This window comes from Collinsella aerofaciens (genome assembly GCF_020181355.1).
In the GTDB taxonomy this organism is placed as follows: Bacteria; Actinomycetota; Coriobacteriia; order Coriobacteriales; family Coriobacteriaceae; genus Collinsella.
The window spans coordinates 343,567-804,939 of record NZ_CP084004.1 but is presented as its reverse complement, the minus strand read 5'-3'; the positions used below and the strand labels follow the sequence as shown (position 1 = coordinate 804,939).

Below are 461,373 nucleotides of genomic sequence, written 5' to 3'. Positions count from 1 at the left end.
CGAGGCCGAGCGCTGCCTCAACTGCAAGAAGCCGTTCTGTGTTGAGGGCTGCCCCGTCAACATCAACATTCCCCGCTTTATCGAGCAGATCCGCGCGAAGGACTTCGGCGGCGCTCTCGATACCATCCGCGAGGACTCCATGCTTCCCGCCATCTGCGGCCGCGTCTGCCCGCAGGAGAACCAGTGCGAGGGCAAGTGCATCCGTGGCAAGAAGTCCGAGCCCGTGGCCATCGGCCAGCTCGAGCGCTTCCTGGGTGATCGCCCCGAGCTCGCTTCCACGCCCAAGATGGCTCCCAAGAACGGCAAGAAGGTCGCCGTCGTCGGCTCCGGCCCGTCCGGCATCACCTGCGCCGGCGAGCTCGCCCGCAACGGCTTTGACGTTACCGTCTTTGAGGCCTTCTTTACCGGCGGCGGCGTGCTGGTCTACGGCATCCCCGAGTTCCGTCTGCCCAAGGCAGTCGTCAAGCGCGAGATTGACGGCCTAGAGGACATGGGTGTCAAGTTTGAGTACAACTCCGTCGTGGGCAACATGGCCACGGCCGAGGAGCTGTTCGAGCAGGGCTTCGACGCCATCTACGTGGCGACCGGCGCTGGCCTGCCCAAGTTCCTCAACGTCCCCGGCGAGAACCTGCCCAACGTCTTCTTCGCGAACGAGTACCTCACCCGCGTGAACCTGATGAAGGCCAACAAGTTCCCCGAGTACGACACCCCCACCAAGCACGGCAAGAACGTCGTCGTCTTTGGTGGCGGCAACGTGGCTATGGACGCCGTCCGCACCGCCAAGCGTCTGGGCGCCGAGCACGCCATCATCGCCTACCGCCGTACCGAGGACGAGATGCCCTGCCGTCGCGCCGAGCTGCACCATGCCAAGGCCGAGGGCGTCGAGGTTCTGCCGCTCGTCTCCCCGCTCGAGTTTGTCGCTGGCGAGGACGGCTCCGTGTGCGCCGTCAAGGTCCAGAAGATGGAGCTCGGCGAGCCTGACGAGTCCGGCCGTCGTCGCCCGGTGCCCATCGAGGGCGCCATCGAGGAGATCCCCTGCGACGTCGCAATCTCGGCTATCGGCACCAACGCCAACCCCTTCGCAAAGAAGATCGGCGGCAAGATGGAGCTCAACAAGTGGGGCTACATTGTTGCCGACGAGGAGACCGGCCAGACCACCGATCCCCGTATCTGGGCCGGCGGCGACATCGTCACCGGTGCCGCTACGGTCATTCTGGCGATGGGCGCCGGCAAGAAGGCCGCCGCTTCCATCACCGAGAGCCTACTGGGCGAGTAATCATCCGCAGCGCTAGCTACCAAACGGCAAAGTCCCCGTCGAGCACACGCCCGGCGGGGACTTTTTCTATGCCGGCCGCCCAAACCACCACAAAGGTGCCTGTCCCCTTTGTGGTGGTTTTTGGTCGGTTAAGCCTCGAGTTGCGCCACTTTGTAGCGGTAGGCGGCGGCGATAACGTCTTTACAGCCCTCGCGTCCCAACTTGGCGCGGTTGACGACGATGTCTTTGCCGCTCGTCATCTTCCACTTTCCGGCGCTGTAGCGCTTGTAGAACGCCTCGCGCGCCTTCTGCTGCTGCTTGACCAGCTTGGCGCCCTTCTTTTTGTTAAGTCCACGCTTCTTGCGCACGATCTCGACGCGGTCCTCAAAGGGTGCGGTCACCAACACGGCAATATGGTTGGGGTTGTTACGCAGCAGGTAATCGGACAGACGGCCTTCGATAATGCAGCTCTCGGTCTCGCCCAGATCCAAAATCACCTGGCTCATCTTTTGGAACAACTTGTCCGAGTACGAGCGCGCATCGTAGCGGTCGGGCAGGAACGCCATGTTCTCCACGGCCAGACGTTCGTCATAGGCGGCCATCTTATCGAGCGACTCGCCCGCGCGCAGAGACGCGCGCACCAGCAGCTCGTTGTCGTACAGCGGAATCCCCAACTCGTCGGCAAGCATGCGACCAATCTCGTGGCCCTCGGCGCCAAAGTCGCGCGCGATGGTAATGACCACAGGATTCTTCTTGTTCTCCAGATCGCTCATCGTGATTCCTTTCTCTATGTGGCAAAGGGGCTGTCCCTTTGCCACATTCTACGCTGCCACCATTCGCCTCTGATATGCGCGAACCAGCAGCGAGATACCAAAGTTGAGCACAAAGTACATCGCAAACACCAGGCCGTAGAGCATAAGCACCTGCGACAGATCGATCGCGTGGGCCATCACGACGTTTGCCGTGTACATGAGCTCGGCCACGTTAATGCCCGAAAGATACGAGCTGTCCTTAATGACGGTCGTGCACTGGCTAAACAGCGCCGGAATGATCGTCTTAAATGTCTGCGGCAGAATGATGTAGCGCATGGTGGCAAAGAAGCCAAAACCCTGGCTCTGCGCCGCCTCAAACTGGCCGCGCGGAATCGAGTTGAGGCCGCCGCGCACAATCTCGGCCATAACGGCGCTGGTAAACAGCGTAAAGGCGATGGTCGAAATCACAATGTCCAAACCCTGCACCGTAAAGTAGATAAACAGGATCCACAGCAGGTTTGGCGTGCAACGGAACAGCTCGATATAGGCGCTTACCAAAATACGGAACGGGCGGGGCGCATAGCTCTTAACGAGCGCCAGTACCGTGCCAAAGATCAGCGAGAAAAAGATCGACAGCGCCGAGATCTCGATCGTCTTAACAAAGCCGCCCCAAATGTAGAGCAGGTTGGTCGCGTTGAAGATTTCCATGCGCTAGGCCTCCTCTACGTTGTCGAGCCCCAGCTCGGCCAGACTCACGCCGCGCGGACGCTCCTTGGAGCGGCGCTCGAGCCACTGCACCAGCATGGCGAGCGGAAAGCAGATGATGAAGTACATAAGGCAGCAGACGATGTATCCCTGCAGGTAACCGTACAGACTCACAAAGTTGTCGGAACGGTACATAAGGTCGCCGCCGGCCACAAGTGCCAGCACCGACGTGTTCTTGACCAGGTTGAGCGCCTGGTTACACAGCGGCGGCAGAATGATCTTGAATGTCTGGGGCAGCACGATGTACCAGTACGCCTGCGCACGGGTGAAGCCCTGGCTCTGGGCCGCCTCCATCTGACCGCGCGGAACCGCCTCGATACCAGTGCGGATGACCTCCGAAATGTAGGCCGCGTGATACAGACCCACGCCCAAGAAGCCCAGCACGAACGGCGCGATGCGCACCGGCTGGTCGGCACCGGTTATGGCCTGCAAAAACTGCGGACCGGCCATGTACATAAAGAGAACCTGTACGGGCAACGGGGTGTTCTGGTAAAACTCAACGTACACGCGGCTTATGGCGCGCAGCACGCGCGAACGAGTGGTAGAGAACACGCCCAGCAGCGTGCCCAGCACCAGCGACAGCAGCAGACCGGCAACGACCACTTGCAGCGTCACGCCAAAGCCCTCCCAGAAGGGCCCCATGTTTTGAAATGTCGTCGACCAACGGTCGGCGTCAAATAATCCTTCGAGCATTTGATTCCTTCCTTGGACGATGCGCCTATACGAGACCCCAGGTCTTGACCTCTTGGTCGAGCCAGCCATCGGCCAGGCGATCGCAAATCACCTGATCGACCACGGCCGAAAGGTCGCAGCCCTTCTTGGTCGCCACGCCGTAGCCCTGCTCGCCAAACTTGACCTCGGGCTGCAGCAGCTCAACGGTCTCGTTCATGTAACCGGCCAGCGTGGAGCGGTCCATGGCAAAGACGTCGATATTGCCGGCATCGAGCGAACTCTTGATGATGGGGTAGCCGCTAAAGGCCCTAAACTCGGGCTTGCAGCTAAAGCCGTTGTCCTTGATCATCTGCTCGATCAGGCCCTGCGTGGTGGCACCCTGGCTCACACCAATGACCTTACCATCCAGATCCTCAATCGAGGTAAAGCCCGAACGCTTCTTGACCATGAGTCCCACGTAGTCGGTGCGGTACGGCGTCGAGAAATCCCAGCTCTTCTTGCGCTCGTCGGTGATGGTGTAGGTCGCCGCGACCACGTCAAGTTGGCCGTTATCGATCAGCGGACCGCGCGTCTTGGGCGTTACGTCGGCAAACTCGACAAGCTCCTGGGCGCGGGCCTCCTTGTAACTCACGCCAAAGACGGCAGCGGCGATCTGGTAGCACAAATCGACTTCCATGCCCTCAAAGCGGCCCTTGGCGGTGTCGTAATAGCCGTAGCCGGGAACATCCTTCTTAACGCCGGCATTCAGATGGCCGCGCGACTTAATGGCCGCAAGCTTGGACCCCTTGTCGGAGCCCTCGCCGCTGGTGGAGTTGCCGCAGCCGGTAAGCGCGGTCCCCGTCAGCGCGAGCATGCCGGCGCCCGCCAGCTGCAAAAAGTGACGGCGCGACACGGCCGCCCTCGTCATATCCGTCATGTCCATCACCGCGCCTAGTGCAGAATCTTGGACAGGAACTCGCGACAGCGCGGGTTCTCGGGGTTATCGAAGAAGTGCTCGGGCGTGCCCTCCTCCAGGATGCGGCCGTCCTCCATAAAGATGACGCGGTCGGCCACCTGGCGCGCAAAGCCCATCTCGTGCGTCACGCAGATCATGGTGATATCCTCCTGCGCGAGCTCGATCATGACGTCCAGAACTTCCTGGACCATCTCGGGGTCGAGTGCCGAGGTCGGCTCGTCAAACAGGATGATGGGCTGCTTGGTGCACAGGGCACGGGCGATGGCGATGCGCTGCTGCTGACCGCCCGAGAGATTCTGCGGATACTCGCCGGCCTTATGCGCCATGCCGACACGCTTGAGCGCGGCGATAGCGATCTCGGTCGCCTCCTCCTTGCTCTTCTTTTGCAGTTTGATGGGCGCGAGCGTCAGGTTGCCCAGCACCGTCATGTTGGGATACAGGTTGAACTGCTGAAACACCATGGAGCTATACTTGCGAGCCATCTCCAGGTGGTTCTTTTTGGTGAGCGGCGTACCGTCGATGACTACCTCGCCCGACGTGGGCTCCTCCAGATAATCGACGCAACGGATGAGCGTCGACTTACCCGAACCGGAAGGCCCGATCATTACGAGCTTCTCGCCGCGCTTGACGGTGAGGTTGATATCTTTGAGCACATGCAGGTCGCCAAAGTACTTGTTGAGATGCTTGATCTCGATCATGTCTGCCATGAATGTCCCTTCCCTGCGTTTACACGAGTTGAACTATTGTACGGAAAGAACCACGTTTTCGCAGCCCACACTACATTCCCGTAAAGAACCCGCAACCTTCCACCCACTCATTGGGGACAGACTTAAATGAGTACCTGCTCATTGGGTACTCATTTAAGTCTGTCCCCAATGAGCACCGCCCAGCAAAAAAGGGGCGTGACCGCAATGGCCACGCCCCCTCAACATCAACTATATGCCGCTCGGCCCCTACGCGAGGCGGGCTCCGACGATCTTTGCTGCGGCCGGCTTGTCGAAGTTGCCGCCGGTTGCCTTGCCCAGGGCACCCATAACCTGGCCCATCTGCTTCTTGGACGTGGCACCCAGCTCGGCGATAACCTGCTCGATCAGAGCCTCGAGCTCCTCACCCGAAACCTGCGCGGGCAGCAGGCTCTCCAGAATCTTGACCTGCTCGGTCAGGTTGTCGGTACGCTCCTGGTCGGTGCCGGCCTTGATGGACATCTCCAGCGTCTCGCTCGTCTGCTTGATCAGACGCTTGATCATGCTGTTGACGTCTTCCTCGGTCACATCGCGGCGCTCGTTAACCTCGATATTCTTCACCTCAGCCTTGACCTGGCGAATGATGGACAGGCGAACCTTATCCTTGGCCTTCATGGCCGCGATCATTTCCTTCTGCAGCTCTTCGTTGGTCATCTGCAAATCCTCTCTAATAGCGTGGGCGGCACTCGCGCGAGCACCGCCCCATGATTACTCAGTCGTCGACGAATCGTCGGTCGAACTCTTGGTGACGCCCTTCAGACTCACGTTGTATGGCACGTCTTTGGGCATGGGGTTGACGGTAATGTCAGCGTCCTTCTTGTACTGCTCCAGCCACTCGCTGTACGCGGTGCTGGCCGCTTGCGTCTTCACCACGTTGGAGACGTACTTTTTGATGTCCTTGGGCACCTGCTTAATGTCATCAACCTGATTATCGACATGGAAGTAGTCGGTGCACTTGATGATGTGGTAGCCATAGGTCGACTCGACGACTTCGCTCACGTCGCCCTTGTTGAGTCCCTCGAGCGCCGTCTGGTAGCTGTCGACAAAGGTGGTGAGCTTATCCCAGCCCACATCGCCCTTCTTCTCCTTGGAACCGGTGTCCTCGGAGTACTGCTCAACGGCGTCCTCAAAGCTCAGCTCACCGGAGTTGATCTTGTCCAGGCACTCCTGCGCCTTGGCCTTGGCGGCAGCCTTGTCCTCGTCGGAAGCGTCGGAATCAACCTTGATCAGGATGTTCGACGAGCGGCGGGCGTCGTTGTAGCTGGACAGGTTTTCGTTGATGTAATCGACAATCTCGCTGTCCTTGGGCTTGCTGGTGGGCGCCACGGCGTCCTTGAGCTTTTGCTGTGCCAGACTCTCCTTGAGCGAGTCCTTGTAGGTGTCCTCGGTATAGCCGTAGGTCTTGAGGGTCTTCTTAAAGGCCTTGGCACCGCCCGCGCTCTTGCACGCGCCCTTCCAAGCCTTCTCGACCTCCTCGTCCGACACCGTCACGCCGTTCTCCTTCTGTGCCTGTTGAAGCAGAATCTGCTGCGTGTAGGAGTCGATGAGTTGCTTGCGGTACTTCTTGGGCGTGAGGTCGTTGTCAACCAGATACTGCGCCCAATCCTCATCCTTGGTGTAGCCGTAGGACGTGCGCATGCTCATGATCTGCTTGGTCACGGTGTCCTCGGTGAGGTTGGTGCCGTTGATAGTTGCAGCAACACCGCCGGTCAGCTTGTAGCCCGAGGTGTCCTCGGCCTGCGACATAAGGCCGGAGCACGCCATCGCCGAGACGGAAAGCAGCATCGCCAGCACGCCGATGACCACCAGGACGATCTTGACGGTCTTAGACACGTACGTCTTGCGCTGCTTCTTGCGAGAGCTGGAGGCAGCGCGGGCCTGCTGCTCGGGCGTCGGCGCGGCCTCGGAGTTCTTTTTCTTATTTGCCATAGTTGGCCTTTCGCATAACGAATCGAACAAACGCCATTGTGTCACAACGCAGCCCCCGCGGCACGCTTGGTGCATTGGGGACAGATTAATCTGCACCATTTTGGTGCAAAGGGGACAGCTCTGGCAGCCGGCAGTTAGGGACAGTCCCCAAGTGCCGACTCAGCCCCACCTTAGAAGTGGCGGCGGATGGCGTCGACCATGCCCTGGGGCGTGGTCTGGCCGAGCACGTCGGCTGCGGCATCGGCGCCCATAAAGATGTTCATGAGTGCCTGCAGGGCCTCGACCTGGCCGCCCGGCTCGGCGATGCCCAGATTGATGACGATCTGCGCCGGCACCGGAGCGCCCATGCCAGCCATAGCGTTAAATGTCACGGGCGCGGCGGGCTTCACCACCGCGATATAGGGCTTGGCCACAAACCCCGGATCGGTATGCGGAATGGCAATGTTTGCCGCCGGCATAGCGAGACCCGTGGGATAGGCATCCTCGCGCGTGCGGACGGCATCGAGCCAACCGGATGCAATGTAGCCATGTGGTGCAAGCTCGCCCTCAAGCCGCGCGAACACCTCATCCGGCGTCGCACACTCCCAATCAAAAAACACCAGCTCAGGCGTAAACAGCGCTTCGTTATCCGCCATGCGCTCACCTCTCTCACCTAGCCACCTGCGACGTTCTTGAATGACTAGTCGTTAAAGAACGTCGCAGGTGGCTACCCAAAACAAAAGGTGGCCACGCGCGTCTTGGCGCCAATGACCACCCTGACTACTCGGCTAAATTGTACTGTGCGCCGCTAGCCGCGAGGCGCGTCAATTGCGACCTTGCCGCTCTCCAGCACGTGAACGCGGCCGTCGGCGAGCATCTGCACGACCTCGGGATACAGCACGTGCTCGATCGCGTGGATGTGCTCCTCGAGCGTGTCGACGTCCCAGCCCTCCTCAACAGTCAGCGCACGCTGGGCAATGATGGGACCGTTGTCGTAGATCTCGTTGGCAAAGTGCACGGTCACGCCGGTCACCTTGACGCCGCGAGCAAACGCATCGTCGATCGCGTGGGCACCGGTAAAGCTCGGCAGCAGCGCCGGGTGCAAGTTGACCACGCGGTTGGGGAACGCCGCCAGCAGCGGGGTGTGCACCATACGCATGTAACCGGCCATCACCACGTACTCGCAGCCGCGCTCGAGCAGCTCGTGCGCGATGATCTCGTCGGCGGCGATGGGGTCAGCATAGACATCCTTGGACAGCGTGAGCGTCTGGATGCCCGCGCGCTCAGCGCGCTGCAAACCCTTAGCCGAAGGACGGCTCGACACCACAAGCTCAATCGAAGCGTTGAGCTTGCCGGCGGCGATCAGATCGATCAGCGCTTGCAGGTTGGTACCCGAACCGCTGATGAGCACACCGATCTTGAGCGGCTCAGCCGTATCGGTGCCGGTCGGACGGGTGTAGGGCACAAAGCCCAAGCTCTCGGCAGCAGCCATCTGCTCGTTAGCGCTCATCGGAGTACACGACCTTACCGGAACCCTCAACGCACTCGCCCACGCGGAACGGCTTCTCGCCCAGCGCGACCAGGGCCTCGGTAACCGCGGCCTCGTCCTCGGGGGCGACGATCAGGCACAGGCCAACGCCCATGTTGAAGGTCTTGCATGCCTCGTTGGGCGCGAGCTCGGCCTGGCGCGACACGTAGGTGATGACGGGCGGAACGTCCCAACCCATCTCGGCGCCGTTGCGGGTGACCACGGCGTCGACGTCGTCGGCAAGCGCGCGGTTGAGGTTCTCGGTAATACCGCCGCCAGTAATGTGGGCGATAGCGTGCACGTTGGCGCCGCCGCGGAGCAACTCAAGAATCGGCTTGACATAGATGCGCGTGGGGGCCAACAGGGCGTCTGCCAGCGATGCGCCGCCGAGCTCCTCGAGCGGACGGCTCAGCTCCTCGGCCTTAGCGGCGGCCTCGGGCGTGCCCGGCTTAATGCCGTCGACGCCAATGACCTTGCGCACGAGCGAGTAACCGTTGGAGTGCACGCCGGTGGAAGGCAGGCCCAGAATCACGTCGCCGGGGCGGACGTTTGCGGGATCGAGCATCTTGGGACGGTCGACGACGCCCACGGTAAAGCCGGCAAGGTCGTAGTCGGCCGGAGCCATGACGCCGGGGTGCTCGGCCATCTCGCCGCCCACGAGCGCGCAGCCCGCGAGCTTGCAGCCGTCGGCCACACCCTTGATGATCTTTGCCATGTGCTCGGCCTCAATGTGGCCGATGGCAACGTAGTCCAGGAAGAACAGCGGCTCGGCGCCCGAAGCCAAAATGTCGTTGACGCACATGGCGACCAGGTCCTGGCCCACCGTCTCGTGACGATCCATGATCTGGGCGAGCACAAGTTTGGTGCCCACGCCGTCGGTACCGCTGATCAGAATCGGGTCTTCCATATCCTTAAGCGCGGCGGCCGAGAATAAGCCACCAAAGCCACCGATACCGCCGATGACCTCGGGACGGTTGGTGTCCTTAACCATTTGCTTAATGGCGTCGACGGCGCGGCCGCCCTCGGCGGTATCGACGCCGGCGTCCTCATACGTCACATGCTTGCTGTCGCTCATCTGAGCCTTCCTCTCCCACTACCGTGGCGCCGCGCGGGCGCCAAACGGTGCTCATAGTTGCGTTCATTTCGGCGCGCGCCATAACAGCACGCGCCGTCATATCAACAAAACAGCAGGTAAAACCTACCAAAATGAACCTGTCCCTACATGGCAGGTTTTAGGCCTCGCCGTGCTTCTCTTCCCAGCTGCGGTCGTCGTATTTCTCGACCACGGCGTCGTCGTCAAAGTGCAGCGGCTTATCCAGGTTGCGGGGCTTAAAGCCCTCCATAAACTTGTCGCGGCCAAAGCTCTCGGGAATCGCCACGGGGTAGCGGCCGGTAAAGCACGCATCGCAGTAACCGCCCTTGGGCATGACCTTCAGCAGGCCCTCGACCGAAAGGAAGGCCAGCGAATCGGCGCCGATATACTCGCAAATCTCGTCGACCGTCTTGTTGGCGCTGATAAGCTGCGACTGTACGTCGGTATCGATACCGTAGAAGCACGGCCAGATGACCTCGGGCGAGTTGATGCGGATATGAATCTCCTTGGCGCCAGCGTTGCGCAGCATCTTGACGAGCTGCACCATGGTGGTGCCACGCACGATGGAGTCGTCGATGACGACCAGGCGCTTGCCCTCGATGTTGTCGCGCAGCGGGTTGAGCTTCATGCGCACGCCCATGGCGCGCAACTCCTGCGTAGGCTCGATAAACGTACGGCCCACGTAGCGGTTCTTGATGAGGCCCTCGCCAAAGGGAATGCCGCTCTCGTGCGAATAGCCCTCCGCGGGCGGCAGGCCGGAGTCGGGCACGCCGATGACCAGGTCGGCCTCGACGGGCTCCTCATGTGCCAGCTGACGACCCATGTCATAACGGCAGGCGTAGACGCTCTTGCCGTTCATGATGGAATCGGGGCGAGCAAAGTAGACCTGCTCAAAAATGCAGTTAGCAGGCTCTTCGGCGGCAGGCACGCCCTGCTCGGACACAAGGCCCTCGGCGCTGATGCGCAAAATCTCACCGGGACGGACGTCGCGGACGTACTCGGCGCCCACGATATCGAGCGCGCAGGTCTCGGAGGCAACGACCCAGCCGCCGGCGCGCGTGACATGGGTGGTGGCGTCGACCGTCGCGGCGCCGTCCTGCGACGGCAGCTGCGAAACGGATGCGGCATCGGCCTGGTCCAGGCCCTCATCCACCAGCTTGCCCAGCACGAGCGGGCGAATGCCGTGCGGATCGCGGAATGCGTAGAGCGCCTGCTCGTTGATGAGCGTCATGGCGTAGCCGCCGCGCACGAGCTCCATGGTCTTGCGAATGCCCTCGCGCAGATGGCCAGTACGCTGAGTAAAGTAGCCGATGAGTTTGGTCGCGACCTCGGAATCCGAGTTGGAGAGGAACGGTACGCCCAGCTCGATCAGCTGGCGACGCAGCTCGTCGGTGTTGACGAGGGTGCCGTTGTGCGCGAGCGCGATAATGACGCTATTGATGGTAGAGAGGTGCGGCTGAGAGGCTTCCCAGCTCTTGGCGCCGGCGGTGCCGTAGCGCACATGACCCACGGCCAGCTGACCGGAGAGCGTCGACAAGTCGGCATTGGAGAACACGCGGTCGAGCAGGCCCAGATCCTTGCGGACCATAACCGTACCGCCGTCACCAACGGCGATTCCCGCCGATTCTTGGCCGCGATGCTGCAGTGCACGCAGGCCAAAGTACGTCAGTCGAGCCACGTCGCGATCGGGCGCCCAGACACCAAAAACGCCGCATTCCTCATGCAGCTGGTCAGAGTCCGGATCATACGTCGACATGGCGTTCACCTGTCCCGCGGCACGCTCGGCCGCGCGGATGGTTTCTTGAGACATGGCATCCCCTCAGAGCCTCGTATTTTGGCGTTACCCGCCTTATTATACGCACGGCGCGACGCGCTCCCCCGCGCATGAGCAGCGCTTTTTAAAAGCCCACCGAGCTTATTATCCGTTTTGCGACCAAACATTTTATTGGGTAGTCCACTCTCAGGGGCAACGGCCTCGAAGACTTCCCGTGCGCCGTGTCTCGCCCGCGCTAGGGGCTACATTGTTGCAATTGGGACGTTCGTCCTGTCTTTTAGCTGGTCGTCGGCGTATCCTTGTAGGCTACTACAAGACGAGAAAGGTAGCGTATGGATCGAAATCAACTCGACCCCAGTGTCCCCAGCACCACGGAGGCCAAGAAGATCCCCCTTATCATCAAGGTCTACGCAGTCCTGTGCACCCTATCTGGCGTGGGCACGCTCCCGTCAGTCGCCGTCTTTATGTGGCAGGTCATCACCGCACTCATTAACGGCAACGTCGCCGCTAAGCTCGGTGATAACACCCTGGTCGCGGTTGGCCTTATCGTCGCCGGCATTATGCTCTCGGCGGCAAGCGCGATCATCTTGATCGTCTTTGGCCTGGACCTCATCAAGGACCAGCGGCGCAATGCCGCCCGCCTGTCTTACGTCCTCATCGCATTTACCGTCGTGGAGCTTTTAGTTGACGTGATGCTCCAGGGCATCGGACCCTTCCTGCTGCGCCCCGCCGTCCAGCTTGTCATCCTCATTGCGCTGTCGGCCACCGTCGACCCCACGCTACGCCAGGAGCGCGAACTGCAGCGCCGTCTGCAAGAGATGCTCGACCGCGATGCCGCCGCCGAGGGGATGCTCGGCCGCGACGAAACCGGCGAGGGCTACATCAAGCTCAACTACTTCAACCTGTTCTGGGTATTCTTCGTCTGCAGCGTGTTAGGTCTCATTCTCGAGGAAGTCTGGCATATGGTCGTCGTCGATCCCGGCGTCTATCAGGACCGTGCCGGTATGCTATTTGGCCCCTTTAGCCCCATCTACGGATTTGGCGCGGTGCTCATGACCATGGCGCTCAACCGCTTCTATAAAAAGAATCCTCTGATCATTTTCCTGGTAAGTGCCCTGATCGGCGGCGCTTTCGAGGTGTTTGTAGGCTGGTTTATGCAGACCTCATTTGGCGTGGTGTCGTGGAGCTATTCACACATTAGGCTATTCGGCATGCCCGATCCCATCGCGGTATTGACCGGGGGACGCACATGCACGCCGTTTGCCTGCATGTGGGGCCTGGGTGGCCTCATCTGGATCAAGGTCTTGCTGCCGCGCCTGCTTAAGCTCATCAATATGATTCCATGGAAACGCCGCTACTCTGCTACCGTCATCCTGACCGCCGTCATGTTGATCGACGGCGTCATGACGTTGCAATCGCTCGACTATTGGTATCAGCGCGTCAACGGAACCGTTCGAAATATTCCCGTCGCACAGTTCTATGACAAGCATTTCGATAACGAATATATGGAGAACCGTTTTCAGAGTATGACCATGAGCCCCAAGGACGCCACACGCGTGTAGCAAACGCCAGAGCAAAATAGCTCCAACACATCAAAGCCCGCTGGCAGATCTACATGAACTGCCGGCGGGCTTTCGCTATAGACAGACTCGGATTGCCGACGAGGCCTTACGCCTCGCGCTCGACCTCGCTCACGCACTCGTTCTTGATGGTGCCGACGAGCGACTGCAGCGCATCGACCACATGCGGGCGAATGTCCCCGCCAATGAGCACGAGCATGATGTCGTCACCTACGGCAAGCTCGCCGCTTGCCAGCCATACGCGCACATAGCCGATACCCGGCATCGTGCGCGTCGCCTCGATAGCGGCCTGCACCTTTTCGGCATCGAAGCCAAACACCATGCCGCCCACCTTGTGGCCTGGCGCCACGCCATCGGTCTCGACTCCGCGCACTTCGGCCTTGGGCGTCGCGCGCACCACGCCGTTGTGTGTCAGGTACATCCCACAATCAGCCGCCGAAACATCGGCCTTGGCTTCGCGCAGCCAAGCATCAACCGAAGGCATCGATTTGCCGTTCTCAAGCATCATTTCTCCTTTTGATTTCCAGGGTAGTCTTTTTGGGACGGGGCCCGGACACTTTATTCCTCGACCGGCGTGAGCACCATGACGGCGCGCGTATTGCTAAATGACAGCGAACGGCAGGTCACAAGCGTTACGACCTTGGTTGCCGAAGCGGCACGATCGGTGGCATCGCTCGCCACGGCAGAGGCACCGTCGAGCATCTCGGACAGATAATTCTTCAGTCCGTCATCGCCCTCAAAGTTGGGCGTGCGCGCCTTGGCATACGTGTCCTCGACCACCTTGGTCGCCAGCGGACGCAGCTTATACGTCGCGTCACGTGTGATGTAGTACACGTAGTCCATGCTGTCGAACGTCGCTTGATCGGTCGTATCCGAAATCACGTTGAACATCGAACCGTCGTTCATGTGATGACCGTAAATCGTGGTCTGCTGATCCACCATGCCCGGCGCGGTGTCGTCGCTATCCAGGAAGATGGCACCCGACGCATTGGCGGTGCCGTCGAACAGCGTGTTGAGGTACTTGGAGTTGTTGTTGGTCTGCACCACGGGGTAGTTGATGTTGGTGCCGGGCGCGTAAATCCAACCCACAACCTCGGGATTTGTCTGGGCAAGCGCATTGAAGTCGATAATTGGCACGCCACTGGCGTCCTTGTCGCTCACATATTGCTTTTCGATTTTTTGATACGACTCGCTCGCCTGCTTGTAGCCAATCTGCGCGTTGATAAAGATAGCGGCCGCAGCAACGATCAGGCCAATACCGATGATGATGAGCAGAATGGGAATGACGGAGCGGCGATTTTTGCGCGGCGGCTCGGTATAGCTCGATGGCGCGGCATGCGCCGAAGAGCGAGGTGACTTCTTGGCCGTACTGTATGACGAAGGGCGATATGCAGCAGGTGTATCCTGACGGCGATGCTTCGCCGGCGTCACGGGGCGCGGCGCACGTGACTGCTGAGGAGAGGATGTCCGACCCTGCTGCGGCGCGCGGGCTGCTCCCGACTTGGCTGGATCGGGAATCCGAGAAGCCGAAAAACGCTTTCCCTGATAGTCGGACATGGCTCTCCTTATGCTGCAAATGGACTGGCAGAGCGCTTAGGCGTCAGCCATCTCCTGCTTCATCTTCTCGATAACCTTGCGGTACTCGGGGTCGCATGCGCCCAGAATCTGCGTGGCGTAAATGGCAGCGTTCTTGGCACCGTTGATGGCCACACAGGCAACGGGCACGCCCGAAGGCATCTGCACCATCGACAGCAGCGAGTCCATACCACCCAGATCGCTCGTCTTCATAGGCACGCCGATGACCGGCAGCGGCGTAAACGCAGCCACGACACCGCCCAGGTGAGCAGCCTTGCCGGCGGCGGCGATAATCACTTTGATACCGCGATCGGCAGCAGTCGAAGCCCACTCGTGGACCTTCGCCGGCGTGCGGTGTGCGCTCGCAATGACGAGCTCATAGGGCACGCCCAGCGCCTCGAGCTCGGCGGTGCAGCCTTCCATAACGCCCAGATCGGACTTGGAACCCATGATGATCCCGACAACCGGCTTTTGATCTGCCATAAACAAAGACCTCCTGTTGAGAGCGGTGACGCGGCGGATCCGCGACCCTTAACTACTGAGAGTAGTATAGCCGCTCCCGTCCCTGCGGTCTTTGTGGTGGCGGCTGAGCCTTTCCCTCGGGAACTGGGCTTCGCGAAGTTTCCCGAGGGAAAGGCTCAGCCGCCACCCTGCGACCTACCGGGGATTGCCATGACGTACGTTGGCTGATGAATTGGAAAGAAAGGTTAACGGAGGCTGAAAGGCAATTGGTCCAGAAAAAACCCTGACGAATCTAATTCGTCAGGGCCCTACCAACGCTCACTCGTCGTTCATCGTTAAAGCTAGATATTCTCTTCCGCCCATTTCTCGAAATCGAGTGTTCGTCTCTGAGCAGTTCGGTAGACTTCCATGTCTTCGCGAGCGCCTACCACTACGATGGCCATTTTTTCTTTAATTCTGATGAGACGGTACACGATTCGAATGCCACTTCCCCTGAGCTTGATTTTCATAAAGCCAGTCAAATCCGTACCCGCCTTGTTTCCAAGAGGCTTGCCAAATCCACCCTCGTTCTGCGGCAATGGGTTCGTTCTGATTTTTTCTATAGCCTTAAGGACAATCTTTCGTTGGGAGCCGTCCAGACGCTTAATATCCTTGAGAGCATCTGGGTAGAAAGCGACTTCGTACCCACTCATTCAAACTCGACCTCATCCATCTGATCGAGTTCGTCCTGGCTCACACCCAGCTCTTCCATAACATCAGACAGGGAAACAAGCGCATCGTCACCTGTCGCAGCCACTCTCTTAAGCGCCAACGTTAACAAGGCGAGGTCCTCCTCCGCTTGCTTCGCTTCCCTGTATTCATCGGGTGTCACAATCACAAATGCTGGCTTGTTGTGTTTGAGGACCACAACAGGATTGTCGTCCCCAACCTTCGAAAAGGCAGCCGAGCCCTTACCGTGGCTGAAATCGCTAATTGGAACAAGGTTGTCGAGCATCTGCAAGGCAGGCATACATACCTCCTAAAAATGAATTCTTTTTCGAATTCATTTTATCATTCTTTTTTGCTATATTGTGCCGCGCAACAGAAACAACCTTTTAGGATACGAATCCGAGCTTAGAATGACTGTTGGCCCTCGCACCGCCCTTGCCTCTTTTATTACGTCAAGTGGTATACAGCGAAGCAAAATGGCAATCTAAAGCACGCGGCATTCGCCTCGCATCGCTACAAAAAACAAACTGCTCCCCACCCACTCGGGCAAGGAGCAAGCCTCATTTTTATAATCAGACCGAGAACCACAAACGCAGAAACACAGGCGACTTCAGTCCCTTATCGCCGAGAGACGTTATTGTGCAGCCATTTCTTTAAGCTTCTCGGCCATCAACAAACACACGTCTTCCGATTGCGGGTACACGCCAAAATGATCGAAAAAACCATGGTCACACCCGGCATATTCGATGACCTCAACATCGATTCCTGAAGACCGTAATTTTGTAGCCCATTTTTCATCGGGGATACGAAGCGGATCGTATTCGGATGTCACGATAGTCACCGGGGAGAAATCAGTGCAGTCCTCAAGCATTAGCGCAGAAATCAACGGGTCATGAGGAGACATTTTTCCGTGTGCGCAAAGTTCGACCATCGGACCGTCCGAATCGCGAAGATGGTCGATGCGAAAACGCGCAACGTCCTCCTGATCGGCTATCGCAGGAAAATCCTCATATCCCTCGCCCTGTTCGCCCGCAAGGTCGACTTCAGGATAGATTTCGAAGGCATGGGCTACAGCTCCAGCACCCCTGAGCTGAACACACGCATTAGCAAGGCTTCCTCCCGCGGAGTCGCCGGCGACCATTATTTTATGAGGATCGATTCCGAGATCCGCGGCATGCTCGCGCACATAATCAAGAGCAAGAACGCAATCCTCGATCTGCCCCGGAAATGCCGTCTCCGGCGCCAAGCGGTATTCCGGATAAACCACCACTGCACCAGACTTTTCGGCGATGAACTCGAGCTGATGTTCAAATTGCAGAACATTCCCCGCCATAAACGCGCCGCCGTGCAGGTAAACAAGCGCCGGACTTGCCTCCTTATGATTTGGTGGCGTCCAGACGAATAAATCTATATAGCGATCGGCCGCCTCCATGAGGATCTCATCGCGCTGAACCTCACCATCGAGTAGGCGGTATGTCGGCTTATCCGGGCGATGACGCATTCCAATAAGGCTCGTCCAGCTCGGAGACATGCTAACATTCCGCATCTTCTTGCGGGATACCTCGAGAATTCGTGGGTCAAGCACATGCTCTCTTTCATCATCAGGAACCGGACGAATTTGAACCTCGAGCCCTCTCTTCTCGGTTATAAACGAGCGACTGGAAATGGCACCAATCAACGCCTCGTCGTATTGTCTACCCATCTTAAATCCCCTCTCGGCAATAACGCCAAATCGATATTTCCATAACTTTTGAGATAACGGCTTATGATGTCCTCAGTTGTCGTATATCTATGTACTAAAGAAACTGAAAACCAAGGGGTCCACCATGCCTGCAGCAAAAGACGAGTTCACTCAGCCAGAACTTCTCTATCAGACCGTTGAAAACGACATCCTCAAGAAAATAGTTTCTGGCGAACTCCCCGGCGGCAGTCAGATTCCCACCGAAACCGAGCTTTGCAAGCAATACAAAGTAAGCAGGATCACCGTAAGACGCGCCGTACAGAATCTCATTGACCAAAGCTTGCTCTACCGCCTGCGAGGCAAGGGAACATTCGTAAACCCATCGAAGCTCACCCTGAAACGAGGAACAAGCACCATTTTCAATTTGAGCGCCGACCCCCAATACGGCGATAAAACAACCAAGTCCATCTTGGAAACAGGCTTAATCAAGGCTGATGCCCACATTGCACGGGAGCTCAAAATTGACAACGGAACCGTAGTGCAACGAGTTGCGCGCTTGGTTTATATCGAAAATGCCCCCTGCGCCATCGACACCGTTTATGCAACGCAGAGCACTCTACCCGGACTGCTGGAGCTTCTCACAGACAATGCCAGTCTTTTCGACCTGATCGCCAACCATTACAGCATCGCAACCGGTATTGAGAAGCTCAAAATCACCGCAGGAATAGCGGGGCTCCAAGAAGCAAGCCTTCTCGGTTATATCGTTGGAGCCCCCGTGAGCGTTGTCGAGCACGTCACATATGCCTGCGATGAGATGCCGCTCCACTATTCAAAAACCGTTTGGCGAGCAGACGCATCGTCCTTCGAGTTCAGCATCTCAAAAGATGGACGCCTTCTCTAGCCCAAAATCCCCAGGACGCCGAGCACAATACCAGCAGCGAGAATGCCCACAATCTGCCAAATTATTTTGACCTGTTTCTTATTGCAAAGACACATGATTCCGAACGCGCAGAGCGGCAAAAGAGCCGGGAATATCCCGTCGAGCGTTTCCTGCAACTTAAACGCGGTGTCGCCGAAGTTAAGAGCGAGCGAAGTGGTAACTGCAACGGTGGTCGCTACCATTCCACCAACTACCATTAGTCCCACAATCGCCAGGCCGGACGTAACTTTGCGCATTACATCAGAATCGTTCAGCTTTGAAATCATGCCACTGCCAAGCGAATAACCATACTGAAGCCCAAACCAGCGGATCAGGATCGTTGGGACATTATAAAGAAGCAGGAACAGGATTGGGCCGAGCAGACTGCCCGAAAGGCAAAGTCCCGTCACAACGCCCGTCGCAATCATGCGAAGCGTACTGGCGATCAGCGAATCTCCAATACCGGAAAGCAGAGCCATAAGCGATGCTTTCATGGCGTTAATTGAGGCGGCGTCAAAGTCCTGATTGTTGGCGTTCTCCTCCTCCATGGAGGCCACAATGCCGGCGACCAGAGGATTAAACGTAACTTGAATATTGTAGAACTCAAGATGACGCTTATATGCCTCGATCCGATCTTCGGGCTTATCGTATAACCGCTTGATTACCGGAATCATGTCGTAGCAGAAACCAACGTTCATTTGTCGGTCAAAGCTCCACATGATGTTGAGTGGAAAGCTACGCCAAAATAACGCCTTTAAGTCTTTCTTGGTTATTCTCTTATCGGTCGATTTATTTGACTCCGGCGAGAGCTCAAGAACATCATTAGAATTCGTTGTCATCGTCAACCTCCTTAGCGACCGCCGCACTGGCAGGCATAAAAATGTGAGCCATATTGAGGATCCCAATCAGGATCAGCGAAAACGCCACGATACCGATCGTCGAAATATTTAGATAGGCACTCAGCAAGAAGCCTCCAAAGAATAGGAAGCTCAGCTCCTTGGTGGACAGGATTGACATAAGCTGCGCAAATCCAAGCGCGGGCAGAATACCCGTTGCGATCGTAAGCCCATTCGTAAGCCAATCAGGGATGGCGTCAATCAGCGCCTGAACAGCATCATTTCCAACGTAAAAAGCCACGCCGCAAATCAAGCCAAGCGCAATGATGTAGAGAATTCCATTGGTCCACATAGCGGCTGCAATCGTTTTGGGGTCGTCCTTTTCGGCACCACGATCAGCCCAGACAGCCATAGGAGGCGTAACAACGCTATACATAAGGCTGTCAAACATGCCGGCAAGCACCGCAGTGGGCATAGCAATAGTCAGAGCGGTCTCGGGACCCGCACCCATAGTAATCGCAAAGGCTGTTCCCAAAACTGAACCAACAATTACGTTGGGCGGCACGGCAGCACCAACCTGCCAGACCCCCATAAACGCGAGTTCGAGCTGGAAACCAACAATAACGCCAGTCGGAATATCACCCAAAAAAATACCGACAATCGCTCCGAGGACAATCGGACGCTCGACCATCGCGGTACCGAGCAAATAATCCGATTGACCTATAGCAGCAGCAAGACCAACCAGAAAAGCCTGAAGCAGCATATTTCTCTCTCTTCCTACAAATCAAAACTTGTTACGATGCGTTTTTTCTCACTAGCAACCTGCCTTACCTCGAACTCGATTCCATCAGCCATGGCTTTCTTAATTTCATTAATATCGGATTGGGAAAGGCGCACAGCAGGGCCAAGCTCCTTTACGCTATCCCCCAACGGTCGAGCGCCGCCTAAATTCACAGACGTTATTTTTGGACACGCACGCGCAACTTCACAGGCGTCATGTACATTTCCCGTAACAACAATTAGCTCGTATTTATCCACCGCGCTTCCGTTAAGGGCCACGATGGAATCTTCTACACTTTTGACAACCAATTTGGCATCAGCGGGTTTTGCAATTCGCAGCGCTTGAATTCGCTCTTTGCTTGCGGCGTACTCATCTGAAACCACAAGAATAGCGTTTGCTTTAAGCGCTGGATACCAAGAGAACACGGTCTGCCCATGCACTAACCGGCTATCGACGCGGCACAGTTTAATCATTTTGCCCCTTTCTCGACTTGAACGCAGACAATCATCCTTGACTGCTTATGGCATATTACGTCATATGACGTAATATGCCATTACACAATATCTTGAACGGTTGAATATCACCGCTAAATGGTATTTATCTCTAGAAACAGGGGAAGGTGCAATCCGTCTAGACACAGTGCGTCGGGGGCGGGCTGGGTTTTTATCTTCGCTCCCCTTGCTTCGCAAAGTCGCTCAGCTAAATAACCCAGCCCGCCGCGGGACACCCTGCGACCTACCGGATATTGCCATGACGTACGTTGGCTGATTTGGTTTGGAATGGGAGGTTGACGAGGCTGAAAGTCCCTCCTATATAACGTGGGCGCCGTCGTTCGAATGAACGACGGCGCCCGCACTCATTTTCTATTCAGCCCTAGTCATCGCGCAAAGCCCCTTCGGCAGCACACGGTGCTATTGAATCACCGCAGGCCGGGGCGGGAGGCGGTCCTTTCTCTCGGAAAACTTCGCGAAGCCCAGTTTCCGAGAGAAAGTGTCCGGCTGCCGCCCCGGCCGGCCAGGTCAACTACACCGTGTGCTGCGGCAGGTCCTGCAGGGCGATGACGTCCATGCCCATGTCGTTGGCGCTGCCGTGACCCTGCTGGTCCTCGCGCACGGCCTCGATGGCACTCACGTACGTGTTGGCGGCAGACATCGCGGTCACGCAGGTCACGCCGCGGCGCACGGCCTCGGTGCGCAGCAGATAACCGTCGCCACGCGAGCTCGGGCCGTATGGCGTATTAATGATCACCGCAATCTTGCCATCGGCGATGAGGTCGCCGATGTTGGGACGCTCGCCGTCGTGCGGGCCGCTGATCTTCTCCACAACCTCGCAGGTCACGTTGCCGCCGCGCAGCACGCGCGCCGTGCCCTCGGTGGAGCAGATGTCAAAGCCCAGGTAACGCAGGATACGCGCGACCGAAAGGATATGACGCTTGTCGCGGTCGCACACGCTAATGAACACCTTGCCGGCGCTCGGGTCGGGCAGCTTGTAGTCAATCGCCAGCTGCGTCTTGGCATATGCCTCGGGATAGCTCTTGGCGATACCCATGACCTCGCCCGTAGACTTCATCTCGGGCCCCAGGATAACGTCGGCGCCCGGGAAACGGCCCCAGGGCATAACGGCTTCCTTCATGCAGAACCAGTCCAGCTGACGCTCGTCGCTCGGCAGGCCCAGGCTCGCGATGGAATCGCCTGCCATGATACGCGCCGCGCACTTGGCCAGCGGCACGCCGGTGGCCTTGGAGATGAAAGGCACGGTACGGCTGGCACGCGGGTTGGCCTCGATCACGTAAACGGTCTCGCCCTTGATGGCATACTGCACGTTGACCAGACCGCGGACTCCCAGCGCCATCGCGATGCGACGGGTGGTCTCGCGAAGCTTTGTCTGCAGGCTCTCGCTAAAACTGAACGGCGGGATGCAGGTCGCGGAGTCACCGGAATGAATACCGGCCTCCTCGATATGCTCCAGAATGCCGCCGATGTAGACCTCTTCGCCATCGCACAGGGCGTCGACATCGGACTCGATCGCACCCTCCAAGAAGCGGTCCAGATACACCGGGTAGTCGGGGCTAATGCGCGCGGCCTCGGCCATGTAATCGCGCAGATGCTCGCCATCGTAGGCGATCATCATGCCGCGGCCGCCCAGCACGTAGCTCGGACGCACCAGCAGCGGGTAGCCAATATGCGCGGCTACGACCTCGGCCTCCTCAAACGAGATGGCCTGGCCCGCCGGCGGGTACATGATGCCCAGCTTGTCGAGCAGAGCGGCGAAGCGCTCGCGGTCCTCGGCAAAGTCGATGGCATCGGGCTTGGTGCCCATGATGTTCACGCCGCTCTCCTCGAGCATGCGCGCCAGCTTAAGCGGGGTCTGGCCGCCAAGCGTCACCACGACGCCATCGGGGCGCTCAACGTCGATAACGTCCATGACGTCCTCGTAGGTGAGCGGCTCAAAGTAAAGGCGGTCGGACGTGTCGTAGTCGGTCGAAACAGTCTCGGGATTGCAGTTGACCATGATGGTCTCAAAGCCGCGGGCCGCCAGCGCATAGCTCGCATGCACGCAGCAGTAGTCGAACTCAATACCCTGGCCGATACGGTTGGGGCCGGCACCCAGGATCATCGCCTTGGGCTTGTCCGCCGGCGTGGTCTCATCGGGAGCCACGCACTTCTTGGCATCCGGGCTCGTGCGGTAGATGTTCTCGTACGTCTTGTAGTGGTACTCCGTGGCGCTCGAAAACTCCGCAGCGCAGGTATCGACCGTCTTCATGCTGGGAACCACGCCCAGACCCTTGCGATAGGCACGCACAAAGCGCTCGTCCGAGCCGGTCAGCGCGGCGATCTCGGCGTCGCTCGTACCGTACTGCTTGAGCAGGCGCATCGCGTCGGCGTCGATATCCTCCACACGCAGGCCGCGGATGCTCTCCTGGACCTGCACCATATCGTTGATACGGTTGAGGTACCACGGGTCGATACCGCAGATGGCATGGATGCGAACGATGTCCCAGCCACGGCGCAGGGCCTCGACCACAAAGAAGATGCGATGCTCGCTCGGGGTTGCCACGGCCTGAGCAAGCTCGTCGTCGCTCAGCTTATCGGCACCTTCCTTGCCACCGGCGCAAATGCCCTGGTGGCCATCCTCCAGCGAGCGCATAGCCTTGCCAAAGGCCTCCTCAAAGGTGCGGCCGATCGCCATGATCTCGCCCACGGCCTTCATGCGCGTGGTGAGTGTGGGGTCGGTACCCTTGAACTTCTCGAAGGCAAAGCGCGGCACCTTGACCACACAGTAGTCGATTGTGGGCTCAAAGCAGGCGGGCGTAGCCTTGGTGATGTCGTTGACGATCTCGTCAAGCGTGTAGCCCACAGCCAGGCGCGCGGCGGCCTTGGCAATGGGGAAACCCGTGGCCTTGGAGGCCAGCGCGGACGAGCGGCTCACGCGCGGGTTCATCTCGATGACGATCAGGCGGCCGGTCTGGGGGTTCACGGCAAACTGCACGTTGGAGCCGCCGGTCTCGACGCCGATCTTCTCCAAGATGGCGAGCGAGGCCACGCGCATGCGCTGATACTCCAGGTCGGAGAGGGTCTGCGCCGGCGCCACGGTGATGGAGTCGCCGGTATGCACGCCCATGGGGTCGAGGTTCTCGATGGAGCACACGATGATGCCGTTGCCGGCGTGGTCACGCATGACCTCCATCTCATACTCTTTCCAGCCCTCGATGGACTCCTCGACCAGCACCTCGTGGGCGGGCGAGAGCTCCAGGCCCTGGCTCACGATGGAGACGAGCTCCTCGTGGGTATGCGCGATGCCGCCGCCGGCGCCGCCGAGGGTAAAGCTCGGGCGCAGTACGCAGGGATAGCCCACGCGCTCGGCGATAGCCTCGGCGTCGGCCACGCTGTAGGCATAGCCCGAGCGCGCGACCTCCAGGCCAATCTCGGCCATGGCCTCGTTAAAGAGCTTGCGGTCCTCGCCGCGCTCGATAGCGGCCAGGTCGCAGCCGATCATCTCGACGCCGTACTTGTCGAGCGTACCGTCCTTTGCCAGCTCGACGGCGGCGTTCAGACCGGTCTGGCCGCCCAGCGTGGGCAGCAGCGCGTCCGGGCGCTCTTTCTTGATTACGCGCTCGATAAATTCGGCGGTGATGGGCTCGACATAGGTGCGGTCGGCAAGACCCGGGTCGGTCATGATGGTCGCCGGGTTGGAGTTGACCAGGATGACCTCAAAGCCATCCTCCTTGAGCACCTTGCAGGCCTGGGCGCCGGAGTAGTCAAACTCGCAGGCCTGGCCGATAACGATGGGGCCCGAGCCAATGACGAGGATGCGCTTGATGTCAGTACGTTTCGGCATGTTAGTTCTCCTCGGTCTCAGCGGTCTCGGACTCAGCAAAGTTCCAGCCGGCAAGGCGGTCCTTCGCGGTATCGATGTCCAGGTAGTTCTCCTCGCCGTCCATGAGTCGCGTAAAGGCAGTAAAGAGATAGTGGGCATCGGTGGGGCCAGGCGAGGCCTCGGGGTGGTACTGGACCGAGAAGCACGGAGCGTCGAGCAGCTGGATGCCCTCGGCGGTGCCGTCGTTGAGGTTCACGTGCGTCAGGCGAATGCGGCCAAAGCGCTCGTTCATCACGACCGGCGCGATTCCGCGGCGCACCCAGACGCGCAGATCTCCATCGGCCGCATGCTCGGTCTCGCCGCCGGAAAGCTCGGGGACAAGCTTGCCCAGGCTGGGGAACAGCAGGCCAAAGCCATGGTTTTGTGCGGTGATCTCCACGCGACGGCTTACCAGGTTCATGACCGGCTGGTTGCCACCGCGGTGACCAAACTTAAGCTTTTCCATCTGGGCGCCGCAGGCCAGGCTGATCATCTGGTGACCAAGACAAATACCAAAGACCGGCACCTTGCCGATCAGCTGCTGCACCTGCTCGTAGGTCTCCACCACGGCGTCGGGGTCGCCGGGGCCGTTGGACAAAAAGACGCCATCGGGATTCATGTCGAGCACCTCACTCGCGGGCGTATCCCACGGCACGACGGTAAGATCGCAGCCGGCGCGCACCAGGCCCTCCAGAATGCCGCGCTTCACACCGCAGTCGTAGGCGACCACTTTGTGACGGGCAGGAGCGGCAGCCGAAAGCGCAAAGTCATGCGTGGCAGGCAGGTCGGCGGCCACAAACTCGTGAGGCGCGGGGCAGCTTACGGTCTTGACCAGGTTCTCGCCTACCAGCGTGGGCGCTGCGGCCAGACGCTCGGCAAGCTCGTCGACGTCGAAGATCTCGGTCGAGATAATGCCCATTTTGGAACCATTGTCGCGCAGATGGCGCACCAGAGCGCGGGTGTCGACGCCCTCGATAGCGACGATGCCGTGAGCGCGCAGGTACTCCGGCACGCTAAGGGCCGAGCGCCAGTTAGAAGGCGTGGCGCACATGTCGCGAACGATCATGCCGCGCATGGCCGGAGCGCTCGCAGGGCGCACGGCGTCGCCGGGGAAGGCCGACTGGACGTCGGTCTCGTCGATACCGTAGTTGCCGATCTGCGGATAGGTCATGGTTACGATTTGGCCGGCATAACTCGGGTCGGTCATGACCTCAAAGTAGCCCTCGAGCGAGGTGTTGAAGCAGACTTCGCCGGTCGCGGTGCCCTCGGCGCCGCATGCACGTCCATAAAAAATGGTCCCATCCTCAAGATACAGGATGCAGGGACCGCAGGTGCCCTTGCTGGTTTTGGCCAGCATGCGCTGGCAAAGCTCGCTGGGCGCGAAGGTGCGGGCGGCAGCGCCCGCGGTATGGTTGTTCGCCATAATTCTCCTTCCCGGTCTCACAGGACCGGCTTAAAGGTGTGTAGTTAGGCCTCGCGGTATTGTAACCGCAAGCATGCCTCATGGCGTTAATTTCATCGAAATGTTTACGAAATGATAATTATGACTTTCTATGCATAATGATTTCTCTGGGACGGGGATTAAAAAATCATCCCGCGGGGCTTGTGGCTCACGCGGGATGATGGTCTCTTATTTTTTCTTGTCCTGCTCCAGCAGTTCGGACGGTGTGCGATCGGGCTTGCCGCCGCGGAAAATCTCGCGGCCATGCAGACGATGTTCCAGGTCACGCTCGGCCTTTTCCTCGTCAATCTTGGTCTGGCTCACCACCGGGTCCTCAATCAACGACGACACCGAGTTCACCTGCTTCTGAATGCGCTCGGCGATGGTGTCATCCATACTCACGATGCGCATCTTCCAGTCGATACTCGTGGCGTTGGATGAGCTCTTGGTCCACACGAACGTCAAAATGGCGCTCTGGTGGCCCCGCGCGGGGAACATGCCAAAGAAGGAATCGTGCTGAATGTTGCTATCCTCGTCGATATAGGCGTGAACGTTATACACCACGCGGTCGATCTTGTCGTTGAGCAGCGCGTTGGTCGCAAGCGCCGCGGCCTGGATCTGCCCGTTGGACAGCAGCTCGAGCTCGTTGGCAGACGATGTGTCCAACACCGTCACCTCGACCGTGCCCGTACGCTCATCGGCTTCATCGACGGTAAAGTCGAGCGGGAACTGCGTAAAGCCGTTGCCCCACTCGAGTCCACCCTTGAGTGCTGTAGAAACGGTATCAACCGAAACGCTCTCGGACAGGTTGGCGGTATTCAGACGGCGCATCACGCCGTAGCCGATCTGCATGCCCACGATCAGCACCAAAATACCGATGACCACGGCCATCGCGGTCTTCGTAATGGTATGGCTCACCTGCGAGCCCGAAGGATCGTCCTCGGACAGCGGGTCGATATGTTTTGCCTGGCTCGCGCGGTCCTCGCTGCGCAGCTGTGCTAGCGCCGCTTTGTCACCGCGCTTGGCCGCAGCCTCCTTCTCACGCATGCGCTCGGTACGCTTTTTGGCAAGCGTAGGATCCAAGACGCCGGATGCATCGATTTCGGAGAATAACTCCGTCACTTCTTCCGGAGTCAAAGGGTTCTTGTCAGCCATAAACTTCCTGTCATATCAATCAGTCGAGCTCGTGCGCACGCGCACCTTCGAACTGCATTCGATAGTAACGGGCATAGGTGCCGCCACGGGCGAGAAGCTCCTCGTGCGTGCCACGTTCCACAACGCGACCATGCTCAACGGTCGCAATCTCATCGGCGTGTTTAATGGTTGAGAGACGGTGGGCGATGATGATTGTGGTACGGCCGCGTGCCAGCTCTTCGAGCGACTCCTGCACCGCCTCCTCGCTCTCGTTATCCAAAGCACTCGTCGCCTCGTCCAAGATCAGGATCTTGGGGTTCTTGAGAAACACGCGCGCGATGGCAACGCGCTGCTTCTGTCCGCCCGAAAGACGGCTGCCGCGCTCGCCCACCACGGTGTCGTAGCCCTGTGGAAGCGATTCGATAAAGGTATCGATATTGGCGCGACGGGCGGCGTCGGCGATCTCTTCCGCCGTAGCGCTCGGCTTGCCGTAGGCGATGTTCTCGCCAATCGTACCGTCAAACAGATAGACATCCTGCTGCACCAGGCCGATGGCGCGACGCAGGCTCTGCTGCGTCACATCACGCACGTCCTGGCCGTCGATGCTAATGGATCCGGTAGCCACGTCATAAAAGCGCGGCAGCAGCGAACAGGTCGTGGACTTGCCGCCGCCCGAAGGGCCAACCAAAGCGATGGTCTGCCCGGGCTTGATGGACAGGTCCATATGGTCGATAACGGGACGCTCGTCGGCATCGCCCTCGCCCAGCTCGACATCCTCGTAGTTAAAGCACACATCGTGATACTCCACGGCGCCGGCAGTCACCTGCAGATCCGTAGCGCCCGGCTTGTCCTGGATATCCGGCGCGGTCGAGAGCACCTCGTCCATACGCTTAAAGCCGGCGATAGCCTTCTGATACGTTTCGGCCGAATTAACGAGTGTCTCGAGCGGCGTGCAGAACAGCGAAATATAGAGTGCAAAGGTCGCCATATCGACCGCCTGCAGCTGTCCCTTGGCGACCAGCCAGCCGCCCAGCAGCACCACGATCACATAGAGCACACCCGAGAGCAGGCCATACGTCGCGGTATAGACGCCCATGGCGTGATACATGTTCTCCTTGGACGAAAGATAGCGATTGTTGGAGGCGCGGAACTTGAAGCGTTCGGTCTCCTCATTGGCAAAGCTCTTGACCACGCGCATGCCCGCCAGCGAATCCTGCAGCTGCGCATTGATGCCGCTGATTTTTTTGCGGTTGTCGCTGAAGACCTCGCGCATGCGCATGTTCTGCCAAAACATGATGACCGCAAACGCCGCCGTCACCACGGCCATGGCGAGCGCCAGGACCGGGGCGATGGTAAAGAGGATCACAAACGAGCCGATGATCTCGATGCCGCAGATGATGATCCACTCGGGCACGTGATGCGCCGCCTCGCAGATATCGAACAGGTCGTTGACCACGCGGCTCATCATGTCGCCCGAGCTGTTGCGGTCGAAGTACGCAAAGCTAAAGCGCTCATACTGGTCGAACAGGTCCTCGCGCATCTTGGACTCCATGCGCGCGCCCATCACGTGACCCCAATAGCTCACAAAGTAGCGGCAGGCGCAGCGGACGGCATACATCAGCACCAAGCCCACCGCGATCATGCCGAGCGCCTGCATAATGGCAGCCTGACCCTGAGTAAATAGCCCACCGGTCAAATTACGCAGAATAATAGGAAAAGCAAGGTCAATGGCGGCAAGCACCAGAGCACAAACAGTATCAGCAACAAAAAGCCCCATCTGGGGCTCGTAATACGAAAGAAACCTCTTAAACATAATCACCTTACGCGGTTTTACCAAACCGCGTTTCGTCTCGACGCTGCAAGTGCTCCATTTGGACAATCTGGCCTTCAATCGTCGGTCGCGTATATCCATACGCTTCCCTCCTCTTTTAGGCCACCTTGTCTCAAATGGAGCACTTTCGCTGACTTACACAAACCTGCGGGATCATCCCCGCTCGTTAAAGCTCCGCTCCGCCTAGTCGGTGCGCGATGCTATCGCATGCCAAGGCGCCCACGACGGTCTTGGCGTCTTCGATCTTGCCGTCGAGCACGGCATCGATCAGCTCGTGCAGCGGCACCAGGTCCACGTTGACAAACTCGTCATCATCGGGGTTGGGCGCATCAAACTCGAGCTTGGTAGCCAAGTAGATGTGGATGATCTCATCGCAAAAACCGCAGGACGTGACAATCGACGTCAAAAAGCGAATACGACCGGCCCTAAAGCCCGTCTCCTCGTGCAGTTCGCGTTTGGCGCAATCGAGCGGGTCCTCGCCTGGATCGAGCTTGCCGGCGGGAATCTCGACCGTCACGCGGTCGATGGCGGTGCGGTACTGACGCACCAGTACGATCTTGCCGCTCTCGGTCAGTGCCACAACGGCCGCCGCACCCGGATGGCGAACGATATCGCGGGCGCTGCGGTGACCGTTGGGCAGCTCAACCTCAAGACGGTGGACGTCGAGGATCTTGCCCTTCCAGGCGCATTCCTCCGAAAGAATCTTCTCGTGCAGCTCGGCATCGTGCGGGTCGTCATCGCCCAGCACCAGCGCCGGCTCGTCAGAGACCTCGCCACCAGGCTCGCCCTCGGCGTGCCCATACATGCGGCTGTCCTCTTCGACGATCTGCGCGTCCACGAGCTCTTCGTTCTTCTCGTCCATCCGTCTCATTCCTCTCGGACTTTAGGCATCCCAGGCGTCGCGGCCGCGCAGCGCGCGCAGGCCGATGTCGTGACGCAGGGTCTTGCCCTCAAAATCAATCTTCTCGCAGGCCTCGTAGGCAAGGTTGCGAGCGTTCTCGAACGTGTCGCCCAGAGCGGTCACGGCAAGCACGCGGCCACCATTGGTCACGAGCTGGCCGTCCACCACGGCAGTGCCCGCGTGGTACACGGTCACGTTCTCCATGGCCTCGGCATCGGCGATACCGGTGATGACCTTGCCCTTCTCGTAGCTGCCGGGGTAGCCCGCGCTCGTCAGGACAACGGCCACGGCCCACTCGTCACGCCAGTCGAGTTCAATCTGATCGAGCTCGCAGTTGGCACAAGCCAGCATGACCTCGACCAGGTCGTTCTTAAGGCGCGGAAGCACGACCTGCGTCTCGGGGTCGCCAAAGCGGGCGTTGAACTCCAGCACCTTGGGGCCGGCGGGTGTGAGCATAAAGCCGCCGTACAGGCAGCCGCGGTAGTCGATGCCCTCGGCAGCGAGCTCGGCCACGGTCTGCTCCATGACCGCCACCATGGTGGCGTGCTCCTCGTCAGTCACGATGGGCACCGGGCTGTAGACGCCCATGCCGCCGGTGTTGGGACCCTTGTCGCCCTCGAGCGCGCGCTTGTGGTCCTGCGAGGTGGCCATGGGGCGCACGGTCTTGCCGTCGGTAAAGGCCAGCAGCGAGCACTCGGGGCCGGTCAGCATCTCCTCGATGACCACGGTGTTGCCGGCATCGCCGAAGGTGCCGCCAAAGCACTCGCGCACGGCCTCCTCGGCCTGCTCGAGCTCGGTCGCCACGATGACGCCCTTGCCTGCGGCCAGGCCGTCAGCCTTCACGACCAGCGGTGCGCCCTGCTCGCGCACGTAGGCGAGAGCCGAAGCCTCGTCGGTGAACGAGCCGTAGGCGGCCGTCGGAATGCCGGCACGCTCCATGAGCTGCTTGGAGAATAGCTTGGAGCCCTCCATACGGGCACCCTCGGCACCCGGGCCAAAGCAGGGAATACCCGCCGCGCGCACGGCGTCGGCCACGCCCGCCACGAGCGGAGCCTCGGGGCCAATTACCACGAGTCCGCATCCGTGGCTCTGAGCAAACGCCGCCACGGCCGCAGGATCGCAGTCGTCGAGAACAACGTTCTCGCCGCAGCTCGCGGTGCCGCCGTTACCCGGCGCGATGTAGAGCTTGCCGGCGCGCGGTGATGCTGCGAGCTTAGCTGCCAAAGCATGCTCACGGCCGCCGCTGCCCAACAACAGGATGTCGATGGTTTGAGTGTCCGCCTTCAAGGGTGCCTCCTCTATGGATTAACGGCCCGCTCCGCGCGAGCCCTTTGCAAGCAAATATACCCCTCGGCCGCCCGTCCGGGCTGCAAAGGGGTATATCGCAATAACCAAATAGTCCCGATTACTTCCAGAATCGGTTGATGATCTGCTCTCGACCAGCGCCAACGCCAATGAACGTCACGCGGGTGTGTGCCAGATCCTCGATAAACGCCACGTAGTCCTGAGCCTCTTGCGGCAGCTCCTCAAAGCTGCGGCAGCCGGTGATATCGCACTTCCAGCCAGGAAGCTCCTCGTAGATGGGCTTGGCGTGCTCAAAGCGAACCTGATGCTCGGGCACGCTGGTATAGCGCTCGCCATCGACGTCGTAGGCCACGCACACCTTGATGGTGTCGAAGGCCGAAAGCACGTCGAGCTTGGTCATGGCGATATCGGTGAGGCCGTTGACGCGCGAGGCGTAGTTGGCAATGGGGCCGTCGAACCAGCCGCAGCGACGACGGCGACCGGTGGTCACGCCGTACTCATAGCCCTCCTCGGTCAGCGTGTGACCGGCCTCGGACTCATAGGAAAGCTCGGTGGGCATGGGGCCCGAACCGACGCGGGTGATATAGGCCTTCATGACGCCCAGCACGCGGTCGACGTTCTTCATGCCGACGCCGGAACCGGTAATGGCGCCGCCGGCGGTGCAGTTGGAAGACGTCACGTACGGATAGGTGCCATGGTCGATGTCGAGCAGCGTCGCCTGGGCGCCCTCAAACAGCAGGTTCTTGCCCTCATCGATCATGTTGTTGAGCAGCAGGCTCGTCTCGGTGATGTAGGGACGCAGGCGCTCGGCCATCGGCAGGTACTCGTCGCAAATCTGGTCCACGGTGTAGGTGGGCAGGTTGTAGATGAGCTCGAGCTCGGGGTTCACGCGGGCGAGAGCGGTCTCCAGCTTGTCGCGGAACAGCGCCTCGTCCAGCATGTCCTGCATGCGCAGGCCAATGCGGGCCATCTTGTCCTGATAGCACGGACCGATGCCGCGCTTGGTGGTACCGATGTTCTTCTTGCCGAGCTTCTGCTCAAAGGCGCCATCCAGATCGATGTGGTACGGCATGATGACATGCGCGTTGCCGCTAATCTTGAGGTTCTTGGTGGTGATGCCGTCGGCCTCGAACATATCGATCTCCTCAAGGACAACCTTGGGGTTGACGACGCAGCCGTTACCGATCACCGACACGTGGTCAGAATACATGATGCCGGAGGGCACCTGGTGCAGGCCGTACTTCTTGCCGTTGACGACGATGGTGTGACCGGCGTTGTTGCCGCCCGAGTAGCGCACGACGGCATCGAAGTCGCCGGCGACCAGGTCGCAAATCTTACCCTTGCCCTCATCGCCCCACTGGGCACCGACCAAAACGGTTGACGGCATGTTTACTCCTTACATTCATGGACTGTCTACGCGCCACGCCGGCACGCAGAAGCACAAAACATTCCCAGTATACCCGTGCAACGGGCGCCTGTCCTACTCCTCGGCATGTGCCCCATCAAGCTCATAGAACTTGGTGGATGCCGGCAGGAACATCAGGTCGACGTCGCCGATCGGGCCCGAACGGTTCTTGGCCACGACGATACGCGTAACGCCCTCGTCGGGTCGATCGTCGCGCGAGGCTTCGGCCTCGTCGGCGGAGCGGTCCAAGAACATGACGATATCGGCGTCCTGCTCGATAGAGCCCGATTCACGAAGGTCGGAAAGCTGCGGACGCTTGCCGGTACGGGATTCGACCTGACGCGAGAGCTGCGACAGCGCGATGAGCGGAATCTTGAGCTCCTTGGCCATGATCTTCAGACCACGCGACATCTCCGAAACCTCGACGGTACGGCTCTCGGAGCGGCGTCCCGGCGGAGGACTCACCAGCTGCAGGTAGTCCAGGATGATGATTGCCTTCTCCTTGTTATGGAGCATGCGGCGGCTCTTGGCGCGAATCTCGGTCACTGTGGTGCCGGGCGTATCGTCAATCAGAATATCGAGCTTGGACAAGGTCTGCGTGGCCTCGTTGATATTGGCCCACTGCTCGGGGCTAATGCGGCCCATGCGGAAGTCACTGATCGAGATCATGGCGTAGGCGCAAATCAGACGCTGGGCAATTTCCTTGCCCGACATCTCCAGCGAGAAGAAGCCGACGGTATAACCGGCAGCGGCAGCGTTGAGCGCCAGATTCAGGGCGAACGACGTCTTACCTACAGCAGGACGGGCGCCGATGATGATGAGCTGACCCTCGCGGAAGCCCATGAGCATGCGGTCGAGCGATGGGAAGCCCGTGGGCACGCCCGCAGCCTGGCCACCGGCCTGGCACACTTCCTCGGCCTCGTTATAGGCCTCGACCATAAACTCAGTCAGCGTCTTGTAGCTCGACTTGACCTCGCGTGCCGTGACCTTGAGCAGTTTGCTCTCGGCCAGCTCCACGACCTCTTTGGTGTCGGTGGGGGCGTTATAGGCCAGCGCGTTAATCTCGTTGGTGGCGCCGATCAGCTCGCGCAGCATCGAGTCGCGACGGACGATGGCGGCATGGTGCTGCCAGTTCACGAGCGACAGGGTCTGACCCATCAACTCCAAAATGTACGCTTCGCCACCCACGGCATCGAGCTTGTTGATGCTTCGCAGGTAATCGATCAGCGAGATAGAGTCGATGGGAATGCGGCTGTTGTACATATCGACCATCGCGGTATAGATGGTCTTATGAATGGGGCGGTAGAAGTCATCGGGCTGCAGCTCGACCTGGGCCTCTTCGACCACCTCGGGCGATAGCAGCATAGCGGCCAGTACATTGGCCTCTGCATCTTGGTTTTGGGGAAGACCCAACTTTGAGCCGCGGTCCTCAACCGTCAGCCCGGTCTCCCTATCGTCATATGCCATGAGCATCCTCATTCATATCGCTTGCGAGCATCCATAGTATCAGCCACGGTCCCAAAACGCGCCGCGCGCCGCCAATCATCACCGAACCAAACGGATGAACGGTCCTGTATATAGGACTTCGACGCAACGTTCACCATGACACTCACTCAGCGCAAAAAACAAATGGGCGCCCTGGTTTTCCAGAGCGCCCTTCTTAGAACAAGATTGTTGCGTTGCAGCAAATGCTACTCGGCAGCAGCCTCAGTCTCGACCTCGGCGGTCTCGGCCTCGGCGACCTCAGCGGCCTCCTCGACCTCAGCCTCGGCAGCGAGCTCCTCGGCGGTAACGCCGACGAGAACGACAACCTCGGCCTTGATCTCGCGGTACAGCGAGATGGCAACGGTGTGGGCACCGGCAACCTTGATGGGCTTACCGAGCTCGACGCGCTTGCGGTCGATGTCCATACCGAGCTGAGCCTTGATGGCGTCAGCGATCATAGCGGCGGTAACGGAGCCAAAGAGGATGCCCTCGTCGCCGACCTTGACGTCAACGGTGACCGTCTTGCCCTCGAAGGCAGCCTTGGTCTCGTTGGCGGTAGCCAGACGGACGGCCTCGCGCTTGGCGATGTTGTTGCGACGCTCGTCAAGCTGCTTGAGGTTGCCCTTGGTGGCGGCAACAGCGAGCTTCTTGGGGAACAGGAAGTTCTCAGCGTAACCCTGAGCGACCTCTACGACGTCACCCTCGCCGCCCTTGCCCTTGATCTCATCGAGAAGAATAACCTTCATGATGCGTCTCCCTTCTTAGCCGCGGTCGCGGTTGCCACGAGAGGAAACCACGGGGACGGTGTACGGCAGGAGAGCCATCTCGCGGGCGCGCTTGATGGCGTTGGCGATGTCATGCTGATGCTGCGTGCAAGCGCCAGTGACGCGACGGGGCTTGATCTTGCCACGGTCGGTCATGTACTTACGGAGAAGCTGAGTGTCCTTATAGTCGATGAACTCAGTGTTCTCCTTGCAGAACTGGCAGTACTTACGACGCGGCTGACGTGCAGAAAAATCATTAGCCATGTCAAAATACCTTTCGTTTGGCAACTTCGGCGAACCGAAGCCGCCTCTCACTCAAAAATAGGTGAACAACCCTTAGAACGGGATGTCCTCATCGTAGACGTCGACCGCGGGCGGCGTAGCCACCGGTGCGGCAGGACGTGCTGCGGGCGCGGGAGCTGCGGGGGCGTAACCGCCCTGATCGTAGCCACCCTGGCCACCACGGGAGCTCATAAACTCGATCTCATCGACGATGACCTCAAGCTTGCTCCGGCGCTGGCCGTCGCGCTCCCAAGAGCTGTAGCGCAGCTTGCCCTCGATCGCGACCTTGTTTCCCTTTGCCAGGAAACGGCTCACGGCCTCGGCGCGGGTGCCGAACATGGTGCAGTCGACAAAGTTGGGATAGTCCTCCCACTCGCCAGTCTGCGCGTTGCGGCGACGATCGTTCACGGCGACGCCAAAGGACAGAACCTGGGTTCCGCCGGCGGTGGCGCGCAGCTCGGGATCGCGGGTGAGGTTACCGGTGATGTTCACTCGATTGATGCTCATAACTCACTACTTCCTCTTGGGGCACAAGCCCAGTCCAAAACGACAGTCTTACTCCTGGTCGTCGCGACGGACGATCATGTGGCGGACCACAGCGTCGGTGATGCGCAGGACGCGATCAAGCTCGGCGATCTGGGTAGGATCTGCGTGGAAGTTGATGAGGGTGTAGTCACCATCGGTGAGGTCGTTGATCTCGTAGGCGAGCTTGCGCTTGCCCCACTCGTCAACGGAGTCGACCTTGCCAGCGCCCTCAGCGATCGTGGTATCGATACGCTTCAAAACAGCGAGACGAGTCTCGGGGTCGAGCGACGGGTCAACAAAGAACAGCAGTTCATAAGCCTTCATATTGTCACCTCCTCTGGGCAAATGTGGCTTCAGGTCGTGAAGGTGCGCCTGAAGCAGGAAAAGACTTGGTAATAATATCTTTCAACCTCCCAAGCCGCAAGAATATGCAGCTACAACCTCATGACCTCCACATATGCCCATACTCGCACCACGTTTCATGCGCATTCCAACCAAATGCCGACCAAAAGCTTGACAGATCTGTGGACAAGATACGGTGCCGTGGGGACAAGCTGAGCCAAGCCGCAGGTCAACGGGCACAAGGCTGTGGTCGCAAAATGCATACCAGTGGTCCACAGCACCACCCAAAGATTTTTAAATTCATTGCCAAGTCGCTTATGAATACTCCTTTTGAACAATTGAGTTGATCAACCACGCTGGTCGGAAGCCGTTTTTTGGCACCTCAAACCCCACTGCAACGCCAAGCGCGGCCAAGCGTTTTAAAAAATGCCAACTTTTCTGTTTGCACTTTGCGATTCCTCGTGTATACTGACTTTCGCATTTAACGGAGAGTTGTCCGAGTGGCCGAAGGAGCACGATTGGAAATCGTGTAGGCGTCAAAAGCGTCTCCAGGGTTCAAATCCCTGACTCTCCGCCAGTTAATTCCAAAGCAGGCCTTCGAGCCTGCTTTGTTTTTACCCCACGCGGAGGGGTGGCAGAGTGGTTGAATGCGGCGGTCTCGAAAACCGTTTGGCCTGTATAAGGTCACGAGGGTTCGAATCCCTCCTCCTCCGCCATTTTGGTTGAGAAAGCTCCCGGGAATGGGAGCTTTTTTGTTTTGAGTCCCTAACAAGCAAATACGGCGGAGGAGGGATTCGAACCCGCCAGGGCGCGGAGCGTAAAGAAAACGCGCCCGTGGCGCGTTTTTAGCGCTGCGCGGTCGGCGCAAGCCGACCGGATAAATTTTGAGCGGAGCTCAAAATTTGGACATCCCTCCTATTCGACCACGCCCCCATCGCGTTCAGCATCAACCCGGATCCCCAAACATGGAACCTATGACCGTACCCAGTCCCGACCGTTTGCCGAGCAATAGGGTCGCAATCGGCGCCGAACATGTACTATGTACGGGCATTGTCTAAACCCACAATCCAAAGGACCCCATCTTGCCCGTCGTCGCCGCCATAACCATTACCTCACATGCCTCGGATGCCATGGTCGCTATTCCGTTTTGGCTCGAGATGTTCGCCGTTGTCGCTGCATCGATCTCGGGTGTGCTGGTTGCGCGCGAGCACAAGCTCGACCTGGTGGGCGCCGTCGCACTCGCCGTGGTTTGCGGCCTGGGCGGCGGTCTTTTGCGCGATATGACGCTGCAGGTGGGGAACGTCTACATCCTCAACCAGCCGATGGCACTCCCGCTTTCCATTGCCACGGCAGCTATCATCTACATTTTCCCGGCAATCGTCGACAAACCCGAAAAACTCATCCCCCTGCTCGATATCATCTCGGTCGGCATCTATGCCGCCACCGGAGCGGACAAGGCGCTTGTCTACGGCTTTGCACCGGCGGTGTGCATCATGATGGGCTTTTTTACCGCGGTGGGCGGCGGCATGTTGCGCGACGGCTTTATGGGCGTGGTTCCGGGCATTTTCCAACGTACTAACTTTTATGCTATCGCCGCCATCGCCGGATCGACAAGCTATGTGTGTCTCGTTATGAGCGGCATCATGAGCAATGTCGCTGCGCTGGTCCTATGCGTTGTCGTGACCATGGGTCTGCGCTGGCTCTCGCTGCGCTTTGACATCAAAAGCCCCACCGAAGAAGATATCGCGCGCTTCTTGCACCGTAAAAAGTAGACAGCACGGCACAACCCTTCGAAATGCAACCGAGAGATTCTTTTAGAGCGCCCGCGCGTTGGGTACCCTGTTAGGTATATGCCGAACACCTAACAAAAGGATCAACCATGGCTTTCAATCAAACCGTGACGGCGCCGTCACACAAGATGCGTCGCTGCCTGCTTATGGCATTCGCGCTCATCGCGCTCGCGCTCACCGCACTTCCCACGGCGTCGTTCGCCGGCACGGACACCGCTGGAAACGTACTTGCGACCGAAGCTGACTCGGATACGTCCAGCGCCGAGGGTGACCTGTACTGGGCCGGCCAAAGCCTTAACCTAGACGATGCCTCCATCGGCCGCGATATTATCGCGGCGGGCGAGAGCCTATCGATTCGCGACTGCACCGTAGGCGGCGCTATTCGCCTGGCGGCGCGCACCATCGATATCTCCAAAACCGCAATCGATGGCAGCGTGACGGTAGCCGGTCAGCATGTCGTGCTCAACACCGGCAGCACCGCCAACTGTTTCTACGCGATAGGCGAGACGGTTGCCCTGCGAGGCTCCACCAAGTCGGCAGCGCTTGCGGGCGACACGGTGACCATCGATGGCACCGTCAAGGGCGATGTCGAGGTTTGGGCCGACAAGCTCATCCTGGGCAAGAACGCCCACATCACCGGCACCGTGAACGCGCACGTCTCCGAGGACCCCGAGCGCGCCGCGGGAGCCGAGGTCGGTGCGCTCAAGATCGACCGCACCGAGAACGAGGATACTTCCACCGTTAACGATGTCATCGGCGGTATCGTCGCCGCGGCACTCTCGACCTGCTTTGTCGCTCTGCTGCTCGAGCTCATCTTTCCGCGCGCGACCGCCAGCGCCGCCGGCATGCTCCACCAGCGCTCCATGCCCCTGTGGGTGAGCGGTCTTCTGGGCACGATTGCTATCGTCCCCGCCGTCCTACTGCTGATTATCTCTATCGCTGGTCTGTCGCTTGCCGGAACCCTCTTGTGCGGCGTTATCGGCATCGCGTTGATGTCGAGTGCCTTTGCGGGGTGCGCGATCGCCCGCATGGTTGGACACAACCAAAACCGCTACGCCATGGCAGCCGTGGGCGGCGTAATCGCAGGCGCCCTCACGGGGCTTCCCCTCGTAGGTGACTTCATCAGCGGCGTGGCCTTTGTCTTTATGCTCGGTTACATCATCCAAATCATCTGGCGCAACGCCCGCGTCAAGCCGCAGCAGCCGGCTAACACGCCAGGACTCCCCACCGCTTAGCCGCCAACCACCACAAAGGGACCAGGCACCTTTGTGGTGGTGCAGACCAGCTCAGTCCCTATGCACAAAAAGGGCGCCGACCATTACGGTCGACGCCCTTTCTTGTTAGACGCTATAAAGTCCAGCGCTTATTTGTTGACCTGGCCGGCGCGGACGGCGGCCTTCTTGCGGTCGGTGGCGTTGAGCAGGCGCTTGCGCAGGCGGATGTTCTTGGGGGTAATCTCAACCAGCTCGTCGTCGGCGATGTACTCCAGCGCCTCCTCCAGCGAGAAGGTGCGGGGCGGCACCAGCTGAACGGAGATATCGGAGGTCGAGGAACGCTGGTTGCCCAGGTTCTTGGTACGGGCGATGTTGACGACCATGTCGCCAGCCTTGCTGCGCTCGCCCACGATCATGCCCTCGTAGCACTCGGTGCCCGGCTCAACAAAAAGCTGGCCGCGCTCCTGCAGCGTACCCAGAGCATAGGCAACGGCCTTCTCGGTGGTCATGGAGATCATTGCGCCGTTCTGACGGTTGCCGATCTCGCCGGCGTAGGGACCGTACTCCAGGAAGGTGTGGTAGAACACGCCCTCGCCGTGGGTGACGTTCATGATGCGGTTCTTAAGGCCCATGATGCCGCGGGTCGGGATCTTAAACTCGAGGTGCGTCACGATACCCGAGGTATCCATGCTCGTCATGATGCCACCGGAGGTACCGAAGACCTCAACGACCTTGCCCGAGTACTCGTCCGGGCACTCAACGACGGCCTGCTCGACAGGCTCCATCTTGTTGCCGTTCTCGTCCTTCTTAAACAGAACGCGGGGACGGCCGACCTGGAACTCAAAGCCCTCGCGGCGCATGGACTCCATCAGAACGGACAGGTGCAGAATGCCGCGGCCCGAGACCTCGACGCCGCTCTTGTCCTCGAGCTCCTCGATCTTCATGGTCACGTTGTTCTCGGCCTCGTTGAACAGGCGCTCCTTGAGCTGACGGGCGCCCACGATGTCTCCGTCGCGACCGACGAGCGGGGAGGTCGAAGCCTCGAAGACGATGGACAGGGTCGGCGGGTCGATCTCGATGGGCTCGAGCTCGACGGGGTTCTCGGGATCGGTGTAGACATCGCCGATATCGGTGCGGTCGATGCCCACGACGGCGGCGATGTCGCCGGCGCCGACTTCCTGGCACTCGGTGCGGCCCAGGTAGTCGAAGGTAAAGAGCTGCTTGACGGTAGCGGTGGCGCTGGAGCCGTCGTTCTTCACAACCAGAATCTGGTCGCCCTGATGGATGGCGCCGGAATACACGCGACCGATGCCGATACGGCCAACGAAGTTGGAGTGGTCGATGGTCACGCACTGCATGGCCAGCGGAGCGTTCTCGTCAACCTCGGGCGCGGGCATGTCGTCGATGATCATATCGAGCAGCGGATACATGTCCATGTTGCCGTCGTTGGGATCAAGGCGGGCAAAGCCATTCATGGCGCTGGCGTAGACCACGTGCTCCATGGCGAACTCAAGCTGGTCGTCGGTGGCGCCCAGGTCGGCCATGAGGTCCAGGCAGTCGTTGTAGGCCTTCTCGGGGTTGGCGCCCGGACGGTCGATCTTGTTGATGACGATCATGATCTTAAGGCCGGTGTCGATAGCGTGACGCAGCACGAAGCGGGTCTGGGGCATGGGGCCCTCAAAAGCATCGACCAGCAGCAGGGCGCCGTCGGCCATACGCAGCACGCGCTCGACCTCGCCGCCGAAGTCGGCGTGGCCCGGGGTGTCGATGACGTTGATCTTGACGTCCTTATACTCGATAGAGATGTTCTTGGCGAGAATCGTAATGCCGCGCTCGCGCTCCTGGTCGTTGGAATCCAGGACGCGGTCCTCGACCTGCTGGTTGGCACGGAAGGCGTCCGTGGCACGCAGGAGCTTGTCGACCATCGTCGTCTTGCCGTGGTCGACGTGGGCGATGATGGCGATGTTCCTCAGATTGTCTACGCGCATGTAGTTCCCCTATCTTCTATCCATATACAAACGGCACGCGTATGCGGCCCGCCCAGCGATACAACGCTCAGCGGGAATATTGAGCCTTTTACCGAAAACTCGTTTATTTTAGCGATTTTAGATGAGAGGGGTTTCCTCACCTGCAGGTTCAGGGTCGCTCCACATAAAACCATCGCCGGCGCCCATGCCCTCATACAGCACATATGCCGAAAAACCGCTCTCGAGCGTCGTCTCGAAAAAGCTCACGAGCAGGGCGTCATGGTAGCCGCCATCGATCTCGACGCAGCCGGTGTAGCCGATGGCATAGCGGACGATACGGCCCAGGCCCTCGTCCTTAAGACCCATCTTGTGCTCGGAGATAAAGTTGGTGGCCGCCTCCAGGCACGCCTCTTCGCCGTCCTCGTCGAGCGCCGCCAGATAACGGTTGGAAGCAGCATCCTCAATTGCCACGACCACGCCAGGGTTTTCACCGGCGGCAAGGTCGTCCAAGAACGCGCCGATCAGATCGCACACCATGGCGTCGAGCTCGGCGGAGACGTTACCGGCATCCTGCATATCCTGTGCCATCTTTAGACCTTCCCATCGAGTCTGACGTCGTTACAGTTCTTGTGCCTCGGCGGCGATCTTGGCGGCAGCGTCGCGGGTGCGCATCATGTCCGCCGCGCGCTTGTCGAGCACCTTGATCTGACTGGTCAGCATGACTGCATCGACCACGCCCCAGATCACCAGGCCCGTAGAGATCGAAAACCCAAGCGCACCAACTGTACCACGAAGGCGTGAGCAGATTGCCGCGACAAGGGCGGAGACGACAACCATCTTGATAAACGAGCCGCGGCGCTCGCGGAGCGTGCGGGCCTGCGTCACATAGGCAATGCGAGCCGCCTCAGAAGCCTCCGAGCGCATCTGGGCCTCGCGGGCGATCGCAGCCGCCTCAGCCGACATACCGCCGGCCATCAGCGAACGCTCCGCATCCTGGCCGCCCCGCATTTAGAAGTCATCGGGCGAGAGCGTATGGACGAACTCGTCGAACTTCTCGAACTCCTGCTCGTCGTCAACTTCCTCGGTATGGGCAGAAACAGTGCCCAGGCGATTCATGATGTCGTCCTCCACAAACATGGGGGCATTGCTGCGCACGGCAAGGGCAATGGCATCACTGGGACGGGCATCGATCTTGCGCTCGTCACCATCGGCCAGTACGACAATCGTCGCGTAGAACACCGGCGGCTCGGCGCGAACGATCTCGATGCGCTCGAGCTTGGCGCCCAGGGCGCCAACAGTATCGAGCAACAGGTCATGGGTAATCGGGCGATCGGCGCGTCCGCTGTCGATGCCGCGGCTGATTGCCGCAGCCTCAAACGAGCCAGTCTGGATGGAGAGGGAGCGCAGCGGCGCGGGGGAATCCGACTTGCTGCAGCGTTCGCGAAGCACGATAAGCGATGGCACGGGACCGGCGGCCATGACGATGGTCTCTATGTCGACACGAACCATGGAACACCTCCGGTACGTAGCGGTTAACACGCGGCGGCCCGCCGCGTTGAATAGCTATACTACCCAAACTTTCGCGTAGCACACAAAATCAAAGTAGTTAATTTGGGACAGAGCTTTTTTGACTACCTTCTGTGGCTAAGAAAAAAGCCTCGAGGCAATTGCCCCGAGGCTTTTAACAGTTTTGATGGTGGACCTGACAAGATTCGAACTTGTGACCTCCCGGTTATCAGCCGGACGCTCTAACCAACTGAGCTACAGGTCCATCATGGTGGAGGTTAGGGGGATCGAACCCCTGACCTCAGGCTTGCAAAGCCCGCGCTCTCCCAGCTGAGCTAAACCCCCACGGAGACAGTAATAAACACCCCAGCGGCGACTCGGCTCTCGCTGGGGTGTTTATTGCGAAAGAAAGTGGTGGACCTGACAAGATTCGAACTTGTGACCTCCCGGTTATCAGCCGGACGCTCTAACCAACTGAGCTACAGGTCCATCGCGCAAGGGATATATTAGACGAGTCGTTACGCGCGCGTCAACAACTTTTTTGAAAATCTTTGGGAGGGATGGTCGCTGGGCTGGCGAGATGGTTTTGGTTTGCTGCTCGGACAGTCCTGCGCAAGACGAAGGCCACATTAAGTGGCCTTCTTTGCGTGCGGAACTCGCGACAAACCAAAACCATCTCGCCAGCCCAGCGACCATGGGGTCCCAAGGTTTTCAAAAAAGCGGTCGGCGCGCAGTGCGCCGACCGCCGATATATGGGGTCTGATGATTATTACCAGCTAGGGCCTCTTACTCGTCTAGGAGATCCTCTGGCATATCATTGCCGTCGCCCAGGTCGACTGGGGCCTCTTCGGTGTCGACTGCGGCCTCGGCGCCCTCGCCTTCGGGTTTTTCCTTGGCTGCCGTCATGCGGGCTACGGCGCAGATGCGGTCGTTGTCGTCGACGGTCATCATCTTGACGCCCTGGGTGGCGCGGCCAGTCTGGCTGATCTCATCGGTCTTAACGCGAATGACCGTCGCGCCCTCCGTCACGATGAACAGCTCGTGCTGCGGGCCCACCGTCTTCATTGCCGCGAGGTTGCCCTTGCGCTCGGTCATTTGAATGGTGTAGACGCCCTGGCCGCCGCGATTCTGCTCCGGGTAGTCCGCGACCGGCGTGCGCTTGCCGTAGCCGCGCTCGGTGATGACGAACAGATCACCGTTGCCGTTAGTGACTTCCATGCCCAGAACGCTCACGCCGTCCTTCATACCGATACCGCGAACGCCGCTGGTATCGCGGCCGGTGGCGCGCACCTGCTCCTCGGAGAACATGATCGCCTTGCCTGCGGTGGTGGCCAGGATAATCTTGTCGCCCTCGCGCACGCGGCGCACATTCAGCAGCGCGTCGTCGTCACGCAGGTTGATAGCGATCAGGCCGTCGCGACGGCTGCGGTCATATGCGCTCATCACGGTCTTCTTGACCATGCCGCTCTTTGTGGCAAACATCAGGTACTCGTCGGCCGGGAACTCGCGGCAGCTGATGACGCTCGCGATCTTCTCGCCCTCCTCGAAGGGCAGCAGGTTGACGATCGCGGTACCGCGCGCCTGGCGCGTACCCACCGGCAGCTCGTGCACCTTCAGACGATAGACCTTGCCCTTGCTCGAGAAGAACAGCACGTACTCGTGCGTGGACGCGATGAACATCTCATCGATAACGTCATCCTCTTTGAGGTTGACGCCCGACACGCCCTTGCCACCGCGCTTCTGGGCACGGTAGGCAGCCACCGGGATACGCTTAACGTAGCCGGTGTGGGTGATGGTCACGACCATATCCTCGTCGGCGATGAGGTCCTCGACATCCAGGTCCTTCTCAACCTGGCTGATCTCGGTGCGGCGCTTGTCGCCAAACTTCTTGGAGATCTCGCGCATCTCTTCCTTGATGACGCCCAGGATCTTCTCCTCGTGCGCCAGCAGGTCCTCGTAGTAGGCGATGGCGCGGCGCAGGCCGTCCAACTCTTCTTGGATCTTGTCGCGCTCCAGGCCGGTCAGGCGGCGCAGCTTCATCTCGAGGATGGCCGTGGTCTGCTCGGGCGTAAAGCCAAAGCGCTCGATCAGGCGGCTGCTGGCCTCGGAGTCGGTCTGCGAGGAGCGGATGATGCTAATGACCTCGTCGATATGGTCAAGGGCCATCAGGTAACCCTCGAGGATATGAGCGCGGGCCTGGGCTTTCTTAAGGTCGAAGCGGGTGCGGCGGGTGACGACGTCGACCTGGTGGTCGATGTAGTGCTGCAGCATCTCGCGCAGGCTCAGGCATTTGGGAACGCCGTTGACGAGTGCCAGGTTGTTGGCGCCAAAGGTCGTCTGCAGCGAGGTGTACTTATACAGGTTGTTGAGCACGACCTGCGGAATGACGCCCTTCTTGAGCTCGATGACCAGACGGATGCCCTTCTGGTTGGACTCATCGCGCATATCCGAGATGCCCTCGATGCGTTTGTCGTTGACGAGCTGGGCGATCTTCTCCTGCAGGGTGCCCTTGTTGACCATGTAGGGAATCTCGGTAAAGACCAGGCGGTTGCGGCCGGTCTTGGTGGACTCCACATGTGCCTTAGCACGCACGGTAATGGAGCCGCGGCCGGTCTCGTAGCTCTGCTTAATGCCGGCGCTGCCCATGATGATGGCGCCGGTGGGGAAGTCCGGACCTGGCATGATCTGCATGAGCTCGTCAACGGTGGCGTCGGGGTTGTCGATCAGGTAGCAGGTGGCCTCGATCGCCTCGGTGAGGTTATGCGGGGCGATGTTGGTGGCCATGCCGACGGCGATGCCCTGGCTGCCGTTGACCAGCAGGTTGGGGAAGCGCGCAGGCAGCGCCACGGGCTCGGCAAGCGATTCGTCGTAGTTGGGCTGCCAGTCGACGGTATCCTTCTGCAGGTCGCGCAGCAGTTCCATGGCGGGCTTTGCCAGGCGGCTCTCGGTGTAACGCATGGCCGCCGCGCCGTCGCCGTCGATGTTGCCGAAGTTGCCGTGACCGTCGATGAGCGGCGTGCGCATGGAGAACCACTGCGCCAGGCGGACCATGGCCTCATAGACCGCGGAATCGCCGTGCGGGTGGTACTTACCGATAACTTCGCCGACCGTCCAGGCCGACTTCTTGTGCGGTCGGTTGGGGTAGATGCCGCTCTCGTTCATCGCGTACAGGATGCGGCGGTGCACCGGCTTTAAGCCGTCGCGCACGTCCGGCAGGGCGCGCGCCGTGATAACCGACATCGAATACTCGATGAACGACTGCTTCATCTCGCGACCGAACTCCGAAATCTGGAGCTGGCCGCCGTTGATATCCTCGCCGGCCGAGGCGCCGCGATCGACTTCGCCAAAGCTCTCCTCGAGCTCGGCGTCGTCGTCTTCTTCCTCATCATCATCGGCATCGGGGTTATAGGCGTCCGGATCGCCGTCCTCGCCCTGCTCAGCACGGGCAAGCAGGCGCTTCAGATCATCGGGCATACCGGCATCGCCGGCCTCGTCCATACCCTCGTTATTGTTGATATCGTCTGCCACGTTACCTCCTCTTAAGCGTCAAGGAATCGTGCATCATGTGCATGCTTCTCGATGTACTCGCGGCGATAGCCGACCTCGGAACCCATCAGCTCGCGCACGGCGCGGTCCGCCACCACGGCGTCCTCGATCGACACACGCTGCAGGATGCGGGTCTTGGGGTCCATCGTCGTCGAGGCGAGCTGCTTGGGGTCCATCTCGCCCAGACCCTTGTAGCGCTGGACGGTATAGCCCTTGCGCTTTTTGGTAATCTTGCCGTCCTTGGCCTTGCCGTCCTCGTCGTTATCGTCGGGGTTCAGGCCCAGGCTCTGGATGGTGTCACGCAGGATCTCGTCTTCGGGCTGGCGGCCGTTGGGATACACGTAGTGGATCTTGTTGCGCACCTTAATGCCAAAGATGGGCGGGCAGGCAACATAGACGTAGCCGGCATCGATCAGCGGACGCATGTACTTGTAGAAGAACGTCAGCAGCAGGATGCGGATATGCGCACCGTCGACGTCTGCATCGGTCATGATGATGATCTTGTGGTAGCGCGCCTTGGTGATATCGAAGTCGCCGCCGTCGCCGGCACTCGTCGTGACGCCGCAGCCGATCGCGGTAATCAGCGACTGGATGGTGTCACTCGAGAACGCGCGATGGTCACCAACGCGCTCGACGTTCAAAATCTTGCCGCGCAGGGGCAGAATCGCCTGGATGTCTCGGCGACGGCCGTCCTTGGCCGAACCGCCTGCCGAGTCGCCCTCTACGATGAAGAGCTCGGTCAGCTCGGCATCGCGCACCGAGCAGTCGGCGAGCTTACCGGGCAGGGACGCCGTCTCGAGCAGGCTCTTGCGGCGGGTCGCCTCGCGCGCCTTGCGGGCGGCATTGCGCGCCTTGCAGGCCTGCTGCGCCTTCTTGACGATCTCGCGAGCGGGCTTAGGGTGCTCCTCGAGGTAATCGGCAAGGCCGTCGGTCACGATCTTGAGCGTCAGCGCGCGCATATAGGAGCTGCCGAGCTTGGCCTTGGTCTGGCCCTCAAACTGCGGATCGGGCAGCTTGACCGAGATAACGGCCGAAAGGCCCTCGCGCACATCGTCGCCGGTCAGATTGGCGTCTTTTTCCTTGAGCAGGTTCTGCTTGCGCGCATAGTCGTTGATCACGCGGGTGAGCGCGGTGCGGAAGCCCTCAAGGTGCATGCCGCCCTCGGGGGTGTAGATGTCGTTGGCAAACGACATGACGTTCTCGCCGTAGCCGCTATTCCACTGCAGGGAAACCTCAACCTCGCCCATCTTGGCCACAGGTGCGTCCGGGTCCGATTTGCCCTCGATGTAGATAGGCTCCTTAAAGGCCTCGGGGACGTCCTTGCCCTCGTTAAGGAACTTGACGAAGTCGATGATGCCGCCCTCGTAGCAAAACTCCTCCACGTGGGGAGTAGACTCGCGCTCGTCAGTCAGCACGATTTTGAGGTTCTTATTGAGGAACGCCGTCTCCTGCAGACGGTTGTGCAGCGTATCGAAATCGTAGATGCATGTCTCGAAGATCTCGTCGTCGGGCCAGAAGGTGACGGTGGTGCCCGTCGAATCCGAGGTGCCCACGACCTCCATCTTCTTAACGGTCTTGCCGCGCGAGAACTCCATCTCGTAGGTGTTGCCGTCGCGACGAACCTGAACGACCACGCGCTTGGACAGTGCGTTGACGACGGAGATGCCAACGCCGTGCAGGCCGCCCGAAACCTTATAGGCCGAGTTATCGAACTTACCGCCGGCGTGCAAGATCGTCATGACGACCTCGAGCGTCGGGATCTTTTTAACAGGGTGCTCGTCGACGGGGATGCCGCGCCCGTTGTCGACGACCGTGATGGAGTTGTCGGCGTGGACCGTCACCTGGATCTCGGTGCAGAAACCGGCCATGGCCTCGTCGACGGAGTTGTCAACGATCTCCCACACCAGGTGATGCAGACCGCTGGCGCTCGTCGAGCCGATATACATGCCCGGGCGCTTACGAACGGCCTCGAGACCTTCGAGAATCTTAATCTCGCCGCCATCGTAATCGTTTTCGTTTGCCACACGTCCTCCTTCAGTCAAGAAAATGTGTACAGCCTTACTAGTTTATCGTAAAAAAATACCCTCGGGAACGAGGGTATTTGGCTCTACAAGGCCACCAGATGCGATTTAAGGCTCTTTTTTGCTTTCTACGCCCTTGGCCCACTCGGCACTGGCTCTCATGGCATTCTCGAGGGCCTCGCGCAGTTTTTGGTCTTCGATGGGCGCCACTTGGCGCTCAATCTCGGTGCGCTCGGCCTCACTTAGGTCGGCGTGCGGGGCCGGCGGGCGCTCGGTCGTCGCCGGGCGCAGGCGCTGCTTGGCGGCGGGCGGCGTGTGACCCGGCGCGGTGGTTTTGAACACCAGGCCGTCCACATGCGCACCGGCGCGCTCCATGCGCGCGCGGATGATCTCGCGCAACAGCGTCATTTCCTGCGTCCACGAGGGCGAATCGAGATATACCAGCAGCTCATTGGACTCGGGCAGGTAGCGCAAGCCCGTCACATGCCGCCCCTCGCGCGTGCCCGAGCACACCGCGTTCCACGCGCGATAGACCGCGCGCGACTCCTCGGCAGCCTCCATCTGCGCGCGGCGCTCAGGTGTCGCGGCCGCCAGGATGCGCTGACGCTCTGCGTTCAAAAATCCACTGAAGGCAACCGTTTCGCTCTCGCGCTCGTAATTAGCACGTCTCACCCATGCTCACCACCTTGGCTCGATCAAGCAGGTCATCGGTAAAATACCCCAGGTTGGTCGTGGTTATGACCGTCTGGATATCATCGCCGATCAGCCGCAGAAAAGCACCGCGGCGTTCGCCGTCGAGTTCGCTCATCACGTCGTCCAAAAGCAGCAACGGGGCGGTGCCCAGGACATCGCGAGCCACGGCCACCTCCGCCACCTTCCAGGCCAGAACCAACGTTCGCTGCTGACCTTGGCTGGCAAATGAACGGGCGGAGCGACCCGCCACGGTAAACTCAATCTCATCGCGATGCGGTCCCACCAACGTCACGCCGCGGCGAATTTCCTCGTCGGCGTGCTCATCAAGGGCAGCCAGCATGCGCTCGTACGCCCAGCCCTTCAGCTCTTCGCGATCATCGACCTGGGGCAAATCCCCCAGCGTGGACGTATAGGTCACGTTGGCAGCCTCACCGGATGCCACTTGCCCGTAGGCAGTGTGCACATGGCCCGCCAGCCGGTCGAGCAGGGCCAACCGGTGCACAAGCAGGGCCGAGCCCGCGCGGGCAATCGAATCGTTCCACGCGCCGAGCATCTCGCGACAGCACCAGGTCTCCTTGAGCAGGGCGTTACGCTGGGTCACGCAGCGTCCATAGGTGCTCGCAAGATCGGCATAACGTGCGCTCAGCTGCATGCCAAAGTCATCGAGGGCGGCGCGGCGCACACTGGCGCCTCGCTTAACCATGTCCAGATGGTCGGGGCAAAACAGCACGCTCGGCAGAGCCCCGCGCACACCGGCGGCAGAGCACCTCTTGCCGTTGCGGCTAAACGAGCGCTTACCGTCCTCCACGCTCAATCCCATATCAAGCACGCGGCCGTCGCCCTCGAGCCTCAGCTCGACCTTGCACGAGCCCACGCCATCATGGACGAGCTCGGCTGCGGTCGGATGCCTAAACGAGGCGCCGCTCGTCAGCAGCTGCAGCGCCTCTATGAGATTGGTCTTTCCCGCCGCGTTGGGTCCCGCAAGTATCGTCACGCCCTCGTCCAGGGCAAGGCGATAACTATCGAAGCTGCGGTAGTGCGCGACGGAAAGATCGCGGGCGAACATGGTCATAGGGCGGTTGCTAGATGCGGACCGGCATAACCAGGTACAGGTAGTTGATCTTGTCGTAGGACTTGAAGATGCCCGCCTGCGAGTAGCTCTTGAGCTCCAGCGTGATCTCCTTCTCCTTGGACAGGGCATTGAGGCAGCCGAAGATGTAGTGGTAGTTGAAGGCGATGGTGCCCGACTCGCCCTCGGCCTCGACATCGATCGTCTCCTGCGCAAGGTCCTGGTCATTGGAAATGGAGGACAGGCCCATCTGCCCGTTCTCGACATCGATCTCGAACTTGACGGCGGGGTTGGCGCTCGCGATAACGGCCACGCGCTTGAGGGCGGCGTTAAAGGCGGCGACGTCAATCTTGACGCTCGTCACGCACGAATCGGGGATGAGCTGCTTGTAGTTGGGGTACACGCCCTCGATACGACGCGACACGTAGGTGGTGTTGCCGGCCTCAAAGACGACCTGGGTGTCGGTAGCCCCGATCATGATGGTCGCCTGGCTGGCCATGATGTTCAGTGCGTCGTTAAAGGCGTCAGCCGGAACGTTGAGCTCAAAGGAGCCCTCGAGGGTCGAGGTCTCGACCTGCGTATCGCACACGGCCAAGCGGAAGGAATCGGTCGCCACCAGGCGCACGGTGTTGTTCTCGACCTTCATGTGCACGCCGCCCAGGATGGGGCGAGCCTTGTCGGTCGAGGTGACGCGCCACACGCGGCCGACCATCTCGGACAAGATATCGGTCGGCAGCTCCACGGCACTCTCGATGGCATAGGCCGGAAACTCAGGGAAGTCATTGGCATCGAGCGTGTTCAGGCGGAACGAGCTCTTCTCGCAACTGATCAGCACCTGGCGCTCGGACAGCTCAAAGGTGACCGGGGCATCGGGGAGAGTCTTGGTGATATTGGAGAGCATCTTACAGGGGATAACCATCTCGCCCTCTTCTTCGACATGCGCCGCGATGCGATGACGGATCGAGATGGTGTAGTTAGAGGTCTGGAATTCCAAGATGCCGTCTTGCGCCTTGACGAGCACGCCCGACAGGATGGGAAGGGTGGATGCCGAAGCGACACCCTTCATAACGACGCCGATGGCTTGTGTAAGCGAGCTCTGGCTGACGGTGAACTTCATCTTTTAATACCTTTCTATAGATATAAATATCTTAATAATAGTAATAGCACTGACGAAACTGTTGATTACTCACAAAGACGCAGGTCAGACCCAGAAAGAGAATCGACAGCAACCTGTGTGCAACAGGGGTGGTTTTCCACGTTCAAAACCTGCGCAAAACTTTTCATCACCGCGGATTGGGTTTTAGACACCTTATGCCCGTGGTTTCGACAAGTTTTCAACAGGTGTCTCTATTTCCCTACGAGCGTAGTGTAATTTTATCGCGCAGCGACTTGAGGTCTTCGGTGACGGTGCGGTCTTCCTGGATCATCTTCTGGACCTTTTTGTAACTCGTGCTGACGGTCGAGTGGTTGCGGTTGCCAAATTCGGCGCCTACCGCCGTGGTCGTCATCTCGCACATTTCGATGGCCAGGTAGATAGCGATATGGCGTGCTTTGGCGATATTGGCGTTGCGACGCGGGCCGATGAGCTCCTCGTGCGTCACGCCGTACTGCTCTTCGATGACGGACTGAACCGTTTGCACGTTGATCTTTTTGGCCGATGTGTCGAAGTACTGGCTGGCGATGGCGTCGATATCGTCAAAGGTGAGCTCCCCGCCCTCGCGCTCGCGGTCGCCCGCCTCGCCGGCGCAGCGCTCGCAGAAGCTCTCGAGTTCGCGGATGTTGGTGCCCGACACCTCTGCCATGTGCTTAAAGTGCTCATCGGTCAGGTGCCCGCCGTCGCCCCCGTAGGCCGCCAACAGTGAGTCGTCGCCTGCCTCGGGAGCGGCGACGATGGTGTTCTCGTAATAGCGCTGCAAGATCTTGTATTTCATCTCGTAGCTGGGCTCTGCGACCAGGCAGAGCATGCCGGCGTTGAAGCGGCTGGTCAGGCGCTCGTCCATGCTCAGGTCCTTGGGGGCGCGGTCTGCCGCGATGACGACCTTCTTGTTGTTGCGGATGAACTCGTCCATGAGCTGGAAAAAGTAGTCCACGCTCGCGCGCTTGCCGATGATGTTTTGGATGTCATCGATGATGAGCACGTCCACGCCGTGGTACGCCTGCATGATGGGGGCGTTGCTCTTCTTTTGGCGGTCGAACTCGGTCATCAGGTCGTCCAGATATGCCTGGGAGTTGGCATACTTGACCTTGATCTCGGGCGACTTCTCGGCGAGCTCGTTTTTGATGGCAAGCAGCAGGTGCGTCTTGCCCAGGCCCGATTTGCCGTAGATAAACAGCGATGTGCATGTGCCGCGCTCGTCCGCGAGGGCGGCAAACTTGAGTGCCGAGCGATAGGCATGGCTGTTCTCGGGGCCGTAGACAAAGTTCTCAAAGGTAAATTTTGAGTTCGCGGCGAGCGGGGCTCCATCCGTATTCTGCTCGGCCGGCACGGTCGGTGCTGGCATGGGCGAAGCGGGGGTCGCAGCTTGCGTGGATTTAGTCGGCGCTCCGCCCTTCATCTGGTTCATCATGCGACGAAAATCGTCGGCCGAGAGCGTGTTCTTGATTGCAATGCCCGAATCCGCGCCCGCCGCTGCGTCGTGAGCGATGGGCATGTGCGTGACGGGTGCGTTCGTTGACGTCGCTACCGCGGTCGGCAACGGCGCCATGGTTTCACGGGAAACATCGCTGTGCTGGTGCTCGATTGTCGGCACGTCGCCTGCGGAGGCCGGCACCGCCGGGGAAGCAGCGGGAGCCGTGGCGGGCGCCGTCGCGGCAGCGGATTCCGTCGCGGCGCCTTGCGGTGCCACGATGTCGAGCGCAATCGGCGCAAAGGCGATTTCTTCTAGATAGGCCTCAATAGTCGGCTGATGCTTTTTGAGCTGCGCGATGGCAAAGCGCGAGGGGGCCTCGATCGTGAGCGTATCTTCGGTCAGGCTTATGGCGCGCGATTGCCCCAGCATGTTGATGAGGCGTGCATCTTGGCCGTCGCGCTGACAAAAGGCGATGGCATCCCCCAGGATGATGCTTGCTTCCTCGTCCACTGTCTCTCCCGTTCTTTAGCTCTGAGCTCGCACGCGAGCGGCGCCGAGTTCGGTCAGATGGTATTTCTGGCCATGCTTGATGACCAAGCCGGCCTGCGCCAAGTCATTGAGCGTGCGTGACCAAGTGGGGGCCGAGTTTCCAAACGCCCTCGCCAGATCGGTTGCACCGCACGCTTGATTTTGCGCCAGATAGCCCAGCGCGGCGTTGCCGCGGTCGCTTACGAACACGTCCGGTTGTGGCTGCGCATACTGATTTGCTGCATTAGGATACATCATTTGAGCTGCTGGTTGTTGAGAACTCTGCATCGGTGGCATTTGCTGTTGAAAACTTTGAGGCCACTGTTGGTAAGGCTGCGGAGGCATCTGCTGGGCCCAAGGGCTGTACTGCTGCTGCGGCATCTGCTGGTACGGCTGCTGATATCCCTGCTGGTACTGCTGCGGGAACTGCTGGCCATACCCCAGTGGCGGCATCTGCTGATATGGATATCCCTGTTGGTACGGCTGATAGCCCATTTGCTGGCCACCCGGTGCCCCCGTCGCCTGCTGCATTGCTGCTGCATCCTGATCCGCCAGCGGCACGGTCTCTGGCATGTTTGGCGGCATCGACATCGATGTCGCCTGGGGCTCTTGTGTAGGAAGCATTCCGGGATGCTGCATCTGCCCCACGGGGGGCTGCATCTGCTGCGTTGCCATGGGCTGCTGCGCAAAAGCTCCCGGCAGGGGATATGTGGGCTGCTCCGTCTCGGGCCGCACGGAAGCACCGCGTCCGCCGGCGCGCTCGATTTCCTGCACGCGTTTAGGGTCCAGGCTTACCGTAACCACGGTGCCGTTGCCCATGTTGTCCTCGATGGATACGGCACCGCCGGCGTTTTCCAAATACTCCTGCACCATGGGAAACCCTGCTCCGGTTCCACGGATATAGCGCTTCATCTTGCTGTTTGCGCTGGTAACGCCAAAGTCGAAAGCACGTTCCTTGTCGTCGATGCCGGGTCCTTGGTCAGCAAAGCGGATGGTGTCTCCGCCGTCCAGAATCGAGATGATGGGCTCGGCAAAGTGTGCGTGGATAAAGTTTTCGACAATCTCGCGGATGACCATGAGCGAGATATGGCCACCTTGTTCTTTCATGCACTGGTAGACGGTGTTGGTCGTCTCTTCCAAATACGTGCGGACATCTTGCGGATCAATGACGATCACCCGCGGTGTCGACAGCATGTCGTCATAGACGGCGATGCGCGCGGCGTACATGGCTTTTGGCGCCTGCGTGGTCGTCTGCTCGCCTTCCGCACGCTCTTCGCGCACGCCGGTGATGTGCTCGTTGTCGGGTGCCGGGTCTCCGGAATCGACCATGGTGTAAAAGTCGTCAGACATGCCGCTCGCAATCTTTCAAAAGGTTTCGAACAAATAGTAGCTCACCGTGCAACGTTTCTCATCTTTCGACAACTTTTCAAAACTTGTTGAAAACTTTGGAAAACGGGCGAAAAGTTCTCAACATTGCCAACATGACCTGTTGAAAACTCGATGAAATATCGTGAAAGGTTGCCATGAGGCGCAAATTTCGGTTGTGCTTATGGGGGAACCGTGTGAACTGCGCAACCTTTTACCTTTGATTTCTTGACATTTGAACATTGATTTCCCTACAATCTTCAAGCTCACGTGTCTATATCTGCGTCCGCGTCCCCGCGGACACTCGAAATGCAGCAGGAGGAACTTAAGATGAAGCGTACGTATCAGCCTAATAAGCGTAAGCGTGCCAAGACCCATGGCTTCCGTGCCCGTATGGCCACTAAGGGTGGTCGTGCCGTGCTCGCCCGTCGTCGCGCCAAGGGCCGCAAGCGTCTCACTGTCTAGCAGCGATACACACATCTCGCATGAAGACTATTAAGTCTCGGCAAGATTTCGAGCATGTGTTCAGTCAGGGGCGTCGTTTCAATCACCCTCTGATTCGAATGACCATATGTGAATCGGTTGGCGAAGGCGACTCCGGAAGGGTCGCCTTCGTTGGTGCTAAGCGACTCGGTTGTGCCGTCGTGCGCAACCGATCTAAGCGTGTGATGCGCGAGGCCGCCCGCAGCTGCGGATTTCCCGTTGCGGGTTATGACATCATCTTGTTTGCAACTCCCAAGACGAGGGTTTCCTCGCCGCAGGAGATGGACAAGGCGTTGCGTTCGCTTATGAAGCGCGCCGGCGTTGCCGGGGAGGAGCGATGAGCAATCACGTTTTGCGACGTGTTGCCATCGCTCCTATTCGCATATATCAACAGGTTATTTCGCCCTTATTGCCTGACGCCTGCATTTATTACCCAACGTGCTCGCAATACGCCATCCAGGCGATTGAGAAGCACGGTGTTTTGAGAGGCTGCTGGCTTGCCGTGAGGCGCATCGCTCGTTGCAATCCCCTGCACGTCGGCGGTTATGACCCTGTGCCCTAGCGGGCACTCGCTATCGGAGGAAAACTTACATGTGGGATTGGATCGTTAACATCCTTTTCGAGCTGCTCAAGCTCATCCAGACCTTTGCGGTCGACTGGGGCCTGTCCATCATCATCCTGGTGGTCATCATCCGTCTGCTGCTGACGCCGCTCATGCTCAAGTCGACCAAGTCGACGGCTCGCATGCAGGTGCTGCAGCCCAAGATGCTCGAGATCCAGGAGCGCTATGCCGACGATCCCCAGCGTCAGGCCGAGGAGATGCAGAAGTTCTACAGCGAGAACAAGTTCAACCCCATGGCTGGCTGTCTGCCGCTGCTGATTCAGATGCCTATCCTGTTCGCCCTGTTTACATTGCTGCGCAACCTGCCGCAGTACTTTAACGACGGCACGTTCTCGTTCTTCAACATCCTGCCCGACCTGACCACCACGCCGAGTGCTTCCTTTGCCGATGGCTTTATGGTTGCACTGCCTGCGCTGGTTTGCCTGATCCTGTTCGCCGTTCTGACCCTGATTCCGCAGCTCTATATGTCGCGCAACCAGACCGGCCAGCAGGCTCAGAGCATGCGTATGATGGCCGTTGTCATGACGGTCATGATGCTTTGGATGGGCTGGAGCCTTCCCGTTGGTGTTCTGCTGTACTACGACGTCTCGTCTGCTTGGCAGGTTATCCAGCAGATTTTTGTGACGCAGAAGGTCATCGACAAGGCGAAGGCCGATGAGGAGGAGCGTCTTAAGAACGCTCCGCTGCAGGTTGAGGTCACTCGTCGAGAGAAGAAGCCGCGCCCGCACAAGAAGAAGTAGTGGGATATCAATCTTATTTAGGTACCTAACTTTTGGAGTACGTTATGTCTGAAGAGATCATCGAGGATATGCTTGAGGAGGTTGCCCCGCAGGTCGCGGGCGATTATCCCGAGATTGCACAGCGCTACAAGGCTGGTGAAGAGCTGACCGATGAGGAGCTCGACACCATTGCCGATGTTGCTATTTCCATCCTGCGTTCCATCCTTTCGCACTTCGATGCCGCCAACTCTCCTATCGATGAGTATGAGGGCGACGAAGGTGAGCTGATTTTGGATGTAACGGCTCCCGACCTTGCTGTTCTCATTGGCCGTCATGGTCGCACCCTTGATGCCCTTCAGGTTATGTTCTCTTTGCTGGTGAGCCGCAAACTTGGCTTTAGGTATCCGGTTGTAGTGGACGTCGAGGGATACAAGAGCCGCCGTCAGGACAAGGTTGCCTCCATGGCTCAGTCTGCTGCCGAGCGTGCCATTCGCACTCATAAGAGTGTTTCGCTTCCGCCCATGAATGCCTACGAGCGTCGACTGGTTCACATTGCACTTCGTGGCAATGATGCCGTCGATACTCATTCTGAGGGTTCTGACCCTGATCGCCATGTGGTGATTGTTGCTCGATAATCTACTCGAGTTTATGCTAAGGGGACGTGGTTTCCACGTCCCCTTTTTTGTCAAAAGTTCTCGATACGCTGATTTTTGTCAGAAAGGAGCTTTCGTTGTTAGTACTTACTGATCAGCAAGCTGACGAGATGTTGAGTCGTCTAGCTTTCTATTGCAAAGAGTATTCCTTGAGCGTAACTGATGTTGAGCTGAGGAAATGTATTCAGCATTTGGATTTGGTTCTAGAAACAAATAAGACAACCAATCTCACCCGTATTCTTAACGTAGAAGATGCTGCAGTACTTCATATCCTCGACTCACTTGTTTTGCTCCCCTATATCAACAAGGCTCCTGAGGGAGCTTTGCTCGATATGGGAACAGGTGCGGGCTTCCCTGGTATTCCATTAACCATAACCACGCATCGTAAAGCTACTTATATTGACTCTGTTGGCAAGAAGGTTGATGCGGTAAATTCCTTTGTCCATGCTCTTGGATTGAAACATGCCCATGCGGTTCATGATCGTCTTGAAGAATATGCTCGGAGCCATAAGAAGCAGTTCTCTGTTGTAACCGCCCGCGCACTGGCCCCTCTACCGATTCTTGTTGAATATGCGGCTCCGTATCTGAAGGATGGAGGTCTATTTGTTATAACCAAGGGCAATCCTTCGGATGAGGAGCTTGCTTCCGGCATGTCAGCAGCTAAGATTTGCGGCTTCACTTTGCTTCTGAATGACGCAATTGATTTGCCTGAAGGCTTGGGTCACAGGGAGTTCATTGTTCTTAAGAAGAGTCATCCAGCATCTGTCTCATTGCCTCGTGCAAATGGCGTGGCAAAGAAGAATCCGCTTGCCTAGATGTTTCACGTGAAACATAATGGATACTAACAACTTGCAGTGTTTCACGTGAAACATGGCGGTTGATATCGATTCGGAATGTTTCACGTGAAACATCCTCCGTTTGACAGCTTTAATACACACCAGGAGGGACCGTGGGATTTCGCGACGTTAAGCGTTCTAAGAGCGCAAAAGACACGCGTATCATTGCAATCATCAATCAAAAAGGCGGCGTCGGTAAGTCAACGACGGCCGTAAACCTTGCAGCAGCACTGGGTGAGCAGGGTCGTAAGACACTGATTGTCGATTTTGATCCGCAGGGAAACAGCACCAGTGGATTCGGAATTGAAAAAGAAGATCTTGATCGCTGCATCTATGATGCATTGTTGAATGATGTGCCGGCAGAATCGCTTGTTCTTGATACAAATTGTAAAAAGGTATTCGTTATTCCGGCTACAATTCAACTTGCAGGCGCGGAAATTGAGCTCGTAAGCGCAATTGCTCGTGAAACCCGCCTCAAAGATTTGCTTGAGCCGATTCAGGACGAGTTTGACTTTATTTTCATTGACTGTCCTCCTTCGCTCGGCCTGCTTACTATCAACGCTTTGACCGCAGCAGACAGCGTTTTGATTCCGATCCAGTGCGAATATTACGCACTCGAGGGCGTTACGAAGCTGCTTGAGTCAATGAAGATGGTCAAATCACGGCTGAACAAGGGCTTAGACACCTATGGTGTGCTTATGACCATGTATGACTCGCGTACTTCACTATCGAATCAGGTTGTTGAGGAGGTTCAATCGTACTTTGGTGATAAGGCGTTTAAGACGCTAATCCCCCGTACGGTTAAAATCTCCGAAGCTCCGTCTTTTGGAGAACCGGTAATTACCTATGCACCTCAAAATAAGGGTGCAAAAGCATATATGAACCTTGCAAAAGAGGTGATCAAGCGTGCCTAGTGTAAAGAAACGTGGCGGATTGGGACGTGGACTCAATGCTTTGGTCTCAGAGGCCGAGTATGAGACCGGCGGTTCGGCTGCATCGGCTTCAAATGCCGCATCTGAAACAAAACTACCTATTGAGGATATCGTTCCCAACCCTAATCAGCCGCGAATTCACTTTAACGAAACTGAACTTCGCGAGTTGAGCGAGTCAATCCAAGAACATGGCGTTTTGCAGCCGCTTTTGGTTCGCAAACATGGAAACGGCTATGAGATCATCGCTGGTGAGCGTCGTTACCAGGCGTCAAAGCTTGCTGGCCTTGAAGAATTGCCAGTCATCATTAAAGAGGTAAATGATGAAGAGATGCTGGCTCTTGCTCTTATCGAAAACCTTCAGCGTTCTGATCTGAATCCCGTCGAAGAGGCTAAGGGCTATCGCCAACTCATTGATGCCAGCGGGATGACCCAGGAGGCATTGTCCAAGGCAGTAAGCAAGTCACGCACTGCAATTACAAACTCGCTGCGTCTTCTCGATCTCCCCGAAGTAGTTCAGCAGATGATTTTTGAGGGTAAACTTACTGCTGGTCATGCACGTGCGATTCTTGCAGTTCCCTATGAGGACGCGCGTATTCGACTTGCAGAGAAAGTTGTTACAGAGGGCCTTTCCGTAAGAGCGACAGAAAATCTTGCTCCGTTGTTTTCTGCCGGAGAGACACCTAAGACGCCGAGGCCTGCAACGCCTCAGTCTTTTAAAAAGGCTGCCCGCGTGCTTCGTCAGGTTTTTAATACCAACGTGCGTGTGAAGAGCTCGCGTGGAAAGAATAAGATTGAGATTGAGTTTAAAGACGAGGAAGAGCTCTCTCGTATTCTTGGCGAAATGATTCAGTTTGATCAAGGAGGCCAAGATGAGGAATAAGATTTTAACAGCGATTGCATTGGTGACGACTGTCGCGGCTGGTGCCTTTGCTGGCTATAGGATCGCTACAGACGATGAACTTCGAGGTCGTTTGCTTCGTAGCGCGCAAGATATCGTCGATACTTCCAAAAAGAAAATGGATGTTATGACAGAAGATGTTGCCATGCGTACTGCTCAGGTAACGAAGAATCCCAAGATTAATCAAGGTTGGGTCAGCAACCAATGGGAAAATGTAGGCTATTAGGTACCTAACAATTACTCAGCATATTTTGAGGGGTCCTTGTCTGATTCATGAGACAAGGACCCCTTATTTTGGCCGTAAAAATGGGACAGGTAGCAGCTGATTCAAAATTAAGGTCAATAAATGAAACGACCCCGGTTGCATATTCTGTAACCGGGGTCGTTCGATGTTTCACATGAAACGTTTTGGGATGCGACTCCCCTATGCGTTCTTCTGAACTTTGAAGCGCTGCTTCAGCTGTCCGCAAGCGGCGTCAATATCGTTACCACGGGAGTTACGAATCGTGGTCTCGATGCCACGGGACTCAAGACGACGCTGAAGATCCTCAACCTTATGAATCGGCGACGGCTTGAGCGGGCTACCCTCGATGTCGTTAAGCTGAATGAGGTTAACGTGGCACAGCGTTCCCTCGCAGAAGTCGCAGAGCGCCTGCATTTCGGGATTCGTATCGTTGACGCCTTCGATCATGGCATACTCATAGGTCGGGCGTCGGCCGGTCTTCTCGGTGTAGAGCTGAAGCGCTTCGTGAAGGCGAAGCAGCGTGTACTTCTTAACACCGGGCATGAGCTTATTGCGCGTCGACTGGATGGCGGAATGCAGGGAAACGGCAAGCGTGAACTGCTCGGGGATGTCGGCAAATTTGCGAATACCGGGAATAACGCCGCTGGTAGAGACGGTGAGGTGACGAGCGCCGATACCGATGCCATCGGGGTCGTTGAGGATTCGCAGCGCCTTGAGAACCTCGTCGTAGTTGGCAAACGGCTCGCCCTGGCCCATGAAGACAACGCTCGTGGCGCGCTCGCCAAAGTCGTTGGATACATGAAGTACCTGGTCGACGATCTCTTGAGCGGTCAGAGAGCGCTTGAGGCCGTTGAGACCGGTAGCGCAAAAGGCACAGCCCATGCCACAGCCTGCCTGGGTGGAAACGCAGACGGAAAGCTTGTTACGACGGGGCATGCCGACGGTCTCGACGGAAACGCCGTCGTGGTACTCGAGCAGATACTTGCGAGAGCCATCTTTGGAAACCTGCTTGGTGAGTTCAGTCGGCGTGTCAAAGGCGAAAGCCTCTTTAAGCTGCTCGCGGAAAGCCTTGGGAAGGTTGGTCATATCGTCAAACGAACAAACGTTCTTCTCAAAGACCCATTCGATGAGCTGCTTCGCGCGGAAGGCGGGCTGGCCAAGCTCGGCCACGAGCTCGCGAATATCGTTTTGGCTCAAGTCGCGAATGTCCTGAGATTTAGTCCTGGGATTCATGGAAGCCTTTCGATTTTGGGGAAACGTAGAGGGTATCGCTACAATATGGTATCAGCTGCAGAAATTATAGAGGAGGAGTCTGCCCATGCCGGGTAAAAGCCTAGAGAACATGCACGTAGCGGTCTTGGCGGGCGGTCATTCCGCTGAGCGCGAGATCTCGCTCAATTCGGGAAAGAACGTCGTGGTTGCCTTGAAGGAGGCCGGCTACACTTCGGTGGAGCTGCTCGACACGGCTGCCGATGATTTTATGGTAACCATGGCGACCGGCGGCTTTGACGTGGCGTTTATCGCCATGCACGGTGCCGGCGGCGAGGATGGCGCCATGCAGGGCGCCATGGAGACCCTGGGTATCCCCTACACGGCCTCGGGCGTGCTTGCCAGCGCCTGCGGTGCCGACAAGGAGGTCTCTAAGCTCCTGTACGCCAAGGCGGGCATTCCCATTGCCCCCGGCCTCGCGCTCGAGGTGGGCGATGAAGTCGATATCGATCATATCGTCGAGGTTTGTGGCGAGCGCTGCTTTGTGAAGCCGGCCGTCAACGGTTCCAGCTATGGCATTTCCCTGGTCCATGAGCCCTCCGAGCTGCCCGCGGCAATCGCCAAGGCGTTTGCGTACGGCGACAAAGTGCTGGTCGAGAAGTGCATCGAGGGTACCGAGATCACCGTCGGTGTGTACGGCGAGGACGACGTGCGCGCTCTGCCGATTGTCGAGATTCGCAAACCCGAGGACTGCGAGTTCTACGATCTGGACGTGAAATATGTCGACCCTACGGACATCCATCGCATTCCGGCGCAGATTTCACCCGAGAATTACGCTCGCGCTCAGGAGCTTGCCTGTGCTGCTCACAAGGCCCTCGGTTGCCTGGGTATCTCGCGCAGCGACTTTATCGTGAGTGAGGACGGCCCCGTTATCCTCGAGACCAATACCATTCCCGGCATGACCGATACGTCGCTGTATCCGGACGAGATCCGCCACACCGACGACATGACGTTCCCGCAGGTCTGTGACAGCCTGATTCGTATGGGCCTTCGTCGAGCGGGCATTGCATGCTAATCGAGGACGCGGTTTCGTCAGGAACGCCGCAGTTTGTCATCGACTCCTATGCCACGCTTGCCGAACGCGCCAAAACGCAGTCCTTCGGCCTTATCGAGGAAGATGTGATTGTCCTCGATACCGAGACCACAGGTCTTTCGGTGCAGGACAATGAGCTGATCGAGATCTCGGCGGCCCGTCTTTCGGGCCGCGAGGTCGTCGACCGCTTCGATACCTTCGTGCATCCCAAGCAGCTGATTCCCGCCGAGATCACCGAGCTCACGAGCATTACAAATGCCGATGTGGCAGATGCCCCGTCGGCCGTTGAGGCCGTAGCCGCTCTCGCCGATTTTGTCGGTGGTTGCCCGGTAATCGCACATAACGCCACGTTCGACCGCTCGTTTATCGAGTCGGTCAAAGGCGGCGTCAACGTGAGCGATATCTGGATCGATTCGCTGGCGCTGTCGCGCATCGCGCTTCCGCGCCTGGCATCGCACAAGTTGTCTTTTATGGCCGATCTGTTTGGCTGTGACTCGGTATCACACCGTGCCAATGCCGACGTCGACGCCCTGTGTGGCGTATGGCGCGTGTTGCTCGTGGCGCTCACCGACTTGCCTCAGGGCCTCATGGCGCGCCTAGCCGACATGCATCCGGATGTGCCTTGGTCCTATCGTCCTATCTTCTCATTCTTGGCAGGGCAGAACCCTGGTTCTATCTTCTCTCTCAGCGCCGCTCGTGCTGACGTTCTCAAGGCCGATCGCGCCGACGATCGGGTGGACGCCGACGAACTGCCGGTCCTCAAGATGCCGAGTCGTGAGGAGATTGAGGCAGACTATGCGCCAGGTGGCCTGGTCAATCGCATGTATCCCACCTACGAGCCGCGTGATGAGCAGATCGCGATGGCGCTCGAGGTCCGCGATGCGCTGGTCACGGGCACTCATCGTGTAATTGAGGCGGGCACGGGCGTCGGCAAATCGATGGCCTATCTGGTGCCTTTTGCCGAGGCAGCGCGCCGTAACAACATCACGGTTGGTATTGCGACCAAATCGAATAATCTTGCCGACCAGCTCATGTACCATGAGCTGCCAAAACTTGCCGAGCAACTGGACGGTGGTCTGTCATTTTGCGCTCTCAAGGGGTATGACCACTATCCATGCCTGCGCAAGCTTGAGCGCATGAGCCGCGGCCAGGTCGAGATTACCACCAAGCGCGATCCGGCGGACACGCTCACGGCGGTCGCGGTCATTATGGCGTACGTCTGCCAATCAGCCGATGGCGACCTCGACTCGCTCGGCATTCGGTGGCGCAGCGTCAACCGCCCCGACTTTACGACGGCCTCGCGCGAGTGTGCTCGTCGCCTCTGCCCGTTTTTCCCTGATAAATGTTTGGTCCACGGCGCTCGCCGTCGTGCAGCGCATGCCGACGTGGTGGTCACCAACCATTCCCTGCTGTTCCGCAATGTCGCGGCCGAGGGCAGGATTTTACCTCCGATTCGTCATTGGGTAATCGACGAGGCCCATTCCATCGAGCGCGAGGCGCGCCGTCAGTGGGCGCGCGTGGTGTCGGCGGACGAATCACGCGCTCTGTTTGAGCGCCTGGGTGGCTCGAGCACCGGTGCGCTAAGCCAGGTCTCCCGTGATTTGGCAACCTCCGAGGGCTCTACGCTCTATCTGGGCCTTACTGCCAAGGCGACGTCGACGGTTGCGCGCGCGAGCATGGCAATCGCCGACGTGTTCGATGGCGTTCGCGAGCTCGGCCGCCGTGCCCGTGGGGGTTATGACAATGCCAATCTATGGATTGGCCCCGAGCTGCGCGAATCTGACGACTGGCATGATTTCTTACAGTCGGCCTACGCTGCCATCGACGTATTGGAACAGGCTGACAAGAGCGTCGACGCGCTGGTGCAAGCCGTCGCCGCCGACAAGCCCGAGGTTGTTGTCGACCTGGGTGATATCTCGCGCCGCCTGCACGAGCTGGCCGAGAACCTCAAACTCATCATTGATGGCACCGATGAACACTACGTGTATTCGCTGCAGGTCAATCGCAGGCTGCGTGCCGGCGGAGAGTCAATGACCGCAGAGCGCATCGACATTGGCGAGGCCTTGGCAACCGAGTGGCTGCCCGAGGTTCACACGGCTATCTTTGCCTCGGCGACCATGACGGTGTCCAAAAGCTTCGAACACTTTAACCACGCGGTCGGCCTCGATCGCATCGGCGCTTCAACATCCTCATCGCTGCACTTGGACTCGAGCTACGACTTCGATTCGAACATGGCTGTAGTCGTTGCGGGCGATATCCCCGATCCGCGCGATCGCGAGAGCTATCTTACGGCGCTCGAGCGCGTGCTGGTCGACGCCCATCTTGCCATGGGCGGATCGGTGCTCACACTGTTCACCAATCGGCGCGACATGGAAGACCTGTACGCCCGCGTTGAGCCCAAGATGGCCCGTGCGGGTCTGGAGCTCAACTGCCAGCAGCGCAACTCATCTCCTCGTCGCCTGCGCGATCGGTTTATCAACGAGCCGACTTCATCGCTTTTTGCGCTTAAGGCCTTCTGGGAGGGGTTCGACGCCAGCGGCGAGACGCTGCGCTGCGTCATCATTCCCAAGCTGCCGTTCTCGAGTCCCACGGACCCGCTCTCGTGCGAGCGCAACCTGCGCGAAGACCGCGCTTGGGCGCGCTATTCGCTGCCCGAGGCGGTGCTCGAGGTCAAGCAGGCGGCCGGCCGCCTTATCCGCTCGTCGACCGATTGCGGCGTGCTGATTCTGGCCGACCCGCGCCTGGTGACGAAGGGCTACGGAAAGAAGTTCTTAACGTCGCTGCCCACGAGCTCCTACCAGCGCATCGAATCGGCGCAGATCGGGCACTATCTGCAACTGTGGCGCGCACGCCACGAGCGGCGGCGCTAAAGCGGACAGACGAGGGTTTTTGCCATATCGCACAGGCGCTTTGACAGGGCGGGGTCATCCAAGATGCGGATGGCTCCGCCCGCTGCGATTACCTGGCTCAGTAGCCAACGCTCGGAGCCGTAATGCACAGTTACCGTTGCCATGTCTGCCCCGCCGCGCTCGATTAGGGTGATGCCGGCCCAGTCCAGATGCTCCGCCATATCGAATGGCATCAAGAGCTTTGCGCTGCGCTGCGTCCGGGCAAGGGAATCGTGGAGGGATGCGACGTCCGGTGTGTGAGGCACGACGGAGTCTTCCGTCAAGGCGAGTCCCTCGATTTTATCCATGCGATAGGTGCGCTGCTCATCGACTGTGATGTCCCAGGCAATCAGGTATGTTTGGTCGCCGTTTGCCGTAATGCGCAAGGGGTCGACCAGACGCTCGCGTGGCCGTGCATCGTCCATCGAGCGATATGAGATGCGGCAGCGAACGCCGTCCTGAATGGCACAGCTCAGCTGCTGCCAGTGCGACCCGTGGTTGACGGTGTCAAAGACGCGCTGGTTATAGCCGAGCTCTTCGGGTAGAAGGGCGTGTCGAATCCGAGCTGCCGTCTGCGGCTCGATCCCCAACGATTCAAGTTCGTGGTTGAGCACAGCGCCCTCGGCTGCACTCAAGCGCAACGGTAGCACACGCCCGGCGTCACCAGTGAGGACCACACGCTCGCCGTGGCATTCGCAGATGATGCGCGCACCAGATTCTCGGTCCGCGAGCGTCGAGACGATCTCGAGAATCTCGTCGAGCGATACTCCCGTGATGTCAAAGCGGCCGCAAATCTCGGTTCGTGTCATGCCGCTCTCGCCGGCGGCGTAGAGGGCCTCCATGATGTCGATGGCGCGCGAGAGTCTCTGCTCGCTGGTGAGTTTACGCACGGGCATACTCGTGCACCGTCCTTTCAATGAGGTGGTTCCACGCCTGCTTGAGCGATTTGGGGGCCATGGGCCTCATGCCGTCCATGGCGTGGGCCATGCAAAATGAGGCGGCGGCTTCAAGGTCGCGCACGTCAACGGTCCAGATCCATCCCGCATCGGTGTGTGTGAGCTCACCTCGCCCGCGCGTGAGGCCGTTGATCATATCGATCTGCGTCTGAGGGGCGAACGAGAACGTGGCTGCAACGGGCGGTCGGTCGGCGAAATCGAATTCAAAGAACAGATAGTCGTTGAGATTGAAGTCCGCAGGGATGGCGTAGGCCTTCGAAGGACGCCATGCGCGAACGATACGGTCGCAGCGGAATGTCCTGATGTCGTCGGTGACAATGTCGAGGCCGCAGAAGTACGCCACGCCCTCGCGTTCGAACATGCCGTAGACACAGACGGTACGTTCTTTCTGCTCGCCGCGTCCGTTCTGATATAAAAATCGCAGCGCGCATCGCTCGGCAAAGGCGCTCCATACCGCATCGACGGTGGGAGAGCGGCGGATCGGTACTTCGTCCACCGTCGTCCTGCCGGTGAGGTAGGCAATTTTGGAGCGAATATCGGCAAGCGGCGCGGCAAAGGTGGAAGAGCCGGCCGCTAGCGTCTGGTCGATGGCGTTGAGTAGGATATCGGTGTCGTCTGCGGTGATGAGGCCGCCTGCAGCAAACGTGTGCTCGCGGTCGATTGTCCACGAGCTTTCCTCGGTCTCCTGCGCACCGGCGGGGCGAACCTCCTTGATTAAGATGCCACGCTCGAGCAGTTTGTCACGATCGCGCCGAAACTTGCGCTTATCCGAGTCGATATTGCCCGAGCCATATCCCAGGTCAGAATCCAAGACGATCTGCTCGGTCGTCAGCGGTTCGGGGGAGCTGTTGAGCACAAAGAAAAGATTGAGGATGCGCTGAGCCGTTTTATCGAAACCGGGCTCCGAATTCCCCTTTTTAATTGTCGCGGTCGCGTCGCTTGCCGTCATAGAGTCCTCGCATGAGAAGGTGGTTTGCTGCCATGATTTTAGTCCGATATGGAGATTAGGCTATATCCTTGTCCGCTCGAGGCGTTAAGATGGCCCGAATTCGGTCGTTTGCGCTCGCTCGGGGTATACTTTCGACTATATACGGTTCTAATGTGCATGCATTGGGCCTATTTGTCGGATTATGGATGTGGAGCGCACATGGCGAACACCCAGAACTATATTAACCACCTGCTGCAGAACACCGGCATTACGCCGGCATGCAGCGAAGAAGAGCGCTTGGCTGCCGAGGATATCGCTCAGATCTTCCGCAACCACGGCTTTGACCCCGAGGTTCAGGAGTTCAATGCCCCGGCGCCCAGTAGATTGGCATTTGCCGTTACCGGTATTCTTGCGTTTGCCGGCGCCCTGCTGATGGGCATCGGCGGCGGTATCGGCTTGGTCGGCACCTTGCTGGCCATTGTCGGCGCCGTTCTTTACGTGCTCGAGCGCACGGGCCACCCCGTGGTTTCGCGCCTGGGCAAGACGGGCGTGAGCCAAAATGTCATCGCCTACCACAAGGCCTCGGGCCCGCTCGCGTCTCCGCGCAACCGCCCGGTGGTCGTTGTCGCACACTACGACTCTCCCCGTGCTGAGCTGCTCGCCCGCGAGCCCTATGCTTCGTATCGTGCGCTCATCGCCAAGCTGTTGCCCGTTGCCACGATTGCCCCTGCTGCCGTTGCCATCCTGCGTATCCTGCCGCTCCCCGGCGCGCTCAAGGTTCTGCTGTGGATTGTCGCGATCCTCGCTTCCCTCGTTGCACTTGCCAACGCGGCAAACATCATCTCTAACCGCCACGTTCTTCCCTATACGTCCGGCGCGGTGTGCAACAAGTCTTCTGTCGCCGCTATGCTCGGCGTTATGGACAACGTTGCTCCCTTCCAGGGCGAGAACGAGTTTCCCGACGATGTTCCGTTCGATACCTATTTTGGGGAGCAGAAACGTCGTGCCGAGGAAATGGCGCGCGCGGCGGCGGAGTATGCCGCGGCCCAGCAGCAAAACGACTACGGCAACACCATCGAGTACGAAGAGCCTACCTACGCCGAGGACGAGTTCGGTCAGCCGATTGCTCCCGACGCTCAAACCGAGCCCGAACAGGGCGAGGCTTTTGACGAGCAGATTGAGGGCTTTGAGGGTGCGTCTGCCGACGAGACGCTGATTGGCGCCATCGTGCCCGAGGATCAGAATCAGGCTGTCCAGGCCGAAGAGTTCAATGACGAGGTTCCCGCTGCTGAGCCGGCGGAGGAGCCTGCCGCGGCCGAGCCCGAGCCCAAGCTCTATCGCAACGCCGCCGGCAACATTCGCTTTGGTTCGGATGCCATCCGTGCACTCGGAATGCTTCCCGAGTCCTGCACGCTCGATTACGAGGAGGGCGAGGAGCCGACGTTTGAGCCCGAGCCTGCGCCCGTTGTCACTGCGGATGATGAGTCTGCCGCGGTTACCGCTGCCGTTGCCGAGCCCGAGGCGGTGTCCGCGATCGATCCCGCGGCAGGACTGGACATTTTGGCTCCCGCCGCGCCGGCGCAAGACGTTGCGGACGAGTCTGACGACGATTACGTTGAACAGCCGAGGCGCGTGTCTTACGAGAGCGATACTGATTTCTCTGCCGAGATTCCCGCGGCAACGCCCCATGCCGATATTGCATCCGCGTTCTCTTCGATTGGCGCCAGCGCTTCCAGCTTCTTTAAGGGTGCGCTTGCAAAGGGCAGGAAATTTGTCGACGATTTCGAGGAGAAGCGCGCTGCCGCACGCGAGGCTGCCGAGCAGGAGGCTATCGCTCAGCAGCAGGCAGCCGAGGCGGCACGTGAGCGCGCGGCGCAAGAGTTCGAGCAGAACGAGGCTATGCAGTCCGGGCCCGTCGACGCTGCCGAAGCTACGACGTCCTTTGAGTCCCAGCAACCGACGTCAGCGGATGTTGTTGAGGCAACAACGTCTTTCGAGGCTCAGCAGCACGTCGATAGCACCATGTCGTTTGATGCCGCGCAGTTCGATTCCACGATAACGTTTGAAAAGCAAGGCACCGCAATTGCCGAGCCCCTTCCTGTTTCCGATGAGCAGGGCGACGCGGCAGACGATGACGAGCCCATTGATGCTGCCGAAATCCAAGATGCCGCCGAGGACGAGTCCGTCGAGGCCAACTCTGACGAAGAGCAATACGCGGCAGCCGATCAAGGTGATTCGACCGAGGTCGAGCAGGAGGAAGTGCCTGCGGTTTCCGAGACTCCCGAGACGGATGAGTCGAGGCCTTACTCCACGCAGATTTTCACCATGCCGACCCCGAGTGGTTCCGGTGCCACGGTTGCCAATGTCGCTCCCACCCAGGACGAAACGGTCGATTCCCTTATGGCCCAGATTTCCTCCCAGGCATCGCCGCGTCCGCAGATGAATGTTCCCGATCCGGCGTCGGCACCGTCGCCTGCACCTTCCTCGTCTCCGCTGGCTTCGGTCCCCGATCCGTCGCTGCCGTCTATGAAGCAGGCAAACGTTGCGTCTCGCACGTCGCTGTTCGACCTTCCCGATCCCTCTGCCCAGGTCAACGACCCCTTTGCTACTGCCCAGGGTCCCGAACCCACATCGGCACCCGTTGCGCCTTCTATGCCCGTTGCGTCGGGCGCGCAGCCGATCGAGACCATTTCGGCTCCCGCCCCGGCGGCACCCAAGTCTCGCAAACGCGGCCTGGGTGGCCTGTTCGGTCGTAAAAGGAAAAACGAGCAGGACAGCATGAGTGATTGGCTGGGCGTCGAAGACGATTACGATGCCAAGAAGTCCGGTCGCGGTATCGGTTCGTGGGATAACTTCGAGGACGATAACGATGGCTGGAAGGGCGGCGCTACGTCTTCCGATGGCGCTTCTTCCGAAGATATGCTCTCGGCTGTCGCCTCTATGGGCGATGATGAGCTGCTCGGTCACGATATCTGGTTTGTGGCAACGGGCGCCTCGGATTGTGATGGCGCCGGCATGAAGGCCTTCTTGGCTTCGCATCGCGATAAACTCCGCGGCGTATTCTTCATCAATCTTGAATCCGTCGGCGCCGGTAGGCTTTCGGTGGTGACGGTCGAGGGCGAACAGCAGCTGCTCAAGGGCGATCGCCGCATCATGAACCTGGTCAGCAAGGTGTGCAAGTCGTTCCATGTCGATTGTGGCGTGCTCGAGATGCCCTATGCCAAGACCGATGCCTATGCCGCGCTCGAGGCGAGCCGCCGAGCCCTCACCATCGCCGGCGTGGACGGCACGCGTCTGGCTTGCGCTCGTACCGAGGACGACCTGCCCCACAATGTCAACCCGACGAACATTGCCACGGTATCCGAGGTCGTGACCGAGGTTATCCGCCGTTCGTAGACGGAGCTCTAAGGAGTCAACGTGTTTTCGTATATTAAGCGCCATTGGCCTGTCTACGTGATTTTGACCTTGATTGCCATTGCGTTAGGATTTGGGGCTGCCTACATCGTGGGTGCAAAGGGCTCGACCCCCGCCTCCGCAATCAGCGAAGAGGTGGAGCAAGAACAGAGTACGGGTGCCGATGGGATTCCTGAGTCCGAGCAGGCAATCGTTGATGGTGGATCTTCGTCTGCAGAGTAGATACGGCGATTTACATGATTGAAAGCGGGCGAGCCAGGGGACTGGCTCGCCCGCTTTTTCATCGCGCTAGCGCTTCTTTGGGATCGACCTAAGGCGAGCGAACCATAGGGCTGCGGCACCCGAGGTCAGGAGCGCGGTGATGCAAGCGGCGATGGGAACTGATCCTGTTGCCGGTAGGTCCTGCGGTAGGGTACAGCGTTGAATGACACGGTCCTCGTCATGTGACTCAAGTTTATCGCCGCCGCCGTTGCGGCAAAGATCGACGCGTGCGCTGTTGGTGAGTGCGGTTTGGGGCGTATAAGCCGACGTCGCCTGCATGTGCACGATTGCGCCCCGAGCGTCTGTGCCAAGGATTGCTTTGGCATAGTCAAGGTCGTCGTGCTCATCTTTGAGATCATCGCGGGTCCAAGAATCCGCATCGCTTCGAGTCGTAAAGCCGGCGGCTACCGCACCGTATTCAATGCGAATGCCCGTTACGACGGTATTGGACGCAAGGTCGAGTTCTTTCGCCTCGAGTGTGGTGGATTCCGTGGTCGAGACATCCGCCTTCCAGAGGTGCCAGCCGTCGTAATCGACGAGGCGGCAATCCTCACCCAGACTTTCCTTTACTTCGTCGGACTCAAGCCAAGGATTTTCGTGCCCATCGTCAAGTGTCGCGTTTGCCGGCTCATCGACGTCTGTCGAGTCCAACGGCGTCGTGCGATACCACACGTTGCACAGACCGTTGAGGTCGCCGATGGCGACGGGGGTTTCGATTGAGACGAATCTCGCCGTATCGTCCTCGGCACACTCAAGATCATCGGTAATTGTAAACTCATCAACCCAGGTAGTTGAATCGTTTCGAGCGTCGATGGTATAGGAGAAAAGCCCATCCGTATTGGTTTGCATCGCGGCACGGTTTTTACCATCGCCGTTAGCCAACAGGCCCTTTTCGATAGGTTGGACAAGTTCCTGACGCTTGTCGACCTGCCCCTTGATCTCGATGGGCGCATCCTTCATCGCGACGGATTGGACTTCTCCCGTATCCTTTATTTCAAACGTTATCTCCTCGGCAAGGTCATAGGTCCGCGGAGACATCATTTCGCGCAACGAGTAGGTGCCGGGTGCAAGATGTTCGACGCGGTGTGGCTTGTCGGATGAGGTCCAGGAGTCTATTTCGGTTTTATCGGGACCATATAAGGTGAGCCGTGCGCCTTCTACTTCCTGCTCACCGCTTGCATCGACCTTGGAGATATCAACCTTGGTGTAATCGTCGGATACGTTAAGCCGTGCTTCTACAACGGGTGTTTTCTGGTCGGCATAAGTAAGGTCGACAATATGGGTTGTCTGATCGAGCAAGAAGCCTGCCGGCGCTTGAGTCTCGACAACCTCGTAGCGTGCGGTGCCAGATCCCAGTGGGAGGTTGTCCGCGCGTGCTTCTCCAGTTTCATCCGTCGTGACGGTAGCGACAGTCTCACCGTCGAGTGCGGCAATGCTACCGTCGGGGCGCACGATATCACCCGAGGCACGGATCTCAAAGATGGCGCCCGCGAGGCTGCTGCCGTCTACGGCATCGGTTTTAACGATCCTGATATTTCCGGTCGCGGCGCGGTCATAATACGAGGCGATTGCAACGGGCGTTAGGTTCATGTCGGCGGGTATGTTTACCTCGATTTCTTCGCTGACAAGATAGGGCTCTTTGGCCGAGGTTTCGCGTACATAATAGGTGCCCGGCACGAGCGATTCTGGCAGTGTGACGGTCCCGGTCGCGTCAGTCGTAAAGGTGTCCATTACGTTATGTGCTGGATACCAGCAAGTTTGTGAGACAGGTTCGTGATTGCTGTCGAGGAGTTGGAAGGTGAATCCGGCTAGGGGAACAGAAGCGCCTGTTTGGGCATCGCGTTTTACAATCTGGAGATGCGTCGACAGAGCGTGGTTGTCCACGATATATTGAAGCTCGGCGTCGTCGGAAATCTGATTTGCCCCGACGGTCCATTCCCCTGCACGTTTAAAACCCTCGGGGACGGTTTCCGGAACCTCACGAACCGTGTAGCCGGCACGGTCGTATGGGACGGCTCCGTGGACACCGGCGGGTCGCTTGCCTGTGCCGAACCATGCTTCGGGCTGATCTTCGGTGGAGGCAAAGCCATAGATGTTTGTGGTCAGTGTGCCAACAACCTGCTGAGAGCTGTTGCTGACAACCTCAAAGACAACACCACCCGCCGGCTGCTCCAGGCCGGATTGGTCGCTATTGCCGTAATCCTTGAATTTGGAAATCTCAAGGTTAAACGCAATGGGGATATCGGAAACGCGAGATTCGATCTCGACCACGCCTGAATCGCCGAGCTGGTCGGCTCCAACGGTATAGGTCCAGCTGTCGTTGGATGGCAGGTAGCCCTCGGGGGCTTTTGATTCGTAGATGGTAAAGGTTCCTAAGGGGACATCGGCGAGGGTGGCCCGACCGCTTTCGTCGGTCGTGAGGATTTGTGCCCATCCAGGGGTTGATTGCGACACACACGTGAACTCTGCTCCTGCGAGCGAAGCTCCCACCTGGTGGCCGGCATTCGTCGCGGCATCGAGTTTTACGATACGCAGGTTGATGGTGCCGGGCTGTTCATCAATGGCGACCCGCCCGCCGTCATTCCCCGTGGTAAAGGCAATACGATCGTGGCGGGGGACATAGCCGGCCGGCGCCTTCGTTTCAACTAGGTAGTATGCCGTGTTGGGCAGAAGTGTTGCTTGCGCTCGACCGTTGCTGTCCATCTGGACGGTGCCGACATGCGCGCCGCTGGCGCTCTCAAAAATATCGAATGTTGCCCCGTCAAACTGATAAGTATTGTTTCCGCTGGTAATGGCGGCGTTTGCAGACTGTTTTTTGAAGGAAACAGAGACTGCCGGCAGTACATAGAGCATGTCTTGACGTTTGCTGCCGCCCGATACGGCTCCTAGATAGCGCCGCGCGCGGTGCGGAGCGGCTTTGATGCTTCCTGATTTTGCGTTGTCGTGGAGCCACCGCGCAGCCGCCACGACTTCATTGTCGGCGGTAAAGTGCCCGCTCTTGGTTTTGCCCTGAGCGGTCGTGTAGGAATAGGTACCGTCGACATGGGTAGTGCCGTTGAGCATCCATACGGCAAGCTGGGTTGCGGCGCGGGCGCGATCGGGTGAAAGATGGTAACCGCCAAACGACGTGGCGGTAGGATATCCGTGACAAACGATTGCCGCGAACTCGTCGTCGAGCCACACCCAGCCTTGATCAAAGTTGAGCCATGGGCCGCCCGGCTTGGTGGGGCCGGGGCGCTCCTGGTTCATGCAGTAGGCAATCGAGGCGTCTTGAGCTTCATACTTGCCGATGAAGAAGGGCCCACAATCATCGCTAATAGTGCGGAAGCCGAGTTGGTCGTAGCCATCGACGGCAAATGCGGCTCTCGGTGCCAGGCAGCCGAAAAGCAGGAAGAGGAGCAGGAGCAGCGGACCTGTTGCGATTGCGCTGTGGACAGAGTGCGTGGGTGCGTTGGACATGGCTGCTCCTTATCCCTCGTGCGCCGCATGGGGAGGCTGCGACGCGTAGGATGAGGCTACCCCCGAGGTTCATGCGGGTAAGTACCGGAGCCTGACCAAAAGCTTGCCCAATTCCTGACAAATTGAGCTCAAATACAACAATCAAGCAAAAGCGCAGGTAGAAGATAGGGAGAACAGGAGGTCAAAGGTCCTCATCTCCACAATTGACGTGATTTTCAAACGAATCTCCACAGCTAAAACAAGCATCGCCACCCTTGTATCGAACAAGACAACCGCGTTATACTAGCCAACACACAAGCGGGCATCGCCAAGTGGTAAGGCATCAGCTTCCCAAGCTGACACTCGCGGGTTCGAGTCCCGTTGCCCGCTCCAGTAAAAAGCACAAGCACGGCAGCGTTACGTTGCCGTGCTTTTTACTACCAAGCGCCGGGACTCGAACCCGCCAGGGTGCGAGCGTTAAGCAAACGCGAAGCGTTTGTAGCGAGCAGGCGAAGGCGCCGACAGGCGCCTGAAGCCGGTGCGTATTTGCGAAGCAAATACGCGGATGTCCCGTTGCCCGCTCCATCGAGTACGGGGGACCTCGGGAACGTCGGGTCCAACCCGCTGTGCCCGTGCGTGTGCGCGGACCGGGTCTGCCGACCGCAGCCGGTGCGTATTTGCGAAGCAAATGCGCGGACGTCCCCATGCTCGCTCCAATTCCAAAATGTTAGGTTAATGCCTGCTGCCCATACTTGCACCTGCGCACGGTACAATGGTTGGGTTACGACCAACGTGCCAATAACCAAAAAGGAGCCGCTATGATCGATCGCTATACCCGCCCGGAGATGGGACACATCTTCTCCCTCGAGAACAAGTACGCCATTTGGCAGGAAATCGAGGTTCTGGCCTGCGAGGCCCAGGCGGAGCTCGGCAAGATCGGTATTTCCAAAGACGAGGCCCAGTGGATCCGCGACCATGCCAACTTTGAGAAGGCGAAGGTCGATGAGATCGAGGAAGTCACGCGCCACGACGTCATTGCCTTCCTGACCAACATGAAGGAATACATCGATGCCGATGTTCCCGAGGGCGACCCCAAGCCCAGCCGCTGGGTTCACTATGGCATGACCAGCTCGGATCTGGGCGACACGGCCCTGTGCTACCAGCTCACCCAGGCCTGCGACCTGATCATCGAGGACGTCAAGAAGCTCGGCGAGATTTGCAAGCGTCGCGCCTTCGAGGAGCGCAACACGCTCTGCGCCGGCCGCACTCATGGCATCCATGCCGAGCCGATGACCTTTGGCATGAAGTTTGGCTCTTGGGCCTGGGAGCTCAAGCGCGATCTGGACCGTCTTGAGGATGCCCGCAAGAACGTTGCCTTTGGTGCCATCTCGGGCGCTGTCGGCACGTACAGCTCCATCGAGCCGTTTGTCGAGGAATATGTCTGCGAGCACCTGGGCCTGGTTCACGACCCGCTGTCCACGCAGGTTATTAGCCGCGATCATCACGCCTACCTCGCCGGCGTTCTCGCCACCACCGCGGCCACCTGTGAGCGCATCGCTACCGAGGTTCGCAATCTGCAGAAGACCGATACACTCGAGGCCGAGGAACCGTTCCGTAAGGGTCAAAAGGGCAGCTCCGCCATGCCGCACAAGCGCAACCCCATCACCATGGAGAAGGTCTGCGGCCTGTCGCGCGTCGTGAAGGCCAACGCGCAGGTTGCCTTCGACAACGTCGCCCTGTGGCACGAGCGTGACATTTCACACTCCTCTGCCGAGCGCGTCGCCCAGGCCGACAGCTTCATCGCCCTCGACCACATGTTCCAGTGCCTCATTCGCGTTATCGACGGCCTGCAACTGTATCCCGCCCGCATGATGGCCAACCTCAATAAGACCCGCGGCCTCATCTTCTCTTCCAAGGTACTGCTCGCCCTCGTCGACACGGGCATCACCCGCGAGGACGCGTACGCCATTGTGCAGGAGAACGCTATGGCAACCTGGCACGAGGTACAGGATTGTGTCTCCGGCCCCACCTTTAAGGAGCGTCTCGAGGCCGACCCGCGCTGCACCGTCAGTCAGGAGAAGCTCGACGAGATCTTTGATCCGTGGGACTTCCTCACCCGTATCGACACGGTCTTTGATCGTCTGGAGCAGCTGAGCTTCGAGTAGGTTCGGGCATAACGTTAGCTTTTTAGGGCGCTTTGCTGGTAATGTGTGTTGCCGGCAAAGCGCCTCGTTGCATTTAGGGAAAGACGGGGATAATAGTCGTCTCGAATAACATTCTGAGAGGGGATCGCATGATTTCGTTTGATTACAAGCCTCAGGGCGTGTGCGCTCACAATATTCACCTTGATCTTTCCGATGACGGCAACAAGGTGATGGGCGTTGAGTTTACCGGCGGCTGCGACGGCAATCTCAAGGCTATCTCCAAGCTGGTCGAGGGCGCTCCTGCCGATCGCGTAATCGAGGTTCTCGCCGGTAATACCTGCGGTATGAAAAAGACCTCCTGCGCCGACCAGCTTACACGCGCTATCGAGGCCGCTCGCACCGAGATCGCCTAATGGGTATCGCCGATCACATCAAGAACGGAATATCGCGTCGCGGCTTTGTACTCGGTGGGGCTGCCGCGGGCGCTGCCACGGTGCTTGCCGGATGCTCGAAAAAAACGGGCACCAGCGATGATGCCGCCGGCGAGCCGCAGGTTATCAAGGATGATTCCAAAATCATCTCGATTACGGATGAGTACGAGGCAGTCGACATCGATCTTGAGCCGGCGGCGTCGTGGACGCTGCCTCTGGGTACGCTGCTGTACTACTGCGACGGCGATTACGCCGCGGCAATGATGGCGCCCGCATCGGCACTGCACGCCAACACGCTCGGTGTGCTCAACCTGGGCGATGGCTCGCTTACCACATTAATCGAGGATCCTATCGAGGGCACGGGATATGCATTCTACGATGTCCGTGCCGGCGACGGCGTATTCGCGTGGGTTGAGATGAACTTTGCCAATTCATCGTGGAAGCTCTACGCTCAAAATCTGTCGGGCGCTTCGCTCTCTGGCGACGTGGTTGAGCTCGATCGAGGTGGCAAGGACTACGATCCGCCGCTGTTTACGGCGTTCGGGGCATCAGTCATCTGGTATAAAATGCCTTCGGCAGGCGGCAATAAAACGAGTAGTGATTCGTTTTGCTATCGTCGCTCGCTTGATGAATCCAAGGCCGAGGTAATTTGGAAATCGACGGGCCGCTTTGCATCGGCCCCGCGCGCGAGCGACGGCATTTTGACCATCTCGCCGCGTGTCCGCAACGACGAGGGCGTCTACTACGGCATAACGGCAATCGATCTGACCGACGGCAACAACACCAAACGTGCCCAGCTAGTCCTTCCCTCGTCAGTCTCGCCTTTCGAGGCCGTATATATGGGCGATACCTTCGTGTTTTCTATCGAGGCGGCCTATAGTGGCGTGGGCAGCCTGGGCAATATGGGCACATATATCGGTAATGAGGGAGGGCCGTACCTCTTCCTGTCCCGCGAGCCGCTCGCATGTGCGGCTGGCAAGAAGAATAAATACCTTGTTAAGGTACAGGCGTCGCATTTCCTGATCGACACCTCTGCCAAGACCTATGGCTCGCTGCTGTCGCCCGACCGCGCCTTGGAGTATGGCGATTATCCAGCTACGGCGGGAAAATCGGACTCATTCCTTACGTACGCCACGGTGCGCAACAGCCAGGGTATACCAGAGACGGTCACTGCACGTCTATTCTCTCTTTAAGCTTAGAGGGGTTAAAAAGGCGCCAACAGGGGAATAAACGCGTTGTAATTGTGAGTACCGCCCGCCGAGCTGCCGCGTCATAGCGGCATCCGGCGGGCTCAGGTGCGTTAAAATGGGCTTGTTCTTAGCTAATTGAGACAGGGGGGCCGTGTTATGGCTTCAGATGCAAAAAAGATTCTGCTGGTCGAGGATGAGAAGGCAATCCGTGACGCCGTCGCTGCCTATCTCGAGCGCGAAGGCTACTGGGTTGTGGGCGTCGGCGACGGCCAGTCCGCGATCGAGGAGTTCGAGAAGCATCAGTTCGACCTGGTCGTGCTCGACCTTATGCTCCCCAAGATCCCCGGCGAGCGCGTTTGCCGCACCATTCGCGATACCTCGGATGTCCCCATCATCATGCTGACGGCTAAGGGCGAGATCGAGGACCGTATTATCGGTCTTGAGCTCGGCGCCGACGACTATCTGATTAAGCCGTTCTCGCCGCGCGAGCTCGTCGCCCGCGTTCGCGCTCTGTTCCGCCGTGCCCATCAGGCCGACGAGCCCGCCGTCGAGGTACTCGACTTCGGCGATCTGGTCATCGATATCTCGGGCCACAAGATCTTGGTCGAGGGCAAGGAAGTCGATCTGACGGCTTCCGAGTTCAAGCTGCTCACCACGCTTGCCCGCCATCCCGGCCGTGTGTATAACCGCATGGAGCTGGTCGAGAAAGTGCTCGGGTATGACTTTGAGGGCTATGAGCGCACCATCGATAGCCACGTGAAGAATCTTCGCGCCAAGCTGGGCGATGATCCCAAGAAGCCCAAGTGGCTCTACACCGTCCATGGTGTCGGCTATCGCTTCGAGGCTCCGGCCAAGACCGATAAGTCGGACGAGAAATAGGGAAATCACATATGACACCTGCGCGCTTTGAAATCGGACAAAAGCACAAGCAGGAGAGCGAGGCGGGTTCCAAGGCTAGTTGGAACACGCCTCGTTCCGATTCACGGCCAACGATGAGCTATCCCTCGCGCATGGCACTTGCTTTTGCTCTGACATCGCTCATGACGGTATTGGTGCTGGTGGGCGTTGTCTCTGTTGTGTGGGGCACGGTCTTTTCGGATTACACACGCTCCAATATCGTCGAAATCGCAAATTCCGCTGCCGAGAAGTTGGCAACCTCATATGAGGAAAACGGCTCTTGGACCGCGGGAGAACTGCGCACGGTCGCAACGTCGAGTTTGGTTTCCGACGATCTGGGCATGCAGGTCGTCAATAAAAAGGGCGTGATCGTTTATGACGATTCCTGGCCCTCGGCAAGCGCCACCGCCGATATACGCGAAAACCAGGCTACGACCGACGACACGAGCGGCAAGAGGGCATCGCATAGCCCGGTCTCGTCTGCTCCAACCGACTCCGATAGCGTTGCTAACGTCGAGATTGTAACGTCTTCCGGCGAGCATGTCGGACAGGTAAAGCTGTGGGCCATCGGCTCCGACGCTCTGCTCACCAAGGCGGACTCTGCGTTTAGGGAGAAGACCTTTAACGCCATGGCCCTCGCCGCGGTTGTTGCAATCTGCATTTCGGTCGTTATCGGATCGCTCGTGTCGCGCATGCTCACCAAGCCGATTCATCGCATCACCAGTACCGCAAAGCAAATCCGTGACGGCGACCTGTCGGCTCGCACGGGACTGCGCGGTGATGACGAGATCGATCAGCTGGGTGAGACCTTCGATGAGATGGCCACTTCGCTCGAGAAGGATATGAAACACGAGAAGCGCCTGACCTCAGACGTTGCACACGAGCTTCGCACGCCGCTTATGGCCATGCTCGCAACGGTCGAGGCCATGCAGGATGGCGTGTATCCCACCGACGATGAGCATTTGGAAACCGTTGCTTCCGAGACGCGTCGCCTGGCTCGTCTGGTGCAGCAGATGCTCGACCTGTCGCGCATGGAAAACAGCACGGCTCCGCTCAACCTTGAGCCGGTGGACATGGTTCCTTTCGTGCGTTCCATCGTTAATGCCCAGGAGCGCCTGTTTGTCGACCGCGATCTGCGCCTGCGTTTTGCGGACGAGACCCAGGGTCACGACGATGTCGTCGAGGCCGATCCCGACATGATCACGCAATGTGTTATCAACCTCATGAGCAACGCCATGCGCTACACCCCCGAGGGCGGTTGGGTCGTGGTGTCGGTGCTCAGTGACCGCAAGCACGTCAGCATTGCCGTTTCTGATACCGGCATCGGTATTGCCAAGGACGATTTGTCGCGCATCTTCGGGCGGTTTTGGCGCGCCGATGCCAGCCGCGCCCGCGAAGCTGGCGGCCTGGGCGTTGGCCTCGCCGTGACCAAGCAGATCGTCGAGCGTCACCATGGCTACATATCCGTGGAGTCGGAGCTTGGAAAGGGTACGACTTTTACAATTCATCTGCCCCGCGAGCACACGGCAGACGCGGCATCTACTACAATGGAGCACTAGCTTTTCGCTATTCGGTGAAGGAGGGGCCGCGTCCCTGCCGCTCCGAGTTTGCGAAAACATGCGGGAAAGAACCCGCATTTCTGTCGTATTTAGGTAAGGAGTGACTCACGTGACAACGATGGAGCGTCGTCCGGATTCCCGTGGCAAGGTTCGTGATATTTACGATGCCGGTGAAAACCTGCTGATGGTCGCCACCGACCGCATTTCTGCGTTCGACTTCATTCTTCCTGACGAGATTCCGTTTAAGGGAGAGGTACTCAATCGCATCTCGGCATTCTGGTTCGATAAGTTTGCCGACATCGTCCCCAACCATCTCGTTTCCATCGACCCGGCGGATTTCCCCGAGGAGTTTGCTGAGTATCGTGACTACCTCGCTGGCCGCGCCATGCTGGTTAAGAAGGCCCAGACGATTCCTATCGAGTGCATCGTCCGCGGCTATCTGACCGGTTCGGGCAAGAAGACCTACGACGAGAACGGCACCGTCTGCGGCATCCAGCTGCCTGAGGGCCTGACCGAGGCTTCCAAGCTTCCTGAGCCGCTGTTCACGCCGTCCACGAAGGCCGAGATCGGTGACCACGACGAGAACATCTCGTTCGAGCGTTGCTGCGAGATCGTGGGCGAGGACATCGCCACGCAGATTCGTGACCTTTCCCTCAAGATCTACAAGGCCGCTGCCGAGTACGCCGCGACCCGTGGCATCATCATTGCCGACACCAAGTTCGAGTTTGGTGTTATTGATGGCAAGGTCACGCTGATCGACGAGTGCCTCACGCCCGACTCCAGCCGTTTCTGGCCTGCTGCCAGCTACGAGGAGGGCAAGATCCAGCCTAGCTACGACAAGCAATTCGTCCGCAATTGGCTCAAGGCCAACTGGGATATGACGGGGGAGACCCCGCACCTGCCCGCCGAGGTCATCGATGGCACGTCCGAGCGCTATCGCGAGGCCTTCCAGATCATCACGGGCTCCCAGTTCACAAGCATGAAGGAGAACGCATAAGTGAGTACCCGTAGCGCCACGAACAAGCGCACGCAATCCCACGAAGTTACCGGGGTTGCGCGCAAGTCTGCCGCATCTGCTAAGCCCGCCCGCCAAGCAGCGAGCTCCGTTCGCGTCGTGCCGGCTTCGTCTAAGGCACGCCGCAAAGAGCTCGAGAAGGGCGAGAACCTCGAGGGCCTCTCTAAAGAGGAGAAGCGCGCCCGCAAGGCTAAGCAGCGCGCCAAGGAGGACCGCATCTATACGGTGTCGAATATCCTCCTCAAGCAGGACGAGGACTACACCAGGCGCCGTCGCATCTGGTGGATTGTGCTCGCCATTGGCATGGTGCTCGTCGTGGCAATTTGGGCCTCGCTGTACTTCGCTCCCGCTGGCATGGTGTCCAGCCCTGTCCAGATGGTCGGCATTGTTTTGTCCTACGTCATCATTTTGGGCGACTTTATCTATGACTTCGCTCGTATTCGTCCCTTGCGCAACATGTACCGCGCGCAGGCCGAGGGCATGTCCGAGAACAAGCTCAACGCTCTTATTGAGCGCGCGGCTGCCGAGGAGGACAAGAAGGACTCCAAGAAGAAGTAGCGTTTGCATACATACTTATCGCTAAGATATAAGGCGCGTCGTTTTTGCGGCGCGCCTTTTTACTGTTCTATAGATAGATGGAGTGGCACATGATTCGAGCTGCCCTGACGGTCGAAGAGGCTCTGGAGGGCATGAAGGCCCTGGAGCCCAAGATTAAAAACTACGCGCGCCTGGTCGTCCGCAAGGGCGTAAACGTCAAGCCCGGCCAGGAGGTCGTCGTTCAGTCTCCGGTCGAGTGCGCGCCGTTTGCGCGCGTGGTGGTCGCGGAGGCCTATGCTGCCGGCGCCGGCCACGTGACGGTCATTTGGGCCGATGATGCCGTGACGAGGCTCACGTACGAGCATGTCGAGAAAAGCTATTTTGAGCAGACGCCCGAGTGGAAGCGCATACAGCTGGATTCCTTGGCCCAGGATGGTGCCTGCTTTGTCTTTATCGAGGGTGCGGATCCTGCAGCCCTCAAGGGCATCGATCCAGCCAAGCCGGCCGCGGCATCCAAGGCGAGGAATACGCAGTGCAAAGTTTTCCGCCGTGGACTGGATTACAACATCAATCCGTGGTGCATCGCCGGCGCTCCGGTCGTGGCATGGGCGCACGAGGTGTTCCCGGGAGACGCCGATGAGGTTGCAATCTATAAGCTGTGGAATGCGATTCTGCACACCGCGCGCGCCGATGGCCAGGACCCGGAGAGCGACTGGGAACTCCATGACGCCGCATTCGAAAAGAACCTGCGCTTCCTGAACGACAATCGTTTCGACTACCTGCACTACACCGCGGCAAATGGAACCGATTTGACGATTGGCATGACGAAGGGTCACGAGTGGGCCGGCGGCAAGGGCAAGACGCCCGATGGACACCCCTTCTTCCCCAACATTCCCACCGAGGAAGTCTTCACCTCGCCCGATCGCATGCGCGCCGACGGTATCGTGTATTCTGCCATGCCGCTCATCCACCACGGCAATAAGGTCGACGATTTTTGGATTAAGTTTGAGGGAGGCCGCGTGGTGGACTACGACGCCCGTGTGGGCAAGGCAACGCTCGCGAGCATCATTGACACCGACGAAGGTGCCGCTCATCTGGGCGAGGTCGCGCTCATCTCCAAGAACACGCCGATCCGCGAAAGTGGTGTTCTGTTCTACGATACGCTCTATGACGAGAACGCTAGCTGCCATCTCGCGCTAGGTGTAGGTTTCCCCGAATGCATCGAGGGTGGGTATGACATGTCCAAGGAGGAGCTCCTGGAGCATGGCGTTAACGTCTCGAGCACGCACGTCGATTTTATGATCGGCACGGACGACATCGATATTACGGGCATTACGCCTGATGGACGTGAAGTTGTGATTTTCCAGAACGGCCAATGGAGTTGGGAATAGTCCCAGACCGTGGTACAATGCCACCCGCGGGCCGTTAGCTCAGCTGGCAGAGCAGGGGACTTTTAATCCCAAGGTCCAGGGTTCGAACCCCTGACGGCCCACCATAGAAAAGAAAGCGATCGACTCCGGTTGGTCGCTTTTTTGTTGCCGCGACATGGGTTCGAACCCGTCGGGGCGCGGAGCTGAGTAAACGCGTGAGCGTTTGCCAGCGCAGCGCGCAAGGCGAGAAAGCGCCGCAGCGGCCGCCTGCGAAGCAGGCTGAACCCCTGACGGCCCACCATGGAATAGAAAGCGACCAACTCCGGTTGGTCGCTTTTTTGTTGCCGGTGCACGGGTTCGAACCCGTATCTAGCTATATATAAGAACGCTTGGCGAACAAAACCCGCCTTTTACCGATGGGAAACAAATAACTGATGCCTTTGGAGTAAAGTAGCGCTCCAGAGATGACCGATGTCTCAATACACATAAAACAGCTGGTCATCGTCAATATCAGAAGCCAATGCTTCAGTTTTAACCTCAGTGATGCGACTGAGGGACCTATTTATTTGTGAACAAAATATGGAGTGCGCGATTCCCGCCCCCGGGGCCCCTCCGGTCTGGCAATATATCTCCTTGCCGCGCGGCCCGGTGGAACCGGATGAGCCGCAAAGCGTGCACCTTGAGAACCGGATACTGCGAGGATGGACACTCACTTCAGTGTCGCATCCGGGCAGACATCGAACCATTTGAAATGGTCTAACTTGGATTTGTTTTTCGCAAGGCCGCCGAGAGGCGGCCCCGAGAAATTCCTTTTCCTATACTAAAACCATATGAATCGAACGGAACCGATCAGCGATGGACTGAGAGGACCGGACGGGCTCGAAGCCCAACATATTTGGACGGAGAGTTCGATCCTGGCTCAGGATGAACGCTGGCGGCGCGCCTAACACATGCAAGTCGAACGGCACCCCTCTCCGGAGGGAAGCGAGTGGCGAACGGCTGAGTAACACGTGGAGAACCTGCCCCCTCCCCCGGGATAGCCGCCCGAAAGGACGGGTAATACCGGATACCCCGGGGTGCCGCATGGCACCCCGGCTAAAGCCCCGACGGGAGGGGATGGCTCCGCGGCCCATCAGGTAGACGGCGGGGTGACGGCCCACCGTGCCGACAACGGGTAGCCGGGTTGAGAGACCGACCGGCCAGATTGGGACTGAGACACGGCCCAGACTCCTACGGGAGGCAGCAGTGGGGAATCTTGCGCAATGGGGGGAACCCTGACGCAGCGACGCCGCGTGCGGGACGGAGGCCTTCGGGTCGTAAACCGCTTTCAGCAGGGAAGAGTCAAGACTGTACCTGCAGAAGAAGCCCCGGCTAACTACGTGCCAGCAGCCGCGGTAATACGTAGGGGGCGAGCGTTATCCGGATTCATTGGGCGTAAAGCGCGCGTAGGCGGCCCGGCAGGCCGGGGGTCGAAGCGGGGGGCTCAACCCCCCGAAGCCCCCGGAACCTCCGCGGCTTGGGTCCGGTAGGGGAGGGTGGAACACCCGGTGTAGCGGTGGAATGCGCAGATATCGGGTGGAACACCGGTGGCGAAGGCGGCCCTCTGGGCCGAGACCGACGCTGAGGCGCGAAAGCTGGGGGAGCGAACAGGATTAGATACCCTGGTAGTCCCAGCCGTAAACGATGGACGCTAGGTGTGGGGGGACGATCCCCCCGTGCCGCAGCCAACGCATTAAGCGTCCCGCCTGGGGAGTACGGCCGCAAGGCTAAAACTCAAAGGAATTGACGGGGGCCCGCACAAGCAGCGGAGCATGTGGCTTAATTCGAAGCAACGCGAAGAACCTTACCAGGGCTTGACATATGGGTGAAGCGGGGGAGACCCCGTGGCCGAGAGGAGCCCATACAGGTGGTGCATGGCTGTCGTCAGCTCGTGTCGTGAGATGTTGGGTTAAGTCCCGCAACGAGCGCAACCCCCGCCGCGTGTTGCCATCGGGTGATGCCGGGAACCCACGCGGGACCGCCGCCGTCAAGGCGGAGGAGGGCGGGGACGACGTCAAGTCATCATGCCCCTTATGCCCTGGGCTGCACACGTGCTACAATGGCCGGTACAGAGGGATGCCACCCCGCGAGGGGGAGCGGATCCCGGAAAGCCGGCCCCAGTTCGGATTGGGGGCTGCAACCCGCCCCCATGAAGTCGGAGTTGCTAGTAATCGCGGATCAGCATGCCGCGGTGAATGCGTTCCCGGGCCTTGTACACACCGCCCGTCACACCACCCGAGTCGTCTGCACCCGAAGTCGCCGGCCCAACCGCAAGGGGGGAGGCGCCGAAGGTGTGGAGGGTGAGGGGGGTGAAGTCGTAACAAGGTAGCCGTACCGGAAGGTGCGGCTGGATCACCTCCTTTCTAGGGAGATAAATCTTCTAGAGAGACAAACTTTAACTCGAATAGAGGGCAGGAGCCCGTCCGGTAGATGTCCGCCACGGATACGTCCCCGCAGCACCCGGTCCCCGGGGTCGCACCCGCGTACCTTGAGAGCCGCATAGCGATAGGAGAGAGATGGAAGAGTATCCTCTTCCAGACTCGATTCTTTTCTGCGATTTAAAGACAGAATGATAGCAATCATTCATCCGATCCAAACAAGAAGAATTCACTTATATATGAGTGAGGAGCATCTGATCGCGAGCACAGTCAACTACTGTGCCGCGGTATGAGATACCCGAATTGCGACATACGAGCGCTATTCATGATATCGATTAATTAACTTAATTAGCGACACGTGGATATCCCGCGGGCCCGATGCGGTCCCGCAAGATACCACGGGCGCACGGCGGATGCCTTGGCACAGGGAGCCGATGAAGGACGCGGCAAGCTGCGATAATCCCCGGCGAGGAGCACACATCCTTCGACCCGGGGGTCTCCGAATGGGCGAACCCATGCACAGCAGTGTGCATATCCCCACCCCGAACACATAGGGGCGGGGAGGACAACCCGGGGAACTGAAACATCTAAGTACCCGGAGGAGAGGAAATCAATCTCGAGACTCCCCGAGTAGCGGCGAGCGAAAGGGGACCGATGGCCAAACCGTCGAGCGGGCATACCCGGCAGGGGTTCCGCCGACGGGGTTGCAGGGCCGCGCATCCGGGGGCTGCCGCCCCCGGGCGCAGGTCCGGCTGGGGAGCGGAACGGCATGGGAGGGCCGGCCGCAGCGGGTGACAGCCCCGTACGCGAACCCAGACCGGACGGCGCGACGCGGTCCCTGAGTAGGGCCGGGCACGTGAAACCCGGTCCGAACCTGGGTGGACCACCATCCAAGCCTGAGTACTACCCTGTGACCGATAGCGCACCAGTACCGTGAGGGAAAGGTGAAAAGCACCCCGGGAGGGGAGTGAAACAGTACCTGAAACCGTGCGCCCACGAGCAGTCGGAGCACCTTTATGGTGTGACGGCGTGCCTTTTGTAGAATGAGCCAGCGAGTCGCTGGCGCGGGGCGAGGTTAACCGAAAGGGAGCCGAAGCGAAAGCGAGCCTTAACAGGGCGACTTGAGTCCCGCGCCGCGGACGCGAAGCCGGGTGAGCTATCCGTGGGCAGGCTGAAGCGGGGGTAAGACCCCGTGGAGGGCCGAACGCACGTCGGTTGAAAACGGCGGCGATGACCTGCGGATAGGGGTGAAAGGCCAATCAAACCCGGAGATATCTCGTTCTCCCCGAAATAGCTTTAGGGCTAGCGTCGCGCGTTCACCGCCGGAGGTAGAGCACCGGATGGACGAGGGGGCTTCGCCGCCTACCGAATCCAACCGAACTCCGAATGCCGGCGGCCCAGAGCGCGGCAGTCAGAGCATGTGGGCTAAGCTGTGTGCTCGAGAGGGAAACAGCCCGGACCGCCCGCTAAGGTCCCCAAGTTCCAGCCGAGTGGCAAAGGATGTGCGTCCGCCCAGACAACCAGGATGTTGGCTTAGAAGCAGCCATCCATTCAAAGAGTGCGTAACAGCTCACTGGTCGAGTGGACATGCGCCGACAATACACGGGGCTAAGCTGGACACCGAAGCGGCGGGATTTTAATTCATTAGAATCGGTAGGGGAGCTTCCCATGGGCGGAGAAGCCGGAGGGCGACCGACGGTGGAGCGCATGGGAGTGAGAATGCTGGCATGAGTAGCGAGAGACGAGAGAGTAACTCGTCCGCCGTGAACCCGAGGTTTCCTGGGCAAGGCTAATCCTCCCAGGGTCAGTCGGGGGCTAAGGCGAGGCCGGTAGGCGTAGCCGACGCGCAGCAGGCAGACATTCCTGCACCGCGCACGCGGCGCTACGACCGACGGGGCGACGGATGGGGGTGGCTCGGCGGGGTTCTGGACGTCCCCGTGATGGAGCGCGGCCCGCGGACCAGGGAAATCCGGTCCGCAGAAGGGCGAGGCTCCGGACGAAGCGACTGAGCGAAGCGAGTGAGCCCGAGGTCCCTAGAAAAACCCCTAGGCAGGCGCGTGCGCGCCCGTACCGCAAACCGACACAGGTGGGTGGGTAGAACATACCGAGGCGATCGGGTCAACCATGGTCAAGGAACTCGGCACAATGGCCCCGTAACTTCGGGAGAAGGGGTGCCCGCGCGTACGTGAACGGACTTGCTCCGGGAGCGGAGGCGGGCCGCAGTGGAGAGGCCCAAGCGACTGTTTACCAAAAACACAGGACTCTGCAGAAGCCGCAAGGCGACGTATAGGGTCTGACGCCTGCCCGGTGCCGGAAGGTCACGCGGAGGAGTTAGCCGATTCGGCGAAGCCCCGAAGCCAAGCCCCGGTAAACGGCGGCCGTAACTATAACGGTCCTAAGGTAGCGAAATTCCTTGTCGGGTAAGTTCCGACCTGCACGAAAGGCGCAACGACTTGGGCGCTGTCTCGACCATGGACCCGGTGAAATTGCACTGGTCGTGAAGATGCGACTTACCCGCGGAAGGACGGAAAGACCCCGTGAACCTTCACTGCAGCTTGGCATTGGCCGCTGGTCCCGCGTGTAGAGGATAGGCAGGAGGCACAGATCCGGAGGCGCCAGCCCCCGGGGAGCCGCCCTTGGAATACTGCCCTCGCGCGACCGGCGTCCTAACCCGAGGCCGTCAACCGGCTCGGGGACCGTGCCAGGCGGGCAGTTTGACTGGGGCGGTCGCCTCCTAAAGGGTAACGGAGGCGCGCGAAGGTCCGCTCGGGACGGTCGGCAACCGTCCTTTTGAATGCAAGAGTACAAGCGGGCTTGACTGCGAGGCCCACAAGCCGAGCAGGTGCGAAAGCAGGCTCTAGTGATCCGGCGGCCCCGAGTGGGTGGGCCGTCGCTCAACGGATAAAAGGTACTCCGGGGATAACAGGCTGATCTTGCCCAAGAGTCCACATCGACGGCAAGGTTTGGCACCTCGATGTCGGCTCATCGCATCCTGGGGCTGGAGCAGGTCCCAAGGGTACGGCTGTTCGCCGTTTAAAGCGGTACGCGAGCTGGGTTCAGAACGTCGTGAGACAGTTCGGTCCCTATCCTCCGTGGGCGCAGGAGAATCGATGGAGGCTGCCCCCAGTACGAGAGGACCGGGGTGGACGCACCTCCGGTGAACCGGTTGTCGACCAACGGCACGGCCGGGTAGCCGCGTGCGGCGCGGATAACCGCTGAAGGCATCTAAGCGGGAAGCCGTTCCAGGGATTAGTTCTCCTTCCGGTAAGGGCCCAGGTAGACTACCTGGTCGATAGACGGCAGGTGCAAGGGCGGCGACGTCCTCAGCCGAGCCGCACTAATCGCCCGAGCTCTTCCGGAACCGCACCTCGCGGCCCGCGGGACCCAGCGCTCATGCGCGGTCCGGGCACGAGGATGCCCCCGAGTCAGACCTTTCCTATGCGCCATGCGGCCCCCAGGGCACGTGAGAGAGACACCCGGACACCGTAACGGTGGGCGCCGCCCACCGGTCAGCGGCCAGAGCATGGGGGGCACGCCCGGTCCCGTTCCGAACCCGGAAGCTAAGCCCCATCGCGCCGAGAGTACTGCGGGGTCAGCCCGTGGGAGGCCAGGGCGCCGCTGACCGGTGGACGGCACCGAGCCGTACGCTTGAACTGAGAAGGGGGAGGCCTCGCGGCCTCCCCCTTTTTGCGTTAAAGGCGGCATTCACTAAGCAATTAAATCAATCCAATCATCCACCGCTGAATATAGACGTTCACCGTTCTTTGGTCGGTTCTTTGTTCTCAATGGACTAATATTTGCTTTAGCGCACTGCTGCGCTTGTCCTGTTTTACACGGGTCGTTTTATTGATTGTGACGGAAGGACTCACATGGCAGATGTTCATGAGCTGCTTGATACTTGGATTGCCAATGTCAAGGACGAGGAGCTCCTCGCTGAGCTTAACACGATGAAGGAGCAGGGTGATGAGGACGCCATTACCGACGCTTTCTTCCAGGATCTCGCCTTCGGTACTGCCGGCCTTCGCGGCACTATCGGTGCGGGCACTAACCGTATGAATATCTATACGGTCGGTCGTGCGACCCAGGGATTTGCTGACTACCTCAATGCGACCTTCGAGCATCCGACGGTCGCCATCGCTCGTGATAGCCGCAATAAAGGTGAGCTGTTCGTCAAGACGACGGCTGCCATTCTTGCAGCAAACGGCGTGACTGCCCTCGTGTATCCCAAGATTTCTCCTGTGCCGACGCTCTCCTGGGCCGTCCGCGACCTTAAGTGCTCTGGTGGCATTTGCATGACCGCTAGTCATAATCCGGCGCCTTATAACGGCTATAAGGCCTATGGCCCCGACGGCTGCCAGATTACTAGCGAGGCCGCCGATGCAATTTCTAAGGCTATCGCCGAGACCGATACGTTCACCGGCGTGAAGTCCATGGACTTCGATGAGGCTCTTGAGCAGGGTCTGGTCAAATGGATCGACGACTCGTGCCTCGAGCGTTATTACGACGCCGTTCTCGCCCGCGGCGTGACTAACCTTTCTACCGAGGAGATCGCTGGCGCTCCGCTTAAGCTCGTCTACACTCCGCTCAACGGCACCGGCCTCATTCCCGTCACGACGGTGCTCGAGCGCGCTGGCATCACCGATGTCACGGTTGTTCCCGAGCAGAAGGAGCCTAACGGCGATTTCCCGACCTGCCCGTATCCTAACCCCGAGATCCGTCAGGCCATGCAGAAGGGCATCGATCTCTGCGAGCAGGTTCACCCTGATTTGCTGCTTGCAACCGATCCCGACGCCGACCGTGTTGGCGTTGCCGTTAAGAATGGCGATGACTATCTGCTGCTGACCGGCAATGAGATGGGCGTTCTGCTGCTCGACTATATCTGCAAGACCCGTGCTGCCCGCGGTGAGGACCTTACTAAGAAGGTTGCCGTTACTACTATCGTTTCTTCTGCCATGGTTGACGCTCTGGCCGACGAGTACGGTTTTGAGCTCCGCCGCTGCCTGACGGGCTTCAAGTACATCGGCGACATCATTACTTCTCTTTCCGATGCTGGCGAGGTCGATCGCTTTATCTTCGGTTTTGAGGAGAGCTACGGCTATCTGGCCGGCGACCACGTGCGCGACAAGGACGCCGTCAGCACTTCGCTTCTGATTTGCCAGATGGCGCAGTATTATAAGCTCCAGGGCAAGAACCTTGCCGATGCGATGCACGAGTTGTACGAGAAGTATGGCTACTATCACAACAAGACGATTTCGCTAAGCTATCCGGGCGCTGAGGGTGCGGCAAAGATGGCCGGCATCATGGCTGGTCTGCGCGAGAACCCGCCCGCGGAGCTCGCCGGTTCCAAGATTGAGGCCGTCGTGGATTACAACACCTGCGTGAACGGCCTGCCGAAGGCTAACGTAATTGAGTTCGATCTTGAGGGCGGCAACAAGGGTATTGTTCGTCCTTCCGGCACCGAGCCCAAGATTAAGCTGTACATCTTCGCTAAGGGCGCGGATGCCGCCGAGGCAGATGCAGCACTTGACGCGATTGAGGAGTCCGGTCGCAAGCTGCTGGCCTAAGGCTTTGAAAGCCTATTTCTATAGATAAACAGAGGAGGGGATCTCGGAAACGAGGTCCCCTCTTTATTACTGGCAAATACAGCTGAGAATCCCAAACTGTGTAGGAAATGTGTACGACCAGATTCCCGCCCACGGCGCCCCTCCGGTCTGGCAATATATCTCCTTGCCGCGCGGCCCGGTGGAACCGGATGAGCCGCAAAGCGTGCACCTTGAGAACCGGATACTGCGAGGATGGACACATCGAGTGTCGCATCCGGGCAGACATCGAACCATTTGAAATGGTCTAACTTGGATTTGTTTTTCGCAAGGCCGCCGAGAGGCGGCCCCGAGAAATTCCTTTTCCTATACTAAAACCATATGAATCGAACGGAACCGATCAGCGATGGACTGAGAGGACCGGACGGGCTCGAAGCCCAACATATTTGGACGGAGAGTTCGATCCTGGCTCAGGATGAACGCTGGCGGCGCGCCTAACACATGCAAGTCGAACGGCACCCCTCTCCGGAGGGAAGCGAGTGGCGAACGGCTGAGTAACACGTGGAGAACCTGCCCCCTCCCCCGGGATAGCCGCCCGAAAGGACGGGTAATACCGGATACCCCGGGGTGCCGCATGGCACCCCGGCTAAAGCCCCGACGGGAGGGGATGGCTCCGCGGCCCATCAGGTAGACGGCGGGGTGACGGCCCACCGTGCCGACAACGGGTAGCCGGGTTGAGAGACCGACCGGCCAGATTGGGACTGAGACACGGCCCAGACTCCTACGGGAGGCAGCAGTGGGGAATCTTGCGCAATGGGGGGAACCCTGACGCAGCGACGCCGCGTGCGGGACGGAGGCCTTCGGGTCGTAAACCGCTTTCAGCAGGGAAGAGTCAAGACTGTACCTGCAGAAGAAGCCCCGGCTAACTACGTGCCAGCAGCCGCGGTAATACGTAGGGGGCGAGCGTTATCCGGATTCATTGGGCGTAAAGCGCGCGTAGGCGGCCCGGCAGGCCGGGGGTCGAAGCGGGGGGCTCAACCCCCCGAAGCCCCCGGAACCTCCGCGGCTTGGGTCCGGTAGGGGAGGGTGGAACACCCGGTGTAGCGGTGGAATGCGCAGATATCGGGTGGAACACCGGTGGCGAAGGCGGCCCTCTGGGCCGAGACCGACGCTGAGGCGCGAAAGCTGGGGGAGCGAACAGGATTAGATACCCTGGTAGTCCCAGCCGTAAACGATGGACGCTAGGTGTGGGGGGACGATCCCCCCGTGCCGCAGCCAACGCATTAAGCGTCCCGCCTGGGGAGTACGGCCGCAAGGCTAAAACTCAAAGGAATTGACGGGGGCCCGCACAAGCAGCGGAGCATGTGGCTTAATTCGAAGCAACGCGAAGAACCTTACCAGGGCTTGACATATGGGTGAAGCGGGGGAGACCCCGTGGCCGAGAGGAGCCCATACAGGTGGTGCATGGCTGTCGTCAGCTCGTGTCGTGAGATGTTGGGTTAAGTCCCGCAACGAGCGCAACCCCCGCCGCGTGTTGCCATCGGGTGATGCCGGGAACCCACGCGGGACCGCCGCCGTCAAGGCGGAGGAGGGCGGGGACGACGTCAAGTCATCATGCCCCTTATGCCCTGGGCTGCACACGTGCTACAATGGCCGGTACAGAGGGATGCCACCCCGCGAGGGGGAGCGGATCCCGGAAAGCCGGCCCCAGTTCGGATTGGGGGCTGCAACCCGCCCCCATGAAGTCGGAGTTGCTAGTAATCGCGGATCAGCATGCCGCGGTGAATGCGTTCCCGGGCCTTGTACACACCGCCCGTCACACCACCCGAGTCGTCTGCACCCGAAGTCGCCGGCCCAACCGCAAGGGGGGAGGCGCCGAAGGTGTGGAGGGTGAGGGGGGTGAAGTCGTAACAAGGTAGCCGTACCGGAAGGTGCGGCTGGATCACCTCCTTTCTAGGGAGATTAATTCTTAGAGAGACAAACTTTAACTCGAATAGAGGGCAGGAGCCCGTCCGGTAGATGTCCCGCCACGGATGATTCCCCGCAGCACCCGGTCCCCGGGGTCGCACCCGCGTACCTTGAGAGCCGCATAGCGATAGGAGAGAGATGGAAGATCATTCTTCCAGACTCGATTCTTTTCTGCGATTTATCAGACAGAATGATAGCAATCATTCATCCGATCCAAACAAGAAGAATTCACTTATAAATGAGTGAGGAGCATCTGATCGCGAGCACAGTGAAGACTGTGCCGCGGTATGAGATACCCGAATTGCGACATACGAGCGCTATTCATGATATCGATTAATTTAACTTAATTAGCGACACGTGGATATCCCGCGGGCCCGATGCGGTCCCGCAAGATACCACGGGCGCACGGCGGATGCCTTGGCACAGGGAGCCGATGAAGGACGCGGCAAGCTGCGATAATCCCCGGCGAGGAGCACACATCCTTCGACCCGGGGGTCTCCGAATGGGCGAACCCATGCACAGCAGTGTGCATATCCCCACCCCGAACACATAGGGGCGGGGAGGACAACCCGGGGAACTGAAACATCTAAGTACCCGGAGGAGAGGAAATCAATCTCGAGACTCCCCGAGTAGCGGCGAGCGAAAGGGGACCGATGGCCAAACCGTCGAGCGGGCATACCCGGCAGGGGTTCCGCCGACGGGGTTGCAGGGCCGCGCATCCGGGGGCTGCCGCCCCCGGGCGCAGGTCCGGCTGGGGAGCGGAACGGCATGGGAGGGCCGGCCGCAGCGGGTGACAGCCCCGTACGCGAACCCAGACCGGACGGCGCGACGCGGTCCCTGAGTAGGGCCGGGCACGTGAAACCCGGTCCGAACCTGGGTGGACCACCATCCAAGCCTGAGTACTACCCTGTGACCGATAGCGCACCAGTACCGTGAGGGAAAGGTGAAAAGCACCCCGGGAGGGGAGTGAAACAGTACCTGAAACCGTGCGCCCACGAGCAGTCGGAGCACCTTTATGGTGTGACGGCGTGCCTTTTGTAGAATGAGCCAGCGAGTCGCTGGCGCGGGGCGAGGTTAACCGAAAGGGAGCCGAAGCGAAAGCGAGCCTTAACAGGGCGACTTGAGTCCCGCGCCGCGGACGCGAAGCCGGGTGAGCTATCCGTGGGCAGGCTGAAGCGGGGGTAAGACCCCGTGGAGGGCCGAACGCACGTCGGTTGAAAACGGCGGCGATGACCTGCGGATAGGGGTGAAAGGCCAATCAAACCCGGAGATATCTCGTTCTCCCCGAAATAGCTTTAGGGCTAGCGTCGCGCGTTCACCGCCGGAGGTAGAGCACCGGATGGACGAGGGGGCTTCGCCGCCTACCGAATCCAACCGAACTCCGAATGCCGGCGGCCCAGAGCGCGGCAGTCAGAGCATGTGGGCTAAGCTGTGTGCTCGAGAGGGAAACAGCCCGGACCGCCCGCTAAGGTCCCCAAGTTCCAGCCGAGTGGCAAAGGATGTGCGTCCGCCCAGACAACCAGGATGTTGGCTTAGAAGCAGCCATCCATTCAAAGAGTGCGTAACAGCTCACTGGTCGAGTGGACATGCGCCGACAATACACGGGGCTAAGCTGGACACCGAAGCGGCGGGATTTTAATTCATTAGAATCGGTAGGGGAGCTTCCCATGGGCGGAGAAGCCGGAGGGCGACCGACGGTGGAGCGCATGGGAGTGAGAATGCTGGCATGAGTAGCGAGAGACGAGAGAGTAACTCGTCCGCCGTGAACCCGAGGTTTCCTGGGCAAGGCTAATCCTCCCAGGGTCAGTCGGGGGCTAAGGCGAGGCCGGTAGGCGTAGCCGACGCGCAGCAGGCAGACATTCCTGCACCGCGCACGCGGCGCTACGACCGACGGGGCGACGGATGGGGGTGGCTCGGCGGGGTTCTGGACGTCCCCGTGATGGAGCGCGGCCCGCGGACCAGGGAAATCCGGTCCGCAGAAGGGCGAGGCTCCGGACGAAGCGACTGAGCGAAGCGAGTGAGCCCGAGGTCCCTAGAAAAACCCCTAGGCAGGCGCGTGCGCGCCCGTACCGCAAACCGACACAGGTGGGTGGGTAGAACATACCGAGGCGATCGGGTCAACCATGGTCAAGGAACTCGGCACAATGGCCCCGTAACTTCGGGAGAAGGGGTGCCCGCGCGTACGTGAACGGACTTGCTCCGGGAGCGGAGGCGGGCCGCAGTGGAGAGGCCCAAGCGACTGTTTACCAAAAACACAGGACTCTGCAGAAGCCGCAAGGCGACGTATAGGGTCTGACGCCTGCCCGGTGCCGGAAGGTCACGCGGAGGAGTTAGCCGATTCGGCGAAGCCCCGAAGCCAAGCCCCGGTAAACGGCGGCCGTAACTATAACGGTCCTAAGGTAGCGAAATTCCTTGTCGGGTAAGTTCCGACCTGCACGAAAGGCGCAACGACTTGGGCGCTGTCTCGACCATGGACCCGGTGAAATTGCACTGGTCGTGAAGATGCGACTTACCCGCGGAAGGACGGAAAGACCCCGTGAACCTTCACTGCAGCTTGGCATTGGCCGCTGGTCCCGCGTGTAGAGGATAGGCAGGAGGCACAGATCCGGAGGCGCCAGCCCCCGGGGAGCCGCCCTTGGAATACTGCCCTCGCGCGACCGGCGTCCTAACCCGAGGCCGTCAACCGGCTCGGGGACCGTGCCAGGCGGGCAGTTTGACTGGGGCGGTCGCCTCCTAAAGGGTAACGGAGGCGCGCGAAGGTCCGCTCGGGACGGTCGGCAACCGTCCTTTTGAATGCAAGAGTACAAGCGGGCTTGACTGCGAGGCCCACAAGCCGAGCAGGTGCGAAAGCAGGCTCTAGTGATCCGGCGGCCCCGAGTGGGTGGGCCGTCGCTCAACGGATAAAAGGTACTCCGGGGATAACAGGCTGATCTTGCCCAAGAGTCCACATCGACGGCAAGGTTTGGCACCTCGATGTCGGCTCATCGCATCCTGGGGCTGGAGCAGGTCCCAAGGGTACGGCTGTTCGCCGTTTAAAGCGGTACGCGAGCTGGGTTCAGAACGTCGTGAGACAGTTCGGTCCCTATCCTCCGTGGGCGCAGGAGAATCGATGGAGGCTGCCCCCAGTACGAGAGGACCGGGGTGGACGCACCTCCGGTGAACCGGTTGTCGACCAACGGCACGGCCGGGTAGCCGCGTGCGGCGCGGATAACCGCTGAAGGCATCTAAGCGGGAAGCCGTTCCAGGGATTAGTTCTCCTTCCGGTAAGGGCCCAGGTAGACTACCTGGTCGATAGACGGCAGGTGCAAGGGCGGCGACGTCCTCAGCCGAGCCGCACTAATCGCCCGAGCTCTTCCGGAACCGCACCTCGCGGCCCGCGGGACCCAGCGCTCATGCGCGGTCCGGGCACGAGGATGCCCCCGAGTCAGACCTTTCCTATACGCCATGCGGCCCCCAGGGCACGTGAGAGAGACACCCGGACACCGTAACGGTGGGCGCCGCCCACCGGTCAGCGGCCAGAGCATGGGGGGCACGCCCGGTCCCGTTCCGAACCCGGAAGCTAAGCCCCATCGCGCCGAGAGTACTGCGGGGTCAGCCCGTGGGAGGCCAGGGCGCCGCTGACCGGTGGACGGCACCGAGCCGTACGCTTGAACTGAGAAGGGGGAGGCCTCGCGGCCTCCCCCTTTTTGCGTTTACGGGGCGTAAATGACTCAATTACACGAGACGATCTTATCGTTTTTGGTATTGAGCCCTTATTTAAAGAAGATAAATCGAATAACAAGGGCAACTGCTATGGCCACAATGATCAAAAGCAGGATTGTCAGTCGATGCTGCTTGCGTCGTTTACTTGATGAAACGAAGATTGATTTTCCCTGTTTTGGCGTTTCGAGATAGCGAGCCGAATGCGTCAAGGTTTGCTTGGGTCGTGGACCTCTTTGTTGATGAGCGGCGGATGCTTTCAGTGGCTCCTCACTAGCTGTGCTGTTTTTAGATAATGGTGCGTCTTTCAGATATACAGGGTCTCCCGAGGCGACGCCCATATGTTTACGTCCCGTTTGGGCATCCTCGAGCGTTTGATATCGATTTCTCGTCACATATTCGGGCTCCGGATCATTAATGGGCTCTTGCGAGATGTGGGGGCGATGGAACCGTGGCGGCTGCGTAGAAGTATCTTCGCCCTGCGTCGGCATAAACATATTGTTCTGGTTTTGGTCGTCCATGATGCCCTTTAGCTCGTTACCAACAACGTGTACGCGCTCATTGTAAGCCCCCTGTTATTTGTAGCTGCGAACATACTTGTTATTTAAGCTCTGGTTCAAAGAACCTTAACCTTATTAAAACCTGAGTCATACACACTTAGATATGCTTATAGTACTGGACTCAAAAAACTTTATAGTCGATGTATATATAAGCACTGTGTGGGCATATATAAGAGCGTCAAAAGAAGTCCCAGTCACCTAGAAGATGGCTCGGCAGTCCTAAAAGGAGTGGTAAACATGGCAAGCATGGTTCCTTATCGTTCGGTTTTTGGCGTTCGTCCTTCTGCTAGCTCGTTGTTCGATCTGTTTGATGATATGACCGACCTTGCAAACAACTCGATTGCTTCCAAGGCGTTCCCCGTTGACGTTGAGGATAAGGGCGATGGCTATGAGGTCAAGGCTTATCTGACCGGCGTCGCCAAGGACGATATCGATGTCGAGCTTAACGAGGGCCGTCTGTCCATTAGCGTGAATGTCGAGGAAGACGAGGAGAACGAGGGCAAGAACTTCCTGCAGAAGGAGTTCAGCTCGTACAGCGCGACGCGTGGCGTGTATCTTAAGGACGCTTCGAGCGAGGGCCTCTCGGCTAAGTACGCTGACGGCATCCTGACCGTTACGGTTCCCAAGATCGTCGAGAAGAAGAACGTTACGAAGATCTCCATCGAATAACTTCGTTGGTGTTCTTCGCTATTAAAAGACAACAAAAGGGGCTGGGAAGCGATTCCCGGCCCCTTTTGCTGTTTAGGACAGTCTATTGAATGGTTGCTGGCCGATACTGGCTTGCGGGGCGTATCGAGAGTTTTCGCGATCCTTGGAGAAGGGTGGCGGAGCTGCCGAGCTCGTCATCCAGGGTTGCGGCTAGAGCTTTGGCATAGCTTTTGACGGTAAGGCTCGGACGATTGTTGTCTTGGCTGATATGCATGGCAATGAGCTGTTCGGTGCGATCGGTAACAAGTTCGCGCGCGGCTTCGGCGGCTTGGTCGTTGGAGAGGTGTCCCCTTGCAGACAGGATGCGCTTCTGAAGAAAGCGGGGATATTCTCCCTCGCGCAGCATAGTCACATCGTGGTTGCTTTCGAGCGCGAGGACTCGACAATCTTTGAGGGTGTTCATGGCTTGGCTCGATAGCTCTCCGGTGTCGGTGGCAATGCCGATGGAATCATCGAGGGCATCGAATCGATAGCCGACTGGATTGATGACATCGTGTGATGTTGAGTAGGTTTGCACGTGGATGCCGGTAATGGATAGGGTGTCACCGGGATCGAATTCCTCGACAGGCAGATGCGAAAGATTTTCTTTGCTCGAAAGTGTGCCCCTGCTGGCAAAGAGGGGGCCGTGCCAGTGCTTGCACCAGACATCGAGACCCTTGATGTGATCGCTATGCTCATGAGTAATGAGAAGAGCCGAGACGTTGTCTGCCGAGAGCCCCAGTTCTGCCATGCGCTTTAATGTCTCGCGGCGAGAAAGACCGTCGTCAATCATGATGAGCCCCCGGGGGCCTTCGATGAGCGCGCAGTTGCCTTTTGAGCCGCTGCCAAGGATATGAAGGTGCAGACGAGACATAAGATTCCAAAGGATACAATGGGTGCGAACGAATAGAGGAGGAAGCAAATGCCAACGGTATCTCAGCATTATGGACACCATGCTGCATCGTGGGCTGATGATAAAGCTCTGGCAACGCGGCAGACGGCTGCCCCCGTGGTGCTCATGGTATCAGGTGGTGCGGACTCGACGGCACTGCTTCTTATGGCGTGCACATCAAAGTTGGATATTCAGGATGGGCGTGGTGTAGCTCCCATCGCGCGCGAGCGACTGCACGTGCTGCATGTAAACCATCATCTGCGCGGCAAGGCGTCCGATGGCGACGAGGCCTTTGTGCGTGAGCTCTGCGCGCAATATGGTTTACCGCTGTGTGTGGAGCACGCTTATTTTGATGGGGAGTCGGGCAATATTGAGGCCGCGGCCCGCGAGGTGCGCTATGCCGCGGCGCGGAGGTATGTTCGCGAACTCTGCGCCCAGACGGGGGCACCGCGAACGGCGGCTCGTATCTGCACCGCGCACACGTCTTCGGATCGCGCGGAAACGTTTTTGATGAACGCGATTAAGGGTTCGGGGCCCGCTGGTCTATCGAGCATTCCTCGCCGGAGGAATATCGTGGTGCGTCCCTTGCTCGACCTAACTCATGGCGAGCTTGTGGGCTATCTACAGGTACATGGTCAGCCGTGGCGTGAAGACGAGAGCAATGAGGATATCTCGTATCTGCGAAACTACGTGCGCCATCGGGTAATGCCAGTGGTGGCACAGCGTAATGCGAGCGTGTGCAAGACGATTGGCGCCGCCTGTGAGATCTTGGGTGACGAAGACGCGTTTCTATCCCAGCTGTCGGCGCAGGCGTTTCGAAGCTGCCTGCGCAAGGAGGCGGCGGGCGCGCTAGTGCTCGATGCCAGACGCCTTGCTGCGGCCGAGGTGGTAATCGCGCGGCGCATCGTGCGACTGGCGATTAAGCGCATCGATCCGGACGCTCGTCCAGAGATGCGACATGTGGAGCGAGTCCTTTCCTGCGTTGCCGAGGGCGCCGGCTCGGTCACGCTTCCGGCGGGGATTGACGCACGCATTGAGTTTGGCATGCTGGCGTTTAAGGCGCCGGCGGCTCGCGAGGGCCTGGTCGCGGACTGGGTTACCGTACCCGGTCGTTTGCCGTTGGGCGGGGGACGTATGCTGGTCACAGAACCGATGGCCGTTGAGCCGGGATGCGATATCGTGCGTCGCGCCCGTGAGCTTGCGGCTGCCGGGGAAGTGACAGCTTTGGTAGACGCGGCTGCCCTGGGTTTTGCCGACAGCGATAGTGAGCGGATCCTGGCGGGCTCGCGTGGCAAGATCCCTGTCGAGGCGCGATTGGCGCGCCTGTGGGTGGACGGTCCCGCACCGGGAGACGTGATGTGCCCGTTAGGGATGAGTGGCCGAAGCAAGAAAGTATCCGACTTGCTAGGCGAGGCTCGCATTCCCGTTTCCGAGCGCGCCGGCGTGCCCATGGTGAGGACGGCGCCGGGAGGTGCCGTGGTGTGGGTCGCCGGAGTTCGCGCGGACGAGCGTTTTAAGTGCACGGCCGCAACGCGCGTGGCATATCTGCTTCGTGTGGTCGATGCGGAATAGCGTCCTACGCCAGCTATTCTGTGCGGCGTTGACGGTATTCCCGCGCTGATGGTGCGCGGGCTGGAAAATATACCCCGTGCGCTGCTAGAATGTGTAGTTCGCGTCCATACGGCGGTGTGTGGGCGATTAAGCACAAGAAAGGGTTGTCATGGCTTCTCAACATCCGGATATCGAGAAGGTTCTGTTTACGCAGGAGGATATCGACGGCATCGTTTCTCGCCTGGGCGAGGAGATCACTCGCGACTACGCGGGTAAGGATCTGGTGCTGATCGCGGTTCTGCGCGGTGCCGTTGTCTTTATGGGCGACCTGATGCGCAAGATTGAGCTACCGACCAACATCGATTTCATGGCTGTTTCGAGCTATGGCGACGGTGTGAAGTCTTCGGGCATCGTGCGTATCATTAAGGATCTGGATATCGACATCCGTGGTCGCGACGTGCTGATCGTCGAGGACATTCTGGACTCGGGCCTGACCCTCAAGTACCTGATGAAGAACCTCGAGAGCCGCAAGCCCGCTTCGCTGGAGGTCGCTGCCTTCCTGTGGAAGGACGTTGAGGACCGCACCTCGGCCATCACGCCCAAGTATGTTGGAACCCATTGCCCCGATGCCTTTGTGGTGGGCTACGGCCTCGACTATGCCGAGCGCTATCGTAACCTTCCGTATCTGGGCATTTTGAAACCGGAGGTTTATTCGTAAGATGCCCGACGACCATAACGATAACAATTCCCAGACTCCCCGGGAGCCTAAGATCCCGGGGATGCCCGGAGGCAAGAAGCCCACGCGTACGGGCTGGCTGTATTTTCTTTTGGCTTGCGCGCTTCTGGGCTATGCCTTCTTTAATATGGGTTCCGGCTTTGCCAGCTCCAGCAATACCGTTAAGCTCGCGACGAGCGAGATGGTCAGCGCCATCAAGCAGGATTGCGTCGAAGATCTGACCTATACGGTTCAAGACGGAAGCGTGACGGGTCATTACTGGAAGACAAAAAAGGACAAGGGCGATACGAGCGAGCTCAAGAGCTTCTCTTCGACCTATGTCGGCTCCGATTCGCTTGCCGAGCTCATGGCGGAGCACCCCGATACCAAGTACATCGTCAACACCAGCGATCCCGATTTTTGGGGCGACTTGGCGATGAGTGTGCTTCCGACGATCGCCCTTATCGCCATCATGTTCTACTTTATGCGCCAGATGATGGGCGCCAACAACAGGAACATGCAGTTTGGCAAGACCAACGCCAAGACCAACGAGGCCACACGCCCCAAGGTCAAGTTTGAAGACGTTGCCGGAGTGGACGAGGCAGTCGAGGAGCTCGAGGAGATCCGTGACTTTTTGAGCGATCCGGATCGCTATCGCAAGCTGGGCGCCAAGATCCCGCGTGGCGTGTTGCTGGTTGGCCCTCCGGGCACCGGTAAAACGCTGCTGGCCAAGGCCGTTGCCGGCGAGGCGGGCGTGCCGTTCTTTAGCATCTCGGGTTCCGACTTTGTCGAGATGTTCGTAGGTGTCGGCGCCAGCCGTGTGCGTGACCTCTTTAAGGAGGCCAAGTCCCAGGCCCCGTCGATCATCTTCATCGATGAGATCGATGCCGTGGGACGTCAGCGCGGAGCTGGCTTGGGCGGCGGTCACGACGAGCGCGAGCAGACGCTCAACCAGCTGCTGGTCGAGATGGACGGCTTTGAGGAAAGCGAGTCGGTCATCCTGATCGCCGCCACCAACCGCCCCGACATTCTGGATCCGGCGCTGCTGCGTCCCGGTCGTTTTGACCGTCAGGTTACGGTCGACCGTCCGGATGTGAAGGGCCGCGAGCAGATCTTGCGCGTGCATGCCGAGAACAAGCCGATGGACGAGGACGTTAAGTTTGAGAAGCTCGCCCAGATGACCGTTGGCTTCACTGGTGCCGATCTGGCAAATCTGCTCAACGAGTCTGCGCTGTTGGCTGCCCGCCGCCATCGTTCCGTGATCTCGATGGACGAGGTCGAGGAATCGATGGAGCGCGTGATTGCCGGACCGCAGCGCAAGGGTCGCGTGATGACCGAGGCCGAGCGCACCACGATTGCCTACCACGAGAGCGGTCACGCCCTGGTGGGTCACATCCTGGAGCACTCCGATCCGGTCCACAAGATCTCGATCGTCAGCCGCGGCCAGGCGCTGGGCTACACGCTGCAGCTTCCGCAGGAGGACCACTTCCTCAAGACCAAGAACGAGATGCTCGACGAGCTCGCCGTGTTTTTGGGCGGTCGCGTTGCCGAGGAGCTCATGTGCGATGACATCACGTCGGGCGCGAGCAACGATCTGGAGCGCGCAACCAAGATGGCGCGCGAGATGGTCACGCGCCTGGGCATGAGCGAGGAGCTGGGCACGCAAGTGTTTGGCGAGGCGCAACATCAGGTGTTCCTTGGTCGCGATTACGCCGATCACCAGGATTACTCCGAGGAGACGGCGCGCCGCATCGATATCGAGGTCCAGCGCATTATGCGTGAGGCCCATCGTCGTGCGGTCGAGATTCTGGACGCCCGTCGCGATCAGCTCGATCTGATGGCGAAGGTGCTGCTTGAGCGCGAGACCGTCGAGGGCGACGCCGTGAACGCCCTGCTCGACAACGAGTGGAATGCCTACCTTGAGCGCGAGGGCGATATCCTGGCGGCCAAGGAGGAGCGCAATGCCAAGGCGGCCGGCATGCCGACCAAGAAGCGCGTGCCTCGAATGAGCGAGGAGGAGCTGGCGGCTGATGCCGCGGCCTTTGCGCAGGCGGCCATGCAGGAGGATGCCGAAGCCGCATCCGATGATGCTGACGATGACCATGCCGTCGTCGATGCCGACACCGACGCCGACAAATAGTCTCTGTGGCGAAAGCCTCCGCGGGGAAACCTGCGGAGGCTTTTTCTTTTGAGCGATATGGGGCCGTCTGTTGATTGGGGACAGACTTAAATGAGCGTTTTCACGCATTTAAGTCTGTCCCCAATCAACATTGCTGCGGCACTTTGCTCGGCTAAAGCGTACAATAGCGCCTATGCGAAAGGGGAACAGATGATCAACGAAACTATGTATGCTCGCGGTGCGGAAAGCTCCATCATCCGTGAGATTTTTAGCTATGGCCTTGAGCGCAAGGCGCAGATCGGTGCGGAAAACGTATTCGATTTTTCGCTGGGCAATCCGAGCGTTCCGGCACCCGCTGCTGTGGCGGAGTCCATTAAGAAGGCCCTGGAGCTGCCGAGCGACCAGCTGCACGGCTACACGCCCGCACCGGGCCTGCCGCAATGTCGTGCCGCTGTGGCCGAATCGCTCAACCGCCGCTTTGGTACGAGCTATGAGGGCAAAGACGTCTTTATGACGGTGGGTGCCGCGGCTTCGCTCACCTGCGCGCTCAACGCCGTTACGAATCCGGGCGACGAGGTTATTGTTATCGCCCCGTACTTTCCGGAGTATCGCGTTTGGATTGAGAAGGCCGGCTGCACGTGTGTCGAGGCGCTTGCCAACGAGGACACATTCCAGCTGAGCGTGGATAACGTATTCAAGGCGATCACCGACAAGACGGCAGCCGTCATTATCGACTCGCCCAACAACCCGACCGGTGCCGTATATACGCGCGACACGCTGACGCGACTGGCCAATGTTCTGCGCGAGGCCAACGCTCAGCGCGATCCCGAGAATCCGATTATGCTCATCTCGGATGAGCCGTACCGCGAGATCGTGTACGGTGCCGAGGTGCCTTGGGTGCCCTCGATCTACGAGCACACCATCGTGTGCTACTCGTATTCCAAGTCGCTGTCGCTGCCGGGTGAGCGCGTGGGGTGGATCTTGGTTCCCAACACCAATCCGCAGGCTGCCCGTCTGATGCCGGCCGTTGCCGGTGCCGCCCGTACGCTGGGCTTCGTGTGCGCGCCGGCGCTCTTTCAGCGCGTAATTATCGACTGCATCGATGAGCCGAGTGACGTTGAGGCCTATGCACGCAACCGCACCGCGCTTACCGACGCACTAGCGGAGTATGGCTACACCTATGTTGAGCCGGATGGCGCGTTCTACCTATGGGTGAAAGCATTGGAGCCCGATGCGAATGCGTTTTGCGAGCGCGCAAAGAAGTATGAGTTGCTTGCGGTTCCCTCGGACAGCTTTGGTATGCCGGGTTGGTTCCGCCTGGGCTATTGCGTGAGCTACGAAACGATTGTCAATTCGCTACCCGCTTGGAAACAGTTGGCGGACGAGTATCGTTAAAAGTAAAGCGCTCTGCCTACAATGTTTTACGTGAAACGGGGTTTGGTGTTAAGCCGGACCCCGTTGTCATGGACGTTGTGTCTTTGGGATGGAGTGGTTTTACGACTATCGAAGGCTATGCGTACAATGAATATAAGCGACGGCCGTGCCAGATAAGGAGACCTGATGCCCTACCTGCTTTCTTGTGACATTCATACCCATACGATGTTCTCTGCGCATGCATATTCGACCATTGAGGAGAATGTGTACTGGGCGGCAGAGCGTGGTCTGCAGGTGCTCGGATCTGCCGACCATTTGAGCTCTATGGTTACGGCTTGCCCCAATGACCTGCGCAGTTACCAGTTCTTTATCAACCAGGATATCTGGCCGCGCATTTGGAGCGGCGTGCTGGTGCTGCGTGGTGCCGAGGCCGATATCGTTTCGCTGGACGGAAGCCTGTTTGGCGAGGACACTCCTGTCACGCTCGATATTGCCGGCGATTCGTACAGCCGTCAGCATTCGCTGTTCGATTTGGTTACGCGTAATTTGGATTATTTGGTTGCGAGCGTGCATAATCCGCAGATTGCTGAGGGCGCGACGCTGGCCCAGACGACCGAGATGTATATCAATGCCCTGGAGCACCCCAAGGTGTTCATGCTGGGTCACACGGGGCGTTCGGGCGTGCCGTTCGATATCGACGAGGTGCTGTTGGCAGCTAAGGCCAAGCACAAGATTATCGAGATCAACAACCATAGTCTTGAACACGGTGTCGACACTGAGCATTGGGCCGTATGCCGCAAGATTGCCGAGCGCTGCGCCGAGCTGGGCGTGGGCATTGGCGTGTCGACCGATGCCCACATTGGCATGGCCATTGGCAAGCTCGATCACGCGCGCAAGATGCTCGACGAGATTCACTTCCCACTGGATTTGATCGTGACGCGCGACCGCGAGACGCTGCTGTGCGAGATGGCGGCAGCCGGCGTGTGCGATCTGCGCAATGGGATGTAGCGGAGTTTATAAACCAAGCGAAGGGGGCGGCCCAGGCGGGTCGCCCCCTTTCTTGTCCCAAAAATCTACTGAGGTTGGTTAGCGGCGTTCGAGGACCGCTACGGTTTCGGTGTGGTCGGTGTGAGGGAACATGTCGACTGGCGTGATCTTGAGCAGGCGATAGCCTCCGTCGAGGAGCTGGTGCAGGTCGCGCTCTTGGGTCACGGGGTTGCAGCTGATATAGGTGATGCGGCGCGGCTTAAGTGCGCAGGCAGCTTCGAGGAACTCGGGCGTGGAGCCGGCGCGCGGCGGGTCGATGGAAAGAACGTCGACGCGTTCGTTGTTGTCGGCGGCATCCAGGATGTAGTCGGTGGCGTCGTCGGCCATAAACCAAGCGCTGCGGGTGAGGCCGTTGAGCTCGGCATTGCGACGTGCGTCGGCAATGCCCGCCGGGTTGCGCTCAACGCCGAGCAGCATAATGCCGATACCCTTGTTCTGGGCATCTTTAGCTGCGCAAAGACCGATGGTACCGCTGCCACAGTAGGCATCCATGAGCACATCGCCCTGGTGCAAATCCATGCCGTCGATAGCGAGCTGATAGAGCAGCTCGGTCTGTTGCGGGTTGGTCTGATAAAACGCGGTGGGGGAGATGTCGAATTCGCAGCCGAGCAGCTGGTCGCGCATGCATTCGGCGCCATACACGATGCGGGTTTCCTCGCCGAGGATGGCGTTGCCGGGGCGTCCGTTGATGTTTTGGGCGACGGTGACGATGCGCGGATCGAGTGCGGCGACAGCCTCAAAGAACTCCTGCGCATGCGGCAAGTCGCGCTGAGCGGTCACGAGCGTGACCATGACCTGGTCGGTACGCCAACCGCAGCGGACGACGGCATAGCGAAGCAAACCAAGATGCTTGTCCTCATTAAAGGCGGGAATATGCAGCCGCTCAGCTTCGCGTGCGATGCCGTTGAGAATCTGACGGGCGCCCGGTGCCTCGACGGGGCATTCGGGTACGGCAACGATCTTGTGCGTGCCGCGCTCAAAGAAACCGCAACGGACAGCGCCCTCCTTACCGGGAGCAAAGGGAGTGGCGGCCTTATGGCGAAAACCGCGCGGCGCAGGATATTTGCCCGGGTCGCCCAGGGTGACACCCATGCCACGAATAGGATCTACAGCAATGCCCTCACGCTCACAAAGCGAAGCAAAAAGCTCCTCCATAGCAGCCTGCTTAGCTGCCAACTGCTTTTTATAAGGACGATTGAGCGCCGTGCATCCGCCACAAGCTCTCATGATGGAACAGGGAGACTTGGGATCCACAGCCTCACGCGCAGACGGAACCGGATTCTTATACGGGCGCTTGGAGCGAGTCTGAGATGCCTTATCCTCGCTCCGACGAGAGCCGGGACGCTTGGCCTTAGCCTTGCCCTTAGCCGACTTACCCTTCGCATTCAGAGACGACTTGGATTTCTTAGAAGATTTTTTCTCCCCCGACCCCTCAGCCGCCTCGATCAAAGCACGACGAGCCTTACGCTCCGCACGAGATTCTGCCATGAATTAACCCCACTAATTTACAAATTGAAATCTGAAAGCATTGTATCGTGCCAAGCTAGCGGACGATATGCAAGCGCCCACTTCATGTCAGTGATAAACCCAACGACGTTTGCCCGCCGGGTGCCGGGGCAGGGGTTAAGTTTGTCGCGAGTTCCGCACGAACAGGAGAGCACTTAATGTGCTCTCCGTCGCGAGCAGGACTGTAGAGCAGCAAACTTAACCCCTGCCCCGGCACCCGGCGGGCAAACCCTCCCTTGTACTCCATCTCACTAAAGTGTATGATTCTGGACGTTACACGACTCACTTTACTTAACTAAAGTGCCATCAAGGGGGGATACCATGAACACCGATATGTCTCGTCGTCAGTTTGTTGGTCTAGCCGGCTCGCTCGCTACGGTGCTTGGCCTTGGTCTTGTCGGTTGCGGCGGTGGTGCCGGCAAGGGCTCCGCTGCTGGCTCTGCCGCGGCCAAGGATGTGAAGGGCGCTGCGGAGTCCAAGAAGCTCGTGGTGGGCTTTGATAAGTCCTATCCTCCGTACGGCTTTGTGGGCGACGATGGCGAGTACACCGGCTTTGATCTCGATCTGGCCAAGGCTGTTGCCGATAAGCAGGGCTGGGAGGTCAAATACGAGGCCATCGACTGGGATGCCAAGGATACGCTGCTTAACTCGGGCGCCATCAACTGCATCTGGAATGGCTTTACCATGGAGGGCCGTGAGGACGACTACACGTTCTCCGAGCCGTACATGCTCAACGAGCAGGTGCTGGTGGTAAAGAAGGATGCAGGCATCAAGAGCTGGGACGATCTTGCCGGCAAGACCGTGATTACCCAGACCGATTCCGCTGCGCAGGATGTGCTTGAGGGTGACCAGAAGGATCTGGCGGCGACGTTTGCCACGCTCGACACCATCGGTGAGTACAACACGGCGTTTATGCAGCTCGAGAGCGGCGCGGTCGATGCCGTGGCTTGCGACTTTTCGATTGCCCAGTATCAGCTTGCCGCCAAGCCCGATGCTTATACGCAGCTTGATGAGCCGCTGTCCAGCGAGCACTACGCCGTCGGCTTTAAGAAGGGCGACACCAAGTCGGCCGACGCCGTGACCGAGTCGCTCAAGGCACTCTACGATTACGGTACGGTTAAGGATCTCTGCGACAAGTATTCAAGCTATGGTCTATCTTTCGATAATTGGGTGCTCAAGTAATGTCTATTCAGGTCATGATGCAGATGCTTGGCCAGGGATTCTTGGTCAGTTTGCAGTTGTTTGTGCTGACACTGCTGGGGTCGATTCCGCTGGGAATCCCCGTGGCGTTTATGCGCATGAGCAAAATCGCGCCGCTTCGCTGGATTGCGCGCATCTACATTTCGGTCATGCGCGGTACGCCGCTCATGCTGCAGATGTTTGCCATCTACTTTGCCCCGTACTACGTGTTTGGCATTTCGCTCACGCCCGATTCCAAGTGGACGGCGTGCGTCGTGGCGTTCATCATCAACTACGCCGGTTACTTTGCCGAGATCTATCGCTCGGGCTTGCAGTCCATTCCGCGCGGTCAATACGAGGCTGCCGAGGTGCTGGGCTATTCGCGCGTGCAGACGTTTCTGTATATCGTGATGCCGCAGGTCGCCAAGCGTATTCTGCCGGCGATGGGCAACGAGATCATCACGCTGGTCAAGGACACGTCGCTGGCGTTTGCCATTGGCGTGGGTGAGATGTTCTCGACGGCCAAGGCGCTGGTCGCCTCGCAGGTGAGCATGGTGCCGTTTGCGATCGCGGCGCTGATTTACTGGGTCTTTAATTTCGTCGTCGAGATGCTGCTGGGCGCCGCCGAGAAAAAATTGGATTACTACCATGATTAATTCGGTAATGAATATATCGAACGCGCGTAAGGCGTTTGGCGGCAATGAGGTGCTCAAGGATATCTCGCTTGAGGTGAAGCGTGGCGAGGTCGTGGCGATTATCGGGCCTTCGGGTGGCGGCAAGTCCACGCTGCTGCGGTGTGCCACGCTGCTCGAGTCACTCGACGGAGGCTCGCTCTCGTTTGGCGACCTTGCCGTTGCGACGGATGCGGGTTCGGGCGCGGTCTATGCGAAGGGCGATGTGCCCAAGCAGGCGCGCTCGCGATTCGGCCTGGTGTTCCAAAATTACAACCTGTTCCCGCACTATACGGTGATGAAAAACATCACCGATGCGCCGATTCGCGTGCTTAAGCGTCCGCGCGAGCAGGCGGAAGCCCGCGCTCACGAGCTGATTGCACAAATGGGGCTGACGGGCAACGAGAACAAGGTGCCGTGTGAGCTTTCGGGCGGTCAGCAACAGCGTGTGAGTATCGCCCGCGCCCTGGCGCTCGATCCGGAAATCTTATTCTTTGACGAGCCGACCTCGGCGCTCGATCCCGAGCTAACGGCCGAGGTGCTGCGTGTCATTAAAGACCTGGCGGCGCAGAATATGACGATGGTGATCGTGACCCATGCGATGCAGTTTGCGCGCGATGTTGCCGATCGCGTGGTCTTTATGGACGGAGGCCGCATTGTCGAGGAGGGTCCGGCCGAGCAGGTTATCGATCACCCGCGAGAGCAACGTACCCGTGAGTTCTTGAGCCGTATCGAGGGGTAGGCTCAAGCATTTACTCAACTATTAATTGAGGCGAAGCCGCCGCAGGTCTTACGGTCTGTGGCGGCTTTTTGTTTGCATCGACGGGGTTCAATAATCGCCTCACAAGCTTGTCTCTTCCTCTCGCCGCCTGTATTCATACGTGCGCCGAAAGGTATGCATGGACAGCCGCCCGTGAGGGTAGGGTGGTGGCATAGGACATTTGGAGGGTGAGTCGGCTCGGCTGCCGACCATGCTGCTCCCGGGATGGCACCGACCGCGAACTCTCCCCGTTGGCGTCGCGCATTGCGCGCGGCCCTGCAAGGAGGTCATCATGGGTGCTCCCAAGACCGGCAATGTAAGGAACGTGGTGCTCGTAGGCCAAGGCGGGGTGGGCAAGACTTCACTCGCCGAGGCCATGCTCCACCTTTCCGGCAAGACCGCCCGCCTGGGCGGCCACGACGGCACCAAGCCCACGCTCGACTATGACCCCGAAGAGGTCAAGCGTGCATTTTCCATCTCGACGACCATCGCGCCGATCGACTGGAAGGGCGCGCGCATCAATGTGCTCGATGCCCCGTGCTACCCCGATTTTATCGGCGACGCCTTTGCCGCGATGAGCGTCTGCGAGACGGCTCTGTTTGTGGTCGACGCCGAGGCCGGCCCGCAGCCTACGACGGTTAAGCTCTGGTATGCCGCCGAGGACCTGCGCCTGGCGCGTGCGGTGTTCGTAAACCGCCTGTCGCGCTCCGAGGCCAGCTTTGCGACCACGATGGACCTGCTGCAAGAGCGCTTTGGCACGCGCCTGGGCGCCGTGACCCTTCCCTGGGGCGAGGGCGAGGACTTTGACGGCATCATCGACCTGGTGCGCATGAAGGCGCGCCATTGCAACGGCACCGAAGCCGTTGAGTCGGAGATTCCCGAGGAGTATCGTGCCCAGGCCGAGGAAGCCCATGACCATCTGTGCGAGCTGGTGGCCGAGGCTGACGATGAGCTGATGATGAAGTACTTGGAAGGCGAGGAGACGCTGACGCAGGAGGAGCTTGAGGGCTTGCTGTCGAAGGCGATTGCCGAGCGCATCTTTGTGCCGGTCTTTGCGGGCGATTGCATTAAGGAGCAGGGCGTCAACTCGCTGATGGACGACATTGCCACATACTTCCCGGCGCCGACGGACTACGGCGAGATGCCGCTCATCGACGGCGATTCGCTCAAGATTTCGAGCGACGATGATCGTCCGGTGGCGTTTGTGTTTAAGACGTTGGCCGATCCGCAGCAGGGTCGCATCAGCTTTATCAAGGTGCTGACGGGTACGCTTGAGCCGGGTCTTGAGCTGATCAACGCGCGTACCCGCAAGAGCGATCGTCTGGCCCACCTGTATGTGATGTGCGGCCGTGACATGACCGAGGTCGGTCACGCCTATGCCGGTGACATCATCGTGGCGCCCAAGCTGGCTGCCGAGACGGGTGACACACTCTCCATTACCGGTAAGGTCGAGGCGGCGGCGTTTAAGTTCCCCAACTCGCAGTACCGCATTGCCATCGAGGCCGAGAACCGTGGCGACGAAGAGAAGCTCTATACGTTTATCGAGAAGGCGTGCAAGGCTGATCCGACCATGAGCATCGATCGTGACGAGGAGACTGGCCAGACCATCATTTCGGCGGTGGGTGAGGCGCAGGTTTCGGTGCTGCTCAACCGTTTGGAGGATCGCACCAAAGTCGTGGCCAAGAGCGTGCCGATCCGCATTCCGTATCGCGAGACCATTCGCCGTACGGCAAGTGCCCAGGGCCGCCATAAGAAGCAGACCGGCGGCGCCGGTCAGTACGGCGACTGCTGGCTGCGCGTGGAGCCGCTCATTGGGCCCGACGGCACGAGCGACGGCTATGAGTTTGTGGACGAGGTCGTGGGCGGCCGCATTCCGCGATCGCTGATCCCCGCCGTGGACAAGGGCGTCCAGGAGACCATGAAGGACGGCATCATTGCCGGCTATCCGCTCACGGGCATTCGCGTTGCTGTGTACGACGGCTCGTATCACAGCGTCGACTCCAACGAGATGGCGTTCCGCGCGGCGGCTCGCATCGGCCTGCGCAAGGCATGCGCCGATGCCGACCCGGTGGTGCTGGAGCCCATCGAGGAAATCACGGTGACTATCCCCGAGAGCTACGCCGGCGCCGTGATGGGCGACATCTCGGCATCGCGCGGTCGCGTGACGGGCATGGAGACCGATGAGCGCGGCGATACCGTGGTTATTGCCCAGGCGCCGCTGGCCGAGCTGACGGATTACTCGACGCGCCTGCGCTCTATCACGCGCGGCACGGGTGACTTTACCATGAAGCCCGCAGGCTATGAGCAGGTGCCTTATGACGTTCAGGCCAAGCTGGTCGAGCGCTATGAGGAGGGCCGCGCCAAGTAACGCGTGGTTTTGCCTGCAACATGCATGCCGATGCAAGGGCCGCCCTGGGTAACCGGGGCGGCTCTTTTTGATCCCTTGGGGACGGAGGAAAACGGATCATTTTTTTGGGTTACGGGCGGCGCTGTCGGTACTAGTCGCCAGATGCCTGGTTGCGGCCGGTGGCGTAGTCGATCTGCACATGCGGCTGCAGGTTGTAGCAGTACACGTGGAAGCAGAGGGTCTTGCCGTGGTCCTCGATCGATTGCGCCTCAAGGCGCACGCCACGGCAGACAAGTTCCTCTTCGTTGTACATGGGCGTGACGCGGTAGAGAACATGGTTGCCCGTGTCGTGGATGTAGTTAAGAATCTGCTCCTCAAACGGTAGCATGCCCGTCTCGTTGAGATAGCGCGTGCCGGTGAGGAGATTTTTGCGGTTGGCGTTTTCGCCGCAGAGCGACCAGGCGATAAGGTGGCAGCGATTGTAGAGGCTCTGGCCCGGAATAAAGTCGTAGCGCTGCTGGTGCCAACCGGCAGGATGGATGCGCGAGATATCGCCGCGTTTTCCCTGTCCGAGCGACTCGGGGCCTACGCAGGCGAGCGCCTTGCGAGTACGGCCCAGGCTGTCGAGCTTGGAGAATTTCTTAAAGCAGCCCTCTTCGGTGGCGCGATCGTATTCATCGAGTGTGAATGATGGCGTGCCGAGCGGGTGCGTGCTGTCGGCGCGAAGGGCAACGTAGGGGTTGCCGGCGTAGTCGGGAATGCTGCTGAGGTATACGCCGCGGGCGCGGTTAAGGTCGGGGTTTTCGACCTCGTCGATGGGGGTGGTGGAGCTGTCCTCGGAAGCGGCGTCACCGGTGTCGGGTGCGGCGGATTCGGAGCCATCGCCGGAGTCCTCGGAGCTGGCTGTTCCCGATTCGAGCCGGGCGACCAGGTCTGCCTCGTTGCCGGTGCGCTTGGGACTCTCGTTTTGCTTCTCGGCCAGAGCTACCGCCTGTTCATCGCTTTGCGGTGACAGCAGCTTGGGAGCTCCGTCGAGCGATCCCGTAAACAGCGCAAACCCCAGCACCACGGCGGTGCCGATGGAAAGGACTTGCTTGTAGGCGGACTTGCGCGACATTGAGGCTCCTGGCTAGACGGTTGGGAATCTACCAGTCTAGCAGGAGACGCCGCAGGACGTTTGCTCGGCAGAATACGTAAGATGCGGGACAAACGCTGCTGATGAGGTTGTACCGTATAGGCTGGGAAAGCGATACGCTATTCTTCGTCGAGAACAATGACAGAGAGAAGGCCCCATGCCCGACATTATCCGTATAAGCGACGCGCGGCTTGAGGAGCTTATCGCCGAGGATGTCCCCTATATCGATCTTACGACGCATATCCTGGGAATCGGTGAGGCGCTCGGTGCGATGGAGTATTACACGCGCGAGAACTGCGTGCTTTGTTGCACGGAGGAGGTTGTGCGTATGGCAACTATGCTGAACCTGACGGTCGAGTGGTTTGAGCCCTCGGGAACAAAGGTTGAAGCCGGGCGATCTTTTATGCGTGTATGCGGTTCGGCCGCCAATTTGCATCTGCTATGGAAAGTCGGCCTAAATATGTTCGACCACTACTCGGCTGTGGCAACCAAGACGCGCAAAATGGTCGACGCCGCGCATGCTGCCAATCCCATGTGCGAGGTGCTGACGACGCGAAAGAGCACGCCGGGCAATAGGGATCTGCTGACCAAGGCGGTCGTTGCGGGCGGAGCGTTTCCACATCGCATGGGCCTTTCCGAGACCGTATTGGTGTTCGACAACCATACCAGGTTTATGACAGCGCCTTCTGGAGCAACGGGACTCGATGCGCTTATTGAGCTTCTGCCTCGGGTTCGCCGGCGCTGCATCGAGAAAAAGCTGTTTGTCGAGGCGGGTGCCGATGACGCTCGCAGGCTGGTGAGGGCGGGCGTCGACGGTATTCAGTTCGACAAAGTGCCGGTCGCTGAGCTTGGGCCGCTTGTCGAGGAGCTACATGGAATCGATCCTCATGTGGCCTTGGTTGCAGCGGGCGGGATTCGTCCCGACAACGCGGCCGAGTACGCGTCGACCGGCGTTGATGGCCTCGTGACCACGTCCTGCTTCACAGCGAATCCCGTCGACATGAGCGTCAAGATGTTCGCCTAGCGCGTCGCTGCGCGTTTGCCCGGACAAACGCGCCCAATAATAAAATGCTTCTTTCTTCGCGGGTCCATGCTTGCCAAACACAGTTGCGGTGGAATAGTTCTTGTTTGGGTCCGATAGGCCGTAAGACAGGAACTATTCCACCGCAACTTATCGGGATGCGCTACTGGTTCATGTTGCCGTGGATGTAGGGGGTGACCTCGGGGGAGATATGGTCGCAGCCCAGCTCGCGCAGCGCGGACTCGATAACGGCGGGCAGCGGGGTCTTGCCCTTGTCGTCGATGGCGGCACCGCCGAGGGCGGCAATCTTGGCAACATCTGCGGGTGCGGCCTCGATATGCATGCAGCCGCCGATCAAGCGCGCGCGTACCTGTGCCAGATCAAGATCGTGCAGGTAATCCTCGCAGGCGCGGATTAAATCGACCTTCTCGCGCGTAAGCTCCTCGCCCGTGGGAACGCGCGTGGCAAGACATGCTCCCGCCGGCAGGTTCCAAACGGGATAGCCCCATGCGCGCAGCAGCTCGCGCTCTTCGTCCTTGGTAAAGCCGACCTCCATGAGAGGGGAGCGTACGCCGAGCTCTTTTGCCGCGCGCATACCAGGGCGGTAGTCGCCGCGATCACTTGCATTGCTGCCATCGATGACGGTGGGAAAGCCGAGCGACTTGGCGTGGTTGACGATGGCGGTAAAGCCGGCGTGCTTGCAGTGGTAGCAGCGATTGGCATCGTTACAGGCTACCTGGGGGAGCTGCAGCTGATCGACCGAAAGATTGAGCACGGGGAGCTTAAAATGCGCCCCTTCATCAGCTTGCCCATCAACGGACTGCTCAAACGAAGTCTGTTCGGGCGTGCCGATGAGCGGCGTGGTGAGATGGACGAGGAGGGTATTGGTAGGCATGATGCGGGCGCAGACCGCGGCCAAAAAGCTGCTGTCGACACCACCGGAAAAGCCGATGGCGACGCGTCCGTATGCCAAAAGCAGCTGCTCGAGTGCTGCGAGTTTGTCCTGAAGCTCCTCTGCGGGTGCGGCGGTGTCTGAAAGCATGAAAGTTCCTTACAGTTATTAAAGCTCGGATGAAACTATAATCCCACCGAGCTGCTTGTCATAAGACTTCCAGCTATGTAACGAAAGTGCAATATGCTATATACGTTATATACAAGCTTGTAAAGTGCGGTAGAGTGGCAGTAATGCAATCCGGCGAGGGGGACCGATATGATCAAGGCTGTTATTTTTGACATGGATGGAACGCTGGTCGATACCGAGCGTTTGGGGATTAAGGCCTGGAAGGCAGGCGCCGCTGAGCTGGGGCTCGCGATTGATGAAGCGCTGATCCATCAGTTTATCGGCCGCACGCTGCCCGATGTCATGGACATCCTCGATAGGCATTACGGCAGCCATGAAACCACCGAGGCGGTCTATGTCCGCCACAAGGAGATTCGCGACGAGATGGTCAAGACCGAGCTGGAGCTTAAGGCCGGCGCCGCCGAGTGCCTAGACGAGCTGCTGGCTGCGGGCTATCACGTGGGTCTAGCGACGTCGTCGCGCCTCGTTACGGCGGAGCGCAACCTTAAGATGGTTGGCCTCTTTGACAAGTTTGAAACGGTAACGTGTGGCGAGGACGTCGTGCACGGCAAGCCCGACCCCGAGATGTATCTGCTCGCCTGCGAGCGCGCGGGCTTTGCTCCCGAGGAATGTGCCGTGGTCGAAGATTCGCGCAACGGTTGCGTCTCGGGCATTACGGCCGGCTGCCATGTCTTTGCCGTCCCCGATATCGTGCCGCTGCCGCAGGACGTGGTGGATGGCTGCGAGGCCGTGCTCGATACGTTGTTCGACCTGGCGGCGGCAATCAAGACTGTGCGCTAGAAAATTGCGGCGTTGAAACGAGCGATTGCTCACGTTTGCGCTCAAGCAAAAGGGGCCCGGCAATGGTCGGGCCCCTTTTGCTTGAGCGGCGACTTAGCATACTTGCGGGCGTGCTATAGATACGCACCGAGGTTGATGGCCGTGGCGTCGGTCTGGCTGCTTGCCTGGGTGCTGGCGCGTTCCAGCAGGAACGGCCGCACGAGTTCTTGGCGGTTGATGCCCTCGATGGCCGTGACCGCGGTGACGGTGCGCGCGGCAGAGCTGACGTGGATATGCTTGGTCTTTGTCGGGACCTTGTTCTCGATTTGCTCCATCAGCAGTTGGACACCCTTGCGGCCAATCTCGTAGCCCGGGGGCGCTACCGTAGTGAGCGGGACCGATCCGCTCCAAGCGAGCGGGTTGCCGTCGCATCCGGCCACGCGTACTTGCCCGGGGACAGAGATGCCCTTGTTGACCAGTGCCGAAACGACGCCCGAGGCCAACACATCGGTCAGGCCGACGACAAAATCGGGACGTTCGTCCGCGGGGCGCTCGGCGATTTGGGCACCGATGCCGTAGCCGTCGGCAGCGGTATTCCATTCGCCGGCGTCGATGACTTCGATCTTGATATCGGGGTGCAGGGCGAGCGCCTTATGAATGCCAAGGACGCGCAGGGTGAGTTGCATAAATGCTGCTCGGCCGACGACGACAATATGGTGCGCGCCGCGGGCGATAGCAAGTTCGGCAATGATGCGACCCTGGGCCTCGTTGTCGGCCGCTACGTAGTAGCCGGGCTCGGAGCAATGGATGTCCAGATGGACGATCGGCACGGGCATCTTGGTCATGGCGGGGTGCCAGTCGGGGGATGCCATGGGCTGAACCATGACGCCGGACATCTGGGTGCCCATAAAGTAGCGCAGGTAATGGTCCTCGAGAATATCGTCGTTATCGGCGTTGGCGATGAGCAAGTCGTAGCCGTGCTTGCGGGCCTCGTTGTGGGCGCCGCTGGCGATTTGGAGCGAAAAGCCGTGATCGAGACGGGGGAGCACCAGGCCAAAGGACTTGGTGGCGCCGCCCGCGAGCTGACGGGCGCTTTGGTTGGGCAGGTAGCCAAGGCGATTGATGGTCTCGTTGATGAGCTTGAGGGTCTCGGGGCGCAGCTTTTCGGGGTGGTTGAGCGCGTTGGAAACCGTGCCCAACGAAACCCCGGCCTCGCGCGCGACGTCGCTGATTTTTACCTTTGCCATAGCGGCCCCTTTGATGCGTTTCAAGTACAAGCCAGATTGTAGCATCCCAAACCTTCCAAAAAGGGACAGGTTTATTTTGGCAGGTTTTATCTGGGCAAACGCTATTGCCAGCGCGACCACCACGAAGGGGGCAGGCACCTTTGTGGTGGTTTGGACCGGCTGGACGTGTGTGCATCGAGTGGTATCTAAGTTGAGATACCACTTCTGGTATATCAGCTTGCGTTTGCGTGAGTACAATACTCGAACGTTATACGTCTCAGCGCCCCTTGTGCGTGGACGTCTTGCAGTCACGCGAACGAAGGGATTTATCTTATGTGCGGAATCGTCGGCTACACCGGCTCTGATATTGCAAAGAACATCCTGGTCACGGGCCTCAAGCGTATGGAGTATCGCGGCTATGACTCCTCGGGCGTCGCGCTCGAGGTGGGCGAGGGCGCCGCGGCGCACCTTGACGTCATCCGCCGCGTGGGCAAGGTCGCGGGTCTGGAGAGCGAGCTTTCCAACATCGACAGCGACGCTACCTGCGGTATCGGCCATACCCGTTGGGCCACCCACGGCAAGCCCTCCGTCGTTAACGCTCACCCCCACACCAGCTGCGACGGTCGTATCGCCATCGTCCACAACGGCATCATCGAGAACTTCGCCGAGCTGCGCGAAGAGCTGGAGGGCCGCGGCCACCACTTTAAGAGCGAGACCGATACCGAGGTCTTCGCGCATCTGATCGAAGAGGCTTATGCCGAGACGCACGACCTGATGGCCTCCGTGCGCGAGGCTTGCACCCACGTGGTCGGTGCCTATGGTCTGGCCGCCGTGTGCGCTGACGAGCCCGGCGTGATCGCCGTGGCCCGCAAGGATTCCCCGATCGTAGTCGGCGTGGGCGAGACCGGCGCCTATGTCGCCTCCGATGTCATCGCGCTCATCGACGCCACCCGCGATGTCGTGGTGCTCGAGGACGGTCAGTTTGCCAAGCTCACGCCCACAGGCGTCGAGTACACCGACGAGGCCGGCAACGTTATCGAGCCCAAGGTCACCCACATCGACTGGGACCTGGACATGGCAGAAAAGGGCGGTTATCCCGACTTTATGCTCAAGGAGATTCACGAGCAGCCGCGCGTCGTGCGCGACACGCTGGTTGGTCGTATGACGCCGGCCGGCGAGCTCGACATCGACGAGCTGGGCCTTTCGCTCGAGGAACTCAACGACATCGACCGCGTCTACGTGATCGCTTGCGGCACCAGCTATCATGCTGGCCTCATTGCCAAGAATCTCATTGAGGGCTGGGCTCGCATCCCCACCGAGGTGGAGGCGGCCAGCGAGTTCCGTTATCGCAACCCCATCATTACGCCGACGACGCTTGTCGTTGCCGTGTCCCAGTCGGGCGAGACGGCCGATACCCTTGCCGCCATTCGCGACGCGCGCATCAAGGGTGCCAAGGTCTTCGGCATCACCAACGTGGTGGGCAGCCCCGTGGCGCGTGAGAGCGACGGCGTCATCTACACCAAGGCCAACAAGGAGATCGCGGTCGCCTCGACCAAGAGCTTCATCGGCCAGGTCGTGAGCCTTACGCTTTTGGCCCTGCTGCTGGCGCAGGTCAAGTACCGCTTGACCACCAAGCAGGCGCGCATGCTGTTCCGCGAGCTTTCCGATACGGCCGAGCAGATCCAGTGGATTTTGGATACCCAAACCGAGGCCGTTCATGAGGCTGCCCTGCTGTGCAAGGACGCGCAGTCGGCGCTGTTCGTGGGCCGCGGCATGGGTGCCGCTATTTCCTACGAGGGTGCGCTCAAGCTCAAGGAAGTCAGCTACCTGCACGCCGAGGCATATGCCGCCGGTGAGATGAAGCATGGCCCCATTGCCCTGATCGACCCGGGCTTCCCTGTCATCGCCGTGGCCACCAAGAGTGCCACCTACGACAAGACCGTGTCGAACCTTATGGAGTGCAAGGCGCGCGGCGCCAAGGTCATCGTCGTTGCCACCGAGGGCGACGAGGAGATCAACAAAATCGCCGACTGCATTATCCGCGTGCCAGCAGTCCGCGACGTGTTCAGCCCCATCACGGCGAGCGTCCCGCTGCAGCTGCTCGCCCGCGAGGTCGCCATCCTGCGCGGCTGCGACGTCGACCAGCCCCGCAACCTGGCAAAGAGCGTTACCGTGGAGTAGTTGGTTCCGCCATTCTGGCGACCAAGGCCCGGCTCCGTTGCAGCGGAGCCGGGCCTTGTTTCATTTGCCCAGATAAAACCTGCCAAAATGAACCTGTCCCAATTTGGCAGGTTAGCGGAGCTTGCTGGTCTCGAAGTACTCGGGGAACTGGTCCAGAACCTCGGTCTGGTTGCGGAACATCATATGCAGGTGCTTGCTGACCAAAAAGCTCGCTTCGATGGGGTCGCGACCGGCGATAGCGCGGCGAATCTGCTTGTGCTCGTTCACGATGTCCTGATTGTCGAGAACCTGCGTGGCGGCGCGCAGCCAGCGGAAGCGCTCCAGGTCGGCATTGGTCTCTTCGAGCCACGACCACACGGTGCTGCGACATGCGATGCTAAAAATCATGTGATGCATGAGGTTGTCGCTCAAAAAGAAGCCGATGCGATCCTCTTCGGCCATGGCCTTTTCCTGCAGCACGATGGCGCGGTCGAGCTGCTCGATGCCGGCCGACGTGGCGCGCGCACAGCACTCCACAATCACCTGCTTTTCCAGATGCTCGCGGATGTAACAGGCACTCTCGGCAAGGGTGAGGTTGATGGGCGAGACATAGGTGCCGCTCTGGGGCACGGTGCGCACCAGGCCTTCCTGCGCCAAGCGAACCAAAGCCTCGCGCACGGGCGTGCGACCCATATCCAGGTCGTCGCAAAGTTGCTTGACGCCCAGCTTTTCGCCCGGTTTGTAGTCCAGGTAGACGATTTTGCGTCGAATGGTGTGGTAGGACTGGTCCTGTAGGCTCGTTTCCTGCTCGCCGACGTGCATCGATTCTTCCATAGCGCCTCGCAACTGTTCTATCAAACTCATATGTCAGTTGTTAATTATGCCGCGAATCAGCTCTCCGCGGTGGGTAATTCGGCTGTTGCCTGAGAACTATTGCGGCATCTTAGTCTGTGTTTGCGCAAGGCTGCGCTCAATGTTGCCGTATCATAAGCCGTCGCAAACGTGAAATAGAAAGAAGGAATCCCATATGCAACTGGCAAATATCGTACGCGAGCGCTGGAAAGGCGTCTTGTTCTGCCTGATCATCGCCATTCCCGCGACGCTGCTCGGCAAACAAATTGAGGTGGTCGGCGGTCCGGTATTTGCCATCCTCTTTGGCATGGTCCTGGCGCTCGTCTTTCCCAAGAATCGTCGCGAACAGCTCGCCGCTGGCGTCACCTATACGTCCAAAAAAGTCTTGCAGTACGCGGTTATCCTGCTTGGCTTTGGCATGAACCTCTCCCAGATTCTGTCCAAGGGCGCCCAGCCGCTGCCGATTATCGTGGCGACAATCTCGACCTCGCTTGTCATCGCCTTTGTGCTCTGCCACGTTATGAACGTGCCGGGCAAGATCGCGACGCTTGTGGGTGTGGGTTCGTCGATTTGCGGCGGTTCGGCCATTGCTGCGACCGCGCCCGTCATCGATGCCGACGATCGCGAGATTGCCCAGGCCATTTCGGTCATCTTCCTGTTTAACGTTATCGCGGCGCTCGTGTTTCCGACGCTCGGCGGCATGCTCGGGCTGACCAACGAGGGCTTTGGCCTGTTTGCCGGTACCGCCATCAACGACACCTCGTCCGTAACGGCTGCGGCGAGCGCTTGGGACAGCATGCATCCCGGCGCCAATGTGCTCGAGAGCGCTACAGTGGTCAAGCTCACCAGGACGCTGGCCATTATTCCCATCACGTTGGTCCTCGCATGCTGGCAGATGCATCTGGCACGCAAGGCCGGCGGCGACGCCAAAAGCACGTTCTCCCTTAAACGCGCGTTTCCCATGTTTGTGCTGTTCTTTGTGCTGGCGAGCGTGATCACCACGGTGTTTCAGCTTCCCGTGTCCATCACGGCGCCCATCAAGGAGCTGTCGAAATTCTTTATTGTGATGGCCATGGCGGCTATTGGTTTTAATACCGATATCGTCGAGCTGGTCAAAAAGGGCGGCAAGCCCATCGCGCTGGGCTTTTGCTGCTGGATTGGTATTGCGTGCATGAGTTTGGGAATGCAACACGTGCTGGGAATCTGGTAGAGAAGTAGCTTATTCGCGTGCTGGCTGCCGGTGAGCGCAAGCCTGCGGTGGAGCGATAGGAGCTCTTGCGGGTATGGCTTGTCCGCAGGTTTATAAGTCCCGAAGAGCTCTTATCGCCCCGCCAGGATGGTGATGCGGGGCAACACCTATACTCGCAGGACGGCGCTTTCTGCCCTATAGTGTTTGATGAGCAATATCGTTCAATTCTGAAACACTCGGTCGTGCGACCGTCGGCGGTTGCGCGTCGCTGCGGACAGGGGCAAATAATGGATAGCGATGTCAAGCTGAACATCTTGACCGAAGCCCTGGCTGCTGCCGGGGCCTCGGCATTGGCAATCGATGCGCGTGGGGACGTCGCGATCTCGACCATGAATGACGCGGCGCTCGAGCGGGATGTGGCGGCTTTTGTCGCTGAGCGCCTCGACCGTATAGGAGACGGCGCGCGTCTTGTTATGGGGCGTGCGGGTACGCGCCTGAGCCTGACCGTTCGCCCCACCGACAAAGAGGGCGGGGGCCTTTGGGTGGTCGTGGCGCGTGAGGTGCGCGGTGCCGCGGCGCATGCGGGCATCGAGTGGCTCAACGCCGACGAAGTTGAGGCCCGCTACGAATCGAGCGCGTACGGCATCGTTGAGGGTGCCGCTGCGGTGGCTGCACCGGTTGCCGAGAGCTACGCGCGCGGTGTGCCCCTTATGCTCGAGGGCGAGCTGGGAGCGGGTCAGGTCGAGATCGCCAAGCGCCTCTATCTGGACGGTCCTTTTGCCGATCAGCCCTTTGTTTCCGTCGCGCTCGATGAACTCACCGATCGCGGTTGGCGCCATGTGCTCAAAAGCTCCGAATCGCCGCTGTTCCAAACGGGGCTGACACTTTGCATTGAGGGCTGGAACGCGGTTGGTCCGCAGCGCCTTCGCGAGCTCGTTTCCACGATGGCCGACACCGCGTTGGCGACGCGCTGCCATGTGGTGCTGACGGCGAATGACATGCCGGGCGGCAGCGAAAGTGATCAAGCCGCCTTTGTGTCCGAGCGCTTCGCCTGTGCGGTGAGCGTGGCGCCGGCAATCGCCGAGCAGGGAGCCGCGTCGACGAAGGCTGCGCGCTATTTGGAATATCTCGCTGATGCATTTGGAACGGCAGCGCCCACGCTGTCTGTCGCGGCGACGAAGACGCTCGATGCTTACCGCTGGCCGCGCAATTATCTGCAGCTCCGCGAGGTCTCGGAACGACTGTATATATTGGTGGGGGCGGGCACGGTGGACCGCGCTGTGGCGGAGGAAGTGCTCGCCCAAGAGGACGTGATTAAGACCGCAACCTTTGGCGCCCCGACGCTTGAAAGTGACCTGTATATCCTGCGACCGCTGGCCGATACCGAGCGAGATATCGCGCATCTGGTTGTAGACCATCTCCACGGCAACCGAACCCGTGCGGCGGAGGTGCTGGGCATAAGCCGTACAACGCTGTGGCGCTTGCTGAAGGACGATGACCGTTGAGCGAGGCGCCCGTGACCGCACGCGACGCGTGTGCTACAGTCCAAAGCGTTATTGTTTCGATTTGGTTACGGCGTGCGAGGGCATATGGCTGAGACTTCAAAACCGAGCCGCAGAAGGCGGAGTGCCGCGCCGGTCAACCGACGCACAACATCGGTGACGTGGGGCAAACACGCCTCGGGGTTTGATGGCTCGTTCAAGCGCACTAAATACGGCTATCCTTCGGCAAGCGCCCGCTTGGCAATGCAGGCAGAGTCCTCGCTGTGGGGCCGCAAACGCGTGGTGGGCTCAAAGCTCAAGCACGACGGAACGCTCGGCTACATCAGCCGCGGGGCGGCTCGCCGCAGCGGGCTCAATCCCGCCGGCTGGCATCGCTACGTGCCGATCGTGGCCGCCGTTGCAGTGATCGTCATCGCGCTCGCTGCGCTCGGATATGCCGGCGGTGGCGCCAACTTGGACGCAATGTTTAAATCGCCCGAGCTCGCGCATGCAGGCACAGAAGTTGTCGAGGGCGCACAGACCCAGACAGGCGTCGCGCCCCAGCGCGGTATCGTTGCGGCGGCCTCCACCATCGCCGATGTGCAAAAGGACGAAGACAAGCAAGGCGACGACGTCGATGCGAATCAGACGAGCGAAACGGCAATAACTCCATCGGCGGGATAAGTTGCGAGTGGGGCAGCTAATTTGGGACGGGGCTTTTTTAGCTGCCCAAGACAGTGGCTCATTCGATGTCAGTCGCCAAAAGCGAGCGAGCCGCATTTGCGCCAAGGTGACGTGAAATGAGAGGGCGCTGACCTTCTGGTCGCGCCCTCGAAATTGAACGTCAGATTGGCGTGAATGCGGCCCGCGCAGCGTCAACGAGCCCGCCGTTCGGTAGAATGGCGGAACTAATTACCTTACGTAGACCACGTTGTCGCGGCGGGGTTTGGGCTCGGGCAGCGTGTCCTCGGCATAGCCCAGAATGCAGTGACCGACACCGCGCAGGCTGCCGTCGGCGGGTAGACCCCAACTGGCCAGTAGCTCCAGGCCCTCGGGCGAATCGAAAACCTCGTGGGCGCGATGAATCCAGCACGAATCAACGCCCAGCGCATAGGCAGCGTTGAGCAGGTTGCCCATGGCGAGCGAGCCGTCTTCCAGATGTGTGGGCACGCTGCGGTCAACCAGCACCACCACAACGGTCTTGGCGCCATAGAAGGGGTCGCTGTTGCTGCCCATGACTTGCGCGTTGAGCTGCGAGAGACGCTCGACGGTCGCGGGGTCGGTGACGGCGACAAACGTCACCGGCTGGCGGCCCATGCCGCTCGGTGCATATTGGCCGGCTTCGATAATACGTGCAAGCTTTTCGGCCTCGACGGGACGATCGCTGTAGTTGCGGCAGCTGCGGCGGTGAATGAGTGCTTCGATAGTCTCCATGGTGTCTCCTTGCGGTGGCGTTGCAGATGCCCCGTTCATACCCGTCGGGCTCAAACGATAGACGGTCAATTGCCCGGCCAAAAGGATAGATTCCAATTGGGAAAGTAGGTTTGCATAAAAGTACCTTCAGAATGTGACAAACAAATGGGATGGTTAAACGTTTTATCCCGTCTACCCTGCGGTTTTTTACCACTTGCCTAAATGACGAACGCATAACCTCTGATAAGGGTTTTACTAAAGGAGTACCAACGTTTATCAATGCGCCGTGGTGGCGCCGGGCCAGGAGGTAACATCATGTTCCAGGCTGGAGATGTCGTCGAGACCGATTTCGAAGGATTTCTGAAGCTGCTGCGTTCCAAGACGCGCGCTTTCGTGTCGATCAACGATCACGAGTACTACATCACGCACACCGATGGCTATTGGCGTGTTCAGGATTGCGAGGCCCTCAACGACAAGGGCCACTTTACTGACTGTTCTGAGTTGGTCAACACGGTCTGCGAGGTCGTCGAGCTGCCGTGGATTGCCGGCAAGAGCCTGCATGACAGCTTCTCGGGCGCTACGGTCTATGAGGCCGTCGCCGCTTAACAGGCAATAAAACCCGATTTTCACGTGACCGCTGGCGCCGCCCCCGCGCCGGCGGTCTTTTTCTGCCGATAGGCCATAAAAATGCACGCATTTGCGGAGAGCCTGTTGACGATAGTCAAAACTCGGACTAATCTAGAGACACATAATTGGTCAAAAATCGGACAATTGAATGGTGGGATAGATGAATAGTGCGGTTACGCTGGTCGACTTCGATCGGTTGCTCAATGGACTCGACCATATCTATTCGGAGTTCTCGCGCGCCTGCGGCCTTTCGGACTGCGCCTACTGGATGCTCGTCGACACGAGTGCAGCGGGCGGAAGCGTTGCCGTGAGTCGGCTGACGAGTGAATGGTTCTACAGCAAACAGACCATCAATTCGGCGATTAAAACGCTTAGGGCGCGAGGGCTTGCGACGTTGGAGTTTGCCGAGGGCAGTCGTAAAAACAAGGTTGTACGACTGACCGAAGAAGGCGTGCGGTTTGCCAAGCGCTACGCGTTGCCGGCGCAAAAAGCCGAGCAACAGGCATTCGAGGCGCTCGAGCCGTGGGAACAGTGCGAGATCATGCGCTTGGTCGGTAAGTTCTCCCATGTTCTTAACGAAGAGTGCGAGGCATTTAAACGGCAAGTGGCCGCCGAGAACGAGACTGACGATAAGGGCGAGGGGGACGCATGCGACTCTTAATGAGGTTTATGAGGCCGTACCGCGGTCTGATTGCGGTGACGCTGTTTGCGGTGCTGATAGATAACGTCGGTACGCTGTTGGTTCCCACGATGCTGGCGAACATGGTCAACACCGGTATTACCACGGGTGATGTCGACTATATATTACGCAACGGCCTGTACATGCTTATCGCGACCGGCATGGCCAGCGGCGGCACGGTGCTGGGCTGCTATCTTTCGGCGCGCCTGGCCGCCAACGTGGCCTGCGATATCCGCAATGCCGTGTACGACAAGTCGCTCGAGCTGTCCGCCAGCGACTTTGAGCGCTTTGGCACGGGTTCGATGATCACGCGCTCGCTCAACGACATCAACGTGATTCAGCAAGCTGTCCTTCAGACGATTCAGCTGGTGCTGCCGGTGCCGTTCTTGGCCGTGGCAGGCATCATTTTTGCTTGGTTCATCGATCCCGCCATGGGTACGCTGCTGGGCGTGGTGGTTGCGATCGTGCTGGTGGCGGCGGTCTTTACCGTTGCCAACGCCGCGCCGATCTTTATGCGCCTGCAGAGCTTTATCGACCGCATGAACGTGGTGCTGCGCGAGAACATCGTGGGCGTGCGCGTCATCCGCGCATTTAACAAGGAGCGCCACGAGGAGCAGCGCCTGGACGAGGTGTTTAGCGATTACGCGGCCAATGCCATCAAGGTCAACCACCTGTTTGTGGGTCTCGACAGCTCCAGCTTCTTTTTGATGAATATCGCCGAGGTGGCGGTGCTGTGGGTGGGCGGCAACCGCGTGGGCGTCCACGCCATGCAAATCGGTAGCATCTCGGCCGTGCTGGAGTACGCGATCCTGATCCTGTTCTTTGTGATGACGGCGCAGATGGTGATTCTGACGCTCCCACGCGCCGCCGCATGCCTGAACCGTGCGCAGCAGGTGTTGGAGATTGAGCCGAGCATCGTGGACGGCAAGCGCACGCTGGACACGTGCGCGGCGGAGTCTGTTGACGGTGCCGACGCGGTGGCCGTGTTCGACCACATGTCGTTCCGTTTTGACGATGCCGACGAGGATACCCTGTGCGACCTGAGCTTTGCCTGTCGCCGTAGCCAGACCACGGCGATTGTAGGCTCGACGGGTTCGGGCAAGTCGACGGTGGCCAAGCTCTTGCTTCGCTTCCACGATGCCACGAAGGGCGCCATTCGCCTGAATGGCATCGATCTGCGCGACCTTTCGCAAGACGACATCCGCGGGCGTATCGCCTATGTGCCGCAGAAGGCATGGCTGTTCTCGGGTACGGTGGCGAGCAACCTGCGCTTTGGCAACGAAGACGCGACTGAGGCTGACATGCTCCATGCGCTGGAGGTTGCCCAGAGCACCTTTGTGCTCGACCAGCCCCAGGGGCTCGATACGCCGGTGGCCCAGGGCGGCACGAACTTCTCGGGTGGTCAGCGCCAGCGCCTGGCGATTGCCCGCGCACTCATGAAGCATGCCGATCTATATATCTTCGACGACAGTTTTTCGGCCCTGGACTTTAAGACCGATGCGGCACTGCGCCATGCGCTGCAGGACGAGACGTGCGATGCCGCGGTGCTCATCATCGCCCAGCGCATCTCGACTATTTTGCATGCCGATCAGATCGTGGTGCTCAAAGACGGCGAGATCGTGGGCCTAGGCACGCACGACGAGCTCATGGAAACCTGCGAGGTGTACCGCGCAATCGCGGAATCGCAGATGAAGGGAGGTGAGTAGCATGACCGAGGAGCTCAAGAAGCAGGGCATCGTCGATGGCGCTGCGGTTGTAGAGACAGTCGAGGAGACGGGCGTCGCGCCCGACCTGGACGAAGCCGCCAAGGCGGCGGAGCGCGAGGCTCGCCGCCAAGCGCTCTACGAGGAAAACGAACGTGCCGAGGACGAGCGCGCCCGCGCCGAGGCAGAGCGTATGCGCGACGTGGACGACGAAGACGAGGACGAGACGCCTCGGGATACCTGGGCGACGGTGCGCCGCCTGTGGAGTGAGGCTGCCGGCGACCATTGGCGCTTCTATATCGTGTTCGCGAGCATTGTGTTCTATGTCATCTTTAACACCGCGGCGCCGGCTTACAGCGCCCGCGTGATCGATGAGCTGTGGGGCCACATTCAGGTGGCGTTTGCCAACGACACCACTTTCAGCATCACCTGGGAGAACTGCGGCAAGACCATTTTCGTCTACTTTATGATCTGGACTGCCGCTGCCTCGTTCTATGCGCTCCAGAGCTTTTTGATGTCGAGCGTCGCTGAGCGTCTCAATCTGCGCCTGCGCAACCGCATCGCGCAAAAGCTCAACCGTCTGCCGCTCGCCTATTTTGACGCGCATCGTCCCGGCGAGGTCGTCAGCCGCGCGACCAACGACCTGGACAAGATGTCCGAGAGCATGCAGCGCGGATTGCTGCAGCTGCTCGTGTCGATCGGCACGGTTGTTGGTGCTGTGAGCGTGATGTTCGTGTTCAGCGTGCAGCTTACGCTCGTCTTTCTGTTCTTTACGGCACTGTCGCTGCTGGTGACGAAGGTCGTCTCGCGCCGCACACACGATGTGACGGGCGAGCGCCAGGAGTGGGTGTCCAAGATTACGAGTGCGGTCGAGGAAGGCTATTCGGGCCGTCTGGTGATCCGCGCGTTTAACCGCGAACGCCAAAGTTCTGCCGAGGTGCACCAGGCCTCGGGCGAGCTGGCACGCGTGAGTGCCAAGGCCGACTTTATGATCAATGCCGTCGGCCCTGCGGTGCGCTTTATCGGCCGTTTGGCGCAGATCGTGATCGCGCTGGTGGGCTGCAGCATGCTGGTTGCCGGTCACATGACCGTCGGCGTGTTCCAGGCGTTCTTCCAGTTTATCTACGAGGCGTCCGAACCCATGACGCAGCTGTCGTTTACCTTCAACTCGCTGCAGAGCGCGTTGGCGAGTGCGGAGCGCGTGTTCGACCTGCTCGATGAGCCCGAGATGGAGGCCGATCCGCTGCCGGACGAGGCCGCCAAGCTGCCGGGTCGCGTTGAGGGTCGCGTCTCCTTTGAGCACGTGCGCTTTGGTTATTCGCCCGACAAGCCGCTTATGCACGACGTGTCGTTTACCGCCGAGCCGGGCCAGAAGATTGCCGTGGTGGGAACCACGGGCGCGGGCAAGACGACGCTCATCAACCTGCTCATGCGCTTCTACGAGATTGACGGCGGGCGTATTACGCTCGACGGCGTGGATACGAGCCGCATGGACCGCGGCGAGCTACGGCAGCAGTTTGGCATGGTGCTGCAGGACGCCTGGCTGTTCGATGGCACGATTGCCGAAAACATCGCCTACGGCTGTCCCGAGGCGACGCGTGAGGAGATCGTGGCGGCTGCGCGCGCCGCGCAGGTCGACTTCTTTGTGCGCACCATGCCGCAGGGCTATGACACGCGCGTGGCCAACGATGCCGAAAGCATCAGCCAGGGCCAGCGTCAGCTGCTGACCATCGCACGCGTGCTGCTCAATAACCCGGCGATTCTCATCCTGGACGAGGCGACCTCAAGCGTGGATACGCGTACCGAGCTTGCCATCGGTCGTGCCATGGACGCGCTCATGCGCGGGCGCACGAGCTTTGTGATCGCGCACCGCCTGTCGACGATCGTGGACGCCGACCTGATCTTGGTCATGGATCACGGCAACATTATCGAGCAGGGCACGCATAAGGAGCTGCTGGCTGCCGAGGGTGCCTACGCCGACCTCTATCTGAGCCAGTTCGCATAATGTGACAAAGGGACAGTCTCTTTGCCACATCACAAATAAGGCGCGCCGGGGATGAATTCCCTGGCGCGCCTTTGCGTTGATGCCGATGTCGTTTTGTGCCGCTTGCGTTCCTAGCGTTCGTCCACGAGCTTGGCGACGAGGGCCTTGAGCTCGGCCACCTCTCGCTCGAGTTCCTTGACGCGGCGGGCATTCTCGGTGATGCCCTGGCGGTTGAGGGCGGACTGCTCGGCGGCGTCATCGGGCATGTACTCGCGATGCTGCTTGGCGTCGAAACTCTCCTCGAACACACGGCAGCCGTTGCGCTTGATGATGCGTCCCGGCACGCCCACGACGGTGCAGTTGTCGGGGACGTCCTTAACGACGACCGAGTTGCCGCCGATCTTGACGTTGTTGCCGATGCAGATGTTGCCGAGCACCTTGGCGCCCGTGCCCACCGTGACATTGTTGCCCAGGGTGGGGTGACGCTTGCCGGTCTCGTTGCCGGTGCCGCCGAGCGTGACGCCCTGGTAGAGCACACAGTTGTCGCCCACAATGGTGGTCTCGCCGATGACGACGCCCATGGCGTGGTCGATAAAGAAGTGCTTGCCAATCTGCGCGGCAGGGTGAATCTCGACGCCGGTGATGTGGCGGGTGATTTGCGAGAGCACGCGGGCGAGCGAGCGATGACCGTGCTCCCACAGCCAGTGCTCGGGCACGTGGTTCCACTTGGCGTGCAGGCCAGGATAGGAAAGAAAGATGACCAGACCGTTTTGCGCGGCGGGGTCCTGCGCCTGGACGGTCTTGATGTCCTCGCGAATGGTATTGATAAAGCTCACCGGCCGCCCTCCCTTAGCGCCATGGCAATGCGATTCAATAAAGTATATCGATTCGCTAGGGATTAAAAAGGACAATCTTGGCGGCTTTGCGCTACAAGTGTCAGTTATGCAAACTTGCTGGTAATGGAGTCATGCTTTTGTGGGGTTGCGCACGAGGGGGCACCGCAACCGTATACTGGTCAACTTGGACGTATCCGCGCCCACAACTGAGAGGTTTTACTTCATGGGTTTCATCAATTTTATTGCCGAGCTGCTTAAGGACCCGCGCACCGCGATCGCCAGCTGGATCGCCGCCGGCCCGCTTATGGCCTACGGCTGCGTGTTCCTGATCATCTTTATCGAGACGGGCGTGGTGTTCTTCCCGTTCCTTCCCGGTGATTCGCTGCTGTTCGCCTCGGGTTTCTTTGCCCACAACGGCGGCTTTAACATCGTGGCGCTTCTGGCCACCGCATGGGCCGCTGCCATTTTGGGCGATCAGTGCAACTTTATGATCGGTCACTTCTTTGGCCGCAAGATCATCGCTTCGGGCAAGGTCAAGGCCATGACGCCCGAGCGCATCAAAAAGTCCGAGGACTTCTTGGACAAGTGGGGTCACCTGGCCATCTTCCTGGGTCGCTTCTTCCCGTTTATCCGCACCTTTGTGCCCTTTATCGCTGGCATGGGCGGCATGCACTGGCGCAACTTTGTCGTCTTTAACGTGCTGGGCGGCATTACCTGGTCGACGGTCTTTACGCTGCTGGGCTACTTCTTTGGCGGCATTCCCTTTGTGCAAGAGCACTTTGAGCTGCTGATTATCGGCATCGTTGCCGTGTCGATCATCCCGACCGTGGTCGGTCTGGTTAAGGCCAAGCTGGGTAAATAGAACGCCTAGCTCGAGCCAGCGCGCAGACCGTACAGTTGAGGCCCGTCACCGCTTACGGTGGCGGGCCTTTTTGCTTCGGTCAAATGAAAATACTTTACTTAGTTAAAGAAAAGCGTTTTATCAGACGCGTGCGGGGAGTACAATCTCGTGCATGCGAATCGACGTGCCATCGGCTTTGATGCTGCTCGCGTGTCCCGTCCGGCTCTACGCTCCGGGTGTGCGACGTTGCGACGCGGTCGGCCTCGGTCCTTGCGTGCGGGTTCGCGAGTATGCAACTGTGTATGTAAGGAGCGACATATGACTGTCGAGAAGAAGGATATCGATTGGGGTAGCCTCGGCTTTGGCTACATGAAGACCGATTACAGCTACGAGGCTCATTGGAAGGATGGCGAGTGGGACGAGGGCGGCCTGACCACCGACCACACCCTGCATGTCTCCGAGTGCGGCGGTATCTTCCATTACTGCCAGGAGGTCTTTGAGGGCCTGAAGGCCTACACCGCCGAGGACGGCAGCATCGTCTGCTTCCGTCCCGACATGAACGCTGAGCGTATGTATAACTCTGCCCAGCGCCTCGAGATGCCCCCGTTTCCCAAGGACAAGTTCGTTGAGGCCGTCAAGCAGGTCGTTTCTGCCAACGCCGCTTGGGTTCCGCCCTTTGGCTCCGGCGCGACCCTGTACGTGCGTCCGTTTATGATCGGCTCCGGTGATGTGATTGGCGTGGCTCCCGCTCCTGAGTACACGTTCCGCATTCTCGTGACTCCGGTCGGTCCGTACTTTAAGGGTGGCCTTAAGCCCGTTAAGCTGCGCGTTTCCGAGTATGACCGTGCGGCACCGCACGGCACCGGCAACATCAAGGCCGGCCTCAACTACGCCATGTCTCTTAAGCCCACGATGGAGGCCCATCGCGAGGGTTATGCCGAGAACCTGTATCTCGACTCCGAGTCCCGCACCTATGTCGAGGAGACCGGCGGCGCGAACGTTCTGTTCGTGAAGGAGGACGGCACCCTCGTCGTTCCTCAGTCGCACACCGACTCCATCCTGCCCTCCATCACCCGTCGTTCGCTCGTTCAGGTTGCCGAGGATTTGGGCATGACCGTCGATCAGCGTCCCGTCGAGTGGGCCGAGGTCAAGGCCGGCACCTTTGTGGAGTGCGGCCTGTGCGGTACCGCTGCCGTCATCTCCCCGGTGGGCGAGATCGACAACAAGGTCTACGGTGCCGATGAGACCGTGACCTTCCCGGCTGGCTGCACCGAGATCGGCCCCGTGATGAAGAAGCTTCGCGAGACCCTGACTGGCATCCAGTCCGGTGCTGTCGAGGATAAGCACAACTGGGTTTACACCGTCGCGTAATTTGTCTTACCTGTCCGGGCGGAGAGCAAGTTCCCTCCCGGCGCGTCCTCGGACATGCAAGAAGCCCTCGCTGCGCACTTCGTGCGGCGAGGGCTTCTTGCGTCCTGCGGAGTGCGCCGGGAGGGAACTTGCTCTCCGCCCTGCGGATTCGGCGTTGTCACAACAGGCAATAATTAATCTGATTAAAGATGGTGCGCGGCCTTTTGGCCGCGCGTTGTGCGTGGATAAGAAAAGGGCCCAAGGTTTGTGCCTTGGACCCCAAAGGGTTGATGAGCTGGCTTAAGACTCGGCCGTGATTGTTAGAACTTGACGGTCGGTGCCTGGCGGGCGGCCTCGGCGGCCTCGAAGCCCTGGCGCTCCTTAAACTGGAAGATGCCGGCAAAGATAACAGCCGGGAACGTCTGGATGGCGTTGTTGTAGCTGAGCACGCAATCGTTGTAGCTCTGGCGTGCGTAGCTCACCTTGTTCTCGGTGTCCTCGAGCGTGGACTGGAGCTGCGTAAAGTTGGTGTTCGCCTTAAGGTCGGGGTAGGCCTCGGCCACGGCAAAGAGCTGGCGCAGCGCACCGGTCAGCACGTTGTCCGCTTCCATCTTGGCCTCGGGGGTGGTGGCGCTCACGGCGGCGTTGCGCGCGTTGACTACGGCGGCGAGCGTGTCCTGCTCGTGCTTGGCGTAGCCCTTGACAGTCTCGACCAGGTTAGGGATCAGGTCGTTGCGGCGCTGCAGCTGCGTGTCGATGTTCTGCCAGGCATTATCGATGCGATTGCGCTTGGTGACCATGTTGTTGTAGATGCCGGCGATGGCGCTGGCGATCACAACGACAACAACGATACCGATGATGACGGGAAGCATGATGTCTCCGTTTCGAATGGCAGCGGCGTTTTGCGCCGGCTGCCGTTGGTGTAACGCTACTAGTATACCCGCAACCTTTGGCGATACCGAACTTTCCGGTAAGCGTTATGTTTCCGCCAAGGAGGGCCTTGATTCTCATTTTCATTGCAACAGCCTCAGGACTCAGCGCAACGCGTTGCGCTGAGTCCTGAGGCGCGAATCCGGGTAGGCAACCCCAGAGGGGCCGGAATCCCCCGGCCCGCGATGGAGGGAGGCCGGCATGTCCAGACCCAAGCCGTCCGGAAGGTCGTACGGGAGGCTCACGAGGCACGAGAGGAACACGGTCGAGAGGATGCTCGACCGCAACCGCAGCGCCCGCGAGATCGCCGCGGAGCTCGGCAGGTCGCCGTCGACCGTGACCAGGGAGGTGGCGGCGCACCGCTACGTCACCGCGCCGCGCTCGCGCTACGGCGAGCCCGCGCCCGCGGACCTGTCGGGGGCCTGCCCCAGGCTCTCCGCGTGGCCGAGGTGCTGCAACGGCTGCTCGCACAGGAGGGGCTACGGCTGCTCGAGGAGGCCCAGGGTGTTCTACAGCGCCAGGAGGGCGCAGGAGGCGGCCGACGCCGAGCTCTCGGCGAGCAGGTCCGGGATCGACGAGACCGAGGAGGGCGCCGCCGCCAAGCTAGCGGCCATCAGGGACGGGCTCGCGCGCGGGCTCTCCCCGCAGCAGATAGCGGCGACGACCCCCGGGCTCAGCGCCTCCACCGTCTACAGGTGGGTGGACGCCGGCTACGACGGCATGACGAACATGGAGCTCAGGCGCAAGGTCGGCTACAGGCCGAGGTCGCGCCGGGCCCCGAAGAGGGCGACGTCCCACTCGGCGCGCAGGTCGCACGCGTCGTTCCTCGCGCTCGGCGAGGACGCCTGCGCCGCGGCCTGGGAGATGGACACCGTCGAGGGCCCCAGGGGCGACTCCGCCAGGCTCCTCACGCTCCTGCACCGCCCGAGCCGCTTCCAGCTGGCCCTGCCGCTGCCGGACGGCACGTGCGCCTCGGTCCTGGCGGCGCTCTCCTCCCTGCGCGGGGTCCTCGGCGAGGACGGCGCGAGGCGCGCCTTCGGCGCCGTGCTCACCGACAACGGGAGCGAGTTCGCCGACGAGGGCGCCATCGCGGCGCTGTTCGGCGAGCGGGACGGCGAGACCAGGCTCTTCTACTGCGACCCCCGGCAGAGCCAGCAGAAGGGCGCGTGCGAGAAGAACCACGTGGAGATCAGGAAGCTGCTGCCCAAGGGCGCAGGGGCCAGGTTCGACCGGCTGACGGCGGCGGACTGCGCGCTGCTCATGTCGCAGGTGAACTCCGAGCCGAGGGGGGCGCTCGGGTTCCTGACGCCGGCGCGCGTGCTGCGGGCGGCCCTCGGGGAGGACGCCTCCGCCCTCATGGACGCGTTCGGGATAGAGGAGCTGGCGCCCGGCGAGCTCGACCTCACGCCCGGCTGCATCGACAGGGCCAGGGCCGCGAGGGGCGAGGGGCCGCTGGCGGGATAGGCGGCGGGCCGGGACATGGGCCGGAGGGCCCGTTGCGCTGAGTCCGGAACGGCTGCGCGGCGGGCTGGCGGAGCATGCGGCGGCGGCATGGGGGCACCGGCCTCCACAGCCTCTCCACCTGCGGAAACGAGGCGACGAGCAGGTGCCGGGGGCTATTTCCGCGTTGCGCTAGCTGCGGAAACGCGGGGCCCGTTCAGGCTGTTGCGTTGAGATTGAAAATCAACCCCGCCAAGGAGGGGGCGCCAACATGGAACGGGTGGTACAGGTGTAAGATATGCGACAAATTAAGGAATGCTGTCTACACCTTGAGGATGGCGATATGGATGGACCTTCGCATCAAGAAAACCTATCGTGCCCTGTTCGATGCTTTTACCGAGCTCTTGGAAGAGCATCGGTTTGAGGATTTGACGGTTGCCATGCTTTGCGACCGGGCCCTGATTCGCCGCACGACGTTCTATAAGCATTTTCGCGATAAAAACGATTACTTTGCCTTCTATATCGATGAGCTTATGACAGGTCTGCCGCAAAACCGGACCGATGCAGCGGACGCGGAGCCGCTTGATGACGTACAGGCGCTTCGCCACGAGGTCTTTGACGATGCCATGAATATGATTCTGGCGCATGAGCAGCTCATGGATAACCTTTTGGCCAGCAGCATGTCGGGCATGCTGACCGGCATGATTTGCGACCGCATTGCGCGTTCCATCCGCGAGCGTGTGATGAGCTCGCTTGCCGAAGATGCCCTGGCGCCCGTTTCGCTCGAGACGACATCGGAGTTTATCGCCGGTGGCATTATTCGACTGTTCACAAATTGGTGGGAGTCGGGTCACGATCTTGAGCGTCGACCCGAGATGGCCGACGTGGTCGATGCGCTGTTTGAGCGCACCATGACGCCGGTGAATCACTAAGGTGGCGGAGAGAGGGGGATTCGAACCCCCGGAACGCTCTCGCGCTCAACGGTTTTCAAGACCGCCGCATTCAACCGCTCTGCCATCTCTCCGTGAGTCGTAATGATAGCATCGTTTTGGATTTGCAACAGGGAAGGCGAACGATGACGAGCACCGGAATCGATGAGAAGTTCATGAGCGAGGCGCTGGCGGAGGCGCGTGCCGCCGCGGCGGTGGGCGAGGTGCCGATCGGTGCCGTAGTGGTGCGCGCGGGTGAGATCGTCGCGAGGGCGCATAATCGCCGCGAGCTCGACCAGGATCCTTCGGCGCATGCCGAGTTTTCGGCCCTGTGCGCCGCCGCGCAGTCGCTCGGTCGTTGGCGCCTTTCCGACTGTACGGTCTACGTGACGCTCGAGCCCTGCTGCATGTGCGCGGGGCTTATGGTTAACGCGCGCGTGGGGCGCTGCGTGTACGGCGCGGCCGATGCTAAAGCGGGCGCTCTGGGGTCGCTATACGACCTCAATGCCGATTCGCGCCTGAACCATCGGTTTAATGTGACCGCCGGCGTGCTGGCAGGCGAATGTCGCGAGGTGCTGAGCAGCTATTTTGCTGGCCTGCGCGGTGTCGACGGTGTCGGTTGCGGTTTGAACCTTGAGGCGCATGCGGCTCACGCCGAGGCGCTTGCGGGTGTTGGAGATCTCGCCGGCGAGACGTTCAACTATGGCCCCGTGCAGCGCCGGCCCCGCCGTGTGCTGCTGGCGATCGATTCCTTTAAGGGCAGCGTTTCGAGCGCGCAGGCGGAGAAGGCCGTTGCCGAAGGCGTGTGCCGTGTGTGGCCCGATGCCGAGCTGGGCGCTTTGCCGCTGGCAGATGGTGGCGAGGGAACGCTCGACGCCATCGCCGCGCGCGGTGGCGAGCTCTCGACCTGTGAGGTTGCAGGCCCCTTGGATGATTGCGTGGCTGCCCGGATGCTGGTGGACGACGAGCACGACTCGGCTGTAATTGAGATGGCCGAGGCGGCGGGTATTGGGTATTCACCCTGCACGGAATCGGCGGCGCTTGCGGCTTCGACCTATGGCGTGGGCGAGCTCATACTTCGCGCGGTCCGTGCGGGGGCAAAGACTATCTATATTGGTTTGGGCGGCAGCGCCACCGACGATGGCGGCGCCGGCATGCTGCAAGCGCTGGGCGCGCATCTTGTCGATGAGTGTGGCTGCAATATCGCCCCCGGCCTGGCGGGCCTTGAACACGTGGCGGGTATCGATTTGGCACCAGCGCTTCGGGTACTGAATGGCACGCGTGTCGTGGTGCTTTCCGATGTCGAGAATCCGCTCGTGGGGCGTCGAGGCGCACTGGCGGTGTTTGGCGGGCAGAAGGGTCTACCGACGGATGATGCCGAGGCGCTGCGCAGGTACGACAGCTGGATGGTCGGCTATGGTCGCCTGCTCGATGCGGCGATTACCGGGGCGCGGGCTCAGGGGTTGTTGCGCGTGCCCGAGGGTGCACGGACATTTGGCTCGGTGCTCGGTGTGCCCGGTGCCGGCGCCGCCGGCGGCCTGGGCGCCGCGTTGCTAGCGCTCGGTGCGGAGCTGCGTTCGGGCGTGGAGACGGTGCTCGATCTGATTGGGTTTGACGAGTGCGTGCGCGATGCCGACCTGGTCATAACGGGCGAGGGCAATATGGACGAGCAATCCGCTGCCGGTAAGGCGCCGGTGGGTGTAGCCCGTCGTGCGAAGCGATATGGCAAGCCGGTGATTGCTGTCGTGGGCGGTCGTGCCGACAACCTGGATGCGGTGTATGGGCAGGGTGTCGACTTAGTTTTGCCGGTCTGTCGCAGACCCATGCCCCTTGACCAAGCGCTCGACCCCCAGGAAGCCACAACCAACCTCATCTGCGCCGGTGAAGCCGCCGCCCGAGCTTACGACCTCGCCCGCCTCTAAAATCCAACTCCCTATAAGTTGCGGTGGAATAGTTCATGTTTGGCGGCTCAGGCGGCAAAAACAGGAACTATTCCACCGCAACTCAAAAGTGGTCTTTTGGCCCTGTCCCAAATTAGCTACCTTGCCCCATCGGGCGGGAGCGGGTAAGATATACCGAGCGCCTAGCGCGTTCGATGGGTTCGGATGACGACATGTTCCGAATCTGGTCAGGTCCGGAAGGAAGCAGCCATAAGGAGCCTCTGTCGGGCATCCGAATCCATCGAGCGCACGGGCGCTTTTTGGTGCCGCGATGTGGTCCCGGTGCCGGCGGGCTGTTTGGTGTCTCGCTGGTCCTCGGCTTTGCCTGCGGAATCGCTCGACTACCAAACAGCCCGCCGGCACCGGGACCACATCGTCCAAAATGCGCCCGTAGAGGCGCGTTAATCTGAACAATTAATCCCTTGTCTAGTGCTGCTCGTTGGCTTTGCCAAAACATGTTCGGGTGCTTTGTCTCTGTGCCTAGTTTCCTGATTGTTTCGGGGGCTTGTTCTGTGACGAGTTGATTTCATATCTCCAGGGCTCTCCGTACTATCATGAATCAGATTGAAGAGAGATGATGATAGGGAGCGCCTTCTATGATTGAGCTGCTCAGGCGTTTTGGTGGTAAGTTCCGCCGGTATATGGTGATTGGTCCTGCGTGCAAGCTGATCGAAGTGATTTTTGACCTGCTGACGCCGCTGGTGATTGCCCAGATGATCGATAAGGGCATTGGCTCGCACGACGTGAACGCCGTTATCCACTACGGCATGGTACTTGGCGCCATGGCTGTGATCGGCATCTCGTTTACGCTCGTCTGCCAAAAGATGGCGGCGCTGACTTCGCAGGGCATGGGTACCGACATTCGCGGTGCACTCTACCAGCACATCAACGAACTGAGCTATGTCGAACTCGATCGCTTTGGCACGCCGTCGCTCATCACGCGCATTACCAACGATGTCAACCAGGTGCAGCTCGCTGTGGCGCTGGGCGTGCGCATGCTCATCCGCTGGCCCTTCTTGGCAGTGGGTTCTATGTGCGCGGCCCTTGCCATCGACCTTAAGCTCGGCATCATCTTTTTGATTTGCACACCCGCCATCGGCTTGGTGTTTTGGTTTGTCATGGCGCGCTGCATTCCGTACTACAAGCAGCTGCAGGCAAAGCTCGACCGCATCGCGCTTGTCTGCCGCGAGGGGCTTTCGGGTGCCCGCGTGGTCCGCGCGTTTGTGCGCGAAGACCACGAGCGCGAGCGTTTTGCTCGTGCGGCCGACGACCAGGCGCATGTCGCCATCGCGGTGGGTAAGCTCTCGTCGGTCCTTAACCCCGTCACGTTTTTGGTGATGAATCTGGGCGTGTGCGCCATCCTGTGGGTGGGCGGCATCCAGGTCAACGTGGGTGAGCTTACGCAGGGCCAGGTCATGGCGTTTGTGAACTACATGACGCAGACCCTCACCTCCATCGTCTACGTGGCCAACCTGGTCGTTGTCTTTACCAAGGCGAGCGCCAGCGCGTCGCGCATCAACGAGGTGCTCAATTGCGAGCCGAGCATCACCGACGAGGGCAACCAGCCGGTCGCGCTGCCTGAGCCGAGCGACCTGGCGGGTGGCGCTGTTCCGGTCCCTGCGCTGAGCTTTGACCATGCGAGCTTTTCGTTTGGCGCGGGCGCGGCAAATGCCGTGAGCGATGTGACCCTGGAGCTGCCGCTGGGCAAAACGCTCGGCATTATCGGCGGCACGGGCAGCGGCAAGTCCACACTCGTCTCGCTTATCCCGCGCCTGTACGATGTGAGCACCGGCCGCGTGAGCGTGATGGGCGCCGACGTGCACACCTGGCCGCTCGACCAGCTGCGCAGTGTGGTCGCGACCGTTCCGCAGCGCGCTTCGCTGGTGAGCGGCACAATCCGCAGCAACCTGACCTGGCGCGACGAGGCAGCAACCGACGAGGAGCTCTGGGCGGCGCTCGATATGGCGCAGGCCAGCGAGTTCGTGCGCGACAAGCCCCAGGGCTTAGATGCTCCGGTCGAGGCGGGCGGCAAGAACTTTAGCGGTGGCCAACGTCAGCGTCTGACTATCGCGCGCGCCTTGGTAGGTTCGCCTCAGATATTGATCATGGACGATTCCGCCTCGGCGCTCGACTTTAAGACCGACGCGGCACTTCGCCATGCCATTCGCGAACGAAGCACGCGCGGTGCCGCCGAGGGCGCGCTGCCGCTGACCACGGTGATTGTGAGCCAACGCGTCTCGACCGTTCGCGATGTCGACATAATCTGCGTACTCGACCACGGCTCGGTTGCGGGCCTGGGAACGCACGATGAGCTGTACGCGACCTGCCAGCTCTATCGCGAGATTTGCCAGTCGCAGCTTCGCCGCGAGGAGCTCGAGGGTCAGCAGGGGAGCGCGGTGCCCGCGCCCGCTCCAAGTCCCGTGCTCGCCCCAGGCGCCGCGTGCGCCCCCGCATTCGTCTGCGCAAAGGAGGGCTGCTAAATGAATCCGTATACTTCTTCCGGTTCGGTCGCCACGATGACGGCCAACGTGTCTGGCAACGATAGTCTCAACGACCTGGGAGACGGTCCGCGCCAGCCCGGCGACCCCGAGCGCTATCCCGCCGGTGCGGTGACCCGCCGCCTGCTGGGCTATGTTCGCCCGCACCGCGTCTCGTTTGCGGCATCGTTTTTGAGTGCCGCCGTCTCGGTGATACTGCAGCTCTACACGCCCATCCTCATTGGCGAGGGCATCGACCTTATCGTCGCCGCCGGGCAGGTGGACTTCGATGCGCTGCTGCCGCTCGTTACCAAGCTCGCGATTGTCGTCGTAGGTGCTGCGGCCTTCCAGTGGCTGCAGGGCTATTGCGTCAACCGCCTGTCCTACGAGACGGTGCGCGACATGCGCGTGGAGGCGAGCAACAAGCTCAGCCGCATGCCGCTCAGCTTTATCGACAGCCATGCCCACGGCGACCTTATGAGCCGCGTGGTCAACGACGTCGATCAGGTGGGCGATGGCCTGCTGCAGGGCTTTACCCAGCTATTCACCGGACTTATCACCATCGTTGGCACGCTCGCGTTTATGCTCTCCATTAACCTGACCATGACGCTCGTGGTGGTACTCGTCACGCCGCTTTCCATTTTTGCAGCCGGTGCTATTGCCAAGCTCTCCAATAAGAGCTTCACTGCTCAACAGCGCATCCAGGGCCAACTCGGCGGTCATATCGAGGAGTATGTGGGTGAGCAAAAGCTGGTGGATGCGTTTGCTTATGGCCCGAACGCCCAAGCGCGCTTCGATGCCCTTAACGCCGAGCTCTATACGGCAGGTGAGCGCGCGCAGTTTATGGGCTCGCTTTCCAACCCCGGTACACGTTTTATCAACAACATCATCTACGCCGTGGTTGCCGTGATCGGCTGCGTGGGCGTGATTACGGGCGTGCCGGCGGCGCTTACGGTGGGCGGCGTGCAGATCTTCCTGTCCTACGCCAACCAGTACACCAAGCCGTTCAACGAGGTCACCAACGTCATTACGCAGATCCAGACCGCGTATGCCTCGGCGCGCCGCATGTTTGCACTGCTCGATGCCCGCGAGCAGGAGCCCGATGCGCCAGATGCCGTGGAGCTTGCCGCCCCGCAGGGCGAGGTGACCTTTGAACACGTGGACTTTAGTTATGTGCCCGACCGAAAGCTGCTGCAGGATATCTGCATCGATGCCAAGCCCGGCATGCGTTTTGCCCTGGTCGGCCCCACGGGCTGCGGAAAGACAACGCTCATCAATCTGCTGCTGCGTTTTTACGATATCGATGCCGGCCGCATCGCGGTCGATGGCAAGGCTTCGCGCGATTACACGCGCTCGAGCCTGCGTCGTGCCTTTGGCATGGTGCTGCAGGACACTTGGCTGTTCGAGGGCACGGTGGCGGAAAACATCGCCTACGGTTGCCCAGGAGCCACGCGCGAGCAGGTTATCGAAGCCGCCAAGCGCGCGCACGCGCACAAGTTTATCGTGCAGCTGCCGAAAGGCTACGACACGGTGATTGGCGAGGACGGCGGCACGTTTAGCCAGGGCCAAAAGCAGCTGCTGTGCATTGCGCGCGTCATGCTCACCGACCCGGCTATCTTGCTGCTGGACGAGGCGACTTCGAGTATCGATACGCGCACCGAGCTGCAGGTGCAGGCGGCATTCGACGAGCTTATGGCCGGCCGCACAAGCTTTGTGGTGGCGCACCGCCTGTCGACGATCCGCAACGCCGACTGCATTCTAGTAATGCGCGACGGCCAGATTATCGAGCGCGGCACGCACGACGAGCTGTTAGCGGCAGGCGGCTTCTACGCCGAACTCTACCGCAGCCAATTCGCCCAGTGAGCAAGCCCGCGGGGCAAATTAATCAATCGACAGACGGTGGTTTACATCTGTCACGTTAGTACTAAGATATTCATCTAATAAATTGCATTAGTGGCTTTAGTTTTGGGGGATACGAGGCAACGTGACTATGACGTGCTCTTTGGTGGTTAACAGCAAGAGCGGTAATACCAGGATGGTTTCGGGTGCGATCAAGCGCACGCTGCAGGCTGCGGGTGTTGAGTTTGTCCATGCCGCGGCGTTGAGCGACGATGCGGATGCAGATCAGGTTGCGCTCGAGGCGCAGGGCGCCTGCGCGGCCGACACGGTGCTTGTCGGTTTTTGGTGCGACAAGGGCGCGAGCACGCCTTCGGTCGCGACGTTGCTCTCAGCCTTGCATGGCAAGCGCGTCTTCCTGTTTGGCACCTGCGGCTTTGGGGCCAGCGAGGAGTACTTTAGGCAGATTATCGATCGCGTGACCTCCAATTTGGCCAATGATGCCGAGCTTGTAGGCTGGGCGATGTGCCAGGGCAAGATGGGTCCCGCGGTCAAGCAGCGCTACGAGGCCATGCTCGAGCAAGATCCCGACAACGCCCGATTTAAGATGCTGCTCGACAACTGGGTTGCCGCAAAGGATCACCCCACCAAGGATGATCTGGACAACATGGCGGCGGCGGCCAAGAAGGCCGTGCTGGGCGAGTAGCTCCCATCGCTGACGGCGGTCGGTCCATCTTTCTAAATGAAACGTCCTCCCGGGCGTCGGGGCACGAAGTTCCCTGCTCTACAGTCCTGCGCAAGACGAAGGCCACATTAAGTGGCCTTCTTTGCGTGCGGAACTCGCGATGAACTTCGTGCCCCGCCGTCCGGGAGGACGCCTCTTTATTGATGGGAGGCCTGATAGGTCGATGGTTCCGTGCCCGGATGCGTCCAAAGTGGGACGGGCTTTCCGGATGGGCAGGCTTTCGAAAAATGCGTCCCGGAATTTGCCTTTGGAATGGGACGTAGTTTCCCGTTGAGGTGCTTTGCGGAAAGTGCATCCCACTCTGGGCGGTCGAAGTGGGACACACTTTCCCAAAGGCGCTCCAACGGGAAATTGCGTCCCATTATTCGGTCAAGAAATGGGATGCAGTTTCCCGATGAGGCACTCGACGGAAAATACATCCCAGAAATGGCCTTTGAGCTGGGATAAGATTTCCGCGGCATCTCGGATTCTCAAAAATGAGACACGCCGTTGGCGAAAATGAGACACGTGATATCGGGCATCGGATGTATCATTTGCAAAAATGAGTCCACTCCACTCGAATAAAGCGAGGTCCCTCATGTACGTTCCACACCCCCGTATCCGTAGGCTGTCGAAAATCCCGCTTGTTGGGACGGCGGCGCTTGCTGCGTTGATCGCCACGAGCGTCGCCTGCTTCACGGCCACGCCCCAGGTTACCCAGGCGGCAGACGCGCCCGCAATCACCGATATGACCGAGCAGGATTATCAAGCCCTGGGTCTGGGCACGAGCGAGGACATTCCGGCCGATACCGTTGGCCCCTATTCCACTGATACCCCCACGACGTTTGCCACGCGCAGCGAGGTCTATATGGCAGCTAACGGTAGCCATGGCAATCGCTACACTCTGCGCGACAAGCTCGAGAACGTCGAGCGCGGTGACATTGGCGGCAGCAGCAAACTCACCGATGGCTATGGAAGTGTGTGGGGCGCCGCAAAGTTCTGGCAAAACGTCAACAACTTCGATACGAACAGCGATCTCTACAAGCATAGCGACTACGGTGGCGGCACCTGGTCGTACCTAAGCAACAATGAGTCCTCAACAGTACTCGCCAACGACAACAACGGTTTCTCGGGCATTCACGCCACGAGTGTTGAGCTCTGCAGCGACGCCAGCACGGGCAAAAAGAGCCGCGTTGCCGAGCTCCGTGCCTACGGCGACAGTTCCTCCACGACGATTGACGGCAAGTCATACGCCGGAAAGGTTGAGCTGGTCCTCTACTCGTTTAGCAACGGGCGTACGCGCGCTCTCGACACACACCTGCCGGTGACGGTCAACACTAATATGATGTACGAAGGCCGTTTTAAGTACCTGGATGCCGGTTACCTGCAAGAGCACGACGCCGTCTTTGATGTCGAGGCGGGCGATGTCGACGGCGACGGCGTCGACGAGCTTTTTGTCTACGCGGGCTGCTATGTCGACGAGAACGGCGTGCGCAAGGCTGTAGTCGACATGTATGACTTGGAGGGCGGCAACTGGAAGCAAAGCGTCGTCAAGATCGATGCCGGTAACGCCGCGGACTACACCACGCACAACAAGGGCGGGAACGACTCCTGGACGCAGCTTCAGTCAGCTCCTGTCGTTTCGCTAGCGGCCGGCGACCTCGATCGCGATTTTTGCGATGACCTCGCCATCGTGGTCTCGGCACCCTACGGCAAGAAGAATATTGATAAGTCGACGCATTGCGAGCTGTTTTCGTGGGATGCATCCAAGGGTGCGCTCGTCCATGTCGATGCTCTGGGCGACGCGGGCGCAATCTCCCTCTCCGCGAACGGCAAGACCATGGTCGCTGCGAATGCGACGTTCGGCACGTTTGCCGCCTACGATGAAGAAGGAAAGAAGACGGGTGAAACCGTCACGGGCCTTATTCTTGCGGGCTATGACTGGCAACGCAGCGCTTTTGATTACGGCGCTTCTGACGGCAGCAAGGGGCTGTACGGCGCGCTGTACCGCTACGCGTATTTTGACTCGGAGTCTGGCGAGTTCAAGCTTTCCGATTGTAAGGAATACAGAGACGGGCTCCTCGCCTCCTATGGGCTGATGCATGTGCCCAACAGCGCATGGAAGGATAGCGCTCAGGATAAGCGCTATCCGTGCACCTTGGCGCCTATTGCCCTTGCCACTGCCAACCTTGACGGCCTGTCCGAGCAGCTGGCGGTTGACGAGGTGCTCGTGGGCGGCGATGTGTTCCGCGACTTTGCCTGCAACACGGCACAGAGCGGGGCTCAGGGCTTGGGGTCCATGGTCGGAACCATGAGCATGAGCGGTCAGCAATACAACAGCAGCAACAAGCATGACCACAAGGGTATAGAACAGGTGTGGATCAGCGACGTCAAGGCGGGCAGCGTCTCGGGTTCGGACCGCTATAACGAGAGCTTTATCGCCGTGGTGGGCAAGCACCGCGACGAGGACCTGCGCAAGAACGATGACTACTATTGGATGACCGCCTCGCATTTTTCGCTCGACGAGAACGGAAAGGTGCGCCGCGGCGAGGAGCAGGTGATTAGCGAGAGCAACCGTCGCGGCACTACCTACGGCACATTTATCTCGCTCGCGCTGCCCGATGTCGACAACGACAGCGTCAAGATCACGTACAAGGACCGCTACAAGGTCTATACCAACCCGCGCGTGCTTGCCGTGCTGCAGGATGCGCCCTATGTTGAGGATCTGGAGCAGGCATACGGCTATCTGGTGTTGGGCGGCACGTCATACGGAGAGGAAAAGGGCACGGGGACATCCCAGGGCTATACCATTGGCGCCGAGTTGGGCGTTGCCGTCGAGGTGCAGACCGGTCCGCCCCTGGTCGCGATGAATGCTTCAGTCGATTTTGCCGCCGAGGGATGCTATGACTACCGGAGCGAGCGCACGGTCAGCGCAAGCGTAAGCTATGAGTCGCATGCCGGCGAGGGTGACAAGGCCGTGCTCTACACGATTCCGATGGTCTATTACGAGTATGAGATCGAAAATGAGGAAACTGGTGGCAAGGGCGTGATGGCGGCGCCCGTGTCGCTCGGCGCGCAGACCTCGGTCGTTAATGTCGAGGCCTATGACCGCATTGCCAAACAGCACAATATGACGCCGCTCAGCTACTTTTTGACCAACCGGTCGGGAGAACCCGGAACCTATCAAACGACGCTCAACGGCGAGACTCCCGTTGGGGATTCCTTTGGCCTGGGCAAGCCTGGCGTAACGCGCGCCTACACGCACGATGGGTTTAACGGCGCCGCCGCGCAGTCGGGGGCGAGCATTGAGCAGACCATCGAAGTCGAGGAGGGCAAGGAGCAGGAGCTCGAGCTCGGCTTGACGCTGAACGGCAGCGTTGTCATGGGCGCGAAGCTCGCAAAGCACGAGTTGTTTGGCGGCCTGTGCTTTGGTGCCAACGCCGGCTTTACTACGGGTAACTCCTCGAGTGAATCGACCGAATACGGCGGCACCGTCGACAACCTGCCCGAGGCCGCGCAGGGCAAGTACGGTTTTGTGTGGCGTCTGGGCGTCAACGCGGTGGATGTCGACAAGTTCGAGGCAGACTCGGGCGACAAGCTCGGCACCAAGGACACCGACCAGTTCTGGATCGTGGGCTATGACGTTAAGGACGTCGAGATGCCCGACGCGCCGGCCGTGACGGGCTTTACGGCAAACGCCGTCGATTCGACCAGCGTTACGTTTAGCTGGGACGATGTACTCGCAAATAAGAGTGGCTTTAGCTACGGCGTGGGCATGCTGCAGAGCAATGCGGCGGATGCGGTCGTCAATAGCTGGAAGATTGCCGACAACACGCAGACCTCGCTCAAGTGGGATGGGCTGCAGCCCAATACGGAGTATCGATTCGCCATCGCCGCCGTTAAGAATGGATCCACGACCGAAACAGGTATTCGCTCGGCAATCATCACGGTCAAGACCATGCCCGATGGCATGACGATGACCGTGAGCGGACCTGCGGCGGATGCTGCGGAGGGGTCGGATCTTGGATACGACTCTTCGGTTGAGCGCGCGGCGGGAAGCCACCTGACGCTCTCGGCGATTGGCCATGTGAAGCAACTCGGTGCCGACGATAGCGAAACAGGGCTGGCACCGACCTATATGTGGTACCGCAAGGGTCGCGGCGAGACAGAGTTTAAGCTCGTGGGTGCCGATGGCAACCTCGCGGCTGGAACGGCCTCAAAGCTCGAGATTGACCTGACCGCAGACGATGACGGTGCGCAGTATTACTGCCACGTGGGATACAACGACGTGGGCCTCGACACCGGCACGACGCTCGTGAATATCGAGGCCGAGGAGACGGCGCCCACAACGGTGAACGCCACCCCGATCCGCACGCGCCGCCTGTTCTCACAGGCAAGTGCGGGCGCCAAGAAGTTCCTGGACCATACGCTGGTAAACACCGCCGGCCCAACCGATTCCGAAGGCTCAAAGGACCCCGAGACTCCTGAGACCCCGACGAACCCGGACAAGCCCAAGTCCGACAACGGAGCTAAGACCGACACCAAGGTCAAGACTACGACCACAGCGAAGAACCTCGCAAACACCGGCGACCAAACATTCGCCCTAGTCGCCACCGCAGCAGCAGCGGGAGCAACGCTCGTAGTGATAGCCCTCATCATGCTGATCAAGCGCCGCAAGACCCACTAGTAGCCAGTCGAACATATCGACAACCCAAAAACCCGGGTAGCCAAAAAACAGGCCACCCGGGTTTTCTGTTGAGTGGAGACTCCGCAAGCGGAAACTGCATCCCACAATTAGCGCCCGGAACGGGACACATTTTCCGTCATGCCCTCATCCGGAAAATCCATCCCAGTTTGAGCGCCCAGACCGGGACGCACTTTCCCAAAGGGTCCTCAACGGGAAACTGCGTCCCATAATTAGGCCGAGAAATGGGATGAACTTTCCCAATGAGAGCCAACCGGAAACCACGTCCCAGAATCAGCCCCCAAAGTGGGACGCACTTTCCCAACGAGCCTCAACCGGAAAATACATCCCGGAATCCAGCTGAATAGTGGGACACACTTTCCGCAAACAAAGAAGGCCACATAACGTGGCCTTCAACTTATATATGTTCGGCGATACACCCAAGACAAGCCGCGCTCCAACAACAGGGCGTCTGTCCGGGCGGAGGCATATGAGGTTCATCGCGAGTTTCGCACGCAAAGGAGGCCACTTAATGTGGCCTCCGTCTTGCGCAGGACTGTCCGAGCAGGGAACCTTATATGCCTCCGCCCGGACAGACGTTTCAGTTATGAGTGACCTGCTACTTGATCTTGGTTGTTCCCGGCGCCAGGTTGGGGTCGGTTTCGTTGGCCTCGGTCTGGAAGTGCTCGGTGTACACGTTCTTGCCGTCGCGGAACATCTCGTAGTACTGCATCTTGGCGTAATCCTCGCGCGCCTTGGTTGCGGCTGCGGCATCGGCGTCGTCACCGGTGACGTTGGAGGAAAGCGCCCAGCGCAGGCTGGCGTCCTCGTAGCCCACCGAGTTGATGGCGGGCAGCGACTCGTGCAGCGTCATGTGCGCTTTCTGGTAGTCGGTCAGCGGTGCGCCGATCAGCTGCATAAGCTGCGTGGACAGGTAGTTGGTGGACAGGTCGTCGACCTCGCTCGTCTGGTCGCAGCCGGCAACGTCGTAGTTGGCCCAGATGATGTAGTCGGTCTGCCACAGACGTTCCTGGTGCGTGGCATCGTCCTCGCCGGTAAACCACTTGTCGTTGAACTTGGACGGGAAGAACGGCTGGTGGTCGCCCCAGAACACCACGACTACCTTACGGTCGAGCTTGCTCAGGGCGTTGAGGAAGTAGCGAAGCGCCTGGTCGGACTGCTCGATGCACGAGACATACTCGTCGACATCGGAGAGCGTGCCGTCCTCGACGGTCTTGGCATCCAGATCGGTCGTATCGATATTCAGGTGCATCTGCTTATCGACCGGCAGCAGACCCGTATCGTAGCCCGAGTGGTTCTGCATGGTCACGTCGAAGATAAACTGCGGATCGGCGTTCTGGTCGAGCAGCTCAAGAATCTTGTCGTAGGTAGCCTGGTCGGTCACCATGCCGCGCAAGGTGTCGGCTCCCTGGAAATCGTTGATGGACAGGAACTGGTCAAAGCCAAAGTCCTTGTAGACGTTCTCGCGGTTCCAGTTGGTTGCGTGATTGGGGTGCATAGCCGTGGTGGAATAGCCGAGCGATTTGAACTGCTCTGCCAGGTTCCCGGTCGTTTCCATGTTGTAGATGGTGTAGGGGTACACGCCCGAGCCCAGGTTGGCCATGGAGTTGCCGGTCATAAACTCAAACTCGGTATTGGCGGTGCCGCCGCCGTAGGCGCTCACGTAGAGCTTGCCGCGGCTGAGGCAGTTGGACAGGCTCTTAAAGTACTGCGGACCCTCGTAGCCGGCGCGCATGTTCTGGTAGATCGACAGATCCGAGAACGTCTCGTTCATGATGGCGATGACCGTGGGCTTCTCGCTGTCGAACTGCTCCTTTGCGGCGGCGCGCTCGTCGCTCTTGGCCGCGTCAGACTTGTCGTAGGCCTTGGCGTACTTTTTGAGCGTGGCCTTGGCATCGTCGACGGAGTAGTCGGCGGGTTTGGGCGGCTTGATGGACTGCGCTGCGCTAATGAAAGCGGGCAGGTAGCCCTCGCGCCAGTAGCTCTCGAGCGGGCGCCAGGTGTAGACGGTGATGCCGAGGGTGTTGTAGTAGTCGATGAGCGTGACGTGTGCGGTCACACCGCCCAGGCACAGCACGGCGACGAGCAGGTTGGTGAGCAGCATGCGCTTGGCGTTGGCGGCGCCCTTCTGACGGTGCGGTGCCACCAGGCCGGCGTACTCGCACAGCAGCATAGCGATGGCGGTAAAGCCCATGGACAGCACGCAGAACAGCGAGATGGAGAAGGTGTAGCCGGTGCCGGCGACCGCGGCGGCGGTGGAGATGGCCGAAAGGTCGCCCGGCTGGATGGGCATGGATTTAAACGTGATGACGAAGAACTCGGCAATGCCCAGGACAAAGAGGGCAAAGGCCAGGACCGCGGGAGCTGCACCGTGGCGCTGGAACAGGAAGAACAGGCCGACCATGAGCGTGGTGATGATGGCCCACTCGAGCAGGATGCACAGGGGGTAGACCCAGGTAAAGTCGTGGTTGGACGAGACCTCCATGCCCAGCAGCGCAAAGACGCCGGCGAGCAGCAGGCACAGGACGGCGGCGACGAGCGGTTTGCCCACAAAGGCGCCGCGCAGGCGGGCGAGCTTGCCGGTGGGGGCGGGGGCGTCGGGCGCGGCGAACGCAAAGACGCGCGGGGCGATGCGGTCGCGTGCGATGCTGGCCCAAGCGCAGCCGGTGAGGATGGCGTTGGTCAGGATGAGCATCACAAAGGCGAGCGGCTCGTTTTGGGCGACGAGGCCAATAGCGCCCCAAATGGTCAAAAAGACCTGGAACAGGCCGAAGGCGACGCTCCACCCAAGAGCGCTTTTGGCAACGGTGCCCGACTGAGCGCGAATGGCCTTGGCCTCGCGCAAGACAAGGTAGACGGTCGCCGCAAGACCGACGAGCGAGATGGCGGCAGCGAACATGCTGAGACTCCTCACAAACTAAAACGTACGAAAGCGGGGGTTTACCCGATTGTTACCAAGATATGCGCAGCATTTGAGGGTTGCGCACAACAACCAGCCATAATAACGCGCACGTGTGGCGGTGTGGCGTAATGTAGTGGCGACCTGCGCGATAATGGACGGGAATTACACGGAAACGTAAAGGCTTCTTAAAGAATTAGCGAGGATGAGGCGATGAACGAGCAGGTTTGCACCAAGGTTGTGGACGCGGGCGGCTATCCGGTCGAGACGACGGGCAATGCGGTGCTGGACACGTTGGAGCACCGTTCCTCCACGCGTGCCTTCGCGCGTGATGACGACGACCGTCCCGTGGCGGTGACCGACGAGCAGCGGGCGGTGATTCTGCATGCGGCGAGTCGCGCGCCGTCGGCGGGCGCCATGATGATGTATTCCATCGTGAGCATTCGCGAGCAGGCTACGCTGGATCGTCTGGCCGACCTGTGCGACCACCAGCCCATGATTGCCAAGGCGCCCTGGGCACTAATATTTGTGGTCGATTATGCCAAGTGGATCGATCTGTTTGAGCACGTGGGCTGCTTTGAGCCCGAGTTTGTCGAGCGCACGGGCAAGGCGCCCCGTCGTGCGCCGGGTCTGGGCGACTTTGCCATCGCGGCGCAGGATGCCGTGATCGCCGCGCAAAACGCCGTGGTTGCCGCCGAGGCCCTGGGCCTGGGGAGCTGCTACATCGGTGATATCGTCGAGAATGCCGAGGAAGTTGCCGAGCTGCTCGATCTGCCGCCCTATACCATGCCGCTGTCGATGCTCATCATCGGCACGCCCCGTAAGGAGCGTCCGGCCATTGCGCATCCCGTGGTGAACCTGGTGCACGAGGAGCGCTACTGCCGCGCCGATGCTGCGACTATGGACGCGCAGGTAGCCGAGATGGACGCGATGTTCCGTCCGCATGCCCGCGTGGTGGGGGAGCGCGTCGTGGACATCTATACCCGCAAGCACACGAGTCCCTTTATGGCCGAGATGAGCCGCTCCATGGAGTGGTGGTTCAAAAATTGGCTCGGAAAATGACGGATGCGACAAAGAGACAGTCCCTTTGTCACATTCCATATCGCCGAGGTGGCTTAAAGGCCGTATAAATGTTTATCTAGCTGGGAAAACAGTGCCATTCAAACATGGGCCGATTACCTATAATTCCTTCGAACATTAAAGTTGGGAGGAAGCCGGCTTATGGAACAAAAGGCCAAGGAGGCAGCTTCGCACGCTGCGATTCCTGTGAGCATCTCGGCGATGCTCGTCACGCTGGGCGTGGTGTACGGCGATATCGGCACCAGCCCTATGTATGTAACCAAGGCGCTCGTTGCCGGCAACGGCGGCATCGGAAGCGTCACGGAGGAGTTCGTGCTCGGCGCGCTCTCCCTTGTCGTGTGGACGGTCACGTTGCTGACCACCATCAAGTATGTGCTCATCTCGCTGCGCGCCGATAACCATGGCGAGGGCGGTATCTTTGCCCTGTACAGTCTGGTCAAGCGCTGTGGCAAGTGGCTTATCATCCCCGCCATGCTAGGTGGCGCCGCGCTGCTCGCCGACGGCATCCTCACGCCGGCCGTTACCGTTACCACGGCCATCGAGGGCCTGCGCACCATCCCGGCGGTCCATGCCGTGCTGGGCGATGACCAAGGCCGCGTCGTCGCCATTACGCTCGCCATCATCATCGTGCTCTTCTTGGTACAGCGCATCGGTACGGCCAAGATCGGTCACGCCTTTGGCCCCATCATGACGCTGTGGTTCCTGTTCCTGGGCGGCACGGGTCTGTTCTTCGTCTTCCAGCACCCCGCCGTGCTGCTGTGCCTCAACCCGGTGCGCGGCATCGCCTTTTTGCTGAGCCCCAACAACCACGCGGGCATCATGATTCTGGGCAGCTGCTTCCTCGCCACCACCGGTGCCGAGGCGCTCTACTCCGACATGGGCCACGTCGGCCGCGGCAACATCTACGCTACCTGGCCGTTCGTTAAGTGCTGCCTGCTGCTTTCCTATATGGGCCAGGGCGCTTGGCTTATGAACAACGCTGCCAACCCCGAGCTCATGGGCATTGCCGACCTCAACCCGTTCTACCAGATGCTCGCCCCGGGCCTGCGCCCGTTTGCCGTCGGCCTTTCCACCGTCGCGGCCATCATTGCCTCGCAGGCGCTCATCACCGGCGCATTCTCGCTGGTGTCCGAGGCCAGCCGTCTGGACCTCATGCCGCACATGCAGGTCTTCTACCCTGCCGAGACCAAGGGCCAGCTCTACATCCCCATGGTCAACAACGTCATGCTTGTCGGCTGCGTCATCGTGGTGCTGCTGTTCCAGAACTCGGCGCATATGGAAGCCGCCTACGGCCTTGCCATTACGCTGACTATGATGTGCACCACGCTGCTGCTCTTCTTCTACCTGCACGAGGAGCGCAAGCTCAAGGTTGCTCCGTGGATCTTCGCGGCCTTCTTCCTTTTGCTCGAAGGCTTCTTCTTCGTGAGCTCACTTACCAAGTTCTTCCACGGCGGCTACTTCACCATCCTCATGGCCGCGCTCATCATGGGCATCATGGTGTGCTGGTACAACGGTACGGCTGTTGAGCAGCGCCAGTTTACGCTGCTGCCGCTGCGCAGCTACCTGCCGCAGCTCAAGCGCCTGCGCGACGACGATCGTTACGAGCGCATGAGCGACAACGTCGTGTACCTGACCAAGGACACCCATACCGACTACATCGACCGCGATATCGTCTATTCGATCTTGGACAAGCATCCCAAGCGCGCCCGCGCCTGGTGGTTTGTGAATGTCGAGACCATGGACGAACCGCACACCTTTGCCTATTCGGTCGAGACGTTCGGCACCGATTACGTGTTCCGCGTGCATCTGTACCTGGGCTACAAGATCAACCAGCGCGTCAATGCCTACCTGCGTCAGGTCGTTCAGGACCTGGCTGCCACCGGCGAGCTGCCGCCGCAGACGCATGACTACTCGGTCTACAAGGATCCGGGTAACATCGGCACGTTCAAGTTCGTCCTGATCCGTAAGCTTCTGGCGCCCGAAAGCGATGTGGAGCCGAGCGAGCGTACGGCCATCACGCTCAAGTACATCATCCGTCGCGCCGCCGGCACGCCCGCGCGTTGGTACGGCCTGGAGAACTCCAACGTGAGCTTTGAGTACGTGCCGCTGTTCACCAAGTTCAAAGCCGTGAACAAGATGCAGCGCCTGGCCCCCAACGAGCGCCCGTAGTCGACGCTCGAGGTTTGTCTGCGAACGGGCGGGCTTGTATTGATGGGGATTGAGTCCTGGGAGGAAACCATGGATGCAAAGGTGCTTGACGGTTGCGATCTTGCTGCCGAGATGGTGCGTGAGGCACGCGCCGATGCCGCCGAAGATCGGTTCTTTACGAATCGTGCCAACATGGACATGGCCGATCGCGTGATTTCGATCGTGGTGACGGTGCTTGTCGCGGCGTGCGTGTGCGCACTGCTCGCGCACGTGCTGTTTGTCTAACGACCGCAGGTTGCAAAGGCTTTACACTTGGAACCACCACAAGGGGAAACCACCACAAGGGTGCCTGTCCCCTTTGTGGTGGTTTTTGTTTTTGAGAGAGGGGCGGGACGCTGATGGACGTTCGTACGGACGGCGATATTGCCGATAGTTTTTGGTGGCGGCGCACAACGCTGACGCGCCGCACTCCTCTGTATGACGCCTGCGTATCGGTGGGGCTGCTGGTCGCGGCGACGATTGTGGGCGCGCTGCTCGACCATCCGGGTCTCGCGCCGAGCATCATGATCGTCTATGTGTTCGCCGTTCAGCTGTGCGCATTCTTTACCTGGAGTCGCCTGTATTGCTTGCTGAGCTCGGCTGCCGCCGTGGCGCTCTACAACTTTTTGTTTGTCGACCCGCGCTACTCGCTGTCGCTTATCGACCGCGGCTATCCCGGCATGTTCTTCATCATATTCGTGGTTTCGCTTGTGTCGAGCTCGATTGCGTTGGCCCTGCGCCGCGCCTTGGCACAGGCTGCCGCCAGCGACCGCCGCACGCATATGGTGCTCGAGACCAACCGCATGCTGCAGCGGTGCGCCGATCAGCATCAGATCGTTCACGCCATGGCCACGCAGCTGGCGCGTCTTTCGGGCTGTCCGGTCGTGTGGTACAGCGCCGACGCCGAGGGCGATGACCTGCTGCCGCGTGCGACGTACACGGCCGTGGGCGATGCCGCCCCGGTGCACGAGCTGGCGCCGCAGATGCCGCCGCGGCTCTCGGCGTCCGCCTATGTGGGTACGCCGCTCGATGCCACCTATGGCGGATCGGCGTTTTATGGCATCTACCTGACGGTTCGCACAGGCGACGGCTTCGTGCGCTCGGGCGACCCCGCCTCGGTGGTGGGCGTGCTGGCTATCGTTGCCGAGCCCGACGTGCTGACACATGAGGAACGGACACTTGCCGATGCCATCGTGAGCGAAGGCGAGCTGGCGCTCGATCGCGCCCGCGCCATGGAGGCCCGCGAAGAAGCGGCGGTGCTCGCCAAAAACGAACAGCTGCGCGCCAACCTGCTGCGCTCCATCTCGCACGATCTGCGCACGCCGCTTACCAGTATTTCGGGAAATGCCGACGTGCTGCTCGATCAGGGCTCGACCAGCACCGCGGTGCTCGATGCCCAGACGCGCCGCGGCCTGCTTCTATCCATTCGCTCGGATGCGCTGTGGCTCAACGCCACCGTCGAGAATCTGCTCGCCATCACCAAACTCGAGGGTGGCGGCATGCATCTGTCGACTACGCTCGAGCTTATGGACGATATCGTCGAGGAGGCGCTGCGCCACGTAAGTCCGGCCGTGCGCGAGCACGACCTTAAGGTGGTGCCGTGCGACGAGCCGGCGCTCGTTAACGTCGATGCGCGCCTGATGGTGCAGCTGGTGGTCAATCTGGTGAACAATGCCATCACCTATACGCCCGCAGGCTCGCATATCGTGATTTCGATTGGCGTCGACGATGGACGCGTGGCGTGCTCGGTGGCCGATGACGGCCCGGGCATTGCGCCCGAGGACCGCGAGCGAATCTTTGAGTCGTTCTACACCGCCAACCACGGTTTGGCCGACAGCCACCGTAGCGTGGGCCTGGGACTTTCGCTCTGCCGCTCCATTGCATTGGCGCATGGCGGTAGCATAGAGGTTGCCGCGGCGGACCCGCACGGCTCGGTCTTTACGATTGAGCTTCCCGTCGCCGACGTTTCGTTTGATAAGGAGTAACGCTGTGCCGAACTCTGCCGTAAAACCGCTCATCTTGGTCGTTGAGGACGACCCCGCCGTTCGCAACCTTATCGTTGCCGCGCTCGAGGCGCACGGCTTGCGCCATATGGCCGTGGAGACCGCCCATGCCGCTATTGCCGCTGCCTCGTCGCAGGCGCCGAGCATCGTGCTACTCGATCTGGGCCTGCCCGATATGGACGGCGTCAAGGTGGTGGAGTCGGTGCGCACATGGTCGGGCATGCCGATCATCGTGGTTTCGGCGCGCAGCGAGGACGCGGACAAGATCCGCGCGCTCGATGCCGGAGCCGACGACTACCTGACCAAGCCGTTTTCGGTCGAGGAGCTGCTCGCGCGCATTCGTACGACACTCAGGCGCCTTTCGTATACGCAAACGGGCGGCGTTGCCTCCGAGGGCTCGTTCGATACCGGTGAGCTGCATATCGATTTTGATGCCGGCATCGCCACGATGGATGGCGAGGAGCTGCATCTGACGCCGATCGAGTACAAACTGCTATGCCTGCTGGCGCATAACGCCGACAAGGTGCTCACGCACCAGTCTATCCTGCACGAGATTTGGGGCACGGCAACCAAGAGCGACCTGGCGAGCCTGCGCGTCTTTATGGGCACGCTGCGCAAGAAGATCGAGTCCGACCCCGCGCATCCGCGCTACATCCAAACCCACGTAGGCATTGGCTACCGCCTAGTTACCCAAGGCTAGATCGCCAACCACCGTCCCAATATGAGTTGCGGTGAAATACGGTCTAACTTTGCCTAATTCCAGGCAAAACAGTCCGTATTCCACCGCAACTTTTTTATTTGCCCTTGGGCTTGCTGGCGTAGAACTTCTTCTTTTTGAGCTTGCCGGCAGGAGAGGGTTTGCCGGCAAAGTTCGACTTGCCGTTGCCGGCCTGCGCGTGCGCGGGTACTGCCGCACGGGGCTTGCGGGCCTCGGGATTGCGCAGTTCCTCGGTTCGCTCGGCAATCTCCTCGGCGCTAAAGCCGACCTCGGCCATGGCATCTTCGATGGGCAGGCGGCGCACGATATAGCAGTGGTGCACCTTCTGGTTGCGCGCGAAATCCTCGGGGATGGTCTGTGCCGTAATGTCCTCCAGCACGACGCCCGCTCGTGCGAGCTTGCGCGTCTCGGGGCGGAAGCCGCGCAGGTTGCAGCTAAAGATGGCATGGCCGCCCTGTGCGAGCAGGCGCGACACGCCGGCCAAAAGCTCAACATGGTCGCGCTGGACATCCCAGGTGCGACGGCCCATCTTGGACGAGTTCGAGAACGTGGGCGGGTCGACAAAGATCAGGTCCCAGCGGTTGCGCGTCTGGCGCTGGTCACGAATCCAGGCGAGCACGTCATCGCGCACAAAGTGATGCTGCGGCCCCACAAAGCCGTTCTGACGCATATTGCGCTCGGCCCAATCCAGGTAGGTGTTCGAGAGGTCGACCGTCACGGTCTCCTCGACGCCGCCGTCGGCTGCGTAGCAGGTGGCAGTGCCGGTGTAGGCGAACAGGTTGAGGAAACGGCGCGCCTGCTTGGCGTGCTCGCGCACCAGGTTGCGGGTGACGCGGTGGTCCAAGAAGATGCCGACGTCCAGGTAGTCGTCAAAGTTGACGGCAAAGGTGAGGCCGCCCTCTTCGATGAGCGGCAGGCGACGGCGCGCGATGTTGGCGCGCTCACCCGATGCGCCCTTGCCGGCGCCCTGCTTGCCGTACTGCGAGCCGCCGCGCGAACGCATGCGGGCCTTGGCGTGCACGTGCTCGGCCGGAACATCCAGGATACGCGGCGCGATGGCCAGAATATCGAGCATACGGGCCTGGGCCAGTGCGGGGTCGATGGTCTTGGGCGCGGCGTACTCGGCGATGACGAGCCAGCGGCCCGGCGTCTGCGGGCAGCCCTCGTACAGATCGATGGCGGCGGAGTAGTCGGGTAGGTCGGCATCGTAGACGCGGTAGCAGCTCACGCCCTCGCGCTTGGCCCACTTGCGACGCAGACGGGCATTCTTACGCAGGCGGTTGGCGAACTGCTCGGACTCGGGGATGAGCACGGGCAGCGGCTTGCCGTCGCCCAGGTCGAGCATGGCGGCAGGTTCGGGCATGGGGGTGTTGGCGGCGTTGTCGTTGACTTCGTTGGCATCCGCAACCTCGGCCTCGGCATCCGCACTGGTCGAAGCCTCAAACGCCGCGGCGGCGTGGTCGAGCGAGGGCCAAACCTCAATAGCTGCCTCCTCGTTATTGGGCATGACGGCGATCGAGCGCTCGGGCTCGGCGTGGAGCGCGCGGGCCAGCAATCCATCGCGGGTGAGCGCGGCGACCGGCGCCGCGGAAAGCTCGGGCGCGCGGCGCAGCTCACCGACCAGCGTCATGGCGTCGTGCATGAGCGAAAGCGGGGTCTCGGTGGTGTCCGCGACCACGGCGGCACCGGCGACGGCGCCCGCGTGGTCCAGCACGGTGGCTGGCTTGGCAGCGCAAAAGTCGACAAAACGCTTGTAGCCGGCGCACTTGACCATGCGCTCGGCAGTCTTGCGGGCGGCGGGGTCAATGTCCACGGCGACGATGCGCGCCTGGCGCTCACGTGCCGCGGTCTCGCGCTCGCGCGCCTCGGCAAGCAGCTGCTCCCACAGGGCGGCGTCGTGCAGCTGCCAGCCCTCAAAGCCCCAGCGCTCGCGGGCGGCCCCCGGGGCGCGGTCGGTTAGGATATTCACGGCTTCCAGCAGCAGGCCGCCGCCGGCGCACGAGGCGTCGACCAGCGTGGGCAGGGCTTCGTTCTCGTAATCGTCGGCCGTTAGCTCGCGCTCGCACAGTGCGGTCCAGCCGACCTGCGCCAGCACCAGGGCGGCGTAGTCGGGGCGCAGCACGTGCGCGCCCTCGCCGGCGCGGGTCGCTGCGGGCGGCAGGCGTTTGAACAGCGGGTCGCCTGAAAGGTCCAGGCTGATGCTCGCGCGGCGCTGGCGCAGCGAAAGCAGCAGGTGAACGTCGGGGTCGGCAGCATCGACGTCGGCGCGACGGCCCGTGGTCTCGGCCAGACGGTCGCACAGCGCGTCTTTGGCGCGCAGGGCCGAGAAGCGCGTGTTGCGCAGCTGCTCGGTCACGCCGCGGGCTGTGATGGCGATGGTGGCGCCGGGGCGGACGATGCTCTCCCAGGCGATGTCGTAAACGCTATCGTACAGTTCATCGGCATTCTGCGCCTCAAAGCGCCCGAGCACCACGAACACGCGGCTCGCCAGGCGCGACCACAGGCATGCTCGGTAGCCTTGCTCGAGCTCGCCCTCAAATGTAGCGCGGCCCTTCAGCCGGCGAACATGCGAAAGCCCGAGGCGTTTAAGCTCATCGGCGAGTGCGGACTCAAAGCCCTCGGGGCAGCTTGCGTAAAATTCCATGGGTGACCTCTCTGGTTGCGTCGCTTCATTATATGATGGATGCTTCGTTTGCCCTTATCCTCGAAAGGAACCCATATGATTGATGCGTGCCCCGATTCCGCCGTGCTCTTTTTTGACGTGGACGGCACGCTGACGTCGTTCGATCCCGACGATATGACCGATAAGGACTTTTCGGCGGTTCGCCCCTCGCAGATGGTCGTCGAGGCGTTTCATCGTCTGCGCGACGCGGGGCACAAGGCGTTTATCTGCACGGGTCGCCCCCTGTGGCTCATCGCGGACAGCTTGCGTGCGCTCGACCCCGCGGGTGTCGTTGCCATGGCGGGCGCCACGCTCGAGGTCGAGGGCCGCGTGGTGCATGAGGACTGCTTTGGCGAGGACGTTATCGAGGAGCTTGCACGCCGTATGGCCGCGGCAGGGATTGAGGCCTTTTTCGAGACCAACGTGGCTACTTTTGCCCTGGAACCCGCGGGTGTTGAGCAGTCGTCTCTGATCGACACTTCTGTGGTGCACAGCGCCGAGGAAATGCGCGTCGACGGCAGTCTGCGCGTGGGCAAGGTATGCCTCAATGTGCCCAGTTTGGCTCGCGTTGCCAACGATGACGGCTTTATCGATCGCGAGTTTGAGCTGTGCAATACCGGTGGTCGGAATCGCGAGCTGAGCCCCAAGGGCATCAACAAGGGCGTGGGCGTGGCGCGAGCGCTGGCGTATCTGGGCCGCGAGGGAAATGCGCGCACCTTTGGCTTTGGCGATTCGGGCAACGACCTGGGCATGCTCGCTGCCGTCGAGACGGCTGTCGCCATGGGCAACGCCATGTCCGAGGTCAAAGCGGTCGCCGACTACGTGACCGACGATGTCGCACACGACGGCACCGTCACCGCCATGCAGCATTTCGGCCTCATCTAATGAATCCCGCATTCTGACGTTTGCCTAAACTGCGGCTCTTTGCTTTTGCATGCTCAATCGATTTATCAAACCAAACACTAAAGCGTTTATACCGTTCGCCGAGAAGATAAAAACCCGCAGCTCACGCCTTGATAAACATAGGTAAAGTGTTTAGCAGTTTATCGGCCGTATGCTAACGAAAGGAATCAGGCAGATGGCAATCAAGGTGTTCGCTGACGGTGCAAACCTCGAGGGCATGCTCGACATGTACGAGAACGGCAACGTTCAGGGTTTCACGACCAACCCGTCCCTTATGAAGAAGGGTGGCGTGACGGATTACCGCGCGTTTGCCAAGGAGGTTCTGGCTCACATCACCGATGTGTCCGTCTCGTTTGAGGTCTTTGCCGATGACGTCGAGACCATGGAGGTCGAGGCCCGCGAGATCGCTACCTGGGCCGACAACGTCTACGTCAAGATTCCGTGCGTGACCACCAAGGGCGAGTCCACCGCCGAGCTGGTCCGCAAGCTTTCGGCCGATGGCATCAAGGTCAACGTCACCACTATCTTTACGCCCGAGCAGGTCGACGAGATGGTCGAGGCTGTTGACGCCGAGACGCCGTCCATCATTTCGCTCTTTGCCGGCCGTATCGCCGATACCGGCGTCGATCCCATTCCGTTTATGACGGAGTCGGTCGAGAAGGCCGCCGCCAAGCCCAACTGCGAGGTCCTGTGGGCGTCCACGCGCGAGCTCATCAACATTTACCAGGCCGAGGCCTGCGGTTGCCAGATCATTACAGTGCCCAACAGCATCCTGGCCAAGCGCAAGAACATCGGTCGCGACCCGTACGAGGTCTCGCTCGACACCGTGCGCGGCTTTGCCAAGGATATCGCGGCGCTCGGTTTCCATATCCTGCCGTAAGCAAGGGTACCCCCGCCTGCGACGTGCAAAATTGAGAGTATTCAGCAAGGTAAAGGCTTTTACCAGCTAGATAAAGCACGGAACAGCCCCCGTTTTGGCTCTGACGACGCTAAAACGGGGGCTGTTTGTGACTTTATTGCCTCTGAGGGGCATCCGGAACGGCGGAATTTGCAGAATACTCGCGATTCTGCACGTCGCGAGAGGGGGGACCCTTGCTTTAGGCGGTTTACTTCCCCTGCACCATGGTGAGCGAGATCTTCTTGGGTGGCGCGCGCAGACGTGGTGTAAGAGCGTCCTGAGGTCCGTCGCTGCAAGTCCCGATATTACTCCTTCTTGAGACCGCGCCTCTCGACTATCTCGTCCACTATCTCCCTGGCGCGCCGCCCGAGCGCGCGGCGCCTCCCCTCTGTCGGGGCCGGCCTGTCCGCGGGCTCGGCGAAGCCCTCGGCGGCCGAGGCCTCGGAGAACACGCGCTGCTGGGACCACTGTCCCTCGGTCTCCATGAGGCTCGCGCACGTCAGGCGCAGCATCGACTCCCTCGAGGGGAAGGACTGCACGACCCTGTAGCGGCGCTTGATCTCGCGGTTGGCGCGCTCCTGGACGTTGTTGGTGCGGAGCTTGGCCCAGTGCGCCCTGGGGAAGGCCGTGAACGCCAGCGCGGAGTCCTCGGCCTGCTCGAAGACCTCGCCGGCCCTGGCGGACACCGACGCCACCCAGGGCGCCGCCTCGGCCCACACGCAGCGCGCGAGGTCGGGGTCGTCCTGGTAGACCGCGGCGTGCACGAGGTCCCTGACGGCCGCCTTGGAGTCCTCGGGCCTGCCCGAGCAGGCGCTCTGGAGGTTGCGCTGCAGGTGCGTCACGCAGCGCTGCCAGGCGCAGCCCTGGAACAGGCGCGAGACGGCGGCCACGAGCCCGGCGTGGCTGTCGGAGACCACGAGGCGAACGCCGGCCAGCCCGCGCTCGCGCAGCCCGCCGAGGAATGCCGCCCAGGAGTCCTCGCTCTCGGTGTCGACCACGTCGCAGCCCAGGAAGTGCTTGCGCCCGTCGGCGCCCAGCCCGATCGCGGTCACGACGCCCTGCGAGACGACCGACGAGCCGACCCTGCAGCTCATGTAGGTGGCGTCGAGCCACAGGTAGCAGCACGGCGTGCCCGACAGGTCGCGGCGGCGGAACTCCGCCACCTCGGCGTCGAGGTCGGAGCAGAGGCTCGAGACCTCCGAGCTCGACAGCGAGGATATGCCCAGCTTGGACGCCACGCGCTCGACCTTGCGGGTGGACACGCCGCATACGTACATCTCCTGCACGATGGCGGCCACCGAGGTGTCGACGCGCGACCATCGCGCGAGCATGCCCTCGGGGTAGTAGGTGCCGTGCCTGAGCTTGGGTATCTCGAGCTCCACGTCGCCCACGGCGGTCTTGAGCGACCTGGGGCGGTAGCCGTTGCGGCTGTTCTCCCTGCCGTCGCTGCGCTCGTTGCGGCTCGCGCCGCACATCTGCTGGGCCTCGGAGTCCATCAGCGCGTTCATCACGCTGCCCAGCACCCTGCACGCGAACTCGCGCGCGTCGCCGCACTCCTGCCAAAGCCTCGCCGCCTCGAGGGCCTCGTCGCGGCCGAGGCGCAGTACACTCTCTTCTTGGGGCATCGCCTTTCCTTCCATTCGTCACCTTCATTACTCCAACGACGAATTCTAGGCGGTGTCCCCTCCCTTTCAAGAAAGGGCGGAGGCGGGGCATGCCCCGCCTCTTACACCACATCTCTGCGCGCTACCTCTTCTTGCGGTCGCGATCGACTTTTTCGACCCACACCTTCACCGTGTCGCCGACGCGCACGACATCACTCGGGTGCTTAACGAAGCGGTTGGCCAGCTTGGAGATGTGCACGAGGCCGTCCTGGTGCACACCCACGTCGACGAAGGCGCCAAAGTCGACGACGTTGCGCACCGTGCCCTTGAGTTCCATGCCGGGCTCCAGGTCGTCGATGGAAAGCGCCGAGCGGCTAAAGACTACCTCGGGCGCGTCGTCGCGCGGGTCGCGGCCGGGCTTTTTGAGTTCGTTAACGATGTCGATGAGCGTGAGGGTGCCGCAGTCTAGGTCGCTTGCCAGCGCCGAGATGCTGCCCAGGCGGCGCTCGATATCGGGTACGCCGCCACGGCTGAGTTCGCTGGCGGCAACGCCGGCGCGCTCCAGGACGGCCGTGGCCACCTCGTAGCTTTCGGGGTGGACGCTCGTCGCGTCGAGCGGGTTCTTACCGCCGCTGATGCGCAGGAAGCCCGCGGCGTTGAGGTATGCCTTGGGCCCCAACTTGGGGACCTTTTTGAGCTGGCGGCGATCGGTAAAGGCGCCGTTTTCCTCGCGGTACGCCACGATGTTCTTGGCCACGCTCGGCGTGATGCCCGATACGTATCCCAGCAGGCTCGCGCTCGCGGTATTTACGTCGACGCCCACGCGGTTGACGACGTCTTCCACCACGTGACCCAGCGTGCGCGAAAGCTCGGCCTGGTCAAGGTCGTGCTGGTATTGGCCCACGCCGATAGACTGGGGCGGGATCTTGACGAGCTCTGCCAGCGGGTCCTGCAGGCGGCGGCCCAGGCTCATGGCACCGCGCACGGTGACGTCCAGGTCGGGATACTCCTGGCTTGCGAGCTCGGAAGCGGAGTACACCGACGCGCCGGCCTCGTTGACGATGGTGTATCGCAGTCCGGGTGCCTGCTCGGCAATGAACTCCGAGACGACTTCCTCGGTCTCGCGGCTGGCGGTGCCGTTGCCGATGACGATGGTGTTGACGCCGTCCTTCTTGACGAGGCGGGCGAGCTCGCGCTTGGTGCCGACGACGTCGTGGCGCGGCTTGGTGGGGTAGACCACGCCGTGGTCGAGCAGCTTGCCGGTCTCGTCCATGACGGCGACCTTGCAGCCGGTGCGGTAGCCCGGGTCGAGCGCGAGCACGCGGGCGCCGCGGACGGGACGGGCCGAGAGCAGGCCCTCGAGATTCTTGGCAAAGACGTTGATGGCCTCGGTCTGGGCGCGGACGGTGAGCTTGGCACGGGCCTCGCGCTCCAGCGAGGGGGCCATGAGGCGCTTGTAACCATCAGCGATGGCGGCATCGAAGATGGGAGCAAACACGCCCTGGCGGCGGGGCCAGCGGCTGCCGAGGCGTGCCGTGGCAGCGGCGCCGTCGACGTTCACGCGCACGCGGAGCTTGCCCTCGCGCTCGCCGCGGTCGATAGCCAGCACGCGGTGGTTGGGGATGCGGCGCAGCGGCTCGTCAAAGTTGTAGTAGGGCTCGTAGGGAGTCTTCTCGGCGGGGTCGGTGGCCTCGACGACGATATCGGCGGTGTTTTGCGTAAAGGCGCGCAGGTCGGCGACGTTCTCGGGGTCCTCGGCCACCGTCTCGGCCACGATGTCGGCGGCGCCGGCGAGTGCCTTCTCGGGCGTGTCGAAGCCGGCGTCCTCGTTGACGTAGGCCGCGGCGGCGTCGAGCGCGCTGCCCTTGGCGGATGCCTGCATGATGATCATGTTGGCGAGCGGCTCCAGGCCGGCCTCGCGGGCCTTCTGCGCGCGGGTCATGCGCTTTTTGCGGTAGGGCTTGTAGAGGTCCTCGACGCGCTGGAGCTGCGTGGCCTCGCGAATCTGCTGCTCGAGCTCGGGCGTGAGTTTGCCCTGGGCGTCGATGAGCAGGATGACGTCCTCTTTGCGCTGCTCGAGATTGCGCAGGTAGGACAGGCGCTCGTCGAGCGCGCGCAGGGCGACGTCGTCCATGCCGCCCGTTGCTTCCTTGCGGTAGCGCGAGATAAAGGGGATGGTGTTGCCCTCGTCGATGAGCTTGACGGCCGCCTCGACGTTGGCGGCCTTAAGGTTGAGCTCGCGGGCGAGCTGGGCGATAAGATCCATGGGACTCCTTGCGTTTAAGGTGCGTTTGCAGCACAGGGCTACCAAGGATACCACCCGTCCCAAAAGACTGTTTTGGGGTTGCGCCACGAAAGGGGCCTATCTACTACGTTTGAACCGTATGGGTCGACCATCCCCCGGTTTTCCGAAAATCGGCAAGCCGTCTACCTGCGGTTTTAATTTCGCGAAATTCGGCATGGTTGAGGGTAATCGGTTAAACGTAGTAGATAGGCCCATTTGGTGGCGAACGAATCAAGCCGAGGTACAAAATAGCCCCCGCCCTAGAAAAATCGTCGGCAAGGTAGCAAAAAGCCCCGCGGGCAGGAGGCTGCTCGCGGGGCAAAGAAGAGGGGCTTATTGGTGGCGGACCGAGGGGTTCGGCATGGGGTATCTGCCGCGGCCGCTCTTAAGGCATTACAGCTCGACGAGCTGGCCGGTCTCGGCGGCCTCCTTGATGGCGTTGAGAAGCGTGAGCGTCTTAACGTTATCGGCGGGGGTCACGACGGGCTCGACCTCGCGGCGAACGACCTTCACAAAGTGCTTGAGCTGCATCTTGTGCGGCAGCGCCGGGTCCACGGCCGGGATCTCCATCTGCAGCGGCTTGTGCCAGTTGGAGGCGCCGTCGTAGGAGAACCGGTGCAGGCGGGGCAGCGAAAGGGCGCCCTTAGTGCCGCCGATAAAGTAGGCGTCGGCGTCGAAGGGGCGGTACTGCGGATCCTCGCGAGCGGTGGCCTCCCAGTTCCAGGGGCTGGCGGTGGCGTCAGAGATGGTCATGCTTGCGAGCGCGCCATCGGCAAAACGGACGTTGACCACGGCGGAGTCCTCGGTCTCAAAACCGCGGGCGGCGCTGGACTGCATGCCCTGGACGGCAACGGGCTCGCCCAGCAGGTAGCGGAGCAGGTCGACGTCGTGCACCAGGTTGACCAGGATCGGGCCGGCACCCTTCTTGCGGCGCCACTCGACATCGAAGTACTCGTCATTCTTATAGATCATGTAGTGGAAGCTCGACACGGTGAGCTTGCCCAGCTCGCCGGACTCGATGATCTCCTTGGCCTTGTTGACGAAGGGATTGTGGCGACGGTGCTGACCCACGAGTACGGGCACGCCGGCGGTCTCGGCCTCGGCGGCAAAGGCCTGGGCATCCTCGAGGTCGTTGGAGATCGGCTTTTCGACCAGCGGCACGATGTTGCGCTTCACAGCCTCGCGGGCAACGCCCAGGTGTAGGTCGTTGGGCGTGGCGATGATGACGGCCTCGGGCTTGACCTCGTCCATCATCTGGGCGGGATCGGTATAAAACGGCACGCCGGCGGCCTCGGCCGTGGCGCGGGCGCCCTCAAAGGCGTCGGCGATGGCGACGAGCTCGGCCTCGGGCTCCTCGGTGACAAAGCGGATGTGGTTGCGGCCCATGGCGCCGGCGCCGATAACGGCAATGCGGACGGGGTTGAGCTCAGACATTTCGACTCCTTAATACTGGTGGCGGTGGAATGCGGCAAGGGGGCGGTCCTTGTCGCATCGGTAAAACTAGGCGGACTTCTTCTTGCTGTCGGAGACCATCATGTAGACGGTGAGCACGACGGCGATGGCGGCGATCACAATGGCGCCGTAGAAGGACTGCTGGTAGGCGGCGCTGCCAGCCTCGGCGTGATACAGCACGGCGGTGATGGGCTGGCTGATCCAGGTGGAAGCGGCATAGCCCAAAAACATGATGCCGTAGTTGACGCCGATGTTGCTGGTGCCGAAGGCGCCACCGGTGAGCGGCGGGTAGATGACGAGCAGGGCGCCAAAGCTAAAGCCGAGCAGGGCGAGCGCCACAAAGAACATACTCTGCGTAAAGCTCATCGACATGATGACGAGTGCGACGATGGTGACGACAAGGCTGATGAGCAGCGACTTATAGGCGCCGAGCTTGTCGATGATCTGGCCAAAGGACAGACGGCCAACCAGGTTGGCGCAGGTGTTGACGGAGACCACCACACCGCCGAGGGCGATGGCCGCGGCGCTCGTGGGGTCGGCGAAGAGCTGGACGGCGGCGATGGAGGCAACCTTGCCCACGAGCAGGGTGCCCGCGGTGGCGGCAAAGGCGAAGGTGACGATGAGAACCCAGAAGCGCGGGGTCTTGACCATCTCGCCCGGGGTGAGGTCGCCGAAGGTACCGGCATGCGCGCCGCCCTTGGGGGCCTCGAAGCCCTCGGGCAGCCAACCGGCCTCGGGGGCCTTCAGGAACAGGGCGGAGGCGGTGATCATCACAAAGAAGATAACGCCGAGCGCCTTAAGGGCGCCAAAGATTCCCAGGCTTGGGATGAGCAGCGAGGCGAGCACCGGGGACAGCACGGCGGGGCCGGCGGTCGAAGCGGCCAGGGTGATGCCGGAGGCAAGGCCCTTCTTGTCGATGAACCACTTCTGACCCGTGGTGAGCGCCGGGTTGTAACCCAGGCCGTTGCCGATGGCGGCGACGAGCGAGAACCACAGGTAGAACTGCCACGGCTCGGTGACGGTGCCGGACATGAACCAGCCCACGCCGTAGCACACGGCGGCGGCGATCACGACGTTGCGCGGGCCGATCTTGTCGGAGATGCGGCCGGCGAAGATGCCCGTCACGGCCATGATGGTCTGGAAGACCGGGAAAGCCCAGGTAAGGGCGCTGGACCACTCGGGGTAGACGGCGAGCAGGTTCTTGCTCACGACGGAATACAGCGCGATGGAGCTGATGAAGAACATGGTGACGCACGCGGCGGAAAGCACGACGGCGCGACCCTTGTTGGAGTTGGTGGAAGCCATTGGACTCTTTCTAATCGATACGGAGGAGGAACAGGCGTGTCCGCGGGTCCTCCCTGTCGGGTTGGTTTACTGGTCAGTCGGCTTGGCGACGCCGGACTCATCGGACCAAAGCTCGACACCCTTGTTCTTGAGGTAGTTGTCGGCATAGGCGCGACGGCCGCCGGGCTTGGCGGTGAGGTCGCCCATCATATTGGAGAAGCCACCATCGACCTTGATGGCGTCGCCGGTGGTAAAGTCCGAGCGCTTGGACGCCAGGAACATGACGGCGTTGGCGATATCACTGACCTCGCCGATGCGACGCGTGGCGATCAGGCGGCTGCGGCTCTTTTCGACCTCGGGGTCGGCGTAGAAGTTGGCCGACATCGGGGTCTTAACGAAGCAGGGCTCGACGCAGTTGGAGCGGACGCCGTAGGGGCCCCACTCGGCGGCGAGCATCTTGGACATCATGTTGACGCCGGCCTTGGTGGAGCTGTACACGCCCGAGAACGTCTCGGGGGAGTGGCTGGCGACGGTCGAGATATGCACCAGGCGGCCCTGGCCGGCCTTGATCATCTCGCGACCAAAGCGCTGCGAGGTGATGAAGTAACCGGTGAGATTGACGTTGAGCACCTGCTCCCAGTCGCTCAGCGGCAGGTCCTCCATGGCGGCGAAGCGCAGGATGCCGGCGGTGTTGACGAGAACGTCGACGCGGCCGAAGTCGGCGATGGTGGCGTCGACGGCGGCCTGAACCTCGGCCTCGTCGGTGGCGTTCATCTTGTAACCCTCGGCGTGGATGCCAAACTCGGCGGCGAGGTCGGCGGCAGCGGCCTTGACCTTTTCCTCGTCCAGATCGAGCAGGACGACGTTAGCGCCGTTGCGGGCGAACTCGCGGCAAATCTCGACGCCCATACCGCCGAGTGCGCCGGTCACGGCGCAGACATCGCCCTCGAGCTTAAGCCAGTTGCTCATAGGAACTTCCCTTCTTGTGCCTCCCGGTGGGTCGCTCCCATTAACCGACCCACGTGGTTTTCGCTGGTTATCGTATGCTTTGCATTTGCGCAGGTGAATTGCATATTTGTTAGAATGGCGTTAACCGTAGGTTTACACCGTGCGATGCAGTTTTTCTCAATTGAGCGCGTGACCTGCGAAAACAACCCCCTGTGGCATCATGTGGCCACAGACGCGAAAACGGGAGATTGACGTGTACGATCGACGACTTGAGGCCATATCGGCCGCCGCGGAGCTGGGAAGCTTCTCGCGTGCGGCGGCATTATTGCGCGTGTCGACCCCGGCACTCGTCAAGCAGGTGTCGGGCTTCGAGGCCGAGTTCGGCATCACGCTGTTCGAGCGCTCGCACTCGGGTGTCAAGGTGACGCCGGCCGGCGCCCTGCTGGTGGACGACGCGCGCTCGATCATGCGGCAGTCCGAGGACGCGCTACGCCGTGCCAGACGCGCGGCGGGCGATGGCGGTGCCGTGCGTCTGGGCGTGTCGATGATGTGTCCGGGGCGCCAAACGCTGTCGATGTGGTCGGACATTCACGATCTGGAACCGTCGCTGCGATTTGAGATCGTGCCGGTAAGCGACCTCTATGACGAGCGCGAATCCGTCATGCGCAGCCTTGGTCGCGAGGTGGATGTAGTGCAGTCGAGTTTTTCGACCCCACGCTGGGGTGATGCCTGCCAAAAGCTCCGCATCGTTAACGTGCCGTTTTATATCGACCTGCCGCGTACGAGCCCGCTGGCGCGTAAGACGCGCATCACGGTCGCCGACTTGGAGGGCATGCGCCTGCGCGTGCTCCGCCACGGCAACGACGCAATGGACAGTCTGCGCATCGACCTTCTGGCCGACGGCGGCGTTGACGTGATCGACGTGGACAGCTTTGACTTTGCGCTCTTTAACGAGGCGGAGGAAAAGGGCGACGCGGTGCTCACCTGCGGGGCGTGGTCGGGGGTGCACCCGGCCTTTGTGGGCGTGCCGTTCCTGTGCGGCCGTGAGGTGCCGGTCTTTTTGCACTATCCGCTCGAGCCCACCCTCCAAGTCCAAAAATTCGTCAACGCCATGGCCCAGCTTCTCACCTAGCTCACCTGGGACGGGGCTCTTTTGGCTACTTTTGCCGTCCTACCTGCGCAATGCGAAAAATGAGGTGCGAAAAATGACTCAAAATCGGTCACGTATAATTTTGCTTTTGCCCTGAGCTGGTTGTAGAATGACAAGGCCTAAACGAACTACTTGTGCAGCTTGCTCGAATGCTCGGGCTGCGGCTGGGGGGGGTGCGCCCGTGCAGGGTCCTTTCGGTCATATTGCGTCGATGCGCCGCAGCTTTGTGATGTTGCTAGCGGTCTTATGTGCGTTCGTTATGGTCGGGGGGGGGGTTGCCCTCGCGTGCGTACGGTGACGATGGCAACCTTATAGCGAACCCAACCTTTACCAACCAAGCTTCTGGTTGGTCGACGACCTCTCCGAGAAAGAGAATCGGCGAGGCGTCGCACCTCGACCTCCCCACGAAGCTCCTCAACGGTCAAAGAAACCTCAAACAAGCTAACGGTAATCACTTTGCGCTTGCGTGGAATCTTAAGCCACAGGATACCGATGCTTATTTTGAACCCGGATCAACCTACACCACCTTTTCCACCCAGAGCGGCTCCACGTACGAGTGGGGCCTCAACCATCGCGCCGCAACCGAACATGACGTGCTGATGCTCACGATGGGTCCTCAACAGGCGAATCTGTCGGTTAACAACGCAGGCCAAGACCAGCTCATGCAGCTGCGGACTTGGCTTAAGGCGCAGGGCAAGATGCCCCAGGGAAATACCGTTGAGCAGTACACCGTTTACAGCGATTCCTTTGCTGCAAATGGCGGCTTTGCTGGTAGCAGCGCCGACGGATCCCACTTCTCGTTTGAGCAGGGCGACGGTCGCATTGCGCTTTCTGTGTGGCTCGTAAGCTCTAACGGACAGGGTTGGTTCTCATTTGGCACCAACAGTACACACTATTATCGAGCGCTTCCCGAGCAAGACGATGAGTTTGCCTATCGGGCAGTCTATACCGCAGCGTCCGAAAATACGATGCTTGCACTAACTTGCTACGATTCAAATCTTACGGGGGCAAACGAACAATACCGGGAGTGGTTTGGCAATCTGGTCAATGACGTTCACGTGGAAAAGCAGGGCACGCGTGACATTTATACTGACTTTGGCAAGGTATATCAAGAAAATTCGTCCGAGACCATGACAACGTTAAATAACTATGCGTTCTCGACCTCGAATCTTAAGAACGATAATACGAACATTGCTAACGGCAGTTTTGAAGACGATATACATCTAGGGAACAAGAGCACCAGCAAGTTTACGCTGTGCTCGCCCCATTGGCGCACGACCGAGACGGACCATCGTATCGAGATCGTTGCCCAGAACGACTACTATATCGACCCAGTTGGACATTCTGTTCCATTTGCACCCTCGGATGGCGAGTACGCCGCCGAGCTCAACGCACACGAGGCGAGTTCGCTCTACCAATATGTGACGACCGAGCCGGGAAAACAGTATGAGTGGGGGCTCGACCACCGCGGCCGCTCGGGTCGAGACGCCATGGCCCTTATCATCGGTCCGCGACAAGAAAACGAGCCGTACAAGGACAATCAAAAGGCACTCGATCAGTACCAGCAAATTGTTCAATGGATTCAAATGAGCGTCGACAACTATGTCGGCTTGGATGTGGTCAATTTTTCCCAATCGGGCTGCAGCAAAAAGATCATCCTGTATTCAACCAAGTTTGACAAAGTGGGCGGATTTGCCAATGCGTCCAGCGGAAGCGCGTTCTCATGGACGGCCGATGCGGAGCATACCGAAAAATGGTGCGTATGGATCATGGCGTCCGAAAACGACGCGTGGGCTTCCTACGGTTCCAACGCGCTCGAGCAGAGCAAAAAGGTTGACTACGACTATACCTACACCATTCCGGATGGCCAAAACCAGAGCGTCTTTGCTTTTGTGGCCTACAACACGGCCAACGGGAGCAATTCGACCGGCAACTTCCTCGACAATATCTCGTTTAGGGAGTTCTATCGCATCGAGACATACACGACGCCCAACGGAAGCGGAACGTATTTTTATAACGCCAATACCAAGACGGCGGACTTTACCTATGCCAAAAACTACGTAGGTAAACAGGAGAAGAACTCCTACTTTATGGTCGATGCCAAACGCGATGACGGGGCAGTCTTTATCGGTGCTTTTGTCAACGGCGAGTTCTATTCCGCAGACGACGACGCACATTGGACCAGATTGGAAGATGGTACCTATCGCTTTGAGGCCGACAAGGTCACAAAGCACTACAAAGTGCACCTCGTGTTTTCCAAGGCAGGCGTTCAATACGATGTGAACGGCGGCAAAGCGTATCACTACGATCCGCACAATGAGTCCACGGGCGATTTCGTACAGCTTTCTGGCGCTGGAGCGAGCTATACCTCCCATGCTGCCGTTGGACAAAACGACGACTGGAAGTTTATGGGCTGGGAGTACGCGGGCTCGGGAAAAGCCGTTCGCTTCGATGCCAAACACACGGTGACCCATACAGCTCCCGAGGGCACCACGGATTCCGGCACTCTTACCATTAAGGGCAAGAAGGTCAATCCGGATACCGGTGCTGTGGGCGATGCGGTAACCGTCGAAAACATTCCCGAGAGCCAGGGCGCGACGTTCGTGGCGCAATGGAAGTATCGTCAGGCCTTTGTTGCCCAGCTTAAAAATGCCGATGGCACGTGGAGCAACGTAACGACGGGCGGCACGGTCAGCTCCAAGCTTAAGGGGGCAAAGGGCTCCATCGATGCCGGGGATGGCTCGGGCAAGGACGAGGACGCGTACAAAAAATCGGGCGTTGCCTACTTTGTGGATGACGGCACGTTTGTGGAGGCGGTGGCCGCTCCCAAGGAGGGCTATCACTTTGAGGGTTGGTACGACCTATCGAATCCGGACGCCCCGGAGCTGCTGTCGTCTTCACCCACCTATACGTACAACGTGAAGGACCGCCATACGGGATGCGTATACGCACGATTCACCCCGCGCACCTACACACTCAAGGTTTCCAAGAGCGTTACGGGCAATATGGGCGACAAGCGTGCCTACTTTAAGATGACGGCGACCTTTACGGGCCTCAAGGCTGGTCAGACCTACGCCATCGAGTATTCGGATGCGTCTGCCCAAGGCAGCCATGCGCTCGTGGCGCGACCGAATGATCGGGCCGAGACCGTGGAAAACAAGACGGCCTTTACGGCCGATGGCCAGGGCAAGGCGACCGTGCCGTTTGCCGTTAAGGACGGCCTGACCGTTTCGATTAAGGCGCTGGATTACAACGCGGTCTATACCGTGAGCGAAGACGATTATTCGTCGTTGGGGTACCACGCCGAGCTTGCGGGTGCGAGCGGCACGCTCAACGGTCCGCGTGTGACCGTTGCCGTTGAAGCTAAGGCCACCAATTCCCGACAGGTCGCGGTGCCTACGGGTATTACGCGCAACCCCATCTATGCCCTGGCGATTTTGGCCGCCGGCGTGCTGTTGGCTACGGGCATGGTTGCGCTGCGTTTACGCCGCGGCTCCAAGAGGGGCGGGCGCCTATGAGAAGACATGGCGCCAGCAATGCTGGTGATGGGCCAGCCGCACGAGCGGCCCCGCAGGGAAGACCCCGGGGCTCGCGGTATTCGGCCGCGTCGAACGTGAGGTTGGGCGCCCATGCGGCGCCAGATCTGGGAGAAGCGGACGACCGGCGCGATATCGTGGGTTTTCTGGCGCGCTTGGCATTTTTTGTCGTGACGCTCTGGCTGCTCTTTGGCGTGGTCTTGGGCGTGGGTGCAGTCACGACTGGCGAGATGGCCCCGCGTATCTGTTCGGGTGACGTCATGCTCTACTGGAGGTTCAGCCAGAGCTTCAACGAGGGTGACGTGGTGGTATACACCGCGGATGGCGCAGAGCGCCTAGGCCGCGTGGTTGCCCGTCCCGGTGATGAGGTCACGATTACCGAGGAAGGCGAGCTCATGGTTAACGGGGCTGTTGTTGTGGAAAGCGACATCACCACGCCGACGCCGCGCTATGAGTCTGCTGTGGACTATCCCGTGCGCCTGGGAACGGATGAGTTCTTTGTACTGGCAGATTTGCGTGAGGGCGGCCACGACAGCCGCCTGTACGGGCCGATTGCCCGCTCGCAGATCAAGGGCAACGTGATCAGCGTGCTGCGCAGGTCGAACCTGTAGGCACGGAGATTGGTTTTATTAAGGGCATATGCCCGAGAGGAAGGATACAACATGAAAACTGGAAAGAGACGACTGACAGCATTTGCAGTTGTGGCTGCCACGATGCTGCTGGCTTTGGTGGGAGTTGTCGCGCCCGCGTGGGCGGAGGACAGTGCCGCTCAACCGCATCTGCCGGTAAAAGACAACAAGGTTACGATCACCTCGACGCTTACCATGAATGAGAATGCCGTGGTGCCTAATGCGACGTTTAACTATTCGATTGCGCCGGCGGATGAGGAGAGTGAGCTTACGAGCACGAGCGGTATGCCCGTTTATGCTGGAGTGACAGACGCCGTCACGCTTTCGCCGACTTCCGTTAATTTTTCCAACAAAGACCTTACAAGCACAGAGAATACCGGTGAGAAAACTAAGACAATAACCGCCAAACTGAGTGCCGAAATTAAAACCTCTCTGTTCAAGGCTCCGGGTATCTATCGATATAAAATTACGCAGACGCCGTCAGGGCTGGACGGTCTCAACGTTACATACAATGAGCTCTTCCTGGATGTTTACGTAGAAAACGAAGAGAATGGCGGTTCGGGCTATGTTGTTAAGGGCTGTATTCTTAGAACAGAAGCAGGCTCGGGCGAGAAGACCGCAGGTTTTTTGAACAAATATGTCACCCATAAGCTGACCATCACAAAGGTCGTCATGGGCAACCAAGGTGACAAGAATAAGGACTTTAATTTTACCTTCACGATTAAAGGCGCTGACGGGGAGAGCTATGAGTACGCCACTGTGAAAAACGGTGCCACCACCATGAGCCAAACTCCAGCTACGTCGGGAACTGCGGTTACCGTAAGCCTTAAGCATGGGGAATCCGTCATCGTTTACGGTCTCTCATCGGAGGATAAATTCGCCGTAACTGAGGCGGATTATCATGGCGACGGTTATAAGACGTCGTACAAGATTGGTGATGGCACCAATTCGACAGAAGGTAGCTCTATTGTCGAGAAAGCTATCGGTGCTTACGACACCACGGTGATCTTTACCAACACCAAGGATGTTACCGTTCCGACCGATGTTATTCGGACGGTCGTTCCCTATGCGGCAATCGTCGCGTTTGCTGCCGTGATGGGCGTGGTCTTCTTCCGTCCTCGTCGTAATCGTCGTTAAAACAGCGAGGATTACAGCCGATGGAGCTTAAACGCATAGCTCGGCTGGCGAGAGCCGGCGACCGCGTGCTTACGTGGTTTGCCGGCTTTCTCGTGCTGCTCATGCTGCTGTACGGGGGCTATTCGCTGTGGGATACAAACAACGTTATGAACGGCGGGTTCATCAGCGATGAGCTGCTGCACTACAAACCCACCGGGACCAACGATTGCGCACGCCTGCAGGATCTGATGGCCAAAAATCCCGACGTTGTCGGATGGGTCACCATCGATGGCACCAACATCGATTATCCCTTCGTTCAGGGAAAAGATAACCAGGAATACCTCAACAAAAACGTGTTGGGGGAGTCCGCGGTTTCGGGAGCGGTGTTTTTGGATACGCGCAACAGCCGCGCGATGACCGATCCCTACAATCTGCTCTATGCGCACCACATGGATAACGGTGCGATGTTTGGCGATGTCGATCGGTTTCTAGACAGGGGCTTCTTTGACCTGCACCGCACGGGCACGCTCTACACAAAGGATGGGGCGTTCCGGCTGCGCATCGTTGCCGTGTGTTCGTTTGCTGCGAGTGATGACATTATCTTTGGGCCGGGAAACCTGGACCAGGCCTCGATGCAGACGCTGCTCACGCATATCTCGCAGACGGCGGTGCATGCGGACATGGATGACGTTGGCCCTGATTCGCGCATCATCGCTCTTTCTACCTGCAGTGATAAAACAAACGGGCGCCGAGCACTTATAGCAGAGGTCTTGTAGCTCATTGAATATTCCGATTAAGCTGCGCCCCATAGGCTGCATCAAGTTTGAGGCTCTCGGTCCATCATGGTAGAGTTGTCCGCGCGTGAATTTCGGCACACTGCGCGCTATCTGAGCTTTTACCGTTTGGAGGAGTGAGCTTGTGAATGCTTCTGTCGCCAAGAAGGCCAGCCAGGCGGTGCGCCTTCTGATGATGGCGCTCACGGCAGTTCTTATCTTTTTCTTCATCAATGTCATGTTGCTCGTCTCCGACATCCAGGGCACGGCGCGCGTGGTCAACTACGCCGGTCTGGTGCGCGGCACCACGCAGCGAATCGTTAAGCTCGAGGATGCAGGCCAGCCACAAGACGACCTGCTCAAGGCCGTTGATTCATACATTAGTGGTTTGCGCTACGGAAGCGACGACCTCAATCTCGTCCGTCTCGATGACGATGAGTATCAGGCAAAGATGACCGAGCTCGCGAGCTATTTTGACAAGCTTCGCACCGAGATTGCCCGTGTGCGCGAAGTCGGCTACGAGAACACCGACATCATCGCCATGAGCGAGGAGTTCTTTGGCATTTGTGACGATGCCACGAGGCTTGCGGAGGACTACTCCCAGGAGAAGGCCACGGCGCTCAATCGCCTTGAGGGTTTGGTGATTATCGACATCGTGGGCCTGGTGGCGACCTTTGCGGTCGAACTTGCTCGCGCGGTGCGCACTGCCGCGCTCAATCGCGAGCTGCAGAACAAAGTCTATCTCGATGAAGCCACGGGACTGCCCAACAAGAACAAGTGCGAGGAAATCTTGGGGCAGGGGCATCCCGTTTCCGCCGAAGCGCCTGTTGCGCTGTGTGTTTTCGATCTTAACAATCTGCATACGGTCAATAACAGCTTTGGCCACGAGAAGGGTGACGAGTACATCCGTTCTTTTGCCCAGCAGCTGGGGTGCGTGGCGTCCGAGACCTGCTTTGTGGGCCGCGACGGCGGCGATGAGTTTATCGCGGTGCTGTGGGATGCCGATCGAGCTGCCGTGGAATCCTGTCTCGCTCGGATTCGTGCGAACGTGAGCGAGTATTCCGAGGCTCACCCCGACATGCCTATCAGCTACGCGGTGGGCTATGCGCTTTCCAGTGATTATGATGAACCGCCCACGATGCGCGAGCTCTTTTCCCAAGCCGACAAAAACATGTACATCGACAAGAACCGCGTAAAGACAGCCGAGGCAGCTGGGCCGCAACGCGAGGAGCGGTAAGCCTGTAACAGAGGGCATAGAAAAGCCTCCGCAGCTCGTGTGGCTGCGGAGGCTTTATTCGTTGCGGTGCATTGTGTTTGGGTCGTTGAGATGAGTCGATTTGCCCCGAAAGAGGAGGGCATTGACCTTAGGGTCATGCCCGACGAATGAGCGGCAAATCGGCCATCTCGGCGAGCCGAACTACTCCAGCTCAAACGCTCCGGTATAGAGCTGGTAGTAATACCCGCGCTTGGCGATCAGCTCGTCGTGGTTGCCGCGCTCGATGATGCGGCCGTGGTCCAGACAGATGATCGCGTCGGAGTTGCGCACGGTGGACAGGCGGTGTGCGATGACAAACGTCGTGCGGCCTTCCATGAGCTTGTCCATGCCGGCCTGCACGATGGCCTCGGTGCGGGTATCGATGCTCGACGTGGCCTCGTCCAGGATCATCGCCGGCGGATCGGCGACGGCGGCGCGTGCGATCGAGATCAGCTGGCGCTGGCCCTGCGACAGCTGGGCGCCGTTGCCGGTGAGCATCGTGTCGTAGCCGTCGGGCAGGCGGGTGATAAAGTCGTCCGCGCCGGCGAGCTTTGCTGCCGCGATGCACTCCTCGTCGGTGGCATCCAGATTGCCGTAGCGGATGTTATCCATCACGGTGCCGGTGAACAGGTTTACGTCCTGCAGCACCACGCCCAGCGAGCGGCGCAGGTCTGCCTTGCGGATCTTGTTGACGTTGATGCCGTCGTAGCGAATCTTGCCGTCGGCGATGTCATAGAAGCGGTTGATGAGGTTGGTGATGGTCGTCTTACCGGCACCGGTGGCGCCGACAAACGCGACCTTCTGGCCCGGCTTGGCAAACACGGACACGCCGTGCAGCACCTCGTGGTCGGGCGTGTAGCCAAAGTCGACGTTGTCCATGACCAGGTCGCCGCGCAGCGGCACGTACTCGATCTCGCCGGTCGCGCGGTGCGGATGCTTCCATGCCCACATGCCGGTGTGGTGGTCGGCCTCCTCGAGCTGCCAGGTATCGGGGTTCACCTGCGCGTTGACGAGCGTCACATAGCCTTCGTCGGCTTCGGGCTTCTCGTCGATGAGTTCAAAGATGCGGTCGGCGCCGGCGAGGCCCATGACCACGGCGTTGATCTGCTGCGAGATTTGGCCGATCTGCCCGCAGAACTGCTTGGTCATGTTGAGGAACGGCACTACGACGGCGATGGACAGCGTCATGCCCGAGATGCTCAGGTTAGGCACGCCCAGCGCCAGGAAAATGCCGCCCGCCAGTGCGACCAGCACGTAGAGCAGGTTGCCCAGGTTCATAAGGATAGGCATGAGGATGTTGGCGTACATGTTGGCCTTCTGCGAGACCTCGAAGAGCTTTTCGTTGCGCTCGTCAAAATCGGCTTCGGCGGCAGACTCGTGGCAGAATGCCTTGACGACCTTCTGGCCGTTCATGACTTCCTCGATATGGCCCTCGACCACGCCGAGTTCGGTCTGCTGCGCAATGAAGAAGCGCGCGGAGTTGGAGCCGAGCAGCTTGGTCATAAAGGTCATAAAGGCGACGCCGGCAATGATGACCAGGCACATCCACACGCTGTAATACAGCATGATGAAGAACACGGTGACGATGACGATGATCGTCATGAGCAGGTTGGGCAGCGACTGGCTGATCATCTGACGCAGCGTGTCGATGTCGTTGGTGTAGTGGCTCATGATGTCGCCGCGCTGGTGCGTGTCGAAGTAGCGAATCGGCAGGTCCTGCATGCGGTTGAACATCTTCTCGCGCAGCTTCTCGAGCGAGCCCTGCGTAACGATGGCCATGGCGCGGTTCCAGAAGAGTGAGGACAGGATGCCGACGCCGTAGATGCAGGCGAGGGTGGTCACAAGCTTCAGAATTTTGGGCTGCGCGGTCGTCCAATCGCCCGACTGCCACGACTTGCTAATAATCTGCAGGGCGCTCTGAAGGAAGGTCGCGCCGATGGAGTTGATGATGGCGCAGAGCACCACGCCGACGACGACGAGGGGCAAAAGCACGGGGTAGAAGCCAAAGAGCGTCTTGATGAGGCGCGACATGGTGCCGCCCTTGCGGTTGAGCGCGCGCTCGGCGGTCGTTGCCTTACTCATGTGCCTCGCCTCCTTCCTGGGTCTGAGCTTGCGTTGCAGATGCCTCGGTGTCGGCCTCGACGGCCCCTTCGCCCTCGGCAGACATCTTGCTTTGCGAGGTAAAGGTCTCGCGGTAGATCTCGCTCGTCTTAAGCAGCTCATCGTGGTTGCCGATCTGCGCGATGCGGCCACCCTCCATGACGATGATGCGGTCTGCGTCCTGCACGGAGCTAATGCGCTGGGCGATGATGAGCTTGGTCGTGTTGGGCAGATAGCTTGCCAGCCCTGCGCGAATCTTGGCGTCGGTCTTGGTGTCGACGGCGCTCGTGGAGTCGTCCAGGATCAAGATCTTGGGGCGACGCAGCAGGGCACGCGCAATGCACAGGCGCTGCTTCTGACCGCCGGAAACATTGGAGCCGCCCTGTTCGATCCAGGTGTCATAGCCCTTGGGGAAGCCGTCGACAAACTCGTCGGCGCAGGCCAGATGCGCGGCCTCGCGGACCTCTTCGTCGGTGGCGTTCGGGTCGCCCCAACGCAGGTTCTCGGCAATGGTGCCGCTAAACAGCACGTTTTTCTGTAGCACCATGGCCACTTGGTGGCGCAGCGCGTCCAAGTCGTAGTCGCGTACATCCACGCCGCCCACGCGCACGGTACCCTCGGTGGCGTCGTACAGGCGGGCGATGAGGTTTACGAGCGTGGACTTGGCCGAGCCGGTGCCGCCGATGATGCCGATGGTCTCGCCGCTCTTAATGTGCAGGTCGATATCGTCGAGCGCCTGGCGCTTCGCATGCGCGGAATACTTAAAGCTCACGTGGTCAAAGTCGATGGAGCCATCGGCGACCTCGAGCACGGGCTCGGCGGGATCGGCGATCGTGGGCTCGGCGGCCAGCACCTCGGTGATGCGGTGCGCCGATTCGTCGGCCATGGTCACCATGACAAAGATCATCGATAGCTGCATCAGGCTCATGAGGATTTGGAAGCCATAGGTAAAGATCGAGGAGAGCTGGCCCACGTCGAACAGCGTGCCCTGGCTCGTGATGATGAGCTTGGAGCCCAGGTAGATGATGACGACAAACGCGCCGTTGACGCAGATGTTCATCATGGGGTTGTTAAAGGCAAGCAGCTTCTCGGCGCGGGTGAAGTCCATCTGGACGTCGCGCGCGGCGGTCGCGAACTTCTCCTTCTCAAAGTCTTCGCGCACGTAGCTCTTAACCACGCGCATGCCGGTGACGTTTTCCTCGACGGACTCGTTAAGGGCATCGTACTTGTGGAACACGCGCGAGAAGATGGGGCGCACCTTAAAGATGATAAAGAACAGTCCAAAGCCCAGCAGCGGAATGATGACCAGGTAGACCATGGCAACGCTGCCGCCCATGATAAATGCCATGGTAAAGGCGAAGATCAATACCAGCGGCGCGCGCACGGCGATGCGGATGATCATCATAAAGGCCTGCTGCACGTTGTTGATGTCGGTGGTCAGGCGCGTGACGAGCGAGGAGCTCGAGAACTCATCGATGTTGGCAAAGCTGAACGTCTGGATCTTGTAGAACAGGTCGTGACGCAGGTTCTTGGCGAAGCCGCAACTCGCATTGCTGCAGGTGACGCCGGCAGCGGCACCGAAAGCAAGCGACGTCAGCGCGATGAGCACCAAAAAGCCTGCGGTGGGAAGCATCTCGGCTACGGTGGCGCCGTCTTTGATGGCGTCGATCAGGTTGGCGGTGATAAATGGAATCAGCATCTCGCAGAGCACCTCGCCAAGTACGAGCAACGGCGTGGCAACGGTGACTTTCATATAGTCGCGGATGCTGCCCATGAGGGTTTTAATCATCCAGTTCCTCCCAAGTTTTGCGGATTTTCTCGAGCATCTCGGCGAGCTGTTCGCGCTCGTCGTGGGTGAGCGCGCTAAAGGCCTGTTCCCTAAAGCGGATGCGCGAGGCTTGGTCGATGCGGGCCTTCTCCCAGCCGATCTCGGTTAGGCGAATGGTGAGCTGCCGGCGATCTTTTGGATTGCGGCTGCGCTCGATGATGCCGGCGCACTCGAGCTTGGACAAGATTTCGGAAAGCGACCCCGGCTTGAGGTCGAAGTGCATGCCAAGTTCCTGCTGCGACATCTCGCCGTTTTCCTGCTTGGCGAGCAGGCAGACGATGGGCGCCTTGCCGGACACGCCACCGCCGTGAAAGTGCATGTAGTGGCCGCAAAAGCCTAGGCCGCTCAGGATGCGCTTGGCGAGCTTGTCTTCGCCGTTAACTGCTTCGGGCACGTCTGCCGGCTCCGAAGGATCGCCGCCGGGCTCATGCGGGCGAAGGTTAAGGGGTTCATCGCACATGAATTCGTATCGCTCCTTTCTTTAGTTAGGTAGTGGAATTGTTTTGTGCCTAACTAATCTAGGAGTGCTATACAGGAATGTCAAGGTACCAAAGTAGTTGTTGCGCGGTTTTACCAAACCTATTGGTCCCGCCGTTCTAACGAACGGCGGACCAGCCGACGCTGCGCGGGCCGCATTTGGACAATCTGACGTTCAACTTCAAGGGCGCGACCAGAAGGTCAGCGCCCTTTCGTTTCACGTCACCTTGCCTCAAATGCGACCCGCTCGCTGGCATTGCCAAAACATCGACGTTTACATGTTGGAATGATCCCTTGGGGACGGAGGAAAAGGGATCATTTTCCGAAACCTTTCCGCAACAATTTGCCCTCCACGGCGCCAGCGCCCGCCTGCCGTGCTCCCTGCGCTACACTTAGTCGCACTGTGGCGCTGCCGCGCCGCGCCCGAACCAAGGGGGACACTCATGAAGAACACTCAGCTGCTGCTGATTAACGATATGTGCGGCTACGGCAAGGTTGCGCTTTCCGCCATGCTGCCGGTGCTGTCGCACATGGGTTACCGTATCCACAATCTGCCGACGGCACTTGTGTCCGATACGCTCAACTACCCCAAGTTCTACATCCACGACACCACCGAGTACGTGCGTCAGAGTCTTGCCATCTGGGAAGAGCTCGGCTTTGAGTTCGACGCCATCTCGACCGGCTTTATCGTGACCGAGGAAGAGACGCGCATCATCTCGGACTTTTGCCACCGCCGTGCGCAAAAGGGCACCAAGGTGTTCGTCGATCCCATCATGGGTGACAACGGCAAGCTCTATGCGGGCGTGCCCGAGTCCACGATTGGCCTCATGAGGCACCTGCTCGAGTGCGCCGACTACGCGGTTCCCAACTACACCGAGGCGTGTCTGCTCACCGATACGCCTATCGCCGAGCAAATTACGCCCGATGAGGCCCGCGCCCTTGTGGACGCCGTGCGCGAGCTGGGTGCCAAGTCGGTGGTCATTACGAGCGCCGTAGTCAATGGCACGAACGCGGTTATCGGTTACGACCATGTGGCGGGGGAGTACTTTACGATTCCCTTTGAACTCATTCCGGTCTATTTCCCGGGCACGGGCGACACGTTCTCGGCGGTGCTCGTCGGTCGCGTTATGGCAGGTTGGAGTCTGCAGCGCGCGACGTCCGATGCCATGCGTGTGGTGGCTGAGCTTATCGAGCGCAATGCCGACCAAGAGGACAAGTCGGCCGGCCTTCCCATCGAGGCCTGCCTGGATGTGATCGACCATGAGTAGCGCCGACGAGGGCGCCAAGCCCGCGGGCGAAGGTAAGCCGCTCGGCGCGCCGCGTGGCAAGCGCCCGCGTATTCGCATTAGCTGCGTGGACCAGCTGGGTGCATGCCGCTGCCACCACGGTCACAGGCCGGGCGACGTCTTCGACTTTGACCGCGACCGCGGCAAGATGTGTGCCATGGCCTGCCATGTGGGCTTTCCCTATATCGATATCCTGCGCTATGGCGGAACCGTGCCCGGCAACGAGCCCGGCACGGCAAAGTTCTGCTGCCCCGAGGTCGATACGTTGAACGTTTGGCTCGCCGAGATCGTCGACGAGTAATCGAGCGTAGATTTTCTCCCGTCAAGATAATGAGCGTGGATAATCTCCCGTCTAGAGCGCGCTTGAACGCTCAAAGTGGGAGATTATCCACGCTCAATTTGCATGCGGGAGAAAATCCACGCTCGTTTTATGCCGATGGCGCGGCTCGTGTGTCTGCGCCGCCCGAACGTCTACAGCTGCTCGAGCATGGCCGTGCAGCCGGCGAGCACATCGCGGTACGTGGCATCAAAGTTGCCGGTGTACCAAGGGTCGGTGACGTCGCCGGGTCGATCGGTCCAATCGAGCAGGCGCGAAATCTTGCCGTCGGGGTCGCAACCGAAGATGCGGCGCAGACCGCGCGCGTTCTCGGCATCCATATAGACAATGTGATCCCAGTCGGCATACTCCGCGCGACGCACCTGGCGCGCGCGGTGCGGGACAACGGGAATTCCGACCTCGCGCAGCTTGGCAACGGTGCCATGATGCGGCGGATTGCCAATCTCCTCGGTCGAGGTCGCGGCAGAATCAATAACGAACTCCGCTTCGCGTCCGGCACGGCGCACCAGTTCGGTAAACACCGACTCAGCCATCGTCGAGCGACAGATATTCCCGTGGCAGATAAACAGTACGCGTTGCATGAACGGTTCCTTTCTGGGCGGTCGCGCGGGGCTTACAGACTGCCCTTGAGGCAGTTCGCTCCGATAAAGCCCGCTGCGTACAAGGGGAGATGGCACAGCTCGCGTCCGCCATCGATTTCACTGCGCGCAAAATTATTCTCAGACAAAATGTAGGCATACGGCGACCGGGCTTTGTCCATAAAAGACCCGAGGGTTCTCGCACGCACGTTGCGCGCGGACTTTACCTCGACGGGCACGATCTCCATGCGGTCGGTCTGGAGTAGAAAGTCGAGCTCGCCGTTTGTCTTCCAAGAAGACGGCGGCATCCAATAGTACGTCTGCAAGCCATTGCCCGAAAATGCCTGCATGACCGAGTTTTCCGCCAAGGCACCTCGAAAGTCAGAAGACAGCGCAATGGCGGAATCCTCTTTGAGGTCGAGCCAGAGCCGCGGGTTGATGCCGAGTTTGTAGAACATGAGGCCCGTATCGAGAAGATAGACCTTAAAGAAACTCCCGTCTTCGTCGTCGAAGGGGACGAGGGGAGGTTCGACGCCTTCGGTCAGGTTGTTGACCGATATGATTCCGGCGCCCTCGAGCCAGTCGAGTGGCTCGATGAGCTTGGCGCGCCGGCCTCCGCGTTCGACCTCGGAGTACTTGAATTTTTTTGTGGACGATCTCAGCAGTTGGGACGGAATGGAGCGCCAGACCTTGCGCGCTGCCACGCCGCTGATCCCGTTTTCGGGGTCGGTCATATCGGCGGTGTAGGTCTCGTCGATTTCGCGCTGCTCGACGCGCGCATCTTCGATGGATAGCGTCTTGCAATATGCGTTGACGGCGGCGGGCATGCCGCCCACGATCTGGTATCGATGAAACAGGTTGAGCGCTGCTTGGTGTGCGACGTAGGTCTCGAGCGTGCCGGCGTGGGTACGAATGGCATCCGCCATTTGCTCCTCACCGAGCGCCCAGAGAAACTCTTCGAACGACATGGGATGCATGATCTCTTGGCGGACGCCGCTGGGAAAAGGCAACTTGCGCTTGCGCATAGCGACGCCGAGCTGGCTGCCGGTCGCGCATATGCGCCAGCCCGAACCCGAGAAAAAGCGAAGCGAATTGAGCGCCCGTTCGCAGAGCTGCACCTCGTCAAACAGGATGAATGCGGTTTCCTTGCGAATGGGGGTGCGTTTATAGTCTGAGATTCGTGCCACGATGGTGTCGACGTCGTCGGTGGGGCAGTCGAACAGCGGGGCAATCAGCTCAAGATCGGTCTGAAAGTCGAGTTTGACAAACGCATCGCCGGCGATTCGTCTGCCGATTTCCTCGGCAGCATATGTTTTGCCTACACGTCGCGCACCACGGATAAGGAGGGGGCGCGAGGCGTCCTTTGTCGCCCATGATTCGATAACGGATTCGATTGATCTGCGCATGGGGCTGCCTTTCCAATTTCGTGTACTTCAAATACATAGTTTAGTATGATTTCGTGTACTTCAAATACACGAAATTATGGAAAAACGTGTATTTGAAGTACACGAAATTGAACCGCCGGAGCCTGCAAGCGGATGAGCGCTGCTCATGCCGGGTGGTTTCTACCAGGCGCTCGCCACTCTGGTCTGTACCTGCCCCGACTCGATCCCGCCCCTATGCCTGCATCGAAGATTGTGCTGCGTGGTGGCGCTCCCAGCGCGCCAGCTTGATCGTCACCAGCGTGAGTACCCAGGCCACGAGCGAGAACGCGGCGCCAACCGCGCCAACGTAGGAAATGCCAATGCCGCTTACCACGGCGCCGCCCACCGCGGTGCCAAACGAAATGCCGACATTAAACGCCATGGGTTCCACCGAACTCGCGAGCACCATCGATTTGGGATGGCGGCTGCGGGCCACGTCCATAAAGTGCGTGATGCACGAGACCGAGAACAGGTACATGAGCATCGCTAGGCTGAAGACAAAAACGAGCGCAAGGGGCATGGCGGCGCCTACGGCAAACAGCCCAAACAGAGCCGCGGCCTGGAGCACAAACGTCACGAGCAGCGCCTTCATGCCAAAACGCGCATCGATCCATCCGCCCAGGATGTTCGAGATCAGGCAGAACACGCCGTAGGCCATAAGTGTGGTGCTCGCCTGAACGGTGCCCATGCCCAGCACCTGCTCCAGATAGGGCGTCACGTAGCCGTAAAACACGTAGACCGACCCCACGCCAAACAAAAAGATGAGCATGCCGGTGATGATGCTCGGCTCGCGCAGAAGCCCCGCCTGCTCGCGGAAGGTGGCAGGCTCGTCGGTCTGCCCGGCGCGCGGCATAAACGCCACGAGCGCGGCGCAGATCAGAACGGCAAAGGCGAGCGTGCCGTACATGGCAACGTGCCAGTCGAGCGTATCGGCCACAAACTTGCCGATCGAGGTCACAAAGACCATCGCCACGGAAAACGCGCCGTACACCACCGAGATGGCGAGCGAGGTCTGCTGTGGGGACAGCAGCTCGGGGATATACGTCACGCCCACGGCGAGCAGTGCGCCCGAGACGGAGCCCAAGATGATGCGCGAGGCAAACAGCACTTGAAAGTTGGGCGCCAGCGCCATAACAAGATTGCCCAGTACAAAGACGATGCTGTAGCACACGAGCAACTGATAGCGGCGGAAGCGTCCCGTGCTGAGCGCAAGCGCCGGCGTTGCGATGGCGTAGACCAGCGCGAACACGCTGATGAGCTGGCCCGCGGTGGCAAGCGAGATGCCGAGTTCTGTCGCCAGGTCGCTCTCGATGCCGATAACCACGAACTCCGAGCAGCCGAGCGAGAATCCCAACAGCACGAGCAGCGCCAGGCAGAGCTTGGTGCGCGCGGGGGAGAGCGCGGCGGCGGTTGGCTTACTTTTAGGCGTGGTTGCGGCGGTCAAGGTTGTCACTCCAATGTCGCATGAATAAGCGGGATTCAATCCCTGCAATTCTAACAGAATGTGACAAAGAGACAGTCCCTTTGTCACATGGAGGGCTTGCCTGTATAGTCGCAATACAGGCGAAGATGGTCTCAGGTACATCGCGGGCGGCAGGAGATCCCATGGGTATGCACACGACAAAGGTTGCAGTGGGCGAGGGCAAGTTTGCGCTCGAGGCCCAGCTGACGGTGACGCCGCGAGGCATGGCGGTGTACGCCTGCTCGCCGGAGTTTGCGCACCTGGGCGCCACGGCGCAGGCCATTCCGCGCCCCGAGCCCGGCCGTACGGCAACGGTGAGCATCCTGGCCGTTCCGTGCCATCGAGACGAGATCCCGGCGCACGATATCGCGGCGGCGCTGGCCACGCGCTTTGGCGTGCCGGTAGTTGCAAGCACGGGTTTTCATGTTGAACAAGCGAGCGGTGACGACCTGCAGCGCGTGCTCGACACCACCAAGGAGCTCATCGCCGCGCTCGAGGAAGCCGCAGCCCGCATTCTGCGCGCCGGCTGGGATGAGGGCGGTGCGGGCGCCGAGGTCGTGGCGGTCGATGCTGCGACCGGCGAGGCGCTTGGCCCCGTCGACCGCATCGAGGCCCATGCTGGTGAGGGCATCCTGCATCAGGCATTTCTGACGCTTTTGGTCGAGGGCCGGGGCGAAGACGCGCGCCTGCTGCTCTGTCGCCGCAGTCCGCTCAAGCGCCTGTGGGGCGGGGTGCTGGCCGATAGCTGCGCCGGCCATCCGCTCCCCGGGGAAGACGTCGCGGCCGCCACGGCGCGCCGCATCAACGAAGAGCTCGGCATTACGCGCGAGCCCGATCAGCTCAAGCACCTCGGACACGTGGTGTACCGCGAGGACCACGGCGACGGTCGCTGCGAGTGCGAATGGTGCGAGGTCTACCTTGCCCATGTTGAGCCGGGCGAGCTGCATATCAACCAAGAGGAGATCTCGGAAGTGCGTCGCGTGGCTCCGTCCGAGCTCAAAGGCTACCTGCAGGGTCACCTCGAGCAGCTGGCCCCCTGGCTCCGCGAGGCCCTCGGCGACCCATTCATCCGCACGGCCCTCGCTATGTAAAAAAGACAGTCCCTTTGCCACATCCAAACCGTCACAACATTCGGCGAAAATCTCGAAAACGAGGAAAAGCGTCGAATGTTGTGACGGTTTTTGTCTAGGGAATCGCTTCTCATCCAAAAAATCCGCTTGACTGTATTGCCGCAACACAGCGCAACGTAAGGGGTGTCCGATAACGGGCGCCCCTTTTTAAGCGGCAACATGGCTGCGAATTCGGAGCGCCCCCAACAAGAAAGGTGGGGAGATGGAAGCGGAAAAGAAGGCGTTTAAGATCACCAAGCGCGAAATTGGCTTTGTGCTGGGTATCGTTGTCTTTTTGCTGGTGAAGTTTCTTCCTTTGGCGGAGCTGAGCTCGACGGTCGAGCTCACGGTCGGCGGTCAGACCTGTCTGGCACTGACGCTCGCCACGGTGGTGTTCTGGGCATGCGGCGTGGCACAGCCGGGCTTTGTGGGCCTGCTCTACTGCGCACTGCTCGTCCTGTTCAAGGTGTGCGTGGACGACACGGGCGCCGCGAGCATCTCGGCGACGGTCGCCTCCACGTTTAGCTCGTGGACCAAGGCCACCATGTGGCTCGTCATCGGCGCCTACCTCATCGCCAGCGCGGTCAAGGAGTCGGGCCTGGGCGAGCGCATCGCCTACGCGTTCATGCTCAAGTTCGTGCGCGATGCCAAGTCGCTCATCATCTCGATCTTCGCGCTCACCTTTGTGCTGTCGCTGCTGATCCCGCATCCGTTCCCCCGCGCCTTCCTCATCCTCGCCGTCGTCTCGGTCATCGCCGAGTCCGCCGGCTACGGTGACGACGACAAGGGCAAGCTCGGCTTCCTCGTGTTTGCCGCTGCCGCCCCGGGTTCCATGTTCTTCCTGACGGGCGACTCCACGCTTAACCCGCTCGTTGCGCAGTACAGTGCCGAGGCCGGCGGCATGAGCCCGTCCTTCGTCGACTGGTTCCTGTACATGAGCGTGCCTATGCTGGTTGCGCTGCTGTGCACCCTGTTCCTGGGCCTTTTCCTCTTTAAGCCCAGCAAGGAGCTCGTCTACGATCGCGAGCAGATCGTGGCCAAGCAGGCCGCGCTCGGCAAGCTCTCCGTCAAGGAGATCCGCACCATCGTGTGGCTTGTCATCGCCATCGCGCTGTGGCTCACCGTCTCGGGCGACTATATCGGCTGGGTCACCCTGGCCATTGGCGTTGCTCTCGCCATGCCCATCATCGGCGAAGTCCTCACTCCCGCCAGCTGGAACGCTGTCGACATCAAGTCCCTCATGTTCCTGACGGCCGCCATGGCCGTGGGCTCCGTGGGCGGTGCCACCGGCATGAACGCCTGGATCGCCGACGTCGTGCTCCCCAGCTCCGTGCCTGAGAACATCTTCCTGTTCGCCCTGCTCGTCGCCGCGCTTTCCATGATCATCCACATGTTCATGGGCTCGGTCATGGCCGTGCTCGGCGTGTGCGTGCCGGCATTTATCAGCTTTGCCGCCGGCTCCAGCGTGAGCCCACTCGCCGTGGCGCTCATCGTCTTCACGTCCATCAACATCCACTACATCCTGCCGTTCCATAACCTGCCGATCCTTATCGGCGAAGGCAAGGACGCCGGCGGCTACACCTCCAAAGAGGCTATGCGCATGGGCATCCCCCTCACCGCGGTCGTCTTTGTCGTCGTGCTGGTCGAGGCCGCCTGGTTCCACCTCTTTGGCCTGATGTAAGCGGTCGAGCGCCCCGGCTGTAAGCAGCCAAGCGCTTGAACTTCGAGTGGTCGAGCGCTCCATTTGTGAGCGCCGCGGCCCCATTACGTTACCCCGTCCGGCGGCACCCCGTCGCCGGACACTCTCCCGAAAGGAGTACGCCATGTCCACTACCGATGCTTCCCAGATCCACGACCTGCGTTCCGCGCTCGACTTTTTGCGTGAGATGCCGGGCCAGCTGCTCGAGACCGACACCCAGGTCGATCCCGATGCCGAGGTCTCGGGCGTCTACCGTCACGTCGGTGCTGGCGGCACCGTCATGCGCCCGACCAAAGAGGGTCCGGCGATGGTCTTCAACAACGTCAAGGGCTTTGACGACGCCAAGGTCTGCATCGGTATGCTTGCCAGCCGCAAGCGCGTTGCCGCCCTGCTCGACCTGGACGAGGAGCACCTGGGCCTCGAGATCGGCAAGCGCTTCGAGAACCTGATCGCCCCCGAGCAGATCGCCGAGGGCAAGCACGTCGACTGCCAGGAGGTCGTGTACAAGGCGACCGACGAGGGCTTTGACCTGCGCAAGATCGTTCCCGCTCCCACCAACACGCCCGTTGACGGCGGCCCCTACATCACCATGGGCCTCGCCTATGGCACGAGCCCCGATGGCACCCAGTCCGACGTAACCATCCACCGCTTCTCCTGCGTCGACAAGGACAAGCTCGCCATGTGGATCACCCCGGGCAGCCGTCACCTGGGTGCGTTCTTTGACGAGTACTGCCAGCGCGGCGAGGATATGCCCATCTCCATCTCCATCGGCCTGGACCCCGCCGTGTACATGTGCTGCGGCTTCGAGGCTCCCACCACGCCGCTCGGCTTCAACGAGCTGCAGATCGCCGGCGCCCTGCGCGGCCGCGCCGTCGAGCTTGCCGACTGCGTCACCGTTCCGCAGAAGTGCATTGCCAATGCCGAGTACGTGCTCGAGGGCTACCTCATGCACGACGAGACCATCAACGAGGATGTCAACGGCCACGGCTACGCCATGCCCGAGTTCCCCGGCTACACCGGTGGCGCCAAGGTCTGCCCGGTGATCAAGATCACCGCCGTCACCACGCGCGTCAACCCCATTATGGAGAGCTGCATCGGCCCTTCGCACGAGCACGTGTCCATGGCCGGTATCCCCACCGAGGCCTCCATCTACAAGATGGTCGAGACCGCTATCCCGGGCCGCCTGCTCAACGTTCACGCCGCTCCCTGCGGTGGCGGCAAGTTCGTTGCCATCATGCAGTTCAAGAAGTCGAGCAAAAATGACGAGGGCCGTCAGCGCAACGCCGCCATGCTCGCCTTCTCGGCGTTCTCCGAGCTCAAGCACGTCATCCTTGTCGACGAGGATGTCGACATCTTCGATATGAGCGACGTGATGTGGGCCATGACCACGCGCTTCCAGGCCGACGTGGACCTCATCACCATCCCCGGTTGCCACTGCCACGTGCTCGATCCGTCCAACGACCCCGCGTTCGATCCTTCGATCCGCGAGCACGGTATCGCCTGCAAGGCCATCTTCGACTGCACGGTTCCGTTTAACCTCAAGAAGAACTTCATCCGCTCGCAGTTCATGGAGATCGACAAGGACAAGTGGGCCGCCGAGCTCGCCTTCTAGTAAGTAGCCCTACCAAGTAGTTAAGGAGTTGTCATGCCTGAGTCTTCTGTTCGTCCCCGTCGCATTGTCGTTGGCGTGTCTGGCGCCAGCGGTGCGGCACTGGGCCTTGAATGCCTCAAATGCCTGCGCCAGGCCGGCGCTGAGTCGGCGCTTGTCGTCACGCGCGGGGGAGAGATCACCATCGAGCAGGAGCTCGGCATGACGCTCGACGAGTTTGCGTGCTATGCCGATGTGGTCTACGACAACAAGAACATTGGCGCTGCCATCGCAAGCGGCACCTATCCGGTCGACGGCATGATCGTGGCTCCCTGCTCCATGAAGACGCTCGCCGGCATCGCGAGCGGCTACAGCGAAAACCTGTTGCTGCGTGCGGCCGATGTGCAGATGAAAGAGCAGCGCCGCCTGGTGCTTATGGTGCGCGAGACGCCCTTCAGTGCGATCCATGTCGACAACATGGCACGCCTGGCGCGCGTGCCGGGTGTCATGCTCATGCCGCCCATGCTCACGTTTTACAACGGCCCCGCCACGCTCGATGAGGCGGTGCATCACATCGCCGCCAAGGCACTCGAGGCCGTCGGCGTGTCGTGCGCCAACTATAAGCGCTGGTCATAGGCATCTTTAGGGTAGGATACGAGTAGTGTTTGAGCCCGCTGCCCCTGTGGGCGGCGGGCTTTTCGTGTCAAAGGGTGTGTCGGGAGGACCTATGCAGACGGGTATGTATGCGATTAGCGAGATGGCGAGCTTGTTTAACGTTTCGCGCCAAACGCTCATCTACTACGACAAGATCGGTCTGTTTAAACCCGCCGTGGTTAACGAAAAAGGCTACCGTTTCTATTCGCCCACGCAGATCCCGCTCATGCGTCTGATCTGCATGCTGCGCGACTTGGGACTGGAACTCGATGAGATCGATCGCCTGACCTCGACGTTCGACATTGGAGAGATGACCGATCACCTGCGCTCGCGGGTGCAGGCGCTCGACGAGCAGATTGCCGGGCTCAAAGCCGAGCGCGCGAGCGTGCAGGAGCGGCTGAGTTTTTACGACGAGGCGGTCTATTGGCGCGAGCGCGAGGGCAAACCGGAGCTCAAGCAATTCGAGCGCCGCTACGTGGTCTTTGAGGAGTTCCCGAGCGATATCGAGCGTGGCCGCTCGATGCTGCACCCCACGCTCATGCGGGCGATTCTGCGCATGCGTGCGCTCACGGGCACACGCCCCATGCGCGGTTGGGGCGCCATGCTGCGTTGCGAGGCGCTGCATTCCGACGACCCCATCGCCGGTGCCGGTTCCTTTGCCGTGTTGCCGCGTGGTGCCGAGGAAATACTGCCGAGCGATCCTGCCGAGCTGGCGGAGATTGGCGTCGAGGTGCTGCCCGAGGGCACGTACCTGTGCATGAGTCGCTGGGGCATGCCGTACGAGCCCGAGGGTATCCGCGCCATCGTGGCCTGCATGGACAGGCACGCGCTCCAGCCCATCGGCAATGCTTTCGATTTTTGCTACCTGGACACCACGAGCTACGACGAGTCTCACCAAGAGGACTTCTGCTGTATCCAAATCCCCGTCGCCCTCAAATAACTTGCGGTGAAATAGTCCCTAAATAGCTCGAGTGGGCGTGCAAACAGGAACTATTCCACCGCAACTTCGATGCGACAAAGGAGCAGTCCCTTTATCGCATTCCGTGCGAGCTCCAGCGCCATCTGCGGGTATAAGGCTAACAAGTGTTTATTTGCGAGGCCTAAGGGGCGCCCCGTATGGATATCGATAACTTTGAATGGTGGTATAGCGAGGGCGAGGCTCCGGACGAGGAGTGGGACGAGCCCGCGTCGCGTGACGTGTCGAGCGACGAGGACGAGACCGGCAACGATGCCGCTGTCGAGCCTGATGCCGCCTCCGATGCCGCCGAGCCCCTGACCTTTGAGCAGGCTTGGGCCCAAGCCGAGGCCGATGAGGCTAAGGCCGATGCCACGGCCACACTCGGTGAGCCGGCGGACATGTCCATCTCGCCGGCAAAGATCCCGCAGCCGCGTCACACCATCGACCCCGACAGCACGGCATCCTTCAGCATTCTCGACGTGCCCGCGCAAGGCGCCCAGGCGCCTGCGCCCACACATCGCCCCGACTTGGCTCGTGAGGAAGACGCGGGCCGCCGTTCTCCGCTCGGCCCCATCCTCATCGCCTTCATGGCCGGCGTTATCGCCTGCTCGGCAATCGGTAGCGTTTGGAGCCATGTCGAGCAGCAGCGTCAAGACGCCGCCAAGGTCGAGATGTCTGTCGAGCAATCGCTCAGCCGCACGCGCTCGGTACATGTGTCGGTCGAGGTCAAGGACGGCGCGATGTGGGACACCGCGCGTGGCGACAGCCAAATGCTCATCCACATCGTGGGGCGTACGCTCAAAGGGCAGACGATTGACGAGTATCAATACGTCAATTCCGCTGGTGACGGCATCGAGCTCAAGCCCGGCGACTACGAGCTCACCGTCGACGAACCGCCCGTCGCCACCGACGGCACGCGCTTCCGCGCCTCAAAGCGCATGGTTCCCGTGAGCTTTAACTCGCAGGCGCCCGATACGGTCGATAGCACTCCGCAGGGCGGGTTTGACCTTTACGCTATTGCTCAATAACTGCGCCTGTCGCTCAACCCCGCCGCCAAGAGTGGGACAATAGCCCTCGACACTATTGTTTACTTTTGGAGGAAGTAGCATGTCTACCGTCACTACCATCAAGCGCGGCAGCCTCACCGCGGCCATCGATTCCATGGGCGCCCAGCTCACGAGCCTTGCCCTCAACGGCAACGAGTATCTGTGGCAGGGCGACCCCGCCTTTTGGGGCAAGCATGCGCCCATCCTGTTCCCCATTGTGGGCTCGCTGCGCAACAACACGGCGACGTCTGCGGCTGGCACCTGCGAGATGCCGCGCCACGGCCTCGCGCGCATCGTCGAGCACAAGCTGGTCGAGGTTTCGGAGGACGGCTCCTCGGTAACGTACGAGATCACCGACACGCTCGAGTCGCTCAAGGCCTTTCCGTTCCACTTTAAGCTCAACATGACCTATGCCCTGACTGGTGACGCCACACTTACCCAGACCTTTGCCGTCACCAATACCGGCGACGTGGACCTGCCGTTCTCGGTGGGCGGCCACCCCGCATTTAACGTACCTGCTCCCGGTGCCGAGGACGAGGCGTTCGAGGATTACGAGCTGGCATTTACCGAGGCTTGGACCAACGAGGCCCCCATCATCACGCCCGATGGCCTCATGACGTTCGAGGGTAGCTACAAGGCTCCCGATAACTCGGACGTGCTGCCCATCACGCACCGCAGCTTCGATAACGACGCCATCATGTTCACCGATACCCCGGGCTCCACGCTCACGCTGCGCGGCCGCAAGTCGGGCCACGGCGTCAAGATCGACTTTGAGGGCTTTAAGTACATCGGCGTGTGGTCTGCCGCCAACGACGCCCCGTTTGTGGCGCTCGAGCCTTGGACCGGTCACACCACCATGTCCACCGAGGACGACGTCTTTGAGCACAAGGTCAACACCATTACCTTGGCCCCCGGCGCTACCGATAAACGCAGCTTTAGCGTCACCTTGCTCTAGAGGTTCCGCCGCTCGGTCGATGCTGCGTGCCGTCCAGAGCGATAATTTGTCATTCAAAAGGCAAGGCATAGACCTTCTGGTCATGCCTTGTCTTTTTCATGCCACTTGTTCGCTCTGGACGTCGCTCGCCGGCATTGCCAAAACATCGACGTCCCCAATGACTACCATGTGTCTATTAATTTTTCGAGCTTGTGCTGCACTGCTGGTCGCTGGCGTATATCCTGTTAAGTCGTCAGCATACGATTCAACAGGGAAGGCAGATTATGCATTCTCCCCATCAGCGCGACGCGCATCCACAGCCGGTGTGCAGCCGTCGCATCTTCTTGGGTAGCGCTCTCGCTGCGAGCGCTTCCGTCGTCGCCGGCGCGCTCGCCGGCTGTCAGCGTCCGTCCACGCTCAAGGTGGTTCAGCCCACGACGGGCGGCGGTCGCGACGACCTGTCCGATTCCGTGATCGGCAAGGACAAGATCCGCATTGGCATGGAGGCGGCCTACGCCCCGTACAACTGGCAGGTTTCCGAAGCCAGTGAGTACACTATCCCCATCGACAACGTGCAGGGCGCCTATGCCGATGGCTACGACGTGCAGATCGCCAAGATCGTCTGCAAGGCCCTCGGTGGCGAGCCCGTTGCCGTCAAGCAGAGCTTCTCGGGCCTTATCGATTCGCTCAACAACGGCCAGATCGACCTCATCATCGCCGGCATGAGCGCCACGCCCGAGCGCGAGGAGTCGGTCGGCTTCTCCGACCCGTACTTTATTGGCTACTTTGGCCTGTTCGTAAAAGAGGGTTCCCCCTACCAAAACGCCACCAAGCTTAGCGACTTTAGCGGTGCCACGGTACTCGGCCAAAAGGACACCATGCTCGACACCGTCATCGACGAGATTCCGGGCGTTGTGCACAAGAACCCGGTCGACTCCGTCCCCACGGTGTTCTCGAATCTGCTGCAGGGCACGTGCGACGCCGTGACTTACAACACCGAGAACGAGAAGGGCTATATGGCCCAAAACCCGGGTATCGTCCCTATTCATTTTGCCGAGGGCGAGGGCTTTAAGCAGGAGGTCGCGGCAAACGTCGGCTGTCGCAAGGGCTCGGACAAACTGCTTAAACTCATCGACAAGACACTCAAGGGCATTAGCCAAGAGGAACGCGACCAAATGTGGGACGCGTGCCTCGACCGCCAGCCGGCATAGGGAGGCAGCATGAAAACCATCAATCGTCTGGCCTCCTTTATCAAGGCCGACCACCGTTATGTGTACCTGGGCACGAGTGTCATCGCGGCGCTTGGCCTGGCGTTTAGCCAGCGCAACCCCACGCCGCTGAGCTTCTTGGCGCCCACCGGTATCTTCCAGGATTGCCTTTGGGCAATCCTTTGGGCCTGGCTCGTCGTGTCGGCGGCGGCGCTCGTCACCAAACTCATGCACTGGAATGACTATCGCGAAACGTCGCCGTTCGCATCCGAGCGCTTCCGTCGTGGCGCACGCTTGGGCAGCTATGTCGTGGTTGCCATCGCGGCGATCTTCTTTATCGACCGCTGCGTCATGTCATTTATCGACCTGGTGCAGGTGAGCATTGTCTCGGACTCCAACCCCAGCGACTTTTTGTCGAGCCTGGTCTACATGACCTACAAGAGCGGCGACTTCTTCATTCGCGGCATCGAGATCACCATCGCACTTGCGACCTTCGGTACCGTCATCGCCTTTTTCCTGGCGCTGCTCTTTGTGTTCCTGCGTATTCAGACCTTCGATCGCGTGGACAACGACCTGGTGCGCTTCTTTAAGAGCATCGGCCGCGGCTTTGCGACTGTCTACTCCACCATCGTGCGCGGCACGCCCATGATGGTCCAGGGCCTGCTCATCTATTACGCGGGCTTCACCGTTTTGCGCGGCATGGGCTTCGAGACCGCCCAGGCCAACCAGATTTGGAGTACCTTCACCGCCGGTCTCGTCACCATCTCGCTCAACTCCACCGCCTACATGATGGAGGTCCTGCGCGGCGGTATCGAGTCCATCGATCCCGGCCAGGCCGAGGCGGCGCGCTCGCTGGGTCTGTCGCAGTGGCAGGCCATGCGCAAGGTCGTGTTCCCCCAGGGCATTAAAAACGCGATTCCGGCGCTCACCAACGAGCTCATCATCAACATCAAGGATTCGTCGGTGCTTTCGGTCATCGGCGTGTTCGACCTCATGTACGCCACCACCACCGTCGCCGGCGTGTACTACCGCCAGATGGAGGTCTACTGCGTGGCGCTCGTGGTCTACCTGATCCTGACGCTCGTGGCGAGCCGCCTGCTCGAAGCCTTTGGCAAAAAACTCGGCGCCGAGGCTCCGGCCACGCTGCCCAGCTCCAACTAGGCGCAAGACGAGGAGATTCATCATGGCAGATACCGTTACTACCGGCGCTGCGGCCGCGCAAACCAAAGAGCCGCTCATCCGCGTTGAGGGCCTGCGCAAGAGCTTCGGCTCGCTCGAGGTGCTCAAGGGCATCGACCTGTCCGTTAACCCCGGCGAGGTCGTCACCATTATCGGCGCCTCGGGCTCGGGCAAGTCGACCTTCCTGCGCTGTCTCAACCTGCTCGAGACCCCGGACGCGGGCCACATCTGGTTCCACGGCCAGGACCTTACGGCCGAGCGCTGCAATATCAATAAACTCCGCGAGGACATCGGCATGGTGTTCCAGGGCTTTAACCTGTTCAACAACATGGACGTGCTCGACAACTGCACGCTCGCGCCCGTCACGCTCAAAAAGATGAGCAAGGCCGAGGCCGAGAAGGTCGCGATGGAGCATCTGACCAGCGTGGGACTCGAAAAGTTCGCGCACGCCGCCGTGGGCCGTCTGTCCGGTGGTCAAAAACAGCGCGTGGCCATCGCTCGTGCCCTGTGCATGAATCCGCAGATCATGCTGTTCGACGAGCCGACCTCCGCGCTCGACCCCGAGATCGTGGGAGAGGTGCTCGAGGTCATGCGCAAGCTCGCGGCCGACGGCATGACCATGGTCGTCGTCACGCACGAGATGGCCTTTGCCCGAACCGTGTCCGACCGCGTGGTCTTTATGGACAAGGGCGTGGTGCTCGAGGACGCCGCGCCGGCCGAGCTCTTCGGCAACCCCAAACACCAGCGCACGCGCGAGTTCCTCTCTCGTTATCTGGAGGACAAATAACCGACCGCAAACGCTTATGTGGCAGGGCCGCTCCCGTGGGGCGGCCCTCGTCATCACAATCGAAAGGATGTCATGGCCGAGGTTTGGCGCTTCTTTGCGCATGAGGACGATTTTGCCGATATAGACGAGGCAGGCGCGTGCGAGCGCTTGGGCCGCGTTCTGTCGTTTCCGACCGTCTCGAGCATGGATGCCGAGGCGGTGGACTGGCAACCTTTCGACGACCTGCGCGCCTATATGCAGCAGGCCTGGCCGTACGTATTTGCGGCGGGCGAGGTCGAGCTTATCGACCATTCGCTATTGGTGACGCTTAGCGGTTCCGACCCTGACCTCAAGCCCATTATGCTCATGGGCCACATGGATGTGGTTCCCGTGGTGCCGGGTACCGAGGCCGACTGGACGCACGACCCCTTTAGCGGGCACGTGGACGACACCTACATCTGGGGCCGTGGAGCGATCGACATGAAGGACCAGGTCGCAGGCATTCTCGAGGCTGTCGAGTATGCGCTGGCGCACGGTTGGCAGCACGAGCGGACGCTGCTCCTGGCCTTTGGCCAGGACGAGGAGACGACGCAGTGCGGCGCAGGCGCCATCGGCCGTGCGCTCGAGGAGCGCGGTGTTGAGCTCGAGTTCCTGATCGACGAGGGCGACTACCGCATCGTTTCGGATGCCGAGTACAGCGCGGGCGAGGGTTGGCTCATGCACGCCGACCTGGCTGAGAAGGGCTATGCCGACATTGTGCTCAAGACAAAGAGCGTGGGCGGGCATTCCTCCAACCCCTACGGCGGCACGTCGCTCGAGGTGCTCAGCCGTGCCATCACCGCAATCTGCGATATCGAGTGGCCGACGCGCGTGACCGATTTGCTTGCCGCCCAGCTCGTCGAGCTGGGGCTCTACACGGCGGATGAAATTGCCGCCAACGGGGGCGCCATTGTCCGCGATTGCCTCGCCAGCAAGAAGCTCTATCCGCTGGTGACGACCACCTGCGCACCCACGCAGATCGAGGGTGGCAGCACCGGCGCCAACGTAATGCCGCAGGATATGTGGGCCAACATCAACTTCCGTATGCTCGAGGGCACGAGCGTGGCCGATGTCGTGGCCCGCTGCCGCGTCGCCGTTGCCGAGGCGGGGCTCGCCGACCGTGTCGAGGTCGAGCTCGGCCCCGGCAGCTCCGAACCCTCGCCGTCTCCGCGCATCGGCGGACCGGGACTCGAGGCGGTTCGCTCCATCGCCGCCCGCTATTTCCGTGATCCAAAGGGGACGGAGGAAAACGGATCATCCGAGCCGTTGGCGATTGTCCCCTCGACCGTGATCGGCGCGACCGACGCTGCCAACTACCAGCGCATTTGCTCCGAGTGCATTCGCTTCTCGGCCTTTGTGGTCGACGATGACGAGTGCGATCGCGGCGTCCACGGCACCAACGAGCGCATTACCCGCCGCGCCTACCTCCAGGGTGTCCGCTTCCTCGTCGCCCTGATCCATACGCTTTAGAATCCGACAAAGGGACTGTCCCTTTGTCGGATTCCGTGCGGGTTATATGCAGGTTTGCCTGCGCACGCTATCATATATGGGTTAGACCGCAACTATGTACCCCATACGCGAAGGGATGCGCATGTATCTGAAGATCGACATGCTCTAGCTGGACTTACCCCCGCAGCGGCGCCCCGCGCCCCATCAATTCTGCCGATTTTCGCCTTCACGCATATAAAGGAGTCCGTCATGCGCGACAAGCTCGAAAAGATCATCAAGGCCTACGAGGAGCTCGAGAAGAAGCTTTCCGACCCGGCCGTCGCCTCCGATATCAAGGAGTTCACGCGTCTCAACAAGGAGTACGCGCACCAGTCCGACCTCATTGCCGCCTCGCGCGAGTACATCGGCGCGCTCGATGACATCGAGGCTGCCAAGGAAATGCTGCACGATACCACCGATGCCGATGAGAAGGAGATGCTCCAGATGGACATCTCCGAAAACGAGGCCAAGCTTCCCCAGCTCGAGGAAGACATCAAGTACATGCTCATCCCGAGCGACCCCAACGACGACAAGAACACCATCGTCGAGATCCGCTCCGCCGCCGGTGGCGACGAGGCGGCCATCTTCGCCGGCGATCTGTACAAGATGTACCAGCGCTTTTGCGAGTCGCGCGGCTGGAAGACTACCGTGCTCGATTCCAGCCCCAGCGAGGCCGGTGGCTTTAAGTCCATCGAGTTCAAGGTCGAGGGCGACCGCGTCTACTCCGTCATGAAGTTCGAGTCCGGCGTGCACCGCGTCCAGCGCGTTCCCAAGACTGAGTCCCAGGGCCGCATTCAGACCTCCACGGCTACCGTCGCCGTACTTCCCGAGGCCGAGGAGATCGACGTCCAGATCAACCAGTCCGACCTGCGCATCGACACCTACTGCGCCTCCGGCCCTGGCGGTCAGTGCGTTAACACCACCTACTCCGCCGTGCGCATCACCCACCTGCCCACCAACACCGTGGTGCAGTCGCAGGAGCAGCGTTCCCAGATCCAGAACCGCGAGGTCTGCATGCAGATGCTGCGCGCCCGTCTGTACGAGATGGAACTCGAGAAGCAGCAGGCCGAGCTCGGTGCCGAGCGCCAGAGCCAGATTGGCCACGGCAACCGTTCCGAGAAGATCCGTACTTACAACCAGCCCCAGGACCGCGTGACCGATCACCGTATCGGCTTCAACTCCACCTACAACGGCGTCCTTCTGGGCGATCAGCTCGGCACCGTCATCGAGGCACTTGCCGCCGCCGAGCGAGCCGAGAAGCTGGCACAAGCAGTTTAGGTTACGCGGTTTTACCAAACCGCGTAACGGCTCGACGCTGCGCGCCGCCCAGAGCGACAATTTGTCATTCAAAAGGCGAGGCATGACCAGAAGGTCTATGCCTCGCCTTTTTCATGCCAACTTGTTCGCTCTGGACGTCGCTCGCTGTCCGTCCTCTACCTGCGGCGTTCTCTTGGGTAGTCATTGGGGACGTTCTTAAATGACTAGGTTGAGTAAATTGCTATTCGAGTTTATTTAATCTGCTTTGTTAGAAATTAAGCAATTTAACTGCTTAAAGCAATCAACGGCGTTTATCTGCTATCGATAATAATGCTCAAAAAATCGTCCGAGAAGTCGCAGTGCATTTTTTGATGCGTCGCACGTCAAGTGATTTGGCAAGTTCTTGGTTAGATATTGGTCAGTTTTGGGTCAACCTTGCCAAAAGCTTGACGGATGCAGATTTAGACGTCGGCGAATGAACGCTTCGATTGCAATCCAAGCAAAAATCTGGGCTGATTCTCGATAATCGCCTTCAATCGCCCCTTGCCAAGCGCTGGCCTCGCGTACAATCTGCTCCGACATTCGCGCGCCATCCGGCGCTTAAGAGGGGAGGGCCCCATGGCAAACGAGATTTGGACCATCAAGCGTTGTCTCGAGTGGACCAAGGAGTACCTGGCCGAGCGCGGCGAGGAGCACCCCCGTCTTTCTGCCGAGTGGCTGCTCTGCGCTGCCACGGGTTTGGCACGCATCGACTTATATATGCGCATGGACGAGACGCTTAACGCGGCTCAGCTCGAGACCATGCACGCGGCCGTTGTTCGTCGCGCTAAAGGTGAACCGCTGCAGTACATCACCGGCAGCACGCAGTTTCGCATGATCGACGTCACGTGCGCCCCCGGCGTGCTCATTCCGCGTCCCGAGACCGAGATGCTCGTCGAGGAAGTCCTCAATTATCTGGATGCCGAGGTGCTGAGCCCCGAGGCTGCTGCCCGTCAGCGTGTTGAGCTGCCTTGGAACGATGAGGTCGAGCAGGCTCGCAAGGCTGAGGCCGCGCTGGCAGACGAACGCGCGACCGCCGAGCGCCGTGCCGCCAACCTGACGGCCGCCGATGAGGCTGCGCTGGGTAGCGACGTGCTCGGCAGCCGTGCCTATGCCGAGGAGCTGGCCGACCGCGAGGCCGAGGAAGCCGCCGCGCAGGCAGCAGAAGCCGAAGTCGCGGAAGCCGCCGAGTCCGAGCTCGACGAATACGGCATCGCCATCGAGGGTGCCGACCAGGAGACGGCTTCAGCTCAGGATGCCGCTTCGCCTGCCCCAGCCGAGCCCCGCATCGCCCGCGTTCTCGAGGTCGGCTGCGGCACGGGCTGCATCTCGCTCTCCCTTGCCTGGGAGCGCCGCGGCCACGTTACCTGCACCGCCACCGATATCGAGCCGCGCGCTATCGATCTGGCCACCAAAAACCGCGACGCGCTCGGTCTCACATCCGATGAGGTCGCCTTTAGCCTCACCAACCTGGTGAGTTCCATTCCCCGCGAAGAGTGGGGCACCTTTGATGTGCTTGTCTCCAATCCGCCCTACATTCCGACCGACGTCATGCGCTCACTGCCGCACGAGGTCAAGGACTTTGAGCCCGACCTGGCGCTCGAGGGCGGCGCCGACGGCCTCGATATCTTCCGCCGCCTGCTCAATGCGGCGCCTTACATGCTGCGTGTCGGCGGCCTGTTTGCCTGTGAGCTCTACGAGGGTGCCCTCGATGCCGCGGCCGAGCTCTGTCGCCAGGCAGGCCTTTCGGACGTGCGTATCGTCCATGACCTCACCGATCGCCCCCGCATCGTCCGAGCCATCGTCACCGAGCCCAAACAGCGCCAGTAATATTTATTAACTGGTTAGCAAAAATTATAAAGTAGTTTATAATTAGGACGGCTGAAAGAGGTCGGCCCATGCAACCTCCTACCTTTCGGGAAATCATTGCCCTACTCAAGCACGATGGATTCGTGAAGGTCGCGCAGGTCGGTAGTCATGCTAAGTATGTTTCTGGTGACCGTGTTGTCACCGTGAACGGCTCTGGTGGTGATCGACCAAAGAAGGGCACGTGGGCAAGTATTCGTCGCCAAGCTGGATGGTAGTTGGAGGCAAAATGAGGCAGCGATTTACCTATGACTGCGTTCTCATAAAAGAAGACGACGGTTACTGCGCCAGTTTCCCGCAGATTCCCGGCGCCTTTGCCGATGGCGATACGCGCGAAGAAGCGATTGCCCATGCCACCGAGGCACTGATGGCGTTTTTGGCCGACGACCTCAACAACGGTTTGACTCCGGCAGGGTACGAACGCTCGGCCGAGGTCGTGGCCCTTTCAGTCGAAATCGACCACGAGGACGCTCGGGAAGCGGCGTGCCGAACATTTAAAGACGCAGCGCTGGACCTCAAAGTCTCCGCTCCGCGGATTACCGCGCTGGTCAAAGCCGGAAAGCTCGATGTTGAACTTGTCGACGGCCGTCGGATGATAACGATAGACAGCATCGAGCGCTACGCCGCCCAAGAACGTCACGCCGGCAGGCCAAAGCAGTTCGTCGCAGTCCAATAACCCCCTCACTTTCACCGACTACTAGAGCCGCTCACCAAACCAACATGCGCTCTGGGCAAATAGATTGAACGTTTCGTGCGAGAATGCCCCACAGTAAACAAACTTGCACCAGGGCGTAAGGGGCTGGCATACACATGCAGACGGTCTATCGGGTATACGAGGGAGCGCGCGAGCCGCATCGGCTTGCAGTCGAGCGCACGGCCGAGCTACTCGGTCGCGGTGGCCTGGCGCTTATTCCAACCGAGACGGTCTACGGTGTCGCCGTGGCAGTCAACGCCTTCTCGGATGCCGTTCCACAAGATACAAGTGAACCTCTGCCGTGGCCGCGCGATCCGCAGGCCACCGTCAACGGCGCCGCGGTCCCCGCACTCGGTACCGGCTATCGTCGTATCTTTACCCTCAAGCAGCGCGAGCTCACCCAAACGGTTGCCTGGCTGGTCGATGATGCCGAGGCGCTCGACCGCTATGGCGTGGATATCCCTCATGAGGCCCGCATGCTCGCCCGACGATGCTGGCCGGGTGCCCTGACTATCGTGGTTAAGGCTGCCCCCTGCGTGCCGACCTTTATGCGTGCCGCCGACGACACGGTGGCACTTCGCGCTTCGGCCTCGCCCGTGGTGCAAGCGCTCATCCGCGCCTGCGGCAGCCCTCTTGCCTGCACCAGCGCCAACACGCATGGAGCGCCCGCGCCGGCAAGTTTTGCCACGGTGGAGGAGCGCATCCTGGAGGGGGTCGATGTGGCCGTCGACGCCGGTGAGACCCCGTGTCGCGATGCCTCAACCATCGTGTCGTTTCAGCACGGCGAGCTCCAGATCCTGCGCCAAGGCGCGCTTCCCGCATCAGAGATCGAACGGGTCCTGTCCGACCCGATGCAATAGAAAGGTTTAAGCGATGTCGTTGAATCTAGGTAGCCTGGGTATGGAAGACGCCCCGTTTAGCTTTGGCGGTTCCTACATCATGGCGCTCGACTGCGGCACTACCTCGGTACTCGCGACCATCGTCGACGAGTACGGCTGCATCGTCGCCCAGGCGCGTCGTAGCGTCAAAACCAGCTTCCCGCGCCCCGGCTGGGTGGAGCAGGATCCCACGGAGGTGCTTGCCAGCCAGATCGGCGTGATGATGGAGGTTCAGTTTAAGAGCGGCATCCATTCTGACCGCATTGCCGCCATCGGTATCTCCAACCAGCGCGAGACCACGGTGGTGTGGGACCGCATAAGCGGCCAACCCATCTATAACGCCATCGTGTGGCAATGCCGTCGCACCGCACCTCTGATCGACGAGCTGGTCGAGCAGGGCGCAGAAGAGCTGGTGCGCTCCCGCACAGGACTCACGCTCGATCCGTATTTTTCGGCTTCCAAGGTGCAGTGGATCCTCGACAACGTCGACGGTGCGCGTGAGAGCGCGGCGGCGGGCGACCTCATGTTCGGCACCATCGACACCTGGCTCATCTACAACCTCACCGGCAGTCAGGTCTTTGCCACCGACTACACCAATGCCAGCCGCACGGCACTCTTTAATATCCATACGCTCGATTGGGACGACGACCTGCTGGCGCTCTTTGACGTTCCACGTTCCATGATGCCCGAGGTTCGTTGGAGCTCGGGCGACTACGGCCGCGTCGCGAGCGACATCATGACCAACATGCCGCCCATCATGGGCGTGGCGGGCGACCAGCAGGCGTCGCTGTTCGGCCACTGCTGCTTCCATCCCGGCCAGACCAAAAACACCTATGGCACGGGTTGCTTTATGCTCATGAACACCGGCGACGAGGTCGTCGAATCCAAGAACGGTCTGGTCTCCACGATCGGTATCGCCGCGGACGGCAAGATCAGCTATGCACTCGAGGGCTCCATCTTTGCTGCCGGTTCCACCATGAACTGGCTGCGCAACAACATGGGCATCATCTCGAGTGTGAGCGAGTCCGCGCAACTCGCCGCTTCGATCAACGACAATGAGGGCTGCTACTTCGTTCCCGCCTTTGCGGGTCTGGGCGCTCCCTGGTGGGACCCGCATGCTCGCGGTATCGTGTGCGGCCTGACCGGCGCCTCGAGTCGCGCGACCATTGTGCGTGCGGCCTGCGAGTCCATGGCCTACCAGAGTTATGACGTGCTACGCGCCATGGAGCAGGACGTGGGACTTTCGATTGAGCGCCTGTCCGTCGATGGCGGTGCCTCGCGCAACGAGTTCATCATGCAATTCCAGGCCGATCTGCTGGATATCCCCGTGCTGCAGTGCGAGACGGTGGAGACCACGGCGATCGGTGCCGCGTACTTGGCGGGCCTTGCCGTCGGCTATTGGGAGGACCTGGAGGAGCTGGAGCAAAACGCTCAGATCGTTAAGACCTTCCTTCCCCATATGTCCGCCGAGCGCCGTGAGAGCAATCTCGCTGGTTGGCGTGATGCCGTCAAGCGTTCGCTCAACACCGCTCAGTAGGGTTGCGACGAGCTGCTCGATACAACAAACCGTTAAACTTATGCACGGCGCGCGGCAACAACATCGCCATGCGCCTTGTCAGCAAGGCCATCTTCCGGCCGCAACGAAAGGGGCAATCAACCCATGACCGTCACCTACGATACGTCCCGTGTGACGCTTGTCGATCACCCGCTCGTCCAGCACAAGCTGTCGATTCTGCGCGACAAAAACACCGGCACCAACCAGTTCCGCCAGCTCGTGCGCGAACTCGCACTTTTTGACGGCTACGAGGCCATGCGCGACCTGCCCATGGAAGACGTCGAAGTCGAGACCCCCATCACTACTGCCACGTTCAAACAGCTCGCCGGCAAGAAACTCGCCATCGTGCCCATCCTGCGTGCGGGCCTTGGCATGGTCGACGGCATCCTCGACCTGGTGCCCTCCGCTCGCGTGGGCCACATCGGCATGGAGCGCGACGAGGTCACCCACGAGCCGCACGAGTATTACTGCAAGATGCCCAAGGATATCGACCAGCGCATCTGCCTGGTCGTCGACCCCATGCTCGCCACGGGCGGTTCGGCCGAGATGGCCATCAGCTACCTGCGCGAGCGCGGTGTCAAGGACATCCGCATGCTGTGCATCGTCGCCGCGCCTGAGGGCCTCAAGTCACTGACCGAAAAGGACCCCGACGTACATATTTATACGTGCGCCATCGACGACCATCTCAACGAGGCCGCCTACATCGTTCCCGGCCTGGGCGACGCCGGCGACCGCATCTACGGCACGCTGTAATCTCTGGGCCATACCGGCTAACGTCGAAAATACGAAGAAATGGTGCGCGCGGGCGAGCAAAAGACGTCCACGCGCGCTCTTGTTAACGGACGTTTTGCGCTGAGGGGTTCGAGAAAAACGTATTAGCGTACCTGCGGCATAAAGAAGGTCTTAAGAAAACGAACAGGTGCGTATTAACCGATGCTTTTTCGGTTGTACTTTAGCGATTGGCTCGTACAATAGTCACCAATGTTTGGCGGGAACTGTCCTGTGAGGCGTTAAAAAGGAAAGTGAGGACGCCAGTGTTTCAGATAGCCGATCTGCTCGCTATCGTTGCAGGCGCCATCGCGGGCGCAATTGCCTTCCTTCCCTTTGTCTTTACGCTCAAGCCGGTTCTTGACGATAAACAGAATGCGGACATGCTCAAGGGTATGGTGAGTCTCGCGGTCTCGGCAGTCGCCCTGCTCGTCTTTACCTTGGTTGTGTTTGTGTTGTTCGGAGAGGCATTTCGCATGTTCCTCCTGGGCGAGGCGATCGGCTTCGTGGCCTTTATGGCCGCCTGCGCGGTTCGCGTCGCCAAGGCGCTGCGAGATCCTCATGAGGTCGAAAGGTAAGTCGTGGAAATTTTTGAAAAGCTGCCTGATGAGATTAATCATCTGGTCAGCGAGTTCAGCTCCACCCCTGTCGTGGGCGATCTGAGCTGCGGCATCACGCAGTACTCGTTTTGGCTGATCGTCTCCACGATCGTGCTCCTGATCGTCCTGGCCGTGTTCAAGAAGAAGCAGACTTTGGTTCCCAAGGGCTTCTTCGTCAACGGTTTCGAGTACATCATCGAGTACGTCGAGAACGACATCGGCAAGGGCGTCGTGGGTGAGAACTGGAAGAAGCACTTCCCGTTCCTGTGCTCGCTTTTCCTGTTCATCCTGATCAACAACATGATCGGCCTGATCCCGGGAATGAAGCCCGGCACCGGCGCAATCGGCTCCACTGCCGCGCTCGCCATCTTCGCCTTCGTGTACTTCATCTACTACGGATGCAAGGCTCACGGCGTGATCGGCTACATCAAGAGCCTCGCCCCGCAGGGCGTGAGCTTCCCGATGAACGTGCTCGTGTGGGTCGTTGAGCTTTTCTCGACCTTCCTGCGCCTCATCACGCTCGCCGTCCGTCTGTTCTGCAACATGTTCGCAGGACACGTGGTCATGGGCTCGTTCGCCATCATGGCGAGCATGTTCATGCAGCCGCTGCTTCAGCAAGTTTCCGCGGCCCACGCCGTCGGCGCCCTGCCTTCGCTGGCCTGGCTTGCCATTCTCATCCTGATCTATGCGATCGAGCTTGTGGTCGGCGCCATCCAGGCTTACGTCTTCACGGTCCTTACCGCCGTGTATGTCTCCGAGGCAGAGGAGGTCGCGGAGGAGGAGTAGTCTTCCGTTCGCGCCTTAAAGGTAAGGCAATTCGTTAAACCGCCGGTGCCCGTACCCATGGAGCCCGGCAGTTATAAAAAGGTTATCCTGCGTGAAATAAGACACGCACGACAAAGGAGGAATCGTGGGAGTTATCGGTTACGGTCTCGGTGTTATCGGCGCTGGTCTTGCTATCGGCCTGTCTGCTCTGGGTGCTACGGGTGCTATGGCCCGTCAGCCTGAGGTCCAGGGCCGCGTGTTCACCGTCTTCATCATGGGCTCCGCCTTCGGCGAGGCTCTGGCTCTGATCGGCTTCGTTGTCGCGCTGATCGTTAAATAGCACGGAGCGTCAAGTATGAATCTTTCATCCCAGAAGAGCGCGATCGCACTCTCCGCGTCCGCGGCCGCGCTGCTCATGCCGGTTTCCGCGTTCGCCGAGGACGGCGCCGCCGGTGCGGACATCCTCATCCCTAAGATGGCGGAGTTCATCCCGGCGCTTATTGCCTTCCTGATCATCTGGATCGTGCTGGCCAAGGTTGCCCTGCCGGGCATCATGAAAACCATGGAGGAGCGCGGCAAGAAGATCGAGGAGAGCCTCGACGAGGCCGAGAAGACCAAGCAGGAGGCTATCGCCAAGCGCGCTGAGTCCGACTCGATCGTCACCGACGCCCGTCGTCAGGCTGCCGACATCGTTCTCGAGGCCCGTAAGGACGCCGAGTCCGAGCGCGCCCGTATCATCGAGGCTGCTCACAAGGAGGCTGAGGAGATCATCGCCAAGGCCCATACGACCGTCGAGGACGAGCGCAAGTCCATCTACGCCGGTGCCGCGAGCTCCATCGCCGACCTGTCCGTTGCCGTCGCCACCAAGATCGTGGGCGAGGCACTCGAGGACGATGCCGAGCAGAAGAAGCTCATCGAGCGCTACATCCAGGAAGCAGGTAGCCTGAATGCCGACTAGCCGCTATCAGGACAAGGTACTCGAGACCTACGCGCGCTCCCTTCTGGAAGCCGCTAAGGCCGAGAACCATGTGTTCGAGGACCTCGAGATGATCGAGCGCTTGGCTTCTGCCAGCCCCGAGATCATCGCCGTGCTCGACACCATGTCCAAGCGCGACCAGCTCGACCTTCTTCCCAAGGTGGCAGCTGCCTTTAAGTATGTTGCCGAGGAAGACGAGGATGTAGTGGGCGTGACCGTCACCACGGCGATCCCGCTCGACGACGAGCTGCGTCAAACCATCACTAAGAAATGCGAGCAGGACTTCGGCCGCAAGGTATTCCTTATCGAGCAGGTCGACCCGTCTATCGTGGGCGGCCTGGTGCTCGAGGCCCGCGGCGAGCGTCGTGACATTTCCGTCAAGACGCAGCTGCGCATCGCGCAGGAGACCCTCGCAAACTCTGCTAATTCGTACGGAGGTGAAGCCTAATGTCCGAAACCCTCAATGCCCAGGATATCGCCAAGAAACTGCAGGAGCAGCTCACGAGCCTCTCCGCGACGGTCGATACGCATGAGGTTTCAACGGTCGACGAGGTAGGCGACGGCATCGCGCGCGTCTCCGGCCTCAAGAGCGCCATGGCAGGCGAGCTTCTGGAGTTCAAGAGCTCCGATACCGGTGAGACCGTCTTCGGCCTTGCCCAGAACCTTGACCGTGACGAGGTCGGCGCCGTTCTGTTCGGTGCCGTCGACTCCATCAAGGAAGGCGACGAGTGCCGCACCACTGGCCGCGTTATGGATATCCCCGTGAGCCGTGCCATGCTCGGCCGCGTCGTCAATCCGCTCGGCCAGCCCATCGACGGCCTGGGCGACATCGTCGCTACGCACCGTCGCCCCATCGAGTTCAAGGCTCCCGGCGTCATCGATCGTACCCCGGTGTGCGAGCCGGTTCAGACCGGTCTGCTCGCTATCGACTCCATGGTGCCTATTGGCCGCGGTCAGCGTGAGCTCATCATCGGTGACCGTAAGACCGGTAAGACCGCCATCGCCATCGACGCTATCCTCAACCAGCGCGGCAAGGGCATGGTCTGCATCTATGTCGCCATCGGCCAGAAGGCCTCCACGGTTGCCAACATCCGCGAGACCCTCGCTCAGCACGGTGCGCTCGACTACACCATCATCGTTTCGGCCACCGCTGCCGATTCCGCCCCTATGCAGTACATCGCGCCTATGGCCGGTGCCGCTATCGGCGAGTTCTTTATGTACAACGGCGAGGACGGCAAGCCCGCCAGCGAGACCAACCCCGGCGGCCACGTGCTCGTCATCTACGATGACCTGTCCAAGCAGGCTGTGGCCTACCGTCAGATGTCGCTGACGCTGCATCGTCCGCCCGGACGCGAGGCCTATCCTGGCGACATCTTCTACCTGCACTCTCGTCTGCTCGAGCGTGCCGTCAAGATGTCCAAGAAGAACGGTTACGGCTCCATGACGGCACTGCCGATCATCGAGACCCAGGACGGCGACGTCTCGGCCTACATTCCGACCAACGTCATTTCCATTACCGATGGTCAGATCTACCTGCAGTCCGAGCTCTTCTTCCAGGGTCAGCGCCCGGCAGTCGACGTGGGTATCTCCGTGTCCCGCGTCGGTGGCGATGCGCAGACCAAGGCCATGAAGCAGGTCGCCGGCAACCTCCGTCTGGACCTCGCTTCCTATCAGGAGCTCGCTGGCTTTACGCAGTTCGGCTCCGATCTCGACGAGGCTACTCAGAAGCAGCTGACCCACGGTGCTCGCATGACCGAGCTCCTGAAGCAGCCGCGTTACAAGCCGTTTGAGGTTGGCGAGCAGATCGTTACGCTGTTCGCTGGCAACGAGGGCTTCCTGGATGACCTGGAGATCGCCGACGTGCTGCCTTTCCGTGCCGAGCTCATCGAGTACATGGACAATGGCTTTGGTTCGCTGCTCGACAAGGTTCGCGCCAAGAAGATCGATGATGACACCAAGGCTGAGCTCTTGCGCGTCATCGGCGACTTCAAGCAGCAGTTCATGGCCAAGCACCATTCGGATGTTTCTGGATCAGAGGAGAACTAAGCCCCATGGCCAACCTTCGCGACATTAAGAAGCGAATCTCCTCGGTTACCACGACCAAGCAGATCACGCGCACGATGGAGATGGTCTCTACGGCCAAGATTCGTCGTGCCCTCGATCGCTCCAAGCAGGCCGAGCCTTATAAGGAGGCGCTGACCGACGTCATGTTGACGGTCGCCGGCGACGCCTCCTGTTCGGGCACCGATCCCATGCTGCAGAAGCATGAGAGCGTCAAGCATGGCCTGATTGTCGTTATTGCCTCGGACCGCGGCCTTGCCGGCGGTTTCAATACGACGGTGGAGCGCACGGCCGAAAAGCTCGCCGCTTCTTGGGCGAACGACGGCATCGAATGCGAGATCATCGCGTGCGGGCGTAAGCCGGCCACGTATTTCCGTGACCGCGCAAACGTTGTCATGCACTTTGAGGGCAACTCCTCTGAGCCCGATTTCAATCAGGCCCGCATGATCTCCTCTCATATCTGCGATGCGTATCGTGCCGGTGAGCTTGACCGTGTCGAGCTTGTCTACCACCACGCCAAGAACCGCGTGGATCAGGAGCTTCGCGTCGAGCATCTGTTGCCGCTCGACCCCGAGATGATCGCTATGGCCCACGGTCCGCGTAAGAACGAGACCGACGCCCCTAAGCGCATCTCGTCCACGTTCGAGTTCGTGCCCTCTCCCGAGCATGTTCTCGGCAAGCTTGTGCCGTCTTATATCCTGACGGTCATCTACCAGGCCCTGATCGATTCGGCGGCTGCCGAGCAGGGTGCACGCCGCAAGGCCATGCACTCCGCGACGGAAAACGCCACCGCGATCATCTCGACCCTTACCCGCACGTATAGTCGCGTGCGCCAGGCTTCGATCACGACCGAGATTAACGAGATCGTCGGCGGAGCCTCAGCATTGGAGGAACAGTAATGGCTAATAACACCGTAAAGCTTGCGGTCGAGGAAGCCACCAAGAAGACGACTGCCGGTGATGGTCGCATCGTGCGAATCATCGGCCCTGTCGTCGACGTCAAGTTTGACGGCGCGGTGCCCCCGATCTACAACGCGCTAACGGTCGAGGCCGAGACCCCGATCGGTCATCTGAGCACGATCCTCGAGGTCGAGAGCCAGCTTCCGGGCGGCGTCGTCCGCACGGTCGCCATGTCCTCGACCGACGGCTTGCAGCGCGGCCTCATCGCCACCGATACCGGTGAGCCCATGAAGATGCCCGTTGGTCCCAAGACGCTCGGCCGCATTTGGAACGTCATGGGCAAGCCCGTCGACGGCAAGCCCATGCCCGAGGTGGAGGAGTTCTACCCCATCCACCATGCAGCGCCCCGTTTCGACGAGCTCACCACCAAGACCGAGATCTTCGAGACCGGCATCAAGGCCGTCGACCTGCTCGAGCCCTACATCCGCGGCGGCAAGACAGGTCTGTTCGGCGGCGCCGGCGTCGGCAAGACCGTTCTGATCCAGGAGCTCATCAACAACCTCGCCCAGGAGCACGGCGGCACCTCGGTGTTCACCGGCGTCGGCGAGCGTACCCGCGAGGGCACCGACCTGTTCCTCGAGATGAGCGAGTCTGGCGTTATCGACAAGACCTGCTTGGTCTATGGTCAGATGAACGAGCCGCCCGGAGCGCGTCTGCGCATCGGTCTGGCCGGCCTTACCACCGCTGAGTACTTCCGCGATCGCGGCCAGGACGTTCTGCTGTTCATCGACAACATCTTCCGCTTCTCCCAGGCAGGTTCCGAGGTTTCCGCACTGCTGGGCCGTATGCCGTCCGCCGTTGGTTACCAGCCCACGCTGGCAACCGAGATGGGCGACCTCCAGGAGCGCATTACCTCGACCAAGACGGGCTCCATTACCTCCGTCCAGGCTGTCTACGTCCCCGCAGACGACCTGACCGACCCGGCGCCTGCCACGACGTTTACGCACCTCGATGCCACCACGGTTCTTTCGCGTAGCATTTCGTCGCTCGGCCTGTTCCCGGCTATCGACCCGCTTGCGTCTTCCTCCGACGCTCTCGATCCCTCGATCGTCGGCGAGGAGCACTACCGTGTCGCCGTCAAGGTCCAGGAGCTCCTGCAGGAGTACTCCGACCTTCAGGACATCATCGCCATTCTGGGTATGGACGAGCTGTCCGAGGAGCAGCGCCTTACGGTCAACCGTGCCCGTAAGATTCAGCAGTTCCTCTCGCAGTCCTTCCACGTCGCCGAGAAGTTCACCGGCAACCCCGGTGTCTACGTCCGCGTCGAGGATACCGTCCGCTCTTTCGCCGAGATTGTCGACGGCAAGGCCGATGACCTGCCCGAGCAGGCTTTCCGCTATGCTTCCACGATTGAGGACGTGCGCGAACGCGCCCGCAAGATGGGGGAGAAGTAGGTTATGCGTATCCGCATCGTGTGCCCCGTGAGCTGCGCCTATGAGGGCGACGCTGCGTTTGTGTCGATTCCGTCCACGGATGGCGAGTTTGGCGTTCTGCCTGCTCACTCCAGCGAGATCTGCACGATCGACCGCGGTTACGTTCGCGTTTCCGATAAGGCCATGGGCACTGTCGACCACACGTTTGCCGTGGCCGGCGGCTATGCCCAGGTTGCGGACGATGTAGTGACCGTTCTCGCCGAGCGCGCTTGCGATTTGGCGACCGTCGATGCCGACAAGCTTAAAGCTGATATTCAAGGTTTTGAAGAGAAGCTGGGTAATTTGTCGGAGGATGATGCACGCCGCGCCTACCTCTATAATGAAATCGCATGGTGTAAGCTCAAGCTTGCCCAATAGTCAAACGATTTAGCGTTCGACCATTTGCGAACACATCATGCCCGGGATGGCCCAGCCACCCCGGGCATGCTTTTTGAAAGGGTAGACCTTGGATATTATCCGCGTTGAGGGTGGCCACGCCATCGGAGGCTCCGTGCCCGTCTCGGGTGCCAAGAACTCCGCGCTCAAACTCATGGCGGCAACGCTTCTGGCGCCGGGCAAGACGACGCTGCAGAACGTGCCCGATATTTCCGATGTCCACGTGATGGGCAAGGTGCTCAAGGGCATGGGCGCTACGATCGATGTTCTCGACGAGCATACGCTCGAGATTGATACCTCTCAGGTCGATTCTTGGGAGGCCCCCTACGAGCTCGTTGCCAAGATGCGTGCTTCTACAGCCGTGATGGGACCCCTGCTGGGCCGTTTCCATCGCGCCAAGATCGCCATGCCGGGCGGCTGCAACCTGGGTGCTCGCAAGATCGATATGCACATTCTGGGTCTCGAGGCCCTGGGCGTAGAGTTCGATACCGCCCACGGCTACATCAACGCTAATGCGCCCCAAGGTCTGCGCGGTACCACCGTCACGCTCGAGTTCGCCAGCGTCGGTGCGACCGAGAACCTCATTATGGCATCCGTGCGCGCGCAGGGTACCACGGTTATCGACAATGCCGCCCGCGAGCCCGAGATCGTCGATCTCGCCAACATGCTCAACGAGATGGGCGCCAAGATTGTCGGCGCGGGTACGCCCGTCGTGACCATCGAGGGCGTGGAAGAACTGCATCCTGTTACCCATCGCGTAGTGGGCGACCGCATCGAGGCCGGTACCTTTATCGTTGCCGGTGCGTTGATGGCCGACGATCGCGGTGTCGATGTCATGGGCTTTTGCCCCATTCACTTGGGCATGGTGCTCAAGAAGATGGAGCTCATGGGTATCGACTGCGAGCGTACCGACGACGGCGTCCATGTGAACCGTGCCGAGCGTATCAAGCCGGTCGATATCCAGACGCTTCCGTTCCCCGGTTTCCCGACCGACATGCAGGCGCAGATTATGGTACTCTCCGCCCTTGCCGATGGCAGTTCCGTTATTACCGAAAACATCTTCGAGAATCGCTTTATGTTTGCCTCTGAGCTGGTGCGCATGGGTGCCGACATTCGTATCGAGAGCCATCACGCCATGATTCATGGCGTCAAGGGCTTCTCGGGTGCACAGGTTACCTCGCCCGATCTGCGTGGCGGAGCGGCCCTCGTCGTAGCGGGCTTGATCGCCGACGGGACGACCGAGGTTTCGGCCATTCATCACATCAAGCGCGGCTACGAGCAGTTTGTCGAAAAGCTGCAGGCGCTCGGCGCGCATGTCGAGCATGCTACCGTCCCCGATCCCGTCATCTACTAATACAGGTTGCCTATGTTTAATAAAAAGCCCCTCGCGGATACCGCCACCCGAAGACCCTCAACTGGTGCGCAGGCCAAGATCTACAGTCGCGATAACGTGGCTCGCTATTCCGAGCGCGCTCGCCAACGTCGTCGTAGCCACACGATTCGTCACGTCGCGCTCATTGTCGTGCTTGGCGTGCTGCTGAGTGCCACTACCGCTGCCGGCCTGTGGTTTGCCACCATTATGGGCAAGCTCGGCGATTCTAATGTCATTACCGACAATCTGCGTCGGGTTCTGGTTGACACCGATGAGGCAAAGGATCCGTTCTACGTGCTGCTTCTTGGCACCGACGGCCGTCCGGGCGAGGATACGTATCGTGCCGACTCGATTATCCTGGCACGCATCGACCCCACGCAAAAGCAGGCGACGCTCATTTCCGTTCCGCGCGACACCAAGGTCGAGTACAAGGGCGAGACCATGAAGATCAACGCCTGCCATACCGTTGGCGGCGCCGAGGCCATGGTCGAGGCGGTCAACGAGCTGTGCGGTGTTCAGATTTCCCACTATGCCGAGGTCAGCTTCGACGGTATGCAGGCGCTGATTGATTCGGTTGGCGGTATCGACATTAACGCAACCGATGATGTTGACGACCCCGAGCACCTGGATATTAAGATTACCGCTGGTCAGCAGCATATGGACGGCGCCACCGCCCTTACCTATGCCCGCTGCCGCTACATCTATGCCGACGGCGACTACACGCGCATGCGCCACCAGCGTCAGGTGCTTGGCGCCCTTGCCAACCAGATTCTCAATAACTTCGATGCCACGAAGATCTTTGGCCTGGTTAATTCGCTGTCCGATATGCTCGTGACCGATATGAGCGTTCAGGATATCGTGGCTACGGTCAATGCCATGCGCGGTATGGATGTCGACGGCATCTACTCGGCCAACCTGCCCTCGTATGCCGACGACAGCACCATGATCGACGGTGTGAGCTACGTCTTTGTCTACGAGGACGAGCTCAAGGAAATGATGGAGCGTGTCGATGCCGGCAAGGATCCCAAGGGTCCCAACACCATGGGTCTTTCCGACGGTTCCAGCTCTACGATCGGCGACCTGAACAACAACACGTCTGACGACTACGCAAACGGTACCGCAACCTCATCGGTCAGCTCTGACGATTCCGATGACTCAAGCGATTCGAGCGATTCGGACTACTACGAAGAGCCCACCGGCGACGGCAACGGCTACGAAGCCAACTACTAAGTTACGCGGTTTTACCAAACCGCGTAACCGCTTGACGCTGCGCGGGCCGCATTTGGACAATCTGACGTTCAACTTCAAGGGCGCGACCAGAAGGTCAGCGCCCTTTCGTTTCACGTCACCTTGTCTCAAATGCGACCCGCTCGCTGCCCGTCCTCAACCTGCGACGTTAGTCATTGGGGACGTTCTTAAACGACTGGTCAAAGGGGACACTCTTGATGCACTTGGCACTTGGGGACGTTTCTTATGTGCCGGCAGTTTGGGACACTCCTTGCGTTAAGAGGCTGGCGTGCGTCAACCTGTTCTCGTTGCAGCAAAAAAATCGCCCCGTTCTCGGTTGAGGACGGGGCGATTCGTCTTTTGGGCTTATGCAGCCAGGCTTATGCAAAGCGGGCGACGAGCTCCTGCAGGACGTCGGTCATCTTGACGAGCGAACTGACCGGGACGAACTCGTTGACGCCGTGGTAGCAATAGCCGCCGGTGGAAAGGTTGGGGCAGGGCAGACCGCGGAACGACAGCTGGGCGCCGTCGGTGCCGCCGCGAATCGGCAGCACTTGGGGCTCAACGCCGCAGGCAAGGTAGGCTTCCTTGGCAACATCAATAAGCTCGGGATAGTCACGAACGATCTCGGCCATATTTCGATACTGCTGCTTAATCTCGACTGTCACGCGCTCCTCACCCAGACGCTGGTTGAGCATCGAGGCGGCGGAATCAATAAGGTCGAGTTTCTGCTGGAACTTGGCGGCGTCATGGTCGCGGATGATATAGCGCGCTGTGGCGTGATCGACGGTCGCAGATACACCCTCAAGGTGATAAAAGCCCTCGTAGCCTTCCGTATACTCCGGGCGCTGCACGTAGGGGAGCAACGCGTTGAAGTCGCAGAACAGATTGCCTGCGTTGACCATACGGCCCTTAGCGTCGCCCGGGTGGATGGACTGGCCCTCAAAGCGGACGGTCGCCTCGGCGGCGTTAAAGCACTCCCACTCCAGCTCGCCGATGGGGCCGCCGTCGACCGTGTAGGCGTACTTGCAGCCAAAGGTATCGATATCCAACAGCTCGGCTCCGTGGCCGATTTCCTCGTCAGGGCAGAAGCAAATGCCGAGTGCAGGATGGGGCAGAGAAGGGTCCTGAGCGATACGCGCGACAAGCGACATGATCTCGGCGACGCCTGCCTTGTCGTCCGCGCCCAGCAGCGTGGTGCCATCGCTGCAGACCAGGTCCTCACCCGCGAGGTCATTCAGGGCGGGAAGCTTGGCGGTGCTCATGGCAACGGGCTTACCGTCAACCGTGCCGCAGACCAGGTCGCCGCCTTCGTGGTGTACGATGTGCGGCTTCACGCCGGCGCCCGGTGCAACTTCGGTGGTGTCGAGATGGGCGATCAGGCCCAGGGCGGGCTTATCCTCAGCGCCCGCACTTGCGGGGATATGCGCGCAGACATAGGCGTGCTCGGTCACGTGGGCATCTTCCGCACCAAGCTCGCGCAGCTCTTCAGCCAGCACGTTGGCAAGGTCAAACTGAACGGCGCTCGAGGGTACCTGGTCGCAGTTTGCATCCTCGGACTGCGTGTTGATCTGGACGTAGCGCAAAAAGCGCTCGAGGACATCGGGGTTCGTGGTGGTGTTTTCCATAAAGACCGCTCCAATCTTGGTCGTCGTGTGCAACAAGAACTCTAGCACGGTATGCCACGGCATACCGCGACGCTTGGATGGGGTAGAATCAGCCATTGAATGCAGAAGGGACGGAAGATCATGGATACGACAAATAGCTCGCGCGAACTACATCTGACGGTGGCGAACGAAGACTACTTGGAGTGCATGGTTCGCATTGAAAGCGAAGAGGGGGAAACCAACGGCGTTCGATCGGTCGACATCGCGCAGCGCCTTGGCGTCTCCAAGGCATCGGTCAATAAAGCGGTTTCGGCGCTCAAGGCATCCGAACTTGTCGAGCAATCGCACTACGGCAAGGTAGTCCTGACCGATCGCGGCCGCGAGGTTGGTACGACTATCTGGTACCGTCATCGCCTCATCCGCACGTTTTTGGTTCAGGAGCTCGGTGTCGAATTTGAGCGAGCCGATTCCGAGGCCTGCATGATGGAGCATGCGCTTTCCGAGGACACGATGAACCGCTGGCTCGCCTATCTCGAAAAGCAGGGAATCAGCGTCGAGGAATAGCGGGATATATATGGATACGAGTTATTACAACCGCTTTGGTGCCGAGGAACTTGCGCGCCGCTTGTCGAGCGAGACCTTGTTGGCGCAGGGCCCCATGGGCAGTGTTCTGTTGAGTGAGTACGATGCCGCCGACATTCCACCGGCGTTTTGGAATCTGGCAGAGCCGCAGACCGTTTCTCGTATCCATCGCTTGTATGTCGCTGCCGGCGCGCAGGTGCTCATTACCAACACCTTTCAGGCATCGAGCTATGCCCTCAAGCACGACCAGATTGCGCCGTCCGTGGCGGAGGTCAATCGCGGGGCCGTCGACGATGCCCGCCAGGCGCACCCTCAGCTGCTGCTAGGCTCGATGGGCCCGATCGGTATTGAGTGGTTTGCCGAGGACTCTGCCGAGTATCGTGAAATCCGAGGCATTGCGCGCGAACAGGCGCACGCCTTGCTCAATGCCGGCGTTGACGGTCTGCTGATCGAGACGGTGACGTCTATCCGTAATTTGCAGCCCATGCTTGCCGGCGCCCGAGATGCCGCCGACGGCATGCCTGTTCTGGTGAGTTTTGTCGTTGACGATAAAGGCGACCTGTTGGGCGATGGCCTCAACATCGAGGCGGCCGTTTTGTACGCCGAAAAACACGGCGCAAACTCGGTTGGTGTTAATTGCTGTTCGCTTGCGGCCGCGAACGCGGCGGTGCCCAGGATGGTTGCATCGGCGACTACTCCCGTCACGGTGCGTCCCAACGTAGGCGATCCGGTCCAGACTCAGGATGGCCCCGTATGGCACGAGAACCCCGAAGCTTTCGCGCGCGCATGCATCGAGTGGAGACATGCCGGTGCCGCAATGGTGGGCAGTTGCTGTGGAACCACGGCAATCACTACGGCCGCGATGGCCGAGGCGCTCGATATATAAAGGGCAAAACCGCTCCATACGGGGCGGTTTTTTTATTTCAAGACTTTAGTCCGCTGGCCGCGCAGCGGCCAGCTTTAAACCACCCGCTACGCGGGTGGAGACAAACGGCTTTACAAAGCCACCCCTCCGACCGATATTGACGATTGTTCAGGCCGTCAAGAATTCGAGTCGAAGGGGTGGTCGCCATGGCCCAGAAGGCCTACAGCCTTTCCCACACGAAGTGGATGTGCAAGTACCACATCGTGTTCACGCCGAAGTATAGGCGCAAAGTGATCTACAACCAAATCAGGAGCGACATAGGGGAGATCCTCAGGAAGCTGTGCGAGTACAAGGGGATCGAGATAATCGAGGGGCACCTGATGCCCGACCACGTGCACGTGCTGCTGGCGATCCCGCCGAAGTACAGCGTCGCGAGCGTCATGGGCTACCTGAAGGGGAAGAGCTCGCTGATGATATTCGACAGGCACGCCAACCTCAAGTACAAGTTCGGCAACAGGAAGTTCTGGGCGGAGGGCTACTACGTGTCCACCGTCGGCCTGAACGAGGCGACGATCGCCAAGTACATCAGGGAGCAGGAGTCCCACGACATCGCGCTGGACAAGCTGAGCGTGAAGGAGTACGAGGACCCCTTCAAGAGGGGGTGATGCTGCCGGTTCGACCGGCGCGCCACGGGTCAAGATGCACTAGGCCTGGACGAAGTCCGGGCCCGCGCCTTTAGACGCGAGCCCGGGGCCCGTGGGTTATACCCTAAGAGCAAACCACCCTTTTTAAGGGTGGTTCTGATTGCTTGCATGTCCTCGGCAGCATTTGCCCAAATGGTGAATGCTGGTGCCGGCAGGTTGCCGAGTGCATGTTGCGGGTATACCCCATGCGTACCATGATCCAAACACTGTGAGGTGTCTGCGCGTGTGCGCGATAATTCATTTTGGAACTGACGGTTGGCGCGCTCGCGTCGATGAGGACTTCACTGCCGATAACGTTGCCCGTATCGCCGATGCCGTCGGCGAGTTATGGCAAAAGACCAATCCGGGCAAAACGGTATATATAGGGTTCGACACCCGGCCCCTGGCGCGCGAGTTCGCTGAGCTTGCGGCGGGCGTGCTAGCAGCGCACGGGCTAGACGCCGTGCTCGCTTCGCGACCTGTCCCGACCCCTGCCCTTACGTGGGCGGCGGCTTATGACGGTGAAGCGTGCGGCGCGCTCATGGTGACGGGGTCCCATCATCCGCAGGGCTATCTGTGCCTCAAGATTCGCATGGGTGACGGCTCGACCGCCAACCAGGATGTCATCGAAGAGCTCGAAGAGACTATGGCTCCCGAGCCAATGGGGATCGAGGGGCAATATCGCACCGCGGATATCATTCCTGACTATATGCAGGCGGTGGCATCGTTTGTCGATGCCGAAGCCATCCGCGCCGCGCACTTGCGCGTGGTTGTCGATCCCATGGGCGGCGCAGCCCAGGGCTATCTAGCCGACTTGCTGCGCGAGCTTGGCGTTGAGGTGCACGAGATTCACGCCGGGCAGGCGTCTGACCAAGAAGATATCTGCCCCGACCCCGTTGAACCGTGGGTGGACGCTTGCGAGCGCACGGTTATCGAGGACGGAGCTTGCGCTGGCCTGGTGACCGACGGCGACGCCGACCGTATCGGCGCGGTTGACGAGCGCGGCAGATATATACATCCGCATCAGATCATGGCGCTCGTTTTGGGCGACTTGGTTCAATTTCGTAATTTGGAGGGGCGCGTCGTCGTCAATCTTTCATGCTCGACGCTCGTGCGTCGCATTGCCGAGGCGCTTGGCTGCCGCGTGACCGTCAAACCAGTCGGTTTCAAATATATAGCGGCGGAGATGAAGAAGGGCGGCGTCCTCATGGGCGGCGAAGAAGCCGGTGGTATCGGCATCGCCGCGCATATGCCCGAGCGCGATGGAATCCTCGCCTGTCTGATTCTGTGTGAGCTTATGGCAAAGACGGACGCGCCTTTGGGCGTTCTGGTCGACCAACTCGAGGACAGTTTTGGTAAGACGAGTTACGGTCGACGCGATTTGCGCCTTGAGGCCGAAGATGCCGAAACGTTACGAACCCTGCTGCCGGGCGTAAACCCCAAGTCGATTTGTGGCAAGGTGCCGCAAAACGTTAGTCATATGGACGGCTTGCGTCTGTCATTCGAGGATGACACGTGGCTGCTGGTCCGTCCTAGCGGGACCGAACCAGTGGTGCGCGTCTACGCCGAGGGGTTCTCGGTGGAAGAACGTGACGAGTTGCTCGATGCTGGCTGTGCTTTAGCTAGGGGAACGTATCCGCTTTAACCATGAGGCTGCCTTATATAAAGAGATGCTCGGCGAGCGGTAGTTAACGGCTGGCAAACGTTAGTCGGATCAGAAGATGTGTAGGAAATGTGTACGCCCAGATTCCCGCCCGCGGGGCCCCTCCGGTCTGGCAATATATCTCCTTGCCGCGCGGCCCGGTGCAACCGGGAACCAGCGCAGGCGTGCACCTTGAGAACCGGATACTGCGAGGATGGACACTCACTTCAGTGTCGCATCCGGGCAGACATCGAACCATTTGAAATGGTCTAACTTGGATTTGTTTTTCGCAAGGCCGCCGAGAGGCGGCCCCGAGAAATTCCTTTTCCTATACTAGAACCATATGAATCGAACGGAACCGATCAGCTAATAGTTGTGAGGACCGGACGGGCTCGAAGCCCATTTATTTTGGACGGAGAGTTCGATCCTGGCTCAGGATGAACGCTGGCGGCGCGCCTAACACATGCAAGTCGAACGGCACCCCTCTCCGGAGGGAAGCGAGTGGCGAACGGCTGAGTAACACGTGGAGAACCTGCCCCCTCCCCCGGGATAGCCGCCCGAAAGGACGGGTAATACCGGATACCCCGGGGTGCCGCATGGCACCCCGGCTAAAGCCCCGACGGGAGGGGATGGCTCCGCGGCCCATCAGGTAGACGGCGGGGTGACGGCCCACCGTGCCGACAACGGGTAGCCGGGTTGAGAGACCGACCGGCCAGATTGGGACTGAGACACGGCCCAGACTCCTACGGGAGGCAGCAGTGGGGAATCTTGCGCAATGGGGGGAACCCTGACGCAGCGACGCCGCGTGCGGGACGGAGGCCTTCGGGTCGTAAACCGCTTTCAGCAGGGAAGAGTCAAGACTGTACCTGCAGAAGAAGCCCCGGCTAACTACGTGCCAGCAGCCGCGGTAATACGTAGGGGGCGAGCGTTATCCGGATTCATTGGGCGTAAAGCGCGCGTAGGCGGCCCGGCAGGCCGGGGGTCGAAGCGGGGGGCTCAACCCCCCGAAGCCCCCGGAACCTCCGCGGCTTGGGTCCGGTAGGGGAGGGTGGAACACCCGGTGTAGCGGTGGAATGCGCAGATATCGGGTGGAACACCGGTGGCGAAGGCGGCCCTCTGGGCCGAGACCGACGCTGAGGCGCGAAAGCTGGGGGAGCGAACAGGATTAGATACCCTGGTAGTCCCAGCCGTAAACGATGGACGCTAGGTGTGGGGGGACGATCCCCCCGTGCCGCAGCCAACGCATTAAGCGTCCCGCCTGGGGAGTACGGCCGCAAGGCTAAAACTCAAAGGAATTGACGGGGGCCCGCACAAGCAGCGGAGCATGTGGCTTAATTCGAAGCAACGCGAAGAACCTTACCAGGGCTTGACATATGGGTGAAGCGGGGGAGACCCCGTGGCCGAGAGGAGCCCATACAGGTGGTGCATGGCTGTCGTCAGCTCGTGTCGTGAGATGTTGGGTTAAGTCCCGCAACGAGCGCAACCCCCGCCGCGTGTTGCCATCGGGTGATGCCGGGAACCCACGCGGGACCGCCGCCGTCAAGGCGGAGGAGGGCGGGGACGACGTCAAGTCATCATGCCCCTTATGCCCTGGGCTGCACACGTGCTACAATGGCCGGTACAGAGGGATGCCACCCCGCGAGGGGGAGCGGATCCCGGAAAGCCGGCCCCAGTTCGGATTGGGGGCTGCAACCCGCCCCCATGAAGTCGGAGTTGCTAGTAATCGCGGATCAGCATGCCGCGGTGAATGCGTTCCCGGGCCTTGTACACACCGCCCGTCACACCACCCGAGTCGTCTGCACCCGAAGTCGCCGGCCCAACCGCAAGGGGGGAGGCGCCGAAGGTGTGGAGGGTGAGGGGGGTGAAGTCGTAACAAGGTAGCCGTACCGGAAGGTGCGGCTGGATCACCTCCTTTCTAGGGAGATAAATCTTCTAGAGAGACAAACTTTAACTCGAATAGAGGGCAGGAGCCCGTCCGGTAGATGTCCGCCACGGATACGTCCCCGCAGCACCCGGTCCCCGGGGTCGCACCCGCGTACCTTGAGAGCCGCATAGCGATAGGAGAGAGATGGAAGAGTATCCTCTTCCAGACTCGATTCTTTTCTGCGATTTAAAGACAGAATGATAGCAATCATTCATCCGATCCAAACAAGAAGAATTCACTTATATATGAGTGAGGAGCATCTGATCGCGAGCACAGTCAACTACTGTGCCGCGGTATGAGATACCCGAATTGCGACATACGAGCGCTATTCATGATATCGATTAATTAACTTAATTAGCGACACGTGGATATCCCGCGGGCCCGATGCGGTCCCGCAAGATACCACGGGCGCACGGCGGATGCCTTGGCACAGGGAGCCGATGAAGGACGCGGCAAGCTGCGATAATCCCCGGCGAGGAGCACACATCCTTCGACCCGGGGGTCTCCGAATGGGCGAACCCATGCACAGCAGTGTGCATATCCCCACCCCGAACACATAGGGGCGGGGAGGACAACCCGGGGAACTGAAACATCTAAGTACCCGGAGGAGAGGAAATCAATCTCGAGACTCCCCGAGTAGCGGCGAGCGAAAGGGGACCGATGGCCAAACCGTCGAGCGGGCATACCCGGCAGGGGTTCCGCCGACGGGGTTGCAGGGCCGCGCATCCGGGGGCTGCCGCCCCCGGGCGCAGGTCCGGCTGGGGAGCGGAACGGCATGGGAGGGCCGGCCGCAGCGGGTGACAGCCCCGTACGCGAACCCAGACCGGACGGCGCGACGCGGTCCCTGAGTAGGGCCGGGCACGTGAAACCCGGTCCGAACCTGGGTGGACCACCATCCAAGCCTGAGTACTACCCTGTGACCGATAGCGCACCAGTACCGTGAGGGAAAGGTGAAAAGCACCCCGGGAGGGGAGTGAAACAGTACCTGAAACCGTGCGCCCACGAGCAGTCGGAGCACCTTTATGGTGTGACGGCGTGCCTTTTGTAGAATGAGCCAGCGAGTCGCTGGCGCGGGGCGAGGTTAACCGAAAGGGAGCCGAAGCGAAAGCGAGCCTTAACAGGGCGACTTGAGTCCCGCGCCGCGGACGCGAAGCCGGGTGAGCTATCCGTGGGCAGGCTGAAGCGGGGGTAAGACCCCGTGGAGGGCCGAACGCACGTCGGTTGAAAACGGCGGCGATGACCTGCGGATAGGGGTGAAAGGCCAATCAAACCCGGAGATATCTCGTTCTCCCCGAAATAGCTTTAGGGCTAGCGTCGCGCGTTCACCGCCGGAGGTAGAGCACCGGATGGACGAGGGGGCTTCGCCGCCTACCGAATCCAACCGAACTCCGAATGCCGGCGGCCCAGAGCGCGGCAGTCAGAGCATGTGGGCTAAGCTGTGTGCTCGAGAGGGAAACAGCCCGGACCGCCCGCTAAGGTCCCCAAGTTCCAGCCGAGTGGCAAAGGATGTGCGTCCGCCCAGACAACCAGGATGTTGGCTTAGAAGCAGCCATCCATTCAAAGAGTGCGTAACAGCTCACTGGTCGAGTGGACATGCGCCGACAATACACGGGGCTAAGCTGGACACCGAAGCGGCGGGATTTTAATTCATTAGAATCGGTAGGGGAGCTTCCCATGGGCGGAGAAGCCGGAGGGCGACCGACGGTGGAGCGCATGGGAGTGAGAATGCTGGCATGAGTAGCGAGAGACGAGAGAGTAACTCGTCCGCCGTGAACCCGAGGTTTCCTGGGCAAGGCTAATCCTCCCAGGGTCAGTCGGGGGCTAAGGCGAGGCCGGTAGGCGTAGCCGACGCGCAGCAGGCAGACATTCCTGCACCGCGCACGCGGCGCTACGACCGACGGGGCGACGGATGGGGGTGGCTCGGCGGGGTTCTGGACGTCCCCGTGATGGAGCGCGGCCCGCGGACCAGGGAAATCCGGTCCGCAGAAGGGCGAGGCTCCGGACGAAGCGACTGAGCGAAGCGAGTGAGCCCGAGGTCCCTAGAAAAACCCCTAGGCAGGCGCGTGCGCGCCCGTACCGCAAACCGACACAGGTGGGTGGGTAGAACATACCGAGGCGATCGGGTCAACCATGGTCAAGGAACTCGGCACAATGGCCCCGTAACTTCGGGAGAAGGGGTGCCCGCGCGTACGTGAACGGACTTGCTCCGGGAGCGGAGGCGGGCCGCAGTGGAGAGGCCCAAGCGACTGTTTACCAAAAACACAGGACTCTGCAGAAGCCGCAAGGCGACGTATAGGGTCTGACGCCTGCCCGGTGCCGGAAGGTCACGCGGAGGAGTTAGCCGATTCGGCGAAGCCCCGAAGCCAAGCCCCGGTAAACGGCGGCCGTAACTATAACGGTCCTAAGGTAGCGAAATTCCTTGTCGGGTAAGTTCCGACCTGCACGAAAGGCGCAACGACTTGGGCGCTGTCTCGACCATGGACCCGGTGAAATTGCACTGGTCGTGAAGATGCGACTTACCCGCGGAAGGACGGAAAGACCCCGTGAACCTTCACTGCAGCTTGGCATTGGCCGCTGGTCCCGCGTGTAGAGGATAGGCAGGAGGCACAGATCCGGAGGCGCCAGCCCCCGGGGAGCCGCCCTTGGAATACTGCCCTCGCGCGACCGGCGTCCTAACCCGAGGCCGTCAACCGGCTCGGGGACCGTGCCAGGCGGGCAGTTTGACTGGGGCGGTCGCCTCCTAAAGGGTAACGGAGGCGCGCGAAGGTCCGCTCGGGACGGTCGGCAACCGTCCTTTTGAATGCAAGAGTACAAGCGGGCTTGACTGCGAGGCCCACAAGCCGAGCAGGTGCGAAAGCAGGCTCTAGTGATCCGGCGGCCCCGAGTGGGTGGGCCGTCGCTCAACGGATAAAAGGTACTCCGGGGATAACAGGCTGATCTTGCCCAAGAGTCCACATCGACGGCAAGGTTTGGCACCTCGATGTCGGCTCATCGCATCCTGGGGCTGGAGCAGGTCCCAAGGGTACGGCTGTTCGCCGTTTAAAGCGGTACGCGAGCTGGGTTCAGAACGTCGTGAGACAGTTCGGTCCCTATCCTCCGTGGGCGCAGGAGAATCGATGGAGGCTGCCCCCAGTACGAGAGGACCGGGGTGGACGCACCTCCGGTGAACCGGTTGTCGACCAACGGCACGGCCGGGTAGCCGCGTGCGGCGCGGATAACCGCTGAAGGCATCTAAGCGGGAAGCCGTTCCAGGGATTAGTTCTCCTTCCGGTAAGGGCCCAGGTAGACTACCTGGTCGATAGACGGCAGGTGCAAGGGCGGCGACGTCCTCAGCCGAGCCGCACTAATCGCCCGAGCTCTTCCGGAACCGCACCTCGCGGCCCGCGGGACCCAGCGCTCATGCGCGGTCCGGGCACGAGGATGCCCCCGAGTCAGACCTTTCCTATGCGCCATGCGGCCCCCAGGGCACGTGAGAGAGACACCCGGACACCGTAACGGTGGGCGCCGCCCACCGGTCAGCGGCCAGAGCATGGGGGGCACGCCCGGTCCCGTTCCGAACCCGGAAGCTAAGCCCCATCGCGCCGAGAGTACTGCGGGGTCAGCCCGTGGGAGGCCAGGGCGCCGCTGACCGGTGGACGGCACCGAGCCGTACGCTTGAACTGAGAAGGGGGAGGCCTCGCGGCCTCCCCCTTTTTTGCGTTAAAGGACAAATTGGGGCACTTGATCGCTTTCCTTCTGTTGTACGGAATGTGGTTTATGGTCGAGATGATCAGCCGTGTCTCTGGAAGTTGTAGACTGCTTTCAATTGCTTCTATTTGTTGTCTGGTGTTGCTGGAGCACCACATCTATTTCGATAACGAGTGAATTGGATCTACAATATTTAAACTCCAGTGAGGCTTATCGTGTCTTCGCGGTATCGGATTCAGGCTTATGTTGCAACGGGGCTCTATCGTCATCTGATAGGGCCCCGTTGCTATTTAAGGTAGTACGAATACGTAAAATCGCTTCTTGTGTTCAATAGCATGTGGTTCTTGCTTATTAGGGTATAAGGTCAGTGCTTCTACATCAGACAGCAAGATCGCCGAGGTCATACGGTCTGTCTGTGATTTATGATCGTCCATACGACCCTTGTTATTTCCAGGGCCACCTAGTTCGTTTGTGAACAAAATATGGAGTGCGCGATTCCCGCCCGCGGGGGCCCTCCGGTCTGGCAATATATCTCCTTGCCGCGCGGCCCGGTGCAACCGGGAACCAGCGCAGGCGTGCACCTTGAGAACCGGATACTGCGAGGATGGACACTCACTTCAGTGTCGCATCCGGGCAGACATCGAACCATTTGAAATGGTCTAACTTGGATTTGTTTTTCGCAAGGCCGCCGAGAGGCGGCCCCGAGAAATTCCTTTTCCTATACTAGAACCATATGAATCGAACGGAACCGATCAGCTAATAGTTGTGAGGACCGGACGGGCTCGAAGCCCATTTATTTTGGACGGAGAGTTCGATCCTGGCTCAGGATGAACGCTGGCGGCGCGCCTAACACATGCAAGTCGAACGGCACCCCTCTCCGGAGGGAAGCGAGTGGCGAACGGCTGAGTAACACGTGGAGAACCTGCCCCCTCCCCCGGGATAGCCGCCCGAAAGGACGGGTAATACCGGATACCCCGGGGTGCCGCATGGCACCCCGGCTAAAGCCCCGACGGGAGGGGATGGCTCCGCGGCCCATCAGGTAGACGGCGGGGTGACGGCCCACCGTGCCGACAACGGGTAGCCGGGTTGAGAGACCGACCGGCCAGATTGGGACTGAGACACGGCCCAGACTCCTACGGGAGGCAGCAGTGGGGAATCTTGCGCAATGGGGGGAACCCTGACGCAGCGACGCCGCGTGCGGGACGGAGGCCTTCGGGTCGTAAACCGCTTTCAGCAGGGAAGAGTCAAGACTGTACCTGCAGAAGAAGCCCCGGCTAACTACGTGCCAGCAGCCGCGGTAATACGTAGGGGGCGAGCGTTATCCGGATTCATTGGGCGTAAAGCGCGCGTAGGCGGCCCGGCAGGCCGGGGGTCGAAGCGGGGGGCTCAACCCCCCGAAGCCCCCGGAACCTCCGCGGCTTGGGTCCGGTAGGGGAGGGTGGAACACCCGGTGTAGCGGTGGAATGCGCAGATATCGGGTGGAACACCGGTGGCGAAGGCGGCCCTCTGGGCCGAGACCGACGCTGAGGCGCGAAAGCTGGGGGAGCGAACAGGATTAGATACCCTGGTAGTCCCAGCCGTAAACGATGGACGCTAGGTGTGGGGGGACGATCCCCCCGTGCCGCAGCCAACGCATTAAGCGTCCCGCCTGGGGAGTACGGCCGCAAGGCTAAAACTCAAAGGAATTGACGGGGGCCCGCACAAGCAGCGGAGCATGTGGCTTAATTCGAAGCAACGCGAAGAACCTTACCAGGGCTTGACATATGGGTGAAGCGGGGGAGACCCCGTGGCCGAGAGGAGCCCATACAGGTGGTGCATGGCTGTCGTCAGCTCGTGTCGTGAGATGTTGGGTTAAGTCCCGCAACGAGCGCAACCCCCGCCGCGTGTTGCCATCGGGTGATGCCGGGAACCCACGCGGGACCGCCGCCGTCAAGGCGGAGGAGGGCGGGGACGACGTCAAGTCATCATGCCCCTTATGCCCTGGGCTGCACACGTGCTACAATGGCCGGTACAGAGGGATGCCACCCCGCGAGGGGGAGCGGATCCCGGAAAGCCGGCCCCAGTTCGGATTGGGGGCTGCAACCCGCCCCCATGAAGTCGGAGTTGCTAGTAATCGCGGATCAGCATGCCGCGGTGAATGCGTTCCCGGGCCTTGTACACACCGCCCGTCACACCACCCGAGTCGTCTGCACCCGAAGTCGCCGGCCCAACCGCAAGGGGGGAGGCGCCGAAGGTGTGGAGGGTGAGGGGGGTGAAGTCGTAACAAGGTAGCCGTACCGGAAGGTGCGGCTGGATCACCTCCTTTCTAGGGAGATAAATCTTCTAGAGAGACAAACTTTAACTCGAATAGAGGGCAGGAGCCCGTCCGGTAGATGTCCGCCACGGATACGTCCCCGCAGCACCCGGTCCCCGGGGTCGCACCCGCGTACCTTGAGAGCCGCATAGCGATAGGAGAGAGATGGAAGAGTATCCTCTTCCAGACTCGATTCTTTTCTGCGATTTAAAGACAGAATGATAGCAATCATTCATCCGATCCAAACAAGAAGAATTCACTTATATATGAGTGAGGAGCATCTGATCGCGAGCACAGTCAACTACTGTGCCGCGGTATGAGATACCCGAATTGCGACATACGAGCGCTATTCATGATATCGATTAATTAACTTAATTAGCGACACGTGGATATCCCGCGGGCCCGATGCGGTCCCGCAAGATACCACGGGCGCACGGCGGATGCCTTGGCACAGGGAGCCGATGAAGGACGCGGCAAGCTGCGATAATCCCCGGCGAGGAGCACACATCCTTCGACCCGGGGGTCTCCGAATGGGCGAACCCATGCACAGCAGTGTGCATATCCCCACCCCGAACACATAGGGGCGGGGAGGACAACCCGGGGAACTGAAACATCTAAGTACCCGGAGGAGAGGAAATCAATCTCGAGACTCCCCGAGTAGCGGCGAGCGAAAGGGGACCGATGGCCAAACCGTCGAGCGGGCATACCCGGCAGGGGTTCCGCCGACGGGGTTGCAGGGCCGCGCATCCGGGGGCTGCCGCCCCCGGGCGCAGGTCCGGCTGGGGAGCGGAACGGCATGGGAGGGCCGGCCGCAGCGGGTGACAGCCCCGTACGCGAACCCAGACCGGACGGCGCGACGCGGTCCCTGAGTAGGGCCGGGCACGTGAAACCCGGTCCGAACCTGGGTGGACCACCATCCAAGCCTGAGTACTACCCTGTGACCGATAGCGCACCAGTACCGTGAGGGAAAGGTGAAAAGCACCCCGGGAGGGGAGTGAAACAGTACCTGAAACCGTGCGCCCACGAGCAGTCGGAGCACCTTTATGGTGTGACGGCGTGCCTTTTGTAGAATGAGCCAGCGAGTCGCTGGCGCGGGGCGAGGTTAACCGAAAGGGAGCCGAAGCGAAAGCGAGCCTTAACAGGGCGACTTGAGTCCCGCGCCGCGGACGCGAAGCCGGGTGAGCTATCCGTGGGCAGGCTGAAGCGGGGGTAAGACCCCGTGGAGGGCCGAACGCACGTCGGTTGAAAACGGCGGCGATGACCTGCGGATAGGGGTGAAAGGCCAATCAAACCCGGAGATATCTCGTTCTCCCCGAAATAGCTTTAGGGCTAGCGTCGCGCGTTCACCGCCGGAGGTAGAGCACCGGATGGACGAGGGGGCTTCGCCGCCTACCGAATCCAACCGAACTCCGAATGCCGGCGGCCCAGAGCGCGGCAGTCAGAGCATGTGGGCTAAGCTGTGTGCTCGAGAGGGAAACAGCCCGGACCGCCCGCTAAGGTCCCCAAGTTCCAGCCGAGTGGCAAAGGATGTGCGTCCGCCCAGACAACCAGGATGTTGGCTTAGAAGCAGCCATCCATTCAAAGAGTGCGTAACAGCTCACTGGTCGAGTGGACATGCGCCGACAATACACGGGGCTAAGCTGGACACCGAAGCGGCGGGATTTTAATTCATTAGAATCGGTAGGGGAGCTTCCCATGGGCGGAGAAGCCGGAGGGCGACCGACGGTGGAGCGCATGGGAGTGAGAATGCTGGCATGAGTAGCGAGAGACGAGAGAGTAACTCGTCCGCCGTGAACCCGAGGTTTCCTGGGCAAGGCTAATCCTCCCAGGGTCAGTCGGGGGCTAAGGCGAGGCCGGTAGGCGTAGCCGACGCGCAGCAGGCAGACATTCCTGCACCGCGCACGCGGCGCTACGACCGACGGGGCGACGGATGGGGGTGGCTCGGCGGGGTTCTGGACGTCCCCGTGATGGAGCGCGGCCCGCGGACCAGGGAAATCCGGTCCGCAGAAGGGCGAGGCTCCGGACGAAGCGACTGAGCGAAGCGAGTGAGCCCGAGGTCCCTAGAAAAACCCCTAGGCAGGCGCGTGCGCGCCCGTACCGCAAACCGACACAGGTGGGTGGGTAGAACATACCGAGGCGATCGGGTCAACCATGGTCAAGGAACTCGGCACAATGGCCCCGTAACTTCGGGAGAAGGGGTGCCCGCGCGTACGTGAACGGACTTGCTCCGGGAGCGGAGGCGGGCCGCAGTGGAGAGGCCCAAGCGACTGTTTACCAAAAACACAGGACTCTGCAGAAGCCGCAAGGCGACGTATAGGGTCTGACGCCTGCCCGGTGCCGGAAGGTCACGCGGAGGAGTTAGCCGATTCGGCGAAGCCCCGAAGCCAAGCCCCGGTAAACGGCGGCCGTAACTATAACGGTCCTAAGGTAGCGAAATTCCTTGTCGGGTAAGTTCCGACCTGCACGAAAGGCGCAACGACTTGGGCGCTGTCTCGACCATGGACCCGGTGAAATTGCACTGGTCGTGAAGATGCGACTTACCCGCGGAAGGACGGAAAGACCCCGTGAACCTTCACTGCAGCTTGGCATTGGCCGCTGGTCCCGCGTGTAGAGGATAGGCAGGAGGCACAGATCCGGAGGCGCCAGCCCCCGGGGAGCCGCCCTTGGAATACTGCCCTCGCGCGACCGGCGTCCTAACCCGAGGCCGTCAACCGGCTCGGGGACCGTGCCAGGCGGGCAGTTTGACTGGGGCGGTCGCCTCCTAAAGGGTAACGGAGGCGCGCGAAGGTCCGCTCGGGACGGTCGGCAACCGTCCTTTTGAATGCAAGAGTACAAGCGGGCTTGACTGCGAGGCCCACAAGCCGAGCAGGTGCGAAAGCAGGCTCTAGTGATCCGGCGGCCCCGAGTGGGTGGGCCGTCGCTCAACGGATAAAAGGTACTCCGGGGATAACAGGCTGATCTTGCCCAAGAGTCCACATCGACGGCAAGGTTTGGCACCTCGATGTCGGCTCATCGCATCCTGGGGCTGGAGCAGGTCCCAAGGGTACGGCTGTTCGCCGTTTAAAGCGGTACGCGAGCTGGGTTCAGAACGTCGTGAGACAGTTCGGTCCCTATCCTCCGTGGGCGCAGGAGAATCGATGGAGGCTGCCCCCAGTACGAGAGGACCGGGGTGGACGCACCTCCGGTGAACCGGTTGTCGACCAACGGCACGGCCGGGTAGCCGCGTGCGGCGCGGATAACCGCTGAAGGCATCTAAGCGGGAAGCCGTTCCAGGGATTAGTTCTCCTTCCGGTAAGGGCCCAGGTAGACTACCTGGTCGATAGACGGCAGGTGCAAGGGCGGCGACGTCCTCAGCCGAGCCGCACTAATCGCCCGAGCTCTTCCGGAACCGCACCTCGCGGCCCGCGGGACCCAGCGCTCATGCGCGGTCCGGGCACGAGGATGCCCCCGAGTCAGACCTTTCCTATGCGCCATGCGGCCCCCAGGGCACGTGAGAGAGACACCCGGACACCGTAACGGTGGGCGCCGCCCACCGGTCAGCGGCCAGAGCATGGGGGGCACGCCCGGTCCCGTTCCGAACCCGGAAGCTAAGCCCCATCGCGCCGAGAGTACTGCGGGGTCAGCCCGTGGGAGGCCAGGGCGCCGCTGACCGGTGGACGGCACCGAGCCGTACGCTAGAACTGAGAAGGGGGAGGCCTCGCGGCCTCCCCCTTTTTTGCGTTTACGGGCTTTTGTCTCACATAGTAGCTGTGTTTTATAACCCTCGTTTGTCGCATCTTCTGCGAACGGGCTACAATAACTTAGTCTGTGCGATATGGAGGTGAACATGGCTGAAGCTGGTATCGGCGTTGATATCGTCGAGATTTCCCGCATGAAATCAATTCTTGAAAAGACGCCGTCGTTTGCTCGGCGTGTGTTTACCGAAGAAGAGCGTGCGTATTGCGATGCATCATCGCGTCCCGCTGCTCACTATGCGAGCCGCTTTGCTTCGCGCGAGGCGGTACTTAAAGCTCTCGGCATGGGTTTTAGTCAAGGCGTGGGTCGCAAGGATGTTTCGGTTACGCGTGATAAACTCGGCAAACCGAAGGCGCTGCTTTCGGGCCGTGCTCTCGAGATCGCTCAAGAACTGGGTGTTGTTGAGGTCGCTCTTTCCATTACGCTTACAGGAGACTTGGCCGTTGCGAATGCCATCGCGATTACCGAAGATGCTCGGCCTAAGCCAAAAGAGGAAAAGGTGAGCACCAAGAAACGCGTAGCGCAGACATTTAAAGAGGCTCGCTCTGTTTTAGATGAGCTTGAGCAGCTGCAGAATTCAGCATTGACGGAGCACCTGGGCGATGCTTCGCAAGATACGCTAGGAGCATAGATGAAACCGGTTTTGAGTACCGAAGAAGTCGTTCGTCTCGAGGATATCATCGAACGCGAAGGGACTTCGAAGGCCGAGCTTATGGAGCTAGCGGGTGAGTTTGCCGCCAACGAGGTCTTGAAGCTCAATCCCGATCGGGTTCTCGTTCTGGTCGGTTTTGGTAATAATGGCGGCGACGGTTGGGTTGCCGCCGATATCCTGAGCCATAAGGGTGTGGACGTGGATATCGTTTCTCCGGTTGAGCCGGATGAGATTCCTGCTGCTCTGGCACGTCATGTTGCTCGTCGTACTGCCGGCCGCGATGTGCACGTTTGCGTCGGCCCCTCGCGTGACGAACTCGAGGTTTTGATCGATAAGGCCGATGTTGTTGTCGATGCCATTTTTGGTACCGGTTTCCACGGAAATCTGCGTGCGCCGTTCTCCATCTGGATTCCTACGGTCAATGAATGCGCCGATTGTGTCGTATCCATTGATGTTCCCTCGGGCCTCAATGCCGAGACGGGCGTTGTTGATGACGACTGCATTCGTGCCGAGCATACGGTGACGATGATTGCGCCCAAGATTGGTCTGTATAGCGCTGATGGTCCTGAGTATGCTGGCGATTTGATCTGCGGCAATCTTTACGACCGTCTTGACGAGGTCATCGATGATGTCGACCACGCCGCCGAGATTGTCGAGCCCGGTGACTTAGTTGATTACTTTGCCCCACTACCTACGAATATCGATAAGTATTCCCGTGGCTCTGTGCTTATTGTCGCCGGATCTGCGCAATATCCTGGTGCTGCCATTATGGCGGCCAAGTCTGCAGCTCGCGCGGGTGCTGGTTACGTGGCAGTCGCGGCTCCTGACGCCTGCGCCAATCTTATTCGCATGGCACTTCCTTCGATTCCCGTCTTTGCTATTCCGTCTGATTCCCGCGGCTCCTTTGGCGCCGCTGCGCGCATGACTGTGTGCGAGATTGCAAAGAAGTACAGCTGTGTGCTGTGCGGTCCCGGTATGACGACATCTGCCGGCGCTATGCAGGTGGTTTCGGGCTTGCTCGAGCTTGATGTGCCGCTTATCTTGGACGCCGATGCACTCAACTGCCTTGCTAAGATTGCCATTGACGGTATTGATAGTAATCCCGAGATGTATCGTCGCGAGCAGCCGTTGGTTATGACGCCGCACTATCGTGAACTTTCGCGTCTGGTTGCCGGTGACGAGGTGAACGACCTTGGTACTGCGATTGCAGCCGCGCAGAAGGTTGTCTGGGCTGCAGGCTCTGACAATCTGGTGGTCATTGCCAAGGGGCCGACGACGGCTATCTGTGGCGTTGAGCGTGTGCTGCTGCCGCTCTCGGGTCCGGCTTCTCTGGCAACTGCCGGTTCGGGTGATGTTCTCGCGGGTATTTTGGCCGGCACGCTTGCCACCATGCGCGACGAGATGGATCGTTGGGAGCTGCTGTATTCGTACGCCGTCGCACTTCACAGCTACGCCGGTTTTGCCGCGGCGACGGAGTATGGTGAGAAGAGCGTCATCGCGACCGATCTTATCGACTTGATCGGTCCGGCCATGGAACTGGCGGCAAAGGATGCGCTCGAAGATCTGGGAATCATGGACGAAGGGTCGGATGACTAATCATGAATAAAGCCGATTTGACGCGCTGGTCCTGGGTCGAGATCGACCGCGGGGCGCTCCGTCGCAACACGAGGGCCTATAAGAACTTGCTGAATCCACGTCAGCGCCTGTGCTGCGTGGTCAAGGCCGATGCTTATGGTCATGGAGCTGTTGAGTGCGCCAAGATCATGTATTCGGCCGGTGCCGACATGTTTGCCGTGGCGACGGTTAACGAGGGCGTTGAGCTCCGACAGGGCGGGATTACGAAACCCATCCTCATCCTAAGCGAGCCGCCTATCGAGGCCATTCCGACGTTGCTCGAGTTTGATATCATGCCTTCGGTCTATACGTCTGATTTTGCTCTTGCGTATGGCGAATGTGCCGTCGCGGCGGGCAAAGTGGGCAAGTATCATCTCGCCATCGAGACGGGCATGAATCGTATCGGCGTTCACTACACGCAGGTGCTCGACTTTGTCCGCGGTATAAATTTCCATCGCGGTATTCAGTGCGACGGCGTATTTACGCACTTCGCCACGGCCGATGAACCTTCGGGCTGGGACTACAAGCTGCAGTGTCAGCGCTTTACCGAGGCCGTTCAGGCCATTAAGGATGCGGGTTTTGAGTGCGGTATCGTGCACTGCGCCAACACGCCGTCCTCGATGCTCGACCCCTCGATGCATTTTGATATGATCCGCGCCGGCGTTGGCTTGTATGGCATGCAGCCGTGCGAGCTGAGTGGCCGCGTGATGCAGCTCGATCCCGTTATGAGCGTCCATGCGCGTGTGACGCGCGTGGCACACCCTGCGATGGGTGAGGGCGTGGGCTACGGTTTTACCTACCGCGTACCGCGTACGCGCGTTCAGATCTGCACGCTGCCGATCGGTTATGCCGATGGCCTATCGCGTACGCTTTCCAATCGTATGGATGTGCTGTATCGCGGCGAGCGCGTGCATCAGGTTGGCAATATCTGCATGGACCAGTTTATGGTCGCCATTCAGTCCAACCCGGCACACGAGATTCCCGAGGCCGAGTATGGTGACGAGATGATTATTGTCGGCCGCGATGGCGATGCCGAGATCACTATGGACGAGATGGCCCGACTGCGCGGAACGATTAACTACGAGGTCGCCTGCGGCTTTGGCATGCGTCTCGACAAGGTCTACGTGTAGGAGCCGCTATGGGCGTCATGCACATCCCCGGCCATACCCATCAGGCACCACGTGAGGTCGCACTCGAGGAAATTGAGGCCGTTCTGGGCGATTGTCACCTCTGCCAGCTCTACCAGTCGCGTCACAATATCGTGTTTGGCGTGGGAAACCCCCGCGCTCGTGTGATGTTTATTGGCGAGGCGCCGGGCCGCAATGAGGATTTGCAGGGCGAGCCCTTTGTGGGGGCGGCAGGCGAGGACCTCAACGGCATTTTGTCGCTGGCGGGGCTCAAACGCGAAGACGTCTACATTGCCAACGTGCTTAAGTGCCGCCCGCCGGGAAACCGCAATCCACGTTCCGAGGAAGTGCTGGCTTGCTCGCCGTTTTTGCGTGAGCAGATTCGAAGCATCTGGCCCGATATTATCGTGACGCTCGGCAACCCCGCGACGCACTTTGTGCTTAAGACCGAGATTGGCATTACTAAGCTGCGCGGCAGGTTCCACCAGATGGGGCATTTTGTAGTAATGCCCACGTTCCATCCGGCAGCAGCGCTACGCAATCCGGCGTGGCAGGAACTGCTGGAGGAAGACTTTAAGATACTGGGCGACTATCTGGAGCGACATCCCGCACCAGAGGACGCCTCGGAATAATAAGGAGCATATATGTCCCTGGAGCGCCTGGGGGTAGGTACTTACAAAACGACTTGCGCTGCCGATACGGAGTACTTTGGCGAGCTAATTGCACCGTGCCTTGAGGACGGCGATGTGCTCATCCTGACCGGTGGCCTGGGGGTGGGCAAAACTCACTTTACCAAGGGCGTCTCGCGCGGGCTGGGCGATGAGCATATGGTTACGAGCCCTACGTTTGCGCTCATGGCCGTTCACGATCAAGGCCGTATTCCGCTGTTTCACTTTGATCTATACCGTCTGGAGCATGCCTACGAGCTCGAGGATACGGGCATTTTCGATGTGCTGGGCTATGAGGGTGCTTGCCTGCTGGAATGGGGCGAACAATTCCAAGACGAGCTGACGGATGAGTATCTTTCGGTGACGCTCAAGCGTGATGAGGGCGACAGTGATGTGCGAACGATAACGCTCGAGGCGCACGGTGACCGCGCAATGGAGCTTTCCCATTTGATTGATAAGGCTGTACAAGATGAGCTTGCATAACGACAACGCGCTGGTGGTGGCGCTCGATACCTCGACCGACATGCTTGCCTGCGCGGCAAGCTGGATTGATGGGCAGACGGGCGAGACGAAGCTCGTGAGTGGCGACCACATGTGTCGCCGTCACGCCAACGTTGAGCTCGTGAATACCGTTGATGGCGTGCTGGCTCAAGCCGGTCTGGATCGCAGCGATGTTGGTTACTACGTGGTCGGCCGCGGCCCGGGGTCGTTTACGGGTGTGCGCATCGGCATCTCCACTGCCAAGGGCCTCGCGCGCGGTGCCAATGTTCCACTGCTGGGCGTGTCGACGCTCGACGCTTGCGCTTGGACGGCGTGGAAGGCTGGCGTGCGCGGCAAGCTTGGTATCTTGGCCGATGCCATGCGCGGTGAGGTATATCCGGCACTATATATGCTGGGCGATGAGGGTCCCGAGCGTCAATTTGAGCGCGAACACGTGGTCAAGGCCGCCGTGGCGCTCGATGAGTGGCGCCGAGCAGCGGACTGGGGCCAGGTTCAGCTGACCGGTGACGGTCTCGTGCGCTATGGCAAGCTGCTGGGTGAGGACGAGACCGCCCGCTGCGTGGAGCGCGACCTGTGGTGGCCTTCGGGCGAGGGCTTGCTGCTCGCGCACGCTGCGGGTGACGGCGATCCGGCTCGCGTCCTGCCGATTTACACGCGCCTTTCGGATGCCGAGGAAAACGAGCGCAAGCGTCTTGGTCTTGCCGAGAGTGCGCAGAGCGAAATTACGGGCGTTGCCGATGAGCTCGCCGGTCGTCATCTGCAGTTCCGTCCCATGGGCGCGGCGGATGCCGAGGGCGCGAGCGCGCTAGAGGCTGCCTGCTTTGAAGGTGCCGGACACGAGGCGTGGACGCCGGGCATGTTCCTGTCCGAACTGGGCGAGGACGTCGCTGCGCCGCGCAGTTGGTGGGTGGCACACGACGACGGCAAGCTGCTGGGCCTTGCCGGCGGTATGGTCGTGGACGGTGATGTGCAGATTCTGGATGTCGCCGTCGACTCGGCACATCGCCGTGAGGGCATTGCCCGCAAGCTGCTGTCGCATGTGAGCTATGATGCCCAGATGCTCGGCTGCACCACGGCTTCGCTCGAGGTCGAGGACGGCAACGAGGGCGCGATTGCGCTCTATGCCGCTCTGGGCTTTACCGAGGTGGGTCGTCGTCGTGGCTACTACGGTGTCGGCAAAGACGCCATCGTCATGACGGCCCCACTTCCCCTCGTACTTCCGGTCGATAACGCCTCGCCCGAGCCGACGGCAGCCGAGCAACGCGTATGGCCGCTGCCTGCGCCTGGGCGCTCCGAGGGGGAGCGCGCCGAAATTGAGCGCCGCCGCCTGGTGCTCGCTATCGAGAGTTCCTGCGACGAGACGGCCGTGGCGATTATCGATGCGGATGGCAATATGCTGGCCAACCAGGTGTCGACACAGATTGATTTTCATGCCCGCTTTGGCGGCGTGGTGCCCGAGATCGCCTCGCGCAAACACGTTGAGGTGATTGTGAGTGTCGTGGATGCGGCGCTCGAGGATGCCGCAGCATCGCTTGGTCTTGAGGGTGGAGCCATTGCTCCCAGCGAGCTTGCCGCCGTGGGCGTGACACAGGGTCCGGGCCTGGTGGGCGCCCTCGTGGTGGGCGTTGCCTTTGCCAAAGGCTTTGCCTACGCTGCCGGTAAGCCGCTCGTATGCGTCAACCATCTGGAGGGGCATCTGTTTGCCAACCTGTTGGCGCAACCCGACCTCAAACCGCCGTTTATCTTCACGCTTGTCTCGGGTGGGCACACCATGCTCGTGCACGTGAAGGCGTGGGGCGACTACGAGGTGCTCGGTGAGACGCTCGACGACGCTGTGGGCGAGGCCTTCGACAAGGTAGCCAAGGCGTTGGGTCTGGGCTATCCCGGTGGCCCCATCATTTCCAAGCTGGCCGAGACGGGCAACCCCAAGGCGATCGATTTCCCCCGTGCGCTTAACAGCAGGGGAGACTATCGCTTCTCGCTTTCGGGCCTTAAAACCGCTGTGACGCTCTACATTGAACAGGAGACCAAGGCCGGGCGCACGATTCACCTGCCCGATCTGGCAGCTTCGTTTGAGGCAGCTGTCTTTGACGTGCAGTACAAGAAGGCCAAAAACGCACTGCACGCTACCGGATGCAAGGAATACTGCATCGGTGGCGGCGTCTCGGCCAACCCGCATCTGCGCGAGATGATGATCAAGAAGCTTGGGCGTCAGGGGATTCGCGTAACGGTGCCGCCCTTGTCTGCCTGTACCGATAACGCAGCCATGATCGCGGAGGTCGCTCGCCGTAAATTCGACCGAGGCGAAATCTCGCCGTTCGATGTTGACGCCGATCCGAACATGACGCTGTAGCTGGTACGGCGCGGTCCCCGGACGGAGGGGCCGGATATAAGGTTTCCTGCTCTACAGTCCTGCGCAAGACGAAGGCCACATTAAGTGGCCTTCTTTGCGTGCGGAACTCGCGATAAACCTTATATCCGGCCCCTCCGTCCGGGGACCTTTCTGTATCGATATAGCTTCTGAGCTGGTTTGGCGTCGACAACGTCCAGCAAGGTTAACAAGCCAGCGTCGAATTTCCAGCGTTCTTTAGCTGAAAGAAAAAGTTGGTGTGCGGAGCTTTGCTCCGCATTTGGGATGGGAGCCCCTCGGGAGCGGGCGGGCGTATACAAGGTTTATCGCGAGTTCCGCACGAGCCGGAGAGCACTTAATGTGCTCTCCGTGCGAGCAGGACTGTAGAGCAGGAAACCTTGTATACGCCCGCCCGCTCCCGAGGGACATCTCTCATGCAAAAACTGTCGCTGGGTAAAGTCCGAGGTCAGTGGCGTTTTATACCGAGAAATCCAAAAAAGTTGAAAATTCATTACAAATTTGCGTTGACTTTAGGTAACTAAAGTTTCATACTCCTTTTCAACCACTGGGGGATGTGAACACGCACGGATCGTTCGCATCATGATTGAAGAGGATTTCTTAGACATGTTCACGCATCAGCTAAACATTATCAGCGTAGTAATTATCTGATGCGGGTTAGCACATACAGCTAGCCCGTACGATAACGGGCGGCTGATGAAGATGAGGGCCGTCGAGCGCAACCGACGGCCCTCATTTTTTATGTCTAGGAAGTTCTTTTTAGAGGAGGAAATGTAATGAACGGAGTTTTGCTCATGGTTGTGGCCGCGGCGGTGCTCGCCTGCGGCTATCTGGGCTACGGCCGCTGGCTGGCCAACAAGTGGGGCGTTGACAAAGAGGCCCTCACGCCGGCCAAGCGCATGAAGGACGGCAACAGCTTCTCGCCCGTCTCCGCCTTCACTGCGTTTTCGCACCAGTTCAGCTCGATCTGCGGTGCTGGCCCTGTCACGGGTACGATCGTCGCCATGGCCTTTGGCTGGCTGCCCGTCGTGCTCTGGGTCCTCGTCGGCGGCATCTTCTTTGGCGCCGTCCACGACTTTGGTGCCCTGTACGCTTCGATGAAGAACAACGGCAAGTCACTCGCTCAGCTCATCGAGAAGTATATCGGCAAGACCGGCCGTCGCCTGTTCCTGCTGTTCTGCTGGCTGTTCTGCATCATCGTCATCGCCGCCTTTACCGACATGGTCTGCAAGACGTTCATGTTCACCCCGGCCGTTGACGCTTCTGGTGCTGCTACCGGTGCCATCGACTTCACCAAGTCCTATGCCGCCGGCTGCGCTGGTACCATCTCCATCCTGTTCACCTTCGTCGCTATCGCCTTTGGTTGGGCCCAGAAGAAGTTCAACCTCACCGGCGCTGCCGAGTTCGTCACCGGCGTGGTCCTCATGGTTCTCATGTTCGCCGTCGGTATGCAGTTTCCGGTCTACCTGGATAAGTTCCAGTGGTTCGCCGTCGTCATGGTCTACCTGGTCTTCGCTGGCGCTATGCCCATCCAGATGCTCAAGACCCCGCGTGACTACCTCACTTCCATCATGATGATCGTCATGATCGTCTGCGCTGTCCTCGGCATCGTAGTCCTGGGCGTCAACGGTCAGGCCACTATCACCGCTCCGGTCTTCACCGGCTTCTCCACTGCCTCCGGCATGATGTTCCCGGTCCTGTTCGTCTCCGTCGCTTGCGGTGCTCTCTCCGGTTTCCACAGCCTCGTTTCTTCCGGCACCTCTTCCAAGCAGGTCGAGAAGGAGCAGGACGCCGTCAAGGTCGGTTACGGCGCAATGATCGTCGAGTCCTTCGTCGGCATCCTTGCCATCATCGTTGCCGGCATCATGTTCTCCGATATGAACACCGCCGGTACCGGCGCCCTCAACGCCGGTGTCGCTTCCACCCCGTTCCAGATCTTCGCCGCTGGCATCTCCCGCGGTATGCAGGCCTTCGGTGTTGACGGCACGCTCGCTACCGTCTTCATGACCATGAACGTCTCCGCTCTGGCCCTGACCTCGCTCGACGCCGTCGCCCGCATCGCCCGCACCTCGTTCTCCGAGTTCTTTGCCCAGACCAACGACGCCCTGGCCATCGAGTCCAAGGCCGGCTACATGAAGGTCCTCGGCAACCCCTGGTTCGCCACGGTCGTCACCCTGCTTCCCGGTCTCGCCCTCGCTTTTGGTGGCTATGCCAACATCTGGCCGCTCTTTGGTGCTTCCAACCAGCTGCTCGGCGGCATGACCATGATCACCCTCGCCGTGTTCTGCAAGTGCACCGGCCGCAAGGGTTGGATGCTCTACGTGCCCGTCGCCTTCCTGCTCTGCTGCACCTTCACCTCGCTGGTCCAGAGCGCCATGGGCTGCATGGCCGCCGTCCAGGCTTACGGCTTCTTCGGCACCATCCCGGCTACCGCCACCACGGCCGCCGTCTCCGTCGCCGCTACCAAGGGCCTGCAGCTCGTCTTTGCCGTCCTGCTGATGGTCCTGGGCCTCATCGTCGCCGTCAACTGCCTCAAGGAGTTCTTCGGCAAGGAGGCTGGCTCCATGCCTGATGAGGAGCCTGAGTGGTCCGAGATGGGCAAGGCCGAGTACGGTCGCGCCGCTGCCGCCGAGGCTCCCGCTGACGCCGAGGCCGCCAAGGCCTAGTCGGTCGGACGGGTTGAATCTCCCATCCATTTGACTCGGAAAGACCGGGTCCGCGACTTCGCGGGCTCGGTCTTTTTTCATGCAAAAGCGGGTGACGCTCGAGTGTTCTCGCAGATGTTTTGCGTGGATAAGGGCGCGCGTTGTACCATATACACGTATATGTGTGCATATGAAAGGGGCCCCGTGGCCAAGACGGTATATTCCGATAACCAACAAAATGTCGATGCTCTGGCTGAGCGCCTGAGCAGCCAGACGTCGCTTTCTGCTGAGCGTGCCAAGCTGGTTGCCTACGACCTGCTTTGCCGCAAGGCGCTCAAGATTAAGTCGAGTGCGCTGGCGCAGATTTTCCGCTCCGTCGATAAGGAGTGCGACACCAAGGCGATGCGCGATGAGCTTATCGCGGCAAAGATCGTGACCAAGATCGAGGGTAGCGGCATTAACGGGCGCCCGGCGTTCTATACCATCAATGCCGAGATTAACGATGCCCAGGAGCGGCCCGTCGAGGTTGCCGAAGAGGCCGTCGAGGACGTTGTCGAGGCGCCCGCTTCGGTGGAAACGGCTCCGCGCGAGCATGTCGATACCGACGAGCTGCTTGACGAGAGCGTCGTTCGCGCCTTTACGGCCAAGGCCGGCCGCGGCGGTTTTGGCGGGAGTGGCAAGCGCGATGCGCAGCGCCGCGCCCAGCAGGAGCGCTTCCGTCGCGCCGTTGCTCAAAAGGGTGAGACGGATGCTGAGGCTGTTGAGACCGAGGTTGCTGCCGAGTCGCAGAAGCCCGCGAGGGAGCAAAAGCCCGTGGAGGCCCAAGAGCCCAAGCGTCGTCGCGGTGCTCACTTTAAGACTGCACAGCAGGATGCCGCGCGTGAGGTTGAAGAGTCTTCTGAGGTTGCAGACGATGTTGAGGAGTCTGCCAAGAAGGCTCCGGGTTCGTGTCGTCCTGGTCGCGGTTTTGCGGGACGTGCATATCCCGTAAAGCGTCAGGAGAAGGGCGAGTCGGTTTCGACCACCCAGGACGAGAAGACCGTTGAGCCGGCGGCTCGCGAGCAGAAGCCTGTTGAGCCGCAGCTTGAGGTTGATGCCGAGGCCAAGGGCCAGCAGCCTACTGATGAGCAGGCGGAGCAGGGCGCGTCGAGCAAGCCTCGCCGCCGTCGCCATCGTGGGGGCCGCAGTTCCCATGCCGAGACTGCAACCGAGAAGACCACGCCGCAGAACGAGGATGCGAAGGCCGAGGTTTCTTCGGGGCAGCCTAAGCGCCAGTCAGCGAAGGAGAGCAAGTCCGATCGTCCGCAGAAGCAGGCGTCTATGCCGAAGCGCGAGCGCAATTCCCAAGGCGATTCTAAGCGCAAGTCTCAGAAGAAGCCGGAGTCTGCCGCAGTAGATACTGCTGCCCAGCAGCCCGAGTCGGCCGCCCACGGCGAGGTCTCGGCGTTTGCCCTTGCCCGCGTTTTAGGCAGGCAGCTGCTCAAGGTTGTCCCCACGCCTATGGCGCTCTCCAAGATCAAGGAGCAGCAGACACAGATCGTAAAGGTCGAGGGCAAGGACGGCAAAAAGGCTCCGCAGCGCACTCAGCACAACGAGATGTCCAACCGCAAGATTGCCGAGGAAATCGCAATCATCCAGGCTTGGATCGAGCAGAACCGAGGTGCCGATACGCCGGTTGCCTCGCGCCGCCAGCGTGCCTACCAGATCTTTAACGACGAGAAGGCTTTTGACGGCAAGCACGGTGAGCGCCTGATCAGGCGTATGACCGAAAAGGGCATCAGCATGCAGGCGATCAAGGTCGCCCCCAATCGCCCCGTGCACTTTACGGGCTTCTTTACGCTGGGAGCCGACACGCCGTTCATTATGGTCGAGAACCTGGACACCTACGACGAGATCGTCAAGCTGCTGCGTGGCCGCAAGCACGCCAAGCTCTTTGGCATCAAGGTGGGCGGCGTGATTTTTGGCGGCGGCTGCAAAGCGAGCGTCTCGCACGCACTGGATGATTATCTGGCCGAGATTGGCTATCGCTTTAACTACGTCTACTACGTGGGCGATATCGATCGCGAGGGCGCGCGCATCGTCGAGCAGGCTCGCAATGCCAATGTGGTTGAGATTCGCCTGCATGCCGGCATGTACCGCGCCATGCTCGCCGAGCATAAGCGTCGCGTGAAGGCCGGCGGAGAGTGCGAGCCCGCGGCTGCCAACCAGGGTGTGCCGCAGAACCTGGCAGCGACGATCAAGGATCTGCCCATGGTTACGCGCGTGCAGTTCCGCAACGTGCTGCGCGAGGGCGGGCGCATTCCGCAGGAGATTCTGATGACCGCAGACTATCGGGATGGCGACTCGGGAAGCTTCGACCGCATGCTCAACAACTAGGGCGTTCGGCCCCGGGAGAGTGGGGACACCGGCTTAGGTTTCCTGCTCTACAGTCCTGCTCACGACGGAGGCCACATTAAGTGGCCTCCTGTTCGTGCGGAACTCGCGATAAACCTAAGCCGGTGTCCCCACTCTCCCGGGGCCTGCGGCTACTTGGTTGTCGCATGCGGCTCGCTTTTCGGAACTGGGCTGATATTTTCTAGATGAAAGGCGCTCTTGGTCCTTATGGGCCTGGGGCGCCTGTCTTTTAAAGGTAGATTTTTGGGAAGCCGGCACTTGGAGACGTTCCTTTAGTGCCGGCACTTTAGGAACGTCCCCAAGTGCCGGCTGTGGGACGGAGGGATTCCGCGTCCGCCTTTTCGGCGGCCGCGCCCCGCTGCGTCGCTTCGCTCCTTGCGTGCTGCGCTGGAAAACGCTTCGCGTTTCCTCAGCTCCGCACCCTTGCGGGTTCGAATTCCTCCGCTTGCCCACAAGAAAGCGCTCCAGGTTCATAAGGGCCTGGAGCGCTGTGTTCTTAAGGGCTGGGACGGAGGGATTCGAACCCCCAACAGCCGGCACCAAAAACCGGAGTTCTACCGTTGAACTACGTCCCAATGTGTGGTGTTGCCCAAAAGCAACTCGTTTAGTTTACCTAATCTGCGAGGGCATCGCAAACGCCATCGAGCAGGCGTACGGCGAGTGTCTGCGCGTCGCTGGCCGTGAAAGTGCCGTTGTAGCGCGTCATGCCCGTGAGCTCAATGCGAATGCGAGCCGGCTTCTGCTGCGCGGCGACATTGGCGGTGCGGATGCGCTGGGCCAGGTTGTGGCACTCGGCGAGGGCAATCGTGGCGCGCGGTGCGGCGTCGGCGGGCAGCTCGTCGCTTGTGATTTCGAGCACCAGGTCAACGTCGGTTGGGACCTCGGAGTCACAGAGCATCATGCCGCTGTTGTCGGTCGTTGCCGTGGCGATATTCCACATGCGCGACGCAACGCTGCGTGCGATGGGGTCCTCGCCGATAACGGCAATCTGGAAGCGCTCGAGCACGTTGGCGGCGCGAGCAAAACCGATGCGGGACTCGGCTTCGGTGACCGAGGGCTTGCCCTCCCACACATGGTGCAGGCGGTTGATGTAGGCGTAGGTGTCCTGGAAGGCCATGCCGTCGGCAAACAGGCCGACATTTTCCTGGAACTGCTGCAGGGCGGCCTCGGTATGCGGACCAAAGTAGCCGTCGTCTTCGCCACAGGCAAAGCCCAAAACGTTGAGAGCGCGCTGCAGGGCCTGCACATCGGCGCCATGGAAATTGGGCATGCGCAGATAGAGGGTGCGGTCGCCCAGCTTATACGAAGCGTCTACAAGGGCGCTCCAACAGGGGATATCGACGGCATGACCGGCAGCAAGGCCGCTGTCGAGCCTGAAGGTGCTGACGGCCTGCTCAGTGGTGGCTCCAAAGTACTTGTCGGTGACTTCGGCGGCATCAATCGTGTAGCCGAGCTGCAGGAGACGAGACTGCACGTCCTCGACGGCTGCTCCTTGCATGCCCGTTGTAATAGGTTCCATGAACGAACCCCTTTCGGCGTACCATTCGTACTATTTGAGCGTCTGTCGGATAGACAACGCAAAGGGATGCATAAACATGCACTCAACAGTGTAGCAAGTTGTGCCTAAATACGCTGCTGACAGATTTTATAACCCCCGTTAGTTAAGGCGCTCCACAAAGAAATCTGCCATGGAGAGGAACAGCTCGCGTGCGTGCGGATCAAGCTCAACGTTCTCGATGGCCGCTTTGGCCTTAGCGGTCAGGTCGAGCGCGTAAGTGTGGGCGTAATCGATGGAGCCGGTCTCCTGGAAGATCTCCACAGCGCGTGCGAGCTGCGCGGGATCATCGGTGCCCGAGGAAAGAATCGCCTCGACCTCGTCGTGGTGGCGCTCATCAGAGAGGGCGTGTACGGCGACAAGCGTGCGCTTGCCCTCGGTGATGTCGGTGCGGAAGTCCTTGTTGGCGGCCTCTTTGGTGCCGATCAAGTTGAGCAGGTCGTCCTGAATCTGAAAGGCGAGGCCTGTGTGTAGGCCAAAGGCGCGCAGCGCTTCGATTTGCTCATCGCTGCCGCCGCCGATAATGGCTCCGGCGGCAAGCGGCGTGGCTCCGCTGTAAAACGCGGTCTTGTGCGTCGCCATGTCCAGGTAGTCATCAACCGAGATATCAAAGCGCCCGTCACGGACCCAACCCAGGTCGAGTGCTTGACCCTCAATGGTGCGGACGATCATCTCGGTAAGCTCGTGGAGCACGCGCAGCTTCACGTCGGACTCCAGCGTGGGGTCGTCGAGAACCGTCTTGGTGACCATGGTGAGCGCCAGGTCGCCACAATTGATGGCAAGGCCCGTGCCCTCGGTAAGGTGCATGCAGGGCTTGCCTCGACGAAGCTGTCCGTTGTCGGCGATGTCGTCGTGGATCAGCGCGCCCGACTGGAAATGCTCGATGGCTGCCGCGGCGCTGCGGGCGCTCTCAAAGCTACCGCCCACTGCGGTTGCGGCGAGCATGCAGATAAGCGGGCGGTGGCGCTTGCCGGCGTTGGCCGTAAAAGCCGAGAGCGGCGCATACAGGTAGCGCTCGATATCGGCAGAGGTCGCCTGTCCGTCAAAGAACGTGGCCAGATAGGCGTTAATCTGGTCAAAGTGCTGGGCTAAAAAGCTGGTAAACGGACTGGACACGGGTTCTCGCATTCTTTCTGAGGTTGCGTTGATGCAATATGCAGACAACATATTGCCACATTAGGGCGTTTGGCGCGGCAGTTTTGGCGATTTAGGACAACGGGCGTGCGTTTGATGGAGCGCGCCTAAATCAGCCTAAAATGCTCGAGCGCCGCAACGACACCGTCGTGATCGACGGTGTCGGTCACGTAATCGGCCTTATCCTTGAGATAGTCCGGTGCATTGCCCATGGCGATACCGACATCGACGGCGTTCATCAGCGAGACGTCATTGCTGGCGTCGCCGATGCCGTATACGGTTCCGTGGTGGGGATCGAGGGCGTCGAGTACAGACTGGATGCCCCCGCGCTTCGTGCATTCGCGGGGCGAGATTTCGGTTACCTCGAGTTCGAGCTCGTTAAAGCACAGCAGCGGCTCAAGTGCCTTATCTTGAGCGATGTGGTTGGCGAGCGATGTAGACATCAAGATCTTGTAGACACTGTAATGTTGCAGCTGCGTGACTGCGTCGCCCAGGGTGCGCGCGTATCCGGGAGCATCGGGCGCATCGGCACTCATGCGCACGACGCCGTTGAGGCCCTCAAAGCGGATGACCTCGCCCGATTGCTCAAGGTAGGGGGCAAGACGCTGCAGCATGCTGGGCGTCATCGACAGATCGCGAATTGCGTGTCCGTTGATCTCGGCGTAACCGCCCGCAAGACAGACGATGCCGGTCCAAGGCAGCTCAAGAAGTTTGGGGTGGATGCAGCTGAGGGTACGTCCCGTGCAGATAAAGGCCATGTTGCCGTTGGCGACAAACTCGCGGATTGCCTGCGAAACCGCCTCGTTGGGATAGGGGGAGAGGTCCCGCTCGTCTTCGGGAAGGTCTTGGGCGAGCCTGGGGTCTTGCCAGGCGAGCGTTCCGTCGATATCGAAGAAGCAAATATCGCCGCGCTTATGGGCTGCGCTGGCGGCAGGGGAGGCCGAGGTGGTGGGCACAAATTCCGGCTCGAGGCCCATGATCTGGTCAAAATGCTCTTTAACGCGGGGAACGGAGATGCCGATGACCACCTGGGCGGTCTTGCCCGTAATGATGAGGCCCTTGGCGCCCACCGCGACAAACGACGCGTTATCTGCAACGATGGAAGGGTCTGCGACCTCGACGCGCAGGCGCGTGGCGCAGTTGGTTGCGCCCACGATATTGCCAACGCCACCTAAAAGCTGAATTACCCGCTCAGCGAGGACGTGATCTTGATCGGATCGACTATTGACCTCGTCATTGGGAGATTGCTCTTTGGCAAAGTCGCTTCCCGTTAAACAATCGATTGCCGCGCGATTGACGACATGATCCTCGCGGCCCGGAGTCTTAAGGTCATAGACCAAGATGAGTGCTCGAAAACTAACAAAAAAGATGAGGCTAAAGGCAAGGCCGATACCGAGCGCCAAAAGATAGGCACCGGCATGCGTGCGCATGAGCGGAATAAAGTTGAAGGCTGCCATCTCCATGAGGCCGCCCGAGAAGATGCCGACGATGCCAAAGAGATTCATGGCTGTGGCAAGGCAAGACGATAAGACGGCGTAGAGCAAAAAGAGCCCGGGGTGGGTGAACATAAAGAGAAACTCGAGTGGCTCGGTAACGCCGCAAACCACCGAGGCGATGATGGCGGGAACAAGGATGACCCTGAGGCCGGCGCGGCGCTCGGGTTTTGCGGTGGAGTAGAACGCAGCTGCGATGGCAGGAAGGCCAAAGAGCTTGACCCAGCCGGTGGCGGTAAAACCGGCCCACGGCGCAAGCTCATTAAGGGGGCGCGTGCTATGGGAGAGGATGGGGAGCAAACTGCTCCACGTGGCGTAGATGCCGTCGTTAATGACCAGGTTGTCGTAGTAGATCGGCATGTAGAGCAGGTGGTGCAGGCCAAAGGGCTCGAGTGCTCGTTCTAAAAAGACAAAGATGCCCACGCCAAAGGGACCGACGCCTGCAAGCGCGTGACGCAGCGTATCGGTTACATCGTATACGTAGGGCACGATGGCGGCCGAGATAGCAGCAAGGGCAAACACGGCAAAAAAGCTGATGAGGTAGACCAGCGAGGAGCCCGAGAAGGTGCCGAGCCAATCGGGAACCTTGGCATCGTAGAAGCGGTCATGGATGGCAACGACGGTTGCCGATACCGCCAGCGGGCCGATAATGCCGGTGTCGAGCGTCTTGATGCCGTCGATGACGGTGATACCGCTGGCGGAGGTCAAAGATGACGGGTACTCAAGTCCAAGGTTGTCTCCGCTCAGCTTAATGATCTCGCTCAAAAAGAAGCAGTAGGCAAAATAGGCGACGAGAGCCTCGAGGCAGCAACGAGCCGGTTGTTTTTGGGCAAGACCGATGGGCAGCGCTACGGCAAAAAGGAGCGGGAGGCGTTTAAAGACCGTCCACGAGCCGCGCTGGATGATAGCCCAGAAAACGTACCAAGGGGTTCCGTATACGGCGAGATCGCCGACGATGTCCGCAGTCGTTGCGAGAGCGGAGACGCCGACCATGAGGCCTGATATAGAAAACAGCATGGCGGGCGCGAACATTGCCCCGCCAAAGCGTTGGATTTTTTGCAGCATGTTCTGCCTTCCGAATATCGAGGCGCGTTGCGCGTGGGGAAACGTTTAAACAATGGATTCATTGTAGAGGACCAGACGATTGTCGTACCGGCAGTTTTGAGCGAAACCGATTTGGGCATGACAGAAACCGTCAACGGCTAAATCCTGTCGCTTCACCGATATTCGGTTTAAACAACTTTAAGAAATGCTATCGTGCCTAGCCGGAAATGAATAATGTAGAGGTGAAACAATGCCAAAAGCGATATACGAAGGAATCTACCGAGAAATACGCTCGCGCATCATTAATGGGACCTATGCGTTTCAGGAGATGCTGCCAACCGAAGCCGAGCTGACCGCGGAATTTGGCTGCACGCGCAATACCGTCCGCCGCGCTTTGAGCATGCTGGCCGACGGGATGTTTGTGCAGCCCATACACGGCAAGGGCGTGCGCGTTATTTGGCTTAAGGGCGAAACCGACATGTTGGGCGCACTCGAAGAGGTTGAGTCGTTTGGCGAGTTTGCAAAGCGCAACAATGCCGTTGCATCGACGGACGTTAAGTCTTTCGAACATCTGGTTTGCACCGAGCAACTCTCTCGTCACCTGGGCTTTAAGGTGGGCGAGGAGTTGATTCGCGTAGTGCGTGTCCGAAGCCTCAACGGCAACGCGCGCCAAGTGGACCATGGCTATTTTTTGGCGTCGATCGCCAAGGGCCTGACTCCCGAGATCGCGGCAGATTCTATTTACGGCTATCTGGAGCACAAGCGCGGTGTCAAAGTGATGGCGAGCCGTCGTACGGTGAGTGTCGAGCTCGCCAACGATGAGGACTGCAGCTATCTTGACCTCGGCAAATACAACTGCGTTGCCGTCATGGAGAGTCAGTCGTACACCTCGGATGGCATCTTGTTTGAGGTGACGCACACTCGCACACACCCCGAGATCTTCCATTACCGCGTCAATTCCAAGCGATAGCCGGCTAGCTCGCAGCCTGACGAGACTCATGGCCTCAAAGAGAAAACGCCCGGTCAAACCGACGGTACATCGGCTTGACCGGGCGTTTTCTCTGCATTAGATAACAAATAATTGTTTATACAAAACTTGTCAAGTATCAAGTTGAAATTACCGTTCACCGAAGTTTTTCTACCGCTCTAGTAATACTTGTTCAAACAACTAGCCAAATAGCGTATCGTTCAAATCAGCAAAAGGGGCAAAGTCCCCGAGCCAATCTCCGAAGGCGGCGGCAAAGGGTGCCGCCACGGTGTGAAAGGGTGGATTGTAATGAAGAACGAAATGAGCAGAAGGCAGTTCCTGGGCTTTGCTGGTTCCGCGGCTGCAGTTCTTGGTCTGGGCCTCGTGGGTTGCGGTGGTTCTGCCGGCTCCGGCTCCTCTGCTTCTGGTGACGCTGCCGAGGTCTACTTCCTCCAATTCAAGCCCGAGGTCGACAAGGAGTGGAAGGAGATCGCCAAGGCCTATAAGAAGGAGAAGGGCGTCGAGGTCAAGATCGTGACCGCCGCTTCCAACACCTACGAGGAGAAGCTTAAGTCCGAGATGTCCAAGAGCTCCGCTCCGACCCTGTTCCAGGTCAACGGCCCCACCGGTCTTAAGAACTGGAAGGATTACTGCGCCGACCTGTCCGATACCAAGCTCCGCGGTGAGCTCATTGACGACTCCCTGGCTCTGCAGTCCGACGGCAAGGATCTGGGTATCGACTGGGTCCAGGAGAGCTTCGGCATCATCTACAACAAGCAGCTGCTCGAGAAGGCTGGCTACAAGGCCGAGGACATCAACTCCTTCGACAAGCTGAAGGCTTGTGCCGATGACATCCAGGCCCGCAAGGACGAGCTTGGTGTCGAGGGTGCCTTCACTTCCGCCGGCATGGACGACTCCTCCAGCTGGCGCTACACCACCCACCTTGCCAACGTGCCGCTCTACTACGAGTTTGAGAAGGAGCACAACCAGGAGGACGACGAGATCAAGGGTGAGTTCCTCGACAACTACAAGCAGATCTTCGACCTGTACATCACCGACTCCACCTGCGATCCTTCGCAGCTTGCTTCCAAGACCGGCGACGACGCCACCAACGAGTTCGCAACCGGCAAGGCCGTCTTCTACCAGAACGGCTCTTGGGCCTACTCTGACCTCGTCAAGGCCGGCATGACCGACGATCAGATTGGCATGATGCCCATCTACATCGGTGTTGACGGCGAGGAGAACCAGGGCCTGTGCTCCGGCGGCGAGAACTATTGGTGCGTCAGTTCCCAGGCTTCCGAGGATGCCCAGAAGGCCACCGAGGACTTCATGTATTGGTGCGTCACCGCTGACACCCCGACCAGCATCATCGCCGACAAGATGGGTCTGACCGCTCCGTTCAAGAGCGCCAAGGAGACCACCAACGTCTTCTCGCAGCAGGCCGTTGCCATGGCCAAGGACGGCAAGAAGACCGTCGCTTGGGACTTCGTCTACATTCCCTCCGAGGAGTGGAAGAAGAACCTCAAGCAGGCTCTGATTGCCTACGCTGCCGATAACAGCAAGTGGGACGGCGTCAAGAACGCCTTCGTCGATGGCTGGAAGACCGAGAAGGCTGCTTCCGAGTAAGCAGTTGCTGCCCAAGCTATCTGATTAGCGACAGGGGGCGGGCAGACGTAGGTTTGCCCGCCCCCTGCATATTGAAAGGACCCTTTTATGGGCAAAGCACTTAAGCGCTGGTGGCCGCTCTTTATGCTGCCCACGTGCCTGGCGTTTATGATCGGGTTCGTGATTCCCTTTATCCAGGGCTTCTATCTCTCGTTCTGCCAGTTTATTACCATTAACAACGCGCACTTTGTCGGTATCGAGAACTACGTGCGCGCATTGTCCGATTCGCAGTTTACCACGTCGTTCTTCTTTACGGTGGCGTTTGCCTTCCTGTCGACGGTGCTCATCAACGTGATTGCCCTCGCCATCGCGCAGGCGCTCACCCGCAAGGCGCTCAAGGGCACTAACATCTTCCGTACGATCTTCTTTATGCCGAACCTGATCGGCGGCATCGTGCTGGGCTACATCTGGCAGATCTTGATCAACTGCCTGCTCTCCAACATCGGCGCCCAGCTCATCGCCCTTAACTCTGCTGCTGGCTTCTGGGGCCTTATCATCCTGACCCTGTGGCAGCAGGTCGGCTACATGATGATCATCTACATCGCTGGTCTGCAGTCCATTCCGTCCGACTACATCGAGGCCGCCAAGGTCGACGGTGCCACGGCATGGCAGACGTTTTGGAAGGTTAAGGTCCCTAACCTGATGCCGACCATCACCATCTGCCTGTTCCTGTCCATCACCAACGGCTTTAAGCTGTTCGACCAGAACCTCGCCCTTACCGGCGGCGCCCCCGCGCACTCCACCGAGATGCTCGCCCTGAACATCTACAACACGTTCTATTCGCGTGCCGGTATTGCATGGCAGGGCATCGGTCAGGCCAAGGCGGTTATCTTCTGCATCCTGGTTGTTGCTATTTCCATGATCCAGCTTAAGGCCACGAGGTCCAAGGAGGTGCAGCAGTAATGAAACGCGATAAGGTTATCAACCGCGCGCTCTCGATTTTCTTTACGATCCTGTCGCTCGCGTGGATCTACCCCGTGTTCATGATTGCGCTTAATTCTTTTAAGAAAGCGACCGCAATCAGCACCACCACGGCATTCGATCTGCTCACGCCCGAGACGTTCAACGGCCTCGCAAACTACATGCACGCCCTTAACGAGCAGGGCTTTGCCTCGGCATTTATGTACTCGCTCATCATCACGGTCACGTCGGTCGTGCTGATCTTGGTGTGCTGCTCCATGTGCGCTTGGTACGTGGTTCGTGTCAACAACAAGATCTCGAACTTCTTCTATTACCTGTTCGTGTTCTCGATGGTCGTGCCGTTCCAGATGCTCATGTTCACGCTGTCCAATTTGGCGGACCGCATCGGCTTTAACACGCCGTTCAACATCTGCTTTATCTATCTGGGCTTTGGCGCGGGCCTGGCGGTCTTTATGTTCGCCGGTTTTGTAAAGAACATCCCGCTCGAGATCGAGGAGGCGGCCATGATTGATGGCTGCAACCCGGTCCAGGTGTTCTTTAAGATCGTCCTTCCCATCATGAAGCCCACCTATCTTTCGGTCGGCATCCTCGAGACCATGTGGGTCTGGAACGACTATCTGCTGCCCTACCTTACGCTCGACTCCACCAAGTACAAGACCATTCCTATCTTGATTCAGTACTTCCGCGGCGGCTACGGCCACGTCGAGCTCGGCCCCATGATGGCCTGCATCATGATGGTCGTTATCCCCATCGTTATCATGTACATCCTCTGTCAGAAGTACATCATCGACGGCGTGGTGGCAGGTGCCGTCAAGGGCTAATGCCGTAACTGTTTTGCAAGTTTCTGCGGCGCCCCTCAGCGCGGCGCCGCATATCGAAAGGTAGAGACATGGCCGAGATTGTTCTCAAACATGTTCAGAAGGTGTATCCCAACAACGAGTCAAAAAAGAAAGGCTTCTTTGGCAAAAAGAAGAAGACCGAGGAGAAGAAGCACAACCTCAAGGTTACCGAGGACGGTGTGCTCGCTGTAGAGGACTTCAACCTCACCGTTCACGACCAGGAGTTCGTCGTCCTCGTTGGCCCCTCTGGCTGCGGTAAGTCCACGACGATGCGCATGGTCGCCGGCCTGGAGGACATTACCTCGGGCGATGTGCTCATCGACGGCAAGCGTGTCAACGACGTGGCGCCCAAGGACCGCGACATCGCCATGGTGTTCCAGAGCTACGCTCTGTACCCCAATATGACGGTGTACGAGAACATGGCATTTACGCTCGAGCTCAAGAAGGTTCCCAAGGACGAGATCGACCGCAAGGTTCGCTCTGCTGCCGAGATTCTGGGCATTACCGAGTACCTCGACCGTAAGCCCAAGGCGCTCTCCGGCGGCCAGCGCCAGCGTGTCGCTATCGGCCGCGCCATCGTGCGTGACCCCAAGGTCTTCCTGATGGACGAGCCGCTGTCCAACCTGGACGCCAAGCTTCGTAACCAGATGCGTGCCGAGCTCATTAAGCTGCGCCACGAGATCAAGGGCACGTTCATTTATGTTACTCACGACCAGACCGAGGCCATGACCCTTGGCGACCGTATCGTGGTCATGAAGGACGGCGTCGTCCAGCAGATCGCCACGCCGCAGGAGGTCTTCAACCATCCCGCGAACATCTTCGTCGCCGGCTTCATCGGCGTGCCGCAGATGAACTTCTTCGATGCCCAGCTGGTGCGCTCGGGCAACGGCTTTACCGTCAAGACCGAGGATATGAACGTGGCACTCGCCCCCGAGACTTGCGCTCAACTTGCCCTCAACTGGGACGGCGGCGACGTGAAGGAGATTACGGCCGGCGTGCGTCCCGAGCAGATCCTGCTTGCCGACAAGGGCGAGGAGGGCGCGCTCCAGGGTACCGTCGAGGTGACCGAGCTCATGGGCTCGACCGAGCATGTCCACGTGACCGCTCCCGACGGCCAGTTTGTCCTGATTATCCCCGTCGTCGACCTCGAGGCCAAGGGCGCGCTCAAGGCTGGCGACACCATCTGGTTCAAGTTTGAGAAGAACGCGACCCACCTCTTCGATAAGGTCTCTGGCAAGAACCTAATCTAGGCCCGGTGCATCCAGGCCCTCCCTTTGGGCGACTGCGGTATTGCCATCCTTTTGCCGCGGTCACATATAAGGCTCCCCTCCCGTCCACTGGGCGAGAGGGGAGCCTTTCTTTGTGTTGGGGCTGTCTGACCGGTCGTTTGTCTCGATCTGTAACGGGTGAGGCTGATTTCGGACGTTAGATGTTACAGATCGAGACGGTTCCGCTGAGCTAACCATTTCATCTAAATCTGTAACACCAAAGGTGAATTTCAGCTGCTAGATGTTACAGATCGAGATAAACCCAAGGGGAGGGGCCGGTATGTCTCAATCTGTAACAGCTGGGACCGTTTTTACCGAGTAGTTGTTACAGATCGAGATTGTTTGGCCGAGTTGGGTCACAGGATAACGTGCGGGCACAAAAAACGGAGCCGTGTTGCCACGACTCCGTTTCTCAAGAGGATGGGTAAGGGAAGTGAAATTAGTTCAGGTGCCAGATCTCGTCGTTGTACTGGGAGATGGTGCGGTCGGACGAGAAGGTGCCGGCGTTGGCGATATTGATGAGCGCCTTGCGCATCCAGGCGTCCTGGTCCTCGTAGTCGGCCAGCACGCGCTCCTTGGTCTGGATGTACTCCTCAATGTCGAGCAGGGCCATAAACCAGTCCTTGCCCTTAATGTCATCGTGCAGGCGCTGCAGGCGCTCGGCATTGCCGGTCGCCATAAAGGCCGGGTTGGTGATGAAGTCCACCAGCAGTTTAATGCCGGGCTTGCGGTAGAGCACACCGGCGTCATAGGTGCCGTCGGCATAGAGCTGCTCGACCTGTTTGGACGAGGCGCCAAAGGTGTAGATGTTCTCGTCGCCCACGAGCTCGGCAATCTCCACGTTGGCACCGTCGAGCGTGCACAGGGTTAGGGCGCCGTTGAGCATGAACTTCATGTTGGAGGTGCCGCTCGCCTCCTTGGAGGCCAGGCTGATCTGCTCGGAGATGTCAGCGGCGGGGATCACGCGCTCGGCGGCGGTGACGTTGTAGTTCTCGATCATGACAACCTGCAGGTAGGGAGCCACGTCGGGGTCGTTTGCAATCCACTGCGACAGCGTCAAGATCAGATGGATGATGTCCTGCGCGATAGTGTAGGCAGGCGCCGCCTTGCCGCCAAAGATGATGGTGACGGGGTGCTTAGGTCTGTTGCCGTTCTTGATATCGAGGTACTTCCAGATGATGTAGAGCGCGAGCATCTGCTGGCGCTTGTACTCGTGGATGCGCTTGACCTGGACGTCGATGATGGCGTTGGAGGGAATGGTCACGCCCTGCTCGAGCGCCATGAACTGGCGCATGATGGCCTTGGCCTCGACCTTGGTGGCGGCCAGGCGCTCAAGAACGTCCTTGTCGTCGGCGAACTTGGCGAGTTTGCTCAGATCGCCGGTGCTGCGCCAGTCGGTGCCGATCACATCGTCGAGCAGGCTGGCGAGCGCGGGGTTGGCCCCATGGATCCAGCGGCGGAAGGTGATGCCGTTGGTCTTGTTGGAGAACTTCTCGGGATAGATTTCGTAGAACGGATGAAGCTCGGTGTCCTCCAGGATCTTGGTGTGGAGGGCGGCTACGCCGTTGATGGAGAAGCCAAAGTGGATGTCCATGTGGGCCATGTGGACGGTATCGTGTTTGTCGATGATGTCGACGCGCGGGTCATCGTGCTCGGCCTTCGCGATCTCATCGAGCTTGACGATAATGTCGGCGATGGCAGGGGAGACCTTCTGTAGGCTGGCGAGCGGCCACTTCTCGAGCGCCTCGGCAAGAATCGTGTGGTTAGTGTAGGCGACCATGGAGCGTACGATGGTCACGGCCTCGTCAAACTCGATGCCATGCTCGGTGGTGAGCAAGCGAATGAGCTCGGGAATGACCATGGTGGGGTGCGTGTCGTTGATCTGGACAACGGCGTAATCGGCCAGATCGTGCAGGTTGCTGCCGCGCTCGACGGCCTCGTCGATCAGGAGCTGGGCGGCGTTGCTCACCATGAAGTACTCCTGATAGATGCGAAGTAGGCGGCCCTGCTCGTCGGAATCGTCGGGGTAGAGGAACAAGGTGAGGTTCTTGGCGATCTCGGTCTTGTCGAAGTCGATGGAACTGCCGGGGACCAGGCCGTCGTCGACGCTCGCCAGGTCGAACAGGCGCAGGCGGTTCTTGGTGGACTGGCCGTAACCGGGCACATCGATGTTGACGAGCTTGGAGGTAACGGCAAAATCGCCGAACTCGACGGTGTAGGAGTGGTCATCGTCGACTAGGATGTCCTGCTCACCGAGCCACTCGTCGGGGACGGCCTTCTGCTGGTTGTCGACAAAGCGCTGACGGAACAGACCGTAGTGATAGTTGAGGCCCACGCCATCGCCGGTCAAGCCCAGCGTGGCGATGGAATCCAGGAAGCATGCGGCCAAGCGGCCCAGGCCGCCGTTGCCGAGTGACGGCTCGACCTCGAATTCCTCGATCTTGTTGAGGTCGTGACCTGCGGCGGTGAGCTGGTCCTTAACCTCGTCGTAGATGCCGAGGTCGATCATGTTGTTGATGAGCAGCTTGCCGATCAAAAATTCGGCGGAAATGTAATAGAGCTTTTTCTTGCCGTTGTTGAGCGGGCAGGCGGCGGAGCGCTCCTGCACGAGTTTGACCAGCAGCTTGTAAATGCGACGGTCGTCGAGCTGCTCGAGCGAGGTGCCAAAAGACTGCTCGGCGAGTTCCATGAGGTTAATTTGGGGCATGTTTTCTCCTGTGATGGGTTGTTTCATGTCTGCAATTCATAAGAAGCCCGCGCGAGGGGATTGGGGTGGCCTCACGCGGGAAAAGCAAGCGCGTCCGCACGGTGGGGAGGGGTCGGGCGCGGTAGCTCCTATTGAGGAAGCTCGATTTCGGCTTCCGACGGGATGCGGAAGTAGGTCTCGGTCCAGTCGGTGAGTTTGTGCTCGAGCTCGCGGGTGATGGCGCCGTCGAGCATGCGCCAGGTCCAGTTGCCGCCCAGCGTGGCAGGGGTGTTGATGCGCGCCTCGTTGCCCAAGTTGAGCAGGTCCTGCATGGTGTAGATGCACGTGTCGCTCACGCTGGCGGCGATGGTGCGGTTGAGTGCATCTGCCATGGGTTCGCCGGCCTGCTGATGGGTGTACAGGGCTGCCTGCTCGCGCTGACGGGGGGTGGCCGTTCCCTCAAACCAACCGCGCGCCGTCTCGTTGTCGTGGGTGCCCACATAGGCGACGGTGTTGGCGATGTAGTTATGCGGCAGGTAGTACGAGTTGGTGCCCTCAAAGGCAAACTGCAGGATCTTCATGCCGGGGAAGCCCGAGTTGTCGCGCATGTCGATGACGCCGGGGGTGAGGAAGCCCAGGTCCTCGGCGATGATGGGCAGCGTGCCGAGCTTTTCCTCGAGCGTCTTGAAGAACTTGAGGCCGGGACCCTGCGTCCACGAACCGTAGGACGAATCGGGCGAGGAGAACGGCACCTCCCAATAGGCCTCGAAGCCGCGGAAGTGATCCAGGCGGATGACGTCGTACATGTCGAGGGCGGCGCGAATGCGGCCCTCCCACCAGGAGAAGCCGTCGGACTCCATGGCGTCCCAGTCGTAGATGGGGTTGCCCCAGTACTGGCCGGTGGCCGAGAACTGGTCGGGCGGCGTGCCGGCGACGCTCACGGGATTGCCGGCGGCGTCGATCTTAAAGAGCTCAGGCGTCGCCCACATCTCGACGGAGTCACGCGAGACATAGATGGGCAGGTCGCCGATGATGAGAATGTCGCGCTCGTTGGCATAGGCCTTGAGGCGGCTCCACTGGCGATCGAAGAAGTACTGCGTCATCTGGTGGTAGAGCATACGCGCCGGATGGTCGGCGCAGACCTTGGCGGAAGCCTCACCGCGGGTGCGGAGCTCCGCGGGCCACTCCCAAAACGCCTTGAGACCGCACTCCTCTTTGACGGTCATGAACTCACAGTAGGGGATGAGCCAGTCCTCGTTGGCCTGGATAAAGTCATCGAAATCGGCCGGCTTGTCGGCAGCAAAGCGCTCGGCGGCGCGGTCGAGAATCTGACGGCGGCCGCCAAAGATAGCACCGTAGTCGACATTGCTGGGGTCAGATCCCAGATACACGCCGTCGATATCGCGCTGCTCCAGATACCCTGCCTCGATAAGCTCGGCAAAGTCGATAAAGCTGGGGTTGCCTGCGCGGGCCGAGAACGACTGATAGGGCGAATCGCCATAGCTGGTCGTCGTAAGGGGCAGAATCTGCCAGTAATGTTGTTTGCACGAGGCGAGAAAATCGACGAAGTCGTAGGCATTCCAGCCAAAGCCGCCGATTCCGTATGGTCCGGGCAGAGATGAGACGGGCATGAGGACGCCGCTTGCACGCTCCATGAATGCGCTCACCAACCTTCTTGTTGTGGGGTCGGCCTGCCGATGGGTGTGCAGTCCGCCTCCGATGTTCTGATTCGATACGCTTATTGTAAAACATGTTGTTTAAACATGTACAGGCAAGATAAAAAAGTTGGTCGATTTTCGGCGAATGGTTACATGCCATGAAAAAGCCCCGACCTCACAACGTGAGATCGGGGCAAGAGCGGTATGTAGGTTTTTGCTACTCGGCGTCGGCGAAGCCGTTGGGGTTGTGGCTCTGCCAGTTCCAGCTATCGCGGCACATGTCCGCGATGTCGTATTGGGCCTTCCAGCCCATCATGCGCTCGGCCTTGGAGGCATCGCACCAGTTGGCAGCGATGTCGCCGGCGCGGCGCTCGCGGATCACGTAGGGCAGCTCCTTGCCACAAGCCTTGGAGAAGGCGGCGACGACCTCGAGTACCGAGGTGCCGGTGCCGGTGCCCAAGTTAAAGATCTCGACGCCGGTCTTGCCGTTCATCCAGTTAAGGGCGGCAACGTGACCAGAGGCCAGATCGCACACGTGGATGTAGTCGCGCACGCCGGTGCCGTCGGGGGTGGGGTAGTCGTTGCCAAAGACCTGAACGGCCTCGAGCTTGCCCACGGCGACCTGGGCGACATAGGGCACCAAGTTGTTGGGGATGCCCTTGGGGTCCTCGCCGATCAGGCCCGACGGATGAGCGCCAATGGGGTTGAAGTAACGGAGCAGCACGACGTCCCACTCGGGGTCGGCGGTGTGGACGTCCATAAGGATCTGCTCGATCATCCACTTGGTCCAACCATAGGGGTTGGTCGCGGGCTTCTTAGGATCCTCCTCGGTGACGGGCGGGTTGTTCGGGTCGCCGTAGACGGTCGAGGAGCTCGAGAAGATGATGGACTTGCAGCCATGGCTGCGCATGACGTCGATGAGCACCAGGGTGTTCTCGATGTTGTTGTGGTAGTACTCGACGGGCTTGCTCACCGACTCGCCGACGGCCTTAAAACCGGCGAAGTGGATGACGCGGTCGATCTGATGGGTATCGAAGATCTTGTTCATTGCATCGCGGTCGAGCACGTTGGCCTCGTAGAAGGTGAGGTTCTTGGCGGCCTCGTCGCCCACGATGGTCTTGACGCGGTCGACGGCGACGGCGCTGGAGTTGGAGAGATCATCGACGATGACGACCTGGTAGCCACCCTCGAGCAGCTGAACGACGGTGTGCGAGCCGATAAAGCCGGCGCCACCGGTAACGAGGACGCAGGTGTCTTTGGGGTCGAGTGCTTTGGACATGTAGTCTCCTATCGAATCAGGAACACTTCTTCAGGGGAGTATAGCGCAGGCAGGGACGCCCAAATCGTGCGCTGTAGGAAAAGCAGAGGATTGTGCTAACGTACTCATAGAAGAGCTTGCGTACGCATAACCTGATCTTTGACATTTGCTTACGAGCCGCTGACCTTGTAGTTTCCTGCCGTTCGTGGAAATCGTTGGGACGCGCCATATGTACGCTAATATGTATGAGTTGAGCGACATATAAATAAGCATGTAACGGAGTACATATGTCACCAAACAGCGATTCTATCCTTTCCCAGGAGCTCTCGCGCCGCACTGCCCTCAAGGCCCTGTTCGGCGCCGCTTCTGCGGCAGTTCTTTTTGGCCTGCCCGCTCGCGCCCATGCGGCGGAGGCTTCCAAAGAAACCACCGATAAACTGAATGCCGCCCAGGCCCAGCTCGACGAGGTTCAGGCCCAGCTCGACAGCATCGCAAATGAGTATGCGGCGCTGGCCAACAAGAATGCCCAGACCCTCAACGACATCGAGAATGTCCAGGGCAAGATTGACGACACGCAGGCCCAGATCGATGAAAAGAAGGCCGAGCTCAAGAAGAAGCGCAACGACCTTTCCGATCGCGTGGCCGCCAGCTACAAGTCCGGCGGCACGAACATCCTGTCGCTGCTGCTGGCCTCTGGCTCGTTTGAGGAACTCGTCGCCAACGCGCATTACGTTGAGAAGATCAACAAGAGCGACCGCGACGCCATCGAGGACATTCAGACCATCCAGGAAGAGCTCGATGCGCAAAAGACCGAGCTCGAGTCGCAGAAGGCCGACTTAGAGAAGCTCAAGGACCAGCAGACTGCCCAGATGCAGGACATGCAGGCCAAGCAGCAAGAAGTCCAGACCGTGCTGAACGGTCTTTCCGACGACGTCAAGGAGCTCATGGCTCAGCGCGATTCCGAGATCCTCGCTGCCGCCCAGGCTGAGGAGGCCGCTAGGAAGGCTGCCGCTGCCGCGGCTGCCGCGAACAAGAACAATTCCTACTCGGGTGGTTCGAGCTCGGGTGGTGGATCGTACGCGCCCGGAACTCCGCAGCAGAATGCCGGCTCGGGCAAGCAGCAGGCTGTCGTCAACGCGTGCTACTCCACGCCTTCGCCGGGTCAGAACTGGTGCGCGGCGTGGGTCACCAATGTCTTCCGTAACGCCGGCGTTGGCTACTTTGGCGGCAATGCGTGCGACATGTTTAACGCATGGTGCTATAGCTCCGACCGCTCGGCGCTGCAGGTGGGCATGATCGTGGCCGATTCCTCGCACAGCGGCACGGGTGCTCCGGGCCTTATCTACGGTCATGTGGGTATCTACGTTGGCGGCGGCATCGTTATGAGCAACGAGGGTGCCATTACGTCTAAGTCGCTTGATTCGTTTATTAGCTTCTATGGCACTGGCTCTGGCGTGCGTTGGGGCTGGCTCGGCGGCGTGGCGCTGTCGTAAAGCCGACGGGGCCGCGTGCCCGCCCGCAATATATTTGATTGCCTGCTCGGGCAGTCCTGCGCAAGACGAAGGCCACATTAAGTGGCCTTCTTTGCGTGCGGAACTCGCGATCAATCAAATATATTGCGGGCGGGCACGCGGCCCTCTTGGGTTCGGGGCGCGGCACACCGGACTGGTTGTCTGAATTAAAGAAAGTGAAGGCCCCTTTCGGGGCCTTCTTTTTATAAAAATTCGCCTACTCGGTGGACTTCGGGTTCTAGGTCTACGTCGAACTGCTCTTTGACTTTGGCTTGGATGTCGCGGATGAGTTCGTCGACGTCGGCGGCGGTGGCGTGGTCGGCGTTGACGATGAAGCCGCAGTGCTTCTCGCTCACCTGCGCGCCGCCAACGGCGTGTCCGCGCAGTCCGGCATCCATGATGAGCTTGCCGGCAAAGTGGCCCTCGGGGCGCTTGAAGGTGGAGCCGGCACTCGGCATGTCGAGCGGCTGCTTGTCCTCGCGGCGCTGGCGGTAGTCGTCCATGTCGGCCTTGATCATCGCGGCGTTGCCCGGGGCGAGATTGAAAGTGGCCGAAAGCACGATAAAGCCGTCGTCGGCGATGCGGCTCTTGCGATAGCCCAGGTTGAGTTCGTCGGCATCGAATTCGATGATGTTGCCGCTGCCGCGGGTGCCGTCGTCGAGCTGGCGAGCGGGTTTGTAGACGCGCACGGACTCTAGCACATCGGCCATGCAGGCACCGTAGGCACCGGCGTTCATGTAGCAGGCGCCGCCGACCGATCCGGGGATGCCCGAGATGGGCTCCATGCCGGTGAGGCCGGCCTCGGCTGCCGCCGCGGCGACATCGGAAAGCAAGGCGCCGGCTGCCGCCGTGACGTGCGTGCCGTCGACCGTAATGTCGGAGAGGCCTTCGCCCAGCGCCACGACGACGCCGCGGATGCCCTTGTCGCCGACAAGCAGGTCGGAGCCGTTGCCCACGATGGTAAGCGGCAGGTCGCAGCGATAGCAGGTATCGAGCGTGGCGACGAGGCCCTGCTCGGTATCGGGCGTGACAAAGACGTCGGCCGGGCCGCCGATCTTAAACGTGGTGTGCTCGCGCATGGGCTCGCTCATCAACACGTTGTCCTCGCCGGCAACGCCAGCGAGCGCGCACAGCAGGTCCTCGTTAAAAAAGTCGTTCTCGTGCATATGAATATCCGCCTTTTGGTGGTCGTCGTCATCAATCGATTGCAATATACCCCACCCGGACGGATTTGGTGCGCTGACGGCGATAAAACAGCCGTCTACCGGATTGGTAAAGTGTTTATCACCGAGGTAGAGGGGTAGTCGCTATACTTTCAAGAGATTGCGCGTAAACCCGGAAGGAGCGAGATGGCCAACAAAGTCACCCTCAAGCAGATCGCCCAGGAGGTGGGGCTTTCCCCCTCGTCGGTCTCGCTTGTGCTCAATAATCGGCCCTGTCGCATCTCGGAAGAAAACCGCAAACTCATCAAGGAGGTCGCGGCGCGCAACCACTATGTTCCTAACCAGATTGCGCGTAGTTTGGTCATGCGCGAGTCGCGCACGCTGGGCCTTATCGTCCCTAACATCGAGAGCCGCTTTTTTGCCTCGCTCGCCGGTAGCCTGGAAAAGCGCTGCCGCGAGGATGGCTATGCACTCTTCATTACCAGCTCGGGTGGAAGCGCCGATGACGATCTGGAGCTGCTGCGCCAGCTGGTGACGCGCGGCGTTGATGGCGTCTTCCTGGTCGTGGGCGACGAGTTCTCCGACGACCGCGCCCTGCGCGAAGAAGTCAGCCACCTGCCCATCCCGGCCGTAATGGTCGACCGTGCCATTGAGGGGCTCGAGTGCGACAAGGTGATGTTCGACCACGAGATGGGTGGCTACATGGCCACTCGCTATCTGATCGAGCAGGGCCACCGTCGCATTGCCTGCTTGGTTAACGCGCGCCGTTCCAATACGGGGCGTAAGCGACTTGCCGGCTATGAGCGCGCGCTGCGCGAGGTTGGCTTGCCTATCGACGCGCGTTTGGAGTTTGAGAGCGAGTACTACATTCCGAGTGCCTACGAGGCCTCGGAGGCGGTGCTCGCGACCGACGCCACCGCCGTATTTGCAAGCTCGGACAACATTGCCCTTGGTCTGCTCAAGCGCTTACACGAGATGGGGAAGAGCATTCCGGGCGACATTTCGGTGGTGAGTTACGACAACTCGGCCGCCGACGTTCTCTTTGAGCCGGCGCTGACCGCGATTGAGCAGGATCCTGGTATCCTCGCGGAGCATGCTTTTGGCTGCATGTCCAAGCGCCTTGCCGGTAGGGGCGGTAGACGTGCCGAAGAAGTCGTTCTGGAGCCGGCGCTTATCGTGAAGGGCAGCGTGCTCGATCTTACCGAATGTAGCTAAGCGTACTTGTTTGTTTGCATAGATTGCATGCGGAGTGTCCGCTATTTGCCGGCGGGGCCGGGGTGCCTGCCTTGTTTTGAGAAGTTCGCGGAGCCCACTTCTCAAAACAAGGCAGGCACCCCGGCCCTCGTCCGTGAACTCTTCCGCTGGGCGAGCTATAGACGCCGCGCACCGATAGGGTAAGGCGGCGGCTTGAAATTGGTGCTATATTCAGGTTGAGTTGTTTAATGCTAGTACGGGAGGCTGATATGGGGCTGTTCAAGAAGAAAAACCCGCAGGATGCCTTTGATCCCGATGTGTTTACCATCACGGATACGATTTTGGACCCGCCGCGGTTTACGTTTTTGCCGGCTATCTACCAGGATGCCACGCATCGCAAATGGGCCGTACATCAGCGCGGCGGCGAGCCGAAGATTTTTGACTATGCGGACGTGTTGCAGTGCGAAGTGGCCGAGGCGGGCGATCCGGAGGCCGAAGAAGCGGTCTCTAAACAGGAATTTGCCCAGCGTATCCTGGCAAATCCTGCCAAGGCAGCAAAAATAAATGCTGCCAAGCGTAATATGTGTCTTGGTATGGGCGTTGTTGTGGCGGTTCAGACGGGAAAAGACGAGGTTTCCAAATTAGAGATTCCCGTTATGACCGACGAAGTCAAACGCGATTCAAGTCTATATAAGTCGTATCGGAATGTCGCCGAGAAGATCAAGGCAGAATTTGATGCCATGGGAGGGCTGGCCTAATTTTGGCGGCATACGTTTCTGAATGAGGAGTCTGTGCAATGGCAGGCGAATCTTATGCAATTCCCCCCAAAGATCATGCTGTTGAGGGAATTCTTTGGTATATCCAGCACCATCAGCTTGCCGGCGGCGATCGCCTGCCGGCCGAGCGCGTGCTGTGCGAAGAGATTGGCGTTTCGCGTACGGCGTTGCGTGCCGGTATCACGCGGCTTATCTCGTGTGGAACGCTCGAGAGCCGTCGCGGATCGGGCACGTATGTGTGTCCTCCCAAGCCGCTGAACATCTTCCAGGAAACGTATAACTTTTCCGATGCTGTGCGGACTGCCGGCCTGCACCCCTCTTCTCGTCTGGTTTCCACCGGGACCATCGAGGCGGATGAGGCGCTTGCCGACAAGCTTGGGGTGGCTGTAGGCGCTCCCTTGCTCCGCATGCAGCGCGTTCGACTTATTGAGGGCGAGCCGGCGTCAATCGAGACCGCTCACGTTAACCTGTCCCTGTGCCCATCGCTTCCCGAGCACGATTTTGAGTGTGAGAGCCTTTACGATGTCTTGCTCAAAGAAGGTGGCGTGCGCGTTGAGCATGGACGTGAGCATATCTCCATCTCGCGTTTGAACTTCGAAGAGGCCGAGCTGCTCCAGCAAGAAGAGGGAACGCCGGTGTTCTATGAGAGCTCGATCGAATTTGATAAGGACATGCGTTTTGTGGAGCATTGCAAATCGGTGATTTTGCCCACAAAGTTCCGCTTTGCCGATAACGGCGAAGAGAACGGCATGAGGAGCGTGGCAGGTGAACAATGGCTGAAACAGTAGATGCCACCCCGGTTTATATGCGCATTCGACGCTGCATCGAGGAACGTATCGAGCGCGGTGCATATCCCACGGGTTCCATGATTCCGTCCGAAAAAGACCTCGCCGAGGAATTTGGTACGACACGCTTGACCATCCGAAGCGCTGTCGATGAGCTGGTTCGACGCGGGCAGATTCGCCGTGTTCGGGGAAAAGGTGCCTTTGTGGCGCAGAAAGTACCTGCTTTTTTTGAACGCACGGTCGGTTTCCGTGAATCGGTCCGTGCTTCGGGCGGCGAGCCGTCCGTCCGTATTCTCGCGCGTTCCAAGCGTTATGCGGGGCCATATTACGCCGACCTGTTTGGCATCGCCGAGGACGACCTGCTCTATTCCGTTCGACGCCTGAACTGCATAAACGGTAGCCCCGTATCGATTGAGACGGCGCTGATTCCCTGCCTGCTGTTCCCAACCATCGAAGATATTGACGTGTCGGTCTTCAGTTTGTACGAGACCTATGAGATGCTGGGCCGAAAGCCAGTCATGGCACAGGAAAAGCTCGATATCGAGGCACTGGGCGCACGAGATGCCGGCCTCCTTGGACTGGAACAGGGCGATCTTGTTTTGCTTTTGGAATGCGTGAGCTATGACGCGAGCGGTCAGGCTATCGAGTATGTAAAGTCCTTCAATCGTGGCGATACGGGCGGCTACACCTATACGTACTAGCTGGGGCTTTGCATCGCGCGCGGTAACAGCCGGTCTGTTTGGGCAATTTGACCGACTGTATATACAACCTTACATGGCTCAAAATCGACCGTTCGCCGAAGGGGATAAATTAATCGACAAAGAGGTATCAAAAAGCCGTAACCTATAACTGTGATTGGTATCAAATACTAATGATTTGTAACGAGGTGAGACGATGAAGATGCTCGATTACGTTCAGCTTGCCCATGTGCGTATGGGGGAGAACCTCGAGCGTTCGTCTGAGCTGGTAGCGCAGCTCGTTGATATTTTCCAGTCCGGTTCTTTTGACGCACTGCGCATCGTTGCTTCGGGTTCGTCGCGCCATGCTGCGGATTGCACCCGCGATTTCCTGCAAGATACGCTGCAGATGCAGGTGTCCGTTGTGACGCCCGAGGCCTTCGTCGATTTTGAACACACCTATCCACAGCATGCGCTCAACATTGCCGTTTCGCAGAGTGGCTATTCGACCAATACGATCGCGGCTCTTGATTACATGCGCGCACACGATATGGCTGCAGTTGCGCTCACGGCAAACGTCGAGGCACCCATCAAGGAACACGCCGACATCGTTCTTGACTACGGTGTGGGTGTCGAGTCGGTGGACTTTGTGACTCTGGGCGTCGAGGTTCTCGTTGAGTACCTGGTGCTCTTTGGTATTTACGGCGGTCAGGCGCGCGGAACGATTGACGCCAAGGGCGTTGCTCAGCGTCTTGATGGCCTGCGCGAGGCTATCCAGGCTAATGCCGTGATGTGCAAGACCGCCGAGGCATATCTCCAAGACCACATGCTCGAGCTTTCTGAGCACACGCCCGCTATGGTCGTCGGCAACGGCCCCAACTACGGTGTTGCCGAGGAGGCGGCGCTCAAACTGAGCGAGACCATCAAGATTCCTGCCATGCATCACGAAGGCGAGGAGTTCGTCCACGGTCCCGAGATGCAGATTGTTCCGGGCTACCTGGTGTTTATTGTCGACGATCCGCAGGGGTCGGAGCGTCTTGCGAATATCGCCGATGCGCTATCGAACGTTACGGCAAAAACGGTGCTGCTCACGGCCCATCCCAAGGGTAGGGCTCACGAGGTTGTGGTGCCTCAGGTGGCTCCGCTGCTCAGTGCAATTCCCAATCTCGTGTTCTTCCAGACGATTGCGGCAATAATCGCCGAGCGTCTGAAGTCATGGGACGTTCACCCGTATCTCGATGCTGTCTCCAAGCAAATGGAGGTCAAGGCGGAGGGCTACGAAGAGTCAGTCAATGCGCTTAAGGCCAAAGCGGCCGAGTGTTACGGAATGTAAGCGGGTTTTGATGCCCGTTGGCATGGGGGATGTGGAAACAACCCCAGAAAGGAGAGACAAATGAAGGAAACCGAGAAGATCGAGATCATGCATTTCGACCAGGAGGGCTATCTCGAGGACGGCAAGGCGCTCTACGAGACCGGCAAGAAGATGACCGCGCTCGCCGACAAGGTTGCCGACGAGGGCTACGACGCCGTGTTCCTGATGGGCGTCGGCGGCACCTGGGACGAGCTCATGCAGCTCGAGTACCTCATGAACAAGTTCGGCGACCGCGACCTCGAGGTCTACCTGATCCACGCCGCCGAGTGGAACGTCATGGGCCACAAGCGCATGACCGAGAAGTCCGTCGTGCTCACCGCCTCCGAGTCCGGCACCACCCCCGAGGTCCTCGAGGCCGTCAAGAAGATGAAGGAAAAGGGCATTCGCGTCTACGCCATGACCAAGCCCGAGGGCCCCATCGGCCAGGCTGTCGGCGCCGAGAACTGCGTCGCCATGGCTTCTGACCATGGTTCGGGCGGCTGTGAGAAGGGCTACTACCTCGCCGACTGCTTCGGCCTGCGCCTGCTCAACCGCCGCGGCTGCTTCCCCAAGTTTGACCTGTTTATCGAGCAGACCAAGGACATCTGGAAGGACATGCTCGATATCCGCAAGCGCTTCGAGCCGCGCGCCGAGGAGCTCGCCAAGAAGTACGCCCTGGCCCCCTACACCATGTTCATCGGCTCCGGCGCCCTGTGGGGCGAGACCATCCTGTTCTCGATGTGCATCCTGGAGGAGATGCAGTGGAAGCGCACCCGCTACATCACCTCGGCCGACTTCTTCCACGGCACCCTCGAGCTCGTGGAGCCCGGCGTCCCGGTCTTCCTGTTCATGGGCGAGGACGAGAACCGCAAGCTCGACGAGCGCGTCCGCGCCTTCCTGACCCGCGGCGTGACCGGCGACACCGACATCAACATCATCGACACCGCCGAGTTCGCGATCCCCGGCCTTGACGACGAGTTCCGCGTCATCGTGTCTCCGTGGATTCTGACGGTGCTCGTTACCGACCGCCTGGCTCGCTACTACGAGACGGTCACCAAGCACAACCTCAAGTATCGTCGCTACTATCACCAGTTCGACTACTAAAGAAAACGGGTGCGGGAACGTGCCGGGCTATTGAGAGGAACACAGAATGAGACAGTACATCATCGCCAGCCATGCGCACTTCGCTACCGGCATCAAGGAGAGCGTCGAGCTGCTCTCGGGCGCTCGCGACAACGTCCACGATCTTTCGATGTTCGTCGATGGCCGCATGGACGTGGCCGAGGAGGCCCAAAAACTGCTGGCAGGCATGTCTGCTGACGATGATGTCGTTGTCTGCACCGACCTCTTTGGCGGCAGCGTCAACAACGAGTTTACCAAGATCGTCCAGACGCGTCCCCGCACGTACCTCGTTACCAACATGAACCTTCCTCTCCTCATCCAGTTGCTGTTCTCTGACGAGTCGGCGCCGGTTGAGGAGACGATTCGCGCCATCGTCGCTGCGGACGATACGCGCGTGAAGTTTGTCAACGATCTTTTGGTCGATGACGACGAGGAAGAAGAGTTCTAATCCGCAGCACCTACTGACACGCCGTAAGACGGCACAAGACCTTTGGGGGGTCACATTATGATTCAGCTACTTCGCGTTGACCATCGCCTGCTTCATGGCCAGGTCGCAGTTTCCTGGGTTCAGGGCCTTGGCTCCAACTGCATCTTCTGCGTGGGCGATAAGGTCGCTAACGACCCGGTGTGGAAGACGACGCTCAAGATGGGCAAGCCTGCCGGCTGCAAGCTCGTCATCAAAGATATGGAGCATGCAATCGAAGCTATCAACTCGGGCGTGACCGACAAGTACAAGATGATCATCTGTGTCGCCACTATTGCTGAGGCAAAGCAGCTTGTTGAGGGCTGCCCGCAGATCAAGTCGGTCAACCTGGGCAACACCAAGCCCAAGGACGAGAAGCGTCCCGATGCTCGTCAGGTCTCTCGTCAGATCTTCCTGACCGCGGCCGAGGAAGCCGATGTGCGCGAGATGCTGGATCGTGGCGTTGAGGTCGAGATTCGACCCCTGGCCGATGACCCCAAGGTTGACTGCGCCAGCGTGCTCTAGGCGTTCAATTTCGAAGAGTCTGAGCTCTTCGTAGTGTCCTATTAGGAAAGGGGGATATATGCTTACCCAAGCAATCCTCATCGGACTTATCGCCGCATTTGGTAAGTTCGACTGCCAGCTCGGTACGCTCTATGCGTTCCGCCCCATCGTCCTGTGCCCGCTCGTGGGCCTGGTGCTGGGGGACCTGCAGTCCGGCCTCGCGATCGGTGCGAGTCTGGAGCTGCTGTTCATGGGCTCGATCTCCATCGGCGCCTACGTGCCGCCTGATGAGACGATCGGCGGCGTGCTCGCCTGCGCCTTCGCTATCCAGCTGGGCCAGAGCACTGAGGCAGCCATCGCGCTTGCCATGCCCATCGCCACGCTGTGCCTTGCCATCAAGAACATCCTTAACGCCGCCCTGCCGATCCTGGTTGACCGCGCTGATGTCTTCTCCGGCCAGGGCAACCTTAAGGGCGTCTATGCGATGCACTTCCTGATCGGTTTGACCGGTATCATCATGGCGTTCCTGCTGTGCTCGCTGTCGTTCTATCTGGGTGCTGACGCCATCCAGGGCCTGCTCGACTTCATCCCGCCCTTTGTCCTTGCTGGCTTTGGCGTTGCCGCCAACTTCCTGCCTGCCATGGGCTTCGCCATGCTCGGCCGCCTGGTGCTCACCAAGCAGCTCGTGCCCTTCTACTTCCTGGGCTTCCTGCTGTGCTCCTACGCCAACGTGCCCGTCCTGGGCGTCGCCCTGATCGCCATCATCATCGGCATCGACAAGTTCGACCTGCTCGGCCTGGGCGGAGCCCAGCCCCAGCTCTCCGCGGAAGGGGATGAGGACGATGACTTCTAGTCCCGAGAACAAGATCACGCGCTCCGACCTCGTCAAGAGCGCCGTCAACGTCGGCGCCCTGGGCATGGAGTTCTCCTGGACCTACTACAAGCAGATGAACATCGCCTTCTGCCTGATGGTCGCCAACATGCTCAAGAAGATCTACGCCGGCCGCCCCGACGACTACGCCGAGGCCCTGCACCGCCACTGCGCGTTCTTCAACATCACCGTCCAGTTCGCCCCGTTCGTCGGCGGCATCGCGATGGCCATGGAGGAGAAGGTCGCCCGCGGCGAGATCGAGCCCGAGAGCGTCAACGACGTCAAGGCCGCCCTCATGGGCCCGCTGTCCGGCATCGGCGACTCCATCTTCCTGTCGACGCTGCGCGTGGTCGCCGCCGCGGTGGGCATCAGCCTGTGCCAGGCCGGCAACCCCTTCGGCCCCATCGCCTTCCTGCTCATCTACAACGTCCCCGGCTTCGCGCTGCGCATCTGGGGCGCCGTCAAGGGCTACGAGCTGGGCGTGGGCTTCCTGGACGAGGCCCAGAGGACCGGCCTCATGCAGAAGATCATGACCTGCGTCGGCATCGTGGGCGTCATGGTCGTGGGCGCCATGTGCAAGGACATGTTCTGGGCCAGCATCCCGGTGGCCATCGGCTCGGGCGAGAACGCCCAGACCCTCCAGGACATCCTGGACGGCATCATGCCCGGCATGCTCGGCATGATCGCCTTCTGGCTGTACTACTGGCTGCTGTCCAAGAAGATCAACCCCATGGTGCTGATCGTGGCCACCATGGTCGTGGGCATCATCGGCGCGTTCTTCGGCGTGCTGGCGTAGGTTCCTGCGTTCTATTCTGCCCCCAAGGGAAACGGCGACCCATTGCGGTCGCCGTTTTTTATTACCGAAAGCTAGTTGGAGGTGCTTCGTGATTCGATCTGACAATCCACCCGATAATGGCGTGAGCGGGGCGATGTATCTATTTGGCACGGCGCTCTTGTGGAGTTTTATCGGCATCCTCGTTCGCGCCAATTCGCAGTCAGCTCTTTTGATCGGTGCCGTCACGGCAATATTTATGGCGCTCTTTATCCTGCTCGTCGGCAGACCCGTCCTTCGCGTCAGCCGTCTTATTGTCCTTGTGGCCGTCTGCAACTTCGTGACGGGCACCACGTTTAACTTTGCCAACCAGCTCACGACGGTCGGCAACGCGATCGTTCTGCAGTACACCTCGATGATTTTCGTTATCGTGTATCAATCGCTCGCAACTCGCACGTTGCCCTCGCCTGCGAAGATTGCCTCCGTGGTGGTTGCTTTTACGGGTATGGGACTTTTCTTTTTAGGTGATTTGAGCGCCGAGGGCATGCTCGGAAATCTGCTTGCCGTCATTTCGGGCGCCACCTTTGGGCTGTGTTTCTTTTTAAACTCTCGCCCCGATGCGTCGCCCATGGTGTCCTCGCTCATCTCCTGCGGCATCTCGATACTTCCGATCGTCTATTTTGCCGGCGACCTAGGCTCCGTGAAACCCTTTGAGTGGGGGCTTATGCTGGTGCATGGCCTTTTTTGCAGCGGCCTTGCGAGTGTGCTGTATGCCAAGGGGATTGCGCGCACCAACGCGTTTGCGGCCAACTTGGTTTGCATGAGTGAGGTCGTGCTCGCTCCCTGCTGGTCGGCGCTCCTCTTTGGCGAGGTCTTTCGCTGGAACGAGTTTTTGGGCGCAGCGATGATCGTTTTGGTGATTGTGGCCAACTTGGCATCCGATGCTTTTGGCGACGGCTTTCTGGTGGCGCTTGTCCGCCATCGAAACAAAGAGCGTGCCTAATGGGATGCGCCTGCCGTTTACGGTAAAAAACACCCCGCTGAGCGACTGGTATTAAATAAGGCGAACCTGCATACCTATAATTGGTATCAAATCATTTGTGCCTGGCATGGGTGTTAGCAGCACACCAGGTACGCTTCGAGCCGTGGAATCGAACTCCCGGAATTGATATCAACAACGCGCGCGACGGGAGTGACGACGGTTCGAGATTCCTTATTGGGAGGAATTATGCTTGTCCAAGCAATCCTCGTCGGCTTAGTCGGAGCGTTTGGATGCCTCGACTACCAGCTCGGCACCCTCTACGCGTTCCGCCCCATCGTCCTGTGCCCGCTCGTGGGCCTGGTGCTGGGGGACCTGCAGACTGGCCTTGCCGTTGGCGCCAGCCTGGAGTTGCTGTTCATGGGCTCGATTTCCATCGGCGCCTACGTGCCGCCTAACGAAACCGTCGGCGGCGTGCTCGCCTGCGCGTTTGCCATTCAGCTCGGTCAGGGTACCGAGACGGCCATCGCGCTCGCCATGCCCATCGCCGTCCTTGCGCTGACGATCGGCAACATTACCAATGCCTTGTTCCCTGTGTTTGTCGATATGGCAGACAAGTTCGCCCTCAAGGGAAACCTCAAAGGCATCTACGCCGTTCATTGGGGAATTGGAATCTGGGGCTGCGTCGAGTACTTCCTGCTGTGCGGCGGCGCCTTCTATTTGGGTTCCGACGCCATCCAGGGCCTGCTCGACTTCATCCCGCCCTTCATCATCGACGGTTGCGGCGTTGCCGCCAACATCCTGCCGGCCATGGGCTTCGCCATGCTCGGCCGCCTGGTGCTCACCAAGCAGCTCGTGCCCTTCTACTTCCTGGGCTTCCTGCTGTGCTCCTACGCCAACGTGCCCGTCCTGGGCGTCGCCCTGATCGCCATCATCATCGGCATCGACAAGTTCGACCTGCTCGGCCTGGGCGGAGCCCAGCCCCAGCTCTCCGCGGAAGGGGATGAGGACGATGACTTCTAGTCCCGAGAACAAGATCACGCGCTCCGACCTCGTCAAGAGCGCCGTCAACGTCGGCGCCCTGGGCATGGAGTTCTCCTGGACCTACTACAAGCAGATGAACATCGCCTTCTGCCTGATGGTCGCCAACATGCTCAAGAAGATCTACGCCGGCCGCCCCGACGACTACGCCGAGGCCCTGCACCGCCACTGCGCGTTCTTCAACATCACCGTCCAGTTCGCCCCGTTCGTCGGCGGCATCGCGATGGCCATGGAGGAGAAGGTCGCCCGCGGCGAGATCGAGCCCGAGAGCGTCAACGACGTCAAGGCCGCCCTCATGGGCCCGCTGTCCGGCATCGGCGACTCCATCTTCCTGTCGACGCTGCGCGTGGTCGCCGCCGCGGTGGGCATCAGCCTGTGCCAGGCCGGCAACCCCTTCGGCCCCATCGCCTTCCTGCTCATCTACAACGTCCCCGGCTTCGCGCTGCGCATCTGGGGCGCCGTCAAGGGCTACGAGCTGGGCGTGGGCTTCCTGGACGAGGCCCAGAGGACCGGCCTCATGCAGAAGATCATGACCTGCGTCGGCATCGTGGGCGTCATGGTCGTGGGCGCCATGTGCAAGGACATGTTCTGGGCCAGCATCCCGGTGGCCATCGGCTCGGGCGAGAACGCCCAGACCCTCCAGGACATCCTGGACGGCATCATGCCCGGCATGCTCGGCATGATCGCCTTCTGGCTGTACTACTGGCTGCTGTCCAAGAAGATCAACCCCATGGTGCTGATCGTGGCCACCATGGTCGTGGGCATCATCGGCGCGTTCTTCGGCGTGCTGGCGTAAGGGCCCGGCTGCATAGATTTTCGTTGCAACCTGGAAAGGGGATGGAGCAGGCCTATGCCCTCCATCCCCTTTTTGTATAGAAGGAGTTCGTATGTTCGCGAAGGATCGCGAAGCAATGCGCATGACGCCGGCAGAGGTCAGGCTGATTCTTATTGAGTCCCTGCAGTGGTGCGCCAACAACGCGGTCTACTTTTTGGGGCTTATCGGTGCGGCCACGTATGATCTGGCCGGCACGGCCTTTTTGGTTGCCGCCATTACGCTCGTGCGCAATCTTATGACGTCGGTGGGCAATATGGTGTCGGGCTCGGTCATCGATCGCTTTGGACCGCGCCGGACGTCGTTTGTGACGTGCGTGATTACGGCAGTGCTATCGCTTGGCGTGGGGTTGGCGCCGTTGTCTGTCCCCGGGCTTGTGTTTGCCGCGTGCGTCTTGGGACTTGCGGGCGGCTTTATCAACACCTGCACGCATGCGTTTCCGGGATACCTGGAGTCGACCACCGAGGGCCGTACCCGCGTGAACGGCCTCATGGTGTTCTACAGCAATATCGCCTATACCGCTGGCCCGCTGCTCGGCGGTGCCATCGTGAGCTGTTTTGCCACGCAATCGGTCTATCTGCTCATGGCGGGCATGATGGGTGTGGCGGCCGTGCTCTCCTTGGGCTGTCACGAGTGTGTTGCTCCCGCAAAAGGGGAGAAGCCGAAGGGCGGCATTCTGGGCGGCATGGCCGAGGGCGCGCGACTTACGTTTCGCGACCACGACCTGCGCCTTATCTTTATCTCGGGCTTTCTGGGCTTCTTTGCGTTTGGCGCGTTCGATTCGCTGGAGTCGTTGTTCTACCGCGATGTGCTCAACGTGGATATCGTCTGGCTGGGCTGGCTGTCTTCGGTCGTGGGCCTCACTTCCTCGGTGGGCGCGTTCATCCTGACCAAGCTTTCTGCTCGCCATGTCAACCTGCGATTGTTGCTCGGCGCGCTCATGGCCGTTGGCATTGGGTCCATGGTGTACGTGGGCACCGATATGCTGGGGGTTGCGATTATCGGTCAGGCGATTAACGGTCTGGCCTGGGGATTCCTGGAACCGCTGCAGATGATCTTGATTCAGGAGCGCGCCGACATCAAATACCTGGGGCGCATTACCGGCTTTGTGCGTTTTGGCCTGATGAGCGCAGGCGTGCTGCCGCTGCTGGCGGCTCCATTTTTAGCGGAGGCTTTGGGCGTTCAGGCGGTGCTGTTTGGGGCATCGACCATTATTGCGCTGGTAGGAACGCTGTTCTTTGTCACACAAGGGAGGCGCCAGAGGTGTTAGCTATACATTCAATTCTAATTTAATACCACTCACCAGAGAATTTCGACCGTTCACCGAGGATTGGAGCAGATTGATAAGTGGTATTAAAAACACATTAGGTGTATGTCTATAATTGGTATCGAAAAGAAGCGCGATGTATAGAGTTGCGTGCAGGACAGAAAGGAAAAGCCATGAAGGAAACCGAGAAGATCGAGATCATGCACTTTAGCCAGGAGGGCTACGTCGAGGACGGCAAGAACGTCTACGAGACCGGCAAGAAGATGATTGAGCTCGCCGACAAGGTCGCCGACGAGGGCTACGACGCCGTGTTCCTGATGGGCGTCGGCGGCACCTGGGACGAGCTCATGCAGCTCGAGTACCTCATGAACAAGTTCGGCGACCGCGACCTCGAGGTCTACCTGATCCACGCCGCCGAGTGGAACGTCTCCGGCCACAAGCGCATGACCGAGAAGTCCGTCGTGCTCACCGCCTCCGAGTCCGGCACCACCCCCGAGGTCCTCGAGGCCGTCAAGAAGATGAAGGGCATGGGCGTGCGCGTCTACGCCATGACCAAGCCCGAGGGCCCCATCGGCCAGGCTGTCGGCGCCGAGAACTGCGTCAAGATGGCTTCCGATCATGGTAACGGTGGCTGCGAGATGGGCTACTACCTCGCCGACTGCTTCGGCCTGCGCCTGCTCAACCGCCGCGGCTGCTTCCCCAAGTTCGACCTGTTTATCGAGCAGACCAAGGATATCTGGAAGGACATGCTCGACATCCGCAAGAGTTTCGAGCCGCGCGCCGAGGAGCTCGCCAAGAAGTACGCCCTGGCCCCCTACACCATGTTCATCGGCTCCGGCGCCCTGTGGGGCGAGACCATCCTGTTCTCGATGTGCATCCTGGAGGAGATGCAGTGGAAGCGCACCCGCTACATCACCTCGGCCGACTTCTTCCACGGCACCCTCGAGCTCGTGGAGCCCGGCGTCCCGGTCTTCCTGTTCATGGGCGAGGACGAGAACCGCAAGCTCGACGAGCGCGTCCGCGCCTTCCTGACCCGCGGCGTGACCGGCGACACCGACATCAACGTCATCGACACCGCCGAGTTCGCGATCCCCGGCCTTGACGACGAGTTCCGCGTCATCGTCTCCCCGTGGATCCTTTCCTCGCTGATCACCGATCGCCTTGCCGCTTACTACGAGACGGTCACCAAGCACAACCTCAACTACCGTCGCTACTATCACCAGTTCGACTACTAAGAGCAAATAACGTTTGTGTAATCGGGCCTCGCTCCTATATGGAACGGGGCCTCGCTTGGGTTGGAGAGTAATTATGAGCTATCCCCAGCTTGCCGTCATGAATATCAGCCATCGTTATTTTGACCTTGAGGAGTTCTTTTCTTCGGCGTCGGCTTCGGGCTACACGTGTTGCGAGCTTTGGACCGGGGCGATGCATCTGTATGTCGATTGCCATGGATACGATTCGCTCGAGCAGGTGCGGGAGCTATCACAGCGGTATGGGGTTCGGATTGTGGGGCTTTGTCCCGAACAGAACAATCCCAAGCCGTGGAATATCGCGGCGCGCGGGAATGAGGCGCGCACTCGCACGCTCGCGTACTTTAAGAACGTTGTGGATATCGCGGCGGAACTTGGAGCCGAGCAGGTCATGGTCTCGAGCGGCTGGGCATTTTTGAACGAGCCGATCGAGGACGCGTGGGGTCGCAGCGCCTCGATGCTGCGTGCGATTGCCGAGCATGCGGGAGAGCGCGGCGTGCGACTGGTGCTCGAGGCCCTACAGCCGGTTGAGTCGATGATCGTGAACTCGGCGGCCGATACGAAGCGCATGATCGAGGCAGTTGATCATCCGGCACTTAAGGCGTGTCTGGATTTGGGCGCTATGGCGGTGGCGGGGGATACCATCGACGATTATTTTGATCTGCTTGGCGATGATGTCGCCCACGTGCATTTTGTCGATGTTGCGGCAGATGGCACGACGCATCTTGCCTGGGGTGACGGCGACCGCGATATGCGCGCCGACCTGGATAGGCTGGTGGCGCGCGGCTATCGCGGAGTTGTTTCGGCCGAGACCTATGACTGGCGCTATTTTGCCGACCCCGCAGCTGCCGATGCGCAGGTAATGGCAGAGTATCGTCGTGCGATTGGCGTCTAGGTGGGGTTGGGTTGCGACAATCCGCTCCTATGTTTCCAAATGAATACGGTGTGAGCCGAGGAGGACGATTCTCCCCGCAAACACTCTAGTATGCTAAAGTACCCAGAAAACCGGCGGAGCTATGCCGGTCTTCTGTTCCATACGAAACACAGCATGAGGAGGCTCACCAGATGACGGCCACACCGTGGGGATTCCGGGACATATTGCCCGAGGAGGCTCAGGCGCGCGAGGAGATTGCGCTGACGGTGAAGGGCTGCTTTAGGGAGCATAATTATCTGCCGGTTGAGACGCCGCTGCTCGAGGACAAGGGCTCGCTCGAGGAGGGCGGCCGTATCGCGGACACGCCGTTTAAGCTTTTTGACGATGACGGCCGCTTGTTGGTGGTTCGTCCCGACAATACGTTGCCGATCGTGCGTTTGGTCTCGACCCGCATGCGCGCGGCCGACTTGCCGCTGCGCCTGCGCTATGAGGCGCCGGTGGTTCGCGAATGCCAGCGCAATGCCGGCGGTTCGCGTCAATTTACCCAGCTGGGTTTTGAGCTCATCGGCGCGGGCGATACCGCGGGCGATGTCGAGATCGTCTCGCTGGTGGCCGAGGCCGTTCGCAAGTTGGCGCTGCCCGATGCGCGCATTATCGCAGGTAGCGTGCGCCCGTTTAAGGAGCTGCTCGCGGTGTGCGAGGATCGCGAGCTGGCTGCCGAGGCTCTGCGCTGCGTGCACGCCAACGACTTTGTGGGCCTCGATGCCCGCGTGGCGGCAAGCGCCGAGACCGATGCCGTTAAGGCCGCCGTCAGCGAACTGCCGCGCTTGCATGGTGGGGCCGAAGTGCTCGATCGCGTGGATGCGCTGCTGGCGGCTGCCGGTATTGTCGCGCCGCTCACGCGTGAGCTGCGCGCGCTGGTCGAGGGCCTGGCGCCCGAGGACGCTCAGGTGCTGTCCTTCGACTTTTCCATTATGAATTCTTTCGATTACTACACGGGCCTGGTCTTTAAGGCCTATGCCGGTGGCCTGCCCGATCCGGTGGGCTCGGGCGGTCGCTACGACTCTATCTTTACCGGCGCGTTCGGCGACGGCATCGAGGTGCCGGCGGCGGGCTTCGCCTTTTCGCTCGAGCGTCTGGAGGCCGCGTGCACCTCTGCCGAGGACGCCGCCTCCGATGGTGACCACGCCGTGGGCCGCGGCGCCGAAGGCCCGCTACGCATCGCCGTGCCCAAGGGCTCGCTTAAGGCCGACACGCTCGACGTGCTCGAGGCCGCGGGCCTGGACGTCTCTGAGCTGCGCGACCCCGGCCGTCACCTGATTGTGCGCGGTCGCGACACGCGTGCCGGCGAGGGCACGGTCGGCGATATCGAGTTTGTCATCGTGCGTCCCAGCGACGCGCCCGCTTTTGTGGGCTGTGGTGGTGCCGATTGCGGCATCTGTGGCTGGGACTCGCTCATCGAGGCAGACCTCAACTTGCTGCAGCTGGTCGATCTGGGCTACGGCCTGTGCACGTTTATCGAGGCAGAGCCCGCGTGGCGCGCTGGCCAGGCCGAGCGCAACTATGCCCGTCGCGGGTCGCTTCGTGTGGCCACCAAGTATCCGCGCATCGCGAGCGCCTGGTATGCCGAGCGTGGCGTGAATGCCGATATCGTCTCGCTGCACGGCAATATCGAGCTGGGCCCCATCGTCGGTATGACCGACCGTATCGTGGACATTACCGCCACGGGCGCCACCCTGCGCGATAACGACCTGGTTATTACTGGTCGCATTATGGACTGCACGGCGCGCTTCTTTGTCAATCCGGGTGCCGCGCGCCTGGATCCGCGCGTACGCAATCTGGCAGATCGCTTGGCAGCTGCTGTTAAGGACAAGCATTTTGAGCCCGTCGCGGGCTCGGCACAATAGCGCGAGCACGCACGGGCGCCCCAACGTACGGGCTGCGGGCCGACTGGCGCCGCCGCCCGGCCTTTCGTTTTTCGAACACAACCTCGACCGATAGGGGATACCGATATGAAGACCATCGAGCTTGCTCCCGGTGAGCGCCTCGTTACCAACCAGCTCAACCGAAAGGGCGTGCTGCCGCAAAACATCGTCGACGCCGCGCGCGATATCGTGGCCAACGTGCGTGCCAACGGCGATGCCGCGGTGCGCGACTATTGCCAGCGCTTTGACGGCGTTGAGCTGCAGAGCTTCCGTCTGCCGCAAGAGCAGATCGATGCCGCGCTCGAGGGCCTCGATCCCGCTTTTGTCGCGGCGCTCGAAAAGGCTGCACGCCAGATTCGCGAGTTCCACCAGCGCGAGGTCGAGCAGAGCTGGTTTACCACGCGCCCGGACGGCACGATGCTCGGCGTTAAGGTGACCCCGCTTGCCGCGGCTGGCATCTACGTGCCGGGCGGCCGTGCGCAGTATCCCTCCACCGTGCTTATGAACGCCATTCCCGCCAAGGTCGCCGGCGTTGAGCGCGTGGTCATGGTGACCCCGCCGCAAAAGGACGGCCTGATCAGCCCCTACACACTCGCCGCGGCAAAGCTCGGCGGCGTGGACGAGATCTATATGGTGGGCGGCGCCCAGGCCGTGGCCGCACTGGCGTACGGTACCGAGACCATTCCGCGCGTCGACAAAATCACCGGCCCGGGCAACGCCTTTGTCGCCGCTGCCAAACAGATTGTCTCGGGTGACGTGGGTATCGATATGGTCGCCGGTCCCTCCGAGGTCTGCGTGCTGGCCGATGCTACGGCCAAGCCCATGGTGGTCGCGGCCGACCTGATGGCCCAGGCCGAGCACGATCCGCTGGCAGCCTGCTATCTGGTGACCTGCGACGAGCGGTTTGCGCGTGAGGTCGAGGCGGGTATCGATATTCTGGTAGCGCAGTCGCCACGCGCCGAAATCACGCGTGCTTCGCTCGACAATGAGGGCACCATCGTGGTGGCCGCCGACATGGCTGCCGCCGTCGAGGCGGTGAACACCGTGGCGCCCGAGCACCTGGAGCTGCACTGCAAGGACGCGATGGGCCTGCTCGGCGGCATTCGCAACGCCGGCGCCATCTTTGTGGGCGCTTGGAGCTCCGAGCCGCTCGGCGATTACGTTGCCGGCCCCAATCACACGCTGCCGACCGGCGGCACGGCCATGTTCTCCAACCCGCTTTCGGTGGAGGAGTTCGTCAAGCGCTCGAGCGTCATTTGCTATACGCCCGAGGGCCTGCTCTCCGATGCTCCCGCTACGCAACGTTTGGCCGAGGCCGAGGGCCTGTGGGCACACGCGCTTTCCGCCGCACTGCGTCGCCGTGTGCTGGAGCAGGGCGAGGATGCCGTGAGCGCCGAGTCTCTGGCCGCGGCCGACCTGACCAAGGTCGCCTGGCCGGGCGACGCCGTGGCGACGGTTGCCGAGGGCGTTGACCTGGCGGCTGCGGGCGCGGATGGCGTTGGCGCGACTGGTAAGGAGGCCTAATATGGCCGAGCTGACGCCCCACATGAAGGAGCTCGTCCAGCCTTACCTGGCCGGTATTGAGCCCTACGATCCCAACTTTACGCCTACGCGCATCAACCTTTCGGCCAACGAGAACACCTATCCCGTGCCGACCGGCGTGCGCGAGGCGGTCGACGCTGCCCTGGCTGCCACACCGCTCAATCGCTATCCCGATCCCATGTCGAACGACCTGCGCGACGAGCTTGCTGCCTGGCATGGCGTGGCGCGCGAGAATGTCTGCGTGGGAAACGGCGGCGACGAGCTGCTCTATAACTACCTGTTGGCGTTTGGCGGCGTGGGACGGACCCTGCTCAACTGCCCGCCGTGCTTTAGCGAGTACGCGTTCTTTGCGTCGCTCTGCCAGACCGAGGTGCGTGACGTGTGGCGCGACCCCGCGACCTTTGAGCTCGACCAGACAGCCGTGCTTGCGGCAGCGCCCGAGTGCAACCTGGCAATCGTGACCTCGCCCAATAACCCCACGGGCGACGTGGCGCCGCTCGACTTTATCGCGGCGCTGTGCGATGCGTGCCCCGGCATGGTGATGGTCGACGAGGCCTACGTTGAGTTTGCCGACGATTCGTTTGGCGCGGCCACCACGGCGCAGGGGCTTATCGCCGAGCATCCCAACCTGGTGATTCTGCATACGCTGTCCAAGGCGTTTGGCGCCGCCGGCACGCGTCTGGGCTATGTGATCGCGGCGCCCGAGGTCATCGACGTGTTCGCGGCGATTCGCCAGATCTATTCGGTCAACGTGCTGAGCCAAGCCGCCGCGCTTGCCTGCGTGCGTGCCCGCGATGCGTACGCGCCCGTGGTGGCACAGGTTGCATCCGAGCGCGAGAGCGAGCTGTGCGCCCTGCGTGCAATGGCTGCCGAGGGCCTGCCCGTGGAGGCGTGGCCGAGCGCGGCGAACTTTGTGCTCGTGCGCACGCCGCATGCCACGCGCGTGCGCGAACGTCTGCGCGATGAGTATTCGATTTTGGTGCGCGACTTTAGCTATGCGCCGGGGCTTGCGGACTGTCTGCGCATTACCGTGGGTACCCCGCAGGAAAATGATGAGGTGCTGGCTGCGTTTGCCGCGCTGGTGAAGGAGGAGATGTAGATGGGCCGCTATGCCGAGGTAACCCGTAAGACGGGGGAGACCGATATTGTCGTAAAGCTCGACCTGGATGGAACCGGTGCGTGCGATATCTCGACCGGCGTGCCGTTTTTCGACCACATGCTCAACGCCTTTGGCCGCCATGGTCTGTTCGATTTGACGGTGCGCGCGGTGGGCGACGTGGAAGTCGACGCGCACCACACCGTCGAGGATACGGGCATCGTGCTGGGCGAGGCGTTTTGCCAAGCGCTGGGTGACAAGGCGGGCATTACGCGCTTTGCCGACGCGGCGATTGCCATGGACGAGACGCTCGTGATGGCCGCCGTGGATATCTCGGGCCGTGGCCAGGCCTATTGCGAGCTGCCCGTGCCGACCGAGCGCGTGGGCAGCTTTGATACCGAGCTGGCCGTCGAGTTCTTCTACGCCTTTGCGCGCGATGCCAAACTAACGCTGCACGTGCGCGAGCTGGCGGGCGGCAATTCGCACCACATTATCGAGGCCGCCTTTAAGGCCGTGGGCCGCACGATGCGCCACGCCTGCGAGCTCGATCCCCGCGTGCAGGGCATCCCCAGCACCAAGGGCTCACTGTAACCTGCCAAAAAGGGACAGGTTTATTTTGGCAGGTTTTGAAGGAGATAAGGGAGGGTCGCGTGGGCGAACCGAAGATCGTGGTGGTCGACTACCACAAGGGCAACTTGTCGAGCGTCGTGCGCGGGCTTGCGCGCGCCGGTGCCGCCGCCTGCACATCGGACGACCCGGAGCAGATTCGCAACGCCGACGGCCTGGTCATCCCGGGCGTGGGCGCGTTCTATGACGCGATCGCCTTTATGCGCCAGAGCGGCGAGGAGGCGGCCGTGCTCGACGCCGTTGCCGCTGGAACTCCGCTGCTCGGCATCTGCCTGGGCCTTCAATTATTTTTTGAGCGCGGCAACGAGGGCGTGCCTGCGGACGAGGGCGCAGTTGCCGACGGCAACACCCCCGAGCAGGCCGGTGGCCCCTGGGTCGATGGCCTGGGTATTATGCGCGGTTCGTGCGCGCGTCTGGAGTCGAGCCGCCTGAAGGTGCCGCACGTGGGGTGGGACCAGGTGCACATGACGCCTGCCGGTGCGGCCGATCCGCTGCTCGCCGGTTTTGCCGAGGGCGCCAATATGTACTTCACCCACAGCTATGCGGTGGCCGACGATGCCGATGCCGCCGATGTTCTGGCACGCACGCACTACACGCGGAGCTTCCCGTGCATCGTGCGCCACGGCAACGTGTGGGGCTGCCAGTTCCATCCCGAGAAATCCTCTGCGCTGGGTCAGCGCATTCTTAAGAACTTCGTGAGCATCGTCGAGGGGGCCGGCCGATGATTCTGTTTCCCGCAATCGATTTGATCGGCGGCAAGGTCGTGCGCCTGGAGCGCGGCGACCGGAGCCGCTGCAAGGTATATTCCGACGACCCCGTGGCCGTTGCCGGCTCCTTTGCCGAGCAGGGTGCGAGCTGGGTGCACGTCGTCGACCTGTCCGCTGCCTTTGGCGAGGACGAGGACACATGCGCTGCCAACTCGGCAGCGATTAAGGCCATCTGCAGCGTCGACGGTCTGTCCGTGGACGTGGGCGGCGGCGTCCGCTCGCTCGCACGCATCGACGAGCTGGCCGGCTATGGTGCTCGCCGCATTGCGCTGGGCACCGTGCTGGTGACCGAGCCGGGTTTTGCCGAGGTGGCAGCCCAAGGCTTTGGCGAGCTGCTGGTGGCAGACATCGCCGCGCGCGACGGTCAGGTCAAGGTGAACGGCTGGCGTGACGGCGCGGGCGTGGTGCTCGACGATGCCGTGGCGCAGCTTACCGAGCTGGGCTTTAAGCATCTGGTGTATACCGACATCGCGCGCGATGGCATGCAGACGGGCATCGATGTGGCAGCGTATCGTCATGTGGCCGAGGTCGCGGGCTTTCCCGTCGTGGCTTCGGGCGGCATCTCGACGCTCGACGACATCCGCGCGCTGGCCGCGGTGGGTGAGGGCGCGATTGAAGGCGCCATTACCGGTCGTGCGCTCTATGAGGGCAACTTTACGCTGGCCCAGGCGCTGGCCGCCGCCCGAGGGGAGGAGTAGCCCATGCTTACCAAACGCGTGATTCCCTGCTTGGACGTCAAGGACGGCCGCGTGGTCAAGGGTGTCAACTTTGTGAGCCTGCGCGATGCGGGCGACCCGGTGGAGCTGGCCCGCGCCTACGACCGCGAGGGTGCGGACGAGGTTGTCTTCCTGGACATTACCGCCACGAGCGACAACCGCGCGACGACCATCGAGATGGCGGCGCATGCGGCCGAGGAGCTCGCTGTTCCCTATACCGTGGGCGGCGGCTTTCGCGACCTGGCGGGCATGCGCACCATGGTTGCAGCCGGTGCTGACAAGGTGTCGCTCAACTCTGCCGCCGTGCGCGACCCGTCGCTGATTAGCCAGGCTGCCGCGGCGTTTGGCAGCCAGGCCGTGGTCGTGGCGATCGATGCCAAGCACGTCGGCTTGCCTGGCGCATCCGGTGCCGACAAGTGGGAGGTCTTTACCGCAGGAGGCCGCAACGCCACGGGCATCGACGCGGTGGCGTGGGCCGAGGAGGCGGCTCGTCGCGGCGCCGGCGAGATCCTGCTGACCAGTATGGATCGCGACGGCACCAAGGCCGGATTTGACCTGGCGCTCACCCGCGCCGTGGCGCGCGCGGTGCCGATTCCGGTGATCGCGAGCGGCGGTGTGGGCACGCTCGAGCATTTTGCTGAGGGTGTGATCGAGGGCGAAGCCGACGCCGTGCTGGCGGCCAGCGTCTTTCACTTTGGGACGTTCAGCATTCGCGAAGTCAAAGAGTATATGGCCTCTCAAGGCATCCCTGTCAGGTTGGACTTCTAGCGCTGCGGCTTGTCCAGGCACCCGACCTTCCGGCTCCAACCCTCCTCGCGTACTTAAGTACGCGTCGTCGGGCTTGTCGCTCGGAATCTCGGGCACCTGGACAACCCTCGCCGACCTGCGAAGTTTGAATTTGGGGAGAGAAATGGAAGAGATAACCGATCCTTCAAAGCTTACATACGATGCCAACGGGCTGATTCCTTGTGTGGTTCAGCAATATGACACCGGCGAGGTGCTTATGGTTGCCTGGATGAATGAGGAATCGGTGGGGCTGACGCTCAAGACCGGTACCACGTGGTTTTGGAGCCGTAGCCGCCAGGAGCTCTGGAACAAGGGCGCGACGAGCGGCAACATGCAGGAGGTCAAGGAGCTCTGGGCCGACTGCGATAGCGATACGCTGCTGGTCAAGGTCGATTCTCCGGGTCCGGCCTGCCATACCGGCAACCGTACCTGCTTCTTTAAGAAACTCGCGTAGGGCGGGCGCTCGACCAAGCGCTTGGCCAGCCAGAAAGGATTGAACCATGGGTGTGCGCACCGCAAATGTTCAGGATGGAAATATCGGAGAGACGCTGGCGGGGCTGGCCGAGGTGATTCATCGCCGTCGTGACGCGTCGCCACAGGAGAGCTATACCGCGCGTCTGCTGACCGACGTCGAGGATGAGCTGCTCAAGAAGCTTGCCGAGGAGGCGAGCGAGGTGATCATGGCCTGCAAGGATAACGACCACGACCACATTCGCTATGAGGCCGGCGACCTGGTCTACCATCTGCTCGTGACGCTCGAGCGCTACGGCATCACCCTCGACGAGCTGGCCGGAGAACTCAACGCCCGCCGCCACTAGTCATTGGGGACGTTCTTAAACGACCAGTTAGGCGAGGGGCGTGGATTCCCATTCGCCGGTGGCGTGGGGGATGTCGAAGGTTCGATAACCGCAGTCATAGGCGTGCGCCTGGGCCTCGCGGATGTTCCAGCAGATATCGCAGGCGCGGTGCGCGTCCGAGCCAAAGGTGATCGGCACTTCGGCATGGGCAAAGCAGCGCAAAAGACCGGTTGCGGGGTAGTAGTCGCCCAAGCCCTTGCGCGGTGCGGCCGTCGAGGCCTCAACGCGGCGGCCCGTATCGTGCGCGCACTCTGCCATCTGCTGCCAAAACGGTGCGGGGTCAAAATCGGGCGCAAAGCCTTCCTTCGAAAAGCGCATGACCAGGTCGGGGTGAGCCATCACATCAAAGTTGAGCGGGCTCTCGCAGGCGCGGCACCAGTCATCGACATAGCGCTCCCACACGCCGCGTACCCCCAGGTTTTCCCAAACGTGCAGGTTGGTGTCATCGTCGATCCAGCCGCAGTGCGAATCGGGCGTATCGGGACGAGCGACGTCCTCCGTTCCCGCCGTACCCGCGGCACCGGCCATGATATCGCCTGGGTTGCCAATCCAGTGCACACTGCCCAGGCGCATGACGGCGCCCCGGGACCAGCGCTCAACCAAAGGCTCGCAGCCCTCGTACCAATCGCATTCGAAACCGTAGATAAAGGTGAGTTCTGGCGCAATCTGAGCGGCAAGATTGCGAGCGTCCTCAAAAGCCAGACGATGCGCCGGGAGGTCGCCCTCAGTAACCTGCACCTCGCAGTTAGCATCCATGCTGGCGGGCAGGGTGAGATGGTCGGTCGAGACCATGACGCGGCAGCCGGCCGCAGCAGCGGCACGGACGTTGTCCTCAAACGAGGCATGCCCGTCCGAAAACGAGGTGTGGGTATGGCAATCGACCAGCGGGCACATGGGCATAGCGGCTCCTTTGCGTCAAGCGAATCCGCTTCATTGTAATGGCGCAGCTCTCAACACGCCGGGCACGCCGGGGATCGAAATCGATTGGAAAGGTTGCGCGGCGCGTGGTGCGGCCTCGCTTGCTCTCAAAACGTGTACGTCAGCCTCCAAAACCGACAAATAATGACATGTTTGGAGGCTGACGTACACGTTTGGATAGGGGCGAGGGCGGCGACGGACGAAAGTCACGCTTGTGCCACGTCCGATGTGCTAGCGTTTGAGTGAACAAAACGAGCCCGCGCGGAAAGGAACCGGACCGTATGCAACGTGGAAGTACATCTCCGCTGTCCCGCGAGACCGATGCGCCCGAGACCATCGTCAAGCTGGAGTGCGACATCGATGATGCGTCGCCCGAGGTGCTTGCCTACGCTGCCGATTGCCTGCGCAAGGCCGGCGCCCGCGAGGTGCATTGGTTGCCGCTTTACTGCAAAAAGGGCCGCCCCGGCTGGCAGCTGCAGGTAATCTGCTCGCACGATGATATCGAGCGCTTGCAGACGATTATCTTTTTGGAGACCACGACCAACGCCATTCGTCGCCAGGTCATGGAGCGCGTTTGCCTACCACGCCGCTTTGAGCAGGTGGCGACGCCATGGGGCGAGGTGTCCGTCAAGGTGGCCACCCTGCCCGACGGCAGCGAGCGTGCAGCGCCCGAGTACGAGGACTGCGCCCGTCTCGCTCGCGAGCATAATGTGCCGCTCCAGCGCGTGATGCAGGCGGCACAAGCCGCGGCACTGCGATTTGAATAGCGCGGCCGGTGGCACGCCACGCCCAGTCCCATCAACCCCACCCGAAAGGACCACCATGAAATACCTCATCGCTTCCGACATCCACGGCTCGGCATACTGGGCCGAGCGCCTGGTCGCCGCCATCGAGTCCGAGCAGCCCGACCGCATCGTCCTGCTGGGCGACCTGCTCTATCACGGTCCGCGCAACGACCTGCCGCGCGACTATGCTCCCAAGCGCGTGATTCCGCTGCTCAACGCCCTGGCCGACCGCATCATCGCGGTGCGTGGCAACTGCGACGCCGAGGTCGACCAGATGGTGCTCGGCTTTCCCGTCATGGCCGACTACGCCACGCTGTTTGACGAGACCGGCCGCGAGCTGTTCCTGACGCACGGCCACGTCTTTGGCGCTGGCATGCACAACAGCGTCGACCACGCGCCCGCGCTGCCCGAGGGCTCCGCGCTCGTCTACGGCCATACGCACATCAAGGTTAACGAGGCAAGCGAGGCGCACCCGGGCCTGTGGCTCTTCAACCCCGGCAGCGTGAGCATTCCCAAGGACGACTCGCACAGCTACGGTATCTACGAGGGCGGCGCGTTCCGCCACGTGATCATGGAGGAGGACTAACCATGCCCGAGCATATGGCTCAGCAAAATGCCGAGGGTTCGCGCGACCTGTCCACGCTGGTCGACGCGTCGGCCGAGTTGCAGCATCTGGTGCAGACCATCTGGCGCCTTCGTCAGCCCGACGGCTGCCCATGGGACCGCGAGCAGACGCACCGCAGCATTGGCAAGAACATGATCGAGGAAGCCTACGAGGCGCTCGATTGCATCGAGGCGGACGACGTGGCGCATCTGCGCGAGGAGCTGGGCGACGTGCTCATGCAGGTAGTGTTGCATACGCAGATTGCGGCGGACGCCGGTGAGTTTACGCTGGCCGATGTGGCACGCGATATCGACGCCAAGCTCATCCGACGCCATCCGCACGTGTTTGGCGATGTGGATGCCGAGAGCTCCGACGAAGTGCTCAAGATTTGGGACGAGGTCAAGCTTGCCGAGAAAGCCGCCAAGGACAAGGCCGTGGCGGCGGGCGAGGCCGCGCCCGAGGGTCTGCTCGATGGCGTGCCCACGCATCTGCCGGCATTGATGCAGGCGCAGAAGGTGTCACGCAAGGCGGCCGCCGTAGGCTTTGAGTGGGAGACGGTCCAGGACGTGTGGGACGAGGTTGCCGAGGAACGTGCCGAGTTTGAGGCCGAGGCCCCCGGAACGCCCGAGCGCGAAATGGAGTTTGGAGATCTGCTCTTTGTCCTAGTCAACGTGGCACGCAAAGAGGGTATCGACGCCGAGAGCGCCCTGCGCGCCAGTACGGCAAAGTTCCGCCATCGCTGGGCTGCGATGGAGCAGATGGCGGCCGATGCCCACGTGGATCTGGCCGAGCTTTCGACCCACGGCCTCAACGACCTGTGGGATGCCGCAAAGGCGGAGGAGTAAGACTGCGGGAACGACGGGCTGACACGCCTCATCGTTCCCGCTAAATTTTTCGAAAATCAAGTGTATCCCTCGGCTAACTTAGGGCATAATGCAAAAAGTGCGACATGGCTAACTTACGGAGACGCACCGATGGTGCACGGTCAGCCGGTCGCTTGCATCCACTACGTTTCCAAGCGAGAGGGAGACAACATGAGCGATATTTTGGACGTTTACGGTCGCGAGGTGCTCGACAGCCGCGGCAATCCCACCGTCGAGGTCGAGGTTGTGCTCGAGGACGGTAGCTTCGGTCGCGCGATGGTGCCTTCGGGCGCTTCGACCGGTGCCTTTGAGGCTTGCGAGCTGCGCGATGGCGACAAGGGCCGCTATCTGGGCAAGGGCGTTTCGCAGGCCGTCGAGCACGTCAACAACGAGTGCGCTAACGCCGTCGTGGGCCTCGACGCCTTCGACCAGCGCGCTGTCGATGCCGCGCTGATTGCCGCGGACGGTACCCCCAACAAGACCAAGCTCGGTGCCAACGCCATCCTGGGCGTGTCGCTGGCCGTTGCCCGCGCCGCTGCCGAGTCGGCGGGCCTGTCGCTGTACCAGTACCTGGGTGGCGTCAACGCCCACCTGCTGCCCACGCCTATGATGAACATTCTCAACGGCGGCGTGCATGCCGATAATAACGTCGACTTCCAGGAGTTCATGATCATGCCGGTGGGCGCCCCGAGCTTTGCCGAGGGCCTGCGTTGGTGCGCCGAGGTCTACCACACCCTCAAGGGCGTGCTGCACGAGGCCGGCCTGGGCGGCGGTGTGGGCGACGAGGGCGGCTTTGCCCCCAACCTTAAGACCAATGCCGAGCCGTTCGAGTACATCACCAAGGCCGTCGAGAAGGCTGGCTTTAAGCCCGGCGTCGACTTTATGTACGCCATGGATCCGGCGTCCACCGAGTTCTACAACGCTGAGACCGGTATGTACGAGCTCAAGGGCGAGGGCGTTGAGTACACGAGCGCCCAGATGGTCGATTACTGGGAGAAGCTCGTCGACACCTATCCCATCATCTCCATCGAGGACGGCATGGCCGAGGAGGACTGGGACGGCTGGGTCGAGCTTACCCGCCGCATTGGCAATAAGGTGCAGCTGGTGGGCGACGACTTGTTCGTCACCAACACCGAGCGCCTCAAGAAGGGCATCGAGCTGGGTGCCGCCAACGCGATCCTGGTCAAGGTCAACCAGATCGGCACGCTCACCGAGTCGCTGGAGGCCATCGAGACCGCCAAGGAGGCCGGTTACGCTTGCATCGTGAGCCACCGCTCCGGCGAGACCGAGGACTCCACGATCGCCGACCTGGTCGTGGGCGTCAACGCCGGCCAGATCAAGTCGGGCGCCCCGTGCCGCAGCGACCGCATCGCCAAGTACAACCAGCTCATCCGCATCGAGGACGAGCTCGAGGGCAGCGCGCGCTACGCCGGCAAGGCCGCGTTCTACAACATTCGCTAAACGGGCGAATTTGGCGAGGGGGAGGCTGACTCGGTTCCGCCCCCGCCTTGGCTGGACGCCGCAAAGCGCTGTGGGCGCTGGGCCATATGGCTCAGCGCCTTTTTTATGTCGAGCAAAGGCTGTCGAAGGTGGTGCGCACGCTCGTGCTATAACTAGAATACTTAGCGCAAACAAACCTCAACCGCACAAGGCGCACATGGATCAGATTTACGACAACAGGTACTATTCCGCCGGTTCGCGTGAGCCGTCGCCTCGCCGTGCGCGCACGGTGCAGCTCGGTGGGTCCGCCTACGCCGGCGCCGACCGCTCCATGCAGCGCCCGACAAGTACCTCGCGCCCCAATGCTCAAGTGAATACTTCGACAGATGGACCGGTGCGCCCGGCACGTTCGACACATGCGTCGCGTCCCTCGGCCCAGACGCACGACAAATCGAGCAGGCCCTCGAGCCGTCTTTCGGGTTCGGACTTTATGCGCTACGCCAACGACAACGCGGTGATTAAGGCGATCTATGACTTTACGCATGGCTCTCTACGCCCGCTGTTTATCGGTATCGTGGTGGCTCTGGCGCTCGTGAGCCTGTATTTCCCCGTGCGCGACCTGTACGTTGCAAAACGCTCGAACGACATCTTGGCCAAGCAGGTCGAGATTCGCGAGCAATACAAAGATGAGATGAAAAAAGACACTGACAAGTGGCTCTCGGAAGAGGGCATTAAGGATCGGGCACGGGAACTGGGCATGGCGATGCCCGGCGAGAAGAGGATTGAAGTGCAGGGCCTGGACGGCGATTCGGACTCGTCGTCGGCTGAAAAGAAGTCGTCGAACGCCAAGAAGGCCAGCGAGGTGGCCAAGGAGATCGAAGAAGTCGGCAAGGACGCGCCATGGTACATCCGGACGCTTGACATGCTGTTTGGATTTAACGGCGTCGAGGGCCAGACGGTCGTGTCCAACGGCAAATAGCGCCCGGAGGGGAGCCCGCAATGACAAATTGCAAACGATATAAGGTGGCCGCGATCGACCTGGGAACGGTGTCGTCGCGACTAGCGCTAGCGCAGGTCGAGGGCGGGGCGATCGTGGAATCGTCCAAGCATACCGAGATTACCGATCTGGGCGAGGGCGTGGACGCGACGGGCCGCTTTTGCGAGGCGGCGGTCGAGCGCGTGCTCGCCGCATGCCGCATGTTTGTGGACGAGGCGCGTGCCTTTGGGGCCGCGTGCGTCTGCGCCACGTGCACGAGTGCCGCGCGCGATGCGTCCAACGCCGCGCTGCTGCTGGACGGTCTGCGCGATCTGGGGCTCGAACCGCAGGTGATTCCGGGCGAGGTCGAGGCGCGCCTGACGTTTTTTGGCGTGGCACACGACTTTGCTGGCGAGCGCATTATTGTCGCGGATTCGGGCGGCGGGTCCACGGAACTCGCGACGGGTGTCTATGCGCCGGAGCGCGGGGTCTTTGCGCTGGAGGGAACGCGCTCGCTGGACATTGGCTGCCGCCGCGTGACCGAGCGGTTTTTCTCTGCGCTGCCGCCGTCGACGAACGAGCTTGCGGCTGCCGCCGCGTGGGCAGGCGAGCAGTTTGCGGGCTACTTTAAGAGCTTGCCTGTCGATTTTGAGCGTGCCGAGCGCCTGGTCGCGGTGGGTGGCACGGTGACTACGCTGGTGGCTCTGGTCCACGAGCTGGAACCGTACGATTCGAGTTTTGTTCACCTACGCGAGCTTTCGATGGAGCAGATCTCGGCCGCCATCGATCGTATGTCTACGCTGGATGTGGAGGGTATCGCTGCGCTGCCGGGCGTGCAGCCCAAGCGCGCGGGCGTGATTCTGGCCGGCGCCGTGGTGATTCGCGAGCTCATGCGAGCCGGCGGCTACAAGACGCTCACCGTAAGCGAGAGCAGCCTCCTCGCTGGCATGGTCGCCACCATCAACGAGGTTCTCGACGGCGCGACTCCCACCATCGCCTGGACCCCCAGCCTCAGCGCCCTCTAAATAAGTTGCGGTGAAATACGGACTACAATCGCCCTTTCGGGCACCAAACAGTCCCTATTCCACCGCAACTCAACAGCCGGCACCTGGGGACAGTCCTTGCGGGGCGTCCCCACAGCGCCTATGCCAGCTTGTCGATCTGCCCAATCTCCCAAAGCGGAATATTGATGAGCATGCCCTCGTCTCTATATGCCGCCAGGGAGCTCCTCACGCAACGCTCGAGTTTGAATTTTTCGCAGGCTATTTTCAGACTCTTCGCTTTAAGGTTCTCTGCCGCCTTGACCTCAAGCGGAAGCACGGTTCCCGCATGGTCGATGGCAAAGTCGGTTTCGGCATTGCCGGAGGTAGAGGACCAATACGCGGGAGTTTTGTCCTGGAGCAAAAGCTCCTGCGCGACGTATTGTTCGGTCAGCGAACCTTTGAACTCGGTAAAAACAGCGGATCCGTTAAGAACGATGGCCGGAGAGAGACCGGAGAGCGCTCCGAGGATGCCGGTGTCGATGCAGAACAGTTTGAAGCCCGAGAGGTCTTCATAGCTCGAGAGCGGCGCCTTTAGAGCGGAGACACGTGGCACCTTATGAACGATTCCGTAGTCCGTGAGCCACTGGAGGCTTTCCTCGAAATCGCGTGCGCGCGCTCCGGGACGAAGGGCGCCATAGACAAACTTCTTGTTCTCCTTTGCAAGCTGGCCGGGAAGGGATTTCCAAACCAACCTCATGCGCTCGACGATGCGGGCGGGTGCATGTTTGCCAAAATCGGATTCGTAAGCCTCGATGATTTGCTGCTGAAGCCTTCGGGCTTCGATGAAATCGCGTGTCTCGGCGAAAGCGGAGACAACTTCGGGCATACCGCCGACAACAAGGTATTCCTTGAGCAAGTGCTCGAGCTTTTCGGTAACGTTTGCCAGAAGGTTCATGTCTGCGGCAAGGACGGCGTCGGCGAGCGGGCCGCCGTCGACGGCACGAACGAATTCGGCAAACCCCATGGGACGCATGGTGAGCTGGTCGATTTTACCGACGGGAAATGACTCGTTTTCGCGTCGGAGCGCGAGGCCCATATAGGAACCGGCTGCCACGATGTGGTATTCGGGTGCAAGTTCGTTGAAGTACTTGAGTGAGGTGATCCCGCGTGGTGCCTCTTGGATCTCGTCGAAGATGATGAGCGTGTCTTCCGGCGTTACGGTTTGGCCACGTAGGAGTTCTATCTGGGAGATGATGCGCTTGGGGTCGAGGTTCCCATCGAACAGCGAGCGTGTGCTCGGCTCGAGCATAAAGTCAAAACGAATGACGTTTCGATACTGCTGGCTTGCGAATTCGTTAAGAAGCCAAGTCTTTCCTGTCTGGCGGGCTCCCTCAAGCAAGAGAGGTTTGCGATTCGCCCTTGATTTCCAAGCGATAAGTTCACTCATAAGCTGTCGCTGCATATTGCCTCCCAACCCTCTCGGCTAGTATAAGGCCATTTGGGCGTTTCCATCGAAAAATGTGCGAGACAACCACGTTTTTCCATTGGAAAATGTGGGAGACAACCACGTTTTTCCATCGGAAAATGTGGGAACACCAACCTAAGTTGCGGTGGAATAGTTCCTAAATGGGCTGGTAAACTGCCAAAACAGGAACTATTCCACCGCAACTTAGAGCCCCACCGGCGTGTAAAAGAAACGAGCCCGCATCCCTGGGGGACACGAGCTCGTAAACAATACATGGTAGGGGCGGTGGGACTCGAACCCACAATCCTTGCGGCGAGAGATTTTAAGTCTCCTGCGTATGCCAATTCCGCCACGCCCCCGTGAGACTAGAAGTCTAGCACAAGCCGTCCGTTACGCGTTGACGGCCATCGAGTGTTGGCCCGACTTCTCCAGGAACTCCTGGAACTTGGCTTCGTCGCCTTTGTTCTTGTACTGCAGGGCCAGCAGGTATTCCAGGCGGCAGCTCTTGACCTTGTCGTCACCGGCATCCTTGAGCATGCGCTCCAGCTCGGGGATGTCGTTGTGGCGCTTGAGGATCATCGTGTCGTACATCAGTTGGCATTCGTGCGCGACTGCCTCGGCCTGACCGCCCTCAAAGCCCTTGATCTCGTGCAACAGCTCTTTGGACTTTTTGCGGTCCTCCTGGCCAACATAGTAGTTAAAGGCCTTAATGACCAGGTCGACGCGCTGCATCTTGGGGAGGTTGAGTCCCAGCAGCAGGTCGAACATCTCGTCGGCGCGCTCGTGGTCCTCGCGCAGCAGATAGGAGTTCAGGCGCAGGTAGTCGCGGTTGTAGCGCGGGTACAGCATGCTGGTGAGTTTGCCGTCGAGCAAACGATCGAACTCGTCCCACTGCTTGGCGGCCATCAACTGCTGCAGGCGCTTGAACGTTGTGCGTTTTTTGACGCTAAAGAACACCGACACGGCGATACAGATGATAACGACGGCGGTCCAGAGGGTGCGGGAATCGGGCATTTCAGAGTCCTTAGTCGCTCTTAAAGCGAGCGGTATGACAACACGTACTAGATGTATTATACGCAGCGCGCAAGCAAACTGGCATAAAAGCTCATCGAGGCTGAGTGCCATCGCTCGCTGCGGTACACTTACCTAAAGTAAACCATGAAGGGAGACATTACCTATGAAGAAGATCGTTTTGGCTTGCGGTGCTGGCGCTGCTACTTCCACGCTTGTTGCCCAGAAGGTCGCTACCATGCTCGACGCCAACGGTTATGCCGGCAAGTATGAGATCGTGCAGTGCGCCATCTCCGAGGCCAAGGACTACTGCGACGAGGGCGCCGACCTGCTGATCGCCACCACCGTTGCCCCCGAAGGCCTCACCTGCCCATACGTGAGCGGCGTGCCCTTCATGACCGGCATGAACCGCGTCGCTGCCGAGAAGGCCGTTCTCGACGTTATGGCTCAGTAGGCGCTGCCTGTATGAATGAGCAGAGCGCCAATCCGGTCGAGCTCTTTGGCATGCGCGTTGCCCATGTGGGCATTAACGCCACCGACCCGGCAGACGCCCTGGAGATCGCGGAGCTGTTCTCGACGATGATGGGCCTGCCCGTCATCGAGACCCCGGTTTCGTACTTCAACGATTCGCTGGTCGAGATCATGAAGCAGAACGGTCGTGGCACCAAGGGCCACATCGGCTTTGCCGTTAACGACATCGATGCAGCTGAGAAGTGGTTTGCCGAGCGCGGGCTCGAGGTCAACGAAGAGCCGCGCGCGCTGCTGCCCGACGGTGGTACCAAGCTCGTGTACTTTAAGCGCGAGTTCGCCGGTTTCGCCGTGCACCTGTGCCGCGAGTAGCGCACAAGCTGCCATAGCTGGCAAAAAGGGATAGGGTCGCGTGGCCCTATCCCTTTATTTATGCCGAGGGGCTTCCTATCGTGGCAGGCGAATCGTAAAGCGGCTGCCGACCCCTTCGACCGAGGTCACACCGATGACGCCGCCGTGGCTGTCGACGATCCACTTGGCGATCGCAAGCCCCAGACCCGAACCCTGTGCGCCGGCATCGCGCGCGTTGTCGGCACGGTAGAACCGCTCGAACGCGTGAGCTGCGGATTCCTGGTTCATGCCGATGCCCTCGTCCTCAACACTTATGTCGATCGTGTCCGCGCCCGCATCCGGTGTTATGCCAAATGTGACGGTCGTTCCCGCATCCGAGTACTTGGCGGCGTTTTGCACGATCACGCGCAGAGCCTGCTTCACGAGCGCCACGTCGACGGGCGCGTCGCAGCGCGGGTCGCTGGCAAGCGCAGCGTCAGAAGCCAGCCGATACGTGTGCTCGGTATCGATCATCTGCGATTCTTCGCATACCTCGCTGACCAGTGCAGCCAAGTTGGTATGCGCGCGCCGCAGGACCGTGCGCCCGGCATCGCCGCGCGCCAAAAACAGCAGCTGCTCCACAAGCTCTTGCATGTGCTCGCTTTCGGCTTTAAGGGACGCGATGGATTCCGCCAGCACGTCCGGGTCGTCCTTACCCCAGCGGTCGAGCATGTTCACGTAGCCCTGAATCACCGCGATGGGCGTGCGCAGCTCGTGGCTCGCGTCGTTGACAAAGCGCATCTGCTGCAGCTTGGCCTCTTGCATCTGGCGCAGCAGGCGGTTGAGTGCGACCTCGATGCTTGCCAGGTCGGCGTCGCCGGTGGTGACGCTCGGCGAGTCGACGCTTGCGCGCTCGATGGCCTGCTCCAGTGTTTCCATTTTGCCGCCGGCGAGTTGCATGCGGCCGAGTTCGTCCACGCGCAGGGCCAGATCGTTGAGCGGCGCCATGGTGCGGCGCACGCGGCGGGCGCCGCCGAGCATGTTGAGCACGCTGATGACCTGCCAACCCACAACGACAAGGTAGAGAGGCCATAGCGTGACGAGGTCCTGCGCGAGGGGGAAAGTCTTGGTGGTACGCGCGAGCTCGACGGTATAGGTGAGCGTTGTCAGGTCCCAGCCGCGCGCGGGCGTCAGCGTCATGCCGCGAACGGTGGCGCTGGGGATCCATCCTGCGGTAAACGCGCCGTTGGGCAGCGTCTGGTTGTATCCATAGACGAGGATCGCCGCCGCAATCACCACCAGCAACAGATCGAGCCAGACGTAGCTCATCAGGCGGCGCCACATATAGCTCCAGTTGATGGCGCGGGCGATGGAGGTGACGCGCTTGGCCTCGGCGTTACGTGCGGCAGACATAGCCCACCCCGCGCACGGTCTGGATGATGCGGGCACCGCCGGCGTCCTCGATCTTGGCGCGCAGGTGCGCGATGTGCACGTCGACGTTGTTGGTGTCGCCCACGTATTCGTAGCCCAGCGCCTCGTGCGCAATGCCCTCGCGCGTGAGCACGGTGCCGGCATGTGCCATAAGCAGGGCGAGGACGTCGAACTCGCGGGCGGTCAGCACGATGGGCGAGCCGCCGACCATGACTTCGCGGCGGTCGGGATCGAGCGCGACCGAACCCACGGTGAGCGCGGCGGGGGAGGGCGCGGCTGAGGTCTTGGCCGAGTCTCCAGCCGGGGGTATCGCAGCGGCACCCGTAGCGCCCTCCCCGGCCCCAACGCCGCCAACGCCCGAAGCCGCCCGCACGGCCTCCGAGCGCTTCAGCGCAACGCGGATCCGTGCGAACAACTCCTCAATCGCAAACGGCTTGGTCAGGTAATCGTCGGCGCCGGCATCGAGCCCGGCCACCTTGTCCATCACGGCATCTCGCGCGGTGACCATAATCACCGGCACATCCTTGTGCTTGCGTACGCGCCGCAGGACCTCCATGCCGTTGAGCTGCGGCAACAACACGTCGAGCAGAATCAGATCGTAGTCGCGCTCCAGCGCCAGGTCCACGGCGGTGCGGCCGTCGGCGGCGTGCTCCACCTGGTAGCCCTCGTGCTCCAGCTCGAGCGTCACAAAGCGGGCGATTTTCTCCTCGTCCTCTACGATCAGGATCCGTGCCATGCGTGCCCCCGTCTGCGATTACTTGTCGTCGTTCAGATTTTGCTTGATGTCGTCCGCGGCATCAGCGGCGTGATTCATAAGGTTGTTGATGCTGCCGGGCACGTCGCCGTCGCTGTCGATGCGGTAGCGCATGCCAAAGAACAGGCCAATCAGCATCAGCCAAATCGTAGCGCCCCAGGCAAACAGGGCGATGATGGGGATCAGGATGGGGATGTTGAGGATGATCGCATCGCGGCGCGTGGCGATAAACTTGGTGTCCAGGCTCAGGCGGAAGAGCTTTTTGAGGTACTCCCATACGCTGTCCATCTTCTTGGAGAAGTCGGTCTTTTCGCTCGACTTCTCGTAGGCGGCCTGCGCGGCGACCATCTCGGCTGAGGGCTCATCGACTGGCGCGGACTCGGTGGCGGCGTGCGCCGACGTGGTCTGCGTCTTGCCCTGCGACTCGAGCCAAATGATGGCGTCCAAAACGTTGCCGTCGGCGGCGTCGAGCGCGGCCTTGGCATCGGTGTAGCTCACGTTGCACTTGGTGCGGATGGTTTCAACTTTTTCGAGGTCGTCCATGACCTGTCCTTTCGTTCGATGGGCGCGACGCCGGACGATTTGCCCGGGCGCGAGCGTTGCGTTCGGCGGTCTGCGTTGCGCGGCGCCGCCCCGCCCTTGGTCGAACTCTATAGTGCAGGTTATAGATTAAGCGATTCTTGAGCCAAGATTAACGTTGGATGAGTTTTTGGGTGGCGGTGGGAAAAGTATTAGACCTCGATAGCGGGGGATGTGGTGCCGGTGCAAAACGGCGTCAAAGGTTGGTCGAGCAGGCGGTTTCTCCATTGATGTCCGCACAGCATGTGACACTTACCCTGCCGCCCCGCTCTGCCGCGGCGGCATGCGTCTGAACAACGACCCTCTAAGGAGTTCGATACCGATGAGTGACAACGCAAAGCATCTCGCAAAGAAGTGCGTTAAGGACGCGGGGCCGTGCCTCGCGCTGTGCGTAGCCGGCGCAGCGGTCGCGCTGTTGGCTGTTCTGGGGCCGTTCGACGTGCTCCGAAGTGCCAGCTTTCTGCATGTTTGCATGGCTCTTGCCGGCGCCACGATGACCGGCGGCGTGCTCGATCTGATCTTTTGGGTGTTTGACCCGTTTGGATGGAAGAGCGAGGGGTAGGTCCCAAAGGATGGAAGGGCTGGAACGGTTGACTTAGTGATCGTGCAGAATGTGGGCTAGCGACTTACAGGGAAGTGGTAATCCGATGACGGTCTATGTAACAGGCGATATTCATGGCGGCGCTGACATGCAAAAGCTCCGCGATTGGGAGCTTGGGGATAGCCTGGCGAGCGACGACTATCTCATCATCGCGGGCGACTTTGGCTTTCCCTGGGACTTTTCTACCGAGGAATGTGCCGATATTGCTTGGCTGGAGTCGCGCCCCTACACCGTGCTGTTTGTCGACGGCAACCACGAGCGTTTCGATCACTGGGCGGAACGCCCCATGGAGTTGTGGCACGGTGGGCTGACGCAGCGCCTGTCGGATACCTCGCCCATACGGCGCCTGACGCGCGGCGAGGTTTTTGAGCTCGACGGCTCAACGGTCTTTACCATGGGCGGCGCCACGAGCGTGGACAAGGAATACCGCATTCCGTATTCCAGCTGGTGGCCGCAGGAGCTGCCGGACGAGCGCAACTTTGAGGAGGCGCGGACAAAGCTCGACAGCGTGGGCTGGAAGGTCGACTACGTGATCACCCACACCTGCTCCACGCGCATGTTGTCGCCCACGCTCTATCCGGCGCCCGGCTGGAATTATCCCGATGTCGATCGACTCACCACGTTTTTTGACGAGCTGGAGGACCGTCTGGACTACAAGCGCTGGTACTACGGGCATTTTCATCGGGATGTCAACCCGGCCGAGCGCCATACCGTGCTCTACGACTGCATCGTTCGCCTGGGCGACGAACTCCAGCCCTGGGATGTTGCGTAGAGGCGGGGTGGCTGGCTACTCGACCGTTACAGTGATGTTCTCCCGATGCGCGCGGATGACGTCCCAGCTAAAGTGCTCGACCAGCTGCTCGGCGGTACGCGGCGTGGTGTCCGGCGCGATGCCTGTTTGCCCGGCGAGCCATCCCAACAGCGCCTCGGGTGTGCCAAAGCGGGTGCGGAGCTCGCCCAGGTCCAGATCGCGATCGCGCTTGGAAAGGCGGCGGCCGTCCGGTGACATGAGCAGCGGAATGTGCGCGTAGTGCGGCGTGGGCAGTCCCAGCAGATGCTGCAGGTAGATCTGGCGCGGCGTGGAGCCCAGCAGGTCGCATCCGCGCACGACCTCGGTGACGCCCATGGCAGCGTCGTCGACTACCACGGCTAGCTGGTAGGCAAAAACGCCGTCGCTGCGGCGCACCAAAAAGTCGCCGCACTCGGTGGCGAGTGCCTCGCATTGGGCTCCGTACGTGCGGTCAACGAATTCGATCACGTCGTCTGCGAGGTCGTCGACGGTGGGCACGCGCAGGCGTGTGGCCGGGGCGCGCAGGGCGCTGCGGCGGGCAACCTCCTCGGCAGAAAGGCCTCGGCAGGCGCCGCGGTAGATGGGCGTGCCGTCGCTGGCGTGCGGCGCGCTCGCGGCGTGGAGTTCGGCACGCGTGCAAAAACAGGGATAGGTGAGGCCGGCGTCTTGCAGCTGGCGCAGGGCGTCCTCGTACAGATCCAGGCGATCGTGCTGGTAGTAGGGGCCTTCGTCCCACTCGAGCCCCAGCCAGGTTAGATCGTCAATCAGTTGAGCGGCAAGTTCCGGGCGCTTGCAGCGATCGTCCAGGTCCTCGATGCGCAGCACGATGCTGCCGCCCTGGCTGCGGGCCGAAAGCCACGCACACAGGCAACTGAACACGTTGCCCAGGTGCATGCGGCCCGAGGGCGACGGGGCAAAGCGGCCCACGACGGGGATGGGCGCTGCCGTTGCTGGTGCGTCCGCGGCGTGTGTTGCTATGTTGCATGCGTTGATATCCATGCGGACGAGTATAGCGCGGGGCGCGGTGGGGGAGACGCTGCCGTGGCCTGCAAGTTGCCGAGGCCGCGCGTTGCGCGTGCCGGACCACCGGCTCGATAGCTCGATCGCCGCCCGCCAGCCCAACCCCTCAAACGACAGAAACCCCGGCAGCTCTTCGCAACTGCCGGGGTTTCCGCGGAAAAGGGGGACATGATCCTCAAGCGAACGGCAAAGGGGCAAACCGTTTTCGCTCAACTGCTTTATGCCCCTTGCTCGCGGACTCAATCAGTGCGCGTGCGGCAACACAAAGCCGCTACACCTGTGACGGAGCTATGAAGTGGTATCTATTGCCGGAGCGGGCTATGCCAAGGAGTGTCCCAGATTGCCGGCAGATAAGGAACGTCCCCAGGTGCCGGCCGCGGGCGTGACTTTCGTCCCGTTTGATACTCCGCTGGCCTAGATGTTCGTCATGTGCGCCCGTAAACGTGGGACAATGGCGTTGCTGGTATCACAGACAAAGGATGTGCCTATGAACACCCTCGCCGCCAAAGTCAGCCGGCAGCGCCACCTGTTTGCGCGATTCGCTTCCGTCTGCGTGCTCGTCGCGCTTGCGTTGTTGCTGCTGCCTGTCGCCGCGCACGCCGACGGCTACTCCATGACCCAGACCTATATCAGTGCCACGGTCGAGGCCGATGGATCGCTGACCGTTGTCGAGGGACGCCAGTTTGATTTCGACGACGACATCAACGGCGTGTTTTGGGAGATCAATACGGGCTCCAACCAGCAGGGCGGCACGGCGGGCGTCGACGTGCTGAGTGTCGAGGAAGAGGACACCGCGTTTAACAAAGTCGATAGCGCGAACAAGGGCGACTCTGGCGTCTACACGGTCGAGCAGACCGGTGACGGCGTAAGGATTAAGGTGTTCAGCCCTCACGAGAGCGGCGACAGCGCAATCTACTACGTGAGCTACACCATGACCGGTGCGGTTATGAACTGGGCCGATACCGCCGAGCTCTACTGGAAGTTCGTAGGTGACGGCTGGTCTGCGGATTCCGATGACGTCGAGATGGAAGTGTGCTTCGCGAATGCCGCTGCCGGGACGGCGGCCGTCAAGGGCGATAACTTCCGCGCATGGGGCCATGGTCCGCTGACGGGCGACGTGTCGCTCGATGAGGACGAGCCCATGGTCACCTATACCATTCCCTGTGTGCATCAGGGCGAATTTGCCGAGGCACGCATCGCCTTCCCTAGCGACTGGGTGCCGCAGCTTACCGCTTCGGGCGAAGAGCGCATGTCAACGATCATGAGCGAAGAGAAGGAATGGGCCGACGAGGCTAACGCCCGCCGCGCTCACGCTCGCATGATTGCCAATGCACTTGCCGTGCTAAGTGTTGTTGCGGCGGTGGCCTTTACCGGCACAATCGTTATGCTCAAGCTGCGCAAGCGCAAGCCCAAGCCGCTTTTCCAGGACGAATATTTCCGCGATGTGCCTTCGGCCGACCATCCCGCCGTGCTTTCGGCCCTCATGAGCTGGAACGAGGTGCCCGATCAGGCATATATCGCCACGCTCATGAAGCTCACTGACGACCGTGTGATCAAGCTGGAGCAGGCGACCGTGACCAAGGCCAAGAAGGGTCTGTTGGGGCGTGAAAAAGAAGAGCAGACGTATCGCGTGACGGTGAGTGATGCGGGCTGGAAGTCGGCCAAGGGCATTGACCACATGGTGCTCAAGGTCTTCTTTGCCGGTACTAAGCCTGACGAGAACGGCGATCGCTCGCGCACGTTCGACGAGCTGCAGCACTACGTCAAGCAGCACGCTACACCCGTGGGCGACAAGCTCGAGGACTATCAGAACACCGTTAAGGGCAAGCTGGCCGATAGCGAGTACGTTGCCTCAGACGGCATTGTTGCAATGGTGTTTTGCCTGGTTCTTGGTATCCTGATTGCCTTTGTTCCCGTGGGATCCATCTTCTTTACCGATGGCGCACAGGCGAACATTACCGCCGCGGTTATCTCGGTGCCGATTGTGCTGGTGGGTATCGGCGTGGGCCTTACGTTCCGCCGCTTTACGCCGGAGGGCGCCGAGGTGGCGGCTCGCTGCAAGGCGCTCAAGCATTGGCTCGAGGATTTCACACGCCTAAAGGAAGCCGTCCCGGGCGATTTGGTGCTGTGGAACAAGCTGCTGGTGATGGGCGTTGCCCTGGGCGTTTCGAAAGAAGTGCTGCGACAGCTGGCCGAGGCCGTGCCTGCGGACCTGCGCAACAGCGACGATTTCTACGACAACTACCCCTGCTACTGGTGGTATTACCATCACTACGGCAACGAGTCTCCGCTCGATTCGTTCAACGATGTGTATCACGAGACCATCCGCGAGCTGGCTTCGAGCTCCGATAGCTCGAGCGGCGGCAGCGGCGGCGGCTTCTCTGGCGGCGGTGGTGGCGGCGTCGGCGGAGGCGGCGGCGGAACGTTCTAGCGCGCTCTGATTTTTGGGATGGATCTTCTCCGGCGACTGCCGACGGATCCATCCCATTTTCATGCGCTACCTACGAAGGCTGTCCCCAACGACTAATCACTGGGAACATCCCTAAATGACTAGGTATGGCTGCTGGGTTTAGGCTGTTAGATCGAGTTCGTAGAGGAAGCTTTCGCGCGGCATGTCGTGGCGACGCTCTTCGCGGTTGGCGCGGTGCGTGGCCGTGCGCTTAAAGCCGTGCAGCTCGTAGAACTTCCACGAGCAGTTGGAGTCGGTGTACAGGTGCGCCCTCGTCGCTCCAAGCGAGGATAGGTGTGAGACCGCGGCATCGAGCAGAACCGTGCCAACGCCCAGGCCATGGACATCGCGATCCACGGCAAGCAGCGTGACCTCGTTGTCGTGCGGCAACGGGCTGCTCTCGAGCAGGCGGTTGTTGGTCCGGATGGTTGCGCGCACAAACGAGAGATACTCGGCGCAGGCATCGGGCTCCAGCTCACGCATCTGCGATAGCAGCGCGCGTTCGGTATCCATCCAATGTTCCTTAACGGTGGCGCCGGAGCTCTGTCCTGCGCGTGCAAGCGCAATGCCGCGTGCATGGCCGTCGATTACGGCAACCTGCGAAAACGTCGAAGACGAAAGGCAATAGGCGAGGTCGCATGCGGCCTCGAGGCGGTTGTACTCATCGTTATCCGAATTGTTATGCCAAAGCTGCTGCAGAATCAACGCGATGGCGTCGAAGTCTTCGGTATCAAACGGTCGGTAGAGAACCCGCGAGACCATGGTGCCTCTTTCTTTTGCGGATGCATATCGAGCACAGTTCTACCACGCTATTGGCATCTAATTATGGTGCCCCTGTGTTCCATGAACTCACCGTGCCCGGTGCCGTGCCCATCCCCTCCGCTCGCAAACTTTTTCTGCATATGCGCCCGTTGCGGGGTGCATCGATGCGCTCGATGCGCTACATTGAATCAGTATTTTCAATGCCGCTGCGCGAGCGCTGCAGATCGACGTATCACCGACTCACAGAGCACGGCGGCGTACCAGACAGGAGGACTGCATGGGATCTGATGTGAAGATCGCACGCGCGTTGATTTCGGTTACCGATAAGACGGGCGTCGTCGATTTCGCACGGACGCTGGTTGACGACTTTGGCGTCGAGATCATCTCTACGGGCGGCACGGCTCGTGCCATCGAGGACGCGGGCGTCCCCGTAACCCCCATCGAGGAGTTCACGGGCTATCCCGAGATGATGGACGGCCGCGTTAAGACCCTGCACCCCAAGGTTCACGGCGCGCTGCTGGCCCGCCGCGATTCCGAGCAGCACATGCAGGAGGCGGCACAGCACGGCATTAAGCTGATCGACCTGGTCGTCGTCAACCTGTACGAGTTCGAGAAGACCGTCGCCAACCCCGAGGTCACCTTCGCGGATGCCATCGAGCACATCGACATCGGCGGTCCTTCCATGCTGCGCTCTGCCGCCAAGAACGCCGCGAGCGTTACCGTCATCTCCGACCCGGCCGACTATGATGCCGTCCTGGCCGAGATGCGCGAGACCGGTGGCTGCACCACGCTTTCCACCCGTCGTCGCCTGCAGGTGAAGGTCTACCAGACCACCGCCGCCTACGACACGGCTATCTCCCGTTGGCTCGCCGCCCACGCAAGCGACGTGGCGGACACCTCTGCCAAGCTCGAGATCTCGCTGGAGAAGGTCGACGACCTGCGCTATGGCGAGAATCCTCAGCAGAAGGCCACGGTCTATCGCTTTGCCGAGGGCTGCGAGAATACCGCGAGCTCGCAGTTCCCGCTCGTGGGCTCCGAGCAGATCCAGGGCAAGCCGCTCAGCTACAACAACTATCTGGATGCCGACGCCGCTTGGAACCTAGTCCGCGAGTTCGACGAGCCGGCCTGCGTGATCCTCAAGCATCAGAACCCCTGCGGCTCCGCCGTGGCCGAGGACATCACGGCCGCCTACGACCGCGCCTTCGCCTGCGATCCCAAGAGCGCCTTCGGCGGCATCATCGCCTGCAACCGCGAGGTTCCCTATGAGCTGGTTGAGCACTTTGCCGATCAGAACAAGCAGTTCGTCGAGGTTATCATCGCTCCGAGCTACACTGCCGAGGCGCTCGAGCGCATGGCCAAGCGCCCCAACCTGCGCGTGCTGGCCACCGGCGGCGTGGACCACGGCGCCCAGGTGGAGCTGCGCTCCGTCGACGGCGGCATGCTGGTGCAGGAGGTCGACCACGTGACCGAGGATCCTGCGACCTTTACGTTCCCCACCGACCGCAAGCCCACCGACGCCGAGATGGCCGAGCTCGAGTTTGCCTGGAAGGTCTGCAAGGGCGTCAAGTCCAACGCCATCCTGGTTTCCAAGGGTAAGGCCGGCATTGGCATGGGCCCGGGTCAGCCCAACCGCGTTGACTCTGCGCTGCTTGCCTGCGAGCGCGCCGAGGACTTCTGCGAGCGCGAGGGCGTGGAGAAGGGCGGCTTTGCCTGTGCAAGCGACGCGTTCTTCCCGTTCCGCGACAACGTCGACGTGCTCGCCGCGCACGGCGTGACCTGCATCATCCAGCCCGGCGGCTCCAAGCGCGACGACGAGAGCGTCCAGGCCTGCAACGAGCATGGTATTGCGATGGTCTTCACAGGGGCCAGGCATTTTAGGCACTAGAGGCTTTCCCAAGCACCCGACCTTGCCCCTCAAACCGTCGCTTGCGTACATTTAGTACGCGGCGCTCCTCTTTCGGGGCAATCTCGGGCACTTGGAAAACCCTTAATGGGATGTTGTTCTATCCCATTAAGCCGATCGGTCGCCTGACCGTATCGTCAAAATAATCTCTGCAAAAGACGGCTGCTCCGTTTGGAGGGCCGTCTTTTTGGTATAAGAGGACGGAATGACTAACACGAAAGGTATGACCATGCCCCAGATTGATGATGCCGAGCTGTTTGGCAATGCCGAGGATCAGCGTGCGTACGAGGACTTTTGCGCCAATCAGGAGGCGGTCGAGAAGTTTACGCTCGACAAGCCCGCGCTTGTCTGCCGTTGGCGCATGTCCAACAAAAAGGTGCCCATGCTCAACCGCCACATTCGCGCGCTGTCCGAGCGCCTGGTGCAGGGCGAGCCGCTTACCCACAACATGCTCAGCTGGGCCAAACAACACGTTGAGTGGTCGCTTGCCGAGGGTGATTACACCGCACACGACGGCGTGCTCATGCTGGTGATCGACATCAACGGCAACGCCGCCATGACGGTGGGCGAGTACGAGCCGCTGGCCGATACGTCGGCCAAGGCGCTACGTGCCCGCTCCGCCGAGGCCCGCTCCGAGGCCGACGAAACCGGCGTGGCGCCCGAGCTGCTCGCCGCCGTCGATAACGGCGAGCTGGCCTTTGTGGCGCCAGCGGACGAGTGTCTGTGCGGCACGGCGACGCTCATTGAGCAGCTGGCCCAGACCAAGGGCATCCCGGTCACGCGCGTGGACATTCCCGCGCAGCTCAAGGGCGCGCTGTTCCTGGTGAGTGACGAGCACGGCGTGGTCCCCGCAACCGAGACGGACGCCGCCGAGGCCGACGCCGCCACGGTCGCCTTCTTCGCCGAAGGCTACGAAAAGCTCCGCGCCCGCCGCTAAATGATTTTTCTGGGACGGGGATTAAAGAATCATTTTGGTCCCCGCCACCGCTGCGAGTGCGAGGCGGACAAAACGCCCCCGCTCGCGAACAGTTCTGTCACCTGGCACCGCGCGAGGCGTGTACCTGCAGCTTTGCGGTCATAATGGGACAAGACAACCAAGAGGGGAGCGGAATCAATGGCGCTGATCTATATCGTTGAGGACGACGAGCCCATTCGTCGTGAGCTTGTCGACATCCTTGCCCGCGCCGGGTTTGAAGTCGAGGCCTGCGAATCGTTTGAGCATGTCTCGCGCGATATTCTCGCCGCCGTGCCCGACCTGGTGCTGCTCGACCTCACGCTTCCCGTCAAGGACGGCCAGCATATCTGCCACGAGGTTCGCCGCGAATCCGAGGTTCCCATCATCGTTCTCACGTCGCGCACGACCGAGATCGACGAGGTTATGGCCATGACGCTCGGCGCGGACGACTTTGTTCCCAAGCCTTACAGCGCCCGTGTGCTTGTGGCGCGCATCAACGCACTGCTGCGTCGCACCGCGGCGTCAGGCGAGCGCAGCACACTTGTCCACAAGGGGCTGGAGCTCGACCTCGCCCGCTCAATGGTCACCAACACGCAAACGGGCACCAGCACCGAGCTCACCAAAAACGAGCTGCGTATCCTCTCGCTGCTTCTGAGCCGCGCGGGCAAGATCGTTTCGCGCTCGGCCATCATGCAGGACCTGTGGGACTCCGACGCCTTCGTGGACGACAATACGCTCACCGTCAACATCAACCGCCTGCGCACCACGCTCGAAAAAATCGGCATCAAGGGGTATTTGACCACGCATCGCGGCCAAGGCTATTCGGTCTAGGGGCCGGCTATGTCGTTTGGCAAGTTCTTTAAAGATGCGCTGCTTCCCGTCGCCGTGTGGACGTGCGGTGTGCTGCTGAGCTGCTTTGTGCTGACGGTTGCCGGTGCACCCGTCTCTATCGTGGTCGTGGCGGTCGGCGTGTCCTTTATCTTTGGTATGCTCGGCATCGTGGTCGAGTACGCGCGTCGCCGCCGTTTTCTGCGTCAGCTGGAGCGCGCGGCCGAGGAGCTCGAGAGCCCCGCATGGGTGCAGGAGATGGTGCAATGCCCGACCTATGCCGAGGGCGAGCTCGAGTACGAGGTCTTGCGCCGGGTGGGCAAAGCCGCTTGCGACGAGGTTGCCGAAGGCCGGCGTCAGACCGATGACTATCGCGACTATATCGAGAGCTGGGTCCACGAGGCCAAACTGCCCCTGGCGGCGGCTCATCTAATTTTGGAAAACCTGGATGGCAGCGAAGACGACCTGTCTCGTGTGGATGACCTGGGCCGTGAGTTGGCTCGCGTGGAGCGCTATATCGACCAGGCGCTGTACTACGCGCGCTCGGAAGTCGTGGAGCGCGACTACCTGATTCGCCGCTGGGATCTCAAGACCTTGGTGACGGGCGCGATTAAGGCCAACGCGCGCGAGCTCATCGCGGCGCACGTGGCCCCGGTGTGCGAGAACCTCGACTTTGAGGTCTTTACCGACGAGAAGTGGCTCGAGTTTATTCTGGGCCAGCTCATTCAGAACAGCATTAAATATGCGCGCGAGGACGGCGCAAAGATCGTGTTTTCGGGCGCGTTGCTGGACGAGGGCCTGGCGAGCGAACGCATCGAGCTCACCGTCGCGGACAACGGCTGCGGCGTGAGCGCGGCCGACCTGCCGCGCGTGTTCGAGAAGGGCTTTACCGGCGATAACGGCCGCACCACCAAGCGCGCAACGGGCATTGGCCTCTACCTGGTGGCGCGTCTGTGCTCCAAGATGGGTATCGATGTCACCGCGGCATCCGAGCCCGGCGAAGGCTTCGTCGTCACGTTTGCCTTCTCGACCAACAAATTCCAATACTTTGAGTAGTCGTCGCGGTGTAACGTCCCGGAGCGTCATTCACGTTAAGACAATTATCCCAAACGGGATAATTCCATCATGATGTGCTATGATTATCCCGTTTGGGATAATCATAGGGGATTAGCATGCAAGACTGGAATGAGCGAACGATTTTTGACCCAGCTGAACTCGGTGCATATTTGCGTGAGCGCCGGAAGAAGCTCGGTTATACCCAACGCGATGTGGCTGATTTCAACCAGTGCAGTTTGCGCTTTGTGAGCGAGCTTGAGCGTGGAAAGGCGGGTGCCAATCTTCGCCAAACCCTTCAAATCGCTAACAGCTTGGGGGTCGATTTGATCCTGAGGGAGAGGGGCGACGGCTCATGGCATTAAAGGTTTATCGTGAGTATCGGGGAACGTTTGAGCTGGTCGGAGAATTTGAGAGGGCCGACCCCGTAAACGAGACGTTTGCATATGATGAGGGATATCTTGAACGCGACGATGCTGCCGCACTCTCAGCTTCTCTTCCCTTGCGACATGAGCCATATGCCAGCAATGAGTTTTCGGCCTTCTTTTCGGGCATGCTTCCCGAGGGCCCGGTTCGGCATGAGCTGTCGATGCGTTTTCAAATCCCCCAGTCAGACTATTTATCGATGCTCGAGCGTTTGGGCGATGAGTGCGTTGGTGCCTTGAGGTTTCTCGGCGATGAGAAATCGAGCTACGATCCGGGCTATCGTCCTCTGCAAGACGAGGATTTTGAGGCACTTTCTAAGGCGGAAGTGTTTGAGATTGCAAATGATATGCAGGATTCGAGGCTGTCGTTGGCGGGCGCTCAGTCTAAAACCGGTTGGTTTTTACCGCGCGGTAAAGATGCAAAAAAGGCCGGGTCGGGGGATTGGATGCTGCCGCTCGGCTCTGCCCCCTCGACTCACATAGTCAAGATTGCTTCAACTAAACATCCGGATTTGCCGTTCAACGAATTAATTTGCATGACGGCAGCGTCTGCTGCTGGGCTTGAAATTGCCCGTTCAGAAGCTTCGGATACGATTCCTGGTGCGTTCTTTTCCGAGCGTTATGACAGAATCTGGAGCAATGAGCCGCCGTCGATGAGCGGATTCGATGTGCCTCTGAGGCTGCATCAGGAGGATTTTTGCCAAGCGGTTGGCTGGCCTTCGTATATGAAATACGAGACACGTCCCGATAGCTGCTATATGGCTCTTTGCGGCCGATTGATAAGAGAGCAATCGTCTAACGTAATTGCTGATACTCAAATGTTCGCTCGTCAGGTAATGGTCGATTATGCGTTGGGGAATTGCGACTCGCATCTCAAGAACCATTCGTTTCTTTATAGTCCGAGTTGGCGGGAAAAGAGGTTGGCCCCTGCATACGATATTGTTTGCACGACGATAATGGGATACGACCATAATCTTGGGATTGATATTGGGGATCACCGGGTGATCGATGGGGTGACTCCTGAAGATTTCGAATTCATGTCTCAAGATTTGCATCTGCCACTCAAGATGATCAAGAACATCGCGGCGGAAGTGGCTGAAGAGGTGTCTGCCCAGCTTGCAGAACTTGCCTCTGCAACCGGAGATTTGGGTCGGGTCGCTCTGAAAATTCAGACGGATTCCGTTGAGAGAATGAGGGTTCTGGAGCAATTCTCAGCCTAAAGCAAAGCGGGGCCACCGTAATGGTGGTCCCGCTCTTGGAAGACTTGGGCACGTGGGCTTGCGCTCCGCGATGCGTTAGGCGTACGTTTGCTACTTCACGACCAAGATGTCGCAGTCCGTATTGCGCAGCAGGAACGTCGAAATCGAACCCAGCAGCGCATACTTGATCGAGGACAGGCCGCGGGCGCCGCAGAGCACCAGGTCGGGCTTAACCACGTCGAGCATCTCGTCCTTGAGCGTCTCGCGAATACGGCCGGCGCGAATCATGACCTCGACCTCGGGAATATCGGGATTGGCCTTGGCCTCTTCGAGCTGCTTGGCGATGGAGTTCTTAAATGCCTCCTCTAGGCCGTTGACCAGATCGACCGGATAGGAACCGGCGCTCTCGAGCGCCGTGGAATCGATAACGTGGCCGATGATTAGCTTGGCGCCGTTGTTCGCGGCGACCTTGATGGCGCGTGCGAGCACAAAATCCTGCTGCTCAGTACCGTCGAGTGAAACAAATACCTTGGTGTAGCCCTCGTTCATGGTTTCCTCCTTGGTCTATCGCACGGGCGCGGGGCTCGTGCATCGGGCGGGCGCGGGCGCGTTGGCCGCCGGACACTTTATCTTGTTGCAGTTATACCCAAGGATTTGGGTTTGACCGCTCGCAATTCTGTGAACGGGCGAGTTTTTTGGTAAGGGTAGGCGTAGACGCGCCCGAACGGTTGATAATGGGACATCGCCCGCACCGTCCGCAGAACAATATCGGCGGGTGTCTAACGAGGGGGTCCCTTTGGATATTATCGAGCTTCTAAAATCTGCCTTCATGGGCCTGGTCGAGGGCATCACCGAATGGCTGCCTGTTTCGTCGACCGGTCACATGATCTTGGTGGACGAGTTCGTCAAGATGAACGTGAGCGAGACGTTCTGGAATATGTTCCTGGTCGTGATTCAGCTCGGCGCCATTCTGGCCGTCTGTGTGCTGTTCTTCCATGAGCTCAACCCGTTTTCTCCCAGCAAGGGCAAGGAAGGCCGTCGCGACACCTGGGTGCTGTGGGGCAAGATTGTGCTCGGTTGCATTCCCGCCGCGGCGATCGGTCTGCCGCTTAACGACTGGATGGAGGAGCATTTCTATAATGCTCCCGTCGTGGCGCTGGCGCTCATTGTGTACGGCGTGCTGTTTATCGTGATCGAGAACTGGCGCGCGAACAAGCGCGACCAGGCCGCTCTTGCCGGTTCGTTTGGTTCGCGTGCCGTGGTGGCGGGCGGACGACCCGCTGGTGCGCATTTTGCCGCGCCCGCTGCGACTGCCGCTGCAGACGATGACGATAATCTGGACTTTGGCTCCATCGCCACGCTCGAGGACCTGAGCTGGAAGACTGCGCTGGGTATCGGCTGCTTCCAGGTGCTTTCGCTGGTGCCTGGTACGTCTCGCTCCGGTTCTACCATCATCGGCGGCCTGCTTTTGGGCTGTACGCGTTCGGTGGCGTCCAAGTTTACGTTCTTCCTGGCCATCCCTGTCATGTTTGGCGCGAGTGCACTCAAGCTGGTCAAATACTTCATCAAGGGCGGCACGTTCGGCGCCAACGAGGTCGCTATCTTGGGCGTGGGCTGCGTTGTGGCCTTTGTGGTTTCGCTCATCGCCATCAAGTGGCTCATGGGCTTCGTCCGCCGTCACGACTTCAAGTGCTTCGGTGTTTACCGCATCATCCTGGGCGTCGTAGTGCTCGCATACTTCTTCGTTCTGGAGCCTATGCTCGGCCTGTAACTTGGTTGACGCTGCGCGGCGGCCAGAGCGACAACTTGTCATTCAAAGAGGGCGGCATGACCAAAAGGTCTATGCCGCCCTCTTTTCATGCCAATTTGTTCGCTCTGGCCGCCGCTCGCTGCTGCTACCGTGACATCGGTGGCTCTGTGATTGGCGCAATGGGGTCAGGTTACTTTGCACCAGCTTGGTGCAGACAAATCTGACCCCATTGCGCCAAATCCGCTGGGGCGGGCCCGATGGTGGCGGACGGAGTCGTGGTGTGATTTGCGTCGGTGTCCGCGCGGCTCGGTATACTGGTACGGCTCAAACTATGGCGCTGCCCGCAGGCGCGCCGTCCGTCAGATGAGGAGTCGCCCATGACCCAGCCCCTGCCCTGGGAAAAGAATGTCGCGGTACCTGTGCCGCCCGCGCCGGAACCCGTGCCGCTCGATGCATACACCGCCCCTGCTGCGCCGGAGCCCGAGCTCGTTCCGCTCGACATCTACGACGCTCCCGCGCCGGCGCCCAAGCCCGCCAAGCCGCTCGTCGACATCGACAGCCTTAATCCCGCTCAGCGCGAGGCGGTCCTGACCACCGAGGGCCCGCTGCTGGTCCTTGCCGGCGCCGGCTCGGGCAAGACCCGCGTCTTGACCTTCCGTATCGCACATATGCTCGGCGACCTGGGCGTTAAGCCCTGGCAGATCCTTGCCATCACGTTTACCAACAAGGCCGCGGCCGAGATGCGTGAGCGTCTGGCGGCACTCATTCCCAGCGGCACCCGTGGCATGTGGGTATGCACCTTCCATGCCATGTGCGTGCGTATGCTGCGCGAGGACGCCGACCTGCTGGGATACACCGGTCAGTTCACCATCTACGATGACGATGACTCAAAGCGCATGGTGCGCGACATTATGCAGGCGCTCGGTATCGAGCAAAAGCAGTTCCCCATCAACATGATCCGCAGCAAGATCAGCTCGGCCAAAAACGCCATGATCGGCCCCGAGGACATGCTCAAATCCGCCGACAGCCCCAATGACAAAAAGGCCGCGCAGGTCTACCTGGAGCTGGAACGCCGCCTGCGCGCCGCCAACGCGATGGACTTCGACGACCTGCTCGTGCGCACGCTCGAGCTGCTGCGCACCCGCCCCGAGGTGCTCGACAAGTACCAGGAGCGCTTCCGCTACATTAGCGTCGACGAGTATCAGGACACCAACCACGTCCAGTACGAGATCGCCAACCTGCTGGCCGCCAAGTACCAAAACCTCATGGTCGTGGGCGACGACGACCAGTCCATTTATAGCTGGCGTGGCGCCGACATCACCAATATCCTGGACTTTGAGAAGGACTTTAAAAACTGCAAGACCGTCAAGCTAGAGCAGAACTACCGCTCCACGGGTCATATCCTGAGCGCCGCCAACGCCGTGGTGCGTCACAACTCGCAGCGCAAGGAGAAGCGCCTGTTTACGGCCGAGGGCGACGGCGAGAAGATCCAGGCCTTCCAGGCAAGCGATGAGCGCGACGAGGGCCGCTGGATTGCCGGCGAGATCGAAAAGCTGCACTCCAAGGGCACGAGCTACGACGATATTGCTGTGTTCTACCGCACCAACGCCCAGTCGCGTATCCTCGAAGATATGTTCCTGCGCGCAGGCGTGCCCTACAAGATTGTGGGCGGCACGCGATTCTTCGATCGTGCCGAGATCCGCGACGTCATGGCCTACCTCAAGATGATCGTGAACCCGGCAGACGAGATGAGCGTCAAGCGCGTCATCAACACGCCGCGCCGCGGCATCGGCTCCACCTCGATCCAAAAGATTGAGCAGCTGGCGCGCGACAACCGTTGCTCGTTCTTCCAGGCTTGCGAGATCGCGTGCGCCGAAACCGGCATGTTTAGCGCCAAGGTGCGCAATGGCCTGTCGAGCTTTGTGTCGCTGGTGCGCGAGGGTCGCCGCATGGACGGCGAGCTCAAGGACGTTGTCGAGATGATCGTCGATAAGACGGGCCTGCTGCAGGCTTTCCGCGCCGAGGGCACCATGGAGTCCGAGAGCCGCGCCGAGAACATCCAGGAATTCCTGGGTGTCGCTGCCGAATTTGAGGAGACGCATGAGGATATCGAAGGTACGCTCGAGAGCTTGGAAGAGCTGCGCGCTGCCGGTGTTGCCGATGTGCCTGTCAGCGCCGAGCCCGAGCCCGTCGTGGTGAGCGCGCCTGCGCCCGAACCGGGGCCGTCTGCCCCGGTATCCTCGTTTGAGGCGCTCGTTGGTGCGCGTGACGCCGCGGGCTCCAATCCGCTCGATAGCTTGGCCGCTCCGGCGCTGTCTCCGCAGGATGCCCTGGCCGCCGCCATCGCGGGCAACGCGTATGCCGTGCCAACAGAGTTGCCGGCGGGTGCCGTGCATGCCGACGAGATCGAGCGCACCTACGGTCCGCTCACCTGTAAGGCGCTGCCGGCGCTCATGGAGTGGCTGGCCTTGCGCTCCGACTTGGATTCCCTGGCCGGCGAGACGCATGCCATCACCATGATGACCATCCACTCCGCCAAGGGCCTGGAGTTCCCGGCGGTGTTCGTGGCCGGCATGGAGGAGGGTATCTTCCCGCACGTGCACGACTTTGGCGGCGGCGATGACCCGGGCAAGCTCGAGGAGGAGCGTCGCCTGGCCTACGTCGCCATCACGCGCGCCCGTAAGCGCCTGTTCTTGACCTATGCGGCCACGCGTCGCACCTACGGCTCGACCTCTGCCAACCCGCGCTCGCGCTTCCTCAACGAGATTCCGTTTGAGGATATCGAGTTTAGCGGTATCGGTTCTGCCGGTTTTGAGGGCACGGGCTGGGAGAAGCGCGGCGACCGTCACGGCACCTTTGGCTCGGGCATGGGCTCGGATATGTATGGCGGCAAGGTGTTCGGCTCGCATACGCGCTCGACCGGCGGTTCCGGTTCGCGCGGCGGATCGAGCTTTGACGATTTCTTTGGCGGTAGCAGCTACGGGACCGAACGCCATCGTGGGGTCTCGCCCGATGCCGGCCGTGTTGCCTCGACCTTTGGCTCGGGCGCGCCGCGAGCCAAAAAGCCGTCGTCCAAGGTGTCCCCGACGGTGGAGCGCAAGGTCGATCGCGCCAGCGCATCGCAGGACTTTGCCGCGGGCGATACCGTGAGCCACAAGACCTTTGGCACGGGTACCGTGATCTCGGTCGCCGGAGACATGATCGAGGTTCAATTCGAAAAGACCGGCCAGACCAAAAAGCTTATGAAAGGTTTTGCACCGATCGTCAAGCTGTCGTAATCCCGGCGGACCTGGTCGGGCGTATAGGGCAACATCGCCTGCTCGGGCAGTCCTGCGCAAGACGGAGGCCACATTAAGTGGCCTCCTTTGCGTGCGGAACTCGCGACCGATGTTGCCCTATACGCCCGCCCAGGTCCTTGGGTAACGTTGCTGGACGAACGTCGCTTTGCTGGTTCGCTTTTTGATCTGGAGAACCGGGTGGGCTGAATACTTAGACATGGCAAGGGGCTCCCCCGTTAAAGAACGGGGGAGCCCCTTGTTGCGTTTTAAATGGTGCGCTTGGCTTTGATGATTGATGATTTTATACGATTCAGTATAATTTCAGTTAGATACTTAAATGTAACTGAAATGAAAACGGTGAGTGGACATGCTGCTAAATTGTCTCCCAAAAAGGCTCTTCTCTTTAGAGCTCGCCATCGACTCGGAGCCAGTTGAGATGCAGATTCCTCGCATGTATCTCGAGCGGTATTCGCTTCGCTTAGCGCGGCTCGGCATGTCTGAGCAAGGCCGTTTTATTGTTGCGGAACCAAAAGAACCGCCCAGTGTCATTTCGGCGCGAAATTTCGTCAATGCAGTGCGTAAGATAGATGCTCGCCCGGTGGCAATTTGCTGGGATGCTATGGATTTAGGCTTTATGCGCGCGCTTTCTTCGGAGGGGATCGCATATATCCGAGATGAGCGAAATGCGTTTCTGCCGTTTATCGGAGCCGTTATTTCCGATGAGGTGCTGGGTGCTTCTCCTGCTGCTTCGCTTTCGCCCCAATCTCAACGAATCGTTCTAAATCTCATCGCGGGACGATGGGTTGACTGCTCCGCCGGCGACCTAGCTCGTCTGTGTGGCAAAAGCGCGGCAAGCGTCAGCGGCTATCTTTCGGAAATCGCCGCTATAGCTCCTGGGTTGATTATGCGGGACGGCAAAAAGCGTATATTGTGCGACGCCGGGCTGTCGACCGAGACGTTGCTGGATGGATTTGAGGACTATCTTCGCACACCCGTTTTAGAGCGAATCCGGCTCAAGAAGGTTATCGAGAGAACAGAGCTACGCGCCGTTGATGCGCTGCTTTCCGGTGTGTCTGCCCTTAGCTATATGTCCGACCTTGCTCATAATGATTCTGTCCCAACCGTTGCTCTCGAAAAGTATCAGGTAGATGCCTTAAGAGAGCACATGGGCGACAGATGGTTGGAGGCCCAGTGGTACGAACCGGCCGCTATCGAGATTGAGATCTGGTCGTATCCCGTGGACGCGCCGTCCGATGTTAGTTTTGATACGACAGGTTTGCAATGTGTCGACCCGTTCTCCTTATACGTTGCCTGCGCAAAAGCGGATTACAAAGATGACCGTCTGCTCGATGCGGTCGAACAACTCAGGAGGACGATATGCCAAAAGTGAGGGGAATAGAGCGATTTGCCGACGCCATGAGCAGCTGCAAAGGTGGTTACGTCCTTATTGGTGGAGGGGCCTGCAGCGTTCTATTTGACAGCGAAGGTGATTCATTCAGGGCTACCGAAGATTTGGATGTCGTCGTAATTGTTGATGGGGAAGGCGTTGAATTTGCCACTGCATTGTGGGCATTTATCAAAGCAGCTGGATACGAGGTTGGAAAGGTCGGCGATGGAAAGTGCACTTACTATCGGTTCTGTTTGCCCAAAGGATCAAGGCGAGCCCTAGACTATCCCGGTCAAATCGAGTTGTTTGCCCGACATCCTGATTTTGTGCTCGAAGACGAAATGAGCGAGGTAGCTCCTCTTTCCTTTGACGGGGCGATATCGAGTCTTTCCGCCATTATTCTCGACGATGGCTACTACGAATTTATTCGCGACAACGCAACGAACGTAGAGGGCATCACGTTGCTCGATGCGCTCCATATCATCCCCCTCAAGATGCGTGCGCACATTGATATCAACAGGAGCTATGAAGAAGGGCGTCATTGCAACGATATAGATCGGCGGAAGCATCGTTCAGATGTTGCTCGACTTGCCGGTTTGTTGTCGTCCTCAGCGCGTTTGGAGCTAACGGGGCAAATGAGGGTTGATGCGGAGGATTTTCTTACGGACTTTGCTTCGTATGTAAATCGGCAGACCAACCGTAAGGAAAGGGCGCGGCTTCAGGACACGTTATCGTTTCTCGAAAGAGTGTATTTGTAGGCATCTTGATTCGTAATGTATGGCAGGGGCTCTTCCGTTGATGAACGGAAGAGCCCCTTGTTGCTTTTTGATTGTCGTAACTAGTCAGAGGTTCGCCGGGACGGGGCGCGGGATTTGGTCGATTGCGAGTTCTGCACGAGCCGGAGAGCACTTAATGTGCTCTCCGTTCGAGCGGGACTGTCCGAGCAGGCGATCAAACCCCGCGCCCCGTCCCGGCGAGCGCTTGGGGACCGGTGACCTACAGGTGGCTGACAATCAGTTCCATATTGCCCTCGAGCTCAATCTTGTCCACGGTGCTCGGAGCTAGCAGGTGGCTTCCCTTGTGGACGGGGTCGCCGCAGACGGTGCCTTCGCCGTCGATGACCGACAGGCACATGAAGGGCCAGCGCTGGTCGAGGGTCTTGCTGCCGTCGACACGCACGCGATCGACGGTGTAGCAGGAGTTAGACTCGAGCTCGGTCACGCCGTCCACCTCGGGCGCGGTCACCGTGCCGTCGGTCGGAGCCTGAGCATCAAAGTCGATGCAGTCGAGGCTCTGCTCAATGTGCAGGGGACGCAGCTTGCCGTCGGTGCCAGGGCGGTCGTAGTCATACAGGCGATACGTCACGTCGCTCGACTGCTGCGTCTCCAAAATGAGCGTGCCGGTCTTGATGGCATGCACAGTGCCGGAATCAATCTGGAAAAAGTCGCCCTTGTGGATCGGCAGCACGTTGAGCATGTCGTCCCAGCGGCCGTCCTCGATCATCTGTGCGGCCTCGGCGCGGTCATGCGCGCGCTGGCCGACGATAATCGTGGAGCCGGGCTCGCAGTCCAGCACATACCAGCACTCGGTTTTGCCCAGGCTGCCGTTCTCGTGCTCGGCGGCGTACTCGTCGTTGGGGTGAATCTGGATCGAAAGGTCGTCCTTGGCGTCCAGAATCTTAACGAGTAGCGGGAACTCCTTGCCCTCGCAGTTGCCAAAGAGCTCGCGATGCTCGGCCCACAGCCACGACAGCGTGTGACCGGCATACGGGCCCTCCGCAATCTGGCAGTCGCCATTGGGGTGGGCCGAGATGGCCCAGCACTCACCGATGGGACCCTTGGGAATGTCGTAACCAAATACGGTTTCGAGCTGGCGGCCGCCCCAGATCTTCTCGTGAAAGATCGGCGTCAGTTTAATCAAATCGGACATGTTCATACCCCCATTGTGTTGCGCGGACGCTGCACGAAACAGCTCAAAGCGAGCGCCCGGATGACTACAAAAACCTATGCCAACGTTACGTTGTGCAACTCAAAGCGGTCGCCAACGTTGCGCGAGACCGAATACTCAAAGGCGGCGCCGCTGTCCAAAAAGCCAATCTGGGTGAGCTCGAGCAGGGGAGAGCCAAGTTTGGTGTCCAGACGCTTGGCTTCTTCCTCGGTTGCTGCCACGGCGCGAATGGTACGGTGGAAGCTCGATATCTTCAGCCCACATTGCTCGCGGATGAAGTGGTAGACCGATCCGTACAGGTCCTTCTTTTTAAGGCCTGGAATCAGCTCGAGGGGCATGTAGGTGTACTCGATAACGATGGGCTTCTCATCGGCCTGACGCACGCGCACGATGTGATAGGCAAAGTCATCCTCGGCAATTCCCAGCTGGGCTGCGATGTCCGCTGGTGGATTAACAATCGAGAAATCGTAGACCACCGAGGTCACCTTCTCCCCGCGGTGCTCATACGAAAAACCCTGGGCACGGTCGTTTTTGCCCTGGAAAAACGCCTGGCCGGGAAGTCCCGCCGTGTCCTTAATGTAGGTACCCGATCCACGACGGCTGGTAATAAGACCTTCCTCGGTGATTTGCTCGATAGCTCGTTTGACGGTGATTTTGGAAACGCTATAGAGCTCACAGAACTCAACGACGGTGGGAAGCTTGTCGCCCGGTTTAAGAGCGCCATCCTCGATACTTCGACGAATATCTGCAGCTATCGCCTCGTATTTGGGAATCATGGAACCTCCTTTCCGACATATATGAATACAAAAAGTAAGTATAACCCTCAACAGGGCATCCATATTACTTTTATCTAAGAAGTTCGAGAAAGAAAAAAGAAAAAGACGCTTTACTTTTAAAATTAGAGCGCTATAGTTTAAGCAACGAACGGAATCCTTCCGCACAACAGGATCGACCGTTTGGGGACGGTTTTGTTTTGGCGGGTTGGATATCGGTATAACCGGTGCGCGCCCGCGCCGGATAACCTGCCAAAGCAAACCCGTCTCCAACCGTAAGCTCTAGAACACGAAAGCGAGGACTTTGATGGCACAGTATCAGCTGCCTAACGACTTCTTCTTTGGCGCTGCTATGTCCGGCCCGCAGACTGAGGGTCAGTGGAACCAGGGCGGCAAGCTCGAGAACCTGTGGGACACCTGGTCCATCCAGGATCTGGGTTCGTTCTACAACTGCGTTGGCTCTTATGCCGGCAACGACTTTATGGCCAAGTACCAGGAAGACTTTCGCATTTTGAAGGACTTGGGCCTGGATACCTATCGCACTTCCATCCAGTGGAGCCGTCTGCTCGATGCCGACGGCAACCTCAACGAGGAGGGCGCTGCGTGGTATCACGAGCTGTTCTGCGCCTCTCGCGAGGCCGGCCTGGAGCCGTTTGTCAACTTGTACCACTTTGACATGCCCACCTACCTCTTTAACCGTGGCGGCTGGGAGAGCCGTGAGGTCGTCGAGGCTTACGCGCATTACGCCGACGTCGCCTTCCACGAGTTTGGCCAGGAGATTAAGTACTGGTTCACCTTTAACGAGCCCATCGTCGAGCCCGAACAGCGCTATCAGGAGGGTGTGTGGTTCCCGCAGCTCCACGACTATGGTCGCGCCCGCACCGTGCAGTATCACATCTCGCTGGCGCACGCGCTGGCCGTGGCCAACTACCGTCGCGCCTATGACGAGGGCGCCGTTCGCGCCGATGCCAAAATCGGCATGATCAACTGCTTTACCCCGGTCTACACCAAGGAGAACCCCAGCGAGGCGGACCTTGAGGCCGTGCGTATGACCAGCGGCATCAACAATCGCTGGTGGCTCGACCTTATTACCAAGGGCGAGCTTCCTGCCGACGTGCTCGACAGCCTGGCCGAGGGCGGCGTTAAGCTCCCGTTCCGTGCCGGCGACCAAGAGATTCTCAAGCAGGGTGTTGTCGACTGGCTCGGCTGCAACTACTACCACCCCACGCGCGTTCAGGCGCCGGCGAGCAAGATTGACCAGTACGGCCTGCCGCACTTTGCCGACGAGTACGTGTGGCCCGACGCCGTTATGAACGAGAGCCGCGGCTGGGAAATCTACCCGCAGGGCCTCTACGACTTTGGCATGAACTGCGCCAAGAACTACCCCGATCTTGAGTGGTTCGTTTCCGAGAACGGCATCGGCATCATGGACGAATACAAGAACCGTGACGCCGAAGGAACCATCCAGGATGACTACCGTGTCGACTTTGTACGCCAGCACCTGGAGTGGGTTGCCAAGGCAATTGCCGAGGGCGCCAAGTGCCGCGGATACCATTATTGGGCCGTCATCGATAACTGGTCTTGGGCCAATGCCTTTAAGAATCGTTACGGCTTTGTCGAGGTCGACCTTATGGACGGCTATAAGCGCCGCCTTAAGAAGTCGGCGGCTTGGCTCAAACAGGTCGCCACGACCCACGTGGTTGATTAGCGACCGGGCGAACGCCCAGACCGCGCGCCGCCGCGCGCAACACATGGCACATCTGGTGGCAGAGGGCGACAGACCACCGTGCGCATAGGAAAAGGCCGGATTTGAAAGTTAGGAGCAATCATGGCCAGTGACAACGGAAAGAGCTTCCTCGACAAGTTTGCCGAGGTCTCTGCGAAGGTGGGAAACCAGGTTCACCTGCGTTCCCTGCGCGACGCCTTCGCGACCATCACGCCGCTCTATATCCTTGCGGGTATCGCGGTTCTTATTAACAACGTCGTGTTCCCTCTGTTCCCGCTCGATGCGGCGGGCCTTGCCAACCTTCAGACGTGGGGTTCGGCAATTACGCTGGGCACCCTCAACGTCTCTGCCATTATCTTGGCCGGATTGATTGGCTACAGCCTCGCTAAGAACAAGCGTTTCGATAACCCGCTCGCTTGCGTGGTCGTCGCTATCTCTGCCTTCGTCATCATGATGCCGCAGCAGATCACCGCCACGCTTGCCGCCACGAGCCCGCTGCTCACCGACAAGATCACCTCCGCCGAGGTCACGGGCGCCCTTTCGACTACCAACACCGGCACCAACGGTCTGTTCTCGGCTATTATCATCGCCCTGCTTTCCGTCTCGCTCTTCATCAAGATTTCTGGCGTCGAGAAGCTCAAGGTTAAGCTGGGCGAGGGCGTGCCTCCAGCGGTCTCCAACTCCTTCAACGTCATGATCCCGATGCTGCTCAACCTCGCGATCTTCGCTCTTGCCGCAGCCCTGCTCGCCGTGTGCGCCGGCACCGATCTGTGCACCATCATCTCAACGTGCATCTCCAACCCGCTCAAGAACATCATGAACGCCGGCCCGTGGGCTGTTATCCTCATCTACACCCTTGCCAACCTGCTGTTCTGCGTCGGTATTCACCAGTCCACCATCTCTGGCGCTACCGTCGAGCCGATCCTGACCATGCTCATCGTCGACAACATGGCTACCTTTGCCGCCGGTGGCACCATTCAGCCCGATCACTACATGAACATGCAGATCGTTAATAGCTTTGCCCTCATCGGCGGCTCGGGCTGCACCCTCATGCTTCTGCTCGACACGCTCCTGTTCTCCAAGAACAAGGCTTCCGAGACCGTTTCCAAGATGGCTATCCTGCCTGGTCTGTTCAACATCAACGAGCCGGTTATCTACGGTTACCCCATCGTGTACAACCTGCCGCTCATGATTCCGTTTGTCCTCCTTCCCGATCTGTTCATCGGCATCACCTATGGCCTTACCTGCGCAGGCATCATCAGCCCTTGCATCGCCCAGGTGCCCTGGACTATGCCTCCCGTCATCAATGCCCTGCTCGCTACGGGCTTTGACTGGCGCGCCGGCGTGTGGCAGGCTCTCGAGATTGTCATTGGCATGGCCGTCTACCTGCCCTTTATGAAGATTTCCGAGAAGGCAATCGCCAAGCAGGAGGCTCTCGCCGAGCAGAACGCCTAACGTTCGTCCCTTTCACCTTTGCGGGCGCCGGTACGCGGTGCCGGTGCCCGCACCTCTCTTTTGCGTAAGGGCGCAGAAAGAGGGCACAATAACCGCAAGGAATACAACCAGTTGTCGTCTGCGCGCCGCGCAGTTATAAGGAGGAAACCATGAAGAAGATCATGCTCTGCTGCAATGCCGGTATGTCTACGAGCCTGCTGGTCCAGAAGATGCAGGCCGAGGTTGCAAACCGTGGCCTGGATATCGAGGTCGAGGCTCGCCCCATGAATGAGGCCCACGATCACCTGGATGAGTGCGACATGTTGCTGCTTGGTCCGCAGATCGGCTACACCAAGGGCGATTTTGAGAAGGAGGCCGCCGGTCGCTTCCCGGTCGAGGTCATCAACATGGTCGACTACGGCCTCATGAACGCTGCGGGCATCATCGACCATTGCGTCAGCGTGATGGGTTAGGTGCAGCATATGGAGGATATGAACGAGCTGCAGATGACCTGCTTCGAGATCATCAGCTACGTCGGTACCGCCAAGAGCATGTACATCAATGCCGTGCAGAAGGCCAAGGAGGGCGATTTTGACGCCGCCGAGGAGCTTATCAAGCAGGGCGACGAGGCCTATAACGGTGGCCACGATGTTCACATGGGGCTTCTGAAGAAAGAGGCCAACGGCGAGCGTAACGGCGAGGCCCCGTTGATTCTGCTGCATGCCGAGGACCAGATGGCCGGCACCGAGACCATGCGCGTCATGGCAACGGAGCTCATCGAGATCCACAAGCAGCTGCAGGCACTTAAGGCCTAGTCGGCGTTATCGCCGCGATGGACCGTGCGGTCCAACAGACAACATAGTCCCTTTGACGGGCGCCGGGAGTCTCCGCCTCACGGCGCCTTTATTTACGGGCTTTAGCCTGTGCGGGGCGCGCAGCGCGCCGCATCAGAAACCACCCGCTATGCGGGTGGGGCCAAACGGCTTTACAAAGCCGCCCCCTCGCCGGACACTTGCGATTGTTCAGGCCGCAAGGAATCCGAGTCGAGAGGGCGGTGGTGGCGTATGGCCCAGAAGGCCTACAGCCTGTCGCACACGAAGTGGATGTGCAAGTACCACGTCGTGTTCACGCCGAAGTATAGGCGCAAAGTCATCTACAACCAAATAAGGTCCGACCTCGGGGAGATCTTCAGGAAGCTCTGCCAGTACAAGGGGATAGAGATCATCGAGGGGCACCTGATGCCCGACCACGTCCGCATGCTGCTGGCGATACCGCCGAAGTACAGCGTATCGAGCGTGATGGGCTGCCTGAAGGGGAAGAGCTCGCTGATGGTATTCGACAAGCACGCGAACATGAAGTACAAGTTCGGCAACGGGAAGTTCTGGGCCGAGGGCTACTACGTGTCCACCGTCGGCCTGAACGAGGCCGCCATTGCGAAGTACATCCGGGAGCAGGAGAAGGCCGACATCGCGATCGACCGGCTGAGCGTCAAGGAGTACGAGGACCCCTTCGATAGGGGGCCGGGGCGTAAATAGCGCCGGTTTGACCGGCCCGTCACGGGTCAATCTGCAGTGCGGCCCGAATCCCGTGAGGGCCGGCGCCTTTAGACGCGTGCCGGAAATCCAAGGGTTATACCCTAAGAGCAAACCACCCCTTTTAGGGGTGGTTTTGATTTTTGGGGATGGTCTTGCGCGGTCTGTTGGGCGGCCAATTGCGTTACCCCAGATAAAACCTGCCAAAACAAACCTGTCCCTTTTTGGTAGGTTTTTGCCTTGGGAGCGGTACCATACAGGCAATGTTTAAACGAGAAAGGTGGGCTCCCATGGAACCTAAGCAGTACTACATCGGCATCGACGTCGGCGGCACTTCGGTTAAGGAAGGTCTGTTCGACGAAGACGGCAACCTGCTTGCCAAGGCCAGCGTGCCTACGCCTCCCATCGTTGACGCCGCGGGCTTTGCCGCGGTGACCGAGGCTATCGACCAGGTGGTCGCCAAGGCTCAGATTCCGCGTGCCTTTGTGGCGGGCATTGGCCTGGCCGTTCCGTGCCCCATTCCGGCGTCGGGCGATGCCAAGGTCAAGGCCAACATTGCCATTAACCTGCCCAAGCTGAGGATCGCCATTCAGGAGCACTGTCCCGACGCGGTCGTTAAGTACGAGAACGATGCCAACGCCGCTGCCATGGGCGAGGCCTGGCTCGGTTCTGCCAAGGGCGTGCAGAATGTGGTGATGGTCACCATCGGCACCGGCGTGGGCGGCGGCGTTATCGTCAACGGCGACGTGGTGTCGGGCGTTGTGGGTGCTGGCGGCGAGATTGGCCACATGTGCCTGAACCCGGCTGAGGAGCGCACCTGCGGCTGCGGCGGCCATGGCCACCTGGAGCAGTATTCCAGCGCCACCGGCGTGGTGAGCAACTACCTTGCCGAGTGCAAGAAAGCGGGCGTCGATCCCATCGAGCTCACCGGCCCCTCCGATTCCAAGGACGTGTTCCAAGCCTGCCGCGAGGGCGACAAGCTTGCGCTGGCCGCGGCCGATACCATGGCCGACTATCTCGGTCGTGCACTGGCGCTTATCGCCAACGTGGTCGATCCCGAGATGTTCCTCATCGGCGGCGGCGCCTCCGCCTCGGCCGATGTCTACCTCGACAAGGTTCGCGAGCACTTTAAGCAATACGCGCTCTCTGCCTCGCGCGAGACGCCCATTAAGGTCGCTTCGCTCGGAAACGACGCCGGCATCATCGGTGCCGCCTACGTAGCCCTGCGCGCCGCCGGCAAATAGCTGGTACAAAGGGGACAGACTTCGCCCCGACACTTGCCCCAAATTGTGCCGCGGCCCTTCCGTCTCAGAAGGCTCGGCGCCAGCGTGCTACCATAGCTACGTCCAAGTACACATATCAAGTGGAGGATATCCATGGCAAACGTTCTTGTCTTTGGTCACCAGAACCCCGATAACGACGCCATCATGAGCGCCGTCGTCCTGTCCCAGCTGCTCAACCAGGTTGAGTATGCCGGCAACACCTACGAGGCCTGCGCCCTTGGTCAGCTTCCGGCAGAGTCCGCCAAGCTGCTCTCCGACGCCGGTATCGCCGAGCCTCGCGTGATCGAGTCCGTCGAGGCCGGTCAGCTCGTCGTCCTCACCGACCACAACGAGTCCGCCCAGTCCGTCGCCGGCCTTAAGGACGCCACGGTCTTTGGCGTTGTCGACCATCACCGCATCGGTGACTTCGAGACCGCCGGCCCGCTGCACTACATCTGCCTGCCCTGGGGCTCCAGCTGCACCATCGTCACCAAGCTCGCCGGCGTGCTCGGCGTTGAGCTTTCCGACGTCCAGGCTAAGCTGCTGCTCTCGGCCATGATGACCGACACGCTCATGCTCAAGAGCCCCACCACCACCGATGTCGACCGCGCCGTCGCCGCCAAGCTCGGCGAGCAGGTGGGCGTCGACCCGGTCAAGTTTGGCATGGAGGTCTTCCTTACCCGTCCGTCCGGCTCCTTCACCGCAGCCGAGATGGTCGGCAACGACATCAAGATGTTTGAGCCCGCCGGCAAGAAGCTACTCATCGGCCAGTACGAGACCGTCGACAAGAGCCGTGCGCTCGGCATGATCGACGAGATTCGCGAGGCCATGCGCGCCTACGCCGCCGAGAAGGGTGCTGACGGCATTGTTCTGTGCATCACCGACATTATGGAGGAGGGCTCGCAGGTCCTGCTCGAGGGCGAGACCGAGGCCGCTCAGAAGGGCCTGGGCATTGCCGACGAGCACGACGGCGTCTGGATGCCGGGCGTCCTCTCCCGTAAGAAGCAGGTCGCTGCCCCCATTATGGCCGCCTGCTAGGTTTAGTTGACCAAATGCCACGACCGGATCGCGGACACCCCGCGCTCCGGTCGTTTTTTGTGCACGGCGCCGCGTCGTCTCTTGGACGGGCGTGCCCGTGCCGTTGAGCAAATAATGTTCAACCTGTGGTTCCGCTTTTCGGCCGTGCTTGTGCGCTTGTCGTGCAGGGTAGGCTGGATGCAAGCGTAATACGTTAGAGCGCGGCGCCGCCACTTGGGCGGGCCGTGCTTTTTTAAGACGGGAGCCTTCCCGTGAAAGGAGCCGCCCATGGCAGCACCCGAGCAGCTGTTCAACGTTCGTGAGCGCAAGCGTTTTGAGCGCCACGACATTTGGGAGCGCATCGCCGAGAACGGCACGATTTCCGCCGCCGTCATGGTCTTCGCCGCCATCGCCGCCGTCGTTTGCGCCAACACCGATGCCTATGAGGCCATCCATCACTTTTTGGAGACCCCGCTGTATGTGGGTCTGGGCAACCTTACGGCCGGTCTCACCGTTGAGCTTTTCGTCAACGACTTCCTCATGGCGATTTTCTTTTTGCTGGTGGGCATTGAGCTTAAGTACGAGATGACGGTCGGCGAGCTCAAGAATCCGCGTCAGGCCATGCTTCCCATGCTGGCGGCCGTGGGCGGCGTCGTCGTTCCCGCCTGCATCTACCTGATCTTTAACCATGCCGGCGCCCACAACGGTTGGGCCATCCCCATGGCAACCGATATTGCCTTTGCGCTGGGCGTGCTGTCGCTTTTGGGCAATCGCGTGCCCAACGGCGTGCGCGTGTTCTTCTCGACGCTCGCCATCGCCGACGACCTCATCTCCATCGCCGCCATCGCCATCTTCTACGGTCAGAGCCCCAATCCGTTTTGGTTGGGCGCCGCCGCGCTTGTGACCTGCGCGCTCGTGTGGCTCAACAAGACGCAGCATTACCGCCTTGCCCCGTATTCGGTACTGGGTCTGCTGTTGTGGTTCTGCATGTTCAAGAGCGGCGTACATGCCACACTTGCTGGCGTCATCTTGGCCTTTACCATCCCGGCCAAGTGCGGCGTTAAGCTCGATAGCCTCACCGATTGGTTGGGCGAGTGCCTGCCGCTGCTCGATGACCGCTACGACGACGAGGCACACATCCTGGGCCAGCATGACTTTACCGTCTCGACCACCAAGGTCGAGCGCGTCATGCACCGCGTGACCCCGCCGCTCATCCGCATGGAGCGTCTGATCTCCACGCCGGTCAACTTTGTGATTCTGCCGATCTTTGCGTTCGTGAACGCACAGGTTCGCCTGGTGGGCGTGGACATGAGCACGCTGCTCACCGACCCGGTGACGCTCGGCGTGTACTTTGGCATGCTGCTGGGCAAGCCGATCGGCATCTTTGGCATGACGTTTGCCCTGGTTAAGTTTAGGGTCTGTGAGCTGCCGCACAATGTCAACTGGCACATGATTGCCGGTGTGGGCATTCTGGGCGGTATCGGCTTTACCATGTCGATTCTCATTAGCGGTCTTGCCTTCCCGACGGCCCAGTTTGAGGTTCTGGCTGCCAAGGCCGCCATCCTTGCCGGTTCGGTCACCGCTGCCGTGCTCGGCATGATCTACATGAGCGTGGTCTGCAAGCACCCCGCGCCCAAGGGCGAGTAAAAGCTCGAAAACAGACACCAGAACCGGTTTGGATGCGTTCGAAACTCGGATCAGGGTGCTACTGGCCCACTGCCAGATACCCCCGTGGCCAAAAAACGCCGTTTGTGAGTACTGTCACAAACGGCGTATCATTTTAGGTGCGGAAAATAATGAACAAAGTTATAAGAACTGTACGTTAATGAGTGACCATCGACTTCCAATTTGGCGCTAGCTGACGGTGATTAGGGAGTTTCAAGGTGGCGCGCGCAGACGTGGTGTAAGAGCGTCCTGAGGTCCGTCGCTGCAAGTCCCGATATTACTCCTTCTTGAGACCGCGCCTCTCGACTATCTCGTCCACTATCTCCCTGGCGCGCCGCCCGAGCGCGCGGCGCCTCCCCTCTGTCGGGGCCGGCCTGTCCGCGGGCTCGGCGAAGCCCTCGGCGGCCGAGGCCTCGGAGAACACGCGCTGCTGGGACCACTGTCCCTCGGTCTCCATGAGGCTCGCGCACGTCAGGCGCAGCATCGACTCCCTCGAGGGGAAGGACTGCACGACCCTGTAGCGGCGCTTGATCTCGCGGTTGGCGCGCTCCTGGACGTTGTTGGTGCGGAGCTTGGCCCAGTGCGCCCTGGGGAAGGCCGTGAACGCCAGCGCGGAGTCCTCGGCCTGCTCGAAGACCTCGCCGGCCCTGGCGGACACCGACGCCACCCAGGGCGCCGCCTCGGCCCACACGCAGCGCGCGAGGTCGGGGTCGTCCTGGTAGACCGCGGCGTGCACGAGGTCCCTGACGGCCGCCTTGGAGTCCTCGGGCCTGCCCGAGCAGGCGCTCTGGAGGTTGCGCTGCAGGTGCGTCACGCAGCGCTGCCAGGCGCAGCCCTGGAACAGGCGCGAGACGGCGGCCACGAGCCCGGCGTGGCTGTCGGAGACCACGAGGCGAACGCCGGCCAGCCCGCGCTCGCGCAGCCCGCCGAGGAATGCCGCCCAGGAGTCCTCGCTCTCGGTGTCGACCACGTCGCAGCCCAGGAAGTGCTTGCGCCCGTCGGCGCCCAGCCCGATCGCGGTCACGACGCCCTGCGAGACGACCGACGAGCCGACCCTGCAGCTCATGTAGGTGGCGTCGAGCCACAGGTAGCAGCACGGCGTGCCCGACAGGTCGCGGCGGCGGAACTCCGCCACCTCGGCGTCGAGGTCGGAGCAGAGGCTCGAGACCTCCGAGCTCGACAGCGAGGATATGCCCAGCTTGGACGCCACGCGCTCGACCTTGCGGGTGGACACGCCGCATACGTACATCTCCTGCACGATGGCGGCCACCGAGGTGTCGACGCGCGACCATCGCGCGAGCATGCCCTCGGGGTAGTAGGTGCCGTGCCTGAGCTTGGGTATCTCGAGCTCCACGTCGCCCACGGCGGTCTTGAGCGACCTGGGGCGGTAGCCGTTGCGGCTGTTCTCCCTGCCGTCGCTGCGCTCGTTGCGGCTCGCGCCGCACATCTGCTGGGCCTCGGAGTCCATCAGCGCGTTCATCACGCTGCCCAGCACCCTGCACGCGAACTCGCGCGCGTCGCCGCACTCCTGCCAAAGCCTCGCCGCCTCGAGGGCCTCGTCGCGGCCGAGGCGCAGTACACTCTCTTCTTGGGGCATCGCCTTTCCTTCCATTCGTCACCTTCATTACTCCAACGACGAATTCTAGGCGGTGTCCCCTCCCTTTCAAGAAAGGGCGGAGGCGGGGCATGCCCCGCCTCTTACACCACATCTCTGCGCGCTACCAGTTTCAAGTCGAGTTTTGCCGATTTCGACCGAGAATCGCTGCTACTAAAAAGGTAACAGTACTCATATTTGCCCTTTTTTGGCCACAAGCCCTAAAACAAGCCTCGCCAGGGTCGGGAAACGGGCCAAATCGTCGGCCTCGAGGCTTATTCCACCGTTCCGTAGACGGCGCCCCAGCCGTGGGCGGCCAAGGCGGAGTTGAGCTGGTCGCAAAGCGATTGGCGGTCGTAGTAGCCGGGCGGCAAAAGGTTGACGATTTCCATGAGGTCGGGCGCGAGGTCCAAGATCTCGGCCTGTACGATCAGATCCAGGCGGTCGATGGCGTGGCGGTCGTAAAACAGTCCGTCGACCAGGCGCTGCAGGTCGCCGAATTCCTCGGCCTGGAACGTTCCATACTCCATAGTGCCTCCTTGGGCGCCCCACGCCGGCATGCGCGGCGATTCGTAATTTATTGCGATGGACTTAATCTATCACGGCTTCATAACGTTGCGGCGGTGGCGGTCTATACTTAGACGAACTGCAACGTACCGCTTCGCGAAAGGTCGCACCCCATGCAGACGATCTACCAGAAGATGGAAACCACCGAACTCGATGCCGCTATCGAGGCACTCAAAGCCGAGGTCGCCGAGGTCAAGGCCAAGGGCCTGGCGCTCGACATGGCCCGCGGCAAGCCGTCGCCCTCCCAGGTGGACATCTCTCGACCCATGCTCGATATCCTCAACGCCGACGCCGATCTGCACGATGGCAACGTCGACTGCTCCAACTACGGCTGCTTCGAGGGTATTCCTTCGGCACGCAAGCTGGCAGGGGAGTTCCTGGGCTGCCCCGCCGAGCAGACGCTTGTGCTGGGCTCGTCGAGCCTTTTGATCGAGCACGACATCGCCGGCATGTTCTGGCGTTGCGGTTCGTGCGGCAGTGAGCCTTGGGACGCCTACGAGGCCGCGCACGACGGCAAGAAGGTCAAGTTCCTGTGCCCCGTTCCCGGCTACGATCGCCACTTTGGCATTACCGCCGACTTGGGCATCGAGAACGTCCCCGTCTCGATGACCGACAACGGCCCCGACATGGACGAGATCGAGCGCCTCGTTGCCGCCGACGATTCCATCAAGGGTATCTGGTGCGTGCCCAAGTATTCCAACCCCACGGGCATCACCTTTAGCGAGGATACTGTGCGCCGCCTGGTCGAGATGCCCACGGCCGCGCCCGATTTCCGCATCTTCTGGGACAACGCCTACTGCGTGCACGATCTGTACGACGAGACCGACGAGCTCGCCAACATCTTTGACCTCGCTCGCGCGGCGGGCACCGAGGACCGCGTGGTGGCCTTTGCCTCGACGTCCAAGATTACCTTCCCGGGCGCCGGCATCGGCTTTATCGGTGCGAGCCCCGCGGTCATCGCCGAGTTCTCAAAGCGCCTGAAGGCCGGCCTCATCAGCGCCGACAAGCTCAACCAGCTGCGTCACGTGCGCTTCCTTCCTACCATCGAGGCGGTCAAGGAGCACATGAAAAAGCATGCCGAGTTTTTGCGTCCGCGCTTTGAGGCCGTCGAGCGCAAGCTCACCGAGGGCTTGGGCGACACGGGCTGCGCCACCTGGACGCACCCCCGCGGCGGCTACTTTGTGAGTTTCGATGGTCCCGAGGGCTCGGCCCAGAAGGTCGCCGCGCTTTGCGCAGACCTGGGCGTCAAGCTCACGCCGGCCGGTGCTACCTGGCCCTATGGCAAGGACCCGCGCGACACCAACATCCGCATCGCGCCGAGCTATCCCACGGTCGAGGACCTGGAGGCCGCGCTCGATGTGCTGGTGCTGGCCGTTAAGCTTGTCGCTGCCGAGCTTGCGCGTGCCGAGCGCGCCTAACGCGCGGCTTCCCGTACTATCCGCACTTTCGATACGTAAAGGAGCGTATACATGGATTTGGGTATTTCCACCAACCCCACGCCAGAGCTCTACACCATTAGGGTGACCGGCGAGATCGATATCTCTAACGCCGATAGCCTGCGCAATGCCATCGACCTGGCGCTCGAGCAGCCCACTGAGGCCGTTGAGCTCGATTTTGCCCAGGTGAGCTACATCGATTCGACGGGCATCGGCGTGCTCGTGGGCGCCGCACACCACGCGGTCGACCACGGTAAGCGCTTTAGCTGCGTTAACGTGCAGCCCCCGGTGATGCGCGTGGTTCAGCTGCTGGGTGTCGACCAGGAGATTTCGATCACCGCTGCATAATCTTTGCCCCCAAAAGGGCGTGCCGTTTGGCATATGTTTGTGATGCGCTCGGACGTTTTGGCGTCCGGGCGCTATACTTGACCGAATGAATAGACGAGTTCCGGCCGAATGGCGCGGTGCGGGCTCGACTCACATCGAGCCTTGGAGGTATGTGTGTTTGGTATTGGAGAGGGTGAGCTCGCGATCATCGTGGTCTTCGGCTTTTTGCTGTTTGGCCCGGATAAGCTCCCGCAGATGGGCCGCACGATCGGCCGTGCCATCCGTCAGTTCCGCGAGACGCAGGAAAAGATGACGGCTGTTGTTCAGTCCGAGATCATCGATCCGGTAAGCGAGGCCGCGTCGGCCCCGGTCAAGCCCAAGAAGGCTGCTGCGACCGACGACGATTCCGATGCGGACGAGGATGCCGTCGAGACGGCTGCGCCCGCAAAGAAGGAGACCTTTGCCGAGCGCCGTGCCCGCCTTGCCGCCGAGAAGGCCGCAAGCGAGGGTGCTGCTGAGGGCGAGGATGCTGCCAAGGAGACTGAAGCCGAGGGTGCCGACGCCGGGTCTGCCGATGCCGCCGTCGAGCCCGAGCCTGCTGCAGAGCCGGAGCCCGAGCCCGAGCCGGCAGAGCCCACGACGGCCGACCTCTATGCCCGTCGTCCCCGCAAGCGCAAGGCCGTCGTCGACCAGCTTGCCCGCGAGCTCGAGGCCGAGGACGATGCCGCTGCCGATGCCCCGAAGGGAGGCGATGAGTAATGCCTATCGGACCTGCGCGTATGCCGCTCTTCGATCACCTGGGAGAGCTCCGTCGCCGCCTGACCATCGTGGTCGTCTCGGTGTTTGCCGCAGCCATCGTGCTGTATTTCGCCACGCCCGTGGTGCTCGACATCCTGGAAGATCCCATCCGCTCCTTTGTGCCGGATGGTAAGTTCTACATCACCACCACGCTCGGCGGCTTTGGCCTGCGCTTCTCGCTGGCCATCAAGATGGCCGTGGTCATGTGCACGCCCATGATCATCTGGCAGATTCTGGCGTTTTTCCTGCCGGCGCTTCGCCCCAACGAGCGCAAGTGGGTCGTGCCCACGGTGCTCGCCTCGACGGTGCTGTTCTTCCTGGGCGCAATCTTTTGCTACTTCATCATCATCCCTGCGGGCTTTGAGTGGCTCATCGGCGAAACCTCGGCCGTCGCCACGGCGCTGCCCGATCTGGAGAACTACGTCAACATGGAGCTGCTCTTTATGATCGGCTTTGGTGTGGCGTTTGAGCTGCCGCTCATCATCTTTTACCTGTCCGTCTTCCATATCGTGTCCTACGCGGCCTTCCGCAGCGCCTGGCGTTACGTATACGTTGGCCTGCTTGTGGGCTCGGCTGTGATTACGCCCGACGGCTCGCCCGTTACGCTGGGCCTCATGTATGGCGCCCTGCTCTCGCTCTACGAGATTTCGCTCGCCATCGCCCGTGTGGTCATTACCGCGCGCGAGGGCAAGGAGGGCTTGTTCGTGAGTCGTCTGGACCTGTTCTCGGACGATGAGGACGACGAGGAGTAAATCGGTATGCACGAGGTTGGCATTGTCAACGGCATACTCGATACAGTGATTCGTGCGGCGCGTGGGGCGGGGGCCTCGCGCGCCGTTTTGGTAACGCTGCGTATCGGGGATATGACCGAGGTCGTGCGCGAGGCGCTTGACTTTGCGTGGGAGACGTTTCGTGACGAGGACCCGCTCACGCAAGGTTGCGAGCTTGCGGTAGAGGAGGTCCATCCGCAAAGCGAGTGTCTGGACTGCGGTGAGGTTTTCGATCATGACCGCTTCCACTGCCGCTGCCCCCAGTGCGGCGGCGCCAATGTGCGCCTACTGCACGGCCGCGAGCTCGACATCGCAAGTATCGAAATCGAGACCCCCGACGATTAGCCCATCAGCCATCTGGGGACGGGGTATAAAGGGGCAGAAGTAAGGAGTGCCGAATATGGCCGAGAAAACGATTGATATCGCGTCGCCGATTCTGTCGCGCAACGAGCGCCTGGCAGATCAGCTGCGTGAGCGATTTAAAGAGACAAACACCTACGTGATTAACGTGCTGTCGAGCCCCGGCTCGGGCAAGACCACCACGATCCTGGGCACCAACGAGCGCCTGCGCGACAAGGCTGGCCTGCGCTGCGCCGTCATCGAGGGCGATATTGCCTCGGATGTCGACGCCATTACCATGAAGGAAGCCGGCATGCCCGCCATCCAGATCAACACGGGCGGCCTGTGCCACCTCGAGGGCAACATGATCATGGAGGCCGTTGACGCGTTCGACCAGGCGGTGGGTCTGGAAAACATCGACGTCATCTTTATCGAAAACGTGGGTAACCTGGTCTGCCCAGTCGACTTTGACCTGGGCGAGAACCTGTCCATCATGATTCTTTCGGTGCCCGAGGGCGACGACAAGCCTATCAAGTACCCGGGCATCTTCCAACACGCCGGCGCGCAGCTGCTCAACAAGGTCGACGTGGCTCCGGCTTTCGATTTTGACATGGATAGGTATACTAAGACACTCGATGACCTCAATCCGCAGGCGCCGCGGTTTGCCGTGAGCGCGCGCAAGGGCGAGGGCATGGATGCCTGGTGTGATTGGCTCATCGGGCAGATTGAGCAAGCAAGGGCGTAAGTCGGCCGCCATACGGGCGGGCGTAGCCGCAGAGATACGAGATAGGAGCCTCTTTTGAAGCTCATCATCGCAGAGAAAAACGACGCCGCGCGTCAGATTGCCGAGCGTCTGTCCACGGGCAAACCCAAAAAGGACAAGGTGTACAACACCGCAATCTACCGTTTTGAGTGGAAGGGCGAGGAATGCGTGACCATCGGCCTTGCCGGTCACATCCTTGCACCCGATTTTTGCGACAGCGTGCTGTTCGATAAAAAGTTGGGTTGGTATTCGGTCACCGAGGACGGTGAGATGTTGCCGGCCGACATGCCCGATGGCCTGGCTCGTCCGCCCTACGACACCAAGCGTAAGCCGTTTCTTGCCGATGGCATTTCCATCAAGGGCTGGAAGCTCGAGAGCCTGCCTTATCTCACCTGGGCGCCCGTCATTAAGCTGCCGGCCGAGAAGGAGCTCATTCGTTCGCTCAAGAACCTCGCTAAAAAGTCCGACAGCGTCATCATCGCCACGGACTTCGACCGCGAGGGCGAGCTGATTGGCTCGGATGCTCTCAACAAGGTGCGCGAGGTTGCGCCGGACTTGCCGGTCGCCCGCGCCCAGTACTCTTCGTTTACCAAGGCCGAGATCACGCACGCCTTCGATAATCTCGTCTCGCTCGACCAGAACCTGGCCGACGCCGGCGAGAGCCGCCAGCACATCGACCTCATTTGGGGCGCGGTGCTCACGCGCTATCTGACGCTCGCCAAGTTCGGCGGCTTTGGTAACGTGCGCTCTGCCGGCCGCGTGCAGACGCCGACGCTCGCCCTGGTGGTCGAGCGCGAGCGCGAGCGCATGGCGTTTGTGCCCGAGGACTATTGGCAGATTCGCGGCATGGGTGCCGCGCAGGGCGCTGCCGAGGACGATCGCTTTAAGATCGCTCACAAGACGGCGCGCTTTACCGACAAAGATGCTGCTGAGACGGCGTACGGCCATGTCGACGGCGCTACGACGGCGACCGTCGCCGCGGTGACCAAACGCTCGCGCAAGCAGCAGCCGCCCACGCCGTTTGCGACCACCTCGCTGCAGGCTGCCGCCGCGGCCGAGGGCATTTCGCCTGCGCGCACCATGCGCATCGCCGAGTCCCTCTACATGGCGGGTCTTATCAGCTACCCGCGTGTCGACAACACCGTGTACCCTGCGACGCTCGATTTGGGCGCCGTGGTGAGCGACCTGGCAAAGATCAACCCGGCACTAGCGCCCGTATGCAAAAAGGTGCTCGCGGGCCCCATGAAGCCCACGCGCGGCAAGGTCGAGACCACCGACCACCCGCCTATCTATCCCACGGGCGAGGGCGACCCGTCCACGCTCGACGGCGGCCAGCGTAAGCTCTACGACCTCATCGCCCGTCGCTTCCTGGCAACGCTCATGGGGCCCGCGACCATCGAGAACACCAAGCTCGAACTCGATGTGAATGGCGAGCCGTTCGTGGCCTCGGGCGATGTGCTCGTGACCCCGGGTTTCCGCGAGGCGTACCCGTATGGACTCAAGCGCGACGAGCAGATGCCGCCGCTGGAGCAGGGCGATACGGTCGACGTGTTCGACATTAAGCTCGAGGCCAAGCAGACCGAGCCGCCTGCGCGCTACAGCCAGGGCAAGCTCGTGCAGGAGATGGAAAAGCGCGGCCTGGGTACCAAGTCCACGCGCGCGAGCATCATCGAGCGCCTGTATGCCGTGCGCTACCTCAAAAACGATCCCGTTGAGCCGAGCCAGCTGGGTATCGCCATCATCGACGCGCTGACGCAGTTTGCCCCGCGCATCACGAGCCCCGATATGACCAGCGAGCTCGACGGCGACATGACTCGCGTGGAGCACGGCGAGGATACCGAAGAGCATGTCGTGACGCACTCGCGCGCGCTGCTGGCTGGCGTGCTCGACGAGCTGCTCAAGCACACGCAGGAGCTGGGCGACGCCATCAGCGACGCCGTTACGGCCGATGCGCGCGTGGGCGCCTGCCCCAAGTGCGGCAAGGACCTGGTTATGAAGACGAGCGCCAAGACCCGTGGCAGCTTTATTGGCTGCATGGGCTGGCCCGACTGCGACGTGACCTATCCGGTGCCGAGCGGCGTCAAGGTCAGCCCGCTCGAGGGCGAGGCCGCCGTGTGCCCCGAGTGCGGTGCGCCGCGCATTAAGTGCCAGCCGTTCCGCCAGAAGGCTTTCGAGATCTGCGTGAATCCCACGTGCCCCACCAACTACGAGCCTGACCTTAAGGTGGGCGAGTGCAAGGTGTGTGCCGAGGCCGGACGCCATGGCGATTTGATTGCGCACAAGAGCGAGAAGAGCGGCAAGCGTTTTATCCGCTGCACCAACTACGATGACTGTGGCGTGAGCTATCCGCTGCCGGCACGTGGCAAGCTCGAGGCGACGGGTGAGACCTGTCCCGAGTGCGGCGCTCCCATCGTGGTGGTCAACACGGCGCGCGGCCCGTGGCGTATCTGCGTCAACATGGACTGCCCGACCAAGGAGAAGAAGCCCGCCCGCGGCCGCAAGACCACGACCAAGGCGAGCACGGCGAAGAAGACCACGGCGGGAAAGAAGACGACGGTGGCAAAGAAGGCCACGGCGGCCAAGAAGACGGCCGCCAAAAAGACGACGGCCAAGAAGTCGACTACCAAAAAGACTGCTGCCGACAAGTAACCGAGCACATATAGACACGGCGGGGCCGGGCGCGCAAATGCAAATGCGCGCCCGGCCCCACTTCTAAGTTGCGGTGAAATAGGGACTGTTTTTGCTGGCAAAAGGCCTAATCAATCCCTATTTCACCGCAAGTTTTGATCAGTTGTTGGGATTATTTCACCTCGACGGGTGCGGCGCCGGGGTAGCGGTCCTCAAAGTCCAGACGGTATTTGTTGTCGTTGGTGCCCGCTACGTTGTCGCGCGCCAGCGGCGCCACGATCTCGTCCTTGTGGTTGGCGGGGCTGGAGTATTCAAGGCTGATCTCCCAGGCATCGCAAATGACGTCAATGCGATTCTCCAAGTCGTCGTAGAGCGTGATGATATCTTTCCACGAGCTGTAGTTCTGCGAGTCGATGGGAACATCCAGGTCCTCGACCTCGTCCTTGAGGTCGCCGATCTGATCCTCGAGCGCCTCGGCGGCATCGCTGGCCGACTGACGCGAGCTGCGGTCATCCTTGAGATAGTACGTGTTAAACGTGGTAGCGCAGTCGCGAACCTGCTGATCAAGATCGGAGAGCCTGCTGTAGTAGGAGCTCAGCTGGTCGTAGACGTTCTGCTCGCTGATGGTGGCGGCATCGCGGGCGTCATCGTCATCATCGTCAAGCTTGTTGGGGTCGCCCTTGACGGACATATCGTCGTCATCGTGGTCGATCTTGACCTTCTCGATGGTTGTGCCCTTGGAATCGTCGGCGTTCTTGTTGAACGGTCCGATCATAAAGAATGCGACCAGCGCGATAATCACGACGACCAGTACGGCGATGATGCCGATAAGCAGAGCGTTGTTGTTTTTGGGCGCAGCGGGAGCACCGGCCTGCGGAGCGGCGGTCGGTATGGGCTGCTGCGGCGCGGAGCCGGCTGGCGTCGCCCATTGCTGCGTCGTGCCGACTTCGGGCTGGGGAGCGGGCGCGGGCTGATGGGCGGACTGCACGGTCACGTCCGCCTGCGCATTCTCTTGCGACTGAGAGGCCTGGCCATCATCGGTTACCGGCGTTCCGCAGCTGGTGCAAAAACGCTCGTCGTCATTCAGAAGCTTGCCGCAATGGGTACAAAACCGGGGCATGATGGTTCCTTCCATTCGATGTGTTGGCTAGATTATAAGGTGGTTCAGGTGCGGTTGGGCCGCGCCGACCCAACTGGTTATGTGAGGATGATCATGTCGCGCAAGCCCTGTCGCATGCGTCACAATGAGTGCGGCGTGCTGGGTGTCCGGCGCGGCCGTTTATCGACGGCTCGGTAGAATGCGATGGTGGGGAGTGAGTCTGTGTACTGCGGCGAGCAAGGTCGGGGTGGCGGCGAAAACGTGGAGGCGTTCCGGTTCCCGCCGGGGGATGCACCCCTCACTGCGCGCGATTGCTCGCGTCGAGTGTTTTGTGCCGGGATGTTGACCGGAGCGCTTGCCTCGGTGATGAGTCTCGGCGGTTGTGCCGCGCGCCGCAACGAGGCTGAGGGCTCCGCTGTCCCTGCCAAACAAACGTCAAAGCGGTCATCCGCGACAAAAGCGACGGCCGCCCCTAAGTCTTCTTGGATCGCCGCCATTCAGCAAGATATCGAGGCCCTGGTCGAGTCGTATGGCGATTCCGTCTCGGTTTACGCCGTGGCGCTTGATCCTCAAACGTTCGCGTCGCTCGATGGTGAAGTCGCTGTGGCGCCGGACGCGCGACATGTGGCGGCAAGCATCATCAAGCTTCCCATTCTCGCTTGTGCGCTCGAGACCGTGACGGCGGGCGAGCTGTCCCTCGACGAGCAGATAACGGTAACGCAACAGGATATCGTGGGTGGCAGCGGCAACATTCAGTCGCGCGGTGCGGGTGTGTCGTACAGTATTGACGAGCTGCTGCACGCTATGATCGCCCAGAGCGATAACGTGGCAGCGAACCTTGTTATCGGCAGACTTGGCATGGATACGGTCAACGAAACGTGTGCCGCATTGGGGTTGACCCAGACCGTGCTCGCTCGTTTGATGATGGACACCGAGGCCCAGGCACAAGGTCGCGAGAACTATACGAGCGCTCGTGATGCTGCGGCCGTGTTGCAGCGGCTGGCGGCGGGGACAATCGCGACGCCCGAGCTGTGCGAGCGAGCGCGCGGATATCTGCTGGCGCAGGAAGACGCGCGCGGTATTGTCGAGGGCGTTCCCGGCGGCGTTTTGGTCGCGCACAAAACGGGCAGCCTGGCGAATGCTCAGCACGATGCCGCAATCGTCTACACCGAGCGCCCCTACGTGCTGGCAATCCTCACCCAAGACCTCGAACGCGAGCAAGCCTTAGCCCTCGAGCGCGACATTTCCTTCGCTATCAACGCCCGCGCCCACTCCTAACTTGCGGTGAAATAGGGATTGTATTTGCTGTTAGAAGGCGTATTCAGTCCCTATTTCACCGCAACTTAGAGGGTCGGCAGTTAGGGACATTCCTTTCCGGCCGGCACTTTAGGAACGTCCCTAACTGTCGCCTAGTCATTTAAGAACGTCCCCAATGACTAGGTGGGATTTGGGGTGCGCCGGACGCTGGGGTATCATGGCTTGGTTGCTATAACTTGCACTTTCGCGCCTTGTGGGAAGGGGATGCGCCCATGGCTTTTGAGCCCGCTCAACATAGCTTTATCACGCTCGAGGGCGTCGACGGCGCCGGCAAGTCCACGCAGGCGCGCCTACTTGCCCGTGCGCTCGAGCTCGCTGGTTACCAGGTTGTGAGCCTGCGCGAGCCGGGCGGTACCGCCATCAGCGAAAAGATCCGCGCCCTGCTGCTCGACCCTGCCAATACGGCGATGGGCGACACCTGCGAGCTGCTGCTCTACGAGGCGGCACGCGCTCAGTTGGTGCATGAGGTCATAGCTCCCGCCCTCGCTGCCGGCAAGGTGGTCCTGTGCGACCGTTTCTACGATTCCACGACCTGCTACCAGGCGTTTGCCGATGGCCTCGACCGTCAGATGGTGCGCGATGCCAACAACCTGGCTGTCACCGGTACGCATCCGGCGCTCACGCTCGTCTATCACATCACGCCCGAGCAGGCGGCGCTGCGCATGGCGGCCCGCGGTGCGGCGGATCGCATGGAGGCAAAGGGCATGGCCTTCCAGGAGCGCGTTTATCAGGGATTTTGTTCCATTGCTGCCGAGGAGCCAGACCGCGTGAAGCTCATCGACGCCACTGCGTCGATCGCAGACGTCTTCGCGCAGACGGTCGAGCTGGTTCGTGCGTATGGCCTCGATGTCCCCCAAGATGCCGTCGCCGCCGCGCTTGCCCAGGAGGCCGAGTAACATGGCCCCCGCGCAGACAAGCCTGCTGGCCAAGCTCGACACCCAACAGCGCGTGCGCGATTTTTTGACCAACGCCATCGCAAGCGGCCGCGCATCGCACGCCTACCTGTTCTTGGGCGCTTCCGGCGCCGGTAAGCTCGACGCCGCATGGGCGCTTGCCCAGGCATTCCTGTGCGAGCGGGACGGCTGTGGCTCGTGCGACAGCTGCGTGCGCGTCGCCCGCCATACGCATCCCGACGTGCACTATTACACCCCCGAAAGTGCTACGGGCTACCTCATCGCGCAGACCCGCGAGCTGCTCGACGACGTGCCCTTGGCGCCCATCCGCGCCAAGGCAAAGGTCTACATCATCGACCGTGCCGAGCAGCTGCGCGCCAACACCGCCAACGCGCTGCTCAAAACGCTCGAGGAACCGCCCGAGGGCGTCATGTTCATCCTGTTGGGCACCTCGGCCGACGTGATGCTGCCCACCATCGTGAGCCGTTGCCAGTGCGTACCGTTTCGGCTGGTGTCGCCCACTGTGGCCGCGCAGGCCGTGAGCCGCGCCACCGGTCAGGACCCTGCGCGTTGCCGCATGGCCGTCGCTGTGGCGGGAAGCCCCACGCGTGGCATCGAGTTTCTCAAGAGCGCCGAGCGCCAGGACGCCCGTCGTCAGATGGTCCGCGCCATCGACTCGCTCATCGCTGCCGACGAGGCCGACGTGCTCAGCCGCGCCAAGTCACTCATCGTCGCCGTCAAGGCGCCGCTCGCCGAGGTCAAGTCCACGCAGGAAAAGGTGCTCGAGCAAAATGCCGACTACCTGTCGCGTGGAGCATTGAAGCAGCTTGAGGACCGCAACAAGCGCGAACTCAACGCGCGCGAGCGTTCGGGTATCATGGAAGCGCTGGCGAGCGCGCGGACGCTCATGCGCGACGTGCTGCTGACACTTCAGGATGAGGCGGCAGACGTTGTGAACGAGGACGTGCGCGACACGATCGGGCGGCTTGCCGCGGCGACGAATGTTGCGGGTGCCACCCGGGCGCTCGAGGCAGTCGCGACCGCTGAGCGCAACATCGCCAGAAACGTTACTCCCCAGCTGGCCATCGAGGTCATGCTGTTCGATATCAGGAAGGCACTGAAATGCCGTTAGTCGTACCCGTTAAGTTTACCTACGCCTCGCGCGACCTGTGGTTCGACCCACAGGATCTGGATATCCTCGAGGCCGATTATGCTATCTGCTCCACCGAGCGCGGAACCGAGATCGGCCTGGTCACGGCCGATCCCTTCGAGGTGCCGCTCGACGAAATCGGTCAGCCGCTCAAGCCCGTGTTGCGCGTAGCGAGCGACATCGACCTGCAGCTTGCCGACGACCTGGCTATCCAGGGTGACGAGGCCATGGTCGACTTCCGCCGTCTGGTCAAGGAGCTCGACCTCGAGATGAAGCCGGTCGGCGTCGAGTACCTGTTTGGCGGCGAGAAGGCTGTGTTCTACTTTGCTGCCGAGGAGCGCGTCGATTTCCGTCAGCTCGTCAAGGACCTGTCCTCGACGCTGCACATTCGCGTCGACATGCGCCAGATCGGCGTGCGTGACGAGACCCGCCTGGTGGGCGGCTATGCCCAGTGCGGCCAGGAGCTCTGCTGCACGCGCTTTGGCGGACAGTTTGAGCCGGTTTCGATTCGCATGGCAAAAGAGCAGGACCTGCCGCTCAACTCGTCCAAAATTAGCGGCGTCTGCGGCCGCCTGATGTGCTGCCTGCGCTACGAGTTCGAGGCGTACAAGGACTTTAAGAGCCGCGCGCCCAAAAAGAAGACGCTTATCGATACGCCGCTTGGCAAGGCGCGTATCCAGGAATATGACACGCCGCGTGAGCAGCTGGTGTTGCGCCTGGAGAACGGCAAAGTCTTTAAGGTCAACCTGGCCGACATGACCTGCTCGGAGGGCTGTAAAAAGAAGGCCGCCGAGCAGGGCTGCAACTGCCGCCCCGACTGCGTGACGCGCGATGTGCTCGAGCGTATCGAGTCGCCCGAGATGCGCTTGGCGCTTATGGAGCTCGACCGCGAGAACGGCGTCGACGTGGGCGATGGCCTGTCGAGCGCCGACCGTCTGGCGGGGACGACGATGCCCAAGCGCCGCCGTCGCGATGCGGACGCCGATACCCGTGCGGGTCAGAGCCAGGGCGAGGGTCGCGGCCGCGGTAAGGGTCGCGGCAAGGCCGAGGCACCCGAGGCCGAGGAGGCTGCCGGTGGACGTCGCCGCCGCAAGCGCTCGGGTTCGGGCGATACCGGCGAGGCCGCTCCCGCAGGCAAGAATTCCCCCCGCGAGCGCGAGGCTCAGCAGCCCCAGCAGCAAAACCGCGGCGGTGGCATGAATCCCACGCGCCGTCGCCGCCGCCGTCATCTGTCGAGCGAGGAGCGCGAGGACGCCTTCCGCGCCGCAGCCGCTCGCGAAGCCGTCGCCGCCCCCAAGGGTGGTTCGGGTTCCGATACGCCTGCCGACAAGGGTGGCAAGCAGCGCAACGATGACGAGCGCACCCCGCGTCCGCGTCGTCGCCATTCCTCGGGCGCGCAGCAAAAGCCTTCGGTGCCCTCCGTGGCCGATCAGGTCTCGGATGGCGAGGTCAAGGTCACGCGCCGTCGCCCCGGAGATGGCGGAGGGGCGGCCGCCAAGGCCGCGCGCGGCGCTGCTCGCGATGAACGCGAGTCGCGCGACGATCGTGGTGGCGAGGGTTCGGCCGACCAGGGTCAAAAGCGCCGTCGCCGTCGCCGTTCCCGCAAGCCGCGCCAGGATGGTGGCGAGGGCTCGACCCAAAACTCGTCCGCACCGCAACCGCCCACCGGCGAATAGCGCCCGCAAACGGATTTAACCTGCCTGACCCCAAACGCGTCGGGGTACCATAGCGCTGAATCAACAACCCTCCCTGCGACCGAGCGTAGGGAGGGTTGTGTCGTGAAGAGACATTTGAATGTGTTGGGATGCCTGCAAGGTGCCGGCATCCTACCGTTTGCGGACGAATTGCTACCGTTTGCCGAGCGGTTGGCGCACGAGGGGCTTGAGGCGTTGTCGCCCACGCGATGCGCCGGCTGCGAGCGCTCCGGCGCGCTTATTTGCCAAGACTGCTTGGCGGCGCTTGCACTCATCGACCCGCGGCATAGCTGCACCCGATGCGGAGCCCCGTTTGGAGACTTGCTGTGCACCGAGTGCTCGGTCGAGGGTGCGTCTTCGGCGATGGCCGAAGCGCTCGACCGGTGCCTGGCATGTGCCGTTTACACGCATCCGCTGCCGCGGATCATTAAAGCGTACAAAGACGCGGGCGAGCGACGTCTGGCGCCGTATCTGGCAGAGCTGCTATACGACACCGCCTTACATGCCCAGGTCGCGGCACCCGAACGCTACGGCGGTGTGTTGTCCGGCGCCGATGCCGTGGTGTTTGTGCCCGCGACGGCGGCGGCGTTTCGGCGACGCGGTTTCGATCATATGGAAGCCATCGCGCGCCCATTTTGCGAGCTGTCTGGTGTTCCGCTGCTCGACGCCCTCGTTAAGTACGGCCATGGCGACCAGCGTGAACTCGGTCGTGAAGAACGCCGTGAACGCGCCCGAGGCATGTACGAGACCGTTGAGGACGTGCGGGGCCGCCGCCTGCTGCTTATCGACGACGTTATCACCACGGGTGCGACGATGGCAGCGGCTTCGGCGGAACTCAAACGCGCCGGTGCCGCGGCCGTTGATGGCCTTGCTATCGCACGCGTTTGGTAGGGGTGATTCGTGTGGCGGTAACAATCAGGCAGTGCAACAAACCGACAAAAGAGCAGCTAGCGGCTTCCGCAATCCTAACAGGCGCCTCGGCGCTACGCATGATGCGCGCCGAGCGCCGACAGATGGGCTACATCGGCTGGAAGGACCTTGAGCCCGAGGAGGAGTGCCGCGTGCTGTGTACGTCATCGCCTTCGACCGAGGATATCTATCTTCCCGACCTGGTGCGAATTGGAGCCAAAAGCGGCGAGGTGCAAGAAGATCTTTGCTTGCTGGTGGGATCTGCGGCGCAGCGCCGCCGTATGCCTGGCGTGGACTGGTCCGTGTGTTCCGGGTTGCCTGCCGGCGCGATTCTAGAGGTGGAATCGGGGGTGTGCAGCCTATCTCCCGAGGCCCTTTGTGTTGCCGTCGCCCGCGAGGTCGGCTGTATCCAGGCGTTTGCCCTGGCCCAGGAACTGTGTTCCAAGATTTCACTGAGTGATCGCGGGAAGTATCTGCCTCCCTACACCTCACCTGTTGCGAATAGACTTGCAAAGGACAAGGACCAACCGGCAGACGTGGGCTACTTTGAAGTCGAGCCGGTGCTGACGCCCGATCGCCTGGCAGATTACCTTGCGGCATGCAAGGGGAGTGCGGCCAAACAACTGCTACGCCTGTGTCCCTACCTGTCAGAAAACCTGCGCTCACCCATGGAGTGCATCATGCTTGCCATGTTTTCGCTTCCGTTTTCCTATGGCGGATTTGCCTGCGGTCCCTTTAAGACCGACTACAAGATCGAGTTCGATGACCGCGCGCAGGCAATCTCGGGGATGCCGCATGCAGTTTGCGATGCGTACCAGGAAACAGCCCGGTTTGACCTGGAATACAACGGTGAGCTGGGTCATTCCTCTCGAAGGGGACGTGTCCATGATGAAAAACGCAACACGGGCTTGATTACTATGGGAATCGAGGTCGCGACGGTCAACAACGAAATGCTCTGCGACATGGAAGCGATGGAAGCGCTCGCATGGCGCATTTACCAACGCATGGGTAAGCGATATCAGAATCGCGTAGAGGCGCGTCGAAAGAGGCAAGATGCTCTGCTGAATACGCTCCGAGCGTGCTTTGGGCTCAAGCCGGCGTAAAACTATGGCTTTATAGGAGGGGTCTGTTTATATGCCCTGTGCAAAAAACGGCAAATATGAGTACTGTTACTAGATTAGTGGCAGTAAAAACAAAGAAACTTGGGCCGAGTATTTGGATTCATTGAAGAGATAATAGGTGGCGCGCGCAGACGTGGTGTAAGAGCGTCCTGAGGTCCGTCGCTGCAAGTCCCGATATTACTCCTTCTTGAGACCGCGCCTCTCGACTATCTCGTCCACTATCTCCCTGGCGCGCCGCCCGAGCGCGCGGCGCCTCCCCTCTGTCGGGGCCGGCCTGTCCGCGGGCTCGGCGAAGCCCTCGGCGGCCGAGGCCTCGGAGAACACGCGCTGCTGGGACCACTGTCCCTCGGTCTCCATGAGGCTCGCGCACGTCAGGCGCAGCATCGACTCCCTCGAGGGGAAGGACTGCACGACCCTGTAGCGGCGCTTGATCTCGCGGTTGGCGCGCTCCTGGACGTTGTTGGTGCGGAGCTTGGCCCAGTGCGCCCTGGGGAAGGCCGTGAACGCCAGCGCGGAGTCCTCGGCCTGCTCGAAGACCTCGCCGGCCCTGGCGGACACCGACGCCACCCAGGGCGCCGCCTCGGCCCACACGCAGCGCGCGAGGTCGGGGTCGTCCTGGTAGACCGCGGCGTGCACGAGGTCCCTGACGGCCGCCTTGGAGTCCTCGGGCCTGCCCGAGCAGGCGCTCTGGAGGTTGCGCTGCAGGTGCGTCACGCAGCGCTGCCAGGCGCAGCCCTGGAACAGGCGCGAGACGGCGGCCACGAGCCCGGCGTGGCTGTCGGAGACCACGAGGCGAACGCCGGCCAGCCCGCGCTCGCGCAGCCCGCCGAGGAATGCCGCCCAGGAGTCCTCGCTCTCGGTGTCGACCACGTCGCAGCCCAGGAAGTGCTTGCGCCCGTCGGCGCCCAGCCCGATCGCGGTCACGACGCCCTGCGAGACGACCGACGAGCCGACCCTGCAGCTCATGTAGGTGGCGTCGAGCCACAGGTAGCAGCACGGCGTGCCCGACAGGTCGCGGCGGCGGAACTCCGCCACCTCGGCGTCGAGGTCGGAGCAGAGGCTCGAGACCTCCGAGCTCGACAGCGAGGATATGCCCAGCTTGGACGCCACGCGCTCGACCTTGCGGGTGGACACGCCGCATACGTACATCTCCTGCACGATGGCGGCCACCGAGGTGTCGACGCGCGACCATCGCGCGAGCATGCCCTCGGGGTAGTAGGTGCCGTGCCTGAGCTTGGGTATCTCGAGCTCCACGTCGCCCACGGCGGTCTTGAGCGACCTGGGGCGGTAGCCGTTGCGGCTGTTCTCCCTGCCGTCGCTGCGCTCGTTGCGGCTCGCGCCGCACATCTGCTGGGCCTCGGAGTCCATCAGCGCGTTCATCACGCTGCCCAGCACCCTGCACGCGAACTCGCGCGCGTCGCCGCACTCCTGCCAAAGCCTCGCCGCCTCGAGGGCCTCGTCGCGGCCGAGGCGCAGTACACTCTCTTCTTGGGGCATCGCCTTTCCTTCCATTCGTCACCTTCATTACTCCAACGACGAATTCTAGGCGGTGTCCCCTCCCTTTCAAGAAAGGGCGGAGGCGGGGCATGCCCCGCCTCTTACACCACATCTCTGCGCGCTACCAGATAATAAACGAATGTGGAATATCTTGGCGCCAAGCAGGCTGTGCGGAACTCAAAAAGGGCTCGCGGGGCGGAAAAACGCTGCTACTAAATTGGTGACAGTACTCATATTTGCCGTTTTTTGCACACGGCGCTCTGAGGCGGGTGCCCCGGAGCTCCCCGTAGGGGAGCTCCGGGCTTCATGGGGGCACGAATGGTCCGCTCCGACCTGCAAAATCTGTGCTCACGGTGCGAATGACGCCCCTAACCTTAAACTTTAGCTTGAACTTAGCTATAATGCGCTACGTTCCTGCCAGGCTGTGGTTGCGGACGGACGAAATGTCCATCCTAGTCCAAGACAGACGCGGTCAAAGGGATCCACGTAAGCGACCGCGTGCGCGCGGCGCGATCATGGCGCGTCCTAGATGTAAGCCGCACCGTCCGTTCTACTTTCTTTGGGGCAATACCGCCTCGCGGGCGAGCGGGCCAGTCGTGAAGGTGGTTACGGCCTCCCGAGCAAACACCCCGGTGCGCAAGTGTGGGGTCAAATACCAGGTCAGCTGGTGGGAACACCCGTTATTCCGCGCAACGCACGGATTGTATACGACATAGAAGGCAGGGTAGTGGACATGGTGAGGGGCAGCTTGATGCACGCGGCTCGGTTAGGTGCTGGGACCGCGGCGGTCATTGCCGTATTGGGCTTGAGCGGATGCGCGTTCAATCCACTGTCCACGTTCACGACACCCACGATTGACCAGATCGAGCGCGAGACCGTTACCCCTACGGTGTCGGACGATGCCCTGGTCACTCCCGGCACCCTGACGGTTGCCCTCGATACCTCCGATGCCCCGCAGGCCATGCAGGGCGCCGATGGTAACCTCACGGGCTACGCGGTCGATGCTGCCCGCGCCCTTGCAAGCCGTATGGGCCTTAAGGTTGCCTTCGTCGATGCGTCTTCTGCCGATTCCGCGCTTGGCGACAAAAAGGCCGACATCTTCATTGGCGACATCAATTCCACGGATGGTGACATAAGCACGCTTGGTACTTGCCTGTACGACGCTGCGGCAGTGTTCGGAAAGACGAGCGACGGCGAGTCGCTGAGCGTTTCCGCCGAAACGCTTAACGCCGCTACCCTGGGCGTTCAGACCTCTTCGGCCTCGCAGGAAGCGCTCGCCAAGCAGAGCATCACGGCCAACCAAAAGACCTTCTCCAACATCAACGAGTGCTTTGAGGCGCTCGAGTCCGGCGAGATCGACTACGTGATTTGCGATTCCACGGCCGGCGGCTACCTTGCGCGCCTGATGAGCCAGATCTCTTACGTCGGCGCGCTCGAGACACCCTCGACGCTCGGCGTCGCGGGCCTCGCGGCCAACGATGAGCTATGCCGTGCCGTGAGCGATGCCCTCGACGGTATCACGGTCGATGGCACGCTCGAGGCGGTCCACTCCGTCTGGTACGGCACGATGCCCTATGATCTCACCACCAAGACGGTCTCGGGCGCCGACGTGCAGTCGTCCGACACCGGATCCAGCGAGTCTGCATCCTCCGATTCGAGCAGCGAGGGTGCAACCTCCGAGGATAAGTCGTCCAGCCAAGAGGGCGCTATCACCGACGACGACATTAACAAGCTCAATAGCTAGTTATTGCTAGGGGTGGCGTCTCCTATGCGCTAAGAGAGACGCCTCTTCACGGTTTCAACACGCATTGCCGGGCTTTCCCAACAGGGGAGCCCGGCTTTTTCGTTTCCGTAAAACCAGCAGGTCAAAGACATTTTTTAGGTGCAAAACCAAAGTCGCCGTCGCCCTCCTATAGCGCACTTTGCCACAGAAAAGTGCGAGACTTCGGTATGCGGTATCAAGCAATCGTTATTCGGGTCTTTAGGAATCCGCGTGATTAAATGCACGGCAATGGGTACATAGCCAGTACAGTAAGTCCCCGAGGCAGATTGGAGCCACGTATGGATATCAAGGTTTCTGGACGCAAGACGACGGTAACCGATGCTCTGCGTGCGCATGTGGATGAGAAGATCGGCGAGGCGCTCAAGGTTTTCGATATCGAGCCCATGACAGTCGACGTCGTGCTTCGTTATGAGAAGAACCCCTCGAACCCCAACCCGGCAATCGTCGAGGTCACGGTTCGTGCCCGCGGCTCTGTGATTCGCGTTGCCGAGCACGGCGCAGATATGTATGCCGCCATCGACCTCTCCGCCGATAAGGTTACCCGCCAGCTGCGCAAGTTCAAGACTAAGGTCGTGGACAACCGCCAGGGTGGTGCCAGCGCCGCGGATGTCGCACCGGTCGAGCGCGTCGAGGATCTGGCCGACCTGCTGCTGCCCGAGGAGGAAGACGACCTGCTCGTCCGCGAGAAGGTTATCGACGTCACTCCGATGACTGAGGAGCAGGCGCTGGTGCAGACCGATCTGCTCGGTCACGACTTCTACGTGTTCGAGAACGCGACGACCGGCCTTATCAATGTGGTGTATCACCGTAAGAATGGTGGATATGGCATCATCAAGCCCCGCATCGAAACACTTGACGAGTAAAATACGTTAACTTGCATGAGTTAACGGCTGGCGGCCATCCCATGCGGGTGGCCGCCTTTTTACGTAAGGAGTCGCTTTGATGGACAAGGCCGCATCCGCCGGTCATTCGGACCGTTGCCGCATCGTCGTCGATACCTGCTGCGACTTTAGCCCCGAGGTCGCCGCGAACCTCGATGTCGATATCCTGGGTTTCCCCTTCATTATCGATGGCGAGGAGCGTACGGACGACATCTGGTCGAGCATGAGCCCTAAGGAGTTCTACGACCGCATGCGCGCCGGTGCCCGCGTGTCCACCTCGGCTGTGTCGCTCGGTCGCTATATCGAGTTCTTTACCGAGTGCGCCAAAGAGGGCACGCCCACGGTCTACCTGTGCTTTACCTCGGCGCTGTCGTCGAGCTACAACTCCGCGTGCCAGGCGGCAGATGCCGTGCGCGCCGAGTATCCCAACTTTGAGCTCTACGTGGTCGACAACGCTCTGCCCTGCGCGACCGGCGCGCTCTTGGCGCTCGAGGCCGTGCGCCAGCGTTCGGCGGGACTGACCGCCAAGCAGCTGGTCGACTGGGTAAACGAGGCTAAGACCTATGTCCACGGTTACTTTACGCTCGAGAGCTTCGACGCACTGGCTGCTGGCGGCCGCATTCCGCCCGCGGCGGCGCAGCTCACGGCAAAACTCGACGTCAAGCCCGAGCTTTCCTACGACCTTGCCGGCTCGCTGTCGCTGATCGGCGTCAACCGCGGCCGCAAGAAGGCGCTCAAGTCCATCCTCAAGTCGTTCCGCGAGAACTATGTGCCCGATCGCACCATGCCCATCGCCATCATGACGGCCGATGCCGAGAAGGACGGCGACTGGCTCGAAGCTGCCATCCGCAAGGAGGAGGGTTGCGCCGACGTCACGATCATTCGCGGCTCCGTGGGTCCCACCATCGGCTCGCACGTGGGCCCCGGCATGGTGGGCTGCGCGTTTTGGGGTAAGAACCGCGCCGACAAGGCGTCGCTTTCCGACCGTATCGCCCGCCGCGTGCGCGGTCAGTAGGCAAGCGCTGCGTCCGTTATCGCCCTCGACTCACAGCCCAAACGCTGGCACCGAGTATTCAACCTGGTAACAACACCCAACCCAAAAGGAAAGGTTTCATGGCAAACAAGCTCTCCGTCGCATTTATCGGCACCGGAATCATGGGTGCCCCCATCGCCGGCCACATCCTGGATGCCGGCTATCCCGTCACGGTTAACAACCGCACCAAGTCCAAGGCTGCCGCGCTTATCGAGCGCGGTGCCGCTTGGGCCGATACGCCGGCCGATGCCGTGGCTAACGCCGATGTTGTCTTTACCATGGTGGGCTATCCCTCCGAGGTCGAGGAGCTCTACCTGGCGGGCGACGGCCTGCTCTCGTGCACTAAGCCCGGCACGGTCCTGATCGACCTCACCACGAGCTCGCCCGAGCTGGCGCGCGACATTGCCGAGGCCGCCCAGGTTTCCGGTCGCATGGCGTTTGACTGCCCCGTCACCGGCGGCGAGTCGGGTGCTATCGCCGGCACGCTTACGGCTATCGTGGGCGCCACCGAGAACGACATCGCGCCGGTCCGCGACATCCTTGCCACCTTCGCGGCCAACATCTGCTGCTTCGATGGCGCCGGCAAGGGCCAGGCTGCCAAGCTCGCCAACCAGGTGTCGCTGGGCGCCTGCATGGTCGGCATGGCAGACGCCATGGCATTTGCCGAGCTGAGCGGCCTCGATCTGGAAAAGACCCGTCAGATGATCCTGGGCGGCACCGGCAAGTCCGGTGCTATGGAGAGCCTGGCGCCCAAGGCGCTCGACGGCGATTACAAGCCCGGCTTTATGGTCGAGCACTTCATCAAGGACCTGCGCTTGGCGCTCGCCTATGCCGACGACCGCGAGCTTGCGCTGCCCGGCGCCGACGTGGCCTTTACGCTCTACGACATGCTTGACGCCATCGGTGGTGCCAAGCTGGGCACCCAGGCCATTACGGTCCTCTATAAGGAGGAGGCCGACGCCATCGCCGCCGGTCTGGACTGGTCGCAGTATCGTCCCGAGGAGCATGGCGCTCACGAGGAAGGCTGCGGTTGCGGCGAGCATGGCGACGACCACGAGTGCGGTTGTGGCCACCACCATGGCGAGGACCACGAGTGCTGCGGCGGCCACGGCCATGATGACGGCCACGAGTGCTGCTGCGGCCACCATCACGGGGAGTAGCGCCCATGAGCTGGACGTTCGTGGTACTAGCGTTGGTGCTCTTTCTCTTTGCGATCTACATTGGCTTTTTGTGCGGCCAGTGGGCCTGCGAAAAGCGCGTGATCACCAAGCGCGACTACTGGATTGCCAATTTTGCAGGCGCGGCGGCAGTCGTCCTGCTGACCTGGGTGTTCTCGCTGTTCCCGCTGGTGCAGTTTGCGCCGATCGGCTGGCTCGGCGGCTTTATCGCCGGTCTTAAAATGAGCTTTGGCGAGTCCGTCGGTCCGTGGCGCAAGCACGACGAGGTCTTTAACGTCAACAAGGCTCATCGCGCCGCTGCCGACGCGGGCGACGCCGAGGAGCGCCGCCGTGCGCGTCGCAATGGCGCGGCCGACCGACAGCTCATCTCGGTCACCGATGACAGCAAGGGTGCTGGCAAGCACGCTAAGAAATAGTAAGAAGAGGTAACTATGGCAGAAAACAAAGACGAACAGCTCACCGACGAGGAGCTGGCACAGCTTCAGCTGGCAGAGGAGAACGAGAACGCCGTCGACCGTCTGGTCCAGGAGCTCGGCTGCCCCACGCGCCGCATCCGCCAGTTTGCCGCTCGTGTGCTGCACCTGCTTGCCGAGCGCGATCCCCAGCGCGTCGTGCCCTGCGTGCCCGCGCTGATCGAGGCGCTCGACCGCCCCGAGGCTCAGACCCGCTGGGAGGCCCTCGATGCCCTGACGGCGCTTGCCACCACCTGTCCCGAGCAGCTGGGCGATGCCTTTGAGGGCGCCGAGACCGCACTGTTCGACGAGATTTCCTCCACGCTGCGCTATGCCGCCTTCCGCCTGCTGTGCGTGTGGGGCGCCACGAGTGTCGAGCGTTCGCGCGAGGCTTGGCCCATCCTGGACGAGGCCATTCAGTGCTACCACGGCGACCTCGAGTATCGCGACATGCTCGGTTGCCTGTACGAGTTTGGCCAGGGCGAGATCGACGCCGAGGTCGCCGAGAAGCTCGCGTTGCGCCTTAAGTTCGATGCCGAGAACGGCAAGGGCAGCTATCTCAAAGCCCGTTCGAGCGAGATTTGCGAAATGCTTGTTAAACGCTTTGACCTTGATCTCTCCAAAAAGAAGAAGCGTGCTAGCGTTAAAAAATCTGACGCCGCCGAAGACGAGGAGTAACAGATTATGGCGCACGATGTAGTCCTGATTCCCGGTGACGGTATCGGTCCCGAGATTACGCAGGCCATGCGCCGCGTGGTCGAGGCCACCGGTGTCCAGATCAATTGGAATGTCCAGGAGGCCGGTGCCGGCGTCATGGACGAGTTTGGCACGCCGTTGCCCCAGCACGTGCTCGATGCGGTCGCCGAGACCAAGGTTGCCATCAAGGGTCCCATTACTACGCCGGTTGGCACGGGTTTCCGCAGCGTTAACGTCGCCCTGCGCAAGCACTTTGACCTGTACGCCTGTGTGCGCCCTTGCCTGTCGCAGCCGGGCGACGGCTCGCGCTTCCGCGACGTCGACCTGGTCATCGTGCGCGAGAACACCGAGGACCTCTATGCTGGCATCGAGTTCGATGAGGGGGCTGCCGAGGTCGAGGAGCTCTCGCAGCTTGTCGAGCGCTCGGGTCAGAAGGCCTTCGCCGCCGATTCCGCTATCTCGATCAAGCCCATCTCCATCGCCAAGAGCCGCCGCATTGTGGAGTACGCCTTTGAGTACGCCCGCCGCTGCGGCCGCAAAAAGGTGACGGCCGTGCATAAGGCCAACATCATGAAGGCGACCGATGGCCTGTTCCTGCGCGTTGCGCGCGAGGTGGCCGCCAACTATCCCGATATCGAGTTCAACGACAAGATCGTCGACGCCACCTGCATGGGCCTGGTCCAGAACCCCAACGACTTCGATGTCCTGGTGCTGCCCAACCTGTACGGTGACATCGTGAGCGACCTGTGCGCCGGCCTGGTGGGCGGCTTAGGGATGGCCCCCGGCTCCAACATCGGTGCCGACTGCGCCATCTTCGAGGCAACGCACGGCTCCGCGCCCGATATCGCCGGTCAGGATATCGCCAACCCCACGGCCGAGATCCTCTCTGCTGCGATGATGCTCGATCACCTGGGCGAGAACGACGCTGCCAATCGTATCCGTGCCGCCGTATCTGCCACGCTCGACGAGGGCGAGCAGGTTACCGGTGACGTGCGTCGTGCCCAGACCGGCTCCGTCGAGGGCGCCGTGGGCACACAGGCCTTTGCCGATGCCGTTATCGCGCACCTGGCCTAAGGTATGCACGCTGCAAACGCCTAAATAGTACTTAAGTGTTTGCGTATAACCTAAGAATCAATACGCCCGGCACTCTGTCGGGCGTATTCTATTGAAGACTATGTTTCCTAACAAGGAGTAACCGATATGGGTCTGATTCAAAAGAAGGACGAGAAGGACGAGATCGACGGCATCCAGATCATCGAGCGCGGCGAAGGCCCCGACGGTGACGAGGACGAGAAGATCGATCTGGTCGCCGGTACGTCTGCCGAGCACATTGCTGCCGGTACGACGGCCGAGGAGGAGGACGCCCGTCTGGAGGCTCAGATTGCCGCGGATGCCGCTGACGAGGATCTGATGCCCGAGGAGCAGGACGAGGACGACGACTCCGACGTGGATGACCACACTTGCAAGCACAAGAAGACGATGATTGCCGCCTTTGTGGTTGCAGTCGTGATTGCTGCCGTGATTGGCTTCTTTATTGGCAATGGTGGTTTTGGCGGCAAGGGTGTCGGCTCGTCGACCCTGACCGAGGACCAGCTCGATTCGACCGTGGCAAGCTACAGCTACAACGGCAAGAAGAGCGACATCACCGCGCGCGAGGCCATCGAGAGCCAGTACAGCCTCGACACCGTCAAGGATAGCGATGGCAACTACACCGCTCCTTCTGCCGACGTCATCCTGTCCTACGTGCGCAACAAGATCCTGCTCGACGCTGCCGAGGACGAGGGCATTACCGTCTCCTCTAAGGAGATGAAGCAGTACGCCGAGGAATCCATCGGCACTTCGGACTACAAGACCATGGCCACGCAGTATGGCGTGTCCAAGGACCAGGCCAAGCAGATCGTCCGCCAGTCCGCGACGCTGCAGAAGCTCTACAAGAAGAAGGTGGGCGATAGCTCCGCAAGCATGCCGACCGCTCCGACCGAGCCTTCTGACGGCAACGAGGAGACCGCGAGCAAGGACTACGCCGATTACATCATCAAACTTGCCGGCGACGAGTGGGATAGCGAGAAGGGCACCTGGAAGGATGCCGATAGCACCTACGCTAAGGCCTTTGCCGACGATGCCTTTACGGCCGATAGCGCCACCTATAAGCAGGCCATGACCGCCTACTACACTGCTTACCAGCAGTACTCTTCGCAGGCTTCGAGCGCCAGCTCCAAGTGGACCGAGTATGCTAACGGCCTCTACGCCAAGGCCAACATCAGCATCTACGGCCTGTTTGCGTAAGGTTTGCCTGCACTACTGCGCGTTAACCGATCACCTGATTAAGCCCGCTAGAACGGACAATGAACTGCGTCCCAAATCTTGGACGCCCTAAATAGCGACTAGGCCGCGAGGGCCTGATTCCGGAACTCCTCCGGGGTCAGGCCCTTCAATCTTACCTGCCTCCGGCTCGTGTTCCAGTGGACTATGTATTCCTCCAGGTCGCGTTTGAAATCCTCGAACGTCTCCCACTCGCGGCCCCGGTAGAACTCGTCCTTGACGTGGCCGAAGAGCTGCTCGGTGGCGGCGTTGTCGATGCAGTTCGCCTTCCTGGACATGCTCTGGACGATGCCGGCGGCCTCGAGCCTGGATGTGTACGAGGCGTGCTGGTACTGCCAGCCCCGGTCCGAGTGCATGGTCGGGGCGGCGCCCTCGGGGATCTTGGACAGCAGCTCGTCGAGCATCCTGACCTGCTGGGCCATGTCGGGCGTGGTCGATATGTCGCTCGCCACGATCTCCTTGGTGCAGAAGTCCAGCGTCGGGGCCCAGTAGGCCTTGCCGCCCGCCACCTTGAACTCGGTGACGTCCGTTCCCAGCTTCCGCCACGGGGCCCCGGCGTCGAAATCCCTCGCGATCACGTTCTCGAACGTCCTGCCGACGACGCCCCTGTACGAGTTGTACCTGTGGTAGGCCGTCTCGCGTCTGATACCGCAGCGAATCCCCATCTCGCGCATCATCTTGAGCACGGTCTTGTCGGCTATCACGGCCCCCTCTTCCGCCCTGAGGCACATCGCTATCTGCCGGTGCCCGCAGCCGTTGGCGGTGCGCGAGAAGATCTCGGCGGCCGCCTCCCAGAGCTCGGGGCGCGTGGGCCTCGGCGGGTGCGCGAGGGCGTAGTAGTAGGTCGACCGCTTGAGCTCGGCGCATGCGAGCAGGTGCCCGAGCGCGTGCCCCTCGGCGCGCAGGGCCGCGACCGCTTCGGCCTTCGCCCTGGTCAGAGCCCGTCCCTCTCGACCAGGGCGCGTAATTTTTTTAGGTAGGCCACCTCGGCCTCGAGCCTACGGCACCGCTCCTCGAGCTCCTCCTCGCGGGTCCGCGGCCTCGCCTTGGAACCGCTCGGGCGGCCCTTGGGCCTCGGGCGCAGGGCCTCCGCGCCGCCCCGGCGGTATAGCGCGCACCACTTCTTGAGCGGCGACATCGACATTATGCCGAACGCCGCCATCGCCTCGGTCTTCGTCATGCCGCCGTCGACGACGGCGGAGGCGGCGGCGACCTTCTGCTCGTATGTGTACCTGCCCTGCTTTCCGTCCATGCGCAGCAGCACCTCGCTCCCGAATGCGCGGTATATCTCCTGCCATCTTCTCACGGCTTCCACGGGAAGCGAAAGGGCGATCGCGGCAGATTTATACCCGTGCCCGAGCTCGAAGAGCCCTATGGCCGCCTTCCTGGCCTCGATATCATGCTTCACTCTCAAATCAACGCGCATAAAGAAAGCCTCCCATTTCTCATGTCCAAGAAATGGGAGGCAGTTCACAACGTTCTAGCGGGCTTATTGCTGCCGAAACCACTGGGGTAGGCCTTGCGCCCGCGCAAGCGCTCCATCGCGCTTCCCTAATTCATCTGGGAAAACAACTGCAAACGATTGCAAGTAACCGGTGAACGGTCGAAAACTACCGTTCACCGATAATCTCAAAACTGGTTCTAACTGGTATTAAGTCAAAAAGACCAATTCACATATCTTCACAATGACCTGCAATTTTTCTTCACGCTATTTTTAGCCGCCCTGCGTTGTTTAGACACAGGAAAAGATCCGATCTTTTGCCAAAGCATTTCGAAACGGTTTCAAAACCGCAGGTAGAAGTGTTAACGACCGGTAAACGGTCGATTTATCACCGTGAGCGGTGCAAAAACGTTTTACCGTATGAATCAAGGAAAGCGACCTCTTCTGGGGTGATATAGTGACAACAACACGTCACGTGGTTACTACCAGTTTAGAAACCACTGGTCTTCAAAGAACGCTTTCCAAGAAGCTTTAAGGGCGAGCGCCCGCTGGCTTCCGAAAATCATCGGACTCAGATTGTACACACCTTCGGAAGGGAAATTTGAATGGTTGGCTTTATTCTTACCGGTCATGGACAGTTCGCACCCGGCCTTGCAAGCGCTATCGCGATGGTTGCCGGCGACCAGCCTGCTTTTACCGTCGTTCCTTTTGAGGGCGACCAGGCCGCATCCTACGGTGAGGATCTCCGCGCCGCTATTACCGCCATGCGCGAGGAGTGCGATGGCGTGCTCGTCTTTACCGACCTGCTTGGCGGCACCCCGTTCAACCAGTCGATGATGATTGCCCAGGATGTCGACAACGTCGAGGTTCTGACTGGCACCAACCTTCCCATGGTTATTGAGCTTCTGTTCCTCCGAGGCAATGCCACGCTCGCCGAGCTTGGCGAGCAGGCCGTGACCGTTGGACAGACGGGCGTCACCGCCCAGACGGTCGCATCCGTTGCCGGCTCCGAGGAAGAGGATATCTTCGGCGACGAGGACGGCATCTAATGGCCGATTTCGGAGCCAACGTCCTGAGCTCCTCGGTCGCCCTTTTAGGCCTGCTTGTCATCATGGGCTTGATTTACACCATCTGGTCGCAAATCAACATGAAGAAGAAGCAGAAGTACTTCAAGGAGCTGCACACCGAGCTCAAGCCGGGTCAAGAGGTTCTTTTCGCCGGCGGTATCTACGGAACCGTCAAAGGCATCGAAGGCGAGAAGGTCCAGATCAAAGTCCGATCCGGAGCCGTCGTAGATGTTTCGCGTTACGCGATTCAGGAGATCAAGTAACTGTCGTCAGCAAATAACGAAAGGAAGCTGATCAACATGGCAGAACCCAACATTCTTCTTACCCGCATCGATAACCGACTGGTTCATGGTCAGGTTGCCACCCAGTGGAACTCCACCCTGGGCTCCAACCTCATCCTCGTCGCCAACGACGACGTGGCGTCCAACACCATGCGCCAGAACCTCATGAAGATGGCCGCTCCCGCCGGCGTCGCTACGCGTTTCTTCTCTCTGCAGAAGACCATCGACGTCATTGGCAAGGCGAGCCCGCGCCAGAAGATCTTCATCGTGGCCGAAACACCGGAAGACGTGCTTACGCTCGTCAAGGGCGGTGTGCCTATAAAGAAGGTAAACATCGGCAACATGCACATGTCGGAAGGAAAGCGCCAAGTCGCCACCTCCGTCGCAGTTAACGACGAGGATGTCGCTGCGTTTAAAGAGCTGCAGGAATTGGGGGTGGAGTTGGAGATCAGGCGCGTTCCGAGCACGCCTGTTGAGGACACGAGCAAGCTCTTCTCGTAATCCTCGTGATCCACGTTGTCAGGAGTGAAACCCTGACGTTCTGTACGTGAAATCCAAAGTGCGTACATACATTTTGAAAGGAGGAGCAAGATGGAATACTCGATCATCCAGATCGCTCTGGTCTTCGTCGTCACGTTCATCGCGGCAATCGACCAGTTTGACTTCCTCGAGTCTCTCTATCAGCCCATCGTCACCGGCGCCGTCATCGGTCTTATCCTTGGCGACCTTAACACCGGTCTTCTCGTGGGTGGTACCTATCAGCTCATGACGATCGGCAACATGCCGATCGGAGGCGCTCAGCCGCCTAACGCCGTCATCGGCGGCATCATGGCAGCCATTCTCGCTATCGCCACGGGCCTCGAGCCCAACGCGGCAGTCGGCCTCGCCATTCCGTTCGCTCTGCTTGGCCAGCTTGGCGTTACCCTGGTCTTCACGCTTATGTCCCCGCTTATGTCCACGGCCGATAACATGGCTCACAACGCGGACACCAAGGGCATCGAGCGCCTGAACTACTTCGCCATGGCTCTGCTCGGCCTGATCTTCGCTGTCGTCGTCACCCTGTTCTTCATCGCTGGCGCTACCATCGGTCAGACCATCGCTTCTGCCATCCCGACTTGGCTGCAGACCGGTCTCTCCGCTGCAGGCGGCATGATGCGCTTCGTCGGCTTCGCCGTCCTGCTCAAGGTTATGATGAACCGCGATATGTGGGGCTTCTTCCTCATGGGCTTTGGCCTCGCGCTCATCACCGTTGCCAACGATTCGCTGGCAACCCCTGCTCTGCTCATCCTCGCTCTCATCGGCTTCGGCATCGCTTTCTGGGACTTCCAGCAGCAGACCGAGCTGAAGGGTGCAGCTGTTTCTGACGGAGGTGACTTCGAAGATGGCATCTAATGAGTATGTGATCCCGGAGCACTACGAGGATCTCACTCCTGCTCCGCAGCTCGACCAGAAGACCCTCAACAAGATGGCTTGGCGCTCCTGCTTCCTGCAGGCATCGTTCAACTACGAGCGCATGCAGGCCGCTGGCTGGCTTTACTCCATCATCCCCGGTCTGGAGAAGATCCACACCAACAAGAACGACCTCGCGGCTTCCATGAGCCACAACCTGGAGTTCTTCAACACCCACCCGTTCCTTGTCACCTTTGTTATGGGCATCGTGCTTTCGCTCGAGCAGAACAAGGTTGACATCCCCACGATCCGCGCCGTCCGCGTCGCCGCAATGGGCCCGCTCGGTGGTATCGGTGACGCCCTGTTCTGGCTGACGCTCGTGCCTATCACGGCCGGCATCACCTCCAACATGGCCATCAACGGCAACGCCGCTGCACCGATCATCTTCCTGGTGATCTTCAACGTCGTCCAGTTCGCTCTGCGCTTCTGGCTCATGAACTGGTCCTACAAGCTTGGCACCAGCGCTATTGACGCTCTGACCGCCAACATGCAGGCCTTCACGCGTGCCGCTTCCATCATGGGCGTCTTCGTCGTCGGTTGCCTGGTCGTCACCATGGGTGGCACCCAGATCAACCTCCAGATCCCCAACGGCACCACCCGTGGTCTCTCCGCTACTACCGTGATCGTCTCCGAGAAGGAGGCCGAGAACTTCACCGGTATGGAGGGCATCGATACCGAGACCGCTGAGGCCGGTACCATCGCCATGACCGATAAGGACGGCAACGCCCTTACCGCTTCCGATGCCGACGGCAACGCTGTCGAGTGCGGCGTCACCGATCTGGGTAACGGCATGGAGTCCGTGACCTACGGCACCGTTACCGAGGATCCGGTCAACTTCTCTGTTGCCGACACCCTCAACACCATCGTCCCGAAGCTCGTCCCGCTTATGCTTACGCTGCTGCTTTACTACATGTTCGCTAAGCACAGCTGGACCCCGACCAAGGGCATTCTCCTGCTCTTCGTCCTTGGCATCCTGGGCGCTGGCCCGCTTGGTCTCTGGCCGAGCATCTGGTAAGGCTCTAGCTTGAGGGGTGTGTCCCTACGCGGCTCACACCCCGACCCCTTAAGCCATGTGTATGTTAAAAGCCGCGTGCTCGAAAGAGCGCGCGGCTTTTGTTTTCTTAATGATTCGGGTGTGGCAGACAGATAATGCATAACACCCTAGGTAGTTAGCCGAATTCGAGCAAAAGGGAGGATAGGATGGCGATCGGAGCGCGTAAGCAACCGCTGTACGATCAGCTGGTCGATATTCTGACCGAAAAGATTGACCATGAATATCGCGCCGGTGACATGATTCCTTCCGAGCGCGAACTTTCGGAGCGCTATGGTCTCTCGCGCACTACGGTACGCCTGGCTCTGCAGGAACTGGAGCGTTTAGGACTGGTGGTTCGGCAGCACGGTCGCGGTACCTTTGTGACCGACCGTTCGGCAAAAGCAACCAATCTTATGCAGTCCTACAGCTTTACCGAGCAGATGCGCGCGATGGGTCGAGAACCCGAGACCACGATTCTCGAGTTTTGCGAGATGGAGGCCGATAAGAATCTGGCCGAGCATATGGGATTGCGCATCGGTGATCGCATTTTTAAGCTCAAGCGTCTTCGCTCTGCCGACAACATGCCCATGATGGTCGAACGCAGCTATCTACCGGTTCGTCAATTTCTGTCCCTAAAGCGACCGCTGCTGGAGCGTAAGCCGCTTTACGATGTGATTGAGCAGGACTTTCAGCAAAAGATTCGCGTGGCCGAAGAGGAGTTCTATGCGAGCATAGCCCGTCCCACCGATGCCCACCTTTTGGGAATTGTCGAGGGCTCGCCTGTGCTCGATTTGGTCAGGACTACGTATAACGAGTCAAACGAGGTAGTGGAGTACACACTTTCGGTTGCTCGTGCCGATCAGTTTAAATACAAGGTTTACCACCAGCGCAGTAACTAGTGCTCGCATCGTTTCCATATGGTGATTCTTTGCATTTAACTGGTTACTACCAGATAACCAACCGAAGTGTATAATTGCACGTCAGAGGATTACTTCTAGAGAGAGGTATTAGAAATGTTCGAGAAGAGTGTCGAGGAGCTCACCGAGCTCGGCGCCCAGATCACCACGGCCGAGATTGCTCAGCAGCCCGAGCTTTGGCGTGATACGCTCAACATCTATCGCGAGAACAAGGAGGCCATCGAGGCCTTCCTGGCCGAGGCTCGCGCTATGGGCGAGGGTCGTCTGTCCGTTGTCTTCACCGGTGCCGGTACGTCCGACTACGTTGGCGATACCTGCGCCCCGTACCTGCGTCACGCTGGCAACACTGATCTCTACGACTTTAAGCCCATCGCCACGACCGACATCGTGAGCGCCCCGCGCGACTTCCTGCGCGCCGAGGATCCCACGCTCGTGGTTTCCTTTGCCCGCTCTGGCAACAGCCCCGAGAGCCTTGCCGCCGTTGCCGTTGCCAAGGAGCTCGTCCACAACGTCAAGTTCCTCAACATCACCTGCGCTCCCGAGGGCAAGCTTGCCGTCGAGTCTGCCGATGATCCCAATGCGCTGACGCTGCTCATTCCGCGCGCCAACGACAAGGGCTTCGCCATGACCGGTTCTTATTCCTGCATGACCCTGCTCTCCACCCTTATTTTCGACACTGCCTCTGACGAGCAGAAGGCCGAGTGGGTCGAGACGATTGCCAAGATGGGCGAGGAGGTCATCTCCCGTGAGCCCGAGATCGCCGATTACCTGGCTGGCGATTTCAACCGCGTGACCTACTTGGGTTCTGGCTCCTTCGGTGGCCTTGCTCAGGAGAGCCAGCTCAAGATCCTCGAGCTCGCTCACGGTCTGGTCGCTACTTCCTACGACACCTCCATGGGCTATCGTCACGGACCTAAGTCCTTCGTCGACGATAAGACGCTCGTCTTCGTGTTCGTCAACAACGACGCCTACACCCGTCAGTACGACATCGACATCCTCAACGAGATCGGTGGCGACGAGATCGCTCAGCACACCATCGCCGTTCAGCAGGAAGGTGCCACCGTCTATGAGGGTGAGTCCTTCACCTTTAAGGGCTACGAGGCACTTCCCGAGGGTTACCTTGCTCTGCCGTTCGTGATGTTTGCCCAGGCTATCAGCCTGCTCAACTCCGTCCGCGTGGGCAACACGCCCGATACGCCGAGCCCCACCGGCACGGTCAACCGCGTGGTTAAGGGCGTGACGATTCACCCCTTCACCGCTTAATCGCGTCCCCCTGTAAGGGCGCCCGTCCGCTCATAACGGCGGGCGGGCGCTTTTTGTTTTACGTGAGCTGGGTATAAGCATTACCACAGTCAACTGCTTTAGAAGCGAGGAGTGCATATGAGCACGTACGCAATTAAGGCTGACAAGTTCTTCTTGCCGGCAGGCCCGCAACTGGGCGGCTATCTTATGGTCGAGGATGGCGTTTTTGGCGCCTGGCAGGCCGACGAGCCCTCTTGCGAGATTAAGGACTACACGGGATCGTGGATCGCACCGGGTATGGTCGATACTCACATCCATGGCTTCTACAACCACTCAACTACCGATAACGATCCCGAGGGCATCGATATCAGCTCAACCGAGCTCGCCCGTCGCGGTACCACCAGCTGGCTGCCCACGACGTTCACCGATGGCGTCGAACAGATCAAGGACGCCTGCGCTGCTATCGCCAAGGCGGACGAGGGCCGCGGCCCCGACTTCTGCGGTGCCCGCATTCAGGGCATCTACCTGGAGGGCCCCTTCTTTACCATGAAGCACGTGGGCGCGCAGAACCCCGCTTACCTGATTGACCCCTCCGAGGAGGTTTTCGACCAGTGGCAGGAGGCTGCGGGCGGTCGCATCGTTAAGAGCGCCATGGCCGCCGAGCGCGACGGTGCCGCTGCTTATGCGGCTGCTCTGAACGCCAAGGGCGTGGTGACCAGCATCGGTCACTCCGACGCCACCTACGATGAGTGCATCGCCGCTATCAATGCCGGTGCCAGCTGCTTTACGCATACCTATAACGGCCAGCGCGGTCTGCATCACCGTGAGCCCGGTGTCGTGGGTGCTGCCATGTCCACGCCCGAGACCTACGCCGAGATCATCTGTGACGGCAAGCACGTAAACCCTGCCGCCATCAAGGCACTGCTGCAGGCAAAGGGCTGGCAGCACACGGTGCTCATCACCGACTGCCTGGGCTGCGGCGGCATGCCCGAGGGCAGCTACACCAGTGGTGGCATGGACGTCATCATGAAGGACAACCTGTGCTGGCTCGCCGACGGCAAAAGCATTGCCGGCTCGGTGCTCACGCTTGCCCAGGGCGTCAAGAACATTGTCGATTGGGGCATCGCCAGCGCTGATATCGCCATTCGCATGGCAACCGAGGTGCCGGCTCGCTCTGCGCACATCGAGGATAAGTGCGGCAGCATCATGCCGGGTCGCGACGCCGACTTTGTCGTGTTCGACCATGAGCTCACCCTCGTCGAGACGTATGTTGGCGGCCAGAGCGTCGGCAACGCCTTTACCGATTAACGATAGAAAAAGACGGCGGGCCCGAATCTGCTCGGACCCGCCGTATGGGTTAAACGCTCAAAAGCACCTTAACAGTTACAGCTTGTTAACGATCTTCTTTGCCGTGCGCTTGACGCCGGCCACAAGACCCCCCGCGGGATGCTCCTTTTCGTATGCTAGACGCTTCTCGCGCTTGGCGTACTCTTCGACGATGATGTCGCCATACTCGTCTTCGATCTTGTCGAAGAAGTCGACGGCGCCCTTAATTTCCTCAGCGGTCGGGTGTCCCTTCTGGACGCCGCCGGTGAGTTTGAACGGCCCCCACGTATCAAAGCCGGGACAGCCGTAGACGCCCATAAAGATGGCCTGCCTCATGCGGCAGATGCCATCGATATCCTTGCCGTACCACTTGTTTTTGCCACCGTAGGTCATAAGGCCAAACACCTTGTCCTGCGGCTGCAGCACGTTCGTGAGCACGCGTGCCATGTCCTTGTCGATCTCGGAGTAATAGATGCCCGTGGCGACACCGATCAGATGGTATTCGTGCAGGTCGGGGTACTCGTTTTTACCGAGTGACTTCACGTCGAGGGTATCGATCTCGGGGTGCGCCTCGACGATGGCGTCCACGAGCTTTTTCGTATTGCCGTGGTGGTGTGAGGCATAAAGGATGATGGTTCGCATAAGAAGGCCTTTCAGCTGTAATTGCATCAATGTCTGTATGGTACCCCGTTGCATGGCTGGGAAACCGGACGCATCGATGAACGTGCGGGTTTGTCCTTTGGTCAGGGCCGAGACGGGTTCTTGCGAGCAAAAAGCAGTTGTTCGAAAGGATGGACAATGGAATACGCTCTCTCCAACGATTCGATTTCTATCAAGGTCTCCACGGCCGGTGGTTCGTTTACCTCGATTGAGGCTGGAGGTCGCGAGTACTTGTGGCAGGGCGATCCCGCCGTGTGGTCCGGCCAGGCACCGATTTGCTTCCCGATTTGCGGAGGTTTGCGCGATAACAGCGCCATGACGTTTGCCGGACATCATGTGAAGCTCGCCCGCCATGGGTTTGCGCGCAAACAGGAGTGGAAGCTGCTGAGCCAGAGCGAGAACGAGCTGGCGATGTGCCTGGCTTCGGAGGATAACGCCGCGCTGCTGAGCGATTATCCGTATCCGTTTAAGCTTGTCGCCCGCTATACGCTCGAGGACGCCGCCGTGCGCGTCTCCTATGAGGTTACCAACGAGGGCACCGAGGACATGCCTTTCTTTATCGGTGGACACCCCGGCTTTAGGTGCCCGCTCGATGAGGGCGAGGCCTATACGGACTACGAGTTGCGTTTTGAGAAAGACGAGGCTGCTGAGCTTTGCGCTGCCGTCCCCTCGACTGGCTTGATTGACGTGACCAACCGCTCCAAGAACCCCATGGTGGGAAAGACGCTGCCTCTGTCACATGAGCTCTTCGATTTTGCGGAGACCATCTTTGACGTGCTCGAGAGCCGTCAGGTCACGCTTTCCAAAAAGGGCGAGGACAAGGGTGTTCGCCTGAGCTTTGAGGGCTTCCCGTACCTCATTGTGTGGAGCAAGCCCGAGGGTGATTTTGTGGCAGTTGAGCCCTGGGGCGGTCTTTCGACCTGCTCCGATGAGGACGACGTGCTTGAGCACAAGCGCGGCTGCCTTATCGCCAAGCCCAAAGAAACCATCGTGCGCTCGTTCACAATCGAGATTCTGTAGTCGCATGTAGCCAATTCGTTTTGCAAGGCATAAGGAGCCTGCGAGATAAGGAGCTAGAAATGATCCTCACCGTTACGATGAACCCGTCCGTCGATACGCGCTATCAGCTCGATGAGCTCATTATCGACGACGTCAACCGCGTGACGCCCGAAAAGACCGCCGGCGGTAAGGGCCTCAACGTGGCCCGCGTCCTGGGCCAGCTGGGCGACGATGTCGTGGCAACCGGCTTGCTTGGTGGTCATATGGGCGCCTATATGGCCGAGCTCATGGATGCTAACGGCATTAAGAATGATTTTGTGCCCATCAAGGGCGAGACTCGCATTTGTCTCAACATCCTCCACGCCGGCAACCAGACCGAGCTGCTCGAGAGCGGCCCGACGATTGCCCCCGAGGAGCTCGATGCCTTTACCGCCAAGTTCGCCGAGCTTGCGAGCAAGGCCGATGTCGTTACCATCTCGGGTTCGCTGCCCCGCGGCGTCGAGGCGGACTACTACGCTAAGATCACGGGCATTGCAGAGAACGCCGGCGCCAAGGTGCTGCTCGATACCTCGGGCGCCTCGCTCGAGGCTGCGCTCAAGTCCGAGGTCAAGCCTGAGCTGGTTAAGCCTAACCTGACCGAAATTAACGGCCTTCTGGGCACGAGCTTTACCACCGACGATGTGGACGAGCTCCGTTCCGCGCTCGCCTCTGACGCCCGCTTCTCCGATATCCCCTGGGTCGTCGTATCTATGGGCGCTGCCGGCTCCGTTGGTTTCCATAACGGCCGTGCGTTCCGCGCCAAGACCCCCGATATCCCCGCCGTTAACGCTACGGGCTCTGGCGATTCGACCATTGCCGGCTTCGCACATGCGATTGCTGCCGGAGCCGACGACGAGACGGTGCTGCGTACCGCCAACACCTGCGGCAAACTCAATGCCATGGATCCCATGACTGGCCACTTGGTTATGGATCGTTGGGACGAGGTTTACAACGGCGTTGTCGTGACCGAGCTGTAGGAGCTTGTGCTGCGGCCCCGGCATCGGTTGCCAGCTCATGTCGACGACAAGTGCAGTAGCATTATGCCGGGGCGCGACGCCGACACTGTCGTGTTCAATCCCGACCTTACCCTGGTCGAGACGCATGTGGGTGGCAACAGCGTCGGTAATGCGTTTGCCGAGTAGCCGCCAAAGAAACGATCCGAGAGGGGATTTAGATGATTTACGGTGCATTGGGCGATATCGAGGAGTACCGTGGAATGCTCAAGGGCCTCGACGTGCTGATCGACTGGCTCGAGGAGAACGATCCGGCGAAGCTCGAGGTCGGCAGCCATCCGATTCTGGGCGACAAGGTCTTTGCGAACGTCATGGCTCCCACGACGCGTCCCGAAGCCGAGGCTCACTATGAGACGCATCAGCGCTATCACGACCTGCAGATCGATGTCGAGGGTCGCGAGGCCTTTAAGGTTGCCACGGGCAGCCTGACGCTGGTTCAGGAGTTTGACGAGAAGGACGACTACGATCTGGTCGATTCCGACGCCTCGATCGCCGGCGATCTTGCTGACGACAAGTTTGCGCTGTTTGTTGCCGGCGAGCCTCACATGCCCACGCTCGAGTTCCAGGGCGATGGCGCGCAGCCGGTCAAGAAGATTTGCTTTAAGCTGCTTGCAGATGCTTACTGGGAGGAGTAGCGCGCTGCTCGGCTGAGCTGTTCGTGTTGCGAGCGTTATCCCTTGGGGGAGCTCGCTTGGGCCCCGCTGAACGCGGTTCCTTTGGGGATTGCGGTTGGCGGGGCTTTTGTTGAGTAGGAGAGTTTCCGGCGGCGTTGTGCTTGGATTGGCGGAAGCGCGCCCGAAATCAGCAACAAAAAAGCCGCCCGAAGGCGGCTATCTTGTGCAATGGAGCCAGCGACCGGGCTCGAACCGGTGACCCCCGCTTTACGAGTACGTGAATTCGGCATTTGACGAGATGAGGCCAATTTCACTGAATTAAAAGGAAGCGCAGGTAGAAATAGGTAATTAACAATTATTGAGCTAGCTATTAGAATCATATTTCCCACTATTTTCACACTTAGAGAGACTTGAAAGTGTGAAAAGTTTCGATTAGGCTTGCTGGCAAAGCTTTAAAGGCTTTGCCAGCAAGCCTAATCGAAAATCTAACGAGGGATATGATTGCAGGGATTGATAAAAAAGACCGCTCGCGGCACATCGGAATGCATCGATAAGAGCAAAGGCGTCTATCGGATTTATTTTTCCCTGGGAAAAGATCCGGAGACAGGACGGTACCGCCGTAGTCCGTCACGCAGGGTTCACTGCAGAAGCAAGAACCCGAAAAACTGGCCGAGTGAAGTCGCCAAGGCGCTGGAGGCCTATAGAGCTGAACTTGAGGGCGCTTCCAACCGTGGCAATGGTCCTCTGGGCCTATCAGATTATGCGGACAGGTTTCACGCGAACAGGGAGTCGACCATGGGATCACCTCTTGCTTATGAGCGTGAAGGTTTGGACATTCGTCACATACGCGAGCTGTTCGGCAATCCCGATCTCACTCGGCTTAAATCGGATGACGTTCGCACTGCTTATGCCAAGGCTAGAAAAGAAGGCCGATTCAGCGAAAGTGAAATTCGCCGCATCCACATCAAGCTCAAACAGGTAATGGAGGATGCCGTCGATAACGACCTCGTGGGCAAAAACCCTTGTAGGGGAGTGAAACTGCCCAAGCAGAATGTCGAGGCTCGTAAGGCGCTGAGCGCCGATGAGGCGGCAAGGCTTCTTGCGGTCCTTTTGGAGGAGAAGCCATCTTCCTTTATCACATGCACAATGCTTCTACTTCTCTGCGGTTTGAGGAAGGGGGAGGCCCTTGGTCTCTCATGGGAGGATTATGACCCCGACGCCAAGACTCTGAGGATAGTAAAGCAATATACGAACGACAGGACATTGAGGCCGCCTAAATCAAAGATGAGCAGGCGTAAGATTTCGGTTGGAAATGAACTTGCCGACTATCTGGACAGGTGGAAAGCCATTCAGCGGAGTGAGTTCGATTCCTTTGCAGTGGGGCAGACTGGAGAAACGCCCATTGTCCATTCCATTGGGATCGTTGACGCCGCCAACGGCAAACGGGCTCTTGTGACCCGGATGGATGGACATAACTATTCAAGGGCGTTTAGGCTGTTTGCGGCGAAAAACGGCTTCGGTACTTTTAAGGAGAGCAGGGAAGTCATTGGGAGTGACGGCGTCAAACGTACCCGCTATACGGGTTATAGCGGGCTGAAGCCTCATGAGCTTAGACATACGCAAGCGACTTTGCTCGTTGGTGCCAATGCGGACATTAAGACGATCCAGGCGCGTTTGGGCCATGCTAGCCCATCGACGACGCTGTCTATCTATAGCCACTTTATCGAGGCAAATGACCAGAAGGCAGCATCAGTGCTGGATGATCTGCTGAAGGGCTAAAAAGGGCTAAAAAAGAGGCCCCTTTGGGGCCTCTTTTTTAAGCGACATTGTTTCGGTAGATCATTGCGCCATATGGCGGCTCCAGCTCCATAGACTGATAGTAGCTGGCATCTAGAAGGTTGAAATAACAAATGATGGGGGCGGCTAGGTGCTCGTCCATATTTAGGTAATGTCCCTCATCATCTGTGACCAGTTTGACCTCGTCGCGCATCACGTCGGTCATGCGGGGCCAGAGTTTGGTTGCGCGCTGCAATTTGTCCTTTTGACTGTACTCTCCGTTATGGAAGAAGGCAAAATGAGGCGCATCGTATTTTGCGCCGCCGCGAATTTCGATAATTCCGACCTGGCTGCAAGACTTCGCGCATTCCTCTGTTTCCAATAAAGTCCAAGAGGAGGGGAGGACAGCGTAATCGCCGCCGAGGAGATCGACCCGTCTCATTCCCTGGGGCCTCTCCTCTTTCTCGCAATATAAAGAGAAATGGTCGTGGAGCCTCTGGAATTGCTCTCGATAAAGTTCCAATTGACTAAAACTCATTTCTTCTGATCCGTCAACGGGAAGGGCCTTCATTTCATTGGTGATTTGCCGAGCTTCCCTGAGGCACGCCTCATCGAGGGCCCTGGCGACCCTCGGCTGCAACCCCGTGAGCAGGTTGCATAGATAGTCGATAGCCTCGCCGGTGCTTCTGACTGATTCGGGGTTCTTGAGGCGTAGCTCTTCGATTTTCTCCGGGGTCGTCGCCTGAACAGTTGTTCCGAACTTAATTTTCCGCATCTTACTTCCGGATAATGGTAAACGTCCCATAACCACTCCAATCATCGTTGTATATATATTAAATCAGTCAGACAATAAAGTCTATACAGTCAGAAAGTGAATTAGAAATTAGAACTGTAACTAGATATGATTGTGCAACAGACAGTGTTACAATATAAACAGTAAGCGCCTGACCAGCTTGTTTGAAAGGAGTTATTTTATTTTCGGTCATTGATTAAAAAGCCGCCCGCCCTTCCCTATCTAAGTTTGGCGACGAAGGGGGAGGGGCGAGCTAGCCTGAAAGGATTCTACCATGATTGTAGAGCCTGAACCGTACGCTGCCGTACAAGCATCAACTGCGGTTTCTTCTGATTCCAACTTGGGCCACGAGCGCCTTCTTGGCATCGCTGAAGTGTGCAAGATAACCGGCTTGAGTCCGGTTACGGCCTCGAAGATGATGAAGGAGAGCGGGCGCGCGATTGCGTTGCACCGCCGCATTTACATCCTTGAATCGAGCTTCTTTGCATACCTCCATGAATTGGAGGCGAGCGAACCGTGCCGGCTTTAAATCCCATGAGCGTCGGCCTCGACGAGACCGCCTTGCGTATCTTAAAGAATAGGCCGCTTGGGCATATCGAACACGGTGCGCTGGATACTATCCTCGGAGGTCTTCGTCAATACCTGTGCATCGTCCCCGGCGGACCCGGTACGGGTAAAACAACGTTTATGCAGCAAATCGCCGACGGATGGGCCATTGCTGGCCATCCGGTGGTCATCTTTGAGGGCGAGCTCGGGCGAGACAGCATGCTCGCGAAGAGCCTCACCCGCATCTCGGGCGGCGAGCTCACGCACGATGATATGAACGGCGATGGCATGTCTGAGGACAAACGCGGGCTCTTCGAGAAGGTTCTCGACATTTACGCCCGCAGCATCGCCGAGCGAATGTATATCATTCCTGGTGAAATTAAATATGCCGGGATGCGAAAGGCAATCGAAGAGGTTGCCGATAAACATGGCGAACCGCCACTGGTTATTGTTGATTACGCGCAAATCGTCTCTTTGCCGCAGGAACTGCGCATTGCCGACGAGCGTATCGGTCTCAAGCTCGTCGCTTCCGAGCTCCGCCGAATCGTGGATGAGGCCCATTGTCCGCTCTTCGCTATCTCATCAATTAACCGCGTTAATTACGACAAGCAGACCACCGGGCTTCAGGCGATAGGCGGGTGCAACATGTTCGAGTATTCGGCAGATCTCGTTATGTCGCTTTCTATTAAGGGCGATAAGCCCGAAGAGCGTAATGCCAATATGTTGCTTAAAAAACGGCCCGTCATTGCTTCAATCACAAAGAACCGTTACGGTTCCTGCGGTATTGTCGAGTTTGAGTTCAACGCACCAGCAGCGATGTTTACCGAAATCGGCTAATTATGGAGCCCGGACCCTACATTGGTGGATACCGGGCTCCCAATCCATGCTTGTCGTCCGATGAGCTCGCGCGCGCCGAGAACAGGGATCTTCCTCTGCTCTCGGCCGATGAGCTCATTTGGGAATGGAAGCGCCTGCTCGATGCTCTCGATATCTATAGAGAACAATGGCGACCATACCGTATATATCTCGGCAGCTTGCCGGGAGTCCCCTTCGATGTCTGGGCGAGGGTGAGGATTGGGCGCATCGGTCAGATGCTCCAAACAATTTCAACTTAATAAAAGGGGCGGGGCCGATGCGTCGGCCCCGCTCGGATTGGATGGTTATGACTTCCATGAATACGCATATCAACGTACGGATGAGTGAGTCGCAGCGTAAGGCTATCGAGGAGAAGGCGGCGGCCATGAACATGCCGGCGTCCTCCTTCATGCGCGATGCCGCCCTGCTCTGCGGCGAGAAGCCGGTCAGGGTCGCCGACGCGGGGGAACTTGCCGGTATCAGGACTGAGTTGAAGAAGATCGGCACGAACCTCAACCAGGCGGTCCGCGCCCTCAACACCTACGGGTCCGATCCGGTCGTCCTCAATAATCTCAACCGGGCGACATCAATCGTCTCGACGGCGGTGGGCTGGGTCAACGACCTACTCGCCCGTGCGAGAGAGTAGGTGGTTCTCGTGAAGGAGAAGGTGGTCATGGCGCTGGTTTTCGCAGCGCTGCTTACCGCGGGGTTTGCGCCACTTATCGCCATTCCCCTCGATTGCATGATCCTCGGATTTCCAATCGAGCTGAGCTCGATCGGATTCACCCTGAGCGTGGATAACACCATTTGGTGGTGGATTAACGTGGGGCCTCATTGCGTCCCTGGCTGTCTCGCCTCGTTCGCGCTGTTCCTGTCGGTATTCGTGCTCATGCAGCTATCGGCTTCCTCGAAGGAGCGAGCCGCCGACGGAGGTGTACTTGGGGAGGCGCGGGTGAAAACGGGGCCGGAGACCATCCGGGGCTCGGAGATTTGGGACGGGCACGGACAGCCGAAAAGCAGAGGATTCGTGTACGGGTTTGAGAAGACGCTGTTCGGCTCCAAGTATCTGTTCGAACCGAGGCGGCACATGTTCCTCGACGGCTCAACGGGTGCCGGAAAATCAAGATCGCTGCTGATCCCGACAATTGATCTGCTGACGTATGGGGCGGATGACGGGGAATCGAGGCCGCAGACCATTATCGTGTCCGATGTGAAGAGTGAGCTCATCGAGTTGACGGGCGACGAGCTGGAGCGTCGCGGGTACCGGGTGCTTCTGCTGGACGCCCAGCATCCCGAGAAGAGCGACACGTTCAATCCACTGGAAATGGTCGATAGGCTCGCGAACGGGGGGAATCTGCCGGGGGCTGAGCAGGCCGCGGATGCCGTCGCCCGTACGCTCATCGCCGGGGAGGGCGATGCGAAGGCGAGCCACTGGACGGAATCCGCGCGGTCGCTGCTCGCCGCGACGATCCTTCTGGTCGTGCTGGACGAGGACTGCCCGCGGGGCTGCAAGCACCTCGCGACGGTCTACCACATCATGTGCCTGGGGACGGAGGGGGCCGGCGAGGATCCGTGTGAGCCGCTGAAGGGCCTGTTCCGTTCCCTGCCGCAGGGGCATCCGGCCCGCTCGCGTGCCTCACAGTTCATCTCGAGCGGCGGCAACGAGCTGAGGAGCATCGTTTCCACGCTAAAGGTCAACCTGAGGATCTACGCTTCGGCGCCGATTGCGCGAATGGTCTCGGGCGATGATATCGATCCGAGTAGAATCCTGAGCGAGAAGACCGCGCTGTTCCTCCACGTGATGGACGAGGGCTCCCCCTACAACGCGATCGCGGCGGTCCTGTTCGAGCAGCTCTACGCTGCCGTGTATTCCATCGCGGACGCAGCTGGTGGAAAGCTGCCGCGGCCGGTGTCCATCCTCGGCGACGAATGGGGGAACCTGCCGAAGGTCGAGTGCCTGCCTAGCCTTCTCAGCCTTGGGCGCTCGTACGACCTGTTCTGGATGGGCGCAGTCCAGAACATCTCTCAGCTGAACAAGTACGGCGAGCGCGACGGACGGAAGAAGATCCTGGCAAACTGCGGCGTCAAGGTCGCCATGAAACTGGGCGAGGCCGAGGACCGCCAGTATTTCACCGAGCTAGTCGGGAAGACGACGCGGCACACCATGGGAACCAGCTCGAGCAGGGGGCCTTCGGGCGGTACGGGGTCGACATCCTACAGCGAGCACGCCGACGACCTGATTCATCCTTGGGAGTGGACGGAGATGTCCCCCGACAAGGACGGCGTCATCGTGGTGAAGACCGCGGAGAACGGCGTGGGCAGGGAACATGCGGGGTGCTTCCGGGCCCCTGTCTGCGATTGCACGCGGATGCCGACGAAGGAGCACTTCGATCTGGGGACGCGCGAGCACGAGGCGGCCAAGAGGATGGAATACCAGGCCAGGCTGATATCAAGGCAAATGGGTCGTGAGGACGGCGTCGATCTCTGGACTCCCGAATTCGAGGAAGAGGCCGCGGAGCCGCCTGTTGCCGACGGATGGTCCGGCCTCTTCGTCGACTGACGGCGGTTTTTGAAGGGAGTTGGAAAATGACCGCAATCAAGCAGGCGAGCGTCATGAGCGGGGAGCACCTCCAAAACCTCAAGCGGTATTTCGATTGGGACAGGGAGAAAGTCCTGGACCACGATACCCAGCACATCATCGATGAGGATCGATGGTTCGAGGAAATGGACGCCACCCGGGAGGCGGCCGGGCACAACCGGCCCGGGAAGCAGGGCGCAAGGTGCACGTACATGCAGCATCAGGTGATCGGCTTCAACCCGGACGAGTGCTCCTGCAACGGCGGGCCGATGACGCCCTCGCGTTGCATGGAGTACGCGAGGGACTACATCGCCAAGCGCTATCCCAACCAGGAGATCGTGATTGTGCTGCATGAGGAGAGGTGCAGGTCGGATGGATCGGCCCGATTCGCCGCTCACCTCGCCATCAATAGGACGGACCTCGAGACTGGGCGGCGTCTGAACGACGGGCCGGCGAGGGCGGCGGCGAAATCCCGCGTGAGAACGGTGAAGGAGCTCGATACGAAGTACGGCCTGAGCCAGCTCGAAAGGGGCCTCTCGAACTCGAAGGTGCACGCGCGCCAGCCCGGTCGCGAGGAGCGCGAGATGGCAAAGAAGGGGAGATCCGACAAATCCGAGAACGCAAGGGTCCGAGCGATTGTCGCCCAGAGGGCAGAGGAGGTCGGGAGGCTCAAGAGCTGCCCCGACCGCTTCGGAGAGTTTGCAAGGCGGTTGGAATCGGATGGGATCGAGATCGCCCGATCCAAGCGGGGGGCGCTGCAATACCGCTATCACTCGGAGTCCCTCGGCAAGACGAGGAAGATCAACGGCGCGAGGCTCGGCTACGCCGTCAACCGCTCGACCGGGCGGATTATGAGGTTCACGGCAAGGGGAATCGACCTTGCCATACGGGCCGCGTGGGAGCTGGCTCGCGAGGGTGTGGATGACGAAAGAGGCCGGGACTGACTTTCATATCTGAGGTCCGTGCAACAGCCGGTAAGCCTGTTGCACGGTTCTGCGGGAGCGACTTTGGAGCGGTTCGCACATCCCGGCTTCGGCCGGGCAAGATATTCCGTTGCACGGAATACATATCTTGCATGCCCCGAGAAGCGTAGGCCGAATCGACCGGAGTGCAACGGGACAGGTGAGCGGAGGCGCAGTGATGGCGACCCAGGGGAGCCATCGAACGGAGCCGGAGCGAGAGCCGGCGGGGCGATCGCGAGTTGAAGCCGAGTGATTGTCCCGCCGTTCACGGCCCGCCGGCGGCGGCCCGGGGTTCCAAGGGGACTCGTCCCTTTGGCGCGAAGGGGTCCGGGGATGGCGCGAGACATCCCCGTGAAACGCCGCGACGGGCACGCCCCTGTTAGCGTCAATCTAATTTTCACCAGTTTCACTAATCAAACGCGCCGTTCGCGCAAAGGCGGCTTCACCGCTTGCGCTAACGTATTTTCACCGATTCCGGTCACGCCTTGACGGGTCCGTCCCTCGGCAGGTCCTTCAGCCTGTAGGACCTGCCGGCTATCTTGACCAGGTGGCAGTGGTGGCAGTGGTGGCACACCCTGTCCGCGATCGCGCTCGCCGCCACGTCGTCCCCGAACACCCTGCCCCAGCCGCCGATCCCCACGTCGGCGGTGATGATCGTCGAGCGCTGCTCGTAGCGCGTCGATATCAGCTGGAACAGCAGGTCCGCGCCCGCGCTGCCGACGTCGAGGTAGCCGAGCTCGTCGATGATCAGCAGCCTCGAGTGGGCGTAGTACTTGAGCCTCTTCTTGAGGATGCCGCGCGACGAGGCGTCCTCCAGGTCCTCGACGAGCCGGGCGCAGTCCACGAACCTGACCTCGCGCCCCGCCCTGACCGCCTCGATGCCCAGCGCGACGGCGAGGTGCGTCTTGCCCACGCCGGGGCTCCCCACGAACAGGACGTTCTCGGCCCGCTCGACGAACCTCAGGGTCGCGAGCTCCTCGATCTCGGCGCGCGGGACCGACGGCTGGAAGTCCCAGTCGAAGTCCGCCAGCCCCTTGACGTAGGGGAACCCCGACGACCGAATGCGCTGGTTGGTGATCCTGACCTCCCGGGCGGCGACCTCGACGCGCGTCATCTCCTCGAAGGCGGAGGCGAAGCCCCGCTCGCCCGCGGCGACCATCCTCACGTAGTCGGGCAGGGACGCCGCCATCTCGTGCAGCCCGAGCGCGGAGAGGTCGACCTCGCCAGGTCCATCGCGCGCCACAGCCGCGGCCTTGGCGACCTGTCGTAGCATTCGCTGCCCTCCCGCAGACGGGGCACCGCAGCCCGAAACTCGTCCACGGCCTGACGCCGACGATTGTCCTGCCGCCGTCGATGCTGGCGTACTCGATCACGGTGTGGACCAGCGCGAGCGCGCGGCTTAGTATCCTGTTCATGCGTCAGGGCCTTTCCGGTAGGTTGATGTAGCAAGCGAAATCCTACCCTGCCCGGCGCGGAAACGGCCCCCTCTCGGGGCCGTTTCCCTTATATGCGGAACTTTTTTGCATCCACCTGCGGAAAAATTGATGTCTCGCCCACAGAAACTACCGAAGAGCCTAAAATCGGCTCATATTCAAACAGACACAAGGAGGGATTAATTATGGAATGGAGCTTTGACGAAATAAGGGGATTTATCCCGAAATCGATTTCTCTCCCATACTCAAGAGAGGAAAAGAACGGGTACCGCTCTGTTCTAACCGGACGCGATGAGCTGAACTATATCATGTTGAACGGAAGCGGGAGCTACATCGTCTCTCTGTGCGATGGTAAAAACACCGTCCTTGATTCTCATTTTCATTGCAACAGCCTCAGGACTCAGCGCAACGCGTTGCGCTGAGTCCTGAGGCGCGAATCCGGGTAGGCAACCCCAGAGGGGCCGGAATCCCCCGGCCCGCGATGGAGGGAGGCCGGCATGTCCAGACCCAAGCCGTCCGGAAGGTCGTACGGGAGGCTCACGAGGCACGAGAGGAACACGGTCGAGAGGATGCTCGACCGCAACCGCAGCGCCCGCGAGATCGCCGCGGAGCTCGGCAGGTCGCCGTCGACCGTGACCAGGGAGGTGGCGGCGCACCGCTACGTCACCGCGCCGCGCTCGCGCTACGGCGAGCCCGCGCCCGCGGACCTGTCGGGGGCCTGCCCCAGGCTCTCCGCGTGGCCGAGGTGCTGCAACGGCTGCTCGCACAGGAGGGGCTACGGCTGCTCGAGGAGGCCCAGGGTGTTCTACAGCGCCAGGAGGGCGCAGGAGGCGGCCGACGCCGAGCTCTCGGCGAGCAGGTCCGGGATCGACGAGACCGAGGAGGGCGCCGCCGCCAAGCTAGCGGCCATCAGGGACGGGCTCGCGCGCGGGCTCTCCCCGCAGCAGATAGCGGCGACGACCCCCGGGCTCAGCGCCTCCACCGTCTACAGGTGGGTGGACGCCGGCTACGACGGCATGACGAACATGGAGCTCAGGCGCAAGGTCGGCTACAGGCCGAGGTCGCGCCGGGCCCCGAAGAGGGCGACGTCCCACTCGGCGCGCAGGTCGCACGCGTCGTTCCTCGCGCTCGGCGAGGACGCCTGCGCCGCGGCCTGGGAGATGGACACCGTCGAGGGCCCCAGGGGCGACTCCGCCAGGCTCCTCACGCTCCTGCACCGCCCGAGCCGCTTCCAGCTGGCCCTGCCGCTGCCGGACGGCACGTGCGCCTCGGTCCTGGCGGCGCTCTCCTCCCTGCGCGGGGTCCTCGGCGAGGACGGCGCGAGGCGCGCCTTCGGCGCCGTGCTCACCGACAACGGGAGCGAGTTCGCCGACGAGGGCGCCATCGCGGCGCTGTTCGGCGAGCGGGACGGCGAGACCAGGCTCTTCTACTGCGACCCCCGGCAGAGCCAGCAGAAGGGCGCGTGCGAGAAGAACCACGTGGAGATCAGGAAGCTGCTGCCCAAGGGCGCAGGGGCCAGGTTCGACCGGCTGACGGCGGCGGACTGCGCGCTGCTCATGTCGCAGGTGAACTCCGAGCCGAGGGGGGCGCTCGGGTTCCTGACGCCGGCGCGCGTGCTGCGGGCGGCCCTCGGGGAGGACGCCTCCGCCCTCATGGACGCGTTCGGGATAGAGGAGCTGGCGCCCGGCGAGCTCGACCTCACGCCCGGCTGCATCGACAGGGCCAGGGCCGCGAGGGGCGAGGGGCCGCTGGCGGGATAGGCGGCGGGCCGGGACATGGGCCGGAGGGCCCGTTGCGCTGAGTCCGGAACGGCTGCGCGGCGGGCTGGCGGAGCATGCGGCGGCGGCATGGGGGCACCGGCCTCCACAGCCTCTCCACCTGCGGAAACGAGGCGACGAGCAGGTGCCGGGGGCTATTTCCGCGTTGCGCTAGCTGCGGAAACGCGGGGCCCGTTCAGGCTGTTGCGTTGAGATTGAAAATCAACCGTAAAAACACCGTCGAAACAATCCTTAATCGGATGTGCGACAAGTTTCCAGACGCCAATCCGGACATGCTCAAATCTGACTTAGCCTCGGCAATGAGAGGTTTCAGCGTATCGAGACTAATAGGATGGGTCAAAACTCCGACCGAAAATGGCACACCCATTGCCGATGAGATTTGCGTGGACAATGGGACCCATATACGGCTTGCCCAAGAAAACGATATTCGCCTGATTTGCTCCCTGGCAAGCCAGGCGAGCTCATCAGAACCAGAAAGTCCCACAATTGTCTACGGTTGGCCTCTTTCCGTCGAGCAGTATGAACGACCGCTAGAGGTGCGAAACGGATTGTTCAATCTGAGCAAGGAATTTTTCATTGTATATGAGTCAGGGAGACCAACCGGTCTACTCGGCCTCGCCCCCTCCAGCAATCCCTTACTCAGATACGCAGACATCTGTCTTCTTTTGTGCCCCGCAAGCATCGCCGTTCAATGTATTGCCGCTGCGGCCAGCTTCTATCGTCAAGAATTTTGCGATGTTCCCAATTTTTTCCACCTGAACCTAACCAGCAAGGAAATTGCATCAAACGAAGGAATTCGAAATCTTATCAATGAGCCAGAATTCACTTGCGCTGGCACTTTTCCAGGTGAGTGCAGCGACGGCGACTGCATGAATGTATACTGTTTTTCAGAAGTCTGTTAAGAGGAACCATGGGACGAGTTTCGGAAAACAAGTACACCAACGTTCTCAGAGCGCCACATCACGTCGCCCTTGACATAACAAACAAGTGCAACTTGAGATGTCTGCACTGCTATAACAGCAGCGGCGAGAATGAGGTCATGCACGACGAGTTGACCTCAGATGAACTTTTTGTTTTCGCAAAGGAAATGGCAGACATGTCGCTTTACAGCATGTGTTTCTGTGGAGGAGAAACCTTGTTGCGCAGTAAAGATATCTTGCGCTGCCTTCCCATATTGCGAGATGGGAATGTTGCAGCGAGCCTGGTAACCAACGGGCTTCTCCTCACGGAATCCCTTCTCCGAGATTTAGAAGATTCCGGACTCAAAAGCATCCAATTTAGCCTAGACGGCATTGGGTCAGCTCACGATAGGCTGAGGGGACATGAGGGAGCCTTCGAAATCGTCGAAGAAGCAGTTGCCACCGTACTCAACCATTCCGATTTGCACCTTGCTATCGCATTTACGCCCACGTCGTTCAACACCGAACAGTTTCCCGATGTCATCTCACTATTAGATGAGATTTTCACCAAATCTAACAGGCCGAAGAGGACGCCGGGTGACTTTATCGAACTACGTGTCCAACCCCTCATGGTTTTGGGCCGTGCGCGAAAGAACACATTTATTAGACCGGACTATTCCCAATACCGTACGTTGATTCACACCATTCAAGAGGACGACTTCCTTCGGAAGCACCCGAATGTCCGACCGCAATGGGGCGACCCCGTCGACCATCTAATTCGCTTCTCTGATAACCGATATCTATTAGATCAGGTTTCAGTGCACGCAAACGGCGACATCGTCGTTTCTCCGTATATCCCGTTAGTGGTTGGCAACATCAGAAACCACCCTCTTGAGGATTACTGGAACAACGGACTTAGCTCAATTTGGTCCACAAAACTGGTTCAAGACCTCTGTAACCACATGTGGACCATTGACGACATGGAGCGTATGTCCGACACAATTTGCGATATAGATATGGGAGGTGATCTACACGTTGACCTGATTGATGATACCGCGGATGAACTGTTGAACTCATCGTTGAAGGAGATGTTGGGTTAAATGTACGAGAAGCCCGTAGTAGACAACATGAATCCGACCAGAGCATCGACTCTTGGAACGGAAACTTGGTTCGACATGTATTACATCGTGTGGGGAGCAAATGTGGCGGTCGGAGTCACCGCAGTTGGAGCCTATGAACTGGTCCTCATCACTTTTGCCGCAGCACTTCCCCTCAGCGAGCAAGGTGGCCAAGACGAGCAATGAGTCCTGAAGCGCTAAGATCATCCATTGGCGGCATGGTAGGAGGAATCTGCTTTCTCGTTGTCGGGGTGTTAATGGTAAAGACCGGCAATCCCGGCCTGATTCACAGTTACCATATCGCTCATATTCCAAGCGAGAAGATTCCTCTTGTTGCCAGATTGGTCGGACTCGGAATAGCGTTGACGGGAGCCGGTCTCGTTCTCGCGGGCATCATTGCCTTTGCGTCCCAAATCCCATTATCGGCATCGGCGGCTTTCATTCTGCCGCTCATCATAATCTTTGCCGGTCTTGGCGTCTCCTTGCTAACGATCGTAGTGTTCACATTTCGACCATGGTCATAATGGATTTCCTATTGCATGAAACTTCAGGCGCATGCCCAACAAACAATGAAAAAATTTACAGCTTTAGTCGGACGGCTGTTTTATTTTTCAGCCGTCCGACTGCCGTGCGCGGCCTATTGATCGAACATAAAATTCCCGTTTCTATGAGGATCCAGCTCGCAAAGACTCTCTATGGAAGCGCTCGTGCCGATTAGTCGCCGCTTCGTTTCCACCGAACCGCGGTGTAAGGTGTCATCAGTTGGTATTTCATACCTGATAGATTGGGGCCATTCTTGATTCGGTACGTCTTATCGAAGTTTAGTAAAACAAAGGGTGCTTTCACGTTCATTGCCATCACGACGATTGGAATCGTCCTTTCCTATGCCGCACCATATGTGAACGGAAAGTTCTTAGATTTCCTTCTTGCCAATCGCAGCGAGAAGGATGCTGTGCTTTTTGCGCTCCTCGTAGCTTCAATAGGGGTCTTTTCTGCCTTATTTTCATATTTTGCAGGAACGTTATCTATCCGTATATCCACAAAGCTTTCTTTTGACCTACTCAGGGAAACCGTCTTGCGCTTTGAGCGAGTTAATTTTCTGACGAACCGAACAACCGACTCAGCCTATACGACGCAAAGGATTTTCACTGACTCAGGTGTTGTTTCTTCTTTCGTTCTAACAAACTTTATCAGCGCTCCCCTGTCTGTTGTCGCCATTCCTTTCGTGTTGCTCGTCATATGGTCGGTTGATCCACTCCTCGCACTATTCTCCATCCTCCTTCTTGTGGCATATCTCTTCGTTATTACCGGATTGCGAAAGCTTCTATATAAAGTCATGTACGAGAAGAAGGAGGCAGATAGCGCTTTCTATGCCGTAATAGCATCGCAGTTGAATCAGATTCTCAACATTCAGTTAACGTCTTCATACAATAAAAGCGAGCTAGCACTTGACACCGGATTTGAAAAGTATTTTCCAAAGGTCTTGCACTCGGGAAAGCTCTCATTCTCACTAACATCGATTGACAGCCTTTTTGCTGCCGTGTTTCAAGCGATAATACTCATCGTATCCGGAGTGCGAATCATCAATGGAACCATGACGATAGGCGAATACACCATCGTCGGTGCATATTTTGCCGTCCTATTTAAAACCTTGAAAAACACGATGAACCTGTTCAAGTCCTATCAGGATGCCAAGGCTTCGTGGGACAGGATGAGCGCCATGGGAAAGGTGGGACCGGAACCAGAGCAAGATCAGACAGGTTTAGTCAAGATTGACACAATAAATCGCATTTCTGTTTCCAAGTTGGATTTTACGGTACCCCTTCCAGACGGATCTCCCCGAAAGGTTCTTGACGGATTTTCCTTCGATTTCTCCGGCCCTGGAACATACTGCATAACCGGAGAAAATGGAAGAGGAAAAACGTCGCTCCTTTACCTGCTCCTTGGGCTGTATCCATCGGCAGGCAAAGTAACATACAACGACATGCCGATTGAAAAATGCAATTTGGATTACATACGTTCAGACACGATATCGTGCTGCCCCCAACCGTGCTTCGCTCCAGATGAGACGGTTCGGGACCTGTTGGATTATTTCAACACCCCATTTTTTACAAAGCACCAGCATATGAATGAGCTACCGTCGTTGACAACCAGCATAGAGGGCTTGCTTGAGAAACGTTGTCCTGAACTTTCGGGTGGTGAGCTGCGCCGTGTATACTTGTGGTCGGCAATTTCCCGTAATCCATCAGTCTTGGTGCTCGATGAGCCTACAACTGGATTGGATGAAACAAGCCGAGCCGAACTCGCTTCGTATGTCAGAAACAACAAATTGAAACAGCTCATTATCATTGTTTCACATGATAATGAGCTGGCAAATGCAGCGGAAACGATCGTCAGTCTAGATAACGCGTCACACCGTTGCGCAAATCGATAGGACCGCATCGAGTCGCAGCAATTGCAGAAGGCTAAGCTATAATGATTGCCCTTTACCCATGCGTATCTCAAGGCCTTCGATGATGATCCTTGATACCGTGGTGTTGTGTTCCGCCGCGTAGGTGCTCATCTCTTGCTTCTGCTCTTCCGTAACCCAAAAGGTGATGCACTCCCCTTTCTTGCGACTTGTCGAATCCCCTTTGTTTCGTGTGTCTTGATTACCCATGAGGGTCATGCTCGCCTCTCCAACGGGCATGACGCGGCGAGTTGGCTTCTTAATTGCCACCGTAAATCTACTTATCCTCCTCGATGCCCTCCTTCACCTGTTTGAGTAATTGTCCTCTTTGACACCGGCGATATTGCGCTTACACACCGTCCGCTCACATCCCGAATATTGCCGTTCGGCACCGCCGATATTCCCGTCGGCACCGTCCCCCTGGTACGTTCCGGCTGTCCATGCAGCCGAGACCAAGGAGGTACAGCATGGCGAGAAGGATAAGGGCCAGGGAGGCCCTCAGGCTCCGTGCGTCCGGCCTGTCGCAGAACGCGATAGCCCGCGCGGCGCATTGATTGGAAGGCTGTATGGACGTCAGGCTGCTTGGAAAGAAAAACGAGGGCGAGGGCCTTGGGGTCGCTGTTCTCGTTGATTCGGCTTTTGCAGAGTTAAAAGACAAGAGCGATGAGCAGTTGGCGGAGGCCCAGAGATTTTTGATTGACTTTATGAAAAAAGATGCTCGGCTAAAGGGAGTGAGAATTGATCGTCCCCATTTCCTCCGCTCGGAGCTGAGGAGGAAGGGTGTCCATAAAGATGTCGTCGAGTTTGCCGTGGAAACGACCCCCGTTACCGCCGGAATCGATGTGGGCCTGATCGATAGAATTGCTAGAGAAGTAATTGATTATGAGGCAAAGAAGTCAACCGCCTTTTCCTTTGCAGCGGGTCTTCCCGGAGGTGTCGCGATGGTGGGCACCATTCCTGCCGATATTACGTAATACTACGTGCACGCATTCAGGATTATGCAGAAACTGGCATACCTGTATGGCTGGCAGACCTTTTTTGAAGAATGTGACGACGTTGATGACGAGACTCTCTACGAAATGGCAGTGTTGCTCGGTGTGATGATGGGTGTAGGCAGCGCGAATTCGATGCTAACCGTAATCGCCAAAAACGCCCAAGAGGCGGTCGCGAAAAAGGTCGCTCGCCAGTCGCTAACCAAGACCAGTTGGTATCCGATCCTGAAGAAGCTCTTGAGCTTCATGGGTATCAAGATAACAAAGCAGACGGTGGGGAATGCCGCTGGCAAGGTTGTTGTGGGCGTCGGTGGCGTAATCTCTGGTGCTATCACCTTTATGGGTCTTTCAAAGGGGTCGGCGCGCTTGTGTAGGCAGCTTAAGTGCTTGCCGCAGGCAAACGAGCGGATTCCTGGCACTGGGTACTATGAAAAGGATGAGGCCGCGGTTGCCAAGAAGAGGATTGACGTAGCGGAACCCCTCTTTATCGAAAAGTTCGGATTTACTCCCATATTCTACGGCTCTATTGTTGAATATGCTGACCGGCTGGAGGAGTCACTGGCGACTGGAGAAGCGAAGCTGGATGCATATAATCCGGACGTTCTTCTCTGATACTCAGCGGAATTAGGCTATGCGTAACAGGATTGTTGTTCGATCTAATGTGAACGTTGGATGATGCTAACTATTTATGGAAAACAGTTAAAAAAGTTTTTCACCCCTTTTTCACTCCTCGGAGAAGGAGGAAAGAGACGCGAAAACAAAAAAGCTCAGAAGCAATTACGCTTCTGAGCTGCACTAATGCAATGGAGCCAGCGACCGGGCTCGAACCGGTGACCCCCGCTTTACGAGAGCGGTGCTCTACCAACTGAGCTACGCTGGCGGCCATGTGATGGCGCAACTGAGGCGTCAACGGCTGTCTATGATACGGGACATCGCAAATCCGCGCAAGTGTTCTGACGGCTTTTCTCACTTTAAATGCACTAATATTGGAGACGCGATGTCTTGCTCTTACGGGTCTCAAACAGAATGGGGCAGCGATGACTCAACCCAAGATTCTTCTCGCACGCATCGACGACCGTTTCATTTACGGACAAGACGTTGAGCTGTGGAACGAAGCCGTGGGTTCCAACCTTGTCCTAATCGTCAACGATGAGATCGCGGCAGATTCGCGCCAATGGGCACCCATGAGGGTGGCGGCGCCAGAAGGCGTTTGGACGCGGTTTTTCTCGGTGCAAAGGACCATCGACGTCATTCATACCGCAACGCCTCGCCAATTGATTCTGATCATGGTGGCCTCACCCTCCGATGCGCTCGCGCTGGTTAAGGGCGGTGTGCCGATCACCAAGATCAGCATTGGTCATATGCAGGCAGGGGAGGGCAAGCGTCCCGCAACGCCCGCAGTTGCCGTAGACGACACAGACGTCGCTGTTCTCAGAGAGCTGCAAAAGCTCGGAATAGAACTAGAAATCCGCTATCTCCCCAGTTCCGCCCCCGACCCCATCGGCAATCTGTTCAACTGATCCCTTGGGGACGGAGGAAAACGGATCATTTTGCCTTCGTAGGGGATCTGTGTGGCGCTGTCCGCCAAAACTATGCCGGTTTACTACGATGAATTGCTTATCGCCGAGCATGCCAAATTTGCAGAGAATAAAACCGCAGGTAGACGAGTTGCTAATTTTTATAAACCAGCGCGTGGTCGGACATAGTGGGTTCATCGTAGTAATTCGGCATAGTTTTGTTATGTCACCAATTCGGTGGCATCGAAAAGAAGGATTTAGGCATGAAGCAGCGCCCGTCGGCGGTGGTGCCGGCGGGCGTTGCTGTGCGAGATGTCGCGTTGTGGGCCTAGTGCCTCATAAAGTGGTATTCGATCATATTGCTGTAGGGGTGACCCGGACCCACAATGCCCTGCAGGAACAGCGGCTGGTGCGGCGTGTCGGGGTACATCTCGGCCTCGAGGGCAAAGCCGGCGCCCCAGCCATAGTTGGCATCGTCCTTGGCGTGCTCGTCGCCCAGCCAGTTGCCGGTGTAGAGTTGCACGCCCGGGGCGGTGGTGTAGTAGTCCAGCTCACGACCGGTCCACATCTCCTCGACATGTAGGGCGCGACGCAGGTTGCGGCCGTACTGATAGCCATCGATGCACAGGCAGTGATCGTAGCCACGGGCCTGCTTAATCTGCGGGTCGTCGGCCTCCATGCCGGGTGCGACGGGGCGCAGCTCGCGAAAGTCAAACGGTGTTCCCTCGACCGGAGCGATTTCGCCGGTGGGGATGTTCTGCTCGTTAATGGGCAAGTAGTGGGCAGCGTTGGCGATAAAGAAGTGCTCACAGTCCATGCCGGCGTTATGGCCGGCAAGGTTAAAGTACGTGTGGTTGGTCATGGACACGTAGGTGGCGCGGTCGCTCTCGCAACCATACTCGATGCGGAAGACTCCGGTGCGCGTAACGGTAAACACAGCCGTAAAGATTCGGTTGCCGGGCAGGCCCAGCTCGCCATCCTTAAGCGAGGTGGTCATGCGCACGGCGTTGTGAGTCTCGTCGAGCTCAACGTCCCATACGCGCTTGTGCAGACCATGCTCAAGATCGCTGTGCAGGTTGTTGACGCCTTCGTTGGCCGGCATATGCCAGTCCGTGCCGTCGATGGTGATCGTGGCGCCCGCGGTGCGGTTTGCCACGGGGCCGATGGTCGCGCCAAAGCAGGCGGGGTTGTCAAAGTAATCCTCGAGCTTATCGAAGCCCAGCACCACATCGCGCACGTTGCCGGGAATGTCGGGCACATCGATACCCAGCACGGTGGCGCCATAGTCCATAATGCGAACGCAGATCTCGGGCCCGTTGAGGGTATAACGATGAACGGAGGTGCCGCACGGCGCGGTGCCGAAAAGCTCGGAAGTGATCATTTGGTTCCTAACATCGAGGTATTTCCGACAAACTGTAGCGCGAACAGGTGAGATTATCACTACACCCCACTAAAGCAGGGGGTATTTTTCTCAAAAAAGTGATGATTGGAGCTGTGCTGGCGTTGATTTTTGACAGGCACGAGTCTGATACAATTTGTTCGTTACTGTTTGAATGATATGTGCGCAAAGAACGGCGAGGATTCATCGTGATTAAGGCGGAGCGACAGGATAAGGTTCGTCAGCTGCTCGAGGAACAGGGCACGGTCTCGGTCAAGGAGATCTCGGACGCACTGGGCGTCTCGGATATGACGATCCGCCGCGATCTTGAGGAGCTTGCGAGCCTAGGTGAGATTGAGCGCGTGCACGGTGGAGCCCGTAGCGCGCAGGGCCGTCCACATGCTATGTTGCGCCACGAGTATTCGCACAGCGAAAAGCGTACCAAGCATGCCGAGGAAAAGCTGCAGATCGCGCGCCGCGCCGTTGAGCTCATCGAGGAGGGCTCGACCATCTTTTTGGGTACGGGCACCACGGTTGAGCAGATGGCCTCGATGCTGCCGGCGTTTCGCCTGCGCATCGTGACTAATTCGCTTTCGGTGTTTAACCTGCTCGAGGCGCGCGAGGACTGCGACCTGTGCCTCGTGGGCGGCATGTACCGTCGCCGCACTGCCGCTTTTGTGGGGCCAACGGCCGAGGACACCCTGCGTGCGCTGGGCATCGATGCGGCGTTTATCGGCGCCAACGGTATCTTGGACGGTGACGTATCCACATCCAACATGGACGAGGGCCGTATCCAGCAGCTTGCCTTTAGCAAGGCGGACTCGCGCTATCTGATCGCCGACTCCAGCAAGATCGGCAAGCGCGACTTCTATACCTTCTGTCGCCTGGACAATTTGGATGCCGTGGTGTGCGAGCCGGGTATTACCGATGCGGATCGCGCCGCCATCGAGGAGCACACGCAGGTCATCTGCTAGCTTAGGTGTTACAGATTGAGATTTTCTGACCGGACGTCCTGTTTGTCTCGATCTGTAACAGCTGGGACCGAAAACCCCTGCTAGATGTTACAGATCGAGACAAACGGCCTGTTCGAACCGAGCCAAAACAAATAGGCCGCATGCGAACCCGTGGAGGGATTCTCATGCGGCCGACAGGGGGTATGCGGCAATAGTTAGGCCATGAGCAGGCCGGTCTCCGCGACGTTCTTGTACCAGTACGCGCTCGCCTTGGGATAGCGCTTCTGGGTCTCGAAGTCGATGTAGAACAGGCCGTAGCGCTTGTTGTAGCCGTTGGTCCAGGAGAACTGGTCCTGCAGCGACCACACAAAGTAACCGTCGACGTTTACGCCGCCGTCGATTGCCTTGAGGATCCATGCGAGATGCTGGCGCATGTAGTCGATGCGAGGGGCGTCGTCGATAAAGCCGTCCTCGAAGTCGTCCTTATAGCCCATGCCGTTCTCGGTGATGTAGATCTTCTTGTAGTTGGGGTAATCGTTCTTAATGCGGAGCAGCAGGTCGTAGAGGCCCTCGGGATAGATGATCCAGTCCCAATCGGTGGTGGGTACGCCTTCGCGCACGCATGACTCGCCCACGCCCTTGAGGAACCAGCGCGAGGAGCCCTTGTCGCCGGTGCCATTGTGGTTGATGTCGTTTTCGCCCTCGGCGGCACGCAGGAACTGGCACTTGTAGGTGTTGACGCCCAGGCAATCGTTGTAGGGGAGCGCGGCGGTCAGCGCGGCGATGTCCTCGTCGCGGACGTCGAGCTCGCCGCCGGCGATATGGGCCAGCTTGGTCGCGGCCTCCATGGTGTCGGCTGCATAGTGGCCGCGGAAGGTGGCGTCGAGTACCCAGCGGTTGTTGATGACGTCGGCCATACGAGCCGCCTCGCAGTCGGCAGCGCTGTTGGGATCGAGGGGATACTTGGGCTCCAGGTTCTGGACAATGCCGATCTCGCCCTCAAAGCCACCCTCATGGAAGGCGACGACGGCCTTGGCGTGGGCCACCATCATGTTGTGCATGAGCTGGAAGGCCTTGTCCAGGCGGTACTTCTCGCCGTGCGGCCAGTTGCCGACGATAAAGCTGCCCTCGGCGGTCGCGGGAATCTCGTTAAACGTGAACCAGTGCTTGACCTCGGTGAACTCGGCAAAGCAGAACTTGGCGTACTCGACAAAGGCATCGATCGTCGTGCGCGTCAGGAAACCCTCGCCGCCATCCTGATAAAAGGCCTCGGGCGTGTCAAAGTGATCGAGCGTGACATAGGGGATAACGCCAGCTTTGTTGCAGGTGGCGAAAAGCTCGTGATAGAAGGCGACGCCCTCGGGGTTAATCTCACCAATGCCGTTGGGGAAGATGCGGCTCCAGGCGATGGAGACACGAATGCCGTTAATGCCGAAGCGCTGGCACAGGTCGATATCGACCGGATACTTGTTGTAGAAATCGCTTGCGGGGTCGGGGGAGAAGCGACCCTGAGCTGCCAGGAAATCGTCCCAGGGCACTTTGCCCTTGCCGTGTGTGCGGGTCTCGCCTTCAACCTGGTAAGCAGCGGTGGCGCCGCCAAACACAAAGCCGTCGGGGAACTGCATGGGGTTGTTCATGAGGCATCCTTTCTGTGGGATACGAATAGGGAGAGGTGCCCGAATTGGGGATCCGGGCACCAACAGAGGGAGGAACTAGTCGAGGTTCTCGCGGAGCCACTTGATGGCGCCGGCGGGGTCGCGGGTAAGGTCGATATATTCCTTGCCGCGCGGGGCGAGCAGCTTAATGCCCAGACGATCGGTGTCGGCCTTCATGTCGTTGTAGTAGCTACGAACCTGCGGGGCGAGCACGATGACGTCGTACTGATCCATGATGGCAGTGTGCTGACCATAGGCGCCTGCGGAGGAAGCGATGTTCTCTCCGGTCTGTGCGGCACCTTCCTTGATGGCGTTGGCAAGCATGGCAGAGGTGCCGGCGCCGGCGCACAGGACGAGGACCTTCAGGCCATCGACATCCTTCTTGGCGGATGCGTCGGCGGCGGGCTCGGGCTGATCGGCGACAGGCTCGCTGTCGACGGAAGCGGCGGTCGGCTCGACGGAAGCGGTAGTCTGCTCGACAGCGGGCGCAGAGGTACTGGCGGCGATGGTGGCAGCACCATCGGACTCGAGACCCAGCTCGGCGGCGCGCTCGGCCTCCTGGTCGCAGAGCAGCTTATCGTATGCCTTCAAGAACGGCAGGTAGATGATGGCGTCCAGCAAGATGATGATCGCGACAAATACCAGGGCAATAAGCTGGAAGTTCGTGGTGATGAAAATGCCGATGGGGGCGGGTGTGGCCCAAGGCACCACGAAGGAGAAGCCGTTCATGCCCACGTTATCGATAAAGAACTTGGCAACACTCACGTTGACGCAGCCGGCGGCAACAAAGGGGATGAGCATGTAGGGGTTAAGGATCATCGGCGCGCCAAAGAGCAGCGGTTCGTTGACGGCGAAGGCAACAGGAACAATCGAGGCCTTACCGACGGCTTTGAGCTGCTTGGACTTCATAAAGAGAATCAGCAGAAGCGGCACGATGAACGTGGCGCCGGTGCCGCCGAACTCACCCACGAGCGACATGTTAAAGGTGAGGGAGTGGGCGGGGTGGCCACCGGCCAGCAGAACCTGCAGGTTCTCGGCCTGGTTGGCAAGACGGATGGGGTCGATGCCCGGCTGGACGATCGAAGGGCCGTGGACACCGATGAACCAGAAGAACGCGGTGGCTGCCTGAATAAGGATGAGTCCGGGGTAGGTCTCTGCCGCAGTGAAGAGCGGGGAGAGCAGTTTGATAAGCAGCTCGGAGAACGGAACGCCCATGAGGTTGCGCACAACCACATCGATGATGCCGCAAATGATGACAGCGCCACCGAAGGGGATGATGTCGCGGAAGTTCTGTGCGATGGCGCCCGGAACCTCCTTGGGCAGCTTAATGGTCAGATCGCGCGAGACGCAGAACTTATAGACCCACACGGTAATGAACGCGGCGATATAGGCCGAGAACAGACCGCGCGTACCCATGCTGGTGCAATCGAAGACCGAAAGCTCGGAGCCGTTGAACTTGGTGGTGAACTGCGTAACAGCGAGCAGCAGCATGCTGCACTGGGCGGCCACCATGGTGGAGCCGTCGTTGAGCACCTTGCCGGCGGGCATGCGACGGTTCATGGAAGCCGTGAAGTTCTTGGCAGTGGTGCCAGCAACCATGATGCCCATAACGCCCATGGTGAAGTTGTACAGCTTGTTGCACCAGTCGATAAGCGGCTGGGGCAGCGTGATGCCGACTACGCCGGGAAGGGTGGCGATCAGCAGGAAGATCGAAGAGGTGAGGACGATGGGCATGCACCCAAGGAATCCGTCCTTAATGGCCTGGAGGTAGACGTTCCTCGAGATCTTCTCAAAGAACGGTTGATGCTTTTCGAGCATCTTTACGATGGCGTCCATAGAGCTCCTTTGCTACTTAATGCGCGACGCATGTGGATGGAACTGGTCGTCGATGGATGGTCAGGACTGCCCGGAAACCTTCCTGCTTAAGGAAGGCATTGCCAAATGACAACGTTGTCATTTCGTTAATGACAACGTAAGACATTTTTGGAAGAGCAACAAGGATTTACGGGTGAACGGTCGATATTGTCCGATAAACGGCTGATTTGTCAGTCGGGCAGGTAGTGTATGCTAGAACACAAAAAACAAGCGATGCAAAACCGACTGGAGAAGCAGTGGCAACGATGGACAAGAAAAACGTCTCGATGAACGATGTGGCGATTGCCGCAGGTGTTTCTCTCAAGACGGTGTCGCGTGTGATCAACGAGCCCGATAGCGTGCGAGAGTCGACACGCGATAAAGTCCATTCCGCAATGGAGGCGCTCGGGTTTCGAACCAACTTTGCCGCGCGTTCGCTCAAGTTGGGCCGTTACGGGTGCATCGGCGTGGTGATGTTTCACTTGTCGGGCGGCGCCGTGGACATGATTGACGGTATCGCCGATGCCGCCGAAGAACGCGGCTTTGCGCTCACGATGATCAAAAAGCGGGCAGGGGAGAAGATGACCCTTGCCGACGCAGCGCGCAGGATGTCGCAGCTGCCTGTTGATGGCATGATCTTCAATCTGCGCCAGATGGTCGATGACTTTGATACCTTTGAGGCGCCGAAAGACCTCAAGACGGTGATTATCACACCGATGGAACATCCTACCTGCTCTACCGTCAGTGACGACCAAGAGGGCGGCGCGCGTATGGCGTGCGAGTACTTTTTGGACCACGGTCACAAGAACGTGTACTTCGTTTCGGGTAAGAAAGAGTCGCTGTCGAGCCAGTGCCGTATGAAAGGTTGGCGTGCGGCACTCGAGGCACGTGGCATTGAGCCGTCCGAGCCTCTGCAAGGCGATTGGAATGCGGATAGTGGCTATGCCGCGGGCCTTGTGCTTGCCGATAAACCCGATTGCACGGCGATCCTCGCTGCTAACGACTGCATGGCAAACGGTGTGATGATGGCTCTACGTGACAAAGGGCTCAGTGTGCCCGACGACGTGTCCGTGATCGGCTTCGACGATGAGCTCTACAAGACGATTCCCAACTCGATTCTGACGTCGGTGAAGTTTCGCCACCGCGAGCTGGGCATCCGTGCGCTTAACGAGGTCGTTGCGGGTTTGGAAGCCCCGAGCTCCAGAAGTCGTACGCTTGTCTCGGGCGTGTTGGTCGAGCGTGCGAGCGTGCGGGATTTGCGGGCGTAGGCGTGCTCGGCTCGTTCATCTCAACCTGTAACAGGTAGGGCCGAAAATCTCAGCTAGATGTTACAGATTGAGATATCTCTGCTCGGGCGTTCTGTTTGTCTCGATCTGTAACAGCTTGGAGCGAAAAACTCAGCTAGATGTTACAGATTGAGACAAACGTGCGGTACGGTCTGCCCAAAAAAGGCCGGGGGCGGCGCGTCGTGTGACGTGCCGCCCCCGGCTGAGAAATGGGGACAGGTTGTGTGAGCGGGCAACCCCGCCAGCCACTAGTCCAGACGACGGGTCTGCGCCACGTGCTTGTACCAGTAGGCGCTTGCCTTGGGCGTGCGCTTCTGGGTTTCAAAGTCAACGTAAAAGAAGCCGTAACGCTTGTTGTAGCCATTGGTCCAGGAGAACTGATCCTGCAGGCTCCACAGGAAGTAGCCGCCCACGTTGACGCCCACCTCCATGGCCTTGAGCAGCCAACGCAGGTGCTGCTCGATGTAGTCGATGCGCGGCTGGTCGTCCACAAAACCGTTCTTGTAGGGGTCCTTGTAGCCCATGCCGTTCTCGGTGATGAAGATCTGCTTGTAGTTGGGGTAGCGCTGCTTAATGTAGACGAGCAGATCGAACAGACCCTCGGGATAGATGATCCAGTCCCAGTCGGTGGTGGGGATGCCGGGCTTGTTCACATGCTCGCCAATGCCCTTGACGCGCCAGCGACCGGTGCCCTTCTCGCCCGTACCGTTGTGGTGCAGGTCGTTCTCGCCATCGTAAGCCTTCAAAAAACGGCACTGATAGTTGTTAACGCCCAGGTAGTCGTTGTAGAGCGCTGCCTCGCGCATAATCTCGAGGTCCTCGTCCAAGATCTCGATGGTGCCGCCCGAGACGGCAGCCAGGCGGTTGGCGCACTCGAGGGTGTCGGGGGCATACTCGCCGCGGAACGTCGCGTCGAGCAAAAACTGGTTTTGCAGCACGTGCTCGTTGTTGGCGGCTTTGATGTCGGCGGGGTCGTTCTCGTTGAGCGGGTACTTAAACTCCAGCGACTGGATGACGCCGATTTTGCCCTTAAAGCCGCCGTTGTGGAAGGCCAGCACGGCCTTGGCGTGGGCGAGCATCATGTTGTGCTCGCACTGGAAGGCCTCGGCCAGATGCGCCTTGACGCCACCGGGGAAGGTGCCCTCGATGTAGGTGTTGGAGGCGTCGGCCCAGATCTCGTTAAAGGTGAACCAGTAGGTCACCTGGTCGGCGTACTCCTTAAAGCAGAAGGTGGCAAAGTCCACAAAGGCGTCGATGGTCTCGCGGTTGAGGAAGTCGCCCTTCTCAAAGAGGGGAAGCGGCGTGTCAAAGTGATGCAGCGTGACGAACGGCTCAACGTGGTGCTTGTGGCACTCGGCGAAGAGATCGTGGTAGAACTGGACGCCCTCGGGGTTGATTTCGCCGGTGCCGTTGGGGAAGATGCGGCTCCAGGCGATGGAGAGGCGAATGCCGTTGATGCCGAACTCCTCGCACAGCTCCAGGTCGACGGGGTACTGGTTGTAGAAGTCCGAAGCGGGGTCGGGGGAGAAGCGTCCCTGGGCCTCCAGAAAGTCGTCCCAGGCAACCTTGCCCTTACCGTGAGTGCGGGTCTCGCCCTCTACCTGGTAGGCAGCGGTGGCGCCGCCAAAGACAAAGTCCTCGGGAAACTGCGCGGGCGGGTTGGTGACGCTAGCAGGATTAACGGACATGATGATCCAATCGTCTAAATCGAAGGGCCAGCCGGTCTTGGATGGTCGGCTGGCCCTGGGCGTTACTTACTTCGAAAGTTGCTCACTCACGAAGGCGAGAGACTTGTCGCCGTTCTGGGAGAGCTCGATGTACTGCTTGCCACGGCAGGCGACGCACTTGTTGCCCACGCGCTCACAGTCCTTCTGCAGGTCGGCCAGGTAGCTTGCGGCCTGCGGGGCCAGGACGACCAGGTCAAAGTCGGGGAGCATGTCCACGTGGTTGCCATAGGCCTCGGCAGCGGTCTCGAGGTTAATGCCGCGCTCCTTGGCGGCCTTGGCCAGCGCGTTGGCGAGCAGGCCCGAGGTTCCGCCGCCCTGGCAGAGCACGAGCACGCGCTTGCCGTTGAGGTCGCTGGTGGCCGTGGCCTCGGTGGCGGCGGGGGCGACGTCGGCCTTCACGGCCTCGGCAGCAGCGCCGGCGGCAACGCTCTTGGCGTCAGCCTTGCCCTGGAAGGCATCGTTGAGCTTGGCAGCCTTCTCGGCGTTCTTGGCGGCGAGCTCCTCCTGGGAGATCTCGGCCTCCTCGGCGCACTTCTGGGCGTCATAGGCACGGAAGAACGGATAGTACAGAACGAAGTCGACGACCAGGATAAGGGCGAGCATCACAAAGGCGAGCGGCTGGAAGCCCAGGCCCATGATGGTGCCGATGGGGCCGGGGACGGTCCAGGGCAGGGTGTACATAAAGCCGTTCATGCCCAAGAAGTCGATAAAGATCTTGAGGATCCAGATATTGGCGATCGGGGCAAAGACAAACGGGACAAAGAAGACGGGGTTGAGCACGATGGGTGCGGCGAACAGCAGCGGTTCGTTGACAGCGAAGCAGACCGGGACGATGGCGGCCTTACCGACAGCGCGCATCTCCTGAGACTTGGCCAGGAAGCAGAACATAAAGACCAGGACGAGCGTGGCGCCGGTGCCGCCCATGCAGACGACGAAGTACTGGGCACCCTGGGTCAGAACAGCGGAAGCGTGCTGACCGGCCTGGAACGCAGCCAGGTTGTCGGTCATGTTGGCAACGAGGGCGGCGGCGATGGCGGGCTCGACGATTGAGGGGCCGTGGACGCCCACGAACCAGAACAGGCTCATGGCGCCGTAGATCACAGCGAGGCCGATGTAGCCGTCGGCAGCGGTGAACAGGGGCTGGAACACCTGGATGACGCCCTGGGCAAAGCAGAAGCCAAAAGCAGCGCGGAAGACGATGTCAAAGACCCAAAAGACGGTGATGCAGACGGAGAAGGGGATGATGTCCTTAAAGGTCTGCGAGATGTTGGGCGGAACCTGCTCGGGCATCTTGACGGTGATGTTGCGCTTAATGAAGAACTTGTAGATGATGCCGGTCACAAACGCAGCGATGAAGGCGGTCAGCAGGCCCTTGGAACCAAGGTAGGTGGTGTTGAAGCCGCTGGCAGCGTCCGTGGCGATCGTGTCGCTCGAAAGGAGCAAGAAGCCGATGATGGCCGCGCACATGCACGAGATAAAGTTGATCTGGTTGTTCTTGGGCAGGTCGCGGTTCTGCGCGTCGGCGAAGTGCTTGGCCGTGGTGGCGGCGCAGGCGATGGCCAGGATGCCCATGGAGTAGTTGTAGCACTTCCACAGGGCGTTGTTGATGTCATCGGGCCAGTAGAAACCCCAGATGTTGGGGACCGAGGCTACCAGGCAGAAGATGGACGAGAAGATGATGATGGGGATGACGGAGATAAAGCCGTCGCGGATCGCCTTGAGGTACTTGTTGCGGGCGATCGCGTTGAAAAAGGGCTGGCCCTTTTCGATGATGGCGATGAGTTGCTCCATGCAATGCTCCTAAGAGTCGGTGGGTTAGCAACGATGGTAGCTTTTGGCGTTCGGTTGCCAAAATGTTGACGTTGCCATTTTGTGACACAAAAAAAGACGCGAACCGGTGGTTCCTGTGCCTGCGAACCGTCGATTCCTTACGCGTAAACGTTTGAGCCGCCCGGTGGCTCTGTGTTTGCACAATGGCAACGTTAACATTTGGGCACCAAAAGCCGTTCGGGGAAGCAAAAATGTCGGTGAACGGTAGGTTTTGGGTGGTGAGCGTATGGTGGGGGAGGCGTTGGATATACTTGAAGGCGTTTCATTTGAATGCGCAGGGTGCCACCAATGGCATCGTTGACATAGAAAGATCAATCTATGGCCGCTGTTAAAAAATCGGTATCCGTCAAAGACGTAGCGCGCCTCGCGGGCGTCTCGGAGCAGACGGTCTCGCGCACCGTGCACGATTCGCCCAGCGTGCGCCCCGAGACCAAGGAACGCGTGCGTGCCGCCATGCGCGAGCTGGGGTATCGCCCCAATTTTGCCGGTCGATCGCTGCGCCGTGGCAGGTTTAAGACCGTCGGCGTCGCCATGTTCAACATTACCGGTACCGGCAACCTCGACCGTATGGAGGGCTTTGCCGCCGCGGCCGACAAACATGGCTATGCCATCACCCTCACTAAAGTAGACGGGCATCCGTATACCCTCGAGAGCGCATCGTCGCGCATGAGCGCACTGCCGGTGGATGGCATGGTTGTGATTATGAACCGCATGCCGGCGGACTTTGGAACCTTCGAGCCGCTGCCCGGCATGCAGACGGTGCTCGTTACGATGTTGGAGCACCCGCTCTGTTCAACGGTCGATAACGACCAGTTCGATTGTTCGCGCCAGGTGGTCGAGTACTTGCTGGGGCGGGGGCACAAAACCGTGCACTTTATCTCGTGTCCCGAGCGCTCGCTTTCGGGCATGCGGCGCGAGGAAGGCTGGCGCGAGACATTGCGTGCGCATGGCATTGAGCCCCCGCAGCTCGTGCGCGGCGATTGGACGGCACAGAGCGGGTATGCTGCCGGTCAGGCTCTGGCGGACGATCCGACCTGTACGGCCATTTATGCCTCCAACGATGCCATGGCATATGGCTGCATCCGTGGGCTCGAGTCGCGCGGGAAGCGCGTGCCCCAGGACGTGAGCGTGGTGGGTGTTGATGACAGTCTGGGCGACATCGTGCCCGATTGTCGCCTGACTACGGTGCGCTTTGACAACAAGCGCGTCGGCATGTGGGCGGTCGATAAGATCGCCGGTGCCGAGGGCGTTGAACCCGGTGTGGAGCACATGCTGTTTCCGGGCGTACTCGTCGAGGGCGATACGGTGCGCGATTGGCGCTAGGGCACGGGCCTGTTTGGGTTTCCGCTAATTGTGTTCGATATTGTTCAGATTGGTTTAAAAACCGTTCACGGGCGAAAAGTGACCGTTCATAGCTTGAAATTACGTTTTGCGCTGTTCTTTTTTGTTTGAATGTTAATGTTTCTGCCATACAGAACGCAGCGCGTATGCCCGGACGCGATGCTCTCCATTGGTTCATATGTGAAAGGAACGCAATATGGCAACCAAAGAAGAAATCTCGATGGTTGGATTCGAGATTGTCGCATACGCAGGTGACGCCCAGACCGATCTGCTTGCAGCGCTCGATGCTGCTCGCGAGGGTGACTTTGAGAAGGCCGAGCAGCTGCACAAGGATGCCAGCGATGCGCTCATCGGTGCCCACGACACGCAGACCAAGCTGCTTTCGCAGGAGGCCGGCGGTGGCGAGATGGAGATGACCTTCATCATGGCTCACGCTCAGGACACCCTCATGACCACTATGATCCTGGAGAAGCAGGCCCGCTTTACCATCGATGCCTACAAGCGCATCGCCGAGCTCGAGGCCAAGCTCGCCTAACGAGCCCTCACAACCAAGTCCCCTTCCATAAGCCCTGCCGCTATCCGCAGCAGGGCTTTTTCTGTCCTCCTCCAAGTTGCGGTGAAATAGGGACTGAATAGGGGCTGACGGGCGCAAAACAATCCCTATTCCACCGCAACTCATCCGGAGGTAGTCATTGGGGACAGTCTTGGTGCGCACCGTTGTCCTCCCGTTCGATTTTTGCTCGGTGGGTATACTTCCTTTCGCATTAAACGCCGGACTGAGGAGGTATCCAAATGCCGGATAACGGGTCAATACAAAAAAGAGGCGCACACGAGATGGCTCATGGGCGTCCTGTCCAGATAACCGAGCACACGACGGTAACCGAGCTGCAGCCCAGCCTGTCCGATGTCGTGTGCGCAAACAAAAAGCTGCAGATTGGCTTTATCGTTGCGCTCGTGGTCCTGGCGCTGCTGTCGGGCTTTGTAGCTCGTCCGCATTTCGCCGATACCAAAACTTGGGACTCCACCATCGAGGTCATCGATCAAAAGAAGGGTAATGTACTGGCGCTCACGACCTCGTGCGTGGCGCTGTCTGCGGGCATTACCGCGCTGCCGGGTGATACGGGAACGCCGGTTGCCGAACAGCTCGCGCAGCTTTCAGGAAACTTGGGTATCGTGCTTGCCGTGCTCTACCTCGAGAAATACCTGCTAACCATTTTCTGGTCGGTTGGCCTGGGCATCTTAATCCCGTTTGCGTTGGTGCTCTTTGCGGTGTCGCTCGGTATTCACGGGCGCTGGAGCACGAGCGCTGTCCTGCGCCGTGTGGCGACGCGCGTGCTGGTGGTTGCCGTGATCGGCATGGCGCTCGTGCCCGCGAGCGTATGGGTGTCGCAGAAGGTCGATGAAACGTATCGCGTAAGTATTGAGCAAGCTGAGCAAAAGGCTGCGGACGCTGCGGACGCGGCCGACACCACGGACAAGTCAGCCGAGACCAGCTCAAAATCGAACAAGAAAAAATCCGAGGCCACGGAGTCCAAAAACGTGCTCGAGCAGTTGACTGATGGGGCATCGAGCCTTGTTACGTCGGTGACCGGCGGCGCCAAGCAGATGACCGATGAGATTGTGCGGCAGGTGACCGATCTGATTGAAGGCGTCATCGTGATGATCGTGACCTCGTGCGTTATCCCGCTGCTGGTGCTCGTGGCGTTCCTGTGGCTGGGACACGTGCTGCTGGGGATCGATATTTCCGGCCCGGCGAACTATTTGACGGGCCGCTTTCTGAGTGCTCCGTCCAAGCACGCCAAAAAGGGTGGGCAGTCCGAGTAGCTAAAACAGCTGTATATACCGGGGAATACCGCCGAAGGGCGGCCGAGACACGTTCTTGGCCGCCCTTTTGTTTGTTGAACACATGGTCGCTACGTCCGTGCCCAGTCCAAACGGTCAGCAATCATCTGTGAACGGTATTTGTTCAAAAAAGAACAAAGATAAACAAATAGTTGTTGCAGTTACTGTTCGAATGTGTTCAAATAAACATGAACAGTGAAGAACCGCACATTCAGATGCCCGGACCTGAACGCGATTCAACACTTCCAAACAGAAACTACGCACCTGCGTATCTCTCAAGGAGGATGTCATGAGGGTTGTAATCGCTTCCGATGCCGACGGTATGTCGATGAAGGAGTCCATCAAGGAGATGCTCATCGCCGACGGTCACGAGGTCGTCGACTATTCAGAGACCCCTGCCGCGGACTTTGTCGATTCCGCGACCGCCGTTGCCAAGGACCTGCTGGAGCACAAGGATTCCCAGGGCTTCGCATTCGATAAGTACGGCGTCGGCTCCTATATGGCCGCCGTCAAGATTAAGGGCATGGTCGTCGCCAACATTTCCGACGAGCGTTCCGCCTACATGACCCGCGAGCACAACGGCTCGCGCATGGTCACCATGGGCCCGGGCGTTGTGGGCACCGAGGTCGCCAAGAAGATCGCCCGCGAGTTCCTGCGTGCACAGTACGCCGGCGGCCGTCACCAGATCCGTGTCGACATGCTCAACAAGATGGCCTAACGAGAGCCACCGAGAACTCGAACTTCTACCTCAACTTGTGAATTCAGACGAAAGGACGTTCTGATGAAGAAGACCATCGCAATCGGTTGCGACCATATCGTTACGGACGAGAAGATCTATCTGGCCGACCGCCTGGAGCAGGCTGGCTACAAGGTGCTCGACTGCGGCACCTACAGCCACACCCGTACGCACTATCCCATCTACGGTAAGGCTGTGGGCGAGGCTGTTGCCAGCGGCAAGGCCGACTTTGGCGTGGCCCTGTGCGGCACCGGCATCGGCATCACCAACGCCGTCAACAAGGTTCCCGGCGCCCGCTGCGCCCTGGTCCGCGACATGACCTCTGCCCTGTACGCTCGTCGCGAGCTCAACGCCAACATCGTGGGCTTTGGCGGCAAGATTACCGGCGAGTTCCTGATGGCCGACATCATGCTTGCCTTCCTGGAGGAGCCCTACGAGAAGACCCCCGAGCACGATGCCCTGATCGCCAAGATCGATGCCTGCAACAAGGCCGACGCCGAGGCTCAGGCTGACCCGCACTTCTTTGACGAGTTCCTCGAGAAGTGGGACCGCGGCGAGTACCATGATTAGCGGGTATCCGGCGTAATTAACTAGTCCGTTGACGGCTCGCGTTTCTGTGAGGGGGCGCGGGCCGGTTTTCTATCAGCCCTATTGACTTGGCGGGCTGTCGTAAGAAAGGGAAGGCTCCTATGGAGTTTGTTCTTGATAACGGTTCTATCCGCGTAGCACTGAGCACGGCGGGAGGGTCGTTCACTTCTATTGCGGCCAACGGCCGTGAGTACCTGTGGCAGGGTGATCCGGCGGTCTGGTCGGGCCAGGCACCCATTTGTTTCCCGATCTGCGGCGGCCTTCGTGACGGTCACGCAATGACCATGGGCGGCCGCGAGGTTAAGCTCGCCCGTCACGGCTTTGCGCGCAAACAGGAGTGGAAGCTCGAGGAGCAGGGCGACAACATGGTTGCGCTGAGCCTAAGCTCTGCCGACCATGCCGAGTTGCTCGAGCAGTACCCGTATCCGTTTAAGATTGTTGCTCGTTACACGATCGATGCGGCAAAGGTGGCCGTGTCGTACGAGGTGACCAATGAGGGCACCGAGGACATGCCGTTCTTTGTGGGCGGTCACCCTGGCTTTAAGTGCCCGCTCGACGAGGGCGAGTCCTATGACGACTACGAGCTCCGTTTTGAGCAGCGCGAGGCCGCCGAGCTCTGTACTGCCGTTCCCTCGACGGGCCTGATTGATGTTGAGCATCGCAGCAAGAACCCGATGGCTGGCCATGACCTGCCGCTGACCCACGAACTCTTCGACTTCGCGGAGACCATCTTTGACGTGCTCGAGAGCCGCGTGGTTACGCTGACCAAGAAGACCGAGGACAAGGGCGTGCGCCTGACGTTCCCCGATATGCCGTACCTGATTGTGTGGAGCAAGCCCGAGGGCGACTTTGTGGCTGTTGAACCGTGGGGTGGTCTGTCCACCTGCTCCGACGAGGACGATATTCTGGAGCACAAGCGTGGCTGCCTGGTGGCCAAGCCGGGAGAGACCGTCACTCGCGGCTTTGAGATCGAGATTCTTTAACGAGTTATCGTATGTTTGGGGCGGGTTATGCCGCCCCGGAACAGGAGTTCAACATGATTCTGACCGTTACCATGAACCCGTCGATTGATACGCGCTATCAGCTCGACAAGCTGATCATCGACGATGTTAACCGTGTGACGCCCGAAAAGACCGCTGGCGGCAAGGGCCTCAACGTGAGCCGCGTGCTGCTGCAGCTGGGCGATGACGTGCTCGCGACCGGTCTACTCGGTGGCCATATGGGTGCCTATATGGCCGAGCTCATGGATGCCGACGGCGTCAAGAACGACTTTGTGCCCATCGCCGGTGAGACGCGCATTTGCTTGAATATTCTGCACGAGGGCAATCAGACCGAGCTGCTGGAGAGCGGCCCGCAGATCGCCCCGGCCGAGCTCGAGGCCCTTACGGCCAAGTTTGCCGAGCTTGCAGCGAAGGCGGACGTTGTGACGCTTTCGGGCTCGCTGCCGCGTGGCGTCGATGCCGGCTACTATGCCGAGCTCGTCAAGATCGCCGAGGAGGCGGGCGTCAAGGTGCTGCTCGATACCTCGGGTGCATCGCTGGAGGCCGCGCTGGAGTCCGACGCTAAGCCTGAGCTCGTAAAGCCCAACCTGACCGAGATTAACGGCCTGCTGGGTACGTCCTTTACGACCGATGATGTCGATGCCCTGCGCGAGGCGCTTGCCGCCGATGACCGTTTTGCCGGTATCCCCTGGGTTGTCGTTTCGATGGGCGCTGCCGGTTCGGTGGGCTTCCATGAGGGCCGCGCGTTCCGCGCCAAGACGCCCGCGATTGCGGCTGTGAACGCGACGGGTTCCGGTGACTCGACCATCGCCGGCTTTGCGCATGCCATTGCTGCCGGCGCCGACGACGTCACGGTGCTCAAGACCGCCAATACCTGCGGCAAGCTCAACGCCATGGATCCCAAGACCGGCCACCTGGTCATGGACCGCTGGGACGAGATCTTCAACAACGTTGAAGTAACGGAGCTGTAGGGTTACGCGGTTTTACCAAACCGCGTAACGGCTCGACGCTGCGCGGGCCGCATTTGGACAATCTGACGTTCAACTTCAAGGGCGCGACCAGAAGGTCAGCGCCCTTTCGTTTCACGTCACCTTGTCTCAAATGCGGCCCGCTCGCTGCCGTTGCCAAAACATCGGCGTTGTCTTGCTTCGGGAATGCGGCAGATAGAGACGTTCCTTTTTTGCCGGCAGTTTGGGACACTCCTTACGGGGCACCCCCTCCACAGCGCCTATGCCAGCTTGTCGATTTGCCCAATCTCCCAGAGCGGAATATTGACGAGCGTGCCTTCGTCTCTATATGCCGCTAACGATGTTCTCACGCAGCGCTCGAGCTTGAACTTCTCGCAGGCAATCCTCAGGCTCTTTGCTTTGAGATTCTCTGCCGCCTTGACCTCGAGCGGAAGCACGGTCCCCGCATGGTCGACGGCAAAGTCAGTCTCTGCATTGCCGGAGGAGGATGACCAATACGCGGGGGTATTGCCTTGGAGCAAAAGCTCCTGTGCGACGTATTGCTCGGTCAGCGAGCCTTTGAACTCCGTAAAAACAGCGGGCCCGTTCAGAACAATGGCTGGCGTGAGGCCGGAGAGTGCTCCGAGGATGCCGGTGTCGATGCAGAACAGCTTGAAGCCCGAGAGATCCTCGTAGCTTGTGAGCGGTGCTCTTAGGGCGGAAACACGTGGTACCTTATGAACGATTCCATAGTCCATGAGCCACTGGAGGCTTTCCTCAAAATCGCGTGCGCGCGCCCCGGGACGAAGCGCGCCGTAGACGAACTTCTTGTTTTCCTTTGCGAGCTGGCCGGGAAGGGATTTCCAAACCAGCCTCATGCGCTCGACGATGCGGGCTGGCGCATGCTTGCCAAAATCGGATTCATAAGCTTCGATGATTTGCTGCTGAAGCCTGCGGGCCTCGATGAAATCGTGGGAGGCGGCGAAAGCGGAGACAACTTCTGGCATGCCACCGACAACGAGGTATTCCTTGAGCAGGCGCTCGAGCTTTTCGGAAACGTTCGCTAGCAGGTCCATGTCTGCGGCAAGGATGGCATCTGCGAGCGGATCGCCATCGACGGCACGAACGAACTCGACAAACCCCATGGGGCGCATGGTAAGCTGGTCGATCTTGCCGACGGGGAACGACTCGTTTTCGCGTCGGAGCGCGAGCCCCATATAGGAGCCGGCTGCCACGATATGGTATTCCGGCGCCAGCTCGTTGAAGTATTTGAGCGAGGTGATGCCACGCGGTGCCTCTTGGATTTCGTCGAAGATGATGAGTGTGTCTGTCGGCGTTATGGTCTGGCCGCGCAGGAGCTCCATCTGGGAGATGATGCGTTTGGGGTCAAGGCTTCCGTCGAACAGCGAGCGTGCGCCCGGTTCGAGCATAAAGTCAAAACGGATGACGTTTTGATACTGCTGGCCTGCGAATTCGTTGAGAAGCCAGGTTTTTCCCGTCTGGCGGGCCCCCTTAAGCAGGAGGGGCTTGCGGTTTGCCCTAGATTTCCAAGCGATGAGTTCGTCCATTAGCTGTCGCTGCATACTGCCTCCTAACGATCATGGTTAGTATAAGACCGTGTTGGTCTTTCCATCGAAAAATGTGGGAATGAACCACGTTTTTCCTTCGAATAATGTGGGAGGTAACCACGTTTTTCCATCGAATAATGTGTGGGTTTAGGTCGGCATCTGGGGACGTTCTTTTTCTGCCGGCAGTTTGGGACACTCCTTGTTTTGGTGCAAATTAGTTACCCTTGCATCAGAAAACGGCGCCCGCCGGCGATGTTGCCGGCGGGCGCCGCGGTCGTGTAGGCACTATTTGTTAAGTGCGTGCGTTCGAGCTCGCGTGCTACAGCGAGTCGATAAAGCGCTGCTGGGCGGCGCGTCCCGCCTCGTCCCACTTAAAGACGCCGGCGTTGTCGAGCACGTGGCCAAACACCACGCCGACCTCCTCGTGCAGGATATCGATGGCGTTGTCGGCCGTAAGCTCGTCGGCGCGGCGAGCAAAGACGTCCTCGGCCCACGCGGCATGGCTGCGACAAAGATCATCGACCTCGAGCGCACCGGCAAGATCGTAGCTGGCATCGACCTTGGCTGCCAGCAGATGCTCACGGACAGCGCCAAGCTCGGGAACCAGGCGCGGCGGAAGAATGGCCAGGCCCATGACCTCGATCAGGCCGATGTTCTCCTTCTTAATGTGGTGGTACTCAGCATGCGGGTGGAATACGCCCAGCGGATGCTCGTCGGTCGTGATGTTGCAGCGAAGCGCCAGGTAGGCCTCGTAGATCTCGCCGCCGGCGTTGCCGCGGGAGTCGACGCGGCGGATGACGTGCGTCACAGTGTTGTGCGCCACGCCATCGGCTGTGTGCGCGATGACGCCCACCGACTCATCGGTCCACTCGCGCCAGGCGAGGATAATCTTCTCGGTGGCGTCGAGCAGCTGGGCACGGTCGTGCGAGCGCAGTCGCAGCACCGAAAGCGGCCACTGCAACACGGTACCGCTGACCTGGTCAAAGCCGGGCACGCTAAACTGCGAGACCCCGGCGGCGTGCATCATGGGGAACTCGTGCGCGCCGCCCTGGAAGTGGTCGTGCGACAGAATTGAGCCGCCCACGATGGGTAGGTCGGCGTTGGAGCCGATGAAGTAGTGCGGGAACAGGTCCACAAAGTCGAGCAGGCAGGTCAGGCCCTTGCGGTCGACGTGCATCGGGCGATGCTCGGAGCTCATGGCAATGCAGTGCTCGTTAAAGTACGCATACGGGCTGTACTGGAAGCCCCAGCGCTCGCCGTCGAGCTGGATAGGGATAACTCGCAGGTTCTGACGGGCGGGATGGACACCGCCGTCGGCTGCGGCGGAGCGTCCAGGGTAGCCCTCGTTCTCGATGCACAGCTGACAGGCGGGATACTTCTCGCTCGTGTTTTTGGCGGCACCGGCCGCGGCAATATCGCGCGGGTCCTTCTCAGGCTTGGACAGGTTGATGGTGATCTCCAGGTCGCCCCAGTTGGTGGGGGTGCTCCATTTGATATTGCGCGCGATGGCGGCGCGGCGCACGTAGCCGGCGTCGCAGCATAGACCGTAGAACCAGTCGGTTGCGGCGCGCGGCTCGTTGACACCAATGCGGCCGTTGAATTCCTCGTTTACAACCGAAGGCCTCGGCATCAGCACACCCATGATGCGCATGGCGATGCGATCGCGGCCCGATGCCGTATCCTCGGCAGCACCGTTGGCAACGGCGGCCTCGGAAAGCGCGGCAAGTGTGCCTTCAAGGTCAAAGTTGGGCAGGGTGTCGGGGTGCAAGAGCGAGAGTTTCTCGACCTGGAGCGCCCAGGCCATGTCGAGCGCCGGCCCCGTAGCACCGATGCACTCGAGAATGGTGTTATACGCCCAGATGCGATCGTCCTGGCCGATCATCGATCGGTGGATAGCGTACTCGATCAGGTTCTGCGCGGCCTCGCGCACGTCAGTCATTACAGCCATGCCGCGTAAGCCCCCTTGTCAGAAATTGCGTAGTGGCGGGCAGAGCCCTCGCCTAGCCAGCCGTTCATCTTGGTGATAAAGGTGTCGACCAGGTCGAGCGGCACGAAGGCCTGGATGGTGCCACCAAAGCCGCCACCGTGGATACGGACGGCGCCACGGCCGTCGAGCACGTGCTCGGCCAGTGCCAGGGCATACATCGAGGGCTGCTCGGAGCCCAGCTTGGCAACGACATTCTGTAGGTACATGGCAGAGCTGGCGCCGGACTCGCGCGTCAGGACCAGGAACTGATCGATGTCGCCGGCGTTCAGAGCAGCCCAGCGCTTGTCGACCAGGCCGTTCTCGTACCAGTAGTGAACGGCGCGCAGGCAGGCGCGGTCGCCCAGCTTGGCGCGCAGCTCGGGGAGCTTGGCGTCAAAATCGGCAACGTCGACCTCGCACAGGCGTGCCTTGCCAAACTCGGCGGCAACGTCCTGCATCTCGCGCGGAACGGCGGCGTAGTCGTCGGTGGCGGCCACGTGGTCGGCACCGACCTTAACGAGCACGAGCGCATAGCCGTGATCCTCAAAGTTGAGCTCGAGCTTCTGGGTTTTAGGCTGAGCCTGGTCCTCAAAGTCCATGTAGGCAAGGCCGCCCAGGCACACGGCGGCCTGGTCCATCAGACCGCAGGGCTTGCCGTAATAGTTGTTCTCGGTGCGCTGGCTCATCTGCGCGAGCGCGACGGGCTCGATGGCGGGTGCGCCCCAGAGGGTTTCCATGGCGCGACCGTACGCGGCCTCGACGGCGGCAGAGCTGGAAAGACCGCCGCCCGAGGGGACGGAGCAGGTGAAGGCGAAATCGAAGCCGTGGGGCTCAACGCCAAGGGCTGCAATCTCGTGGGCCATGCCGCGGACGAGGCTCGCGGACGTGCCCTTCTCGGACTCTTGAATATCCAGCGTGTCGAGCATGATTTCAAACGTAGGATAGCCCTCGTCGGCGACGCGAATCTTGTTGGAGTCGGTTGCCACGGCGATGCCGTCAACGGCGACATCGAGCGAGCCGGCGATAACGTGGCCGCCCTCGTGGTCGGTGTGGTTGCCGCTGATCTCGGAACGGCCGGGCGCGTGCACGTAGAGCACCTGGCGGTCGCCGATGGGGCCAAACTCCTCCTCGAACAGCTTGGTGAGCGTGGCGAATGTCTTTTCGTCGGGGGTGGTCATGGGAGTCCTTTCCTTGGCGCGCCCGGGTGGGTTTTGCGTCGTTATGAGTACGTTAACAACTTGAAGCGGCATGAACCAAGTATTCACGATACCGCACGCTACGGGCTATGTTAACGTACTCATAACACAACGCTTATCACTTTTTGAGAATCTGGTAATCGGTAGAAATTCAGCCGTGAACGGTATTGCCGTATGGACTTATAGAGCAGAAGAGTTGCGGATTGAAAAAGTAGAGTACGTTAACATGCGTCCGACGATAGCGGGCCTCGGCGCGGGGTGTATTTCTGCCCGGGCCGGCATGCACGCTATTCAGATCTCGCAACGGTGAAGGTGATCCTGTGGCAAGGCGCCCGTCCAACGATACAGGTACGCGTCCGGTCTCCATGGCCGACGTCGCCCGCGCTGCTGGCGTTTCGCAGCAGACGGTTTCGCGCGTCGCCAACGGCTTGCCCAACGTTAACGAGCAGACGCGCCAGCGCGTGCAGGCCGCTATGCAAGAGCTCGGCTTTCGTCCGAGTTATGCCGGTCGCTCGCTGCGCGACGGCCGCTACCATTCGGTCGGTCTGTGCGTCAACGATGTCACCAAGTTTGGCAACCTCTCAATGATCGACGGCATCGCCAGCGCTGCTCGCGAGCATAATTGCGCCATCACGCTGGTCGAGATGTCCAAGACCGAGGAGTTTTCGCTTGCCGAGGCAACGCGTCGTATGGCCGCGCTGCCTGTGGACGGCATCATTATCGGCATGAGCCGTATGGCGCCCGATTTTGAGACGTTTGATCCACTGCCGGGCATTGGCACGGTCATCGTTACCATGTACGCGCACCCGCGGGTGACCACGGTAGACTCCGATCATTACGGCTGCTCGCTCTTGCTTATGAATCACCTGTTTGAGCTGGGGCATGAGCAAATTCGCTATATTGGCGGCCCGTCGTTCTCGGTCGACGAGCAATTTCGTCGAGCCGGTTGGCAGGATGCGCTCGAGCGTAGGCACATTAAGCCGCAGACGCCGCTCGAGGGCGACTGGTCTGCCAACAGCGGTTACGAGGCCGGCAGATATCTGGCCGAGCACGACCGCACCATGACGGCGATTTACGCGGCAAACGACCAGATGGCAAACGGCGCAATTGCAGCGCTGCGCGATAGTGGCTTGCGCGTGCCCGAGGACGTGAGCGTGGTGGGCGTCGATGATTCGCTCGATGATTTTGTGGCACACAACGAGCTCACGACCGTGCGATTTGATCTACATCAGCGCGGACGCGAGGTATTCGAGCATGCGGTTCCCGAGGCGGGTACGGCGGGCAAAACCGTTGCCATTCGTATTCCCGGCCAGCTCATTATTCGACATAGCACGGCGATACCGCGCGCATAGTTTGCGCAGGTAAACGGCGATTTATCGTATTTCAATAACAATCGGTATGGATGCCGGCAGATAACAGCTGGGATACTGCCGAGTGTTATGATAGACGGGTTCTTTTGTCTATCTAGGAGGCTTTGCCTGATGGAGATCACCAAGGATATCCGCTACATCGGTGTCGACGATCACGACATTGACCTGTTCGAGGGCCAGTACGACGTGTCCGAGAACGGCATGGCATACAACAGCTACGTTATCTTGGGCGAAAAGATCGCTGTCGCCGATTCAGTCGATGGCGGTTTTGTTGACGAGTGGCTCGGCAACCTCGAGGCCGTGCTCGATGGCCGTACGCCCGACTATCTGGTTGTCCATCACATGGAGCCCGATCACTCCGCCGGTATCGCCGCCTTTATGGAGCGCTATCCCCAGGCACAGATTGTGGCCAGCATGGGCGCCTTCCGCATGATGGTCAACTACTTTGGCACCGACTACCCCGAGCGCAAGATGGTCGTCAAAGAGGGCGACGTGCTCGATCTGGGCGGCCACAGCCTGACCTTTATCGGCGCCCCCAACGTTCACTGGCCCGAGGTGATCTTCTCCTACGAGTCCACCGACAAGGTGCTCTTTAGTGCCGACGGCTTTGGCAAGTTTGGCGCCAACGACATCGAGGATCCCGAGGGGTGGGCTTGCGAGGCTCGCCGCTACTACTTTGGCATCGTCGGTAAGTTCGGCAAGTTTGTGCAGGCCGTCCTCAAGAAGGCCGCCGGCCTGGACATCCAGATCATCTGCCCGCTCCACGGCCCCGTGCTGACCGAGAACCTGGGCTATTACCTCGACACCTATAACACCTGGTCGAGCTATCAGCCCGAGGACGAGGGCATCACGATCGCCTATGCGAGCGTGTATGGCCATCTGAAGGCTGCCGTCGAGGAGCTCGCATCTGCGCTCGAGGCTCGCGGCCAGAAGGTCTCCGTCTTTGACCTGGCTCGCGACGACATGGCCGAGGCCGTTGAGGATGCGTTCCGCTACGACCGTCTGGTGCTCGCCTCCATTACCTATCAGGGCGAGATCTTCCCGTGCATGAGCACCTTTATCCACACGCTCGCCGAGCATGCCTACCAGAACCGTACCGTGGCGCTTGTCGAGTCCGGTTCCTGGGCGCCCGCAGCTGCCAAGATTATGACCAAGGAGCTCGAGGGCATGAAGGACATCACCCTGACGCAGAACAAGGTGACTGTGCTGGGCTCGCTCAACGACGCCTCGCGCGCTCAGATCGAGGCCCTTGCCGACGAGCTGTCCAAGTAACGACACGTTCACTTTTGACGCTCAACCATCACAACCACCACAAAGGGGACAGGCACCTTTGTGGTGGTTTTTGTTTAAGCGCCGGCAATGATGAGGGCTGGACGTGCGCTGTCGGTAGCCTCGGCGATTGAGGTGGCGACGGCATGGTCGGGGTCACGGTCCATCACGATGGCGTCGACATCGGTCAGCTCGGCAAAGCGGTACATGCCGCGTCCGTTAACCTTGCTGGCGTCCATGAGGGCGACGCTTTGATGGGCCGCGGTGATCATAGCCGTTTTGGTCTCGGCCATCTGGGGAAAGTCGGTCGTAAAGCCGCAGCTGGAGACAAAGGCGCCGGGGCACATGACGGCCAGATCGGCATGGACCATTTGGAGCGCCTGCATAGTGAGCGGTCCGTACAAATAACGATGGCCTTTGCGCAACGCCCCGCCCAGCATGACGACATCGACCGAGGGCATGCTCTCGTCGATGTAATCGGCAATGGTAATGTCGGCCGTGATGACGGTGATGCCGTTGCGCTGGTCGAGGAGCCGAACGAACTCGAGCGCCGTGGTGCCCGAGTCGACGAGCAGCGTGTCGCCGTCATTGACGAGCTCGATGGCGCTTTGCGCGATGGCTTGCTTGGCGGCGACGTTGACATTGATGCGGCGATCCTGCGTGGAGACGGTCAGACGTTTGTGGAGCGACACGGCGCCACCATGCGTGCGGCGCAGCTTGCCTGCTTCGGCGAGCGCGTCCAGGTCGGCGCGGGCGGTGACGGAGGACACGCCAAAGGTCTGGGCGATTTCTGCTACCTGCACTGAGGCGTTATGATCGAGCATTTCCATAATGGCGGTACGGCGTTCGTCGGCAAAAGCACGGTTGGTGGCTTGGGCCATGCTTGCTCCATTCTCGGCTAAATTTGCAGGAATTGTGTTGACTCTATTTTCGTTCATTTTCTTTTTGAGTAAGAAAACACCTTTCGATTACTTATCTTTTCTATAAAAGAAAGACGCTGAACGCTCAAAATTCAATATCGAACATGTCCACTCGGCTCAAATTCCTTCCGTTTACTTTTCAAAAACGACTGTATTGACCTGCATGGGCTCAATATCTCGCGCGTGTAAAGCCGCTGAATTTCATACAATGAGCGCAGCAAAACGCAAGGTAAAACGCCTTGTGAACAACTACGCCCGATGTCCAGATGCGGGCGAGGGAGAGGAGCAAACGCTCATGGCACTTGTTACCACCGAAAAGATGCTCAAGGACGCTCAGGCCGGCCACTACGCTGTTGGCGCATTCAACGTCGAGAACCTCGAGTTTGTTATGGCCGTCCTGGCCGCTGCCGAGGAGACCAAGTCCCCCGTCATCATGCAGACCACCCCGGGCACCATCAAGACCGCTGGTCTGGACTACTTCTACGGCATGGTCAAGGCTGCCGCCGAGCGCGCTTCCGTGCCCGTCGCTCTGCACCTCGATCACGGCGATGGCTATGACCGCTGCATGCAGGCTTTCCGCACGGGCTACACCTCTGTCATGATCGACGGCTCGCACGAGTCTTTCGAGGACAACATCGCTCTGACCAAGTCCGTCGCCGACGCTGGCCGCGCCATGGGCGTGCCCGTCGAGGCCGAGCTCGGTAAGGTTGGCGGCAAGGAGGACGACGGTCCCGCGGTTGAGGGCGAGAGCCCCTACACCGATCCTGCCGAGGCCAAGGAGTTCGTCGAGCGCACCGGCTGCACCTCGCTGGCCATTGGCGTTGGCACCAGCCACGGCGTGTACACGAGCGATCCGCACATCGAGCAGTCCGTGGTCAAGGCCATCCGCGACGCCGTCGACGTGCCGCTGGTTCTGCACGGCACCTCCGGTGTGCCCGATGAGCAGGTTGCCGAGGCTGTGAAGAACGGCATCTGCAAGGTTAACTACGCCACCGAGCTACGTCAGGCCTACACCAAGGGCTTCATGGCCTACATGGCCGAGAACCCTGCCTGCTTCGATCCCAAGAAGCCGGCCAAGGAGGGTATGCGTGAGATCACCGAGCTGGTTAAGATCCGCATGACCAACCTTAACTCTGTGGGCAAAGCAGAGTAACAGCAAGGGTACTCCGACTCGCTACATATCCCGGGGAGGGACGAGGGCTTAGTTCCCCAATCGTCCTCGGGCATGCAAAAAGCCTCGCTGCGCACTTCGTGCGGCGAGGCTTTTTGCCCCCTGCGGAAAGATTGGGGGACTAAGCCCTCGTCCCTCCCAAGTTGACCTACTCGAGGTCGTCGCCCTTGTGGCGTTAGGGCGGAAATGGGTGGGGCGTTAGGGCTTCTTTGCTGATGGGGGATTAGTATGCCCGGGCTTGGTTGGGGAATGCCTGGTCTAGTGAGGCTTGGAGTTTTTCGAAGGATGTCTGCAGGTTGAGGTGTTGGTCTGCAGAGCGTTTGGTTTTTGTGGTGGGGGAGTCGAGGAGGCTGTTTCTCTGTGTCGGGGGGAAGGAGAAAAGGTTTGCATGTTTTAGGGATGGCTGCTGTGCTGCGTCATTGGAAGAATGCATGCTTGTGCGGCCTCCTCGATGTCCACCAATAGATTGCGCTCGGGGTATGCTGCTAGGTCCCGTGCGTTGGCAGTATTATGCCGCGGCTGTTGCAAAGAAGCGCTAAAGAAAGGCTTAACCTGGTTTGATGTTACGATGAAACTGCAGGTCAAAGCCATCGAGTAACACTCTTGAAAGGTTTTGAGCTTAAGGGCTTTCTAAGGTTTGTGACGTGGATGTGGCGCGGACGTGCGGAGCGTGTGAATGCTCGCTCCTAGCGCTGCGGCTCTGCGGCGCGCACCTGCTCGATGACCTTTTCCATGGTGGCGTCGATGCGGTCCTTTTTGAGCTCACATTCCCAGATGGTGATGCGCGTCCAGCCCATTTGGGTAAGTGCGTTGATGGCAGCGCGGTCGCGCTCGACGTTGCGACGGAACTTTGCCTCCCAAAACTCAACGTTGCGCTTGGGCTGGCTCGGGTTGCACTTGGGGCAGCGGTGCCAAAAGCAGCCGTTGACGAAGATGGCGATCTTGCGCCCGGGAAAGGCGATATCGGGCTTGCCAGGAACCTTCCATTCCAAGCGATAGCCCGTAAGGCCTGCTGCGCGCAGGCGCTGTCGTACGAGTAGCTCGGGTTTGGTGTTGGCGCGCTTGTTGCCCTTCATGGACTTTTTGATGGCGGCGCGACGGCGCACGAGCTCACGCTCGTCGGCGGAGAGGTCCGAGGTGTCGATGCCGTCGAGCAGACCGGGCTTGGGACGTTTTTTGCTGCGGCGCTTAGGTGCGCGCTTGGGTTTGGTGGCGGGCTCGTCGGTCGTGGCGGCCTCGGCGTCGTTGGCGGCGCCGTTGGCCTCAAGCCGATCTTCCTTCAACTCAATCAGAGCATCGATAAGCCCTTTGTCGGCGGGCATCCATTCCACCGTGGCAAGCGAGGTGCGCGGAATCCAGCGGATATCGAGCTGGCGGTCGTGTTTCTGGGGCTCATCGGATTCATCGGCGAGCGAGCAGTAGTAGCACTCCATGGAGAGATGAAAATCGGGGTAGTCATACTCAACGGTGTAGAAATCGCGCAGGTTGGTGACTTTTACCTGCAGCTCTTCCATGAGCTCGCGGCGTACGGCGTCCTCGGGCGACTCGCCGCGCATGAGCTTGCCACCGGGAAACTCCCAAAGTCCCTGCATGTTGCCATAGCCGCGCTGCACGGCAAGCAGCTCGTCAGATCCATCCTTGCGAATGATCCCAGCGGCAACATGAACAGTCTTCAACAGGAGTCCTCTCTCAATATCAACACGCGGCAGGCTGGCTGCCCTACCTTACACAACGGTAAGGCAAGCGTAAGCCATATCGATGGTAGCCGACTCGTCTTCTTGCGACTATAGATGCCGTAGACTAATCGCAAGAAAGGACTCGGTATGCAAACCACGCACATGGCGACCCCGGTACTGGAGGTCGCGCATCTCGAAAAGGTATATGGAGCGCTGGGCAACGTGACCCGTGCGCTCAACGACGTCAGCTTTACCGTCAACCGCGGTGAATTTGTTGGCATCATGGGCGCTTCGGGCTCGGGCAAGTCGACGTTGCTCAACTGCGTGTCGACCATCGATAGCGCCACGAGCGGCACGATCCGCATCAACGGGCAGAACGTGACGCGCATGAAGCAGGCTAAGCTTTCGCAGTTCCGCCGCGAGGAGCTGGGCTTTATCTTCCAGGACTCCAACCTGCTCGATACGCTCACGGCACGCGAGAACATCGCCCTGCCGCTCACCATTGCCCGCACAAACTCGGCAGAGATCTCGACCCGCGTGCAGGATGTGGCAGCGCGCCTGTCCATCAGTCAGGTGCTCGACAAGTATCCCTACCAGATGTCCGGCGGCCAGCAGCAGCGCGTTGCCGCGGCTCGCGCGCTCGTCACCGACCCCACCATGATCATGGCCGACGAGCCTACCGGCGCCCTCGACTCCAAAAGCGCCCGCCTGTTGCTCGAGAGCCTAGAGGCCCTCAACCGCCGCCTGCGCGCCACCGTGCTCATGGTCACGCACGACAGCTTTGCCGCCAGCTACACGAGCCGTGTGCTGTTTATCCGCGACGGCAAGATCTTCACCGAGCTGCGCCGCGGCGACACCGACCGCCGAGAGTTCTTCGACCGCATTATGGAGGTCGTTGCCATGATGGGCGGTGAGGGCTCCGATGCTCTGTAAACTCGCTTGGGGCAACGTCCGCCGCGCCGGCCGCGACTACCTCGTCTACCTTTTGACGCTCACCCTGGGCGTCACGGTCTTCTATGCCTTTAACACCATCTCGATGCAGGTCGACATCGCCGGCATCGATGAAGAGGGCTTGGCGCAGGTTATGGGCAGCATGCTCGGCGACCTGACGTACTTTTTGGCCGGTGTCATGGCCTTTTTGATGGTGTATGCCAATAACTTCATCATGAAACGCCGCAAGAAGGAGTTTGGCCTGTACCAGGTGCTCGGCATGGGGCGCGGGCGCGTCGCCACGATCATGGCGCTCGAGACCGTGATCGTCTCGGTCGTGGCCTTTGTCGCCGGCATTGTGCTGGGTATGGGACTCTCCCAGCTCATGACGTTCTTTACGGCCTCGCTCTTTAAGACACAGATTGCCAATTTCCACTTCTTTTTCTCGGTGCATGCGTTCAATCTGACCCTTGCCTGCATGCTCGTAATGTTTGTGCTCACGCTACTGCTGAACCTTCGCGCCGTGCGTCGTACCAAACTCATCGAGCTTATGGGTGCCGAGCGTCGCAACGAGAGCATCAAGACACGCAACCCCTGGATCGCGATTGCCATCTTTGCCGTGGGCGTGGTGCTTGTGGGCGTGGCCTATTACCGTCTGCTACGTGATGGGTTCCCGCTAACCGCGACGGACAGCAAGCTGCAAGAGGCCATGAACCAGTTTGGTATTACGACCGCTATGGTTACCGTGGGCACCTTTGCCCTGTTCTGGGGACTCTCGGGCATGCTCATCAAGCTGCTGCAGAGCCTGCGCAGCGTGTATTGGCGCGGCTTCAACATGTTTACCGTGCGCCAGCTTGCGGCCAAGGTCAACACGGTGTGCTTTTCGATGGGCGTCATCGCGATGCTCCTGTTTTTGGCCATCACCTCGGTGACGTGCGGTATGTCGATTGCCAATGTGATGAACGAAAACCTGGAGCGCTATAACCCTGTTGACGTGTCTCAGACGTATGTCTATTACACGCCCGATACGCTCGACTACTACAAAGAATATGTCAATCCGTCTGAAGCCGACCGCATGGTGCTAGCCGATACAACGGTCGATTTGTACTCCGCATGGCACGGCAAGGGCAAGTCGGCGGACAACAACGACGAGACCGGCAAGAAGGTCAATATCGCCGATGTTGCCGGTGAGCATGTTCAGATCGATTCGTATCTGAGTTACCCGTTTGGCGGTTCGAATCCTTCGGTGTCTGCGGGTGAGATGTGCAAGACCATGGGCGAAAAGCTCCCCAAGGCGCTCGGGGGTAGCAATGCCGATACGATGGGTCTGTTTGTGACGCCGGCGAGCCAGTACAACAAACTGCGCCAGATGATGGGCGAGGAGCCGGTGAGCATTGGCCGCGACCAGTACCTGCTTACGTGTGATATGGGCGGTGGGCTGGGCGACCTGTACACCAAGTACATGGCCGGCGGCCATACCCTCACCTTGGGCGGGCATGAGCTCAAGCCCGCAACCGATAAGTCGGACAAGGACACGGCGGCCATCGCCAACTCGGCGATGGGCAGTAATCCGGGTACCGTCGTCGTTGCCGACGAGCTGTTGTCCCAACTTAATCTGCAGCCGTATTCCAGTAGCCTGCTCGTTAATTACAAACAGGGGATGGATACGACCGAGGCAGACGAGAGCATTAAATACACTTTGCTCGACAATCTGCTCGTTGACGGCAAGGAGCCGGGGTCATGGGGAATCTTCATCACACGCTCCGAGATGTACACGCAAGCAGCGCAAATGAACGGCATGATTAGCTATCTGGCCATCTACATTGGCTTTGTATTGGTCGTTGCATGCGCGGCGATTCTGTCGATCCAGCAACTCTCCAACGTGGCCGACGGCAGCCGCAGCTATCGTGTGCTGGCACAGATCGGCTGTGAGGACCGCCAGATTCGCCATTCGGTGATGGCGCAGCAAGCGGTATTCTTCCTGTTCCCGCTGGCAGTGGGCCTGGCGCACTCCTTTGTGGCACTTAAGGTGATCATCGAGCTGGTGAGCATATTCGGAAATATGAGCATCGGTGGCACCGTGGGCCTCACCTGTGCAATCTTCCTGGCAGCCTACGGCGGCTACTTCCTGGTGACCTACCTCATGAGCACCGGCATGGTACAAGTCGCCATCGCCACCCGCTACAGCGAGTAACAAGCGGGCAAAACCGTCGCAAAATCAGAGGCGAATGACCGCCGCGAAGGGACCAGGGGCCCTTTCGCGGCGGTTTTTGCCAATCTGGTGCGTCTCAGATGCAAGTGAGTAGACTATTTTGAACTTACCGAGCACATCGTGACAAATGCTCAATAAAACCGCAGGTCAGAGCAGTGATGTTTTGGGGCGTGCTTGGCTTCCTGCAAAAAGCCTACTCACTTGGTTTTTTCTGCTAGAAGACCGCCGCGAGGGAAGGCAGCTCTCTCGCGGCGGTTGGCGTTTGCCCAGATAAAACCTACCAAAATAAACCTGTCCCTTTTTGGCAGGTGGTTTCAGCTGAACAGCGGGCCGTGCGGCTTGGGTATGCGGGCTCACAATCTGGGGAAACCGAACAGATTGGGGGCTTGTATGATCGATTCGAAGGGAACCGTGCGACTCGAGGGCATGTTTGACAGAGTGATAGTCGTTGGGGACGTTCTTAAACGACTAGTCAAACAAGAATGTCCCCAACGACTACCCAAGGAGTGTCCCAAACTGCCGGCAGAAAAGGAGCGTCCCTAACTGCTACATCCGGAGCAAGACAACGCCGCGGTTAGAGGACGGACAGCGAGCGGGTCGCATTTGAGACAAGGTGACGTGAAACGAAAGGGCGCTGACCTTCTGGTCGCGCCCTTGAAGTTGAACGTCAGATTGTCCAAATGCGGCCCGCGCAGCGTCGGCCGGTTACGGCGTTTGGTAAAACGCCGTAACCTACACCCGCTCCGCGATTTCGTGGATGAGGTAGTCGGTCTTTTCCCAGCCCAGGCACGGGTCGGTGATCGACTTGCCAAAGACGCCGCCGTCGACCGGCTGATTGCCGTCCTCCAGGTAGGACTCGATCATAAAGCCCTTGACTAGCTTAGAGATGGACTCATTGCGGCGGCAGCTGTCGAGCACCTCCTTGCAAATACGATACTGCTCCAGCGGACGTTTGCCCGAGTTGTCGTGGTTGCAGTCGATGACCGCTGCCGGGTTGGCATAGCCGGCATGCTCGGTATAGCGCTCGGCCAGGCGCTCCAGGTGCTCGTAGTGGTAATTGGGGTAGGTACGACCGTCGAGACCGATGTAGCCACGCATGACGGCGTGTGCGAGCGGATTGCCGTCGCATTCAACCTCCCAGTTGCGGAAGATAAAGCTCTGATGTGCCTGGGCGGCGTAGATGGAGTTGAGCATGACGGTGGTGGAACCGGCGGTGGGGTTCTTCATGCCCACAGGCACCGAAATGCCGCTCGATACCAAGCGATGCTCCTGGTTTTCGACCGAGCGGGCTCCTACGGCGACGTAGCTCAGCAGGTCGACGAGGTACTGGTAGTTGGACGGGTAGAGCATCTCGTCGGCGGTAAAGAAACCGGTCTCCTCGATGACGCGCAGGTGCATGTGGCGAATGGCCTTAACGCCTTCGAGCAGGTCATCGGGCGCCTCGGGGTCGGGGTTGTGCAGCAGACCCTTGTAGCCGGTGCCTTTGGTGCGCGGCTTGTTGGTGTAGACGCGCGGAATGATGATGAGCTTGTCCTTGACCTCTTTGGCGACCTTGGCCAGCCGGTTCATGTACTCAAGCACCGAATCTTCGCGGTCGGCAGAGCACGGGCCGATGATGAGTACCTTGCGCGCGTCCTCGCCGGTAAAGACTTTGGCGACCTCGGCGTCAAATGCCTGCTTTTTGGCAGTAAGCTCGGCGGAAAGCGGCATCTCCTCGCGGATCTCCATGGGGATCGGCAGCCTGCGTTTGAAATCCATGGCCATGCGGGGCCTCCTCAATCTATAGAAAGAACAATAAGCGTATTGTCGAATGCTCGGCATTATCCGCTGTCGCACGCTAAAGTGCAAGCAAAACCTGCCAAAAAGGGACAGGTTTATTTTGGTCGGTTTTATCTGGGGAAATGCCGGCACTCGCTGGAAGGGGAGGACCGGCGTACGGCACGCTGGAGCAAGTTGGATCTCCTGCGGCATACCCCGTGGACAAAAAATGGCAAATATGAGTACTGTTGCTAGCTTAGTATCATATCGACCTTACAAGATAATAGGCACAACAGTAAATATGTTCATTGACGTTGGCACACAGAAGCATGCTACCGGGCGTTTTGATCAATTTGAAGGAATATCTAGGCCGCAAAGACGTCGTTTGGGGCAGTTTTGGCTGTTACTAAAAAAAGTGACAGTACTCATTTTTGCCATTTTTTGCCCACGGGGCCTTGAGGGAGAGCGTCAATCAGGCCCCAGGGGAGGCGTTTCGAGGCTCGAAGGACACAAAACGGGGGCGCAGTTCATTCTGCGCCCCCGTTTTCTGGGCATTGCGGTTGTTTGCCGCCGGTTGTTACGCCGCTTCGTCGAACTGCGAGTTGTACAGGTCGGCGTAGAAGCCGCCCTGGGCGAGCAGCTCGTCGTGCGTGCCCTTCTCGACGATGTCGCCGTCGCGAATTACCAAGATCACGTCGGCGTTGCGGATCGTGGACAGGCGGTGTGCGATGACAAAGCTCGTGCGGCCCTGCATCAGCGCATCCATGGCGCGCTGAATAAGCTCCTCGGTGCGGGTATCGACGTTGGAGGTCGCCTCGTCCAAAATCAGTGCCGGGCGGTCGGCCAAAATGGCACGGGCGATGGTCACGAGCTGGCGCTGGCCCTGCGAGAGGTTGGTGCCCTCCTCGTTGATCATAAAGTCGTAGCCGCCGGCGAGCGTATGGATAAAGTGATCGCAGCGTGCGGCGCGTGCAGCGGCCTCGACCTCGGCATCGCTCGCATCGGGGCGTCCGTAGCGGATGTTCTCGCGGATGGTGCCGTTAAACAGCCAGGTATCCTGTAGCACCATGGCAAACTCGCCGCGCAGCGCCGCGCGGTCCCAATCGCGCACGTCGATGCCCTCGACGCGCAGCGAACCGCCGTCCACGTCGTAAAAGCGCTGCAGCAGCTTAATGAGCGTGGTCTTGCCGGCGCCGGTGGGACCGACGATGGCGATGGTCTGGCCGGGCTGCGCCTCGCAGCTAAAGTCGTGGATGATGGTCTTGTCGGGCGTGTAGCCAAACTTGACATGGTCAAATTCCACGTGGCCGGGGCGCTTTTCGGGAATCTGGGCGTCGGCCTTCTGCTCCTCTTCGGGCGCGGCGAGGAACTCAAACACACGCTCGGTGGCGGCGGCCATCGACTGCATCGTGTTGCTCACGTTGCCCAGCTGCTGTACGGGCTGCGTAAAGTTGCGAACGTACTGGATAAAGCTCTGGATATCGCCGGGCGTGGCATTGCCGGTCAGCGCGAGCTGCGCGCCCACTACGACAACGCCCACGTAACCCATGTTGCCCACCAGGCTCATAAGCGGCATCATCAGGCCCGACAGGAACTGCGAGCGCCAGCCACTAATAAACAGGCGGTCGTTTTGACGGTCGAACTCCTCGATCGAGGCCTCGGCGCGGTCGAACACCTGAATGACGTTCTGGCCGGCAAAGTCCTCCTCGATAATGCCGTTGACGGTACCCAGGACCTGCTGCTGCTCGCGGAAGTACGGCTGCGAGAAGTGAATCATTACGGTCAGGATAATCGCGGCGGCCGGCAGCGTGAGCACGGTGACGCCGGTGAGCGGCAGGCTGATCGACAGCATCATGACGAGCACGCCGATAATCTGCGTGACGGACGTAATAAGCTGCGTCACGCTCTGGTTGAGCGACTGGCCGAGTGTATCGACGTCGTTGGTGATGCGGCTGAGCACATCGCCCTTGCTGTGACCGTTGAAGTAGCTCATCGGCACGACGGCAATCTTGGCTGCGATCTCCTTGCGCATGCGGTAGCAGATCTTTTGCGTGACGCCGGTCATGAGCCAGCCCTGGATGAGGCTGCAAACAGAGCTTGCCAGATACAGGCAGAGCAAAAAGCCGAGCGTCTTGGCGATCCAGTCAAAGTCGACGTCGCCGGTGCCGTTGACCTTGGCAACCAGGCCTTCGAACAGTTTGGTGGTAACCTGGCCGAGCACCTTGGGCCCCACAATGTTAAAGATGACCGAGCACACGGCAAAGGCGACGGCAGCAAACACGGCAATCTTGTGCTGGCCGATATAGCCGAGCAGCTGCCTCATGGTGCCTTTAAAGTCCTTGGCCTTTTCGCCGCGGCCCATGCCACCCATACGGCCCATAGGACCGCGCCGGCGGGTGGGCTTGGGAATCTGAGTCTTGGTCTCGTCTGCCATTAGCGCTCGCCTCCTTCCGTGACGGCTGCAATTTCTTCTTGGGTAAGCCCCAGCTCCTCGGCGGAAAGCTGCGACTGTGCGATCTCCAGGTACGCCGGGCAGCTGTGCAGCAGCTCCTCGTGTGTGCCAGTGCCCACCACGTGGCCGTCGTCGAGCACGATAATCTGGTCGGCGTGCATGATGGTCGCGATGCGCTGGGCCACGACCACGAGTGCGGCGTCGGTAACGTTTTTGGCCAGCTCCTCGCGCAGGCGCGCGTCGGTCTTGTAGTCGAGGGCACTAAACGAGTCATCGAACACCACGACCTCGGGCTTTTTGGCCAACGCGCGGGCGATGGCCAGGCGCTGGCGCTGGCCGCCCGAGACATTGGATCCGCCCTGGCTGATGGGGGAGTCGTAGCCGCCCTCGCGCTCGGCGATAAAGTCCTCCGCCTGGGCGACGCGTGCCGCCTGGCGCATATCCTCGTCACTCACCATATCGCCGGCAAACTTGAGGTTGCTCTCGACGGTGCCCGAGAACAGGCGACCCTGCTGCGGGATATAACCAATACGGCGGCGTAGCTCGGAAAGGGTCATGTCACGCACGTCGATGCCGTCGAGCGAAATGCTGCCGCCTGTGACGTCGTACAGGCGCGGAATCAACTGCACGAGCGTGGACTTGCCCGAGCCCGTGGAGCCAATGATGCCGAGCATCTGACCGGCATGCGTGGTGAAGTTCACGCCGCTGATGACATCGGCGCGGGCATCGGGATACTGGAAGCTCACGTCGCGGAAGGTGAGCTCACCGCGTGACGCGCTGGTCGCGGGCAGTTTGGGCGAGGAGGGGTCGTTGATGCTCGTGGGGCAGGTGATGACCTCTTCCACGCGCTCGGCTGCGACCTCGGCGCGGGGCAGGATGACCGAAACCATGGTGAGGATCATAAACGCCATGACGATCTGCATGGTGTAGGAGATAAACGCCATCATGTTGCCGACCTGCATCACGCCGTCGGACACGCCCTGCGCGCCAAACCAGACGATAAGCACGGTGATGCAATTCATGACCAGCATCATGAGCGGCATCATAAAGCTCATGGCGCGGTTGGTGTAGAGCTGCGTGGTCATCAGGTCGAGCGAAGCCTTGTCAAAACGCTCGAGCTCATGCTCCTCGCGGTTGAACGAGCGGATAGGCATAAGGCCGTCGAGCAGCTCGCGGGCGGTAAGGTTCACGCGGTCCACAAAGCTCTGCATCTTTTTGAATTTGGGCATGGTGAGGCCCATAAGCACGCCGACGACGGCCGAGACCGCGATGATGGCCACGGCGATGGTCCACTCCAGGCCGGTGTGGTTGGCCAGGACGCGCATGACGGCGACGATGCCCATGACGGGGGCCATCAGACACATGCGGATAAACAGGGTTGCGGCCATCTGAATCTGCTGAATGTCGTTGGTGCAGCGGGTGATGAGCGAGGCCTGGCTAAACTTGCCCACCTCGGCCGGCGAGAAGTGCATAACCTTGTTGAAGGTCTCGCGGCGCAGGTCGCGTGCGATGGAGCAGGCGGTGCGCGAAGCCACGGCACCGGTCAGGATGGTGGCGACCAGCGACACCAGACACAGACCAAACATCGTGGTCGCCATGCGGCCCAGGTAGGCGTTCTGCACGTCGGCGGGGTCGATGCCCTGCGCCTTGTACTCGTCCTGTACATAGCTCACGGCGCGCTGGGTGACGATGGAGCCCGACATGGAGCCCATTTTGTCCGCCATTTGGTTGGCGCCCTCGACGAGCTTGCTTTGGTCTACCAGACCGCCCTTGACACCTAGGCGCAGACTCTTCATGGTGATCTTGCCGCCGTCGGCGTCGATCTGCTTTTGCATGCTCTGCGCGGCTGCGGCCTTCTGCTGCATCTCGGCGAGCTGCTCGGGCGTCATGGCAGCCATCTGCTCGGGGGTGGGCATGGCCTGGGCAGCGCCGCCATCGCTTGCCTCGGTGGACGTGCCGGTCATGTCGCCCATGGAGTCGGCGTCGATGCCTTGGTTGAGCGAAAGGACGACGGTCTCGGGCAGGCTCATAATGTCGGCGAGCTTGCTGCCATCGGCACGCTCTTCCTCGGTGCCCTTGTACGTTCGAATGCCGTTATTGTCCGCCTTGCTAAACACGGCCTCCGCAGCTTTGGCGTCCTTGGCGCTCATAAAGAGTTCGAGGTCGTCGAGCGATTCGGCGCGAATGGTGTCGGGCACGGGCGAGGCGATACCGCCTTGCTGCACGCCCACGTCGACGATGTCGCTCATATAGGTAGGCAGCGCCAGATCGGCGTTGCAGCTGATTACGATAAGTACGATAGCTGTGAACAGTGCCAGGATATGCTTTTTAAAGAGCTTGAGAATCCTCACTCGGCATCTCTCCTTTCTTGATTGCGGTCGATAATTTCGTTGGCACGTCTAAGAAGGCGCACCATCTCTTGGGTATCTGTTTCGCCGAGTTGCTCGAGGAAAGCCGTGGTGCGGCCCTCGAATTCCCGACGTTTAATTTCGAGGTCCTGGAATCCCTTGTCGGTCACTGTGACGTGTACGCGACGACGGTCGGTTTTTGAGTGCTCGCGCTCAACCCAGCCCTTGGCCTCGAGGGCGCGCAGAATATTGGCGATGCGGGCGCTCGAGGCCAAGGCGCGATCAGCGAGTTCGCTCGGCGTGAGCGAACCGCCAGCGAGTATGAGGGCGCGCATGACGGCCATCTCGCCACCGAGGGCTTTGTCCGCAAAGCGCGAAATGCGCTGATGCATGCTGCCAAACTCGGTAAGGAGCTGACGCCCAAGTTCACGGAAATCGGTATCTTCCACCGAAAACCCCTAACACTAGAAACTATTTTCGGTGGAAGATGATACCCCTGCACGCACACCCTATACGGTAGATTTTGGGACATGTCTAGAAAACTACCTTTAGGCGACCTCCGTACACCGTCGGTATCAGTAAAGTTAGGGGGTAGATCTCTAAGCACGTCCTAAAGCCCACTCAGAGACACTTTATCCTGCTAAAGCTGGCATAACAGCTAGAGTGAACGTCGTACAAAGGCAAGGAAAAATACCAAACAAATCGGTGAACGGTAGTTGTTCACGCTCGCATTTCCTGCAGGTTTGTAAAAAGCGCCTTTATGATATAAAAAAAGAAACATATAACAGCCCAGATGGAGAGGGTCGCTATGTTATCCTTCACAGACGGGTGAAATCTTGGGTTTAGGGTTGCAGTTCCAAGGTGGACAAACGTTTTTCCCTGCACCAACATGTGGCGAAGAACGGAAGAAGCCGGTAGTGCAAGCCGAAAATTCAAGAATTCAATAAGCAGCGGTGTGAGAGAGCGCCGCATTACACGTAACTAGGAGCGTGGTTACACAATGCAGGAGGCATGGGAAGGCTTCAAGGAAGGCATCTGGACGGGAGAGGTTGACGTCCGAGACTTCATCCAGAAGAACTACACCCCCTATGAGGGCGACGAGTCGTTCCTCGTCGGTCCGACCGAGCGTACCAAGGAGCTGTGGGGCGAGGTTCTCGACCTGCTGCTCAAGGAGCGCGAGCAGGGCGGCGTCCTCGATATGGACACCAAGACTGTCACGGGTATCGTGAGCCACCCCGCTGGCTACATCGATAACGCCCACCGCGAGAAGGAGACCATCGTCGGCCTCCAGACCGACAAGCCGCTCAAGCGCGCGCTGCACGTCAACGGTGGTATCCGCATCGCTTGCCAGGCTGCCAGCCAGCACGGCTACAAGGTCGACGAGAACGTTGTCGAGCGCTACACCTTCGAGCGCAAGACCCATAACGCCGGCGTCTTCGATGTTTACACCCCCGAGATGCGTGCTTGCCGCTCGGCCCACATCATCACCGGTCTGCCCGATGGCTATGGCCGCGGCCGCATCATCGGCGACTACCGTCGTGTCGCCCTGTACGGTGTCGACTACCTGATCAAGGACAAGGAGGCCCAGAAGGCTTCCACCCCGACGGTCATGACCGCCGACAACATCCGCGATCGTGAGGAGCTGCAGGAGCAGATCCGCGCCCTCGGCGAGCTTAAGATGATGGCCGAGACCTATGGTTTCGATATTTCCAACCCTGCTACCAACACGCAGGAGGCCATCCAGTGGATGTACTTCGCCTACCTCGCTGCCGTTAAGGAGCAGAACGGCGCCGCTATGTCCATCGGCCGTACCTCCACGTTCATCGACATCTACGCTGAGCGCGACCTTGCCAACGGTACCTTCACTGAGGAGCAGATCCAGGAGTTCGTGGATCACTTCATCATGAAGCTCCGCATGGTCAAGTTTGCCCGTACCCCCGAGTACCAGGCCCTGTTCACCGGCGATCCGCAGTGGGTCACCGAGTCCATCGGCGGCATGGGTGTTGACGGCCGTACGCTCGTTACTAAGATGAGCTACCGCTACCTGCACACGCTCGAGAACATGGGTACCAGCCCCGAGCCCAACATGACCGTTCTGTGGTCGACCCGTCTGCCCGAGAACTTCAAGAAGTTCTGCGCCAAGACTTCCGTCGCCAGCTCCTCGATCCAGTACGAGAACGACGACCTCATGCGCGTCTATCACGGTGACGACTACGGCATTGCCTGCTGCGTGTCCTCCATGCGCATCGGCAAGGAGATGCAGTTCTTCGGCGCCCGCGCCAACCTTGCCAAGTGCCTGCTCTACGCACTCAACGGCGGTGTTGACGAGGTCTCCAAGAAGCAGGTCGGCCCCAAGTATCGCGCCGTCGAGGGCGATACGCTCGATTACGACGACGTTGTGGCCAAGTACAACGACATGATGAAGTGGCTCGCTGGCGTGTACGTCAACTCTCTGAACATCATTCACTACATGCACGATAAGTATTGCTACGAGCGCATTCAGATGGCTCTGCACGACAAGCACGTGCACCGCTGGTTCGCTACGGGCATCGCTGGCCTTTCCGTCGTGGCTGACTCCCTGTCCGCCATCAAGTACGCCAAGGTCCACCCTGTCCGTGACGAGAACGGCATCATCGTCGACTTCGAGACCGAGGGCGAGTTCCCCAAGTACGGTAACGACGACGACCGCGTCGACCAGATCGCTCACGACGTTGTGCACCAGTTCATGGAGTACATCCGCATGAACGACACCTACCGCAACTCCGTGCCCACGACCTCGGTTCTGACCATTACCTCCAACGTCGTGTACGGTAAGAAGACCGGCTCCACGCCCGACGGCCGCAAGGCTGGCCAGCCGTTCGCCCCGGGTGCTAACCCCATGCACAAGCGCGATAGCCACGGCGCCATCGCTTCGCTGTCTTCGGTTTCCAAGCTCCCGTTCCGCGATGCTCAGGACGGCATCTCCAACACCTTCTCCATCATCCCGAGTGCGCTCGGCAAGGAGGACCAGGTGTTCTTTGGCGATATCGACCTTGATCAGCTGGGCGAGTAACTATTGTTAGTGCTATACTAACAATAACGATTACTGATTAGTGCGCCGGTTTCGGCCGGCGCCTATTAATCGAAGGAGACACATTATGAAGGTTTCTGAAGTTTCCGAGACTCAGGCCGATAACCTGGTCCACATGCTCGACGCTTACGCCGAGAAGGGTGGCCACCACCTGAACATCAACGTCTTCAACCGTGAGACGCTGCTCGACGCTCAGGCTCACCCCGAGAAGTACCCGCAGCTGACCATCCGCGTTTCCGGCTACGCCGTGAACTTCCACACGCTCACCAAGGAGCAGCAGGACGAGGTCATTGCGCGTACCTTCCACGACAAGTTCTAAAGGGACTCAACTCCCGCAGGATCGCCGGGCCGCTTTGGGTTACTTTCCAAAACGTCCTCGGACATGCAAAGGGCTCCGCTGCGCGCTTCGCGCGGCGGAGCCCTTTGCGTCCTGCGGAAATGTTTTGGAAAGTAACCCAAAGCGGCCCGGCGGGGGTCCTGTGTAGTCGCCCTTTAGGCGGAACTCTCCTAATTATTTGGATGAGTCGTTTACTTACTTGTACTGTTACCGTCTTCCCGCTCTTGTTGGGGTATGCTTTGTTCGTATGTAAACGTATGACATGTTGATGGGGGAGGGTGCTATGGCTCGCGAGAGTGCTCGTTCTAAGGATACGGCTAAGCCTGGCATCAAGGAAGTTGCGGCGGTGGCGGGGGTTTCGCCTACTACGGTATCTCGCGTGCTTAATAATCGCGGCTATATTAGCCAAGAGACCCGCGATAAGGTCCATGCCGCGATGAAGCGCATCAACTATACGCCCAACGATATCGCCCGTGCCATGCTCAACGGTCGCCTGAATCTTATCGGTATGATCGTCCCCTATGTCAGCAGTCCGTTTCATGCCCAAGTGGTTCAAGTCATTGAGCATACCCTGGCCGAAAACGGTTTTAAGATGCTGCTGTGCAATAGCGCCAATCGACCCGAGCTTGAGCGCTCTTATATCGACATGCTTCGACGCAATATGGTTGATGGCGTCATCGTCAACTCGCTTAATATCGGTGCCGAGGCGTATGCCGAGATGGGCTTGAGTCTGGTTGGTATCGACTGCGACCTTGGCGAAGCCTCTGTTCAGATTGCGAGCGACAGCTATAGCATCGGCGAACTTGCCACGCGTCGCCTGATCGATGACGGATGTTCACGCATCCTGTGCCTGCGCAGCAATAGCCGCATGCGCATGCCTGCCAATAAGCGTACCGATGCCTACCTCGATGTTGTTGAGCAGGCCGGTTTGCCCGCGCTTGTCCGTGAGGTTGAGTTCGTTAAGCCCGACGACGAAAAGAGCGCGGTCGTTGCGAAGATCCTCGATGAGAACCCCGATATTGACGGCATCTTTGCGGGAGACGACACGATGGCGGCTATCTGTCTTAACGTGATGAAGCAGCGCGGCTTGAGCGCTCCGGGCGATATTAAGGTCGTGGGCGCGGATGGTGCCCGCCGCACTATGACGTTTATGCCTGACTTAACAACCGTACGCCAAGATATCGATCGCATCGGAGAGCTCGCGGCGCAATCCATCATTGCTCTTATTAACGGCGAAAAGCCCGAATCGAATATCAAGCTCCCCGTTGAACTCATTGAGGGTAAAACCGCGTAGTTCATCCCGTGCCAAAAGAATTCCTCAAACACCTCTGATGACCGTTCGCCGGCATATGTCAACCGTTTGCCGACGACTGGAACTGCGAAAAGACGTATTGGTGTGAAAACGTTTGACATATGAAAACGATTGACATATCTTGCAGTTGTACCGAGTTAGTATCTCGTGAGAAAGGAAGTCTCGGATGCACAAGGTGTATTACCAGCCTGAGGGAATTTGGGTAGGCGACATCATGCCGTACGGCGAGGACGGCACGTTCTATCTCTATCATCAGCGTGACACGCGAAACCCCGGACCTTTCGGAGAGCCGTTTGGCTGGGCACTCGCGACAACCAAGGACTTCGTCAATTACAAAGACTTTGGCGAGAGCCTTGAGCGTGGCGGCGACGAGGAAGTCGACCAGTATGTTTATGCCGGCACGGTGTTTAAGGTGGGCGACAAGTACCATGCGCTCTACACTGGTTGCAATCGCGATAAGGTCAAGGCACGCTTGATGAAGCAGGTTCTTCTTCACGCAACGAGTGACGACGCCGTCAAGTGGGAGAAGAACATCGCCGAGACGCTGCTTCCGCCCCAGGAGGGTTACGATGACCGCAACTGGCGCGATCCCTTTGTGCTTTGGGATGAGGAGAACGAAGAGTACATGCTCATCCTCGGCACGCGTGTGGGCGAGGACAAGCGTCTGATGACCGGTCGTCTGGTCAAGTTCACCTCCAAGGACCTGGATACCTGGGAGTTCCAGGGCGACTGGTGGAATCCGGGCCTGTACACCATGTTCGAGATGCCTGATCTCTTTAAGATGGGCGACTGGTGGTATCTGGTGTTCTCCGAGTACAGTGATGGCAACAAGACCCGTTACCGCATGTCTCGCTCTATCAACGGTCCTTGGATCACTCCTGCGGACGATTCCTTCGATGGCCGCGCGTACTATGCCGCGCGTACCGCATTTGATGGTGAGCGCCGCGTTCTCTTTGGTTGGGTTCCTACGCGTGACGAGGGCGGTGACCCCAGCTCTTACCTGTGGGGTGGCACCTTTATGCCCCTCGAGATCGTTCAGCGTGCCGACGGAACGCTCGGCACCAAGCTCCCCGACAGCATGCTTGGCGCCTTTGGCGAGGGCAAGGCTGTCGAGACCTTTGAGCTTTCCTGCGAGTCGGGCAAGGTCGAGCAGGTGCTCGCCGCGGATGCCGGCTCCACCTACTTGCTCGATGCCGACATTGAGCTCGGCGGTAACGCTGCCGGCTTCTCGGTCAAGTTCGCCGAGGACGCCGAGACTGGTCTTGCCTATGAGTTCCGCGCCAACCTGCGCGAGGGCAAGCTCGAGTTCACGCCGGCTCCCCAGTACCCGTGGTTCCAGGTCAACAACATGGGCCTCGAGCGTCCGTTGTTCTTTAAGGGCGAGGGCACTCACCATGTGCGTCTGGTCGTCGACGACGACATCGCGACCATCTTTGTCGATGATGTTGCGCTCAACGCTCGCTTCTGCAACAAGCAGGGCCAGGGTGTGGCGCTTACCGTCACCGACGGTGCGCTCAAGTGCGCAAACGCAACGATCGCGTCTCTGTAGCGGCAACGAACCGTTTTATGATTTAGAAAAGGAATGGAGAGGAACATGGACTACAAGGCAGTGTCCCAGCAAGTCGTCGACAACGTCGGCGGACTGGAGAACATCGAGGGCGCCACGCATTGCGTGACCCGTCTGCGTCTGGTGCTCAAGGATACGAGCAAATACAACAAGGCCGAGCTCGAGAACATCGATGGCGTCAAGGGCGTGCTGTACAACAGCGGCCAGCTCATGATCATCTTCGGTACCGGTACCGTCAACAAGGTTTACGATGAGTTTATGGCTCTGACGGGCGTTAAGGAGATCAGTGCTTCCGAGGTCAAGGGCGCCGAGGCGGACAAGAAGGGCAAGTTCTTCTCGGTCCTCAAGGTATTCTCGGACATCTTTATCCCCATCATTCCCGCCTTCGTCGGCGCTGCAATCATCATCGGCCTTAAGTCGCTGATCGTTGCCAACGGCCTCTTTGGCATGGAGGGCAGCCTCGCCGATCACAGCGAGTTCCTCAAGAACCTCGCAAGCTTCTTTGCCATTATCGCCACCACGTTCGACTACCTGCCTGTCCTGGTTATGTACAGCGCGGTCAAGCGTTTTGGCGGTAACCCGATCCTGGGCATCCTCGTCGGTATCGTCATGGTTCACCCGAGCCTTATGAACCGCAACACGTTCGTTATGGACCCGACGGGTGCTGAGTACTGGAACTTCGGTCCGCTATCCATTCCCATGGTTGCTTTCCAGGGCGGTGTGTTCCCCGCAATCCTGACTGCCTGGTTTATGGCCAAGGTCGAGAAGATTGCCCAGAAGTACATCCCCGAGGTCGTTTCGTTCGTCTTTGTCCCGACCGTTACCCTGATTCTTGCTAACGTTGCCCTGTTCACCGTGTTCGGCCCGCTCGGCAACCTGATCGGTGACGTCCTCGCCGGCGTAATCGATATCCTGTACAACAGGATGGGCGTCTTCGGTGCCTTTGTCTTCGCCGCGTTCCTGCAGCCGCTCGTCGTTACCGGTACGCATCAGTTCATCCAGGGTATCGAGGCAAACCTTGTTGCCACGACTGGCTTCAACTACATCCAGGCCATCTGGTCGGTTTCCATCATCGCCCAGGGCGGCGGCGCCATCGGTATGTACCTCATTCACAAGAAGCACTCCAAAGAGCGCAACATCTGCATGTCGTCCTTTATCCCGACGCTGGTCGGAATCTCCGAGCCCGCTATCTTTGCTGCAAACATGCGCTATTCGATCATTCCGTTCATCTGCGCATGCATCGGTGCAGGCTGCGGCGGTGCCTTCGTCAAGCTCTTTGAGGTGCGCGCTATCGGTCAGGGTCTGACCGGCGTGCTTGGCCTGCTCATCGTCACGCCCGAGACCCTCGTGTGGTATGTGGCTGGCAATCTCATCGCCTTTATCGTGCCGATCGTCTTGATCTTTGCCTACAACAAGGCAAAGGGCGTGCCGACCACCGATGAAGAGGGCGCTGGCGCTGGCTTCGACGTTAGCTTCTAGTTGAGCCGTTCAGTGTAATCTGAGGATAAGTCCATTTGAGGAAGGGCGTTCGACTCGTGTGAGTCGAGCGTCCTTCCCCATAGACGAGAAAGTCAACGGCGATGTTAAATCAAAAAAACAAGGTGACACGCGCGGACTATGAGCAGTGGCGTGTCGGACAGGATGAGACGGCGGCTCGCATCGCGTCCGACCCCGATAGGCTTCTGTTCCATGTGGAGCCTGAGCTTGGCTGGCTCAACGACCCCAACGGTTTGGTTCAGATTGGTGATACGTATCACATCTATCATCAATACGATCCGTTCGATGCTGCGCATGGCGGTCCAGTGCTTTGGAACCATCTGACGACAAAGGATTTTGTGACGTACGAGAATCACGGCCCCGTGCTGTTCCCCGATTCCGATTTGGATTCGAGCGGAGCGTATTCTGGTTCTGCCTTTGTACGTGATGGCAAGATTCACTACTTCTATACCGGCAACGTCAAGCATTTTGACCGCGATGATTACGACTACGTGTTGACGGGCCGTGAGCAAAACCAGATTCATATGGTTGCCGAGAATCCCGACGAATTGGGCGAGAAGCGCATGGCTGTTGGACCAGTCGATTACCCCGACGATATCGGTACGCACGTGCGCGACCCCAAGATCCTTGAGCACGATGGTATCTACTACATGGTTCTGGGCGCTCGTACGAAAGACGACCGTGGCTGCGTGCTTGTCTATACTTCGCGTGATTTAGGGGTCTGGAGCTATGCGACGCGCATTGAGCTGGGCGAGAAGTTTGGCTTTATGTGGGAGTGCCCTGATCTGTTTGAGCTTGATGGCGAGCTTATTCTCGTTTGCTGTCCGCAGGGTGTGCCTGCCGATGGCTGGCGTTACCGCAATCCGCATCAGTGCGTGTGGTTCCCCATCGAGGCCGATTGGGAGGCGCCGAGCTTTAAAATCGTCGGGAAGGGCATGCCCCCGATGGTCGATGCCGGTTTTGATTTCTATGCTCCGCAGTCCTTTGAGGATGCTGCAGGCCGGCGATTGATGATCGGATGGTCGGGTTGCCCCGATGCGACGGCGGAAAACCCGACGGTGGCGCGCGGGTGGCAGTGCGCGTTGACGGTGCCGCGAGAGCTGAGCATGCGCGATGGTAAGCTCTGCCAGCAGCCGGCGCACGAGATTGAGAGGATGCGCGGCGACTGCGTTCGCACGACAGGCGGTGAAACCGTTGAGGAGCCGGGCCGCCTGTTTGATCTCGTGGTTTCCTGTGAGGGCGCCAAGATGGTTGAGCTCGAGATTCGCAAGGGTGTCTTTGTGCGCTATGCGGACGGGATGCTTACCCTCGACATGGGTGACGAAGGCTATGGGCGCGACCAGAGGTCGATTGAGCTCGGCGAGCTTCGCGACCTGCGCGTGCTTTCGGACACTACGATGGTCGAGATTTTTGCAAATGGCGGCGAGGCGGCACTTACGAGCCGTACCTATTCGCCGGCGGTTCCGGCGATGGAGCTGCACGCCGAGGGCGCGGCATCGATGAATTTCTACCGCCTCGCGCATTAACCGTGTGTGGAGCACGATTGGACTTGCTGGGCGGAATGTGTCGCAGTTGCCGCAGCGAACTACCGTTTATCGCGTATAGCGACCGTTTGCGGAGTAAGTAACACTTAGTAATAAACCGTGTAGAATCTCAGATTAGCACGGAGTTTTTCCAGGGAGACGCTGTCCTTTGTTGTGTGCAAGGGGCGGCGTCTCTTTGGCGCTCTGCCGCCGTTGTGCAACAGTGCGGCGGCGCGTGCCATGTGTTGAAAAGCCAATGTTGAGATGGGTCGTGATGATAATGGGCAAGTACGTAATCGTGGTTGAGTCTGGTTCGGATGTGACGCCGGAGCTCTGCGAACGCTACGGTATCGTGCGCGTACCTATGCATGTCACGATTGGTGACGAGACCGTCGAGGACGGCTCGATCGATCCGCTCGAGATTTATTCGCGCTGCAACGAGTTTGGCGTGATGCCCAAGACCAGCGGCTGCGCGCCGGCAGATTTTGCGCACGTGTACGATCGCATCCATGCCGAGCAGCCCGATGCGACTATTCTGCACCTTGCGTATTCCGAGGCCACGACCTGCTCACACCAGTCTTCTAAGATTGCCGCCAAGGGTCGCGACTACGTCTACTCCATGGACACGCGTTTTGTCTCGGTGGGCCAGTCGCTTGTTGCCGTCGAGACCGCCAAATACATCGAGGCTCACCCCGATGCCACCGTCGACGAAATCTTTGCATTTACGAATTCCGTCATGGACCGTGTGCTGCTGGGCTTTGTTCCTACCGACCTAGCCTTCCTTAAGGCGGGCGGTCGTCTATCCAACGTGGCATTCCTCGGTGCCCATCTGCTCAAGATTAAGCCCTGCATTGAGGTAACGGGCGGCAAGTTCGTGGCAACCAAGAAGTTCCGCGGCTCTATGCTCAAGTGCGCCCGCGCCTTTATTGACCACATGGTTGCGAAGGGCGAGATTGACTACTCGCATATTGGCCTGGCGTATTCGGTAGGCCTTTCCCAGGAGCTGCGCGACGACATGGAAGTCTATGCGCACGACCTGGGCTTTAAGGACGTTACCTGGACTCAGGTCGGCGGTGTCATCTCGAGCCATTGCGGCCCGACCGCCTTCGGTGCGGTGCTCACGCTTAAGGCGTAAGGTCTGGCGTCTATCGATTTCTATTGCCTCAGCGGCGGGCGGGTTGCGATAACCTTCCCGCCGCTCTTGCGTAGGGCCAAATAGGACAACCCAATTGACCGCTAAACCGTTTCGCCATCATGCGTATGGGCTAGAATGATTCTGGCATTTATGTAGCTAAAACCAATGAGAGGCAAGGTAGCGGGAATGGCTGAGATGACGCTCGAGGGTGTGGACGCTCGTCCCGAGGACTCTGCGTTTGCCCTGGGCCGCGTACATTCGATTGAGACGATGGGAACGGTCGATGGACCCGGCATCCGCTTTGTGGTGTTTGTTCAGGGCTGCCCCATGCGCTGTGCGTATTGCCACAACCCCGATACCTGGTCGGTTAGCGGCGGCACCATGGTGACCGTCGAGCACCTGATGGACGAGTTCCAGAGCAACCATGAGTTTTACCGCAGCGGCGGTATTACGGTGTCCGGCGGCGAGCCGCTCTTGCAGCCCGCGTTTTTAGCCGACCTGTTCCGTGCAATGCACAACAACCCCGATGGCCGCGTGCATACCTGCCTCGACAGCTGCGGCTATGCGTTTGACCCCAACCATCCCGAGAAGTTCGATACTGTTCTCAACGAGACCGACATGGTGCTGCTCGACATCAAGCATGCCGATCCCGTTGAGCATAAAAAGCTGACCGGTTGCGATCCCGCACGCATTCTGGCGTTTGGTGATGAGCTTGCCCGTCGCAAGATTAAGGTCGTTATCCGCCACGTGGTGGTGCCCGGCATTACCGATACGGTTGAGGAGTGCGAGGCGCTCGGCCGCCTCATCGCTCCATGGCACAACGTGGTGGGCCTGGAAATGCTGCCGTATCACACGATGGGTGTCGTCAAGTACGAGCAATTGGGCATTCCCTATAAGCTCGAGGGCGTTCCACAGATGGATACCGCGCGCATGCCCGAGCTGCGCAACGCCGTCATGACGGGCATGAAAAAGCGTCGCGTGGAACTCAAAAACGCTATCGGCTAGCGAGCCATTTTCGCTCCCCAAAGGCACTCATTGGGGACAGACTTAAATGAGTGCCCCTGGGCACCAAGTTGATTGCCAAAGAGCTCCGTCAAGTTGCGGTGGAATAGTTCTTGTTTTTCGGCTTATGCCGCCCAAATAGGAACTATTCCACCGCAACTGCGTTTTGGGCGGAGATGCGCAACAGAATCGCGCCATTTGGATAAATACGCTTGTGGTTTCTTTAAAGACGCCTTAAACGCCGCTGAATATCTTTGGAAAGAAATGCCTGCTCGGTATTATGCTGCTCGTATATGAACGGTAGCAGTCAGGAGACCACGTGCGAAATAACGCATCGCGGGACGAGTATATGCCGCAGCATAGCAGCAGATATGAGACGAAGGGCACATCTTCGCGTGGCCTTGCCGACGCTCGCGTCCGCGTGACGAAGATTGCCGCCATTGGGATGCTAACGTTGGCGATTATTATCCTCGGAATTACCGCCAAAACCTACGCGTCGGAGCGAATGGCACACTCAGATGCGTCAACGGTACAGACGCAAAACAAAAAGGTCTCTGAATCTAAAGCCACCGCAAGCCAAACCCTGTCGACAGCGAGCCTCAAGACGAGGCTTTTGAAGGCGGACTTTAACGATATTCCCTCAGGCGATACCGTGCAGACCTTCTCACTGGTTGATGACCAGATCCCCGCCCTGGAGGATGAGAGCCTCGCCGCGCTCCAAGATGCCCTTGATCAGGCCAAGGAATTGGGCGATGTGGGCGTGGTGTTCTACGACCTGTCAAGTGGCAAGGGCGTGACGTATAACGCCGATGTCGAGGTTTACGGTGCGAGTAGCTACAAGGCACTCTATGCGTTGTACATCTGCGAGTCTCTGGTCGAGACAGGGCAAGTGTCGCTCGATGATTCCCTTGGCACCTATGGCGGCTACAACATGGGCTGGCAGACGGTGCGCGACCTGATCGAGGCCGCGGTCGTTAATTCGGACAACGATTCGTTTATCGCGTTGCGTGCGGCGTTTGACCGTGTCGGTTACGAGGATTGGATTGTCGGTCTTGGCGTCGATTACGATACCGCACTCGATCCGATGAGTGATTTTCCCACTTATTGCCCGCGCACCTCGGCCAAGTTGTGGCGCGAGATGAGCGAGTATCTGAGCCATGATACCGAGACGTCACAATGGCTGTCGGGCCTTCTGGCCTCTACGGCCAGATCGTTTATTCGTGACGGCATTGCGGACGACCAAGCCTTGGTGCGCAACAAGGCAGGCTGGATTAGCGAGGATGGTTGCTATTCGACATGCGATGCGGGCCTTATCGACATCGATGGCCGTACCTATGTCATGAGCATCATGACATCGATGCCGTGGAGCGATCGCTCGAGCGAGGTTACGGCTGCGATTGCAAAGGCTCTGTTTGATACGCGAGCTGTGCTGGCCTAGCGTGTTCGTTTGACGAGGTCAAACAAAATGCTGGTACCATACCGTGGTTGAGAATTTCGTATAGGTTTGGGGAATGGCATGGCTACCATCGCGATTATCGGTGCACTCGAAAAAGAGATCATGCAGATTAAGGAAGAGCTGAGCGACGTTTGCGAGGCACAGGAGGCAGGCTTGACCGTTGTGAGCGGTGAGTTCGACGGCCTGACGCTTGTCGCCACAACGGCGGGCATGGGCACGGTGAACGCCGCTGCTGCGACGCAGCACCTCATTAGCAAGTATGCTCCACAGGCAGTTGTGCTTTCGGGTATCGCAGGTGGCCTGAATCCCAAGCTCCATATTGACGATATCGTCATTGGCAAGTGCCTGCGCTATCTGGATACCGATACCGCGCTTATCGCCGAGTCTGCACCGGGGCTCGAGGAGTTTGGCTCGACGTCTGCGCTGGTCGATATCGCTGCCGATGTACTTGCTGAGCATGGGTTTGTTGATGCTTCGACAAATGCGGCCGCCTCGAACGAGGGCGCAAAGCAGTTCCTGGTCGGCACGATTGCCACGGGCAACCGTTTTGTGACGGGCGCCGCCATGCGCAACGACGCTATCGAGGCGACGCACGCCGATTGTGTCGGCATGGAGGGCGCGGCAATTGCTCATGTCGCAACTAAAAATGGTGTCGATTGCCTGGTGCTGCGCGCTATCAGCGATAATTGTGACGAGGCGTACGATGCGATTTGCGACCGCGAGTTCGACCTGTTCGAGTATGCCCGTACCGCGAGTGGCATTACGCTCGATATCGTTCGCCGTATCGCTGCTATCTATTAGCGCGCTCTTTTGTAAGAACCTACGACCAAGGAGTGTCCATGGCCGATTCCATTAACTACCAGCTTGCCAAGTTCGTTGCCAGCTATGGCAAGGTTTCGCAGATTCCCGAGTCCACCTGCCCCGAGGTGAGCTTCGTCGGCCGCTCCAACGTGGGCAAGTCGTCGATCATGAACAAGCTTTTTGGCCGCAAGAACCTCGTCAAGGTTTCGAGCACGCCGGGCAAGACGAGCAACATCAACTTCTTCGAGGCCGACGACGTGCACTTCGTCGACCTGCCGGGTTATGGTTTCGCCCGTCGTTCCAAGGCCGAGCGTGACCGCTGGGCAGAACTTATCGGCGACTTCTTCGACTCGGAGCGCAGCTTTAACCTGGTCGTGTCGCTGGTGGATATTCGTCACGACCCGAGCAAGCTCGACCATGACATGATCGACTACCTGCAGGGCAACGAGTTCAACTTTATCGTCTGCCTCACCAAGGCCGACAAGCTCAGCCGCACCCAGCAGGCCCGCCAGGCAGCAGCCATCAAAAAGCAGCTCAACGTTCCGGCCGAGAACGTGATCATCACAAGCTCCCAGACCGGTACCGGCATCGACGAACTCAAGCGCCGCATCGCCGAAGCCTGCCTCTAATAAGTGCCCCAGCCTAGCAAGAGCCCCTATCAATAAAAGGCCATGATTTCAGCCTGGCGCCCCTTCAAAGCGTGGGTCCCTGTAGACATCGCTAGCTACGTTGCCATAGGGCCACCCAGGGGCATCCCCTTAAAAACATTCCGCAGCACGAGGCCCGCTTATCCGCAGCTCCGAAGGAGCAGGATAAGTGGGCCTCAAGTGCGAGGACGTTTTTAAGGGGATGCCCCTGGGTGGCCCGGACAGACCGATCGGCGATGTCTACAGGTACTCGATTTGAGCGCCTTCCGTGTCGCACGTCAGAATATGCGTATCACACTTAGGGAACTGCTCGCGCAGCTTGACCTGCAGGAACTTTGCCACGATGGTGTCGTCGGTCACAGCCATGAGGGTCGAGCCCGAGCCGCTAATCCAGATGGTCTTAGCGCCGCCGTTAAGGCAGGTGTTGCGCACGGCGTTGTAGTCGGGAATCAGGCGGCGACGATAGGGCTCCTGAATGCGGTCGTCATTGGCGGCGGCAATCAGGTTGAGGTCACCGGTCTCCAAGCCGCGCGTCATACCGGCGATGCGGCCCATCTGCCACACGGCGGTGGAGAGCGGAATCTCCTGCGGCACGACCTTGCGCGCCTCGCTCGTGTGTACCTCGTAGGGCGGAATCACGGTAATAAAACGCAGGCGATCGCTCACCTCGTAGCGCAGGCACTGGGGGAGCGAATCGGTCGGCGTAAAGGAGCAGACGGCGCCGCCCAGGATAGCGGGGGCGACGTTATCGGGATGGCCCTCGACCTCGGTGGCGATGCGAACCAGCTCGGCGCGGTCGACGGTGTGGCCTGTCAGTGCGGCGGCGGCCATAATGCCGGCGACGACGCAGGTGGAGCTGGAGCCCAGGCCGCGGGCGACGGGCACGTCGGTCTGGATGTCGATGGCAACGGGAAAAGCCGGCTCGCCCCAGGCGGCCAGAGCATCGACAAAGCTTACATAGACCAGGTTATTCTCGTTTTGGAACTCTTCGGGGCAGCCCGTGATGGTGAGCTTGTCGGCGCGCTCAAAGGTAAAGTGCGAGTAGAGGCTGACGGCCATGCCGAGGGTATCGTAGCCAATGCCCAAGTTGGCGCTTGTTGCTGGGACGGTGATCTTGATCATGTGAGTCCTCCTGGCGTGCCTGGCTGTTTAGTTCGCTGCTCGGGCAGTCCTGCGCAAGACGGAAAGCACATTAAGTGCTTTCCTTTGCGTGCGGAACTCGCGACGAACTAAACAGCCAGGCACGCTATGCACGTTCGTCATCATCCCGGTAGGTATCTGATAAAAGAAGGTGCGCCGGCTTTCGCCGGCGCCTTATATGGGGTTTAGTTGGTAGCCATCTTTTTTGCTGCAGACTCTACGTAGTTGGCCATGTCGGCTACGTCGCAGACGTCTTCGAAGCGGACGGGTTTGGACTCGAGCTCGGCGAGCTGGGTCGGGGCGACCGTGTTGGTGGCCTGCTCGAGTACACGCATGGCCTCAAAATCATCCTCGGGAACGTCGAGGCCCAGGGCGTCGCAGCAGGCGCGTGGGAACTTGTAGGGGCTGGCGGTCGAAAGCAGCACGCGGGCCTTAGCGCCCTCGGCGGGGGCGACCTGCTCAAAGACGTGATAGCCACAGGCGGTGTGCGGGTCGATCACGTAGCCGTTGGCGTCCCAGCAGCTCTTGATGGCGGCGCGGACCTCGTCCTCGCTGGCCCAGCCGCAGCCAAACACGCTCTGAATCTTTGCCAGCAGGTCGGCGGGAACCTCATAGCGACCAGTCTGTGCCAGCTGCTCCATAAGGCCGGCAACGAGCTCGCAGTCGCCACCGGACAGGAAGTACAGCATGCGCTCCAGGTTGGAGCTGATGAGGATGTCCATCGACGGCGAGATGGTCGTGAAGAACGGACGGTTGCGGTCGTAGACGCCGGTGGTCAGGAAGTCAGCCAGAACGTTGTTCTTGTCGCTCGCGACGATGAGCTTGGCAACGGGCAGACCCATGCGCTTGGCGTAGTAGCCGGCCAGGATATCGCCAAAGTTGCCGGTCGGCACGCAGAACTCCACGGCATTGCCGGCCTCGATGGCACCGGCGCGCAGCAGCTGCGCATAGGCGGCAAAGTAGTAGACGACCTGCGGCACCAGGCGCCCGACGTTGATGGAGTTGGCGCTCGAAAGCACCGTGCCGGCGGCTTCAAGGCGCTCGGCCAGCTCCTTATCGGCAAAGATGCGCTTGACGGCGCTCTGGGCGTCGTCGAAGTTGCCGCGGATGCCGCAGACGGCGACGTTGCCGCCCTCCTGCGTGGACATCTGCAGATTCTGCACGCGGCTGACCTTGCCCTCGGGATAAAAGACGGTGATGCCCGTGCCCGGGGCGTCGGCAAAACCGGCAAGTGCGGCCTTGCCGGTGTCGCCCGACGTGGCGGTGACGATCATGATGCGCTCGGCGCCGCCGTCCTTGGCGGAAGTGCGGGCCATCAAGCGGGGGAGCATCTGCAGGGCGACGTCCTTAAAGGCGCTCGTGGGGCCGCCAAAGAGCTCCATCACATAGGTCTGAGGGGCGTCAGCGCCCGGCGCAGCGTCGAGTTTGACGAGCGGCGTAACCTCTTCACTCGCGAACGTGCCGCGGTATGCCTCGTCGACACACGCCGAAATTTCTTCGGTCGTGTAATCATTCAGTAACATTCCCAACACATCTTGAGCGATTTCAAAGTACGATTTATCTGCAAGCGAGCTGATATCGACCTGCTGGGTGCCGAGCTCGTCCGAGACAAACAGACCCCCGTCGGGAGCGATGCCGGTGCGGATTGCCACCTTACTTGAGCACGATAAAGTGCGTCCTCGTGTACTATGATAAGTTCCCATATAACACTGCTCCTCGGATGCCTTGGTCCCAATCGGTGAAACCATGGTATCAGAGCGCGCAAAACAGGTTTGCAGAGGCTTTTAGAAAGGTAACCTCAAGCCCATGATTAAGATTGCCAAGTTTGGCGGCTCGTCGGTCGCCGACGCCGAACACTTCAAGAAGATCAAGGCCATCGTCGATGCCGACCCTGCCCGCCGTTTTGTGGTGGTTTCCGCCTGCGGCCGCCGCTTTAAGGGCGACACCAAGGTGACCGACCTGCTCTACCTGGTTAACGCGCACGTTAAGTATCACGTGTCGTGTGAGGAGCTGCTCGAGGACATTGGCCAGCGCTATTTTGATATCGCTGACGAGCTGGAGCTCACCTATCCCATCCGCGAGGAGTTCGCGGCCTTTGCCGAGCGCGCCCGCTCGGGCGGCTACTCTACCGAGGAGCTCGTGAGCCGTGGCGAGTACTTCACCGCTCGCCTGATGGCGGAGTACCTGGGCCTGCCGTTCCTGGACGCCGCGACGGTTGTGGCGTTCCATCATGACGGTACGCTCAGCATGAATCGCACCTCCGAGCTGGTGCAGGAGTACGGCCAGCAGGGCGGCTTTGTTATGCCCGGTTTCTACGGCGCGACGCGTGAGGGCCAGATCAAGCTGCTCGACCGTGGCGGCGGCGATATTTCCGGCTCGATCCTGGCCAAGTGCCTGGGCGCCGACTTGTACGAGAACTGGACCGACGTCTCGGGCTTCTATTCTGCCGATCCTCGTATTGTTCCCGAGGCTCAGCCCATTGCGCGCGTTACCTACGAGGAGCTGCGCGAACTTTCGTACATGGGTGCAAGCGTCCTGCACGAGGAGGCCGTGTTCCCCGTGCGCGAGGCGGGTATTCCGCTGGTCATCAAGAACACCAATGCGCCGCAGGACCCCGGCACCATCATTAGCGAGACGGCTGATGAGGGTGAGGCAGAGCCCATCATTACCGGCGTGACCGGCAAGCGCGGCTTTGTCGCCATCAACGTTGCCCGCGACCGCACCAAGCCCCGTGTTGGCTTTATGCGCCGCGCGCTTTCGGTCTTCGAGCGCTATGACGTTTCCGTCGAGCACATGCCCACCGGTGTCGACCGCTTTGGCGCCGTGGTGCAGGAGCAGGACGTGCACGACTCGCTGTACTCGCTTGTGGGCGACATTCAGCAGGAGGTCGAGCCGCTCGAGATCGAGGTTGTCGAGGGCCTGGCGCTCATCGCGACCGTCGGCCGTAACCTGCGTGGCCGCGCAGGTATCTCGGGCCATCTGTTTGGCATGCTTGGCCAGGCCGGCGTGAGCGTGCGCATGATTTCGCAGAGCTGCGACGAGATCAACATCATCATTGGCGTGGAGGAGAAGGACTTCGATCTGGCGATTCGGACCATTTACCGTGCCTTCTCCGATGAGAACGGCATTGTGAAGGTCTCCGACCTGGAGGCTTCCGCGCCGGTCGATCCTGCTCTGGCTGCGCTCCACAAGTAGCTGCTATCTCGCTAGATTTTTGGGACTCGCCTCAAAAATCTACGGCGGGGCGTTTCGTTTCGGTTTCGTTTCGACGGGGCGGGTTTCGTGCCCGCCCCGTTCTTGTATACACTGGCAACAATAATCGGCCTGCTTGGCGTGCGGGCGATAGCCACAACCTTTAAAGGGGGAAGCATGAAACAGTACACGGTTGCTATTTTGGGCGCGACGGGAGCCGTGGGCACCCAGATGCTCGAGTGCCTCAACGAGCAGGAGTTTCCGGTCGGTAAGCTCAAACTGCTGGCAAGTGCACGCTCCGCGGGCAAGACCGTTGAGTTCCGCGGCGAGCAGATTGTGATCGAAGAGGCTTGCCCCGAGGCCTTTGAGGGCTGCGATATTGTGCTTGGCGCCGCCGGCGACGACATCGCCAAGGAGCTGCTGCCCGAGGCCGTCAAGCGCGGTGCCGTCGTGGTCGATAACAGCCATGCCTTCCGCATGGACCCCGAGGTGCCGCTGGTCGTGCCCGAGATCAATGCCGACGATATCAAGTGGCATCACGGCCTTATCGCCAACCCCAACTGCGCGACCATCATCGGCCTGGTTCCCACGTGGCCGCTGCATCAGCTCGCCGGTGTGAAGCGCATGATCGTCTCGACGTATCAGGCGGCTTCGGGTGCCGGCGCTCCCGGTATGGCCGAGCTCGAGGCTCAGCTGGCCGCCCTGGGCCGCGGCGAGGAGATTCCCGAGCCGCGCGCGTTTGCCGCCCAGCTGGCGAGCAACCTGATTCCGCAGATCGGCGGCGTCAAGGAGGAAGGCTTTACCTCCGAGGAGATGAAGCTGCAGAACGAGGGCCGTAAGATCATGCACCTGCCCGAGTTGCGCGTGAACTGCACCTGCGTGCGCGTGCCCGTGCTGCGTTCGCACTCCGAGAGCATTACGCTCGAGTTTGAGCGCGATATTACGGTCGAGGAGGCTCGTGCTGCGCTGGCTGCCGCTCCCGGCGTCAAGCTGGTTGACGATATGGCTGCCGAGGATGCACACGACCGCTTCCCCATGCCGATGGACACCTCCGACCAGGACCTGATTTGGGTCGGCCGCGTGCGCCGCGACATCTCGAACCCGGAGGCCGCGCGTGGCATTACCTTCTGGTGCTGCGGTGACCAAATCCGTAAGGGCGCGGCAACCAACGCCGTCCAGATCGCTAAGCTGCTCTGCGAGTAGTGTGACCTGTCCGGCGGGGGCCGGGCTCAGTTTTCAGAACGTCCTCGACCATGTGTGGCGCCTTGTCCTGCTCCTTCGGAGCCGCGGACAAGGCGCCACACTGGTCTGCGGAGTGTTCTGAAAACTGAGCCCGGCCCCCGCCTGCGGTGACGCTGCTGCAAGCGGCCTGCGATGGGGTCGTTGTTGGTTGAGGCCGCTGGGCTGATGTGGGGGCGCGTGGCTGTTGCGGGCCCTGGTCCCGGCGGCGGCCTCGGCGCTGCGCGCCTGCTGCCTTGGGTGACTTTGGGGTCGATTGGGGTTGTCTGCACAATTCGCGGTATTATGTTGCGGAGTTTTGAAAGGAGCCGCTGGTGGTCACGACGACGTTTGCTTCGCCTTTGGGCGAAATCTTGCTTGCCGCTGATGGCCGCGGTCTGACGGGGCTTTGGTTTGAGGGACAGGAGCATTTTGGCTCCACGCTTCTCAAAGAAGATCCTGAACATGTTGAAGGCGCCGATGCAGTTTCTGGTGCTGGCGGCATGTCGTCGGTGAGTCCTGCAAATGGTGCGGCTTCTTCGGTGCTTGAGCGTTCGTGGGCTTGGCTGAATGCTTATTTTGCAGGGCAGGAACCTCGGTTTACGCCGCCGTTGCATTTGATTGGCACGGCGTTTCAGCGTGAAGTTTGGTACGAGCTGCTTTCTATTCCGCGTGGCGAGGTCGCTACGTATGGCGAGATCGCCCAGCGTGTTGCGGCTCGACATCGTGTGCCGGGAAATGAGACACCCGTTGTGTCTCCCCGTGCCGTGGGGGCCGCGGTCGCTCGCAACCCTGTTTCGATTATTGTGCCATGCCATCGCGTGGTGGCGGCGGACGTCTCGCTTAACGGATATGCCGGCGGGCTTGATCGCAAGGAGTGGCTGCTTCGGCTTGAGGGCGCGTACGAGGAGTAACACTCGAGCGCTTTGCATAGCCAAGATGCCGTGAAAGAACGGGACATGCTTTCCGAATGGAGGCTCAGACGGAAACTACGTCCCGGAATTCCGTTTTAAAGCGGGATGCGCTTTCCGAATGGCGTTCCAAGCGGAAACCGTGTCCCGGAATACAGCCTCAGAGTGGGACACCGTTTCCGGCTGAGACCACCTGCCTGGACATCGATCTACGCCCGCTCCTGCAGGGCGTAGATGGACTTATCCATGTTGAACAGGTAAGCCACAACGCAGACAATAATGAACATCGGCAAGTTACCAAAGCCGAAGACTTCGCAGCCAATAAGGATGGGTGCGAGCAGCGTATTGGTGGCGCTGCCAAAGACGGCTGCGTAGCCCAGTGCGGCGCAGAGCTCGACGGGCATGCCGAGTTGAGCCTCGTTATGGCGACATCTGGGTAACAGAAAGGCCCGCGTTCCTCAGAGGCAAGATAGGCAATTCTGCTTCTGAGGTAGATCTCAATTCTGCCGACCGCACTGCCGACCGCATCAAACATTAACTGCCGGAGGGCTCGGTCAAATTCATACGTGTAGATGATGGTTTCGAATGTTGTGCCTTCGCGAAAGATGGTAATCCCGGACTTGCATTTGGTTTTGCAGGGAAACCAGTAGGCCGACAGTCTGTAGTGGTTGGCTTCGACCAAAGCTCGCTCGAGTTCGCTTTGATCAGAGCACTTAAGACCCTTGTTTTCTGTCAATAGTGCTATTTGTTCGTTGATGGATATCCGCGACTTCTGGTATTTCATTAAGCCTCTTGATAGAAAAAGAGCTGGAGTTGCGCATCGTTGAGAGGCTTTCCAGCTTTAGCAAAACAAACTTATAAGATGCGACGGGCCGCGTCAAGATAATTACCGGACGGCCTAGGAGGCGGCTGGTTGGCTGGCTTAAAACCCAGCGCGTGAAATGACGCTCCACGCTATTCAGCGCGCTTGATAGGATGACGAACCACAGTCTTAAGTTTCTCCGGCGCACACTTGCGTGGATCGGAAAGATAGATTTCGTGATGTAAACGGGTGTCTGAGAAGTCGGGGACATAGCCCTGCTCGGTCGCATATTCATGCATGGCGTCTACGGTTGCCGGCTCGCTGTCGTAGGGTCCGGTATGCATGCATTGAACGCAGAGACCCTCGTCAACTTTAAGCAGCTCGACGGCAGAAAAGTCCAGTTTCTTTTTGGCCGTGGCTTCCGCGACCGCCCAGTCAAAGTCATCCTGAGTGACGAAATCGGGCAGGCGGATGCACGAGATAAAGTTGAAATCGTCCTTGCGTACATAATCGATGTCGCCGCTCGGGGAGTCTTGCCACCAGAAGCCCTCGAGCGGCGGTACCACAAAGTCGAAATAGCCCTCGATACTCCTTGAGCCTTTCTTTGACATCTTGACGGTATAGGCGATGCCGTAAAGCAGCGGCAGGGCATTTTGATACTCGCCACCTTCGGTATTTGGGTCGCCCTTTCCGCGAACGGCAACGTAGCTCATAGGCGGGACAGTTACGATACTCGGCTTGCTCGCAGGTCTGTAGAGCTCCTTGCATTCCTTCTTAAAGTCGAACGCCATGTTGGCCGCCTTTCTGCGTATTGGCCTGCTTAGATAGCTGAATCATATCATAGAAACGAACAGCTGTTCGAATGATTTGGCTGACAGATTGAGATGCGTGCGTTGTGTTTGGCGGTCGGCCTGACCCCATCGATGATTTCTCTGCCTCCCCGGCGCCTCATCTATAGCTGCCGTTTCCCCATATAGAACCTGCCAAAATAAACCCGTCCCTTTTTAGTCGGTGCGAAATGGGTAATACTAAAGAGTTATCCGACCAGATGGGAACCGATCGATGGCTTATATCGAATTCAAAGACGTCATCAAGGCATACGGCGAGGGCGACGCCCGCATTCACGCACTCGACGGCGCGAGCTTTACGGTCGAGCGCGGCGAGCTCGCCATCATTTTGGGTGCTTCGGGTGCCGGCAAGACCACGGCGCTCAACATTCTGGGCGGCATGGATACGGCGACTTCCGGCACCGTGACGGTGGACGGGCGCGATGTGAGCTCCGCTAACGAGGCGCAGCTCGTGGAATACCGCCGCGCCGACGTCGGCTTTGTCTTCCAGTTCTACAATCTGGTCCCCAACCTGACGGCGCTCGAAAATGTTGAGCTTGCGGCGCAAATCTGCCCTGATTCGCTCGATGCCGAGCAAACGCTTTGCCAGGTTGGCTTGGGTGAGCGCCTCGCCAACTTCCCCGCGCAGCTTTCGGGCGGCGAGCAGCAGCGCGTGTCCATTGCCCGCGCACTGGCAAAGAACCCCAAGCTGCTTTTGTGCGACGAGCCCACGGGCGCACTTGACTATAAAACCGGCAAGCAGATCTTGCAGCTGCTGCAGGACACTTGCCGCAAGCAGGGCATTACGGTCATCATCATCACCCACAACTCCGCGCTGGCGCCCATGGCCGATCGCCTGATCCGCTTTAAGAACGGTCGCGTGGAGAGCGAGACGGTCCAGCAAAATCCCGTGCCTATCGAGACGATCGAGTGGTAGCGCCCATGGACCAAGACCGCCAAAACAGCCTACGCCGCGACGCGCAGAACACGGAGCGCGAGCAGGATTTTACGACCTACCGCACTGCCCAAAGCTCAAACGATATGGTGCCGACGGTTTTTCGCCGTGGCATCTACCGCACAATCCGAGGCAGTCTTAAGCGCTTTTTGTCAATCGTGGTCATCACCGCGCTTGGCGTGAGCGTGATGTGCGGCCTTAAGGCGGGTTGCGAGGACCTGTGTGATTCGGTTGATGCCTACTTCGACCAGCAAAATGTCTATGACATTAACGTGCAGTCGACCTATGGCCTGACTGACGATGATCTCGACGCCATACAAGAGGTCGATGGCGTCGAAACGGCCGAGGGCATCTACACCGAGACCGCCTACACCGCCGTGGGCACAACGCGCGAGCGCGTGGTCGTGCAGAGTCTCTCCAAGGAGAACATCGATCAGCCGGTGCTCGTGAACGGCGATTTGCCCGAGAGCGCCGATGAAGTCGCGGTGACTTCGAAGTTCCTGAAGGCATCGGGCAAGAAAATCGGCGATACGGTGAGTTTTGCCGCCAATGACGCGAGCTCGTCCAATCAAAGCGCCAAGGACCAGTTTGCCGCGGGCGATTACACCATTACGGCTGAGGTCCTCGACCCCACTGATGTAAGTTCTGACTCGACAGTCAACGCCTTTCGCGCTGCTTCGGCGGCGGACTATAAGTTCTATGTGAGCGAGGACGCCGCGACATCTTCTTCCTACTCCGCGGTCCACGTGATCGTCGAGGGAGCCAAGAGCCTCAACTCCTATTCGGATTCCTACGCGGCAAAGATCAATGAGGTCAAGGGCAATATCGAGAAGATCCGCGAGGAGCGTGAGAAGGCGCGCGCCCAGGAGCTGACGGTCGACACGCCGGCAAGCTTGGATGCGGCCGAGCGCCAGGCGAATATGCTCTTTGGGATTGAGCAGGACAACATCAATCGCATGGCCGAGGGCAGCGACGAGCGTGCGCAGGCGCAAGCCGACCTGGACCAGCGCCGTGCCGCCGCCGACCAGCAGTTTGCCGATGCCCGCGCCGAGCTTTCCGATCTGGGCGAATGCACCTGGTACATCCAGGACCGCGGCAATATCGCAAGCTACTCGAGCGTGGAGAGCGATAGCTCGTCAATTGAGGCTATCGCCACGGTGTTCCCGTTCATCTTCTTTATCGTCGCCGTGCTCATCAGCCTTACCACCGCCACGCGTATGGTCGAGGAGGAGCGCACGCTCATCGGCCTGTATAAGGCGCTCGGCTATTCGCGCGGGCGCATCCTGTCCAAATACGTGGACTATGCGCTGTGGGCTTGTCTGATCGGCGGCGTGCTCGGCAACATCATCGGATTTGTGGGCCTGCCGCTGTTCCTGTTTACGGTGTTCGACGACATGTACTCACTGCCCCAGATGCTACTTTCGTACGACATCGTGTCCTCGATCGTTTCGGTGGCGCTGTTTGCCGTGGGCGTGGTGGGCGCCACGATTATCGCCTGCCGCCACGAGATGGCCGAGACCCCTGCCTCGCTCATGCGCCCCAAGGCGCCGCGTGCCGGCTCACGCATTCTGCTCGAGCGTATCGGATTTATCTGGCGCCGCATGGGCTTTTTGAACAAGGTGGCAGCGCGTAACCTGTTCCGCTACAAAAAGCGCGCCTTTATGACCATCTTCGGCATCGCCGGCTGCACGGCGCTCGTGATCTGCGGCATGGGCATTCGTGATACGTCGGTCGCGCTTTCGCCCAAGCAGTACGGCCACATCACACGCTACGACCTGCTGGCGGTTGCCAATCCCGACGATTTTTCGCAGACGTGCGCGGCGCTCGACGAGCGAAGCGCGGTCAAGGATTCCGGTGTGACCGTAACTTCGACGCTGCCGATCATGACCGACAACGTCACCTTTACATTCGGCGGAAAGAGCGAGACCGTGCAGCTGATCGTGGTGCCCGATGACCGCACGAACGATCTGGACGACTATGTTCGCCTTGAGGATGAGTCCAAAGAGCCACTGTCTTTGCGTGACGGAGACGTGTATCTGAGTAAGAGTTCACAGCTGGTGCTGGGGATTCAACCGGGCGATACGGCGCACGTCCAGGATTCGTCACTCAACGTCGCCAAGGTCAAGGTCAGCGACATTTCGCTTAACTATCTGGGCAACACGCTTTACATGACGCAGAGCACCTATGAGCGCGCGTTTGGGCGCAGCGTTCGCCTCAATGGCATCTTTGCGCTGCTCAAGGGTTCGTCGGCCGACCAGATTGCGTTTAGCAAGAAGCTTAAGAGTGACGGCTGGCTTTCGATTTCGAGCACGGCCGAGCATTGGGAGAACTTTGAGGCGAACTTCACTATTATCAATTCCGTCGTGGTGCTCGTGACCTTTATGGCGGCGTGCCTGTCGTTTGTGGTGGTGTTTACGCTGTCCAACACGAATATCTCCGAGCGCGAGCGCGAGCTGGCGACCATCAAGGTGCTTGGTTTCCGCCGTGGCGAGGTGCACCATTACGTCAACAAGGAGACGTTGATCCTCACGGCAATTGGCGCCGCGCTGGGCGTGCCACTGGGCGGCTTGCTGGCCGAGAGTTTTACGTACATTTTGCAGATGCCGTCGCTGTACTTTGATGTTGAGGTCGAGCCGCTAAGCTACGTGCTCGCCGTGGTGCTTTCCTTTGGCTTTACGTTTATCGTCAACCTCGCCACCAATCGTACCCTCAACAAGATCGACATGGTCGGCGCCCTCAAAAGCGCCGAGTAACCTGCCCTGGGATTCAAGTTCTAGCGAGCTGCCGACGCGCCCGCAGCAGCATTTTTGCATAAACCGCCCCGCCAAATGCATACTTTGACGGGGCGGTTGCTTTTTGCCCACAGGTACCCCAGGGGGCGCCGTGCAAATTCCGGAGTATTCAGCGTCCCGGGGTCCGCGGGCGCGGGGGCGGGGGTGCAAAACTGCGCTGAAAGCCCCGATTCTGAGTCCCAACGCCTCTAGAGCCGCTCGTTTTTTTACAGGATGCGGCCCATGGTGCCTGCCTTTCGCCCAAAATCCAGTATGCAGGCACCCTCGGCTGCTGAATACTCCCAAAAATGCACGCCGCATCCTACCCCAGGGGTAGCGCGCAGAGATGTGGTGTAAGAGGCGGGGCATGCCCCGCCTCCGCCCTTTCTTGAAAGGGAGGGGACACCGCCTAGAATTCGTCGTTGGAGTAATGAAGGTGACGAATGGAAGGAAAGGCGATGCCCCAAGAAGAGAGTGTACTGCGCCTCGGCCGCGACGAGGCCCTCGAGGCGGCGAGGCTTTGGCAGGAGTGCGGCGACGCGCGCGAGTTCGCGTGCAGGGTGCTGGGCAGCGTGATGAACGCGCTGATGGACTCCGAGGCCCAGCAGATGTGCGGCGCGAGCCGCAACGAGCGCAGCGACGGCAGGGAGAACAGCCGCAACGGCTACCGCCCCAGGTCGCTCAAGACCGCCGTGGGCGACGTGGAGCTCGAGATACCCAAGCTCAGGCACGGCACCTACTACCCCGAGGGCATGCTCGCGCGATGGTCGCGCGTCGACACCTCGGTGGCCGCCATCGTGCAGGAGATGTACGTATGCGGCGTGTCCACCCGCAAGGTCGAGCGCGTGGCGTCCAAGCTGGGCATATCCTCGCTGTCGAGCTCGGAGGTCTCGAGCCTCTGCTCCGACCTCGACGCCGAGGTGGCGGAGTTCCGCCGCCGCGACCTGTCGGGCACGCCGTGCTGCTACCTGTGGCTCGACGCCACCTACATGAGCTGCAGGGTCGGCTCGTCGGTCGTCTCGCAGGGCGTCGTGACCGCGATCGGGCTGGGCGCCGACGGGCGCAAGCACTTCCTGGGCTGCGACGTGGTCGACACCGAGAGCGAGGACTCCTGGGCGGCATTCCTCGGCGGGCTGCGCGAGCGCGGGCTGGCCGGCGTTCGCCTCGTGGTCTCCGACAGCCACGCCGGGCTCGTGGCCGCCGTCTCGCGCCTGTTCCAGGGCTGCGCCTGGCAGCGCTGCGTGACGCACCTGCAGCGCAACCTCCAGAGCGCCTGCTCGGGCAGGCCCGAGGACTCCAAGGCGGCCGTCAGGGACCTCGTGCACGCCGCGGTCTACCAGGACGACCCCGACCTCGCGCGCTGCGTGTGGGCCGAGGCGGCGCCCTGGGTGGCGTCGGTGTCCGCCAGGGCCGGCGAGGTCTTCGAGCAGGCCGAGGACTCCGCGCTGGCGTTCACGGCCTTCCCCAGGGCGCACTGGGCCAAGCTCCGCACCAACAACGTCCAGGAGCGCGCCAACCGCGAGATCAAGCGCCGCTACAGGGTCGTGCAGTCCTTCCCCTCGAGGGAGTCGATGCTGCGCCTGACGTGCGCGAGCCTCATGGAGACCGAGGGACAGTGGTCCCAGCAGCGCGTGTTCTCCGAGGCCTCGGCCGCCGAGGGCTTCGCCGAGCCCGCGGACAGGCCGGCCCCGACAGAGGGGAGGCGCCGCGCGCTCGGGCGGCGCGCCAGGGAGATAGTGGACGAGATAGTCGAGAGGCGCGGTCTCAAGAAGGAGTAATATCGGGACTTGCAGCGACGGACCTCAGGACGCTCTTACACCACGTCTGCGCGCGCCACCACCCCAGGCACCCGCAGCAAGAAGACGAATAGTCTCGGCCTCCCCAGTCACCGCAGGAGGCCCTAGGGCTTACCTCCCAAATCTTTCCGCAGGACGGAAGGATCCCGCCGCGCGAAGCGCACGGCGGGATCCTGACATGTCCGAGGACGATTTGGGAGGTAAGCCCTGGGGTCTCCGATGAGAGCAGTTTCGGCCGAGGCTATTCGTCGCCGAAGCTGATGCCCAACGCCTTGGCCTCGCGCACCAGATCGCTCTGGGGATCGACATACTTGAGCTTGCCGGCGACATCCTCGAGCGGCATGTGACACATCTTGCCGTCACGCAGGGCGATCATGTAGCCAAACTCGCCGCGTAGACAGCCCAGTGCCGCCTCGACGCCGCACTGGGTCGCAAAGATGCGGTCCTGGGCGTCGGGCTGGCCGCCGCGCTGCGTGTGGCCGGGGATGGCGACGCGGGTCTCGCGACCGGTCTTGGCCTCGATCTCCTTGGCGATGTCGTAGACGATCGACGGGCTCGTGCGCTCGGCGAGTTTCTTCTTGTACTCCTTCTTGGACAGCGCCGCGTCCTCCTTGGAGATAGCGCCCTCGGCGACGGCCACGATGGTAAAGCGGCTGCCGGTCTCCATGCGATGCTCGATGGTCTTGATGACGTTATCCATGTCGTAGGGGATCTCGGGAATCAAGATGACATCCGCGCCGCCCGCGACGCCGGCGTATAGCGGGATCCAGCCAACCTTGTGGCCCATGATCTCGATAACGAACACGCGGCCGTGACTCGAAGCGGTGGTGTGAATGTCGTCGATGCACTTGGTGGCGACGTCGATGGCGCTCGTAAAGCCAAACGTCAGCTCGGTGCCCCAGGTGTCGTTATCGATGGTCTTAGGCAGGGCGATAACGTTGAGGCCCTCTTCGCGCAGACGGTTGGCGGTCTTGGTGGAGCCGTTGCCGCCCAGCATAAACAGGCAGTCGAGCTGCAGCTTATGATAGGTGTGGACCATTGCCGGCACCTTCTCGACGCCGTCGGCCTCGGGAATATCCAGGCGCTTGAACGGCGTACGGCTCGTGCCCAGGATGGTGCCGCCACGGGTAAGGATGCCGCTAAAATCGGCGGGCGTCATGACGCGGAACCGGCTGTAGATAAGGCCCTGGTAGCCGTCCTCAAAACCATAGATCTCAATAGGCTCTTCGCTATTGGTCATAAGCGTTTTGACAATGCCGCGCATGGTGGCGTTGAGCGCCTGGCAGTCGCCGCCACTGGTAAGAAGACCGATCCTAAGCATGATGAATCCTTCCGGGCAAGTTATAACATGCGCATAAGTTTACCCCCGCACACTGTTGATGCGGGGGTAAAACGTGTTAGCTCAAGCGTATAGAAATGTAAACAACGTCAGGCGAGCGTAAGGTCGACGAGCCTGGGTCCTTACAGTGCGAAGGCGTCGACGTCGCCCCAGTGGCGGCGCAGCGTAATGGCGGCGGCGGGTTCGGTATTGTCAAAGACGACCGACCATTGCGTATTGCTGGTGATGTCTTCCGGATTGGGTTCTTGCGCTGCGGCACGCAGGGCTTTCCAGACAATCGTTTCGTCCTGGGCACCGACATGGGCGTCAAGAACATCGGCGATTGCGACGGCGCGCTCTTTACCATGGCCCAGCTCGCCATTCTTTTGGTTGGGCAGCACTTCGTCGCCATAGCAGGCGTAGAAGTTCGTAACCTGGCGTACAGGAGTCGCTTTGAAAGCGCGGTCCGGATCGCGCGGGTCCCATTCTACTACGCGCGCGTCACCGGCGGCGTCGTTGATAAAGAAGTGGTAATCGCGTCCTGCCATGGCGTGCATGTCGTAGGCGAAAAGCAGGTCGACAGCTTCTTGCGTGGTGGCGGCACGGTCGAGCACCAGACGGATGGCGAGCGAGGTGTTGATGACGGGCCGTTGCGTGTCCTGGTCACAGGGCTTGGAATCCAGGGTGAGTACGGCAATGGACACGCCGCATTCGTTAACACCGTCGAGCTGGGCAAACGGGCCCATGAGTGCCGCGGCGCGTCCGGCGACGGAGTCAAGCGGAGTGTTATCGCCCAGGTTGTTAAGGGCGGCAAGCCCGATGGAAGCATAGCCGCCGCGTGGGTGATTGCGCACCAGCAGCGCCGAGGTGTCGTCCTTAAAGTCGTAATTGCGACCGGTGCGCACGCGGCCTTCGGCATCTACGGCGACAAAAGCGCTGCAGGCAAACTGGGGCGCCTGGACATGTGCCGGCACACCGGGCAGCACCTGCGCCACCACGGCATCGATGTAGGCCTGGTCGTCGCGCACGCCAGCGGCGATGATGCGATCGAGATCGTAGTCGTAGGTGATGTCGATTGCGTACAGGTCATAGCCATCCGCGTAGCCGGTCAAGCGTTTGAGCGACGCGGCGGATTTGATTTGCTTGTGATAAACGATACCGGTGGCAGCGGCAAGGCCGACGGCGACTCCCGCGACACCGCAGGTGATGGCAATGTTACGTGGCTTCATGACGACTCCTCTCGTCCTGTTAGCGCAATTGTCGCAAAAGGAGCGCGGGCATGATGGCTCAACTTGGTGAGTGGCGCGGAATTAAGCACGGAATGAAGAGTGCGGCGCTGGCGTGGCGGGGTATGCTGGAGGGGATCATCAACCCAGCGAAAGGGGAGAGCATGACGGATCAGGAAACGCCCGAGCGCGCGCATGTGACGGCCGATGATATCGAGGCCGCCAACGACCTTATCGACTTTATCGAGGCATGCCCCAGCATGTTCCATACGGCGGCGACCATTATGGCCGAGCTCGACGAGGCGGGCTTTACCTACCTGCCCGAGAATGCGGCGTGGGACATCGAACCGGGCGGGCGTTATTACACGCAGCGCAACACCTCGAGCGTTGTTGCCTTTAAGGTGGGCGAGGACCTGGCCGCGACGTGGGGCGAGGACGGCGTTGCCGGTGACTATCATTTTCAGCTCACGGCGTCGCACAGCGATTCGCCGACGTTTAAGGTCAAGGCCGTGCCCGAGCTTGACGGCGCGGGTGAGACGCTGCGCCTGAACACCGAGGCCTACGGCGGCATGATCGACTACACCTGGTTCGATCGTCCACTGGCGCTCGCGGGCCGCGTGCTGGTGCGCGAGGGCGACCGTATCGAGAGCCGTCTGCTTGCCACCGAGCGCGAGGTCGCTATTATCCCGAGCCTTGCTATCCACATGAACCGCGGCGTTAACGAGGGCTTTGCTCCCAACCGAGCCGTTGACCTTTGCCCGCTTATCAGCACCGGCGAGCTTAAGCAGGGTGACTTCGATGCCCTGGTCGCCGAAGAGCTGGATGTTGAGCTCGAGCAGATCCTGGGTCGCGACCTGTTCCTGGTCAATCGTCAGGATGCACGCATCTGGGGCTGGGCCGACGAGTTTATCTCGACGCCCAAGCTTGACGACCTGGCCTGCGCCTATACCTCGCTACAGGCATTTTTGGGCGCCGAGAACGCGCACGACGTTTCGGTCTTCTGCTGCTTTGATAACGAGGAGGTTGGCTCCGAGACCAAGCAGGGCGCCATGTCGACGTTCTTGGCCGACGCGCTGCGCCGCATTAACGGTTCGCTGGGTTTTGACGACGAGTCGTACCACCGTGCGCTTGCCGCCTCGATGCTCGTGAGCTGCGACAATGCACATGCCGTGCACCCCAACCACGCCGAGAAGTGCGATGCACGCAACCAGGTTGTGCTCAACGGCGGCATCGTCATCAAGGAGGCTGCCAACCAGCACTACTGCACCGACGCCTTTAGCCGCGCGGTGTTCCAGGCTATTTGCGATGACGCCGACGTGCCCACGCAGGCCTTCGCCAACAAGAGTGATATGGCGGGTGGCTCCACGCTCGGCAACCTGTCGAACATGCAGGCGAGCATGCATGCCGTGGACGTGGGCCTGCCGCAGCTGGCCATGCACTCAAGCTACGAGACCGGCGGCGTACGCGACGTGATGTACGCCATTCGCGCCCTCACGGCTTTCTACGAGCGAAACCTAACCATCAACGGCGCCGAAAGCGTGGAGCTCTAAAACCTGCTAAAAGGGACAGGTTTATTATGCAGGTTTTATCTGGGCAAATGCCGCAAAGCCAACAGCTGGACAGAATTGTTATGACACCGCAGGTTGAGCAAGCGTCAGCGAGCGATGTCCAGAGCGAACAAATTGGCATGAAAAAGGCAAGGCATAGACCTTCTGGTCATGCCTTGCCTTTTGAATGACAAATTGTCGCTCTGGGCGGCGCGTAGCGTCGACCGGTCCGCCGTTCGTTAGAACGGCGGAACCCTAATGTTCGATCCAACAGCGCAGGGTCTCGCCGGCTTGCAGGTGACGCAGATTCTCTGCGGCAATGTCGACCACATTGTTGAGCGTGGCTGCCAGGTGGAACCAGCCGGAGACGTGCGGCGTGATGAGCATGTTGGGCGCATCCCACAGGGGGCTTGTCTCAGGCAGCGGCTCGGGGTCGGTGACGTCGACCGCGGCGCCGGCGAGATGTCCCGACTCCAGGGCGGCAACCAAGTCGTCGGCGACCACAAGGTCGCCGCGGCCGCCGTTGGCAAAGAAGGCGCCCGGTTTCATCGCGGCGAAGAACTCGGCGTTCGCCAGGCCGCGGGTCTCGGGTGTGCTGGGCATAAAGGATGCGACGATGTCAGCCTCGGCCAGGCGCTCGGACAGGGCGTCCATGCCGTCCATGTCCTCAAACACAATGGGGTAGACGAGTGGATGGCGCTTGATGCCGCGGACGTGCGCGCCCATGTTGCGGCAGAGCGTGGCGAAGTGGCCGCCGATATCGCCCGCGCCCAGCACCAGCACATTGGCGTTTTTGAGCGAGGTGACCGGCCCCAAATCCTCCCAGCGATGCTCGCGCTGCAAGTTGTGATAGCCGGGCAGGCGCTTCATCATGGAAAGGACCATGGCAAACATGTGCTCGCTTACGGCCTGGCCGTAGGCGCCCACCGAGCAAGACAATTTGGCGTCGGCCGGCACGGTGCCGGCGGCCAAGTAATCGTCATAGCCAGCGGTCTGCAATTGCAACAGCTGGAGATGTTCGCATGCCGTGAGCATGTCAGGGTCGATGTTGCCCAAGATCACGTCAGCATCGGCGACCTGCTCGCGCGTGGCGGCGTCGGCGCTCGTGTAGATAAAGTCCTCGCCCGGAGCGCTCGACTCAAGAATTGCACGATGACGGTCGTTGACGGGCAGCAAAACCAGGATGTTCACAAGCAGTCCTCTCCGCTCGACCTACCAAAAGGGGCAGGTTTATTTTGGCAGGTTTTATCAGGCAAAACGCTATAAAAACGCCGGGCTTTGCGATGGTTAACATATCCATCGCGAAGCCCGGCGCATCCACGGCTACCAGCTCAGCAGCTCGTAACCGTCCTCGGTCACCACGAGCTGCACCTCGCACTGAGCCGAATCGCTACCGTCCTTGGTGCGCACGCACCAACCATCACCCTTGCTAATCTTGATGTCGGGCGCTCCGGCATTGACCATGGGCTCGATGGTAAAGACCATGCCCGGGGCCATGATGGTGTCCACATCGGGTGCTTCGGTGGTAAAGCCCACAAACGGGTCCTCGTGGAACTCCTTACCGATGCCGTGTCCGCCGTACTCGCGCACCACGCTAAAGCCGGCGTCCTCGACCGTCTTTTGCACGGCTTCGGCCATCACGGACAACGGCAGCCATGGCTTGACGGCTGCCAGGCCCGCCTCCACGCTGGCGCGGGTGACGTCGACCAGGCGCTGGCGCTCGGCCGAGACCTCGCCGATACAGAACATGCGGCTCGAATCACTAAAGTAACCGTCCAGGATCGTGGAGCAGTCCACGTTGATGATGTCGCCCTCGTGCAGCACGTCCGTATCGCAGGGGATACCGTGGCAGACCACATCATTGATCGAGGTACACACGCTTTTGGGGTAGCCCTCGTAGTTGAGGTCGGCCGGCGTGCCGCCGTGCTCGACGGTGAAGTCGTAGATCATCTGGTCGATCTGGTTGGTGGTCATGCCTGCGGCGATATGCTCGCCTACGTAATCGAGCACACCCACGTTGATGGCGGCCGAGCGCTTGATGCCCTCGATATCGGCGGGCGTCTTGTAGAGCGTGCGGGGCAGAACCTCCCAGCCCTCTTCCCACAAGCGCTCGAGGCGCTCATCAAAGGCGCTATGGCATTTCTTATATTTTTTGCCGCTGCCGCACCAGCAAGCGTCGTTGCGGCCAGGTACGGGTTCTTTGTCATACATGGCTAACTTCCTTTCATCCGCAGCTAGTATAGCCCACCCACGCGTCCATAAAAGTTGCGGTGATATAGTTCCGATTTAAGCTGTTTAACAGCATAAATCGGAACTATATCACCGCAACTGATGGAGCGGGGTGGCGGGCACTAGCTGTTGCGTGGTTTTGCTAGTAGCTCACCTGGCAGGGAATGCCGAGGGCGCGCACGCGCGCGGCGATGGCGTCGAGGGCCTCGGGCGCTGCTTTGGCAAGGCCGGCGACCGGCGTCTCGCGAGCCACCGTGTAGATGGTCGCTTCTTGTGGGCGAATGCGCTCAAGTGCCGCGAGCCAGGGGGCAACGTACTCCTCGCCGGTGTTGTCGATGGGCTTGCCCAGATACTCACCGGTCAAAAAGATCGTCTGGATAATAACGTGACCGTCAAAGCTTGCGAACGTCTCAATCTGGTGCTCGACGTCGTAGGGGCCAACAGGCTGGTCGAGCAGCTGGATAAATGCCGGATCGACCGTATCGAGCTTGAGGATGTTGTCGTCGACCATCATGAGCGCATCGTGCACCTCGGGGCGGTCGGCGCGCGTACCGTTGGAGAGCACGGCGATTTTGGAGTTTGGGGCCAGCTGATCGCGCAGCGCGACGGCGCCGGCAATCGCCTGGGGAAACTCCGGTGCGGCGGTGGGCTCGCCGTTTCCTGCGAAGGTGATCACATCGGGGAGCTCGCCCTCGGCTGCCATCTCGCGCAGCTTTGCCTCGAGCGCGTCGAGTACCACGGCAGCTGTGTTGTACGGCTCATGGCAGGGGCGCTCGGCGTTGAGGCCGTTTTCGCAGTAAATGCAGTCGAACGTGCAGATTTTGCCGCTGGCCGGCATCATGTTGACGCCGAGCGAGAGACCAAGGCGACGGCTGCGAACGGGCCCAAAGATGGGGCTGGCATTCAAAAACGTAGACATAGGCATATGCTCCTCAAGACAATTGTGCCTAAGCATAGCATCGGCTCCAAAGCAAGGTGTGGGCTCTTGCTTTACAAGTTTCGTTTTTTCACGTCGCTCATTATGCCGTGCCATGAAAAGCCTCAGGTCGGGTACAGTTAATCTGTTAACAAGGCGTAAGGCAATGCGGGTCCATCCAACCGCACTGACGTGCAGCTGGATGAGCATTGATGATGGGGGCACAACATGGATTTTACGGTCGAGAATGCGGGCACCACGATTGCCTGTCGCGAATATGCCGGCCCGGATGTGTCGCCTGATGCTCCTGCCTTGGTGTGCGTGCACGGCGCTTGTGTCGACGGCACATTTTTCGACGGTATCGCTTGTGAGCTCAGCCACAACTACCGCGTAATTGCCTACGACCGCCGCGGCTGCGGTGGCAGCAGCGATGCGGCAGACGGCAGCTATGATCTTGCCGCTCAGGCCGCCGACCTGCAAGCCGTGATCGAACACGTTGGCGCTCCGGCAAATGTGCTTGCGCATAGCGCCGGTACGTTGGTGGCGCTGGAGCTTCTTCGCACCGAACCCCATCTCGTCGCCCGTGCGATTCTGCATGAGCCGGCTGTGTCGGCCGAAGGCGTCGGCATGGGCGCAGCTCCGGTTTTGCTCGATATGATTGCGGCTGGAAAGGTTTCAAGGGCGCTTCGGCTTTTCTTGGGAGCTCTCGGCGACTTGGACCCCGAGGCTCCTGGGACGACCGAAGCGGAAGCCAAGCATGCCCTGCGCAATGGTCGTTGCTTTATGGCCAATGAATACGGAACAAATATGACATATGCTCCCGACTGGGAGCGCGCCCGAGAATCAAAGGCGGTGTCGGCTGTGTTTTTGGGCGAGCTTTCGGTCGGTACACCCCGCGAGGCGGGCACGAGGATGGCGGCTGAGCTTTTGGGCTGTCCACTCGTAATGGTTCCCGGCGCGCACAACGGCCTGCGCGATCGCCCGACAGCGGCTGCCCAGACTGTCCGTGGCATCCTGGGGCTCTAACAGCTGCAAAAACAAAACAGCCTTCACTCGCAAACGTTTCGGCCGTGTTAACAAATGTGCTCAAGACCTCACGTCTGCGGCTTCAATCGCGCCGTCTGCCAACTCATAAAAATGTAACAGCATTCACGTGCTTACCTGCATCGGCAAGGTGTTAACCTTGTAACATTTGGAACCCACCGCTACCATGCGAAACTATCGAAAGGGCCCCATATGCTCAATAATCACGAGGTCAATCTAACCGACGAGGAGGCTGCCGCTGAGGTCGCCCGCGTCGCAAAGACCTACCCCGTGGTGCGTTTGCTGTCGGCCGATCAGATTAAGAGCGAGCCTAACTGCCTGCTCGCCGGCAATCGGTGCTCTTGTCTGCGTCAATCGAGTCTTGAGGCCTTGGCAGATTCCGATGAGGTGTCGGAGCAACTGCTCAACGATGGTGTTGAGTACCGCGCCCGCCTACGCCCTCTGAAGGTCGAGGGCGAGCCTCACGTCCTGCTGATGGTGCGCCCGATCGATGAGCAAGAGGCTGCAGAAGAGGACCTCGTCTACACCGACGTGCTGACGAGTGTGCGCAATCGCCGATATTACGAGGAAAAGCTCCGTAGCGCCCGCATGAATGCCGGCGTTGCGGTGATCGACCTTGATGATTTTAGGGTCTTCAACGATACGTGTGGCCGTCATGCCGGCGACCTTGCGCTCGGTGCTGTGGCGACGGCCATACGCAGCGGAATTCGTTCGACTGACGAGCTCGTACGCTATGGCTGCGACAAGTTTGTGGTCGTCATGCCCAATATTCCCTCCGATGACTTCACCCGTCGCCTGCATCAGGTGTCCGATGCCGTTCATGCCACGATTGTTCCGGGCCATGAGTACGTGAGCTTGACGGCATGTGTTGGCGGTGTTCGCATTCATGGCGAGACGGTCGATGAGGGCGTTGGCCGCGCTGTCCAGTTATTGAGCCGCGCTAAGGCAAAAGCCGGTACGGTCGTGACCGATGCCGATTCCATCGAAGCCTTCCAAAGCGAAAAGCCTTTGGTGCTTATTGTCGATGACTCCGAGATGAACCGAGCCATTCTCAACGAGATGCTCAAGGACGAGTATTGCATCCTCGAGGC

General features: G+C 60.0%; 375 protein-coding genes, 11 tRNA genes, 12 rRNA genes, 1 other RNA gene and 1 pseudogene (2 of these 400 cut by a window edge). 270 read left to right on the top strand and 130 right to left on the bottom strand.

Going from position 1 to position 461,373, the window contains the following annotated elements; genetic code table 11:
• Window positions 1-1,276: the 3' portion of an NADPH-dependent glutamate synthase gene (gene gltA, locus LCQ44_RS03500; RefSeq protein WP_225094071.1), read on the top strand. It extends 134 nt beyond the left edge of the window; only the last 1,276 of its 1,410 coding nucleotides appear in the window; its start codon lies beyond the left edge, outside the window; it ends in the stop codon at window positions 1,274-1,276.
• 128 nt (window positions 1,277-1,404) lie between these two features.
• Here the strand turns inward: gltA and LCQ44_RS03495 are convergent, their stop codons facing one another.
• From LCQ44_RS03495 to LCQ44_RS03445, 11 genes are all read right to left on the bottom strand, one after another.
• The gene (locus tag LCQ44_RS03495; protein WP_117759545.1) at window positions 1,405-2,028 is read right to left on the bottom strand and encodes a cytidylate kinase-like family protein; all 624 of its coding nucleotides are present in this window, start codon (window positions 2,026-2,028) and stop codon (window positions 1,405-1,407) included.
• Window positions 2,029-2,076: 48 nt separating this feature from the next.
• Complete coding sequence (locus LCQ44_RS03490) at window positions 2,077-2,715, bottom strand: amino acid ABC transporter permease (protein ID WP_006235796.1); 639 nt, start codon at window positions 2,713-2,715, stop codon at window positions 2,077-2,079.
• Between the two features lie 3 nt (window positions 2,716-2,718).
• Entirely contained in the window at window positions 2,719-3,465 is a 747-nt protein-coding gene (locus LCQ44_RS03485) for an amino acid ABC transporter permease (RefSeq protein WP_035136546.1), read from the bottom strand.
• A gap of 25 nt (window positions 3,466-3,490) precedes the next feature.
• On the bottom strand, window positions 3,491-4,366 hold the full coding sequence (locus LCQ44_RS03480; RefSeq protein ID WP_225094070.1) for a transporter substrate-binding domain-containing protein: 876 nt from the start codon (window positions 4,364-4,366) through the stop codon (window positions 3,491-3,493).
• Between the two features lie 8 nt (window positions 4,367-4,374).
• A complete protein-coding gene (locus LCQ44_RS03475; protein WP_022094215.1) occupies window positions 4,375-5,106 on the bottom strand; it encodes an amino acid ABC transporter ATP-binding protein in 732 nt (243 codons plus the stop codon).
• Window positions 5,107-5,352: 246 nt separating this feature from the next.
• Window positions 5,353-5,796 (bottom strand): GatB/YqeY domain-containing protein, encoded by a 444-nt coding sequence (locus tag LCQ44_RS03470; protein ID WP_055310319.1) that lies wholly within the window; start codon window positions 5,794-5,796, stop codon window positions 5,353-5,355.
• 54 nt (window positions 5,797-5,850) lie between these two features.
• Complete coding sequence (locus tag LCQ44_RS03465; RefSeq protein ID WP_225094069.1) at window positions 5,851-7,071, bottom strand: peptidylprolyl isomerase; 1,221 nt, start codon at window positions 7,069-7,071, stop codon at window positions 5,851-5,853.
• Window positions 7,072-7,241: 170 nt separating this feature from the next.
• Window positions 7,242-7,706: a PTS sugar transporter subunit IIA gene (locus LCQ44_RS03460; RefSeq protein WP_195444024.1), complete on the bottom strand. Its 465-nt coding sequence runs from the start codon at window positions 7,704-7,706 to the stop codon at window positions 7,242-7,244.
• A gap of 152 nt (window positions 7,707-7,858) precedes the next feature.
• Window positions 7,859-8,560, bottom strand: coding sequence for a phosphoribosylglycinamide formyltransferase (gene purN / locus LCQ44_RS03455; protein ID WP_225094068.1), 702 nt, complete (start codon window positions 8,558-8,560; stop codon window positions 7,859-7,861).
• The gene (gene purM, locus LCQ44_RS03450) at window positions 8,550-9,653 is read right to left on the bottom strand and encodes a phosphoribosylformylglycinamidine cyclo-ligase (protein ID WP_055251557.1); all 1,104 of its coding nucleotides are present in this window, start codon (window positions 9,651-9,653) and stop codon (window positions 8,550-8,552) included. Before purM ends, purN begins: the two co-directional genes overlap by 11 nt.
• A 157-nt stretch (window positions 9,654-9,810) precedes the next feature.
• Window positions 9,811-11,481, bottom strand: coding sequence for an amidophosphoribosyltransferase (locus LCQ44_RS03445; RefSeq protein ID WP_225094067.1), 1,671 nt, complete (start codon window positions 11,479-11,481; stop codon window positions 9,811-9,813).
• Window positions 11,482-11,777: 296 nt separating this feature from the next.
• On the opposite strand from LCQ44_RS03445, the gene LCQ44_RS03440 reads away from it, so the two are divergent.
• The gene (locus LCQ44_RS03440; protein WP_148331752.1) at window positions 11,778-13,007 is read left to right on the top strand and encodes a putative ABC transporter permease; all 1,230 of its coding nucleotides are present in this window, start codon (window positions 11,778-11,780) and stop codon (window positions 13,005-13,007) included.
• 106 nt (window positions 13,008-13,113) lie between these two features.
• On the opposite strand, the gene LCQ44_RS03435 is transcribed toward LCQ44_RS03440, so the two are convergent.
• The 6 genes from LCQ44_RS03435 to LCQ44_RS03410 form a co-directional block, all read right to left on the bottom strand.
• A complete protein-coding gene (locus LCQ44_RS03435; protein WP_225094066.1) occupies window positions 13,114-13,533 on the bottom strand; it encodes a molybdenum cofactor biosynthesis protein MoaE in 420 nt (139 codons plus the stop codon).
• Between the two features lie 50 nt (window positions 13,534-13,583).
• A complete protein-coding gene (locus tag LCQ44_RS03430; protein ID WP_225094065.1) occupies window positions 13,584-14,582 on the bottom strand; it encodes a class B sortase in 999 nt (332 codons plus the stop codon).
• Window positions 14,583-14,618: 36 nt separating this feature from the next.
• A complete protein-coding gene (gene purE / locus LCQ44_RS03425; protein WP_006235810.1) occupies window positions 14,619-15,083 on the bottom strand; it encodes a 5-(carboxyamino)imidazole ribonucleotide mutase in 465 nt (154 codons plus the stop codon).
• A gap of 320 nt (window positions 15,084-15,403) precedes the next feature.
• Entirely contained in the window at window positions 15,404-15,754 is a 351-nt protein-coding gene (locus LCQ44_RS03420; protein WP_195361675.1) for a type II toxin-antitoxin system RelE family toxin, read from the bottom strand.
• Window positions 15,751-16,071 (bottom strand): type II toxin-antitoxin system prevent-host-death family antitoxin, encoded by a 321-nt coding sequence (locus LCQ44_RS03415; RefSeq protein WP_195239955.1) that lies wholly within the window; start codon window positions 16,069-16,071, stop codon window positions 15,751-15,753. Before LCQ44_RS03415 ends, LCQ44_RS03420 begins: the two co-directional genes overlap by 4 nt.
• A 333-nt stretch (window positions 16,072-16,404) precedes the next feature.
• On the bottom strand, window positions 16,405-17,472 hold the full coding sequence (locus LCQ44_RS03410) for an alpha/beta hydrolase (RefSeq protein ID WP_225094064.1): 1,068 nt from the start codon (window positions 17,470-17,472) through the stop codon (window positions 16,405-16,407).
• A gap of 124 nt (window positions 17,473-17,596) precedes the next feature.
• On the opposite strand from LCQ44_RS03410, the gene LCQ44_RS03405 reads away from it, so the two are divergent.
• On the top strand, window positions 17,597-18,352 hold the full coding sequence (locus LCQ44_RS03405) for a GntR family transcriptional regulator (RefSeq protein ID WP_195239959.1): 756 nt from the start codon (window positions 17,597-17,599) through the stop codon (window positions 18,350-18,352).
• Here the strand turns inward: LCQ44_RS03405 and LCQ44_RS03400 are convergent.
• The 15 genes from LCQ44_RS03400 to rpsF all read right to left on the bottom strand — a co-directional run bounded on the left by LCQ44_RS03400 (window position 18,349) and on the right by rpsF (window position 35,740).
• Entirely contained in the window at window positions 18,349-19,209 is an 861-nt protein-coding gene (locus tag LCQ44_RS03400; protein ID WP_225094063.1) for a PTS system mannose/fructose/sorbose family transporter subunit IID, read from the bottom strand. The two genes, LCQ44_RS03405 and LCQ44_RS03400, sit on opposite strands and share 4 nt — an antisense overlap.
• A complete protein-coding gene (locus tag LCQ44_RS03395) occupies window positions 19,193-19,969 on the bottom strand; it encodes a PTS mannose/fructose/sorbose/N-acetylgalactosamine transporter subunit IIC (RefSeq protein ID WP_225094062.1) in 777 nt (258 codons plus the stop codon). The genes LCQ44_RS03400 and LCQ44_RS03395 overlap by 17 nt, the downstream gene beginning before the upstream one ends.
• Before the next feature lie 14 nt (window positions 19,970-19,983).
• Complete coding sequence (locus tag LCQ44_RS03390; protein ID WP_195361676.1) at window positions 19,984-20,460, bottom strand: PTS sugar transporter subunit IIB; 477 nt, start codon at window positions 20,458-20,460, stop codon at window positions 19,984-19,986.
• A 550-nt stretch (window positions 20,461-21,010) separates the two neighbouring features.
• On the bottom strand, window positions 21,011-24,325 hold the full coding sequence (carB, locus tag LCQ44_RS03385) for a carbamoyl-phosphate synthase large subunit (RefSeq protein WP_225094061.1): 3,315 nt from the start codon (window positions 24,323-24,325) through the stop codon (window positions 21,011-21,013).
• Between the two features lies 1 nt (window position 24,326).
• Complete coding sequence (gene carA / locus LCQ44_RS03380) at window positions 24,327-25,766, bottom strand: glutamine-hydrolyzing carbamoyl-phosphate synthase small subunit (RefSeq protein ID WP_225094060.1); 1,440 nt, start codon at window positions 25,764-25,766, stop codon at window positions 24,327-24,329.
• Window positions 25,767-25,973: 207 nt separating this feature from the next.
• The gene (locus tag LCQ44_RS03375) at window positions 25,974-26,939 is read right to left on the bottom strand and encodes a hypothetical protein (protein WP_006235822.1); all 966 of its coding nucleotides are present in this window, start codon (window positions 26,937-26,939) and stop codon (window positions 25,974-25,976) included.
• 19 nt (window positions 26,940-26,958) lie between these two features.
• Window positions 26,959-28,731 (bottom strand): ABC transporter ATP-binding protein, encoded by a 1,773-nt coding sequence (locus tag LCQ44_RS03370; RefSeq protein WP_225094059.1) that lies wholly within the window; start codon window positions 28,729-28,731, stop codon window positions 26,959-26,961.
• Between the two features lie 184 nt (window positions 28,732-28,915).
• A complete protein-coding gene (locus LCQ44_RS03365; RefSeq protein ID WP_225094058.1) occupies window positions 28,916-29,611 on the bottom strand; it encodes an NUDIX domain-containing protein in 696 nt (231 codons plus the stop codon).
• Window positions 29,612-29,632: 21 nt separating this feature from the next.
• The gene (gene purD, locus LCQ44_RS03360; RefSeq protein ID WP_225094057.1) at window positions 29,633-30,937 is read right to left on the bottom strand and encodes a phosphoribosylamine--glycine ligase; all 1,305 of its coding nucleotides are present in this window, start codon (window positions 30,935-30,937) and stop codon (window positions 29,633-29,635) included.
• A 118-nt stretch (window positions 30,938-31,055) separates the two neighbouring features.
• A complete protein-coding gene (locus LCQ44_RS03355; protein ID WP_055287530.1) occupies window positions 31,056-32,342 on the bottom strand; it encodes an adenylosuccinate synthase in 1,287 nt (428 codons plus the stop codon).
• A gap of 93 nt (window positions 32,343-32,435) precedes the next feature.
• Window positions 32,436-33,833: a replicative DNA helicase gene (gene dnaB / locus LCQ44_RS03350; protein ID WP_006235827.1), complete on the bottom strand. Its 1,398-nt coding sequence runs from the start codon at window positions 33,831-33,833 to the stop codon at window positions 32,436-32,438.
• Window positions 33,834-34,051: 218 nt separating this feature from the next.
• The gene (rplI, locus tag LCQ44_RS03345) at window positions 34,052-34,591 is read right to left on the bottom strand and encodes a 50S ribosomal protein L9 (RefSeq protein ID WP_022094073.1); all 540 of its coding nucleotides are present in this window, start codon (window positions 34,589-34,591) and stop codon (window positions 34,052-34,054) included.
• 15 nt (window positions 34,592-34,606) lie between these two features.
• The gene (gene rpsR, locus LCQ44_RS03340; protein WP_006235829.1) at window positions 34,607-34,873 is read right to left on the bottom strand and encodes a 30S ribosomal protein S18; all 267 of its coding nucleotides are present in this window, start codon (window positions 34,871-34,873) and stop codon (window positions 34,607-34,609) included.
• Window positions 34,874-34,945: 72 nt separating this feature from the next.
• Complete coding sequence (locus tag LCQ44_RS03335) at window positions 34,946-35,398, bottom strand: single-stranded DNA-binding protein (RefSeq protein ID WP_006235830.1); 453 nt, start codon at window positions 35,396-35,398, stop codon at window positions 34,946-34,948.
• A gap of 48 nt (window positions 35,399-35,446) precedes the next feature.
• Entirely contained in the window at window positions 35,447-35,740 is a 294-nt protein-coding gene (gene rpsF, locus LCQ44_RS03330) for a 30S ribosomal protein S6 (protein WP_225094056.1), read from the bottom strand.
• Between the two features lie 504 nt (window positions 35,741-36,244).
• Between rpsF and LCQ44_RS03325 the strand changes: the two genes are divergently transcribed.
• The 4 genes from LCQ44_RS03325 to LCQ44_RS03310 all read left to right on the top strand — a co-directional run bounded on the left by LCQ44_RS03325 (window position 36,245) and on the right by LCQ44_RS03310 (window position 38,783).
• Window positions 36,245-36,335, top strand: a tRNA-Ser gene (locus LCQ44_RS03325).
• Between the two features lie 48 nt (window positions 36,336-36,383).
• Window positions 36,384-36,474 (top strand) — tRNA-Ser (locus tag LCQ44_RS03320).
• Between the two features lie 366 nt (window positions 36,475-36,840).
• Complete coding sequence (locus LCQ44_RS03315) at window positions 36,841-37,530, top strand: trimeric intracellular cation channel family protein (protein ID WP_225094055.1); 690 nt, start codon at window positions 36,841-36,843, stop codon at window positions 37,528-37,530.
• A 107-nt stretch (window positions 37,531-37,637) separates the two neighbouring features.
• A complete protein-coding gene (locus tag LCQ44_RS03310; RefSeq protein WP_225094054.1) occupies window positions 37,638-38,783 on the top strand; it encodes a bactofilin family protein in 1,146 nt (381 codons plus the stop codon).
• 128 nt (window positions 38,784-38,911) lie between these two features.
• Here the strand turns inward: LCQ44_RS03310 and typA are convergent, their stop codons facing one another.
• From typA to LCQ44_RS03240, 14 genes are all read right to left on the bottom strand, one after another.
• Window positions 38,912-40,750 (bottom strand): translational GTPase TypA, encoded by a 1,839-nt coding sequence (typA, locus tag LCQ44_RS03305; RefSeq protein ID WP_055287536.1) that lies wholly within the window; start codon window positions 40,748-40,750, stop codon window positions 38,912-38,914.
• Window positions 40,751-40,867: 117 nt separating this feature from the next.
• Window positions 40,868-41,317 (bottom strand): hypothetical protein, encoded by a 450-nt coding sequence (locus tag LCQ44_RS03300; protein WP_055287538.1) that lies wholly within the window; start codon window positions 41,315-41,317, stop codon window positions 40,868-40,870.
• Window positions 41,318-41,347: 30 nt separating this feature from the next.
• The gene (locus tag LCQ44_RS03295; RefSeq protein WP_225094053.1) at window positions 41,348-41,692 is read right to left on the bottom strand and encodes a hypothetical protein; all 345 of its coding nucleotides are present in this window, start codon (window positions 41,690-41,692) and stop codon (window positions 41,348-41,350) included.
• Window positions 41,693-41,737: 45 nt separating this feature from the next.
• Window positions 41,738-42,238 (bottom strand): bifunctional nuclease family protein, encoded by a 501-nt coding sequence (locus tag LCQ44_RS03290; protein WP_055310297.1) that lies wholly within the window; start codon window positions 42,236-42,238, stop codon window positions 41,738-41,740.
• 185 nt (window positions 42,239-42,423) lie between these two features.
• A tRNA-Ile gene (locus tag LCQ44_RS03285) sits at window positions 42,424-42,500 on the bottom strand.
• A gap of 4 nt (window positions 42,501-42,504) precedes the next feature.
• A tRNA-Ala gene (locus LCQ44_RS03280) sits at window positions 42,505-42,580 on the bottom strand.
• Between the two features lie 67 nt (window positions 42,581-42,647).
• Window positions 42,648-42,724: transfer RNA gene (locus tag LCQ44_RS03275), tRNA-Ile, on the bottom strand.
• 297 nt (window positions 42,725-43,021) lie between these two features.
• A complete protein-coding gene (gene gyrA, locus LCQ44_RS03270) occupies window positions 43,022-45,733 on the bottom strand; it encodes a DNA gyrase subunit A (RefSeq protein WP_117746868.1) in 2,712 nt (903 codons plus the stop codon).
• 41 nt (window positions 45,734-45,774) lie between these two features.
• Entirely contained in the window at window positions 45,775-47,805 is a 2,031-nt protein-coding gene (gene gyrB, locus LCQ44_RS03265; protein WP_022094340.1) for a DNA topoisomerase (ATP-hydrolyzing) subunit B, read from the bottom strand.
• A gap of 105 nt (window positions 47,806-47,910) precedes the next feature.
• Window positions 47,911-48,474 (bottom strand): DciA family protein, encoded by a 564-nt coding sequence (locus tag LCQ44_RS03260; RefSeq protein WP_117746866.1) that lies wholly within the window; start codon window positions 48,472-48,474, stop codon window positions 47,911-47,913.
• Entirely contained in the window at window positions 48,461-49,567 is a 1,107-nt protein-coding gene (gene recF / locus LCQ44_RS03255) for a DNA replication/repair protein RecF (RefSeq protein WP_117746865.1), read from the bottom strand. Before recF ends, LCQ44_RS03260 begins: the two co-directional genes overlap by 14 nt.
• A gap of 10 nt (window positions 49,568-49,577) precedes the next feature.
• The gene (gene dnaN / locus LCQ44_RS03250) at window positions 49,578-50,681 is read right to left on the bottom strand and encodes a DNA polymerase III subunit beta (protein WP_006236186.1); all 1,104 of its coding nucleotides are present in this window, start codon (window positions 50,679-50,681) and stop codon (window positions 49,578-49,580) included.
• A 238-nt stretch (window positions 50,682-50,919) separates the two neighbouring features.
• Window positions 50,920-52,644 carry a DnaA ATPase domain-containing protein gene (locus tag LCQ44_RS03245; RefSeq protein ID WP_117746864.1) on the bottom strand — a complete coding sequence of 575 codons (1,725 nt, stop codon included), beginning with the start codon at window positions 52,642-52,644 and terminating at the stop codon, window positions 50,920-50,922.
• 15 nt (window positions 52,645-52,659) lie between these two features.
• The gene (locus tag LCQ44_RS03240; protein WP_117746863.1) at window positions 52,660-54,012 is read right to left on the bottom strand and encodes an ATP-binding protein; all 1,353 of its coding nucleotides are present in this window, start codon (window positions 54,010-54,012) and stop codon (window positions 52,660-52,662) included.
• Between the two features lie 345 nt (window positions 54,013-54,357).
• Here LCQ44_RS03240 and rpmH point away from each other — a divergent pair, with 345 nt between their 5' ends.
• The 9 genes from rpmH to LCQ44_RS03195 all read left to right on the top strand — a co-directional run bounded on the left by rpmH (window position 54,358) and on the right by LCQ44_RS03195 (window position 59,396).
• Window positions 54,358-54,492 carry a 50S ribosomal protein L34 gene (gene rpmH, locus LCQ44_RS03235; protein WP_019127408.1) on the top strand — a complete coding sequence of 45 codons (135 nt, stop codon included), beginning with the start codon at window positions 54,358-54,360 and terminating at the stop codon, window positions 54,490-54,492.
• Window positions 54,493-54,512: 20 nt separating this feature from the next.
• The gene (rnpA, locus tag LCQ44_RS03230; RefSeq protein WP_006236191.1) at window positions 54,513-54,851 is read left to right on the top strand and encodes a ribonuclease P protein component; all 339 of its coding nucleotides are present in this window, start codon (window positions 54,513-54,515) and stop codon (window positions 54,849-54,851) included.
• Window positions 54,848-55,072 carry a membrane protein insertion efficiency factor YidD gene (gene yidD / locus LCQ44_RS03225; RefSeq protein ID WP_082222962.1) on the top strand — a complete coding sequence of 75 codons (225 nt, stop codon included), beginning with the start codon at window positions 54,848-54,850 and terminating at the stop codon, window positions 55,070-55,072. The genes rnpA and yidD overlap by 4 nt, the downstream gene beginning before the upstream one ends.
• A 29-nt stretch (window positions 55,073-55,101) precedes the next feature.
• Window positions 55,102-55,872 (top strand): YidC/Oxa1 family membrane protein insertase, encoded by a 771-nt coding sequence (locus LCQ44_RS03220; protein WP_006236192.1) that lies wholly within the window; start codon window positions 55,102-55,104, stop codon window positions 55,870-55,872.
• A gap of 44 nt (window positions 55,873-55,916) precedes the next feature.
• Window positions 55,917-56,486 carry a Jag family protein gene (locus LCQ44_RS03215; protein ID WP_022093802.1) on the top strand — a complete coding sequence of 190 codons (570 nt, stop codon included), beginning with the start codon at window positions 55,917-55,919 and terminating at the stop codon, window positions 56,484-56,486.
• Between the two features lie 167 nt (window positions 56,487-56,653).
• Window positions 56,654-57,319, top strand: coding sequence for a 16S rRNA (guanine(527)-N(7))-methyltransferase RsmG (rsmG, locus tag LCQ44_RS03210; protein WP_225094052.1), 666 nt, complete (start codon window positions 56,654-56,656; stop codon window positions 57,317-57,319).
• A 134-nt stretch (window positions 57,320-57,453) separates the two neighbouring features.
• Window positions 57,454-58,254 (top strand): ParA family protein, encoded by an 801-nt coding sequence (locus LCQ44_RS03205; protein ID WP_117584022.1) that lies wholly within the window; start codon window positions 57,454-57,456, stop codon window positions 58,252-58,254.
• On the top strand, window positions 58,247-59,152 hold the full coding sequence (locus LCQ44_RS03200; protein ID WP_225094051.1) for a ParB/RepB/Spo0J family partition protein: 906 nt from the start codon (window positions 58,247-58,249) through the stop codon (window positions 59,150-59,152). The genes LCQ44_RS03205 and LCQ44_RS03200 overlap by 8 nt, the downstream gene beginning before the upstream one ends.
• Complete coding sequence (locus LCQ44_RS03195; RefSeq protein WP_006236197.1) at window positions 59,142-59,396, top strand: hypothetical protein; 255 nt, start codon at window positions 59,142-59,144, stop codon at window positions 59,394-59,396. The genes LCQ44_RS03200 and LCQ44_RS03195 overlap by 11 nt, the downstream gene beginning before the upstream one ends.
• A gap of 198 nt (window positions 59,397-59,594) precedes the next feature.
• On the opposite strand, the gene rlmN is transcribed toward LCQ44_RS03195, so the two are convergent.
• A complete protein-coding gene (rlmN, locus tag LCQ44_RS03190) occupies window positions 59,595-60,647 on the bottom strand; it encodes a dual-specificity RNA methyltransferase RlmN (RefSeq protein WP_055287295.1) in 1,053 nt (350 codons plus the stop codon).
• Window positions 60,648-60,732: 85 nt separating this feature from the next.
• Between rlmN and LCQ44_RS03185 the strand changes: the two genes are divergently transcribed.
• Complete coding sequence (locus tag LCQ44_RS03185) at window positions 60,733-61,698, top strand: D-alanine--D-alanine ligase family protein (protein ID WP_117746860.1); 966 nt, start codon at window positions 60,733-60,735, stop codon at window positions 61,696-61,698.
• A complete protein-coding gene (locus LCQ44_RS03180; RefSeq protein ID WP_225094050.1) occupies window positions 61,692-64,586 on the top strand; it encodes a helicase C-terminal domain-containing protein in 2,895 nt (964 codons plus the stop codon). Before LCQ44_RS03185 ends, LCQ44_RS03180 begins: the two co-directional genes overlap by 7 nt.
• Here the strand turns inward: LCQ44_RS03180 and LCQ44_RS03175 are convergent.
• Together LCQ44_RS03175 and LCQ44_RS03170 are read right to left on the bottom strand one after the other, a co-directional pair.
• The gene (locus LCQ44_RS03175) at window positions 64,583-65,500 is read right to left on the bottom strand and encodes a helix-turn-helix transcriptional regulator (RefSeq protein WP_138113607.1); all 918 of its coding nucleotides are present in this window, start codon (window positions 65,498-65,500) and stop codon (window positions 64,583-64,585) included. The two genes, LCQ44_RS03180 and LCQ44_RS03175, sit on opposite strands and share 4 nt — an antisense overlap.
• Window positions 65,487-66,509, bottom strand: a complete 1,023-nt coding sequence (locus tag LCQ44_RS03170) for a helix-turn-helix transcriptional regulator (protein WP_225094049.1) — start codon at window positions 66,507-66,509, stop codon at window positions 65,487-65,489. Before LCQ44_RS03170 ends, LCQ44_RS03175 begins: the two co-directional genes overlap by 14 nt.
• Before the next feature lie 198 nt (window positions 66,510-66,707).
• Here LCQ44_RS03170 and LCQ44_RS03165 point away from each other — a divergent pair, with 198 nt between their 5' ends.
• Both LCQ44_RS03165 and LCQ44_RS03160 read left to right on the top strand, forming a co-directional pair.
• The gene (locus tag LCQ44_RS03165) at window positions 66,708-69,884 is read left to right on the top strand and encodes a prolipoprotein diacylglyceryl transferase (RefSeq protein WP_225094048.1); all 3,177 of its coding nucleotides are present in this window, start codon (window positions 66,708-66,710) and stop codon (window positions 69,882-69,884) included.
• A gap of 21 nt (window positions 69,885-69,905) precedes the next feature.
• Complete coding sequence (locus LCQ44_RS03160) at window positions 69,906-70,124, top strand: hypothetical protein (protein WP_022094153.1); 219 nt, start codon at window positions 69,906-69,908, stop codon at window positions 70,122-70,124.
• Between the two features lie 66 nt (window positions 70,125-70,190).
• On the opposite strand, the gene LCQ44_RS03155 is transcribed toward LCQ44_RS03160, so the two are convergent.
• Complete coding sequence (locus LCQ44_RS03155; RefSeq protein ID WP_225094047.1) at window positions 70,191-73,622, bottom strand: SpaA isopeptide-forming pilin-related protein; 3,432 nt, start codon at window positions 73,620-73,622, stop codon at window positions 70,191-70,193.
• A 297-nt stretch (window positions 73,623-73,919) separates the two neighbouring features.
• Between LCQ44_RS03155 and LCQ44_RS03150 the strand changes: the two genes are divergently transcribed.
• From LCQ44_RS03150 to rrf (LCQ44_RS03070), 17 genes are all read left to right on the top strand, one after another.
• A tRNA-Gly gene (locus LCQ44_RS03150) sits at window positions 73,920-73,994 on the top strand.
• 425 nt (window positions 73,995-74,419) lie between these two features.
• Window positions 74,420-75,766, top strand: coding sequence for an adenylosuccinate lyase (gene purB, locus LCQ44_RS03145; RefSeq protein ID WP_022093797.1), 1,347 nt, complete (start codon window positions 74,420-74,422; stop codon window positions 75,764-75,766).
• A gap of 128 nt (window positions 75,767-75,894) precedes the next feature.
• Complete coding sequence (locus LCQ44_RS03140; protein ID WP_225094046.1) at window positions 75,895-76,158, top strand: TIGR03905 family TSCPD domain-containing protein; 264 nt, start codon at window positions 75,895-75,897, stop codon at window positions 76,156-76,158.
• Window positions 76,158-77,369, top strand: coding sequence for a twin-arginine translocation signal domain-containing protein (locus LCQ44_RS03135; RefSeq protein WP_035136485.1), 1,212 nt, complete (start codon window positions 76,158-76,160; stop codon window positions 77,367-77,369). Before LCQ44_RS03140 ends, LCQ44_RS03135 begins: the two co-directional genes overlap by 1 nt.
• 153 nt (window positions 77,370-77,522) lie before the next feature.
• A complete protein-coding gene (locus LCQ44_RS03130) occupies window positions 77,523-78,245 on the top strand; it encodes a response regulator transcription factor (protein ID WP_006236208.1) in 723 nt (240 codons plus the stop codon).
• 131 nt (window positions 78,246-78,376) lie between these two features.
• Complete coding sequence (locus tag LCQ44_RS03125; RefSeq protein ID WP_479690789.1) at window positions 78,377-79,822, top strand: sensor histidine kinase; 1,446 nt, start codon at window positions 78,377-78,379, stop codon at window positions 79,820-79,822.
• A 118-nt stretch (window positions 79,823-79,940) separates the two neighbouring features.
• Window positions 79,941-80,819: a phosphoribosylaminoimidazolesuccinocarboxamide synthase gene (locus LCQ44_RS03120; protein WP_035136481.1), complete on the top strand. Its 879-nt coding sequence runs from the start codon at window positions 79,941-79,943 to the stop codon at window positions 80,817-80,819.
• Window positions 80,820-81,395: an ABC transporter permease gene (locus tag LCQ44_RS03115; protein WP_225094045.1), complete on the top strand. Its 576-nt coding sequence runs from the start codon at window positions 80,820-80,822 to the stop codon at window positions 81,393-81,395. It abuts the gene before it with no gap.
• 89 nt (window positions 81,396-81,484) lie between these two features.
• Window positions 81,485-82,765, top strand: coding sequence for an aminopeptidase (locus tag LCQ44_RS03110; protein ID WP_225094044.1), 1,281 nt, complete (start codon window positions 81,485-81,487; stop codon window positions 82,763-82,765).
• A 28-nt stretch (window positions 82,766-82,793) separates the two neighbouring features.
• Window positions 82,794-82,869: transfer RNA gene (locus LCQ44_RS03105), tRNA-Lys, on the top strand.
• 771 nt (window positions 82,870-83,640) lie between these two features.
• A 16S ribosomal RNA gene (locus LCQ44_RS03100) occupies window positions 83,641-85,146 on the top strand.
• Window positions 85,147-85,547: 401 nt separating this feature from the next.
• Window positions 85,548-88,522 (top strand): 23S ribosomal RNA (locus LCQ44_RS03095).
• Window positions 88,523-88,669: 147 nt separating this feature from the next.
• Window positions 88,670-88,785, top strand: a 5S ribosomal RNA gene (gene rrf, locus LCQ44_RS03090).
• Together the 16S, 23S and 5S rRNA genes form the textbook arrangement of a ribosomal RNA operon.
• A 245-nt stretch (window positions 88,786-89,030) precedes the next feature.
• Window positions 89,031-90,725, top strand: coding sequence for a phospho-sugar mutase (locus LCQ44_RS03085; protein ID WP_225094043.1), 1,695 nt, complete (start codon window positions 89,031-89,033; stop codon window positions 90,723-90,725).
• A gap of 423 nt (window positions 90,726-91,148) precedes the next feature.
• Window positions 91,149-92,654, top strand: a 16S ribosomal RNA gene (locus LCQ44_RS03080).
• 400 nt (window positions 92,655-93,054) lie between these two features.
• Window positions 93,055-96,029, top strand: a 23S ribosomal RNA gene (locus tag LCQ44_RS03075).
• A 147-nt stretch (window positions 96,030-96,176) separates the two neighbouring features.
• Window positions 96,177-96,292 (top strand): 5S ribosomal RNA (rrf, locus tag LCQ44_RS03070).
• A 129-nt stretch (window positions 96,293-96,421) separates the two neighbouring features.
• Here the strand turns inward: rrf (LCQ44_RS03070) and LCQ44_RS03065 are convergent.
• On the bottom strand, window positions 96,422-96,889 hold the full coding sequence (locus LCQ44_RS03065; RefSeq protein WP_195622357.1) for a hypothetical protein: 468 nt from the start codon (window positions 96,887-96,889) through the stop codon (window positions 96,422-96,424).
• 276 nt (window positions 96,890-97,165) lie between these two features.
• On the opposite strand from LCQ44_RS03065, the gene LCQ44_RS03060 reads away from it, so the two are divergent.
• On the top strand, window positions 97,166-97,597 hold the full coding sequence (locus LCQ44_RS03060) for an Hsp20/alpha crystallin family protein (protein WP_195240017.1): 432 nt from the start codon (window positions 97,166-97,168) through the stop codon (window positions 97,595-97,597).
• Between the two features lie 82 nt (window positions 97,598-97,679).
• On the opposite strand, the gene LCQ44_RS03055 is transcribed toward LCQ44_RS03060, so the two are convergent.
• Window positions 97,680-98,489, bottom strand: a complete 810-nt coding sequence (locus LCQ44_RS03055) for an MBL fold metallo-hydrolase (protein WP_225094042.1) — start codon at window positions 98,487-98,489, stop codon at window positions 97,680-97,682.
• Window positions 98,490-98,537: 48 nt separating this feature from the next.
• On the opposite strand from LCQ44_RS03055, the gene tilS reads away from it, so the two are divergent.
• The 5 genes from tilS to LCQ44_RS03030 all read left to right on the top strand — a co-directional run bounded on the left by tilS (window position 98,538) and on the right by LCQ44_RS03030 (window position 105,274).
• Window positions 98,538-100,079 (top strand): tRNA lysidine(34) synthetase TilS, encoded by a 1,542-nt coding sequence (gene tilS / locus LCQ44_RS03050; protein ID WP_196022818.1) that lies wholly within the window; start codon window positions 98,538-98,540, stop codon window positions 100,077-100,079.
• 148 nt (window positions 100,080-100,227) lie between these two features.
• Window positions 100,228-100,776 (top strand): hypoxanthine phosphoribosyltransferase, encoded by a 549-nt coding sequence (gene hpt / locus LCQ44_RS03045; RefSeq protein ID WP_006235600.1) that lies wholly within the window; start codon window positions 100,228-100,230, stop codon window positions 100,774-100,776.
• A gap of 61 nt (window positions 100,777-100,837) precedes the next feature.
• On the top strand, window positions 100,838-102,913 hold the full coding sequence (ftsH, locus tag LCQ44_RS03040; RefSeq protein WP_225094041.1) for an ATP-dependent zinc metalloprotease FtsH: 2,076 nt from the start codon (window positions 100,838-100,840) through the stop codon (window positions 102,911-102,913).
• Between the two features lie 189 nt (window positions 102,914-103,102).
• Window positions 103,103-104,287 (top strand): pyridoxal phosphate-dependent aminotransferase, encoded by a 1,185-nt coding sequence (locus LCQ44_RS03035; protein WP_118081740.1) that lies wholly within the window; start codon window positions 103,103-103,105, stop codon window positions 104,285-104,287.
• Between the two features lie 165 nt (window positions 104,288-104,452).
• Entirely contained in the window at window positions 104,453-105,274 is an 822-nt protein-coding gene (locus LCQ44_RS03030) for a phosphatase (protein WP_022093941.1), read from the top strand.
• A gap of 78 nt (window positions 105,275-105,352) precedes the next feature.
• Here LCQ44_RS03030 and rlmD read toward each other — a convergent pair whose 3' ends face one another.
• The gene (gene rlmD / locus LCQ44_RS03025) at window positions 105,353-106,801 is read right to left on the bottom strand and encodes a 23S rRNA (uracil(1939)-C(5))-methyltransferase RlmD (protein WP_161145454.1); all 1,449 of its coding nucleotides are present in this window, start codon (window positions 106,799-106,801) and stop codon (window positions 105,353-105,355) included.
• A gap of 339 nt (window positions 106,802-107,140) precedes the next feature.
• Between rlmD and LCQ44_RS03020 the strand changes: the two genes are divergently transcribed.
• The 4 genes from LCQ44_RS03020 to LCQ44_RS03005 all read left to right on the top strand — a co-directional run bounded on the left by LCQ44_RS03020 (window position 107,141) and on the right by LCQ44_RS03005 (window position 111,797).
• On the top strand, window positions 107,141-108,001 hold the full coding sequence (locus LCQ44_RS03020) for a transporter substrate-binding domain-containing protein (protein ID WP_225094040.1): 861 nt from the start codon (window positions 107,141-107,143) through the stop codon (window positions 107,999-108,001).
• Window positions 108,001-108,654, top strand: coding sequence for an amino acid ABC transporter permease (locus tag LCQ44_RS03015; protein ID WP_006235606.1), 654 nt, complete (start codon window positions 108,001-108,003; stop codon window positions 108,652-108,654). Before LCQ44_RS03020 ends, LCQ44_RS03015 begins: the two co-directional genes overlap by 1 nt.
• Complete coding sequence (locus LCQ44_RS03010; RefSeq protein WP_161145455.1) at window positions 108,647-109,411, top strand: amino acid ABC transporter ATP-binding protein; 765 nt, start codon at window positions 108,647-108,649, stop codon at window positions 109,409-109,411. The genes LCQ44_RS03015 and LCQ44_RS03010 overlap by 8 nt, the downstream gene beginning before the upstream one ends.
• 310 nt (window positions 109,412-109,721) lie before the next feature.
• Window positions 109,722-111,797, top strand: coding sequence for an elongation factor G (locus LCQ44_RS03005; protein ID WP_215674451.1), 2,076 nt, complete (start codon window positions 109,722-109,724; stop codon window positions 111,795-111,797).
• A gap of 130 nt (window positions 111,798-111,927) precedes the next feature.
• Here the strand turns inward: LCQ44_RS03005 and LCQ44_RS03000 are convergent, their stop codons facing one another.
• On the bottom strand, window positions 111,928-112,893 hold the full coding sequence (locus LCQ44_RS03000) for a DNA/RNA non-specific endonuclease (protein ID WP_225094039.1): 966 nt from the start codon (window positions 112,891-112,893) through the stop codon (window positions 111,928-111,930).
• 175 nt (window positions 112,894-113,068) lie between these two features.
• Here LCQ44_RS03000 and modD point away from each other — a divergent pair, with 175 nt between their 5' ends.
• Window positions 113,069-113,935 carry a ModD protein gene (gene modD, locus LCQ44_RS02995; RefSeq protein ID WP_225094038.1) on the top strand — a complete coding sequence of 289 codons (867 nt, stop codon included), beginning with the start codon at window positions 113,069-113,071 and terminating at the stop codon, window positions 113,933-113,935.
• A 160-nt stretch (window positions 113,936-114,095) separates the two neighbouring features.
• Here the strand turns inward: modD and larE are convergent, their stop codons facing one another.
• The gene (larE, locus tag LCQ44_RS02990) at window positions 114,096-114,974 is read right to left on the bottom strand and encodes an ATP-dependent sacrificial sulfur transferase LarE (protein WP_225094037.1); all 879 of its coding nucleotides are present in this window, start codon (window positions 114,972-114,974) and stop codon (window positions 114,096-114,098) included.
• 168 nt (window positions 114,975-115,142) lie between these two features.
• Between larE and LCQ44_RS02985 the strand changes: the two genes are divergently transcribed.
• Window positions 115,143-115,793 carry an HAD family hydrolase gene (locus tag LCQ44_RS02985; RefSeq protein WP_225094036.1) on the top strand — a complete coding sequence of 217 codons (651 nt, stop codon included), beginning with the start codon at window positions 115,143-115,145 and terminating at the stop codon, window positions 115,791-115,793.
• A 113-nt stretch (window positions 115,794-115,906) separates the two neighbouring features.
• On the opposite strand, the gene LCQ44_RS02980 is transcribed toward LCQ44_RS02985, so the two are convergent.
• Entirely contained in the window at window positions 115,907-117,019 is a 1,113-nt protein-coding gene (locus tag LCQ44_RS02980; protein ID WP_225094035.1) for a LacI family DNA-binding transcriptional regulator, read from the bottom strand.
• 312 nt (window positions 117,020-117,331) lie between these two features.
• Here LCQ44_RS02980 and glmS point away from each other — a divergent pair, with 312 nt between their 5' ends.
• The gene (glmS, locus tag LCQ44_RS02975) at window positions 117,332-119,179 is read left to right on the top strand and encodes a glutamine--fructose-6-phosphate transaminase (isomerizing) (RefSeq protein ID WP_225094034.1); all 1,848 of its coding nucleotides are present in this window, start codon (window positions 117,332-117,334) and stop codon (window positions 119,177-119,179) included.
• Between the two features lie 111 nt (window positions 119,180-119,290).
• Here the strand turns inward: glmS and LCQ44_RS02970 are convergent, their stop codons facing one another.
• Window positions 119,291-119,992 (bottom strand): GntR family transcriptional regulator, encoded by a 702-nt coding sequence (locus LCQ44_RS02970; protein ID WP_050766156.1) that lies wholly within the window; start codon window positions 119,990-119,992, stop codon window positions 119,291-119,293.
• A gap of 193 nt (window positions 119,993-120,185) precedes the next feature.
• Between LCQ44_RS02970 and LCQ44_RS02965 the strand changes: the two genes are divergently transcribed.
• From LCQ44_RS02965 to LCQ44_RS02955, 3 genes are all read left to right on the top strand, one after another.
• Window positions 120,186-121,220, top strand: a complete 1,035-nt coding sequence (locus LCQ44_RS02965; RefSeq protein ID WP_225094033.1) for a YeiH family protein — start codon at window positions 120,186-120,188, stop codon at window positions 121,218-121,220.
• Between the two features lie 266 nt (window positions 121,221-121,486).
• The gene (locus LCQ44_RS02960) at window positions 121,487-122,704 is read left to right on the top strand and encodes a helix-turn-helix domain-containing protein (protein ID WP_225094032.1); all 1,218 of its coding nucleotides are present in this window, start codon (window positions 121,487-121,489) and stop codon (window positions 122,702-122,704) included.
• Between the two features lie 84 nt (window positions 122,705-122,788).
• Complete coding sequence (locus LCQ44_RS02955; RefSeq protein ID WP_225094031.1) at window positions 122,789-123,364, top strand: hypothetical protein; 576 nt, start codon at window positions 122,789-122,791, stop codon at window positions 123,362-123,364.
• A 228-nt stretch (window positions 123,365-123,592) separates the two neighbouring features.
• On the opposite strand, the gene LCQ44_RS02950 is transcribed toward LCQ44_RS02955, so the two are convergent.
• The gene (locus LCQ44_RS02950) at window positions 123,593-124,114 is read right to left on the bottom strand and encodes a nitroreductase family protein (protein WP_138375058.1); all 522 of its coding nucleotides are present in this window, start codon (window positions 124,112-124,114) and stop codon (window positions 123,593-123,595) included.
• Between the two features lie 294 nt (window positions 124,115-124,408).
• Here LCQ44_RS02950 and LCQ44_RS02945 point away from each other — a divergent pair, with 294 nt between their 5' ends.
• The 4 genes from LCQ44_RS02945 to LCQ44_RS02930 all read left to right on the top strand — a co-directional run bounded on the left by LCQ44_RS02945 (window position 124,409) and on the right by LCQ44_RS02930 (window position 129,107).
• Complete coding sequence (locus LCQ44_RS02945; protein ID WP_006235631.1) at window positions 124,409-124,699, top strand: hypothetical protein; 291 nt, start codon at window positions 124,409-124,411, stop codon at window positions 124,697-124,699.
• A gap of 181 nt (window positions 124,700-124,880) precedes the next feature.
• Window positions 124,881-125,381 carry a MarR family winged helix-turn-helix transcriptional regulator gene (locus LCQ44_RS02940; protein WP_022094370.1) on the top strand — a complete coding sequence of 167 codons (501 nt, stop codon included), beginning with the start codon at window positions 124,881-124,883 and terminating at the stop codon, window positions 125,379-125,381.
• Complete coding sequence (locus LCQ44_RS02935; RefSeq protein WP_138375060.1) at window positions 125,381-127,105, top strand: ABC transporter ATP-binding protein; 1,725 nt, start codon at window positions 125,381-125,383, stop codon at window positions 127,103-127,105. Before LCQ44_RS02940 ends, LCQ44_RS02935 begins: the two co-directional genes overlap by 1 nt.
• Window position 127,106: 1 nt before the next feature.
• Window positions 127,107-129,107, top strand: a complete 2,001-nt coding sequence (locus LCQ44_RS02930; protein ID WP_204986360.1) for an ABC transporter ATP-binding protein — start codon at window positions 127,107-127,109, stop codon at window positions 129,105-129,107.
• Between the two features lie 110 nt (window positions 129,108-129,217).
• Here the strand turns inward: LCQ44_RS02930 and cysE are convergent, their stop codons facing one another.
• Window positions 129,218-129,922 carry a serine O-acetyltransferase gene (gene cysE, locus LCQ44_RS02925; RefSeq protein ID WP_138375362.1) on the bottom strand — a complete coding sequence of 235 codons (705 nt, stop codon included), beginning with the start codon at window positions 129,920-129,922 and terminating at the stop codon, window positions 129,218-129,220.
• A 223-nt stretch (window positions 129,923-130,145) separates the two neighbouring features.
• On the opposite strand from cysE, the gene LCQ44_RS02920 reads away from it, so the two are divergent.
• Both LCQ44_RS02920 and LCQ44_RS02915 read left to right on the top strand, forming a co-directional pair.
• Window positions 130,146-130,784 (top strand): DedA family protein, encoded by a 639-nt coding sequence (locus LCQ44_RS02920; protein ID WP_138113555.1) that lies wholly within the window; start codon window positions 130,146-130,148, stop codon window positions 130,782-130,784.
• A gap of 297 nt (window positions 130,785-131,081) precedes the next feature.
• A complete protein-coding gene (locus LCQ44_RS02915; RefSeq protein WP_195363603.1) occupies window positions 131,082-132,134 on the top strand; it encodes a branched-chain amino acid aminotransferase in 1,053 nt (350 codons plus the stop codon).
• A gap of 299 nt (window positions 132,135-132,433) precedes the next feature.
• Here the strand turns inward: LCQ44_RS02915 and LCQ44_RS02910 are convergent, their stop codons facing one another.
• Window positions 132,434-132,985, bottom strand: a complete 552-nt coding sequence (locus LCQ44_RS02910; RefSeq protein ID WP_006235641.1) for a LemA family protein — start codon at window positions 132,983-132,985, stop codon at window positions 132,434-132,436.
• Between the two features lie 259 nt (window positions 132,986-133,244).
• On the opposite strand from LCQ44_RS02910, the gene LCQ44_RS02905 reads away from it, so the two are divergent.
• Both LCQ44_RS02905 and LCQ44_RS02900 read left to right on the top strand, forming a co-directional pair.
• Window positions 133,245-134,507, top strand: a complete 1,263-nt coding sequence (locus LCQ44_RS02905) for an IS30 family transposase (RefSeq protein ID WP_225093555.1) — start codon at window positions 133,245-133,247, stop codon at window positions 134,505-134,507.
• 323 nt (window positions 134,508-134,830) lie between these two features.
• Complete coding sequence (locus tag LCQ44_RS02900; protein ID WP_225094030.1) at window positions 134,831-135,415, top strand: TetR/AcrR family transcriptional regulator; 585 nt, start codon at window positions 134,831-134,833, stop codon at window positions 135,413-135,415.
• Window positions 135,416-135,417: 2 nt separating this feature from the next.
• Here the strand turns inward: LCQ44_RS02900 and LCQ44_RS02895 are convergent.
• Window positions 135,418-135,507, bottom strand: a tRNA-Ser gene (locus LCQ44_RS02895).
• 51 nt (window positions 135,508-135,558) lie between these two features.
• Between LCQ44_RS02895 and tadA the strand changes: the two genes are divergently transcribed.
• The 6 genes from tadA to LCQ44_RS02865 all read left to right on the top strand — a co-directional run bounded on the left by tadA (window position 135,559) and on the right by LCQ44_RS02865 (window position 147,076).
• Window positions 135,559-137,334, top strand: coding sequence for a tRNA adenosine(34) deaminase TadA (gene tadA, locus LCQ44_RS02890; RefSeq protein ID WP_225094029.1), 1,776 nt, complete (start codon window positions 135,559-135,561; stop codon window positions 137,332-137,334).
• A gap of 170 nt (window positions 137,335-137,504) precedes the next feature.
• Window positions 137,505-137,600, top strand: an RNA gene (gene ffs, locus LCQ44_RS02885) — signal recognition particle sRNA small type.
• Window positions 137,601-137,948: 348 nt separating this feature from the next.
• Window positions 137,949-139,832: an ABC transporter ATP-binding protein gene (locus LCQ44_RS02880; RefSeq protein ID WP_225094028.1), complete on the top strand. Its 1,884-nt coding sequence runs from the start codon at window positions 137,949-137,951 to the stop codon at window positions 139,830-139,832.
• Complete coding sequence (locus LCQ44_RS02875; RefSeq protein ID WP_225094027.1) at window positions 139,833-141,692, top strand: ABC transporter ATP-binding protein; 1,860 nt, start codon at window positions 139,833-139,835, stop codon at window positions 141,690-141,692.
• A 127-nt stretch (window positions 141,693-141,819) separates the two neighbouring features.
• On the top strand, window positions 141,820-142,371 hold the full coding sequence (bilS, locus tag LCQ44_RS02870) for a flavodoxin family protein BilS (protein WP_225094026.1): 552 nt from the start codon (window positions 141,820-141,822) through the stop codon (window positions 142,369-142,371).
• Between the two features lie 616 nt (window positions 142,372-142,987).
• Window positions 142,988-147,076: a fibronectin type III domain-containing protein gene (locus LCQ44_RS02865; protein ID WP_225094025.1), complete on the top strand. Its 4,089-nt coding sequence runs from the start codon at window positions 142,988-142,990 to the stop codon at window positions 147,074-147,076.
• 616 nt (window positions 147,077-147,692) lie between these two features.
• Here the strand turns inward: LCQ44_RS02865 and LCQ44_RS02860 are convergent.
• On the bottom strand, window positions 147,693-149,993 hold the full coding sequence (locus LCQ44_RS02860; protein ID WP_225094024.1) for an LTA synthase family protein: 2,301 nt from the start codon (window positions 149,991-149,993) through the stop codon (window positions 147,693-147,695).
• A 213-nt stretch (window positions 149,994-150,206) separates the two neighbouring features.
• Here LCQ44_RS02860 and LCQ44_RS02855 point away from each other — a divergent pair, with 213 nt between their 5' ends.
• The 5 genes from LCQ44_RS02855 (at window position 150,207) to LCQ44_RS02835 (ending at window position 155,963) form a co-directional block, all read left to right on the top strand.
• A complete protein-coding gene (locus LCQ44_RS02855; RefSeq protein ID WP_225094023.1) occupies window positions 150,207-151,055 on the top strand; it encodes a nitroreductase family protein in 849 nt (282 codons plus the stop codon).
• 159 nt (window positions 151,056-151,214) lie between these two features.
• Window positions 151,215-153,242 (top strand): KUP/HAK/KT family potassium transporter, encoded by a 2,028-nt coding sequence (locus LCQ44_RS02850; RefSeq protein ID WP_035138754.1) that lies wholly within the window; start codon window positions 151,215-151,217, stop codon window positions 153,240-153,242.
• Window positions 153,243-153,311: 69 nt separating this feature from the next.
• On the top strand, window positions 153,312-153,506 hold the full coding sequence (locus LCQ44_RS02845; protein ID WP_195444800.1) for a hypothetical protein: 195 nt from the start codon (window positions 153,312-153,314) through the stop codon (window positions 153,504-153,506).
• 113 nt (window positions 153,507-153,619) lie between these two features.
• On the top strand, window positions 153,620-155,245 hold the full coding sequence (locus LCQ44_RS02840) for an ATP-binding protein (RefSeq protein ID WP_225094022.1): 1,626 nt from the start codon (window positions 153,620-153,622) through the stop codon (window positions 155,243-155,245).
• A gap of 4 nt (window positions 155,246-155,249) precedes the next feature.
• The gene (locus tag LCQ44_RS02835; RefSeq protein WP_225094021.1) at window positions 155,250-155,963 is read left to right on the top strand and encodes a response regulator; all 714 of its coding nucleotides are present in this window, start codon (window positions 155,250-155,252) and stop codon (window positions 155,961-155,963) included.
• A 94-nt stretch (window positions 155,964-156,057) separates the two neighbouring features.
• Here LCQ44_RS02835 and rlmKL read toward each other — a convergent pair whose 3' ends face one another.
• A complete protein-coding gene (gene rlmKL / locus LCQ44_RS02830) occupies window positions 156,058-158,625 on the bottom strand; it encodes a bifunctional 23S rRNA (guanine(2069)-N(7))-methyltransferase RlmK/23S rRNA (guanine(2445)-N(2))-methyltransferase RlmL (RefSeq protein ID WP_225094020.1) in 2,568 nt (855 codons plus the stop codon).
• Between the two features lie 75 nt (window positions 158,626-158,700).
• Here rlmKL and LCQ44_RS02825 point away from each other — a divergent pair, with 75 nt between their 5' ends.
• Window positions 158,701-159,528 (top strand): HAD-IIB family hydrolase, encoded by an 828-nt coding sequence (locus LCQ44_RS02825; protein ID WP_225094019.1) that lies wholly within the window; start codon window positions 158,701-158,703, stop codon window positions 159,526-159,528.
• 193 nt (window positions 159,529-159,721) lie between these two features.
• Window positions 159,722-160,426, top strand: coding sequence for a transaldolase (locus tag LCQ44_RS02820; protein WP_263634030.1), 705 nt, complete (start codon window positions 159,722-159,724; stop codon window positions 160,424-160,426).
• A gap of 323 nt (window positions 160,427-160,749) precedes the next feature.
• On the opposite strand, the gene LCQ44_RS02815 is transcribed toward LCQ44_RS02820, so the two are convergent.
• The 5 genes from LCQ44_RS02815 to LCQ44_RS02795 all read right to left on the bottom strand — a co-directional run bounded on the left by LCQ44_RS02815 (window position 160,750) and on the right by LCQ44_RS02795 (window position 168,037).
• Entirely contained in the window at window positions 160,750-162,084 is a 1,335-nt protein-coding gene (locus LCQ44_RS02815) for an IS256 family transposase (protein WP_089573697.1), read from the bottom strand.
• 106 nt (window positions 162,085-162,190) lie between these two features.
• Window positions 162,191-164,314 (bottom strand): Tex family protein, encoded by a 2,124-nt coding sequence (locus LCQ44_RS02810; protein WP_225094017.1) that lies wholly within the window; start codon window positions 164,312-164,314, stop codon window positions 162,191-162,193.
• A gap of 411 nt (window positions 164,315-164,725) precedes the next feature.
• Complete coding sequence (locus LCQ44_RS02805) at window positions 164,726-165,766, bottom strand: Gfo/Idh/MocA family protein (protein WP_225094016.1); 1,041 nt, start codon at window positions 165,764-165,766, stop codon at window positions 164,726-164,728.
• A 66-nt stretch (window positions 165,767-165,832) separates the two neighbouring features.
• Complete coding sequence (locus LCQ44_RS02800; RefSeq protein ID WP_225094015.1) at window positions 165,833-167,089, bottom strand: MFS transporter; 1,257 nt, start codon at window positions 167,087-167,089, stop codon at window positions 165,833-165,835.
• A 66-nt stretch (window positions 167,090-167,155) separates the two neighbouring features.
• The gene (locus tag LCQ44_RS02795) at window positions 167,156-168,037 is read right to left on the bottom strand and encodes an SDR family NAD(P)-dependent oxidoreductase (RefSeq protein WP_118934451.1); all 882 of its coding nucleotides are present in this window, start codon (window positions 168,035-168,037) and stop codon (window positions 167,156-167,158) included.
• Between the two features lie 232 nt (window positions 168,038-168,269).
• Here LCQ44_RS02795 and LCQ44_RS02790 point away from each other — a divergent pair, with 232 nt between their 5' ends.
• The 6 genes from LCQ44_RS02790 to LCQ44_RS02765 all read left to right on the top strand — a co-directional run bounded on the left by LCQ44_RS02790 (window position 168,270) and on the right by LCQ44_RS02765 (window position 176,457).
• Window positions 168,270-169,148, top strand: a complete 879-nt coding sequence (locus LCQ44_RS02790) for a LysR family transcriptional regulator (RefSeq protein ID WP_225094014.1) — start codon at window positions 168,270-168,272, stop codon at window positions 169,146-169,148.
• A gap of 293 nt (window positions 169,149-169,441) precedes the next feature.
• Window positions 169,442-172,684, top strand: coding sequence for a DUF7601 domain-containing protein (locus tag LCQ44_RS02785; RefSeq protein WP_225094013.1), 3,243 nt, complete (start codon window positions 169,442-169,444; stop codon window positions 172,682-172,684).
• Window positions 172,685-172,785: 101 nt separating this feature from the next.
• Window positions 172,786-173,313 carry a signal peptidase I gene (gene lepB, locus LCQ44_RS02780; protein ID WP_050766161.1) on the top strand — a complete coding sequence of 176 codons (528 nt, stop codon included), beginning with the start codon at window positions 172,786-172,788 and terminating at the stop codon, window positions 173,311-173,313.
• Window positions 173,314-173,364: 51 nt separating this feature from the next.
• A complete protein-coding gene (locus tag LCQ44_RS02775; protein WP_225094012.1) occupies window positions 173,365-174,468 on the top strand; it encodes a DUF7601 domain-containing protein in 1,104 nt (367 codons plus the stop codon).
• 20 nt (window positions 174,469-174,488) lie between these two features.
• Window positions 174,489-175,223, top strand: a complete 735-nt coding sequence (gene srtB, locus LCQ44_RS02770) for a class B sortase (protein ID WP_006235673.1) — start codon at window positions 174,489-174,491, stop codon at window positions 175,221-175,223.
• A 142-nt stretch (window positions 175,224-175,365) separates the two neighbouring features.
• The gene (locus LCQ44_RS02765) at window positions 175,366-176,457 is read left to right on the top strand and encodes a GGDEF domain-containing protein (RefSeq protein ID WP_225094011.1); all 1,092 of its coding nucleotides are present in this window, start codon (window positions 175,366-175,368) and stop codon (window positions 176,455-176,457) included.
• A gap of 180 nt (window positions 176,458-176,637) precedes the next feature.
• Here LCQ44_RS02765 and LCQ44_RS02760 read toward each other — a convergent pair whose 3' ends face one another.
• From LCQ44_RS02760 to LCQ44_RS02750, 3 genes are read right to left on the bottom strand one after another with little or no spacing between them, the layout of a single operon-like run.
• Window positions 176,638-178,557, bottom strand: a complete 1,920-nt coding sequence (locus LCQ44_RS02760) for an ABC transporter ATP-binding protein (protein ID WP_225094010.1) — start codon at window positions 178,555-178,557, stop codon at window positions 176,638-176,640.
• Window positions 178,550-180,364 (bottom strand): ABC transporter ATP-binding protein, encoded by a 1,815-nt coding sequence (locus tag LCQ44_RS02755; RefSeq protein WP_225094009.1) that lies wholly within the window; start codon window positions 180,362-180,364, stop codon window positions 178,550-178,552. Before LCQ44_RS02755 ends, LCQ44_RS02760 begins: the two co-directional genes overlap by 8 nt.
• Window positions 180,357-180,863, bottom strand: coding sequence for a MarR family winged helix-turn-helix transcriptional regulator (locus LCQ44_RS02750; protein ID WP_225094008.1), 507 nt, complete (start codon window positions 180,861-180,863; stop codon window positions 180,357-180,359). Before LCQ44_RS02750 ends, LCQ44_RS02755 begins: the two co-directional genes overlap by 8 nt.
• Before the next feature lie 460 nt (window positions 180,864-181,323).
• On the opposite strand from LCQ44_RS02750, the gene LCQ44_RS02745 reads away from it, so the two are divergent.
• Together LCQ44_RS02745 and LCQ44_RS02740 are read left to right on the top strand one after the other, a co-directional pair.
• On the top strand, window positions 181,324-182,148 hold the full coding sequence (locus LCQ44_RS02745) for a PfkB family carbohydrate kinase (RefSeq protein WP_117843253.1): 825 nt from the start codon (window positions 181,324-181,326) through the stop codon (window positions 182,146-182,148).
• The gene (locus LCQ44_RS02740; RefSeq protein ID WP_225094007.1) at window positions 182,141-182,467 is read left to right on the top strand and encodes a TIGR04076 family protein; all 327 of its coding nucleotides are present in this window, start codon (window positions 182,141-182,143) and stop codon (window positions 182,465-182,467) included. The genes LCQ44_RS02745 and LCQ44_RS02740 overlap by 8 nt, the downstream gene beginning before the upstream one ends.
• A 170-nt stretch (window positions 182,468-182,637) precedes the next feature.
• Here LCQ44_RS02740 and LCQ44_RS02735 read toward each other — a convergent pair whose 3' ends face one another.
• The 3 genes from LCQ44_RS02735 to LCQ44_RS02725 form a co-directional block, all read right to left on the bottom strand.
• A complete protein-coding gene (locus tag LCQ44_RS02735; RefSeq protein WP_225094006.1) occupies window positions 182,638-183,084 on the bottom strand; it encodes a low molecular weight protein-tyrosine-phosphatase in 447 nt (148 codons plus the stop codon).
• A gap of 32 nt (window positions 183,085-183,116) precedes the next feature.
• The gene (locus LCQ44_RS02730) at window positions 183,117-184,487 is read right to left on the bottom strand and encodes an ATP-binding protein (protein WP_225094005.1); all 1,371 of its coding nucleotides are present in this window, start codon (window positions 184,485-184,487) and stop codon (window positions 183,117-183,119) included.
• A gap of 211 nt (window positions 184,488-184,698) precedes the next feature.
• A complete protein-coding gene (locus LCQ44_RS02725; protein ID WP_225094004.1) occupies window positions 184,699-185,958 on the bottom strand; it encodes an MFS transporter in 1,260 nt (419 codons plus the stop codon).
• Window positions 185,959-186,116: 158 nt separating this feature from the next.
• On the opposite strand from LCQ44_RS02725, the gene LCQ44_RS02720 reads away from it, so the two are divergent.
• From LCQ44_RS02720 to LCQ44_RS02580, 29 genes are all read left to right on the top strand, one after another.
• The gene (locus LCQ44_RS02720; RefSeq protein WP_225094003.1) at window positions 186,117-187,058 is read left to right on the top strand and encodes an isopentenyl-diphosphate Delta-isomerase; all 942 of its coding nucleotides are present in this window, start codon (window positions 186,117-186,119) and stop codon (window positions 187,056-187,058) included.
• A 241-nt stretch (window positions 187,059-187,299) separates the two neighbouring features.
• The gene (locus LCQ44_RS02715) at window positions 187,300-188,757 is read left to right on the top strand and encodes an SLC13 family permease (protein WP_070100742.1); all 1,458 of its coding nucleotides are present in this window, start codon (window positions 187,300-187,302) and stop codon (window positions 188,755-188,757) included.
• Between the two features lie 142 nt (window positions 188,758-188,899).
• Window positions 188,900-190,387 carry a UbiD family decarboxylase gene (locus LCQ44_RS02710; RefSeq protein WP_195445310.1) on the top strand — a complete coding sequence of 496 codons (1,488 nt, stop codon included), beginning with the start codon at window positions 188,900-188,902 and terminating at the stop codon, window positions 190,385-190,387.
• A 33-nt stretch (window positions 190,388-190,420) separates the two neighbouring features.
• Window positions 190,421-190,999, top strand: coding sequence for a UbiX family flavin prenyltransferase (locus tag LCQ44_RS02705; RefSeq protein WP_055286312.1), 579 nt, complete (start codon window positions 190,421-190,423; stop codon window positions 190,997-190,999).
• A gap of 91 nt (window positions 191,000-191,090) precedes the next feature.
• Window positions 191,091-191,957, top strand: a complete 867-nt coding sequence (locus LCQ44_RS02700) for a MerR family transcriptional regulator (protein ID WP_195445308.1) — start codon at window positions 191,091-191,093, stop codon at window positions 191,955-191,957.
• Between the two features lie 176 nt (window positions 191,958-192,133).
• Window positions 192,134-193,003: a hypothetical protein gene (locus tag LCQ44_RS02695; protein WP_195919330.1), complete on the top strand. Its 870-nt coding sequence runs from the start codon at window positions 192,134-192,136 to the stop codon at window positions 193,001-193,003.
• Between the two features lie 79 nt (window positions 193,004-193,082).
• Window positions 193,083-193,976, top strand: a complete 894-nt coding sequence (locus tag LCQ44_RS02690; protein ID WP_225094002.1) for an aldose 1-epimerase family protein — start codon at window positions 193,083-193,085, stop codon at window positions 193,974-193,976.
• Window positions 193,977-194,239: 263 nt separating this feature from the next.
• Complete coding sequence (locus LCQ44_RS02685) at window positions 194,240-195,166, top strand: transporter substrate-binding domain-containing protein (protein WP_225094001.1); 927 nt, start codon at window positions 194,240-194,242, stop codon at window positions 195,164-195,166.
• Between the two features lie 9 nt (window positions 195,167-195,175).
• Complete coding sequence (locus tag LCQ44_RS02680; RefSeq protein ID WP_225094000.1) at window positions 195,176-196,324, top strand: amino acid ABC transporter permease; 1,149 nt, start codon at window positions 195,176-195,178, stop codon at window positions 196,322-196,324.
• 22 nt (window positions 196,325-196,346) lie between these two features.
• Window positions 196,347-197,129, top strand: a complete 783-nt coding sequence (locus LCQ44_RS02675; RefSeq protein WP_225093999.1) for an amino acid ABC transporter ATP-binding protein — start codon at window positions 196,347-196,349, stop codon at window positions 197,127-197,129.
• A gap of 72 nt (window positions 197,130-197,201) precedes the next feature.
• A complete protein-coding gene (locus tag LCQ44_RS02670; RefSeq protein WP_225093998.1) occupies window positions 197,202-198,617 on the top strand; it encodes a M20/M25/M40 family metallo-hydrolase in 1,416 nt (471 codons plus the stop codon).
• 228 nt (window positions 198,618-198,845) lie between these two features.
• Window positions 198,846-199,913 (top strand): peptide chain release factor 1, encoded by a 1,068-nt coding sequence (gene prfA, locus LCQ44_RS02665; RefSeq protein ID WP_055252487.1) that lies wholly within the window; start codon window positions 198,846-198,848, stop codon window positions 199,911-199,913.
• A gap of 597 nt (window positions 199,914-200,510) precedes the next feature.
• Complete coding sequence (locus LCQ44_RS02660) at window positions 200,511-201,761, top strand: N5-glutamine methyltransferase family protein (RefSeq protein ID WP_225093997.1); 1,251 nt, start codon at window positions 200,511-200,513, stop codon at window positions 201,759-201,761.
• Window positions 201,762-201,829: 68 nt separating this feature from the next.
• Entirely contained in the window at window positions 201,830-202,015 is a 186-nt protein-coding gene (locus LCQ44_RS10080) for a type II toxin-antitoxin system HicA family toxin (RefSeq protein ID WP_089573106.1), read from the top strand.
• Window positions 201,982-202,473: a type II toxin-antitoxin system HicB family antitoxin gene (locus LCQ44_RS02650; protein ID WP_225093996.1), complete on the top strand. Its 492-nt coding sequence runs from the start codon at window positions 201,982-201,984 to the stop codon at window positions 202,471-202,473. Before LCQ44_RS10080 ends, LCQ44_RS02650 begins: the two co-directional genes overlap by 34 nt.
• Before the next feature lie 134 nt (window positions 202,474-202,607).
• Window positions 202,608-203,351: an L-threonylcarbamoyladenylate synthase gene (locus tag LCQ44_RS02645; protein ID WP_225093995.1), complete on the top strand. Its 744-nt coding sequence runs from the start codon at window positions 202,608-202,610 to the stop codon at window positions 203,349-203,351.
• A gap of 13 nt (window positions 203,352-203,364) precedes the next feature.
• Entirely contained in the window at window positions 203,365-204,906 is a 1,542-nt protein-coding gene (gene glpK / locus LCQ44_RS02640) for a glycerol kinase GlpK (protein ID WP_225093994.1), read from the top strand.
• 123 nt (window positions 204,907-205,029) lie between these two features.
• A complete protein-coding gene (upp, locus tag LCQ44_RS02635) occupies window positions 205,030-205,677 on the top strand; it encodes a uracil phosphoribosyltransferase (protein WP_117746943.1) in 648 nt (215 codons plus the stop codon).
• A gap of 281 nt (window positions 205,678-205,958) precedes the next feature.
• Window positions 205,959-206,270, top strand: coding sequence for a hypothetical protein (locus LCQ44_RS02630; RefSeq protein WP_225093993.1), 312 nt, complete (start codon window positions 205,959-205,961; stop codon window positions 206,268-206,270).
• Window positions 206,271-206,273: 3 nt separating this feature from the next.
• A complete protein-coding gene (gene atpB, locus LCQ44_RS02625; protein WP_022094263.1) occupies window positions 206,274-207,077 on the top strand; it encodes a F0F1 ATP synthase subunit A in 804 nt (267 codons plus the stop codon).
• Window positions 207,078-207,201: 124 nt separating this feature from the next.
• A complete protein-coding gene (locus LCQ44_RS02620; protein WP_022094262.1) occupies window positions 207,202-207,396 on the top strand; it encodes an ATP synthase subunit c family protein in 195 nt (64 codons plus the stop codon).
• Window positions 207,397-207,411: 15 nt separating this feature from the next.
• Window positions 207,412-208,014 carry a F0F1 ATP synthase subunit B gene (gene atpF / locus LCQ44_RS02615; RefSeq protein ID WP_006235712.1) on the top strand — a complete coding sequence of 201 codons (603 nt, stop codon included), beginning with the start codon at window positions 207,412-207,414 and terminating at the stop codon, window positions 208,012-208,014.
• Entirely contained in the window at window positions 208,004-208,480 is a 477-nt protein-coding gene (locus LCQ44_RS02610) for a F0F1 ATP synthase subunit delta (RefSeq protein WP_006235713.1), read from the top strand. The genes atpF and LCQ44_RS02610 overlap by 11 nt, the downstream gene beginning before the upstream one ends.
• Complete coding sequence (gene atpA / locus LCQ44_RS02605) at window positions 208,480-210,078, top strand: F0F1 ATP synthase subunit alpha (RefSeq protein WP_006235714.1); 1,599 nt, start codon at window positions 208,480-208,482, stop codon at window positions 210,076-210,078. The genes LCQ44_RS02610 and atpA overlap by 1 nt, the downstream gene beginning before the upstream one ends.
• A gap of 5 nt (window positions 210,079-210,083) precedes the next feature.
• On the top strand, window positions 210,084-210,992 hold the full coding sequence (gene atpG, locus LCQ44_RS02600; RefSeq protein ID WP_006235716.1) for an ATP synthase F1 subunit gamma: 909 nt from the start codon (window positions 210,084-210,086) through the stop codon (window positions 210,990-210,992).
• A complete protein-coding gene (atpD, locus tag LCQ44_RS02595; protein ID WP_006235717.1) occupies window positions 210,992-212,446 on the top strand; it encodes a F0F1 ATP synthase subunit beta in 1,455 nt (484 codons plus the stop codon). Before atpG ends, atpD begins: the two co-directional genes overlap by 1 nt.
• Before the next feature lie 3 nt (window positions 212,447-212,449).
• Window positions 212,450-212,842 carry an ATP synthase F1 subunit epsilon gene (gene atpC, locus LCQ44_RS02590; RefSeq protein WP_006235718.1) on the top strand — a complete coding sequence of 131 codons (393 nt, stop codon included), beginning with the start codon at window positions 212,450-212,452 and terminating at the stop codon, window positions 212,840-212,842.
• A gap of 88 nt (window positions 212,843-212,930) precedes the next feature.
• Entirely contained in the window at window positions 212,931-214,214 is a 1,284-nt protein-coding gene (gene murA / locus LCQ44_RS02585; protein ID WP_138375264.1) for a UDP-N-acetylglucosamine 1-carboxyvinyltransferase, read from the top strand.
• Between the two features lie 12 nt (window positions 214,215-214,226).
• Window positions 214,227-215,462 (top strand): LCP family protein, encoded by a 1,236-nt coding sequence (locus LCQ44_RS02580; RefSeq protein ID WP_138375263.1) that lies wholly within the window; start codon window positions 214,227-214,229, stop codon window positions 215,460-215,462.
• Window positions 215,463-215,839: 377 nt separating this feature from the next.
• Here LCQ44_RS02580 and pepT read toward each other — a convergent pair whose 3' ends face one another.
• Window positions 215,840-217,087, bottom strand: a complete 1,248-nt coding sequence (gene pepT / locus LCQ44_RS02575; RefSeq protein WP_225093992.1) for a peptidase T — start codon at window positions 217,085-217,087, stop codon at window positions 215,840-215,842.
• 120 nt (window positions 217,088-217,207) lie between these two features.
• Here pepT and LCQ44_RS02570 point away from each other — a divergent pair, with 120 nt between their 5' ends.
• The 18 genes from LCQ44_RS02570 to LCQ44_RS02485 all read left to right on the top strand — a co-directional run bounded on the left by LCQ44_RS02570 (window position 217,208) and on the right by LCQ44_RS02485 (window position 244,428).
• Window positions 217,208-217,630: a metal-dependent transcriptional regulator gene (locus LCQ44_RS02570; RefSeq protein ID WP_225093991.1), complete on the top strand. Its 423-nt coding sequence runs from the start codon at window positions 217,208-217,210 to the stop codon at window positions 217,628-217,630.
• A 10-nt stretch (window positions 217,631-217,640) separates the two neighbouring features.
• Window positions 217,641-218,534, top strand: a complete 894-nt coding sequence (locus LCQ44_RS02565; protein ID WP_117821432.1) for a homocysteine S-methyltransferase family protein — start codon at window positions 217,641-217,643, stop codon at window positions 218,532-218,534.
• Between the two features lie 185 nt (window positions 218,535-218,719).
• Window positions 218,720-219,178 (top strand): IS200/IS605 family transposase, encoded by a 459-nt coding sequence (gene tnpA, locus LCQ44_RS02560; RefSeq protein WP_055287554.1) that lies wholly within the window; start codon window positions 218,720-218,722, stop codon window positions 219,176-219,178.
• A gap of 262 nt (window positions 219,179-219,440) precedes the next feature.
• A complete protein-coding gene (locus LCQ44_RS02555) occupies window positions 219,441-220,841 on the top strand; it encodes a phosphoglucomutase/phosphomannomutase family protein (RefSeq protein ID WP_161145479.1) in 1,401 nt (466 codons plus the stop codon).
• 406 nt (window positions 220,842-221,247) lie between these two features.
• Window positions 221,248-222,753, top strand: a 16S ribosomal RNA gene (locus LCQ44_RS02550).
• A 401-nt stretch (window positions 222,754-223,154) separates the two neighbouring features.
• Window positions 223,155-226,129, top strand: a 23S ribosomal RNA gene (locus tag LCQ44_RS02545).
• A 147-nt stretch (window positions 226,130-226,276) separates the two neighbouring features.
• Window positions 226,277-226,392 (top strand): 5S ribosomal RNA (rrf, locus tag LCQ44_RS02540).
• Window positions 226,393-227,248: 856 nt separating this feature from the next.
• Window positions 227,249-228,754, top strand: a 16S ribosomal RNA gene (locus tag LCQ44_RS02535).
• A 401-nt stretch (window positions 228,755-229,155) separates the two neighbouring features.
• Window positions 229,156-232,130 (top strand): 23S ribosomal RNA (locus LCQ44_RS02530).
• Window positions 232,131-232,277: 147 nt separating this feature from the next.
• Window positions 232,278-232,393 (top strand): 5S ribosomal RNA (gene rrf / locus LCQ44_RS02525).
• A 175-nt stretch (window positions 232,394-232,568) separates the two neighbouring features.
• Window positions 232,569-233,108: a holo-ACP synthase gene (acpS, locus tag LCQ44_RS02520; RefSeq protein ID WP_195568739.1), complete on the top strand. Its 540-nt coding sequence runs from the start codon at window positions 232,569-232,571 to the stop codon at window positions 233,106-233,108.
• Complete coding sequence (locus LCQ44_RS02515) at window positions 233,109-234,725, top strand: NAD(P)H-hydrate dehydratase (RefSeq protein ID WP_082222952.1); 1,617 nt, start codon at window positions 233,109-233,111, stop codon at window positions 234,723-234,725.
• A 2-nt stretch (window positions 234,726-234,727) separates the two neighbouring features.
• Window positions 234,728-235,873: an alanine racemase gene (gene alr, locus LCQ44_RS02510; protein WP_035137770.1), complete on the top strand. Its 1,146-nt coding sequence runs from the start codon at window positions 234,728-234,730 to the stop codon at window positions 235,871-235,873.
• A gap of 8 nt (window positions 235,874-235,881) precedes the next feature.
• On the top strand, window positions 235,882-236,502 hold the full coding sequence (locus LCQ44_RS02505; protein WP_225093990.1) for a uracil-DNA glycosylase: 621 nt from the start codon (window positions 235,882-235,884) through the stop codon (window positions 236,500-236,502).
• A 12-nt stretch (window positions 236,503-236,514) separates the two neighbouring features.
• Window positions 236,515-237,021: a tRNA (adenosine(37)-N6)-threonylcarbamoyltransferase complex ATPase subunit type 1 TsaE gene (gene tsaE, locus LCQ44_RS02500; protein WP_117735673.1), complete on the top strand. Its 507-nt coding sequence runs from the start codon at window positions 236,515-236,517 to the stop codon at window positions 237,019-237,021.
• A complete protein-coding gene (tsaD, locus tag LCQ44_RS02495) occupies window positions 237,008-239,392 on the top strand; it encodes a tRNA (adenosine(37)-N6)-threonylcarbamoyltransferase complex transferase subunit TsaD (RefSeq protein WP_225093989.1) in 2,385 nt (794 codons plus the stop codon). The genes tsaE and tsaD overlap by 14 nt, the downstream gene beginning before the upstream one ends.
• A gap of 791 nt (window positions 239,393-240,183) precedes the next feature.
• Window positions 240,184-242,073 carry a carbon starvation CstA family protein gene (locus tag LCQ44_RS02490; RefSeq protein ID WP_196033790.1) on the top strand — a complete coding sequence of 630 codons (1,890 nt, stop codon included), beginning with the start codon at window positions 240,184-240,186 and terminating at the stop codon, window positions 242,071-242,073.
• 183 nt (window positions 242,074-242,256) lie between these two features.
• Window positions 242,257-244,428 carry a hypothetical protein gene (locus tag LCQ44_RS02485; RefSeq protein ID WP_225093988.1) on the top strand — a complete coding sequence of 724 codons (2,172 nt, stop codon included), beginning with the start codon at window positions 242,257-242,259 and terminating at the stop codon, window positions 244,426-244,428.
• A 521-nt stretch (window positions 244,429-244,949) separates the two neighbouring features.
• On the opposite strand, the gene LCQ44_RS02480 is transcribed toward LCQ44_RS02485, so the two are convergent.
• The 4 genes from LCQ44_RS02480 to LCQ44_RS02465 form a co-directional block, all read right to left on the bottom strand.
• Window positions 244,950-245,021: transfer RNA gene (locus LCQ44_RS02480), tRNA-Gln, on the bottom strand.
• 38 nt (window positions 245,022-245,059) lie between these two features.
• Window positions 245,060-245,965 (bottom strand): peptidoglycan-binding domain-containing protein, encoded by a 906-nt coding sequence (locus LCQ44_RS02475; RefSeq protein ID WP_198019936.1) that lies wholly within the window; start codon window positions 245,963-245,965, stop codon window positions 245,060-245,062.
• 138 nt (window positions 245,966-246,103) lie between these two features.
• Window positions 246,104-247,117 carry a polyprenyl synthetase family protein gene (locus LCQ44_RS02470; protein WP_225093987.1) on the bottom strand — a complete coding sequence of 338 codons (1,014 nt, stop codon included), beginning with the start codon at window positions 247,115-247,117 and terminating at the stop codon, window positions 246,104-246,106.
• Window positions 247,118-247,242: 125 nt separating this feature from the next.
• On the bottom strand, window positions 247,243-249,693 hold the full coding sequence (locus LCQ44_RS02465) for a PTS transporter subunit EIIC (RefSeq protein WP_225093986.1): 2,451 nt from the start codon (window positions 249,691-249,693) through the stop codon (window positions 247,243-247,245).
• Window positions 249,694-249,922: 229 nt separating this feature from the next.
• On the opposite strand from LCQ44_RS02465, the gene LCQ44_RS02460 reads away from it, so the two are divergent.
• From LCQ44_RS02460 to LCQ44_RS02440, 5 genes are all read left to right on the top strand, one after another.
• On the top strand, window positions 249,923-250,642 hold the full coding sequence (locus tag LCQ44_RS02460) for a GntR family transcriptional regulator (RefSeq protein ID WP_055285612.1): 720 nt from the start codon (window positions 249,923-249,925) through the stop codon (window positions 250,640-250,642).
• Between the two features lie 306 nt (window positions 250,643-250,948).
• Window positions 250,949-252,265: an ABC transporter substrate-binding protein gene (locus LCQ44_RS02455; protein WP_225093985.1), complete on the top strand. Its 1,317-nt coding sequence runs from the start codon at window positions 250,949-250,951 to the stop codon at window positions 252,263-252,265.
• Window positions 252,266-252,352: 87 nt separating this feature from the next.
• Entirely contained in the window at window positions 252,353-253,207 is an 855-nt protein-coding gene (locus tag LCQ44_RS02450; RefSeq protein WP_225093984.1) for a carbohydrate ABC transporter permease, read from the top strand.
• Complete coding sequence (locus LCQ44_RS02445) at window positions 253,207-254,046, top strand: carbohydrate ABC transporter permease (protein ID WP_022095055.1); 840 nt, start codon at window positions 253,207-253,209, stop codon at window positions 254,044-254,046. Before LCQ44_RS02450 ends, LCQ44_RS02445 begins: the two co-directional genes overlap by 1 nt.
• 68 nt (window positions 254,047-254,114) lie before the next feature.
• A complete protein-coding gene (locus LCQ44_RS02440; RefSeq protein ID WP_035137764.1) occupies window positions 254,115-255,314 on the top strand; it encodes an ABC transporter ATP-binding protein in 1,200 nt (399 codons plus the stop codon).
• Between the two features lie 457 nt (window positions 255,315-255,771).
• On the opposite strand, the gene glgP is transcribed toward LCQ44_RS02440, so the two are convergent.
• The 3 genes from glgP to galE all read right to left on the bottom strand — a co-directional run bounded on the left by glgP (window position 255,772) and on the right by galE (window position 260,955).
• Window positions 255,772-258,039, bottom strand: coding sequence for a glycogen/starch/alpha-glucan family phosphorylase (gene glgP, locus LCQ44_RS02435; protein WP_225093983.1), 2,268 nt, complete (start codon window positions 258,037-258,039; stop codon window positions 255,772-255,774).
• Between the two features lie 128 nt (window positions 258,040-258,167).
• Window positions 258,168-259,673 (bottom strand): 4-alpha-glucanotransferase, encoded by a 1,506-nt coding sequence (gene malQ, locus LCQ44_RS02430; RefSeq protein WP_225093982.1) that lies wholly within the window; start codon window positions 259,671-259,673, stop codon window positions 258,168-258,170.
• A gap of 220 nt (window positions 259,674-259,893) precedes the next feature.
• Window positions 259,894-260,955, bottom strand: a complete 1,062-nt coding sequence (galE, locus tag LCQ44_RS02425) for a UDP-glucose 4-epimerase GalE (protein ID WP_138113445.1) — start codon at window positions 260,953-260,955, stop codon at window positions 259,894-259,896.
• A gap of 266 nt (window positions 260,956-261,221) precedes the next feature.
• Here galE and LCQ44_RS02420 point away from each other — a divergent pair, with 266 nt between their 5' ends.
• A complete protein-coding gene (locus LCQ44_RS02420; protein WP_138113443.1) occupies window positions 261,222-262,427 on the top strand; it encodes a coiled-coil domain-containing protein in 1,206 nt (401 codons plus the stop codon).
• A gap of 221 nt (window positions 262,428-262,648) precedes the next feature.
• Here the strand turns inward: LCQ44_RS02420 and murB are convergent, their stop codons facing one another.
• Window positions 262,649-263,611 carry a UDP-N-acetylmuramate dehydrogenase gene (gene murB, locus LCQ44_RS02415; protein ID WP_138113441.1) on the bottom strand — a complete coding sequence of 321 codons (963 nt, stop codon included), beginning with the start codon at window positions 263,609-263,611 and terminating at the stop codon, window positions 262,649-262,651.
• Between the two features lie 183 nt (window positions 263,612-263,794).
• On the opposite strand from murB, the gene LCQ44_RS02410 reads away from it, so the two are divergent.
• The 25 genes from LCQ44_RS02410 (at window position 263,795) to hisE (ending at window position 286,643) form a co-directional block, all read left to right on the top strand.
• On the top strand, window positions 263,795-264,823 hold the full coding sequence (locus tag LCQ44_RS02410) for a LacI family DNA-binding transcriptional regulator (protein WP_055310491.1): 1,029 nt from the start codon (window positions 263,795-263,797) through the stop codon (window positions 264,821-264,823).
• Window positions 264,824-265,071: 248 nt separating this feature from the next.
• Window positions 265,072-265,560: a hypothetical protein gene (locus LCQ44_RS02405; protein ID WP_138113439.1), complete on the top strand. Its 489-nt coding sequence runs from the start codon at window positions 265,072-265,074 to the stop codon at window positions 265,558-265,560.
• Window positions 265,561-265,598: 38 nt separating this feature from the next.
• Complete coding sequence (locus tag LCQ44_RS02400; protein ID WP_138113437.1) at window positions 265,599-266,366, top strand: GntR family transcriptional regulator; 768 nt, start codon at window positions 265,599-265,601, stop codon at window positions 266,364-266,366.
• Entirely contained in the window at window positions 266,351-267,064 is a 714-nt protein-coding gene (locus LCQ44_RS02395) for a GntR family transcriptional regulator (protein ID WP_035137743.1), read from the top strand. Before LCQ44_RS02400 ends, LCQ44_RS02395 begins: the two co-directional genes overlap by 16 nt.
• A gap of 193 nt (window positions 267,065-267,257) precedes the next feature.
• Window positions 267,258-268,373, top strand: coding sequence for an SIS domain-containing protein (locus LCQ44_RS02390; RefSeq protein WP_225093981.1), 1,116 nt, complete (start codon window positions 267,258-267,260; stop codon window positions 268,371-268,373).
• A 60-nt stretch (window positions 268,374-268,433) separates the two neighbouring features.
• A complete protein-coding gene (locus LCQ44_RS02385; protein WP_138113433.1) occupies window positions 268,434-269,495 on the top strand; it encodes an SIS domain-containing protein in 1,062 nt (353 codons plus the stop codon).
• A gap of 46 nt (window positions 269,496-269,541) precedes the next feature.
• Window positions 269,542-269,961 (top strand): PTS sugar transporter subunit IIA, encoded by a 420-nt coding sequence (locus LCQ44_RS02380; RefSeq protein WP_035137739.1) that lies wholly within the window; start codon window positions 269,542-269,544, stop codon window positions 269,959-269,961.
• A 57-nt stretch (window positions 269,962-270,018) separates the two neighbouring features.
• Window positions 270,019-270,501 (top strand): PTS sugar transporter subunit IIB, encoded by a 483-nt coding sequence (locus LCQ44_RS02375; RefSeq protein WP_099432286.1) that lies wholly within the window; start codon window positions 270,019-270,021, stop codon window positions 270,499-270,501.
• A 58-nt stretch (window positions 270,502-270,559) separates the two neighbouring features.
• On the top strand, window positions 270,560-271,333 hold the full coding sequence (locus tag LCQ44_RS02370) for a PTS mannose/fructose/sorbose/N-acetylgalactosamine transporter subunit IIC (RefSeq protein WP_138113431.1): 774 nt from the start codon (window positions 270,560-270,562) through the stop codon (window positions 271,331-271,333).
• Window positions 271,314-272,147 (top strand): PTS system mannose/fructose/sorbose family transporter subunit IID, encoded by an 834-nt coding sequence (locus tag LCQ44_RS02365; RefSeq protein ID WP_225093979.1) that lies wholly within the window; start codon window positions 271,314-271,316, stop codon window positions 272,145-272,147. Before LCQ44_RS02370 ends, LCQ44_RS02365 begins: the two co-directional genes overlap by 20 nt.
• A gap of 88 nt (window positions 272,148-272,235) precedes the next feature.
• Window positions 272,236-273,126: a DMT family transporter gene (locus LCQ44_RS02360; RefSeq protein WP_225093980.1), complete on the top strand. Its 891-nt coding sequence runs from the start codon at window positions 272,236-272,238 to the stop codon at window positions 273,124-273,126.
• A 225-nt stretch (window positions 273,127-273,351) separates the two neighbouring features.
• The gene (locus LCQ44_RS02355; protein WP_035137735.1) at window positions 273,352-274,125 is read left to right on the top strand and encodes a PTS mannose/fructose/sorbose/N-acetylgalactosamine transporter subunit IIC; all 774 of its coding nucleotides are present in this window, start codon (window positions 273,352-273,354) and stop codon (window positions 274,123-274,125) included.
• Window positions 274,106-274,939 (top strand): PTS system mannose/fructose/sorbose family transporter subunit IID, encoded by an 834-nt coding sequence (locus tag LCQ44_RS02350; RefSeq protein WP_225093979.1) that lies wholly within the window; start codon window positions 274,106-274,108, stop codon window positions 274,937-274,939. Before LCQ44_RS02355 ends, LCQ44_RS02350 begins: the two co-directional genes overlap by 20 nt.
• 91 nt (window positions 274,940-275,030) lie before the next feature.
• A complete protein-coding gene (locus tag LCQ44_RS02345) occupies window positions 275,031-276,245 on the top strand; it encodes an MFS transporter (protein WP_225093978.1) in 1,215 nt (404 codons plus the stop codon).
• 170 nt (window positions 276,246-276,415) lie between these two features.
• Complete coding sequence (locus LCQ44_RS02340; RefSeq protein WP_225093977.1) at window positions 276,416-277,477, top strand: SIS domain-containing protein; 1,062 nt, start codon at window positions 276,416-276,418, stop codon at window positions 277,475-277,477.
• Between the two features lie 73 nt (window positions 277,478-277,550).
• Window positions 277,551-278,387, top strand: a complete 837-nt coding sequence (locus LCQ44_RS02335; RefSeq protein WP_225093976.1) for a sugar phosphate isomerase/epimerase family protein — start codon at window positions 277,551-277,553, stop codon at window positions 278,385-278,387.
• 170 nt (window positions 278,388-278,557) lie between these two features.
• Window positions 278,558-280,273, top strand: coding sequence for an ATP phosphoribosyltransferase (gene hisG / locus LCQ44_RS02330; protein WP_225093975.1), 1,716 nt, complete (start codon window positions 278,558-278,560; stop codon window positions 280,271-280,273).
• 105 nt (window positions 280,274-280,378) lie between these two features.
• Window positions 280,379-281,815, top strand: a complete 1,437-nt coding sequence (gene hisD / locus LCQ44_RS02325; RefSeq protein ID WP_225093974.1) for a histidinol dehydrogenase — start codon at window positions 280,379-280,381, stop codon at window positions 281,813-281,815.
• Window position 281,816: 1 nt separating this feature from the next.
• The gene (gene hisC, locus LCQ44_RS02320; RefSeq protein ID WP_225093973.1) at window positions 281,817-282,932 is read left to right on the top strand and encodes a histidinol-phosphate transaminase; all 1,116 of its coding nucleotides are present in this window, start codon (window positions 281,817-281,819) and stop codon (window positions 282,930-282,932) included.
• Entirely contained in the window at window positions 282,933-283,520 is a 588-nt protein-coding gene (gene hisB / locus LCQ44_RS02315; protein WP_225093972.1) for an imidazoleglycerol-phosphate dehydratase HisB, read from the top strand.
• A 59-nt stretch (window positions 283,521-283,579) separates the two neighbouring features.
• Window positions 283,580-284,281, top strand: coding sequence for an imidazole glycerol phosphate synthase subunit HisH (locus tag LCQ44_RS02310; protein WP_138113411.1), 702 nt, complete (start codon window positions 283,580-283,582; stop codon window positions 284,279-284,281).
• Complete coding sequence (locus LCQ44_RS02305; protein ID WP_225093971.1) at window positions 284,278-285,021, top strand: 1-(5-phosphoribosyl)-5-[(5-phosphoribosylamino)methylideneamino]imidazole-4-carboxamide isomerase; 744 nt, start codon at window positions 284,278-284,280, stop codon at window positions 285,019-285,021. The genes LCQ44_RS02310 and LCQ44_RS02305 overlap by 4 nt, the downstream gene beginning before the upstream one ends.
• Window positions 285,022-285,024: 3 nt before the next feature.
• The gene (hisF, locus tag LCQ44_RS02300; RefSeq protein WP_225093970.1) at window positions 285,025-285,807 is read left to right on the top strand and encodes an imidazole glycerol phosphate synthase subunit HisF; all 783 of its coding nucleotides are present in this window, start codon (window positions 285,025-285,027) and stop codon (window positions 285,805-285,807) included.
• 142 nt (window positions 285,808-285,949) lie between these two features.
• Window positions 285,950-286,279, top strand: a complete 330-nt coding sequence (gene hisI, locus LCQ44_RS02295) for a phosphoribosyl-AMP cyclohydrolase (RefSeq protein WP_225093969.1) — start codon at window positions 285,950-285,952, stop codon at window positions 286,277-286,279.
• A 46-nt stretch (window positions 286,280-286,325) separates the two neighbouring features.
• The gene (hisE, locus tag LCQ44_RS02290; RefSeq protein ID WP_225093968.1) at window positions 286,326-286,643 is read left to right on the top strand and encodes a phosphoribosyl-ATP diphosphatase; all 318 of its coding nucleotides are present in this window, start codon (window positions 286,326-286,328) and stop codon (window positions 286,641-286,643) included.
• A gap of 27 nt (window positions 286,644-286,670) precedes the next feature.
• Here the strand turns inward: hisE and LCQ44_RS02285 are convergent, their stop codons facing one another.
• Complete coding sequence (locus LCQ44_RS02285; RefSeq protein WP_225093967.1) at window positions 286,671-287,582, bottom strand: PHP domain-containing protein; 912 nt, start codon at window positions 287,580-287,582, stop codon at window positions 286,671-286,673.
• 299 nt (window positions 287,583-287,881) lie between these two features.
• Between LCQ44_RS02285 and larC2 the strand changes: the two genes are divergently transcribed.
• The 6 genes from larC2 (at window position 287,882) to LCQ44_RS02255 (ending at window position 293,293) form a co-directional block, all read left to right on the top strand.
• Complete coding sequence (gene larC2, locus LCQ44_RS02280; protein WP_225093966.1) at window positions 287,882-288,367, top strand: nickel pincer cofactor biosynthesis protein LarC2; 486 nt, start codon at window positions 287,882-287,884, stop codon at window positions 288,365-288,367.
• Window positions 288,368-288,422: 55 nt separating this feature from the next.
• Window positions 288,423-288,971, top strand: a complete 549-nt coding sequence (gene yfcE / locus LCQ44_RS02275; protein WP_225093965.1) for a phosphodiesterase — start codon at window positions 288,423-288,425, stop codon at window positions 288,969-288,971.
• 2 nt (window positions 288,972-288,973) lie between these two features.
• A complete protein-coding gene (mazG, locus tag LCQ44_RS02270) occupies window positions 288,974-289,834 on the top strand; it encodes a nucleoside triphosphate pyrophosphohydrolase (protein ID WP_225093964.1) in 861 nt (286 codons plus the stop codon).
• A 189-nt stretch (window positions 289,835-290,023) separates the two neighbouring features.
• Window positions 290,024-291,313: a phosphopyruvate hydratase gene (gene eno, locus LCQ44_RS02265; RefSeq protein ID WP_117564903.1), complete on the top strand. Its 1,290-nt coding sequence runs from the start codon at window positions 290,024-290,026 to the stop codon at window positions 291,311-291,313.
• A 196-nt stretch (window positions 291,314-291,509) separates the two neighbouring features.
• Window positions 291,510-292,271 carry an FtsB family cell division protein gene (locus LCQ44_RS02260; protein ID WP_225093963.1) on the top strand — a complete coding sequence of 254 codons (762 nt, stop codon included), beginning with the start codon at window positions 291,510-291,512 and terminating at the stop codon, window positions 292,269-292,271.
• Window positions 292,272-292,291: 20 nt separating this feature from the next.
• A complete protein-coding gene (locus LCQ44_RS02255) occupies window positions 292,292-293,293 on the top strand; it encodes a Ppx/GppA phosphatase family protein (protein WP_225093962.1) in 1,002 nt (333 codons plus the stop codon).
• A gap of 118 nt (window positions 293,294-293,411) precedes the next feature.
• Here LCQ44_RS02255 and LCQ44_RS02250 read toward each other — a convergent pair whose 3' ends face one another.
• The 3 genes from LCQ44_RS02250 to LCQ44_RS02240 form a co-directional block, all read right to left on the bottom strand.
• Complete coding sequence (locus LCQ44_RS02250; RefSeq protein ID WP_225093961.1) at window positions 293,412-294,713, bottom strand: ATP-binding protein; 1,302 nt, start codon at window positions 294,711-294,713, stop codon at window positions 293,412-293,414.
• Window positions 294,714-294,990: 277 nt separating this feature from the next.
• Window positions 294,991-295,075: transfer RNA gene (locus LCQ44_RS02245), tRNA-Leu, on the bottom strand.
• Between the two features lie 31 nt (window positions 295,076-295,106).
• On the bottom strand, window positions 295,107-295,730 hold the full coding sequence (locus LCQ44_RS02240) for a hypothetical protein (protein WP_225093960.1): 624 nt from the start codon (window positions 295,728-295,730) through the stop codon (window positions 295,107-295,109).
• Between the two features lie 163 nt (window positions 295,731-295,893).
• On the opposite strand from LCQ44_RS02240, the gene LCQ44_RS02235 reads away from it, so the two are divergent.
• Together LCQ44_RS02235 and LCQ44_RS02230 are read left to right on the top strand one after the other, a co-directional pair.
• Window positions 295,894-296,181 (top strand): PTS sugar transporter subunit IIB, encoded by a 288-nt coding sequence (locus LCQ44_RS02235; protein ID WP_117654890.1) that lies wholly within the window; start codon window positions 295,894-295,896, stop codon window positions 296,179-296,181.
• Window positions 296,182-296,192: 11 nt separating this feature from the next.
• The gene (locus tag LCQ44_RS02230) at window positions 296,193-296,567 is read left to right on the top strand and encodes a VOC family protein (RefSeq protein ID WP_225093959.1); all 375 of its coding nucleotides are present in this window, start codon (window positions 296,193-296,195) and stop codon (window positions 296,565-296,567) included.
• A 75-nt stretch (window positions 296,568-296,642) separates the two neighbouring features.
• On the opposite strand, the gene LCQ44_RS02225 is transcribed toward LCQ44_RS02230, so the two are convergent.
• Genes LCQ44_RS02225 through LCQ44_RS02215 form a run of 3 tightly spaced genes read right to left on the bottom strand, consistent with a single transcriptional unit; the run spans window position 296,643 to window position 299,253 of the window.
• A complete protein-coding gene (locus tag LCQ44_RS02225) occupies window positions 296,643-297,938 on the bottom strand; it encodes a sensor histidine kinase (protein WP_225093958.1) in 1,296 nt (431 codons plus the stop codon).
• A complete protein-coding gene (locus tag LCQ44_RS02220) occupies window positions 297,922-298,692 on the bottom strand; it encodes a response regulator transcription factor (RefSeq protein WP_225093957.1) in 771 nt (256 codons plus the stop codon). The genes LCQ44_RS02225 and LCQ44_RS02220 overlap by 17 nt, the downstream gene beginning before the upstream one ends.
• 18 nt (window positions 298,693-298,710) lie before the next feature.
• Entirely contained in the window at window positions 298,711-299,253 is a 543-nt protein-coding gene (locus tag LCQ44_RS02215) for a UBA domain-containing protein (RefSeq protein WP_117847868.1), read from the bottom strand.
• 358 nt (window positions 299,254-299,611) lie between these two features.
• Here LCQ44_RS02215 and LCQ44_RS02210 point away from each other — a divergent pair, with 358 nt between their 5' ends.
• Window positions 299,612-299,851, top strand: coding sequence for a hypothetical protein (locus LCQ44_RS02210; RefSeq protein WP_117847870.1), 240 nt, complete (start codon window positions 299,612-299,614; stop codon window positions 299,849-299,851).
• Window positions 299,852-299,936: 85 nt separating this feature from the next.
• Window positions 299,937-300,662 carry a metallophosphoesterase gene (locus LCQ44_RS02205; protein WP_225093956.1) on the top strand — a complete coding sequence of 242 codons (726 nt, stop codon included), beginning with the start codon at window positions 299,937-299,939 and terminating at the stop codon, window positions 300,660-300,662.
• 15 nt (window positions 300,663-300,677) lie between these two features.
• Here LCQ44_RS02205 and gluQRS read toward each other — a convergent pair whose 3' ends face one another.
• Window positions 300,678-301,679, bottom strand: coding sequence for a tRNA glutamyl-Q(34) synthetase GluQRS (gene gluQRS / locus LCQ44_RS02200; protein ID WP_225093955.1), 1,002 nt, complete (start codon window positions 301,677-301,679; stop codon window positions 300,678-300,680).
• Window positions 301,680-302,187: 508 nt separating this feature from the next.
• Between gluQRS and LCQ44_RS02195 the strand changes: the two genes are divergently transcribed.
• Entirely contained in the window at window positions 302,188-304,131 is a 1,944-nt protein-coding gene (locus LCQ44_RS02195; protein WP_225093954.1) for a DUF2207 domain-containing protein, read from the top strand.
• A 138-nt stretch (window positions 304,132-304,269) separates the two neighbouring features.
• Here the strand turns inward: LCQ44_RS02195 and LCQ44_RS02190 are convergent, their stop codons facing one another.
• Entirely contained in the window at window positions 304,270-304,911 is a 642-nt protein-coding gene (locus LCQ44_RS02190) for a GNAT family N-acetyltransferase (RefSeq protein ID WP_138113379.1), read from the bottom strand.
• 277 nt (window positions 304,912-305,188) lie between these two features.
• On the opposite strand from LCQ44_RS02190, the gene purH reads away from it, so the two are divergent.
• From purH to LCQ44_RS02160, 6 genes are all read left to right on the top strand, one after another.
• Window positions 305,189-306,796, top strand: coding sequence for a bifunctional phosphoribosylaminoimidazolecarboxamide formyltransferase/IMP cyclohydrolase (gene purH / locus LCQ44_RS02185; RefSeq protein WP_138113377.1), 1,608 nt, complete (start codon window positions 305,189-305,191; stop codon window positions 306,794-306,796).
• A gap of 223 nt (window positions 306,797-307,019) precedes the next feature.
• Window positions 307,020-307,751, top strand: coding sequence for a hypothetical protein (locus tag LCQ44_RS02180; protein ID WP_138113375.1), 732 nt, complete (start codon window positions 307,020-307,022; stop codon window positions 307,749-307,751).
• Between the two features lie 177 nt (window positions 307,752-307,928).
• Entirely contained in the window at window positions 307,929-308,600 is a 672-nt protein-coding gene (locus tag LCQ44_RS02175) for a response regulator transcription factor (protein ID WP_138113373.1), read from the top strand.
• 9 nt (window positions 308,601-308,609) lie between these two features.
• The gene (locus tag LCQ44_RS02170) at window positions 308,610-309,653 is read left to right on the top strand and encodes a sensor histidine kinase (RefSeq protein ID WP_138374528.1); all 1,044 of its coding nucleotides are present in this window, start codon (window positions 308,610-308,612) and stop codon (window positions 309,651-309,653) included.
• Window positions 309,654-309,769: 116 nt separating this feature from the next.
• Window positions 309,770-310,015 carry a helix-turn-helix domain-containing protein gene (locus LCQ44_RS02165; RefSeq protein ID WP_138374527.1) on the top strand — a complete coding sequence of 82 codons (246 nt, stop codon included), beginning with the start codon at window positions 309,770-309,772 and terminating at the stop codon, window positions 310,013-310,015.
• Window positions 310,006-311,295, top strand: a complete 1,290-nt coding sequence (locus LCQ44_RS02160) for a HipA domain-containing protein (protein WP_138374526.1) — start codon at window positions 310,006-310,008, stop codon at window positions 311,293-311,295. Before LCQ44_RS02165 ends, LCQ44_RS02160 begins: the two co-directional genes overlap by 10 nt.
• 90 nt (window positions 311,296-311,385) lie before the next feature.
• On the opposite strand, the gene LCQ44_RS02155 is transcribed toward LCQ44_RS02160, so the two are convergent.
• Window positions 311,386-311,823, bottom strand: a complete 438-nt coding sequence (locus LCQ44_RS02155; RefSeq protein WP_006235921.1) for a universal stress protein — start codon at window positions 311,821-311,823, stop codon at window positions 311,386-311,388.
• 247 nt (window positions 311,824-312,070) lie between these two features.
• On the opposite strand from LCQ44_RS02155, the gene LCQ44_RS02150 reads away from it, so the two are divergent.
• The 4 genes from LCQ44_RS02150 (at window position 312,071) to LCQ44_RS02135 (ending at window position 318,447) form a co-directional block, all read left to right on the top strand.
• Complete coding sequence (locus LCQ44_RS02150) at window positions 312,071-313,045, top strand: undecaprenyl-diphosphate phosphatase (RefSeq protein WP_225093953.1); 975 nt, start codon at window positions 312,071-312,073, stop codon at window positions 313,043-313,045.
• 356 nt (window positions 313,046-313,401) lie between these two features.
• Window positions 313,402-316,302 (top strand): ATP-dependent helicase, encoded by a 2,901-nt coding sequence (locus tag LCQ44_RS02145; protein WP_225093952.1) that lies wholly within the window; start codon window positions 313,402-313,404, stop codon window positions 316,300-316,302.
• A gap of 361 nt (window positions 316,303-316,663) precedes the next feature.
• Window positions 316,664-317,692 carry a hypothetical protein gene (locus LCQ44_RS02140; RefSeq protein ID WP_225093951.1) on the top strand — a complete coding sequence of 343 codons (1,029 nt, stop codon included), beginning with the start codon at window positions 316,664-316,666 and terminating at the stop codon, window positions 317,690-317,692.
• Window positions 317,680-318,447, top strand: a complete 768-nt coding sequence (locus LCQ44_RS02135; protein ID WP_225093950.1) for a hypothetical protein — start codon at window positions 317,680-317,682, stop codon at window positions 318,445-318,447. The genes LCQ44_RS02140 and LCQ44_RS02135 overlap by 13 nt, the downstream gene beginning before the upstream one ends.
• Window positions 318,448-318,685: 238 nt before the next feature.
• Here the strand turns inward: LCQ44_RS02135 and LCQ44_RS02130 are convergent, their stop codons facing one another.
• Both LCQ44_RS02130 and LCQ44_RS02125 read right to left on the bottom strand, forming a co-directional pair.
• On the bottom strand, window positions 318,686-319,618 hold the full coding sequence (locus LCQ44_RS02130; protein WP_422110602.1) for a type I phosphomannose isomerase catalytic subunit: 933 nt from the start codon (window positions 319,616-319,618) through the stop codon (window positions 318,686-318,688).
• A gap of 74 nt (window positions 319,619-319,692) precedes the next feature.
• Window positions 319,693-320,412, bottom strand: a complete 720-nt coding sequence (locus tag LCQ44_RS02125) for a GntR family transcriptional regulator (protein WP_225093948.1) — start codon at window positions 320,410-320,412, stop codon at window positions 319,693-319,695.
• A 304-nt stretch (window positions 320,413-320,716) separates the two neighbouring features.
• Between LCQ44_RS02125 and LCQ44_RS02120 the strand changes: the two genes are divergently transcribed.
• The 8 genes from LCQ44_RS02120 to nhaA all read left to right on the top strand — a co-directional run bounded on the left by LCQ44_RS02120 (window position 320,717) and on the right by nhaA (window position 329,027).
• Window positions 320,717-322,117, top strand: coding sequence for a glycoside hydrolase family 1 protein (locus LCQ44_RS02120; RefSeq protein WP_196025681.1), 1,401 nt, complete (start codon window positions 320,717-320,719; stop codon window positions 322,115-322,117).
• A 120-nt stretch (window positions 322,118-322,237) separates the two neighbouring features.
• Entirely contained in the window at window positions 322,238-323,590 is a 1,353-nt protein-coding gene (locus LCQ44_RS02115; RefSeq protein WP_196025680.1) for a PTS sugar transporter subunit IIC, read from the top strand.
• A gap of 149 nt (window positions 323,591-323,739) precedes the next feature.
• Complete coding sequence (locus LCQ44_RS02110) at window positions 323,740-324,042, top strand: PTS sugar transporter subunit IIB (RefSeq protein WP_225093947.1); 303 nt, start codon at window positions 323,740-323,742, stop codon at window positions 324,040-324,042.
• 9 nt (window positions 324,043-324,051) lie between these two features.
• Complete coding sequence (locus tag LCQ44_RS02105; protein WP_199411192.1) at window positions 324,052-324,384, top strand: PTS sugar transporter subunit IIA; 333 nt, start codon at window positions 324,052-324,054, stop codon at window positions 324,382-324,384.
• 249 nt (window positions 324,385-324,633) lie between these two features.
• Window positions 324,634-325,104: an IS200/IS605 family transposase gene (gene tnpA / locus LCQ44_RS02100; RefSeq protein ID WP_225093946.1), complete on the top strand. Its 471-nt coding sequence runs from the start codon at window positions 324,634-324,636 to the stop codon at window positions 325,102-325,104.
• A 287-nt stretch (window positions 325,105-325,391) separates the two neighbouring features.
• Window positions 325,392-326,345, top strand: coding sequence for an ROK family protein (locus LCQ44_RS02095; protein WP_225093945.1), 954 nt, complete (start codon window positions 325,392-325,394; stop codon window positions 326,343-326,345).
• Window positions 326,346-326,477: 132 nt separating this feature from the next.
• Window positions 326,478-327,401 (top strand): manganese-dependent inorganic pyrophosphatase, encoded by a 924-nt coding sequence (locus LCQ44_RS02090; protein WP_225093944.1) that lies wholly within the window; start codon window positions 326,478-326,480, stop codon window positions 327,399-327,401.
• A 267-nt stretch (window positions 327,402-327,668) separates the two neighbouring features.
• A complete protein-coding gene (gene nhaA / locus LCQ44_RS02085) occupies window positions 327,669-329,027 on the top strand; it encodes a Na+/H+ antiporter NhaA (RefSeq protein ID WP_225093943.1) in 1,359 nt (452 codons plus the stop codon).
• A gap of 295 nt (window positions 329,028-329,322) precedes the next feature.
• On the opposite strand, the gene LCQ44_RS02080 is transcribed toward nhaA, so the two are convergent.
• Window positions 329,323-330,657 (bottom strand): IS256 family transposase, encoded by a 1,335-nt coding sequence (locus LCQ44_RS02080; RefSeq protein WP_089573697.1) that lies wholly within the window; start codon window positions 330,655-330,657, stop codon window positions 329,323-329,325.
• A gap of 257 nt (window positions 330,658-330,914) precedes the next feature.
• Complete coding sequence (locus LCQ44_RS02075; protein WP_225093942.1) at window positions 330,915-331,169, bottom strand: hypothetical protein; 255 nt, start codon at window positions 331,167-331,169, stop codon at window positions 330,915-330,917.
• Window positions 331,170-331,319: 150 nt separating this feature from the next.
• Between LCQ44_RS02075 and LCQ44_RS02070 the strand changes: the two genes are divergently transcribed.
• From LCQ44_RS02070 to LCQ44_RS02040, 7 genes are all read left to right on the top strand, one after another.
• Window positions 331,320-332,624, top strand: a complete 1,305-nt coding sequence (locus tag LCQ44_RS02070) for an aspartate aminotransferase type Ic (protein WP_225093941.1) — start codon at window positions 331,320-331,322, stop codon at window positions 332,622-332,624.
• A gap of 51 nt (window positions 332,625-332,675) precedes the next feature.
• Complete coding sequence (locus LCQ44_RS02065) at window positions 332,676-332,990, top strand: STAS domain-containing protein (protein ID WP_195364172.1); 315 nt, start codon at window positions 332,676-332,678, stop codon at window positions 332,988-332,990.
• Window positions 332,991-333,143: 153 nt separating this feature from the next.
• On the top strand, window positions 333,144-333,728 hold the full coding sequence (locus LCQ44_RS02060; RefSeq protein WP_225093940.1) for a twin-arginine translocase TatA/TatE family subunit: 585 nt from the start codon (window positions 333,144-333,146) through the stop codon (window positions 333,726-333,728).
• Window positions 333,728-334,519: a twin-arginine translocase subunit TatC gene (tatC, locus tag LCQ44_RS02055; protein ID WP_055285525.1), complete on the top strand. Its 792-nt coding sequence runs from the start codon at window positions 333,728-333,730 to the stop codon at window positions 334,517-334,519. Before LCQ44_RS02060 ends, tatC begins: the two co-directional genes overlap by 1 nt.
• 6 nt (window positions 334,520-334,525) lie before the next feature.
• A complete protein-coding gene (gene hypA, locus LCQ44_RS02050) occupies window positions 334,526-334,882 on the top strand; it encodes a hydrogenase maturation nickel metallochaperone HypA (RefSeq protein WP_217108232.1) in 357 nt (118 codons plus the stop codon).
• Window positions 334,883-334,937: 55 nt separating this feature from the next.
• Complete coding sequence (gene hypB, locus LCQ44_RS02045) at window positions 334,938-335,621, top strand: hydrogenase nickel incorporation protein HypB (RefSeq protein ID WP_195364176.1); 684 nt, start codon at window positions 334,938-334,940, stop codon at window positions 335,619-335,621.
• Window positions 335,622-335,675: 54 nt separating this feature from the next.
• Window positions 335,676-338,288, top strand: coding sequence for a DNA topoisomerase I (locus LCQ44_RS02040; protein WP_225093939.1), 2,613 nt, complete (start codon window positions 335,676-335,678; stop codon window positions 338,286-338,288).
• A 151-nt stretch (window positions 338,289-338,439) separates the two neighbouring features.
• On the opposite strand, the gene LCQ44_RS02035 is transcribed toward LCQ44_RS02040, so the two are convergent.
• A complete protein-coding gene (locus LCQ44_RS02035) occupies window positions 338,440-339,387 on the bottom strand; it encodes a zinc-ribbon domain-containing protein (RefSeq protein WP_225093938.1) in 948 nt (315 codons plus the stop codon).
• A gap of 345 nt (window positions 339,388-339,732) precedes the next feature.
• On the opposite strand from LCQ44_RS02035, the gene LCQ44_RS02030 reads away from it, so the two are divergent.
• The 6 genes from LCQ44_RS02030 (at window position 339,733) to LCQ44_RS02005 (ending at window position 346,432) form a co-directional block, all read left to right on the top strand.
• Entirely contained in the window at window positions 339,733-340,644 is a 912-nt protein-coding gene (locus LCQ44_RS02030) for a serine hydrolase (RefSeq protein ID WP_225093937.1), read from the top strand.
• A gap of 251 nt (window positions 340,645-340,895) precedes the next feature.
• Window positions 340,896-341,579 carry a dTMP kinase gene (gene tmk / locus LCQ44_RS02025; RefSeq protein WP_225093936.1) on the top strand — a complete coding sequence of 228 codons (684 nt, stop codon included), beginning with the start codon at window positions 340,896-340,898 and terminating at the stop codon, window positions 341,577-341,579.
• 1 nt (window position 341,580) lies between these two features.
• Window positions 341,581-342,708: a DNA polymerase III subunit gene (locus LCQ44_RS02020; RefSeq protein WP_225093935.1), complete on the top strand. Its 1,128-nt coding sequence runs from the start codon at window positions 341,581-341,583 to the stop codon at window positions 342,706-342,708.
• Window positions 342,699-344,402, top strand: coding sequence for a PSP1 domain-containing protein (locus LCQ44_RS02015; protein WP_225093934.1), 1,704 nt, complete (start codon window positions 342,699-342,701; stop codon window positions 344,400-344,402). Before LCQ44_RS02020 ends, LCQ44_RS02015 begins: the two co-directional genes overlap by 10 nt.
• Before the next feature lie 102 nt (window positions 344,403-344,504).
• Window positions 344,505-345,311, top strand: coding sequence for a ComF family protein (locus LCQ44_RS02010; protein WP_225093933.1), 807 nt, complete (start codon window positions 344,505-344,507; stop codon window positions 345,309-345,311).
• 98 nt (window positions 345,312-345,409) lie between these two features.
• Window positions 345,410-346,432, top strand: coding sequence for a hypothetical protein (locus LCQ44_RS02005; protein WP_225093932.1), 1,023 nt, complete (start codon window positions 345,410-345,412; stop codon window positions 346,430-346,432).
• Between the two features lie 195 nt (window positions 346,433-346,627).
• On the opposite strand, the gene LCQ44_RS02000 is transcribed toward LCQ44_RS02005, so the two are convergent.
• Window positions 346,628-347,962 carry an IS256 family transposase gene (locus LCQ44_RS02000; protein WP_089573697.1) on the bottom strand — a complete coding sequence of 445 codons (1,335 nt, stop codon included), beginning with the start codon at window positions 347,960-347,962 and terminating at the stop codon, window positions 346,628-346,630.
• A 718-nt stretch (window positions 347,963-348,680) separates the two neighbouring features.
• Here LCQ44_RS02000 and LCQ44_RS01995 point away from each other — a divergent pair.
• From LCQ44_RS01995 to LCQ44_RS01960, 8 genes are all read left to right on the top strand, one after another.
• Complete coding sequence (locus LCQ44_RS01995; RefSeq protein WP_225094229.1) at window positions 348,681-349,691, top strand: substrate-binding periplasmic protein; 1,011 nt, start codon at window positions 348,681-348,683, stop codon at window positions 349,689-349,691.
• A 317-nt stretch (window positions 349,692-350,008) separates the two neighbouring features.
• Window positions 350,009-350,593 (top strand): ribosome hibernation-promoting factor, HPF/YfiA family, encoded by a 585-nt coding sequence (gene hpf, locus LCQ44_RS01990; RefSeq protein ID WP_035137685.1) that lies wholly within the window; start codon window positions 350,009-350,011, stop codon window positions 350,591-350,593.
• A 79-nt stretch (window positions 350,594-350,672) separates the two neighbouring features.
• On the top strand, window positions 350,673-351,626 hold the full coding sequence (locus LCQ44_RS01985; protein ID WP_225093931.1) for a DegV family protein: 954 nt from the start codon (window positions 350,673-350,675) through the stop codon (window positions 351,624-351,626).
• Window positions 351,627-351,724: 98 nt separating this feature from the next.
• Complete coding sequence (locus LCQ44_RS01980; RefSeq protein WP_225093930.1) at window positions 351,725-352,804, top strand: NAD(P)-dependent oxidoreductase; 1,080 nt, start codon at window positions 351,725-351,727, stop codon at window positions 352,802-352,804.
• A 5-nt stretch (window positions 352,805-352,809) separates the two neighbouring features.
• Entirely contained in the window at window positions 352,810-353,238 is a 429-nt protein-coding gene (locus LCQ44_RS01975) for a hypothetical protein (RefSeq protein ID WP_055310425.1), read from the top strand.
• A 15-nt stretch (window positions 353,239-353,253) separates the two neighbouring features.
• Complete coding sequence (locus tag LCQ44_RS01970) at window positions 353,254-353,952, top strand: HEAT repeat domain-containing protein (RefSeq protein ID WP_117769907.1); 699 nt, start codon at window positions 353,254-353,256, stop codon at window positions 353,950-353,952.
• A 6-nt stretch (window positions 353,953-353,958) separates the two neighbouring features.
• On the top strand, window positions 353,959-355,044 hold the full coding sequence (locus tag LCQ44_RS01965; RefSeq protein ID WP_225093929.1) for an isocitrate/isopropylmalate dehydrogenase family protein: 1,086 nt from the start codon (window positions 353,959-353,961) through the stop codon (window positions 355,042-355,044).
• Between the two features lie 126 nt (window positions 355,045-355,170).
• Window positions 355,171-356,256, top strand: coding sequence for a hypothetical protein (locus LCQ44_RS01960; protein ID WP_225093928.1), 1,086 nt, complete (start codon window positions 355,171-355,173; stop codon window positions 356,254-356,256).
• Between the two features lie 98 nt (window positions 356,257-356,354).
• Here the strand turns inward: LCQ44_RS01960 and LCQ44_RS01955 are convergent, their stop codons facing one another.
• Complete coding sequence (locus tag LCQ44_RS01955; RefSeq protein WP_233504193.1) at window positions 356,355-357,197, bottom strand: IS3 family transposase; 843 nt, start codon at window positions 357,195-357,197, stop codon at window positions 356,355-356,357.
• Window positions 357,198-357,226: 29 nt separating this feature from the next.
• Window positions 357,227-357,718: a helix-turn-helix domain-containing protein gene (locus LCQ44_RS01950; RefSeq protein ID WP_225093249.1), complete on the bottom strand. Its 492-nt coding sequence runs from the start codon at window positions 357,716-357,718 to the stop codon at window positions 357,227-357,229.
• Window positions 357,719-358,338: 620 nt separating this feature from the next.
• Here LCQ44_RS01950 and LCQ44_RS01945 point away from each other — a divergent pair.
• The 8 genes from LCQ44_RS01945 to nagA all read left to right on the top strand — a co-directional run bounded on the left by LCQ44_RS01945 (window position 358,339) and on the right by nagA (window position 365,030).
• Entirely contained in the window at window positions 358,339-358,782 is a 444-nt protein-coding gene (locus LCQ44_RS01945; protein ID WP_035137680.1) for a PTS sugar transporter subunit IIA, read from the top strand.
• Window positions 358,782-359,063, top strand: a complete 282-nt coding sequence (gene yajC, locus LCQ44_RS01940; RefSeq protein ID WP_022094612.1) for a preprotein translocase subunit YajC — start codon at window positions 358,782-358,784, stop codon at window positions 359,061-359,063. Before LCQ44_RS01945 ends, yajC begins: the two co-directional genes overlap by 1 nt.
• Window positions 359,064-359,099: 36 nt before the next feature.
• On the top strand, window positions 359,100-359,582 hold the full coding sequence (gene agaV, locus LCQ44_RS01935; protein ID WP_022094611.1) for a PTS N-acetylgalactosamine transporter subunit IIB: 483 nt from the start codon (window positions 359,100-359,102) through the stop codon (window positions 359,580-359,582).
• 90 nt (window positions 359,583-359,672) lie between these two features.
• Window positions 359,673-360,473, top strand: coding sequence for a PTS mannose/fructose/sorbose/N-acetylgalactosamine transporter subunit IIC (locus LCQ44_RS01930; RefSeq protein WP_022094610.1), 801 nt, complete (start codon window positions 359,673-359,675; stop codon window positions 360,471-360,473).
• A complete protein-coding gene (locus tag LCQ44_RS01925) occupies window positions 360,463-361,545 on the top strand; it encodes a PTS system mannose/fructose/sorbose family transporter subunit IID (protein WP_055251210.1) in 1,083 nt (360 codons plus the stop codon). Before LCQ44_RS01930 ends, LCQ44_RS01925 begins: the two co-directional genes overlap by 11 nt.
• A gap of 185 nt (window positions 361,546-361,730) precedes the next feature.
• Window positions 361,731-362,462: a GntR family transcriptional regulator gene (locus tag LCQ44_RS01920; RefSeq protein ID WP_022094608.1), complete on the top strand. Its 732-nt coding sequence runs from the start codon at window positions 361,731-361,733 to the stop codon at window positions 362,460-362,462.
• A gap of 114 nt (window positions 362,463-362,576) precedes the next feature.
• On the top strand, window positions 362,577-363,743 hold the full coding sequence (locus LCQ44_RS01915; RefSeq protein ID WP_035137674.1) for an AgaS family sugar isomerase: 1,167 nt from the start codon (window positions 362,577-362,579) through the stop codon (window positions 363,741-363,743).
• 117 nt (window positions 363,744-363,860) lie between these two features.
• Entirely contained in the window at window positions 363,861-365,030 is a 1,170-nt protein-coding gene (gene nagA / locus LCQ44_RS01910) for an N-acetylglucosamine-6-phosphate deacetylase (protein ID WP_117847910.1), read from the top strand.
• Window positions 365,031-365,105: 75 nt separating this feature from the next.
• On the opposite strand, the gene LCQ44_RS01905 is transcribed toward nagA, so the two are convergent.
• Entirely contained in the window at window positions 365,106-365,690 is a 585-nt protein-coding gene (locus tag LCQ44_RS01905; protein WP_225093927.1) for a flavodoxin domain-containing protein, read from the bottom strand.
• Window positions 365,691-365,846: 156 nt separating this feature from the next.
• On the opposite strand from LCQ44_RS01905, the gene LCQ44_RS01900 reads away from it, so the two are divergent.
• From LCQ44_RS01900 to LCQ44_RS01885, 4 genes are all read left to right on the top strand, one after another.
• Window positions 365,847-366,728, top strand: coding sequence for an aldose 1-epimerase family protein (locus LCQ44_RS01900; protein ID WP_117847913.1), 882 nt, complete (start codon window positions 365,847-365,849; stop codon window positions 366,726-366,728).
• 59 nt (window positions 366,729-366,787) lie between these two features.
• Window positions 366,788-367,723 (top strand): hexose kinase, encoded by a 936-nt coding sequence (locus LCQ44_RS01895; RefSeq protein WP_055251199.1) that lies wholly within the window; start codon window positions 366,788-366,790, stop codon window positions 367,721-367,723.
• A 197-nt stretch (window positions 367,724-367,920) separates the two neighbouring features.
• Window positions 367,921-368,394, top strand: coding sequence for a NanQ anomerase/TabA/YiaL family protein (locus LCQ44_RS01890; RefSeq protein ID WP_117772916.1), 474 nt, complete (start codon window positions 367,921-367,923; stop codon window positions 368,392-368,394).
• 480 nt (window positions 368,395-368,874) lie between these two features.
• Window positions 368,875-370,152 carry a site-specific integrase gene (locus LCQ44_RS01885; protein ID WP_225093926.1) on the top strand — a complete coding sequence of 426 codons (1,278 nt, stop codon included), beginning with the start codon at window positions 368,875-368,877 and terminating at the stop codon, window positions 370,150-370,152.
• Between the two features lie 37 nt (window positions 370,153-370,189).
• On the opposite strand, the gene LCQ44_RS01880 is transcribed toward LCQ44_RS01885, so the two are convergent.
• Window positions 370,190-370,924, bottom strand: a complete 735-nt coding sequence (locus LCQ44_RS01880; protein WP_225093925.1) for a hypothetical protein — start codon at window positions 370,922-370,924, stop codon at window positions 370,190-370,192.
• Window positions 370,925-371,216: 292 nt separating this feature from the next.
• Here LCQ44_RS01880 and LCQ44_RS01875 point away from each other — a divergent pair, with 292 nt between their 5' ends.
• From LCQ44_RS01875 to LCQ44_RS01855, 5 genes are all read left to right on the top strand, one after another.
• Window positions 371,217-371,471, top strand: a complete 255-nt coding sequence (locus tag LCQ44_RS01875; RefSeq protein WP_225093924.1) for a MerR family transcriptional regulator — start codon at window positions 371,217-371,219, stop codon at window positions 371,469-371,471.
• Window positions 371,459-372,325, top strand: a complete 867-nt coding sequence (locus LCQ44_RS01870; protein ID WP_225093923.1) for a DnaB-like helicase C-terminal domain-containing protein — start codon at window positions 371,459-371,461, stop codon at window positions 372,323-372,325. Before LCQ44_RS01875 ends, LCQ44_RS01870 begins: the two co-directional genes overlap by 13 nt.
• 166 nt (window positions 372,326-372,491) lie before the next feature.
• Window positions 372,492-372,989 (top strand): plasmid mobilization protein, encoded by a 498-nt coding sequence (locus tag LCQ44_RS10075; protein ID WP_422110601.1) that lies wholly within the window; start codon window positions 372,492-372,494, stop codon window positions 372,987-372,989.
• Window positions 372,990-374,903 carry a type IV secretory system conjugative DNA transfer family protein gene (locus tag LCQ44_RS01860; RefSeq protein WP_225093921.1) on the top strand — a complete coding sequence of 638 codons (1,914 nt, stop codon included), beginning with the start codon at window positions 372,990-372,992 and terminating at the stop codon, window positions 374,901-374,903.
• Between the two features lie 26 nt (window positions 374,904-374,929).
• Entirely contained in the window at window positions 374,930-375,865 is a 936-nt protein-coding gene (locus tag LCQ44_RS01855) for a relaxase/mobilization nuclease domain-containing protein (protein ID WP_225093920.1), read from the top strand.
• A 496-nt stretch (window positions 375,866-376,361) separates the two neighbouring features.
• Here LCQ44_RS01855 and istB read toward each other — a convergent pair whose 3' ends face one another.
• Window positions 376,362-377,156, bottom strand: a complete 795-nt coding sequence (istB, locus tag LCQ44_RS01850; protein ID WP_225093919.1) for an IS21-like element helper ATPase IstB — start codon at window positions 377,154-377,156, stop codon at window positions 376,362-376,364.
• A gap of 657 nt (window positions 377,157-377,813) precedes the next feature.
• Between istB and LCQ44_RS01845 the strand changes: the two genes are divergently transcribed.
• The 6 genes from LCQ44_RS01845 (at window position 377,814) to LCQ44_RS01820 (ending at window position 383,545) form a co-directional block, all read left to right on the top strand.
• Window positions 377,814-379,076: an IS30 family transposase gene (locus LCQ44_RS01845; protein ID WP_225093555.1), complete on the top strand. Its 1,263-nt coding sequence runs from the start codon at window positions 377,814-377,816 to the stop codon at window positions 379,074-379,076.
• A gap of 206 nt (window positions 379,077-379,282) precedes the next feature.
• Complete coding sequence (locus LCQ44_RS01840; protein WP_225093918.1) at window positions 379,283-379,996, top strand: hypothetical protein; 714 nt, start codon at window positions 379,283-379,285, stop codon at window positions 379,994-379,996.
• A gap of 8 nt (window positions 379,997-380,004) precedes the next feature.
• Window positions 380,005-381,093, top strand: coding sequence for a radical SAM protein (locus LCQ44_RS01835; RefSeq protein WP_225093917.1), 1,089 nt, complete (start codon window positions 380,005-380,007; stop codon window positions 381,091-381,093).
• The gene (locus LCQ44_RS01830) at window positions 381,094-381,297 is read left to right on the top strand and encodes a hypothetical protein (RefSeq protein ID WP_195404844.1); all 204 of its coding nucleotides are present in this window, start codon (window positions 381,094-381,096) and stop codon (window positions 381,295-381,297) included. It begins immediately after the preceding gene.
• The gene (locus LCQ44_RS01825; RefSeq protein ID WP_217108213.1) at window positions 381,294-381,635 is read left to right on the top strand and encodes a hypothetical protein; all 342 of its coding nucleotides are present in this window, start codon (window positions 381,294-381,296) and stop codon (window positions 381,633-381,635) included. Before LCQ44_RS01830 ends, LCQ44_RS01825 begins: the two co-directional genes overlap by 4 nt.
• A gap of 272 nt (window positions 381,636-381,907) precedes the next feature.
• Complete coding sequence (locus tag LCQ44_RS01820) at window positions 381,908-383,545, top strand: ATP-binding cassette domain-containing protein (protein ID WP_225093916.1); 1,638 nt, start codon at window positions 381,908-381,910, stop codon at window positions 383,543-383,545.
• Window positions 383,546-383,581: 36 nt separating this feature from the next.
• Here the strand turns inward: LCQ44_RS01820 and LCQ44_RS01815 are convergent, their stop codons facing one another.
• Window positions 383,582-383,779 carry a hypothetical protein gene (locus LCQ44_RS01815; protein WP_225093915.1) on the bottom strand — a complete coding sequence of 66 codons (198 nt, stop codon included), beginning with the start codon at window positions 383,777-383,779 and terminating at the stop codon, window positions 383,582-383,584.
• 347 nt (window positions 383,780-384,126) lie between these two features.
• On the opposite strand from LCQ44_RS01815, the gene LCQ44_RS01810 reads away from it, so the two are divergent.
• The gene (locus LCQ44_RS01810) at window positions 384,127-384,534 is read left to right on the top strand and encodes a hypothetical protein (RefSeq protein WP_225093914.1); all 408 of its coding nucleotides are present in this window, start codon (window positions 384,127-384,129) and stop codon (window positions 384,532-384,534) included.
• A 24-nt stretch (window positions 384,535-384,558) separates the two neighbouring features.
• Window positions 384,559-385,164, top strand: a complete 606-nt coding sequence (locus LCQ44_RS01805; RefSeq protein ID WP_225093913.1) for a hypothetical protein — start codon at window positions 384,559-384,561, stop codon at window positions 385,162-385,164.
• 192 nt (window positions 385,165-385,356) lie between these two features.
• Here the strand turns inward: LCQ44_RS01805 and LCQ44_RS01800 are convergent.
• Window positions 385,357-385,432 (bottom strand) — tRNA-Thr (locus LCQ44_RS01800).
• A gap of 157 nt (window positions 385,433-385,589) precedes the next feature.
• On the opposite strand from LCQ44_RS01800, the gene LCQ44_RS01795 reads away from it, so the two are divergent.
• Window positions 385,590-386,072 (top strand): PTS sugar transporter subunit IIB, encoded by a 483-nt coding sequence (locus LCQ44_RS01795; RefSeq protein WP_117772918.1) that lies wholly within the window; start codon window positions 385,590-385,592, stop codon window positions 386,070-386,072.
• Window positions 386,073-386,397: 325 nt separating this feature from the next.
• Here the strand turns inward: LCQ44_RS01795 and LCQ44_RS01790 are convergent, their stop codons facing one another.
• Window positions 386,398-387,450 carry an aldose epimerase family protein gene (locus LCQ44_RS01790; RefSeq protein WP_225093912.1) on the bottom strand — a complete coding sequence of 351 codons (1,053 nt, stop codon included), beginning with the start codon at window positions 387,448-387,450 and terminating at the stop codon, window positions 386,398-386,400.
• A 206-nt stretch (window positions 387,451-387,656) separates the two neighbouring features.
• Between LCQ44_RS01790 and LCQ44_RS01785 the strand changes: the two genes are divergently transcribed.
• Window positions 387,657-388,421 carry a DeoR/GlpR family DNA-binding transcription regulator gene (locus LCQ44_RS01785; protein ID WP_225093911.1) on the top strand — a complete coding sequence of 255 codons (765 nt, stop codon included), beginning with the start codon at window positions 387,657-387,659 and terminating at the stop codon, window positions 388,419-388,421.
• 194 nt (window positions 388,422-388,615) lie between these two features.
• Here the strand turns inward: LCQ44_RS01785 and lacG (LCQ44_RS01780) are convergent, their stop codons facing one another.
• Both lacG (LCQ44_RS01780) and LCQ44_RS01775 read right to left on the bottom strand, forming a co-directional pair.
• Window positions 388,616-390,037 (bottom strand): 6-phospho-beta-galactosidase, encoded by a 1,422-nt coding sequence (lacG, locus tag LCQ44_RS01780; protein WP_225093910.1) that lies wholly within the window; start codon window positions 390,035-390,037, stop codon window positions 388,616-388,618.
• A gap of 75 nt (window positions 390,038-390,112) precedes the next feature.
• Entirely contained in the window at window positions 390,113-391,891 is a 1,779-nt protein-coding gene (locus tag LCQ44_RS01775; RefSeq protein WP_225093909.1) for a PTS lactose transporter subunit IIBC, read from the bottom strand.
• Window positions 391,892-392,175: 284 nt separating this feature from the next.
• Here LCQ44_RS01775 and LCQ44_RS01770 point away from each other — a divergent pair, with 284 nt between their 5' ends.
• On the top strand, window positions 392,176-393,177 hold the full coding sequence (locus LCQ44_RS01770) for a LacI family DNA-binding transcriptional regulator (RefSeq protein WP_147344011.1): 1,002 nt from the start codon (window positions 392,176-392,178) through the stop codon (window positions 393,175-393,177).
• Between the two features lie 266 nt (window positions 393,178-393,443).
• Here the strand turns inward: LCQ44_RS01770 and lacG (LCQ44_RS01765) are convergent, their stop codons facing one another.
• Window positions 393,444-394,883: a 6-phospho-beta-galactosidase gene (lacG, locus tag LCQ44_RS01765; protein ID WP_055310567.1), complete on the bottom strand. Its 1,440-nt coding sequence runs from the start codon at window positions 394,881-394,883 to the stop codon at window positions 393,444-393,446.
• A gap of 66 nt (window positions 394,884-394,949) precedes the next feature.
• Window positions 394,950-396,713 carry a lactose/cellobiose PTS transporter subunit IIB gene (locus LCQ44_RS01760; protein WP_225093908.1) on the bottom strand — a complete coding sequence of 588 codons (1,764 nt, stop codon included), beginning with the start codon at window positions 396,711-396,713 and terminating at the stop codon, window positions 394,950-394,952.
• A gap of 357 nt (window positions 396,714-397,070) precedes the next feature.
• On the opposite strand from LCQ44_RS01760, the gene LCQ44_RS01755 reads away from it, so the two are divergent.
• From LCQ44_RS01755 to LCQ44_RS01725, 7 genes are all read left to right on the top strand, one after another.
• Complete coding sequence (locus LCQ44_RS01755) at window positions 397,071-398,075, top strand: LacI family DNA-binding transcriptional regulator (protein WP_225093907.1); 1,005 nt, start codon at window positions 397,071-397,073, stop codon at window positions 398,073-398,075.
• Window positions 398,076-398,289: 214 nt separating this feature from the next.
• Window positions 398,290-398,628, top strand: a complete 339-nt coding sequence (locus tag LCQ44_RS01750; protein WP_055252615.1) for a PTS lactose/cellobiose transporter subunit IIA — start codon at window positions 398,290-398,292, stop codon at window positions 398,626-398,628.
• Between the two features lie 299 nt (window positions 398,629-398,927).
• Entirely contained in the window at window positions 398,928-399,917 is a 990-nt protein-coding gene (locus tag LCQ44_RS01745) for a hypothetical protein (protein WP_225093906.1), read from the top strand.
• A gap of 307 nt (window positions 399,918-400,224) precedes the next feature.
• Entirely contained in the window at window positions 400,225-400,653 is a 429-nt protein-coding gene (lacA, locus tag LCQ44_RS01740) for a galactose-6-phosphate isomerase subunit LacA (protein WP_006234830.1), read from the top strand.
• A 63-nt stretch (window positions 400,654-400,716) separates the two neighbouring features.
• The gene (gene lacB, locus LCQ44_RS01735) at window positions 400,717-401,241 is read left to right on the top strand and encodes a galactose-6-phosphate isomerase subunit LacB (RefSeq protein WP_006234831.1); all 525 of its coding nucleotides are present in this window, start codon (window positions 400,717-400,719) and stop codon (window positions 401,239-401,241) included.
• A gap of 119 nt (window positions 401,242-401,360) precedes the next feature.
• Window positions 401,361-402,242 (top strand): aldose 1-epimerase family protein, encoded by an 882-nt coding sequence (locus LCQ44_RS01730; RefSeq protein ID WP_225093905.1) that lies wholly within the window; start codon window positions 401,361-401,363, stop codon window positions 402,240-402,242.
• A 53-nt stretch (window positions 402,243-402,295) separates the two neighbouring features.
• Window positions 402,296-403,231 (top strand): hexose kinase, encoded by a 936-nt coding sequence (locus LCQ44_RS01725; protein ID WP_225093904.1) that lies wholly within the window; start codon window positions 402,296-402,298, stop codon window positions 403,229-403,231.
• A gap of 257 nt (window positions 403,232-403,488) precedes the next feature.
• On the opposite strand, the gene LCQ44_RS01720 is transcribed toward LCQ44_RS01725, so the two are convergent.
• The 3 genes from LCQ44_RS01720 to LCQ44_RS01710 all read right to left on the bottom strand — a co-directional run bounded on the left by LCQ44_RS01720 (window position 403,489) and on the right by LCQ44_RS01710 (window position 407,919).
• On the bottom strand, window positions 403,489-404,790 hold the full coding sequence (locus tag LCQ44_RS01720) for an ATP-binding protein (protein WP_225093903.1): 1,302 nt from the start codon (window positions 404,788-404,790) through the stop codon (window positions 403,489-403,491).
• Between the two features lie 304 nt (window positions 404,791-405,094).
• Window positions 405,095-406,723 (bottom strand): UDP-glucose--hexose-1-phosphate uridylyltransferase, encoded by a 1,629-nt coding sequence (locus LCQ44_RS01715; protein WP_225093902.1) that lies wholly within the window; start codon window positions 406,721-406,723, stop codon window positions 405,095-405,097.
• Window positions 406,714-407,919 carry a galactokinase gene (locus LCQ44_RS01710; protein WP_225093901.1) on the bottom strand — a complete coding sequence of 402 codons (1,206 nt, stop codon included), beginning with the start codon at window positions 407,917-407,919 and terminating at the stop codon, window positions 406,714-406,716. Before LCQ44_RS01710 ends, LCQ44_RS01715 begins: the two co-directional genes overlap by 10 nt.
• Window positions 407,920-408,302: 383 nt before the next feature.
• Here LCQ44_RS01710 and LCQ44_RS01705 point away from each other — a divergent pair, with 383 nt between their 5' ends.
• Together LCQ44_RS01705 and LCQ44_RS01700 are read left to right on the top strand one after the other, a co-directional pair.
• The gene (locus LCQ44_RS01705) at window positions 408,303-409,289 is read left to right on the top strand and encodes a LacI family DNA-binding transcriptional regulator (protein WP_225094228.1); all 987 of its coding nucleotides are present in this window, start codon (window positions 408,303-408,305) and stop codon (window positions 409,287-409,289) included.
• 129 nt (window positions 409,290-409,418) lie between these two features.
• Window positions 409,419-410,579, top strand: a complete 1,161-nt coding sequence (locus LCQ44_RS01700; RefSeq protein WP_225093900.1) for an FprA family A-type flavoprotein — start codon at window positions 409,419-409,421, stop codon at window positions 410,577-410,579.
• A 74-nt stretch (window positions 410,580-410,653) separates the two neighbouring features.
• Here the strand turns inward: LCQ44_RS01700 and LCQ44_RS01695 are convergent, their stop codons facing one another.
• Window positions 410,654-411,457, bottom strand: coding sequence for a DeoR/GlpR family DNA-binding transcription regulator (locus LCQ44_RS01695; RefSeq protein WP_152067583.1), 804 nt, complete (start codon window positions 411,455-411,457; stop codon window positions 410,654-410,656).
• Between the two features lie 334 nt (window positions 411,458-411,791).
• Between LCQ44_RS01695 and LCQ44_RS01690 the strand changes: the two genes are divergently transcribed.
• Entirely contained in the window at window positions 411,792-412,649 is an 858-nt protein-coding gene (locus LCQ44_RS01690; RefSeq protein ID WP_022095149.1) for a class II fructose-bisphosphate aldolase, read from the top strand.
• A 704-nt stretch (window positions 412,650-413,353) separates the two neighbouring features.
• Here LCQ44_RS01690 and vsr read toward each other — a convergent pair.
• Window positions 413,354-414,343, bottom strand: a complete 990-nt coding sequence (vsr, locus tag LCQ44_RS01685; protein WP_138113283.1) for a DNA mismatch endonuclease Vsr — start codon at window positions 414,341-414,343, stop codon at window positions 413,354-413,356.
• A gap of 147 nt (window positions 414,344-414,490) precedes the next feature.
• Between vsr and LCQ44_RS01680 the strand changes: the two genes are divergently transcribed.
• Together LCQ44_RS01680 and LCQ44_RS01675 are read left to right on the top strand one after the other, a co-directional pair.
• Window positions 414,491-415,276, top strand: a complete 786-nt coding sequence (locus LCQ44_RS01680) for an ABC transporter ATP-binding protein (RefSeq protein ID WP_138113281.1) — start codon at window positions 414,491-414,493, stop codon at window positions 415,274-415,276.
• Window positions 415,266-417,467, top strand: coding sequence for an FtsX-like permease family protein (locus LCQ44_RS01675; RefSeq protein ID WP_225093899.1), 2,202 nt, complete (start codon window positions 415,266-415,268; stop codon window positions 417,465-417,467). The genes LCQ44_RS01680 and LCQ44_RS01675 overlap by 11 nt, the downstream gene beginning before the upstream one ends.
• Before the next feature lie 750 nt (window positions 417,468-418,217).
• On the opposite strand, the gene LCQ44_RS01670 is transcribed toward LCQ44_RS01675, so the two are convergent.
• The 4 genes from LCQ44_RS01670 to LCQ44_RS01655 all read right to left on the bottom strand — a co-directional run bounded on the left by LCQ44_RS01670 (window position 418,218) and on the right by LCQ44_RS01655 (window position 424,492).
• A complete protein-coding gene (locus LCQ44_RS01670; protein WP_225093898.1) occupies window positions 418,218-419,249 on the bottom strand; it encodes a 3-deoxy-7-phosphoheptulonate synthase in 1,032 nt (343 codons plus the stop codon).
• Between the two features lie 571 nt (window positions 419,250-419,820).
• Entirely contained in the window at window positions 419,821-421,677 is a 1,857-nt protein-coding gene (locus LCQ44_RS01665; protein ID WP_225093897.1) for an ABC transporter ATP-binding protein, read from the bottom strand.
• Window positions 421,677-424,046, bottom strand: a complete 2,370-nt coding sequence (locus LCQ44_RS01660; protein ID WP_225093896.1) for an ABC transporter ATP-binding protein — start codon at window positions 424,044-424,046, stop codon at window positions 421,677-421,679. The genes LCQ44_RS01665 and LCQ44_RS01660 overlap by 1 nt, the downstream gene beginning before the upstream one ends.
• Complete coding sequence (locus LCQ44_RS01655) at window positions 424,043-424,492, bottom strand: MarR family winged helix-turn-helix transcriptional regulator (RefSeq protein ID WP_225093895.1); 450 nt, start codon at window positions 424,490-424,492, stop codon at window positions 424,043-424,045. Before LCQ44_RS01655 ends, LCQ44_RS01660 begins: the two co-directional genes overlap by 4 nt.
• 551 nt (window positions 424,493-425,043) lie before the next feature.
• Between LCQ44_RS01655 and pflB the strand changes: the two genes are divergently transcribed.
• The 11 genes from pflB (at window position 425,044) to yihA (ending at window position 438,372) form a co-directional block, all read left to right on the top strand.
• On the top strand, window positions 425,044-427,095 hold the full coding sequence (gene pflB / locus LCQ44_RS01650) for a formate C-acetyltransferase (RefSeq protein WP_035137643.1): 2,052 nt from the start codon (window positions 425,044-425,046) through the stop codon (window positions 427,093-427,095).
• 85 nt (window positions 427,096-427,180) lie between these two features.
• Window positions 427,181-427,432, top strand: coding sequence for an autonomous glycyl radical cofactor GrcA3 (grcA3, locus tag LCQ44_RS01645; protein ID WP_006234861.1), 252 nt, complete (start codon window positions 427,181-427,183; stop codon window positions 427,430-427,432).
• 301 nt (window positions 427,433-427,733) lie between these two features.
• A complete protein-coding gene (locus LCQ44_RS01640; protein WP_225093894.1) occupies window positions 427,734-428,744 on the top strand; it encodes a LacI family DNA-binding transcriptional regulator in 1,011 nt (336 codons plus the stop codon).
• A gap of 184 nt (window positions 428,745-428,928) precedes the next feature.
• Window positions 428,929-430,311: a family 43 glycosylhydrolase gene (locus LCQ44_RS01635; RefSeq protein WP_117746634.1), complete on the top strand. Its 1,383-nt coding sequence runs from the start codon at window positions 428,929-428,931 to the stop codon at window positions 430,309-430,311.
• A gap of 45 nt (window positions 430,312-430,356) precedes the next feature.
• Window positions 430,357-431,808, top strand: a complete 1,452-nt coding sequence (locus LCQ44_RS01630; RefSeq protein ID WP_052044095.1) for a PTS transporter subunit EIIC — start codon at window positions 430,357-430,359, stop codon at window positions 431,806-431,808.
• 101 nt (window positions 431,809-431,909) lie between these two features.
• Window positions 431,910-433,352, top strand: coding sequence for a glycoside hydrolase family 32 protein (locus tag LCQ44_RS01625; RefSeq protein WP_225093893.1), 1,443 nt, complete (start codon window positions 431,910-431,912; stop codon window positions 433,350-433,352).
• A 277-nt stretch (window positions 433,353-433,629) separates the two neighbouring features.
• Entirely contained in the window at window positions 433,630-434,484 is an 855-nt protein-coding gene (locus LCQ44_RS01620) for a DegV family protein (RefSeq protein ID WP_117821044.1), read from the top strand.
• Window positions 434,485-434,670: 186 nt separating this feature from the next.
• Window positions 434,671-435,489 (top strand): pyruvate formate-lyase-activating protein, encoded by an 819-nt coding sequence (gene pflA, locus LCQ44_RS01615; protein WP_225093892.1) that lies wholly within the window; start codon window positions 434,671-434,673, stop codon window positions 435,487-435,489.
• Between the two features lie 610 nt (window positions 435,490-436,099).
• The gene (locus LCQ44_RS01610) at window positions 436,100-436,924 is read left to right on the top strand and encodes a serine hydrolase (protein WP_225093891.1); all 825 of its coding nucleotides are present in this window, start codon (window positions 436,100-436,102) and stop codon (window positions 436,922-436,924) included.
• A gap of 78 nt (window positions 436,925-437,002) precedes the next feature.
• Window positions 437,003-437,743, top strand: a complete 741-nt coding sequence (gene mtnN, locus LCQ44_RS01605; protein ID WP_225093890.1) for a 5'-methylthioadenosine/S-adenosylhomocysteine nucleosidase — start codon at window positions 437,003-437,005, stop codon at window positions 437,741-437,743.
• A 38-nt stretch (window positions 437,744-437,781) separates the two neighbouring features.
• Window positions 437,782-438,372, top strand: a complete 591-nt coding sequence (yihA, locus tag LCQ44_RS01600) for a ribosome biogenesis GTP-binding protein YihA/YsxC (RefSeq protein ID WP_055252447.1) — start codon at window positions 437,782-437,784, stop codon at window positions 438,370-438,372.
• Between the two features lie 258 nt (window positions 438,373-438,630).
• Here yihA and thrB read toward each other — a convergent pair whose 3' ends face one another.
• Both thrB and thrC read right to left on the bottom strand, forming a co-directional pair.
• On the bottom strand, window positions 438,631-439,512 hold the full coding sequence (thrB, locus tag LCQ44_RS01595; protein ID WP_225093889.1) for a homoserine kinase: 882 nt from the start codon (window positions 439,510-439,512) through the stop codon (window positions 438,631-438,633).
• Between the two features lie 203 nt (window positions 439,513-439,715).
• Window positions 439,716-441,233, bottom strand: a complete 1,518-nt coding sequence (thrC, locus tag LCQ44_RS01590; protein ID WP_225093888.1) for a threonine synthase — start codon at window positions 441,231-441,233, stop codon at window positions 439,716-439,718.
• A gap of 103 nt (window positions 441,234-441,336) precedes the next feature.
• On the opposite strand from thrC, the gene LCQ44_RS01585 reads away from it, so the two are divergent.
• The 3 genes from LCQ44_RS01585 to LCQ44_RS01575 all read left to right on the top strand — a co-directional run bounded on the left by LCQ44_RS01585 (window position 441,337) and on the right by LCQ44_RS01575 (window position 444,854).
• Window positions 441,337-442,725, top strand: a complete 1,389-nt coding sequence (locus tag LCQ44_RS01585) for an aspartate kinase (RefSeq protein WP_138113249.1) — start codon at window positions 441,337-441,339, stop codon at window positions 442,723-442,725.
• A gap of 174 nt (window positions 442,726-442,899) precedes the next feature.
• Window positions 442,900-443,925, top strand: coding sequence for an aspartate-semialdehyde dehydrogenase (locus LCQ44_RS01580; protein WP_117766544.1), 1,026 nt, complete (start codon window positions 442,900-442,902; stop codon window positions 443,923-443,925).
• A gap of 350 nt (window positions 443,926-444,275) precedes the next feature.
• Complete coding sequence (locus LCQ44_RS01575; protein WP_225093887.1) at window positions 444,276-444,854, top strand: methylated-DNA--[protein]-cysteine S-methyltransferase; 579 nt, start codon at window positions 444,276-444,278, stop codon at window positions 444,852-444,854.
• 206 nt (window positions 444,855-445,060) lie between these two features.
• On the opposite strand, the gene LCQ44_RS01570 is transcribed toward LCQ44_RS01575, so the two are convergent.
• The 3 genes and pseudogenes from LCQ44_RS01570 to LCQ44_RS01560 form a co-directional block, all read right to left on the bottom strand.
• Window positions 445,061-445,255, bottom strand: coding sequence for a chloride channel protein (locus LCQ44_RS01570; RefSeq protein WP_117635684.1), 195 nt, complete (start codon window positions 445,253-445,255; stop codon window positions 445,061-445,063).
• Window positions 445,256-445,287: 32 nt separating this feature from the next.
• Window positions 445,288-445,635 (bottom strand): annotated as a pseudogene (locus LCQ44_RS10070) (Abi family protein); the annotation flags it as partial.
• Between the two features lie 170 nt (window positions 445,636-445,805).
• Window positions 445,806-446,444 carry a GyrI-like domain-containing protein gene (locus tag LCQ44_RS01560; RefSeq protein WP_195361856.1) on the bottom strand — a complete coding sequence of 213 codons (639 nt, stop codon included), beginning with the start codon at window positions 446,442-446,444 and terminating at the stop codon, window positions 445,806-445,808.
• A 271-nt stretch (window positions 446,445-446,715) separates the two neighbouring features.
• Here LCQ44_RS01560 and LCQ44_RS01555 point away from each other — a divergent pair, with 271 nt between their 5' ends.
• The 3 genes from LCQ44_RS01555 to LCQ44_RS01545 all read left to right on the top strand — a co-directional run bounded on the left by LCQ44_RS01555 (window position 446,716) and on the right by LCQ44_RS01545 (window position 451,984).
• On the top strand, window positions 446,716-447,417 hold the full coding sequence (locus tag LCQ44_RS01555; protein WP_138339534.1) for an ABC transporter ATP-binding protein: 702 nt from the start codon (window positions 446,716-446,718) through the stop codon (window positions 447,415-447,417).
• A gap of 5 nt (window positions 447,418-447,422) precedes the next feature.
• Complete coding sequence (locus LCQ44_RS01550) at window positions 447,423-450,188, top strand: FtsX-like permease family protein (protein ID WP_225093886.1); 2,766 nt, start codon at window positions 447,423-447,425, stop codon at window positions 450,186-450,188.
• Window positions 450,189-450,649: 461 nt separating this feature from the next.
• Window positions 450,650-451,984: an IS256 family transposase gene (locus tag LCQ44_RS01545; RefSeq protein WP_089573697.1), complete on the top strand. Its 1,335-nt coding sequence runs from the start codon at window positions 450,650-450,652 to the stop codon at window positions 451,982-451,984.
• A 259-nt stretch (window positions 451,985-452,243) separates the two neighbouring features.
• On the opposite strand, the gene LCQ44_RS01540 is transcribed toward LCQ44_RS01545, so the two are convergent.
• Both LCQ44_RS01540 and LCQ44_RS01535 read right to left on the bottom strand, forming a co-directional pair.
• Window positions 452,244-453,323 (bottom strand): 6-phosphofructokinase, encoded by a 1,080-nt coding sequence (locus tag LCQ44_RS01540; RefSeq protein WP_117736125.1) that lies wholly within the window; start codon window positions 453,321-453,323, stop codon window positions 452,244-452,246.
• 140 nt (window positions 453,324-453,463) lie between these two features.
• Entirely contained in the window at window positions 453,464-454,549 is a 1,086-nt protein-coding gene (locus tag LCQ44_RS01535; protein WP_225093885.1) for a carcinine hydrolase/isopenicillin-N N-acyltransferase family protein, read from the bottom strand.
• Between the two features lie 161 nt (window positions 454,550-454,710).
• Between LCQ44_RS01535 and LCQ44_RS01530 the strand changes: the two genes are divergently transcribed.
• Window positions 454,711-456,096 carry a M18 family aminopeptidase gene (locus LCQ44_RS01530; protein ID WP_225093884.1) on the top strand — a complete coding sequence of 462 codons (1,386 nt, stop codon included), beginning with the start codon at window positions 454,711-454,713 and terminating at the stop codon, window positions 456,094-456,096.
• Between the two features lie 252 nt (window positions 456,097-456,348).
• Here LCQ44_RS01530 and LCQ44_RS01525 read toward each other — a convergent pair whose 3' ends face one another.
• The 3 genes from LCQ44_RS01525 to LCQ44_RS01515 all read right to left on the bottom strand — a co-directional run bounded on the left by LCQ44_RS01525 (window position 456,349) and on the right by LCQ44_RS01515 (window position 459,241).
• The gene (locus LCQ44_RS01525; protein ID WP_225093883.1) at window positions 456,349-457,284 is read right to left on the bottom strand and encodes a D-2-hydroxyacid dehydrogenase; all 936 of its coding nucleotides are present in this window, start codon (window positions 457,282-457,284) and stop codon (window positions 456,349-456,351) included.
• Window positions 457,285-457,416: 132 nt separating this feature from the next.
• Window positions 457,417-458,304 (bottom strand): methionyl aminopeptidase, encoded by an 888-nt coding sequence (locus tag LCQ44_RS01520; protein ID WP_225093882.1) that lies wholly within the window; start codon window positions 458,302-458,304, stop codon window positions 457,417-457,419.
• Window positions 458,305-458,464: 160 nt separating this feature from the next.
• Window positions 458,465-459,241 (bottom strand): radical SAM protein, encoded by a 777-nt coding sequence (locus tag LCQ44_RS01515; RefSeq protein ID WP_217108382.1) that lies wholly within the window; start codon window positions 459,239-459,241, stop codon window positions 458,465-458,467.
• Window positions 459,242-459,466: 225 nt separating this feature from the next.
• Here LCQ44_RS01515 and LCQ44_RS01510 point away from each other — a divergent pair, with 225 nt between their 5' ends.
• On the top strand, window positions 459,467-460,264 hold the full coding sequence (locus tag LCQ44_RS01510) for an alpha/beta fold hydrolase (RefSeq protein WP_225093881.1): 798 nt from the start codon (window positions 459,467-459,469) through the stop codon (window positions 460,262-460,264).
• 210 nt (window positions 460,265-460,474) lie between these two features.
• Window positions 460,475-461,373, top strand: partial view of a diguanylate cyclase gene (locus tag LCQ44_RS01505; RefSeq protein ID WP_225093880.1) — the start only. It continues 982 nt past the right edge of the window; the window shows 899 of its 1,881 coding nt (coding positions 1-899); the start codon lies at window positions 460,475-460,477; its stop codon lies beyond the right edge, outside the window.

Coding starts and splice junctions, on each gene's coding strand:
- LCQ44_RS03495 (WP_117759545.1), bottom strand. CDS start 2,028: ATGAGCGATCTGGAGAACAAGAAGAATCCTGTGGTCATTACCATCGCG.
- LCQ44_RS03490 (WP_006235796.1), bottom strand. CDS start 2,715: ATGGAAATCTTCAACGCGACCAACCTGCTCTACATTTGGGGCGGCTTT.
- LCQ44_RS03485 (WP_035136546.1), bottom strand. CDS start 3,465: ATGCTCGAAGGATTATTTGACGCCGACCGTTGGTCGACGACATTTCAA.
- LCQ44_RS03480 (WP_225094070.1), bottom strand. CDS start 4,366: ATGGACATGACGGATATGACGAGGGCGGCCGTGTCGCGCCGTCACTTT.
- LCQ44_RS03475 (WP_022094215.1), bottom strand. CDS start 5,106: ATGGCAGACATGATCGAGATCAAGCATCTCAACAAGTACTTTGGCGAC.
- LCQ44_RS03470 (WP_055310319.1), bottom strand. CDS start 5,796: ATGACCAACGAAGAGCTGCAGAAGGAAATGATCGCGGCCATGAAGGCC.
- LCQ44_RS03465 (WP_225094069.1), bottom strand. CDS start 7,071: ATGGCAAATAAGAAAAAGAACTCCGAGGCCGCGCCGACGCCCGAGCAG.
- LCQ44_RS03460 (WP_195444024.1), bottom strand. CDS start 7,706: ATGGCGGATAACGAAGCGCTGTTTACGCCTGAGCTGGTGTTTTTTGAT.
- purN (WP_225094068.1), bottom strand. CDS start 8,560: ATGAGCGCTAACGAGCAGATGGCTGCTGCCGAGAGCTTGGGCTTTGTG.
- purM (WP_055251557.1), bottom strand. CDS start 9,653: ATGAGCGACAGCAAGCATGTGACGTATGAGGACGCCGGCGTCGATACC.
- LCQ44_RS03445 (WP_225094067.1), bottom strand. CDS start 11,481: ATGTCTCAAGAAACCATCCGCGCGGCCGAGCGTGCCGCGGGACAGGTG.
- LCQ44_RS03440 (WP_148331752.1), top strand. CDS start 11,778: ATGGATCGAAATCAACTCGACCCCAGTGTCCCCAGCACCACGGAGGCC.
- LCQ44_RS03435 (WP_225094066.1), bottom strand. CDS start 13,533: ATGATGCTTGAGAACGGCAAATCGATGCCTTCGGTTGATGCTTGGCTG.
- LCQ44_RS03430 (WP_225094065.1), bottom strand. CDS start 14,582: ATGTCCGACTATCAGGGAAAGCGTTTTTCGGCTTCTCGGATTCCCGAT.
- purE (WP_006235810.1), bottom strand. CDS start 15,083: ATGGCAGATCAAAAGCCGGTTGTCGGGATCATCATGGGTTCCAAGTCC.
- LCQ44_RS03420 (WP_195361675.1), bottom strand. CDS start 15,754: ATGAGTGGGTACGAAGTCGCTTTCTACCCAGATGCTCTCAAGGATATT.
- LCQ44_RS03415 (WP_195239955.1), bottom strand. CDS start 16,071: ATGCCTGCCTTGCAGATGCTCGACAACCTTGTTCCAATTAGCGATTTC.
- LCQ44_RS03410 (WP_225094064.1), bottom strand. CDS start 17,472: ATGGGTAGACAATACGACGAGGCGTTGATTGGTGCCATTTCCAGTCGC.
- LCQ44_RS03405 (WP_195239959.1), top strand. CDS start 17,597: ATGCCTGCAGCAAAAGACGAGTTCACTCAGCCAGAACTTCTCTATCAG.
- LCQ44_RS03400 (WP_225094063.1), bottom strand. CDS start 19,209: ATGACAACGAATTCTAATGATGTTCTTGAGCTCTCGCCGGAGTCAAAT.
- LCQ44_RS03395 (WP_225094062.1), bottom strand. CDS start 19,969: ATGCTGCTTCAGGCTTTTCTGGTTGGTCTTGCTGCTGCTATAGGTCAA.
- LCQ44_RS03390 (WP_195361676.1), bottom strand. CDS start 20,460: ATGATTAAACTGTGCCGCGTCGATAGCCGGTTAGTGCATGGGCAGACC.
- carB (WP_225094061.1), bottom strand. CDS start 24,325: ATGCCGAAACGTACTGACATCAAGCGCATCCTCGTCATTGGCTCGGGC.
- carA (WP_225094060.1), bottom strand. CDS start 25,766: ATGGCGAACAACCATACCGCGGGCGCTGCCGCCCGCACCTTCGCGCCC.
- LCQ44_RS03375 (WP_006235822.1), bottom strand. CDS start 26,939: ATGGCTGACAAGAACCCTTTGACTCCGGAAGAAGTGACGGAGTTATTC.
- LCQ44_RS03370 (WP_225094059.1), bottom strand. CDS start 28,731: ATGTTTAAGAGGTTTCTTTCGTATTACGAGCCCCAGATGGGGCTTTTT.
- LCQ44_RS03365 (WP_225094058.1), bottom strand. CDS start 29,611: ATGGACGAGAAGAACGAAGAGCTCGTGGACGCGCAGATCGTCGAAGAG.
- LCQ44_RS03355 (WP_055287530.1), bottom strand. CDS start 32,342: ATGCCGTCAACCGTTTTGGTCGGTGCCCAGTGGGGCGATGAGGGCAAG.
- dnaB (WP_006235827.1), bottom strand. CDS start 33,833: ATGCTCATGGCATATGACGATAGGGAGACCGGGCTGACGGTTGAGGAC.
- rplI (WP_022094073.1), bottom strand. CDS start 34,591: ATGAAGGTTATTCTTCTCGATGAGATCAAGGGCAAGGGCGGCGAGGGT.
- rpsR (WP_006235829.1), bottom strand. CDS start 34,873: ATGGCTAATGATTTTTCTGCACGTCAGCCGCGTCGTAAGTACTGCCAG.
- LCQ44_RS03335 (WP_006235830.1), bottom strand. CDS start 35,398: ATGAGCATCAATCGAGTGAACATCACCGGTAACCTCACCCGCGATCCC.
- rpsF (WP_225094056.1), bottom strand. CDS start 35,740: ATGAAGGCTTATGAACTGCTGTTCTTTGTTGACCCGTCGCTCGACCCC.
- LCQ44_RS03310 (WP_225094054.1), top strand. CDS start 37,638: ATGGCTTTCAATCAAACCGTGACGGCGCCGTCACACAAGATGCGTCGC.
- typA (WP_055287536.1), bottom strand. CDS start 40,750: ATGCGCGTAGACAATCTGAGGAACATCGCCATCATCGCCCACGTCGAC.
- LCQ44_RS03300 (WP_055287538.1), bottom strand. CDS start 41,317: ATGGCACAGGATATGCAGGATGCCGGTAACGTCTCCGCCGAGCTCGAC.
- LCQ44_RS03295 (WP_225094053.1), bottom strand. CDS start 41,692: ATGTCGGCTGAGGCGGCTGCGATCGCCCGCGAGGCCCAGATGCGCTCG.
- LCQ44_RS03290 (WP_055310297.1), bottom strand. CDS start 42,238: ATGGTTCGTGTCGACATAGAGACCATCGTCATGGCCGCCGGTCCCGTG.
- gyrA (WP_117746868.1), bottom strand. CDS start 45,733: ATGGACGAGGCCGGCGATGCCGGTATGCCCGATGATCTGAAGCGCCTG.
- recF (WP_117746865.1), bottom strand. CDS start 49,567: ATGACCATGTTCGCCCGCGATCTTTCCGTCGCGCACTACCGCAGCTTC.
- dnaN (WP_006236186.1), bottom strand. CDS start 50,681: ATGAAGTTCACCGTCAGCCAGAGCTCGCTTACACAAGCCATCGGCGTC.
- LCQ44_RS03240 (WP_117746863.1), bottom strand. CDS start 54,012: ATGTCTGACGACTTTTACACCATGGTCGATTCCGGAGACCCGGCACCC.
- rpmH (WP_019127408.1), top strand. CDS start 54,358: ATGAAGCGTACGTATCAGCCTAATAAGCGTAAGCGTGCCAAGACCCAT.
- rnpA (WP_006236191.1), top strand. CDS start 54,513: ATGAAGACTATTAAGTCTCGGCAAGATTTCGAGCATGTGTTCAGTCAG.
- yidD (WP_082222962.1), top strand. CDS start 54,848: ATGAGCAATCACGTTTTGCGACGTGTTGCCATCGCTCCTATTCGCATA.
- LCQ44_RS03220 (WP_006236192.1), top strand. CDS start 55,102: ATGTGGGATTGGATCGTTAACATCCTTTTCGAGCTGCTCAAGCTCATC.
- LCQ44_RS03215 (WP_022093802.1), top strand. CDS start 55,917: ATGTCTGAAGAGATCATCGAGGATATGCTTGAGGAGGTTGCCCCGCAG.
- LCQ44_RS03195 (WP_006236197.1), top strand. CDS start 59,142: ATGAGGAATAAGATTTTAACAGCGATTGCATTGGTGACGACTGTCGCG.
- rlmN (WP_055287295.1), bottom strand. CDS start 60,647: ATGAATCCCAGGACTAAATCTCAGGACATTCGCGACTTGAGCCAAAAC.
- LCQ44_RS03185 (WP_117746860.1), top strand. CDS start 60,733: ATGCCGGGTAAAAGCCTAGAGAACATGCACGTAGCGGTCTTGGCGGGC.
- LCQ44_RS03180 (WP_225094050.1), top strand. CDS start 61,692: ATGCTAATCGAGGACGCGGTTTCGTCAGGAACGCCGCAGTTTGTCATC.
- LCQ44_RS03175 (WP_138113607.1), bottom strand. CDS start 65,500: ATGCCCGTGCGTAAACTCACCAGCGAGCAGAGACTCTCGCGCGCCATC.
- LCQ44_RS03170 (WP_225094049.1), bottom strand. CDS start 66,509: ATGACGGCAAGCGACGCGACCGCGACAATTAAAAAGGGGAATTCGGAG.
- LCQ44_RS03165 (WP_225094048.1), top strand. CDS start 66,708: ATGGCGAACACCCAGAACTATATTAACCACCTGCTGCAGAACACCGGC.
- LCQ44_RS03155 (WP_225094047.1), bottom strand. CDS start 73,622: ATGTCCAACGCACCCACGCACTCTGTCCACAGCGCAATCGCAACAGGT.
- purB (WP_022093797.1), top strand. CDS start 74,420: ATGATCGATCGCTATACCCGCCCGGAGATGGGACACATCTTCTCCCTC.
- LCQ44_RS03140 (WP_225094046.1), top strand. CDS start 75,895: ATGATTTCGTTTGATTACAAGCCTCAGGGCGTGTGCGCTCACAATATT.
- LCQ44_RS03135 (WP_035136485.1), top strand. CDS start 76,158: ATGGGTATCGCCGATCACATCAAGAACGGAATATCGCGTCGCGGCTTT.
- LCQ44_RS03130 (WP_006236208.1), top strand. CDS start 77,523: ATGGCTTCAGATGCAAAAAAGATTCTGCTGGTCGAGGATGAGAAGGCA.
- LCQ44_RS03125 (WP_479690789.1), top strand. CDS start 78,377: ATGGCACTTGCTTTTGCTCTGACATCGCTCATGACGGTATTGGTGCTG.
- LCQ44_RS03120 (WP_035136481.1), top strand. CDS start 79,941: ATGGAGCGTCGTCCGGATTCCCGTGGCAAGGTTCGTGATATTTACGAT.
- LCQ44_RS03110 (WP_225094044.1), top strand. CDS start 81,485: ATGATTCGAGCTGCCCTGACGGTCGAAGAGGCTCTGGAGGGCATGAAG.
- LCQ44_RS03085 (WP_225094043.1), top strand. CDS start 89,031: ATGGCAGATGTTCATGAGCTGCTTGATACTTGGATTGCCAATGTCAAG.
- LCQ44_RS03065 (WP_195622357.1), bottom strand. CDS start 96,889: ATGGACGACCAAAACCAGAACAATATGTTTATGCCGACGCAGGGCGAA.
- LCQ44_RS03060 (WP_195240017.1), top strand. CDS start 97,166: ATGGCAAGCATGGTTCCTTATCGTTCGGTTTTTGGCGTTCGTCCTTCT.
- LCQ44_RS03055 (WP_225094042.1), bottom strand. CDS start 98,489: ATGTCTCGTCTGCACCTTCATATCCTTGGCAGCGGCTCAAAAGGCAAC.
- tilS (WP_196022818.1), top strand. CDS start 98,538: ATGCCAACGGTATCTCAGCATTATGGACACCATGCTGCATCGTGGGCT.
- hpt (WP_006235600.1), top strand. CDS start 100,228: ATGGCTTCTCAACATCCGGATATCGAGAAGGTTCTGTTTACGCAGGAG.
- ftsH (WP_225094041.1), top strand. CDS start 100,838: ATGCCCGGAGGCAAGAAGCCCACGCGTACGGGCTGGCTGTATTTTCTT.
- LCQ44_RS03035 (WP_118081740.1), top strand. CDS start 103,103: ATGATCAACGAAACTATGTATGCTCGCGGTGCGGAAAGCTCCATCATC.
- LCQ44_RS03030 (WP_022093941.1), top strand. CDS start 104,453: ATGCCCTACCTGCTTTCTTGTGACATTCATACCCATACGATGTTCTCT.
- rlmD (WP_161145454.1), bottom strand. CDS start 106,801: ATGGCAGAATCTCGTGCGGAGCGTAAGGCTCGTCGTGCTTTGATCGAG.
- LCQ44_RS03020 (WP_225094040.1), top strand. CDS start 107,141: ATGAACACCGATATGTCTCGTCGTCAGTTTGTTGGTCTAGCCGGCTCG.
- LCQ44_RS03015 (WP_006235606.1), top strand. CDS start 108,001: ATGTCTATTCAGGTCATGATGCAGATGCTTGGCCAGGGATTCTTGGTC.
- LCQ44_RS03010 (WP_161145455.1), top strand. CDS start 108,647: ATGATTAATTCGGTAATGAATATATCGAACGCGCGTAAGGCGTTTGGC.
- LCQ44_RS03005 (WP_215674451.1), top strand. CDS start 109,722: ATGGGTGCTCCCAAGACCGGCAATGTAAGGAACGTGGTGCTCGTAGGC.
- LCQ44_RS03000 (WP_225094039.1), bottom strand. CDS start 112,893: ATGTCGCGCAAGTCCGCCTACAAGCAAGTCCTTTCCATCGGCACCGCC.
- modD (WP_225094038.1), top strand. CDS start 113,069: ATGCCCGACATTATCCGTATAAGCGACGCGCGGCTTGAGGAGCTTATC.
- larE (WP_225094037.1), bottom strand. CDS start 114,974: ATGCTTTCAGACACCGCCGCACCCGCAGAGGAGCTTCAGGACAAACTC.
- LCQ44_RS02985 (WP_225094036.1), top strand. CDS start 115,143: ATGATCAAGGCTGTTATTTTTGACATGGATGGAACGCTGGTCGATACC.
- LCQ44_RS02980 (WP_225094035.1), bottom strand. CDS start 117,019: ATGGCAAAGGTAAAAATCAGCGACGTCGCGCGCGAGGCCGGGGTTTCG.
- glmS (WP_225094034.1), top strand. CDS start 117,332: ATGTGCGGAATCGTCGGCTACACCGGCTCTGATATTGCAAAGAACATC.
- LCQ44_RS02970 (WP_050766156.1), bottom strand. CDS start 119,992: ATGGAAGAATCGATGCACGTCGGCGAGCAGGAAACGAGCCTACAGGAC.
- LCQ44_RS02965 (WP_225094033.1), top strand. CDS start 120,186: ATGCAACTGGCAAATATCGTACGCGAGCGCTGGAAAGGCGTCTTGTTC.
- LCQ44_RS02960 (WP_225094032.1), top strand. CDS start 121,487: ATGGATAGCGATGTCAAGCTGAACATCTTGACCGAAGCCCTGGCTGCT.
- LCQ44_RS02955 (WP_225094031.1), top strand. CDS start 122,789: ATGGCTGAGACTTCAAAACCGAGCCGCAGAAGGCGGAGTGCCGCGCCG.
- LCQ44_RS02950 (WP_138375058.1), bottom strand. CDS start 124,114: ATGGAGACTATCGAAGCACTCATTCACCGCCGCAGCTGCCGCAACTAC.
- LCQ44_RS02945 (WP_006235631.1), top strand. CDS start 124,409: ATGTTCCAGGCTGGAGATGTCGTCGAGACCGATTTCGAAGGATTTCTG.
- LCQ44_RS02940 (WP_022094370.1), top strand. CDS start 124,881: ATGAATAGTGCGGTTACGCTGGTCGACTTCGATCGGTTGCTCAATGGA.
- LCQ44_RS02935 (WP_138375060.1), top strand. CDS start 125,381: ATGAGGTTTATGAGGCCGTACCGCGGTCTGATTGCGGTGACGCTGTTT.
- LCQ44_RS02930 (WP_204986360.1), top strand. CDS start 127,107: ATGACCGAGGAGCTCAAGAAGCAGGGCATCGTCGATGGCGCTGCGGTT.
- LCQ44_RS02920 (WP_138113555.1), top strand. CDS start 130,146: ATGGGTTTCATCAATTTTATTGCCGAGCTGCTTAAGGACCCGCGCACC.
- LCQ44_RS02915 (WP_195363603.1), top strand. CDS start 131,082: ATGACTGTCGAGAAGAAGGATATCGATTGGGGTAGCCTCGGCTTTGGC.
- LCQ44_RS02910 (WP_006235641.1), bottom strand. CDS start 132,985: ATGCTTCCCGTCATCATCGGTATCGTTGTTGTCGTTGTGATCGCCAGC.
- LCQ44_RS02905 (WP_225093555.1), top strand. CDS start 133,245: ATGTCCAGACCCAAGCCGTCCGGAAGGTCGTACGGGAGGCTCACGAGG.
- LCQ44_RS02900 (WP_225094030.1), top strand. CDS start 134,831: ATGGACCTTCGCATCAAGAAAACCTATCGTGCCCTGTTCGATGCTTTT.
- tadA (WP_225094029.1), top strand. CDS start 135,559: ATGACGAGCACCGGAATCGATGAGAAGTTCATGAGCGAGGCGCTGGCG.
- LCQ44_RS02880 (WP_225094028.1), top strand. CDS start 137,949: ATGATTGAGCTGCTCAGGCGTTTTGGTGGTAAGTTCCGCCGGTATATG.
- LCQ44_RS02875 (WP_225094027.1), top strand. CDS start 139,833: ATGAATCCGTATACTTCTTCCGGTTCGGTCGCCACGATGACGGCCAAC.
- bilS (WP_225094026.1), top strand. CDS start 141,820: ATGACGTGCTCTTTGGTGGTTAACAGCAAGAGCGGTAATACCAGGATG.
- LCQ44_RS02865 (WP_225094025.1), top strand. CDS start 142,988: ATGTACGTTCCACACCCCCGTATCCGTAGGCTGTCGAAAATCCCGCTT.
- LCQ44_RS02860 (WP_225094024.1), bottom strand. CDS start 149,993: ATGTTCGCTGCCGCCATCTCGCTCGTCGGTCTTGCGGCGACCGTCTAC.
- LCQ44_RS02855 (WP_225094023.1), top strand. CDS start 150,207: ATGAACGAGCAGGTTTGCACCAAGGTTGTGGACGCGGGCGGCTATCCG.
- LCQ44_RS02850 (WP_035138754.1), top strand. CDS start 151,215: ATGGAACAAAAGGCCAAGGAGGCAGCTTCGCACGCTGCGATTCCTGTG.
- LCQ44_RS02845 (WP_195444800.1), top strand. CDS start 153,312: ATGGATGCAAAGGTGCTTGACGGTTGCGATCTTGCTGCCGAGATGGTG.
- LCQ44_RS02840 (WP_225094022.1), top strand. CDS start 153,620: ATGGACGTTCGTACGGACGGCGATATTGCCGATAGTTTTTGGTGGCGG.
- rlmKL (WP_225094020.1), bottom strand. CDS start 158,625: ATGGAATTTTACGCAAGCTGCCCCGAGGGCTTTGAGTCCGCACTCGCC.
- LCQ44_RS02825 (WP_225094019.1), top strand. CDS start 158,701: ATGATTGATGCGTGCCCCGATTCCGCCGTGCTCTTTTTTGACGTGGAC.
- LCQ44_RS02820 (WP_263634030.1), top strand. CDS start 159,722: ATGGCAATCAAGGTGTTCGCTGACGGTGCAAACCTCGAGGGCATGCTC.
- LCQ44_RS02815 (WP_089573697.1), bottom strand. CDS start 162,084: ATGGAAGGAAAGGCGATGCCCCAAGAAGAGAGTGTACTGCGCCTCGGC.
- LCQ44_RS02810 (WP_225094017.1), bottom strand. CDS start 164,314: ATGGATCTTATCGCCCAGCTCGCCCGCGAGCTCAACCTTAAGGCCGCC.
- LCQ44_RS02805 (WP_225094016.1), bottom strand. CDS start 165,766: ATGTCTGAGCTCAACCCCGTCCGCATTGCCGTTATCGGCGCCGGCGCC.
- LCQ44_RS02800 (WP_225094015.1), bottom strand. CDS start 167,089: ATGGCTTCCACCAACTCCAACAAGGGTCGCGCCGTCGTGCTTTCCGCC.
- LCQ44_RS02795 (WP_118934451.1), bottom strand. CDS start 168,037: ATGAGCAACTGGCTTAAGCTCGAGGGCGATGTCTGCGCCGTGACCGGC.
- LCQ44_RS02775 (WP_225094012.1), top strand. CDS start 173,365: ATGAAAACTGGAAAGAGACGACTGACAGCATTTGCAGTTGTGGCTGCC.
- srtB (WP_006235673.1), top strand. CDS start 174,489: ATGGAGCTTAAACGCATAGCTCGGCTGGCGAGAGCCGGCGACCGCGTG.
- LCQ44_RS02760 (WP_225094010.1), bottom strand. CDS start 178,557: ATGAGTAAGGCAACGACCGCCGAGCGCGCGCTCAACCGCAAGGGCGGC.
- LCQ44_RS02755 (WP_225094009.1), bottom strand. CDS start 180,364: ATGATTAAAACCCTCATGGGCAGCATCCGCGACTATATGAAAGTCACC.
- LCQ44_RS02750 (WP_225094008.1), bottom strand. CDS start 180,863: ATGTGCGATGAACCCCTTAACCTTCGCCCGCATGAGCCCGGCGGCGAT.
- LCQ44_RS02745 (WP_117843253.1), top strand. CDS start 181,324: ATGAAGAACACTCAGCTGCTGCTGATTAACGATATGTGCGGCTACGGC.
- LCQ44_RS02740 (WP_225094007.1), top strand. CDS start 182,141: ATGAGTAGCGCCGACGAGGGCGCCAAGCCCGCGGGCGAAGGTAAGCCG.
- LCQ44_RS02735 (WP_225094006.1), bottom strand. CDS start 183,084: ATGCAACGCGTACTGTTTATCTGCCACGGGAATATCTGTCGCTCGACG.
- LCQ44_RS02730 (WP_225094005.1), bottom strand. CDS start 184,487: ATGCGCAGATCAATCGAATCCGTTATCGAATCATGGGCGACAAAGGAC.
- LCQ44_RS02720 (WP_225094003.1), top strand. CDS start 186,117: ATGCACACGACAAAGGTTGCAGTGGGCGAGGGCAAGTTTGCGCTCGAG.
- LCQ44_RS02715 (WP_070100742.1), top strand. CDS start 187,300: ATGGAAGCGGAAAAGAAGGCGTTTAAGATCACCAAGCGCGAAATTGGC.
- LCQ44_RS02710 (WP_195445310.1), top strand. CDS start 188,900: ATGTCCACTACCGATGCTTCCCAGATCCACGACCTGCGTTCCGCGCTC.
- LCQ44_RS02705 (WP_055286312.1), top strand. CDS start 190,421: ATGCCTGAGTCTTCTGTTCGTCCCCGTCGCATTGTCGTTGGCGTGTCT.
- LCQ44_RS02700 (WP_195445308.1), top strand. CDS start 191,091: ATGCAGACGGGTATGTATGCGATTAGCGAGATGGCGAGCTTGTTTAAC.
- LCQ44_RS02695 (WP_195919330.1), top strand. CDS start 192,134: ATGGATATCGATAACTTTGAATGGTGGTATAGCGAGGGCGAGGCTCCG.
- LCQ44_RS02690 (WP_225094002.1), top strand. CDS start 193,083: ATGTCTACCGTCACTACCATCAAGCGCGGCAGCCTCACCGCGGCCATC.
- LCQ44_RS02685 (WP_225094001.1), top strand. CDS start 194,240: ATGCATTCTCCCCATCAGCGCGACGCGCATCCACAGCCGGTGTGCAGC.
- LCQ44_RS02680 (WP_225094000.1), top strand. CDS start 195,176: ATGAAAACCATCAATCGTCTGGCCTCCTTTATCAAGGCCGACCACCGT.
- LCQ44_RS02675 (WP_225093999.1), top strand. CDS start 196,347: ATGGCAGATACCGTTACTACCGGCGCTGCGGCCGCGCAAACCAAAGAG.
- LCQ44_RS02670 (WP_225093998.1), top strand. CDS start 197,202: ATGGCCGAGGTTTGGCGCTTCTTTGCGCATGAGGACGATTTTGCCGAT.
- prfA (WP_055252487.1), top strand. CDS start 198,846: ATGCGCGACAAGCTCGAAAAGATCATCAAGGCCTACGAGGAGCTCGAG.
- LCQ44_RS02660 (WP_225093997.1), top strand. CDS start 200,511: ATGGCAAACGAGATTTGGACCATCAAGCGTTGTCTCGAGTGGACCAAG.
- LCQ44_RS10080 (WP_089573106.1), top strand. CDS start 201,830: ATGCAACCTCCTACCTTTCGGGAAATCATTGCCCTACTCAAGCACGAT.
- LCQ44_RS02645 (WP_225093995.1), top strand. CDS start 202,608: ATGCAGACGGTCTATCGGGTATACGAGGGAGCGCGCGAGCCGCATCGG.
- glpK (WP_225093994.1), top strand. CDS start 203,365: ATGTCGTTGAATCTAGGTAGCCTGGGTATGGAAGACGCCCCGTTTAGC.
- upp (WP_117746943.1), top strand. CDS start 205,030: ATGACCGTCACCTACGATACGTCCCGTGTGACGCTTGTCGATCACCCG.
- atpF (WP_006235712.1), top strand. CDS start 207,412: ATGAATCTTTCATCCCAGAAGAGCGCGATCGCACTCTCCGCGTCCGCG.
- LCQ44_RS02610 (WP_006235713.1), top strand. CDS start 208,004: ATGCCGACTAGCCGCTATCAGGACAAGGTACTCGAGACCTACGCGCGC.
- atpA (WP_006235714.1), top strand. CDS start 208,480: ATGTCCGAAACCCTCAATGCCCAGGATATCGCCAAGAAACTGCAGGAG.
- atpG (WP_006235716.1), top strand. CDS start 210,084: ATGGCCAACCTTCGCGACATTAAGAAGCGAATCTCCTCGGTTACCACG.
- atpD (WP_006235717.1), top strand. CDS start 210,992: ATGGCTAATAACACCGTAAAGCTTGCGGTCGAGGAAGCCACCAAGAAG.
- atpC (WP_006235718.1), top strand. CDS start 212,450: ATGCGTATCCGCATCGTGTGCCCCGTGAGCTGCGCCTATGAGGGCGAC.
- LCQ44_RS02580 (WP_138375263.1), top strand. CDS start 214,227: ATGTTTAATAAAAAGCCCCTCGCGGATACCGCCACCCGAAGACCCTCA.
- pepT (WP_225093992.1), bottom strand. CDS start 217,087: ATGGAAAACACCACCACGAACCCCGATGTCCTCGAGCGCTTTTTGCGC.
- LCQ44_RS02570 (WP_225093991.1), top strand. CDS start 217,208: ATGGATACGACAAATAGCTCGCGCGAACTACATCTGACGGTGGCGAAC.
- LCQ44_RS02565 (WP_117821432.1), top strand. CDS start 217,641: ATGGATACGAGTTATTACAACCGCTTTGGTGCCGAGGAACTTGCGCGC.
- tnpA (WP_055287554.1), top strand. CDS start 218,720: ATGGCCCAGAAGGCCTACAGCCTTTCCCACACGAAGTGGATGTGCAAG.
- acpS (WP_195568739.1), top strand. CDS start 232,569: ATGGCTGAAGCTGGTATCGGCGTTGATATCGTCGAGATTTCCCGCATG.
- LCQ44_RS02515 (WP_082222952.1), top strand. CDS start 233,109: ATGAAACCGGTTTTGAGTACCGAAGAAGTCGTTCGTCTCGAGGATATC.
- alr (WP_035137770.1), top strand. CDS start 234,728: ATGAATAAAGCCGATTTGACGCGCTGGTCCTGGGTCGAGATCGACCGC.
- LCQ44_RS02505 (WP_225093990.1), top strand. CDS start 235,882: ATGGGCGTCATGCACATCCCCGGCCATACCCATCAGGCACCACGTGAG.
- tsaE (WP_117735673.1), top strand. CDS start 236,515: ATGTCCCTGGAGCGCCTGGGGGTAGGTACTTACAAAACGACTTGCGCT.
- tsaD (WP_225093989.1), top strand. CDS start 237,008: ATGAGCTTGCATAACGACAACGCGCTGGTGGTGGCGCTCGATACCTCG.
- LCQ44_RS02490 (WP_196033790.1), top strand. CDS start 240,184: ATGAACGGAGTTTTGCTCATGGTTGTGGCCGCGGCGGTGCTCGCCTGC.
- LCQ44_RS02475 (WP_198019936.1), bottom strand. CDS start 245,965: ATGGAACCTATTACAACGGGCATGCAAGGAGCAGCCGTCGAGGACGTG.
- LCQ44_RS02465 (WP_225093986.1), bottom strand. CDS start 249,693: ATGCTGCAAAAAATCCAACGCTTTGGCGGGGCAATGTTCGCGCCCGCC.
- LCQ44_RS02460 (WP_055285612.1), top strand. CDS start 249,923: ATGCCAAAAGCGATATACGAAGGAATCTACCGAGAAATACGCTCGCGC.
- LCQ44_RS02455 (WP_225093985.1), top strand. CDS start 250,949: ATGAAGAACGAAATGAGCAGAAGGCAGTTCCTGGGCTTTGCTGGTTCC.
- LCQ44_RS02450 (WP_225093984.1), top strand. CDS start 252,353: ATGGGCAAAGCACTTAAGCGCTGGTGGCCGCTCTTTATGCTGCCCACG.
- LCQ44_RS02445 (WP_022095055.1), top strand. CDS start 253,207: ATGAAACGCGATAAGGTTATCAACCGCGCGCTCTCGATTTTCTTTACG.
- LCQ44_RS02440 (WP_035137764.1), top strand. CDS start 254,115: ATGGCCGAGATTGTTCTCAAACATGTTCAGAAGGTGTATCCCAACAAC.
- glgP (WP_225093983.1), bottom strand. CDS start 258,039: ATGCCCCAAATTAACCTCATGGAACTCGCCGAGCAGTCTTTTGGCACC.
- malQ (WP_225093982.1), bottom strand. CDS start 259,673: ATGGAGCGTGCAAGCGGCGTCCTCATGCCCGTCTCATCTCTGCCCGGA.
- galE (WP_138113445.1), bottom strand. CDS start 260,955: ATGTCCAAAGCACTCGACCCCAAAGACACCTGCGTCCTCGTTACCGGT.
- LCQ44_RS02420 (WP_138113443.1), top strand. CDS start 261,222: ATGTCACCAAACAGCGATTCTATCCTTTCCCAGGAGCTCTCGCGCCGC.
- murB (WP_138113441.1), bottom strand. CDS start 263,611: ATGCACGAGAACGACTTTTTTAACGAGGACCTGCTGTGCGCGCTCGCT.
- LCQ44_RS02410 (WP_055310491.1), top strand. CDS start 263,795: ATGGCCAACAAAGTCACCCTCAAGCAGATCGCCCAGGAGGTGGGGCTT.
- LCQ44_RS02405 (WP_138113439.1), top strand. CDS start 265,072: ATGGGGCTGTTCAAGAAGAAAAACCCGCAGGATGCCTTTGATCCCGAT.
- LCQ44_RS02400 (WP_138113437.1), top strand. CDS start 265,599: ATGGCAGGCGAATCTTATGCAATTCCCCCCAAAGATCATGCTGTTGAG.
- LCQ44_RS02395 (WP_035137743.1), top strand. CDS start 266,351: ATGGCTGAAACAGTAGATGCCACCCCGGTTTATATGCGCATTCGACGC.
- LCQ44_RS02390 (WP_225093981.1), top strand. CDS start 267,258: ATGAAGATGCTCGATTACGTTCAGCTTGCCCATGTGCGTATGGGGGAG.
- LCQ44_RS02385 (WP_138113433.1), top strand. CDS start 268,434: ATGAAGGAAACCGAGAAGATCGAGATCATGCATTTCGACCAGGAGGGC.
- LCQ44_RS02380 (WP_035137739.1), top strand. CDS start 269,542: ATGAGACAGTACATCATCGCCAGCCATGCGCACTTCGCTACCGGCATC.
- LCQ44_RS02375 (WP_099432286.1), top strand. CDS start 270,019: ATGATTCAGCTACTTCGCGTTGACCATCGCCTGCTTCATGGCCAGGTC.
- LCQ44_RS02370 (WP_138113431.1), top strand. CDS start 270,560: ATGCTTACCCAAGCAATCCTCATCGGACTTATCGCCGCATTTGGTAAG.
- LCQ44_RS02365 (WP_225093979.1), top strand. CDS start 271,314: ATGAGGACGATGACTTCTAGTCCCGAGAACAAGATCACGCGCTCCGAC.
- LCQ44_RS02355 (WP_035137735.1), top strand. CDS start 273,352: ATGCTTGTCCAAGCAATCCTCGTCGGCTTAGTCGGAGCGTTTGGATGC.
- LCQ44_RS02350 (WP_225093979.1), top strand. CDS start 274,106: ATGAGGACGATGACTTCTAGTCCCGAGAACAAGATCACGCGCTCCGAC.
- LCQ44_RS02345 (WP_225093978.1), top strand. CDS start 275,031: ATGTTCGCGAAGGATCGCGAAGCAATGCGCATGACGCCGGCAGAGGTC.
- LCQ44_RS02340 (WP_225093977.1), top strand. CDS start 276,416: ATGAAGGAAACCGAGAAGATCGAGATCATGCACTTTAGCCAGGAGGGC.
- LCQ44_RS02335 (WP_225093976.1), top strand. CDS start 277,551: ATGAGCTATCCCCAGCTTGCCGTCATGAATATCAGCCATCGTTATTTT.
- hisG (WP_225093975.1), top strand. CDS start 278,558: ATGACGGCCACACCGTGGGGATTCCGGGACATATTGCCCGAGGAGGCT.
- hisD (WP_225093974.1), top strand. CDS start 280,379: ATGAAGACCATCGAGCTTGCTCCCGGTGAGCGCCTCGTTACCAACCAG.
- hisC (WP_225093973.1), top strand. CDS start 281,817: ATGGCCGAGCTGACGCCCCACATGAAGGAGCTCGTCCAGCCTTACCTG.
- hisB (WP_225093972.1), top strand. CDS start 282,933: ATGGGCCGCTATGCCGAGGTAACCCGTAAGACGGGGGAGACCGATATT.
- LCQ44_RS02305 (WP_225093971.1), top strand. CDS start 284,278: ATGATTCTGTTTCCCGCAATCGATTTGATCGGCGGCAAGGTCGTGCGC.
- hisF (WP_225093970.1), top strand. CDS start 285,025: ATGCTTACCAAACGCGTGATTCCCTGCTTGGACGTCAAGGACGGCCGC.
- hisI (WP_225093969.1), top strand. CDS start 285,950: ATGGAAGAGATAACCGATCCTTCAAAGCTTACATACGATGCCAACGGG.
- hisE (WP_225093968.1), top strand. CDS start 286,326: ATGGGTGTGCGCACCGCAAATGTTCAGGATGGAAATATCGGAGAGACG.
- LCQ44_RS02285 (WP_225093967.1), bottom strand. CDS start 287,582: ATGCCCATGTGCCCGCTGGTCGATTGCCATACCCACACCTCGTTTTCG.
- larC2 (WP_225093966.1), top strand. CDS start 287,882: ATGCAACGTGGAAGTACATCTCCGCTGTCCCGCGAGACCGATGCGCCC.
- yfcE (WP_225093965.1), top strand. CDS start 288,423: ATGAAATACCTCATCGCTTCCGACATCCACGGCTCGGCATACTGGGCC.
- mazG (WP_225093964.1), top strand. CDS start 288,974: ATGCCCGAGCATATGGCTCAGCAAAATGCCGAGGGTTCGCGCGACCTG.
- eno (WP_117564903.1), top strand. CDS start 290,024: ATGAGCGATATTTTGGACGTTTACGGTCGCGAGGTGCTCGACAGCCGC.
- LCQ44_RS02260 (WP_225093963.1), top strand. CDS start 291,510: ATGGATCAGATTTACGACAACAGGTACTATTCCGCCGGTTCGCGTGAG.
- LCQ44_RS02255 (WP_225093962.1), top strand. CDS start 292,292: ATGACAAATTGCAAACGATATAAGGTGGCCGCGATCGACCTGGGAACG.
- LCQ44_RS02250 (WP_225093961.1), bottom strand. CDS start 294,713: ATGCAGCGACAGCTTATGAGTGAACTTATCGCTTGGAAATCAAGGGCG.
- LCQ44_RS02240 (WP_225093960.1), bottom strand. CDS start 295,730: ATGCCCGATTCCCGCACCCTCTGGACCGCCGTCGTTATCATCTGTATC.
- LCQ44_RS02235 (WP_117654890.1), top strand. CDS start 295,894: ATGAAGAAGATCGTTTTGGCTTGCGGTGCTGGCGCTGCTACTTCCACG.
- LCQ44_RS02230 (WP_225093959.1), top strand. CDS start 296,193: ATGAATGAGCAGAGCGCCAATCCGGTCGAGCTCTTTGGCATGCGCGTT.
- LCQ44_RS02225 (WP_225093958.1), bottom strand. CDS start 297,938: ATGTCTGCCGCACGTAACGCCGAGGCCAAGCGCGTCACCTCCATCGCC.
- LCQ44_RS02220 (WP_225093957.1), bottom strand. CDS start 298,692: ATGGCACGGATCCTGATCGTAGAGGACGAGGAGAAAATCGCCCGCTTT.
- LCQ44_RS02215 (WP_117847868.1), bottom strand. CDS start 299,253: ATGGACGACCTCGAAAAAGTTGAAACCATCCGCACCAAGTGCAACGTG.
- LCQ44_RS02210 (WP_117847870.1), top strand. CDS start 299,612: ATGAGTGACAACGCAAAGCATCTCGCAAAGAAGTGCGTTAAGGACGCG.
- LCQ44_RS02205 (WP_225093956.1), top strand. CDS start 299,937: ATGACGGTCTATGTAACAGGCGATATTCATGGCGGCGCTGACATGCAA.
- gluQRS (WP_225093955.1), bottom strand. CDS start 301,679: ATGGATATCAACGCATGCAACATAGCAACACACGCCGCGGACGCACCA.
- LCQ44_RS02195 (WP_225093954.1), top strand. CDS start 302,188: ATGAACACCCTCGCCGCCAAAGTCAGCCGGCAGCGCCACCTGTTTGCG.
- LCQ44_RS02190 (WP_138113379.1), bottom strand. CDS start 304,911: ATGGTCTCGCGGGTTCTCTACCGACCGTTTGATACCGAAGACTTCGAC.
- purH (WP_138113377.1), top strand. CDS start 305,189: ATGGGATCTGATGTGAAGATCGCACGCGCGTTGATTTCGGTTACCGAT.
- LCQ44_RS02180 (WP_138113375.1), top strand. CDS start 307,020: ATGACTAACACGAAAGGTATGACCATGCCCCAGATTGATGATGCCGAG.
- LCQ44_RS02175 (WP_138113373.1), top strand. CDS start 307,929: ATGGCGCTGATCTATATCGTTGAGGACGACGAGCCCATTCGTCGTGAG.
- LCQ44_RS02170 (WP_138374528.1), top strand. CDS start 308,610: ATGTCGTTTGGCAAGTTCTTTAAAGATGCGCTGCTTCCCGTCGCCGTG.
- LCQ44_RS02165 (WP_138374527.1), top strand. CDS start 309,770: ATGCAAGACTGGAATGAGCGAACGATTTTTGACCCAGCTGAACTCGGT.
- LCQ44_RS02160 (WP_138374526.1), top strand. CDS start 310,006: ATGGCATTAAAGGTTTATCGTGAGTATCGGGGAACGTTTGAGCTGGTC.
- LCQ44_RS02155 (WP_006235921.1), bottom strand. CDS start 311,823: ATGAACGAGGGCTACACCAAGGTATTTGTTTCACTCGACGGTACTGAG.
- LCQ44_RS02145 (WP_225093952.1), top strand. CDS start 313,402: ATGACCCAGCCCCTGCCCTGGGAAAAGAATGTCGCGGTACCTGTGCCG.
- LCQ44_RS02135 (WP_225093950.1), top strand. CDS start 317,680: ATGCCAAAAGTGAGGGGAATAGAGCGATTTGCCGACGCCATGAGCAGC.
- LCQ44_RS02130 (WP_422110602.1), bottom strand. CDS start 319,618: ATGTCCGATTTGATTAAACTGACGCCGATCTTTCACGAGAAGATCTGG.
- LCQ44_RS02125 (WP_225093948.1), bottom strand. CDS start 320,412: ATGATTCCCAAATACGAGGCGATAGCTGCAGATATTCGTCGAAGTATC.
- LCQ44_RS02120 (WP_196025681.1), top strand. CDS start 320,717: ATGGCACAGTATCAGCTGCCTAACGACTTCTTCTTTGGCGCTGCTATG.
- LCQ44_RS02115 (WP_196025680.1), top strand. CDS start 322,238: ATGGCCAGTGACAACGGAAAGAGCTTCCTCGACAAGTTTGCCGAGGTC.
- LCQ44_RS02110 (WP_225093947.1), top strand. CDS start 323,740: ATGAAGAAGATCATGCTCTGCTGCAATGCCGGTATGTCTACGAGCCTG.
- LCQ44_RS02105 (WP_199411192.1), top strand. CDS start 324,052: ATGGAGGATATGAACGAGCTGCAGATGACCTGCTTCGAGATCATCAGC.
- tnpA (WP_225093946.1), top strand. CDS start 324,634: ATGGCCCAGAAGGCCTACAGCCTGTCGCACACGAAGTGGATGTGCAAG.
- LCQ44_RS02095 (WP_225093945.1), top strand. CDS start 325,392: ATGGAACCTAAGCAGTACTACATCGGCATCGACGTCGGCGGCACTTCG.
- LCQ44_RS02090 (WP_225093944.1), top strand. CDS start 326,478: ATGGCAAACGTTCTTGTCTTTGGTCACCAGAACCCCGATAACGACGCC.
- nhaA (WP_225093943.1), top strand. CDS start 327,669: ATGGCAGCACCCGAGCAGCTGTTCAACGTTCGTGAGCGCAAGCGTTTT.
- LCQ44_RS02080 (WP_089573697.1), bottom strand. CDS start 330,657: ATGGAAGGAAAGGCGATGCCCCAAGAAGAGAGTGTACTGCGCCTCGGC.
- LCQ44_RS02075 (WP_225093942.1), bottom strand. CDS start 331,169: ATGGAGTATGGAACGTTCCAGGCCGAGGAATTCGGCGACCTGCAGCGC.
- LCQ44_RS02070 (WP_225093941.1), top strand. CDS start 331,320: ATGCAGACGATCTACCAGAAGATGGAAACCACCGAACTCGATGCCGCT.
- LCQ44_RS02065 (WP_195364172.1), top strand. CDS start 332,676: ATGGATTTGGGTATTTCCACCAACCCCACGCCAGAGCTCTACACCATT.
- tatC (WP_055285525.1), top strand. CDS start 333,728: ATGCCTATCGGACCTGCGCGTATGCCGCTCTTCGATCACCTGGGAGAG.
- hypA (WP_217108232.1), top strand. CDS start 334,526: ATGCACGAGGTTGGCATTGTCAACGGCATACTCGATACAGTGATTCGT.
- hypB (WP_195364176.1), top strand. CDS start 334,938: ATGGCCGAGAAAACGATTGATATCGCGTCGCCGATTCTGTCGCGCAAC.
- LCQ44_RS02035 (WP_225093938.1), bottom strand. CDS start 339,387: ATGCCCCGGTTTTGTACCCATTGCGGCAAGCTTCTGAATGACGACGAG.
- LCQ44_RS02030 (WP_225093937.1), top strand. CDS start 339,733: ATGAGTCTCGGCGGTTGTGCCGCGCGCCGCAACGAGGCTGAGGGCTCC.
- tmk (WP_225093936.1), top strand. CDS start 340,896: ATGGCTTTTGAGCCCGCTCAACATAGCTTTATCACGCTCGAGGGCGTC.
- LCQ44_RS02020 (WP_225093935.1), top strand. CDS start 341,581: ATGGCCCCCGCGCAGACAAGCCTGCTGGCCAAGCTCGACACCCAACAG.
- LCQ44_RS02015 (WP_225093934.1), top strand. CDS start 342,699: ATGCCGTTAGTCGTACCCGTTAAGTTTACCTACGCCTCGCGCGACCTG.
- LCQ44_RS02005 (WP_225093932.1), top strand. CDS start 345,410: ATGATGCGCGCCGAGCGCCGACAGATGGGCTACATCGGCTGGAAGGAC.
- LCQ44_RS02000 (WP_089573697.1), bottom strand. CDS start 347,962: ATGGAAGGAAAGGCGATGCCCCAAGAAGAGAGTGTACTGCGCCTCGGC.
- LCQ44_RS01995 (WP_225094229.1), top strand. CDS start 348,681: ATGGTGAGGGGCAGCTTGATGCACGCGGCTCGGTTAGGTGCTGGGACC.
- hpf (WP_035137685.1), top strand. CDS start 350,009: ATGGATATCAAGGTTTCTGGACGCAAGACGACGGTAACCGATGCTCTG.
- LCQ44_RS01985 (WP_225093931.1), top strand. CDS start 350,673: ATGGACAAGGCCGCATCCGCCGGTCATTCGGACCGTTGCCGCATCGTC.
- LCQ44_RS01980 (WP_225093930.1), top strand. CDS start 351,725: ATGGCAAACAAGCTCTCCGTCGCATTTATCGGCACCGGAATCATGGGT.
- LCQ44_RS01975 (WP_055310425.1), top strand. CDS start 352,810: ATGAGCTGGACGTTCGTGGTACTAGCGTTGGTGCTCTTTCTCTTTGCG.
- LCQ44_RS01970 (WP_117769907.1), top strand. CDS start 353,254: ATGGCAGAAAACAAAGACGAACAGCTCACCGACGAGGAGCTGGCACAG.
- LCQ44_RS01965 (WP_225093929.1), top strand. CDS start 353,959: ATGGCGCACGATGTAGTCCTGATTCCCGGTGACGGTATCGGTCCCGAG.
- LCQ44_RS01960 (WP_225093928.1), top strand. CDS start 355,171: ATGGGTCTGATTCAAAAGAAGGACGAGAAGGACGAGATCGACGGCATC.
- LCQ44_RS01950 (WP_225093249.1), bottom strand. CDS start 357,718: ATGCGCGTTGATTTGAGAGTGAAGCATGATATCGAGGCCAGGAAGGCG.
- LCQ44_RS01945 (WP_035137680.1), top strand. CDS start 358,339: ATGGTTGGCTTTATTCTTACCGGTCATGGACAGTTCGCACCCGGCCTT.
- yajC (WP_022094612.1), top strand. CDS start 358,782: ATGGCCGATTTCGGAGCCAACGTCCTGAGCTCCTCGGTCGCCCTTTTA.
- agaV (WP_022094611.1), top strand. CDS start 359,100: ATGGCAGAACCCAACATTCTTCTTACCCGCATCGATAACCGACTGGTT.
- LCQ44_RS01930 (WP_022094610.1), top strand. CDS start 359,673: ATGGAATACTCGATCATCCAGATCGCTCTGGTCTTCGTCGTCACGTTC.
- LCQ44_RS01925 (WP_055251210.1), top strand. CDS start 360,463: ATGGCATCTAATGAGTATGTGATCCCGGAGCACTACGAGGATCTCACT.
- LCQ44_RS01920 (WP_022094608.1), top strand. CDS start 361,731: ATGGCGATCGGAGCGCGTAAGCAACCGCTGTACGATCAGCTGGTCGAT.
- LCQ44_RS01915 (WP_035137674.1), top strand. CDS start 362,577: ATGTTCGAGAAGAGTGTCGAGGAGCTCACCGAGCTCGGCGCCCAGATC.
- nagA (WP_117847910.1), top strand. CDS start 363,861: ATGAGCACGTACGCAATTAAGGCTGACAAGTTCTTCTTGCCGGCAGGC.
- LCQ44_RS01905 (WP_225093927.1), bottom strand. CDS start 365,690: ATGCGAACCATCATCCTTTATGCCTCACACCACCACGGCAATACGAAA.
- LCQ44_RS01900 (WP_117847913.1), top strand. CDS start 365,847: ATGGAATACGCTCTCTCCAACGATTCGATTTCTATCAAGGTCTCCACG.
- LCQ44_RS01895 (WP_055251199.1), top strand. CDS start 366,788: ATGATCCTCACCGTTACGATGAACCCGTCCGTCGATACGCGCTATCAG.
- LCQ44_RS01890 (WP_117772916.1), top strand. CDS start 367,921: ATGATTTACGGTGCATTGGGCGATATCGAGGAGTACCGTGGAATGCTC.
- LCQ44_RS01880 (WP_225093925.1), bottom strand. CDS start 370,924: ATGCGGAAAATTAAGTTCGGAACAACTGTTCAGGCGACGACCCCGGAG.
- LCQ44_RS01875 (WP_225093924.1), top strand. CDS start 371,217: ATGATTGTAGAGCCTGAACCGTACGCTGCCGTACAAGCATCAACTGCG.
- LCQ44_RS10075 (WP_422110601.1), top strand. CDS start 372,492: ATGGCGACCATACCGTATATATCTCGGCAGCTTGCCGGGAGTCCCCTT.
- LCQ44_RS01855 (WP_225093920.1), top strand. CDS start 374,930: ATGACCGCAATCAAGCAGGCGAGCGTCATGAGCGGGGAGCACCTCCAA.
- istB (WP_225093919.1), bottom strand. CDS start 377,156: ATGCTACGACAGGTCGCCAAGGCCGCGGCTGTGGCGCGCGATGGACCT.
- LCQ44_RS01845 (WP_225093555.1), top strand. CDS start 377,814: ATGTCCAGACCCAAGCCGTCCGGAAGGTCGTACGGGAGGCTCACGAGG.
- LCQ44_RS01835 (WP_225093917.1), top strand. CDS start 380,005: ATGGGACGAGTTTCGGAAAACAAGTACACCAACGTTCTCAGAGCGCCA.
- LCQ44_RS01830 (WP_195404844.1), top strand. CDS start 381,094: ATGTACGAGAAGCCCGTAGTAGACAACATGAATCCGACCAGAGCATCG.
- LCQ44_RS01825 (WP_217108213.1), top strand. CDS start 381,294: ATGAGTCCTGAAGCGCTAAGATCATCCATTGGCGGCATGGTAGGAGGA.
- LCQ44_RS01815 (WP_225093915.1), bottom strand. CDS start 383,779: ATGACCCTCATGGGTAATCAAGACACACGAAACAAAGGGGATTCGACA.
- LCQ44_RS01810 (WP_225093914.1), top strand. CDS start 384,127: ATGGACGTCAGGCTGCTTGGAAAGAAAAACGAGGGCGAGGGCCTTGGG.
- LCQ44_RS01805 (WP_225093913.1), top strand. CDS start 384,559: ATGCAGAAACTGGCATACCTGTATGGCTGGCAGACCTTTTTTGAAGAA.
- LCQ44_RS01795 (WP_117772918.1), top strand. CDS start 385,590: ATGACTCAACCCAAGATTCTTCTCGCACGCATCGACGACCGTTTCATT.
- LCQ44_RS01790 (WP_225093912.1), bottom strand. CDS start 387,450: ATGATCACTTCCGAGCTTTTCGGCACCGCGCCGTGCGGCACCTCCGTT.
- lacG (WP_225093910.1), bottom strand. CDS start 390,037: ATGAACAACCCCATGCAGTTCCCCGACGGCTTTGTGTTTGGCGGCGCC.
- LCQ44_RS01775 (WP_225093909.1), bottom strand. CDS start 391,891: ATGGACGCCATCGTAAAGATGCTCGAAAAGCATCAACCGTTCTTTGAG.
- LCQ44_RS01770 (WP_147344011.1), top strand. CDS start 392,176: ATGGACAAGAAAAACGTCTCGATGAACGATGTGGCGATTGCCGCAGGT.
- lacG (WP_055310567.1), bottom strand. CDS start 394,883: ATGTCCGTTAATCCTGCTAGCGTCACCAACCCGCCCGCGCAGTTTCCC.
- LCQ44_RS01760 (WP_225093908.1), bottom strand. CDS start 396,713: ATGGAGCAACTCATCGCCATCATCGAAAAGGGCCAGCCCTTTTTCAAC.
- LCQ44_RS01755 (WP_225093907.1), top strand. CDS start 397,071: ATGGCCGCTGTTAAAAAATCGGTATCCGTCAAAGACGTAGCGCGCCTC.
- LCQ44_RS01750 (WP_055252615.1), top strand. CDS start 398,290: ATGGCAACCAAAGAAGAAATCTCGATGGTTGGATTCGAGATTGTCGCA.
- LCQ44_RS01745 (WP_225093906.1), top strand. CDS start 398,928: ATGGCTCATGGGCGTCCTGTCCAGATAACCGAGCACACGACGGTAACC.
- lacA (WP_006234830.1), top strand. CDS start 400,225: ATGAGGGTTGTAATCGCTTCCGATGCCGACGGTATGTCGATGAAGGAG.
- lacB (WP_006234831.1), top strand. CDS start 400,717: ATGAAGAAGACCATCGCAATCGGTTGCGACCATATCGTTACGGACGAG.
- LCQ44_RS01730 (WP_225093905.1), top strand. CDS start 401,361: ATGGAGTTTGTTCTTGATAACGGTTCTATCCGCGTAGCACTGAGCACG.
- LCQ44_RS01725 (WP_225093904.1), top strand. CDS start 402,296: ATGATTCTGACCGTTACCATGAACCCGTCGATTGATACGCGCTATCAG.
- LCQ44_RS01720 (WP_225093903.1), bottom strand. CDS start 404,790: ATGCAGCGACAGCTAATGGACGAACTCATCGCTTGGAAATCTAGGGCA.
- LCQ44_RS01715 (WP_225093902.1), bottom strand. CDS start 406,723: ATGGCTGTAATGACTGACGTGCGCGAGGCCGCGCAGAACCTGATCGAG.
- LCQ44_RS01710 (WP_225093901.1), bottom strand. CDS start 407,919: ATGACCACCCCCGACGAAAAGACATTCGCCACGCTCACCAAGCTGTTC.
- LCQ44_RS01705 (WP_225094228.1), top strand. CDS start 408,303: ATGGCCGACGTCGCCCGCGCTGCTGGCGTTTCGCAGCAGACGGTTTCG.
- LCQ44_RS01700 (WP_225093900.1), top strand. CDS start 409,419: ATGGAGATCACCAAGGATATCCGCTACATCGGTGTCGACGATCACGAC.
- LCQ44_RS01695 (WP_152067583.1), bottom strand. CDS start 411,457: ATGGCCCAAGCCACCAACCGTGCTTTTGCCGACGAACGCCGTACCGCC.
- LCQ44_RS01690 (WP_022095149.1), top strand. CDS start 411,792: ATGGCACTTGTTACCACCGAAAAGATGCTCAAGGACGCTCAGGCCGGC.
- LCQ44_RS01680 (WP_138113281.1), top strand. CDS start 414,491: ATGCAAACCACGCACATGGCGACCCCGGTACTGGAGGTCGCGCATCTC.
- LCQ44_RS01675 (WP_225093899.1), top strand. CDS start 415,266: ATGCTCTGTAAACTCGCTTGGGGCAACGTCCGCCGCGCCGGCCGCGAC.
- LCQ44_RS01670 (WP_225093898.1), bottom strand. CDS start 419,249: ATGGCCATGGATTTCAAACGCAGGCTGCCGATCCCCATGGAGATCCGC.
- LCQ44_RS01665 (WP_225093897.1), bottom strand. CDS start 421,677: ATGGCAGACGAGACCAAGACTCAGATTCCCAAGCCCACCCGCCGGCGC.
- pflB (WP_035137643.1), top strand. CDS start 425,044: ATGCAGGAGGCATGGGAAGGCTTCAAGGAAGGCATCTGGACGGGAGAG.
- grcA3 (WP_006234861.1), top strand. CDS start 427,181: ATGAAGGTTTCTGAAGTTTCCGAGACTCAGGCCGATAACCTGGTCCAC.
- LCQ44_RS01640 (WP_225093894.1), top strand. CDS start 427,734: ATGGCTCGCGAGAGTGCTCGTTCTAAGGATACGGCTAAGCCTGGCATC.
- LCQ44_RS01635 (WP_117746634.1), top strand. CDS start 428,929: ATGCACAAGGTGTATTACCAGCCTGAGGGAATTTGGGTAGGCGACATC.
- LCQ44_RS01630 (WP_052044095.1), top strand. CDS start 430,357: ATGGACTACAAGGCAGTGTCCCAGCAAGTCGTCGACAACGTCGGCGGA.
- LCQ44_RS01625 (WP_225093893.1), top strand. CDS start 431,910: ATGTTAAATCAAAAAAACAAGGTGACACGCGCGGACTATGAGCAGTGG.
- LCQ44_RS01620 (WP_117821044.1), top strand. CDS start 433,630: ATGGGCAAGTACGTAATCGTGGTTGAGTCTGGTTCGGATGTGACGCCG.
- pflA (WP_225093892.1), top strand. CDS start 434,671: ATGGCTGAGATGACGCTCGAGGGTGTGGACGCTCGTCCCGAGGACTCT.
- mtnN (WP_225093890.1), top strand. CDS start 437,003: ATGGCTACCATCGCGATTATCGGTGCACTCGAAAAAGAGATCATGCAG.
- yihA (WP_055252447.1), top strand. CDS start 437,782: ATGGCCGATTCCATTAACTACCAGCTTGCCAAGTTCGTTGCCAGCTAT.
- thrB (WP_225093889.1), bottom strand. CDS start 439,512: ATGATCAAGATCACCGTCCCAGCAACAAGCGCCAACTTGGGCATTGGC.
- thrC (WP_225093888.1), bottom strand. CDS start 441,233: ATGGGAACTTATCATAGTACACGAGGACGCACTTTATCGTGCTCAAGT.
- LCQ44_RS01585 (WP_138113249.1), top strand. CDS start 441,337: ATGATTAAGATTGCCAAGTTTGGCGGCTCGTCGGTCGCCGACGCCGAA.
- LCQ44_RS01580 (WP_117766544.1), top strand. CDS start 442,900: ATGAAACAGTACACGGTTGCTATTTTGGGCGCGACGGGAGCCGTGGGC.
- LCQ44_RS01570 (WP_117635684.1), bottom strand. CDS start 445,255: ATGCCCGTCGAGCTCTGCGCCGCACTGGGCTACGCAGCCGTCTTTGGC.
- LCQ44_RS01560 (WP_195361856.1), bottom strand. CDS start 446,444: ATGGCGTTCGACTTTAAGAAGGAATGCAAGGAGCTCTACAGACCTGCG.
- LCQ44_RS01555 (WP_138339534.1), top strand. CDS start 446,716: ATGGCTTATATCGAATTCAAAGACGTCATCAAGGCATACGGCGAGGGC.
- LCQ44_RS01550 (WP_225093886.1), top strand. CDS start 447,423: ATGGACCAAGACCGCCAAAACAGCCTACGCCGCGACGCGCAGAACACG.
- LCQ44_RS01545 (WP_089573697.1), top strand. CDS start 450,650: ATGGAAGGAAAGGCGATGCCCCAAGAAGAGAGTGTACTGCGCCTCGGC.
- LCQ44_RS01540 (WP_117736125.1), bottom strand. CDS start 453,323: ATGCTTAGGATCGGTCTTCTTACCAGTGGCGGCGACTGCCAGGCGCTC.
- LCQ44_RS01535 (WP_225093885.1), bottom strand. CDS start 454,549: ATGAAGCCACGTAACATTGCCATCACCTGCGGTGTCGCGGGAGTCGCC.
- LCQ44_RS01530 (WP_225093884.1), top strand. CDS start 454,711: ATGACGGATCAGGAAACGCCCGAGCGCGCGCATGTGACGGCCGATGAT.
- LCQ44_RS01520 (WP_225093882.1), bottom strand. CDS start 458,304: ATGTATGACAAAGAACCCGTACCTGGCCGCAACGACGCTTGCTGGTGC.
- LCQ44_RS01515 (WP_217108382.1), bottom strand. CDS start 459,241: ATGTCTACGTTTTTGAATGCCAGCCCCATCTTTGGGCCCGTTCGCAGC.
- LCQ44_RS01510 (WP_225093881.1), top strand. CDS start 459,467: ATGGATTTTACGGTCGAGAATGCGGGCACCACGATTGCCTGTCGCGAA.